General features: G+C 69.4%; 450 protein-coding genes, 5 tRNA genes, 1 other RNA gene and 3 pseudogenes (1 of these 459 cut by a window edge). 245 read left to right on the top strand and 214 right to left on the bottom strand.

The annotated features are described in order from the left end of the window. A protein-coding gene (locus tag D1409_RS10515) for a cation:proton antiporter domain-containing protein (RefSeq protein WP_123536809.1) crosses the window boundary here: on the bottom strand, positions 1-369 show its 5' end (the start). Its footprint begins 1488 nt before the window's first position; only the first 369 of its 1857 coding nucleotides appear in the window; the start codon lies at positions 367-369; the stop codon falls past the left edge of the window. Positions 370-420: 51 nt separating this feature from the next. Here D1409_RS10515 and D1409_RS24475 point away from each other — a divergent pair, with 51 nt between their 5' ends. Then, positions 421-594, top strand: a complete 174-nt coding sequence (locus tag D1409_RS24475; protein WP_164471634.1) for a hypothetical protein — start codon at positions 421-423, stop codon at positions 592-594. A gap of 25 nt (positions 595-619) precedes the next feature. Further along, the gene (locus D1409_RS10510; RefSeq protein WP_123536807.1) at positions 620-2428 is read left to right on the top strand and encodes a formate/nitrite transporter family protein; all 1809 of its coding nucleotides are present in this window, start codon (positions 620-622) and stop codon (positions 2426-2428) included. A gap of 60 nt (positions 2429-2488) precedes the next feature. Here the strand turns inward: D1409_RS10510 and D1409_RS10505 are convergent, their stop codons facing one another. From D1409_RS10505 to D1409_RS10500, 3 genes are all read right to left on the bottom strand, one after another. Beyond that, positions 2489-4663 (bottom strand): amino acid permease, encoded by a 2175-nt coding sequence (locus D1409_RS10505; RefSeq protein WP_123536805.1) that lies wholly within the window; start codon positions 4661-4663, stop codon positions 2489-2491. 315 nt (positions 4664-4978) lie between these two features. Next, a complete protein-coding gene (locus D1409_RS25575; RefSeq protein ID WP_268895820.1) occupies positions 4979-5110 on the bottom strand; it encodes a hypothetical protein in 132 nt (43 codons plus the stop codon). 109 nt (positions 5111-5219) lie between these two features. Continuing rightward, on the bottom strand, positions 5220-5555 hold the full coding sequence (locus D1409_RS10500; RefSeq protein ID WP_123536803.1) for a DUF7344 domain-containing protein: 336 nt from the start codon (positions 5553-5555) through the stop codon (positions 5220-5222). 234 nt (positions 5556-5789) lie between these two features. Here D1409_RS10500 and D1409_RS25215 point away from each other — a divergent pair, with 234 nt between their 5' ends. Then, positions 5790-10028 (top strand): PAS domain S-box protein, encoded by a 4239-nt coding sequence (locus D1409_RS25215; protein ID WP_206425024.1) that lies wholly within the window; start codon positions 5790-5792, stop codon positions 10026-10028. 17 nt (positions 10029-10045) lie between these two features. On the opposite strand, the gene D1409_RS10480 is transcribed toward D1409_RS25215, so the two are convergent. Both D1409_RS10480 and D1409_RS10475 read right to left on the bottom strand, forming a co-directional pair. Beyond that, entirely contained in the window at positions 10046-10957 is a 912-nt protein-coding gene (locus D1409_RS10480) for an MBL fold metallo-hydrolase (protein WP_123536801.1), read from the bottom strand. Between the two features lie 66 nt (positions 10958-11023). Then, complete coding sequence (locus D1409_RS10475) at positions 11024-11878, bottom strand: alpha/beta fold hydrolase (protein WP_123536799.1); 855 nt, start codon at positions 11876-11878, stop codon at positions 11024-11026. Between the two features lie 157 nt (positions 11879-12035). Between D1409_RS10475 and serS the strand changes: the two genes are divergently transcribed. Next, a complete protein-coding gene (gene serS, locus D1409_RS10470; RefSeq protein WP_123536797.1) occupies positions 12036-13418 on the top strand; it encodes a serine--tRNA ligase in 1383 nt (460 codons plus the stop codon). Positions 13419-13714: 296 nt separating this feature from the next. On the opposite strand, the gene D1409_RS10465 is transcribed toward serS, so the two are convergent. Then, a complete protein-coding gene (locus D1409_RS10465) occupies positions 13715-14080 on the bottom strand; it encodes a nuclear transport factor 2 family protein (RefSeq protein ID WP_123536795.1) in 366 nt (121 codons plus the stop codon). A gap of 63 nt (positions 14081-14143) precedes the next feature. After that, positions 14144-15697 carry a redoxin domain-containing protein gene (locus tag D1409_RS10460; protein ID WP_123536793.1) on the bottom strand — a complete coding sequence of 518 codons (1554 nt, stop codon included), beginning with the start codon at positions 15695-15697 and terminating at the stop codon, positions 14144-14146. Positions 15698-15832: 135 nt separating this feature from the next. On the opposite strand from D1409_RS10460, the gene D1409_RS10455 reads away from it, so the two are divergent. Then, a complete protein-coding gene (locus D1409_RS10455; protein WP_123536791.1) occupies positions 15833-16342 on the top strand; it encodes a DUF367 family protein in 510 nt (169 codons plus the stop codon). 48 nt (positions 16343-16390) lie between these two features. Here the strand turns inward: D1409_RS10455 and D1409_RS25210 are convergent, their stop codons facing one another. After that, positions 16391-17164 (bottom strand): DUF4870 domain-containing protein, encoded by a 774-nt coding sequence (locus tag D1409_RS25210; RefSeq protein WP_206425023.1) that lies wholly within the window; start codon positions 17162-17164, stop codon positions 16391-16393. A 171-nt stretch (positions 17165-17335) separates the two neighbouring features. Beyond that, positions 17336-19282, bottom strand: coding sequence for a glycoside hydrolase family 9 protein (locus tag D1409_RS10445; RefSeq protein WP_123536789.1), 1947 nt, complete (start codon positions 19280-19282; stop codon positions 17336-17338). A 155-nt stretch (positions 19283-19437) separates the two neighbouring features. On the opposite strand from D1409_RS10445, the gene D1409_RS10440 reads away from it, so the two are divergent. After that, a complete protein-coding gene (locus tag D1409_RS10440) occupies positions 19438-20505 on the top strand; it encodes a TrmB family transcriptional regulator (protein WP_123536788.1) in 1068 nt (355 codons plus the stop codon). Between the two features lie 45 nt (positions 20506-20550). On the opposite strand, the gene D1409_RS10435 is transcribed toward D1409_RS10440, so the two are convergent. Further along, the gene (locus D1409_RS10435) at positions 20551-21627 is read right to left on the bottom strand and encodes an enolase-like domain-containing protein (protein ID WP_123536786.1); all 1077 of its coding nucleotides are present in this window, start codon (positions 21625-21627) and stop codon (positions 20551-20553) included. 132 nt (positions 21628-21759) lie between these two features. Between D1409_RS10435 and D1409_RS10430 the strand changes: the two genes are divergently transcribed. Next, the gene (locus D1409_RS10430) at positions 21760-21909 is read left to right on the top strand and encodes a 50S ribosomal protein L40e (RefSeq protein ID WP_123536784.1); all 150 of its coding nucleotides are present in this window, start codon (positions 21760-21762) and stop codon (positions 21907-21909) included. 115 nt (positions 21910-22024) lie between these two features. Here D1409_RS10430 and D1409_RS10425 read toward each other — a convergent pair whose 3' ends face one another. Next, positions 22025-22636 carry an MBL fold metallo-hydrolase gene (locus D1409_RS10425; RefSeq protein WP_123536782.1) on the bottom strand — a complete coding sequence of 204 codons (612 nt, stop codon included), beginning with the start codon at positions 22634-22636 and terminating at the stop codon, positions 22025-22027. 110 nt (positions 22637-22746) lie between these two features. Here D1409_RS10425 and D1409_RS10420 point away from each other — a divergent pair, with 110 nt between their 5' ends. The 9 genes from D1409_RS10420 (at position 22747) to D1409_RS10380 (ending at position 31364) form a co-directional block, all read left to right on the top strand. Beyond that, positions 22747-23403: a helix-turn-helix domain-containing protein gene (locus D1409_RS10420; protein WP_123536780.1), complete on the top strand. Its 657-nt coding sequence runs from the start codon at positions 22747-22749 to the stop codon at positions 23401-23403. A gap of 66 nt (positions 23404-23469) precedes the next feature. Then, a complete protein-coding gene (locus D1409_RS10415; protein ID WP_123536778.1) occupies positions 23470-23829 on the top strand; it encodes a DUF7344 domain-containing protein in 360 nt (119 codons plus the stop codon). A gap of 132 nt (positions 23830-23961) precedes the next feature. Beyond that, entirely contained in the window at positions 23962-24732 is a 771-nt protein-coding gene (locus tag D1409_RS10410; RefSeq protein ID WP_123536776.1) for an RraA family protein, read from the top strand. A 99-nt stretch (positions 24733-24831) separates the two neighbouring features. Further along, on the top strand, positions 24832-25965 hold the full coding sequence (locus D1409_RS10405; RefSeq protein ID WP_123536774.1) for a BMP family lipoprotein: 1134 nt from the start codon (positions 24832-24834) through the stop codon (positions 25963-25965). A 75-nt stretch (positions 25966-26040) separates the two neighbouring features. Beyond that, positions 26041-27618, top strand: a complete 1578-nt coding sequence (locus D1409_RS10400) for an ABC transporter ATP-binding protein (RefSeq protein WP_123536772.1) — start codon at positions 26041-26043, stop codon at positions 27616-27618. A gap of 119 nt (positions 27619-27737) precedes the next feature. After that, the gene (locus tag D1409_RS10395; protein ID WP_123537091.1) at positions 27738-28919 is read left to right on the top strand and encodes an ABC transporter permease; all 1182 of its coding nucleotides are present in this window, start codon (positions 27738-27740) and stop codon (positions 28917-28919) included. Further along, positions 28912-30039 carry an ABC transporter permease gene (locus D1409_RS10390; RefSeq protein WP_123537090.1) on the top strand — a complete coding sequence of 376 codons (1128 nt, stop codon included), beginning with the start codon at positions 28912-28914 and terminating at the stop codon, positions 30037-30039. Before D1409_RS10395 ends, D1409_RS10390 begins: the two co-directional genes overlap by 8 nt. A 107-nt stretch (positions 30040-30146) precedes the next feature. Continuing rightward, on the top strand, positions 30147-30476 hold the full coding sequence (locus D1409_RS10385; RefSeq protein ID WP_123536770.1) for a hypothetical protein: 330 nt from the start codon (positions 30147-30149) through the stop codon (positions 30474-30476). A gap of 75 nt (positions 30477-30551) precedes the next feature. Further along, positions 30552-31364 (top strand): aldo/keto reductase, encoded by an 813-nt coding sequence (locus D1409_RS10380; protein WP_123536768.1) that lies wholly within the window; start codon positions 30552-30554, stop codon positions 31362-31364. A 36-nt stretch (positions 31365-31400) separates the two neighbouring features. On the opposite strand, the gene D1409_RS10375 is transcribed toward D1409_RS10380, so the two are convergent. Next, positions 31401-32234 (bottom strand): DUF5694 domain-containing protein, encoded by an 834-nt coding sequence (locus tag D1409_RS10375; protein WP_123536766.1) that lies wholly within the window; start codon positions 32232-32234, stop codon positions 31401-31403. A gap of 549 nt (positions 32235-32783) precedes the next feature. Between D1409_RS10375 and D1409_RS10370 the strand changes: the two genes are divergently transcribed. Next, positions 32784-33068 (top strand): HalOD1 output domain-containing protein, encoded by a 285-nt coding sequence (locus D1409_RS10370; RefSeq protein ID WP_123536764.1) that lies wholly within the window; start codon positions 32784-32786, stop codon positions 33066-33068. Positions 33069-33161: 93 nt separating this feature from the next. On the opposite strand, the gene D1409_RS10365 is transcribed toward D1409_RS10370, so the two are convergent. Both D1409_RS10365 and D1409_RS10360 read right to left on the bottom strand, forming a co-directional pair. Further along, positions 33162-35477 (bottom strand): hybrid sensor histidine kinase/response regulator, encoded by a 2316-nt coding sequence (locus D1409_RS10365; protein ID WP_123536762.1) that lies wholly within the window; start codon positions 35475-35477, stop codon positions 33162-33164. An 84-nt stretch (positions 35478-35561) separates the two neighbouring features. Continuing rightward, positions 35562-36071, bottom strand: coding sequence for a GIY-YIG nuclease family protein (locus D1409_RS10360; RefSeq protein ID WP_123537089.1), 510 nt, complete (start codon positions 36069-36071; stop codon positions 35562-35564). Positions 36072-36155: 84 nt separating this feature from the next. Between D1409_RS10360 and D1409_RS10355 the strand changes: the two genes are divergently transcribed. Further along, a complete protein-coding gene (locus tag D1409_RS10355; RefSeq protein WP_235853539.1) occupies positions 36156-36731 on the top strand; it encodes a rhomboid family intramembrane serine protease in 576 nt (191 codons plus the stop codon). A gap of 23 nt (positions 36732-36754) precedes the next feature. On the opposite strand, the gene D1409_RS24470 is transcribed toward D1409_RS10355, so the two are convergent. Together D1409_RS24470 and D1409_RS10350 are read right to left on the bottom strand one after the other, a co-directional pair. Continuing rightward, positions 36755-36910, bottom strand: coding sequence for a hypothetical protein (locus tag D1409_RS24470; protein WP_164471633.1), 156 nt, complete (start codon positions 36908-36910; stop codon positions 36755-36757). Positions 36911-37007: 97 nt separating this feature from the next. Next, positions 37008-37187 carry a hypothetical protein gene (locus tag D1409_RS10350; RefSeq protein WP_123536758.1) on the bottom strand — a complete coding sequence of 60 codons (180 nt, stop codon included), beginning with the start codon at positions 37185-37187 and terminating at the stop codon, positions 37008-37010. Between the two features lie 204 nt (positions 37188-37391). Here D1409_RS10350 and D1409_RS10345 point away from each other — a divergent pair, with 204 nt between their 5' ends. Further along, positions 37392-38132, top strand: a complete 741-nt coding sequence (locus tag D1409_RS10345; RefSeq protein ID WP_123536756.1) for a hypothetical protein — start codon at positions 37392-37394, stop codon at positions 38130-38132. 55 nt (positions 38133-38187) lie between these two features. On the opposite strand, the gene D1409_RS10340 is transcribed toward D1409_RS10345, so the two are convergent. The 5 genes from D1409_RS10340 to D1409_RS10320 are packed head-to-tail and all read right to left on the bottom strand — an operon-like array spanning position 38188 to position 43063. Further along, the gene (locus D1409_RS10340; protein WP_123536754.1) at positions 38188-38397 is read right to left on the bottom strand and encodes a hypothetical protein; all 210 of its coding nucleotides are present in this window, start codon (positions 38395-38397) and stop codon (positions 38188-38190) included. Continuing rightward, positions 38394-39599, bottom strand: a complete 1206-nt coding sequence (locus D1409_RS10335) for an ABC transporter ATP-binding protein (protein ID WP_123536752.1) — start codon at positions 39597-39599, stop codon at positions 38394-38396. The genes D1409_RS10340 and D1409_RS10335 overlap by 4 nt, the downstream gene beginning before the upstream one ends. 3 nt (positions 39600-39602) lie before the next feature. Further along, positions 39603-40541 carry a carbohydrate ABC transporter permease gene (locus D1409_RS10330; RefSeq protein ID WP_123536750.1) on the bottom strand — a complete coding sequence of 313 codons (939 nt, stop codon included), beginning with the start codon at positions 40539-40541 and terminating at the stop codon, positions 39603-39605. After that, entirely contained in the window at positions 40541-41518 is a 978-nt protein-coding gene (locus D1409_RS10325; RefSeq protein WP_123536748.1) for a carbohydrate ABC transporter permease, read from the bottom strand. The genes D1409_RS10330 and D1409_RS10325 overlap by 1 nt, the downstream gene beginning before the upstream one ends. A 6-nt stretch (positions 41519-41524) precedes the next feature. Continuing rightward, entirely contained in the window at positions 41525-43063 is a 1539-nt protein-coding gene (locus D1409_RS10320) for an extracellular solute-binding protein (RefSeq protein ID WP_164471632.1), read from the bottom strand. Between the two features lie 136 nt (positions 43064-43199). Here D1409_RS10320 and D1409_RS10315 point away from each other — a divergent pair, with 136 nt between their 5' ends. The 3 genes from D1409_RS10315 (at position 43200) to D1409_RS10305 (ending at position 45317) form a co-directional block, all read left to right on the top strand. Continuing rightward, the gene (locus tag D1409_RS10315) at positions 43200-43892 is read left to right on the top strand and encodes a glycerophosphodiester phosphodiesterase (protein ID WP_123536746.1); all 693 of its coding nucleotides are present in this window, start codon (positions 43200-43202) and stop codon (positions 43890-43892) included. A gap of 81 nt (positions 43893-43973) precedes the next feature. Next, positions 43974-44894: a hypothetical protein gene (locus D1409_RS10310; protein WP_123536744.1), complete on the top strand. Its 921-nt coding sequence runs from the start codon at positions 43974-43976 to the stop codon at positions 44892-44894. A gap of 21 nt (positions 44895-44915) precedes the next feature. Beyond that, positions 44916-45317, top strand: a complete 402-nt coding sequence (locus tag D1409_RS10305; protein ID WP_123536741.1) for a universal stress protein — start codon at positions 44916-44918, stop codon at positions 45315-45317. Between the two features lie 80 nt (positions 45318-45397). Here D1409_RS10305 and D1409_RS10300 read toward each other — a convergent pair. From D1409_RS10300 to D1409_RS10290, 3 genes and pseudogenes are all read right to left on the bottom strand, one after another. Next, positions 45398-45613 (bottom strand): annotated as a pseudogene (locus tag D1409_RS10300) (type II toxin-antitoxin system HicA family toxin); the annotation flags it as partial. A 6-nt stretch (positions 45614-45619) separates the two neighbouring features. After that, positions 45620-45898: a type II toxin-antitoxin system HicB family antitoxin gene (locus D1409_RS10295; RefSeq protein ID WP_123536739.1), complete on the bottom strand. Its 279-nt coding sequence runs from the start codon at positions 45896-45898 to the stop codon at positions 45620-45622. 62 nt (positions 45899-45960) lie between these two features. Further along, positions 45961-47088 (bottom strand): ORC1-type DNA replication protein, encoded by a 1128-nt coding sequence (locus D1409_RS10290; RefSeq protein WP_123536738.1) that lies wholly within the window; start codon positions 47086-47088, stop codon positions 45961-45963. Positions 47089-47383: 295 nt separating this feature from the next. On the opposite strand from D1409_RS10290, the gene D1409_RS10285 reads away from it, so the two are divergent. After that, positions 47384-47926: an 8-oxo-dGTP diphosphatase gene (locus tag D1409_RS10285; protein WP_123536735.1), complete on the top strand. Its 543-nt coding sequence runs from the start codon at positions 47384-47386 to the stop codon at positions 47924-47926. 46 nt (positions 47927-47972) lie between these two features. Here the strand turns inward: D1409_RS10285 and coxB (D1409_RS10280) are convergent, their stop codons facing one another. Beyond that, a complete protein-coding gene (coxB, locus tag D1409_RS10280) occupies positions 47973-48710 on the bottom strand; it encodes a cytochrome c oxidase subunit II (protein WP_123536733.1) in 738 nt (245 codons plus the stop codon). Between the two features lie 142 nt (positions 48711-48852). On the opposite strand from coxB (D1409_RS10280), the gene D1409_RS10275 reads away from it, so the two are divergent. Both D1409_RS10275 and D1409_RS10270 read left to right on the top strand, forming a co-directional pair. Further along, complete coding sequence (locus D1409_RS10275) at positions 48853-51120, top strand: DUF6789 family protein (RefSeq protein WP_123536731.1); 2268 nt, start codon at positions 48853-48855, stop codon at positions 51118-51120. Continuing rightward, positions 51117-51719 carry a hypothetical protein gene (locus D1409_RS10270; protein ID WP_206425022.1) on the top strand — a complete coding sequence of 201 codons (603 nt, stop codon included), beginning with the start codon at positions 51117-51119 and terminating at the stop codon, positions 51717-51719. The genes D1409_RS10275 and D1409_RS10270 overlap by 4 nt, the downstream gene beginning before the upstream one ends. A gap of 9 nt (positions 51720-51728) precedes the next feature. Here D1409_RS10270 and D1409_RS10265 read toward each other — a convergent pair whose 3' ends face one another. Together D1409_RS10265 and D1409_RS10260 are read right to left on the bottom strand one after the other, a co-directional pair. Then, a complete protein-coding gene (locus tag D1409_RS10265; RefSeq protein WP_123536729.1) occupies positions 51729-52568 on the bottom strand; it encodes a cytochrome c oxidase subunit 3 in 840 nt (279 codons plus the stop codon). 173 nt (positions 52569-52741) lie between these two features. Continuing rightward, complete coding sequence (locus tag D1409_RS10260; RefSeq protein WP_123536727.1) at positions 52742-54157, bottom strand: alpha-L-fucosidase; 1416 nt, start codon at positions 54155-54157, stop codon at positions 52742-52744. A gap of 176 nt (positions 54158-54333) precedes the next feature. Here D1409_RS10260 and ileS point away from each other — a divergent pair, with 176 nt between their 5' ends. The 3 genes from ileS to D1409_RS10240 all read left to right on the top strand — a co-directional run bounded on the left by ileS (position 54334) and on the right by D1409_RS10240 (position 59659). After that, positions 54334-57606 carry an isoleucine--tRNA ligase gene (gene ileS / locus D1409_RS10255; RefSeq protein ID WP_123536725.1) on the top strand — a complete coding sequence of 1091 codons (3273 nt, stop codon included), beginning with the start codon at positions 54334-54336 and terminating at the stop codon, positions 57604-57606. 117 nt (positions 57607-57723) lie between these two features. Beyond that, complete coding sequence (locus D1409_RS10250) at positions 57724-58971, top strand: MFS transporter (RefSeq protein ID WP_123536723.1); 1248 nt, start codon at positions 57724-57726, stop codon at positions 58969-58971. A gap of 406 nt (positions 58972-59377) precedes the next feature. Continuing rightward, on the top strand, positions 59378-59659 hold the full coding sequence (locus tag D1409_RS10240; protein WP_123536719.1) for a hypothetical protein: 282 nt from the start codon (positions 59378-59380) through the stop codon (positions 59657-59659). 7 nt (positions 59660-59666) lie between these two features. On the opposite strand, the gene rimI is transcribed toward D1409_RS10240, so the two are convergent. Beyond that, positions 59667-60185 carry a ribosomal protein S18-alanine N-acetyltransferase gene (gene rimI, locus D1409_RS10235; protein WP_123536717.1) on the bottom strand — a complete coding sequence of 173 codons (519 nt, stop codon included), beginning with the start codon at positions 60183-60185 and terminating at the stop codon, positions 59667-59669. A gap of 306 nt (positions 60186-60491) precedes the next feature. Between rimI and D1409_RS10230 the strand changes: the two genes are divergently transcribed. Next, positions 60492-61397, top strand: coding sequence for an alpha/beta hydrolase (locus tag D1409_RS10230; RefSeq protein ID WP_123536715.1), 906 nt, complete (start codon positions 60492-60494; stop codon positions 61395-61397). 57 nt (positions 61398-61454) lie between these two features. On the opposite strand, the gene D1409_RS10225 is transcribed toward D1409_RS10230, so the two are convergent. Further along, on the bottom strand, positions 61455-62729 hold the full coding sequence (locus tag D1409_RS10225; RefSeq protein WP_123536713.1) for an ABC transporter substrate-binding protein: 1275 nt from the start codon (positions 62727-62729) through the stop codon (positions 61455-61457). A gap of 119 nt (positions 62730-62848) precedes the next feature. Further along, positions 62849-64810, bottom strand: coding sequence for an aconitate hydratase (locus D1409_RS10220; protein WP_123536711.1), 1962 nt, complete (start codon positions 64808-64810; stop codon positions 62849-62851). Positions 64811-65069: 259 nt separating this feature from the next. Here D1409_RS10220 and D1409_RS10215 point away from each other — a divergent pair. From D1409_RS10215 to D1409_RS10205, 3 genes and pseudogenes are all read left to right on the top strand, one after another. Next, positions 65070-65552, top strand: a pseudogene (locus D1409_RS10215) (deoxyuridine 5'-triphosphate nucleotidohydrolase); the annotation flags it as partial. Between the two features lie 372 nt (positions 65553-65924). After that, positions 65925-66212 (top strand): HalOD1 output domain-containing protein, encoded by a 288-nt coding sequence (locus D1409_RS10210; protein ID WP_123536707.1) that lies wholly within the window; start codon positions 65925-65927, stop codon positions 66210-66212. Between the two features lie 82 nt (positions 66213-66294). Beyond that, positions 66295-66675 carry a methylglyoxal synthase gene (locus D1409_RS10205; protein WP_123536705.1) on the top strand — a complete coding sequence of 127 codons (381 nt, stop codon included), beginning with the start codon at positions 66295-66297 and terminating at the stop codon, positions 66673-66675. A 60-nt stretch (positions 66676-66735) separates the two neighbouring features. Here the strand turns inward: D1409_RS10205 and D1409_RS10200 are convergent, their stop codons facing one another. Continuing rightward, on the bottom strand, positions 66736-68199 hold the full coding sequence (locus tag D1409_RS10200) for a hypothetical protein (RefSeq protein WP_123536703.1): 1464 nt from the start codon (positions 68197-68199) through the stop codon (positions 66736-66738). A 281-nt stretch (positions 68200-68480) separates the two neighbouring features. Between D1409_RS10200 and D1409_RS10195 the strand changes: the two genes are divergently transcribed. Continuing rightward, positions 68481-69443 (top strand): aminopeptidase, encoded by a 963-nt coding sequence (locus D1409_RS10195; RefSeq protein ID WP_123536701.1) that lies wholly within the window; start codon positions 68481-68483, stop codon positions 69441-69443. Between the two features lies 1 nt (position 69444). Here the strand turns inward: D1409_RS10195 and D1409_RS10190 are convergent, their stop codons facing one another. Further along, positions 69445-70446, bottom strand: coding sequence for a CPBP family intramembrane glutamic endopeptidase (locus D1409_RS10190; RefSeq protein WP_123536699.1), 1002 nt, complete (start codon positions 70444-70446; stop codon positions 69445-69447). Positions 70447-70533: 87 nt separating this feature from the next. On the opposite strand from D1409_RS10190, the gene D1409_RS10185 reads away from it, so the two are divergent. The 3 genes from D1409_RS10185 to D1409_RS10175 are packed head-to-tail and all read left to right on the top strand — an operon-like array spanning position 70534 to position 72613. Continuing rightward, a complete protein-coding gene (locus D1409_RS10185) occupies positions 70534-71187 on the top strand; it encodes an HVO_0476 family zinc finger protein (protein WP_123536698.1) in 654 nt (217 codons plus the stop codon). 1 nt (position 71188) lies between these two features. Next, positions 71189-71815, top strand: a complete 627-nt coding sequence (locus D1409_RS10180) for a protein-L-isoaspartate(D-aspartate) O-methyltransferase (protein WP_123536696.1) — start codon at positions 71189-71191, stop codon at positions 71813-71815. 51 nt (positions 71816-71866) lie between these two features. Next, a complete protein-coding gene (locus tag D1409_RS10175) occupies positions 71867-72613 on the top strand; it encodes a protein-L-isoaspartate O-methyltransferase family protein (RefSeq protein WP_123536694.1) in 747 nt (248 codons plus the stop codon). 15 nt (positions 72614-72628) lie between these two features. Here the strand turns inward: D1409_RS10175 and D1409_RS10170 are convergent, their stop codons facing one another. Continuing rightward, the gene (locus D1409_RS10170; RefSeq protein ID WP_123536692.1) at positions 72629-73078 is read right to left on the bottom strand and encodes a DUF7382 domain-containing protein; all 450 of its coding nucleotides are present in this window, start codon (positions 73076-73078) and stop codon (positions 72629-72631) included. A 154-nt stretch (positions 73079-73232) separates the two neighbouring features. On the opposite strand from D1409_RS10170, the gene D1409_RS10165 reads away from it, so the two are divergent. Further along, the gene (locus tag D1409_RS10165) at positions 73233-73643 is read left to right on the top strand and encodes a fluoride efflux transporter FluC (RefSeq protein ID WP_394339032.1); all 411 of its coding nucleotides are present in this window, start codon (positions 73233-73235) and stop codon (positions 73641-73643) included. Continuing rightward, positions 73640-73987, top strand: coding sequence for a fluoride efflux transporter CrcB (crcB, locus tag D1409_RS10160; protein ID WP_394339031.1), 348 nt, complete (start codon positions 73640-73642; stop codon positions 73985-73987). The genes D1409_RS10165 and crcB overlap by 4 nt, the downstream gene beginning before the upstream one ends. 73 nt (positions 73988-74060) lie before the next feature. On the opposite strand, the gene D1409_RS10155 is transcribed toward crcB, so the two are convergent. Continuing rightward, a complete protein-coding gene (locus D1409_RS10155) occupies positions 74061-75383 on the bottom strand; it encodes an outer membrane protein assembly factor BamB family protein (RefSeq protein WP_123536685.1) in 1323 nt (440 codons plus the stop codon). A gap of 168 nt (positions 75384-75551) precedes the next feature. Between D1409_RS10155 and D1409_RS24465 the strand changes: the two genes are divergently transcribed. The 5 genes from D1409_RS24465 (at position 75552) to D1409_RS24460 (ending at position 79406) form a co-directional block, all read left to right on the top strand. Next, positions 75552-75728 (top strand): HVO_0416 family zinc finger protein, encoded by a 177-nt coding sequence (locus tag D1409_RS24465; protein WP_164471631.1) that lies wholly within the window; start codon positions 75552-75554, stop codon positions 75726-75728. Positions 75729-76318: 590 nt separating this feature from the next. Continuing rightward, positions 76319-76669, top strand: a complete 351-nt coding sequence (locus tag D1409_RS10150) for an ArsR/SmtB family transcription factor (protein ID WP_123536683.1) — start codon at positions 76319-76321, stop codon at positions 76667-76669. A gap of 110 nt (positions 76670-76779) precedes the next feature. Next, complete coding sequence (locus tag D1409_RS10145) at positions 76780-77079, top strand: DUF7521 family protein (protein ID WP_123536681.1); 300 nt, start codon at positions 76780-76782, stop codon at positions 77077-77079. 223 nt (positions 77080-77302) lie between these two features. Next, positions 77303-79159 carry a UvrD-helicase domain-containing protein gene (locus D1409_RS10140; RefSeq protein WP_123536679.1) on the top strand — a complete coding sequence of 619 codons (1857 nt, stop codon included), beginning with the start codon at positions 77303-77305 and terminating at the stop codon, positions 79157-79159. 91 nt (positions 79160-79250) lie between these two features. Further along, positions 79251-79406, top strand: a complete 156-nt coding sequence (locus D1409_RS24460) for a hypothetical protein (RefSeq protein ID WP_164471630.1) — start codon at positions 79251-79253, stop codon at positions 79404-79406. A gap of 33 nt (positions 79407-79439) precedes the next feature. Here D1409_RS24460 and D1409_RS10135 read toward each other — a convergent pair whose 3' ends face one another. Then, complete coding sequence (locus D1409_RS10135; protein WP_123536677.1) at positions 79440-80567, bottom strand: RNA ligase; 1128 nt, start codon at positions 80565-80567, stop codon at positions 79440-79442. 464 nt (positions 80568-81031) lie between these two features. On the opposite strand from D1409_RS10135, the gene D1409_RS10130 reads away from it, so the two are divergent. Further along, the gene (locus tag D1409_RS10130; protein WP_123536675.1) at positions 81032-81703 is read left to right on the top strand and encodes an RNA ligase partner protein; all 672 of its coding nucleotides are present in this window, start codon (positions 81032-81034) and stop codon (positions 81701-81703) included. Positions 81704-81763: 60 nt separating this feature from the next. On the opposite strand, the gene D1409_RS10125 is transcribed toward D1409_RS10130, so the two are convergent. From D1409_RS10125 to D1409_RS10115, 3 genes are all read right to left on the bottom strand, one after another. Further along, positions 81764-83113 carry an MFS transporter gene (locus tag D1409_RS10125; RefSeq protein ID WP_123536673.1) on the bottom strand — a complete coding sequence of 450 codons (1350 nt, stop codon included), beginning with the start codon at positions 83111-83113 and terminating at the stop codon, positions 81764-81766. Between the two features lie 78 nt (positions 83114-83191). Continuing rightward, positions 83192-84217 (bottom strand): lysylphosphatidylglycerol synthase transmembrane domain-containing protein, encoded by a 1026-nt coding sequence (locus tag D1409_RS10120; RefSeq protein ID WP_164471629.1) that lies wholly within the window; start codon positions 84215-84217, stop codon positions 83192-83194. A 2-nt stretch (positions 84218-84219) separates the two neighbouring features. Further along, the gene (locus tag D1409_RS10115; RefSeq protein WP_123536669.1) at positions 84220-85773 is read right to left on the bottom strand and encodes a sulfatase; all 1554 of its coding nucleotides are present in this window, start codon (positions 85771-85773) and stop codon (positions 84220-84222) included. Positions 85774-86233: 460 nt separating this feature from the next. On the opposite strand from D1409_RS10115, the gene D1409_RS10110 reads away from it, so the two are divergent. Then, the gene (locus D1409_RS10110) at positions 86234-87298 is read left to right on the top strand and encodes a presenilin family intramembrane aspartyl protease PSH (protein ID WP_164471628.1); all 1065 of its coding nucleotides are present in this window, start codon (positions 86234-86236) and stop codon (positions 87296-87298) included. Between the two features lie 104 nt (positions 87299-87402). Here D1409_RS10110 and D1409_RS10105 read toward each other — a convergent pair whose 3' ends face one another. Beyond that, complete coding sequence (locus D1409_RS10105) at positions 87403-87777, bottom strand: NifU family protein (RefSeq protein WP_123536665.1); 375 nt, start codon at positions 87775-87777, stop codon at positions 87403-87405. Positions 87778-87936: 159 nt separating this feature from the next. Between D1409_RS10105 and D1409_RS10100 the strand changes: the two genes are divergently transcribed. From D1409_RS10100 to D1409_RS10090, 3 genes are read left to right on the top strand one after another with little or no spacing between them, the layout of a single operon-like run. Continuing rightward, positions 87937-89154, top strand: a complete 1218-nt coding sequence (locus D1409_RS10100) for a metal ABC transporter substrate-binding protein (protein ID WP_123536663.1) — start codon at positions 87937-87939, stop codon at positions 89152-89154. Then, positions 89151-89888, top strand: coding sequence for a metal ABC transporter ATP-binding protein (locus D1409_RS10095; RefSeq protein WP_123536661.1), 738 nt, complete (start codon positions 89151-89153; stop codon positions 89886-89888). Before D1409_RS10100 ends, D1409_RS10095 begins: the two co-directional genes overlap by 4 nt. Beyond that, positions 89888-90877 carry a metal ABC transporter permease gene (locus D1409_RS10090; RefSeq protein WP_123536659.1) on the top strand — a complete coding sequence of 330 codons (990 nt, stop codon included), beginning with the start codon at positions 89888-89890 and terminating at the stop codon, positions 90875-90877. Before D1409_RS10095 ends, D1409_RS10090 begins: the two co-directional genes overlap by 1 nt. 5 nt (positions 90878-90882) lie before the next feature. Here D1409_RS10090 and D1409_RS10085 read toward each other — a convergent pair whose 3' ends face one another. Beyond that, a complete protein-coding gene (locus tag D1409_RS10085; protein ID WP_123536657.1) occupies positions 90883-91221 on the bottom strand; it encodes a cupin domain-containing protein in 339 nt (112 codons plus the stop codon). A 115-nt stretch (positions 91222-91336) separates the two neighbouring features. On the opposite strand from D1409_RS10085, the gene D1409_RS10080 reads away from it, so the two are divergent. The 15 genes from D1409_RS10080 to D1409_RS10010 all read left to right on the top strand — a co-directional run bounded on the left by D1409_RS10080 (position 91337) and on the right by D1409_RS10010 (position 106149). Continuing rightward, on the top strand, positions 91337-91552 hold the full coding sequence (locus D1409_RS10080; protein WP_123536655.1) for a hypothetical protein: 216 nt from the start codon (positions 91337-91339) through the stop codon (positions 91550-91552). Between the two features lie 342 nt (positions 91553-91894). Then, a complete protein-coding gene (locus D1409_RS10075) occupies positions 91895-92326 on the top strand; it encodes an HIT family protein (RefSeq protein ID WP_123536653.1) in 432 nt (143 codons plus the stop codon). A gap of 76 nt (positions 92327-92402) precedes the next feature. Further along, entirely contained in the window at positions 92403-93158 is a 756-nt protein-coding gene (locus tag D1409_RS10070) for a ParA family protein (RefSeq protein WP_123536651.1), read from the top strand. A gap of 253 nt (positions 93159-93411) precedes the next feature. Then, positions 93412-95616, top strand: coding sequence for an assimilatory nitrate reductase NasA (gene nasA / locus D1409_RS10065; RefSeq protein WP_123536649.1), 2205 nt, complete (start codon positions 93412-93414; stop codon positions 95614-95616). 437 nt (positions 95617-96053) lie between these two features. Then, a complete protein-coding gene (locus D1409_RS10060; protein ID WP_123536647.1) occupies positions 96054-97361 on the top strand; it encodes an MFS transporter in 1308 nt (435 codons plus the stop codon). Position 97362: 1 nt separating this feature from the next. After that, positions 97363-97917 (top strand): molybdenum cofactor guanylyltransferase, encoded by a 555-nt coding sequence (gene mobA, locus D1409_RS10055; protein ID WP_123536645.1) that lies wholly within the window; start codon positions 97363-97365, stop codon positions 97915-97917. A gap of 221 nt (positions 97918-98138) precedes the next feature. Next, positions 98139-99905, top strand: a complete 1767-nt coding sequence (locus D1409_RS10050; RefSeq protein WP_123536644.1) for a nitrite/sulfite reductase — start codon at positions 98139-98141, stop codon at positions 99903-99905. Positions 99906-100132: 227 nt separating this feature from the next. Next, positions 100133-100939: an alpha/beta fold hydrolase gene (locus D1409_RS10045; RefSeq protein ID WP_123536642.1), complete on the top strand. Its 807-nt coding sequence runs from the start codon at positions 100133-100135 to the stop codon at positions 100937-100939. 68 nt (positions 100940-101007) lie between these two features. Next, entirely contained in the window at positions 101008-101367 is a 360-nt protein-coding gene (locus D1409_RS10040; RefSeq protein ID WP_123536640.1) for a TM2 domain-containing protein, read from the top strand. Next, the gene (locus tag D1409_RS25720) at positions 101354-101884 is read left to right on the top strand and encodes a DUF2085 domain-containing protein (protein ID WP_123537087.1); all 531 of its coding nucleotides are present in this window, start codon (positions 101354-101356) and stop codon (positions 101882-101884) included. The genes D1409_RS10040 and D1409_RS25720 overlap by 14 nt, the downstream gene beginning before the upstream one ends. Before the next feature lie 50 nt (positions 101885-101934). Continuing rightward, entirely contained in the window at positions 101935-102675 is a 741-nt protein-coding gene (locus tag D1409_RS10030) for a type 1 glutamine amidotransferase (RefSeq protein WP_123536638.1), read from the top strand. Positions 102676-102773: 98 nt separating this feature from the next. Continuing rightward, complete coding sequence (locus D1409_RS10025) at positions 102774-103064, top strand: chorismate mutase (RefSeq protein ID WP_123536636.1); 291 nt, start codon at positions 102774-102776, stop codon at positions 103062-103064. 82 nt (positions 103065-103146) lie between these two features. After that, the gene (locus D1409_RS10020; RefSeq protein WP_123536634.1) at positions 103147-104310 is read left to right on the top strand and encodes an acyl-CoA dehydrogenase family protein; all 1164 of its coding nucleotides are present in this window, start codon (positions 103147-103149) and stop codon (positions 104308-104310) included. Between the two features lie 159 nt (positions 104311-104469). Beyond that, positions 104470-104994: a hypothetical protein gene (locus tag D1409_RS10015; protein ID WP_123536632.1), complete on the top strand. Its 525-nt coding sequence runs from the start codon at positions 104470-104472 to the stop codon at positions 104992-104994. 147 nt (positions 104995-105141) lie between these two features. After that, on the top strand, positions 105142-106149 hold the full coding sequence (locus tag D1409_RS10010) for a phosphotransferase enzyme family protein (protein ID WP_123536630.1): 1008 nt from the start codon (positions 105142-105144) through the stop codon (positions 106147-106149). Positions 106150-106210: 61 nt separating this feature from the next. On the opposite strand, the gene D1409_RS10005 is transcribed toward D1409_RS10010, so the two are convergent. The 7 genes from D1409_RS10005 to D1409_RS09980 form a co-directional block, all read right to left on the bottom strand. After that, positions 106211-106678 carry a cupin domain-containing protein gene (locus D1409_RS10005; protein ID WP_123536628.1) on the bottom strand — a complete coding sequence of 156 codons (468 nt, stop codon included), beginning with the start codon at positions 106676-106678 and terminating at the stop codon, positions 106211-106213. Positions 106679-106789: 111 nt separating this feature from the next. Then, the gene (locus tag D1409_RS24455) at positions 106790-106954 is read right to left on the bottom strand and encodes a DUF6757 family protein (RefSeq protein WP_006882760.1); all 165 of its coding nucleotides are present in this window, start codon (positions 106952-106954) and stop codon (positions 106790-106792) included. Between the two features lie 108 nt (positions 106955-107062). Continuing rightward, positions 107063-107875, bottom strand: coding sequence for a PHP domain-containing protein (locus D1409_RS10000; RefSeq protein ID WP_123536626.1), 813 nt, complete (start codon positions 107873-107875; stop codon positions 107063-107065). A 77-nt stretch (positions 107876-107952) separates the two neighbouring features. Continuing rightward, the gene (locus D1409_RS09995; RefSeq protein ID WP_123536624.1) at positions 107953-108360 is read right to left on the bottom strand and encodes a hypothetical protein; all 408 of its coding nucleotides are present in this window, start codon (positions 108358-108360) and stop codon (positions 107953-107955) included. 2 nt (positions 108361-108362) lie between these two features. Next, complete coding sequence (locus tag D1409_RS09990; protein ID WP_123536622.1) at positions 108363-109049, bottom strand: RAD55 family ATPase; 687 nt, start codon at positions 109047-109049, stop codon at positions 108363-108365. Positions 109050-109135: 86 nt separating this feature from the next. Further along, complete coding sequence (locus D1409_RS09985) at positions 109136-109426, bottom strand: DUF7577 domain-containing protein (protein WP_123536620.1); 291 nt, start codon at positions 109424-109426, stop codon at positions 109136-109138. 84 nt (positions 109427-109510) lie between these two features. Next, positions 109511-109804, bottom strand: a complete 294-nt coding sequence (locus D1409_RS09980) for a DUF7577 domain-containing protein (protein ID WP_123536618.1) — start codon at positions 109802-109804, stop codon at positions 109511-109513. A gap of 191 nt (positions 109805-109995) precedes the next feature. Between D1409_RS09980 and D1409_RS09975 the strand changes: the two genes are divergently transcribed. Continuing rightward, a complete protein-coding gene (locus tag D1409_RS09975) occupies positions 109996-110838 on the top strand; it encodes a DUF4097 family beta strand repeat-containing protein (RefSeq protein ID WP_123536616.1) in 843 nt (280 codons plus the stop codon). Positions 110839-110850: 12 nt separating this feature from the next. Here D1409_RS09975 and D1409_RS09970 read toward each other — a convergent pair whose 3' ends face one another. Further along, positions 110851-111762, bottom strand: a complete 912-nt coding sequence (locus tag D1409_RS09970; protein WP_123536614.1) for an acyltransferase — start codon at positions 111760-111762, stop codon at positions 110851-110853. Positions 111763-111892: 130 nt separating this feature from the next. Between D1409_RS09970 and D1409_RS09965 the strand changes: the two genes are divergently transcribed. The 4 genes from D1409_RS09965 (at position 111893) to D1409_RS09950 (ending at position 116987) form a co-directional block, all read left to right on the top strand. Continuing rightward, complete coding sequence (locus tag D1409_RS09965; RefSeq protein WP_123536612.1) at positions 111893-112978, top strand: CPBP family intramembrane glutamic endopeptidase; 1086 nt, start codon at positions 111893-111895, stop codon at positions 112976-112978. A 116-nt stretch (positions 112979-113094) separates the two neighbouring features. Then, entirely contained in the window at positions 113095-115446 is a 2352-nt protein-coding gene (locus D1409_RS09960) for a CocE/NonD family hydrolase (RefSeq protein ID WP_123536610.1), read from the top strand. Between the two features lie 140 nt (positions 115447-115586). Continuing rightward, positions 115587-115844, top strand: coding sequence for a hypothetical protein (locus tag D1409_RS09955; RefSeq protein WP_123536608.1), 258 nt, complete (start codon positions 115587-115589; stop codon positions 115842-115844). A gap of 78 nt (positions 115845-115922) precedes the next feature. Further along, positions 115923-116987: an aldo/keto reductase gene (locus D1409_RS09950; protein ID WP_123536606.1), complete on the top strand. Its 1065-nt coding sequence runs from the start codon at positions 115923-115925 to the stop codon at positions 116985-116987. Positions 116988-117273: 286 nt separating this feature from the next. Here D1409_RS09950 and D1409_RS09945 read toward each other — a convergent pair whose 3' ends face one another. Further along, positions 117274-118059, bottom strand: coding sequence for a DUF7089 family protein (locus D1409_RS09945; protein WP_123536604.1), 786 nt, complete (start codon positions 118057-118059; stop codon positions 117274-117276). Between the two features lie 195 nt (positions 118060-118254). Between D1409_RS09945 and D1409_RS09940 the strand changes: the two genes are divergently transcribed. Beyond that, positions 118255-119787 carry a PGF-CTERM sorting domain-containing protein gene (locus tag D1409_RS09940; RefSeq protein ID WP_123536602.1) on the top strand — a complete coding sequence of 511 codons (1533 nt, stop codon included), beginning with the start codon at positions 118255-118257 and terminating at the stop codon, positions 119785-119787. A 29-nt stretch (positions 119788-119816) separates the two neighbouring features. Here D1409_RS09940 and D1409_RS25825 read toward each other — a convergent pair whose 3' ends face one another. Beyond that, positions 119817-119903, bottom strand: coding sequence for a hypothetical protein (locus tag D1409_RS25825; RefSeq protein ID WP_449404902.1), 87 nt, complete (start codon positions 119901-119903; stop codon positions 119817-119819). 141 nt (positions 119904-120044) lie between these two features. On the opposite strand from D1409_RS25825, the gene D1409_RS09935 reads away from it, so the two are divergent. From D1409_RS09935 to D1409_RS09925, 3 genes are all read left to right on the top strand, one after another. Further along, positions 120045-121577 (top strand): hypothetical protein, encoded by a 1533-nt coding sequence (locus tag D1409_RS09935; protein ID WP_123536600.1) that lies wholly within the window; start codon positions 120045-120047, stop codon positions 121575-121577. A 93-nt stretch (positions 121578-121670) separates the two neighbouring features. Further along, a complete protein-coding gene (locus D1409_RS09930) occupies positions 121671-123221 on the top strand; it encodes a PGF-CTERM sorting domain-containing protein (protein ID WP_123536598.1) in 1551 nt (516 codons plus the stop codon). 83 nt (positions 123222-123304) lie between these two features. Then, a complete protein-coding gene (locus D1409_RS09925) occupies positions 123305-125644 on the top strand; it encodes a glycoside hydrolase family 15 protein (protein ID WP_123536596.1) in 2340 nt (779 codons plus the stop codon). A gap of 129 nt (positions 125645-125773) precedes the next feature. Here D1409_RS09925 and D1409_RS24450 read toward each other — a convergent pair whose 3' ends face one another. After that, entirely contained in the window at positions 125774-128608 is a 2835-nt protein-coding gene (locus D1409_RS24450) for a fibronectin type III domain-containing protein (RefSeq protein ID WP_164471627.1), read from the bottom strand. Positions 128609-128788: 180 nt separating this feature from the next. Next, the gene (locus tag D1409_RS09915; protein WP_123536594.1) at positions 128789-130342 is read right to left on the bottom strand and encodes an amidohydrolase; all 1554 of its coding nucleotides are present in this window, start codon (positions 130340-130342) and stop codon (positions 128789-128791) included. A 110-nt stretch (positions 130343-130452) separates the two neighbouring features. On the opposite strand from D1409_RS09915, the gene hmgA reads away from it, so the two are divergent. The 3 genes from hmgA to D1409_RS09905 all read left to right on the top strand — a co-directional run bounded on the left by hmgA (position 130453) and on the right by D1409_RS09905 (position 132495). Then, complete coding sequence (hmgA, locus tag D1409_RS09910; protein WP_123536592.1) at positions 130453-131712, top strand: hydroxymethylglutaryl-CoA reductase (NADPH); 1260 nt, start codon at positions 130453-130455, stop codon at positions 131710-131712. A gap of 151 nt (positions 131713-131863) precedes the next feature. Continuing rightward, positions 131864-132040: a hypothetical protein gene (locus D1409_RS24445; protein WP_164471626.1), complete on the top strand. Its 177-nt coding sequence runs from the start codon at positions 131864-131866 to the stop codon at positions 132038-132040. Between the two features lie 71 nt (positions 132041-132111). Continuing rightward, positions 132112-132495: a hypothetical protein gene (locus D1409_RS09905; protein WP_123536590.1), complete on the top strand. Its 384-nt coding sequence runs from the start codon at positions 132112-132114 to the stop codon at positions 132493-132495. A gap of 151 nt (positions 132496-132646) precedes the next feature. Here D1409_RS09905 and D1409_RS09900 read toward each other — a convergent pair whose 3' ends face one another. After that, positions 132647-133168, bottom strand: coding sequence for a DUF5817 domain-containing protein (locus D1409_RS09900; protein WP_123537086.1), 522 nt, complete (start codon positions 133166-133168; stop codon positions 132647-132649). A 134-nt stretch (positions 133169-133302) separates the two neighbouring features. Between D1409_RS09900 and D1409_RS09895 the strand changes: the two genes are divergently transcribed. Further along, a complete protein-coding gene (locus D1409_RS09895) occupies positions 133303-134880 on the top strand; it encodes a GAF domain-containing sensor histidine kinase (RefSeq protein ID WP_123536587.1) in 1578 nt (525 codons plus the stop codon). A gap of 51 nt (positions 134881-134931) precedes the next feature. On the opposite strand, the gene D1409_RS09890 is transcribed toward D1409_RS09895, so the two are convergent. Continuing rightward, the gene (locus tag D1409_RS09890; RefSeq protein ID WP_123536585.1) at positions 134932-135570 is read right to left on the bottom strand and encodes a uracil-DNA glycosylase; all 639 of its coding nucleotides are present in this window, start codon (positions 135568-135570) and stop codon (positions 134932-134934) included. A 14-nt stretch (positions 135571-135584) separates the two neighbouring features. Beyond that, positions 135585-136154 (bottom strand): metal-dependent hydrolase, encoded by a 570-nt coding sequence (locus D1409_RS09885; RefSeq protein ID WP_123536583.1) that lies wholly within the window; start codon positions 136152-136154, stop codon positions 135585-135587. 117 nt (positions 136155-136271) lie between these two features. Here D1409_RS09885 and D1409_RS09880 point away from each other — a divergent pair, with 117 nt between their 5' ends. The 6 genes from D1409_RS09880 to D1409_RS09855 all read left to right on the top strand — a co-directional run bounded on the left by D1409_RS09880 (position 136272) and on the right by D1409_RS09855 (position 139533). After that, complete coding sequence (locus D1409_RS09880) at positions 136272-136796, top strand: DUF5810 domain-containing protein (RefSeq protein ID WP_123536581.1); 525 nt, start codon at positions 136272-136274, stop codon at positions 136794-136796. 24 nt (positions 136797-136820) lie between these two features. After that, positions 136821-137309, top strand: a complete 489-nt coding sequence (locus D1409_RS09875; protein ID WP_123536579.1) for a DUF5809 family protein — start codon at positions 136821-136823, stop codon at positions 137307-137309. A 69-nt stretch (positions 137310-137378) separates the two neighbouring features. Next, the gene (locus D1409_RS09870) at positions 137379-137828 is read left to right on the top strand and encodes a hypothetical protein (protein WP_123536577.1); all 450 of its coding nucleotides are present in this window, start codon (positions 137379-137381) and stop codon (positions 137826-137828) included. Continuing rightward, a complete protein-coding gene (locus D1409_RS09865) occupies positions 137825-138457 on the top strand; it encodes an NUDIX hydrolase (protein WP_123536575.1) in 633 nt (210 codons plus the stop codon). The genes D1409_RS09870 and D1409_RS09865 overlap by 4 nt, the downstream gene beginning before the upstream one ends. Continuing rightward, positions 138454-139065, top strand: a complete 612-nt coding sequence (locus tag D1409_RS09860; protein WP_123536573.1) for an NUDIX hydrolase — start codon at positions 138454-138456, stop codon at positions 139063-139065. Before D1409_RS09865 ends, D1409_RS09860 begins: the two co-directional genes overlap by 4 nt. A 90-nt stretch (positions 139066-139155) precedes the next feature. After that, positions 139156-139533 carry a rhodanese-like domain-containing protein gene (locus tag D1409_RS09855; RefSeq protein WP_123536571.1) on the top strand — a complete coding sequence of 126 codons (378 nt, stop codon included), beginning with the start codon at positions 139156-139158 and terminating at the stop codon, positions 139531-139533. 35 nt (positions 139534-139568) lie between these two features. On the opposite strand, the gene D1409_RS09850 is transcribed toward D1409_RS09855, so the two are convergent. Further along, complete coding sequence (locus D1409_RS09850) at positions 139569-140525, bottom strand: phosphotransferase family protein (RefSeq protein WP_123536570.1); 957 nt, start codon at positions 140523-140525, stop codon at positions 139569-139571. A 331-nt stretch (positions 140526-140856) separates the two neighbouring features. Between D1409_RS09850 and D1409_RS09845 the strand changes: the two genes are divergently transcribed. Both D1409_RS09845 and D1409_RS09840 read left to right on the top strand, forming a co-directional pair. Beyond that, a complete protein-coding gene (locus D1409_RS09845; protein ID WP_123536568.1) occupies positions 140857-143994 on the top strand; it encodes a glycoside hydrolase family 2 TIM barrel-domain containing protein in 3138 nt (1045 codons plus the stop codon). A gap of 135 nt (positions 143995-144129) precedes the next feature. Continuing rightward, complete coding sequence (locus tag D1409_RS09840; RefSeq protein ID WP_123536566.1) at positions 144130-144876, top strand: MBL fold metallo-hydrolase; 747 nt, start codon at positions 144130-144132, stop codon at positions 144874-144876. Between the two features lie 39 nt (positions 144877-144915). Here the strand turns inward: D1409_RS09840 and D1409_RS09835 are convergent, their stop codons facing one another. The 3 genes from D1409_RS09835 to D1409_RS09825 all read right to left on the bottom strand — a co-directional run bounded on the left by D1409_RS09835 (position 144916) and on the right by D1409_RS09825 (position 147667). Then, on the bottom strand, positions 144916-145902 hold the full coding sequence (locus D1409_RS09835) for a DUF3179 domain-containing protein (RefSeq protein ID WP_123536564.1): 987 nt from the start codon (positions 145900-145902) through the stop codon (positions 144916-144918). 5 nt (positions 145903-145907) lie between these two features. Then, complete coding sequence (locus D1409_RS09830; RefSeq protein WP_123536562.1) at positions 145908-146219, bottom strand: hypothetical protein; 312 nt, start codon at positions 146217-146219, stop codon at positions 145908-145910. 74 nt (positions 146220-146293) lie between these two features. After that, entirely contained in the window at positions 146294-147667 is a 1374-nt protein-coding gene (locus D1409_RS09825; protein ID WP_123537085.1) for an NUDIX domain-containing protein, read from the bottom strand. Positions 147668-147790: 123 nt separating this feature from the next. On the opposite strand from D1409_RS09825, the gene D1409_RS09820 reads away from it, so the two are divergent. Beyond that, positions 147791-148279, top strand: a complete 489-nt coding sequence (locus D1409_RS09820; protein ID WP_123536560.1) for a metallophosphoesterase family protein — start codon at positions 147791-147793, stop codon at positions 148277-148279. A 418-nt stretch (positions 148280-148697) separates the two neighbouring features. On the opposite strand, the gene D1409_RS09815 is transcribed toward D1409_RS09820, so the two are convergent. Next, positions 148698-149582: an inositol monophosphatase family protein gene (locus D1409_RS09815; RefSeq protein WP_123536558.1), complete on the bottom strand. Its 885-nt coding sequence runs from the start codon at positions 149580-149582 to the stop codon at positions 148698-148700. A gap of 144 nt (positions 149583-149726) precedes the next feature. Here D1409_RS09815 and D1409_RS09810 point away from each other — a divergent pair, with 144 nt between their 5' ends. Together D1409_RS09810 and D1409_RS09805 are read left to right on the top strand one after the other, a co-directional pair. After that, a complete protein-coding gene (locus D1409_RS09810) occupies positions 149727-150575 on the top strand; it encodes a coenzyme F420-0:L-glutamate ligase (RefSeq protein ID WP_123536556.1) in 849 nt (282 codons plus the stop codon). After that, positions 150575-151543 carry a 5,10-methylenetetrahydromethanopterin reductase gene (locus tag D1409_RS09805; protein ID WP_123536554.1) on the top strand — a complete coding sequence of 323 codons (969 nt, stop codon included), beginning with the start codon at positions 150575-150577 and terminating at the stop codon, positions 151541-151543. The genes D1409_RS09810 and D1409_RS09805 overlap by 1 nt, the downstream gene beginning before the upstream one ends. A gap of 12 nt (positions 151544-151555) precedes the next feature. Here the strand turns inward: D1409_RS09805 and D1409_RS09800 are convergent, their stop codons facing one another. The 6 genes from D1409_RS09800 to D1409_RS09775 form a co-directional block, all read right to left on the bottom strand. Then, complete coding sequence (locus tag D1409_RS09800; RefSeq protein ID WP_235853538.1) at positions 151556-151777, bottom strand: hypothetical protein; 222 nt, start codon at positions 151775-151777, stop codon at positions 151556-151558. Positions 151778-151860: 83 nt separating this feature from the next. Then, positions 151861-152430 carry a magnesium transporter gene (locus tag D1409_RS09795; protein ID WP_123536550.1) on the bottom strand — a complete coding sequence of 190 codons (570 nt, stop codon included), beginning with the start codon at positions 152428-152430 and terminating at the stop codon, positions 151861-151863. Between the two features lie 43 nt (positions 152431-152473). After that, the gene (locus D1409_RS09790; RefSeq protein ID WP_123536548.1) at positions 152474-153034 is read right to left on the bottom strand and encodes a magnesium transporter; all 561 of its coding nucleotides are present in this window, start codon (positions 153032-153034) and stop codon (positions 152474-152476) included. Positions 153035-153036: 2 nt separating this feature from the next. Then, complete coding sequence (locus tag D1409_RS09785) at positions 153037-154254, bottom strand: potassium channel family protein (RefSeq protein WP_123537084.1); 1218 nt, start codon at positions 154252-154254, stop codon at positions 153037-153039. A gap of 113 nt (positions 154255-154367) precedes the next feature. Next, complete coding sequence (locus D1409_RS09780; RefSeq protein WP_123536546.1) at positions 154368-156095, bottom strand: ABC transporter permease subunit; 1728 nt, start codon at positions 156093-156095, stop codon at positions 154368-154370. Next, the gene (locus D1409_RS09775; RefSeq protein ID WP_123536544.1) at positions 156092-157033 is read right to left on the bottom strand and encodes an ABC transporter ATP-binding protein; all 942 of its coding nucleotides are present in this window, start codon (positions 157031-157033) and stop codon (positions 156092-156094) included. The genes D1409_RS09780 and D1409_RS09775 overlap by 4 nt, the downstream gene beginning before the upstream one ends. A gap of 151 nt (positions 157034-157184) precedes the next feature. Here D1409_RS09775 and D1409_RS09770 point away from each other — a divergent pair, with 151 nt between their 5' ends. The 10 genes from D1409_RS09770 to D1409_RS09725 all read left to right on the top strand — a co-directional run bounded on the left by D1409_RS09770 (position 157185) and on the right by D1409_RS09725 (position 169060). Further along, positions 157185-158594 (top strand): signal recognition particle protein Srp54, encoded by a 1410-nt coding sequence (locus D1409_RS09770; RefSeq protein WP_123536542.1) that lies wholly within the window; start codon positions 157185-157187, stop codon positions 158592-158594. Positions 158595-158700: 106 nt separating this feature from the next. Beyond that, positions 158701-160794: a CheF family chemotaxis protein gene (locus D1409_RS09765; protein WP_123536540.1), complete on the top strand. Its 2094-nt coding sequence runs from the start codon at positions 158701-158703 to the stop codon at positions 160792-160794. 115 nt (positions 160795-160909) lie between these two features. After that, the gene (locus D1409_RS09760) at positions 160910-161698 is read left to right on the top strand and encodes an MBL fold metallo-hydrolase (RefSeq protein WP_123536538.1); all 789 of its coding nucleotides are present in this window, start codon (positions 160910-160912) and stop codon (positions 161696-161698) included. Between the two features lie 119 nt (positions 161699-161817). Then, positions 161818-162852: a signal peptide peptidase SppA gene (gene sppA, locus D1409_RS09755; RefSeq protein ID WP_164471625.1), complete on the top strand. Its 1035-nt coding sequence runs from the start codon at positions 161818-161820 to the stop codon at positions 162850-162852. 164 nt (positions 162853-163016) lie between these two features. After that, positions 163017-164105 carry a mannonate dehydratase gene (locus D1409_RS09750; protein ID WP_123536536.1) on the top strand — a complete coding sequence of 363 codons (1089 nt, stop codon included), beginning with the start codon at positions 163017-163019 and terminating at the stop codon, positions 164103-164105. A gap of 93 nt (positions 164106-164198) precedes the next feature. Then, positions 164199-165347, top strand: a complete 1149-nt coding sequence (locus D1409_RS09745; protein WP_123536534.1) for a DUF373 family protein — start codon at positions 164199-164201, stop codon at positions 165345-165347. A gap of 497 nt (positions 165348-165844) precedes the next feature. Further along, positions 165845-166384, top strand: coding sequence for a hypothetical protein (locus tag D1409_RS09740; protein WP_123536532.1), 540 nt, complete (start codon positions 165845-165847; stop codon positions 166382-166384). Positions 166385-166878: 494 nt separating this feature from the next. Then, complete coding sequence (locus D1409_RS09735) at positions 166879-167610, top strand: diphthine--ammonia ligase (RefSeq protein WP_123536530.1); 732 nt, start codon at positions 166879-166881, stop codon at positions 167608-167610. Positions 167611-167784: 174 nt separating this feature from the next. After that, a complete protein-coding gene (locus D1409_RS09730) occupies positions 167785-168051 on the top strand; it encodes a hypothetical protein (protein ID WP_123536528.1) in 267 nt (88 codons plus the stop codon). 367 nt (positions 168052-168418) lie between these two features. Next, positions 168419-169060, top strand: coding sequence for a ThuA domain-containing protein (locus tag D1409_RS09725; protein ID WP_123536525.1), 642 nt, complete (start codon positions 168419-168421; stop codon positions 169058-169060). Positions 169061-169093: 33 nt separating this feature from the next. Here D1409_RS09725 and D1409_RS09720 read toward each other — a convergent pair whose 3' ends face one another. From D1409_RS09720 to D1409_RS09710, 3 genes are all read right to left on the bottom strand, one after another. Then, entirely contained in the window at positions 169094-170056 is a 963-nt protein-coding gene (locus tag D1409_RS09720) for a hypothetical protein (RefSeq protein WP_123536523.1), read from the bottom strand. Between the two features lie 49 nt (positions 170057-170105). Continuing rightward, a complete protein-coding gene (locus tag D1409_RS09715) occupies positions 170106-171548 on the bottom strand; it encodes an MATE family efflux transporter (protein WP_123537082.1) in 1443 nt (480 codons plus the stop codon). Positions 171549-171731: 183 nt separating this feature from the next. Beyond that, positions 171732-172964, bottom strand: a complete 1233-nt coding sequence (locus D1409_RS09710) for an MBL fold metallo-hydrolase (protein WP_123536521.1) — start codon at positions 172962-172964, stop codon at positions 171732-171734. Between the two features lie 225 nt (positions 172965-173189). Here D1409_RS09710 and D1409_RS09705 point away from each other — a divergent pair, with 225 nt between their 5' ends. Together D1409_RS09705 and D1409_RS25385 are read left to right on the top strand one after the other, a co-directional pair. Beyond that, the gene (locus D1409_RS09705) at positions 173190-175019 is read left to right on the top strand and encodes a sensor histidine kinase (RefSeq protein WP_123536519.1); all 1830 of its coding nucleotides are present in this window, start codon (positions 173190-173192) and stop codon (positions 175017-175019) included. 161 nt (positions 175020-175180) lie between these two features. Further along, on the top strand, positions 175181-175576 hold the full coding sequence (locus D1409_RS25385) for a hypothetical protein (RefSeq protein ID WP_123536517.1): 396 nt from the start codon (positions 175181-175183) through the stop codon (positions 175574-175576). Positions 175577-175607: 31 nt separating this feature from the next. Here the strand turns inward: D1409_RS25385 and D1409_RS09695 are convergent, their stop codons facing one another. Next, on the bottom strand, positions 175608-177560 hold the full coding sequence (locus tag D1409_RS09695) for an ABC transporter ATP-binding protein (RefSeq protein ID WP_123536515.1): 1953 nt from the start codon (positions 177558-177560) through the stop codon (positions 175608-175610). Positions 177561-177672: 112 nt separating this feature from the next. Between D1409_RS09695 and D1409_RS09690 the strand changes: the two genes are divergently transcribed. Further along, positions 177673-177927 carry a hypothetical protein gene (locus D1409_RS09690; RefSeq protein ID WP_123536513.1) on the top strand — a complete coding sequence of 85 codons (255 nt, stop codon included), beginning with the start codon at positions 177673-177675 and terminating at the stop codon, positions 177925-177927. Between the two features lie 14 nt (positions 177928-177941). On the opposite strand, the gene D1409_RS09685 is transcribed toward D1409_RS09690, so the two are convergent. Next, on the bottom strand, positions 177942-179888 hold the full coding sequence (locus D1409_RS09685) for an ABC transporter ATP-binding protein (protein WP_123536511.1): 1947 nt from the start codon (positions 179886-179888) through the stop codon (positions 177942-177944). A 106-nt stretch (positions 179889-179994) separates the two neighbouring features. Between D1409_RS09685 and D1409_RS09680 the strand changes: the two genes are divergently transcribed. The 5 genes from D1409_RS09680 to D1409_RS09660 all read left to right on the top strand — a co-directional run bounded on the left by D1409_RS09680 (position 179995) and on the right by D1409_RS09660 (position 184762). Beyond that, complete coding sequence (locus tag D1409_RS09680; protein ID WP_123536509.1) at positions 179995-180681, top strand: TetR/AcrR family transcriptional regulator; 687 nt, start codon at positions 179995-179997, stop codon at positions 180679-180681. Between the two features lie 28 nt (positions 180682-180709). After that, positions 180710-181015, top strand: coding sequence for a cupin domain-containing protein (locus D1409_RS09675; RefSeq protein ID WP_123537081.1), 306 nt, complete (start codon positions 180710-180712; stop codon positions 181013-181015). 525 nt (positions 181016-181540) lie between these two features. After that, on the top strand, positions 181541-182353 hold the full coding sequence (locus tag D1409_RS09670; protein WP_123536507.1) for an aldo/keto reductase: 813 nt from the start codon (positions 181541-181543) through the stop codon (positions 182351-182353). A gap of 7 nt (positions 182354-182360) precedes the next feature. Further along, positions 182361-183251: an SDR family oxidoreductase gene (locus tag D1409_RS09665; RefSeq protein WP_123536505.1), complete on the top strand. Its 891-nt coding sequence runs from the start codon at positions 182361-182363 to the stop codon at positions 183249-183251. A gap of 74 nt (positions 183252-183325) precedes the next feature. Beyond that, the gene (locus D1409_RS09660; protein ID WP_123536503.1) at positions 183326-184762 is read left to right on the top strand and encodes an FAD-dependent oxidoreductase; all 1437 of its coding nucleotides are present in this window, start codon (positions 183326-183328) and stop codon (positions 184760-184762) included. 33 nt (positions 184763-184795) lie between these two features. On the opposite strand, the gene D1409_RS09655 is transcribed toward D1409_RS09660, so the two are convergent. The 4 genes from D1409_RS09655 to D1409_RS09640 all read right to left on the bottom strand — a co-directional run bounded on the left by D1409_RS09655 (position 184796) and on the right by D1409_RS09640 (position 188576). Next, complete coding sequence (locus D1409_RS09655; protein ID WP_123536501.1) at positions 184796-185845, bottom strand: oxidoreductase; 1050 nt, start codon at positions 185843-185845, stop codon at positions 184796-184798. Positions 185846-185928: 83 nt separating this feature from the next. Continuing rightward, positions 185929-187281, bottom strand: a complete 1353-nt coding sequence (locus tag D1409_RS09650) for an MFS transporter (protein WP_123536499.1) — start codon at positions 187279-187281, stop codon at positions 185929-185931. Between the two features lie 86 nt (positions 187282-187367). Beyond that, positions 187368-188009, bottom strand: a complete 642-nt coding sequence (thiE, locus tag D1409_RS09645; RefSeq protein ID WP_123536497.1) for a thiamine phosphate synthase — start codon at positions 188007-188009, stop codon at positions 187368-187370. A gap of 240 nt (positions 188010-188249) precedes the next feature. Continuing rightward, a complete protein-coding gene (locus tag D1409_RS09640) occupies positions 188250-188576 on the bottom strand; it encodes a hypothetical protein (RefSeq protein ID WP_123536495.1) in 327 nt (108 codons plus the stop codon). Positions 188577-188894: 318 nt separating this feature from the next. On the opposite strand from D1409_RS09640, the gene D1409_RS09635 reads away from it, so the two are divergent. Next, entirely contained in the window at positions 188895-190112 is a 1218-nt protein-coding gene (locus tag D1409_RS09635; protein ID WP_123536493.1) for an MBL fold metallo-hydrolase, read from the top strand. Between the two features lie 2 nt (positions 190113-190114). After that, positions 190115-190612, top strand: a complete 498-nt coding sequence (locus tag D1409_RS09630) for a hypothetical protein (RefSeq protein WP_235853537.1) — start codon at positions 190115-190117, stop codon at positions 190610-190612. Between the two features lie 49 nt (positions 190613-190661). On the opposite strand, the gene D1409_RS09625 is transcribed toward D1409_RS09630, so the two are convergent. Next, positions 190662-190952: a DUF6432 family protein gene (locus D1409_RS09625; RefSeq protein WP_123536491.1), complete on the bottom strand. Its 291-nt coding sequence runs from the start codon at positions 190950-190952 to the stop codon at positions 190662-190664. 134 nt (positions 190953-191086) lie between these two features. Here D1409_RS09625 and D1409_RS09620 point away from each other — a divergent pair, with 134 nt between their 5' ends. Both D1409_RS09620 and D1409_RS09615 read left to right on the top strand, forming a co-directional pair. Then, a complete protein-coding gene (locus D1409_RS09620) occupies positions 191087-192151 on the top strand; it encodes a DUF7093 family protein (protein ID WP_123536489.1) in 1065 nt (354 codons plus the stop codon). 102 nt (positions 192152-192253) lie between these two features. Then, complete coding sequence (locus D1409_RS09615) at positions 192254-192646, top strand: DUF5611 family protein (protein WP_123536487.1); 393 nt, start codon at positions 192254-192256, stop codon at positions 192644-192646. A gap of 400 nt (positions 192647-193046) precedes the next feature. Here the strand turns inward: D1409_RS09615 and D1409_RS09610 are convergent, their stop codons facing one another. The 9 genes from D1409_RS09610 to D1409_RS09570 all read right to left on the bottom strand — a co-directional run bounded on the left by D1409_RS09610 (position 193047) and on the right by D1409_RS09570 (position 201274). Further along, positions 193047-193406, bottom strand: a complete 360-nt coding sequence (locus D1409_RS09610; protein WP_123536485.1) for a cell division protein SepF — start codon at positions 193404-193406, stop codon at positions 193047-193049. Positions 193407-193527: 121 nt separating this feature from the next. Continuing rightward, entirely contained in the window at positions 193528-193884 is a 357-nt protein-coding gene (locus tag D1409_RS09605) for a hypothetical protein (RefSeq protein ID WP_123536483.1), read from the bottom strand. 70 nt (positions 193885-193954) lie between these two features. Continuing rightward, on the bottom strand, positions 193955-194488 hold the full coding sequence (locus D1409_RS09600; protein ID WP_123536481.1) for a DUF7285 family protein: 534 nt from the start codon (positions 194486-194488) through the stop codon (positions 193955-193957). Beyond that, positions 194466-194993 carry a DUF7283 family protein gene (locus D1409_RS09595; RefSeq protein ID WP_123536479.1) on the bottom strand — a complete coding sequence of 176 codons (528 nt, stop codon included), beginning with the start codon at positions 194991-194993 and terminating at the stop codon, positions 194466-194468. The genes D1409_RS09600 and D1409_RS09595 overlap by 23 nt, the downstream gene beginning before the upstream one ends. A 162-nt stretch (positions 194994-195155) precedes the next feature. Further along, positions 195156-196892 (bottom strand): secretion system protein, encoded by a 1737-nt coding sequence (locus D1409_RS09590; protein WP_123536477.1) that lies wholly within the window; start codon positions 196890-196892, stop codon positions 195156-195158. A 2-nt stretch (positions 196893-196894) separates the two neighbouring features. Further along, positions 196895-198829, bottom strand: coding sequence for a type II/IV secretion system ATPase subunit (locus tag D1409_RS09585; protein ID WP_123536475.1), 1935 nt, complete (start codon positions 198827-198829; stop codon positions 196895-196897). Positions 198830-198900: 71 nt separating this feature from the next. Further along, complete coding sequence (locus tag D1409_RS09580) at positions 198901-199368, bottom strand: DUF7311 family protein (RefSeq protein WP_123536473.1); 468 nt, start codon at positions 199366-199368, stop codon at positions 198901-198903. Beyond that, positions 199365-200063, bottom strand: coding sequence for a DUF7310 family coiled-coil domain-containing protein (locus tag D1409_RS09575; protein ID WP_123536471.1), 699 nt, complete (start codon positions 200061-200063; stop codon positions 199365-199367). The genes D1409_RS09580 and D1409_RS09575 overlap by 4 nt, the downstream gene beginning before the upstream one ends. 122 nt (positions 200064-200185) lie before the next feature. Next, on the bottom strand, positions 200186-201274 hold the full coding sequence (locus tag D1409_RS09570; protein ID WP_123536469.1) for an ATP-binding protein: 1089 nt from the start codon (positions 201272-201274) through the stop codon (positions 200186-200188). 75 nt (positions 201275-201349) lie between these two features. On the opposite strand from D1409_RS09570, the gene D1409_RS09565 reads away from it, so the two are divergent. The 7 genes from D1409_RS09565 (at position 201350) to D1409_RS09535 (ending at position 209537) form a co-directional block, all read left to right on the top strand. Next, positions 201350-201880: a hypothetical protein gene (locus tag D1409_RS09565; RefSeq protein WP_123536467.1), complete on the top strand. Its 531-nt coding sequence runs from the start codon at positions 201350-201352 to the stop codon at positions 201878-201880. 197 nt (positions 201881-202077) lie between these two features. Next, complete coding sequence (locus tag D1409_RS09560; RefSeq protein ID WP_123536465.1) at positions 202078-204477, top strand: PGF-CTERM sorting domain-containing protein; 2400 nt, start codon at positions 202078-202080, stop codon at positions 204475-204477. 59 nt (positions 204478-204536) lie between these two features. Beyond that, on the top strand, positions 204537-205829 hold the full coding sequence (locus D1409_RS09555) for a M26 family metallopeptidase (RefSeq protein WP_123536464.1): 1293 nt from the start codon (positions 204537-204539) through the stop codon (positions 205827-205829). A gap of 46 nt (positions 205830-205875) precedes the next feature. Next, positions 205876-207123, top strand: a complete 1248-nt coding sequence (locus D1409_RS09550) for a potassium transporter TrkA (RefSeq protein WP_123536463.1) — start codon at positions 205876-205878, stop codon at positions 207121-207123. Then, a complete protein-coding gene (locus D1409_RS09545; RefSeq protein ID WP_123536462.1) occupies positions 207120-208376 on the top strand; it encodes a TrkA C-terminal domain-containing protein in 1257 nt (418 codons plus the stop codon). Before D1409_RS09550 ends, D1409_RS09545 begins: the two co-directional genes overlap by 4 nt. A gap of 91 nt (positions 208377-208467) precedes the next feature. Further along, positions 208468-208842, top strand: coding sequence for a DUF7857 domain-containing protein (locus D1409_RS09540; RefSeq protein WP_123536461.1), 375 nt, complete (start codon positions 208468-208470; stop codon positions 208840-208842). After that, positions 208839-209537 (top strand): MinD/ParA family ATP-binding protein, encoded by a 699-nt coding sequence (locus D1409_RS09535; RefSeq protein WP_123536460.1) that lies wholly within the window; start codon positions 208839-208841, stop codon positions 209535-209537. Before D1409_RS09540 ends, D1409_RS09535 begins: the two co-directional genes overlap by 4 nt. Before the next feature lie 102 nt (positions 209538-209639). Here the strand turns inward: D1409_RS09535 and D1409_RS09530 are convergent, their stop codons facing one another. Together D1409_RS09530 and D1409_RS09525 are read right to left on the bottom strand one after the other, a co-directional pair. Then, positions 209640-211313 carry a MinD/ParA family ATP-binding protein gene (locus D1409_RS09530; protein WP_123536459.1) on the bottom strand — a complete coding sequence of 558 codons (1674 nt, stop codon included), beginning with the start codon at positions 211311-211313 and terminating at the stop codon, positions 209640-209642. An 81-nt stretch (positions 211314-211394) separates the two neighbouring features. After that, a complete protein-coding gene (locus D1409_RS09525; RefSeq protein ID WP_123536458.1) occupies positions 211395-212312 on the bottom strand; it encodes a transcription initiation factor IIB in 918 nt (305 codons plus the stop codon). A 355-nt stretch (positions 212313-212667) separates the two neighbouring features. Here D1409_RS09525 and D1409_RS09520 point away from each other — a divergent pair, with 355 nt between their 5' ends. Then, a complete protein-coding gene (locus D1409_RS09520) occupies positions 212668-213402 on the top strand; it encodes a DUF1028 domain-containing protein (protein WP_123536456.1) in 735 nt (244 codons plus the stop codon). Between the two features lie 25 nt (positions 213403-213427). On the opposite strand, the gene D1409_RS09515 is transcribed toward D1409_RS09520, so the two are convergent. The 6 genes from D1409_RS09515 to D1409_RS09490 all read right to left on the bottom strand — a co-directional run bounded on the left by D1409_RS09515 (position 213428) and on the right by D1409_RS09490 (position 217464). After that, positions 213428-214690 (bottom strand): M20/M25/M40 family metallo-hydrolase, encoded by a 1263-nt coding sequence (locus D1409_RS09515; protein WP_123536454.1) that lies wholly within the window; start codon positions 214688-214690, stop codon positions 213428-213430. Positions 214691-214760: 70 nt separating this feature from the next. Continuing rightward, a complete protein-coding gene (locus tag D1409_RS09510) occupies positions 214761-215291 on the bottom strand; it encodes an RNA-binding protein (RefSeq protein ID WP_123536452.1) in 531 nt (176 codons plus the stop codon). Between the two features lie 88 nt (positions 215292-215379). Continuing rightward, positions 215380-215673 (bottom strand): hypothetical protein, encoded by a 294-nt coding sequence (locus D1409_RS09505; RefSeq protein WP_123536450.1) that lies wholly within the window; start codon positions 215671-215673, stop codon positions 215380-215382. A 109-nt stretch (positions 215674-215782) separates the two neighbouring features. Then, entirely contained in the window at positions 215783-216049 is a 267-nt protein-coding gene (locus tag D1409_RS09500; protein WP_123536448.1) for a DUF6684 family protein, read from the bottom strand. A 190-nt stretch (positions 216050-216239) separates the two neighbouring features. Next, the gene (locus D1409_RS09495) at positions 216240-216839 is read right to left on the bottom strand and encodes a response regulator (protein ID WP_164471624.1); all 600 of its coding nucleotides are present in this window, start codon (positions 216837-216839) and stop codon (positions 216240-216242) included. Positions 216840-216864: 25 nt separating this feature from the next. Beyond that, complete coding sequence (locus D1409_RS09490; RefSeq protein WP_123536444.1) at positions 216865-217464, bottom strand: DUF7504 family protein; 600 nt, start codon at positions 217462-217464, stop codon at positions 216865-216867. Between the two features lie 286 nt (positions 217465-217750). Between D1409_RS09490 and D1409_RS09485 the strand changes: the two genes are divergently transcribed. Beyond that, positions 217751-217823 (top strand) — tRNA-Asp (locus D1409_RS09485). Between the two features lie 691 nt (positions 217824-218514). On the opposite strand, the gene D1409_RS09480 is transcribed toward D1409_RS09485, so the two are convergent. Beyond that, a complete protein-coding gene (locus tag D1409_RS09480; RefSeq protein WP_123536442.1) occupies positions 218515-219516 on the bottom strand; it encodes a DUF5784 family protein in 1002 nt (333 codons plus the stop codon). A 171-nt stretch (positions 219517-219687) separates the two neighbouring features. Between D1409_RS09480 and D1409_RS24440 the strand changes: the two genes are divergently transcribed. Continuing rightward, positions 219688-219858 carry a DUF5786 family protein gene (locus tag D1409_RS24440; protein ID WP_164471623.1) on the top strand — a complete coding sequence of 57 codons (171 nt, stop codon included), beginning with the start codon at positions 219688-219690 and terminating at the stop codon, positions 219856-219858. On the opposite strand, the gene D1409_RS09475 is transcribed toward D1409_RS24440, so the two are convergent. The 3 genes from D1409_RS09475 to D1409_RS09465 form a co-directional block, all read right to left on the bottom strand. Then, positions 219839-220657: a DUF7530 family protein gene (locus tag D1409_RS09475; RefSeq protein WP_235853536.1), complete on the bottom strand. Its 819-nt coding sequence runs from the start codon at positions 220655-220657 to the stop codon at positions 219839-219841. The two genes, D1409_RS24440 and D1409_RS09475, sit on opposite strands and share 20 nt — an antisense overlap. A 16-nt stretch (positions 220658-220673) precedes the next feature. Further along, positions 220674-221624, bottom strand: a complete 951-nt coding sequence (locus D1409_RS09470; protein WP_123536440.1) for an NAD(P)H-binding protein — start codon at positions 221622-221624, stop codon at positions 220674-220676. A gap of 96 nt (positions 221625-221720) precedes the next feature. After that, on the bottom strand, positions 221721-222587 hold the full coding sequence (locus D1409_RS09465; protein ID WP_123536438.1) for a YkgJ family cysteine cluster protein: 867 nt from the start codon (positions 222585-222587) through the stop codon (positions 221721-221723). A gap of 96 nt (positions 222588-222683) precedes the next feature. On the opposite strand from D1409_RS09465, the gene D1409_RS09460 reads away from it, so the two are divergent. The 3 genes from D1409_RS09460 to D1409_RS09450 all read left to right on the top strand — a co-directional run bounded on the left by D1409_RS09460 (position 222684) and on the right by D1409_RS09450 (position 224766). Beyond that, on the top strand, positions 222684-223211 hold the full coding sequence (locus D1409_RS09460) for a hypothetical protein (protein WP_123536436.1): 528 nt from the start codon (positions 222684-222686) through the stop codon (positions 223209-223211). Continuing rightward, positions 223211-224029, top strand: a complete 819-nt coding sequence (locus D1409_RS09455) for an RNA methyltransferase (protein ID WP_123536434.1) — start codon at positions 223211-223213, stop codon at positions 224027-224029. The genes D1409_RS09460 and D1409_RS09455 overlap by 1 nt, the downstream gene beginning before the upstream one ends. A 65-nt stretch (positions 224030-224094) precedes the next feature. Next, complete coding sequence (locus D1409_RS09450; protein WP_123536432.1) at positions 224095-224766, top strand: YqjF family protein; 672 nt, start codon at positions 224095-224097, stop codon at positions 224764-224766. A gap of 32 nt (positions 224767-224798) precedes the next feature. On the opposite strand, the gene D1409_RS09445 is transcribed toward D1409_RS09450, so the two are convergent. Genes D1409_RS09445 through gatE form a run of 3 tightly spaced genes read right to left on the bottom strand, consistent with a single transcriptional unit; the run spans position 224799 to position 228128 of the window. Next, positions 224799-225254 (bottom strand): hypothetical protein, encoded by a 456-nt coding sequence (locus tag D1409_RS09445; protein ID WP_123536430.1) that lies wholly within the window; start codon positions 225252-225254, stop codon positions 224799-224801. Next, entirely contained in the window at positions 225251-226246 is a 996-nt protein-coding gene (locus D1409_RS09440; RefSeq protein ID WP_164471622.1) for a hypothetical protein, read from the bottom strand. Before D1409_RS09440 ends, D1409_RS09445 begins: the two co-directional genes overlap by 4 nt. A 4-nt stretch (positions 226247-226250) precedes the next feature. After that, entirely contained in the window at positions 226251-228128 is a 1878-nt protein-coding gene (gene gatE / locus D1409_RS09435; protein WP_123536425.1) for a Glu-tRNA(Gln) amidotransferase subunit GatE, read from the bottom strand. Between the two features lie 154 nt (positions 228129-228282). On the opposite strand from gatE, the gene D1409_RS24435 reads away from it, so the two are divergent. The 4 genes from D1409_RS24435 to D1409_RS09425 all read left to right on the top strand — a co-directional run bounded on the left by D1409_RS24435 (position 228283) and on the right by D1409_RS09425 (position 230620). Beyond that, on the top strand, positions 228283-228459 hold the full coding sequence (locus D1409_RS24435; RefSeq protein ID WP_164471621.1) for a hypothetical protein: 177 nt from the start codon (positions 228283-228285) through the stop codon (positions 228457-228459). A 99-nt stretch (positions 228460-228558) separates the two neighbouring features. Continuing rightward, positions 228559-229437 carry a DUF7537 family lipoprotein gene (locus D1409_RS09430; protein ID WP_123536423.1) on the top strand — a complete coding sequence of 293 codons (879 nt, stop codon included), beginning with the start codon at positions 228559-228561 and terminating at the stop codon, positions 229435-229437. 42 nt (positions 229438-229479) lie between these two features. After that, positions 229480-229641 (top strand): hypothetical protein, encoded by a 162-nt coding sequence (locus D1409_RS25200; protein WP_206425020.1) that lies wholly within the window; start codon positions 229480-229482, stop codon positions 229639-229641. 163 nt (positions 229642-229804) lie between these two features. Next, the gene (locus D1409_RS09425) at positions 229805-230620 is read left to right on the top strand and encodes a hypothetical protein (RefSeq protein ID WP_123536420.1); all 816 of its coding nucleotides are present in this window, start codon (positions 229805-229807) and stop codon (positions 230618-230620) included. A 74-nt stretch (positions 230621-230694) separates the two neighbouring features. On the opposite strand, the gene D1409_RS09420 is transcribed toward D1409_RS09425, so the two are convergent. Further along, positions 230695-232107: a class II fumarate hydratase gene (locus tag D1409_RS09420; RefSeq protein ID WP_123536418.1), complete on the bottom strand. Its 1413-nt coding sequence runs from the start codon at positions 232105-232107 to the stop codon at positions 230695-230697. A gap of 148 nt (positions 232108-232255) precedes the next feature. Between D1409_RS09420 and D1409_RS09415 the strand changes: the two genes are divergently transcribed. After that, a complete protein-coding gene (locus tag D1409_RS09415) occupies positions 232256-233002 on the top strand; it encodes a LolA-like protein (protein WP_123536416.1) in 747 nt (248 codons plus the stop codon). Positions 233003-233090: 88 nt separating this feature from the next. Here D1409_RS09415 and D1409_RS09410 read toward each other — a convergent pair whose 3' ends face one another. Together D1409_RS09410 and fen are read right to left on the bottom strand one after the other, a co-directional pair. After that, on the bottom strand, positions 233091-234341 hold the full coding sequence (locus tag D1409_RS09410; RefSeq protein ID WP_123536414.1) for a twin-arginine translocation signal domain-containing protein: 1251 nt from the start codon (positions 234339-234341) through the stop codon (positions 233091-233093). A gap of 187 nt (positions 234342-234528) precedes the next feature. After that, positions 234529-235509 carry a flap endonuclease-1 gene (gene fen / locus D1409_RS09405; protein WP_123536412.1) on the bottom strand — a complete coding sequence of 327 codons (981 nt, stop codon included), beginning with the start codon at positions 235507-235509 and terminating at the stop codon, positions 234529-234531. 94 nt (positions 235510-235603) lie between these two features. On the opposite strand from fen, the gene D1409_RS09400 reads away from it, so the two are divergent. After that, positions 235604-236515 (top strand): hypothetical protein, encoded by a 912-nt coding sequence (locus D1409_RS09400; RefSeq protein ID WP_123536410.1) that lies wholly within the window; start codon positions 235604-235606, stop codon positions 236513-236515. A gap of 48 nt (positions 236516-236563) precedes the next feature. Here D1409_RS09400 and D1409_RS09395 read toward each other — a convergent pair whose 3' ends face one another. After that, the gene (locus tag D1409_RS09395) at positions 236564-237187 is read right to left on the bottom strand and encodes a GNAT family N-acetyltransferase (RefSeq protein WP_123536408.1); all 624 of its coding nucleotides are present in this window, start codon (positions 237185-237187) and stop codon (positions 236564-236566) included. A gap of 146 nt (positions 237188-237333) precedes the next feature. Between D1409_RS09395 and D1409_RS09390 the strand changes: the two genes are divergently transcribed. Beyond that, on the top strand, positions 237334-237906 hold the full coding sequence (locus D1409_RS09390; protein ID WP_123536406.1) for a class I SAM-dependent methyltransferase: 573 nt from the start codon (positions 237334-237336) through the stop codon (positions 237904-237906). A 74-nt stretch (positions 237907-237980) separates the two neighbouring features. Continuing rightward, positions 237981-238412 (top strand): DUF3054 domain-containing protein, encoded by a 432-nt coding sequence (locus tag D1409_RS09385; RefSeq protein WP_123536404.1) that lies wholly within the window; start codon positions 237981-237983, stop codon positions 238410-238412. A 258-nt stretch (positions 238413-238670) separates the two neighbouring features. Here the strand turns inward: D1409_RS09385 and D1409_RS09380 are convergent, their stop codons facing one another. Then, positions 238671-238838 (bottom strand): DUF7331 family protein, encoded by a 168-nt coding sequence (locus D1409_RS09380; protein ID WP_164471620.1) that lies wholly within the window; start codon positions 238836-238838, stop codon positions 238671-238673. 461 nt (positions 238839-239299) lie between these two features. Here D1409_RS09380 and D1409_RS09375 point away from each other — a divergent pair, with 461 nt between their 5' ends. Together D1409_RS09375 and D1409_RS09370 are read left to right on the top strand one after the other, a co-directional pair. Further along, positions 239300-239518, top strand: coding sequence for a hypothetical protein (locus D1409_RS09375; protein WP_123536400.1), 219 nt, complete (start codon positions 239300-239302; stop codon positions 239516-239518). A 132-nt stretch (positions 239519-239650) separates the two neighbouring features. Continuing rightward, entirely contained in the window at positions 239651-240613 is a 963-nt protein-coding gene (locus D1409_RS09370; protein WP_235853535.1) for an ornithine cyclodeaminase family protein, read from the top strand. 17 nt (positions 240614-240630) lie between these two features. Here the strand turns inward: D1409_RS09370 and D1409_RS09365 are convergent, their stop codons facing one another. The 4 genes from D1409_RS09365 to D1409_RS09350 all read right to left on the bottom strand — a co-directional run bounded on the left by D1409_RS09365 (position 240631) and on the right by D1409_RS09350 (position 243687). Beyond that, a complete protein-coding gene (locus D1409_RS09365; RefSeq protein WP_123536396.1) occupies positions 240631-241773 on the bottom strand; it encodes a presenilin family intramembrane aspartyl protease PSH in 1143 nt (380 codons plus the stop codon). 75 nt (positions 241774-241848) lie between these two features. Beyond that, on the bottom strand, positions 241849-242076 hold the full coding sequence (locus tag D1409_RS09360; RefSeq protein ID WP_123536395.1) for an H/ACA ribonucleoprotein complex subunit GAR1: 228 nt from the start codon (positions 242074-242076) through the stop codon (positions 241849-241851). A 19-nt stretch (positions 242077-242095) separates the two neighbouring features. Further along, positions 242096-242374 carry a signal recognition particle subunit SRP19 gene (gene srp19, locus D1409_RS09355; RefSeq protein ID WP_123536393.1) on the bottom strand — a complete coding sequence of 93 codons (279 nt, stop codon included), beginning with the start codon at positions 242372-242374 and terminating at the stop codon, positions 242096-242098. An 80-nt stretch (positions 242375-242454) separates the two neighbouring features. Beyond that, a complete protein-coding gene (locus D1409_RS09350; RefSeq protein WP_123536391.1) occupies positions 242455-243687 on the bottom strand; it encodes a PGF-CTERM-anchored ABC transporter substrate-binding protein in 1233 nt (410 codons plus the stop codon). Between the two features lie 62 nt (positions 243688-243749). Here D1409_RS09350 and btuC point away from each other — a divergent pair, with 62 nt between their 5' ends. From btuC to D1409_RS09330, 3 genes are all read left to right on the top strand, one after another. After that, positions 243750-244850: a vitamin B12 ABC transporter permease BtuC gene (btuC, locus tag D1409_RS09345; protein ID WP_123536389.1), complete on the top strand. Its 1101-nt coding sequence runs from the start codon at positions 243750-243752 to the stop codon at positions 244848-244850. After that, the gene (locus D1409_RS09340) at positions 244847-246199 is read left to right on the top strand and encodes an ABC transporter ATP-binding protein (RefSeq protein WP_235853534.1); all 1353 of its coding nucleotides are present in this window, start codon (positions 244847-244849) and stop codon (positions 246197-246199) included. The genes btuC and D1409_RS09340 overlap by 4 nt, the downstream gene beginning before the upstream one ends. A gap of 80 nt (positions 246200-246279) precedes the next feature. After that, a complete protein-coding gene (locus tag D1409_RS09330; RefSeq protein ID WP_164471619.1) occupies positions 246280-247104 on the top strand; it encodes a CAP domain-containing protein in 825 nt (274 codons plus the stop codon). A 52-nt stretch (positions 247105-247156) separates the two neighbouring features. Here the strand turns inward: D1409_RS09330 and D1409_RS09325 are convergent, their stop codons facing one another. Then, positions 247157-247732, bottom strand: coding sequence for a response regulator (locus D1409_RS09325; protein ID WP_123536384.1), 576 nt, complete (start codon positions 247730-247732; stop codon positions 247157-247159). A 191-nt stretch (positions 247733-247923) separates the two neighbouring features. On the opposite strand from D1409_RS09325, the gene D1409_RS09320 reads away from it, so the two are divergent. Together D1409_RS09320 and D1409_RS09315 are read left to right on the top strand one after the other, a co-directional pair. Beyond that, complete coding sequence (locus tag D1409_RS09320; protein WP_123536382.1) at positions 247924-248871, top strand: rhomboid family intramembrane serine protease; 948 nt, start codon at positions 247924-247926, stop codon at positions 248869-248871. Then, positions 248871-249746 (top strand): endonuclease V, encoded by an 876-nt coding sequence (locus D1409_RS09315; protein WP_123536380.1) that lies wholly within the window; start codon positions 248871-248873, stop codon positions 249744-249746. The genes D1409_RS09320 and D1409_RS09315 overlap by 1 nt, the downstream gene beginning before the upstream one ends. A gap of 14 nt (positions 249747-249760) precedes the next feature. On the opposite strand, the gene D1409_RS09310 is transcribed toward D1409_RS09315, so the two are convergent. After that, positions 249761-250324 (bottom strand): class I SAM-dependent methyltransferase, encoded by a 564-nt coding sequence (locus D1409_RS09310; RefSeq protein WP_123536377.1) that lies wholly within the window; start codon positions 250322-250324, stop codon positions 249761-249763. Between the two features lie 138 nt (positions 250325-250462). On the opposite strand from D1409_RS09310, the gene D1409_RS09305 reads away from it, so the two are divergent. The 3 genes from D1409_RS09305 (at position 250463) to D1409_RS09295 (ending at position 253315) form a co-directional block, all read left to right on the top strand. Continuing rightward, positions 250463-251287, top strand: a complete 825-nt coding sequence (locus D1409_RS09305) for an SDR family oxidoreductase (protein WP_123536375.1) — start codon at positions 250463-250465, stop codon at positions 251285-251287. Position 251288: 1 nt separating this feature from the next. Beyond that, the gene (locus D1409_RS09300; RefSeq protein WP_394339029.1) at positions 251289-252620 is read left to right on the top strand and encodes a glycerate kinase type-2 family protein; all 1332 of its coding nucleotides are present in this window, start codon (positions 251289-251291) and stop codon (positions 252618-252620) included. Between the two features lie 65 nt (positions 252621-252685). Beyond that, positions 252686-253315, top strand: a complete 630-nt coding sequence (locus D1409_RS09295; protein ID WP_123536373.1) for a DJ-1/PfpI family protein — start codon at positions 252686-252688, stop codon at positions 253313-253315. A 1-nt stretch (position 253316) separates the two neighbouring features. On the opposite strand, the gene D1409_RS09290 is transcribed toward D1409_RS09295, so the two are convergent. The 3 genes from D1409_RS09290 to D1409_RS09285 form a co-directional block, all read right to left on the bottom strand. Continuing rightward, complete coding sequence (locus D1409_RS09290) at positions 253317-254381, bottom strand: ArsA family ATPase (protein ID WP_123536371.1); 1065 nt, start codon at positions 254379-254381, stop codon at positions 253317-253319. A 656-nt stretch (positions 254382-255037) separates the two neighbouring features. After that, a complete protein-coding gene (locus tag D1409_RS25820; RefSeq protein WP_425484368.1) occupies positions 255038-255193 on the bottom strand; it encodes a DUF7563 family protein in 156 nt (51 codons plus the stop codon). Positions 255194-255396: 203 nt separating this feature from the next. Continuing rightward, positions 255397-257958 (bottom strand): ATP-dependent DNA helicase, encoded by a 2562-nt coding sequence (locus D1409_RS09285; protein WP_235853533.1) that lies wholly within the window; start codon positions 257956-257958, stop codon positions 255397-255399. Positions 257959-258115: 157 nt separating this feature from the next. Between D1409_RS09285 and D1409_RS09280 the strand changes: the two genes are divergently transcribed. Together D1409_RS09280 and D1409_RS09275 are read left to right on the top strand one after the other, a co-directional pair. Continuing rightward, positions 258116-260413 carry a PAS domain-containing sensor histidine kinase gene (locus tag D1409_RS09280; RefSeq protein WP_123536369.1) on the top strand — a complete coding sequence of 766 codons (2298 nt, stop codon included), beginning with the start codon at positions 258116-258118 and terminating at the stop codon, positions 260411-260413. Between the two features lie 44 nt (positions 260414-260457). Beyond that, positions 260458-261513 carry a Gfo/Idh/MocA family protein gene (locus D1409_RS09275; protein ID WP_123536367.1) on the top strand — a complete coding sequence of 352 codons (1056 nt, stop codon included), beginning with the start codon at positions 260458-260460 and terminating at the stop codon, positions 261511-261513. Between the two features lie 26 nt (positions 261514-261539). On the opposite strand, the gene D1409_RS09270 is transcribed toward D1409_RS09275, so the two are convergent. Continuing rightward, on the bottom strand, positions 261540-262658 hold the full coding sequence (locus D1409_RS09270; protein WP_123536365.1) for a pyridoxal phosphate-dependent aminotransferase: 1119 nt from the start codon (positions 262656-262658) through the stop codon (positions 261540-261542). Between the two features lie 54 nt (positions 262659-262712). Then, complete coding sequence (locus D1409_RS09265; RefSeq protein ID WP_123536363.1) at positions 262713-263207, bottom strand: AAA family ATPase; 495 nt, start codon at positions 263205-263207, stop codon at positions 262713-262715. Positions 263208-263319: 112 nt separating this feature from the next. Here D1409_RS09265 and D1409_RS09260 point away from each other — a divergent pair, with 112 nt between their 5' ends. The 5 genes from D1409_RS09260 (at position 263320) to D1409_RS09240 (ending at position 266374) form a co-directional block, all read left to right on the top strand. Next, on the top strand, positions 263320-263691 hold the full coding sequence (locus D1409_RS09260; protein WP_123536361.1) for an Hsp20/alpha crystallin family protein: 372 nt from the start codon (positions 263320-263322) through the stop codon (positions 263689-263691). Positions 263692-263810: 119 nt separating this feature from the next. After that, positions 263811-264767 (top strand): winged helix-turn-helix domain-containing protein, encoded by a 957-nt coding sequence (locus D1409_RS09255; RefSeq protein ID WP_123536359.1) that lies wholly within the window; start codon positions 263811-263813, stop codon positions 264765-264767. Between the two features lie 72 nt (positions 264768-264839). Next, a complete protein-coding gene (locus tag D1409_RS09250) occupies positions 264840-265361 on the top strand; it encodes a CinA family protein (protein ID WP_123536357.1) in 522 nt (173 codons plus the stop codon). A 118-nt stretch (positions 265362-265479) separates the two neighbouring features. Continuing rightward, positions 265480-265962: a metal-dependent hydrolase gene (locus tag D1409_RS09245; RefSeq protein ID WP_123536355.1), complete on the top strand. Its 483-nt coding sequence runs from the start codon at positions 265480-265482 to the stop codon at positions 265960-265962. A gap of 106 nt (positions 265963-266068) precedes the next feature. Continuing rightward, positions 266069-266374 (top strand): DUF7565 family protein, encoded by a 306-nt coding sequence (locus D1409_RS09240; RefSeq protein ID WP_123536353.1) that lies wholly within the window; start codon positions 266069-266071, stop codon positions 266372-266374. A 205-nt stretch (positions 266375-266579) separates the two neighbouring features. Here the strand turns inward: D1409_RS09240 and D1409_RS09235 are convergent, their stop codons facing one another. From D1409_RS09235 to D1409_RS09210, 6 genes are all read right to left on the bottom strand, one after another. After that, entirely contained in the window at positions 266580-267152 is a 573-nt protein-coding gene (locus tag D1409_RS09235; protein ID WP_123536351.1) for a hypothetical protein, read from the bottom strand. 5 nt (positions 267153-267157) lie between these two features. Further along, positions 267158-268039 carry an ABC transporter permease subunit gene (locus tag D1409_RS09230; protein ID WP_123536349.1) on the bottom strand — a complete coding sequence of 294 codons (882 nt, stop codon included), beginning with the start codon at positions 268037-268039 and terminating at the stop codon, positions 267158-267160. Next, positions 268036-269007: an ABC transporter ATP-binding protein gene (locus D1409_RS09225; RefSeq protein WP_123536347.1), complete on the bottom strand. Its 972-nt coding sequence runs from the start codon at positions 269005-269007 to the stop codon at positions 268036-268038. The genes D1409_RS09230 and D1409_RS09225 overlap by 4 nt, the downstream gene beginning before the upstream one ends. Positions 269008-269136: 129 nt before the next feature. After that, positions 269137-270252: a site-2 protease family protein gene (locus D1409_RS09220; RefSeq protein WP_123536345.1), complete on the bottom strand. Its 1116-nt coding sequence runs from the start codon at positions 270250-270252 to the stop codon at positions 269137-269139. Positions 270253-270427: 175 nt separating this feature from the next. Continuing rightward, on the bottom strand, positions 270428-270868 hold the full coding sequence (locus D1409_RS09215; protein ID WP_123536343.1) for a transcription elongation factor Spt5: 441 nt from the start codon (positions 270866-270868) through the stop codon (positions 270428-270430). Then, on the bottom strand, positions 270868-271050 hold the full coding sequence (locus tag D1409_RS09210) for a protein translocase SEC61 complex subunit gamma (RefSeq protein WP_123536341.1): 183 nt from the start codon (positions 271048-271050) through the stop codon (positions 270868-270870). The genes D1409_RS09215 and D1409_RS09210 overlap by 1 nt, the downstream gene beginning before the upstream one ends. A gap of 135 nt (positions 271051-271185) precedes the next feature. Between D1409_RS09210 and D1409_RS09205 the strand changes: the two genes are divergently transcribed. Continuing rightward, a complete protein-coding gene (locus D1409_RS09205; protein ID WP_123536333.1) occupies positions 271186-272820 on the top strand; it encodes a potassium channel family protein in 1635 nt (544 codons plus the stop codon). Positions 272821-272903: 83 nt separating this feature from the next. On the opposite strand, the gene D1409_RS09200 is transcribed toward D1409_RS09205, so the two are convergent. The 6 genes and pseudogenes from D1409_RS09200 to D1409_RS09180 all read right to left on the bottom strand — a co-directional run bounded on the left by D1409_RS09200 (position 272904) and on the right by D1409_RS09180 (position 278525). Beyond that, complete coding sequence (locus tag D1409_RS09200; RefSeq protein ID WP_123536331.1) at positions 272904-273758, bottom strand: MBL fold metallo-hydrolase; 855 nt, start codon at positions 273756-273758, stop codon at positions 272904-272906. Positions 273759-273880: 122 nt separating this feature from the next. After that, a pseudogene (locus D1409_RS25715) lies at positions 273881-273958 on the bottom strand (PGF-CTERM sorting domain-containing protein); the annotation flags it as partial. A gap of 10 nt (positions 273959-273968) precedes the next feature. Next, positions 273969-274094, bottom strand: a complete 126-nt coding sequence (locus D1409_RS25570; RefSeq protein ID WP_268895818.1) for a hypothetical protein — start codon at positions 274092-274094, stop codon at positions 273969-273971. A 109-nt stretch (positions 274095-274203) separates the two neighbouring features. After that, positions 274204-275367 (bottom strand): cell division protein FtsZ, encoded by a 1164-nt coding sequence (ftsZ, locus tag D1409_RS09190; RefSeq protein ID WP_123536329.1) that lies wholly within the window; start codon positions 275365-275367, stop codon positions 274204-274206. Positions 275368-275719: 352 nt separating this feature from the next. Further along, on the bottom strand, positions 275720-277111 hold the full coding sequence (locus D1409_RS09185) for a D-aminoacyl-tRNA deacylase (RefSeq protein WP_123536327.1): 1392 nt from the start codon (positions 277109-277111) through the stop codon (positions 275720-275722). 1 nt (position 277112) lies between these two features. Beyond that, positions 277113-278525: a sodium:calcium antiporter gene (locus D1409_RS09180; protein ID WP_123536325.1), complete on the bottom strand. Its 1413-nt coding sequence runs from the start codon at positions 278523-278525 to the stop codon at positions 277113-277115. 105 nt (positions 278526-278630) lie between these two features. On the opposite strand from D1409_RS09180, the gene D1409_RS09175 reads away from it, so the two are divergent. The 5 genes from D1409_RS09175 to D1409_RS09155 all read left to right on the top strand — a co-directional run bounded on the left by D1409_RS09175 (position 278631) and on the right by D1409_RS09155 (position 283458). Next, positions 278631-279515, top strand: a complete 885-nt coding sequence (locus D1409_RS09175) for a shikimate dehydrogenase family protein (protein WP_123536323.1) — start codon at positions 278631-278633, stop codon at positions 279513-279515. 97 nt (positions 279516-279612) lie between these two features. Next, positions 279613-280176: a helix-hairpin-helix domain-containing protein gene (locus D1409_RS09170; protein ID WP_123536320.1), complete on the top strand. Its 564-nt coding sequence runs from the start codon at positions 279613-279615 to the stop codon at positions 280174-280176. 63 nt (positions 280177-280239) lie between these two features. Beyond that, positions 280240-281766, top strand: a complete 1527-nt coding sequence (gene pabB / locus D1409_RS09165) for an aminodeoxychorismate synthase, component I (RefSeq protein WP_123536318.1) — start codon at positions 280240-280242, stop codon at positions 281764-281766. Positions 281767-281893: 127 nt separating this feature from the next. Beyond that, positions 281894-282511, top strand: a complete 618-nt coding sequence (locus D1409_RS09160) for an anthranilate synthase component II (RefSeq protein WP_123537075.1) — start codon at positions 281894-281896, stop codon at positions 282509-282511. Continuing rightward, on the top strand, positions 282508-283458 hold the full coding sequence (locus D1409_RS09155) for an aminotransferase class IV (protein ID WP_123537074.1): 951 nt from the start codon (positions 282508-282510) through the stop codon (positions 283456-283458). The genes D1409_RS09160 and D1409_RS09155 overlap by 4 nt, the downstream gene beginning before the upstream one ends. 4 nt (positions 283459-283462) lie before the next feature. Here D1409_RS09155 and D1409_RS09150 read toward each other — a convergent pair whose 3' ends face one another. Then, positions 283463-284536: a saccharopine dehydrogenase family protein gene (locus tag D1409_RS09150; RefSeq protein WP_123536316.1), complete on the bottom strand. Its 1074-nt coding sequence runs from the start codon at positions 284534-284536 to the stop codon at positions 283463-283465. 150 nt (positions 284537-284686) lie between these two features. On the opposite strand from D1409_RS09150, the gene D1409_RS09145 reads away from it, so the two are divergent. Beyond that, the gene (locus D1409_RS09145; protein ID WP_123536314.1) at positions 284687-285235 is read left to right on the top strand and encodes a Rieske (2Fe-2S) protein; all 549 of its coding nucleotides are present in this window, start codon (positions 284687-284689) and stop codon (positions 285233-285235) included. A 9-nt stretch (positions 285236-285244) separates the two neighbouring features. Here the strand turns inward: D1409_RS09145 and D1409_RS09140 are convergent, their stop codons facing one another. Then, on the bottom strand, positions 285245-285535 hold the full coding sequence (locus D1409_RS09140) for a transcriptional regulator (protein ID WP_123536312.1): 291 nt from the start codon (positions 285533-285535) through the stop codon (positions 285245-285247). A gap of 156 nt (positions 285536-285691) precedes the next feature. On the opposite strand from D1409_RS09140, the gene D1409_RS09135 reads away from it, so the two are divergent. Continuing rightward, positions 285692-286669, top strand: coding sequence for a sugar phosphate nucleotidyltransferase (locus D1409_RS09135; protein WP_123536310.1), 978 nt, complete (start codon positions 285692-285694; stop codon positions 286667-286669). 54 nt (positions 286670-286723) lie between these two features. Here D1409_RS09135 and merB read toward each other — a convergent pair whose 3' ends face one another. Next, positions 286724-287380: an organomercurial lyase gene (merB, locus tag D1409_RS09130; RefSeq protein WP_123536308.1), complete on the bottom strand. Its 657-nt coding sequence runs from the start codon at positions 287378-287380 to the stop codon at positions 286724-286726. 58 nt (positions 287381-287438) lie between these two features. Between merB and D1409_RS09125 the strand changes: the two genes are divergently transcribed. Next, positions 287439-287801, top strand: a complete 363-nt coding sequence (locus D1409_RS09125; protein WP_206425019.1) for a winged helix-turn-helix transcriptional regulator — start codon at positions 287439-287441, stop codon at positions 287799-287801. Positions 287802-288335: 534 nt separating this feature from the next. On the opposite strand, the gene rnpB is transcribed toward D1409_RS09125, so the two are convergent. Beyond that, an RNA gene (rnpB, locus tag D1409_RS09120) (RNase P RNA component) lies at positions 288336-288686 on the bottom strand. Between the two features lie 107 nt (positions 288687-288793). On the opposite strand from rnpB, the gene D1409_RS09115 reads away from it, so the two are divergent. The 8 genes from D1409_RS09115 (at position 288794) to D1409_RS09080 (ending at position 297785) form a co-directional block, all read left to right on the top strand. Next, on the top strand, positions 288794-290617 hold the full coding sequence (locus tag D1409_RS09115) for an Hvo_1808 family surface protein (protein WP_123536306.1): 1824 nt from the start codon (positions 288794-288796) through the stop codon (positions 290615-290617). Positions 290618-290626: 9 nt separating this feature from the next. Then, complete coding sequence (locus D1409_RS09110; protein WP_206425018.1) at positions 290627-291982, top strand: Hvo_1808 family surface protein; 1356 nt, start codon at positions 290627-290629, stop codon at positions 291980-291982. 401 nt (positions 291983-292383) lie between these two features. After that, positions 292384-293559, top strand: coding sequence for a nicotinate phosphoribosyltransferase (locus D1409_RS09105; protein WP_123536304.1), 1176 nt, complete (start codon positions 292384-292386; stop codon positions 293557-293559). Positions 293560-293682: 123 nt separating this feature from the next. Then, positions 293683-294600: a bile acid:sodium symporter family protein gene (locus D1409_RS09100; protein WP_123536302.1), complete on the top strand. Its 918-nt coding sequence runs from the start codon at positions 293683-293685 to the stop codon at positions 294598-294600. 201 nt (positions 294601-294801) lie between these two features. Next, positions 294802-296082, top strand: a complete 1281-nt coding sequence (locus D1409_RS09095) for a rhamnogalacturonan lyase family protein (protein WP_123537071.1) — start codon at positions 294802-294804, stop codon at positions 296080-296082. A 76-nt stretch (positions 296083-296158) separates the two neighbouring features. Then, positions 296159-296731, top strand: a complete 573-nt coding sequence (locus tag D1409_RS09090; RefSeq protein WP_123536301.1) for a cysteine hydrolase family protein — start codon at positions 296159-296161, stop codon at positions 296729-296731. Further along, on the top strand, positions 296731-297252 hold the full coding sequence (locus D1409_RS09085; protein WP_123536299.1) for a GNAT family N-acetyltransferase: 522 nt from the start codon (positions 296731-296733) through the stop codon (positions 297250-297252). The genes D1409_RS09090 and D1409_RS09085 overlap by 1 nt, the downstream gene beginning before the upstream one ends. Further along, positions 297249-297785 (top strand): DUF4385 family protein, encoded by a 537-nt coding sequence (locus tag D1409_RS09080; protein WP_123536297.1) that lies wholly within the window; start codon positions 297249-297251, stop codon positions 297783-297785. The genes D1409_RS09085 and D1409_RS09080 overlap by 4 nt, the downstream gene beginning before the upstream one ends. Before the next feature lie 15 nt (positions 297786-297800). On the opposite strand, the gene D1409_RS09075 is transcribed toward D1409_RS09080, so the two are convergent. Genes D1409_RS09075 through D1409_RS09065 form a run of 3 tightly spaced genes read right to left on the bottom strand, consistent with a single transcriptional unit; the run spans position 297801 to position 299397 of the window. Next, on the bottom strand, positions 297801-298697 hold the full coding sequence (locus D1409_RS09075) for a hypothetical protein (protein WP_123536295.1): 897 nt from the start codon (positions 298695-298697) through the stop codon (positions 297801-297803). Between the two features lie 25 nt (positions 298698-298722). Next, the gene (locus D1409_RS09070; protein WP_123536293.1) at positions 298723-299130 is read right to left on the bottom strand and encodes a PIN domain-containing protein; all 408 of its coding nucleotides are present in this window, start codon (positions 299128-299130) and stop codon (positions 298723-298725) included. A gap of 3 nt (positions 299131-299133) precedes the next feature. Further along, on the bottom strand, positions 299134-299397 hold the full coding sequence (locus D1409_RS09065; protein WP_123536291.1) for an AbrB/MazE/SpoVT family DNA-binding domain-containing protein: 264 nt from the start codon (positions 299395-299397) through the stop codon (positions 299134-299136). Between the two features lie 129 nt (positions 299398-299526). On the opposite strand from D1409_RS09065, the gene D1409_RS09060 reads away from it, so the two are divergent. The 8 genes from D1409_RS09060 to D1409_RS09025 all read left to right on the top strand — a co-directional run bounded on the left by D1409_RS09060 (position 299527) and on the right by D1409_RS09025 (position 309933). After that, positions 299527-300228, top strand: coding sequence for a lipoate--protein ligase family protein (locus D1409_RS09060; RefSeq protein WP_123536289.1), 702 nt, complete (start codon positions 299527-299529; stop codon positions 300226-300228). Between the two features lie 181 nt (positions 300229-300409). Beyond that, positions 300410-301831, top strand: coding sequence for a dihydroorotase (locus D1409_RS09055; protein ID WP_123536287.1), 1422 nt, complete (start codon positions 300410-300412; stop codon positions 301829-301831). Positions 301832-301999: 168 nt separating this feature from the next. Then, positions 302000-304735 (top strand): dipeptide ABC transporter ATP-binding protein, encoded by a 2736-nt coding sequence (locus D1409_RS09050; protein ID WP_123536285.1) that lies wholly within the window; start codon positions 302000-302002, stop codon positions 304733-304735. A gap of 213 nt (positions 304736-304948) precedes the next feature. Beyond that, positions 304949-306769: an ABC transporter substrate-binding protein gene (locus D1409_RS09045; RefSeq protein WP_123536283.1), complete on the top strand. Its 1821-nt coding sequence runs from the start codon at positions 304949-304951 to the stop codon at positions 306767-306769. 21 nt (positions 306770-306790) lie between these two features. Continuing rightward, the gene (locus tag D1409_RS09040) at positions 306791-307834 is read left to right on the top strand and encodes an ABC transporter permease (RefSeq protein WP_123536281.1); all 1044 of its coding nucleotides are present in this window, start codon (positions 306791-306793) and stop codon (positions 307832-307834) included. A gap of 34 nt (positions 307835-307868) precedes the next feature. Continuing rightward, the gene (locus D1409_RS09035; protein WP_235853532.1) at positions 307869-308867 is read left to right on the top strand and encodes an ABC transporter permease; all 999 of its coding nucleotides are present in this window, start codon (positions 307869-307871) and stop codon (positions 308865-308867) included. Beyond that, entirely contained in the window at positions 308867-309265 is a 399-nt protein-coding gene (locus D1409_RS09030; RefSeq protein ID WP_206425017.1) for a DUF7268 family protein, read from the top strand. The genes D1409_RS09035 and D1409_RS09030 overlap by 1 nt, the downstream gene beginning before the upstream one ends. 128 nt (positions 309266-309393) lie before the next feature. Continuing rightward, complete coding sequence (locus D1409_RS09025) at positions 309394-309933, top strand: DUF7529 family protein (protein WP_123536279.1); 540 nt, start codon at positions 309394-309396, stop codon at positions 309931-309933. A 29-nt stretch (positions 309934-309962) separates the two neighbouring features. On the opposite strand, the gene D1409_RS09020 is transcribed toward D1409_RS09025, so the two are convergent. From D1409_RS09020 to D1409_RS09010, 3 genes are all read right to left on the bottom strand, one after another. Continuing rightward, positions 309963-310358, bottom strand: a complete 396-nt coding sequence (locus D1409_RS09020) for a hypothetical protein (protein WP_123536277.1) — start codon at positions 310356-310358, stop codon at positions 309963-309965. Positions 310359-310429: 71 nt separating this feature from the next. Beyond that, on the bottom strand, positions 310430-310843 hold the full coding sequence (locus tag D1409_RS09015; RefSeq protein WP_123536276.1) for a hypothetical protein: 414 nt from the start codon (positions 310841-310843) through the stop codon (positions 310430-310432). A 59-nt stretch (positions 310844-310902) separates the two neighbouring features. Next, positions 310903-311724 carry a DUF5806 family protein gene (locus D1409_RS09010; protein WP_123536274.1) on the bottom strand — a complete coding sequence of 274 codons (822 nt, stop codon included), beginning with the start codon at positions 311722-311724 and terminating at the stop codon, positions 310903-310905. 132 nt (positions 311725-311856) lie between these two features. Between D1409_RS09010 and D1409_RS09005 the strand changes: the two genes are divergently transcribed. Together D1409_RS09005 and D1409_RS09000 are read left to right on the top strand one after the other, a co-directional pair. Continuing rightward, the gene (locus D1409_RS09005) at positions 311857-312291 is read left to right on the top strand and encodes a hypothetical protein (protein ID WP_123536272.1); all 435 of its coding nucleotides are present in this window, start codon (positions 311857-311859) and stop codon (positions 312289-312291) included. 6 nt (positions 312292-312297) lie between these two features. Next, a complete protein-coding gene (locus D1409_RS09000; RefSeq protein WP_123536270.1) occupies positions 312298-313005 on the top strand; it encodes a DUF7546 family protein in 708 nt (235 codons plus the stop codon). Between the two features lie 373 nt (positions 313006-313378). Here D1409_RS09000 and D1409_RS08995 read toward each other — a convergent pair whose 3' ends face one another. From D1409_RS08995 to coxB (D1409_RS08980), 4 genes are all read right to left on the bottom strand, one after another. Further along, positions 313379-314545 carry an LEA type 2 family protein gene (locus tag D1409_RS08995; RefSeq protein WP_123536268.1) on the bottom strand — a complete coding sequence of 389 codons (1167 nt, stop codon included), beginning with the start codon at positions 314543-314545 and terminating at the stop codon, positions 313379-313381. A 99-nt stretch (positions 314546-314644) separates the two neighbouring features. Then, complete coding sequence (locus tag D1409_RS08990; protein WP_123536266.1) at positions 314645-314926, bottom strand: cytochrome C oxidase subunit IV family protein; 282 nt, start codon at positions 314924-314926, stop codon at positions 314645-314647. 10 nt (positions 314927-314936) lie between these two features. Beyond that, on the bottom strand, positions 314937-317549 hold the full coding sequence (locus D1409_RS08985) for a cbb3-type cytochrome c oxidase subunit I (RefSeq protein ID WP_123536264.1): 2613 nt from the start codon (positions 317547-317549) through the stop codon (positions 314937-314939). Continuing rightward, positions 317546-318367, bottom strand: a complete 822-nt coding sequence (gene coxB / locus D1409_RS08980) for a cytochrome c oxidase subunit II (RefSeq protein ID WP_123536263.1) — start codon at positions 318365-318367, stop codon at positions 317546-317548. The genes D1409_RS08985 and coxB (D1409_RS08980) overlap by 4 nt, the downstream gene beginning before the upstream one ends. 131 nt (positions 318368-318498) lie before the next feature. Between coxB (D1409_RS08980) and D1409_RS08975 the strand changes: the two genes are divergently transcribed. The 3 genes from D1409_RS08975 to D1409_RS08965 all read left to right on the top strand — a co-directional run bounded on the left by D1409_RS08975 (position 318499) and on the right by D1409_RS08965 (position 320229). After that, positions 318499-319032, top strand: a complete 534-nt coding sequence (locus D1409_RS08975; RefSeq protein WP_123536261.1) for a DUF6789 family protein — start codon at positions 318499-318501, stop codon at positions 319030-319032. 111 nt (positions 319033-319143) lie between these two features. Then, positions 319144-319359, top strand: coding sequence for a hypothetical protein (locus D1409_RS08970; RefSeq protein ID WP_123536259.1), 216 nt, complete (start codon positions 319144-319146; stop codon positions 319357-319359). Positions 319360-319449: 90 nt separating this feature from the next. Beyond that, positions 319450-320229, top strand: coding sequence for a creatininase family protein (locus D1409_RS08965; protein WP_123536257.1), 780 nt, complete (start codon positions 319450-319452; stop codon positions 320227-320229). 46 nt (positions 320230-320275) lie between these two features. Here D1409_RS08965 and D1409_RS08960 read toward each other — a convergent pair whose 3' ends face one another. The 3 genes from D1409_RS08960 to D1409_RS08950 all read right to left on the bottom strand — a co-directional run bounded on the left by D1409_RS08960 (position 320276) and on the right by D1409_RS08950 (position 322616). Then, the gene (locus tag D1409_RS08960) at positions 320276-320752 is read right to left on the bottom strand and encodes a DUF5790 family protein (protein ID WP_123536254.1); all 477 of its coding nucleotides are present in this window, start codon (positions 320750-320752) and stop codon (positions 320276-320278) included. 242 nt (positions 320753-320994) lie between these two features. Next, complete coding sequence (locus tag D1409_RS08955) at positions 320995-322179, bottom strand: DUF7544 domain-containing protein (protein ID WP_123536252.1); 1185 nt, start codon at positions 322177-322179, stop codon at positions 320995-320997. 83 nt (positions 322180-322262) lie between these two features. Then, positions 322263-322616 carry a dihydroneopterin aldolase family protein gene (locus D1409_RS08950; protein WP_123536250.1) on the bottom strand — a complete coding sequence of 118 codons (354 nt, stop codon included), beginning with the start codon at positions 322614-322616 and terminating at the stop codon, positions 322263-322265. Between the two features lie 139 nt (positions 322617-322755). Between D1409_RS08950 and azf the strand changes: the two genes are divergently transcribed. Further along, entirely contained in the window at positions 322756-323526 is a 771-nt protein-coding gene (gene azf / locus D1409_RS08945) for an NAD-dependent glucose-6-phosphate dehydrogenase Azf (RefSeq protein ID WP_123536248.1), read from the top strand. A gap of 349 nt (positions 323527-323875) precedes the next feature. On the opposite strand, the gene D1409_RS24430 is transcribed toward azf, so the two are convergent. Both D1409_RS24430 and D1409_RS08935 read right to left on the bottom strand, forming a co-directional pair. Continuing rightward, positions 323876-324022: a DUF7563 family protein gene (locus tag D1409_RS24430; protein WP_164471618.1), complete on the bottom strand. Its 147-nt coding sequence runs from the start codon at positions 324020-324022 to the stop codon at positions 323876-323878. Between the two features lie 73 nt (positions 324023-324095). Then, the gene (locus D1409_RS08935; protein ID WP_123536246.1) at positions 324096-324299 is read right to left on the bottom strand and encodes a YgaP family membrane protein; all 204 of its coding nucleotides are present in this window, start codon (positions 324297-324299) and stop codon (positions 324096-324098) included. Positions 324300-324427: 128 nt separating this feature from the next. Here D1409_RS08935 and D1409_RS08930 point away from each other — a divergent pair, with 128 nt between their 5' ends. From D1409_RS08930 to D1409_RS24425, 5 genes are all read left to right on the top strand, one after another. Continuing rightward, positions 324428-327499, top strand: a complete 3072-nt coding sequence (locus D1409_RS08930) for a PAS domain S-box protein (protein WP_123536244.1) — start codon at positions 324428-324430, stop codon at positions 327497-327499. Then, the gene (locus D1409_RS08925) at positions 327492-327944 is read left to right on the top strand and encodes a response regulator (RefSeq protein ID WP_123536242.1); all 453 of its coding nucleotides are present in this window, start codon (positions 327492-327494) and stop codon (positions 327942-327944) included. Before D1409_RS08930 ends, D1409_RS08925 begins: the two co-directional genes overlap by 8 nt. Beyond that, on the top strand, positions 327944-329731 hold the full coding sequence (locus tag D1409_RS08920) for a bacterio-opsin activator domain-containing protein (RefSeq protein WP_123536240.1): 1788 nt from the start codon (positions 327944-327946) through the stop codon (positions 329729-329731). The genes D1409_RS08925 and D1409_RS08920 overlap by 1 nt, the downstream gene beginning before the upstream one ends. A 95-nt stretch (positions 329732-329826) precedes the next feature. Next, positions 329827-330468, top strand: coding sequence for a DUF7344 domain-containing protein (locus D1409_RS08915; protein WP_123536239.1), 642 nt, complete (start codon positions 329827-329829; stop codon positions 330466-330468). A gap of 46 nt (positions 330469-330514) precedes the next feature. Beyond that, complete coding sequence (locus D1409_RS24425; protein ID WP_164471617.1) at positions 330515-330664, top strand: hypothetical protein; 150 nt, start codon at positions 330515-330517, stop codon at positions 330662-330664. 42 nt (positions 330665-330706) lie between these two features. Here D1409_RS24425 and D1409_RS08910 read toward each other — a convergent pair whose 3' ends face one another. The 4 genes from D1409_RS08910 to D1409_RS08895 form a co-directional block, all read right to left on the bottom strand. Then, complete coding sequence (locus D1409_RS08910; RefSeq protein ID WP_123536237.1) at positions 330707-331447, bottom strand: HVO_2922 family protein; 741 nt, start codon at positions 331445-331447, stop codon at positions 330707-330709. A 61-nt stretch (positions 331448-331508) separates the two neighbouring features. Continuing rightward, positions 331509-332129: a DUF309 domain-containing protein gene (locus D1409_RS08905; protein ID WP_123536235.1), complete on the bottom strand. Its 621-nt coding sequence runs from the start codon at positions 332127-332129 to the stop codon at positions 331509-331511. Positions 332130-332161: 32 nt separating this feature from the next. After that, entirely contained in the window at positions 332162-332617 is a 456-nt protein-coding gene (locus D1409_RS08900) for a DUF6653 family protein (RefSeq protein WP_123536233.1), read from the bottom strand. A gap of 44 nt (positions 332618-332661) precedes the next feature. After that, complete coding sequence (locus tag D1409_RS08895) at positions 332662-333036, bottom strand: VOC family protein (protein WP_123536231.1); 375 nt, start codon at positions 333034-333036, stop codon at positions 332662-332664. A 133-nt stretch (positions 333037-333169) separates the two neighbouring features. Here D1409_RS08895 and D1409_RS08890 point away from each other — a divergent pair, with 133 nt between their 5' ends. After that, positions 333170-334552 (top strand): adenylosuccinate synthase, encoded by a 1383-nt coding sequence (locus D1409_RS08890; RefSeq protein WP_123536229.1) that lies wholly within the window; start codon positions 333170-333172, stop codon positions 334550-334552. 73 nt (positions 334553-334625) lie between these two features. Continuing rightward, positions 334626-335531, top strand: a complete 906-nt coding sequence (locus D1409_RS08885) for a DUF7351 domain-containing protein (protein WP_123536227.1) — start codon at positions 334626-334628, stop codon at positions 335529-335531. Positions 335532-335558: 27 nt separating this feature from the next. Here the strand turns inward: D1409_RS08885 and D1409_RS08880 are convergent, their stop codons facing one another. Then, the gene (locus D1409_RS08880; RefSeq protein ID WP_123536225.1) at positions 335559-335906 is read right to left on the bottom strand and encodes a cupin domain-containing protein; all 348 of its coding nucleotides are present in this window, start codon (positions 335904-335906) and stop codon (positions 335559-335561) included. A 160-nt stretch (positions 335907-336066) separates the two neighbouring features. Here D1409_RS08880 and D1409_RS08875 point away from each other — a divergent pair, with 160 nt between their 5' ends. Next, positions 336067-336783, top strand: coding sequence for a hypothetical protein (locus D1409_RS08875; protein WP_123536222.1), 717 nt, complete (start codon positions 336067-336069; stop codon positions 336781-336783). 118 nt (positions 336784-336901) lie between these two features. Here the strand turns inward: D1409_RS08875 and D1409_RS08870 are convergent. Continuing rightward, positions 336902-336974: transfer RNA gene (locus D1409_RS08870), tRNA-Arg, on the bottom strand. 113 nt (positions 336975-337087) lie between these two features. Here D1409_RS08870 and D1409_RS08865 point away from each other — a divergent pair. From D1409_RS08865 to D1409_RS08845, 5 genes are all read left to right on the top strand, one after another. Beyond that, positions 337088-337711 (top strand): hypothetical protein, encoded by a 624-nt coding sequence (locus D1409_RS08865; RefSeq protein WP_123536220.1) that lies wholly within the window; start codon positions 337088-337090, stop codon positions 337709-337711. Positions 337712-337929: 218 nt separating this feature from the next. After that, positions 337930-339402 (top strand): single-stranded DNA binding protein, encoded by a 1473-nt coding sequence (locus D1409_RS08860; RefSeq protein ID WP_123536218.1) that lies wholly within the window; start codon positions 337930-337932, stop codon positions 339400-339402. A 140-nt stretch (positions 339403-339542) separates the two neighbouring features. Continuing rightward, a complete protein-coding gene (locus tag D1409_RS25665; RefSeq protein WP_123536215.1) occupies positions 339543-339980 on the top strand; it encodes a histone family protein in 438 nt (145 codons plus the stop codon). Between the two features lie 6 nt (positions 339981-339986). Further along, a complete protein-coding gene (locus tag D1409_RS08850; RefSeq protein WP_123536213.1) occupies positions 339987-341003 on the top strand; it encodes a histone deacetylase family protein in 1017 nt (338 codons plus the stop codon). A gap of 280 nt (positions 341004-341283) precedes the next feature. Further along, complete coding sequence (locus tag D1409_RS08845) at positions 341284-341463, top strand: MarR family transcriptional regulator (protein ID WP_394339027.1); 180 nt, start codon at positions 341284-341286, stop codon at positions 341461-341463. A 34-nt stretch (positions 341464-341497) separates the two neighbouring features. On the opposite strand, the gene cca is transcribed toward D1409_RS08845, so the two are convergent. Next, positions 341498-342916, bottom strand: a complete 1419-nt coding sequence (gene cca / locus D1409_RS08840) for a CCA tRNA nucleotidyltransferase (protein ID WP_123536209.1) — start codon at positions 342914-342916, stop codon at positions 341498-341500. Between the two features lie 145 nt (positions 342917-343061). On the opposite strand from cca, the gene D1409_RS08835 reads away from it, so the two are divergent. Next, positions 343062-343134: transfer RNA gene (locus D1409_RS08835), tRNA-Asn, on the top strand. A gap of 501 nt (positions 343135-343635) precedes the next feature. Here the strand turns inward: D1409_RS08835 and D1409_RS08830 are convergent. Both D1409_RS08830 and D1409_RS08825 read right to left on the bottom strand, forming a co-directional pair. After that, positions 343636-345198 carry a lipase maturation factor family protein gene (locus D1409_RS08830; RefSeq protein ID WP_123536207.1) on the bottom strand — a complete coding sequence of 521 codons (1563 nt, stop codon included), beginning with the start codon at positions 345196-345198 and terminating at the stop codon, positions 343636-343638. 42 nt (positions 345199-345240) lie between these two features. After that, positions 345241-346221, bottom strand: a complete 981-nt coding sequence (locus tag D1409_RS08825) for a hypothetical protein (RefSeq protein WP_123536205.1) — start codon at positions 346219-346221, stop codon at positions 345241-345243. A 122-nt stretch (positions 346222-346343) separates the two neighbouring features. Between D1409_RS08825 and D1409_RS08820 the strand changes: the two genes are divergently transcribed. The 4 genes from D1409_RS08820 to D1409_RS08805 all read left to right on the top strand — a co-directional run bounded on the left by D1409_RS08820 (position 346344) and on the right by D1409_RS08805 (position 352113). Beyond that, on the top strand, positions 346344-347243 hold the full coding sequence (locus D1409_RS08820; RefSeq protein WP_123536203.1) for a DUF7351 domain-containing protein: 900 nt from the start codon (positions 346344-346346) through the stop codon (positions 347241-347243). A 90-nt stretch (positions 347244-347333) separates the two neighbouring features. Further along, positions 347334-348659 (top strand): O-acetylhomoserine aminocarboxypropyltransferase/cysteine synthase family protein, encoded by a 1326-nt coding sequence (locus D1409_RS08815; RefSeq protein ID WP_123536201.1) that lies wholly within the window; start codon positions 347334-347336, stop codon positions 348657-348659. Then, entirely contained in the window at positions 348660-349871 is a 1212-nt protein-coding gene (gene metX, locus D1409_RS08810; RefSeq protein WP_123536199.1) for a homoserine O-acetyltransferase MetX, read from the top strand. It abuts the gene before it with no gap. Between the two features lie 124 nt (positions 349872-349995). Continuing rightward, entirely contained in the window at positions 349996-352113 is a 2118-nt protein-coding gene (locus D1409_RS08805) for a hypothetical protein (RefSeq protein ID WP_123536197.1), read from the top strand. 2 nt (positions 352114-352115) lie between these two features. Here D1409_RS08805 and D1409_RS24420 read toward each other — a convergent pair whose 3' ends face one another. Continuing rightward, the gene (locus D1409_RS24420) at positions 352116-352256 is read right to left on the bottom strand and encodes a DUF7503 family protein (protein ID WP_164471616.1); all 141 of its coding nucleotides are present in this window, start codon (positions 352254-352256) and stop codon (positions 352116-352118) included. Positions 352257-352510: 254 nt separating this feature from the next. Between D1409_RS24420 and D1409_RS08800 the strand changes: the two genes are divergently transcribed. Genes D1409_RS08800 through D1409_RS08785 form a run of 4 tightly spaced genes read left to right on the top strand, consistent with a single transcriptional unit; the run spans position 352511 to position 355069 of the window. After that, positions 352511-353116, top strand: a complete 606-nt coding sequence (locus D1409_RS08800) for a DUF7504 family protein (RefSeq protein ID WP_123536195.1) — start codon at positions 352511-352513, stop codon at positions 353114-353116. 59 nt (positions 353117-353175) lie between these two features. Then, complete coding sequence (locus D1409_RS08795) at positions 353176-353820, top strand: hypothetical protein (protein ID WP_123536193.1); 645 nt, start codon at positions 353176-353178, stop codon at positions 353818-353820. 55 nt (positions 353821-353875) lie between these two features. Next, the gene (locus tag D1409_RS08790) at positions 353876-354169 is read left to right on the top strand and encodes a DUF7130 family rubredoxin-like protein (protein WP_123536191.1); all 294 of its coding nucleotides are present in this window, start codon (positions 353876-353878) and stop codon (positions 354167-354169) included. Positions 354170-354178: 9 nt separating this feature from the next. Beyond that, positions 354179-355069, top strand: coding sequence for a ketopantoate reductase family protein (locus D1409_RS08785; protein WP_123536189.1), 891 nt, complete (start codon positions 354179-354181; stop codon positions 355067-355069). Positions 355070-355081: 12 nt separating this feature from the next. Here D1409_RS08785 and D1409_RS25195 read toward each other — a convergent pair whose 3' ends face one another. Together D1409_RS25195 and D1409_RS08775 are read right to left on the bottom strand one after the other, a co-directional pair. Beyond that, positions 355082-357121 carry a flippase activity-associated protein Agl23 gene (locus D1409_RS25195; RefSeq protein WP_123536187.1) on the bottom strand — a complete coding sequence of 680 codons (2040 nt, stop codon included), beginning with the start codon at positions 357119-357121 and terminating at the stop codon, positions 355082-355084. A gap of 81 nt (positions 357122-357202) precedes the next feature. After that, complete coding sequence (locus D1409_RS08775) at positions 357203-357451, bottom strand: DUF7533 family protein (protein ID WP_123536185.1); 249 nt, start codon at positions 357449-357451, stop codon at positions 357203-357205. Between the two features lie 131 nt (positions 357452-357582). Here D1409_RS08775 and D1409_RS08770 point away from each other — a divergent pair, with 131 nt between their 5' ends. Then, positions 357583-358236: a riboflavin synthase gene (locus D1409_RS08770; protein WP_123536183.1), complete on the top strand. Its 654-nt coding sequence runs from the start codon at positions 357583-357585 to the stop codon at positions 358234-358236. Between the two features lie 30 nt (positions 358237-358266). On the opposite strand, the gene D1409_RS08765 is transcribed toward D1409_RS08770, so the two are convergent. Further along, entirely contained in the window at positions 358267-359292 is a 1026-nt protein-coding gene (locus D1409_RS08765) for a PrsW family intramembrane metalloprotease (RefSeq protein WP_123536181.1), read from the bottom strand. 341 nt (positions 359293-359633) lie between these two features. Between D1409_RS08765 and pdxT the strand changes: the two genes are divergently transcribed. From pdxT to hisE, 3 genes are all read left to right on the top strand, one after another. Next, complete coding sequence (pdxT, locus tag D1409_RS08760; protein WP_123536179.1) at positions 359634-360245, top strand: pyridoxal 5'-phosphate synthase glutaminase subunit PdxT; 612 nt, start codon at positions 359634-359636, stop codon at positions 360243-360245. Positions 360246-360620: 375 nt separating this feature from the next. Continuing rightward, a complete protein-coding gene (locus D1409_RS08755; RefSeq protein WP_164471615.1) occupies positions 360621-360932 on the top strand; it encodes an SHOCT domain-containing protein in 312 nt (103 codons plus the stop codon). A 108-nt stretch (positions 360933-361040) separates the two neighbouring features. Then, entirely contained in the window at positions 361041-361328 is a 288-nt protein-coding gene (gene hisE / locus D1409_RS08750) for a phosphoribosyl-ATP diphosphatase (RefSeq protein WP_123536175.1), read from the top strand. 63 nt (positions 361329-361391) lie between these two features. On the opposite strand, the gene D1409_RS08745 is transcribed toward hisE, so the two are convergent. From D1409_RS08745 to D1409_RS08730, 4 genes are all read right to left on the bottom strand, one after another. Continuing rightward, positions 361392-362156: an SDR family NAD(P)-dependent oxidoreductase gene (locus tag D1409_RS08745; RefSeq protein WP_123536173.1), complete on the bottom strand. Its 765-nt coding sequence runs from the start codon at positions 362154-362156 to the stop codon at positions 361392-361394. Positions 362157-362264: 108 nt separating this feature from the next. After that, positions 362265-362579: an ASCH domain-containing protein gene (locus tag D1409_RS08740; protein ID WP_123536171.1), complete on the bottom strand. Its 315-nt coding sequence runs from the start codon at positions 362577-362579 to the stop codon at positions 362265-362267. A gap of 69 nt (positions 362580-362648) precedes the next feature. Then, positions 362649-363059 carry a hypothetical protein gene (locus D1409_RS08735; protein WP_164471614.1) on the bottom strand — a complete coding sequence of 137 codons (411 nt, stop codon included), beginning with the start codon at positions 363057-363059 and terminating at the stop codon, positions 362649-362651. 48 nt (positions 363060-363107) lie between these two features. Beyond that, positions 363108-363473 (bottom strand): DUF5518 domain-containing protein, encoded by a 366-nt coding sequence (locus tag D1409_RS08730; protein ID WP_123536168.1) that lies wholly within the window; start codon positions 363471-363473, stop codon positions 363108-363110. Positions 363474-363609: 136 nt separating this feature from the next. Between D1409_RS08730 and D1409_RS08725 the strand changes: the two genes are divergently transcribed. Beyond that, positions 363610-364617 (top strand): NOG1 family protein, encoded by a 1008-nt coding sequence (locus tag D1409_RS08725; RefSeq protein WP_123536166.1) that lies wholly within the window; start codon positions 363610-363612, stop codon positions 364615-364617. 275 nt (positions 364618-364892) lie between these two features. Here the strand turns inward: D1409_RS08725 and D1409_RS08720 are convergent, their stop codons facing one another. Together D1409_RS08720 and D1409_RS08715 are read right to left on the bottom strand one after the other, a co-directional pair. Beyond that, complete coding sequence (locus tag D1409_RS08720; protein ID WP_123536164.1) at positions 364893-365648, bottom strand: SIMPL domain-containing protein; 756 nt, start codon at positions 365646-365648, stop codon at positions 364893-364895. A 140-nt stretch (positions 365649-365788) separates the two neighbouring features. Further along, complete coding sequence (locus D1409_RS08715; protein ID WP_123536162.1) at positions 365789-367072, bottom strand: TIGR00341 family protein; 1284 nt, start codon at positions 367070-367072, stop codon at positions 365789-365791. Between the two features lie 135 nt (positions 367073-367207). On the opposite strand from D1409_RS08715, the gene D1409_RS08710 reads away from it, so the two are divergent. The 7 genes from D1409_RS08710 to ligA all read left to right on the top strand — a co-directional run bounded on the left by D1409_RS08710 (position 367208) and on the right by ligA (position 375048). Further along, entirely contained in the window at positions 367208-367603 is a 396-nt protein-coding gene (locus tag D1409_RS08710) for an Hsp20/alpha crystallin family protein (protein WP_123536160.1), read from the top strand. 129 nt (positions 367604-367732) lie between these two features. After that, positions 367733-368119 carry an ArsR/SmtB family transcription factor gene (locus D1409_RS08705; RefSeq protein WP_123536158.1) on the top strand — a complete coding sequence of 129 codons (387 nt, stop codon included), beginning with the start codon at positions 367733-367735 and terminating at the stop codon, positions 368117-368119. A 125-nt stretch (positions 368120-368244) separates the two neighbouring features. Continuing rightward, the gene (locus tag D1409_RS08700) at positions 368245-369357 is read left to right on the top strand and encodes a pyridoxal-phosphate-dependent aminotransferase family protein (RefSeq protein WP_123536156.1); all 1113 of its coding nucleotides are present in this window, start codon (positions 368245-368247) and stop codon (positions 369355-369357) included. 140 nt (positions 369358-369497) lie between these two features. Continuing rightward, a complete protein-coding gene (locus D1409_RS08695) occupies positions 369498-370124 on the top strand; it encodes a nitroreductase family protein (RefSeq protein WP_123536154.1) in 627 nt (208 codons plus the stop codon). Positions 370125-370275: 151 nt separating this feature from the next. Beyond that, positions 370276-372564, top strand: a complete 2289-nt coding sequence (locus D1409_RS08690; RefSeq protein ID WP_123537068.1) for a nitric-oxide reductase large subunit — start codon at positions 370276-370278, stop codon at positions 372562-372564. A gap of 80 nt (positions 372565-372644) precedes the next feature. Further along, a complete protein-coding gene (locus tag D1409_RS08685; RefSeq protein WP_123536152.1) occupies positions 372645-372899 on the top strand; it encodes a DUF7123 family protein in 255 nt (84 codons plus the stop codon). A 55-nt stretch (positions 372900-372954) separates the two neighbouring features. After that, positions 372955-375048 carry an NAD-dependent DNA ligase LigA gene (gene ligA, locus D1409_RS08680; RefSeq protein ID WP_123536150.1) on the top strand — a complete coding sequence of 698 codons (2094 nt, stop codon included), beginning with the start codon at positions 372955-372957 and terminating at the stop codon, positions 375046-375048. Positions 375049-375356: 308 nt separating this feature from the next. On the opposite strand, the gene D1409_RS08675 is transcribed toward ligA, so the two are convergent. From D1409_RS08675 to D1409_RS08660, 4 genes are all read right to left on the bottom strand, one after another. After that, positions 375357-376370, bottom strand: a complete 1014-nt coding sequence (locus D1409_RS08675) for an ABC transporter permease subunit (protein WP_123536148.1) — start codon at positions 376368-376370, stop codon at positions 375357-375359. Beyond that, positions 376367-377365 (bottom strand): ABC transporter ATP-binding protein, encoded by a 999-nt coding sequence (locus D1409_RS08670; RefSeq protein WP_123536145.1) that lies wholly within the window; start codon positions 377363-377365, stop codon positions 376367-376369. The genes D1409_RS08675 and D1409_RS08670 overlap by 4 nt, the downstream gene beginning before the upstream one ends. 80 nt (positions 377366-377445) lie before the next feature. Beyond that, the gene (locus tag D1409_RS08665) at positions 377446-377712 is read right to left on the bottom strand and encodes a hypothetical protein (RefSeq protein ID WP_123536143.1); all 267 of its coding nucleotides are present in this window, start codon (positions 377710-377712) and stop codon (positions 377446-377448) included. A 73-nt stretch (positions 377713-377785) separates the two neighbouring features. Then, positions 377786-378475, bottom strand: a complete 690-nt coding sequence (locus D1409_RS08660; protein WP_123536141.1) for a hypothetical protein — start codon at positions 378473-378475, stop codon at positions 377786-377788. Between the two features lie 118 nt (positions 378476-378593). On the opposite strand from D1409_RS08660, the gene D1409_RS08655 reads away from it, so the two are divergent. Both D1409_RS08655 and D1409_RS08650 read left to right on the top strand, forming a co-directional pair. Then, the gene (locus D1409_RS08655; RefSeq protein WP_123536139.1) at positions 378594-379604 is read left to right on the top strand and encodes a hypothetical protein; all 1011 of its coding nucleotides are present in this window, start codon (positions 378594-378596) and stop codon (positions 379602-379604) included. Between the two features lie 60 nt (positions 379605-379664). Next, positions 379665-381482, top strand: a complete 1818-nt coding sequence (locus D1409_RS08650; protein ID WP_123536137.1) for an excinuclease ABC subunit C — start codon at positions 379665-379667, stop codon at positions 381480-381482. Between the two features lie 101 nt (positions 381483-381583). On the opposite strand, the gene D1409_RS08645 is transcribed toward D1409_RS08650, so the two are convergent. Further along, positions 381584-381820, bottom strand: a complete 237-nt coding sequence (locus D1409_RS08645; protein WP_206425016.1) for a HalOD1 output domain-containing protein — start codon at positions 381818-381820, stop codon at positions 381584-381586. Positions 381821-382012: 192 nt separating this feature from the next. Beyond that, positions 382013-382201, bottom strand: coding sequence for a hypothetical protein (locus D1409_RS08640; RefSeq protein WP_123536133.1), 189 nt, complete (start codon positions 382199-382201; stop codon positions 382013-382015). A gap of 128 nt (positions 382202-382329) precedes the next feature. On the opposite strand from D1409_RS08640, the gene D1409_RS08635 reads away from it, so the two are divergent. The 3 genes from D1409_RS08635 (at position 382330) to D1409_RS08625 (ending at position 385655) form a co-directional block, all read left to right on the top strand. Further along, entirely contained in the window at positions 382330-382737 is a 408-nt protein-coding gene (locus tag D1409_RS08635) for a GNAT family N-acetyltransferase (protein WP_123536131.1), read from the top strand. A 786-nt stretch (positions 382738-383523) separates the two neighbouring features. Further along, a complete protein-coding gene (locus D1409_RS08630; protein WP_123537067.1) occupies positions 383524-384333 on the top strand; it encodes a cobalt-precorrin-7 (C(5))-methyltransferase in 810 nt (269 codons plus the stop codon). Continuing rightward, positions 384330-385655 (top strand): cobyrinic acid a,c-diamide synthase, encoded by a 1326-nt coding sequence (locus tag D1409_RS08625; protein ID WP_123536129.1) that lies wholly within the window; start codon positions 384330-384332, stop codon positions 385653-385655. Before D1409_RS08630 ends, D1409_RS08625 begins: the two co-directional genes overlap by 4 nt. Before the next feature lie 258 nt (positions 385656-385913). On the opposite strand, the gene D1409_RS08620 is transcribed toward D1409_RS08625, so the two are convergent. Beyond that, entirely contained in the window at positions 385914-386765 is an 852-nt protein-coding gene (locus D1409_RS08620; RefSeq protein WP_123536128.1) for an alpha/beta fold hydrolase, read from the bottom strand. A 25-nt stretch (positions 386766-386790) separates the two neighbouring features. After that, on the bottom strand, positions 386791-387705 hold the full coding sequence (locus tag D1409_RS08615; RefSeq protein WP_123536126.1) for an alpha/beta fold hydrolase: 915 nt from the start codon (positions 387703-387705) through the stop codon (positions 386791-386793). Positions 387706-387787: 82 nt separating this feature from the next. On the opposite strand from D1409_RS08615, the gene D1409_RS08610 reads away from it, so the two are divergent. Beyond that, positions 387788-388432, top strand: a complete 645-nt coding sequence (locus D1409_RS08610) for a helix-turn-helix domain-containing protein (RefSeq protein ID WP_123536124.1) — start codon at positions 387788-387790, stop codon at positions 388430-388432. Positions 388433-388529: 97 nt separating this feature from the next. Continuing rightward, positions 388530-389342, top strand: a complete 813-nt coding sequence (locus D1409_RS08605; protein WP_123536122.1) for an MOSC domain-containing protein — start codon at positions 388530-388532, stop codon at positions 389340-389342. A 143-nt stretch (positions 389343-389485) separates the two neighbouring features. Here D1409_RS08605 and D1409_RS08600 read toward each other — a convergent pair whose 3' ends face one another. The 4 genes from D1409_RS08600 to D1409_RS08585 form a co-directional block, all read right to left on the bottom strand. Continuing rightward, positions 389486-392155 carry an outer membrane protein assembly factor BamB family protein gene (locus D1409_RS08600; protein WP_123536120.1) on the bottom strand — a complete coding sequence of 890 codons (2670 nt, stop codon included), beginning with the start codon at positions 392153-392155 and terminating at the stop codon, positions 389486-389488. Positions 392156-392270: 115 nt separating this feature from the next. Further along, a complete protein-coding gene (uvrB, locus tag D1409_RS08595; protein ID WP_123536118.1) occupies positions 392271-394331 on the bottom strand; it encodes an excinuclease ABC subunit UvrB in 2061 nt (686 codons plus the stop codon). Positions 394332-394471: 140 nt separating this feature from the next. Further along, positions 394472-394891: a type II toxin-antitoxin system VapC family toxin gene (locus D1409_RS08590; RefSeq protein ID WP_123536116.1), complete on the bottom strand. Its 420-nt coding sequence runs from the start codon at positions 394889-394891 to the stop codon at positions 394472-394474. Next, positions 394891-395148 carry an AbrB/MazE/SpoVT family DNA-binding domain-containing protein gene (locus D1409_RS08585; protein ID WP_123536114.1) on the bottom strand — a complete coding sequence of 86 codons (258 nt, stop codon included), beginning with the start codon at positions 395146-395148 and terminating at the stop codon, positions 394891-394893. Before D1409_RS08585 ends, D1409_RS08590 begins: the two co-directional genes overlap by 1 nt. A gap of 88 nt (positions 395149-395236) precedes the next feature. Here D1409_RS08585 and D1409_RS08580 point away from each other — a divergent pair, with 88 nt between their 5' ends. Beyond that, positions 395237-395599: a hypothetical protein gene (locus D1409_RS08580; RefSeq protein WP_123536112.1), complete on the top strand. Its 363-nt coding sequence runs from the start codon at positions 395237-395239 to the stop codon at positions 395597-395599. A 9-nt stretch (positions 395600-395608) separates the two neighbouring features. On the opposite strand, the gene D1409_RS08575 is transcribed toward D1409_RS08580, so the two are convergent. Further along, positions 395609-396898 (bottom strand): hypothetical protein, encoded by a 1290-nt coding sequence (locus D1409_RS08575; RefSeq protein WP_123536110.1) that lies wholly within the window; start codon positions 396896-396898, stop codon positions 395609-395611. A gap of 76 nt (positions 396899-396974) precedes the next feature. Then, entirely contained in the window at positions 396975-397589 is a 615-nt protein-coding gene (locus D1409_RS08570) for a rubrerythrin family protein (protein ID WP_123536108.1), read from the bottom strand. Between the two features lie 125 nt (positions 397590-397714). Between D1409_RS08570 and D1409_RS08565 the strand changes: the two genes are divergently transcribed. Then, positions 397715-398689, top strand: a complete 975-nt coding sequence (locus D1409_RS08565; RefSeq protein ID WP_123536106.1) for an aldo/keto reductase — start codon at positions 397715-397717, stop codon at positions 398687-398689. Positions 398690-398734: 45 nt separating this feature from the next. On the opposite strand, the gene D1409_RS08560 is transcribed toward D1409_RS08565, so the two are convergent. Together D1409_RS08560 and D1409_RS08555 are read right to left on the bottom strand one after the other, a co-directional pair. After that, a complete protein-coding gene (locus D1409_RS08560) occupies positions 398735-399655 on the bottom strand; it encodes a DUF106 domain-containing protein (RefSeq protein ID WP_123536104.1) in 921 nt (306 codons plus the stop codon). A 45-nt stretch (positions 399656-399700) separates the two neighbouring features. After that, positions 399701-400198, bottom strand: a complete 498-nt coding sequence (locus D1409_RS08555) for an HPP family protein (protein WP_123536102.1) — start codon at positions 400196-400198, stop codon at positions 399701-399703. 123 nt (positions 400199-400321) lie between these two features. Here D1409_RS08555 and D1409_RS08550 point away from each other — a divergent pair, with 123 nt between their 5' ends. Next, complete coding sequence (locus D1409_RS08550; protein ID WP_123536100.1) at positions 400322-401113, top strand: hypothetical protein; 792 nt, start codon at positions 400322-400324, stop codon at positions 401111-401113. A 1-nt stretch (position 401114) separates the two neighbouring features. Here D1409_RS08550 and D1409_RS08545 read toward each other — a convergent pair whose 3' ends face one another. Both D1409_RS08545 and D1409_RS08540 read right to left on the bottom strand, forming a co-directional pair. Next, positions 401115-401342 (bottom strand): hypothetical protein, encoded by a 228-nt coding sequence (locus D1409_RS08545; RefSeq protein WP_123536098.1) that lies wholly within the window; start codon positions 401340-401342, stop codon positions 401115-401117. A 198-nt stretch (positions 401343-401540) separates the two neighbouring features. Next, positions 401541-402401 carry a sulfurtransferase gene (locus D1409_RS08540; protein ID WP_123536096.1) on the bottom strand — a complete coding sequence of 287 codons (861 nt, stop codon included), beginning with the start codon at positions 402399-402401 and terminating at the stop codon, positions 401541-401543. Positions 402402-402702: 301 nt separating this feature from the next. Between D1409_RS08540 and D1409_RS08535 the strand changes: the two genes are divergently transcribed. Next, positions 402703-403542, top strand: a complete 840-nt coding sequence (locus D1409_RS08535; RefSeq protein ID WP_123537066.1) for a sulfurtransferase — start codon at positions 402703-402705, stop codon at positions 403540-403542. A 20-nt stretch (positions 403543-403562) separates the two neighbouring features. Here the strand turns inward: D1409_RS08535 and D1409_RS08530 are convergent, their stop codons facing one another. Together D1409_RS08530 and D1409_RS08525 are read right to left on the bottom strand one after the other, a co-directional pair. Continuing rightward, positions 403563-404717 carry an AI-2E family transporter gene (locus D1409_RS08530; protein ID WP_123536094.1) on the bottom strand — a complete coding sequence of 385 codons (1155 nt, stop codon included), beginning with the start codon at positions 404715-404717 and terminating at the stop codon, positions 403563-403565. A gap of 91 nt (positions 404718-404808) precedes the next feature. Next, positions 404809-405489 carry a class I SAM-dependent methyltransferase gene (locus tag D1409_RS08525; protein WP_123536091.1) on the bottom strand — a complete coding sequence of 227 codons (681 nt, stop codon included), beginning with the start codon at positions 405487-405489 and terminating at the stop codon, positions 404809-404811. A 125-nt stretch (positions 405490-405614) separates the two neighbouring features. Here D1409_RS08525 and D1409_RS08520 point away from each other — a divergent pair, with 125 nt between their 5' ends. The 3 genes from D1409_RS08520 (at position 405615) to D1409_RS08510 (ending at position 407468) form a co-directional block, all read left to right on the top strand. Further along, positions 405615-406043, top strand: coding sequence for a hypothetical protein (locus tag D1409_RS08520; RefSeq protein WP_123536089.1), 429 nt, complete (start codon positions 405615-405617; stop codon positions 406041-406043). Positions 406044-406107: 64 nt separating this feature from the next. Then, on the top strand, positions 406108-406530 hold the full coding sequence (locus D1409_RS08515) for a DUF2391 domain-containing protein (RefSeq protein ID WP_123536087.1): 423 nt from the start codon (positions 406108-406110) through the stop codon (positions 406528-406530). 359 nt (positions 406531-406889) lie between these two features. Next, complete coding sequence (locus D1409_RS08510) at positions 406890-407468, top strand: DUF7090 family protein (RefSeq protein ID WP_123536085.1); 579 nt, start codon at positions 406890-406892, stop codon at positions 407466-407468. Positions 407469-407553: 85 nt separating this feature from the next. Here the strand turns inward: D1409_RS08510 and D1409_RS08505 are convergent, their stop codons facing one another. Then, complete coding sequence (locus tag D1409_RS08505; protein WP_123536083.1) at positions 407554-408855, bottom strand: PQQ-binding-like beta-propeller repeat protein; 1302 nt, start codon at positions 408853-408855, stop codon at positions 407554-407556. A gap of 49 nt (positions 408856-408904) precedes the next feature. Beyond that, on the bottom strand, positions 408905-410353 hold the full coding sequence (locus D1409_RS08500; RefSeq protein ID WP_123536081.1) for an aryl-sulfate sulfotransferase: 1449 nt from the start codon (positions 410351-410353) through the stop codon (positions 408905-408907). A 415-nt stretch (positions 410354-410768) separates the two neighbouring features. Here D1409_RS08500 and D1409_RS25815 point away from each other — a divergent pair, with 415 nt between their 5' ends. Next, positions 410769-410927, top strand: a complete 159-nt coding sequence (locus D1409_RS25815; protein ID WP_006883194.1) for a DUF7563 family protein — start codon at positions 410769-410771, stop codon at positions 410925-410927. Between the two features lie 126 nt (positions 410928-411053). Here the strand turns inward: D1409_RS25815 and glmM are convergent, their stop codons facing one another. The 3 genes from glmM to D1409_RS08490 all read right to left on the bottom strand — a co-directional run bounded on the left by glmM (position 411054) and on the right by D1409_RS08490 (position 413114). Continuing rightward, positions 411054-412364 carry a phosphoglucosamine mutase gene (glmM, locus tag D1409_RS08495; RefSeq protein ID WP_123536079.1) on the bottom strand — a complete coding sequence of 437 codons (1311 nt, stop codon included), beginning with the start codon at positions 412362-412364 and terminating at the stop codon, positions 411054-411056. Between the two features lie 156 nt (positions 412365-412520). After that, positions 412521-412649 carry a hypothetical protein gene (locus D1409_RS25555; RefSeq protein WP_268895816.1) on the bottom strand — a complete coding sequence of 43 codons (129 nt, stop codon included), beginning with the start codon at positions 412647-412649 and terminating at the stop codon, positions 412521-412523. A gap of 282 nt (positions 412650-412931) precedes the next feature. Further along, positions 412932-413114, bottom strand: coding sequence for an eL24 family ribosomal protein (locus D1409_RS08490; protein WP_123536077.1), 183 nt, complete (start codon positions 413112-413114; stop codon positions 412932-412934). A gap of 149 nt (positions 413115-413263) precedes the next feature. Between D1409_RS08490 and rpiA the strand changes: the two genes are divergently transcribed. After that, the gene (rpiA, locus tag D1409_RS08485; protein WP_123536075.1) at positions 413264-413944 is read left to right on the top strand and encodes a ribose-5-phosphate isomerase RpiA; all 681 of its coding nucleotides are present in this window, start codon (positions 413264-413266) and stop codon (positions 413942-413944) included. A 36-nt stretch (positions 413945-413980) separates the two neighbouring features. Here the strand turns inward: rpiA and D1409_RS08480 are convergent, their stop codons facing one another. Further along, entirely contained in the window at positions 413981-414148 is a 168-nt protein-coding gene (locus D1409_RS08480; protein WP_123536073.1) for a DUF1931 domain-containing protein, read from the bottom strand. 277 nt (positions 414149-414425) lie between these two features. On the opposite strand from D1409_RS08480, the gene larB reads away from it, so the two are divergent. The 4 genes from larB to D1409_RS08465 all read left to right on the top strand — a co-directional run bounded on the left by larB (position 414426) and on the right by D1409_RS08465 (position 417324). After that, entirely contained in the window at positions 414426-415196 is a 771-nt protein-coding gene (gene larB / locus D1409_RS08475; RefSeq protein WP_123536071.1) for a nickel pincer cofactor biosynthesis protein LarB, read from the top strand. Positions 415197-415320: 124 nt separating this feature from the next. Continuing rightward, entirely contained in the window at positions 415321-415470 is a 150-nt protein-coding gene (locus tag D1409_RS24410; RefSeq protein ID WP_164471613.1) for a DUF7563 family protein, read from the top strand. A 15-nt stretch (positions 415471-415485) separates the two neighbouring features. Beyond that, the gene (locus tag D1409_RS08470; RefSeq protein WP_206425015.1) at positions 415486-415809 is read left to right on the top strand and encodes a GIY-YIG nuclease family protein; all 324 of its coding nucleotides are present in this window, start codon (positions 415486-415488) and stop codon (positions 415807-415809) included. An 84-nt stretch (positions 415810-415893) separates the two neighbouring features. Then, entirely contained in the window at positions 415894-417324 is a 1431-nt protein-coding gene (locus D1409_RS08465) for a phosphoglucomutase/phosphomannomutase family protein (RefSeq protein WP_123536069.1), read from the top strand. Positions 417325-417352: 28 nt separating this feature from the next. Here D1409_RS08465 and D1409_RS08460 read toward each other — a convergent pair whose 3' ends face one another. The 4 genes from D1409_RS08460 to samp2 all read right to left on the bottom strand — a co-directional run bounded on the left by D1409_RS08460 (position 417353) and on the right by samp2 (position 419154). After that, positions 417353-417847: a peroxiredoxin family protein gene (locus tag D1409_RS08460; protein ID WP_123536066.1), complete on the bottom strand. Its 495-nt coding sequence runs from the start codon at positions 417845-417847 to the stop codon at positions 417353-417355. A 69-nt stretch (positions 417848-417916) separates the two neighbouring features. Then, positions 417917-418354, bottom strand: a complete 438-nt coding sequence (locus tag D1409_RS08455) for a GNAT family N-acetyltransferase (RefSeq protein WP_235853531.1) — start codon at positions 418352-418354, stop codon at positions 417917-417919. Positions 418355-418367: 13 nt separating this feature from the next. Beyond that, positions 418368-418862, bottom strand: coding sequence for a redoxin domain-containing protein (locus D1409_RS08450; protein ID WP_123536064.1), 495 nt, complete (start codon positions 418860-418862; stop codon positions 418368-418370). A 91-nt stretch (positions 418863-418953) separates the two neighbouring features. Continuing rightward, entirely contained in the window at positions 418954-419154 is a 201-nt protein-coding gene (gene samp2, locus D1409_RS08445) for a ubiquitin-like small modifier protein SAMP2 (protein WP_123536062.1), read from the bottom strand. A gap of 131 nt (positions 419155-419285) precedes the next feature. Between samp2 and D1409_RS08440 the strand changes: the two genes are divergently transcribed. Continuing rightward, the gene (locus D1409_RS08440) at positions 419286-420269 is read left to right on the top strand and encodes a replication factor C small subunit (RefSeq protein WP_123536060.1); all 984 of its coding nucleotides are present in this window, start codon (positions 419286-419288) and stop codon (positions 420267-420269) included. 39 nt (positions 420270-420308) lie between these two features. On the opposite strand, the gene D1409_RS08435 is transcribed toward D1409_RS08440, so the two are convergent. Further along, complete coding sequence (locus tag D1409_RS08435) at positions 420309-420506, bottom strand: heavy-metal-associated domain-containing protein (protein WP_123536059.1); 198 nt, start codon at positions 420504-420506, stop codon at positions 420309-420311. 132 nt (positions 420507-420638) lie between these two features. On the opposite strand from D1409_RS08435, the gene D1409_RS08430 reads away from it, so the two are divergent. From D1409_RS08430 to D1409_RS08420, 4 genes are all read left to right on the top strand, one after another. Then, a complete protein-coding gene (locus D1409_RS08430) occupies positions 420639-421682 on the top strand; it encodes a hypothetical protein (RefSeq protein ID WP_123536057.1) in 1044 nt (347 codons plus the stop codon). 82 nt (positions 421683-421764) lie between these two features. Beyond that, positions 421765-422433, top strand: a complete 669-nt coding sequence (locus D1409_RS08425; protein ID WP_123536055.1) for a potassium channel family protein — start codon at positions 421765-421767, stop codon at positions 422431-422433. Positions 422434-422697: 264 nt separating this feature from the next. Then, positions 422698-422865: a hypothetical protein gene (locus tag D1409_RS24405; protein ID WP_164471609.1), complete on the top strand. Its 168-nt coding sequence runs from the start codon at positions 422698-422700 to the stop codon at positions 422863-422865. Further along, complete coding sequence (locus D1409_RS08420; RefSeq protein ID WP_123536053.1) at positions 422862-423332, top strand: DUF7384 family protein; 471 nt, start codon at positions 422862-422864, stop codon at positions 423330-423332. The genes D1409_RS24405 and D1409_RS08420 overlap by 4 nt, the downstream gene beginning before the upstream one ends. A gap of 70 nt (positions 423333-423402) precedes the next feature. On the opposite strand, the gene D1409_RS08415 is transcribed toward D1409_RS08420, so the two are convergent. The 5 genes from D1409_RS08415 to D1409_RS08395 all read right to left on the bottom strand — a co-directional run bounded on the left by D1409_RS08415 (position 423403) and on the right by D1409_RS08395 (position 428424). Continuing rightward, the gene (locus tag D1409_RS08415) at positions 423403-424128 is read right to left on the bottom strand and encodes a non-canonical purine NTP pyrophosphatase (RefSeq protein WP_123536050.1); all 726 of its coding nucleotides are present in this window, start codon (positions 424126-424128) and stop codon (positions 423403-423405) included. 165 nt (positions 424129-424293) lie between these two features. After that, complete coding sequence (locus D1409_RS08410; protein ID WP_123536048.1) at positions 424294-424572, bottom strand: DUF5808 domain-containing protein; 279 nt, start codon at positions 424570-424572, stop codon at positions 424294-424296. Between the two features lie 91 nt (positions 424573-424663). Continuing rightward, entirely contained in the window at positions 424664-426133 is a 1470-nt protein-coding gene (locus tag D1409_RS08405; protein WP_123536046.1) for an outer membrane protein assembly factor BamB family protein, read from the bottom strand. Positions 426134-426172: 39 nt separating this feature from the next. Next, positions 426173-426628 carry a universal stress protein gene (locus D1409_RS08400; RefSeq protein WP_123536044.1) on the bottom strand — a complete coding sequence of 152 codons (456 nt, stop codon included), beginning with the start codon at positions 426626-426628 and terminating at the stop codon, positions 426173-426175. A 107-nt stretch (positions 426629-426735) separates the two neighbouring features. Further along, positions 426736-428424, bottom strand: a complete 1689-nt coding sequence (locus D1409_RS08395) for a bifunctional N(6)-L-threonylcarbamoyladenine synthase/serine/threonine protein kinase (protein ID WP_123536043.1) — start codon at positions 428422-428424, stop codon at positions 426736-426738. Positions 428425-428591: 167 nt separating this feature from the next. Between D1409_RS08395 and D1409_RS08390 the strand changes: the two genes are divergently transcribed. Next, the gene (locus D1409_RS08390; RefSeq protein ID WP_123536041.1) at positions 428592-429092 is read left to right on the top strand and encodes a cupin domain-containing protein; all 501 of its coding nucleotides are present in this window, start codon (positions 428592-428594) and stop codon (positions 429090-429092) included. 100 nt (positions 429093-429192) lie between these two features. Here the strand turns inward: D1409_RS08390 and D1409_RS08385 are convergent, their stop codons facing one another. From D1409_RS08385 to D1409_RS08355, 7 genes are all read right to left on the bottom strand, one after another. Then, positions 429193-429951, bottom strand: a complete 759-nt coding sequence (locus tag D1409_RS08385; RefSeq protein WP_123536039.1) for a glucose 1-dehydrogenase — start codon at positions 429949-429951, stop codon at positions 429193-429195. Positions 429952-430075: 124 nt separating this feature from the next. Then, positions 430076-430660 carry a twin-arginine translocase subunit TatC gene (locus D1409_RS08380; RefSeq protein ID WP_123536037.1) on the bottom strand — a complete coding sequence of 195 codons (585 nt, stop codon included), beginning with the start codon at positions 430658-430660 and terminating at the stop codon, positions 430076-430078. A 113-nt stretch (positions 430661-430773) separates the two neighbouring features. Next, positions 430774-430908: a 30S ribosomal protein S27ae gene (locus D1409_RS08375; RefSeq protein ID WP_123536035.1), complete on the bottom strand. Its 135-nt coding sequence runs from the start codon at positions 430906-430908 to the stop codon at positions 430774-430776. 1 nt (position 430909) lies between these two features. Continuing rightward, entirely contained in the window at positions 430910-431224 is a 315-nt protein-coding gene (locus tag D1409_RS08370; protein ID WP_123536033.1) for a 30S ribosomal protein S24e, read from the bottom strand. Positions 431225-431353: 129 nt separating this feature from the next. Then, positions 431354-432400, bottom strand: a complete 1047-nt coding sequence (locus D1409_RS08365; RefSeq protein WP_123536031.1) for an AAA family ATPase — start codon at positions 432398-432400, stop codon at positions 431354-431356. A gap of 92 nt (positions 432401-432492) precedes the next feature. After that, positions 432493-435822, bottom strand: coding sequence for a bacterio-opsin activator domain-containing protein (locus D1409_RS08360; protein ID WP_123536029.1), 3330 nt, complete (start codon positions 435820-435822; stop codon positions 432493-432495). Positions 435823-435923: 101 nt separating this feature from the next. After that, entirely contained in the window at positions 435924-436256 is a 333-nt protein-coding gene (locus D1409_RS08355) for a BsuPI-related putative proteinase inhibitor (RefSeq protein WP_164471612.1), read from the bottom strand. A gap of 399 nt (positions 436257-436655) precedes the next feature. On the opposite strand from D1409_RS08355, the gene D1409_RS08350 reads away from it, so the two are divergent. After that, the gene (locus D1409_RS08350) at positions 436656-438473 is read left to right on the top strand and encodes a S8 family peptidase (RefSeq protein WP_123536025.1); all 1818 of its coding nucleotides are present in this window, start codon (positions 436656-436658) and stop codon (positions 438471-438473) included. 230 nt (positions 438474-438703) lie between these two features. Here D1409_RS08350 and D1409_RS08345 read toward each other — a convergent pair. Further along, a tRNA-Gly gene (locus D1409_RS08345) sits at positions 438704-438774 on the bottom strand. A gap of 121 nt (positions 438775-438895) precedes the next feature. Here D1409_RS08345 and D1409_RS08340 point away from each other — a divergent pair. Beyond that, positions 438896-439729 carry an NAD+ synthase gene (locus D1409_RS08340; protein WP_123536023.1) on the top strand — a complete coding sequence of 278 codons (834 nt, stop codon included), beginning with the start codon at positions 438896-438898 and terminating at the stop codon, positions 439727-439729. A 53-nt stretch (positions 439730-439782) separates the two neighbouring features. On the opposite strand, the gene D1409_RS25190 is transcribed toward D1409_RS08340, so the two are convergent. Continuing rightward, positions 439783-440421, bottom strand: coding sequence for a DUF3105 domain-containing protein (locus D1409_RS25190; protein WP_206425014.1), 639 nt, complete (start codon positions 440419-440421; stop codon positions 439783-439785). Between the two features lie 88 nt (positions 440422-440509). Then, positions 440510-441190: an enoyl-CoA hydratase/isomerase family protein gene (locus D1409_RS08330; RefSeq protein ID WP_123536021.1), complete on the bottom strand. Its 681-nt coding sequence runs from the start codon at positions 441188-441190 to the stop codon at positions 440510-440512. Between the two features lie 129 nt (positions 441191-441319). Between D1409_RS08330 and D1409_RS08325 the strand changes: the two genes are divergently transcribed. The 3 genes from D1409_RS08325 to D1409_RS08315 all read left to right on the top strand — a co-directional run bounded on the left by D1409_RS08325 (position 441320) and on the right by D1409_RS08315 (position 443572). Continuing rightward, the gene (locus tag D1409_RS08325; protein ID WP_123536019.1) at positions 441320-442021 is read left to right on the top strand and encodes a DUF7114 family protein; all 702 of its coding nucleotides are present in this window, start codon (positions 441320-441322) and stop codon (positions 442019-442021) included. Between the two features lie 95 nt (positions 442022-442116). Further along, positions 442117-442188 (top strand) — tRNA-Thr (locus D1409_RS08320). A 268-nt stretch (positions 442189-442456) separates the two neighbouring features. Then, a complete protein-coding gene (locus tag D1409_RS08315) occupies positions 442457-443572 on the top strand; it encodes a tyrosine-type recombinase/integrase (RefSeq protein ID WP_206425013.1) in 1116 nt (371 codons plus the stop codon). Between the two features lie 439 nt (positions 443573-444011). On the opposite strand, the gene D1409_RS08310 is transcribed toward D1409_RS08315, so the two are convergent. Beyond that, positions 444012-444224: a hypothetical protein gene (locus D1409_RS08310; RefSeq protein WP_123536015.1), complete on the bottom strand. Its 213-nt coding sequence runs from the start codon at positions 444222-444224 to the stop codon at positions 444012-444014. A 6-nt stretch (positions 444225-444230) separates the two neighbouring features. Here D1409_RS08310 and D1409_RS08305 point away from each other — a divergent pair, with 6 nt between their 5' ends. Next, positions 444231-445004, top strand: a complete 774-nt coding sequence (locus D1409_RS08305) for a hypothetical protein (protein WP_123536012.1) — start codon at positions 444231-444233, stop codon at positions 445002-445004. A 604-nt stretch (positions 445005-445608) separates the two neighbouring features. Further along, a complete protein-coding gene (locus D1409_RS08300; protein WP_123536010.1) occupies positions 445609-447759 on the top strand; it encodes an HsdM family class I SAM-dependent methyltransferase in 2151 nt (716 codons plus the stop codon). Positions 447760-447874: the final 115 nt, after the last annotated feature.

Below are 447874 nucleotides of genomic sequence, written 5' to 3'. Positions count from 1 at the left end.
GATGACCAGCGAGAGGTTCCAGGAGACGCCGAAGGCGAACCGCACCGCGAGTGCGGTCCCGGCGAGTGCGATCAGCGCGCCGACGGTCACGAGCCTGAGCGCCGCCTGTGGGGCCGCCTTGATGCGTTCGATCTTCAGGTGGAAGGCCCCCTCGAAGACGATGATCGCGACCGCGAACCCGACGATCGTCGGCATCGCGGTCCCGAACGTCTCCGCGGTGACGATCTGGAGCCCCGGTTGCCCCACCACCAGCCCCGCCGCGATGTAGAAGACGATCGCCGGGATCTGAAGCCTGTCGGCCAGTATCTGCGAGAGAACGCCGATACCGATGATACCGGCGACCAACAGGAGCAGCGGACTCTCGGCCATGTATCTGCGCTACCGGAGGCGGGACGTAAAAACACACGGTCTGCCGTCCCAGTGGCCGGCGTCTCGGGCCGGACCGCGGTGGCGTTCCCGGGCGTCCCCGGCCGAACCGCGGTGGCGTTCCCGGGCGTCCCCGGGTGGACCGCGGTGGCGTTCCCGAGCGTCCCCGGGTTCGTCGAGACCGGCGCGGAGACGAGCGCGACGCCGGCGCGGAGACAAACCTCTTAGTTCCTCGGTGACGCGGGTGTGGACGATGGCCGATTCCGAACACGAGTCGCAGACGGGGCAGCAACCGGAGGGGTCGGAGGGCGGTGTCCCCGAAACGGGGGAAGTCGTTCCCGGCCGGTTCTCCTCTGACGAGGTGTTCCAGCGGGTCGTCGCCGACGCCGACCACGAGATCACGTCGGGCTCGCGCGAACTCTTCTTCAGCGGGCTCGCCGGCGGGTTCGCGATCACGATCACCTTCCTGCTGTACGCCTCGATGTCCGCGTCGACCGAGTCGAAGGTCGCCGCGGTGTTGCTCTACCCGCTGGGGTTCATCTACATCATCATCGGCGGGTACCAGCTCTACACCGAGAACACGCTCCCGCCCGTGGCGCTGACGCTCGAACGGCTGGCCAGCGTGCCGTCCCTGTTTCGCCACTGGCTGATCGTCCTCGCGGGCAACTTCGCCGGCGGTGCGATCGGTGCCGTGGTGCTCGCCTACGGCGGCGTCTTCGAGCCCGCGGCGGCCGACTACGCCCTCGGCCTCGCACAGAACGGAGTCGAGACGCCGGTCACCGCCCTCTTCTTCAAGGCCGCCTTCGCGGGGCTGATCGTCGCGGGCGTGGTGTGGATGGACTTCGCCGCCCGCGAGACGGTCTCCCGGCTCGCTATCGTCTATCTCGCGTTCCTGGCGATCCCGCTGGGGAACCTCTTCCACGTCGTCGTCTCCTTCACCGAGGTCGTCTACACGATGCTCGCCGGCGACCTCGCGCTGACGACCGGCCTCTTCGAGTTCGTGATCCCGGTGCTGGTGGGCAACACGCTCGGGGGAATCCTGCTGGTCACCGTCGTCAACTACTACCAGACCAGCGAGCGCCGGCTCGAGGTCGAGCAGTTCGAGAACGTCCGCCGGCTCTCCGGGCGGGAGATGCTCCTCGGCAACCTCGCCGGGCGCTCGTATGTGCCGCTGGTCGACACGCTCGAAGAGTTCGTCCGCGACCCCGACTCCTACCGGATCCTCGTCCCCATCTCGAACCCGCGGACCGAAGCGCCGCTGGTCGAGTTCGCCTGCGCGCTCGCGAGCACCCGGGAGAAGGGCACCGTCCACGCCGTCCACATCGTCCAGACGCCGAAGCAGATGTCGCTCGACGAGCGGGGGAACCGGAGCCGGATCACCGGCGAGTCCGAACGGCTCCTGGACGGGCTGGAACAGCGGGTCGCCCGGGACGACGTGGCCTTCGAGACGTCGACGATCGTCTCCTCGCGTTCCTTCGAGGAGGTGTTCGACCGGGCGCGGCGCACCCGTCCCGACCTCGTGGTGATGGGCTGGGGGAACGGACGCCTCTGGAACGACGCCCGCGCCGAGCGCCCCATCGACGAGCTGACGAACCGCCTCCCCTGTGACTTCCTCGTCGTCAAGGACCGCGGACTCGACTGCTCGCGGGTCCTGTTGCCGACCGCGGGCGGCCCGGACTCCGACCTCAGCGCGGAGATCGCGGACGCGCTCCGGACGACGGCCGGCGCGGAGGTGTCGCTGTTACACGTTGTCGACGGCCCGGCCGAGCGCGAAGCGGGGGAGCGGTTCCTCGACGAGTGGGCCGCCGACCACGGCCTCGACGGCGCGGCTCTCGTCACTGACGAGTCCGGCGACATCGAGGGAGCTATCGAACGTCACGCCGCCGACCACACGCTCGTCCTCCTGGGCGCGACCGAGAGGGGGATGCTCTCGCGGCTCGTCTCGGACTCGCTGCATCTGGACGTCGTCAACGACGTCGAAGCGTCCGTGTTGCTCGCCGAGCGGCCCAGCGACAGACCGTTCAGAGAGCGCCTGTTCGGGAGCGGCCGGCGGGAGAAGTGACCGCTCGGACCGGCGGTCTCCGGTAGCGGGCGACCCGCGAACCGGCGGGCCGCGTCCGCCTCAGAAGACGACCCGTTCGAGGAAGCGCCGCACGAGTCCGGGCTGGCCGGACTCGTGCGGGTGGACGGATATCTCCGTGCAGTCCACGGGCTGAGACGAGTCTCGGTCGAGCAGCGCACCGCGGAGCCGGTGGTCGGCGCCGCGCCGAATACGGAGGTCGGGCGACGACGACCCGCCGTCGGGGGCCGTCGATCCCGGTGTGCGGATCGGGACCGACAGCAGCTCTCCGAGTTGCTCGCGGTACTCTTCGATCGTCCGCTCGCGCTGTTCGGGGCTCCCGTCGGTCTCGGGGTATCCGATGCTCACTTCGGCGTCGTTCTGGCTCGCGATGGCCTCGGCCACGGCGACCTGGTCGGGGTTGAACGGCCCGCCGTCGCTCACGAGTTCGACGAGTCGGGGCCGGTCGTACCCCCTGTTGTCGACGAGCAACACGTCGCACGGCGCGTGTCGGACCACCCAGTCGATGGGGTCGCCGACGAGCCGCGAGCGGAGGCGGAGGCGCTCGTGTTCCGCGACGATCGCGTCGACCCGCCGGTGTTCGGCGAAGTTGACGACCGCGTGTTTGGTGTCGTGGCTGACGATCTCGCCCACGTCGACGTCCACGTCGAGGTCGACCGCGAGGTCGTCGGTCTGCTCCTCGAAGCGAACCTCGGCGGGCGACTGGACCTCCGCGGCCGTCTCGAGCGGCGCCTGGTCGGGCACCTCCTCGAACCAGACGACGACGACGCGGCCGTCGTGTGGCCGGACGAGGTCTGCGGCCATTCGGAGGAGCGCCTGCTCGCGTTCGCGGCTCGCCTCGGCGGTGAGCGCGACGAGGACCTCGTAGGTCTCCCTGTCGATGGCCGACTCGGTCTCGGTGAGGACGTTCCGGCCGACCCGGCGTCGGACGACGTCCGTCGCGGCGCCTTCGCGCTGGATGCGCGGCCGCGCGTAGGCGAAGTACCACACCGCGCTCCCGAGCGTGATGACGACTGCACCGAGAATCGCGATCCGTCCCATCTGCGTGATGAGCACGAGGCCCCCGAGGACGCCGAATATCTGCGTCCACGGGTAGAGCGGCGACTCGAAACTGGGCTCGTACTCCATCTCGCCCTTGCGGAAGGCGACGATCGTGAGGTTGATCAGGATGAACACGAGGATCTGGAACGCGCTGGCGAGTTTGGCGATGTCCAGGATCGGGACGAACGCGATCAGCGTCAGCAGCACCGCGCCGGTGAGGGTGATCGAGGTCGAGGGCGTCCCGAAGCGTTCGCTGACGGCGGCGAGCGTCTCGGGGACGAGGCCGTCGCGGGCCATCGCGAAGGGGTATCGCGACGAGGAGAGGATGCCGGCGTTGGCCGTCGAGACCAGCGCCAGAACGGCGGCGACGACGACCGCGCCGACGCCGAACGCGCCGAGCGTCGCGCGGGCGGCGTCGGCGACCGGCACTTTCGACCCGGCGACGACGCCGGCGTCCGTGACGCCGACCATGATGGCGACGATGAGGACGTACAGCAGCGTCGTGAAGCCGAGCGAGCCGAGGATCCCCAGCGGGATGTTCCGGTCGGGGTTCTCGATCTCCTCGGCGATGCTCGCGACCTTCGTCACGCCGGCGTAGGAGACGAACACGAGGCCGGTCGCGGCGAGCAGTCCGCCCGCCCCGTCCGTGAAGAACGGCTCGAAGTTGGTCTGCCGGACGCCCGGGGCGCTCCCGACGACGAACCAGGACAGCGCCGCGAGCATGGCGACGACGATGACGACCTGCAGTCGCCCGGTCTGTTTCGCCCCGACGAGGTTGATCAGTATCAGGACCGCCGCGAGCGCGAGCGCGACGGGCTTGACGGGCAGGTCGAACACGATGAGGAGGTAGGGGACCCCGCCGACGAGCGCGAGGCCGCCCTTGAAGGCGAGCGCGAACCACGTGCCGACGCCCGCGATGGTCCCGAGGAGCGGGCCCATCCCGCGCTCGATGTAGATGTACGTGCCGCCGGCCTCCGGCATCGCGGTCGCCATCTCCGATTTCGAGAGCGCGGCCGGCAGGACGAACACTCCCGCGAGGAGGTACGCGAGGACGACGGACGGCCCGGCGATGTCGAGCGCCAGCGCCGGCAGGATGAAGATGCCGCTCCCGATCATCGCGCCGATACTGATCGCCAGAACCGTCGGCAGTCCCAGGTCCCGCTCGAGTGACTTCATCGGTTCGTAGAGCCACCGGCGGAACGAAGGTGAATTGCGCTCGCGACCGGTGGACCGTTCGGTCCGGCGCCGGGTGCGAGGGGGCCGTACTGCGACCGGAAGACGTCGAAGTCGGAACTGGTAGCGACAGTCACAGTGGTACTTGTCTTACCGGATCGGGTGGGGCGGTATAAGTGTATGGATCCCCAACAGTACCGACGAACCGGGTGCGAGTGGTCGGATATTTGTCGATATATGTGTGAGTCAGTATGTCAATGACGAACCCGCAATCTCCGCGAGGCGCGGAACTGGATCTGTCGACCGGCGGCGGCGCGGCTACAGCGTCACGTTCCACTCGTGGTCGCAATCGGGACAGCAGAATCCGACCTCCAGGCCGGCCTCGGTGTCGTGGTTCCTGTCGGTCACGTCACCGTGGGCGTCACGGCAGTTGGGACAGAGCGCGTTCACTGGTGGTTCCCCTGTTCGGGGCCGCTCGTCGATTCGTGCCGCGGTGGTTCGTCTCGGAACCGCACACCGGCCGCTCGTCGACTCGAAGCGAGGGGGTCGTCGGGCACGCTCAGATCGATAGGGTCGAGGTCGCTCGTACGGCCTCGATACGGTTCGACACCGTGTCGTAGTCGACGACGTCGAGGTCGGCCATCCGTGGCAGGTGCACGTGATGGAGGGAGACCGCGACTCGATCGACCACTGCCGTCGGCGGGGAGTCCTCGTCGGACTCGCGGGCGGCGACCTCGGCCGCCACGTCCTCGAGGTCCGCCGGCGCACCGAGTTCCGAGAGGGCGGCCAGCGTCAGTCGCCGGCGGTCGGCCGCCAGGAGGTCGTACCGCTCGTCGGCGGTCAGGTCGGCTACTGTTCCGTCGCGGTCTGTCGACTCGTCTGTGGTCTGTGACATGGATAGGTTCCGTCTTCGTCGGACGTACTCTGAGAGAAGACACGACTCCGTGTAAGCGATCGCTATAAGTGATTAGGTGTGTGACTCCGTCAGTCGTGTCGGGCGGGCTGGGTGTCCGAGTCCCGATTTCGGATCGTTCAGTTCTCGATACGTGTCAGATACTGATCGGATGCCTATCGGTTTGCGACTCCGCCGGCGGAAGGTTGTAGTTACCCCCGGCCGTGGATGGGGGTGATGGGATCGCACGGGTTGACGGAGAGTCTCAGCGAGACGCTGGCGCTGTTCGACGGGGACGGGGAGCCACGGACGACGAGCGAGGTGGCGGACCGACTTGGTCTCGGCCGCCGGAGCACGTACGACCGACTGGAGCGACTGGTCGACCACGACCGACTGAAGACCAAGAAAGTGGGGGCGAGCGCGCGGGTGTGGTGGCGGCCGTCGGACGGCACGGCGAGCACGGGGAGCGAATCCGAGGACGTGCTCTCGCGGTTGATCGACAACGTCCCGGGCGTCGTGTATCGCTGTCAGAAAGTGCCCGGGTGGCCGATGTCGTTCGTCAGCCAGGCCGCACGCGACCTCACGGGGTACGAGCCGGCGGCGATCGAACGCGGCGAGGTCAGCTGGGGGGACGACGTGGTCCACCCCGACGACAGGGAGCGACTCCGCCGGGAGGTCGACGAGCAACTCGCCACGAGCGACGAGTTCTCGGTGGACTACCGGATCCGGACCGTCGACGGGGAGACTCGGTGGGTCCACGAACGCGGCTGTGCCGTCGACGTGGCAGCGACCGACGAGACGGTCCTCGAAGGGGTCGTGACCGAAGTGACGGAGCGAAAGCGCTCGGAGCGCGCGCTCGCGGAGCGCGAGCAGCAGTTCCGAACGCTCGTCGAGGAGACCGAGGAGTACGCCATCTTCCGGCTCGGTCCGGCGGGACACGTCCAGACGTGGAACGCGGGCGCCGAGCGGCTCAAGGGGTATCGGACCGAGGAGATAGTCGGCGAGCACTTCTCGACGTTCTACACGGAGGAAGACCGCGAGGCGGGCGTGCCTGCGGAGAACCTCGTGAAGGCCGACGAGGACGGGTCGGTCGAGGACGAGGGCTGGCGGGTGCGCGCCGACGGGACGCGCTTCTGGGCGAACGTCACGATCACCGCCATCCGCGACGACGACGGCGACCTGCAGGGGTACGCAAAGGTCACCCGCGACATGACCGACCGCCGGGCGTTCGAGCGGGAACTCGAACGCGAGCGGGACCTCCTGGAACGAGTGTTCGAGGCGGTGCCCGAGAGCATCGCAGTCCTCGACGAGACCGGGGACCCCGTCAGGATGAACGAACGGATGCGACGCTACCTCGGTGTGGAAGACACCGACGCGGAGCCGGACTCGCTGGCCGGGGACACCGTCTTCGACGAGGACGGCGACCCCGTTCCGCCGGGCGAACGACCGTACGACCGCGCGCTTCGGACGGGGGACCCGGTCAGGGAGTGGGTCGGGCGCTTCGACCTCCCGGGCGGGGGCGAGCGGTGGCTCTCGGTGAACGCCGTCCCGATCACGGGCGAGGACGGCGCGGTCGACCAGGTCGTCGTCTCCGCGGAGGACGTGACGCAGTTGAAAGAGCAGGCTCGGCGCCTCGAACGTCGGCGCGCGGACCTCGAGAACGAACTGGAGGAACTGCTCAGGCGGGTCGACGACGCGTTCTTCGCGCTCGACGACGAGTGGCGGTTCACGTACGTCAACGAGCGCGCGGCACAGCTCCTCGACCGCTCGCGGAGCGAACTCGTCGGTCGGACCCTCTGGGAGGAGTTCCCCGAGACCGTCGACACCCAGTTCCAGGCCGAGTACGAGCGGGCCCGCGAGACGAACGAGTCGGTCTCCTTCGAGTCGTACTACCCGCCGCTGGAGGCCTGGCTGGCGGTGTCGGCCTACCCCTCCGAGAGCGGGCTGTCGGTGTACTTCCAGGACGTGACCGAGCGCAAAGAGCGCGAGCGCGAACTCGAGCGCTACGAGACCATCGTCGAGACGGTCGACGACGGTATCTACGTCGTCGACGAGGAGGGGTACTTCACCGAGGTCAACGAGACGTACGCGTCGATGGTCGGACTCCCCCCGGAGGCGCTCCTCGGCGAACACATCTCGACCGTCGTGGACGACGAGAAGACGCTCAGTACGGCCAAGCGCATCGAGGACGCGCTGTTCGACGGCGAGCAGGCGACGGCCACGCTGGAGACGGCGCTCACGGACGCCGAGGGGGAGGAGTGGGTCGGCGAAGCGACCTTCTCGTTGATGGGGTCCGGGACCGGGGACGGGTACGAGCGCGTCGGCGTCGTCCGCGACGTGACCGACCGCCGGGCGCGCGAGCGCGAACTCGAACAGTACGAACGGATCGTCGAGACGGTCGACGACGGCATCTACGCGCTCGACGACGACGACCGGTACGTGCTCGTCAACGACGCTTTCTGCTCCATGCTCGGCTACGAGCGCGAGGAGATCCTCGGCGAGAAGGGCTCGCTGGTCTACGACGACGAGTACACGCCCGTCATCGAGGAGCGCGCCGGCTCGGTCATCGAGGGCGAGCGCGAGGCGGCGACCATCGAGTTCGAACTCCTCCGCAAGGACGGGTCGCGCATCCCCGTCGAGACCCGATACGAGCCGTTCCCCTACGGCGAGGGGTACGGCCGCTGTGGCGTCGTCCGCGACGTGAGCGAGCGCATCGAGCGCGAGCGCGAACTCCAGCGGCGGATCCGCCAGCAGGCGGTCGTCACCGACCTGGGCCAGCGCGCCCTCGAGAGCCGCGACATCGACGCGCTGATGGCGGATGCCGTCGAGCGCGTGGCGGCCACACTCGACACCGACTACTGCAAGGTGCTCGACCTGGACGACGAGGCCGGGGAACTCCTGGTTCGGCAGGGCGTCGGCTGGGACGAGGGGGTCGTCGGCGAGGCGACCGTCTCGGCGGTCGACGACGACTCGCAGGCCGCACACACGCTCGCGTCGGCGGAGCCGGTGGTCGTCGAAGACCTGCCGACCGAGACGCGCTTCAGCGGCCCCGCCTTGCTGACTGACCACGACGTCCGAAGCGGGATCAGCGTCGTCGTCGGTCCGCCGGACGGCCCGTGGGGGGTCCTCGGGGCGCACGACACCGACGCGCGGGAGTTCTCCGACCAGGACGTCAACTTCGTCCAGTCGGTCGCGACCATCCTCGCGACGGCGATCGGTCGCCACCGCGACGAGCAGGCGCTGGTCCGCCAGCGCGAACAGCTCGCGGCGCTGAACAGCCTCAACGAGGTCGTCCGCGAGATCACCGACGCGGTCCTCGACCAGTCGACGCGCGCCGAGATCGAGCGGACCGTCTGCGAGCACCTCGCGTCGGCCGACTCCTACCGCTTCGCCTGGATCGGCGAGGTCGACGCCACCTCGCAGACGGTCGAGCCGCGCGCCGAGGCGGGCGCCGAGGGGTACCTCGACGCCGTCACCGTCTCCGTCGACCCGGACGACGAGCGGAGCGAGGGGCCGACCGGCCGCGCGATCCGGACCGGGGCCGTCCACTCGATCCAGCACGTCAAGACCGACCCGCACTACGAGCCGTGGCGTGACGTAGCCGAGGAGCACGGCTTCGCGTCCTCGGCGGCTATCCCGGTGGTCTACGACGGGACGACGTACGGTGTGTTGAACGTGTACGCGGAGCGGTCGAACGCCTTCGAGGGACACGAGCGGACGGTGCTCCGCCAGCTCGGCGAGGTCGTCGGCCACGCCATCGCCGCGACCCAGCGCAAGCAGGCGCTCATGAGCGACGAAGTCGTCGAACTGGAGTTCCAGATCAGGGACCTGTTCGAGCGGCTGGACGTGGCGGACCAGCCCGAGGGTCGGTTCTCCTTCGACCACGTCGTCACCGTCGGCGACGGGGAGTTCCTCGTCTACGGCGAGGCCGCGGCCGAGGCCGTGCCGACGCTCGAGACGCTCGTCGACCGGCTCCCCCACTGGACCGACGTGTCGTTCACCGAGGACGAGGGCGACGGCGACACCCGGTTCGAACTGCGGATGGACGAACCGCCGGTGCTGTCGACGCTGGCCTCGCTCGGCGGCTCCGTCGAGCGGGCCCTCGTCGAGGACGGCGACTACCGGATGACGCTCCACCTCTCGCCGAGCGCCGACGTCCGACAGGTCATCGACGCCGTCCAGGACGCCTACCCGTCGGCGACGATGCTGCGCCGCCAGCAGGTGACCAAAGACGACGACCACTCGCGGCCCACGGCCGCGCTCCTGGAGGGGCTCACCGACCGCCAGCGGACGACGCTCGAAGCGGCCTACCACGCCGGGTTCTTCGAGTGGCCCCGCGACGCCTCCGGCGAGGACGTCGCCGAGTCGCTCCAGGTCTCCCCGCCCACGTTCCACCAGCACCTCCGCAAGGCCGAAGGCAAAGTGTTCGGCGGCCTGTTCGAAGTGGCCGACGACTCCTCGTCGACCGGCGACTGACCGCCCTCACCGACGAGTCACTCCGCCCGGTCCAGCGCGATCAGCACGCCCCGGACGTCCATCGCCACCTCGGGGTCGGCCTTCTCCGCCCCCCAGATCGCCCGCTCGGCGTCCGCCTCGGCGACGAAGTGCTCGATCACGGCCTCGTCGTCGTCCAGTTCCGCCCGCTTCTCGGCGACCCGCGCGACCCACGACGCCAGCACGTCCGCGTAGTCGTCGAGTTTGTCGCCCGTCTCGGCGGGCCCGTAGTGCCCGTAACAGAGCACCTCGGGGTCGATCTCGCGGAGCAGGTCCACGTCGTCCTGACACTGCTCCGGGTCGAAGTTCGACGGAGGGCTCGTCGGGAAGAGCCTGTCGGCGTCGGGCGAGTAGATGCCCGCCGCGTCGGCGGTGAAGACGGCGTCGTTCGCCGGGTCGTGGAAGACGACCTGGTGCGGGGCGTGCCCGGGCGCGTGGTACACGTCGAGGGCGTGGTCGCCCAGGTCGATGCTGTCGCCGTTCTCGACCTCGACGATCCGGGACTCGGGGACGGGTTTCGGTTCGGTGTAGTGGACGAACTGGTCGCCGACGGCGCGTTTCGTCCCCTCCCAGAGCCGTTCGGGGTCGACGAGGTGGGGCGCGCCGATACCGTGGACGTACACGTCGGCGTTCGGGCACGCCTCGGCGAGGAAGCCGGCCCCGCCCGCGTGGTCGAGGTGGACGTGCGTGGCCGCGAGCACCTCGATATCTTCGGGTTCGAGTCCCACCTCCGCCGCGGCGTCGAGGATCCGCTCGTAGTTCGTGCCGATGCCGGTGTCGACCAGTGCCGGTCGCTCGTCGTCCACGATGTACACCGAACCGTACTCGGCCACGTCGTACATCCCGGTGTCGACGTAGGAGAGATCCGTGCAGTCGCCGACCGTCACGTCGAACACGTCACCGATTGCCATACTCGATACCCGGGCGGCGCGGACTAAACGGTTCGTGTTACCGTCCCGCTCGGCAGTGCCCCGGCCTCACCGGGTGGCGGCCGCGTCGAGGACCGCGCCGCGGTTGTTGACGTAGGTCGAGTAGTGGGCGTCGTCGGTGAGGTACAGGTCGACGTCTGGGAGGAGGTCGCCGAACGCCCGCGCGAGGTCGACGCCGACGGTCCCGTCCGCGCGCCCGTGCCACATGTCGACCGGGAGCGGGCAGTCGCGGGCGTCGAACTCCCAGTCGCGGCCGACGAGCGGGAGGTCGTGGGCCGGTCCGCGCGACCCGCCGCGGAACGCCTCGGCGCCGTCGGCGAACAGCGTCTCGCCGGCCGGCCCGTCGAAGACCGCTCGGTCCTCCGGGGGCGACCCGGCCACCAGCGCGGTCCGGAACTGCGGCCAGGCGTTCTCGGCCAGCCACGCCGAAGAGGCGAATGCCGTCTGGGAGAACCCCGGCACGTGCTTGGTCGCCGACAGCACCGCCTCGTTGAACGGATCCGCGTTCGCCCGCGTCTCCGGCGGCGTGACGGTGCTCACGAGCGAGACGCCCCGAATTCGGTCGGGGACGGCGTGCGCACAGGCCATCGCGTGGGGGCCGCCGCCGGAGAACCCCGCGACGCCGAAGCGGTCGATGTCGAGGTGGTCCGCAAGCGCGCAGACGTCGTCGGGCCAGTCGAGTAGCGTCCGACCGCCCTCGAAGTCCGACGCGCCGAAGCCCGGTCGGTCCGGGGCGACGACGCGGATGCCCCGCTCCGTCGCCTCGTCGTCGCAGAGCGACCACATCAGCCGCGACCCGATGACGCCGTGGAAGGGGAAGACAGGTGTGCCGTCGGGGTCGCCGTACTCGGCGTACGAGAGCGTCCGGCCGTCCGGCAGTTCGATCGTAGAGGGCTCGTTCATGTGTAGCCATGTTGGGGGCCGTGGACTGAAACCCGTATCGCTCCGTGGAACTCGCTCTCACGGTCTCACTGGGCGACTCCCGGCACCGCGACGGCCGATCGACAATCTCCCACACGACACCGACAGCCATAATTCCGGGCGTCGAGAAGCCTCGCTCATGCTAAGCAGGCAGTTCGTCCGGGAGAACCCGGAGACGGTCCGCGACGCCATCGAGCGCAAGGGCGTCACGGGCGTCGACCTGGACGAGATCCTCGAGATCGACGAGGAGTGGCGCGAACTCAAGGCCCGCGGCGACGGGCTCCGACACGAGCGCAACGAGGTCTCCAGCGACATCGGCGACCTCAAACAGGAGGGCAAAGAGGAGGAGGCTCAGGCGGCCATCGAGCGCTCGCAGGAGCTCAAGGACGAACTCCAGGAGGTCGAGGACCGCGCGGACGAACTGGAGGACGAACTCGAGGAGCGACTGCTCGAACTCCCCAACGTCCCGCACGACTCCGTGCCGACGGGCGAGGACGAGAGCGACAATATCGAGCGCTACCGCGAGGGGTTCGACGACCTGCGGGTCGACCCCGACGACGTGGTGCCCCACTACGACCTGGGCGAGGAACTCGACCTGCTGGACTTCGAGCGCGGCGCGAAGGTCTCCGGGGGCGGCTTCCAGTTCGTCAAGGGCGACGGCGCGCGCCTGAAACGCGCGCTCGTCGACTTCTTCCTCGACGTACACCGCGAGCAGGAGTACGTCGAGGTGTCCCCGCCGATCCCGGTGAACTCCGCGTCGATGCGCGGGACGGGACAGCTCCCGAAGTTCGCCGAGGACGCCTACCGCATCGAGGCCCGGCAGGACGACGACTACGACGACGACGACCTGTGGCTCCTCCCCACCGCGGAGGTGCCCGTGACGAACATGTACCGTGACGAGATCCTGCTGGACGACGACCTCCCGCTGAAACACCAGGCGTTCTCGCCCAACTTCCGGCGCGAGGCCGGCGAGCACGGCACGGAGACGCGCGGCTACGTCCGCGTTCACCAGTTCGACAAGGTGGAACTCGTCAACTTCGTCCGCCCGGAGGAGAGCTACGACCGCCTCGAAGCGCTCCTGGGTGAGGCCGAGGAAGTGCTCCAGCGCCTCGGCCTGCCCTACCGCGTCCTCGACATGTGCACCGGCGACATGGGCTTCACGCAGGCCAAGAAGTACGACATCGAGGTGTGGGCGCCCGCCGACGACATGGAGGACGGCCCCGACGTGGGCGGTCGCTGGCTCGAAGTCTCCAGCGTCTCGAACTTCGAGGACTTCCAGGCGCGCCGCGCCGGACTCCGCTATCGACCCGAGCGCCACGAGAGCGCGGAGTACCTCCACACGCTCAACGGGAGCGGCGTCGCGGTCCCGCGCGTGATGGTCGCCATCATGGAGTACTACCAGAACGACGACGGGACGATCACCGTCCCCGAGGCCCTGCGCCCGTACATGAACGGCCAGGAGGTCGTCGAGGGCCACGACCCCGTCGGCGAGAGCGCGGTCGGCGCCGGCGAGAAGGAGTGACGCGCACGGGAGCGCGTCGTGCTCGCCGACGACACCCAGCGGTCGGCGCCGGCGAGAAGGACTGACGCGCACGAGAACGCGTCATGCTCGCCGACGACATCCAGCGCTCGGCGCCGGCGAGAAGGACTGACGCGCACGAGAACGCGTCATGCTCGCCGACGACATCCAGCGGTCGGCGCCGGCGAGAAGGACTGACGCGCACGAGAACGCGTCATGCTCGCCGACGACATCCAGCGCTCGGCGCCGGCGAGAAAGAGTAGCGGCGCTACGCCATCGAACACCCCTTTTGAACCGTTTTAGTGCGTGTAGGTGTCGATCCGTTCGAGACCGGGATCGCCGACGGTGAACACGTCGACGAACGCCGTGATCTGCTCGCCGTCGGCGTCGAGCAAGCGGCCGCGGACTGCGACGGCGCCGCCTGTCTCACGTTCGTACCCTCTCTCGTCTTCATGAACGCGATACACCGCTTCGACGCGGTGGGTCGTGTCTTTCTGTGGTCGTTCTTCGCGCATGAACGCGACGAAGCGCTCGCACCCGTCGAGGGTCAGATCGGGACGGTCGTGGACGAACCCGTCGGCGAGCAGGTCCGCGAGGGCGTCGTAGTCGTGGTCGTCGAGCGCGCGGTAGTAGGCGCGCGCCCGCTCGACGGCGCGGTCGCTCATAGGCGTGTTTGGCGGGGCCGCGACAAGAGGACGCCGGTCACTCCACGGCTCCGCCGCACGCCCTCACCGACCGGGGATGTCCCAGTCGGCGCGTTCGTCCGTCTCCTCCTCGTCCGCTCCCTCGGTCGGGTCGACGAGGTCGAGTTCCTCCACGTCCTCGTCGTCGTCCGCGTCGGCGTCCCCCGATCCGTCGGCTCCCGGTCCGTCATCGCCCGTCTCGCCGTCCTCGCCGACCGCATCGCCGCTTTCGGCTCCTGTCTCGTCGCCGGAAGCGGTCGTCTCCACCCCAGCGCCGTCGCCCTCTCCGGTCGGTCCGTCGGGGGCTCCGCCGGCCGTCGTGGGACCGCCGGAGGTCTCCGCGTCGCCGGCTGTCGTCTCCGCGTCACCGTCCGTCCCCTCGCCCTCGGACGCCTCGACGGCGTAGAGGTTCATCTCCAGGTCGCCTTCCACCGTGTCTCCCTCGACGCTCGACTCGCTGTCGGCGTCCGCCGCGTCGGCCGCGTCCAGCGCGTCGTCGTCGGTCGCGTCGACGGCGTCGAGGTTCATCTCCAGGTCGCCCTCCACCGTGTCGGACTCACCCGCCGTCTCGGCGTACTCGTCGGTCCCCTCGGCGACGGCCGCGTCGAGGTCAGCGTCGTCGACTGCGAGGTCGGCGTCGACGGGGTCGCCGTCGTCGGCCCGCCAGTCGTAGTCGCCGTCGTCCTCGGGTTCGACGACCACTGCGTCGCCGATGTCGATCCCGTCGCCCGTGAGCGCGAACGCGTCCGGTTCGGGGGGTTCGGAGAGGTCGCTCGCGGTGTCGAGGAGGCGCTGGGCGTCGTCGCGATACTGCGAGCCCTGTTTGCCGCGGCCGCTGGAGAGGGCGTCGGCGGAGTCGGCCAGCCAGCTGGCGGCGTGTGAGAGCGTGTCGGCCTTCTCCTGAGTGCGGTCGACCACGGTCTCGAAGTCGGCGGTCTCGGCGAACCTGACGGCCGTGTCGAAGTGGTCCGCGGCGGCCGTGAAGTGGGGCTCGGCCGCCTCGAACCCGCTGCGGGCGTCCATCCACTCGCGGTCCTCGTACTCGGCCATCGCGTCGGTGAACGCCTGGCGACCGGCGACGTACTTCTCGTGGCCGACCCGGTAGCGTTCGAGCGCGGTGTCGTCGCCGCCGATGTCGCCGACGGCTTCTTTCACCGGCCGCACGTCGATGGTCGCTTCGAGGTCGTCGGTCCCCCAGGCGTACTGGACCGTTCCGCGGTGGTCGACGACGAACACCGCCCGCTGGACGAGCGACTCGCCGGTCTCGGTCTCCATCGCCACGTCGTAGGCGTCGGCGGCCGTCCCCGCCCGGTCGCTCAACAGCGGGACGTTCAGCCCGTACCGCTCGGCGAACGCCTCGTGGCTGTAGGTGCTGTCGGGCGAGACCCCGAACACGGAGACGTCTTTCTGCATCGTGAAGAGATCCAGATCGCCCAGGTCGGAGGTCTGCATCGTGCAGGCGGGGTTGAAGTCCGCGGGGTAGAACGCGAGGACGACGATCCCGTCACCGAGGTACTCGTCGAGGTCGACCTGTCGCCGTTCGCCGTCGACGTAGGCGGGCAGGCTGACCGCGGGTGCGTCGGCGCCCTCCGAGAGCATTGTACCATAACACACGAGTTATCGTATATAGGTGTTCCCAGCGTTTTCACGGACAGAATCGGCGTTCGCCGGTCGACCGCTCGGGCGGTGTCGCCGGTCCGAGCGGCTTTTGCCACCGCGGCGAGTACCCCGCCCGTGGAGTTACACGTCCGGTACGAGGGGGACGACGACCCCGACAAGTGTTCGGCGCGGCGGCTCGCGAAGTTCGACCACGCCGAGTTACACCGCGCGACGCGGTCGACGCCGCCGGGGATCGTCCTCAACCCCTTCGCCGACCAGGCGCTCTCGCCCGCAGACCGCGAGGGGACGGGCGCTCGCCGCGACCGCCTCGTCGCCCTCGACTGCTCGTGGGAGACCGCCGAGCGCGAGGCCTTCGACCTGGAGGGGATCCACCGCTCGCTCCCCTTCCTCGTCGCCGGGAACCCCGTCAACTACGGGACCGCCTTCCAGTTGAACACCGTCGAGGCGTTCGCGGGCGCGCTCTGTATCCTCGGCGAGCGCGAACAGGCCGAGGAGATCCTCTCCGTGTTCTCGTGGGGACACACCTTCCTCGAACTCAACGAGGAACCGCTCGCGCGCTACGCCGACTGCGCGGACTCGACGGACGTGCTCGCCGTGCAGGACGACTATCTCGCCGACGAGTGAGCCGTCGCTGGCGGCGGGTGACCGGGCCCGGAAGAATTGCGGTCGGCGTCAGTTCGACGCGGCGATCGGCCCGATGATCGGGAGCGCGTAGCGCTCGCCCTGGTGAGCCTTCAGGATCAGCAGCGCCCAGCCGACGAACGCCGCGAGGCCGACGAACCCGTTCAGCGGGAGCACCAGTAACGCGAAGAAGTCGCCCACGAACGGTATCGCGGTGAGGACGCCGACGATCATTCCGATGACGATGTAGACGCCGATTACGGCGACCCCGAAGCCGATGCTCTGAATCGAGTGAAAGCGCACGAAGTCGTCCTCGTCGCCTTCGAGCAGCAGCATGAGGACGCCCGTCAGCGGCGCGACCACGTACGCGATGGCCGCCGCGACGTTCGGCTCGAGGTCGGTCCCCCCGGCCGCCGGGCCGGTCATCGAATCGCCCCGCTGAACCGTCTGCCCGCTCTGCCCGCCCGACTGCCCCGCGGTCTGTCCACTGGGCTGACCGGCGCTCTGGCCGCCCGTCTGGCCCGTGCTCTGCCCGCCCGTCTGGCCTGCACTCCGGTCCTCGGTCGACTGGCCACCCGTGGATTGACCACCCGTGGACTGACCGCCGGTCGACTGGCCGTCGGTAGATTGCTCGTCAGTCGAACCGTTCTCGGCGGGTTGCCCGTCGGCCGACTGACCGCCCGTGGATTGACCCTCCACCGACTGCCCGCCAGTCGACTGGCCTTCCACCGTCTGTCCGTCGACCGTCCGTTCCTCGACGGACTGGTCGTCCGTCGACTGTCCGTTCTCGCTCGGGTCGGAGCCGTCCGGCTGTTCGTCGCTCATGCGCCCACCTCCACGACGCGCGCGCCGCGTTCCTGCCCGATTCCCCTGGGTCGGTGTGTACCAACCATGTCAGCAAGAGCGAAAGCACCTCTTGTAATACTTTTCACTAGCCGATCACATATTTGCGGCGTCCGAACGCCGCGAACGGCGGGTCGAGCGGCTGATGTCGTGCTATTCGACGCCGATGGCCGACGCCGGGGTGAACGCCGCGAGCGCGAACACGAGCGGCGCCGCGTAGTCGATGGCGGGCTCGTTCGAGGCGTAGGAGCCGGTCACGTCGAGATAGCACTTCGCGGGCGGCGGGCTCTCGTCTTCGATCAGCTCCGCGAGCTCGGGGTCGTCCGCGCTGGCGTTCGGGCCGCCGACGAGGTTCCCCGGGACGTTGATTCCCGTGCTCTCGACGGTCCGGCTGTGGGGGTTCTGCGGGGCGGTCTCGCCCGACCCCGTGACGTAGGAGTAGGTCGTGGGCGTCCGCCCGAGCACGTAGTGAATCTGGTCGAGCGCCGCCTCGACGTACGCCTCGTTCGGCTCGATCTCGTTGGCGAGGAGGAGCTTGTTGCCCTTCGCGACGGCGACCTTCGCCGACGCCCAGTAGTACTGGTCGGTCGACAGCGAGACGCGGTACCCCTCCGAGCCGACGTGCTCGACCAGTTCGTCCGCGTCGGCGACCAGCTGCTCGGCGATGGTCGACTGCCGGTCCTCGTCCCCCGCCTCGGCCGTGTAGTACGCCCAGTGGCCCAGCAGGAGCGCGTTGCCCCAGGTCACCGCCGGCGGGGCGATTCCGAAGCGGTCGGCGAGTTCCGATTCGAGGTAGTCGGCGTAGCGACTCTCCCCGGTGGTCTTCAGCAGTTCGGCGGCGGCCCAGAACCGCTCCTCGCGGTCGCTGGTCTTCGCGTACCCGCCCGAGCCGTCGTCCTGCCCCTCGTCGCGGCGAAACTCCGAATCGGGGTTCGCTTCGAGGTACGACTGGGCATTCCGGGCGTTCTCCAGCATCCGATCGGCGAAGTCGGCGTCGAACTCGCGGTAGATCCGGGCGGCCATCGCCATCACGCCGGCGACCATCCCCGTCCCGTACGTCGAGAGCCCGAACACGTAGCGGGTCTGGTCGTCTTCGGTCGGACTCGTGTCCATCCCCGGCCAGTTCGTCCCCGAGACCTTGTGATAGACGGCGCCGTCGGGCCGCTGCATCTTCTCCAGCCACTCGAGTTTGAACTTCACCTCCGCCAGCAGGTCCGGCATGCCCGTCTCGCGTCCAGCCGTCGACACGCCGTCGGGCATGGCGAGTTGCCCCGTCTCGAAGGTGTCCGGGTGCTGCTCGTAGGCCAGCAGCAGCTGACCGGCGGTGATCGCGCCCGGCGTGACGTACTTGCCGTAGTCGCCGGCGTCGTACCAGCCGCCGCTCACGTCGACTGTGTCCCCCTCGTCGCGGAACTCGTCGCCGAAGTACATCCGGGCCTCGGCGTCCTGCGGGTGGCCCGGCCCGAACTCGAGACCCGTGACGGGGTCCTCGATGCGGGTGTTCGCCCGGCGGAGCGTGTATCGCCGGCACAGTTCGGCGAGCGTCCGGCCCCAGACGCCGTCCGCAACTTCGAATTCGTGGGAGGCGACGCTACCGTCGCCGAGTGCCAACTGGTAGGTCCCCGGTTGGCTCACGCCACTGAAGTCGGCGTGGCGCACCGTGTCGCCGGAGGCGGCGTCCTCGGAGGGGTCCGAGAGTTCGCCGCTCGTGACGGCGTCGCCGCTCTCGGCGTCGAAGACGGTGAACGCCGTCGCGTCCGCCCGCACGACCGCTCCCTTCGGGTCTGGCGGCCGGTACCCGACCTGGTCGACGAGGACCGACTCGCCGGACTCCGCCGGGTCGAGTTCCGTCGGCGGGTCGGCCGCCGTCTCCGGGGGCTCGTTCACCTCCGTCGACCCGGGGTCGCCGTCGGCGTCGGTGTCCGCGTCAGTCGAGGGCTCACCGTCCGCGTCCGACCCGTCGCCCGCCGCGTCGCCGTCGCGCTCGCCCTGTGTCGCAGTCGATCCACCCTGTCCGGGACACCCCGCGAACGCGGCCACCCCGGTCACGCCCGCGGCGAGCATCGCCCGTCGCGACACCCGCTCGCTGTCGTCCACCATATCCAACACGTATTCGGGACGGTATACTAATAATTTTCCCACAATAACTCTGAGAAATTTACAGCGCGTTGTTGTGTAGTGAGGTCCAGAGCGATCGGCGGTGGATCGCCTGGGGGCAGGGGAACGCTTTACTCCGGCGGGGAGCATCGTCGGGCATGGAGACGGATCGACTCCGCGAGGCGCTGGAGCGCGCGGGCCTGACGGAGTACCAGGCGGCCGTGTATCTGGGGCTGCTCGACAAGGGGACGGCGCCGGTCGTCGACGTGGCCGAGCAGGCCGGTGTGCCCACCTCGCAGGTGTACGACGTCGTGCGGACGCTGGAGGACCGCGGCTTCGTGGAGGCCGTCGAGCGCGACCGGTTGCACGCCCGGGCGGACGAACCGGGGACGGTACTCGACGAACTCCGGTCGACGGGGGAGTTACTGGCCGACGCGGCCGACGAGATCGAGGAGCGCTGGGAGCGGCCGGACCCGAGCGAGCACCGCGTCAGCGTCGTCAAACGCCAGCGGACGGTCGTCGAGAACGCTCGCGCCGCCATCGAAGCGGCGAACGTCTCCGTCGAGTTCGGCGGGACCGCAGAGCAGTTCACGGAACTCCGCCCCGCGCTGGAGTCCGCCGCCGGGCGCGGCGTCGTCGTCCACGCGTCGATCAACGGGCCGATCGCCGACTCCGAGATCGGTCCCGAGGACCTCGTCGGCAGCCCCATCACCGAGGTGCGCCACTCCCGGTCGCCCGGCTCGTTCCTCACCGTCGTCGACCGCCGGCAGGGCTTCCTCTCGCCGAACGTCCACGCCGACGAGGAGTACGGCGTCCAGGTCGGCGACGACCTCCTGACCTTCCTCTTTCACTGGTCGTTTCTCACCTGCGGGTGGGTCCCCGCAGAGCGGGTCCACGTCGCCGACGAGGACGACACCGTCTACGTCAGCATCGAGGAGTTCGTCCGCCACGCCGCGGTCGTCGCCGACGAGGGCGCGACCGTCACCGTCGCCGTCCACGGCCGCGACACCGACACCGGCGACCCCGTCGACGTCCGGGGGCGACTCGTCGACGTCCGACTCGGCGACGGCAACGGGTCCGTCACCGACCCCTCCTACGACGAACTCGGCGGAACCGTCAGCATCGTCGTCGCGACGGAAAGCGGCGAGGTCGAGGTCGGCGGCTGGGGCGCGGTCGGCGAGGACATCGAGGCGGAGATCGTCCGCGTCGAATCGATCACGGATTGAGCGACGGGCGGGGTCCGGGGCGGGAGCGCTCGATCCCCGACCGAGTCACTCCCGAGCCCAGCGCAGTCCCGTCGGCTCCGCGGGCGGGTCGAGCGGGCTCGCGGGCACGTCGGAGTGGGGTTCTGGCGCGTGGTAGGCGCTGGGCGCGATGTCGTTCGGCCCGTCGGGGTAGCACGCCGACGCGACGGCGTGGAGGTGTTCGCGCCCGACGCCGAGTTCGTACTGGCCGCCGCCGTACAGCGAGATCCTGCGTTCCAGACAGTACTCGACCGTGTCGAGCAGGTCCGCCACCGTGCCGAACCGCGAGGGCTTGATATTGAGCCACTGTGGTTCGATCGGCAGGGCCTCGACGCTGTCCACGTCGGTTACGGGGTAGTCCCACGAGAGGCGGTCCTCGGCGCCCGCCAGGACCGGTCGCGTCTCCGCGGTGAACTTCGCGTCCTCGACGACGGCGTCGGGGAACGCCGCGAGCACCTGCCGGTAGCGCTCGGGGTCGGCGTCGGTGTCCACGTCCGTCCCCTCGTAGTAGCTCTTCAGGTCGAGGATGCGCACGCTGTCGGTCGCCGCGAGCTCGTCCATCAGGTCGGGCGTCCACGCGGCCGTGGGGTCGAGTTTGAACTCCATCTCGGGGTCGACGTCGAGCCACCGGTGGATCCGGTCGGCGGAGGGGTCGCCCTCGGTGTCCAATCGCGTCGAGACGACGAACCGGACGGGGTCGTAGCGGCGGTCGAGCGCCGCGGCGAAAGTGGTGTCGGCCTGCCGGAGTGCGAGGTCCAGCGCCGCGCTCTCGACGGCCCAGCGGCGGTAGTGCCGTGAGACCTCCCGCTCCGGCGGTTCGGGGAACAGGTCGATGTCCGCCAGCATCGCCGAGAACTCGTCGAACGTGTACTCGCCGGACAGGTCCCAGTCGAGGTCGTCCGCGGCGTGGGCCGACTGCAACCGGTCGTGATCCTCGGTGTCGTAAGTGACGTCCTCGCCACGGCCGCGTTCGTCGCCGCCGTCGAGCTCTATCTCCGTCGTGACGCGCGTGAACCCCGCGGAGGTGTCCATCTCGTGGCGTGCGAGGTCGAACTCGTCGATTTCGAGGGGGAGGTCCGCGACGCGGTCGTAGAGGTCGCTCATGGACGGGTAGTCGGACGCGGCGCGGTTAACCGTGACTCAACCGGCGAACTGTCGCGGTCGGGCGCGCGGTGCAGTCGAGCACCGCCGGGGCGGAGAGACAACGTTTAAACGCGGTGACGAGGAAGGGCGGGTATGCCCAAGTTCGATCCGGCCGAACACCGAGAGCTCGAGAAGCAGATCTGCATGCGCTGTAACGCTCGCAACTCCGTCGACGCCGAGAGCTGCCGCAAGTGCGGCTACAAGAACCTCCGGCGCAAGAGCAAAGAGCGCCGCAACGCCTGATTCGGCCCGTCTTCTCTCTCACTTTCCGACTGTCGAGCGACGGCACCGTTTCGAGTGGAAACGACCGTTCGATCTCCTCGTCCGGTAGTTCTGGGTACTCGTCCGGTAGCTCTGTTTACTCGTCGGGGTACTTCGGCTCGCGTCGCTCCGCGCGTTCGAGCGCTCGTTCGACGACCTCGCGCACGTCGCCGTGGAACACGCTTCCGTGACCGCTGTACATGTGTTCGACAGTGCCGGGCATCTGTTCGAGGAGGTCCCGGATCGACTCGATCAGGCGCTCGCGCGACTGGCCGGCCATGTCGGTGCGGCCGAAACTGCCGTCGTCGAACGCGCCGTCGTCGTGGACGACCACGTCGCCGGAGAACAGCGACGAGTCGGAGACCAGCGAGACGTGGTCGTCGGCGTGACCCGGCGTGTACACCACGTCACAGGTCTCGTCGCCCACGGTGACGGTGTCGCCCTCGGCGAGTTCGTGGGTGCGTCGCGGGTGGTCGGCGTACGCGTAGAGGTCCGCGTCGAACTCGTCCAGGACGGCGTCGAGTTGCGAGACGTGGTCGCCGTGCTGGTGCGTGAGGACCACGCGGTCGATCTCGTCGGTGTGGTCGCGGAGCACGTCTGTGACGCCGGTCATCGCGCCCGCGTCGACGAGCGTCGGCGACTCGCCCAGCGCGAGGTAGGCGTTGCACGTGAACGTGTCCGCGTCTTCGGTGACGTTGACGACTTCCATGGTCGACGGATCGGTCGCCTGTCGCTTGAGTCTGCTGTACGAACGTGCCCGCGAGGGAACCCGGGATGCCGACAGTAGCCCTTTACAGGTCGCGCGCGAGACTTCAACCGATGGCTACCGAGGCGACGTTCACGGTCCCGTCGGACGAGTTTCCGCTGGGGACCGTCTTCGAACGGCGACCCCACGTGACGGTCGAACTGGAGCGGATCATCCCGGCACAGGACGTCGTGATCCCCTACTTCTGGGTCCGCGGGGCCGAATCCGACGACGTCGAGAGCGCGTTCCTCGACCACCCGGGCGTCGAGAACATCCGCCTCGTCGACTCCGTGGAAGACCAGTACCTGCTGCGCGTCGAGTGGCGACTGGAGCACGACGGCGTCCTGAGTACGCTGATGGAGACGGGCGTCCCGCTCATCGAAGCCGTCGGGACGAGCGAGCAGTGGACGTTCCACGTCCGCGGCGACGACCAGCAGGACATCGCGTCGTTCCAGCAGCGCTGTCGAGACCGCGACGTCCCGATCACGCTCACGAAACTCCACGCGCTCACGCCGATCGAGTCCGACACCGAGACGGCGCTCACCGACACGCAACGGGAGGCGCTGGTACTCGCGTACAGGCGCGGCTACTTCGAGACGCCCCGCGAGGTGACGATGGCCGACATCGGCGACGAACTCGGTATCACACAGCAGGCCGTCGCGTCCCGCCTCCGCCGCGGGATCGAGAAGATCCTCGGCACGACGCTCCCCGAGACGCGACCGCCGGGCTGACTCCTTATAAATGGGTTGTATACTAAAAAGAAGATCGGAACCGAACGGGTGCGCTACAGGAGTCTAATGGTTGGGACCGGACTCGACTTCGACGCGGTTCTGGAGCTCTGTGCGGACACGGAGCGGCGGATCGTCCTCGCGGTGCTCGCGGACGAACGGCGGCCGCTGACGCTGGACGATCTGACGAAGACGGTCGTCAAACACACCCACGACACGCCGCTGGCCGACGTGTCCGGCGAGGCGGTCACGGACGTCAAGATCCGCCTGCATCACGCTCACGTCCCGCGGCTGGAAGCGGCCGGGCTCGTCGAGTACGACCCGGAGCGGGGGCTGGTCGAGCCGACGGCGGCGTTCGACCGGATAGAGCCGCACCTGTCGGCTATCCTCGACGCCGACCCCGTTCTCGCGGGCGCGATAGCGCTCTGAGGCCGGTCGGCGGCTCGCAGACGGCAGTCCGAAGCGTCGGAGGATCACCCGTTCGTCCGGCCGTTCGGCCACTCCCCGGAGAGCACTTCGACCACCCACAGAGTGAAGAGTCAGCCGTCTGATTCGAGGGGCATGGGTCCCGAATACGACTTCGACCTGGACGAGGAGCCCCGAACGCTCGATATCTCGGACCTCGAGCGCATCGAGCGGTTCGAGGAGGCGGGGTACGGCGGGAGCGTCGCGGACGCGCTGTACAACGTCGGCGTCCGCCGGTTCGTCTTCGACCAGGACTTCTTCGCCGTCGAGCGCGGCGAGACGCTGGTCGGTCGCGCCCTCCCCGTCAAACTCCACACCTACCCGAAGACCGACGAGGTCGAGGCGTTCCTCGAACGAAAGTGGGAAGAGGAGAACGACGGCGTCCACCCGCAGAAACAGCTGATGCGGACCGTCGAGGAGGCGGAGGACGGCAGTGTCCTCTGTTTCGACACCGGTGGCGACGCGCAACCGGCCCACTTCGGTGAGATGAGCTGTACGCTGGCGAAGGCCCACGGCGCTCGCGGGATGCTCTGTGCGGGCAACGTCCGCGACACGCGCTACATCAGGGAACTCGACGACTTCCCCGTCTACACGCAGGGCACCGTCCCGAACTGGCACGGCGGCTGGGAGATCATCGAGATCGAACAGCCGATCCACATGCCGGGCCACCTCTCCCACTACGTGACCGTCCGACCGGGCGACTTCGTGTTCGCCGACTTCGACGGCGCACAGGTGATCCCCCGGGAGGTCGTCGACGAGGTGCTCCTGCGCGTCGAGGCGATCTACGAGGAGGAACAGGAGGAACGCCGGAAGATCGAGGAGGGGATGCCGATCGACGAGGTGTACGAGGAGTACGGCGTGCTGTGAGCGGCCGGCCCCGCGCTCGACGGTCGCCGAGTTCGGATCGATACGCCGACAGCTTCGGTAACCGCAATTTTTACCCCAATTCCGGACGCCTACAGGGATATGTCACTCGACAGGCGGCGATTCATCAGGGGCGTCGGGACCGCTGGAGCGCTCGCGCTCGCGGGCTGTACCGGAAACGGCGACGGTGACGGTGACGGTGGGGACGGCAGCGGTGGCGATGGCGGCGATGGCGGCGGCGACGGCACCAGCGGCGACGGTGGTGACGGCGGTGACGACACCACCAACGTCGGGATGGTGTACGCGGCCGGCGGGCTGGGCGACGGGTCGTTCAACGACCAGGCACAGGAGGGTATCGAGCAGGCCGCCGACGAGTTCGGTATCGAGTACAGGGAGTCACAGCCGGAGTCGCCGTCGGAGTTCGGGAACTTCCAGCGACAGTTCGCCCGGGAGACGGACCCGGACTACGACCTGGTCTGCTGTATCGGCTTCCTGCAGGCGGACCCGCTGAGCGACACGGCGAGCGAGTACCCCGACCAGCAGTTCATGATCGTCGACGAGACGGTCGACGCCGACAACGTCGCCTCGTACGTGTTCGCCGAGCACGAGGGGTCGTTCCTCGTCGGCCACCTCGCCGGCGCGCTGACGACGATGGACTTCGAGGCGGGCGCCGGCGCGACGACCGGCGACTCGACGAACGTCGGGTTCGTCGGCGGCGTCGAGTCGCCGCTGATCAAACGCTTCGAGGCCGGGTTCGTCGCCGGTGCCGCCCACGCGAACGAGGACGTGGACGTCCAGACCGCCTACGTCGGCGGCTTCGACGACCCCTCCGGCGGGAAGGAGGCCGCGCTGTCGATGTACGACTCGGGGTCGGACATCGTCTACCACGCCGCCGGGAACACCGGGACCGGCGTCTTCCAGGCCGCCCAGGAGGAAGGCAAGTTCGCGATCGGCGTCGACCGCGACCAGTCGGTGACTCGCGAGTCGTTCAGCGACGTCATCCTCGCCAGCATGGTCAAGCGCGTCGACACGGCCGTGTACAACTCGGTCGAGGCCACCGTCGACGGGTCGCTGGAGGGCGGGTCGACGACCGCGCTCGGTCTCGAGGACGACGGCGTCGCCGCTGTCTACGGCGACCAGCTCGGCTCGGAGATCCCACAGGACGTCAAAGACGCCATCGGCGAGGCCCGGCAGGGCATCATCGACGGCGAGATCGACGTGCCAGAAGAGCCCTGAAGGGATGAGTAGCCCGGCCGACGCGACAGACAGCCGCGGACGAACTGCGCCCGACAGCCCTCGCGGAGGCGTCCCGTGACCGACAGCGGCGAGACGGGCCGAACAGCGACTGACGCCGTCCACCTCGACGGCATCACCAAGCGATTCCCGGGCGTCGTCGCCAACGACGACGTGGATCTGCAGGTGGAGCGCGGGAGCGTCCACGCGTTGCTGGGCGAGAACGGCGCCGGCAAGACGACGCTGATGAACGTCCTCTACGGGCTCTACGAGCCCGACGAGGGGCGAGTCGTCGTCGACGGCACGCCGCGCGACTTCGACTCGCCGCGGGACGCCATCGACGCGGGCGTCGGCATGATCCACCAGCACTTCATGCTGGTCGACCCGATGACGGTCACCGAGAACATCACGCTCGGGAACGAGCCCGAGCGCTGGCTCGGGCTGTCGATCGACCGCGAGCGTGCTCGCGAGGAGGTCGTGGACCTCTCCGAGCGCTACGGCTTCGACGTGGACCCGGATGCCCGCATCGAGGACGTCGGCGTCGGCGTCCAGCAGCGCGTCGAGATCCTCAAGGCGCTGTATCGAGGCGCCGACGTGCTGATCCTCGACGAGCCGACGGCCGTGCTCACGCCGCAAGAGGTCCGGGAGCTGTTCGGAGTGTTCGAAGAGCTGACCGCACAGGGGAAGACGATCATCTTCATCACCCACAAGCTCCGGGAGGCGATGACGGCCGCCGACGATATCACCGTCCTCCGCGCCGGGAAGACCGTCGGCACCCTCGGGGCGGCCGACGCCTCTCGCGAGCGACTGGCCGAGCTGATGGTCGGCCGCGAGATCCTGCTGGACGTCGACCGGCCCGCCGCGGATCCGGGCGAGACCGTCCTCGACGTGCGCGACCTGACCGTCGAAGACACGCGCGGCGTCCGCGCGGTCGACGACGTCTCGCTGTCGGTCCGGGAAGGCGAGGTGTTCGGCATCGCCGGGGTCGACGGGAACGGGCAGGCCGAACTCGTCGAGGCGATCGCGGGGCTGCGCGAGGTCGACGGCGGCGCGATCTCACTCGGCGGGTGGGACGCCACGGACGCGAGTCGGCGCGACCGCATCGACGCCGGGATGGCGTACGTCCCGGAGGACCGCCAGGAGAGCGGGCTGGTGATGGACTTCGACCTGGTGAGCAACGGACTGCTCGGCAGCCAGCACGCCCGTCCCTTCGCTGAGAACGGGCGCATCGACTGGGACGCGGCCCGCGAGCACGCCGAGGAGATCGTCGCGGAGTACGACGTTCGGCCGGCGAACGTCGACGCCCGGGCGGCGTCGCTGTCGGGCGGCAACCAGCAGAAGTTCGTCGTCGGCCGCGAGTTCGCGCGTGACCCGCGGCTGGTCGTCGCCTCCCACCCCACGCGCGGCGTCGACGTGGGCTCGACCGAGTTCATCCACGACCGCATCAACGACCTCCGGAGCGACGGGCGCGCCGTCCTGCTCGTCTCGTCGAAGCTCGACGAGGTCCAGTCGCTCTCGGACCGGCTCGCCGTGATCTACGAGGGGTCGTTCGTCGACGTGGTCGACCCCGACGCCGTCACCGAGGAACAGCTCGGACTGCTCATGGCCGGCGAGCAGCCCGACGCCGACGTGAGCGTCGGGGAGGTGTCGCAGTGAGCGCCGACGGCGGCGGACGCGGTCGGGGCGACGACGCGGACGACACCGACGGACCCGGCGGCAGCGACGCCGACGACGGCTCGGTACTACCGGACCGCCTCCGCGAGTACGCGGTCTCGATGGCCGGCGCCTCGGGCGGCGAGCGACTGCTGATCGCGCTCGCGGCGATCGCGCTGTCGATACTGGTCGGGACGGTCATCGTCGTCGCCGGCGGGCTGATCGCGACCTGTCGGACGCCGGTGCTGACGGTCGGCGACCTGGCGCTGTGTTACGACCCCGTCGCCGTCTACGACCGACTGTTCTTCGGCGCGCTGGGCGACCCGCTCTCGGGCGGCTGGTCGCCGCTGAACGCCCAGTTCGCGGTGACGCTCCGCGAGACCACGGTCCTGATCTTCACCGGACTGTCGGTGGCGCTCGCGTTCCGCGCGGGCATCTTCAACATCGGGACGCAGGGCCAGCTCGTCGTCGGCGCGCTCGTCTCGGCGCTGACGGTGCTGTGGGCCGCACCGGCGCTCTCGGGGACCGCCGGAACGGTCGTGCTGATCCCGCTTGGACTGCTCGCCGGTGCGGTCGGGGGCGGGTTCTACGGAGCAATCCCCGGCGTGTTGAAGGCCTACGCGGAGGCCAACGAGGTCATCACGACGATCATGTTGAACTTCGTCGCCGTGCTGGTGGTACGGTATCTCGTGAGCGACCACTTCCAGGACCCGGGGAGTCAGGCCATCCAGACGGCGTCGCTGCCCGAGTACGCCCAGTTCCCGGCGCTGCTGTTCGACCCGCGACTGGACTTCTCGCTGGTGGCGCTGGGGTTCGCGCTGGCCGTCGTCGTCGGCATCTACTACTTGCTGTCGCACACGTCGTTCGGGTTCGACCTGCGGACGGCGGGGCTCCAGCCGGCCGCGGCCGAGTACGGCGGCGTCGACTCGGCGCGGACGGTCGTCGCGTCGCTGACGCTCTCGGGCGCGCTGGGCGGCCTCGGCGGCGCGGTGTACGTGCTGATGATCCTCGGGAAGTTCCAGACGGGCGTCCCGTCCTACGGGTTCGACGGCATCACCGTCTCGATCCTCGCCGGCAACAACCCGATCGGCGCTATCTTCGCGGCGTTCCTGTTCGGCGTCCTCCAGTCCGGGTCCTCGGTCGTCGACTTCGCGACCGACGTGCCGCCACAGCTCGTCGGCGTCCTCCGCGGGCTGATCATCCTCTTCGTCGCGATGCCGGAGTTCTTCCGACTGGTCGGCCGCCGGATCACGCCCGAGGACCGAGGGCCCGCCGCCGCCCCCGGAGGTGCCGCCGATGACTGACGACGCGGACAGCGGTGAGGCCGCCGCCGACGGCGGCGAGACCGCCGACCGCGAGCGGACCGGGGACGGACTCGGAGCCGGTCTCCGCCGGCTCTCGGGGCGGCTGCTGGTCGCGCTCGCCACGGCGGCGCTGCTGGCGTTGCTGGGCGTCGCCGCGGTCGTCGCGCCCGAGTCGTCGGTCGGACGGCTGTTCGGGATCGTCGTCTCGACGTCGACGCTCTCGGCGACGCTCCGGCTGTCGGTCCCGATCGTCTTCGCGGCCATCGGGGGGATCTTCGCGGAGAAGTCGGGCGTCATCAACATCGGCCTCGAGGGGCTGCTCATCATATCGGCGTTCAGCGCCGTCTACGGGGCGGACGTGACGGGGTCGATGCTCGCGGGGCTGCTGATCGGCGTGCTGGCGTCGACGGTGCTCGCCGCCGTGTTCGCGGTGGTCTGCATCGAGTACCGCGCCGACCAGATCATCGCCGGTCTCGCCGTCTGGCTCATCGCCCTCGGGCTCGCGCCCTTCGCTTCACAGGTCGTCTACGGCAGTCCAAACACCGACAGCGTCGGGACGCTCGGGACGTGGACGATCCCCGTCCTCGCGGACATCCCGCTGCTTGGCGCGCTGTTCGACGCCGCGCCGCCGGTGTACCTGATGTTCGTCACCGTCGCCGGTGCGTGGTACGTCCTGAACCGGACGGCCTTCGGTCGGTGGGTCCGTGCGGCCGGCGAGAACCCACGCGCGCTCGACACCGCCGGCGTCGACGTCTCGCGCGTGCGCTACGCCGCCGTCCTCATCTCGGGAGTGCTCTCCGGCATCGGCGGCGCGGCGCTCGCGTTCAACATCGGGCAGTTCACGGGCAACGGGCCGACGATGGTCAACGGGAAGGGGTTCATCGCCATCGTCGCCTACCTCTTCGGTAACTACAACCCCGTCGGCGCGCTGGGGTCGACGATGCTGTTCGCCGGCCTCGACGCGGTGCAACTCCGCCTCCAGACCCGGCAGATCCTCGGCGTCCCCGACTCGCTCGTCCAGACCATCCCCTTCGTCGCGGTCATCGTCGTCCTCGCGCTCGTCGGTCGAACCCGCATCCCCGAAGCCGCGGGCGAGCACTACGAGTCCGGCGAGGAGTGACGGCGACCGCGGCTCGGCCCCCTCGATCCGCCGCCGTCCCGCGACCCACGTGACGGAGTCGCGCAGAAGTCGGTTGATTTTTCATGGTGAGCGTTGACGACTGTGATATGTCCACACAGTGCTCTCGCGACGGGGCGGCGGGGCGCGGGGACGGCGGGCTCCCGGACGCGGTGCCCGTCTCGCTGGAGCGAACGACCCGGCTCAGCTGGGAGCTGGGCGAGCGCGTGACCCGTACAGGGGAGGCGGCCCTGCGCGGTCGATGGCAGTGTGTGACCGCGCCGTGGGAACTGGCCGTCTTCGACGTGGCCGACCACACCGCCGTCGTCCGCGTCCGAACCCCCGTCGGACGGGAACTGTTCTACGAGACCGAGGCCGGCGGGCTGGAGTCGGCCCTGCCGGCGCTGGCCGAGGCGCCCGACTGGGAACCGCGGGACTGATCGGCCGACGACGGCGGATCGACGGCCTGCGAGAACCTGCCGATCCCTTTTCGCCGGTGACACCGAACCGCGGCCATGGAGTACGTCACGGTCGACGGCGTCGACGTGCCGGCACTGGGATTCGGGACGGCCCGGATGGATACCGACGAGGAACGCCGCCGCGCCGTCGAGACGGCGCTCGCGGCGGGATATCGCCACGTCGACACCGCCCAGATCTACGGCAGCGAGGCCGCCGTGGGCGAGGCGCTCGCGGCGTCCGACGTCGACCGGGAGGACGTGTTCGTCACGACCAAACTCGCCGGCGACAACCGGGCGTACGACGACGTGATCGAGTCGACCGGTGGGAGCCTCGACCGCCTCGGCCTCGACACTGTCGACCTCCTCCTGATCCACTCGCCGAACGACGACGTGCCCCACGCGGAGACGCTCGACGCGATGAACGAACTCCGCGACGACGGGTTCGTCCGTCACGTCGGCGTCTCGAACTTCTCCGTCGACCAGTTGCGCGAGGCCGTGGAACTGTCCGACGCGCCGATCCTGACGAACCAGGTCAAGTACAACGTCCGCGAGCGGCAGGACGACCTGCTCTCCTTTTGCGTCGACAACGACGTGATGCTGACTGCGTACAGCCCGCTCGCGGTCGGCGACCTGGCCGACGACCCCCTGCTCGACCAGATCGGCGAGCGCGTGGGCAAGACGGCCTCACAGGTCGCGATCCGGTGGCTGATCCAGCAGCCGATGGTCTCGGCTATCCCGATGTCGACCACGCCGGAGCACATCAGGGCGAACCTGGACGTCTTCGACTTCCAGTTGACTGCCGACGAGATGCGAGAACTGGCCGAACAGGGCGGGACGGTCGACCTCATCAGGTCGAAGCTCGGCTGGTAGCGCACCGGCCGGCGACGGTTCGTCGTCGTCTCGCGGTCAGAGGTAGTCGAGCGGCGTCACGGGGCAGAACATCGGCGCCTCGGTGAGCAGGTGTCTGAGGGCGCGGACGTGCCCGGACCCGACGAGGAACAGGACCCGCTCGTCGTCCGGGTCCATCGTCCGCCAGAGGTGGTGGACCATTCGGATGTTGCGGTCGTACCAGTGGGCGAGCGCGACTGGGCTCCCGAAACTGTCGTCGGTCGCTCGAACCCCGCGGTCGAACATGAGGTCGTGGTTCGTCTCGAGGGCGTCGCCCCGGTTGAGCCAGGCGAGGAACTCCGGGACGGTCGACGACGCGAGCCGTTCGGTCTCCTCGCGCTCGACCGCCTGCGGGTCGGGCAGGTCGACGGGCGCCTTCCGCGCCGAGTCGACCTCGCGGTCGGCGAACGGGTCGGTCTCGGGCGGGTCCGGGTGTTCGTCCACGGCTGCGACCCGGTCGTGGTCCAGCCTGTCGGCCAGTCGGAACCCGACCTGGACGACCTCGCTCCGGCACTCGGTCGCCGGTTCCGGCCGATCGGGGTGGGGAGCGGGGAACCGCTCCTCGGCGTCGTACGCGCGCTCGCCGTCGTGGTACTCGGCGTATCGGTCGTTCAGTTCGTCGGCGCGGTCGTGAGGGCGCTCGACGGCGATCCGATCGGGCTCCCACTCGGCGAGCGAATCCACGAGCGCCCGCAGTTCGGCCTGCCGCGGCTCGGCGAGCACGTCGTCGGCTTCGAGGTTCACCTCGTCGAGCCCCGGGTTGTCCATGTGGTACGTCCCGAGGAGCATCACGCGCACCTGTCCGGGACGGCAGTCCGGCCACTCGCCCGTCGCGGCGTCGTCACTCGCCATCACGTCGAATCTCCGTCCGATACGGGAAAAAAGCGACCCTCGGGAGTCTGCCGAGTCCCGTCTCGTCCCGTCCGCCCCGAGTCACTCGACCGGGAGTCGCGGGAGCGTGTCGACGCCGTCGCAGGCCTCCCGGAGCGGTTCGGGAGTCGACATTGTCCCGACCCGCTTCACCGGCGGGAGTTCAGCGGCGAAAACGCCTGCGGGCCGATTTCAGCCGCCGAGGGCGCACTCTCACGTTCGGACTCCGCCGCTCCGAGTTCGGTTCCTGTCCCGTTCGCGTATACACTCTCTCGTTGACACGCGATTGCAGTCGTGGCCGGCGGAGTCGACCCCCTCCCTGCGGCACCGTCGAACGCGACTCGCACTTCGGTTTCTCTCCCCGACCGCTCGAACTCACGTCCTCGCGACACGTTTCCGACCAGGTAGTTACGATCACCAATCAGCGGCGGTAGGAATTTGCGATAATCCTAAATATGTCGGAATTATTTTCTGGATGTTGCACACGCACCGCCATCATTAAGCCGGTCCCTGTCGACCGCTCTCACGGTGATGGGTGAAATGCTGAGTTCGAAAGTGAGTACGGAGATCGCGACGCGGGAAGGCGTCGACCCGATGCAACTAGACGAGCCGCTCTACGACGTGATAGACGTGAGCGCGCTCGAGACACTGGTAGAGGGAGCCGACGATCGGGGCGGTGGGTCTCTCGAGGTCCAGTTCACGTACTACGGATACGACGTGGTCGTCGACGGGGCCGGCGAGGTGACGGTCACCCCGTCGGGCGCCGTCGGCGACTCCGCCGAAGACGCGGCCAACCAGACCAGAGCAGGTCGGTAGCCGCGCGTCGGTCGAGGTCACCACGCCGTTCAGCGACAGCGCTGGTCGACGACAGCGCTGGTCAACGATAGCGCCGGTCAACGATAGCGCCGGTCAGTCGTCGACGTCGACGCCGGTGACCTCGAAGCGCGCTCCCCCCTCGACGCTCTCTGTGACGTCGACCGACCAGCCGTGCGCGTCGGCGATCTGTTCGACGATGGAGAGCCCGAATCCGGTCCCGTCGGCGCTCGTCGAGTAGCCGCTGGAGAACACCCGCTCGCGCTCCTCGGGGTCGATCCCGGGACCGTCGTCCGCGACGAAGATGCCGGTTCCGCCCGCGAGCGTCCCGACGGTGACCGTCACGGCGGACTCGTCGGGCGGTTGCGAGGCAAGCCCGGTCGTCCCGTGTTCGACGCTGTTGCCGACGAGGTTCTCGAGCAGTTGCTGGAGGCGGCGGCGGTCGGCGCGGACGGTGGTGTCGGCGTCGGCGTCGACGACGAGTCGGGCGCCTGGCGTGGCGACGCTCTCCCAGCAGGACTCGGCGACGGACGCGAGGGGGACCGGTTCGATCTCGAGGACGGTCTTCCCCTCGCGGCCGAGCGTCAGGAGGTCTTCGATGAGCGCTTCCATCCGGTCGTGGGCGCGCTCGACGGCGTCGAGGTGGTCGCTGTCGCACTCCGCTCGTGCGAACCCCAGGCGGGCGGTCGCGACCTGGAGCGGGTTGCGCAGGTCGTGGCTGACGATGGCGGCGAACTCGTCTAACCGTTCGTTCTGGCGTTCGAGTTCCCGCCGGTGGCGCCGGGACGCCTGCTCGCGGTCGGCGCGGTCGAGCGCGGCTTCCACGGTGTTGGCGAGGATCCGTGCCAGCGAGACGTCGGCGTCGCCGAAGCTCGCCGGGTCGGTCGCACCGACGATCATGACGCCGTACTCGCCGAGCGGCAGGACGACCTCGCTCTCTATCGGGGTTTCGGGGTTGTACCGGTCGGCCTCGTTCTGCAGGCTCTCGGAGACGGTGAGGTCGCCGCTCTCGTAGGTCCGCCAGGCGAGACTCTCGCCGCCGGTGTACGTCGGGACCTCGTCGAACAGGGCGTCCGCGTCGTCGGTCCACGCGACCGGTCGGAGGGCGCTCCCGTCGGCGTCGATCAGCCAGACGCCGTTGATGTCGTGGCCGAGCACGGCCCGCGCCGTCTCGACCGCGTGCTCGGCGACCGTCTCCCGGTCGGGCGCAGTCATGAACCGGCGGGTCGCCTCCGTGAGCGCGCTCAGGGCGTCCTCGCGGCGCTTGCGCTCGGTGATGTCCCGGGCGACGGCGACGACGCCGTCGAACTCGCCGTCGATCTCCAGGCGCGCGAGCCGGTAGTCGACGGCCGCGTAGCCCCGGCTGGGGAACTGTCCGTCGACCTCGCCGCGCAACTCCTCGCGGTCGCCGTCGACCAGCGCCTGGAACGGGTCCTCGCCGGCGCCGGCCGCCGTCCGGATCTTCTCGACGAGCGTGCTCGGTTCGCCCACCAGCTCCTCGGCGGTCGTGTCGAGGAAGTCGACGAGGTAGTCGTTGACGACGGCGAACCGCCCCTCGGCGTCGTAGATACACGCCGAGTCGGGCATCGCGTCGACCATCGACCGGTAGCGCTCCAGCGTCTGCTCGCGCTCCTTGCGGTCGGTCACGTCGGCGATGAACCCCTCGATGCGGTCGGCCGTCTCGTCGCCGATCCCCTGCCCGCGTTCCCACATCCAGCGAATCCCGCCGTCGGCCGTTCGGATGCGGTAGCTCACCTCGAAGGACTCGCCCGCGTCGAGCGCCGACTGGACGCGCTCCCACATCTGTTCGCGGTCGTCGGGGTGGAGGACGTCCTCGCCCCAGTCGACGGCTCCGTCGGTCAGTTCGTCGGTCGTGTAGCCGGTGATACTGGCGCACTCGCCGGCGACGAACTCCAGCGGCCATCCCGGTTCGTTCCGACACCGGTAGACGATCCCCGGGAGGTTGCTGATCAGCGTCTCCAGCCGACGGTTGCGCTCTTCGAGCGCTCGCTGGGACCGCGCGGCCGCGACCGCGTTGCCGACGCGGTTGGCCAGCAGCGCGTACTGGTCGGTGCCCGTCCCCTTCTGGAGGTAGTCGGTGACGCCGGCGGAGACGGCCTCGCTCGCGACCTCCTCGCTCCCCTTCCCCGTGTAGAGGATGAAGGGGAGGTCGGGGTAGTCGGCGCGGACGGCCTCGAGGAAGCCGATCCCGTTGGTGCCCGGCATGTCGTAGTCCGAGACGACGCAGTCGATCCGGTCGTCGTCGAGCACGTCCAGTCCGTCGGCGGGGCTGGTCGCCGTGGTGACCTCGAACCGGCTATCCTCGCGTTCGAGCGCCGCCGCGACGAGGTCGCCCAGGTCCGGGTCGTCGTCGACGTGGAGCACTCGGATCGCTCTCTCTGTCCCGCTCATTCTCGTGGTCGGTCTACGACACGTTATCGGACGTGGACCATAAGGGTGTGAGTTTCTTGCGGCTTTCATTCCGATAGACAAACACTACGTGCCGTGCGCCCGCTCGACCGCCCGCCGGAGCGCCTCGCCGTCGGCGGCGTGGACGAGATGGGACTCGCAGTCGCAGTCCGACGCGCCGAAGGCCGGGATCCGTTCGACTTGGACCCCGTTCTCGCGTTCGTTCTCGCCGTTTTCTCCGCCCTCGCCGTCTTCTCCGCCCTCGCCGTCCTCGCCGTCCTCGCTTCCGTCGCCCGCGAGCGCGCGGCTGACCGCGCACTCCACGTCTTCGCCGGGCGTGCGGACGACCGTCTCGACGGTCGCCGCGGGGTGGCCGAGCAGGTAGTCGACGTGCCAGTGGCGGGCGTCGCGGTCGCCCGTCGAGAGTTCCCGGTGGCGCTCGACCCGCGCGAACCCGCCCGGGCCGAACGCGCTCCCGGTGTAGGCGTACCACCCCGCTTCGAACGCCCGAGCGCCGAGCGCGCCCACCTCGATCGTCGCCGGTTCGCTCAGTTCGACCACGAGCGTGTACGTCCCCTCGTCGGCCTCCTCCGTCATCGTCACCGGGGTTCGGCGGCGGTCGGCAAGTGCGTTCCGTCACGGGCCCGACCTTTCTTGTAGTCGGTGGCCGAACCCACTGACGTGTCACGCAGTCCGACGCTGACGCTCGTCGGCGTGTTCGTCGTCGTCTTCCTCCTCCAGCGAGCGGTGGCGCTCCTCCAGATCCCGCTCGCGTTCGCCCTCTCGGCGCCGGTCGGTCACCAGCCGTGGACGCTCGTCACCAGCGTCTACGCCCACGTCAGCGTCGGCCACCTCGTCGGCAACGCCGTCGTCCTCCTGCTCGTCGGCCTCTACCTCGAACGGCAGACCTCCCGCCTGCGCTTCCACGCGTTCTTCCTCGGGACCGGCGTGATCGCCGGTCTCACGCAGGTGTGGGTCACAGACCTCGTCGGCCCGTCCGTGGGGGTGCTCGGCGCCAGCGGCGGCATCGCCGGCCTCGTCGGCTACCTGTTCGCCGGCAACCGGATGAGCGATACGGTCCTCGACCGACTGCCGCTGAGCCCTAACGAACAACTGGCGATATTCGTCGTCGTCGCCGCCGCGGTGACCGTCGCGACGGGCGGCCCGGGCGTGGCGCTCACCGCCCACTTCACCGGCCTGCTGATCGGACTGCTCGCCGGCCGGGCGCACCTGCTGCGGCCCTCGGAGCGAGCGTAGCGGGCGCGGCCGGGCGCGCTCGCTCAGAACGGATAGTTGAAGTAGAGATACGCGAGGCCGGCCAGCACGACCGCAGTCAGCGACGCCGCGACGACCGAGTCGTTCACCACGCCGACCACGAGGGCCGGGACCATGAAGACGAGCAGCCAGAGCGGGTACGAATTCGTTCGGACGTTCACGAGGTGCCCGTTGGAAAACCGCGTAGAAAAGTCTTCGCCGTCTCGAATTGGGTGCTGTACGGAGACGGCCCGCACCGGTCGTGCCTCGACCTCCCGGTCACCGCTTGCGCAACAGTAGCTGGTAGTTGTGCCGCCACCCCTCGTCCCCGTAGCGTACCTCCTCGAAGTAGATATCGATCCCCGGTTCCTCGGTCTGTTCGCCGTTCCGGTAGCGGAGCGGCCCCCGCTGCTCGCCGAACTGGCGGTCGCGGAGCGCCTGTGCGAACGGGTCCGACATCGTTACAGGACGTGACTGCCGGGTGCGGGAAAGCCGCTGTGGCGGTGTGGGTCTGTTTGGCACGCGATCTCGTCGATCCCCTGGCGCACTCGCTAGCGGTTCGAGTGACTGGTTCGGACCGGACGTGAAGCGTCGGGCGATCGGCGATCCAGACCGGTCCCGTTCCGCCCACAATTATTTCTTCTCGGAGTGACACGTCGAACCGTGACGCCGACTCGCCGAACCGTCCTGGGGACGCTCGGGGCCTCCTCGCTCGCCGGGCTCGGTGGCTGTAGCGCGCTCGGCGGGCGCGAGTCCACGCCGTCGTGTGACGTCGCCTGCTTCGAGTTCTCCCACGAGCGGGCCGAGAGCGGCCCGGACACGCTCACCGTCCGGCACGCCGCCGGTCGGGACCTCCCGGCGGGCGAGGTCACCGTCTCGGGGATCGCGTTCGACTGGCCGCCGGTCCGAGAGCCGGGGTACGCCTACTCGTGGGCCGCCATGAGCGACCTCGACCCCTCGGACGGTATCGGCGGCCGGTCCCTCCGGGTCAACCCCGCGCTCGTCGACGCGGTTCGGCTCTCGTGGGACCGCGACGGCGACCCCGTCGAACTCGACGCGTTCCGGGTCTCGACCTGCGACCGCCACGTCGCCTGCTTCGAGTCCATCCACCAGGGCGCCGACGACAACCCGGACCACCTCGTCGTTCGCCACGTCGCCGGCCGCGACCTGCCGGCGCGCGAGGTGTACCTGACCGGCGTCGCCTCCGAGTATCCGCCCGACCCGGAGACGGGGCGGACAGCGGCCTGGCACGAACTCGGCGACATCGGCCCGGGCGCGGGCGTCGCCGGCGAGACGATCCGCGTCGAGATCGGGTTCGTCGACACCGTCTCCGTGCTCTGGCGGCGCGACGGCGACGAGTCCGTCGTCGAGGAGTTTCGGCTGTCCGGGGCGTCTTCGGAGTAAGCGTCGGGGGGTTCGGTGTCGAGGGGTCGGTCTCCCGTGACGAACGTCCCGTCCGTCAGTACAGCTGTTTCTCCTTCTCGTCGCGCTCCTGCTCGCGGTCTCGCTCGTCCGTCTGCTCGCGGCGGCGGGCGAGCAGTCGGCGGAGGCCCGGGATGTAGGTCCGCCGGCAGTCGCGGACGAACGCGTAGATGCCGTAGGCCCAGAAGAAAAAGAGCAGGGTGCCCATCCCGAAGTAGAGGAGGGTGCCGGTGGAGACCACGGTCACCCGCCCTCCCAGGCGCTGCGCTGTTCGCCGACGGACCCGGAGTGGACGATGTCGTGAGAGACGGCGTCGCCGCTGGCGGTGTCGAAGAGGTGGACCTTCTCGCGGTCGAGGACGACCTCCAGGTCCTCGTCGTCGGTCAGTGTGCTGTCGGGTTCGACGCTCATCAGGAGTTCGTCGACGCCGTGGGCGCTGGCGGCGCCGGCGGCGCCGGTGTCTGCGTCGGTGTCGCTGGCGTCCTCGCCCCGGAGGATGATGTAGACGAATATCTCGTCGCCCATCGGTTCGAGCACGTCCGTCCGGGCGCGGATGGGGCGGGTCGGGTTGGCGAGTTCGCCGGCATCCTCGGCGGGGTAGACGTCCTCCGGGCGGATGCCGACGGTCACCTCGTCGCCCTCGCCGAGTTCGTCGACGTACGAGGGGTCGAACTCGACGTCGAACCCCTCGGTCTCTATCTCGGTGGCGCGGACGGTGCCGTCGACGAAGTTCATGCTCGGCGAGCCGATGAACCCGGCGACGAACAGGTTGGCGGGCTGGTCGTAACAGACCAGCGGCGGGGCGATCTGCTGGAGGTGCCCCTCGTTCATGACGGCGATGCGGTCGGACATGGTCATCGCCTCGGCCTGGTCGTGTGTGACGTAGATGATCGTGGTCTCCAGCTCCTTGTGGAGGCGCTGGAGTTCGGTGCGCATGTGCACCCTGAGCTTCGCGTCGAGGTTGGCGAGCGGCTCGTCCATCAGGAACACGGCGGGCTCGCGGACGATGGCGCGGCCGATGGCGACGCGCTGGCGCTGGCCGCCGGAGAGCTCGTCTGGCATCCGGTCGAGCAGGTCCTCGATCTGGAGGATGTCGGCGGCGCTCGCCACGCGGCGGTCGATCTCGTCGCTGGCGTAGTCCCGCAGTCTGAGCCCGAAGCTCATGTTGTCGTGGACGTCCATGTGCGGGAACAGCGCGATGTTCTGGAACACCATCGCGATGTCGCGGTCTTTCGGCGGACGGGTGGTCACGTCGACGCCGGCGATGGTGATCGTCCCCTCGGAGGGGATGGTGAGGCCGGCGATCGTTTCGAGCGTGGTCGACTTGCCACACCCCGACGGGCCGACGAGCGTGACGAACTCGCCGTCGTGGATGTCGAGGTTCATGTCGTCCACTGCCGTGACGTCCGCGTAGCGTTTCGTGACGTTGTCGAGGATGACGTCTCCCATGAGTTACTCCTTGAGTGCGCCTGCGGTGAGGCCGCTGACGATGCGTTCCTGTGCGACGACGACGAGGATCACGACGGGGAGGACCCCGACGATGCTCGCCGCCGCCATCAGGTTGTAGAAGGCCTGGTACTGGCCCTGGTAGTTGACGACGCCCCAGACGATGGGCGCCCAGTTCTCCGCCTGTCCGTCGGTCATCAGGAACGAGATGAAGAACTCGTTGTACACGCCGATGAACGTGAGGACGCCGGCGGTCGCGACGCCGGGCGCCGACAGCGGGATGATGACCCGGAACAGCGCGCCGATCCGGGTCGTCCCTTCCACGCGGGCGGCGTCCTCCAGTCCGTCGGGGATCTGGCTGTAGAAGGTCGTGAGGATGAAGATAGACAGCGGCAGGAAGAGGGCGCTGAAGGGGGTCACCATCGCGCCGGGAGTGTTGAACCAGTTCGGGCTCTGGACGGCGCCGACGACCGGGAGGGTGACGAGCGTGACGTTCCCGGTGAACAGCTGGAACAGCGGGAGGATGAACGCCGCGGGCGGGAAGTAGGAGATGGCCAGCAGGAGCAGGAGCAGCGGGGTCTTCCCGCGGAACCGCAGGCGGCCGAACGCGTAGCCGGCGAAGCTCCCGACCAGCAGGACGATGACCGTCGTCGTCAGCGCGATGACGATGCTGTTGAACATGTAGACGTGGAAGGGAAGCCGCTCGAACATCTCCACGAAGGCGTAGGGGTTGAACCCGTTCGGCAGCAGTCCGATGTTGCGCATCTGGTCGCCGGGCGTCAGCGCGAGCACCAGCAGCCAGTAGAAGGGGAACAGCGTCGTCACGAGGAAGAAGAGCGTGACGACGTAGAACAGCCCCCGATAGGTCGAGCCGGGGTTCTGGATCGCGTCGCGGGTCCAGCGGCGGAGCGGGCCGCCCTCCTCCTCGTCGGTCGCGGAGGACATCAGGCGCCCACCTCCAGGTCGGCGAACTTGACGATGTAGATCATCGCCACCAGCGCGACGAGTCCGGCGGTGATGAACGCGACGGCGGCGGCGGTCCCGTACCGACCGGCGCGGAACGTGCTGACGACGAGGCAGGTCAGCGACGGCACCGTGTTACAGCCGGCGGTCGTCTCGATGATCCCGTAGACGCGCATCGACTGGATCGTCCGGAACAGCATCGCCACGAGCAGCGCGGGCAACACCAGCGGGAAGGTGACGTACTTGAACCGCTGCCAGGTGGACGCCCCGGCGACCCGCGCCACGTCGTAGAGACTGCGGTCGACGCTCTGGAGGCCCGCGAGGATCAACAGCGCCATGAACGCGCTGGTCTTCCAGACGTCGGCGACGATGATGATGACCATCGAGTCGACGGTGCGGGTGAGCGGGTTCTGTCCGAAGACGCCGAGGTCCTGCAACAGAGCGGTGGCGAATCCGATGTCGGGCTGGAAGAACAGCCAGAAGATCATCCCCTGGATCGCGATGGGGACCGCCCACGGGATGAGGATCGACACGCGGACCCAGCGCCGGCCGCGGAAGTCCTGGTCGAGGACGAGCGCCTGGCCGAAGCCGATGACCGTCTCCAGGACGACGGCGATGGCGACGTAGACGAGCGTCACCATGACGGCGCTGTCGAGCGGGTTCGAGAGGCTGACGAACGGGCTCCCGAGGACGGCGTCGCGCGTGCCGTCGAGGAGTTCGACGTAGTTCGACAGGCCGACGAACTCGCCGACGTAGTCGGCGGTGTACAGCGCGTCGGCCTGGAAGGACATCTGGAACGTCCGCAGGAGCGGCCAGACCGCCATCGTCGAGACGAGCAGGAACGTCGGTACGAGCAGGACGTAGGCGAACTGCTGTTCGCTGAGGCGTTCGGTCCAGTTGGCCGGCGCTATCGCCGCGGACCGCAGGCGACTTCGCGAACTCCCGTCTCTGGTCGCCATCGGAGATCAGGCGCTGTTCTCGACGTCTTCGAGGTCGCTCGCGAGCGACGCCATCCCCTCCTCGGGGGACTGTTGCTGGGTGATGACGTTGCTGACGGCGCCGGAGATGAGCGACGATTCGTCGGGCCAGACGACGCTGACCGGCCGCGGGATGGCGTTCTCGCCGGCCACCCGGAGCGTGTCGAGGTACGGGCCCCAGGGGTCGACGTCGCCGACGTTCTCCTCGTCGAACAGCCGGCGGTCGCCGGTCAGGTAGCCGAGTTCGCTGAACTGGAACGCCCGGAAGCTCTCCTGCATGGTCGCCTCGATCACCTGGACCGCGGCCTCGATGTTCGACGAGTTGGGGTTGACGGTCAGGTGCCAGCCGCCGAGCGCCGAGGCGGTGCCGCCCATCCCCTCGTACTCGGCCTCGTCCTCGGAGACGGCGTACGGGATGGGCATCGCGCCCAGGTCCTCCGTCGAGAGGTCGTCCGACTCCTCGAAGGCCGCGGCGGCCTCGAAGATGCCGCTCGGCCAGTAGCGCAGGGCCACGGCGTCGCCGTCGTAGAACGGCGTCGCCGAGGGGCCCTCCGTCCACTCGAGGACTGCGTTGGGCGAGACCTGCTGGTAGCCGTCGAGCGCGTACTCGTCGTCACTGCCGTGGATGATCGTGCGGATCATCCGCAGCGCCTGGAGGACCGGCTCCTCCTCGACGGTGATCGGGCGGTCGCCGACGGGGCCGAAGAGGTTCTCACGGCTGCCGAAGTACGCGCCGCCCCACGAGGTCATGAACTCGTTGAACGTACAGCAGGAGAGCCCCTCGTAGTCGCTGCCCTGCCAGTTGAAGCCGTACTCGACGTCGGCCTGACTGTGGGTCTCGGCGACCATCTCGGAGAACTCCTGCCAGGTCATCGGCTCGGTCGCCCAGTTCTCCCCCTCCGGGTCGAAGCCGGCGTCCTCGACGAGGTCCCTGCGGTACTGGATCGTCGGGAAACCGACCTGCCACGGGACGCCGTACAGTCCGTCGTCGGGGCCGGTCGCCGTGCTGAGCGGCGCCTCGAAGTAGTTCTCCTCCATCATCGAGGTGGCTTCATCGGAGAGGTAGTCGTTCAGGTTCACGAGCTGGTCGCGGACGATGAAGGGGATCGTCCACCCGCTGTCCATCCGGAACACGTCCGGCGTCTCCCGTCCGGCGTTGATCCAGCTCTGGTACTGGTTTCGGACGTCCCCGGAGATCTCCGAGGTGGAGAGGAACTCGATCTCGATGTCCTGTGAGAGTCCGGCGTCGTACAGCGCGTCACGGGTGTCGTCGGCGCGGTCAGTGACGTTCGATGGCATCGCCAGTTCGACCGTCGCTCCCTCGCCGTCCCCGCCTCCGCCGCCGCCTCCACCGCCGTCTCCGTCTCCGTCGCCACCGTTCCCGTCGCCGTCCGTTCCATCACCCGACTCGCCGGGACAACCGGCCAACCCGACCGCCCCGGCGACGCCCACGGCTTTCACGAACCGGCGGCGGGAACTCGACGACGCGGACTCGCGCGCGTTCGACGACGTTGAGTCGTTCGACATACCACATATGTTACCTTGTGACAGACTAAGGTATAGTCCGCCAAACGCTGACACGTCCGCAATAGTTCCGGGTTACCGGCGCCCCCGGTGTCGAAACGGTCGCCGTCGCTTTGATGACGAGTCCCCGACATACGGTATGGAACTCGTCGGCCATCGTGGTTGCGCGGACCACGGTCCCGAGAACACGGCCCGAGCGTGTGCGGCGGCGGCCCGTCGCCTGCCCGCGGTCGAAGTCGACCTCCGCCGGTGTGGATCGGGCGAACTCGTCGCCGCACACGACGCTCGCGTCGACGGATTCACGGACGGGAGCGGTCGCGTCGCGGACCTGGACCTCGCGAGCCTGCGGGAACTGCGCGTCGACGGCTCCGAGGAACCGGTCGCCACGTTCGGCGAGATCCTCGACGCCGTCCCCGCCGACGTGACGCTCCACGTCGAACTCAAAGAACCCGGACTGTGGGCAGACGTGCGGGCCGCACTGGCCGAGCGCGGCGAGCCGGCCGTCCGACTCACCAGTTTCTCGGCGCCGGCGCTGGCCGAGATCGCCCGGTCGGACTGGGAGCCCGAGGTCGGGTGGCTGTTCGGCGACTACCCGGGCGCGAACCTGGACCTGGCGGCGGTGTTGGGCTGTGCGAACGTCCATCCGCACGCCCGACAGTGCCTCGACACGGACGTGGTCGCGCGCGCTCACGACGCCGGGTTCGGTGTCTACGCCTGGGGACTGGCCGAAGCGGCCGGCGACCCGTCGAACAGGGCCGCGACCGTCCGCGCGCTCGCCGAGCGCGGCGTCGACGGCGTCACGACCGACACGTGGGACCTCCCTCACCCGTAATACGTGGCTACGGTCGATAACACGATCCTACGGGGCGAAACCGACGACACGCTCAACTGAGCGACCGCCGAACGGGCGGCTATGCGACGTTTCTCGTCGATCCTCGCGCGACCGGAACACACCGGTGCCGACCGTTGCTGGCCCTGTACGACGGTGAATCTCCTCGTGCTCGCCGGAGCCTGTCTCGCCCTCGCAGTCGCCGTTTCACCGGCCGCGAGCGGGCTCCTGGCCGTCGTCGGGGCGGTCGCCGTCTGGCGCCGCGGGTATCTCGTCCCGTACACGCCGCGGTTCGCGCCTCGACTGGTCGAAGCGCTGCCGTGGGACCCCCTCCCGGCCAGCGCCGGCCACCAGCCCGCGTCGCGAGCGGCACCCGCCGACGCGTCCGGGGGCGGACGGTCGAAGTCGACCGGCCGCGGCGACGGCGACCGTGACGGGGACGAGACCGCCGAGCGAACGCCGGCGACGCTCGCCGACGCGACGACCGCGGACGCCGAGGCGGTGCTGTCCGACCTGATCGAGGCGGGCGTCGTGGACGCGACCGGCGACGACGTGCGACCGACGGACGCCTTCGAGCGGCGCTGGTGGGCGGCGATCCGGACGCTCCGGGAGCTATCGCCGGCAGACCTCGCCGCCGCGACGCTCGACGAGGCGCCCGCCGCGTCGACCGCGGCGGCGACGACCGAGCGCGGGCAGACCTACGTCGTGCTCTCGGACGGCTCCGGCGAACCCGCGGGCGAGGTGTGGCTCCGGCGGCCCGTCGCAGTCGCCGAGACGGCCGCCGCGCGGGCGCTGGCCGAGACGACCGACCTCGACCCCGGCCGGCGCGCCGTCGGCGCGCACGGGCTCGCCGTCTTCCTCGACACCTGTCCGGTCTGCGAGAGCGCCCTCGTCGAACGGAAAGCGGGCGGCTGTTGCGGCCCACCGCGAACCGACGCGGAGGGGCACCCGCTGCAGGCGCTCGTCTGCACGGCGTGTCGCGCGCAGTTCGCCGCCTTCGAGTGAGTTCGGCGGGATCCTTCGGGTATGACCCGCTACCTGCTCGCGACGGCGTCGGTCCACACGACCGCCGCGGCCGCGGACTACCTCGGCGACCGGCTCACCGCCGACGACGAGGTGGTCGTGGTGACCGTCTCGGAACCGGACCTGGACGAACGGGACGCCGGCGACGCGGCCAACGTCGCCCGGACGCGCCTGCTCCCCGCGACCGTCGAGGTGGTCGAACGAGAGGGCGAGCCTGTCGAAGAAATCCGCTCCGTTCTCGCCGAGCGCGACACTGACGTGCTCGTGACGGGCCCCCGACGGGGCGACCCCGAGGAGAGCGGCTCGGACGGTTCCGCGGACGGCGCCGTTCCCGGGTCGACAGTCCGCGCGCTCCTCGGGGCTGTAGACGTGCCCGTCGTGGTCGTGCCCCTGCCTGAGTTGTAGCCTATGCGTGGCCGTCGATCCAGCGACACCACGTCGGCGGCTTCGCCGCCTCTGTTTCGTTGCGGCTTCGCCGCAACGCTCGCCTCGAAGTCCTCTGCGCCGCACTGGTCGGCGATAGAGTGGAGTGTTCCGATCCGGACCTCGGAGTGCATCGGAACGTCTACGTTTCTGACCTCCCCGGTGTCGGCATTTTCGTACCGGAGTCGAACGTGGCTCCCGGACCGGGAGACCGGTTCGTATCCGAAATCAGTCAGGACCGCGATGATCTCCCGGCCGGAGAACGTCGTCCGCACCATCCGAAGTCAGCGGAGAAACTCCGGGAGCGACTCGTCGCCGTCGCGCTCGTCGGGGTCGACGCCGAGTTCCTCTCGCAGGAACTCGTCAGGGTTCTCGATGGGCTCACCGCCGCCCTCGTGAAGTTCGAGCACCTCCGCCAGTTGTGCGAGCGCCTCTGCACGACTGGCACCACCCCGAGCGAGCCCCGTTTCGAGGTCCCGGGCGGTGATCGTTCCGTCGTCCTCGCAGACGAACTCCACGCCGTCGGGACCGTCGCCCTCCGGGTCGTCGGTCGCACTTGCCATACGTCGACGTTGCCCGGTCTCGGCGATAAACCTTCGCCCGCACGTCGCCACCAGCTACGCGTTCACAGCCGGTCGAGGACGGCGTCGGCGTCGTAGTTGAGCGTCAGCTCGCGGGAGCGCCCGCGCCCGTCGACGTCGGCGTAGCGGGCGTCGATGATCCCCAGCTGATCGAGCTTGTTCGTCACTTCGGAGTAGCGGGTGTAGCCCAGCCCGGTCTCGTCGTTGAACACGTCGTAGATGTCGCCGGCGCGCTTGCCGTCGTGTTCGGCGATCACTTCGAGGAGGGCGCTCTCGGACTCCGAGAGCTCCTGCAAGCGCCGGGAGAGGTGGACGTACTTCGACTTGTCGTAGGCCTCCTCGACGTCCTGCATCTCGATCTCCCGGCTGGCGCGCATCTCGGCGTTGAGCCCGGCGCGCCGGAGGAGGTCGATACCGACCCGGAGGTCCCCGCCCTGCTCCTCGGTGTACTCCGCGGCCAGGTCGAGGACGGGCGCGCTCATCACGCCCTCGTGGAACCCCCGGTCCACGCGCTCCTGCAGGATGTCGACGATCTCCGGCTGGTCGTAGTTCGGGAAGTAGACGTCCTCGGGCCGGAAGACGCTCTGGACGCGCGTGTCGAGTTCGTCGATCACGTCCAGGTCGAGGTCCGAGGAGATACAGAGGACGCCGATCTTCGCGCCGCCCTGCTCCTCGTGGGCGCGCAACAGCGAGTACAGCGTGTCGGAGGCCTCGTCCTCGTAGAAGAGGTAGTTCACGTCGTCGAGCGCCACGGCCAGGACGCGGTCGTCGGCGACCAGCTGGTCGGTGATCTGCGAGAACAGCTTCTTGAACGAGATGCCCGAGGAGGGCGGCTCGTAGTCGAACACGCCCTCGAACAGCCGCGAGAACACGGAGTAGCGCGTCGAGTTCACCTGGCAGTTCACCCGCACCGTCTTCACGTCGGTCTGGGCGCGCAACTCGCCGAACATCTTCTGGACGGCGGTGGTCTTGCCGGTGCCGGGCGGCCCGCGCGCGACGACGTTCAGCGGCCGAGAGCCCCGGACGGCGGGGCGCAGCGCGTACTTCAGCGTCTCCATCTGCGTGTCGCGGTGGAGAAACGTCTCCGGCAGGTAGTCGATCTCGAAGACGTGTTCGTCGCGGAACACCGATTCGTCCCACGACAGCATCCCCTCCTCGGGGTCCTCCGTCATTACTTTCACCACGCTCCGCGCACCACTTAACCGTTTGCCAGTCGGGGCGAAAGTGGAACGCGTTCCGTCGGAAGCGGTACGTTTCCGAAACTGCACCGTCGAAAACTGGCCGACGTCTCGTGAAATCGCTGCGACCGCCCCGGCGGCGACCACCCCGTCTTCACCCCGGAGCGAAAGTGGAGCGGCCGCGATTCGGCTCGGTGGAGGAGGGGTGAGCGCTCGGAGCGGGTCGGCCGGCGCCTGTCGCGCCCGATGGACTGAAGTCCGGGCCGAGCGACGCTCCGTCGAGACCGATATGGACGCGACCGAGGCGACGCTGTGTCATCCCATCGTCGACGGGGAACTGCTGTTGATCCGCAAGCAGCGCGGCCTGGGCGCCGGGAAACTCGTGGGACCGGGTGGGAAGGTCGAGGCCGACGAGACGGTCCGCGAGGCGGCGCGGCGGGAGGTCCGCGAGGAGTTGCGGGTGGAGCCCACGGGAGTTGTCAAGCGCGGCGAGTTCGACTTTCACTTTCGGGACCGCGAGGCCGAACGGAGTGAGGCCTCGGCCGGAGCGAGCGGGGACGAAGGACCCGCGAGCGGCGAGGTCGACAGCGATTCGATGCACGTCCACGTGTTCGCCGCCGACGGCATCGAGGGCGAGCCCGAGGCGACCGAGGAGGCGGTGCCGGAGTGGTGGGCCGTGGACGAGGTGCCCTACGACGAGATGTGGGTCGACGACAGGGTGTGGCTGCCGCATCTCGTCGACGGGGAGACGTTCGTAGGGGAGTTCGTACTGAGCGACGACGGCGAGTCGCTGGTTCGCTACGAGATGACTGTCGGCGTCGAGTTCGAGTGAGTGGCCGCGGCGAATCGTCCGAGACCAGCATGCCAGCCTGTCCCGTTCACGCGGGCGGTTCGGTGACGTTGGTCTGCCCGCGGTGGGCGTCGAGCCAGGTCCGGTACCGCTCGGGGCTGACGACGTGGACCGTCCCGTCCATCCGCGAGTGGCCCTCGCCGCAGAACTCCGTGCAGTACAGCCGGTGAGTCCCGGTCGCGGTCGGACGGGCCAGCGCGGTCGTCTCCTGGCCGGGGAAGGCGTCCTGCTTGAGGCCGAACGCCGGGACGAACAGGGAGTGGACCACGTCTTCGGACGATATGCGGAGATACACGTCGGTGCCGTTCGGCACGACCAGCAGCGCCCGCGTCGTGACGTCGGCCTCGGGGTAGTGCATCTGCCAGCTCCACTGATAGGCGACCACCTCGACGGTCGTCGCCTCGTCGGGAGTCCCCTCGACGGCGGGGCCGGCGTCCGCGGTGGCGGAGATGTACGGGCTCCCGAGGACGACGTACGCGGAGAAGCCGGCGAACACCAGGATGACTGCCGTCGCCGCCGTCCAGGTGATCTCCAGGGTCGGGTCCGACGCCGTCGGCTTCGGGTCGTCGTTGTCGCGGAAGCGGACGACGGCGGTGACGAGAATCACCTCGACCAGGAGGGCGAGCGGGAGCGCGACGTAGAGCAACTGCACGTTCAGATCGTCGAACAGTTGCCGGCCGACCGACTGGGCCGCCGCCGGCGTCGACAGCACCAGCACCGCCACCCATCCGAAACAGAGGACGCACGCCGCTCTGTGCCGGTCCATGTTTCGAGTCAACGCATAGCACGCCAATAGTGTTATCGGACAGACTGGTTTTATTATCGTTCCGGGCGTCACGTGCGGACATGGGACGTGGCGTGGTACCACTCCGCAACACCTCCTCGACGGAGGTGAGTCGCCGGTGGCGATGAACCGCGCACTCGTCGAGGTCGTCGCGCTCTGTGCGGTCCTGTCGGGGGTCGCGCTCGTCTACTGGCAGCCGTGGCGCCGGGCGGGCCGCGAACCCGACGGCGGGTATCCGCCGCGGCGTCGCGTCGTCGTCGACGCCGACGTGATCAAATCACAGGTACTCCGGTGGCTGACGACGACGAACCACCGCGACATCGGCCTGCTGTACATCGCGCTGGGGACCGTCGCCGCGCTGTGGGGCGGGATCGACGGCATGATGCTCCGGACGGAACTGCTCACCCCCGCGGCCGACATCTGGTCCGAGCGGACCTACAACGCCCTCTTCACCATGCACGGGCTGACGATGCTGTTTTTCTTCGTCACGCCCGTCTTCTTCGGCCTCGGGAACTACTTCCTGCCGCTGGTGCTCGGCGCCGACGACATGGCCTTCCCGCGACTGAACGCCATCGGGTTCTGGCTGCTCCCGCCGGCGCTGGTTCTCGCCCGCGCGGGCCTGTTCGCGCAGGTAACCGCGCAGGCGCTCGGGGCCGTCGGCGTCGGCGAACTCGCCAGCGCCGCCGCGACGCTTGAGGAGGTGTCCGTCGGGTGGACGCTGTACACGCCGCTGTCCGCGACGACGGCGAACCCACAGATCGACCTCCTGCTGCTCGGCCTCCACCTCAGCGGCATCGCGACGACCATCGGCGCGATCAACTTCATCGTCACCATCGTCTACGAGCGCGCGGAGGGCGTCACGTGGGCGAATCTCGACATCTTCTCGTGGAACATGCTGACCACCAGCGGGCTGATCGTCTTCGCGTTCCCGCTGCTGGGGAGCGCCGTCGTGATGCTCCTGCTCGACCGCAACCTCGGGACGACCTTCTTCGCCGTCGACGGCGGGTCACCGATGCTCTGGCAGCACCTGTTCTGGTTCTTCGGCCACCCCGAGGTGTACATCATCTTCCTCCCGGCGACGGGGCTGATGAGCACCATCCTCCCGAAGTTCGTCGGCCGCAAACTGTTCGGCTTCCGCTTCATCGTCTACTCGACGCTGGCCATCGGCGTCATGAGCTTCGGCGTCTGGGCGCATCACATGTTCACGACGACCATGGACCCGCGCCTCCAGTCGAGCTTCATGGCCGTCTCCATCGCCATCGCCGTTCCCTCGGCGATCAAGGTGTTCAACTGGCTGACGACGATGTGGGACGGCGACGTCAGGGTCACCGCACCGCTCGTCCTCTGTGTCTCCGCCATCGGCGTGTTCGTCGTCGGCGGCGTCACCGGCGTCTTCCTCGCAGCGGTCCCCGTCGACGTCGTCTACCACGGCACCTACTACGTCGTCGGCCACTTCCACCTCATCCTCATGGGGATCATCCCGTTCATGATGTTCGCGGCCAGTTACTACTGGTACCCCATCCTGACGGGACGGCTCTACGACCGGAAACTCGCGCTGTTCCAGTCGGGGCTGCTCGTGTTCGGCGTCGTCGTCACCTTCGGAACCCTGCTCGTGCTGGGGCTGCTCGAACTCCCGCGGCGGTACGCCAACTACCCGGCCGCGTACGCGCCGCTCCAGCAGGCGGCGACCATCGGCGCCTACGTTATCGGGCTGAGCGTCCTGCTGTGGCTCTACAACATGGTCTGGTCGGCTCGCTTCGGCGAACCGGTCGCCGACGCCGACCCCTGGGACCTCAAGGAGACCGACCAGTTCACCCGCGAGTGGCAGTGGTTCGAGCGCCGCCTCGAATCGCGGTACGCCATCGAGACGCCCGAACCCGAGGAGACGCGGCCGTCGGCGACGACGACGGCCGAGCGCGGGAGCCCGGCCGTCCTCGGGCAGTTCTCGGACACCGTCGGCCTCTTCCTTGAGGACGCGGGGTTCGCGGCGGCCGGCGGGGTCGTCGGCCTCGTGTTGATGGCACCGGTGCTGGTCGTCGCCGTCGTCATCGGCCTTCTCGACCCCGCGGCGTTCGCGGAACTGTCGGAACTGGTCGGCCTCGACGCCTCGCTCGCCGTGGGCGTCGGGCTGTTCGTCGTCGGCGGCGTCCTGACCTGGCCGCTGCTGTACGGTGCGATGTCGGGCTTCCTGCCCGGTCGCTACGAGTTCGTCACGGGCATCTGGTTCGCGTCCATCGCCGCACCGGGGTTCGCGGTCGCGTTCTACACCGGGCAGTCCGACCTGGCTCTCGTCGGCTACCTCGTCTTCACCGTCGTCGCCCACTGGGCCTACGGCTTCGGCCTCGGCTTCACCTTCGGATCCCTCACCGCGCGGTGGCACCAGGACCGATGACCGGACCGACCGACTCCACCGACCCGGACGCCCCCGGCGGGAGCGACCGGCGGAGCACGGCCGCCCCCGGCGACGCCGGCGACGCGGCCGAGGACGACTCCTTCGCCGAGTCGCGGTTCCTGACCTACGTCATCCCCTTCGCCGGGTCGCTGCTCATCGCGGTCGGCATCGGCGCGGGGGTGGTCGGCGGCTACGCACCGCTCCAGCAGGAACTGGGCCTGTGCGGCGCGCCGACGGTCACCGTCCACACCGCCGCAGAGACGGTCGAGCTGACCGACGACGAGACGCTCGAACTGCCGGAACTGGCGTTCGAGGAGCTCACGCCCGCGGAGCAGGCGGCCGTCGAGGAGGCCCGGTCGGACCCGCAACGGGAGGGGGCGGTCCGCGGCGAGTTCGCTCACCGCGAGGCCTTCGAGAGCGGCGTGTTGATACGCCAGGACGGGGAGACGCGGTACGCGACGCTCACCTCGAACAACCGGTGTGCCTCGGTCGACCCGCTATTGTTCCCGCTGGGCGTCGCCGCCATCCTGCTGGGCGTCGTCTGGATCCTCGCGCCCCCGATGTACCGCCGGCTCGCGGCCGTCGAGCAGGGGGCCTGAGACCACCACTCACACCGACGCGCCGACGTACAGGACGACGACGAGGAAGACCCAGACGGCGTCGACGAAGTGCCAGTACAGCGAGACGGTCACCACCGCGGTGTCGCGCTCGGGGCCGAAGTGCCCGCGGCGGGCGCGCACGGCCAGCAGCCCGAGCAACACGACGCCGAGGGAGACGTGCAGGCCGTGCAGGCCCGTCAGCCCGTAGAAGGCGCTCGCGAAGACGCCGTCGGTGAGCGTGAATCCCTCCTCGACGACGAAGGTGAAGTACTCGTAGGCCTGCCCCGCGACGAAGAGGACGCCCGCGAGCAGCGTCACGCCCAGTAGCGTCTCGAAGCGGCGGCGCTCGCCCTCGTGCAGGGCGTGGTGGGCGTAGTGGAGCGTGACGCTGCTGGCGAGCAGGACCAGCGTGTTGACCGCCACGAGCGAGGTCAACAGGTGCGGGAGTTCGGCGGGCGGCCACGTCCCCGCCCGGACGAAGAAGTAGTAGACGAACCCGGCGGCGAACGTCGCGAGATCCGTCGCCAGGAAGACGACCATCGTCGCCCGGTACTTGATCCGGTTCGCGTCGTCTGTCGGGTAGTCCGTGACGCCCCGCGCCAGGTAGCCGTCGAGGAACGCCTCGTCGGTCCACCCGAGTAACCCGACGACGAGTCCGACGGTGCCGGCGACGGCGACGGCGAGTCCGAGCGCCGTCGGCACCATCGGGACCGACTCCGAGACGAAGACCAGCGCGACCCCGACGTAGAGCGCGGCCGCTCCCGCGGCACCGATCACCGGCCAGCGGCTGCGCTCGTGGTGCTCGTCGCGGTCGTGTACGGCATCGGAGGCCTCCACCGAGTCCGCCATCCGTTGCCGGCATCGTAGGGCCGCCGACGTGAAATATCTGTGTCGCCGAGCCGGACAGTCGCGGCGTCGCCCGACCACTCGAGTGCGCGTCGCTCGTCGCCGTCAGCCGTGGACTCACAGGGGCGAGCGGCCCGGTCGCGTCGACAGCGGTCGACGGCGGGCGGTGGAGGGGGTCACTCCTGCCGGGGGTTGGTGACGCCCGAGAGCCGGACCGCGTAGGCGTGGTCGTGGTCGGGTCGTTCCGGGAGCGAGACGACGAGCGCGTCGTCGCGCAGCGTCGCGGACGCCTCGGCGTCGCCGTCGCCGGTCAGCAGCGCCGCGTCGGGCGCGTCGGCGAGCGAGACGTGGGCCGGGACCGAGAGTTCGAGGCGGTCGCCGGGCCACTCGAGGGCGATCGCGAACAGGTCACCGTCGCGCCACGTGTATCGGATCTGTGTCTCGCCGTCGTCGTCCGCCGAGACGACCCAGGGCCTGGTTCCGAAGATCGCGGTGCCGTTGACCGCGAGCCAGTCGCCCAGTGCCGCCAGCCGCTCGCGCTGGATCTCGGGGATCGTGCCGTCGGCTCTGGGACCGACGTTCAGGAGGAGGTTGCCGTTCTTCGAGACGACGTCGACGAACGAGCGGACGAGTTCGACGGGAGCGAGATGGTCCTCCTCGTCTTCCACCTGGTTGTACCCGAACGAGTGACCGATGCCGCGGGTCGCCTCCCAGGGGTCGTCGCGGATCTCGTCGTACGTGTAGTACTCCGGCGTCTCGAAGTCGCCGTGGGTCACGTCGTCGCTGTCGTCCTCGGCCAGGGGGCCCCCGATCGAGTCCGTCGACGCGCGGTCGTTGACCGCCACTTCCTTGCCCCACTGCTCGGCCGCGTTGTAGTAGTCGGCGACGAGTTCCTTCGCTTCGAGGTGGTCGCTGTGGGCTTTGGGTACGTCGAACCACAGCAGGTCCGGCCGGTACTTCCGGATCAGTTCCCGGTGTTTGGCGTTCATGAAGTCGACGTACTCCGGGCCGGGACCTGCGTCGTCGTCGAACGGGTGCCCCGCCGCGAAGTCGGGGTGGCCGAACTGGCCCTCGAACCCGGGCTGGTAGTAGTTGAAGTTGGCGTGGTAGGACGCCGCGAACCGGAGGTCGCGTTCCCGGACCGCCTCGCAGAGGTCGCCGACGAGGTCGCGTTCGGGCCCGCTGGTCGCGGCGGTGTGGCTGGCGTAGTGGGAGTCCCACAGCGGGTAGCCGTCGTGGTGTTCCGCGGTCAGGACGACGTATCCAGCGCCCACGTCGGCGAAGAAGTCCGCCCAGCGGCCGGGGTCCCAGTCCTCGGCGGTGAACTCCTCGGCGAAGTCGATGTACTCCACGTCTTCGCCGTACGTCTCGCGGTGGTACTCCCGGGTCGGCGACCCGTCCTCGTACATGTAGTAGGGGTACCACTCGGCGTACGGGGAGGCGTCCTCGCCGCCGATGTCCGCGTCGGGCGGCGCCCACGCGGGGACCGAGTAGAGCCCCCAGTGGACGAAGATGCCGAGTTTCGCGTCGCGGAACCACTCGGGGACCTCGTGGGCGTCCAGCGACTCCCACGTCGGTTCGTAGTTCGACATGCGCGTAGCCCCGTCACTCGATCGCAAATAGCTTGCGACACGTTCCCACGCCGTCCGCAGTCCGTGGACCCGGCCACCGCGTCGCCGACTGTGAGGCGGACGCTCTGCTCAGTGGGGCCGGTCGTCGCGACCACGTAATCGAAGTTTCCAAGAGCGTCGGGCGGGTTCGTCACTGTATGAGCACGGACGACGCCGACGGAGACGGGGACGCCGCGGCCCGCACGGAGCGGTTCGCGGACGTGCCCGACCAGTACGACCCGGACGCGGTCGAGGACCGCGTCTTCGACTACTGGGACGCCGTCGACGCCTACGAGCAGACGGTCGAGCACCGATCCGAGGGCGAGGACTACTTCTTCGTCGACGGCCCGCCGTACACCTCCGGGTCCGCCCACATGGGCACCACCTGGAACAAGACGCTGAAGGACTGCTACATCCGCTACCTCCGCATGCAGGGCTACGACGTGACCGACCGGCCGGGCTACGACATGCACGGCCTGCCCATCGAGACGCGCGTCGAGGAGCGCCTGGACTTCGAGAACAAGAAGGACATCGAGGAGTTCGGCGAGCAGAACTTCATCGACGAGTGCAAGGCCTACGCCGACGAGCAGCTCGAAGGGCTCCAGGCGGACTTCAAGTCCTTCGGCGTCTGGATGGACTGGGACGACCCGTACAAGACGGTCACGCCGGAGTACATGGAAGCGGCGTGGTGGGGCTTCGAGCAGGCCCACCAGCGCGGCCTCGTCGAGCAGGGCCAGCGCTCCATCTCCCAGTGCCCGCGCTGCGAGACCGCCATCGCCAACAACGAGGTCGAGTACGAGGACGTCGAGGACCCCTCGATCTACGTCAAGTTCGACCTCGAAGACCGGGACGGATACCTCGTCATCTGGACAACGACGCCGTGGACCATCCCCGCCAACACGTTCGTCGCCGTCGACGGCGAGGGGAGTTACGTCGGCGTCGACGCCACGAAGGACGGCGAGACCGAACGGCTGTACGTCGCCGAGGCGAAGGTCGACAGCGTGCTCTCGACCGGGCGCTACGACGACTACGAGGTCGTCGAGGAGCTGACCGGCGAGGACCTAGTGGGCTGGAGCTACGAGCACCCGCTCCGCGAGGAAGTGCCCGACGCGCCCAGCGGCGAGGGCGCGCTGGAGGTCTACACCGGCGACTACGTCGACACCGAGGGCGAGGGCACGGGGCTCGTCCACTCCGCGCCGGGTCACGGTGAGGAGGACTTCGAGCGCGGCACCGAACTCGGACTGGACATCTTCTGTCCCGTCGGCGCCGACGGCGTCTACGACGACAGCGCCGGCGCGTACGCCGGCGAGTTCGTCAAGGACGCGGATCGGGACATCATGGACGACCTCGAGGACAACGGCGCGCTCCTCGCCGAGCAGACCACGTCTCACAGTTACGGGCACTGCTGGCGCTGTGACACGGGGATCATCCAGATCGTCACCGACCAGTGGTTCATCACGGTCACCGACATCAAAGAGGAACTCCTCGCGAACATCGAGGACTCCGAGTGGTACCCGCAGTGGGCCCGCGACAACCGCTTCCGCGACTTCGTCGAGGACGCGCCCGACTGGAACGTCTCCCGACAGCGCTACTGGGGCATCCCGATCCCGATCTGGATCCCGAGCGACGACTGGGACGGGAGCATGGAGCAGGCCATCGTCGTCGGTGACCGCGAGGAGCTCGCAGAGCGGGTCGATCAGGAGATCGATCCCGACAGCGTCGACCTCCACAAGGACACCGTCGACGACCTGACGATCACCGAAGACGGGACGACCTACGAGCGCGTCCCGGACGTGTTCGACGTGTGGCTGGACTCCTCGGTCGCGACGTGGGGCACGCTGAACTACCCCGAAGACGAGAGCCGATTCGACGAGCTGTGGCCCGCCGACCTCATCATGGAGGCCCACGACCAGACCCGCGGGTGGTTCTGGTCGCAACTCGGGATGTCCACCGCCGCGACCGGCGAGATCCCGTACAAGCAGGTCCTGATGCACGGCTACGCCAACATGCCCGACGGTCGCGGCATGTCCAAGTCGAAGGGCATCCTCGTGGACCCCCACGAGGTCATCGACGAGTACGGCGTCGACCCGATGCGCCTGTTCCTGCTCTCGGTCACCGCGCAGGGCGAGGACATGAACTTCTCCTGGGACGAGACCCAGGAGATGCAGCGCCGCCTCAACATCCTCTGGAACGTCGCGCGCTTCCCGCTCCCGTACATGCGCGCCGACGACTTCGACCCCGACGCGGTCTCGCTGGCGGACGTCGAAGACGACCTCGAACTCGTCGACGAGTGGGTGCTCTCCCGGCTCCAGACGGTGGAGGCGGAGATGACCGACGCGATGGAGGAGTTCGAGAACGGCCGCGCGGTCAACACCCTCATCGACTTCGTCGTCGAGGACGTCTCCCGGTTCTACGTGCAGGTGGTCCGCGAGCGCATGTGGGACGAGTCGGACTCCCCGAGCAAGCGCGCGGCCTACACCACGCTCTACACCGTCCTCGAAGAAGTCGCGACGCTGTTCGCGCCGTTCACGCCCTTCGTCGCCGAGGAAGTGTACGGCTCCCTGACCGGTGACGCCGGGCACCCGACGGTCCACATGTGCGACTGGCCCGAGGCCGACGACCAGTGGCGCGACGTGGGCCTCGAGCAGGACGTCGAGATCGTCCGCGCCGTCGAGGAAGCGGGGTCGAACGCCCGCCAGCAGGCCGAACGCAAGCTCCGCTGGCCGGTCAAACGCGTCGTCGTCGACGTCGACGACGTGGGCGAGGCCGACGCCACCGACGTGGCCGGGACGGTCGACCTCCGCGCGGACATGCTAGCCGACCGGCTCAACGCTCGCGAGATCGAGGTCGTCGGCCCCGACGGCGAGTGGGGCGAACTCACCTACTCCGCCGAGGCGGACATGAGCCTCCTCGGACCGGCGTTCGGCGACGACGCCGGTCGCGTCATGGGCGCGCTCAACGACGCCCGCGTGGCCGAGCCGACCGTCGAAGCGCTCGAATCGGCGGTCGCCACCGCCCTCGACGAACCGGTCGACCTCGACGAGGAGATGGTCGAGTTCGTCCGTCACACGCCCGACGGTGTCGCCGGCGCGGAGTTCCAGGCGCTCGACGGCGAGGGCGTCGTCTACGTCGACACCACGCTCACCGAGGACATCGAGAGCGAGGGGTACGCCCGCGAGGTCATCCGCCGCGTCCAGGAGATGCGAAAGGAGCTCGAACTGGACATGGAGGAGCCGATCCGCCTGGAGTACGACGTGCAGGACGACCGCATCGCCGACCTCGTCTCGGAACACGAGGCCCTCATCGCCGACGAGGTCCGCGCCGAGGAGGTCGGTGCGGTCTCGGACGGCCACCGCAAGACCTGGGACGTCGAGGAGATCGAGGTGGAGATAGCGATCGAACCGCTGGCGGCCGCGGAAGCGTCGGACTGAGCGGTCCGAGAGCCGGCGGCCGAACCGGCGTCGCGGCCACCGCCGACCTGTCGCCGATGGGAGAGAGTTCTTCGAGTATCGGAAGCCCTTTTTACGCATACGGTAACCGGTCGACCAGTGACAGACACAGGTCGGCAGTTGCGTGCGCTCTACTTCACGCGATTCGCGAGTTCGTTCGGGCTGGTGACCCTGCTGACGCTCCTGCCGACGTTCATCAACGAACTCGGCGCGGAGGGGTTCGTCCTGGGGCTGTTCGCGACCGGGCTGACGTTCGCGCAGGCGGTCGGGATCATCCCCATCTCGTGGGCGGGCGACCGCTACGACAAGCGCACGGTGCTCCTGGGCGGGCTCGGCCTCTCCGTGTTCGTCTACTTCGGGTTCGCCCTCGTCGAGACGAGCTGGCAGTTCATCGCCGTCAGAGCCGTCCAGGGCATCGCCGCCACCGCGGCCGGGCTCATCGCGCTGGCGCTCGTGGGCGACCTGGCCCGCGAGTCCGAGCGGGCCAACACCATCGGGACGTCCAACGCCTGGCGGTTCGCGGCTGCCATCGGCGGGACGTTCTCCGCCGGGGCGCTGTACGACCTGTTCGGGTTCGAGGCGGTGTTCACGCTGCTGATGATCGTCGCCGCGGCGGCGTTCGTCGTCGTCTGGCTCTGGGTCGAGCCCGACGACACCCGGATCCACGGGTTCCCCTTCACCGATCTGGCGTTCAACAAGCGCATCCTCACGATGACGAGTTTCCGCGCACAGTACGCAGTCGCGGTGACGCTCGTGCGGACGTGGGTGCCAATCTACGCCGGCCTCGCGGCAGCGGACGGCGGCCTCGGCTACGTCAACAGCGCGACGGCGGTCGCGGTCGTCATCGCCGCCGAGAAGTTCACGAACATGCTCTGCCAGCCGTACACGGGCGGCCTCTCCGACCGGTTCGGCCGCGCTCGCTTCGTGTTCGTCGGCGGCCTGTTCTACGGCACCGTCGCCCTGGCCGTCCCGTTCACGCCGGTCATCGGCGGGACGCTCGCGCTCCCGACCACCTTCCCGTTCCTCGGCGAACTCTCCGCCGCCTTCCTGCCGCTCGTCGTGCTCAACGGCCTGCTCGGCGTCGCGGACTCGATCCGCGAGCCCGCGAGCATGGCGCTGTTCGCCGACGAGGGGAAGGGCAAGGGCGTCGCCTCCAGTTTCGGGGTGCGCGACCTCGTCTGGCGGCCGGGGTCTGTCCTCGCGCCGCTCGCCGGCGGGTGGCTGACGAGTAACGTCGGCATCGACTGGGTGTTCTACCTCGGCGGCGCCTTCGCCTTCACCGGCGTGTTCGCCTTCCTCGGCATCCTCTCCTATAACCACGGCCGCGACGCGCTCACGGCGTGGTGATCGGGAGTTGGTGGTTCCGGTGGCATCGATACCGATACCGCGACCGCCGGCTCGATCGGTGCCGAGAACAGCCTGAAAGCCCCCGCCGTCTCGACTTCCGGGCCTCGCTGCGCTCCTCGGCCTGGCGGCCTGCGGTGCTTGCCTCGTCCGGGTTCGTCGAGACGGCGGCCCCTTTCATTCCCACCCGTGTCGGCCGGCCGGTCAGTCTGTGCGGGTGGGAATGAAAGGGGCCGCTCGCTCCAGTGCTTACGTCGTCGTGCTTCCCGGAGCGAGCGGGGGCTTTCAGGCTGTTCGCGGCTACGACGGTGAGTGCGGTTGCGGGACTGCAGTCGCCCGGATCCGTTTCGAAGCCCCCTCCAACTCGTCGACCACAACGTACACCACGGACCCCGACCACTGGCACACCATGTCACCGACGGTCCACGCCCTACGCAACGAGATCCGCGTCTCGGTCGACCGATTCGAGCGAGAAGTCTCCAGCGCCTTCACCAAGGAGGCGCTCGCGGCCATCTGCGACGCCGTGGACGCCGATATCGACACGAGCGGACAGCCGTCGAAGCCGGCGATGCGGACCGCGATCCGCGCGGCCGTCGACGGGCTCGACGGCGATAGCGAAGACAGCGGCGACAGCTTCAGGAAAGCCGACCTGCAGGCGATCGCAGAGGCGCTCCGGGACGACGACCAGTAGCGCCGACTCAGAACTCGCGGACCATCACGAAGGCGTCCTCGCCGTTGGAGTAGTAGCGCGGGAGGGTTCCCTTCCGTTCGAAGCCGAAGCCCTCGTAGAGCCGCTTCGCGGTGTCGTTGGACTCTCTGACCTCGAGTTTCACCGACGCGACGTTCTGGGCGGCGAGCGCGGTCAGGCCCCGCTGGAGGAGGCGGCGGCCGATGCCCTCGCTCCGGCGCTCCTCGGCGACGGCGATGTCCTTGATGTGGCCGAGCGACTCGCCGTGGTTGGGGACCACGTCGGCGACGACGTAGCCGACGACGCGTCCGTCGTCGCCGACCGTCGCCGTCTCCCGGGAGTCCTCGTCGTCGCGGACCTGCGCGACGAGGAATCCCGACTCTCCGAGGAACCGCTCGAACGCCGAAAACGGCCACGGCTGTGGGAACGCCTCCTGTTCGATGTGGAAGACTGCGAGCAGGTCGGCGCGCTCGGCCTCGCGAATACGCACGTCCGGCCCCGACTCCTCGTCCCGTGCGACCGTCGTCACTACCGCCGGATAGGGTGTGGCCGTACAAATGTCTACTGCCGGCGTGGGCTGCCGGCAGCGACCGCCGTCTCGCGTCCGTCCGACGACCGCAAACCGCACGACCCCGCCGGGAGACACAAAATTCTTAACCGCTTCACACGCACGACCGAACGCACCCGATTGGGTGCCACCCCACCCTCCCCACCCCATCTACTCTCTCTTCGCTCTCACTCGTGAGCGGCGCCCCGAGTACCGGAGCGGTCCGCTCCCCGCTATCGAACGCAGTGCGCCACCGGGTATTTCCGCCCGCGGATCGTGTCTCCGAACGTGAACGTCGACTCGAGAACCGTCGAGGCCCGCGACGGGGCGACGCTGCACTGCCTGGAGCGCGTCCCCGACGACGCGACGGAGGCGGTGGTGCTCGTCCACGGGAGCATCACGAACGCCCGCGCGCTGTTCGCGACGCCCGTCCGCGACGACGACTCGTACTCCTGGCTCCACGCGGTCGCCGACCGCGGCCGCGCGGCGTTCGCCCTCGACGTTCGAGGGTACGGGGACAGCGACCTCCCGCCGGAGATGGACGAGCCACCCGAGGCTAGCGGCCCACCGGTCCGCGCCGACCGGGCGGCCGACGACGTCGCCGCCGCCGTCGACTCCGTCCGCGAGGAGTACGACGGCGTCCACCTCGTCGGCGTCTCGTGGGGCTGTCACACCTGCGGCCGCTTCGTCGAGCGCGACGACCCCGAACTGGCGTCGCTCACGCAGTGTGCGCCGGTGTACAAACCTCGTTACGACTTCGACGAGGGGATGGCCGCGCTCGGCCTCGACAGCGTCGACGTGGCGTGGTACACGCAGGACAGGGAGACCGTCCGCGAGCGCCAGGGCGGCGACGACGCCCTCTTCGAGGCGATCTGGCGCGCACAGGTGGAGTCCAACCAGGGGATCGACGACACCACCTACAGGGCCCAGACCGGCGCGCTGGCCGACTGGCGCGCCTCGTGCGAGGGGGACCCCGTCTGGGACCCCGCCGCCATCGACGTCCCGACGCTCGTCGTCCGCGGGACCGAGGACGCCATCGCCGACCGCCCCGGCTCGCTCGACCACTTCGACGAGTTGACCGTCGAGACGGCGGATTACGTGGAACTGGCCGGCGTCGACCACTACCCGATGCACAGCGACCGACGACAGGAGTTCTTCGCGGTCGTCGACGAGTTCCAGGACAGAGCGGGCTGAGCGCGGTCGGACGAGCGGTTCGTCGATTCCCCGACCGGAGGGGCGGTCGTCGACTCGTTACAGGTCTCCGTTGATCGCGTCCGCCACCCGCTGGCGGTCGAACAGCCGTTCCTCGGCCGGGATCTCGGGGTACGGACCGGACTCGTAGGTGGGCCACTCGCCGAACGCGTCGGGGTACAGCTGCTTCGCGGTCATCTCTAGCTGGAAGAGATTGAGGATCGGCCCCTGATACCTGGCGCCCTGTGGATACACGCGCCCCTGTTTCACTGCGGTGATCTCGGAGGCGACCGGGTCGGACTCGAGCGTTTCGCGACGCTTCGGCAGGTCGGTCCCGGGCTCGAAGCCGCCCAGATGGAGGATAACGTCCGGGTCCGCTTCGACAAGCGCCTCGAAATCGACGACGGAGTTCGTCTCGACCTCGCCCTCGAAGGCGTCTTTCGCGCCGAAGGGCCGCGTGTGCGAGGTCAGGAATCCCGGATTGTCCAGCGTATACGCGTAGATCTCCTCGACGTCGGCCGCGGCGATCATCACTGCCGACGGACGCTCCGACTCGGGCGGGAGGTTGTCGTCGATAGTCGCCAGCAGTTCGTCGTGAACCGCCGCGAGTTCGCGATAGCGGGCCCGCTCCCGGAACGCCTCCGCGACGAGTTCGAACTGCTCCCAGAGGGTGTAGTACTCGTAGCCGTCGGCGTAGGCCTCGGCTGGTTCGGCGTGTCGGTCGCTGAGCGAGTTGCCGAACCACGGTGCGACGCCGTCGGCGATCTCGTCGATGTCCGCTTCGTCCCACGCGTCCTGTTTCGTTATCCACGCCGGGTCCGCGAGGTGAATATCACTATCGAGTTCGTACAGTTTCTCCTTGGTCGGCTGCCACGAGGAGTACAGGCCCGTCCAGTCGAGCGAGACGCCCGGGAGCCGTTCGACGAACTGGTTCCACAGCCCGTCGTAGTAGTCGGGTGCGTGCATCGCGGTGATGGCGTCGCCGCGGCCGAGCGCGAACGCCATGTCGGCGTGATGGGTCAGTCGCGTGAAGACGGTCTCCGGCGGCGAATCGAACTCGACGGACCCCATCGGAGACATGCTCACCGAGTAGGGGCCCGCGTCGGTGGCCGTCCCCGTTTCCGTCTCCGTTTCCTCGGCGTCAGACTCCGTCGCAGTCGCGATCGGGGTCGGCGTGTCGGTCGCCGTCGACTCGTCCGCCGCCGTCGACCCGCCCGCCGGCTCTGCGCCATCGCCGCTACAGCCGGCCAGCAGGCCGCCGCCGACGAGCGCACCGGCGTACGTCAGATACTCTCGTCGCGTCCGTGACTCGCGCGTCGCGTCGTCGTCTACCATATGGATTAGGCTAACCTAAACCAATAAACCGCTTTCGAATCTTTGGCGGGCCTAAAAATCGCAGAGCGGCCGACGGCGCCGCCGCTCACGAGCCGTGAAAAAACGGAGAAGGTGTCGGATCAGTCGTCGGCGGGCGCGCCGGAGTCGCCGGACTCGTGCTGCTGTTTGACGTGGGTGAGCTTCCCGCCGTCGGCGAGGATCTCGCGCTCGCGTTCGGAGGCGTCGAGGTTGGCGGTCGCCTCCCAGTCGCCGTTCACGCGGATGGTGAACTCCTCCTGGCCGGTGCGGACCGCCTCGGCCACGTCGTCGACGATCTCGACGTCGTCGCCCTGGTCGATGTCCTCGTAGGTGTCCTCGTCGATCGTCAGCGGGACGATGCCGAAGTTGAAGAGGTTCGCCTTGTGGATGCGGGCGAAGCTCTGTGCGAGGACGGCGTCGATACCGAGGTACATCGGGCACAGCGCCGCGTGCTCGCGGGAGGAGCCCTGTCCGTAGTTCTCGCCGGCGAGCAGGATGCCGCCGTCGTTCTCGAGCGCGCGCTCGGGGAACGTCTCGTCGACGCGGGTGAGCGTGAACTCGGAGAGCTTCGGGATGTTCGACCGGTACATCAGCACGTCGGCGTTGGCCGGGCTGATGTGGTCGGTCGTGATGTTGTCCGGCATCTTCAGCAGGATCTCGCCCTGCAGGTCGGCCGGGAGCGGGTCCTTCAGCGGCACGTCGCCGATGTTCGGGCCCTTGATGAGCTCGTCGTCGACGGCCTCGTCGGGCGTGATGAGGTCGGAGTTGCTCACGCCGACGTAGTTGTCGGCGAGTTCGAAGCCGGGGTCCTCGACGTCGAGGTCGCGCGGGTCGACGATCTCGCCCGTGAGGGCGGCCGCCGCGGCGACCTCCGGCGAACAGAGGTAGACGGAGTCGTCCTCGATACCGGAGCGACCCTCGAAGTTGCGGTTGAAGGTGCGCAGCGAGACCGAGTCGGAGGCGGGCACGTGGCCGTTACCGATACACGCGCCGCAGGTCGCCTCGGAGAAGTTGACGCCGGCGGCCATCAGCTCGGCCGTCCAGCCCTCGCGGGCGAGCATCTCGGATGCCTGCTTGGAGCCGGGCGCGACGATCATCTCCGTCGTCTTGTTGATCTCGCGGCCTTCGAGCATCTTCGCGGCCGGGAGGATGTCCTCGTAGGCGCCGTTCGTACAGGAGCCGATCATGACCTGGTCGACGTCGACGCCCTCGACCTCGCGGACGGGGACGACGTTGTCGGGCATCGAGGGCTCGGCGATGAGCGGCTCGAGGTCCGAGAGGTCGACCGTGATCTGGTCGTGGTATTCGGCGTCCTCGTCGGGCGCGACCGCCTCGAAGTCCTCGGGGCGGCCGACGGCTTCGAGGTACTCCTCGGTCTTCTCGTCGGTCGGGAAGATCGAAGAGGTCGCGCCGAGCTCCGTCCCCATGTTGGTGATCGTCGTCCGCTCGGGCACCGAGAGGCTCTCGACGCCGGGGCCGGTGTACTCGAAGATCTTGCCGACGCCGCCCTTCACGGAGAGGCGTCGGAGGAGCTCGAGGATGACATCCTTCGCGGTGGCCCATTCCGGCAGTTCGCCTTCGAGGTGGACGTTGACGACCTCCGGCATGTCGATGTAGTAGGCGCCCCCGCCCATCGCGACGGCGACGTCGAGGCCGCCGGCACCGATGGCGAGTTCGCCTATCCCGCCGGGCGTCGGCGTGTGGGAGTCCGAACCGAGCATCGTCTTGCCCGGCGCGGCGAAGTTCTCCTTGTGGACGTTGTGACAGATACCGTTGCCCGGGCGCGAGAAGTGCGCGCCGAACTTGCCCGCCGCCGAGCGCAGGAAGCGGTGGTCGTCCGTGTTCTTGAAGTCGAACTGGTAGGTCTGGTGGTCACAGTACTGCGCGGCGACCTCGGTCTGGACGTTGTCCAGATCGAGCGCGTCGAACTGCAGCCAGACGAGCGTTCCCGTGGTGTCCTGGGTGAGGACCTGGTCGATCTCGATCCCGATCTCCTCGCCGGGCTCGAGTTCGCCCTCGACGAGGTGGTCGTCGAGAATTTTTTCCGTAAGTGTCTGTCCCATAACGTCCCACAATGGCACACGAGCAGATATAAAACCCGCGAGTCGCCGCGAATGTTGTCAGTTACCACCGCCGCGCCGTCTTGCGATCTCCGTCGTGACGGCTCGCAGTCACGTTTCGCAGCGCCGTCTCGCGTTCGGCTTCGACGAACGCCGTCAGACGGTTCGACGATCCGCTCGGCGCGGGAGACGGCCGGCGACGGCCACCGTGGGCGGGTAGTACGGGGAGCGAAACGACTATGCCGGCGAACGGACCACGACTGGTATGTTCAGGAGCGGGCGGTTCGTCGCGGACGTGCTCGGTGACGTTGACGGCGACCAGGTCCAGCCAAACGGCGTCGACCTGCGGCTCGGTTCGGTCTTCGAACAGGTCGAGCCCGGCCGGGTCGGCCGCGAGGGCAAGACGGTCGGCGACCGGCGCGAACTCGACCCCGGCGAGACCGACGACGGGAAGGACGTCTACCGCCTCGACGCCGGCGGATACGTCGTCCAGTACGCGGACACCGTCGCGATCCCGGAGGGACATATCGGCTTCCTCTACCCGCGCTCGTCGCTGTTGCGAAACTCCTGTATGCTCGACACGGCCGTCTGGGACGCCGGCTACGAGGGCCGCGGCGAGGGGCTCCTGGAGGTGTACCACCCGGTCGAACTCGAACGGGGTGCCCGGATCGCACAACTCGTCCTCGCCGAGGCGAACCACGCGGACACCTACGACGGCTCCTACCAGCGCGAGCGAATCGACTGACCGGACGCCGACTCTCCGTACCGAGCACTGCGACGCGGTGAGAACTGCCTATTAAACGTGCTTGTTCTACCATGCCGTAAGATTAATCGAACCTGTCGTGAAAGGTACGAACGGTGTTGGGGGGAGCCCGACCGGACAGTGCCTCTGACATCCAACTCCCGGACGAGGTCTCCAACACCGGTCTTCGGGGAGATCCCCGATTTCTGCTCGTACGCCCGCGAGTGGCGACGCTTTCGTGCACGAGACCGCCTGAAAAACGGCCGCGAGCCGACCGCCGTCACGGGCGCCAGTCGACAGACGGTGGCGTGCAGTTCTTTCAGAGCGTGAAACCGCAGTCGTAGTTCTATAAGGCGGTACGGTGACGTACGGGGTATGCCAGCCAGCGAGGATCTGTACGTACTCGCCCCCGGGGAGGGCGAGGACGAGAGCGAAGGGTGGGTCAGTCCACGACCGATCGACGAGGCAGTACAGACGGCGGTCGCCGACGCCACCGATCTGGACGCCGGGGACGTCGACGAGGCCGGTAGTTACGCCGACCTCGACGAGGTCGCGGCGCTGCTCGACGGCGACGGCGAAGCGGAGTCGATCACGTTCACGGTCGAGGGCCACGAGGTCACTATCGACGGCGGCGGACACGTAACGGTCGAACCGGCCGAGTGACCGGCGACAGGCGGTCCGCCCCGTGAACGGTCCCGGGGTCGCCCCGGGACAGACCTAACCCCCCGGGGTGAGAACCGTCTGTATGACGCGTCTGGCGCTCATCGCCCACGACGACGAGAAAGCGGAGATGATCGACCTCGCCGAGACATACGAGTCGCTCCTCTCGACGTTCGACCTCGTCGGGACCGGGACGACCGGCAAGCGGATCACCGAGGAGACCGGCCTCTCGGTGGAGCGCAAGGAGTCGGGACCGATCGGCGGCGACGCCCAGATCGCCGCCGAGGTGGCCGAGGACCGACTCGACGGCATCATCTTCCTCCGCGACCCGCTCTCCGCCCAGCCCCACGAGCCCGATATCACCGCCCTGCTGCGGATCTGCGACGTCCACGACACGCCGCTCGCGACGACCCGGACCAGCGCGGAGTACGTACTCGACGGCCTCGCCGCGGACCGCGAGGAGTGAGCGGGTTCGCGGCCGACCGCGAGGAGTGAGCGGATTCGCCGGGAACCGGCGCGCGACGGACTACACTTCGAAGACGAAGGCGCTCCCGGCCGTCTCGATATCGGAGTGGTCGTCGTAGAAGGCGCCCACGACGCCGAACTCGTCGGTCAGCGTCGCGGCGCTGCCGAACAGTTCGCCGGGCCCGCCGTCCGGTGGCAGTAGCTTCGCTTCCTGCGCCCACTCGGCGCCTGCCCGCGAGAACAGGAACGCCGACCCGGCGTCCTCGCCGTTCGGCTCCTCGTCGTGTTCCGCACCGACGAGCGCCGTATCGCCGCGGAGTGCGACGGACTCGCCGAAGGCGTCGCTCTCGTCGCCGTCGTCGGGCAGGAGTTTCGCCTCGTGGGTCCACTCGCCGTCGGACGCGACGAAGGTGTGCGCCGCGCCCCCGAAGTAGCCGTTGGGGTCGTCCTCCCCGGGCGCGGCGACGAGCACGCGGTCGCCCTCCAGCGAGAGGCTGGCCCCGACGTAGTCCTCACTGTCGCGCTCCGGCGGGACGAGTTTCGCCCGCTGCGTCCACGACCCGTCCGACCGCGCGAACGCGTACACCGCTCCCTGTCCCGTGCCGTCGGGTTCGCCGGGGGCGCCGACGAGCGCCCTGTCACCGTCGAGGACGACCGCTCGACCGAAGTCGTCGTGGTCGCCGCCGTCGTCGGGTGCGAGCGTCGCCGTCCGCTCCCACCCGCCGTCGACTCGCTCGAAGACGTGGGCCGCCCCGGACACGGCGTCGTCGCCGGTTCGGGCGTGCGGTGCGCCGGCGACGACGGTGTCGCCGCTCAGTGCGACGTCGTCGCCGAAGGCGTCCCGGTCGTCGTCGGGCGTCGAGAGCGTCCCGGCGCGAGTCCAGTCGTCTCCACTCCGATCGTAGACGTACGCCGCGCCCGAGGAGATGGTGTGCGTGCCGGAGAGCTCTGACGCGGCGATCAGCGCCCGGTCGCCGGAGAGCGCACCGGCGTGGCCGAACCGTCCCTCCGGGTCACCCGACTCCGGCGCGAGGCGGGCGGTCTGTGTCCACGTACCGTCGACTCGCTCGAACGCGTACGCCGCGCCGACGGCGTCCTCGGCCCCGGGAGCGTCCGCGCCTTCGGCCCCGACGAGCACCGCGTCTCCCACCGACGCGAGCGAGCCGCCGAACTCGGCGTACGATTCGGCGTCGCTGGCGGTGAGAGACGCGACAGCCGTCGGGGGCGGCGAGGTCGTCTCCGTCTCCGTCTCCGTCGGCGTCGGGGGAGGGGTCTGCGTGGCGGTCGGTGAGGGAGTCCGCCTGTCCGTCGGCGTCGGCGCCGGCGTCCCGGTTGGCGTCAGCGTCGCCGTAGGCGTCCGCGTCGCCGTCGCGTCGGATGTCGCGCTCGACTCCCCGGTCGGTGATCCAGTGCCGTCCGCGGGCGGTGTCTCGGAGGGCCGGTCGTTCGACCCGAAGCGACACCCGGTCAGCGCGCTCGCGGCGCCGGCCGAGAGGGCGGCCAGGACGGATCTGCGAGAGGGCATATCGGATACTGTTACAAACCGAACAAATGCTTTCTGGAACGACGGGAATCGAGGAGGCCGGCGGTCGAAACGGAGACGGGGACGGACGAAGGTGGAGGGCCGACAGCGGGGAGGGGGCGGGTTCGGAAGGCGTCAGGTGCTACACCCGGACTTCTTAAACCCCTTGTCGAGACTCAAAGAGCGATTGAACCCTTCGGCGAGCGGCCCGGAATCCGCCGGACTCGGGACCGGTCGCGCGCCGGGGACAAGACCTAACCGCCGTCAGCGCGTCGCTCCCGGACATGAGCGATTCGTCCCTGCGAGCGCCGGCAGAGACCGCCGTGAAACAGTGCATGAACCTCGGGAGCGACGAGTCCTGTGCGGTCGTCACCGACGACGAGCGCCAGGCCATCGGCGAGGCGCTGTACGCCGTCGCGAGCGAGATAACCGACGACGCCGCCATCGTCCGCTACCCGCCCGGCGACCAGCACGGCGAGGAGCCGCCCGAACCGGTCGCGGCCGCGATGGCCAGCGCCGACGTGGTGCTCGCACCGACCACGAAGAGCCTGACCCACACGGCGGCCCGCACGGACGCCAACGAGGCCGGCGCCCGGGTCGCGACGCTCCCCGGCATCACCGACGGCGTTTTCCTGATGGGGCTGGACGCCGACTACGAGTCCATCGCCGCCGAGTCCGAGCGCCTCCTCGAACAGGTCGCGGGCGCGGCGGAGGTCCGGGTGACGACGGAACTGGGTACCGACATCACGTTCGAGCCGGGCGACCGCGAGTGGCAACTCGACACCGGCATCGTCCACGAGGCCGGCGACATGTCCAACCTCCCCGCCGGCGAGATATTCCACAGTCCCGAGGACGCCAACGGTCGGTTCGTCGTCGACGGGACGATGATGCCCCACGGGAAACTCGACGAGGGCCAGACCCTCGCTTTCGAGGTCGAAGACGGGTACGTCACCGACATCTCGGACGACGCGGTCCGCGCCGACGTCGAGGAGGCGGCCGAGGAAGTGGGCGACGACGCCTACAACCTCGCGGAGCTCGGGATCGGCTCGAACCTCGCCGTCGAGGACCTCGTCGGCTCGGTCCTGCTGGACGAGAAGGCCGCGGGTACCGTGCACATCGCCATCGGCGACGACCACGGCATCGGCGGCGACACGCACGCGCCGATCCACCTCGACGGGATCATCACGGAGCCGACGGTGTACGCTGACGGGGAGGTCGTAGACCTGCCGAGCGCGAACGAGAACTGAGTCACGTCCGTTCGGCGGTCTGTTCCGCCGCACCGCGTTCGCTCGGGAAGAGCCACTCGGTGCGGGCGATCAGGACGGCCGCGACGACGAACCAGGGGACGACGCCGATCAGCCCCACCGGCGTCGGGCCGAACACCTGGTTCGGGATGTCGGTCGCGAACAGCGTCGCCAGCCCGGCGCTCCCGTTTATCATCGCGTGGCCGACGACGGCGGGGAAGACGCTCCCGCTCCGGAGGGTGAGCCACCCGAGGAACACGCCCAGGCCGACCGTCGCGACGACCATCGCCAGGAGCCCGAGCCACGGCGCGCCCGGGTAGCCGACGCCGTAGTTGTACCCCATCGCGATCACTGGCCAGTGCCAGACGCCCCACACGACGCCGTGGGCCGCGAGCGCCCGCTGCCACCCCATCGGTGCGAGCTTCGGCAGGAGGTACGCCCGCCAGCCGAACTCCTCGCCGAACGTCGCGAGGCTGTTCAACAGCGGCGCGGCGACGAGCGCCTGGACGAACTGGACGGCCAGAAACGCCGTCGGCGAGAGCGGTATCTCCTGTCCCGTCTGTTCCTCCAGCGTCGCCAGCAGGTCGGCGACCGCGGCCATCCCGCCGAACCGCCCGGGAAACAGCAGGAAGTAGAGTCCGGCACCGGCCACGATCAGGACCACGGGACCGAGCCACCCCAGCAGCCACGGGAGCGCGGGCGTCCGGACGCGGAGCAGCATCTCGCCGCGGTCGAACCCCTCGTCGGTGACCCACCGCGCGGCGACGTGGCCGACCGCGGGGCCCCACATGTACGGCCCGGCGAGCAGGACCAGCCACAGCGGGATCCCCAGCGCGAGCGTCGGTCCCGCTCCGATACCCCCGAGTGCGTAAATGACGCCCGCCGTCGCCCAGGAGACGGCGAACGCCACCCCGAGGAAGACGCCGAGCCGGCGCCGTTCCAGCCCCCCCTCGTCGGTTCCCGGTCCGAATCGTTCGTCACCCGCTCGTCCCGATCCGGTGACCATGCTCCGGTCTTCGCAACGGGACTACGTGAATATTCGCCCGCGGATCGACTCAGCGGACTTTTACGCGCTCGCGGGCTACGTAGGGGTATGACAGAGTCCACGGAGCGGGTCGCCGTCGCCTGCCCCTCGTGTTCGCCGGACCTCGAGACGGTTCACGAGGTGCTCACGACCGGCGGCGGGCACGCCACGATCCGCTGTACCGAGTGCAGTCACACCCACAAACACGCGCTCGACGCCACCACCGAGTACGAGCGCGACGTGGTCGTCTCCCAGGACGACGAGTCGTTCACCGCCACGGCCGACGTCCCCGAGGGCGAGGAACTGGCCGTCGGCGAGGAGTTCCTGCTCGACACCGACGAGGCGATCATGACCGTCCGGATCACCAGCCTCGAACTCGACGACGAGGGGCGCGTCGAGGAGACCACGGCCGAGGAGGTCCAGACCATCTGGACCCGCGCCGTCGGGAACGTCAGCGTCAACCTGACGCTCCACCCGAAAGACGGGCGCCACGACGAGACGCGCTCGCTGACGGTGCAGGTGCCCGGCGACTACGAGTTCACGGTCGGCGAGACGGACGAACTCGGCGGCGAGGAGTTCACCGTCGAGGGGATCCACGTCCGCGACGACGCCCACGGATACCACCACGACAAGCTGGACTTCGACGGCGACAGCGCGTTCGCGAAGGACATCAACCGGTTGTACGCCCGCGACGAGTCGTCGACGGCCTGGTCCGCGTGGTAGCATGGACTTCGCGGCCGCCCGCCAGCGGTTAGTCGACCACCTCCGCGAGCGCGGTCGAGTCGACGACGAGCGCGTCCTCGACGCGCTGGCCATCGTTCCCCGCCACGAGTTCGTCCCCGAGAGCCACCGCGAGGGCGCCTACCGCGACCGCCCGCTCCCCATCGGCCAGGGCCAGACCATCAGCGCTCCGCACATGGTCGCGATCATGGCCGACCTGCTCGACCTGCGCCCCGGCGACGCTGTGCTGGAGATCGGCACCGGTTGCGGGTACCACGCCGCCGTCACCGCCGAGACCGTCGGGAGCGAGGGCGTCTACTCCGTCGAGTACCACGACGACCTCGCCGAGGACGCCCGCGAGCAACTGGCTGAACTGGGCTACGACGAGGTGTCGGTCCGCGCCGGCGACGGCAAGGAGGGGTGGCCCGAGCACGCGCCCTACGACCGCGCGTACCTGACCTGCGCCGCCTCCGAGTTCCCCCAGTCCGTCGTCGAGCAGGTCCGCCCCGGCGGGTACGTGCTGGGACCGATCGGGAACCGCCGACAGACGCTCGTCCGTGCCCGGCGGCGGGCCGACGGCTCGCTCGACCGGGAGGACCACGGCGGGGTTCGGTTCGTGGAGTTGCAGTAACGCACCCCCGAAGCCGCGCCATTCATTACCGTCGAGGGCGGACCGAAAACCATGGACCCCGCGGTGGTGCGTGACGACATGGTCGACAGCCTGGAACACGAGAGCAAGGGCTGTCTCCGGAGCGAACGCCTCTCCGTCGCGATGCGGGAGGTCCCGCGAGAGGCGTTCGTCGCCGAGGACCGCGGGGCGTACGCCGACCGCCCGTTCGAACGACTCGGGACGCGCGTGCTCGCGCCGAGCACCGTCGCACGCCTCCTCGAAGCGCTCGACGTGCAGGAGGGGGATTCCGTGCTCGTCGTGGGCGCGGGCGTCGGGTACACCGCCGCGGTCGTCGCGGAACTCGCCGGCGAACAGCACGTCCACGCTATCGACATCGCCCGCCGGTTAGTGATCGACGCGCGCCAGAACCTCGCCGAGGCCGGCTACGACGGCGTCCTCGTCGACCGCCGCGACGGCGCGGAGGGGCTCCCCGAGTACGCGCCCTTCGACCGCGTGCTGCTCGAAGCGGCGGCGATCAGCCCGCCGGCGGCGCTGGTCGACCAGCTGGCCGAGGACGGCCGGCTGGTCATGCCCCTGGGCGCCGGGGACCAGAGCCTCGTCGTCGTAGAGGACGGGGACGTCACCGAGCGACTGGGCGGCGTGGCGTTCCAGCCGATGCTCGTCGAGGGCGAACAGGCCGACACGGTCGAGCGCAATCGCACCCGTCGCGAGGACCGCGAGTTCGCCCGACGGAACGCCCAGGGTCGCACCGGCTGGGAGCAGGAGTGGATCGACTGGGACGACGCCGTCGGCCGCTGAGTCACCGAACGGCCGTCACTTCCCGTCCACGACCAGCACCTCCGTGTTCCCGCGTTCGTCCGCGTACTGCCCGCCGGCGGGCGGCTTCACGTCGAACTGTATCGTCCCCTCACGTTGATTCGGCCCGAGCGACGGCGAGAGCGACAGCGTCGCCGTTCCGTTGGCGTTCGTCCGCGCGGTGGTCACCGAGTCGAGCGTGGCGGTGCCGCCCGAGGCGACGACGGTCGCGTTGGCGACGCGGTCGCCCTGTGGACCGACGACTTCGACCGAGAGGTCCGTCGGGTCCTCGCCGACGACTTCGGGCGTCGGGCGCACGTCGAGTTCGGTGACGCCGAGCGTCTGGATCCCGCCGAGCGTGTTCATCATGACGCTCAGGCTGGCGACGCCGACGACCAGTGCGATGACGAGTCTGATCGGCAGTCCTTCGATCGCGCGTTCGTCTCCGGTGAGCGCTCGTGGCTCCATGGGCGGCCCTGGTCCCGGTCTGGGTCATAAACGCTCGGACGAGGGTTTACATGGGAGTGAGGGGGCAGCTCCGACTTCGGCGACTGTTTCGAGGGGGCCGCGGGCGTGTCCACGGTCTCGCGAGCAAACGGAAAGGCAGGAGTACCCCCGCCCGATGGGTACTGTCGAACGGATGTCCGGGGACCGAACGCTGACTCGTCTGGGACCGCTCGCGCTCGTCGTCGCGGGCGGGTTCGCCGGTGCGGTGCTCCGGTACGCGCTCGCGTCGGCGCTCCCGGGGGCCTTCCCGTGGGGGACGCTCGCGGCCAACGGCCTGGGGAGTTTCGCACTCGGCGTCCTGCTGTACGAGCGTCACTTCGCGGACGCGCTGAGCGTGGAGACCAGACTGCTGGTCGGGACGGGCTTTCTCTCCTCGTTCACGACCTACAGCACGTTCGCGGCCGAGACGACGGCGCTCGCGGGCGGACAGGCGCCGGTGCTGGCGGCGGCGAACGTCGCGGCGAACTACGCGCTCGGGCTCGTCGGCGTCCTCTGTGGCCGCTGGGTCGCGAGGTGGCTCTCGTGAACTCGCTGGTCCTCGTCGGGCTGGGCGGCGCCGCGGGCGCGCTGGCGCGACACCTGCTCGGCGAGCGGATCGACGCGCGGACGGGGGACACGCTGGCGGTGAACGTCCTCGGAAGCCTCGCGCTGGGGGCCGTGCTGGCCGCGCCGGTCGGCGACCCGGTCGTGCTCGCGCTGGGCACTGGCTTCTGTGGCGCGTTCACGACGTTCTCGACGTTCGCGTTCGAGACGGTGCGGCTGTTCGAGACCGGTGAGCGTCGGCGCGCGCTGGCGAACGCGCTCGTCAACCTGGTCGGCGCGCTGCTCGCGGTGTGGATCGGATCGACGGTCGCGGGACTGGCGTGGTGAGGCGGACGGCGAGACGAGTCGGCGGAGAGACGAGTCGGCGGAGAGACGGGTCGGCGGTCGATATCGCGCTCCGCTACTCGCTGAGAGCGTAGAAGGTCCCGTCCTGACTCCCGATATAGACGCGGCCGCCGGCGACGACGGGGGCGGCCGTCTCGATGTTGTTGCCGGTCTCGAACGACCACTCGAGGTCACCGGTCTCAGCGTCGACGGCGTAGACGTTGTCGTCGCGACTGCCGACGTAGACGGTGCCGTCCGCGACGACCGGGGGCGCGGTGACGCCGTCGCTCGGGTGGGTGAACCGCCAGAGCTCGATCCCGTCGCTGGCGTCGACGGCGTACAGCGTGTTGTCCCGCGTCCCGACGAACACCCGGTCTTCGGTGACCGCGGGGGTAGCGGCGACGTTGCCGGCGAAGGAGGTCTCCCAGTCGACGCTCCCGCGGGTGTTGATCTGGGTGAGTCGGCCGTCCTCGCTGGTAACGTAGAGCCGTCGGTCGCGGTAGGAGACGCCGTTGGCGCTCGAGCCCAGCGATTTCTGCCACTCGAGGCTGCCGGACGCGGTCACCGCGTAGAGGTCGTGGTCGGCGCTGGTGGCGTAGACCATGTCGTCGGTGAACACCGGCGACGACGTGATCGCGCCGTAGGTGTTCTGGTTCCACTTCAGTTCGCCGTTGTACGCGTCGAACTTGTAGACGTCGCTGCCGGTGGTGCCGACGTAGACGTGACGGCCGGCGACGACGGGCGCGGTGACCGCCTCCGTCGACGTGAGGTCCCAGTCCCAGAGCTCCGACCCGTCGGCGGTCTGGAGCGCGTAGATGATGCCGCCGCTGGTGCCGATGTAGAGCAGTCCCTCGTCGACCGCCGCCGCGCTCGTGACCGGTGCCGCGGTGTCTTTCGACCACTTCGTCTCGCCGGTGACGGGGTCCAGCGCGTGGAAGGACCCGTTCGGGTCACCGGCACCGCCCGCGCCGATGTACAGCGTCCCGTCGGACAGCACCGGTGTCGCGTTGACCTGGTCCTGTTCGAACTCCCTCGACCAGTCGACCGAGACGTCCTCGTGGGGTGCCTCCGCGTCGGCGTGGTGGCCCCAGTGTTCGTTGTTGCGCATGAACGTGGGCCACGAGGCGAACGATTCGGCGCCCGGCGTCGCGGTCGGCGTGTCCGTCGGGTCCGGCGTGTCGGTCGCTTCCGGCGTGTCCGTCGGGTCCGGCGTGTCGGTCGCTTCCGGCGTGTCTGTCGGTGCGTCCGTCGGTGACTCGGTCGGCGTGCCCGCGCCCGTGCTACCGCCCCCCTCGCTCGCCGTCGGGTCGTCGTCGGACCCACATCCGCTCAACCCGACCGTCGACGCGGCCGCCACTGCCGCCAGGAACTGACGACGATCCGCCCGTTTCCGTGACATAGCCGTGGTATCGGTGAACTGACTCATATGCTCTTGGGTTCCTTCGGCGACGCTCCGCTCCGAAACGGACCGACCGTCGACGACGCCGTCCCGCCGAACCGATCGATACTGTGCAAGGGTTTCGCATACCAATAGACCTATATGCTGGTGTGGTATACCTTAGCACGTATGGCGTCCGCACCGAGCACCGACGACATGTTCGACGAGTTCTTGACCGACCGTGGACACGACGTCGAGGCGACGGGCTGGGAAGAGAACTACAACAAGAAGCAGTGCCCCGACTGCGGAGGACTGCACGAAACGGCCGCGACAGAGTGCTCGGTATGCGGCTGGTCTCCGGCCTGAGACACGACGACGAACCGTTCTACCGTTTTTTCGTGACACGACGCGCGTCGACGAGAGTTCGGTAGCGACGGCTCGGGCCCGGCGGTCGTCGGAGCGCGGTTACTGGTCGCGGGTCACGGGCGAGCCCGTCGCTGGGACGGGTCGAAATTGTTGGGGGGAATAAGGGGGAAGTCCACCGGAAGGCGGGCAACGGAGGCCCGGCAGGGGGATAGCCGGCGGGTCGTGAGACCCGTTCGGTTCCGATTTGCGTCGGGGGAGACGCATAGGGGGAATGGCACCGGAACCGACCTCCGGCAGCGCGCTCGTGCCGGCGAGGACCGCATGCGAGCCCGGGCGGCCCGTACCGGTCCGCGGGGGAGCGTCGAACGCCGTCAGGCGTGGTCTCGACCTCCCGCCCGCGGATCGGACGAACCCACACCCCACCACTGGCACACACGGATGCGCACGGTGCGATGGGCCGCTCGGGCTCACACTTGGTCCGCATCACTGGGTAGTGAGGGGATTCGTATAATGGGGCAGGGGCGTTTTCTGAGCCTGAAAGAGCTCACCCTCGAAAGGTCTATATAACACCTCGAGAGATCACACCGGTAGTGGACGAAGAACGGGCAATCGAGGAGATACTCGATACTATCGGCGACGAACACGCTCGGCGGGTGCTGGCCGCGCTCAGTCGCGAGCCCCGGTCGGCGAAGGAACTGAGCGAGGAGTGTGACCTGTCGCTACCGACCGTCTACCGGCGCATCGAGATGCTCAACCAGTACGATCTCGTGACGGACCAGACGCTCGTCGCGGACGACGGCAACCACTACAAGGTGTACGAGTCGAACTTCGAGTCGACGGTCATCTCTCTCGAGGACGACGAGTACAAGGTGCGCATCTACCGCGAGGAGAACCTCCCCGACCGATTCAGTCAGCTCTGGGACGACCTCAACCCCGAGTAAGTCGCCAGCGGGTCCGGTGACCGCCCGGGGCGAGCGACGGCACGACCGCGTCGTCCCCGGACTGGACCGGCGAAATTATAAACCAGACTATCCTGTCGACAGACGACACGATGGTGGACGTCGCAGCGATCATGCGCGGACTACTGGCGCTGATGCGGCTGGCAGTGTTCGGGCTGTCGCTCGGGATCACCCTGATCAGCTTCCAGGCGTATCGCCAGCGCCCCTCGGACCGCCTGCAGTACGCGTTCATGGGCTTCGCGTTCATCAGCATGGGCGTCGCGAGTACCGTGATCGCCCAGATCGGCGCTCGCGAGGCGACCGAAGTCGTCCGGTTGTTCTTCCAGATGACGGAGTCGATCCCGTTCATCATCGGCTTCACGATGCTGTACATCTCGCTGTACAGGGACTGAGCGAACGCGTAGCGTTCGCGAGGGTCGAGACTCGACCGAGACGAGACGTTCTGGACCGACACCTCGATCCGGGAGGCATGGGCAGGGCGCGCCGTGGCGACCGTCGGACGGCGAAGCGGAACGCGCGCCGTGGCGACCGTCAGACGGCGTGGGCGGGACGCGGGAGCGTCGAGTTGAACGCGAGTCGCTTCCCTTATGGGTGTGTAGCCTCACTAGTGGTCCAATGACTGAACCGTCCACCCAGGTGACGCGCCTGTTCGGTGGTCCCGGGAGCGGGAAGACGACGGCACTGCTCGACAGGGTCGAGACCCTGCTCGAAGAGAACGACGACGTGGAGTTCCGTGACGTGCTCGTGGTGTCCTACACGCGTGCGGCCGCCGCGGAGATCCGTGAACGCCTCGCGGAGCGACTGGGGGAGTCGCCGCGGGCGCTCAAGGGGAACGTCTGCACGATGCACGCGAAAGCCTACGAACTGCTCAACCTCTCGCGGGGGGACGTCGTGGGCGAGTCCGACAAGGAGGAGTTCTGCGACGAGTTCGGCATCGACTACGAGGACGAGTACGAGGGCTCGCGACGCCGCTCGGCCCGGTCGACGACCATCGGGAACAAGATCATCGCCACGAGCCAGTGGCTCCAGCGGACCCGCAGGGACGTGGCCGACTGGTACGACGTCCCGTTCAAGTGGGACGACGAAGTCATCCGGCTCCCGCCGGACATCGACGAGAACGCCCAGACGGGCAACAAGTACACGCCGACGTGGCCGAGCGACGACGACCGGATCAGCGTCCCCGAGACGATCCGCGCGTGGCGCCAGTACAAGGGCGAACACGACGTGGTCGGCTTCGCCGACATGCTCGAACGCGTCGCCCAGCGCTCGCTCATGCCCAGCGTCGACTACCTCGTCATCGACGAGTTCCAGGACATCACGACGCTGCAGTACGACGTATACCGCGAGTGGCGTCCGCACATGGAGACGGTGCTCATCGCCGGCGACGACGACCAGGTCGTGTACGCCTGGCAGGGCGCCGACCCCGACCTGCTCCTGGAGGAGGACGTCACCGACGACAACATCCTGCCCAACTCCTACCGGCTCCCCTCCCGGATCCTCAACGTCGTCAACAAGGAGGTCAGCCACATCGAGAAGCGCCAGGAGAAGGACCTCAACCCGCGCAAGGAGGGCGGTCGCGTCGAGGGCGTCCAGAACCCGACGATGATCGACCTCGTCCGGAACGTCCGCACGACGATCGAACAGGACGAGGAGGGCACCGCGATGATCCTCTTCCGCGCGCGCTACCAGATGTTCCAGTTCATCGACGAGTTCATCGACGAGGGGATCCCGTTCACCTGCCTGACCGACCAGCGGATGTGGACCGACCGGCTGACCCAGTACGTCCGCGCCATCGAGAAACTCGACGAAGAGGAAGCCGTCACCGGGCTGGAGGCCCGTCGACTCGCGGACATGCTCGCCGACTCGGCCTTCGGGACGAGCGAGCGCGACGACCTGTTCGACGAACTCGACGAGATGGAGGAGGCGTCGGACGTCGAGGACCTCGAAGAGCTCTCGGTCGACCCCGAGACGATCCGCGACTTCGCGCCGTTCGTCCCGGACCCGCGGGCGGCCGCGGACATGCTCCGGAAGGTGACGAACTTCCAGGAACGGAGCGTCGAGGCGTACTTCGGCGGCGAGTACGCGGGGATGCAGACCGACCGCGTCCGCGTGGGCACCATCCACAGCGCGAAGGGTCGTGAGGCCGACCACGTGTTCGTCGCGACGGACCTGACGGAGAAGGTCGTCGAGCAGATGGCCGCGACCGTCGACCAGTCCAACCGCGACGTGCCCGGCGACGAGGAGTTCACCAAACACACCTCGCCGGTTCCGACCCTCACGGACAACGAGCGCCGGGTGTTCTACGTCGGGATGTCCCGCGCTCGCGAGCGACTCGTCATCATGGAGAACCTCGTCGACGGGGCGCCGACCCTGCCCATCGACGTCCTCCTCAACAACGAGCCGACGGGCGATTCGGTCGAGGACGTCCTCGCCAACGCTCAGGAGCTCGACGACGCCGTCGCGGCCGACTGACCCCGACGACAGCGACTCCGATCTTCGAGGGTCGTCCGACCGACCCACACACCTTTGCTGATTGGGACCGTATCGCACGCAGGGGGAGACCGTGACCGAACAGTGCGGCATCTGTGGCGAGCGAGTCCCGTTCGATGCGACCGTCCACCTGCTAGTCAACCCGCAGGACGAGGAGGGGATCCGCGATAGATTCGTCTGCCAGTCCTGTCACGAGGCCGAGATCACACCGCTGTTCCAGCGTCGGTGAGCCGGCTGGCGGACCGGTCCGCCAGCCACGCCGTCACTCGTCGATCGTTCCGCCCTCGAGGTAGAACTCCGTCTTGTCGCGGGTGGCTCTGGCGAGTTTGACGAACTCGACGACGCGCTCGTCGCCGTCGCGGCGGTCCGCGCGCACGTCGAGTTCGAGACCCCGGTCGCGGAACTGGTCGAGCAAGCGGTCGAGGACCTCGGGGTCGCCGCGGACGACGTGCTCGTCACCGACGGGTTCGCCCCGGTCGACGGCCCGGACCGTCTCGACCGCGGGCAGGAGGATCGACTCGCCGAGATTCCGTGCGCGCTCGCGGACGACCTCGTCGCGCTCGTCGCGCTCGACCGCCTGAAACACCTCACGGATCACCCGCGAGAAGAGGAAGTCGCGACCGTAGTCGAACGGGAGCGCGAACGCGTGTTCGAGGTCCGAGCGGTGGATCGCGGAGGTGGTGTACTTGAGCCGTCGGCGCCCGTCGGCCGCGGTGAGGACGACACCCTCCCGCCCTTGCTCGTCGAGTTCGTCGATGGCGTCGCCCACCGCGTCGACGGCCGCATCGGGGTCGTGGACGCCGAACGACCGGACCTGTTCGAAGCCGTACGCCTCGCAGAGGTCGCGCCGTTCGGCCACCGGGAGCGGGTCGCCCGTCTCCCGGTCGCGCAGGTCGAAGACGCGGACGGCGACCGACTCGACCTCGTCGTAGTCGTGGGTCGTGTAGGGGTTCTCCGGGCCGACGACCTCGGCGCACACCTGCAGGTCCGGGTGGTCGGCGAAGAAGTCGTCCAGCGGACACTGATCGCGGACGGTCTCGGTCGTGTAGCGACAGACGTGGCCGCTCCGGGTGAACGCCAGCGGGCCGAACTCCTCCCAGTGGCCCGCGTTCACGTCGGCGACGCGCACGTTGTAGCCGTTCAGTTTCTCCTCGACCGCGACGGGCCCGTCGAAGTACTCGGGGATCCCCGGATCGAGGACGAGCGTGCGCGGGATGGAGGGGAACCCGCGGACGACGGCGTCGCCGAGGATGGCAGTCCCACGTTCGACGCCGTGGCGCGCGTCCGGCAGGTAGCGGTACTCGCGCCCGCGGTAGCGCTCGGACTGGAAGTGCTCGAACAGGTGGTCCGTGTCGGCGACGCCGAACACCGCCGCCCAGTCTCGGCCCATGACCTATCGTTCGAGCGCCACGTGCTTAGACTCCGCGGCGGGTGCTCGGGACAGCCCACAAAGTGACCAGTCGCGGTGGCGCGCGCTGTCGCGAGTTCTATCTCGCGACAGCACCGTGCGAGGGATGAGGAGCGCAACGAAGTGAGCACCGCAATCGGCTGGGGAGGTATGTGGCGCGGTACCGTGCGATGCAGTTCCTGGCGGACTGAAAGGGCGAGGCTCGGTCGCGGCGACCGGAGGGAGCGGAGTCGCTGAGCGGGCACTATCCGACCGGAGCGAGGATATCCCGCTCAGCGACCGCGAGCGGGGCGAGGGCTTTCAACTCTCTTCGTCTTCTGCAGTCACTCCAATCCGACTTCTATTCACGACTCACTACACAGAAACAACCACTCAACTCGCAGATCGGACCGAACACCAGATATCGGCCCCGAAATTATTGAGGACTCGACGCGTAGTACCCGACAATGGCGGACTCGCCGCTCAAACAGCGGTTCGTGCTCGACACGTCGGTGTTCATCACACCGGAGATCCGCGAGGAGGGCCAGGACCTGGAGGACGCCTGCCTCGAACTGCTGACCCTGATCGCGGACGCGAAGCTGACGCTGAACATCTCCTGTTACATCCCGCCCGCGATCGACGACGAACTCACCCAGATGCTCGCCGAGCGCGACGTGGACGAGGAGATCTTCGCGAAGCTCGACACGTGGGTCATCACGAAAGCGCCCGCGCGCTACGAGGTGACGATCCCCGCCCACGTCGTCTACGAGTTCGTCGACGAGATGTCCGACCGCGTGAACCGGGGGCTGCGCGTCGCCGAGAAGGCCGTCCGCGAGGCCGAGCAGTCCTCGAGCGACACCGTCGAGAACCACGACCACATGACCGAGGTCGACCGCGTCATCTCCGACCTGCGCGACCAGTACCGCCGGGCGCTCCGGCAGGGCGTGCTCGACTCCCGCGAGGACTTCGACCTGCTCATCCTCGCTCGCGAGCTCGACGCCGGCGTCGTCACCGAGGACCAGGGGATCGTCGGCTGGGCCGACGACTTCGGCCTCCGGTACCTGCAGGGGCGGAACTTCCCCGCGCTGCTCCGGGAGTATCTGGTCGCCAGCGGGCACGAGGACTACGTCGAGATGTAGGCCCGCCGGCGCAGCGTCTGTCGGTCCGCTCGGCCACCAGACCGCCGACCACCCGACCGCTCAGGCGTAGGCCTCGAACTCCTCGCCGAACACGAGGAAGTACCCGGTTCCGACGAGCCCGATAACGGCCGCGACGGTGAAGGCCAGTTCGGGGCTGACGAAGTCCCAGAGATACCCGCCCAGCGCGGCGCTCGGGATGACGATGGTGTTCCGGAGCAGGTAGTACGTCCCGGTGACGCGCCCGCCGGCGCCCTGTTCCGCCGGACCGACGATCAGGGCCTTGTGCGACGGCAGGCCCGCGAAGCGCAGGCCGGAGAAGGCGAACACGACGATCATGACCGCGGCGGGCGAGAGGTACGGTGCCGCGTACTCCGGGCCGAAGATCAGCACGAGCGGGAAGACCGCGTAGACGGCGAACCCGAGCGCGACGACGGGCTTCAGTCCCACTCGCTCCGCGACCTTCGCCGCCGGGGCCATCACGAGGAGCGCGACGAGCATCTCCACGCCGAGGAGGTACCCGAAGAAGGCCTCGGGCGAGAGGTCGACGGCGTAGGAGGCCCCGCCGAGCGCCACCGTGGTCTCCAGTCCGACCTGGAATATCTGGGTGATCACGAGGACGAAGAACACGTACACCATGCCGTTGGCGAAGCGGACGAGCGTGTCGCCGACCAGCAGCGGTCGGAGTTCCTCGGGCATCTCCCGGAGGTCGCTGGCGATCTGGTCGACGCCCTCGAAGCTGTCGCCGATGGTGTCCGAACTGGCGTCGTAGAGGAGGTGCTGGACGACGGTGCCGACGACCCCGAACACGACGGCGACCGCGAGGACGTACTGGAAACTCACGGTGAAGTCGGGATGGAGGCCGATCAGGACGGCGGCCATCACGGGGCCGACGAGGAAGGCAGTTCGCCGAAAGGTCTCCGTGCTGGCGAACCCCGCGGCGAGCTTCGAGGGGTCGGTCGCCTGCTTGACGACGGCGAAGGAGGCGCCGAGGCCGAACGACTTCCACGCTTGGGCGAGGAAGAGGCCGACGAAGATCCAGAGCCACGGCGCGAGCGTGACGCCGCCGACCGACACCGTTCCGATGCCCGGGGCGACGAGCCAGAAGCCGAAGCCGACCGTCGAGAGCAGGCCGAACACCGTCAGCGCGTACCGCGAGCCGATGCGGTCCGACACCGCGCCGCCGGGATAGGGGTAGACGGCGGAGATGATGTTCCCGACGGTCCCGAACAGCCCGACGACGAACCCGGAGGCGCCGAGCGCGACCATGTACTCCGGGAGGAACCGGCTGGTCATCTGGAAGCCGAGGCTGAACGCGAACATCGCCGCCGAGAGCACGAGCACGTCGCGTTCGAGCGAGAGCAATCGCCGAAACGGGTCGAGGACGCCGACCGACTCCCGGTCTGTCGCCATCTCTGGTTGCGTGGTTCGTGGACGTGGTAGATAGTGGTACCGTCGCGCCGGGCTGATCTCGCCGCGAGCGCGCCCCGATCAGGACCGGGAGAGGACGTACAGCGCCGCGACGCCGCCGACCAGCACGGCGAACACGTAGCTCGCCAGCCGGTAGACGATGGCGATGGAGAGCCCCGTCGCGAACGTGAACCCGCCGAGCGTCCCGAGCAGGCCGGCGAGCGCCGCCTCCACGCCTGCGAGACCGCCGGGCGATGGCGTCAGCCCGGCGAGCGTGCTCGCGGGGACGATGAAGAAGACGAGGAAGAGCGATATCTCCCGGCCGACTGCCAGTACGGCGAAGTAGAGGGGGAGCGCGAAGAACAGCCAGCCGACGAAGGAGTAGGCGAGCGCGTGGGCGAGCGCCCGCCGGTCGGCGGCGATACGCTCGAAGGCCGTGTTGAGTTCGCGCAGTCGCTCGCGGATACCGTCGAGAGTCACGAACCGCGTCCGGTTCGCGACCGGTGCGACGACACGGAGCGCGAGCGCGCCGAGGCGCCGTCGGGAGCGCCAGCCGAGCACCGCCACGACGGGCGCGCCGACGGCGAAGACGACGAGGATGCCGGCGACGCCGCGGATTCTGTTCGAGAGGGTCTGCTGTGCGACCAGGACGACCGTCCCGATGGCCGCGAACGTGAAGAAGGGCAGGAGATTGAGGAGGTCGGCCGTCACGACGGAGGCCAGTGAGTCCTCGTAACTGGCCTCCGTGTCACGGGAGAGCACGTAGGCGATGAACGGCTCGCCGCCGGCCTGTCCCAGCGGCGTGACGTAGTTGGCGAACGTCGCCGCGTAGTAGGTGACGACGAGCTTTCGGAAGGGGACGCGGTAGCCGACGACGCCGAGAACGACCTGCCACGCCTTGGCCCACGCGACGAGGCCGATCGCCGTCGAGAGACACCCCGCGGCCAGCCACCGGAGGTCGGCGTCGGCGAGCTCCCGCTGGATCTTGTCGAGTCCGATGCCGTAGGCGATCAGCGCGAGGACGACGAGCGCGATGGCGAATCCGCCGACGATCTTCAGGGCCGTCTGGCGGTCGAGGAGGTCGACGCGCCCGTCTGACTGGCTCACGATTACTCGATGTATCCCAGGTCCGACAGGCGGTCCTTCGCCTCGTCACCCATGTCGTCGAGCACGTCCTCGTCGGTCACGTCGTCCCACTCGCCGTCCATCTCGGACTCGAAGGTGACCAGCGCCTCCTCGGTCGCGGCGACCACCTCGTCGTCGGTGCCCGCCACATCGTCGAGTTCGTCCGGGTCGGTGTCGATCCGGTAGGCTTCGTCCGGGATGCGCTCGTTGCGGATGTACTTCCCGTCCGCCCGCCGCGCCGAGCGCATGCGCGAGTAGAACCGCGAGTCGGTGTCGAGTTCGATCCCGGCCGCCGCGGCCTTGCTCTCCAGCTGGTTGAGCTCGACGACCGGCCGGTGGTAGTCGACGAACGCGTAGTCGTCGAGGTCGCCCGCGTCGTGAGCGGCGAAGCGCGACTCGGCGCCCGTCGGCGCGTCGACGCCCGCGAACTCCCGGTAGTCGGCGCGCAGGAGCGACCGCGCCGCGTCGAACGGTTCCCCGCCCGCCGCGGCCGAGACGCCGGCGTGGTCGAGGACGGTGTGGTACAGGTCCTGCAGTTCGACCTGCGTCTCGTCGTCGCGCTCGGCGTCGAGGTCGGGGTGTTTGACCATGAGCGGGACGTTCACGAGCGGGTCGTAGATGCAGAACTCGTGGCCGTACAGGTCGTGTTCGCCGTGGAGTTCGCCGTGGTCGGCGCAGACGACGACGAGGGTGTCCTCCCAGCGGTCGGTCTCCTGCAGCCAGTCGAACAGGCGCCCGAGGTGGTGGTCGATGTGTGCGATCTCGGCGTCGTACAGGCCCTCGATTGCCTCCCACTCCTCGTCGTCGATGTCGCGGGCCCCGGAGTTGTACTCCTTGGAGTTCTGGCAGACCTCGGTGGAGTCGACGCCGGGGGCGAACTCCTCGGCGAACTCGTCGGGCGGGTGGTACGGCAGGTGGGCGTCCATCAGGTTGACGAACGTGAACCAGTCGTCGCCGTCGGCCTCGCTCGCCTCGACGAAGTCCCGGACGCGGTCGACGATCTCGGGCGTCTTGGAGTCGCCGCCGCCGCCCTGTGCGAAGTACTCGTGGGCGGTGTTGCCGAGTTCGACGAGACGGTCCGCGACGGAGCGGAGGGTCTCGTTGTCGTTCATCGTCTTCCAGAGCTTCGCCAGCGGGCCCGAGAGGAAGTCGCCGGGCATGACCTGGAAGAAGTTGTCCTGGTCGTCGAAGCCGTCCGTGAGGTTGGTGTAGGGAGTGATCCAGGCGTTCGACGAGTAGCAGGCGGTGGCGTAGTCGGCCGCCGAGAGCGACTCGGCGAGCGTCGTGGCGCCTTCCAGGTAGGGGTTCTCCTGCGTGGCGCCGTGCTGGGTGGGGTAGAGGCCCGTGAACAGCGAGGCGTGGACGGGCAGGGTCCAGGGCGCCGGCGCGACGGCCTGTTCGTAGACCCGCGCGTCGTCGGCGAACGCCTCCAGGTTCGGCGTCGTCGGCCGGTCGTAGCCATACACCGAGAGGTGGCTCTTCCGGACCGTGTCCGTGACGACGAAGAGGACGTTCCCCGGACCGTCTGTCTCGCTCATGGATGGGCAAGCGCCACGCACGGAATTAAAGTCCGTGATTCCGGGTTCGAGGCGTAGTTCGGGTCCGTGATTCCAGCGCTGGAGGGTCTCTACCGACGACCAGGGACGCAGACGACTGCCAGGACCCATCCGAGACAACATGAAAGCCCCCGCTGCTCTCGACTCGCGCGAGTCGCTGCGCTCCTCGCTTCGCTGCGGTGCTTGCGTCCTCGTGCTTCGTCGAGAGCAGCGGCCCCTTTCAGTCCCACCCGCACAGACTAACTGTCCAGCCGACACGGGTGGGACTTTCCTGCTGTGTTGGCGTTCCAGATCGGTGCTGTGCTGTCGCAGGCCGACGGTCTGCCTCCGACAACACCTCGCCGGAGTCCGAGAAGTATTTGCACGCGGTGACCGTCGGGCCCGAACATGCAACGGGTGCCGCCGCGCCGGGAGTCGACGACATCGGACGTGGGGTCGACCGATGAGTGAGCAGCCCGTCGAACCGGCCGACGACACGCAGGGGGCCGACGAGACCACCGGGATCCCGTCGGGGACGTTCGCGTACGTCGGGATCGTGACGCTCTACGCGGCCACCATCCTCGGCGGACTCGCGCTGACCGACGAGGTTGCCGAGATGGGGCTGGCCATGTTCCAGGACCCCGGGAACGTCGGGAACGTGGGTGTCTTCGCCGTAATGTTGCTGGTCGCGACCGGCGCGATGGTCGCCGCCTTCCGCTACGGCCTGGGCGAACTCCTCGTCAGAGTCTTCCTCCTCGGCTCGGCGAGCACGCTCACTTCCGTCGCGTTCGTCGCGCTGACCGGGATCGGGACGATCGCCGGGAACGGGAGCGCCCTGATGGGGCTCCCGTCGAGTCCCGTCTCTATCGGCGTCGCGCTCGTGACCTTCGCCGTCCTCTGGGTGTACCCGGAGTGGTACGTCAACGACCTCGCGGCGGTCGTCTTCGGCGCGGCGGCGATCCCGATGCTCGGCCTCGGCTTCGGTCCGCTCCCGGTGGTCGTCCTCCTGATCGCGTGGGCGGGGTACGACGCCTACGCCGTCTACGTCTCCGGGCACATGCAGGAACTCGCCGCGGGGCTGGGCGACCTCAAGGCGCCCATCGTCTTCGTCGTCCCGCACTCGCTCTCCTTCTCGATGCGCGACCCCGAGTTCGACCTGATGGGCAGCGCGGAGGGGGACGCGGACGAGGGAGAAACGGCGTCAGCCGACGACCCGGCGGCGGAGAGCCCCGCCCGCTCGGAGGTCGCCATCCTCGGACTGGGCGACGCGCTCATCCCGGGGATGCTCGCGGTCAGCGCCGGCCACTTCCTCGACGCCCCCACCGTCGTCCCGGCGCTCAACGCCAACGCCCCCGCCGTCGGCGCGCTCGTCGGCGGCCTCGTCGGGATGGGCGGACTCCTCTATCTGGTCCACCGGGTCGAGGGCGCTCACGCCGGGCTGCCGCCGCTGAACGCCGGCGTCCTCGCTGGCTACCTCCTCGGTGCAGTCGTCGCAGGGGTCCCGATCACCGCGGCGCTCGGACTCTGAAGAGGCACTCGGACTCTGAAGGGCTTCGCTTCTGTGGACGCTCCGACGGATAGCGTCGCGACTACCGAATTGAAAAAGACGAGAACGTGACCGAGGGGGCGGAGTTAGAACGGGGCTTCGGGGCCTTCGTCGTCGTCGCCGCCGATGTCGCCGCCGCGGGAGTCGCCGGGCATCGAGGGGCCGGTGTCGCCGCCCATCATGCCTTCGCCGCCGCCCATGCCGCCGCCGGTGCGGGCGTTGACGGTCTCGATCTCGGGGATCTCCTTGGTCATTCGCGTCTTGATGGCCTGGATGGTCATCGGGGAGATGCCACAGCCGGAACAGGCGCCGCCGAGCTGGATCGTGACGGAGCCCTCCTCGCGGTTGATCTCCTCGATGGCCGCGCTCCCGCCGTGCATCTGGATCTGCGGGAAGTTCCGGCGCAGGAAGTTCGAGATGCGCTCTTCGAGGTCGTCGCCGCCCTCGGTTTCGGTGCTCATAGTATCCGCACGTTAGCGACGACGGTGCTTAGACCTTTGGACTCACGCGTTCGACCGCTTCGAGCGCGACCACCGTACCCGAATTCGGCCCGGGCCCGATTAATAACTATACTCCTAATCTTCACAACTCTTATTAGATATTGTTTTAGATGTAATAACATGGATCGATACACGAGGCGGGCGTTTCTCGGAGCGGCGGCGGGAGTACCGACGGTAACCGCACTTGCGGGGTGCAGCGGTAGCGCGGGTCCGGCCGGGGGCGGGGCGACGGACGGCGGCGACGAGCGATCGGTCGCGCAGTCGTCCTTTTTCGTGTTCGGCGATTTCGCTCGGCACGTCGCCGGCGACGCCGCGCGTGCGGAGACGCTCGTCCCCATCGGCCAGCACGGCCACGGGTGGGAGCCCGGACCGCAGGTCCGCCAGTCGGTCGCGGAGGCCGACCTGTTCGTCTACGGGATGGAGGGGTTCCAGCCGTGGGCCGACGACATCGTCCGCGACGTGCGCGCCGACGAGGAAGCGGTCCGGCCCGTCGCGGTCGGCGCCGACGTGGACCTGATCGACGCTGACCACGGCGAGGGTGACGCCAGCCACGACGAACACACCGACGAGGGCCACGACGACGAACACACCGACGAGGGCCACGGCGACGAACACACCGACGACGGTCACGGCGACGAACACACCGACGACGGTCACGGCGACGAACACACCGACGACGGTCACGGCGACGAACACACCGACGACGGTCACGGCGACGAACACACGGAGACGGGCCACCACGAGGAAGAACACACTGACGAAGGCCACGGCGACCGTCACGAGGACGAACACGACCACGGCGTCGCGGACCCGCACTTCTGGCTCGACCCACGACGGGCGAGCGCGGCGGTCGAGCGGGTCCGCGAGGCGTTCGAGGCCGTCGACCCCGACAACGCTTCACGGTACGCCGAGAACGCGACGGCCTACCGGGAGCGACTGGACGCGCTCGACGAGTCCTTCGAGTCGCGACTCGCGGGCGCGACGAAGGACGTGGTGCTGGTCGCCGGGCACGACGCGTTCGGCTATCTCGGCGCTCGCTACGGCGTCGAGTTCGTGACGCTGACGGGGCTCTCGCCGGACCAGGGGCCGACAGCGCGCGATATCGAGCGCGCCCAGCACCGCATCGAGGAGCACGACCTGCGGTACGTCTGTGCCGACCCGCTCGAGTCCCAGCGCGCGGCGACCGAACTGGTCGCCGAGACCGACGCCGAGGCGGTGCTCCCGCTGACTTCGATCCCCGGCCGGAGCGAGGGCTGGGCGGAGGAGGGATGGGGCTACGTCGACGTGATGGAATCGGTGAACCTCCCGACCCTCGAGCGGGCGCTGGAGGTCGAATGAGCGTCCTCGAAGTCTCGGACCTCACCTTCGGATACGGCGACCGGCCGGTCCTCGAGGGGGTCTCGCTGACGGTCGAGCCCGGGGCCTTCCTCGGGCTCGTCGGCCCGAACGGGTCGGGGAAGACGACGCTGCTGGAGCTGTTGATCGGCCTGCGTCGCCCCGATTCGGGGAGCGTGCGACTGTTCGGTTCGCCGGCCCACGAGTTCGCCGACGGCGAGCGGGTCGGCTACGTCGCTCAGGACGACGCCGGCGCGGGCGACTCGATGTCGGTGACCGTCGCGGAGGCGGTGCGGATGGGGCGCTATCCCCGGCGGCTCCGTGGTCGGTTCACCGACGACGACCGGCGGGCGGTCGACGACGCGCTGGAGCGAGTCGGGATCGCCGACCTCGCCGAGCGGCGAGTCGGACGGCTCTCGGGCGGGCAGCGCCAGCGGGTGTTCATCGCTCGGGCGCTCGCGGCCGAAGCTGACCTGCTCGCGCTGGACGAGCCGACCGTCGGCGTCGACGCCGAGTCCCGGACGGCGTTCTACGACCTGCTCGACTCGCTGAACGACGAGGGGCTGACGGTCGTGCTCGTCGAACACGACATCGGCGTGGTGACCGCCCGCGCGACCGAGATCGCGTGTCTCAACCGGCGGCTCTACTTCCACGGCGACCCCGAGACGTTCGTCGAGACCGACGCGCTGGCCGAGGCGTACGGGACCGACCGTCGCGTCGTCTCGCACGGGCACTGATGGTCGCGACGACAGCTCTCGTGACGCTGGTGGAACTGCAACTCCTCGCCGACGGTCCGGCGAGCGCCCGCGACTGGTTCCTCGACGACGCCTACGGCGTGGCGATGGACGCCCTCGCCGATCTGCTCGGGTTCGACGTGCTCGGGTCGCCGTTCATGCAGCGGGCCTACCTCGCAGCGGTCTGTATCGGTGTGATCGGCCCGGTCGTCGGGAGCTTCCTCGTCCACCGGGAGATGGGGATGATCGGCGACACGCTGGCCCACGCCGCGTTCGCGGGCGTGGCGGTCGGCCTGTTCGTCAACGCCACGTTCGCGTTCTCGGTGTCGCCGTTCCTGACGGCGCTCGCGGTCGCGGTGGTCGCGGCGGTGGTCGTCCAGACGCTGGTCGAGCGCCTCGGGCTCTACACCGACACGTCGCTGGCCATCGTGCTGACCGGCGGATTCGCGGTCGGGAGCGTCCTCGTCACTGCCACCGACGGAGGGATCGCCGTCGGGATCAACGCCTACCTCTTCGGGTCGCTCGCGACGGTCTCCAGGGGGAACGTCGGCGTTCTGCTCGCGCTGACGGCGCTCGTGGTGGCGGTCGTCGCGCTCGCCTACCGTCCGCTCCTGTACGCGACCTTCGACGAGACCGCCGCCCGCGCGGCCGGGATCGACGTGACTCGCTACAACTACGTGCTCGTGGTGTTGACGGCGCTGGTCGTCGTCGGTGCCATGCAGATCATGGGCGTCGTCCTCGTGGCCGCCATGCTCGTCGTCCCGGTCGCGACCGCGAGTTCGGTTCGCGGGTTCAAGCGGTCGGTCGCCGCGGCCGTCCTCGCCGGACAGGTCGCGACCGTCGCCGGCGCGACCCTCTCCTACCAGTACGGCGTCGCCGCCGGCGGAACCATCGTCCTCGTCGCGATCGGCTGCTACGTCGCGACGAGCATTGGCATTCGCGTCCGGCGACGCGCGACCCGCGCCTGGCAACGTGCGGTTCGGGGCACCTGAATCGCTCAGTCCTGCCAGTCGGGGTTCGCGCGCGGCGGCGCGAACACGTCGATGCCTTCGAGCGGTTCCTCGCCGGTGTTCTCCAGACTGTGTGGCTCCTCCGAGGCGAGGTGGTAGGAGTCGCCGGAACTGACGGGGAACTCCTCGCCGTCGACCACGAACACGCCCGACCCGCTCGTGATGTAGCCGACCTGTTCGTGCTCGTGGCTGTGCTCGGGCACCTCCGAGCCCGGCTCCATGTGGACGTGCTGGACGCTCGCGCGCTCGCCGACCGCGAGCTGTGTGAGGTGGACGCCGTCGACGACTTCGACCGTCTCGTGTGCCGAGTGAGCTTCGACCTGCATAGGTGGGCGATGGGCGCGGGCGCACCTAATGATGGGTGGTACTCGCGTCGCCACCACTCCGGCGAGCGCTCTCGAAACGGATTTATCGGACGGTATTCACGTTCCAGACACAGTCGTGCTAAGACGTCTCTACGGCCACAGCGACGAGTGGGTGCGGAACATCTCTCGCGGCCCGTACGCGGTCTTGCTGGGGCTGTCGGGCGCTGTCGGCGTTCTCGCCGTCGGCCTCCTGCTGAGTCGGGAACTCCTCCTCGTGCAGGCGTTCGCGATGGCGTTCGTCCTGTTCGGTCTGGAGTACACATTCGGGGCCTTCAGGGCGACCGACGAGTGAGACGCCTCGCGGGACACTGTCTCCGCTCTCGGTTCCGCCGACCGTCTCTTCGTCGGTGACGGCTGAACCGCGTGTCGCAGGCACGCGAATGCTCGGCGGAACCGGTCGGTAGCGGCCGGCGTCCAGCGGGCGAAGCGCGCCGGTCCTACCGCGAGCGCCGGCGGCGCTCGCTGCCTTTTTCACCACCGGGAGAGCGCCGCTCTCCCGAGTGTCGTCTCGCATCGCTCGGCGACACCATGTCTTTCCCGGAGGGGTGCCCGCAGCGCCGACGACCGAGGACACCCCTCCGGGAAATCGGTCGTCGTGTAAACCTTGATTTGGGACCCCTTCGACACCACGCACATGAGCGAGGACTGCATCTTCTGTTCGATCGTGGCCGGAGAGATCCCGAGTCGCACCGTGTACGAGGACGACGACGTGCTCGCGTTCCTCGACGCCAACCCGCTGGCGCCGGGGCACACGCTCGTCATCCCGAAAGCGCATCACGAACACGTCCAGGACATGCCGAGCGACCTCGCCGGCGACGTGTTCGCGGTGTTGAACCGGCTCGTCGAGCCGGTCGAGTCGGCCGTCGACGCCGACGGGTCGACCGTCGCGTTCAACAACGGCGAGGTCGCCGGGCAGGAGGTGCCCCACACCCACGGCCACATCGTCCCGCGCTTCGAGGACGACGGGAGCCGTCCGATCCACTCCATCTTCGGCGACCGACCCAATCTCGCGGACGATGAACTCGACGACATCGCGGCGTCTATCGCGGACGGGACCGACGACTGAACGGACGGCGACGCGGCCCGGATTGTTCGCCCGTCGACACGTAGGTTTTTGAGTGGGTAGGTGACAAGACGATCACATGAGTGTGACTCAGGGGGCCGGTGACGTGTTCGCGGTGGTGAGCGGCGTCGGCGGCGCGGGGGCGACGCGACTGTCCGTCGAGTTCGCGGCGACGCTCGCGCGGGACGGGCGCGACGCGCTCGTCGTCGACGCGGCGTTCACGACGCAGGGACTGGCGGGGGTGGTCGACGGGCGGCTCGAGCCGGACGTGACGCGGGTCGTCACGGACGACCGACCGCTGGCCGAGGCGACGATGCGGCTGCCGGTCGACGTGCCGGGGTCGGTCGCCGTCGCGCCGGCGCGAGCGCCCTTCGAACGGCTGGCGCGTTCGAAGACCAGCGAGTGCGCTCGCCGTCTCGCCGAACGAATCTCGGCCGCGAGCGACCGCTACGACGCCGTCTTCGTCGACGTACCGCCCGTCGGAGCCAACCAGGCGGTCGCGGCGGTGACCGCGGCCGACGCCGTCGCGCTGGTGGTCCCCGATAGCGAGCGCGGGAGCGACGCCGTCCCGCGCACGTGCGACCGACTGGCCGACGTCGACGCGGCCGTGGACGCGGTCGTCGCGAACCGGGCCGACCCGGACGCGGTCGCCGTCCCCGCCGCCGACGTCGCGGTGCCGACGAGCGAGGTGCCCGACCTCTCGGCAGCGCCCGTCGCTGTGGACGCGTCGCCGTTCGCCGCCGCTGTCGAGGCGGCCGTCGAGACTGTCATCGGGAGCGATCTCGATCTGCCCACGCCCGAATCGTCCTCGCTGACGGACTACCTGCCCGGATAGGTCCCGCAGCCCGGTCGCAGAACTGCGTTCGGTGCAGTGCTCGTGGGTCGACCGACACCGCTCTCCCGTCGTGATCCGGTCCACCGCGGAAACTAACCGCCCGTTTCGACGCCCTCGTGTTGTGTTTTAATTGTTCAAGGGATACTGTTTAGTATGGGAAGTCTGGACTAGGAAACGACAGAATGGTTTGCGTTCGTATACAATACAGAGGAAGACCGGGACATTTCGACAGTCTTCCGGCGGTGGTCGACGGATGAGCGACTGGGTACCGACGACGTGTATGCGGTGTGCCGTCGGCTGTGGACACCTCCAGCGAGGCGCCGACATCGGGAGCGGGATCGACGTGGTGCGCGGGGACGCCGCGCATCCGGTCAGCCAGGGGCTCGCCTGCGCGCGCGGCGTCCGCGAGTCGGCAGACCCGGAGGGGGAGTGGCTGACGCGCCCGAAGGTCCGGCGGGACGGAGAACTCGTCTCGACGACGTGGGACGTGGCGCTCTCCGAGGTCATCCAGGCGTTCCAGCGGACCGAGGCGGCCGACGGCGAGGTGGCGGTGCTCGGGAGCGGACAGCAGACGAACGAGGCCGCCTACGCCCTGGGCAAACTCGCCCGCGGCGGGTTCGGGACCCGCTACTACGACGCGAACACGACGCTGTGCATGGCCAGCGCCGTCACGGCCTACTACCAGGCGTTCGGGAGCGACGCGCCGCCCTGTAGTTACGACGACATCCCCGAGGCCGAGGCCCACGTCGTCTGGGGCGCGAACCCGGCCGCGGCGCATCCGGTGCTGTTCCGGTGGATCCGACAGGCCGCCGCCGGAGCGAGCTCCGACGAGCCCTCGGTTGCTGACGCGCCCGAGGACGCGAACGAAGACGGCGTCGAGTTGATCGCCGTCGACCCCGTCGAGACGGAGACGGCCGAGGCTGCCGACGGACACGTCGCGCCCGACCCGGGTCAGGACCTCGCACTCGCGCGAGCAGTGCTCGCCCGAATCGTCGAGACCGACCGCGTCGACGAGGAGTTCGTCGCGGAAGCGACCGAGGGGTTCGACGACCTCAGATCGGTCCTGCCCGACAGCGACACCGCCGCCGAGCGGGCCGGCGTCTCGTCGGCCGACGTAAACCTGCTCGCCGACGCATTCGAGCGTGACGCGCTCTGTTACTGGGGGATGGGCGTCAACCAGCACGTCCAGGGGACCGATATCGCGCGGGCGCTGATCGACATCTGTCTCGCGACGGGCAACCTCCGGCCGGGGAGCGGCCCCTTCTCGCTGACCGGCCAGGCCAACTCGATGGGGACGCGCGTCTGCTCGTGCAAGGGCACGTGGCCGGGCCACCGACCGTTCCAGGACCCCGACGAACGCGAGGCGGTCGCCGACGAGTGGGGGATCCCCGTCGAGCGACTCCCACCCGACCCCGGGCCCGGCCCCGTCGGGACGGTCGAGGCCTTCGGCGAGGAGGTCGAGGTGGCCTACACCGTGGCGACCAACCCCGTCGCGGGGATGCCGGACGCGAGCGCCGCGAAGGAGCGCCTGGAGGACGTGTTCCTCGTCGCGCAGGACGCGTTCCGAACGGAGACGACGGACCTCGCCGACGTCGTGCTGCCGGCGGCGACGTGGGGCGAGTCCGAGGGAACCGCGATGAACATGGAGCGCACCGTCTCTCGGGTTCGGGCCGCGACGGAAGCGCCGAGCGGTGTCTGGAGCGATCTGCGGATAATCTCGACCGTCGGCGCGCGCCTCTTCCCGGACCTGTTCGCGGACGCCGACCCCGACCCCGAGACGCTGTTCGACGAGTTCGCGGGCCTGACCGCCGGCACCGTGGCGGACATGTCCGGGATCACCTACGACCGCCTCGCGGACCTCAAGGCGGTCCGCTGGCCGGCGCCCGACGCCGAAGCCGACGCCGGCTATCGCTACTACGACGGCGACGACGGCGACCGCGGCTACGTCCCGAGAGACGACGATGCGACCGACGAGACGACCGCGGACGGTGCGGAGTCGTGGTCGTTCCCCACTGCGAGTGGGCTGGCGGGCTTCTCGACGGCGCGCCAGGAGGGGCTCCCCGAACCGGTCGACGACGACTACCCGCTGACGCTGACGACGGCTCGCGATCCGGACGCGTACAACACGGGCGTTCGGTCGCGAGACGTGGACGACCTCGACCCGGTCGCGGCGCGGATCAACCCCGCAACGGTCGCGACCAGCGAGGCGGTCTCGGACGACGCGGTCGTCGTCGAGTCGCGCCGCGACGCGGTCCCCGCGTCGGTCGAACCGGATCCAGCGGTCCCCGAGGGGCTCGTCTGGCTCCCCATCCACCACCCCGCGACCAACCGCCTGACCGTCGACGCGCTCGACCCCCAGTCGAAGGAACCGAACTTCAAGCAGTGCGCCGTTCGACTCGTCGCGCCCGCCGACGAGGCGGCCGCGGGCGCGGACACCCCGCTACGCGCCGACGACTGACCCGAGACCCCTCGGCCCCCGAAACTGCCGTATTTTCCGCGGAGCGGCGATACGCTCGGACTGCTTCGACCAGCCGCGGCGCGCGTTCGGCGCGCGCTCGCACCTCAGCCGGTGACGCCGGCGGAACCGCGCCCGACCCGTCGAAGTAGACGCCCGTCCGGTTTTCCGTCCGCCGATTCGACGTATTACATCCTTATATCTGCAGTATCTGTCCTAATATCGTTCGTCCGTCCAGACTGCAGACTACACGGTTTAGTTTCTAAACGCCTAGGGTTATAATATTCGAGCTTGCAACCAATATCCGTACAAAGATGGACGTTCAAAATGAGATTCGATAAAATATTGGACAACCGAACGGAAATGATCGTCAATTATGGATCGGCGGCGTGCGGAGCGGCCGTCGTCGACAGGGGGGTGTCGGCATGGGGCTGATCAGGATGACCAAGTGGCGGACGCTCGTGCTCGCCACGGTCGGGTTCAACTTCTCGTTCCTGATCTGGTTCTCGTTCGCCCCGTTCACGGGGCCGATGGCCGAGGAGTTCGGCCTCTCGCTGGCCGAGATCGGGATCCTGGCGAGCGCGGCGATCTGGCTGGCGCCCTTCGGTCGTATCCTGACGGGCTGGCTCTCGGACAAGTTCGGCGCGCCGGCCGTCTTCGCCATCGTACTCACGTACGTCGGCGTGTTCTCGATCGCCAGCGCGTTCGCACAGAGCTACACCGTGTTCTTCGTCGAACGACTCATCGTCGCGACGGCGGGGATCACGTTCGTCATCGGCATCCAGCACGTCTCCGAGTGGTTCGAGGAGGGGCAGCTCGGGACGGCCGAAGGCATCTACGCGGGCATCGGGAACGCCGGCGCGGCCGGCGGCGCGCTGATCCTCCCGCGCGTGTTCGGGCCGAACTGGAGCGGGCCGCTGTTCGACACGAACTGGCGGGCGGCCTTCTTCTACACGGGCTGTGTCTCCATCCTGCTCGCGGTCGTCTACTACGCGCTCGGCGAGGCGGCCAGGAGCGAGGAGAAGCGACAGGCGACCGCCGACAACGCGAGCTTCCAGGGCTGGTTCTACACGGCGACGCGGTACGGGACGGTCGTGCTCGCGCTCGCCTACGTGATGACCTTCGGCCTCGAACTGTCGATGAACGGCTGGCTCGCGACCTACTACCGCGAGGGCTTCAGCACCGACAACCTCGTGCTCGCGTCGACGTTCGCCGCGACGTTCTCCGTCGCGGCCGGGCTCCTCCGACCCATCGGCGGGTACGTCAGCGACGTGCTCGCTCGCGAGGAAAAGAACATCCTCCCGATCTTCACGGGTCGCTACCGCGAGCAGTGGACGTTCGTGACGCTGTGTTTCGTGGTCCTCTCGATGTTCGGGATGACGCTGGCGGGGCTCTCGGGACAGGTCCTGATCGCCGTCGGCGCCGGCTTCGTGGTCGGGATGGCCTGCGCCTTCGCGGAGGGGTCGATCTTCGCGCAGGTACCGGCGATGTTCCCCAACAGCTCGGGCGCCGTGGCGGGCGTCGTCGGCGGCGTCGGCACGGTCGGCGGCATCGTCTACCCGCTCGTCTACTCCGCGCCGTTCCTGGCGAACCTGCACCTGGGCTACTCCGTCGTCGCCGTCTCGATGGTTCCCATCCTCGGGCTCGCGGCGTGGGTGTTCCAGCCCCACATCGCGGAGATCGCGACCGAGAGCGGCTTCGCCGGCGACGGGCGCGCGACCGAGTCTGCGGCCCCGGGGGACGACTGAGATGCGGTCCGCGCTCCTGCTGACCGGGTTCGGGCGCGCCTTCGACCCCTCGGAGTCGGGACCGCCGCTCCGGGCGGTCGCCGAGGCTGTGACTCCCGCGGTCGACGAACTCGTCGTGGCCTGTCCCGACGGTCGGCGGAGCGCGGTCGCGGCCGCGCTGCCCGACATCGAACACCGACTCGCCGTCGACCCGGTCGCGGACGAGGGGCCCGTCGGGGCCATGCGCACGGGTGTTCGCGTCGTGAACGGCGGCTCGGTCGCTATCGTGGCCGGCGACGTCCCGACCGTCGACACGCGACTGCTCGACGACCTCTTCGACGCGTGCGAGACGGCCGCGGTGCCCCGGAGCGACGGGCGACTCCATCCGCTCCACGCGGTCTACGACGCCGCGGCCGTCCGCGTCGCCTGCGACCACACGCTCGCCGCGGGTTCCGGCCGGCTCTACGACGTTCTCTCGCGACTCGATCCCGTCGTCGTCGACGCCGAGGCGCCCGACGTCGACGCCCACCCGCTGACCATCGGCTCGCACGCGGACGTCGCGCCCGCGACGGACTGACAGCGGCCCGCGCGGCTCTGCTCGAACCCTCCCGACACCCCACCCAAATGCGTTTAAGGTCTTTGTATTTCGAGCGTGCGTTCGAATCCGGGCCCTATATCTGGATTATGTAAACGATTACGCTTATATTGGTCGCAGTCGGCTAGCTAAAACGTAAATCAGAAGACGAACGTTCGGATATTTGCGGAAATTGCGGATAAACACAAACACGGAGAAAATCGATGCCACACAAGAAGGAAGCCTGGAAAGACGAGATGTACGGCGACGCCGTGCGCGAGAAAATCGAGGAGTTCGCGGAGCGGGGGTGGGACGCGATCCCGGCGGACGAGCGGGACGAGTGGTTCTCCCGGTTCAAGTTCTGGGGCGTGTTCCACCACCGCGGCGGGCAGGAGTCGTACTTCATGATGCGACTGACCAACTGCGGGGGCGTGCTTGAGCCGGGACAGCTGCGCGCCATCGGCGAGGTCGCCCGCGAGTACGCGAAAGGGCCCGCGGAGAATCCCGAGTTCGGCAACGGCTGGATCGACTTCACGACCCGCCAGTCGATCCAGCTTCACTGGCTGAAACTCGAGGACATCCCCGAGATATGGGAGCAACTCGAAGCGGTCGGCGTCTCCTCGCGCTCGGCGGGCGGGGACACGATGCGCAACATCTCCGGCTGTCCGGTCGCCGGCAAGGCCGAGGAGTACGTGGAGAGCCGCGAACTGCTGGACGAGATACAGGCGGAGATCCGCGGCGACGACGACCTCTGTAACATGCCCCGGAAGTTCAACATCTCGGTGACGGGGTGTCGACAGGGCTGTGCCCAGGACTCGATCAACGACGTCGGTCTCGAACCCGCGCGCAAACTGGTCGACGGCGAACGGAAGAAGGGCTTCAACGTCCGCGTCGGCGGCGGACTCGGCGGCCGCGAGCCGCGCGAGGCGCGCCCGCTCGACCTGTTCGTCACGCGCGAGCAGGCCACGGAGACGGTGCGGGCGTTCGTCGAGTACTACCACGAGGCGGGCAACCGCGAGAACCGCTCGAAGAACCGCGCGCGCTTCTTCGTCGACGAACACGGCACGGACGCCATCCGCGAGGAACTCGACGAACGCCTCGACTTCGAACTCGAGCGCGCGGGCACGGACTTCCGCGGCGACTACACGTACAACGCCGGGAAGTCCACCGACCGCGGTGCCCACGACCACGTCGGCGTCTACGACCAGGCGGACGGGAAGAACTACGTCGGCCTCTCGGTGCCGGTCGGCCGGATGCCCGCCGAGGACGCCATCGAACTCGCCGACCTCGCGTCGGCCTACGGCTCCGGCGAGATCCGACTGAGCCGCCGGCAGAACCCGCTGATCGTGGACGTACCGGACGGTCAGCTGGCGAACCTGCTCAACGAGGACCTGCTGGAGACCTACCGGCCCGAACCGAACCCCTTCGAGCAGGGGGCGATGGCCTGTACCGGGACCGAGTTCTGCTCGCTCGCGCTCACGGAGACGAAAGCCCGCATGGCCCGCCTGCTCCGCTGGCTCGGCGAGACCGTCGACCTGCCCGACGACGTGGACCGCATCAAGATGCACTACTCGGGCTGTACCGCCGACTGCGGACAGGCGATGACCGCCGACATCGGCCTGCAGGGCATGCGCGCCCGGAAGGACGGCGAGATGGTCGAGGCGATGGACGTGGGCGTCGGCGGCGGCATCGGCGAGGACCCGTCGTTCATCGAGTGGGTTCGCCAGCGCGTCCCCGCCGACGAGGTGCCGGGCATGATCCGGAACCTCGTCGAGGCCTACGCGGCCCTGCGCGAGGACGGGCAGACGTTCCGCGAGTGGGTCGACGCCACCGGTCACGAGACCATCGTCGAACTCGCCGAACCCGGCGAGGTCGAGGGGTACGAGGACCCCTGTCTCGCCGACGGGAAGCAGTCCTGGTACCCGTTCGCCGACGGCGAGAGCCCCGCGCCCACCGACGCCGAGGGCCACCCGCTCTCGGCGGACGACTGACGATGCGCGGCGACCGACCCACCGACCGGCGGCGCTCGACAGCCGCCTTCGACGTCGCGCCGGAACTGTTCGGGGCCGGCGCGGAAGACCCGACTCGCGCCCCCGACGACGCCGCGCGGTAGCGCTGGTGACTGTTCCGTTCCATTCTCTCCGTCGCGTTCGCCCTCGCCGTCGCCAGTCCGCACTGAACCGAGACGCCCTTACGACGACCGCGCCAACACCGACCGATGACAGTCGTCACGAACGGGGGCGTCGACCTCTACTACGAGGCGAAGGGGGACCCGCGACCGCCGGAAGACGTCGACCGCGCGGCGGACACGGTGGCGTTCGTCAATCCCGCGGGCTACGGTGCGTGGGTGTGGGGCTGGCAACACGCCGCGCTCGTCGAGGGGTTCGAGACCGTGACCTGGGACCTGCGGGGGACCGGTCGGTCCGACGCGCCCGACGGTCCCTACACCGTCCGGTCGCTCGCGGGCGACCTCGAAGCGGTCCTCTCGGACCACGGCGTCGGCGACGTCCACCTCGTCGGCGCGGGACTCGGCGGGATGGTCGCGCTGGAGCACGCCCACCGCTACGGCCGCGCGGCCTCGCTGTCGCTGTTCGGGACGGCCGCGAGTGGCGACCGCGTCGACGCCGACGCGCTCGATTCCCTGTTCGCGCCGCGCGACGACTCCGAGGCGCTCCGGGCATCGCTCCGGAACGCGTTCGCCGCCGACCTCGACGCCTACGAGGACGTCGTGAACGAGATCGTCGGCTGGCGGCGCGAGGAGGACGCCGACCGCGCTGGCTTCGAGGCGCAGGTCGCCGCGACGACGGGCTTCGACCGCACCGATTCGCTCTTCGAGATCACGACGCCGACGCGGGTGTACCACGGCGTCGACGACGTGGTTGTCCCGACCGACGCGGGCCGTGATCTCGCCGACGGCCTCCCTCGCGGCGAGTTCGTCGCCGTCGAGGGCGGACACCTCTGTTTCGTCGAGGAGAGCACGGCGGTCAACGACGCGCTCCTGGGCTGGCTGGAGGAGTCGGCCTGAGAGCCGGACGGGCGCTCCGAACACCGCCCGCCGGTAGTTTTACGCTCGTGACAGCCGTCGATCGTGATATGTCATCGGACGACTCCGTGACCGACGGCGACCAGCCGGGCGATCCCGCGCCCCCCGGCGAGAAGTACTGCGCCGAGTGTGGGTCGATCATCAACGAGAAGGCGGAGATCTGCCCGGAGTGTGGCGTCCGCCAGCCGGGCATGGGGTCCGGCGGCGACGAGCGACTCGTCACCGCGTTGCTCGCGATCCTCCTCGGGAGCTTCGGCGCGCACAAGTTCTACCTCGGGGAGAACAAGGTCGGCGTGATATACCTCTGTTTCTTCTGGACGGGGATCCCGGGCATCATCGGGATAATCGAAGGCGTGATCTACCTCTCGAAGAGCGACGAGGAGTTTCGCCGACAGTATCTGGAGGACTGACCGCGCGACCCCCGGCCGCACCGCCCGCGTTCGCGAGCTCCGCGCCGCCCTCGCGCCCACCCGCCGGTATCTCCTCTCCCATCACGAACCTCGCGAGTACTACCGGTGTCACACCGTCACCGTCAGCGACCGGACGGTTCGCCTCTGTGCCCGCTGTAGCGGCATCTATCCGGGTATCCTCGGGGGCCTCGCGTTCGTTCTCACGGACACCGCACCAGCGGCGTGGCCGTGGCTGGTCGTCTGCGGTCCCGCGCCGGCCCTCGTCGACTGGGCGGCGACGACGTTCACCGACCGGCGCGGATCGAACGCCGTTCGGACCGGCAGCGGCGTCCTGCTGGGACTGGGCTACGGCGTCGCAGTCCCGTGGTTCCTGACCGACCGGCCGCTGTGGCTGATCGGCGTCGCCGCGGGCTACGGCGGCGTCGCGGCCGCGGCGCTCCGTCGGTCCCGTCCGGCCGAGGCGGCCGCCGACAGCGACGGCGAACCCGTAAGTGAGGGCCGTTCGCACGGCTCGTAGTCCTGCCGTGGTAGACAGGCTTTTACTCGCCGAGTCGAACGATCACGACGATGACACGGCCACGCATCGCCCTGCTGAACGGCGCCCACGAGCCGGAGGGCAACCGGCGCAACTTCCGCCGGGAACTGGACGCGGACCTCACGGAGTTCCACCTCCCGGGCGGCGACTACCCGGAGACGTACGACTTCGACGGGTGCGTCGTCACCGGGTCTCGCGCCTCCGTCTACTGGGACGAGGAGTGGATCGCCCCGACCCAGGAGTGGGTCGGGACTGCTATCGACCGCGGGATCCCCTTCCTGGGCGTGTGTTACGGCCACCAGCTACTCGCCGACGTGCTCGGCGGCACCGTCGACGCGATGGGCGAGTACGAGATCGGCTACCGCACCGTCGAGCACTCCGGCGAGTCGCGCCTGTTCGACGGCGTCGACGACGAGTTCACCGTCTTCACCACCCACTCGGACGCCGTCGTCGAACTCCCGCCGGGCGCCGAGCGCATCGCCGCCAACGACTACGGCGTCCACGGCTTCCGCAAGGACCGCGTCTTCGGCGTCCAGTTCCACCCCGAGTACGACGTGCGGACCGCCGAGGAAGTGACGAAGGGCAAGGACCTGCCCGAGGAGCGCATCCAGTCGGTCCTCGACGGCATCACGCCGGAGAACTTCGACGCCGCCTGCGAGGCCAAACAGGTGTTCGACAACTTCCTCGCCTACGTGCGCGAGGTCGACGTGAACGGCGTCGAGGCCGCGGCCGCGAGCGAGGCCGACGGCGACGCCGTCACCTCCGACGACTGACGCTCCCCGCCTCGGACGCTCACGCGACTCGACGAATACGTCGCGTTCGAACAGGTTTTTCAGGGAGACAGCAGACACGTCGACCAGCGACAGATCCGATGACCGACACGACTGCCGAGCTAGAGGAGTTGCGGGGAGACGTCGACCGGATCGACGACAGCATCGCCGAACTGATCGCCGAGCGGATCGAGACGGCCGAAGCGATCGCGGCCGTCAAGTCCGCCGAGGGGACCGCCCTCGTCGACGAGGAGCGCGAGGAAACCGTGAAATCAGGCTTCGAGGACCGCTTCGAGCGAGCGGGGCTGAAGCCCGCGGACGGGCGATCGCTCGCGGCGTTCCTGATCGAGATCGCGCTCGACCGGGAACAGGCGCACGAAGCAGGCCCCTGAGCGGAGCGGACTCGGTATCGGGTCCGTTTTCGACCGCCCGAACCCAGCGAGCGTTTTTCACGACCGCCGCCCATGATCCCGTATGCTCGATTACGTGGATCTGGAGGCGGATCTGAGCGAGGAGGAGCGGCTCATCCGCGACACCGCTCGCGAGTTCGTCGACGAGGAGGTCCGACCGGACATCGGCGACCACTTCGAGGCCGGGACGTTCCCCGAGGACCTGATCGCGGAGATGGGCGAACTCGGCTTCTACGCGCCGAATCTCGACCACGAGGCGACGGCGAACGTCGGCGAGCGCGCCTACGGCCTGCTGATGCAGGAACTGGAGGCCGGCGACTCGGGGGTCCGGTCGATGGCCTCGGTGCAGGGGGCCCTGGTGATGTACCCGATCCACGCCTTCGGCTCCGCGGCCCAGCGCGAGCGCTGGCTCCCCGACCTGGCCGACGGCTCGGCGGTCGGCTGTTTCGGGCTCACCGAACCGGACCACGGGTCGAACCCGAGCGCGATGGAGACCAGCGCCGAGCGCGACGGGGACGGCTACCGACTCACGGGCTCCAAGACGTGGATCACGAACGCGCCCATCGCCGACGTGGCGCTCGTGTGGGCGAAGGACCGCTCGGTCGACGGGAACCCGGTCCGGGGGTTCCTGATCGAGACCGACCGCGACGGGGTCGAGACGAACCACATCGACGGGAAGCTCTCGATGCGCGCGTCGGTGACCGGCGAGATTTCGCTCTCGGACTGTTTCGTCCCAGAGGAGAGCGTCCTGCCGGACGTGTCGGGCATGAAAGGACCGCTCTCCTGTCTCACGCAGGCCCGGTACGGCATCGCATGGGGTGCTGTCGGTGCGGCGCGGGACTGCTTCGAGACGGCCCGCGAGTACGCGACCGACCGCGAGCAGTTCGGCGGCCCCATCGCTCGCTTCCAGCTCCAGCAGGGGAAGCTCGCGGAGATGGCGACGGAGATTACGACCGCCCAGCTCCTGGCGTACCGACTGGCCGACCTGAAGGAGCGCGGGGACCTGCGGCCCCAGCAGGTGTCGATGGCCAAGCGCAACAACGTCTCGATGTGCCGCGAGGTGGCGCCGATAGCCCGGGAGATGCTCGGCGGCAACGGCATCACGACCGACTACTCGCCGATGCGCCACCTCGCGAACATGGAGACAGTGTACACGTACGAGGGGACCCACGACATCCATTCGCTGATCCTGGGGGAGGACCTGACCGGCATCGCGGCCTTCGAGTGATCGACCGTGTTCGAGTCGGCGCGATGTCGGTCAGCGAGCGGCATCGCGGCCTTCGACTGAGTCACTGACCGGATTCGCCTCGCTTCCGGGGCCCTACCGCCGGGAATCGCGGGGTCCGTCTCCCGGGTACTTATGTGGGCACACCGCGACACCCCGGCGATGGCAAACGGGTTCGTCGGGGCGCTGGCGGTGTTCGTCTACTTCGGGCTGGTGTTCGCGTCGCCGCTCGTCGCGCTGCTGGCGTGGGCGCTCTCCCAGCGCCGCGACTCGTTCGGCACGGCGCTCGGGACGGTCGCCGCGGGGTCGGCCGGCCTCATCGCCTCCGTCGCGACAGCGTTCCTGCTGTTCGTCTCGCTCGGCTCCGCTCTCGTCTTCGCGGTGGTCGCCCTCGCGGCCACGCTCGTACTCGCGGTGTTCCCGGTCCTCATCGGCCAGCAGCTGCTCGACCGATGGACGCTGCTGAACGTCGACGAGACCCTGGAGTACGCGACGCTGGGCTGGCCGGTCGCGCTCGTGATCAGCCTCGTCCTCTTCGTCTCCCCCGGCGGGTTCGGCGGGTCGGACGTGACCGCACTCTCCGGGCTCGCCGCCAGCGTCGCCTGGATGACGCTCGTCCTCGTCGTGACGCTGGGCCCCGCGCTCGCCGGACTCGGCCTGTATCACCTCGTGGAACGCTACGCCTGAGCGACCCCGACGGTCCGTCGGTTCGCGACGGCCGCTCTCGCGGCACAACGCTTTTGCCCGGGCCGGTCCGATTCGTGACTGACTTCTCTCGAGGCCGGAGCGGCCGCGCCGCTCCGGCCGGCCGCCGCCCGTCACGCGGCCACACGCATGCCACAGGACGTACACAGCGCGCTCGAGGCTTTCGAGCGCCACGAGATCCGTGCACAGCTACACGACGTCCCGCCCCACGCCGTCTACGAGGTGCGCGTCGACGGCCGACGGGCCGTCTGCAAGGTCGCACGCGGGGAGACCGCCGACGTGGGGCGCGAGGCGGTCGCGATGGACCACGTCGACCGCCACACGGACCTACCGGTCCCCACGGTGCTCGCCGCCGACGAGGACGCGTTCGTCGCGACGTGGCTGGACGCGCTCGCGGGCGAGGAGACGACGGTCGACCGCGACGACCCCGAAGACGCCCGCGCGCTCGGGGCCGGACTGGCACGGCTCCACGACGCGACGGCGGGCCAGTTCCCCCGACCGGGCGTCCCCCGCCTCGGAACGCCGTGGGGGCCGGGCTCGGCGGGCGACCCGGACGACCGACTGGCGGTCGAGACTCACCGGGACTGGCACGCACTCGCCCGCGCGGTCGTCTCGGCGATCCGTGACTATCTGGTCGACATCGGGTGGGCGGGCCCCGCCGACGAGGTGCTGGCCCTGCTCGACGACCGACCCGACCTGTTCGACGGCGCGGGGACGCCCGTGCTCTGTCACGGGAACGTCCTCCCCGAGCACGTGGCGTTCGAGCGGTCGGGGTCGGGCGACACTGTCCGCAGCGACGCCCCGCTCGAACTCGCGGCGCTCGTCGACTTCGAGCACGCACTGGTCGCGCCCGCCGAGTACGACTACTGGCGGACGGCGATCCCCTGTTTCCACACCAGCGACCTCGACCCGCGGCCGACGCTCTCGGCGTTCCGGGCGGGGTACGAATCGGTGCGCTCGCTCCCGCTGGGCGTCGAACGACGGCGCGAGGGCTGGTGGGCAGTAATTCTCGTCACCTACCTGCTGGCGCTCGACGTGCAGAACGGGGGGATCGGACCCGACGAGCGCCCCCGAGCCCGCGGGATCGCGGCCGTCGCCGGCGAACTCGCCGACGCGGTCCGAAGCCGACGGCGGTAGTTTCCCGGATCGGGGACGCCGGCCACCCGTCGAAACAGACACCGTCCGACGCGCCCGCCGATCAGGTGAAGCGACCGGTCTCGGAACCGCAGTCGAGACACCGGGTGAGGAGCGCGTCGCGGTCGTCGGCCATCTCGACGGTGTTCTCCGTGCGGCCGCCGCAGTCGGGATACTCCCGGAGCATCTCGGTGCCCGGGGCGTCCCTGGGCGCGCCAATCGCGAGCGCGACGACCCGGTCCTCGCCGGCGTTGCGACCCAGTTGCCACTCGCCGGGCGCGAAGCGGACGGCCTCGCCGGCCGAGACCGCCACGTCGCCCTCCTCGGTCTCGAAGGTCGCCGTGCCCTCGATCACGTAGAACACCTCCTCCTGTTCGGGGTGGCGGTGGTAGCCGAAGCCGAAGCTATCGCCGGGTTCGAGTTCGTAGTAGTTGAGCGCCAGTTCCTCCGTGTCGAGGGCGGCGGCGAGCGCGCGCTTGTCCGCGGCCGGCCCCATCCGCCGCTCGGGGTCCTCGCGGTCGACGCGTTTCATACGGTCGGATACGCGGGCGAGTCAGTAAAGTCTCGCGGGGACCTGGAGGGCGAGCGCGAGCGCGAGACCGGGCGGGTGGGGGCGGGGCTCGGGGACGGACGGGTGGGCGAGTTACTCGGCGCGGTCGATATCGAGGTCCTCCTCGATACCGTCGAGCCAGTCGGAGTCCGCGATCTCCTCCATCTGCTCGCGGAAGTGGGTCTTGCACACCCCGACTTTGACGCCGTCTTTCTCGACCGCGATCTCCGCTTCGCGGTCGCAGTAATGACACTGCATACCCGTCCTTGCACCCGGGGGGCATTGAACCCTGCGACCGCGGCCGACGAGCGTCTGACGGACGAAGCAGATCGAATGCCTACGAGGGTACGAAATCGATACCGTCGCCTACCGACTGCCGTCGAGTTCGGCGACGACCCGCTCGTACTCGGCGGTCGTGAGCCCGGCTTCGCCGAGCGACCGGTCGTGGGCGTCGCTCCCGCCGGTGACGATCAGGTCGTGGCGTTCGGCCACGGTCCGAACCGCCTCGGGGCCGAGGCGGCCGTTCGAGCCGGTGTGGCCGCGGGCGCCGTACGGGTAGGCGACTTCGAGCGCGTCGAGTCGCGGCGCCAGTTCGAGCGCCGCGTCCGGGTCTGGGTAGCGGAGGGGATGGGCGAGGCCGACGACGGCGCACGCCTCGGCCAGCAGTTCGCGACCGCGGTCGAACGACGGGATGTCGCGGGCGACGTAGCAGGGGTCCCCGTCGCCGATGAGGTCGTCGAAGACGGTGCCGATCTCGTCGTAGTCGGCGTCGCTCGCGACGACCGCGCGGGCGATGTCGGGGCGACCCAGACCCGGTTCGGGGTCCACCGGGAGCGAGACGCCCAGTCGGGACTCGAGGCAGTCGACGATCGCCCGCCCGCGTTCGACGCGGTCGCGCTGGAGGCGGTCGATCTCCGCCTCGAGCGTCTCGGTCGGGCGGACGCCGTAGCCCAGGAGGTCGACTCGCTGATCGCCGGCGTCGACGCGGAGTTCGATCCCGTGGATCAGCGTGACGTCGTCACGGGTGACGACCGGCGCGTCGAGGTCGGGGTGGACACGGTCGTGGTCGGTGATCGCGACGGCGTCGAGCCCCGCGGCCCGCGCCGCCGGCGCGACTTCCGGGAGACGGAAGGTTCCGTCGGAGTTCGTCGTATGGACGTGGAGATCCGCGGCGACCATACGGAGGTGTGACGCCCCGCGGCCAAGCCGGTTGCGGTCCGGCGCATCGAACCGATCGGACCGGTCCACGGGCGCGGTTACCTGTCGAGAAAGTCCGGCCGGTCGGTCGCGTCTATCTCGTCGGGGTTGGGTTTCTCGATGCCCTCGAACTTGTCGACGGCCTCGGGGAGCCCGTCGCGGCCGCCCGTCGGGAGGTCGTCCTCGTCGACGACGACGGTCTCCCCCTCGACGAGCTCGCGCCAGACCTGGTCGTCGTCGGCGCCGTCGGGGACGGCGTCGCGGGCCTCGTTCTTCCCTTCGCGGAAGGCCAGCTCGACCATGCTCTTGGCGTAGGCCGTGTCCATCTCGTCGTGGACGGCCTCGAACTCCTCGCGGTTGTACTCGCCGAGTCGCTCGGCGACACCCAGCGCGTAGGCGCGTTCGGTCGCTTCGTCCCTGTCGAGGGCACCCCACGACGTGTCGTACTCCTGTTCGTACAGCCCCATGGTCACGCCTCGACTTTCTTGTCCGGCAGCACGCGCAACCCGTTGTTCGAGAACTCGATAGCCCGGATGTCACAGTCGATCGCGGTCCCGCGCATCTTGATAACCTGCACGCCGCGGGTCATCCCGCCCTTCTCGAGGTAGTTGTGGAAGAAGATCACGCCGTGAGCGAGGTAGTGCTCGTCGGCGTACGAGGAGGGGTCGGTCATCTCCGAGATGAGGACGACGGTCGTCCCCGTCTGTTTCAGCGCGGAGAGAAAGCCCGTTATCTCGTCGGAGACGTCGTTGAAGAAGTGCTGGAGGAGCATCGTCGAGTCGATGACCGCCCGGTCGATGTCCTGCTGTTCGAGGAAGGCGACGATCCGGTTCGTGAGCCCGCCCTCCGTCCCGAACTGGGTGATCGTCCGCTTGCCGCCGTCGGTCATCAGGTTGAGGAACTGCACCTTGCCCGAGGCCATCACCTGGTCGAAGCCGAACTCGTAGCCCGACATGTCCTGTGCCAGTTCCTCCTTGGTCTCGTGCATCGTCACGTAGAGGCAGTTCTCTCCCGCTTTCGCACCCTGTGTGATGAACTGCGACGAGAACGTCGTCTTCCCGCTGCCCGGCGGACCACTCACCACGTAGAGTCTGTCTTTCAGGAGGCCGCCCTGGACCAACTCGTCGAACCCAGGAACGCCGCTTGAGACGCGCATACAGAGCAATGCCCGTTCCGGGTATAGACCTTTACCCCCTATTTTTCACCGCTGATAACGATAAAACGGCGCCCCGCCCGTGGCGGTCAGCGCAGTCGGCCGAGACACGACCGGCAGAACACGACGGCGGCCGCCTCGGCGTTGGCCGTCCCGCAGTGTCGGCAAGCGACGACGGCGTCAGTTTCGGCTCCGGCGGCGCCGGTCCCATCGACCGACGGCGCCGTTCCGTTTGGTCGCGTCTCGGCGTGGTCGTCCGACTCGACCGCTCCGCGAGCCTCGAGCGTCGGCATCCGGTCGGGACCGACGTACCGGAACAGCAGGAACTCACCCAGCAGGACCACGACGAGTCCGGCGGCGGCGAACGCCCAGCCGTACATAGTCGGCTTCCGCGCCGCTCGCTCCTTGAACCTTCGGGCTCGAGTATCGGCTGTGATAGTCGCGTACGCGCCCGGGGAGCGGCGTCACCGGAGCTGCGCGAGGCACTTCCGGCAGTACGTGAAGTTCTGTTCGTCCGCGTTGGCGGCGCCACACTGGGGACAGCGGACGCCGTCGACCTCCTCGTCCGCGTCGTCGCTCGCGACCAGGTGACTCTCCCGCACGGACCGACCCGGGTCGCCGGACTGGGGCGGCGAGGCCTCGTTCGACTCCAGCGAGACGCCCCCCAGCGTCCGGTCGTCCGAGAAGTACCGGACCAGCAACAGCTGGAAGAGGGTGAACCCGACGAGGTAGACGATGATCCAGCCCCAGGGCTCCATGTTGTGGTATACGTTGTCACGGCACTTGGGTGTTTGGCTGCGCGGCCGAACGGGAGCGTGCGGGCGGGAAGCGCTCCGCTCGAATCCGGCTGCGGTCACCGACTTCCGGGCCGGTGGGACGGAGCGAGCGAAGCGGAGATACGCGCTGTCACCGCCACGTTTTTGCGGACCGATCGTGTCACTCCGACCTAATGCCCTCCCCGGACGCCACGCGTGCGACCCGACGACGCTACCTCCGAACGAGCGCCGCCCTCGTCGGCGGGGTCGGCCTCGCAGGCTGTATCATCTCGACGGAGCCGTACACGGAGACCGTCGAGCAGGAGTTCGACCCCGGCGACGCCGAGGACCTCGCCGTCGAGACCGAGGACGGCGACGTGACGCTCTCGCCCGGCGACGGCGACACCGTCTCGGCGACCGTCGAGAAGCGGTCCGTCTCGGGGGAGGACGCCCTCGACGACGTGACCGTCGAGGGCCGCGTCGAAGACGGCACCCTGATCATCGCGCCGGACCGTCCCGACCGGGGCGCGACGGTCTCGGTGAGCCTCGACCTCTCGGTCCCCGAGGGACTGGCCGTCACCCAGGTGACCTCCAGCAACGGCGAGGTGTCCGCCGACGACGTCTCCGGCGACGGCACCTACCGCACTTCGAACGGTGACGTCGACGTGGACGGCGTCGACGGCTTCGTCACCGTCGAATCGACCAACGGCGACGTGTCCGCGAGCGACGTCGGGGGACTCGACGGCGCCCGCACGACCAACGGCGACGTGACGGTCGACGCCCCCGCCGTTCGACAGGACGTGACCTGCGAATCCACCAACGGCGACGTGACGGTCGCCGCTCCCAGCGATCTGGACGCCAGCGTCAGTCTGCGGACGAGCAACGGTGACGCCGAGGTGTCCGGCGTCGCTATCGAGACCACGAGGTCGGGGAGTCGGCGGATCGAGGGACGGCTCGGCGGTGGCGAGGACGACGACCCGGAGTACGAACTCGAACTCCGGTCGACGAACGGCGACGTGACGCTGCTGGGCCTCTGAGGCCCGGCCCGGTCAGTGACCCGGCGGCTGCCGGTCGCGGCCGAACTCGTCGAAGACGTTCAGTGTCTCGGGGAGTTCGTAGTCCAGCTGTCGCGACTCGCGGCGGTCGACGTTGGCGTCTTCGAGCGGGTCGGCGACGGGCTCCCAGCCGTCCTTCACGGCGATCGATTTGGCGGGCGTGCCGGCGGCGATGTGGTGGGCGGGCACGTCCGCGCTGGCGATGGACTTGGCCGCGAGGACGCTGTTCTCGCCGAGCCGAACCCCGGCGCGGACCATCGAGTCGTAGGTGACGCGGACGTCGTCCTCGACGATGGTGTGGTAGTTGTCGACGGCGGTCTGGTCGTTGACGTCGTGGTCGTGGCTGTAGAGGTGGGCGTCGTCGGAGATAGAGACGCGGTCGCCGATGGTCAGCATGCCGCGGTCGTCGAGGTGGACGTCGTCGTGGATGACGACGTTGTCCCCGACGGAGATGTTGTGGCCGTAGGTGAAGGAGATGCCCTTGAAGAACCGGCAGTTCTCCCCGCACTCGGCGAAGAGGTGGTCGGCGAGCATGCGACGGAACCGGAGCGCGAACTCGACGTTGTCGGCCATCGGCGTCGCATCGAACTGCCGCCAGAGCCACTGGAGGTACTTCGTGTGCTCGAACTCCCCGTCGTCCATGGCCTCGACCTCGGCGTAGTACTCGCTCTCGAGGGTGACGTTGCAGGGGTCGTACCCCTGGAGGCGGACGCGCTCGGCGGGGGTCACGTCGCCGCCGGACTGCCAGCGCTCGTAGGCCTCGCGGTCGCCGAACAGGTCGACGAGCACGTCTTCGACCACGTCGCAGGTGTCTTCCTCGCCCGAGAGGCGCTCGTCGACTTCCTCGATGAACGCGTGGATGCCTTCCTCGCCCCCGGGCGGGAGCGAGACGTGGCGCTTTGTCATACCGCGTGGATCGGTCCCGCCGACAATAGGGGTTTCCTTACCGGCCCGTCACGGGGTGACATGGATGTAACCGCCCCGGTCGGCTCTCGGCGTCGGGTGATTTATCCCCGCCTGCGCCGACGTCCCGTCGATGGCGAGACCCGAGCGGACGCTCCGTGGCCTCCTCTGGAACGACGACGAGCGCCGGCCCCGTGCGCCCTGGCGCCTCGGACTCGCGCTGGTCGTACTGGTCGTCGGCGGCGTCGCCGGCGTGATGGGCGCGTCGGGACTGGTCGCGCTCTTCCCCGAGACGGCCGGGCCCGCGCTGGTCGCGGTCGCCACCGTCGTCGCGCGCCTCCTCCAGCTCGCCGGGTTCGTGGGCGGTCTCCTGGCCGCGGCGTGGCTGGTCGACCGCCGACGCCTCGTCGACCTCGGACTGGGCCGCTCGCGAGCCTGGTGGGCCGACCTGACTTTCGGGCTGGCGCTCGGCGTCGCGCTCCCCGCGCTCGTGTTCGCGGTCGAACTCGCCGCCGGCTTCCTGCGGGTGACCGGGACGCTCGTCGCCCGCTCGGAGGCCTCGCTCGGGATCGCTCCCGGCGTCCCGCTGGCGCTGGCGCTCGCGCTGACGCTCGCCTACTTCGTCGGCGTCGGCGTCTTCGAGGAACTCCTCTTTCGCGGCTACGTCCTGACGAACGTCGCCGAGGGGCTGTTCGGCTGGCGGGGGATCGGGCGAGGGGGCGCGTTCGCCGGCGCGACGGTCGTGTCCAGTCTGGCCTTCGGCGTCGGCCACGGCCTGAACCCGAACGTGACGGCGCTCGCGCTCGCCAACATCGCGCTGTTCGGCGTGCTGTTCGCGGCAACCTACCTCCTCACCGGGCGCATCGCGATCGCCATCGGCCTGCACGTCACCTGGAACTTCTCAATCGCTTCCGTCTTCGGGTTCCCCGTCAGCGGCTTCACGACGCCCGTGACCGTCGTCGCCGTCGAGCAGTCCGGGCCGCGCGCGCTGACCGGCGGCGCCTTCGGTCCCGAGGGCGGCCTCCTCGCGCTGGTGGCGCTCGTCGTCGGGTTCGGCGCACTCGTCGGCTGGGTCCGCTGGCGCGAGGGCGCGCTCCGGTGGCGGACGGCCGTCGCCCGGCCGACGCTCCGACAGTCGGCGACAGCGGACGAGCGCGACGCTCCCGATGGCGAGGCGCCGGCCGACGCGGACCGCGCCGACGAGCCGTCGATCGAGTGACGGCGGTCTCGGCGCTCGCTGACCCGCGATAGCCCGATCCCGGAGGGACGTTCGTTACGTACAGACTCGTTTGACATTCCGAAAGGGTGTTACTTTCCCGATCTGTACGCCGACGTATGTCGAATCAGCACGGCGGGGGAGCCGACGACGGTTCCGACGGACCGGCGCGGACAGGCCTCTCCAGACGGCGACTGCTCGCGTCGGCGACCGCGACGGCGCTCGCCGGGGGCGCGCTGACCGGTTGCACGGCCGCGGCGCCGCTGGAGGGCGGAGACACCAGCGACGCTCCGTCGGAGTACGACGGCGTCGAGGTGGTCCGCGACGAAGCGTGGGTCGAGACGGACGTCGACACGGACGACGACGGCGTCTCCGACCGGATCCTCGTCAGGGTGACCCGGCCGGACTCGACCGAGGACGACGAAGCGGTCCCCGTCATCGCGACCGCGAGCCCCTACTACGGCGAACAGACCCACAGCGACGCGACCGAGGAGATGTACTACGACCGGGCGATCGCACCCGCTGCGAGCGCGGGGGACGACTCCGACGACGCGGCCGCCGCCCTCGACGCCGAGGGCGGCCACGCCGCCACGGGTCCGGGTTCGCGTTCGGGTCCGGGCCCGACCCACTCGCCGCGAGAGTCGCTGTCCGCACCGGGCCATCTCGAACGACGGTACGTGCCCCGGGGGTACGCGGTCGCGCACGTCTCGTCGCTCGGGACTCACGAGTCGACGGGCTGTTACACCGCCGCGGGGCCCGAGACGATCGAGGCGCTCCGGGCAGTGATCGACTGGTTCAACGGTCGCGCGACGGCCTACGACGCCCGGGAGGGCGGCGAGACGGTCGATGCCGACTGGACCGACGGAACGACGGGGATGATCGGCACGTCCGCGCTGGGCGAACTCGCCAACGGCGTCGCGACCACGGGCGTCGACGGGCTCGAAGCGATCGTGCCACAGGCCGCCAACGTCGGCCAGTACTCGCTGTTCCGCGCGAACGGCACGCCGATCTCCGTCGTCGCGGACGAGACCGAGGGGATGACCGATCTGGGCACGTGGATACAGGCCAGCAACGCCAGACGAGACGACTGCGACCACTGGACGGAAATCGCCGAGGACGGCCAGGACCGCGAGACCGGCGACTACAACGACTTCTGGCACGAGCGCACCTTCCTCACCGACGCCGATTCCGTCGACTGCGCGGTGCTGATGACCCACGCCGTCGACGACCCCATCGTCAAGCCGAACAACGTCGCGGACTGGTACGAGACGCTCGGCGAGCACGACGTGGACCGCAAGCTCTGGCTCCACGAAGGGGGGCACACGTCGCCCGGCGGCGAGGCGTACGTGGACACGCTCGACCGCTGGTGGGCACACTGGCTCAAGGGAGAGGACACCGACGTCATGGACGAGGACCCGGTGACCGTCGTGCGCGGCGGCCGGTCGCCGGCCCGGGGGTCGCTGGAGACCTACGAGTCGTGGCCGGTGCCCGACACCGAGGAGACGACGCTCCGATTCACGTCCGGCGGCGCGAGCGCCGGCGGTGTGACGGTCGACGAGCCCGACGAGACCACGGAGTCGCTCGCCGACGACCCGTCGATCCCCGCCTCGGACCTCGTCGCGGCAGAGGAGTCCGACAACCGCCTCCGCTACGAGACGCCGACGCTCTCCGAGTCGGTCCACGTCAGCGGGCGGGTCGTTCCCTCGCTCACGCTGTCGTTCGCGGAGCCGACGGTCGTGAGCGCCGCGCTCGTGGAGTACACCGACGACGGGGCCGAGATCGTGACCCGCGGCTGGGCCGACCCGCTGAACCGACCGTCCTACGGCGAGCACGACACGCCGCTCGCGTACCGGGAGTCGCTCCGCGAGTCGAGTCCGCTGGACGAGGGCGAACGGGTCGAGGTCGAGTTCCCGCTCCAGGCGACCGACCACGTCTTCGAGTCCGGGTCCCGCATCGGCGTGGTGGTCTTCGCGAGCGACCGGGCGTTCACCCTCCACCCGCCGGGGAACAGGGAGATGACGGTCTCGCTGTCGGAGAGCTCCGTCGCGCTCCCGATCGCCGGCGGCGAGTCGGCACTCACCGACGCATTCCGGGACGATGGCGAGGGCGAGGAAGACGAGGACGGCAGCGGCGAGACGGAGACCGACGAACCGACGCCGACGGACTCCTCGAACGACGGGCAGGACGGAACCGACCGGGCGACGGATTCGCCGACTCCGACGGATTCGCCGACTCCGACGGACTCACCCACTCCGTGGGATTCGTCGACTGCAACGGGCCGACCCGCCGGGACCGCTGACCAACTCGCTCAGACGGCCGAGCAGACTCCCGACGGGGACGGGTCGACCGGCCAGCAGGACGCGGAGACGGGGACGAGCGGCGACGGACCCGGGTTCGGTGTCGGCGGCGCGCTGGCCGCGTTCGGCGGCGTCGGCTACGCACTGAAGCGGCGACTCACCGGCGAGGAATGACTGTCGAGCGGGACCGTCGTCCGGGGTAGCTCCCGCGGCGAGTGCTTCTCCGGCGAGCGCTCGCGTGCCCCGCTGTCCAACTCTTTACTCGGACCCGACTCAGCAGCCGTTTATATGTCTGTACGGCCACCTCTCCGGTAATGACCCACCTGTACGCGATCCAGCGCGAGATCCTCGACTTCCTGGGCGACCGGTCCAGCGCGGACACCACCGCGATCCGCCGTCAGCTCGCCTACACCGCCGACGTGACGATCACGTACGACGCGCTGGAGCCCCACCTGGAACGCCTCGAATCGGAGGGGCGCGTCGAAGCCGTGGACGTGGACAGCGCGGGCACGACGTACTACCGACTGGGCGACGCGCCGCGAACGGCGACGCCCCGGTCCGCGAGCGACTGATTCTGCGGCTCCCTCCGTCGGCACCCGGGGCGTTCGGCAACCGCGGCGGCTAAGTGCGCCGCCTCCTAATCGACGCGCATGAACCAGCGCGAACTCGGTTCCTCGGGCGTCGAGGTCAGCGAGATCGGCTTCGGCGCGTGGGTCGTCGGCACCGACTGGTGGGGCGACCGCTCACGCGAGCAGGCCATCGACATGCTTCACCACGCGGTCGACCGGGGTATCACCTACTTCGACACGGGCGACGTGTACGGGCACGGCGACAGCGAGGAACTCGTCGGCGACGCGCTCGGCGAGTACCGCGACGAGGTCACCGTCTCCACGAAGGTCGGCTACGACTTCTACAACAACCCGCAGGCCGGCCACGGCGAACTCCCCAAACGGCTCGACCCCGAGTGGGTCCAGACGGCGCTCGACCGGTCGCTCGACAGGCTCGACATGGAGTACGTCGACCACCTGATGCTCCACAACGCCAACGTCGACGAGGTGGACGAGGACGTGCTGGAAACGCTCGACCGGCTCCAGGAGTCCGGTCGCGTCGACTCCGTCGGCTGGGCGCTCGGCCCCTCCATCGGCTGGCTCGCCGAGGCGACGAAGGCGGTCGAGGAGGGCTTCGACGCCGTCCAGCTCGTGTTCAACGTCTTCGAGCAGACCCCCGGTCGCCACACCATCGACCAGATCCGAGAACTCGACGCGGAGACGAGCGTCATCCCGCGCGTGCCGCACTCCTCGGGGCTCCTGAACGAGCAGGTCACGCCCGACACGGAACTCGGCGAGGGCGACCACCGCTCGCACCGGCCCCAGGAGTGGTACGAGACGGGCTGGGAGAAGGTCGACGCGCTGCGGTTCCTCGAAGCCCCCGACCACGCCGAGGGGACGCGCACGATGGCTCAGGCGTCGCTCCAGTGGCTCCTCGCCCACGACGAGGTGGCGTCGGTCACCCCGACCTTCCGCACGACCGAGGACATCGACGACTGGGCCGCCGCGCCCGACACGCCCGCCCTCTCCGACGAGGAGTTCGAGCGCGTCGAGGAGCTCTACCGCGACAACTTCGGCGTCGACCGCGACGACGGCATGGACGCCCTGCGCTCGTCGGTCGGCGGCGAGGACCTCCGGGGCACCGGCAAGCAGTCCGCCGACGACTGACACTGAGGCTCGCCCCCGCGACCGCGCGAACCTCTCTTTCGACACCAGCTACCGAACCCCCTCGTTTCGACTCAAACCGCCGCTACTCCCCACTCTCGCGATTACCCCTCCGTTTCCACTCGAGCCGCACCCACGTACTGCGATTCTGTGACGAAAACTGTACTTTCACTGCGCCCCGTCAGACGCTCGTCACACGGCCGCAGTCGTGGGGTTTCTCCAGCGCGGGACCGTCCAGTCGACTCCACGGGAAATGGGGGTGTGTGACGGAGTGGCGAGGCGCGCCCGCTCAGTCCAGCCGGTCGAAGGTCTTCCGGGCCCACTCGACGGCGTAGTCGGCGCCGTACTCGCGGTAGGCTTCGGTGTCGAGCGCGCCGAAGGGGGTCGGCGGTTCGGTCCGGTGTTTGATCGCGGCGCAGGCCAGCTCCGCCGCGTTCCCGAAGCCGGTCTCGCCGCGGGCGAGTTCGGTCGAGAGATCGACCAGTCTGGGTTCGAGGCGGTCGCCGGCGTCGACCCAGGCGTCGAAGAGCGCGGGGTAGTCGTCGGCCCAGTCGGCGAAGACGTCGCGGGTGTGCAGGCCGAGATACGCGTCGTAGAGCGCGGCCGCGACCTGGTAGGTGTCGGTGGGGTCCAGGCGGTCCTCGGTCGCTGCGACGAGGTCGGGATAGCGCTCGCCGAAGAAACCGAGGAAGTGCTCCGGCAGGTCGAGTCCGGCCTGGACGAGCGCCTCGGCGACGAGGAAGTCGACGAAGGCGTCGGGCGACCCCGCCAGACGAGGTTTGACGAGGACGACCGGCGGGTCGGTCTGGTGCGTCCACGCGACGCCGCCGTCGCCCGGTGCGCCGACGGTCAACTCGTCGCTCGCGTACTGATACAGGATTTCGGGCGCGTCGGCGGGGAGCCACTCGGTCGGGTACGACCGCGGGTCGAGCGAGTCGGTGACCAGCGCCAGCTCCTCGGCCTGGGCGGCGGGCACCGTCTCGAAGTCGTGGGCGCAGTCGAGCACGAGCGCGCCGGGGGCGTGCTCGTCGCGGACGGCCGCGAGGTCGGCCGACAGCTCACGTTCGCTGAACATCAGTCGGATCCGCCGCGCGCGTGGGACACGGTCGCGGTCGGGTCCCGGTCGATGGAGTCGCCGTTCGACGGGGTGGTCATGTCCGACGGAAGGGGCCGTTCGGAGTAAACCCCACCGGTCCCGGACGGTCGCTACCGCCCGCTACCGACCCGTTCGCGCGAAGGTTTATAACAGAATACGAGGCCAAGCCCGGATATGGTCGACGACGTATCGCGGCGGGGCGTCCTGCTGTCGGCGGGCGCCGCGCTGTCGGGGGGTATCGCGACGAAATACGGGACGACCGCGGCGGCGGCGAAGCGCGACGGTGGACGGGACGACGTGCCGCCCGTCCGGTGGCACGAGGCGGTCGCGAACGACGGCGACGACCTCACCAGACCGACGGGGATACGAGCGAGCGGCGGACGACTCGCGGTCGGCGGGTTCAGCGGGGACGAGTACGACACGGCGGACCCCTGGTCGGTGTCGGTCGACGCGGTCGACGGATCGGCGCGGTCCGACCTGACGCTCGACGTCGACGGCCGGTTCCTGACACAGGGGTCCGCGCCGATCGGGGACGGCGACCGCGTGTTCCTCGGGAGATACACCGCGGAACCCGACGCCGAGGACGCGACCAGACTGCCGACGCTCGTCCGGGCGGGCGGCGACGGGGAGGCGGCGTGGCGGCGGACCTACGAACCGCCGTTCGACTACTTCCGCGTGACGGATCTCACACCGGACGCGAGCGGTGGCGCCGTCTTCGTCGGCCATTCGACCGACATCGACAACCCGAACACGTGGCTGGTGGCCGTCGGCGCCGACGGGTCGGTCCGGTGGGAGCGAACGCTGGACGAGTTCTTCGCGACGTACGGGATCGGCGTCGAGCAGACCGACGACGAGGGGTTCCTCGTCTACGGCGGTGCGCGGCGAGGAGAACAGTGGGATATCGACAGACAGGACGGGTGGGTCGCGAAGGTCGGTCCCGACGGCGACCGGCAGTGGTCGCGGCGATACGCACAGCGCTCGGCGGGCGAGGAGAGCGAGTATCACTACCTGGCCGACGCGGTCGAGACGGACGACGGGTACCTGTTCGCCGGGTACGTCTCGACCGACGCCGACGATTCGGGGCGGGCGTGGGCGATCTCGACCGACTCCGCCGGCGGTCGGCTGTACAGCACGCTCGCCCAGCCGGGGTCCAACGGGGACGGAGAGTTCGTCGCGGCCGTCCCGTCCGACGACGGCCACCTGCTCGTCGGGAGTGGACCGACGACCGCAGACGGCGACGTGGAAGTCTCCTGGATCCGGAGCGTCGACGCGTCGCTCTCGACGAACTGGGACGCGCTGGACCCGCTCGGGCGTCCGACCGTCGTCCACGACGCGGTGGCGACGAGCGACGGCGGCGTCGCGCTCACGGGCAACCACGACAGCGACGACGGGTGGGCCGACCCGTTCGTCGCGAAACTCGGCGGCGACCCCGTCGAGACGGCCACGCCGACGCCGACGGCGACGACCACACCGTCACGGACGCCGACCGCCACTCTCACGCCGACCGCTACGGCCACGCGAACCCCGACAGCCACGGACGCGAACACACGCGCTCCGGCGTCGAAGACGGGCGAAACCGACGAATCCGCGCCGGAGTCGAACCAGAACACGACCACGGGCGACGGCCCCGGGTTCGGGGTCGGTGCGGCGCTAGCGGCGCTGGGCGGTGGCGCGCTGCTGACCGGGAGGTCGAACGACGGGGAGTGACGTCGCCCCCGCCGTCTCCGGTCGTCGCGCTACGAGAGGAAGACGAGAACGAGCGCGATTGCCAGTGCAGCGGCGATGCCGATGGTCCCGAGCGTGAACTTCGTCGCGTAACTCATGCCCGGCGATTCAGCGGCCAGCGACCTAAAGCCCCCGTTCTCCGACGACGGCAGCGACGTCCACTCGTGGAGCGACAGCGGGCGCGCTGACGGTCGCCGAACAGCGCCGTTTATCTATCGGCCGCCGCAACTGACGGGCACATGACAGAGGACCTTTCGCGACGCAGTCTGCTGGCATCTGGTGGCGCCCTGTTCGCAGGCGGACTCTTCACGCAGGTGGCAGGGGCCTCCGGCGGAGCCGTCGACGGATCGGTCGCGGACCCGCCGCCGATCCGCTGGGCCGAGACGTACGACCGTGCGACGGCCGATTCCGTCCACGACGCGCTCCAGACGGACGAAGGGAACTACGTGGCCGCCGGTCAGTCCGGCGACTCGAACGCCGTCGCCCCGTGGGTGTTCTCGATCGACGAGCGGGGCGGTCGCCGGTGGCAACAGACGATCGATACCGACGAGTCGAGCGGGTTCAACACGGTCGTCGAGACCGGAGACGGCGGCTTCCTCCTCGGCGGGTACCGGGGGCAGGGGGCCCAGGACCAGGAGGCGATCCTCGTCAGGCTGGGCCCGGATCAGGCGGTGCAGTGGCGCGAGACCGTCGAGTCGCCGCGCGACGGTGGGAACCTCGTCTCGCTGGTTCCCGTCGGTGACGACCGGTATTTCGGCGCCGCGATCGCCCGCGGCGGAGAGACTCTCGACATCTCGGCGTGGCTGTTCGTGGTCGACGGCTCCGGCGAGGTCCAGTGGAACAAGACGTACGCCCCGCGCTACACCAACTACGTGGCGAGCGTCGCGGAGACCGGGGACGGTGGCTTCCTCCTCGGCGGCGCGGTTCGCGACGAACCGACCGAGGAGGACCAGCAGCCGCCGTTCGTCGGCTGGCTGTCGGCGGTCGACGGCGAGGGCGCCCAGCAGTGGTCGGAGACCTATCGCGAGACGACCGACGGGACCGACCACCAGGTGAACTTCTTCTACGACGTCCACGTCGCCGGCTCGGGGTATCTCGCGGCCGGGAACACCGGCCGGGACCTCCTCGGCGGCCAGCAGGGCTGGGTGGTGTCGACCGACGAGAGCGGTGGACGACAGGGACAGCTGCTGACCCGGCCGTCGGGGATGGACGTCGCCCAGATCCAGCGCCTCCTGCCGTTCGAGGACGGGTACGCCCTCGCGGGCATCGGTCAGGAAGGGACGACAGACCCCCCGAACGTCTGGCTCGCCGGTATCGACACGGACCTGACCGAACAGTGGTCGGCCACCGAGCGGTACGGCAACGGGAGTCAGGTCCTCACCGCGCTCGAAGCGTCGGACGGCGGGCTCGCCGCGTTCGGGACCGTCAACGTCGAGGGCGACCGGACGACGGCCGACGCGCTCGTCGTCAAGTTCGGCGGTGACCCGGTGCCGACGGGGACGCCGACGGCCACGCCGTCCGAGACGGCCACCGAGACGCCGACCCCCTCTCCGACTCCCTCGCCGACCCCGTCGGAGACGCCGTCACCGACACCGTCGCCGACGCCCGCCGGAACGGCGATGGGTACCGGAACGGCGACGCCGACGGACGAGGCGGAGACGACGGCCGGCGACGGCCCCGGGTTCGGCGCCGCCAGTGCGCTGGCGGCGCTCGGCGGCGGCGCGCTCCTGCGGCGCGGCCTCTCGGACGCGGCCGATACGGACGAGGAGTAACGCCGGACGCCACCGCGGTCACTCGATCCGGCGCCGTGTGCTGTCGACCGAGATAGCGTCACTTATCTGTTACCTGTTTGAATCGCGGTGTGTATGGAACGCGATATGACGCGACGCCGCCTCCTCGCGTCGGCCGGGCTCGCGGCCACGGTCGGCGCGGCGTCCGTCGCCGGAGCGGCCGGGACGGACGGAGTCGAACAGCCCTCCAGTCGCGCGCTCGACCCGCCCGCGGTCCGCTGGAATCGGGCGTACGGACCGCGCTCGTACAACAGCGCACGGTCGATCCTCGAGACCAACGACGGGAGCCTGGTCGTCCTCGGCGGCGCACAGGAGTCGCAGTACGGGTCCGGTGCCGACTGGCTGTTCTCGGTGGACGCCACCACCGGCGAGGGGCAGTGGAGCCACGTCTTCGAGGGCGGTGAAGAGCCGTTTTCGACACAGGCGGTCGCTCCGGCCGACGACGGGTTCGTCCTGCTGGAGACTCCGAGCCAGGGAGACCGGTCCCGCCTCCGGCAGGTCTCGACCGACGGCGAAGAGACCTGGAGCCAGGCGTACGAGCCATCGATCGAGGGCGAGTCCACGCAGCTTCTCGGCCTGGCCCTCCAGGCGGTCGACGACGGCTACCTCGTCGCCGGCTACGTCGCGCGGGACTCGGACACCACGAGCGCGGACGCGGCGACCGCGCTCGCCCTCAAGGTCGACACCGAGGGCACGGAACAGTGGCGCCACTACTTCCTCGAGGACCGCCTCGCGCTCGTTCAGACGCTCACGGCCGACGGCGACGGCTACGTCGCCAGCGGGGTCATGCGGCAGCCGCCCGAGAACGAGGACGAGCGACCGCCGGTGAAGAGCGTCCTCTTCCGATTCGACGAGGAGGGGTCGGTCACGTGGCAGACGGAACTCGTCGAGACGAACGACGGTCAGACGAACCAGGCGAACCGGGTCGTCGACCACGCGTCGACCGAGGACGGCTACCTCCTCGTCGGGGTGACGGGCGGGCTCGTCGACAGTTCGGCGTGGGTCGTCGCCGCGGACGCGGACGGGTCGGTTCGGACGACGCGGACTGTCGGCCCGGACGCTGAGGAAAAGCGGCTCAGGCTGTCGAGCGTCACGGCCGGCGACGGCACCGCCTACGCGACGGGGATGCTCACGGACCAGAGCGCCGACGGGACGCGCGCCTGGCTCGGTGCCATGGACGCGAACGCCGAACTCGGCTGGACGGAGACGGCAGCGCGCAAACAGACCAACCAGTTCCAGGACGTGGTCACGACGAGCGACGGCGGGATCGCGATCGCGGGGCAGGCACAGACCGACGACGACACCGCCGATACGCCCGGCGAGGCGTGGCTCGTCAAACTCGGCGGCGAGGCGGCGGCGACGCCGACGGCGACGCCGGAGCCGACGGACTCCCCCTCCCCCACGCCGTCGCCGACGCCGGAACCGACGGCGACGCCGGAGCCGACGGACTCCCCGACGCCCGAACCGACCGAGATGGCGACCGACGAGCCGACGGAGGCGGACGACGCGGCAGAGACCACCTCCGACGACGGTGCCGGGTTCGGGGTCGGCACGGCGCTGGCGGCACTCGGCGGCGGTGCACTCCTCCGCCGCGGGGACTCCACCGAGAGCGACGACGCGGAGTAGCCGCGCGGTCCCCCCGTTCTCGTCCCCGCTCCGCCACCCGGACAACATGTTCAAAGGTACCAAGCCACAAGCGAGCGTAGCGAATGCTTCCGCGCGACACGGCGGACGACACATCGCTGCCGGCGCGGCTGGCGACGGCGGTCGAGTTTCTCGGTCGGCTCGACTATCGCAATCTCCGGATGTTGCCGAACGCGCTCTCGATACTGACGCGCCCGTCGGCGGCGGACTGGTACTACAACCGCGACCTCGTGTCACGCGAACTGCCCCGAACGGTGCGGAACTTCGTGTTCGCGCCCGACGACATGAACGCCTTCCAGCGCCACTGTCCGGTCGCCGGATACGTCTCGACGCCGGTCGACGGCGTTCTCGCGGGGTTCACCGAACGCGGTCGGATGAGCACGCTGTTCTGTCCCCACACGGGGTACACCCAGCAGTTGCCCTACTACGAGACCGGCGGGACGGTCCTCGACGGCGCGCGGCCCCGCGAGGGCGCCTTCTTCGGCGTCCAGCGTTCGCCAGCAGGGGGTACGGGGAGCGACTGCGGACCCCGCGACGACGGGGTGACCTGGCTCTGGGAGTCGTCGTTCGACCACGAGATGGCGTCCGGGCCCGCCGCAGGGGAGCTCTCGCTGACTTACGAGCCTCGGCAGGCGGGGCCGGTCGCGGCCACCGAGCGGGTGTTCGTCCCGCCGGGCTCCGAGACGGTCGTCCGCGAACTCACGGTTCGCAACGTGAGCGACCGCCGCATCGCCCGGGTCCTGTACTACATGCAGGCGAACGCCAACGACAACCAGCAGTACGTGCCGGGCATCACCAGCCCGAACCGCGTGGTCGCCGGCGACCGCGGCGTCGAGTGGCGCGACCGGCGGAGCGACCGCCGGCTCGAACTCTCCGCCGCCGACTCCGTCGCCGGGACCGGCGTCGTCACCGGCCCGCTCGACGACGCGCTGGCCGACGCGCGGCGCGTGCGGACTGGGCGCCACGTCGGCGGCGTCCTCTCGTTCGACGCACCCCTCGAACCCGGCGCGGAGACGACCGTCACCGTCCGAACCGGGTGGGGCGGTGCAGCGAGCGGTGACGGAGCGAACGAGGACGAGACCGCCACGGACCGATCGGCCGGTACCCGGCGTTCGGTGGGGACCGACGTCGACGGACGCGAGCACGGACCGGAGACGCGGGTTCGCACCGACGGTGCGGCCGACGCGGGCACCGGTGCGGCCGACGCGAGTACCGGAGCGGCCGACGCGGGCACCGGAGCGGCCGAGACGACCGAACCGACCGATCCCGCCGATCCGGCTGGGACCGTCGGATCGGCCGGGAACGACGGGGTGCTGTCCGCGGGCGGACGCAGGGCAAGTGACGGGGAGGTCTCGGAGGGGTGGGCGACGTGGCTCGCGGACGTGCCCGTGGAGCAGGTGCCGGAGCGCTTCGCCGACCAGTACGAGCGCTCCGTCGCGGGCGTGACGAAGCTGTTCGACCCCGTTTCGGGGAGTCTCTCGGCGGCGCCGAACTTCCAGCCGACGTACTACCCGTCGTGGCCGCGCGACGGCGCGTTCGTCGCGGTCGCGCTCGCCGAGGCGGGCGTCCCCGGCCCGGCGGTGGCGTACCTCGGACGGTTCCTCCCGTCGGTCCAGGGCGCCGACGGCGGGTTCGAGCAGTGTTACACGAGCGACGGCGCGCCCGCGGGAGTCATCCCCCGGGAGAACGACCAGCAGCCGATCTACGTCCACGCGGTCCGTGCCGTCGACGACGTGACCGACGACGACGCGCTGGTGCGGGCGGCCTGGCCGGCGGTCGCCGACGCGCTCGACTACACGGTCGACGCCATCGCGGACAACGGCCTCCTCCGGGCGACGCCGGACTTCGCCGAGATGCCGACCCACGCGCGCCAGAGCCTCTGGACCAACGCGTTCGCCTATCGCGGACTGCTCGACGGCGCGGCGCTCGCCGACCGGGTCGGGGCCGACGGCGAGCGCTACCGCCGCGCGGCGGCCCGCGTCGGCGACGCCGTCGAGCGCACCTTCTTCGCGGACCGCGACCGGTTCGCCACGCAACTGACCATCAGGGGCGCGGAACGCGACGGAAACGTCGCGTTCTCGGCGGCGGTCCATCCGACGGGCTGGGCGGCCGACTACGGCTACACGGAGCCGCTGCTCGACGGCTTCGCGGAGATCCATCGCGACGGCGCGGCGTACTGGCTCCCGCGGGAGTTCACCTACGCCGCCGCGCTGTACGCCGCCGGTCGCGAGTCCGAGGGCGACCGCGTGCTCGCCGCGCTCCAGACCGAGCGCCTCCCCGGCGGCACCCTCGCCGAGGAGGTCGACCGCTCGGGCGACCACAACTTCGCCGCGCTCGCCTGGGCCAACGCCGCGTTCGCCCACGCGCTGCACGTCCGAGAGGGGATCGCCGCCGACGTGTCGTAGGGCCCGGGACGGCCGCCAGCTCGTCCGAACGGTCGCAGCACTCTCGGAAGGGTTCGCCGTGGCGCTCAAAAATGGGGTTCGTGTGCCGGATCGGGGGGTCGCCCGGTCCGACCCGTCGGTCGTCTCCGCCTACCCGGAGATCGTCCGGGTGTCGGTCGTCGTCTTCCCGCTCTCGTCGGTGACGGTCAGTCGGACGGTGTACTCCTCGCCGTCGGCGTGTTTCAGGCGGAAGTAGCTCGCGCCGCCGTCGTCGCCGCCGCCGAGGGTGGTCGTCCTGCTGTCGACGACCTCGCCGTCGCTGTTCAGGACTTCGACGGTCGCGGAGTCGAGGTCGCTGTCGTCGTCCGAGACCTCCCAGTAGGCCAGGAACGGGAGGTGCTTGTTCTGGGAATAGAACTCCCACAGCTCGAAGGAGTCGATGGTCGGCGCCGACCCGTCCCGCTCGGTCGTCACCGACTGCGTCTGTCCCTCCACGCTGTCGCCGTCGGTCGCGTCGGCGACTGCGCGGACCTCGTAGGTCGTTCCGGCGTCGAGACCGGTGAGGGTCCGGCTGAACTCGCCGGCGGCGCTCCGGTTCTCGGCCGCCGCGGTCCGCCACTCGTCGGCGCCCTCGGCGCGGTACTCGAAGGCGACGCTCGCGCTCTCTGCGCCGCCGAACCCGGTCAGATTTCCGGTCAGCGTCGCCGAGGACGCGGTCACGTCGGTCGCGCCGGTGGTCGCGACGGCCAGCGGCGCGTCCGTGCGAACCGACAGGACTCGCCCCGTGTCGCTGTCGCCGTCGGTCGCGGTCGCCCCGACCCGGACCTCGTACTCCGTCCCGGGGTCGAGGCCGGTGATCGTCACGTCGACTTCGCCGGCGGCGCCGAGTTTCGCTCGCTCAGCCGTCGTCCACTCGTCGGCGCCGGCGACCCGGTACTCGACGGTCGCGGTCGCTCCGCCGGCGCCGCCCAGGTCGGCGACGCTCCCGGTCACGTCGACAGTGGTGTCGTCGCCGGCGCGGGCCGAATCCGTCTTGACGGCGAACGCGGTGTCGGTCGTCAGCGTCCCGACGCCGCTGGTCGCGTCGTCGCCGTCGCTCGCGGTGAGCGTGGTGCGGTACTCGTAGGTGGTGTTGGCCTGGAAGTCGCGGAAGGTGCCGTTCACCGCCGCGGGTGCGGTGACCGTCCGCGTCTCGACGGTCCACCATCGCTCGGCGCCGACCGGACGCGCCTGGACTGTCACGTCGGCGCTGTCGGCGCCGCCGAGGTCGGTGACGCTCGCGGTCAGGCGCGCCGTGTGCTCGGTCACGTCGGAGGCGTCCGTCGTCACGACGGGTTCGGGGTCGGCCTCGGTCGTGGCCTCCACGACGCCCCCATAGTCCTCGTCCCCGTCACCGGCGACCGCGCGGATGCGGAACTCGTAGTCGGTCTCCGCGTCGAGACCGGTGACGGTCCCCTCGAAGGTTCCGGCCGGCGAGACGCTCGTCCGGGCTCCGCTCGTCCAGGACAGCGAGCCGGCCTCTCGGTACTGGACGACGGCGTCGGCCGTCTTCGCGTCGGCGAAGTTCGTCACGCTCCCGTCGACGGTCACGGCGGAGGCGTTCACCGCCGATGCGCCGTCCGTTCGGACTGCGAAGGCCTCGTCGGTGGTGAACCGGACCGGCTCGCCGGTGGCGTTGTCGCCGTCGCTCGCGGTGAGGACGGCGCGGTACTCGTAGGTGGTGTTGGCCTGGAAGTCCCGGAACGTGGCGGTCAGGTCCGCCGGTCCCGAGACGGTCCGCGTCTCGAAGGTGAACCAGTCATCGGCGAAGCCGCCACGGAGCTGGAACGCCACCTCCGCGCTGTCGGCGCCGCCGAGGTCGGCGACGCTAGCCGTCACGTTCGCCGTGTGCTGGGTCACGTCGGTCGCGCCCGTCGCCGTAACCGCCGGGTCGGTGTCGGGGTCGGCGGCGGCGTCGGTCGTGACGGTCAGCGTCTCGCCGATATCCCGGTCGTTGTCGATGGCCGCGCCGACGGCCCGCACCTCGTAGGTCGTGTTCGGCGAGAGACCGGTCAGCGTCGCGCTGACGGCCTCCGTTCCGGTGACTGTCGTCCAGCCCGCGGCCGTCCACTCGTTCGCGCCCGCTCGGCGGTACTCGAAGCCGACGTCGGCGCTCTCGGCACCGCCGAAGTCGGTGACCGCCCCCGAGGCTTTCAGCGCCGTCGCGTTGACGGCGGCAACCCCGTGCGTCTCGACCGCGAACGCGGCGGCGGTGGTGAACCGGACCGGCTCGCCGGTGGCGTCGTCGCCGTCGCTCGCCTCGACGTGGACGGTACTTTCGTAGGTCGTGTTCGGCTCGAGCTGGCCGGTGACGTGACTGACCGGGCCGTCACCGGTGACCGTCTGCCGCTCGGTCGGGAACGCCGTCTCCGAGTCGACCGGGCTGACGACGAAGTACACCTCGGCGCTGTCGGCCCCGCCGAGCCACCCGACGGAAGCGGTCAGGTTCGCGCTCCGCTCGCCCACGTCGCGCACCGCGCCGGCCTTCACCGTCGGCGGGTTGTCGGGGACCTCGAACGTCCCGGTCGACCCGCTGACGGTGTCGTTCCCGGCCTCGGCGCGGGCGCGGTACTCGTAGCTCGCTCCCGAGACGAGGCCGGTGAAGACCTCTCGGAAATCCCCGACGGAGTCGACGGTCTGTCGAGACGTCGACTGCCACGTCGAGGCCCCGTCCCGTCGGTATTCGAGCCAGACGGTCGCGCTCTCGTTCGCCGCGAGCGCGGTGACGTTGCCGGCCGCGACGACCGAGGACTCGTTTATCGGGTCCGCCCAGGTCGTCTCGACGGACACCGCGTCGGCGTGAACGACTGCCCCGTCGACCGCGCCGTCCCCCTGCGCGACCGACACGTGTGCTGCCCCGGCCTGGACCGTCAGACCGAGGAGAACCAGTACGACACCCACCGTACGGAGCGCTGAACGCGCCCCCGTGGTAGACTTCCCTGTCATGTTCCCAGCCGCGTTGCGTACGTCCGCTTTCACCCTTCTGGGAAAATACTTTCTCTTTGACTCGTCAGCCACCGGTGATCGGCGGACCGCTGGATGCGAGGAGTTCGACGCCACTGGTGTCCGGGAGCCGACACGGATCCGCCGGTGGTCTGCGGAGCGGTCGCGGCCCGGGGAACCGGCTCACGCGCCCCGGTCGAAGACGACCTCGCCGCCGACCACCGTCGCCCGCACGTCGAGGTCGGCGATCGCGGTCGGATCGACGGCCCACGGCGACCGGTCGAGGACGACGAGATCCGCGAGCTTCCCGGTCTCGACGGTACCGAGTCGGTGCTCGTCGAAGCCAGCGTAGGCGGCGCCGCTCGTGTACGCGCGCAGCGCCTCGGTGACCGACAGGCGCTGGCGGTCGTCGGGCGCGGTGACGGCCTGCTGGACGCCCAGAAGGGGGTCGAGCGGCATGCAGTCGCTCCCGAACGCGAGGCGGGCGCCCGAATCGAGGAGTTCGCGGAAGCGGTTCGACGCCAGCCGTCGTTCGTCTCCCAGTCGATCTGCGTACAGTCCTCCCTCGCGGGCCCACTTCAGGAAGTTCGGCTGCATCGAGGCGACCACGTCCCCCTCGGCGATGCGGGCGACGAGGTCGTCGGTCAGCACCTCCGCGTGTTCGATCCGGTGGCGTTCCCCGTCGGCGGATTCGAGGGCGTCGAGCGTCTCCCGGACCGCCTCGTCGCCGATGGCGTGGACGGCGACCTGCAGGTCCGCGTCGTCGGCGCGGGCGACGATATCCCGGAGTTCGTCGGGGTCGACGACCCACTGGCCCCGGTTCGAGTCGTCGTCGGCGTACGGTTCGGAGAGCTTCGCGGTGTGGCCGCCGAGCGAGCCGTCGGTGTAGGTCTTGATCGCGCCCGTGCGGACCCGGTCGCTCCCGTGGTTCGTGCGGAGGCCGAGTTCGCGGACGGCGTCGAGGTGGTCGGCCCAGTAGTTGATCCGGACCCGCAGGGAGAGTTCACCGACGCGGTCGAGTTGGCGGTAGACCGCGGGCGCCTCGGAGCGTCGGACCATGTCGTGGACACCGACGACGCCGAGTTCGTTCGCGCGCTCCTGTGCGGCGTGGACCGCACGGCGCGTCGCCGCGCGGTCCGGTTCGACGGCCGCCCACAGGGCATCGAGCGCGTCTTCCACGACGACCCCGGTCGGGTCGCCGCCGCTCGTGTGGACGTCCTCGTCGGGCATGTCGTCGCGAAGTCGGTCGAGTGCCACCGCGTTCAGCGACGCGAGGTGCATGTCCTCGCGGATAGCGGCGACCGGCCGCTCGTCGCTCACCACGTCGAGGTCGTCGGTCGTGAGGTATCGGTCGTCGTCCCACGCGCTCTCGTCGTAGCCGAAGCCGAGCACCCACTCGCGGTCCGGCCCGGAACTGTCGGGGTCCGTCTCCCCGGCGCGGTCCGCGAGCAGGTCGACGGCGTCCGCCGGCGAGTCCGCGCCCGAGAGGTCGGCCTCGACGAGGCGCCGCCCGACCATCGGCAGGTGGGTGTGCGCGTCGACGAACCCGGGGAGGACGACCCGTCCCTCGCAGTCCCTGACGGTCGTCTCGACGCCCGCGAGGTGGGTCACGTCCTGTGTCGACCCGACGGCGGCGATCCGACCGTCGCGGACGGCGACTGCCTCCGCCGTCTCGTCGGGGTCGGCGAGGGTGTGGACTTCGGCGTTCGTGAGGACGAGGTCCGCGGCCGCTGTCATGGTCGGATCGCGGGCGCGCGGCGTGGTAAGCGTTCGGGGGACCGCTCGAACGCGCCGCGGACCCGTCCGGGACAGCAACTGTTAGGGGCGTCGGCCGCGACGCTCCGGGCATGACCGACGACTCCGACGCCACGGACCCCGGCGCGGGCGGCCACTCCGAGGCCGACCCCGAAATCCTCGCCGCCCGCGTCGCCGACGGCGACCTGCGCCTCTACGAACTCGACGACCACGCCGACGCCGAGACGGCCGCGACGGCCCGTCGCATCGTCGTCGAGCGCGACACCGGCGTCGACCTCTCGGCCACCGGCGACTACACCTTCGCCGCCGAGTCCGCCGAGTCCAACATCGAGAACCTGATCGGCGGGGCGCAGCTCCCGGTCGGCGTCGCCGGCCCCGTCACCGTCCGCGGCGAGGCCGCCGACGGTGACTTCTACCTCCCCATCGCCACCACCGAGGGGGCCTTGGTCGCAAGCGTCAACCGCGGCTGTGCGGCCATCTCCGACGCCGGGGGCGCGACGGTCCGCGTGACCAAGCGCGGGATGACCCGCGCGCCGGTCTTCCGCGTCGCCGACGTGTCCGAGGGCGCCGAGGTGGCCGAGTGGGTGCAGGACAACGAGGACCGCCTCGCCGAGGCCGCCGAGGAGACGACCAGCCACGGGCGCCTCCAGTCGGTCACCCCCTACGTCGTCGGCGACGCCGTCTACCTGCGCTTCTCCTACGACACCGGCGACGCCAACGGGATGAACATGGCTACTATCGCCACCCGCGCCGCCGCAGAGGTCGTCGAGGAAGCGACGCCCGCCTCGCTCGTCGCCCTCTCCGGGAACCTCTGTGTCGACAAGAAACCCGCCGCCATCAACGCCGTCGAGGGCCGCGGGCACACCGTCACCGCCGACGTGACCATCCCGCGCGAGACCGTCGAGGACCGCTTCGGCACGACGCCCGAGGCCATCGAGGAGGCCAACACCCGCAAGAACCTGATCGGGAGCGCGAAGGCCGGGAGCCTCGGGTTCAACGCGCAGGCGGCCAACGTCGTCGCCGGCGTGTTCATCGCCACCGGGCAGGACGAGGCCCACGTCGTCGAGGGATCGAACTGTATCACGACCGCCGAGGCCCGCGACGAGGGGCTCTACGCGAGCGTCAACCTCGCCAGCCTGCAGGTCGGCACCGTCGGCGGCGGCACCGACCTGGCGACCCAGTCGGAGCTGCTCGACGTGATCGGGTTCGCCGGCGGCGGCGACCCCGTCGGGTCGAACGCGGACGCGCTCGCGGAGGTCATCGCCGCCGGCGCGCTCGCGGGCGAACTCTCCCTGGTCTCGGCGCTCGCCTCGCGACACCTCGCCAGCGCCCACGAGGAACACGGCCGGTAAGTCGGTCGTCGGACGGAACCGCCGGACAGTAACCCAGACCAACAGCACGTTTCACTTTCACTTCCGCTCCGGGGTTGGCTGGCGTTTACCTTCGGCCCCCGGGTAGATCGAGTGCGTCCGACCGGGAGCGCCGGCGGGCGCACCCACACCCATGCGTTCGAACACCACTACGGACTCGACCGTCCGCACGGCGAGCGATCGCGAGACGGAACGCGAGCGCGACGACGACACCGTCCGCCGGGCGACGCGAGTCGCGCGCCTGCTGAAGATCGTCGCGACGACGCTGGCCGCCCTCGTCGGCGTCGCCAAGGCGCTGGGACTCGTCTGAGCCCGCGAGGCGGGCCCGCGGAGGCGTCACCGGAGAAAACCCTTTATCGGTTCCTCGCCTCGTGTCCGACGATGGACGACAGGGCGCCGATCTACGCGGCGGGCGCGGGCATCCTCGCACCGGTCGTGACCGTCCGCCTCGTCGGGGTGGCGATCGACTCCGGGTTCCTCCACCCGATCGTCGGCCTCGTCTGCCTCTTTCTCGTGCCCGTTCTGGGGGTCGTCTGGATCGTCTCCGCGGGCTGGAAACTCGGCCTGACGGGCTGGGACCCCCTCGACCGCTTCCGCGACCGCGCGACCGTCCGCGAGGACATCCCCCCGCAGTTCCACGACGCCATCGACTACGAGACGCTCGACGAACCCCGCCACGAGGGGAAGATTCCGACGAACCTGTTCCTCTACGGCATCTGCTACTTCGTCGGCATCCCGATATTCGCGCTGCTGTTCCTCGTCTGAGTCGGGAGCGGAGAGACTCAGTTCGCGAGCGCCGACGAGCATCGCAGTCCCCCAGGCGTACCAGAACCGCCGTCCGAGCGCGCGAAGCGATTCGGGATCCATCGGTCGGCGGTTCGACCGCCCCCACGAAGTGAGTTGCCGTTCGGCTCGGTTACAGGATCCGATAGACGCCGCGGCTCTCCGTCGCCTCGCCCGCCCTGACGAGCTTTTCGAGGGCCTTGCGCGTGTACGCGGCGTCGACGCCCCGCTCGCTCGCGTAGTCGACGACCGCCGACTCCGTCGCCTCGTCTACTTCCCGGACGGCCTCGCGGACGGTCTCTTTGCGGCTCTTCGTCCGGCCGGAGTCCATCACTCGCTCGCCCGCCTCGGCGACGGCGTCGGCGTCGAGGCCCGAGCCTTCGAGGTACTCCTCGTCTGAGGGGCCCACGTCGTCGATCTGGCCCTCCATCTCGGTGAACGAGTCGAGTTCGGCGAAGGCGTCGCCGTGGCCCTGGCGGTTGGCGAGCATCGACGCGCGCACCTCGCGAGCGTGGTCCTCGTCGTCCGTGCTGACGAACTTCTTCCGCTTGGCGTGCTGGCGGCTCGCCCCGCAGCGGGGACACTGGCTGGTCTCCGGGCGCCCCTCGACGATCCAGAGCATCGAGCAGTCGCTACAGCCGACGACGGCGTACATCTGATCGACGGCTTCCACCCGCTCGACTATGAACATTCGGACGACGCGACGGCCCCGACGCGGGTCGTCCGAGACCTATCACCCTGTCGAACGGATGGCGAGCGTTTACGTAGATCTCGGCAGTATACAGAGTAATGGGCGGTGTCTCGAACCGTGTGAGCGGCGGGATACTCGCCGTCTCGGGTCTCGCGCTCACCGCGTACCACCTGTACGGCGTCGTCGAGCTCGGCGTCCTGGGTCCGCGGCTCCTCGCGGAACTCCTGCCGCTCCTCCTCTCGCTCGCGCTCGCGGCCGTCGGCGTCGAACTCGCGCGCGGGCGCCTCATCACCGACCGGTTCGCGAGCCGATTGCTCGCGTGGACCGGCGCCGGCGCGGCGGCCCTCGCGGCGCTGGGCGCGTGGGTGTTCGCGGACGCCGTCGCCAGGGGGTTCACGCTCGCCGACCCGGTCTCGGCGATGCTGGGCCTCGCGACGTTCGGCGCCCTCGCCGGGGCGCTCGTCGGCGTCTACGACGCCGGGCGGCTCGAACGCCAGCGCTCCGTCGAACAGCTGAACCGCATCACCGACACGCTCCGCATCGCGACCCAGGAACTGGTCGACGAGACCGAGCGAGACAGCCTCGAACAGGCCGTCTGCGACCGCCTGATCGACTCCGACCCCTACGACGCCGTCTGGATCGGTCGGTACGACGCCGACGACCGGCGGGTCCGACCGGCGGCGTGGTCCGGCTTCGACGACGAGTACGTCGAGTCCATCGTCGTCACCGTCGACGATAGCCCGACCGGCAGCGGCCCCGGCGGTCGCGCGATCGAGACCCGCGAGATCCAGTGCGTCCCCGACGTGTTCGAGGACTCGACCATGGAGCCGTGGTGGGACCTCCTGGAGACCCACGGCATCACGTCGCTGGCGGTCGTCCCGATCGGACACGGCGACACCGTGTACGGCTTCTTCAGCGTCTACGCGGACAGACAGGACGTGTTCTACGAGCGCGAGCGAGAGGTCCTCTCCGAGCTCGGGGAGACGATCGGTCACGCCATCGCGTCGATCGAGGCCCACGAGCGGCTGGCTGACCGCGAGCGCGAACTCGCCCGACAGAACGACCGGCTCGAGGAGTTCGCCGGCGTCGTGTCCCACGACCTCCGCAACCCGCTGAACGTGGCTGCGGGGCGCATCGAGTACCTGCGCGAGGCCGACGACGACGAGCACCTCGCCGCCGCCGCGGACGCCCTGACGCGGATGGAAGAACTCATCGAGGACCTGCTCGCGCTCGCCCGACAGGGCGCGACGGTCGAGTCGTTCGAGCAGGTCTCGCTCGGCACCGTCGCCGCCGAGGCGTGGAATTCGGTCGACTCGCCCGCGGCGACGCTCCGAACCGACGACCTCGGCGTGATCGCCGCCGACCGCCCCCGGCTGCGCCAACTCCTGGAGAATCTGTTCCGGAACAGCGTCGAGCACGGCGGCGAGGGCGTAACCGTGACCGTCGAGCGGATAGAGGGAGGGTTCGCCGTCTCCGACGACGGTCCGGGGATCCCCGCCGACGAACGCGACACCGTCCTCCGTCCGGGCTACTCGACCAACCCGGACGGGACGGGGTTCGGACTCAACATCGTCCAGCGCATCGCCGAGGCCCACGGCTGGGACGTGTCCGTCGGCGAGAGCCCGACCGGCGGCGCCCGGTTCGAGTTCCGCGACGGCGAACAGTCGGACCGATGACGCCCCCGGACCGATGACGCCCCCGGCCCGATGATGCCCCTGACCCGCCGTTCAGCCGCCGGCGATTTCCGCCAGCGTCTCCCGGATCGCCGCCACGTACTCCTCGCGGTCGTACCCCAGTCGCCCGATCCAGACCTCCTGGTACGAGGGGTGAACCAGCGGCACGAGCGTCGTCCCGAGCGAGTCACAGGCGACCGGCTCCAGCACGGCGTCGAGGAACCCGTCCAGGTCCCGGCCCTCGACCGCCAGCACGGACTTCGTGGCGTGTTTCCCGGTGGCGAGGACGGCGACGGGGTCGACCTGCCGGATCTCCTCGACGAGGTAGGGTCGGCAGTTCGCCCGCTCCTCGGCGGTCGGCTCGCGGTTGTCGCTCGGGTCGTCGGGGTCCGGTGGAAAACACTTCACCGCGTTCGTGTAGTAGGCGTCGCCGGCGAATCCGGCGTCGGCGACGATCTCCCTGATCTTCCGCCCGGAGCGCCGCGAGGTGTAGGCCATCCCGGTCAGGTTGCCGCCCCGCCAGCGGTCGGCGTCGGGATCACCCGCGGCCGGCGCCTCGCCGACGACCACGAGCGCGGCGTCGGTGGGCCCGTTCCCCCACGAGATGCACTGGCGGTGCTCCGTGAGCGCGGGACAGCGCCGACAGTCGTCGGCGAGCGCGTTCCGGTCGTCGGGATCGGGAAACGACGGCATGGTCGGTCGGTCGGTCACTCGGTCCCGGTGACGCCGCGCCAGGCGCGGGCGGGCCAGGAGACGACCGTCTCGAGGCCGGGGTAGCCGTCCGTGCGCCAGACGACCAGCGCCAGCGCGACGAGCAGGAGTTCGAAGTAGAACTCGGGCGAGAACTCGAGCAGGGCGAAGTGGGCGAGGAAGCTCTGTTCGACCTCGTACTCGATCGGCGGTACCGCCGGCCAGAGCAGGAAGCCGAGGTGGCGGAACTCCAGCGCCACCAGCGAGTAGAGCGCGTCGCCGAACAGGTGGGTGAGCGCGCCGACACCGAACGCGACTGCCAGCGGTTCCTCGTCCTCGTCGCGAACGAGCGCGACCGTGTACACGAGCGCGACGACGGGGACGACGACCAGGAGCGAGTGGGACAGCGACCGGCCGCTCGGCAGGACCGAGAGCGTCCACGCGAGCGGTTTGTCGACGAGGTCGGGCGCCTGCGAGCCGAGAGCGACGACGAGCGCCGTCGCCGCGATCGGGCGGTGACCGCGGCGGAGCCGAGAGTACAGCGAGTAGGCGAGGTAGGCCAGCGCGAGGTGTCCCCAGGGCCACATCACCCGACGGGACGGCCGTGCGGTCCTTACGTCTGTCGCCTCGCTGGCACGCGGTCCGGCGGTCGCCGTCGACTCGCTCCTGAAAGGCATATGCCCGTCGCGGCCGTCCGGCCGGGTATGGGCTACGCGTGTCCCGTCTGCGACGACCCTCAGGCCGACGCCGAGCACCTCGCCAACCACCTCGCGTTCACGGCGATGCTCCGCGGGGAGGGCCACGAGGCGTGGCTGGACGACCACGTCGACGGCTGGGCCGACCTCGCTCCCGAGGAACTCGCCGAGCGGGTCGCCGACCGCGCCGACGAGGAGGAGTTCCCGCAGGTCTTCGAGGACACGACCGGCGGCGCCGAGGCGGGTCACGAGCACGACCACGGGAGCCACGGCGGCCACGCACACGACCACGGACGGAGCGGGCGCTCTCCGGGAAGCACGCCGGACGCGATCGACAGCGCCGCCCCCGGCGGTGTGGCGGACCTCGACGACTTCGAGGGCGAGACCGACGACGTGCTCGCCGAGGCGCGCGAACTGACTCGAAAGCGCCGGGAGAACACGGGCGACGAGGTCGACGCGACCGACGGCGAAGCGGAGTCGAACGCGGACGCCGACGCTGGCGCCGATGCCGACGACGAAACCGAGAGTTCCTAAGTCCCGGCGTCCGGATCGTCGGACATGGACACCGAGGGGACGATAGAGCCGGCCACCGCCGCCGAGGCCCGGGAGCGCTACGAGGCGCTCGGGCCGACGGCGCAGGTGGTCGTCAAGGAGGTCGCCAAGGCGATGGAGATGGACAAGGCCGAGTACCGCGAGCGGGTCACGAGCGAGGTGGTCGAGACCGCTCGCGACGCGCTGTTCGCCTCGATGCTCGCGGTCCGCGTCGGGACGCGCGACGAGTTCGACGACTGGGTCGCCGAGCGCGACGGCTACGACGTCCACGAGGCCGGGAGCGAACACGTCGACAACGTCGTCTGGCACGTCGCGCCCGCCGCCGAGACCGTCGTCGCCGCGACCTTCCAGGACGAGCGCGAGGCCGCCGTCGGGACGCTCCGCCGGCAGGCGTTCGGGCGCGTCTACGAGGGACTCGTCGCCGGCGAGCCGGACGACGCGGACGAGCGGAGCGACGAGGCGGACGATTCAGACGGCCAGGCGGGCGGCGAGTGAGGAAGTGGCTGGCCCGGCCGCCCCGGCGCGTATCCGTGTCGTTTTCACGGCGACGACCGTAGCGCGGCTATGCGTCGGGTCACTCGCAATGCCGTCCTGCTGATTCTGGTCGTGCTGGTCGCGCTTCTCGCGCTGGGGGCCCTCCCGTCGTTGCTCGCGAGCGGTGACCCCTACTACGTGACTGCCGACCCCGTCGATTCCGGAGACGGCGGACCGAACGCGACGGCCGGCGGCAACGCTACCGTCGCCAGTAACGGGACCGTCGCCAACGCGAGCGCCGCGATCAACGGCACTGCGCTCTCGGAGCGCCAGTACCCCTACACCACGAAAGCCCTCCGCGACGGCGCCTCGGACCCCTATCAGAAGGGGCCCTGGGGGCTGAAGGAGGCGTTCACCCACTCGCCGTTCGACGAGCGCGACGCGCTGGCTGCGCGCAACGCGACGGCGGTCTCGGACGACGGCGTGCTGGTCTCGTACAACGGCACGCTTTACCGGGTCGCGGTCGGACAGCGCGTATGAGCGACCCCGACGATACCAGCGACGCCAGCGACGCCAGCGACGCCGGCGAGTCGGACGACAGCGCGCGAGCGACCGACGGCAACGGATCGATCCGCGAACCCGACCACGACTGGCCGGTCGTCGACCGCGAGACGGAGTACGAGACGGGCTGGTACGACGGCGGCTACGACCGCGTCGAGCAACCGGACGGCTCCGAGAAGGACTACTACTGGGCGGAACTGCCGGACGCCGTCGTTATCGTCGCACGGACCGGCGACGAACTCCTCCTCGTCGACCAGTACCGCCCGGTGATCCGCGAGCAGTGTCTCGAACTCCCCGCCGGCATCGTCGAGGACGGCGAGTCCTTCACGACCGCCGGCGCCCGCGAACTACGCGAGGAGACCGGCTTCGACCCCGCCGGCGTCTCCCTGCTGGAGGAGTTCTGGTGCTCGACGGGCGTCCTGCGCCACCGACGGGGTATCGTCTTCGCAGAGGGGCTGGAACCGGTCGAGCGGAAACTCGACGGCAACGAGTTCCTCTCGGTGACGACCGTCCCCGTCGACGACGCGCTCGACGTGGCGCGACGCCAGCCGGCCAACGACGCCACCATCGAGGGCGTCCTCCTCGCCCGCGAGGAGGGCCTGCTGTGACCGGGGACGCGGGAGGTGACAGCGCCGAACCGGCGTCGGCGAGCGCGGCCGAACTGGCCGACCCGCCGGCGGACGCCGGCACGGACTGGACGCACCTCGACACGGAAGTCGCCTGGGAGAACCCCTACTTCTCCGCGGGGTACGACGAGTACAGACAGCCGGACGGCGAACGGAGCCGGTACTACTGGATCGACCCCGGCGATTTCGTGGCGGTCGTCGCCGAGACCGACGCGGGCGAGGTGGTCCTGCTCGAACAGTACGACGCCCGGCTGGGCCGGTCGCTGTTGACCTGTCCCGGCGGCGCCGTCGAGGACGGGGAGTCGTTCGTCGACGCCGGCCTGCGAGAACTGCGCGAGGAGACGGGCTTTCGTGCGGGCGAGGCGGAACTCCTCGAGGCCTACCAGCCGACCGCCTGGACCCGGATGACACAGGCCGTCGTCTACGCGACCGACCTCGAAGCGGGGGCGGCCGACCGCGAGGGCGGCGAGGACATCGACGCGTTCACCGTCCCGGCCGAGGAGGCCGTCGCTGCGCTTCGCTCCCGGGACCTCCCGTTCGGCGGCGGCCTCGTCGCCGTGCTCGTCGCGAGCGACGAGGGGCTGCTGTAGTTCCGGGCGGTCGGCCCGGTCGACCGCGCTCCTCGAACGCCGCTGGACTCCGACGAACCTATGCCGTCCGACCACCGATCGCGACCAAGAATGGACGGCGAGATCTCAGTCGAGGAACTGCAGGCGCTACTGGACGACTCGGGAGCGAACGGGGACGAGGATGGGGATCTGCGGATCGTCGACATCAGGAACCCCGGCGCGTTCGAGCGGGGGCACATCCCCGGGAGCGAGAACATCCCGGCGAATCGACTCACCGACCGGGTCGAGGAACTCGACGGCGCCGAGCGCGTCGTGACGGTCTGCCCGCTCGGCAAGTCCAGCGTGCAGGCGGCTCGTCTCGTCGGGTCCTACGAGGGTGTCGACGGCCCCGTCGAGAGCCTGCACGGCGGGCTGGAGGCGTGGGACGGACCGCTGGAGGCTGCGGACGCGTCGGGCGACTCGGGCGACGAGTCCGCGGCGCCGTTCTGACTGCGTCGTCGCTCTGGTTCCATCGCGGTCTCGCTCTACACCGCCGCTAGCCGTCGGTCCATCTCCGCCTCGACCCAGTCGGCGATCTCGTCGGTCGGCTCGTCCGCCTCGGGCGCCCACGTGTCGAAAAAGCCGGAGGTGTCCAGGAAGGAGACGACCGCGTAGATCGGCGCCCGTTCGTCGAATCCGTCGGGGAGTCCGCCCGCTCGGTCCCGATATCCGTCGTGGAACGCGGTGACCGTCCTCTCGTCGGGCTCTCGGCCGACGGGGTCGAGGAGCTGCCGCTGTGTCCGGCGGATCTCCCGGACCGGATCGCCGGCGTAGGCGTCTTCCCAGTCGAGCAGAGCGACGCCGTCCGCCCGGCGGAAGCAGTTCCCCCGGGTCACGTCCCCGTGGACGAGCACGCTCGGGACGCCTGTCAGGCGATCGTGGTTCGCCTCGACCGCCTCGTGTGCCGCCTCGAAGTGGTGGTCGAAGCGGTCGGAGGGAGCCAGTTCGCGAATGTACTCGACGCTCCCCAGGAGCTGGTCGGGCCAGGCCTCCGCTCGGACGTCGAGCCCGTCGGCGCCACCGCCGGTTATCCGACCGGGGCGGTCGAACCCGACTCCGTGGAGAGCCGCCAGCGTCTCACCGGCCAGCCGGGCGGTCTCGGTCCGCTCGTCCGTCGTCCACTCCTCCCAGTGGTCCCCGACGGCCCGCCCGGAGAGGGGTGCGGTAGCGAGGTACGGCGTCGACCCGTCCACGTCGCTCCCCAGTACGTCCGGGACCGGCACTTCGCAGTGAGCCGCGACGTACTCGATAGCCGCGCGCTCGCGAGCGATCCGCGAGGGGTCGCCGTCGGTCGCGACTTTCAGGTAGACGACCCCGCCGTCGGCGAACTCGACCAGAACCGTTCGGTTGTTCTCGTTCCACGAGGGGCCTGCGGGTCCCGTTCGTTCGACCGTCCGCTCCGGGAACTCGGCGTCGAGCGCGAGAGCGACTGCGTCGTCCATGGCCCAATGGGAGACTGCCCCGGCATAGGTATTTCGGCTACTGCGGTCTGTCGACGGCCGTTCGCCTGTCGTCGCTGGTTTCGACGGAGCGACCGCTCCGCTCGCGGAGTGTCGATGGTGGCTCGGGAAAACTCCTCGTCACAAGGGGCTCAGTGGGGGTAACTGCTCGTCATCGCCACCGTGAGTGGGTAGTCTGTCGCCAGTGAAAAGGATATTCAACCGCGTCCGACGGACGGCGATAGCGGTCGGTCCGGGCCGCGCGTCGGCGTCGGCCGCCAAAAGTCGGGCACCCGGAAGAATAAACCCCACCCGCTCGCACAGAACGCACGACATGGAAGACTGGATCGACCCCGAAATCGTGGGTCGGAACCGGCTCGTACCGCACACGGACGTCCTCCCCTACGCGAACGCCGAGACCGCACGGGACGGCGCCCGTGCGGCCTCGCCGTGGATCGCGCTCCTGAACGGCGAGTGGCAGTTCGACCTGGCACCGACGCCGTCCGACGCTCCCGAGGGGGTCGCCGACCCCACGTTCGACGCCGACGACTGGGACGACGTCGAGGTCCCGCTGAACTGGCAGGCCGCGGGCTACGGGCGTCCCCACTACACGAACGTCGACTACCCGTTTCCGGTCGACCCGCCGCGGGTCCCCACCGACAACCCGACCGGGTCGTATCGCCGGACGTTCCACGTCGACGAGGAGTGGGACGGCCGCCGCGTTCGCCTCCACTTCGAGGGCGTCGACTCGGCGTTTCACCTCTGGGTGAACGGCGAGCGCGTCGGCTACAGCGAGGGCGCGCGCCTCCCCGCGGAGTTCGACGTGACCGAGCACGTCGAGCCCGGCGAGAACACGGTCGCGGTCCGCGTCTACAAGTGGTCCAACGGGAGCTACATCGAAGACCAGGACATGTGGTGGCTGAGCGGCATCTTCCGAGAGGTCTACGCTTACGCTCTCCCGGAGGCGCACGTCGCCGACGTCGACGTGCACACAGACTTGGACAGCGAGTACGAGGACGCGACCCTGCGTGCGGACGTCGAACTCGCGAACGCCGGATCGAGCGAAGCCACGCGAACGGTCGCGGCGACGCTCCGCGACGAGGACGGGGCGGCCGTCGCCGAACTCGGCGGGACCGCGGAGGTCCGCGCGGGCGACGCGGCGACGGTCACGCTGGAGACGACCGTCGACGACCCCGACAAGTGGACGGCGGAGACGCCGACCTGCTACACGCTCGAACTCGCACTGAGCGACGGCGACGGCCGGGACGCGAGCGCTGGCGACCCGGCCGAGGTCGTCACGGAGACGGTCGGCTTCCGCGAGGTCGAGATAGCGGACGGGCAGTTCCTCGTCAACGGCGAGGCGGTGACGATCCGCGGCGTCAATCGCCACGACTTCCACCCCGACCGCGGCCGCCACGTGCCGACGGACGCCATGCGCGAGGACGTCGAACTGATGAAGCGGCACAATATCAACGCCGTTCGGATGGCCCACTACCCGAACGACTCCCGGTTCTACGACCTCTGCGACGAGTACGGGCTGTACGTCCTCGACGAGACCGACATCGAGTGCCACGGGATGGAGAACGCGCCGGAGACGCCCCACGTCAGCGACGCGCCCGAGTGGCGCGACGCCTACGTCGACCGCATGGTTCGGCTGGTCGAGCGGGACAAGAACCACCCGAGCGTCGTCGTCTGGTCGCTCGGCAACGAGTCGGACTTCGGCGAGAACCACGTCGCGATGGCCGAAGCGACACGCGAGCGCGACCCGACGCGGCCGATCCACTACGAGCCCGACACCGAGCAGGAGGTCTCGGACATCGTCGGGCCGATGTACCCGCCGTGGGACCAGCTGGAAGCGTGGGCCGCCGAAGACGACTACGACCACCCCGTCATCATGTGCGAGTACGCCCACGCGATGGGCAACGGGCCCGGCAGCCTCGGCGAGTACTGGGACATGATCGACGAGCACGACCGCCTGCAGGGCGGGTTCGTCTGGGACTGGCTCGACCAGGGGCTGCGCCAGCGGACCGACGACGGCGAGGAGTGGTTCGCCTACGGCGGCGACTTCGGCGACGAGCCCAACGACGCGAACTTCAACATCAACGGGCTCGTGTTCCCCGACCGCGAGCCCTCGCCCGGCCTGGTCGAGTACAAGAAGGTCATCGAGCCGGTGACGCTCGCCGCCGGAGACCTCGACCGCGGCGAGGTCGTCGTCGAGAACCGCTACGACTTCCGCTCGCTGGACCACCTGGCCGCCTCCTGGCGCGTCGAGGCCGACGGCAAAATCGTCGAGAGCGGTGCCCTCGGCCTCCCCGACGTTGCTCCGGGAGAGCGCGAATCCGTCGCGGTCCCCATCAAGGACACCGAGCGCGGCGACGCCGAGCACCTGCTGACGATCGAGGTCTCACTTGCGGGCGCGACTGCGTGGGCGGGCGCGGGCCACACGGTCGCGACCGGGCAGTTCGAACTCCCCGACAGCGGCGAGCCGGCGACGCCGCGTGTCGACACCGGGCCGCTCACCTCCGAACGGACCGACGACGGCATCGTCGTCTCCGGCCCCGAGTTCGAACTGGTGTTCGACGACACCGACGGGGTCGTGGACTCGCTGACCTACCACGGGACCGAACTCGTCGCCGACGGGCCGCGGGTCGACCTCTGGCGGGCGCCGACCGACAACGACCGCGGACTGCCTCTCGACGGCCAGCTCCTCTCGCGACTGACCGAGCTGTCCGAGCGGGAAGCGACGCTGGAACCGGGGCAGTTCTGGACCATCGGGTTCGCGCAGATCTGGCGTGAGCACGGACTCGACAGCCTCCAGTTCCGGACCGACGAGGTCACCCACGAGCAGGGTGACGACGCGGTCGAAATCACGGTCACGGGCCGACTCGCGCCGCCGGTGTACGACCACGGCTTCGCGACGGAGCAGACGTACACCGTCTCCGGCGACGGGTCGGTCGCGATCGAGACGCGACTGGAACCGGAGGGGGACATGTCCGTGCTGCCCTCGCTGCCGCGCGTCGGCCTCGACTTGCAGCTGCCCGGCGACTTCGAGACGGTCACGTGGTACGGGCGCGGCCCCGGCGAGTCCTACGCCGACAGCAAGCGGTCGTCGCTGGTCGGCCGCTACGAGCGCGACGTGACCGACCTGCACACGCCCTACGTCAGGCCGCAGGCGAACGGCAACCGGACGGACCTGCGCTGGGCGACCTTCACCGACGGGAGCGGCGTCGGGCTGCGCGTGACCGGCGACTCGCTGCTCGACGTGACCGCCCACCGCTACACGACGGCGGACCTGGAAGCGGCCGACCACGTCCACGAACTGCCCGAGCGCGACGAGATCTCCGTCTCGCTCGACCACACGCACTGTGGCCTCGGAACCGGGAGCTGCGGCCCGGAGACGCTCGAACGGTACCGCGTCGAGCCCGACACCGTGGAGTTCTCGGTCGAACTCCGTCCGTTCGTCGCGGACTGAACGCCCCCACGTCGGTCGCCGGCCACGGAGGGGCCCGATACAGTCCCGGTGTGTATACAACAGATCTCATTGAATTCACAGCGGGCCCGCCGACAAGCACCCGACTTATGTGGGCTCGGGCGCGTATTCGAGGCAATGACCGTACGCCACGACGGGATCACCGTCGAGTGGCTGGGCTACGCCACGCTGCGCTTCGCCGGCGAGGAGACCGTCGTCTACACCGACCCGGGTCGGTACGGCGTCCTCACCGGCGAGTGGGAGCCCGACACCGACGGCGTCGGCCACCCGCCCGCCCGGGACTACCGCCCGGAGGACGCCGACGTGGTGTGTCTCACCCACGTCCACCACTACGACCCCGACGGCGTCGATCGGGTCGCCGGCCCCGACACGACCATCGTCGCATACGAGGCCATCGAGGAACACGTCGAGGACCGAGAGTTGCCGCCGCTGTCGTCGCTGCCCTACGACGTGGAGACGGTCGGCGACAGGGACAGCCTGACCGTCGGCGACGTACCGCTCTGGACGGTCCCGGCGTACAACGAACCCGACGGCCCACACACCCGCCCGGACGGCACTCCGTTCCACCCCGAGGGGTTCGGCTGCGGGTTCATCGCCGCCGTGGAGGGGAAGCGAGTGCTCTACCCCGGCGACACGGACGCGCTGGGCCCGCACCAGAACGTCGACGTGTCGGTGTTCTGCCCGCCGATCGGCCCGCGGTTCACGATGGACCGCCACGAGGCGGCCGCGCTCGCCGCCGCGATGGAGCCGGAACTCGTCGTCCCGGTCCACTACAACACCTTCTCGACCCTCGAGACGGATTCGCGGGCGTTCGCCGCCGACGTGGCCGGCGCCGGCGTTCCGGTCGCCCTCGACGAGACCTGAGCGCGTACCGTTCCGCCTCAGGGCCTCGACACCCGCTTCTCAGCGCCCGTAGAAGGCGTCCGACCCGTGGTCGTCCTGCCAGGCGAACGCGTAGAGCCGTCTGGCGGGGACGGGGTTGAGCGCTCGCCCGTCTGCGCTCTCGCCGGTGACGCCGTCCCAGTTCGTGCCGTCGGCACGGAACTGGTCTGATCCGTCGGTTCCGGTTCTCTCGCCCGCCCTGCCGTCGCTATCGTCGACCCGCTCGAAGTCGTATCCGGGGCCCTCGAAGGCGTGGAGTTCGTCGCCGGCGGCGAAGACGACGACGTCGAGACCGCCGACGGAGTCGGTCACGACACCGCCGGCGTCGCGGACCCGGGGAAGGGAGTATCCGACCGCTTCACCCTCGCGGGTGATCCCGAGGACGACCGTCTTCGGCCCGAAGTCCGCGCGGTTCCACTCTCGGCGCTCGCCCTCGCCCCGCATCGCGTAGAGGCCGAAGTCGGTGGCACGCTCGTACTCCTCGTAGGGCGCCATCTCGTAGTGTTTCCGCGCCGACGGGTCACCGGGGCCCCCTGTGCCCTTCACGGGTCGGAGGACGCGCCCCTCGGGATGGTCCACCGCGAACCGCTCGTAGGTGGTCACGGTCGCGGACAGGACGTCGAGCGTCCGTCCGTCGAGTGCGCCGGCGATGGCCTCGCCCGAGGGCTGGCGCCACTCGCTGTCGGTCTCGCGGTCGTACATCACCAGTCCGTCGTCGGCGAGTTTGCCAGATGTACCGAACGTCAGCACGCGACCGTCCGCCCGCCGGTCGAAGACGACGGCGCTCCCGCAGATGGGGCACCACGTGACCGCGACCGGTCGCCCGTCGATCTCGTCGTTGACGATCTCGTGATAGCTGAGGATCCGGACGGGATAGGCGCGGACGGTTCCGCTCGCACCCTCGACGACGATCACGACGTCGTCGCCGTCGCCGAAGTACTCGCCGTCGAACGTCGGATCGTCGATGCTCGGGATCGCGTCGCGGGGGAGCACGTCGCGGACCTGCATCCCGGTCACTCCGACGAGTCGGCTTCGTCGGTGGCGTCCCCGCCCTCGGCGGGGACGAAAGTGAACTCGGTGTCCGCACCGACGTGGTCACCGCCCTCGACGGCGTCGACGGTGAGCGTCACGTCCTTCGTGGTGCCACAGCCGCAGCTGACGAAGTGGTCCCAGGCGTCGCCGGCCGCGACCGGTCCGTCCTCCGCTCGCCGGAGGTAGGCGCTGTAGCGCGACGTCGCGAGTTCCTCGGTGACGCGGTCGGTCGCGGGCGCGTACCGCAGGACGACCCGTTCCGCGACACCGTCGGTGGTGGTGCTGGCTGTCACTACCCGGATCGAGGGCGTTCGCAGTGAAAACGGTTGTGCGGAGTGGTGCGGTGTGGGTCAGCGCGGGCGAGTCGCTACCGCCGCCACTCGCCCAGTTCGCGATGTTCCTCGGCGACTGCTCCGATACCATCGGTGTCGAGCACGCCGCGCTCGGTCACGACGGCGTCGACCGACTCGGCGGGCGTCACGTCGAACGTCGGGTTCGCGACGCGCAGGTCGGCGTCGCCGTCGTACACCTCCGCCGGGTCGCGCTCCTCGCGGTCGACCGCATCGTCCGCTCCCGCAGGTGCGATCTTCTCGCTCGCGGCGACGACGTAGCAGTCGACCCCCTCGTTCGCGGCGGCGAGCGCGGCGCCCCGCGTCCCGACCTTGTTCACGACCTGCCCGTCCGGGAGGACGGTGTCGGCGCCGACGACCAGCGCTTCGACGCCCGTCGCCGCCAGTCGGTCGGCCAGCGCCGCGTCGGTCGTCAGCGTCAGCGTCGCGTCCGTGGTCTCCGCGAACCGCTCCGCAGTCCCGACTCCTTCTCGGCCCGGCCGCGACTCGGCCACCAGAATCACCACCGGGTCAGCCCGCTCGACCGCCGCCGCGACCGTTCCCGACCGGGAGAGTGTCGCGACGCTGTCGGGGAATCGGTCCGCAGCGAGCGCCGCCGCGTCCGCGTCTGCAGCGGTTGCGCGATTGATGCCTTCGTGGGCAGTACGTTCGAGCGCCGCTGGGTCGGCCGATTCGCTGGCTGCGTGGACCGCTCTATCGACCCGATTCGTGACGACGGCCATCGACGGGCGGGCCTCGAGGAGTTCGCGGGCCACGGCTTCGAGGGCGGTCCACGTCGACGTGGCCTTGCCGTCGCTGTCGCTGTTGCCGTCGCCGTCGCCGTTGCCGTCGCCGTCGCCGCCTTCGACTGCCAGCGCGGCCTCGTCCCGGAGGACTTCCAGCGCGCGCAGTGAGATGTAGGCCGAGCCGTGGTCGCGGTCGGCGGCGACGGCCTCCGGCGTCGGCCGCACACGCTCGTAGGAGGTCCACAGCTCCGGGACGGTCTCGCGGCGGAGGATAGCGGTCGGCGGCGCCCACTCGTACTCGGTCGTCTCCTCGTTCGGTTCGATCGCTCGCGACTGGCAGTCGAAGAGTGAGGCGTGGACGACCCACCGCTTGCCGAGGTCGCGGTCGACCACCTCGAACGGGTCGCCCCATCGGACGAGCGTCGTCTCCGTCTCGGGGTCCAGACCGGTCTCCTCGCGGATCTCTTCGCGGGCCGCGGCCTGGGGGTCGCCGTCGGCGTGGCCGGCGACGGCGCCCCACCGACCGCTGTAGGACCCGACCGCGTCGCTCCGGCGGAGGAGGAGCACGTCGCCCCCGTTCCGCAGGAACACCGTCACGACGTGGGTCTCCGTGAGATCGGTGTCGGTCTCAGTCTCGGCCTCCGCGCCGTTCCTGTCTCCGGGCATCGCTCGGTCGTGTCCACGTTGGTCGCCGGCCGGCATGAGCGTCGGGGTGGCTCGCGGTGTGGCGTCCCCCGCGGCGATTCCGCGTTGCAAACCGACTTCACCGTCCGCTTCGAAGACGCTCGTATGAGGCTCGCTCTCGTCAGCGACACGCACATCCCGTCTCGCGCGCGGCGGATCCCCGACGCGTTCCGCGAGCGGATCCGCTCGGCCGACCACACGATCCACGCCGGCGACTTCGACTCCGAAGGGACGCTCGCCAACGTGCAGGACCTCGCCCGCGAACTGACCGCGGTCGCGGGCAACACCGACCCGCGCGTCGGCCTGCCCGAACGAGTGAGCGTCGAGTTCGGCGGCGTGACGTTCGTCGTGCTCCACGGCACCGGTTCGAAGCGCAGCTGGATCGACCGGGTTGCGCGGGCGGTTCGCGAAGAGGCCGACGAACCGCGGGTGGGCGTGGCCGGTCACACCCATCAGGTCACCGACCGCGAGCACGACGGTGTTCGCGTGTTGAACCCCGGGAGCGCGACCGGCGCGGCGCCCGCTGACCGACCGACGATGATGACCGCCGACGTGTCGGACGGTGAACTGGACGTTACGGTTCACGAAGTCTGAGTGTCTGTTTGGACTGTTTCGACCGTCTTCGACGACGAGCGGTGAACGCCCTCGACCCGCTCGCTAGCAGTGATCTTCGGCGCAGACGACAGCAAGCGACGAAAGCCCTCGCCCCGCTCGTCAGGAGTTGTTCTTACCGCGTTCGAGAGCAAGCGACGAAAGCCCTCGACCCGCTCGCGGTCGCTGAGCAGGATATCCTCCCTTCGGTCGGATAGTGCCCGCTCAGGCGACTGAACTGAACGCGACCGTGTCTCGCCCTTTCAGTCCGCCAGGGACCGCACAGCACCGTGCCACACGCCTCCCCAACCGACTGCGGTGCTCACTCCGTTGCGCTCCTCGTCCCTCGCACGACGCCGTCTCGGGATGAAACCCTCGACGGCGCGCGCCACAGCGACCCGCGGACCGCAGAACCCCCTTCCTACAGCGCGCCGCTCGCGGCCGTCCAGAGCGCGTCACAGATCTCTTCGTCGGCGCCGAAGACGGTGAGCGGGCCGTCCGAGCGCTCGACGGCCCCGGCCTCGCGGGCCAGTAGCTTCCCGGCCACCTGTTCGCGTTCGGCGGGGTAGTAGCAGACGAAGCCGTCGAGTTGTCCGCGGGCGAGCAGGCCCCAGTAGACGACGGGCGCCCACGTCTGGATGGCGCGCTTGGGGACCGTCTCGACGGCGTCGGTGATCGCGTCCCACTCCTCGCGCTCGACGCCCCCCGAGACGACCTCGGGGCCGATGATCATCCCGACGGTCGCCTTCTCCGGCGGGAGCGCCGTGCCGTCTGTCACTTCGACGGTGGTCCCGTTGTACCGGACACCGTTGCCGCGCTCGGCGACGTAGGTGTCGTCGAGGACCGGCACGTGGACGGCGGTGGCGACGGGGTCGTCCTCCGGCGCGCCGGGTTCGGGGCGTTCGCAGACGGTCGCCGCGACGCCGAACGTGGGGATCCCGGCGGTGAAGTTGTTCGTGCCGTCGAGGGCATCGACCACCCAGCGGTACGCGCCGTCGCCCGCGTGGTCGCCGGACTCCTCGGCGGAGATCCGGTGGTCGGGGTAGGCGTCGGTGATCGCGTCGAGGACGCGCCGTTCCGCCTCGCGGTCCGCTTCGGCTTTCACGTCCTTGGCGGTGTAGTCGGCGGGCGTGCCGCCGTTGCGGAAGCTCTCCGAGAGGTAGTCGCCGGCGGACTCGACCGCTCGCACGGCCACGTCGGCGAGGGCTGCGGCGTCGCTATCGGTGGAGATGGCGGCGGCGTCGCCATCGGTGGAGGTGGGAGCGGCTTCGCTATCGGTGGGGACGGGAGCGGGGTCGTCGCTCATGCTCACGTCTGAGCGGCGGGGGGCCTACTATCGTTTCGGATCGGTGGCCGGGGTGGCCCTGTCGCCGGCGACTGCTTCGTCACCGGTCCGGGCGAACCCTGCTCGTAGCGCGGTGTTTTTGCCCGGGGGACACACAGGGCGGGTATGGAACTGTTCGCGGTCGAGGGCCTCCCCGAAGTTCGCCCCGGCGACGACGTGGGCGAACTGATCGCCGAGCGGGTCGACCTGCACGAGGACGACGTCGTCTGCGTCTCGCACTCTATCGTCTCGAAGGCCGAGGGCCGACAGGCCGACCTCTCCGAGTTCGACCCCGGCCCGCAGGCCGAACGCATCGCCGACCGCATCGGCGCGCTCGCCGGCGAGGAAAAAGACCCGCGCTTCGCGCAGGCCGTGATCGACGAGAGTCAGGAACTGCTCACCGAGGAACCGCTCATGCTCGCGGTGACCCGGTTCGGCCACATCTCCGTCAACGCGGGTATCGACCGCTCGAACGTCCCCGACGCCGACTTGCTCTTGCTGCCCGAGGACCCCTCGGCCAGCGCCGAGCGGATCCACGAGGCGCTCGACGCGCCCGTGATCGTGACCGACACGTCCGGGCGCCCGTTCCGCCAGGGCCAGCGCGGCGTCGCGCTCGGCCTCGCGGGGATGCCCGCCGCGCGCGACTGGCGGGGGGAGTCCGACCGCGACGGCCGGGAACTCGGCGTCACCGTCGAAGCCGTCGCCGACGAACTCGCTGCCGCCGCGAATCTCCTCACCGGTGAGGGCGACGACGGCCTCCCCGTCGTCGTGGTGCGCGGCTTCGAGTTCGGCGACCACGAGCCACACGAGGGGCTCTTCCGCTCCGAGAACGCCGACTACGTCCGCGACGCGCTCCGGGAGTGGGACTACGACAAGGACCGGTTACGACAGGTCGACGGACACGCCGACGACGGCGACGACACCGCCGACACCGACACTCCGACGGACGCCGCCGACGCGGAGGCGACCGACTGATGCGCGCCGTCGAACTCACCCCGGAACACCCCGTCTCGACGCTCGCCGGGTTCGGCGAGACCGCCGAGGCCGCCGGGTTCGACGCCGCCTTCGTTAGCCACCACTACAACAACCGCGACCAGTTCGCCGCGCTGACGGCCATCGCGGCCGAGACCGACGACATCCTCGTCGGACCGGGCGTCGCCAACCCCTACGAGACCCACCCCGTCACCCTCGCCTCGCGGATGGCGACGCTCGACGAGTACAGCGGCGGTCGCGGCGTCTTCGGGGTCGGTCCCGGCGACGCCTCGACGCTCGCCAACCTCGGCGTCGACCCCGACACCCCGCTCCGGCGCGTGCTGGAGACGTTCAAGATCGCCCAGCGCCTCTGGGCCGGCGAGCGCGTCGACCACGACGGCACCTTCACCGCGGACGACGCCGGCCTCAACTACGACGTCGGTTCGATCCCGGTGTACGTCGGCGCGCAGGGCCCGCACATGACCCGGATGGCGTCCAAACACGCAGACGGCGTCCTCTACAACGGCGCGCACCCGCGCGACTACGAGTGGGCGAGCGAGCGCGTCGCGGAGGGACTCGACGAGCGCCCCGACGACCGCGGCGAGTTCGACTTCGCCGCCTACGCGTCGGTCAGCGTCGCCGAGGACGCGGCCGCGGCCCGCGAGACCGCACGCTTCCCGGTGGCGTTCGTCGCCGGCGGCGCGCCCCCGCCGGTGCTCTCGCGCCACGACATCGACGCCGAGGCGGCAGCGGCCGTGAGCGACGCCGTCTCCTCGGGCGAGTTCCGCGAAGCGGCCGAGCGAGTCACGGAGTCGATGCTCGACGCGTTCTGTATCGCGGGGACGCCCGAACAGGTCGAGGCGGAGATCGATGCGGTGCTGGAGTACGCGGACAGCTTCGTCGCGGCGTCGCCGCTCGGGCCGGACGTGGAGCGAGCTATCGAGCTACTCGGCGAGAATCACACTGCGTAGCGCGGCGACCGCTTACTGCGCTTCCGGCGGCGGCGAGCTATCGACGGTGAACAGCGAGAGGAACGCGCCCAGCGAGAGGTAGCCGAGCGCCGCGCTCGGGGCGAGGACGAACAGCGCGCCGAAGGCGATCAGGACGGCGCTGATCGGGTCGTGCGTCGCGACTTCCTGGAAGTGGCCGGGCATCTCGATGATGCTGTTTACCAGCTCCATCGCCGAACTTGCGAGGTCTGCCATACCAGAGCCTTTGGACCCCCCGTACTTCGAGGTTTCGTGTCGACGCAGGGGCGAGCGCCCGGCGATCTATCGCATCCGGGCGGTCAGGTCACGGCGAGCGCGAGGCGAGTCGCGACGAAGAGGGCGGCCATCCCGAAGATGTCGCCGGCCGTGGTCACCGTCGGGCCGACGAGGTTGTCGGGGTTCATCCCGCGGCGGTAGCCGCCGAAGACGACGACGACGATGACTGCGACCAGTATCACGCCGGCGAGCGCGCCGCCCACGAGCGCGATCAGGGCGAGCGTCCACAGCGGCGCCACCCGCCGGCCGAGCGCGGTGAGGATGGCGAAGGTGAACGTCGCGGCGACCAGACTGGCCCCGAGACCGTTGAGCAGGGCGGCGGCGATCGCGCTCACGAGTCGGTCGTCAGGGGTGAAATGCGGTTCGACGAGCCCCTGGTGGAGCGCGCTCGACAGCCGCGACCCGAGCGACCCGTAGACGCTCCCGCGGATCGCGAGGAACGCCGGCACGACGACCAGCAGGCCCGGGACCGCCTCGAGTTCGGCCTCCATCCCGCCGAGGATACCCCCGGCGAGCAGCCCGCCGAGCGCGCTCACCAGCAGCGTCGGCAGGGCGCCGCGGTACCCCTCGACGATCGTCTCTCTCACCGACACGGCGGGGACTCACCTCCAGGCGCGCGCTGTCGCCCCGTCCGGGTCACGTGACGATCACCCGGACGACGCCGAACAGGACGATCACGCCGAGCACGTCACAGACGTTGGTCACGACGGGGATGACCACGTCGTCGGGGTCGGCCTCGAACCGGTAGGCGGTGTAAGCCGCGGTGACCGTGACGGCCACGGCGAGGACGGCGAGGACGAGCCCGCTAATCGATGCCACCGCGACCACGGTCTCGACCGGGAGTCGCGCCCCGCCGGTCACCCGCGCGACGGCCCACGCGCCGGCGCCGACGACCGGGAAGACGGTCACCGCCAGCAGGACGGTCGTGATGGTGTTCCCGAGGAGCTCGTCGTCGGTCACGTCGAAGGAGAGGATCCCGAGGTGGAACGCGGTCGACAGTCGCGCCGAGAGGACGCTCCCGAGGTTCCCCGCGGTCCCGATGGTCACCGGCACGAGGACGAGCAGGGATGGGTAGCGCCGGAGCGTCGCCTCGAAGGATCCGAGGGTGAGCCCGCCGACCAGTTCGAGCAGCGTCAGCGCCACGAGGATCGGGAAGAGTCGCCGCGTGATCCCCGAGACCGACCAGTCGCTCGCCATCGTCACCCGGCCAGATTCCTGAGTCGCTCGGCGCCGGTTCGCGTCCCCTTCGCGATGAGGGTGTCACCGGCGCGGAGCGTCGTCCCCGGGTCCGGGGTGAGCAGCCAGTCGGTCTCGCCCGCGGACTCGCGGCGGATCGCGATGACGAGCATCCCCGTCGTGGTGCGCAGTTCCTGCTCGCGGATCGTCGTGTCCGCGAGGTCGCTCCCCGCCGCGACGGGGACGCTGACGAGCACCTCGTCGGAGGCCTCGACGGCGGCCTGCACGACGGGGTGGCTCCCCAGCCCGCGGAGGACGCCCTCGCTTATCTCCAGCGCGGCGTCGCTGATCACCTCCGTGCTCGCGGCGATGTGGAGCAGGCCGCGGATCGTCACCGGGTCCTCCACTTCGGCGGCCGCCCGGAGCGCCCACGCCTCGAAGCGGGACTTGAGCGCGTCGACCTCGACCTCGAGTTCGCTCACCTCCCGCGCGAGTTCCGGGTCGTCGAAGAGGACGCTCCCGTAGGCCAGGTCGACCGCCAGCTCGCTCACGTTCTTCATCAGGACCACCGTCTCGACCGCCCGGTCGAGGTCCGCGATGTCCGACTCGGACACCGCGGGGCGCTCGAAGGGCTCGCCGGTCGCGGTCTCGTAGACGCCGGCGATCCCGTCGTCGGGGCCGCGACAGAGCAACACGTCGTCCGCCCGGAGCACCGTCTCCCGGTCGGGGTTGAGCACCCACTCGTCGCTCCGGCGGATGGCGAGCACCCGGACGCCGGTCTCTGTCTCGAGGTTGATGTCCGCGAGCGTCCGGTCGGCGTAGGCGGAGTCGGCGGCGAGTTCAGCCCGCGCGAGCGCCTCGACGGGGTCGGGGAGCGACGACCGGAGCGCCGTCGGCAGGCCGATGTCCTCGAGGACGACCTTCGCGATGTCGCCCGCGGCGTCGCTGATCTTCTCGGCGGCGCCGACGATGCCGAAGATCGGCGCCAGCTGTTCTGCCTCCTCCGGAGAGCGGCCGGCCATCACGAGGCTCATCCGCGCTTTCAGCTGGAGCACGTCCATCTCCGACTCCAGTTCGAGCACCTCCTCGGCGAGCGCCCGACTGTCGAAGAGGACGGAGGAATAGGAGAGATCGATCAGGAGCTCGGCGATGTCCTTCATCTCGCCCAGCAGCTCCTTGACGCTGACCGGCTCGTACTCGACGCGGTCGTCGGCGTCGCCGCCGCGGCCGCCAGGCGTCATCGGTGCCACCGGCGCCGTGGACTCGCCCAGTTCATGTCGGATAGTCGTCGCGGCGACCCCTTAGTCCATCCGGGCGCCGCACGTCCGGTGACGACGCGCCACAGGGCGCCCCGTCAGGCGATGTCCCGAGACCGGAACCGCCAGTAACCGACGACGACGGGAACGACCGCCCAGAACGCCAGCACGCCGGCCAACTGGAAGCGGAGCGACCCAGTGACGTTCCCCAGCATGCGGTAGGCCTCGGTCGGGTCGACCCACAGTACGTAGTGGTACCACTGCGGCGTCGATCCGGCGGTGTAGGCGAGCTCGGTCGGCCCCGGGAACTCCCCCCGGACGAACAGGAACGGCAGGCCGACGACGAAGGTCCGCCACACCGCGGAGAACAGGACGACCGCGCCGAACGAGGCGCCCAGTGCGGTGATCCGCCGGCGGGCGAACGCGGAGGCGCCGACCGCGATACCGAAGAAGGCCAGCCCGAGCGCCGCGACGCTGCTGCCGCCCAGCGCGAGCGATACGGGGTCGACCGTCGTCGGGCGAACCCAGAGGACAACCGCGGCCGCGAGGAGCCCGGTCGCCAGAGAGCAGACGTAGAGGAGCGCCCGCCCGACGACCGTCCCGACGAGCACGTCACGGCGACGCACCGGATACCCGACGAGGACCCTGAGTCGCCCGGTTTCGACCCCGTCGACGACCGCCAGCGCCCCGAGCAGGACCGCCACGAACTGTATCAGCAACGGCGTCCCGAGTTCCGAGAACAGCGGCCCGAAGTTGGTGCCGACTCCCGGAGGGGGTGTGAGCCCGCCCGTGTCCGCGCCCGGGACGGGCACGCTCAGTGCCGCGGCGACGAACTGCCCGACCAGTATCGCGACCAGTCCGAGGATCAGACGGGACCGACGGAGCGTCGTCAGGTCCGCTCGCCCGTACGCGACCGCCGCGTGGTCGGGAAGCGAGAGGGGGAGGGCGGGCGTCGGGAGGGCTGACCAGGGTATCGAGACCGCTTCGAGCCGCCGCCGGAGCGGCGCTAACGGACGGCGCCGCTCGGGTTCGACGTCCTGACTTCGGAAGCGCACGTACCCCAGTACCACCGGGACGACGAACCACCCGAGCAACACCGTGACGCCGAACCAGTCGACGGCCGGGTCGAAGTAGTTCGCCCCCGTGTACGCGTTGTTCGGGTTGAGCAGTTGCAGGTAGTCTATCGTACCCACGTGATTCACGATGACGAACTGCAGTTCCCCGTCGGTCGGCGGCCGCCCCCGGAGGACCTCGAAGACGGGGCCGACGACGACCCGCTCCCAGTAACTGCTGAAGAAGATGTACGCGCCCAGTCCGAGGACCAGCGCGCGGAGACGGGTGTTCGCGACCACCGAGGCGCCGACCGCGATGCCGAAGTACGCGAGCGCGAACAGGAGCGTCAATCCGGCACCGTGCCCGAACGTACGAAGCGAGACGCCGTCGAGCCGGTAGACGACCGCAGCGACGATCAGCACCTGTCCGGCCAGTACGACGGCGATCAGGACGGATCCACGACCGAGGAGTTTCCCGACGAGGAGATCCCGACGTGACAAGGGAAACCCAGAGAGGACGCGGAGGCTGCCGGTCTCGCGTTCGCCGGCGATAGCCAGACCGCCGACGAGCACGGCCGCGAGGGCGACCGGTCGCTCGAAACTCGTCAGCAACACGAGCGCGATGCGGTCCGGCGTCGCGCTCGTGACGACGCTGTCCGGGAACCGCACGATCGTCGGAACAGCGACGAGCCCGATCAGGGCGACCAGCGCCCACACGAGCGCGGAACGCCTCGCGTCCGTCACCTCTTTGCGGGCGACCGTCAGCGCATTCACGGCCGCCCCTCCAGTATCGTCTCCCGTGACTCGACCGCCTCGCGGTCGGTGTAGGCGGCGAAGAGGTCTTCGAGCGACGCATCGCGGATCTTCACGTCCCGGGCGTCCATGCCGGCGTCCTCGATCCGCCGTATCACGTCGGCCTTCGCCGCCGGGTCGCGACAGGCGACCCGGACCGTCGCGTCGGCGACGCTGTGGCCGGTGACGCCGTCGATATCGTGGAAATCGACGGGCTGTGGGTCGTCGACGAGGACCTCGATGCGGGACTCGGCACCCATCGAAGTACGCAGTCCGTCGACGGTGTCTTCGGTGATGAGCCGCCCGTCCCGGAGGATTCCGACCCGGTCGCACACCCCTTCGACCTGGTCGAGGATGTGACTGGAGAAGAAGACCGTTGTGCCCCGCTGTAGTTCCTCGCGGACGATCCTCCGCAGACTGGCCATGCCGTTTGGATCCAGCCCCGAGGAGGGCTCGTCGAGGACGAGCAGATCGGGGTCTCCCACCAGCGCCATCCCGAGCGCAAGCCGCTGTCGCATCCCCGTCGAGAAGCCGCTGACGCGCCGACCCCGATCGTCAGGATCGAGCCCGACCCGCTCGAGGATCTCGTTCGGGTCGTCGTCGGTTCCCTGGAGATCGGCGGCGAGGTCGATGTGTTCGCGGGCGGTGAGCCGTCCGTAGAGGTCGTACCCCTCAGGGAGGACCCCGGTCCGTTCGCGGACCGCCGTCGACTCACGCCACGAGTCGCGGCCGAACACTTCGGCCCGTCCCTCGATCGCTCTCGTGAATCCCAGCAGGACGTTGATCGTCGTCGACTTCCCCGCGCCGTTGGGTCCGAGAAAGCCGTAGGCTTCGCCCGCCTCGACGGTCAGATCGATCTCGTCGACCGCCGTGGTCTCCCCGAACCGTTTCGTCACGCCACGCAGCACGATAGCGTCCATTACCAGACACCTCTGCACGTAATCAATTATCGCTGATGTATTAACGTGCTGGGGTGTCGACCGCCCTGTCGGGGCGCCATCCCGTCGTGAGTTCGGCCGCGTCCCCGAGAGTACAAAGTCTTTAACGGACCGGTCGCGTACCAGTCGGCAAATGGTACTCGACGATCTGGGAACGTCGCTCCGGAGCACGCTCAACGACCTCCGGGGACAGTCCCGCATCTCCGAGGAGGACGTCGAGGAGGTCGTCAAGGACATCCAGCGGTCGCTCCTGCAGGCCGACGTCGACGTCGACCTGGTGATGGAGCTGTCGGACAGCATCAAGACCCGCGCCCTGGAGGAGGAGCCCCCGGCGGGCACCTCCGCCCACGACTGGGTGCTGCGGGTCGTCTACGACGAACTCGTCGGCCTCGTCGGCGAGTCGACCGACCTCCCGCTCGAACCGCAGACGATCATGCTCGCCGGCCTCTACGGGTCGGGGAAGACCACCACCGCCGCCAAGATGGCGTGGTGGTTCTCGAAGAAGGGGCTCCGCCCGGCTATCATCCAGACGGACACGGACCGCCCGGGCGCCTACGACCAGTCCAAGGAGATGGCCGAGCGCGCCGAGGTGGACTTCTACGGCGACGCCGACGCCGACGACCCCGTCGAGATCGCTCGAGCGGGGCTCGACGCGACCGAGGACGCCGACATCCGGATCGTCGACACGGCCGGCCGCGACGGCCTCAACGAGGAGCTCATCGACCAGATCGAGGACATCGAGGACGAGGTCCAGCCCGACCGCGACCTGCTCGTCCTCGACGCGGCGATGGGCCAGAGCGCCAAGGACCAGGCCCAGGAGTTCGAGGACTCCATCGGCGTCGACGGCGTCGTCATCACCAAGCTCGACGGGACGGCGAAAGGTGGGGGCGCCCTCGCCGCGGTCAACGAGACCGGCTCCTCCATCGCCTTCCTCGGGACCGGGGAGACGGTGCAGGACATCGAGCGCTTCGAGCCCTCGGGCTTCATCTCCCGCCTGCTCGGGATGGGCGACCTCAAACAGCTGACCGAGCGCGTCGAGCGGGCGATGGAGGAGACGGGCGAGGAGGAGGACGACTGGGACCCCGAGGACATGATGGAGGGGAAGTTCACCCTCGTCGACATGCGAAAGCAGATGGAGACGATGAACAAGATGGGTCCGCTCGACCAGGTGATGGACATGATCCCCGGCATGGGCGGCGGGCTCATGGACCAGCTCCCCGACGACGCGATGGACGTGACCCAGGAGCGGCTCAAGGACTTCGAGATCGTCATGGACTCGATGACCCACGAGGAACTCGAGAACCCCCGTACCGTCGGCAAGAGCCGCATCGAGCGCATCGCCCGCGGGTCGGGTCAGCCCGAGGAGCGCATCCGCGAACTGCTCGAACAGTACAACGCGATGCGCCAGATGCTGGACCAGTTCCAGGGCATGGGCGACGCCGACATGGAGCGCATGATGAAGCAGATGCAGGGCGGTGGCGGCGGTGGCGGCATGGGCGGGATGGGTGGCATGGGCGGCGGTGGCGGCCCGTTCGGCGACTGAACGCGTCCGCGACGGCCGTCCACCGGTGTGTGCGTCGTTCGACCTGTTCTCAGTCCTGAGATTTCGCCAGTAACAGCTATGTGTCAGGACGGGGCAGGGGGAGCGTATGTCCGACTGGCCGCCGCTCGATCGGACGCTCGGTCCGGGCGCGTTCTACTCGCTGTACCGGGGTGCGCTCGCGGCCGACAGCGTCCAGCGGCGGCTGAGCCGGTGTTACGTCACCCTGCTGGCCGGACGCCTCGGCCTGCGGCCCGACGAGATCGTCCACTGCCACGAGGGGTGGATCGACTGGGGGCGCGGTGAGATCCGCGTCCCGGCGCTGGACCCGTGCGCCTGCCGCTCGTGCTGGGCGAACGCGCGAGCGCGCCAGGCGGCGGGCGACGAGCGTCCCCTCGGCGAGATCGTTCGCACCGAGCAGTGGTCCCCGGGCACGGACGCGGGCGCCCGGACGGTCGCCTTCGGCTGGTCCGAGCGGATCACCGCGGTGCTGGCCACGTTCTTCGACTACCTCGACCACTTCGACGGCGACGCCGCCACCGTCCGCGAGGTCGTGACCGAGACGGCGGCGGCCGCCGAAGGGATCGACCCGGACGGGCTGACGCCGCACGTCCTCCGCGCGACCGGCGGGCGCTTCCTCGCCGACGTCGGGTTCGACGCGACCTCGATCCGGCACGCGCTGGGGCTGCCCGACCGCGAGACCGCGGAGGCGTTCGTCCGCTACGCCGGCCAGCGGACGAGCGCGGCCACGTACGCCGCCTTCGACCGGGACGCGCTCGGCCCCGACGTGCCGCCGGCGAACCCGGACCGCCGGTTCCCGGTGGTGTGTGACCCGGCGCCGTTCTCCCGGGAGCCGTTCACGGCCGCCGACTACGGCCCCGACTCGCGCTTCGAGCGGGCGCAGAACGAGGCCGGGCGGCGCGTCCGAAACCCGCGGTCCGCCCGCGTCCCCGACGGGTTCGACTACGACCCCGACGAGCACACGATGGCCGAGCAGGCCGATTCGGCGGGCGGCCAGTTCTCGCGCTCCGCCGGCGCGGACGTGGACGACATGGCCGCGCTCCGGGACTGGGTCACCAGGAAGGACGCGTCGGTCCGCCCCGAGAGCGCCGGAGTCGACAGCGATTCGGCCGTCGCGCCGGGGATGGACCGCGAGTGGGGGGCGCCCGTCGACCCCGGTGAGGGGCCGCCCGCCGAACCCGACCCGAACGCGCACACCACCGCCGGGCCGGGCGACGGCCGGCTGGAGGCGGACGAGCCGCTGGCGACCCAGCCGCAGACGGTCGAGGAGGCGATCACCCAGCCGATGGTCGCCCGGGTCGGAACCCGCTTCGTCTCGCCGGCCGTCGCGGACGGGCAGGCCGTCGAGGGGCAGGTCGTCCTCGGGCAGAACGAGGTCCTCCTGGTCTCGCCGGCGACCGACGGGTCGCTCGACGACGAGACCGTCGAGTTCGACCTGCTGGCGCTCGACCGCGTGGTCGACGTGGTCCCCGACGCGGAGACGGCGACGGACGTCCCCTTCGACTCGGCGCTCGGGATCGTCGTCCGCCGGGCGGGGAGTCAGGAGGCGGCCATCGTCGCGCTCGACGAGGGGCGCAAGTGGGACTTCTGGATCGCGCTGTTCCGCAACGCCCTCCACGTCTCCCGGACGACGGTCACGGACCCCGCCCGGGTCGGCGGGCGCGTCACCGACGAATCGGCGACGCCGGCGATGTGCTACGTCGACCGCGGCCGGGTGCGGTTCACGCCGGTCGGCTCTGACACGACCCTGCTGTCGATCGACCTGGACGACGTGCTCCACGTCGAGCGGACTCGCCAGACCGTGGACGGCGACCGCCGGCCCGCGCTCGCGGTCCAGCGGTTCGACGACGGCGAGGCGGTCACGGCCGTCGTCGGCAGCGAGTCGACGCGGACGCTGGCGCTGTTCGAGCGGTTCGTCCGGCGCGACTACCGCGAGCGTCTCGAAGCGGCGCGGGCGCTCTCGATCCCCGACCGCGAGAAGGAGGTGCTCGTCGCCCTCTACACCATCGGCGAGGGCGTCGACCTCTCGGCCGCGTTCAAACGCGACGACGAGGAACTGCGGGAGAACCTCGCGTCGCTCGCCGAGAAGGGGATGGTTACCACCACCGACCTCGCCGGGACGGGCCTCACCGCCCGCGGGCGCCTCGTCGTCAGCGACCGCCTCGAAGCCGTCAACAGCTGAGACCTCCCCTGCCCTCCCGGACTCCGGCGCCGCGATCGACACACAGTGACGGGATCGGACAGGTACGGATCGTGATAGACGAAACGGGTTTCGGCGCCTCGGCCCTACCGCGTGTATGCGGGTCACCCTCATGGGGTCCGGTGACGCGGTCGGCGTGCCCGCGCCCCTCTGTGGCTGCGAGTACTGCGTCGAGAGCGAGCGGCGCCGCCGGCCGGCCGTCCTCGTCGAGGTCGACGACCGGACGGTCGTCCTCGACATCGGGCCGGACATCGCCCGGCAACTCGACGAGATGGACGTGTACGACGTGGACGGGTTCTTCGCGACACACGCGCACTTCGACAACTACTGGGGGATCAACGAACTCGGTCAGGCGGCGATGAAGCGGGCCGGTCACGGCCGGGAGGAGTTCGACAGCGCCGCTTCCGACCCGGAGTTCACCGTCTACGGGAGTCGTCCGGTCCGCACGTTCACCGAGGACACCTTCCCGTACGTCCTCGACTACCTCGACTACGAACCGGTCGACCCCGGCGAAGCCGTCCGGGCGGACGACGTGCGGATCCGCGCCTTCGCGGTCGACCACGGCACCACCGCCTTCCCGACACAGGGGTACGCCGTCTCGGCCGGGGAGCGGACCGTCGTCTACGCGCCCGACGTCGACGGTCCCGGGGAGATTCCCGACTACTGCGTCGACGCGGACCTGCTCTTCTTCGACGGGTCCGTCCTCGACGAGGAGCGCCGCGGCGACCGCGACGCCACCGAACTGCGGGAGTTCGCCCGGCGGTTCGAGGCCGACCGGATCGTCGCGACGAACGTCTCCGAACACGGGCTCGGACGCCACACCGACAGTATCGGGGAGGGAACCGCCTTCGAGATATGGAGTGACTTCGATTCGGTCTCGCTGTGAGCGGGCCGTGCGGACGGCCGACGCCGCGGACCGCCGACCGACACTGCCCGCGCGCTCTCCCGGAGACCGCCGACAGCTTTTCACCGTGACCGACCGAGTGAGTGACGGAGGGCACTCACGTGAGCAGAACATCACACGACAGCGAAGCGGTCGGGACGGTCGAGGGGACGGTCGTCCCGCTCCTCGTCACGGCACTGGTCGGGCTCGTCGGACTCGTCGGCGCCTGGTACGCGTTCGTCAGCTACCCCGAGTCGCTCTCGGAACTCCTCGGAGTGCTGATGGTGACGGTCGTCACGCTGGTGGCGCTGTGGCTCGGGAGCCGTCTCGGCGGCTCGTTCGTCACCCCCTACAACGTCGCCGAGGTGGCGGTCGAGGGACCGATCGCCCGCGAGAGCAAGAGCGGCGTCCCGGGGTCACCCATCGGCCTGAGCGCCGACGACGTGGTCGAACAGATCGAACAGGCCGACGCCGACCCGAACGTCGACGCGCTCCTGGTCAAACTCAACACCCCTGGCGGCGAGATCGTCCCGAGCGCGGACATCCGGCTGGCCGCCGAGTCGTTCGACGGACCGACGGTCGGGTACGCGACCGACGTGTGCGCGAGCGGCGGCTACGACATCGCCGTCGGCTGCGACGAGTTCTGGGCGCGCGAGGGCACACTCGTCGGATCGATCGGCGTTATCGGCTCGCGTGTCAACGCACACGACCTCGCCGAGCGCCTCGGGCTCTCCTACGAGGGGTTCACCGCCGGCGACTACAAGGATGCCGGCGCGCCGCTGAAGGAACTCGACCCCCGGGAGCGCGAGTACCTCCAGGGGCTCGTCGACGACTACTACGACCAGTTCGTCGACACCGTCGCCGAGGGCCGCGACCTCGACCGCGACGCCGTCGAGGACACCGAAGCCCGGGTCTTTCTCGGCACCGATGCGCTCGAGCGCGACCTGGTCGACGAACTCGGCACCCGGGAGGACGTGGAAGACGCACTCGCCGAACGCCTCGACGAGTCGGTCGTCGTCCGGGAGTTCGAGCCGGTCCGGTCCCTGCGCGACCGGGTCCAGATCGGCGCCGAACGGGCGACCTACGCGTTCGGTTCCGGCCTCGCCAGCGCGTTCGACGGCGACGCCGACGCGGCGGGACTGCGCTTCCGTCGATAGTCCGACGCTCCTGTGGGGGCTCCGCGACCGCCCCGCGACCGCTCCGTGACGGCTCCGCGACAGCTCCGTGACGGCTCCGCGACCGCCCCGCGACCGCTCTACCGATTCCAAGCGAGCGCCGCCGCGGTCGGTGGGTATTTTTCCGGTGGGACCGACCTCCGGCTATGAACGAGACGCGCGCGGCGACCGACCGACCCGACCCCGACCGCTCTCAGCCGACCGTGCGGGTCGGCGTCCGCAGTCGCAATCTCTCGGACGAACGACTCCGATACCTCCGCCAGCTCGGCGCGACAGACGTGTTCGTCGACCACGCCGACACCGACGAGGAGCCCGACGAGTTCAACGACCGCGAGGCCTCCCACACGGTGGCCGTCGGCCCCGACTCGATCCCGAGCGTCGACGAACTCGTCGCCGCCCGCGAGCAGGTCGAGTCCCACGGCCTCCGGCTGGCCGGCATCCAGTCGCTCCCCTACTCGCTGTACGGCGACATCATGTTCGACCGCGAGGGCAAGGACGAAGCGCTCGACCAGATCGAGCGACTGGTTCGGAACCTCGGCGAGGCGGGTATCCCCATCCTCGGCTACCAGTGGAACCCTCGCGGCGTGGTCCCGATGCGGACCGAGCCCGTCGAGATCCGCGGCGGCGCCGTCGGGACCGCGTTCGACCTCGACGAGATCGACGACCCCCACGAACTCGCGCCGGGCCTCGACCGCGAGTACACCGAGGCCGAGTTCTGGGACAACTACGAGGCCTTCCTCGAACGGATCCTCCCCGTCGCCGAGGAGGCGGGCGTCGACCTCGCGCTCCACCCGGTCGACCCGCCGAGTCTCGAATCGCTCGGTGGGATCCCGCGTCTCTTCCGTAACGTGGAGAACTTCGAGAAAGCGATGGATCTGGTGCCGAGCGACAACCACGGGCTCAAACTCTGTCTGGGCTGTTTCTCGCAGATGGGCGAGGACGTGACCGAGGTCCTGCGGACGTTCGGCGAGCGCGACCAGATCGTCTTCGTCCACTTCCGCGACGTGACGGGGACGGTCCCGAAATTCCACGAGACGTTCGTCGACGAGGGCAACTTCGACACGGTCGAAGCGGTGCGCACGCTCCACGAGGTCGGCTTCGACGGCGTGGTCGTCCCGGACCACGTCCCGGAGATGGAGGGCGACACCGACTGGCGCCACCGCGCGCGCGGGTTCACGGTCGGCTACCTCCGCGGCGTCGTCGACACGGTCGCGTCCGAACACGACGGGGCGTAGCGAGTCGCTCGCCCCGACTCGCCGGACTGCGGTCGGCGGATCGACCGCGAACGGTCGCGAGGATTTTTATCCCGTGGTCGCCTCCCTCGATACGTGACAACGCTGGTCGTCTGTATCGATCGCGCGGGCGACCTCGTGCAGGGAACGGCACCCCCGATCGTGGGACGGGACGCCGTCGAATCCCTCGTCGTCGACGTCGGCGTCGAGGACCCAGAGGACAGCCAGGTCAACTGTCTGCTGGAAGCCCTCCGAGTCTCGCGTGACCTCGACGCGAGCGGTGACGAGACCGTCGTCGCGGTGCTGGCCGGCACCGACGACACCATCAGTGCCGACAGGGCCATCGCTCGCCAGGTCGAGGGGCTCATCGAGGACTACGAGCCCGACTCGGCCGTCGTCGTCGTCGACAGCGCCGAGGACGAACGGCTCGTCCCCATCGTCGAGTCGCGCCTCACCGTCGACGCCGTCGACCGCGTCGTCGTCAGGCAGGCCCGCGACATCGAGTCCACCTACTACCTCCTCAAGCAGTTCCTCGCCGACGAGGAACTGCGCAAAACCGTCCTCGTCCCGCTGGGCGTCGCGCTCATCGCCTACCCGGTGCTGTGGTCGGTGACGAGTCCCGGCGTCGCAACGGGCGCCATCGTCGCCGTCGTCGGCCTCTTCCTCCTCTACAAGGGCCTCGGCGTCGACGCCTACCTCGCCGCCCTCCCCGGACAGATCCAGGAGGCGCTGTACTCCGGGCAGGTCGCGCTCGTCACCTACGTCGTCGCCGCCGGCCTCTCGCTCGTGGGTGTCTTCGCGGGCGCTATCGGCGTCTCGGCCACCGGGTCGGAGAGCGCGCTCATCCTCGCCAGCCGATTCGCCTTCGACGCCATCCCCTGGCTGACCGGTGCCGCGCTCGCGGCGAGCACCGGCCGCCTGCTCGACGAACTCATCCGCCACGAGGGCGTCCGCAGCGCCTACCTCAACCTCCCCTTCGGCGCCGTCGCCGTCGGCCTCGTGATCCGCGGGTTCTCCGCGTACTTCCTCGAACTCGCCGACGTGTTCGACCCCTTCCGGATCCGCTCCATCGAGCTCGGCCCCCTCTTCTTCGAGGGCGCGACGCTCGAACCGCCGGGCACCCGACTCGCGCTGTTCATCCTCGCGGGCATCCTCGTGAGCCTCGCCGGCGTCCGCTTCGCCGCCTACTTCAGCGGCACCGCCGTCGAGCACGAACTCGCCCGCCAGCGCGAAGGCGGCGACTAGGAACTGCTGTTAATTTCGTTCTCGTCTGGGTCTATTCGACCGGGACAGTGTGGGTCGGGCTTCGATGCGCTGTATCGCGTGCGAACTGAGTGGTTGTTTCTGTTCGAGTTGGTGTGGAAGGAAGTCGAGTTGGAGTGATCACAGGAGACGGTGAGAGTTGAAAGCCCTCGGTCCGTTCGCGGCCGCTGAGCGAGATATCCTCACTCCGTTCGGATAGCGCTCGCTCAGCGACCATGGGGCTTCGCCCCGCGAACGGACCTCGCCCTTTCAGTCCACCAAGGACCGCCCAGCAACCAGCCTCACGCCTCCCCAACCGATTCCTTCGCTCGCTCCGCTCGCTCAGTCATCCCTCGCGCGACGCCGTCTCGCGACGAGACGCTCGACGGCGCGCGCCACCGCAGTTGTTCACTCTGTGGGCTCTCATGTTCGGGGATAAAGCAGCACGTAAACGGTGTATGAGGGCCATTCTTATTGTATCTGTTGGTGACGTTGAATGTATGCGCCGACGGCAGTTCCTCGCGACAGTAACGGGCGTGGCTATGGCTGGTTGTAACGGGCTTCTGGGCGGAGGGCGCAGCGACGGTCGGGGCAGCGGCTCCACGTCCGTGGACACACGGGCCTCGTCACCAACGCCGGCCGCAACCCCGAGCCCGTCGAAGACCCCAACTGCAACGACGACACCGACGCCCCCGAGCACCCCTCACGAACTCGCGTACGACGACTTCTTCCACGACTTCGAAGCGTACGAGGGGAAACCGGTCCGGTTCGAATACGGATACGTCTACCGAGTCCAGCACCGTGACCAGTACGACCGCCTCCGAATGCACGTCTCGAACAGTCAGGTTGAGTGGGAAGGGCGCATTGCGGGCGAGTGGACTGGCAACACACGCGTAGCGGGGGACGAGCTGAATCCCGTCGTCGGGGTTGCCGAGCAGCTCGTCACGTATACGACAGATGGAGGGTACGAGCACACGATTCCCTACCTGTCGTTCACGACGCTCGATCTATGGGGAGAAGAGCCCGAAACCCAGCAGTAGCGCGGTCAGTAGCGGCGGTATATATCGCCAGTCCGATTCAGCGATACCACGCTCGTCTGTTCAGATGGCTGGTTCTGACGATCTGCCCGACTCCTGTTCTGGATAAGTTATTGGAGTAGGGATAATCAATTCACGCGCGAACCGACCTTCGTATGACTCGGGCTTCTTCGCTTGCGTCCGGAGAACTGCCTCGCTCGCCGGATGCCCACGTGATACGTCCACCTGTTCACTCTCTCATCTGTATTGAACAGCCGCGCCGAACGGAGTGAGGCGCGGTTCGCCGTCAGAGCAAGCGCTGACGAGCCCGCGGTCGTTCGCGGGGCTCACTTCCGCGGACATCGGACGCGAGCGAACGAAGTGAGCGAGCCGTCCGCCTCTTTCACCCCTGTTTTTCGAGGAGTGGTGCCCGCAGCGAGCGAAGCGAGCGAAGACACCCGACGATGAAAAAGATGGGATCGCAGGCCGTTTATGCGCGAGCGCGTCTATCCACGGGTATGACAGACGAGGCGGGGGACGGGAGCTGGGTCTCGCTCTTCTCGGGGGGCAAGGACTCCTCGTGGGCGCTGTACCGGGCGCTCGAACGCGGGTTGCCGGTCGAGCGCCTCGTCACGGTCCACCCGGAGGGGGACTCGTACATGTACCACGTCCCGGCGACGCGACTCGCGACGCTGGCCGCCGAGAGCATCGGGATCGAACTGGTTGGAGTCGAACCCGAGGACTTCGACGCGGGCGAGGCGGTCGACTCGAGCACGCAGGGCGACGCCGAACTCGAACCGCTGGAGGCGGCGCTCGATGAACTCGGCCGCGAACTCCCCGGCGGCCTCGCGGGCGTCACCGCCGGCGCCGTCGAGAGCGAGTACCAGACCTCGCGCATCGAGGCGATGGCCGAGCGACTCGACGCCGAGGTGTTCGCGCCGCTCTGGCAGCGCGAGCCCCGCCAGCTCGCCGACGCGATGCTCGACGCCGGCTTCGAGATCCGGATCATCCGCGTCGCGGCGGGCGGCCTCGACGAGTCGTGGCTGGGACGACGACTCGACGCCGACGCGCTCGACGAACTCGAAGCCCTCAACGAGGAGTACGGCGTCCACATCCTCGGCGAGGGCGGCGAGTTCGAGACGCTGGTGACGGACGGGCCGCACATGGAGCGGGCGATCCGACTGGATTTCGAGACGGAGTGGGACGGGACGCGAGGGTCGCTGCGGATCGAAGACGCCTGGCTGGAGTGAGCATCCGGCGCCTTCGGCGCCGGTTCCCCGAACTCGCGCTTTGCGCAAGTTCGGCCTTTTTCACCCATGTTTTTGTCGGAGGGGTGCCCGCAGCGAACGGAGTGAGCGAGGACACCCCTCCGAGAAAAAGATGGTGACCGGAGTTTCAAGAGGTGGGCGCTGTATCGGGCAGGTGTGAACCGGGAGCGACTGGAAGACGAACTCGAACGCTTCGAGAGCGACGCCGACGCGCGTCGGGTCGTCGCTCGGCAGGCGCGCGATCTGGCGGACTCGGGGTTCGTCGAGGACGATCTGGGGTTCGAACTCGACGTAGAGACGGTGGTGGAGAACCTCGCGGACGCGCCCGAGGACCACTCGCTCGTCGAGCGGTGGAACTGGTGGGTCGGTTCGCTAGAACTCTCTCACGGCGGCTACGAACAGTTTCAGGTCAGGGTGTACTGACGGCGCCGGTCCAGCCCGAGGCCGGCGCGACAGTTCAGAATACGCTCAGTCCGTGCGACTCTCGTGCGTGTTCGAGAAGCTCCTCTGTGGTTTCGAACTGTTTCCCACAGCTGCACGTGTGATATGTCGGAGTCGGCTCCGACGTGGACTGGCGTGTTGCCATACGAGTTGACAATGGTGGCCTACCTTAATAATTGTTTACCCGGTATGTGTTGGCAGGGCATACGCGGGGTGTGGACGGGTCTCACGCGGGAGTGAGCTGTGTCTCGCGTGGGCCGGAACGGCCCGTGTGGGGACCCAGTTCGGGGTAGCCGACGTACCTTCCGGGACCGGTGGAGCTATGCGTCGAGCGGCGAACGAATCGGACATGACACGCGTTCTGGTGGTCGGGGAGAACACCTTCCCGTTCCACGCTATCGAGGAGAAGCGCGCGCAGTTCGAGGCCGCGCTGGAGGGGTACGACCTGACGATCACGACGGACCGCGACGCGCTCACCGGCGAGTACGACGTGTTCGTCGACTACCTCACCGATTCGACGCTCACGGACGAGCAACTCGACGCTCTGCTCGCCCACGTCGAGTCGGGCGGCGGCTACGTCGGCGTCCACTGCGCGTCGGACCTGACGTCGACGGCCGCCGACGACCCGGACGAACTGCTCGACCACATGGACGAGCCGTTCCCGGAACTGCGCGAACTGATCGGCGGCCACTTCCTCACCCACCCCGAGGACTCGGAGTTCGGCGTCGACGTCGTCGCCGACCACGAGATCACCGAGGGCGTCGACGACTTCACCGTCTTCGACGAGCCCTACCAGGTCGACTGGGACGACGACGTGACCGTGCTCGCGGAGATGGACCACCCCGACCTGGAGCGCTACCCCGTGGTCTGGACCAACGAATCGGCGGGTCGGGCGGCCTACATCTCGCTCGGTCACACCGACGAGGCGCTCGAACACGAGTCGTTCGTCACCCTGCTGCGGAACGCCGTCGACTGGGCGGCCGAGGACTAACCGCGACTCGCGCTCGCGAGCGGCGGGACGATATCAGTCCGCTGGGTTCACGTACAGGCCGTAGCGGTAGTACTCGTCGTCGAGCGCGAGCCGGAGCCCGTTCTCGGCCCGGGGCGCGTCGTCGGGCGAACTGTCGAGCAGGTCGCGCAGACCGAGGTCGACGAGGAGCGACCGGTAGTCGTCCGACAGCGGTGCCGTCTCCTCGTACTGGTCACGCGAGATCGCGATCCGCTGGTTCTCGGTGAGTTCGTCCAACGAGAGGCGCGCGTCGACCGTGTCGCCGTCGAGCGCGCGCTCGAACGCGGCCTCCGAGTCGGCGACCGGGACCGCCACACCCGTGTACGCCGGCTCCGCGAGTTCGCGGGATTCGACCGAGACCTCGAGAACGGCGCCGTTGTACTCGACGTAGTCGTGGATCGGGTCCGGTGCGAGCCCGCTCTGTGGCCCCTCGTAGCCCCGCCGATAGACGTAGCCGCCGTCCTCGACGACGTCTCCGGGCGCGGTCCCGCCCATCTGTCGGTGTCGGGCGGCGACGTACGCGATCTTCACGGCGCGGCGGTCGATCCGCGTGAGCGCCGAGTGGCGCACCCGGCCCGGCGGGTCGTCGAGGTCGCGGAGCTTCCCGACCCACTCCAGGGTCAACACCGGCCGTTCGACGCGCTCCAGACCGGTGGTGACGACGATCAGTCGGTAGTAGGTCCCGTCGCGTTCGACGTACTCGCCCTCCGGGACCGGCGGGTAGCCGTGCGTCGTCGGGCGCTCGCCCGCGACGGCGGCGTCGATGGTCTCCGCGTAGTCGGCGGTCCAGGGCCGGGGCTCCTCGGGTGGGTCCCAGAGCGCGAGGGGCGCCAGCGAAGTCCCGAGACGGTCGACGTTCAGCGTGTAGGTGAGCTTCTGCTCGCCGGAGAGCGCGTCGACGCTGACACAGCCAGCGAGGGCGACAGCGCTGGCGGCACCGGCGGTCGCGAGGAACGAGCGGCGAGACCGGGAGGGCATGCCCGTGAGTGAGCGATTCGTCGGCAAGTGTCTTCGGGTCGGTAGGAGGTCAGTCGGTCGGGGAGGCGTCGGGTCGGTAGTCGCGGCTCACCACTTTCCACGTCCCGGAGCGGTACCGGTAGTAGGTGATGCAGGCCGGGATGGCCATCTCGGCGAAGACGGCGACGTACAGCGCCGTCTGACCGAACTCGGGGACGGCGACCCCGAGATAGGCGATGGGGAGGGCGAACATGTACAGTCCCGCGAGCTGCGCGTAGAGGGGCCATCGGGTGTCGCCGCTGGCCCGCAGGGGACCGGTCGACCCGCCGTAGACGCCGCTGAACATGACGCCGACGCAGGCCACGCGGATGAAGGTGACCACCGTCGGGAGAATCTCGGGCTGGTCGACGAACACCCGGCCGATCGGCCGCGCGAAGACGAACACGCCGACGGCGATGAGGGCGTAGACGGCGATAGAGAACCGGATGATGTCGTGGGCCCACACGCCGGCGTCGTCCTCGTCGTCCTGACCGAGCGCCTGCCCGACGAGGCTGGAGGAGGCCATGCTGAAGCCCCAGTTCGGGGTATCCATCAGCGCGCGAACGCGCATGGCGACGACGTAGGCGGCGACGACGTTCGGGCCGAACAGCCCGACGATGAACAGTTTAGGGAACTGGCCCCCACTCCGGGCGAGGTTGGTCCCGATGAGCGGCGTCGCCATCTCCACGAGGTCGCCGAGTAGCGACCGGTCGAAATGCGGGCCGGAGAGCGGTATTCGGACCGGGAACTCGCCGATGCAGGGCAGGCCGCCGCGGGCGAGGCCGACGCCGAACGCGGCCGTCACGAGGACGTTCGAGAGTGCGGTCCCGATGGCAGCGCCGGCGACGCCCCAGCCGAGGCCGAAGATGAGCACGGCGTTGAGGATGATGTTGATCACCGCGCCGCCGCCGCGGAGTATCATCGGCGTCCACGCGTCGTCGGCGCCGACGAGCGTCCGGCTCCCGATGAGGTTCAGCGCGGCGAACGGGACGCCGAATGCGACGACCCGGAGGTAGTCGGCGCCGAAGGCGACCGCCTGGTCGCCGGAGCCGATGAGTCCGATCAGCGGCGCCGAGAGGAACCAGTAGACGGCGACCAGCGGGAGGGTGATCGCGACGGTGAGCACGGCGCTGGCCTTCACGGAGAGGGCGAGTTCGTCGTAAGCGTCGGCGCCGAACCGCTGGGAGACGAGACCGATGGTCCCGCCGGCGACGCCGCCGCCGAGCGCGAACGCGAGGCCCCAGAAGGGGCTGGCGTAGCCGACCCCGGCGATGGCGGTCGGTCCGAGCGCGATACCGACCATCGCCACGTCGGCCGTCGAGCGGGACATCCGCGCGAGGCCGGTGATGATGCGCGGCCACGCGAGGTCGGTCGCCCGCTCGACCCGCTCGCGGTCGATGATGCCGAAGCGAGCGACGAGCGCACCGACCGCGAGGAGGAGCGCGCGGACGGGGTTGTACCGGGACCAGGACACCACGGACCGGGTTTCGTCTCGACCCTGAAAACGGTTTAGAATCCGGTCGAGCGCTCCGCTTGCGGTGTGTCGTCCCGTCTCACGACTCCCGTGACCGGCCGGAATTGCCGGACGTAGCGTGCCGGTGGTCGGCCGGGTTCGCCTGGACGCAGCGTGCCGGCTCTCGGCCGGAATCGCCCGGGCTCAGATCCCCGCTTCGTCGCCGACCGCGGGGGCCGTCGCCTCGAACCCGTCGGCCCGCAACTCCTCGGCGAACGCCTCGCAGCGGTCGCCGTGATTGACGAGCACGCGCGCGTCGCGGTAGGCGTCGAGGAACTCGAGGATGCCGTCCCGGTCGGCGTGGGCGGAGAAGTCGTAGGACTCGACCTGCGCGCTGACGGGCATCCGCCGGCCGTCGATCTCGGCGCTCCCGGTGTCGAGCAGGTCACGGCCGGGCGTCCCCTCGACCTGGTAGCCCGTCATCGCGATCTTGTTCGTCGGTCGCTGGCGGACGGCCGGGATGTACGTCATCGCCGGGCCGCCGGAGAGCATCCCGCTCGTGGTGACGATCACGGTGTTCTGGTCGGCGATGCGCCGACGCTGGCCGTCCGCGCCGTCGACGAAGCGAGCGTTGGACTTCGCCCGCTGGAGCGCGTCGGCGTCGCGGACGAACTCCGGGTTGCGACGCAGCATCCGCGTCACCTGCTTGCCCATCCCGTCGACGTAGCAATCGAGGTCGTTGGCCTCGCAGACCAGCAGCATCTCCTGCGTGCGGCCGATGGCGAAGGCCGGGACCACGACGGTGCCGCCCTGCCAGATTGTGGTGCGGACGCTCTCGGCGAAGCGGTCCTCGATGGCCGCGCGGGCCTCGTGCTCCACGTCGGAGTAGGTCGATTCGCAGAGCACCACGTCGGCGTCGGGACGAGCGGTGGTACCCGACACCAGCCGCTGGTCGTCCGTGTGAAAGTCCGACGTGTAGAGGAGTCGGGTGTCACCGTCGTCGACGAGGACGTGGGCGCTCCCGGGGATGTGGCCGGCGTTGTAGAAGGTGATCTCGTGGCCCGCCGCCTCGAAGGACTCGCGGTAGCCGTGGGTCTCGGAGACCTGGGTGACCCGTCGGATCTCGGTCTCGGTGAACGGGCAGTCGTAGGTGCCGCCGTGGAGTTTGAGCGTGTCGCGGGCGAGCGTCAGCGCGAGTTCGCGCGTCGGCGGCGTCCAGTGGATCGGGGGGCGTCGGTCGCCCGAGAGGAGCGACGGGACGGCGCCGACGTGGTCGAGGTGGCCGTGGGAGACGACGACGGCCTCGGGGTCGACGTCGTCGACCGGAAACCGGGGCGGGTTGCCCGTGAGCATGCCGTAGTCGAGGAGGAGCCGGTCGTTGACGAGGATCGCACTGCGGCCGACCTCGCGGGCACCACCCAGGAACCGGACGTTCATCGGCGGAGTATCGGCGCCCCGGGCGCTTGTGTCCGTCGGTCGGCGTCGATTCGGTCGGCCTCGGTCCAGACGAGTCGCGTCGGTCCGCCTCGTGCCGGTCCGAGCGAGTGGCACCGCCCGGGGCGCGCCCGTCACGGCCGCCCCGCGACAGCATCGCTGGGAGTTTCAGACCTGAATATCCGGCGGGAACGCTTTTATCCGTGACCGCGTATCTACTGGGGTATCGTGGTCTCTCAGAGCGTCTATCTCGCGCTGGTCGCGCTTTCGACAGTCGTCTCGGTGGCGGTCGCGGTCTGGCTGTGGGACGACGACACGAACCTGCAGAGTCGGCTGTTCGTCGCCATCGTGGCCCTCTACGCGGTGTCGGGGCCGCTCGTGATCGCGGAACTGCTGGCGCCGTCGCGGTCGCTGATGATATCGTCGTTCAGGTTCCAGGCCGCCCTCACGGGGTTCTTGCCGCTGCTGTGGTTCCTGTTGATCCTGGAGTACGTGGGTCATCTCCGGCGGGTCCCGCGGTCGGTCGTCTACGGGGCGGTCGGGTGGCACGTCCTCGTCGCGCTGCTCGAGGCGACGAATCCGTTGCACGAGCTGATCTGGACCGAGTTCACGCTCGTCTCCGAGCCGTTCACCTACACGGAGGCCGTCCCGACGGGGCTCTCCTTCGCACTCCTGCTCCCCGGGTCGCTGCTGTACTACGGCGGGCTCGGACTGCTCGGCGCGCACCTCCTGTTCGGGCCGGGCGTCAGGCGCAAGCAGACGGCGGCGCTCCTGGTGGGCTACCTGCCGACGTTCGCCATCTTCTCGCTGTGGTTCGCGGGCACCATCCCCGGCCCGCTGTCGGGTGCGCTCGTCATCGGGTCTCCGTGGCTGCTCGGCGTCGTGGCCTGGGCCGTCTTCCGCCACCAGCTGTTCGACCTCGCGCCGCTCGCCCGGGAGTCCGTCCTCGAAGTCCTCGACGACGCCGTCGTCGTCGTCGACAGCGACCGCCGCCTGCTCGACTACAACCGAGCGGCCGCCGAGACGTTCCCGGCAGTCTCGGACTACGAGGGCGAACCGGTCGAGCGCGCCGTCCCCGAACTCTACCCGACCAGCGAGGCCGACGGCACCGCTGCCGACGGACCGACCGAGGTGTCGTCGGACAGCGGGCCCGACGGCGGCGGTGTCGTCGCTCCCGTCGAGTCGAACGAGTCCGGCGAACCGACGGAGGTGCTCCCCTCTGACGGGGCGCCCGACTCGCCGTTCGTGTCCGCGTTCACGCGGTTCGAGGAGGGCGAGGTGCGGGAGTACGACGTCACCGTCTCCGACCTGCAGGTCCGCGGGTCGGTCGCCGGCTACACGCTCGTCCTCCGGGACGTGACCGAGCGCCGTCAGCACGTTCGCGACCTCGAACAGCAGACCACGCAGCTAGAGCGGTTCGCGAGCACGCTCTCGCACGACCTGCGGAACCCGCTGAACGTCGCCCACGGTCGAGTGGCGATCGCCCGCGAGGAGCGCGACGACGAGCACCTCTCGAAAGCCAGCGACGCGCTCGACCGGATGGACCAGATCGTCCAGGACACCCTCACGCTCGCTCGCGAGGGGGAGACCGTCGACGACCTGTCGCGGGTCTCGCTGGCCACGGTCGCCCGCGACTCCTGGGGGACGACCGACACCGGAGCGGCCACTCTCGATGTGGACGTGGACGACGCGACGCGAGTCTACGCCGACGCCACACGCCTGCAGTCGGTGTTCGAGAACCTGTATCGCAACGCGATCGACCACGGCGACGAGTCCGTGACCGTCACCGTCGGCCGCACCGACGACGGCTTCTTCGTCGCCGACGACGGCCCGGGCGTCCCCGCCGACGAGCGCGAACAGGTGTTCGAGTACGCCTACACGACGGCCGACGACGGCACCGGGCTCGGCCTCGCCATCGTCGACGCCGTCGCCCGCGCGCACGGCTGGGAGGTGTCGATGACGGAGAGCGACGGCGATTCGGGCGCGAGGGTCGTCTTCTCGGGCGTCAAACTGATCGAGGGGCGCACCGAGCCAGAGCACGAACTGACGAACACCTGAAGCCGGCGGGCTGAAACCGTCCGAGCACCGAAGACCCCGATCGTCGTCACCGAGCACCGAAGGCGCTGACCCGTCGTCGTCCGAGCACCGAAGGCGCTGACCCGTCGCCGTCCGAGCGATCCGGAGACAGACCTTTTGTCGTTCAGGACGCAGCTTCGAGCATGGCCCTCGCGAAAGTACTGAAGTTCGCCGCCCTGGCGATCGGCGCGTTCATACTGGTCAGCGTCGTCCTCTCGGTGGTCTCGGCGCTCGTCGGACTGGTGTGGGCGCTGGTGACCACGGTCGCCACGCTACTGACCGTCGCCGCCCTCCTCTACGGTGGATTCAAACTGTACTCGTGGCTCTCCGACGACGGGTCGTCCGAACGCGACTCGATCCGGGACCGCTCCCGGACGACGAGGACCGACGGGACGGGCGAAGACGGGGTCGCTCGGCTCCGGGAGCGGTACGCGAACGGCGAGCTATCCGAGGCGGAACTCGAACGACGCCTGGAACTGGAACTCGACGGCCCCGAGACCGACAGCATCGACCGGGAATTGAGCCGCGAGCGGAGCTGAGACGGCGGAGACGGCGCGATTCCCCGTCGGTTCAGTCGTCGTCGAGACTCGCCCGCTCGCGTTCGGCGGTGCGCTCGATGAACTCCTCGGGGAGCGCGTCGACCTCGCCGACCTGCACGCTCCAGAGGTTGGCGTAGAGGCCGTCCTCGGCGAGCAGGTCCTCGTGCGTGCCCTGCTCGACGACCTCGCCGTCGTCCATGACGAGGATGGTGTCGGCGTCGCGAACGGTCGAGAGGCGGTGGGCGATGGCGAAGGTGGTCCGGTCGGCAGTGAGCGCCTCCAGCGAGCGCTGGATCAGGACCTCGGTCTCGTTGTCGACGTGGCTGGTCGCCTCGTCGAGGACGAGGATCTCCGGGTCTTCGAGGATGGCCCGCGCGATGGCGATCCGCTGGCGCTGTCCGCCCGAGAGCTTCACGCCGCGCTCGCCGACGGTCGTCTCGATGCCCTCGGGGAGGTCCTCGACAAACTCCATCGCGCCGGCCATGCGCAGGGCCTCGAGGATGTCGTCGTCGGTCGCTTCGAGGCCGTAGGCGACGTTCTCCTCGACGGTGCCGTGGAACAGGTAGGGCTCCTGACTCACGTAGCCGACCGAGTCCCGGAGACTCGACAGCGACACGTCGCGCACGTCGTGGCCGTCGATGCCGATGGTCCCCTCGTGGGGGTCGTAGAGGCGCATCAGGAGTTTGAGGAGCGTGGTCTTGCCCGCGCCGGTCGGGCCGACGAGGCCGACGAAGTCGCCGGGCTCGGCGGTGAAGGTGACGTCCTCGATGGAGTTCTCCTCGGCCTCGGGGTAGCGAAAGCGCACGCCCTCGTACTCGACGAGGCCGTCGACGCCGTTGAGGTCGTGTGCGTCGTCCTGCTCGTGGATCGACTGCGGGTCGTTCATCAGGCCGACGACGCGCTCGGCGGCGGCGAAGGCGTAGCGGTAGTTGTTGACGACGTTGCCGAACTGGCGCATCGGCCAGAGGAACCGCCGGGAGTACAGCAACATCGGCGTCAGCACCCCGAGCGTCATCCCGCCGGTGAACCCGACGGTCGCCCCGGCCACGGTGGTCTGAGGCGGGCCGAACAGCAGCCAGTAGCCGCCGACGAGGAACGTGAACATGTAGCCGAAGCCGGTGATGATTCGCAGGGAGGGGAAGAACTTGATGCGCGTCGTGATGGCGTCCCAGTTGGCGTCGAGGTAGTCCTCGGACGCGGACTCGACGCGGTCGCGCTCGAAGGACTCGCGGCCGTAGGACTTGACGACCTCGATGCCGCCGATGTTGTTCTCGAGTCGTGAGTTCAGGGCGCCGACGGAGCCGCGGACGCGGCCGTACTTCGGACCGATCTTCTGGACGAACACGTAACTCGCCACGGCGAGGACGGGGATCGACGCCAACGCGACGGCGGCCAGTTGCGCGTTGAGCCAGACCATCACCGCGCCGGTCCCGACCACGAGGACGGCGATGCGGATGCCGGCGTTGAGGTCGTTCGTGAGGAAGCTCTCCAGCTGGTTCACGTCGTTGTTGAGCACGGACATGATCTCCCCGGTCTGTTTCGAGTCGAAGAAGCTCATGTCCAGCCGTTGCACCACGTCGTAGGTGTCGACCCGGACCTCGTGCTGGAGGTGCTGGGCGAAGCGGTTCCACGCCCACGAGTTCACCCAGTTGAGGCTGGCGGTGAGGAGGTACACCACGGCGACGACGCCGACGGCGAACCAGAACTGCGCCTCCTGCGTGGGAGGGATGACGCTCTGGGGGATCAACGGCAGGGTGAACTGCTGCTCACCGACGAACAGCGAGTCGATGGCCACGCCGAGGACGAGCGCCGGCACGAGTTCGAGAAAGCGGGCGATGACGCTCGCGACGCCGCCGAGCGCGAACTCGGCCTTGTAGCCGCGACCGTAGTCGCCGAGCAGCTGCCACATCGGCCGGTCCGCGCCGTCCCGGAGGTCCTCGAACGCGTCGGCGTCGTCGTTCCCACCGGAGAAGCCCCATGACATGGGACGCGATAGCGGGGCTCCGCGTAAATAACTAACTCTCGTGTTAGTCGGTCGTGCTCGGCGAACCCGGTCCGACCGTAACGAACAGGGCCGTCGCGCTCGAACGGTGCGTATGGCCAAATCCCCAGGGAAAGCGGGACCGACGTGGCTCGACGTCGCCGACGAACTCATCGACGAGAGCGTCGACAGGGAGGAATCGGTAACGCTGAACGCCGAGGACCTGACAGTCGACGTCCCGCTGTCGTTCGGCGAGGAGGCCCAGCGGGCCCAGTGGCAGTTCGACGGGAAGGTCACGGTCACCGTCGAGGGGATGCGGGGCTCGATCGCCGAGTGGATGCACCTGTTCAGGGAAGCACAGCGCGAGTAGGTGGCCGCTCCGCCTCAGTCCAGATCGCCGGGCTTCGCCTGCCCGCCCGCAGCGCGCTCGATGAACTCCTCGGGGAGCGCGTCGATCTCGCCGACCTGCACCTGCCAGAGCGTGGCGTAGAGGCCGTCTTCGGCGAGGAGTTCGTCGTGCGTCCCCTGCTCGACGAGTTCGCCGTCGTCCATGACGAGGATGGTGTCGGCGTGGCGCACCGTCGAGAGGCGGTGGGCGATGGCGAAGGCCGTTCGGTCCTCGATGAGGTCGTCGAGGCTGTTCTGGATGACGGCCTCCGTCTCGTTGTCGACGTGGCTGGTCGCCTCGTCGAGGACGAGGACGTCGGGGTCTTTGAGCACCGCGCGGGCGATAGAGACGCGCTGGCGCTGGCCGCCCGACAGCTTCACGCCGCGCTCGCCGACCTTCGTGTCGTAGCCGTCTTTCAGGTCAGCGACGAACTCGTGGGCGCCGGCCACCTTCGCCGCCGCCTCGATGTCTTCGTCGGCCGCGTCGGGGATGCCGTAGGCGATGTTCTCCCGGACTGTCCCGTAGAACAGGTACGGCTCCTGACTGACGTAGCCGATCGACTGCCGGAGGCTGTGGAGGGTCACGTCGCGCACGTCCGTTCCGTCGACTCGAACCGCGCCCTCGTCGACCTCGTAGAGGCGCAGGAGAAGCTTCATCAGCGTCGTCTTCCCGGCGCCGGTCGGGCCGACGAGGCCGACCATCTCGCCCGGTTCGACGTCGAAGGAGACGCCGTCGAGCACCTGCTCCTCGCCGTCCTCCGTGTCGTAGGCGAAGTGAACGTCGTCGTACTCGACGGCCCCGTCGAGTCCACCGAGTTCGACCGCGTCGGAGCGGTCGGTGATCCCCGAGGGGGTGTCGAGGAGGCCGACGACGCGCTCGCCGGCGGCCTCGGCGTACTGGTAGTCGTTGATGATCTGGCCGAACTGCCGCATCGGGTAGACGAACCGCCGCGAATAGGAGAGGAAGGTGACGAGGAGGCCGGCCGTCAGCGGGCCGTTGAAGAAGGGCAGCGGCTCGGCGACGAGGCCGTTGTTCGCCATCACCCAGTAGCCGCCGACGAGGAAGGTTGCGGTGTACCCGGCGGCTGTCACCAGCCGCAGCGTCGGCCAGAAGGCGATTCGCGTCGTGATGGCGTCCCACTGAGCGTCGAGGTACTCCTGTGAGGACTCCGCGACGCGGTCGGTCTCGAAGCGCTCGGTGGTGTAGGATTTCACGACTTCGATGCCGCCGAGGTTGTTCTCCAGCTGGGAGTTGAGCTGCCCGACCGACGAGCGGACCTCCTGGTACTTCGGGTGGATGCGCCTGACGAAGACGAGGCTGGCGTAGCCCAGCGCCGGGATGATGACCGTCGGGACGATGCCGAGCCGCCAGTTCAGAAGCAACATCGCGACGCCCATCCCGCCGACGCGGAAGACGATGCCGATGCCCTGGTTGAGGCTGTTCGTGAGGAACCCCTCCAGCTGGTTGACGTCGTTGTTGAGGATCGACATCACCTCGCCGGTCTGCTTGTCGTCGAAGAAGGAGAGCTCACGGCGTTGCATCGCGTCGTAGGCGTCGACGCGCATCTCGTGCTGGAAGTGCTGAGAGAAGCCGTTCCACGCCCAGGAGTTCACCCACCCCAGCGCTGCGCCGAGGACGTGCGACGCGCCGAGCAGCCCGATCAGCAAGAGGAACTGGTCGAGCGCGTCGGTCGGGATCCACGGGTCGGGGACGAACGGGAGCCGCATCGTACCGAGGTTCGACCCGAAAAACGAGTCGATGGCGACTCCGAGCAGGAACGCGGGGACGAGCTCCATCAGCGTCGAGAAGACGCTCGCCAGCCCGCCGACGGTGAAGCGCGCCCGCTGGCCGCGACCGTACTCGCCGAACAGCCGCACCATCGCGTTGTCCTCGTCGGCGCGCAACTCCTCGAACTCGTCGTCGTCGGGCCCTCCCGGTGGCATGCCCCACCGTATCACCCTCGAACCCATAAGACTGACTTTCGTGTTAGTCCTCGTCGACGACCCGGGCGCGCGGAAGATTTTTCCCGGCTCCCGATGACTCGTGGATATGGCAACTGAGGTGGACGTGCAGGGAGACACGCACGAGGAGATCATGGGTGCGACCTATCACGCGCTGTGCAAGCACGGGTACGCCCACCTCACGATGCAGGACATCGCCGACGAGTTCGACAAGAGCCGCTCGCTCCTCCACTATCACTACGACACGAAAGAGGAGCTGATGCTCGCGTTCGTCGACAACATCGTCGGCTGGGTCGGTGCCCGCCTCGCCGAGTCGGACACTGAGGAGCCCCTGGAGCGACTGGAGGAGTTCGTCGACGGCTTCGTCATCGATCACGGCGAGGAGGACCGGGAGACGTTCGCGCTGGCGCTGCTGGAACTGCGGGTCCAGGCGGTCCACAACGAGCAGTTCCGCGAGAAGCTGGCGACCCACTACCAGACCAACATCGACACCGTCGCCGAGATCATCGCCGACGGCGTCGAGGCGGGCGTCTTCCACGAAGTCGACCCCGACACGGTTGGCGAAGCGATCTACACCTCGCTCGTCGGCGCGCGTATGTATCAGGTGACACTGGGTGCCGAACACGCCAGTCGCCGGATGCGCGACCAGATCGCCGAGTTCGTCGTCGACGACCTGCTGGTCGAGGACGGCGAAGTGGCCGATTACGACGCCGAGCGGTCCGGTTTCAGCAAGAACGATGGCGACGAGCGCGACGGCGACGACACCGAACACTAACGGCGAGGAGCGCGTACGCCCGGCCGGCATGAAACGCACCACCCTCGACTTCTCCGGCTTCTTCGACGTTCGACTGACGACCGACGACGCGCAGGCCGCCCAGATGACGCTCTCGCCCGGCCAGTCCACCGGCGGCCCCGACAACTTCCACGCGGAGAGCGACCAGTGGCTCTACGTCGTGTCCGGGTCGGGTCGAGCGACCGTCGACGGCGACGACGTCCGACTGAGCGAGGGCGATCTCGTCGTCGTCGAATCGGGCGAGACCCACGAGATCGAGAACGACGGCGACGAACCACTGGAGACGCTGAACCTGTACGTCCCGCCGGACTACTAGCTGTTCGGAGGCACGTCCGTCTCGGTTCTCTCGCCGCGACCGCTACCACAGTAACGACCAGTGTGAGCGTAGCGACGGCGACGGCTCACGAGACCGCAAACAGCGTGAAAGCCCCGCCCGTCTCGACTCGGGTGGCTCGTTGCGCTCCTCGGGCTTCGCCCTGCGGTGCTTACTTCGCCAGCCTTCGTCGAGACGGGCGCCCCTTTCATTCCCACCCACGGCGGCTGATGCGACGGTCGAAGCGGGTGGGAATGAAAGGGGCCGGACGCTGCGGGAAGCACGGCGCAGTAAGCACTGCAGCGAACGCAGTGAGCGAAGGGCGTGGTCCGAGAGAGCGCCGCTCTCTCGTCATCTCGAAAATCTTCGATTTTCGGCGACAGCGAGCCGCGCGACCGCAGCGTCCGGGGGCTTTCACGCTGTTCGCGGTTGCGGTCCCGATGAGTCTCGCACCGACACCCACACCCGCAACCGCTCGTTCTTCCGGGATCAGCAGGGTGAAACGGCCTCCGACGCAGGATCGAACACATGCCAGTCGACACACTTCCGCGACTCGGGCTCGGCACGTACTCCGACGACAATCGCGAGCAGTGGCGCGAGAACGTCGCCACGGCGCTCGACGTCGGGTTCCGTCACGTGGACACCGCGCAGGTATACGAGAACGAGCGATTCGTCGGGCAGGGGCTCCGCGACAGCGGCGTCGACCGCGACGACGTGTGGCTGTCGACGAAGACCGTCCACCACGACGTGCCGGCAGAACCGGAGCAGGTGCCCGAGGCCATCGACGGCTGTCTGGACCGTCTCGGAGTCGACGCCGTCGACCTGCTGTACGTCCACTGGCCCTCCGGGATATACAGCCACGAGGAGGTCCTCCCGGCGTTCGACGCCGCCTACGAAGCGGGGAAGGCCCGCCACATCGGGCTCTCGAACTTCACGCCCGAGCTGCTGGACGAGGCCCGCGAAGTGCTCGACGCGCCGCTGTTCGCCCACCAGGTCGAGATGCACCCGCTCCTGCCCCAGACGGAACTGGTCGAGTACGCGCAGGAGCACGACCACTGGCTGGTGGCGTACTCGCCGCTGGGGAAGGGCGCGGTCTTCGACGTGCCCGAGATCCGGGAGGTCGCGGAGAAATACGACGCGACGCCGGCGCAGGTGAGTCTGGCGTGGGTGACGTCCCACGACAACGTCGCCGCCATCCCGAAGGCGAGCAGTCGCGAGCACATGGCACAGAACCTTGCGGCGCTCGAACTGGCCCTCGACGACGAGGATATCGAACTGATCGACTCCATCGACGAGCGCCACCGGGAGATCGACCCCGGCCACGGTCCCTGGAACTGGTGAGGACGCGATGACGGGGACCGGTTCGGCGGGCGCGGCACCCGGAACTGACGGGTCGGTGCTCGTGACGGGCGCGACCGGGACCGTCGGGTCCGTCGTCGCGGCGGAGCTGGTCCAGCGAGGCGAACCGGTCGTGGCGGCCTCGCGCGACCCGGTGGGTGCCGATCTCCCGGCGAACGCGGAGCCGACGACGTTTGACTTCGACCGGCCGGAGACGTGGGGACGGGCGCTGGAGGGGATCGATCGCCTCTTCCTCGTGCGGCCGCCGACGGCGACTCGCGTCGGCGAGTCCGTCCTCCCCTTCCTCGACGCGGCCGAGCGGACGGGCGTCGACCACGTCGTCGTGCTGTCGGTGCTGGGCGCCGGGAACAATCCCCTGTTGCCCCATCGACGGATCGAGGCGCACGTCGAGGCGTCGTCGATGGCGCACACGCACCTGCGGGCGTCGTTCTTCATGCAGAACTTCGCCGAGGTCCACCGCGACGACGTGCGCGAGGGCCGGATCGTCGTGCCGGCGGGCGACGGCGAGACGAGTTTCGTCGACGCGCGGGACGTGGGCGAGGTCGGCGCGCTGGCGCTCGTCGAACCCGGCCACCGCGGCCGCGCCTACGACCTCACCGGGCCCGCGGCGCTGAACTACCGCGAGGTCGCGCGGGTGTTCTCCGCCGTCCTCGACCGGCCGGTGACCTACGCCGACCCGTCGCTCCTCGCCTTCCTCCGGCGCGAACTCGGCCGCGGGCGGTCGCTGGGGTTCGCGGTCACGATGGCCGGTATCTACACGACCGCACGGCTCGGGCTCGCCGGACGCGTCACCGACGACGCCGAGCGCGTGCTGGGCCGGCCGCCGCGCGATCTGACGACGTTCGTCGCCGACCACGCCGACCTGTTCGAGCCCGCCTGATCCGGTCCGGCGGTCGTGTGGGGACGAGGTCGACGCCCCGAACGACTACGTGGGCACGAACCCACTTCCGAGCCATGACAGCCGAACCGTTCGTCGTGGTCGGTGGCGACGCCGCGGGACTCAGCGCCGCGAGCAAGTGCAAACGCGAGGACCCCGACCGCGAGGTGGTCGTCTTCGAGAAGGGGCGGTGGGTGTCCTACGCCCACTGTGGCACGCCATATTTCGTGAAGGGCGAGGTCGAGCGGCTGACCGACCTGCTGACACTGTCCCCGGACGATATCGAGGAGCGCGGTATCGACCTGCGCCGGGAACGCGAGGTCGTCGCCGTCGACACGGACGCGCGGTCCGTGACGGTTCGCACGCCTGCGGGCGAGCGACGCGAACAGTCCTACAGCGACCTGCTCGTCGCCACGGGCGCCCACGCGCTGACCGCGCCGGTCGACGGGACCGACCTGGACGGCGTCTTCTCGCTCCACGGACTCGACGACGCGGCGGCGATCCGGGCGGCGCTGGAACCCGAGGGGGAAGCGACGCCCGAGTCGCTCGGCGGCGACGGCTACGTCGACCGCGAGCGGGTCGAGCGCTACGCCGCGTGGGCGCCACCGGAGACCGTCGCCATCGTCGGCGGCGGCTACGTCGGTGTCGAGATGGCCGAGGCGTTCACCGCCCACGGCCTCGACGTGCACGTCTTCCAGCGCGGCGACCACGTCCTCGGGCCCTTCGGCGAGGCCGTCGCGGAGCGCGTCGAGACCGAACTGCGGGAGCAGGGGGTCACGCTCCACCTGGACACCGAGGTCGACCGACTCGCCGGCGAGGGGCGCGTCGAGCGACTGGAGTGTACCGGCGACACCGCTATCGACGTGGATATGGCGCTCGTCGGCGTGGGGATCCGGCCGAACGTCTCGCTCGTCGCGGACACGGCGGTCGACCTCGGCGAGTCGGGGGCCGTCGCCGTCGACGACTACGGGCGCACGTCGGCCGAGGACGTGTACGCCGCCGGCGACTGCGCGGAGGCGCGCCACACCGTCACCGGCGAGTTCGACTGGGTACCGCTCGGGCTGACGGCCAACCGGGCGGGCCGAGCCATCGGGCAGACCGTCGCCGGCGACCCGAAACCCACCGGCGACATCGCCGGGACGGCCGTCGTCAAGGCATTCGAGCAGGAGTGCGGCCGGGTCGGGATCGTCGACCACGAGCGGACGCGCGAGGCGGGGTTCGACCCGGTGAGCGAGACGATCACGACGGCCTCGCGGTCGGGCTACTATCCCGGCGCGGCCGAGACGGTCGTCTCGCTGACCGCCGACCGGGAGACGGGGCGGCTGCTCGGCGGCACCATCGTCGGCACCGACCGGGCGGCCGTCCGGATCGACACCGTCGCGACGGCGCTGGAGGGCGACATGACCGTCGGCGAGGTGGAGAACCTCGACCTCGGGTACGCGCCGCCGTTCTCCCCCGTCTGGGACCCGGTCCTGACCGCCGCGAAGGTGCTGAACGGTTCGCTCGACGAGTGAGTGAGTCGGCCCGGCGGCGAGTCCACAGCCCGGTCACTCTGCCGCGCTCGCGGCGTCGCTGCTCACGTCGCCCGCGGCGGTCTCGGCCACCGCGTCGAAGTCGTAGGTGACGTCGGTCTGTTCTTCGGAGACGCTCCAGAGGCGGTCGGCGGCGTCCGCGTCGTAGGAGGCGTCGCTGGACCGCTGTGGCTCGGGATACCCCCGCATGTCGAAGAGACCGCCGGGGCCGACGTACTCGCCGCCGGTCACGTCGGGCGCGGTCGCGGCGTACAGGAGCGGGAGCGCTCCCCGCTCGGCCGACTGGGCGAAGACGGCGTTGGCCGCCCGCATCGCGTAGAGTTTCAGCGCCGATCCCTCCTGCTGGGGACCGCGGGCCTGCAGTCCGGTGTCCGCGTAGCCGGGGTGACAGGCCGCCGAGACGGTGTCCTCGACGCCGGCCGCGTCCAGTCGGCGCTGGAGTTCGTAGGCGAAGAGGAGGTTGGCGAGCTTCGACTGGCCGTAGGCCTCCCACTTTCCGTAGGACTCCTCGTGGTGGAGGTCGTCGAAGTCGATCTCGCCGCCCTGGTGGGCGCCGCTGGAGTGGGTGACCACGCGCGTCTCGCCCGGCGTCTCGACGATCCGCTCCACGAGGTGAGCGGTCAGCGCGAAGTGGCCGAGGTGGTTGACGCCGAACTGCATCTCGAAGCCGTCGGCGGTCTCGGAGCGCGGGACCGCCATCACGCCGGCGTTGTTACAGAGGACGTGCAACTCGTCGTAGTCGGCGAGTACCTCGTCGGCGAACGACTCGACCGATTCGAGGTCGGCCAGGTCGCACTCGCGCACGTCGAGGGCGGCGTCTTCGGCCGCCGCTCGCGGGCTTCGCCCGCTCGATTTCGAGGGGGTCCGCGCCTCGCGCAACTCGAACTCCCGGATCTCGGCGGCCGCCCGTTCGCCGCGTTCGGCGCTTCGACAGGCCATCACGACCGTCGCGCCGTTACGAGCGAGGACGCTCGTCGCCTCGTAGCCGAGGCCGCTGTTCGCGCCCGTCACGACGACGGTCTTCCCGGTGAGATCCGGAACGTCCGCGGCGGTCCAGTTGCTCATACCTGTCGGTCGGCCGCGATCCACTCAAACGCGTCGCCCAACTAGTCGTGGACGTACGGGGACGGCCGCGCTCGAACGCCCCCTCACTCGGCCGTCTCGGTGGGGTCTGCGGTGGGCATCTCGGCGACCTGCGTCGCGGTCAGGAGGACAACGATCACGACCGTCAGGGCCGCGCCGAGGACGAACGGCGACCAGTAGACGACGAGCGCGTAGAGAGCGGTCATTATCGGCGGGCCGACGGTCCGACCGAGACTGCCCGCGCCCTGTGTGACGCCGAAGGCGCTCCCCTGCGTCTCGGCGCTGGCCGCCAGCGAGACGAGCGTCGTCAGCGCGACGGTCAGCAGGCTGTTGCCGAGCGAGAGGAGCGTCAGCGCGCCCAGGAGGGCGATAATCCGCGGTCCGAACCCGAGTATCGCGCTCTCTCCGAGGAGCGCACGTCCGATCTCCGGCGAGAAGGGGAACGTTCCCAGCGCGACGACGAGCAGCGCGGCCCCGGCGACCGCGAGCCGTCTCGCCGGGACCGTCCGCGCCAACCGACCGACGACGACTCCCTGGTTTATCACGGCGAGCGCGCCGACGTAGGTCAACAGGAGGCCGGCCTGCGAGGCGTCGAAGCCGTAGATGTCGGCGACGTACGGGATGAAGGCGATCTGGATGCCCGAGAACGCGACGGAGGCGATCAGGAAGGCCAGGACGAGCGGACGCAGGGTCGCGTCGCGGAACGCGTCGACGAACTGGCCGATGACTCGCGGGCGCCGGGCCGGCCCCGCGTGGCGCTCGGGTTCGGGCAGGAACGCCCACGTCGCGGCGAACGCGACGAGACTCAGCAGGGCGGCGCCGAAACTCGGGAGCGAGAAGCGCGTCGCCGGCACGAAGTCGGGGAAGAGCGCGGTCGCGCCGGCGACGACGCCGTCGCTCGCCAGCACCGACCCGAGCGCGGGGCCGAACACGAAGCCGAGGCCGAAGGCCGCGCCGACGAGCCCGAGCGCGCCGGCGCGGCGGTCGGACGGCGTCACGTCGGCGATGTAGGCCTGCGCGGTGGCGATGTTGCCGCCCATCGCGCCGGCGAGCATCCGCGCGGCGAACAGCGTCCCGAGCGCGGCGGTCGTCCCGGCGACGGTCCCGACCTCGCCGCCGAGGCCGAACACCGTCCATGCGACCGCGTTCCCGGCCAGCGAGAGCATGAGCACCGGTCGGCGGCCCCGCGAGTCCGAGAGCTGTCCGAGCAGCGGCGCGAAGACGAACTGCATGAACGAGTAGGAGGCCGCGAGGAGGCCGTACACCACGTCGCTCGCGCCGAAGCTCCGCACGTAGAACGGGAGGATCGGGATGACGATCCCGAACCCCAGCAGGTCGATGAACACGATCGCGAGGACGGCGAACAGCGCCCGCTGTCGACCGGTGACGGAACTGACGACCGCGCGTGGGTCCTGCACGCGCCACCGTTGGGCGCGTCAGGTGGAATAACTAGGGTTGCCCGTCACCGTCCGACCTCGATACCGGGCCGGACTGGAAACGACCCTTAGTCCTCGCGCGCTCGCGAGACGGCGCTCCCGAGGTCGCGAGCGGCGGTCTCGGGGTCGTCCGCGCGCGTGATCTCGGTGACGACGGCGACGCCGTCCGCGCCCGCCTCGACCACTGGGCCGGCGGTGTCGGCGGTGACCCCGCCGATACCGACGACCGGGACGTCGACGGCCTCGGCTATCTCGCCGACGCGTTCGGGACCGATCTCGTGTTCGTCGTCGTCGATGTCGTCCTTCGATCCGGTGGCGTAGACGGCGCCGACGCCGAGGTAGTCGGCGCCGGCCTTCTCGGCACGGCGGGCGTCGTCGACGAACGAGACCGAGCGGCCGATCAGGGCGTCCTCGCCGAGCTGGTCCCGGGCGACCGCGATCGGGAGGTCGTCGTCACCGAGGTGTACGCCGTCGGCGCCGACGGCCCGTGCGAGGTCGACGCGGTCGTTGACGACGAAGGTCGCCCCTGCCTCGCGGGTGCGTTTCCGGAGTTTCCGCCCGAGGTGATAGCGCTCGCGAGCGCTCCGGTCTTTCTCCCGCAACTGCACCACGTCGACGCCGCCGTCGAGCGCCGCCTCGGCGACCTCCAGCGTCGTTCGATCCGCAGAGAGGCTCTCCTGTGTGACGAGATAGACGTCCCAGTCGGACATTGACGAACACAGGGCGCCGACCGATGTGTTACTTTCGAACCATCTTTTCTCGCCCGGAGTTCCGCTGCGCGCCCGGCGCGCCTGCGGACCCACGGGCGGAAGCCGGGTGAAACACCGCTAAACCGTCGCTCCGGCCGCGGGTCGCGCTCGCCGCCTCCACGAAGTGAGCACTAGCGAACGAGGGGTCGGAAGCCGACGCGCTTCCGGCGTTCGGGCGAACGCCCGCTACCGGGGGGACTCTCACGGGTCGTGCTCGCCTTCGGAGGGCTCCGACTCCGACTCTCGGCTCTGCCGTAGCTGTCTGATCAGGTTCAGGTGCATGAGATGGAGGTGCATCCCGATACCGAACAACAACAGCCCCATCCCGACGAAGATCAGCGGCATGAGAACCGCGTCGACTGCGGCCGGGACGGAGTCGAGATTCTCGGGCAGCAGAGTGAGGGTTGCGAGGAGGAACGCACCGACGATCACCCCGAGACCGGCCTTGACGAACCGGGAGTACCGTCCTACCTGCTCGAGTCGGTCTTCGATCTTATCCGTGCTCGTGGAAGTGTCGTCTGGGCACATCTGTCCGAGGAGCTATCGCGACGGGGGTGCTGTTCGCCGACGAGAAACGGGCGTTCTCGTCGACCCGGCGCTCGTGCGCCGGCCATCTGTCGGCACTCGTCGGAGCACCGCTCACACCGCCGCCGGTTCGTGACCGGTCTCGAGGGGGACGCGGCGTTCGCCGCTCGGGCGACCGATACCGGATCCCGTCTCCGTCAGAGCCATTCTAGCCGCACTGTCTCCCGCAAGCGGGTAATCCGGTGTGCCTGCTGTCGCAGGGGCGAGTTCGCCGGCGCGAACGACCGCGCGCTTTTCTCGCCGGCGCCGCTACGGGAAGGTATGACCGACGACACGTCCACCGAGGGCGATACTGCCGGAGACCGAGAGACGCCCAGCGTCGATCCGGCGGCGCTCCAGCGGCGCATCGACGTCGGCGACCCGGTGCGAGTGCTCGACCTGCGGAACCGCGACGAGGTCGAGCAGTGGCGCCTCGCCGGCCCCGCCGTCTCGCTCACGCAGAAGCCGTACAACCGGTTCGTCCAGGCGACGGTGACCGACGACGTGGACGGGTTCGTCGCCGACCTCGAGGGGGACGGGCCGATCACGGTGGTCTGCGCGCGCGGGGAGGCCAGCGCCGAGGTGGCGTCGGGGCTGGCGGACGCCGGACACGACGCCCGCAACCTCGCCGGCGGGATGGAGGCGTGGGCGCGCATCCTGCTCGCCACCGAGATCGAGGGTGCTGTCCCCGGTGGCGGCGCAGTCCCCGACGGCGACGCGTCGCTCGTCCAGTACCGCCGCCCCTCCAGCGGGTGTCTCGGCTACCTGGTCGTCTCGGGCGACGACGCGGCGGTCGTCGACCCGCTCCGGGCGTTCGCCGACCGCTACGTCGCCGACGCTCACGAGCACGGTGCCGAGGTCGAGTACGTCGTCGACACGCACGTCCACGCCGACCACGTCAGTGGCCTGCGCGCGGTGGCCGAGGCCAGCGACGCGACGGCCGTGATGCCCGCGGCGGCGGTCGAGCGCGGCGTCGCGTACGACGTGGAGACGGTCGCCGACGGCGAGGAACTCCGGGTCGGCGACCTGTCGCTCGAAGCCGTCAGCGCGCCCGGCCACACGACCGGGATGACGGCGTTCGCGATCGGTGACGCGCTCCTGACCGGCGACAGCCTGTTCACCGACGGCGTGGCCCGGCCGGACCTCGAACGGACCGCGGACGCGCCGGAGTTCGCCCGCGAACTCTATCGCACGCTCACCGAGCGGTTCGCGCGATTCCCGGACGAGACGGTCGTCGCACCGGGCCACCACGCCGAGGGCGCGCGACCCGACGAGGAGGGGGCCGTCCGAGCGTCGCTCGGCGAGTGTCGGGACCTGCCCGTCTTCGGGATGGACGAGGCCGCGTTCGTCGACCACCTCACCGATCGGACGCCGCCGCGACCGGCCAACCACGAGCGGATCGTGGCGATCAACCTCGGCCGCGAGTCGGCGGCCGACGCGGACGCGTTCGAACTGGAACTGGGACCGAACAACTGCGCGGCCGCGCCGGCCGACGACTGACCGTGACCGACCGCGACCCTGCGGACGGGCGCACCGACGCTTCGCCGGCGGGTCGCCCCGCCAACTCGGTCGACGAGCGCGCCGTTCACGAGCGACTCCGCGACGAACACGCGGACGTGTTCGACGCCGTCGCGGCGGCGGCCGAGGCGGTCGCAGCCGACGAGGAGATTGCCACCGCCGACACCGGGGACGCACCGCTCACCGACGGCCGGGCGCTCGCGGCCGCGCTCGAACGCGAACTCGCCGACGCGGGCGTCCTCGACCGGCTGCCCGCGGTACTGGAGACGGCGGTCGACGCGGCGGGGCTCGAGCTGGCGGCCGATCCGGTGGCAGCGCCGCCGTACGTCGCGGTCACGAGTCGCGGGCCCGTCCTGCGCGGGTCGACGCCCGACGGCCGTCTGGTCGTCGTCCTCCGCGCGTTTCGTGTGGAGCGCGACCCGCTGCGGTACGTGCGGACGGAGGGAGTCGCGGACGCGGTGTCGGTCTCGTTCGAGACGTAGAACTGCGGTTCGGCGTGTCGGGGGGCGACGCTCGCCCGGCGGGGCACGCTCAGAAGGGGAGCCGTTCGCGGATCTGTCCGATGAACGAATCGTCGCCGGGGTCGACCGGGCCGATGACGCCCTCCTCGGGGACGATGACGGTCCGGCGGTCCTCCTCGGTGGCTTCGATGAGGCCGTCGGACTTCAGGTCGGCCAGCGCGTCCTCGAGCGCGTCGATGTCGACCTCGACGCGCGACCGGAGTTCGAAGACGGTCATCCCCTCCTCGCGCCGGTCGGCCAGCGCGTCGAGGACCGCGACCTCGACCTCGTCGCGGTCGCGGTACTCCGGTTTCGCCCTCATACCTCTTCCTTCGGTAGGCTGGGTCTTACGCTTATCCCTCGTGACGGTCTCGCGTGCCCGCCTCCGGACCGCCCGACTGCTCGGTGTTCGGACAAACAGCACGCTTATTGTTCGGAGGCGTCGAACATGTGGCAATGAGTATCAAGTGTTCGCTCCTGGGACACAGCTTCGGCGAGACGACCGTCGAACGGGAGCGCGAAGAGGAGGGGACCGAAGTCGTCATCACCATCACCGAGATGGAGACCTGTTCTCGCTGCGGCGAGACGCGCGTCGTCTCCGAGAACAAGGAAGTCACGACGCTCGAGACGCCCGACGACGACGGCGACGAGTTCGAGGCGACCGTCGAGGAGTCCGAGGCCGACGAGGGGGACGCCGACGACGACGCGGACGAACCCGTCGACCCGAGCGATGCGACCGACGCCGTCATCCTCGACGACACCGACACGGAGTCGACGGCACAGGCCGAAGCCCGGGGCGGCGAGACGACCATCCCCGACGCCGAATCCGACTCGCCGGTCGAGGCGGACGCCGACACGTCGTCGGAGGGGGACGACGCCGTCATCATCGGCGACGACGAGAGCGACGACGAACCGCCGGCCGACGACTCCGCGGAGTCCGACGAACCGACCGACGCTCCGGCCGAGGACCCCGACGAAGGAGCCGACGACGACCGCGAGCCCGGCGAGTGGCCGGACGAGCCCTCGGACCCCGCCGAACGGGCCGGCGAGACGGCCGAGGTCGAGATTCTGGGCGATAGCGACGACGACGCCGGCGCCGACGAGTCGGACGAGTCGGCCGTCGGCGCCGACCCCGATGCCCACACGGACCTCGGTGTCGACGCCGGTGCGGCGTCCGCGGACGACGCCGGAACGCCCGACTCGGAGGAGTCGGCGGATGCGAGCGGCGACGCGGCCGGCGCGTGGCCCGAAGAGGAGGAGCCCTCGGCCGGTGCGTCCCCGATGGGTGACTGGCCCGAGGAGACCAAACGCGACGAACCGGCGGACTCGCGAGCCAGCGGCCCCTCGCTCGACGGGAGCGAGTCCCACTCGATCACCGTCCCCGAGGGGATGTTCAAGTGCGCCGAGTGCGGGTTCACGACCGAGGCCGACTCCTCGTCGCTCCGGGCGGGCGACTTCTGCCCGGAGTGTCACCGCGGGACTCTCCTCCAGCCCGAAGACACCGCGACTGCCGAGGAGTGACGCCGAGCGCCGACGTCGAGCCGACTGCGAGCGGTGACCGGGCCGGGCCGCTGGCTCGGCGTCCTCGAAAAAGGTAAGAACGGGGCTTGCAAAGGGTCGCCCATGCGGGAGTACAAGATGCGCCGGGGCGAACACCTCGAAGATCGCATCGAAGATATGGAGGCGACCGTCGAGGACTACTTCGGAACCATCTCCGGCACCGAGGAGTTCAAGGGGAGCGACCTGTACGTGGTCGAGGACCCGGACAACCCGGTGTTCGAACGCATCATCGCCGGGACGGTCGAGTACAGCGGCAAGAAAGACAAACTCGCAGTCGACTTCGTGGAGCGACCCGCTGAGGAAGTCATCGCCGAGGGGGACGCCGACGCCGCCGCGGACGCGGTCGACGCGAAGAACGACTTCCTGCTCGAGGCGACCGGGCGCGACGCCAAGAGCCGTCGCGACTCGATGAAACGCTCCGTCGAGGACAGTCCCGACGAAGCCGACGAAGTCTGACGCTCTTCTCGACCCCGACAGTCGGTCGAACAGTGTTCGCGGCAGACATAAATACGTTTGACACGTAGTACCACACGTCGCCTTCCTGGAGGCGCACACGAAGTATCCCGGCCGAACCGCCGGAACTGTGGTCATGGGTAGGGCCGTCCACAGTTCCTGTCCGGTACCACCTCTCGCGGGAGGCGGTCACCATCGGTATCCGGCGGTTCCGGTAAATGTTTTCTGGGAAGCGAGGAGACGGAGTCGTCTTCGCGCGACCGCGGAGCGTCCCCCGAACACCCGTGCGGTCGCGGCGGTGGAGGGTGCGACGGCTCCCCTCTCGGTCGGCGGATGAAGGCGGTGGAGGGTGCGACGGCTCCCCTCTCGGTCGGCGGATGAAGGCGGTGGAGCGGCGGGTCGCTTACTGGCCCAGCGGGTCGCGGTTGATCGCGACGCCGTGGGGCGTGATGATGAGCTGGTCGTCGCCCTTCTGGGCGATGTCGCCGCCGACCTCGTTGGCGACCTGCTTGAGTTCGTCCGTGATGTGTTCCATCGTCCGGTCCTGGGTCGTGTGACGCGTGATGTCCGCGATCACCACGTCGCCGTCGTAGACGGCGTCCTTGATGTCGATGACGTCCTGCTTGTCGCCAATCTTCGCGATCCGAACCTGCTTCGACGCCCCGGCCGCGGCGGTGTCGACGCCGTCGCTCTCGATCTCGATGTAGTCTTCCTTCTGCCGACTTCCGCCTGATTCCCCGAGGATCTTGCTCATAAGTCCCATACAACCTCTCCCGGTCGCTGTCCGTTTGTATTTTACGTCAGACACTCCTCGCCGCGCGGACATTCGCGGGCGACGCTCGACGACCCGTCCGCCGCGCACACCGCTGGAGCGGCCTCCGGTGTCACGCGAGCAGGTCGTCCAGCGTCGTCTCCTCGACCACCCAGTCGTCGGGGACGGACTCGCGGATAGTCAGCGTCACCAGGTCGCCGCCCCCACCGCGGCCGTGCATCGCCGCGACCGACCCCATGCGAAGCGACTCGCCGTCGGGCACCTCGACGACCGAGACGCGATACGTCTCCGCCTCGGGCAGCGCGTACCGGTCGACGACGGCCTCGCGGTCGAGGGTCTCGTCGAACTCGTCCGCGCGGTGGAGCCACCGGTCCCCGTCGAGCCCGTCGGGCTCGAACCGGAGATAGCGCTCGGGTCGCCCCGTCTCCAGCCCCACTACGATCGAGTCCGCCGCGAACGGTCCGGTCATCGAGTGAGACTGTCGCGTCGCGAACGGGTACGGGTTTCGGTCGGGTTCGGTTCGGCCACGGCGTTTCCGGTCACTGTTCCCACGCTGCGACGTTGAGTCGGCCTGCGACCACGTCGCCGTGCCCGCGCTGGATCGGGATCGGACGGCTCGCCGTACTCGCGCCGTCGGGAACGCCCAGATCGGGGTCTTCGACCTCGCTGAGGACGTTGGGATGATTCGGATCTCCCTGCGGTCCGTAGACGACGTGACGCGGCACGTCCCCGCCGCTCGGGTCGTCGTATTCGAACAGCGCCTGTTTCTCGCTATCCCCGGCCTCGGTGCGTGTGATGTTGATGTAGACGTAGTATCCCTGCGGCAGTCCCGACGGGTCCGAGGAGTCGTACAGCCCGTCGAGTCCCGTGCTCGCATCGTACACGCCGGCGTCCTCGACTTTGTTCCACACGTCGTCGATGGCCGACTCGGCCACGTCACGCTGGCTCGTCCCCGGGAGCGTGTCGGTGACGTAGCCCGCGTAGATGCTCAGGCCGATGGCCATCGCGGCGACGGCGATCAGCGCCGCGAGCGGCTCCGTCTGGCCGCCGTCACGCGTCGACGAGCGTCGCACGGTACTCACCCCACTTGACGTGTCTCACGACCAGCCGTCCGTCCGCGACGCGCCACTTCGGCACGTCGGGGTCGTCGACGCTGTTCTCCGCGAAGTCGGACGCCGAAGTCATGTCGTTCCGGAACTCCTCTTTGGCTGTCCACCCGACCCCCCCGCTGTACTGGTGGGAGATCGGTTCCCCGTGGAGTATCTTCTCGAGGTCGTCGCCCGACCTGTCGGCCCAGACCGGCACCACCCGGGCGTAGGAGAGGGTCGCGCGGGTCGTGCCGCCGTCGTTTTTCATGACGATGGTCTTGTTGGCGACGTACCAGCGGTCGGCTGTGTGCTCGTACTCCGCGGTGGCGTTGTAGCCGCTCGCGGTCGTCCGGTCGATGGCGTTTGCCACCGCTGGCGTGTCCGGCGCCGGCTCCGACGGGAAGGAGGCGACGACCCCCACGAACGCCAGACTCACCAGCGCGACGCCGAACCACACGTACCACGCGTCTGCCGGCGACTCCAGTTCCATACTCCCCTTGGTCCCGTCATCGTATTTAAACGAACACGCGAGGACGGGTGGGGCGGCGGACACGGCCGGCGGGGCGGCGGGGTCGGTGGGACGGCGGACACGGCCGGCGGGGCGGCGGGGTCGGTGGGGCGGCGGACACGGCCGGCGGGACGCCGGGGGCGTTCAGGAGCCTATCGTCAGTTGCGTGACGACGACGGCGACGACGTAGATGGGGGTCGAGGAGACGAGCGACCGGCCGACGTGATAGCCGACGAGCGACCGGTCGAGCCCGTGTCGCAGTCCGATCGAGAGCGTGGTGAGGATGACAGACATCATGAGGACGTAGCCGCCGACGACGAGGCTCAACTGGTCGGCCGCCAGCGCCTGTCCGACCTGGTCGCTGGCCGCGGCGGTGCCCGAACTGTCCTCGATGGTCTTGGCCAGCGCGACGGTCGCGCCGGCGACCAGCGGCCCGAAGTACGCCGCCGTGCTGTCGAGCGTCCCCGTCACCGCCGAGAGCTCTCGCTTGGCCTCGGCCTCGACTTCCTGGAGTTCCTCCAGGTGGTTGGCCATCGACACGACCGCGCTCCCCGCCGGCCGCCCCTCGTGGGCGGCGATCGACAGGAGCGACGCCATCCCGTGTGCGCGCGGGCTGGGAACGTCGGTGAGCGAGCCGTACTCGCCGAAGAAGGCCTCGTCGACGGTAACGTGTAGGCGCTCCTGCAGGCCGGCGGCGTGTGCGAACACCTCGCCGGTCTCGGCGGGGACGCGCTCGCCGGCGTGGCCGATGGCCGACTCGACGGCCTGCCCCTCCGCGACCTGCCGACCGACGAGAAACAGCGCGTCGGTGAGGTGTTCCTCCACTGCCCTGACGTGCTCGCGGACCGCCTTTATCGGGGCGAAGTACGTGAGCAGGGCCGTCCCGAGGCCCAGTCCGACGCCCGCGATCGGAGCGAGGAACCCGTGGTCGATGAGCATCATCGTGGCCGCGGCGACGAGGCCGATGGCCAGTCCGCCGCCCATCGCCTCGATGCGGCGGTCCGGGACGTCGGGGTGGGAGAGACCGACCGCCGGCGGCGGGAACGCGACCGGTCGCCGCTGGAGCAGCCAGACGCTCGCCGCGACGAGTCCGGCCGGGAGCGCCACGTCGTAGACGAGCACGAAGAACTCGATCGGGAGGTAGAACCCGCCGTCCGACCCGCCGGCGAGGCCGATGGCCGGCACGAGCGCGACGAGCGCGAGCGGGAGCATGACGCCGAACGCGTAGAGGCCGGTGGTCGGCCCGCGGATCTCGCTGGTGAACTCGGCCATCTCCTCGCGCGTCCCGTTGAGGACCGCCGTCAGCGACCGTTCGAGCGTCCGCTCGCGCTCGTCGGGGGGCGCGTCCTCGGCCGTCGCCAGCAGGTGGGCCGCTCGCCGGAGCGCCGGGAAGTCCTCGGCCCAGTCCTCGGCGAACGAGACCAGCCCCGTCTGGGGCGAGCCGATCGACCGGTCGATGTGGCTCTGCAGACTCGCCGCGAGCGGTCCGTGGCCGGTCTCGGCCGCGAACTCGACGGCCGTCTCCGTCGCCGGCTGGATCTGCATCCGCAGGACGGCCCGACCGACCAGGTTCGGTGTGTCGCCCAGCGCCTCCGTCCGGCGGAAGCCGGCGAGGATCGTCGGCGACGTGTGAGCGCCGTGAACCACCCCGATACCGACGGGGACGGCCAGAAGAGCGAACAGCGGCTGACCGATAGCGAACGTCACGACGGTCGTCAGGACCGCCGCGACCACGCCCGCGCCGTATCCGGCCTGGACGACTGTCTCCGGCGTGAACGGCGACTCGACGAACGCCACGGCGTCGACGAGTTCGTCGCTCGTCTCGACCTCGTAGGGGTAGAGACGCGCGAGCGCGCGGACGAGCCCGGCCTTCCAGCCCATGGTCACTCGACGCCCCGTCCGGCGTATGCCGCGGCGACCTCCGTCGGCGACGTCTTCCCGTCGTCCGCGATCGTCGCGATCCGGTCGCCGCGCTCCTTGACCGCCGCTCGCACGTCCGCGTACGACTCCGCCGGCCCGGTGAGGCGGTCGAGAAAGCGGCTCTCCCCGCGGTCGATCCGGTCGGTCGAGCGGGCGACGTCGTCCCCGATCTCGTAGAGGGGGGCAAAGCGGATCCCGTCTTCCCCGACGATGACCTCCTCGATAGCGGAGAGGCGGCGCTTGCGGCCCGTCGGAGTGCGGTAGGCCTGGACCGTCACCACGAGGTCGGTCGCGCCGAACGAGGAGGCGGGGACCTCGAGGTCGGAAACGACCCGTTCGTACACCTCTTCGGCGCCGTCGCCGTGGATCGTTCCGAGCACCGCGTTGGCGTTCGCGCCGACCCGCATCGCCTCGTAGAGGACACGCGCCTCTTCGCCGCGGATCTCGCCGACGACGAGCGCCCCGTCGCCGAGTCGGAGCGCCGTCCGGAGCGCGTCGGCTGCGCTGATCTCCGGGCCGTCGCCGGTGCCCGTTCGAAGGGGTTGCACGTCGCGGTCGCACTGCTGGAGCTGGTCGACCGGCAGTTCGGGCGTGTCCTCGATGACGACCGTCCGCGTGTCGGGCGTGACCTCGTAGAGGAGCGTCCCCAGCAGGGTCGTCTTCCCGGCGCCGCGGGTGCCGGCGACGAGCGCGGCGGCGTTGCGCTCGATGGCGACCGAGAGGAAGCCCGCGGCCTCGGCGGGCATCGTCCCGTTCCTGACGAGTTCCGGCAGCGTGAACGTGTCCTCGGCCTGCTCGCGGAAGGCGAAGGCCACCCCCTCCGCGACGGGGTCGGTCACCCCGGCCACGCGGAGGCCGGTCCCGTTCTGCAGGTCGGCCGTCGCGTCGACGGTCGGCGTCGCCCGCGAGAACGCCCGTCCGCTCGTCCGGCGGATGCGTGAGGCCAGCGCCCCGCCGCCGTCCTCGGTGAGGTGGACGTTCGTCGTCATCGCCTGCCCGTCGACCTCGACCCGGATCGGGTTCGACCCGACCGGCGAGGTGGCGTACACGTCTGTCACCCGCGGGTCCGCGAACAGGTCCTCCAGCACGCCGTACCCCTGCGTGTGCTTCCCGAGGATCGACGTCAGGATCGGGTCGACCTCGCCGTCGCTGACGTACTCGACGGCCCGCGAGGCCCGACGGTCGCCCTCGACTAACCCCTTCGCGATGGCCTCGTACCCCTTCAGCAGGAGTTCGCGCTGGTCGACCGAGAGGCTCACGTCGACCACGTCCAGCGAGTACAGGGGGACGGAGTCCTCGCGGCCGTAGATACGTGCCGTGCTGCCGGTCGGCAGTTCCCTCACGTCCCGCAGCCGTGCGCCGTCGTCGACGGCCCGGTCGACGAAGTAGTGACCGACGGTCAGGCCGACGGTCGGGGCCAGCGCCGCGTCGTAGTCCTCGACGTCGGCCGCCGCGCCGACCAGCCCCGCCTGCGTCGCGATGTCGGCGACCGGGCCGACGCGCGTCTCAACCTCCTCGGCGACCGAGAGCGGGTCGGTCGCGGCGGCCCCGGCGAGGCGCTCGTCGCGCTCGCCCAGCAGGTCGACGAACCGGCCGGCGGTCCCGAGCAGGTCGAGCGCGCGGTCGCCGTAGCGGTACTCCAGCCCGCTCGACCGGACGACCAGCCCGCCGACGGTGTGGTCGGCGAGTTGGCGGACGACCGTCGCCCGACACGCCGGCGACGCCCGCAGGTCGCCGTCGCCGTCACACGCCGAGGCGTCGACCAGCAGCGTCCCCTCCTCGATGGTCAGATCGCAGGTACAGGGACCGTCGTCCGTCTGGTCCGGCCCCTCGCCGGCCAGACCGTCGAGCCCGACCGCGCCGAGGACCGACCCCAGAGAGAACGTACCCTTTGCCATGCCGGGAGTGGCCGCGTGTTCGGTCTTAAACTTCTACACGCGGGAGCGAGCGTCTCGCCGACGTGACCGGGTCACCCGCCGACCCGGTGGACCCGGATGATCGAGTCGCCCGTCCCGCGCTCCCGTTCGAGCCGGAGGATAAACTCCTGATGTCCGGTGATCCGCCCCAGCTTCAGCGTCCCGCCGTCGGCGTTGACGACCGGTGCGTCGACGTGGTGGGTCCGCTCGGGACGCCCTCCCACGCGGTAGGTGATGATACTGTGTCTCTCGTCTGGGAAGTACTCGATCTGGAACTTCAGGACCGAAGTCGCCGTGAGCGACGGGGTCGGGAACTCCACCTCCAGGACCCGTTGGGGACCCTGCACGCCTCTCGGGGGAAGGTCTTCCCGCTCGTCGAGTTCGACTGCGGTCTGTTCGAACTGACTGGCGATACTCCCGACACGCCCGTCGCTGTTGGCGCCGGCCGCGTGGTCGATCGCCGGCAACGCGATCCCGAGCAGCACGACGGTCAGGACGACTGCAAGGAGGACGCGGATCACGGCAGTTTCGAACGGATCGCGGTCAGGATACCGTCGCCGTCGTCGTCGTCGCGGTCGAACGTGTCGGACAGCATCTCCTGATCGGCGTCCCCGTCGGTGTCGGCGCGGCCGCTGCCGTTCGCAGTCCCGGCGCGGCCGCCGGCTCCGCCGGTTCCAGCGCGACGGCCGGCCCCGCCACGGCCACCCGCTCCCGTTCCGGCCCCGTTGCCGGCGCCCGCGCCCGCGCCGCGGCCCTGGCCGTTCGCTCCGCCGGCGTCCCGTCCCCGTCCCTGGTCGCCGCCGGTGACGACCCGGTCGACGGACCGCTCGGGGTTCTCCGGTCCGGCGCGCCCGTGACCGCCCCCGGCCGACCGGTGACGGTCGTCGCCCCGCCCGCCGCGGGCCGGGCCCTCGGTGAGCGCTTCGAGTTCGCCGACGCGGCGCTCCAGGCGGTCGACGGCCGCGATGGCCGCGTCCGCCCGTTTCTCCACGTCCTCGTTGACGGAGCGGACCTGCCCGACGAACCCCTCCACTGACTGCGAGCGCGCCTCGACGGTCGCGAGACGCTCCTCGACGTCGTCGAGGCGGGACTCGAGCCGGTCCAGGTCGTCGGCGACCGCCGCGAGGTCCGCGAGCTCGTCGAGCTCGTAGTCGCCGTCGACGACCGCCCGCTCGACCGCCGTCAGCCGCTCGTCCAGGCGCTCGATGTCGGTCATACCCCTCTTGCCCACCTCATCGTATTTAAACCACAACGCCGTGGCCGCCGTTCGCACCGTGAACGTGGGGTTCGGACCACCTGATCCCGCCTGCGGGGTGGCGGCCGCCCGCCGGCGCTCGCTCAGTCGTCCGGGGAGAGCGGCTGGTCTGGCTCCACGTCCACGTCGCTGGCGTTGGGGCTGTCCCCGCCGTGTGGCGTCTCCCGCTGGCGGACGTTCGCCGAGTGGACCGTCTCGGTCGCGTCGTCGATGACGATGACCTCGCCGGGGCTCGTGGGCAGGCGCTCGGCCAGCGAGGTCTGCATGTACGTCGGCTGTGCGGCCTCCAGCGCGTCGAGGTCCGCCTCCGAGGTCAGCCGGTGGGAGACGACGACGTCGGACTGGGAGACGGCCACCTCCGAGACGGCGCTGGGCCGCTGGGTCGCCAGCACGAGGCTCACCCCGGGGGCGCGCCCACGGGTGAGGATCGTCTCCAGCGCGGCCTCGCCGACGCCCTGGAAGAAGGTGTGGGCCTCGTCGATCATGTACCAGGGGAGCCGCTTGATCTCGCCGTCGACCCGAGCGCGATACAGCGCCTCGCCGATGCCCCGGACGACGGCGTTCATCGGCGCCGAATCCAGTCCCGACACGTCCACGACGGTCACCTCGCCGCCGCCGAGCTCCCGGGCGTCCAGCCCGTCGGAGTCGAAGATGCCCCACGAGTCGGCGAGATTCAGGTGGTTGATCGCCGCGCGCTTGTCGACGCCGGGCGCCTCGGTCGCCTCGATGTTCGCGCGCATGTCCGCGAGCGTGGCCTCGTCCTGTGCGGCCTGCCAGACGAGACCGCCCGCGCCGCTCTCCGGCGAGAGGTCCAGCAGCGCACACCACGACCGCGGGTCGAGCGTCGTCGCGGTGATCTCGGGGTCGTCGATCACCTCGGCGGGCACGGGGTCGCCCTCGGAGGCCTCGCCGAGCGTGGGAAACACGCCCATCGGGTCTGCGATGACCGGCGCGACGCCGTGGGCCCGCGAGAGCGCCTCGGCGACGACCCCCAGCGTGTAGGACTTCCCGTACCCCCGCTTCCCGACGATCAGCACGGCGTGCGGGCCGTCGAGGTCGAGGTGCAGCGGCGCGCCGCTGGAGCCGTCCCGCGCCCGATAGCTCCCCAGATGACCCGCCGGCGCGTCGTCGTCGGCCTCGACCACCTTCCCCCGTCCGATGACGAATGTCACGCGAGTCGATACTCGCTCCCCCGCACTTGTAACTTCGGTTCAAGGTTTAAATACGAGGACGGGACCAAGACCGGCATGCGGCGCACAACGACGCTGTCGCAGGACGAACGGGCCATCGAAGGACTCCCCATACGGCTCGTCATCGCCCTCGTGGTGGGTGTGGCGAGTCTCGCCATCATGATGCAGATGATCGGCGACCTGGGGTTCAACTCACAGCAGGAGGTCACCGTCGAGATCCGCTCCGGCGGTATCGCAGATTCCGGCGGCAGTGACATCGAGATCACCGTCGTCACGGAGGAAGGTGACCCGGTCCGAAACGCGCGAGTCCTGATGGAGTCCGGGACGCTCACACTCGAGAACGGGCCGCTCCAGATGCGTACCGGGGGGTCCGCCTCGCCGACCTCCGACGACGGGAAACTGAAGATCGGGTCCGCCTGTGACGTCGACGACCCCAGTACCAGTTGCGGGTCGTCGACCAGCGACAGACCGGCGGTCAACTTCCGATCCGACCAGGACAAGGGGACGCTCACGTTCGACATCGTGTTCAACGGGGACGGGAACTACAAGGACGAGAAACCGAACCCCGAGCTCGTCGTGACCCGGTGAGTGCGACATGCGGTCCACAGAGCCGGTGTATCGTCCGCACGGAGTTCGGCCAGCGTTCCGCGCGGTGTCGTCGAAGACGCAGGTGACGCCCGGCCCGTCGTGCCACGGCCCTCCGCGGTTGCGATCGCTACCACCCCGACGGCACGAGAGACTGGCAACGGCCGACGACCGATAGAATGCAGCACACTCTTTCACTCATGACACTCGAACCGACCGAGCGAACACCGTCGATACTGTTTGCCGTTCTGGCAACGGCGTCACTGTGTGTCGGCTTCGCGGCCCCCGCGGCGGCGCTCGACTCGCCCGACCGCGACGCGGCGGTCCTCGACGATCTGGCCGGTAGCGGCACGCAGGACGACCCCTACGAGATCACGAACGCGACGGAACTGCAGGCGATGGACGAGGACCGGACCGCTCACTACGTGCTCGTGAACGACGTCGACGCGAGTGAGACCGCCGACTGGAACCGCGGTAGCGGGTTCGACCCGGTCGGTGGGAGCACCGCCGATGCGGCGTTTACCGGGAGCTTCGACGGTCGGAATCACACGATCACCGGACTGACGATAGACCGTCCGACGACGAACGTCGTCGGGCTGTTCTCCATCACCGATCAGGCCACCGTCGAACACGTCGAACTCGGAGATATCGACGTCCGGGGCGGGCGTGCGACCGGCGGTGTAGCCGGTGTCACGCGGGACACGGAGATAACCGGCGTCACGGTCACCGGACGAGTTTCTGCCGAGGACAACAACGTCGGGGGGCTCGTGGGGCTCGTGCGAGGGCAGGATTCGAGTCTCAGCCGCAGTCACGCCGCCGTCGCGGTTAGCGGCGCGGACAAGGTCGGCGGCCTCGCTGGCTTCGTCACCGGGGGAGCCGTCGACGTGACGTCCGCGACGGGGGCCGTCTCGGGCGGTCAGAGCGTCGGCGGACTGGTCGGCGTCGCCTCTCGAGAGAGCGCGGTCGTGCGTTCGTACGCGACCGGGTCCGTCGACGGGTCGAACTCCGTGGGCGGGCTGGTCGGGACGATCGACGGCGGCGACGTGAGCGGGTCGTACGCGGCGGGCGACGTGAACGGCGGTTCGTCGGCGGGCGGTGTCGTCGGATCCAATCAGGGCCGGGCCGCCGACCTCTACTGGGACGAGGAGTCGAGCGGCCAGCGTGCGGGTACGGGAGCGGGGGATTCGGTCGGAACGGGACTGACGACGGCCGAGATGTCCGGTACGAACGCCGGGTCGAACATGGCCGCACTCGAGTTCGGTCTCGTGTGGACCGCCACCGACGAGTACCCCGTCCTCCGCTCCGAGGTCGACGGCGTCTCGCTGTCGGCCCCGGATCAGGTGATCACCGATCGACCCGCGACGGCGACGGTGTCGCTGACGCTCGCCGACGGTCGGACCGTCACGGCGACGCAGACGGCGGAGTACGGCACGAACCAGTCGTTCCTGTCGCTCGACGCGGGGCGGTTCGACACCACGGGCACGGGCACGGCCGAGGTGACGGCGACCGTCGCTGGTCGGTCCGCGAGCGGCGCCGTCTCGGTCGTGACGCCGCCGGACGTTTCGATCGACGACTCGGCGTTGCGTTACGACCGGGTCGGTTCTGAAACCGCCGCACCGGTCGACGTAGCGCTCACCAACGACGGCGGTGCCGACGGACAGTTCGACGTCGTGCTCTCGGTCGACGGCACGGTCGAAGCGACTCGGACCGTCACCGTCCCGGGGCACAGCACGCGAACGGTCCAGATCAACTACTCCGCGTCCGCGACGGGGACGTACCCCGTCGCGATCAACGGCACCGACCTCGGCGAACTGACCGTCGTGGAGGAACCCGAGACGAGCGTGGCCTCGGCGACGATGTCCGAGCGCCTGCTCGCGCTCGGCGACGCGACGACCGTCGAGGCGACGCTGGAGAACGCCGGCGACGCCGCCGCCGGGCACACGGTCGAACTGACCGCCGGCGGTGAGACCGTCGCGACGAGAGACGTCGTCGTGCCCGCGGACGGCACGACGGTGACCTTCGACTACACCGCCGAGAGCGTCGGCGAGTACGACCTCGCCGTCGACGGGACGAGCGCCGGGACGCTCACTGTCGCCGAGATGGGGAGCGTGTCCGTCGAGAGCGTGTCCGTGCCCGACTCGGTCGGCGCGGGTGAGAGTTACGAGGTCACGGCGACGCTGGCGAACTCCGGTGGGCTCCCGATTACCACGGACGTGACCTACAGCGTCGGCGGCAGTTCCGCCGGCTCACAGACCGTCGAGGTGCCGGCCGACGGCACGACGGTCTCGTTCGAAGCGACGGCCCCCGAAGACAGCGAGTCGATCGAGCACGCCGTGCGTGCCGGCGACGCCGAGTGGACCGGCGGCACGACCGTCGACGTGCCGACGCAGGAGTCGACGGCGACCGCCGAATCCGGCGGCGACGCGGGCGATGACCCGGAGAACGGCGACGCGGACGGCGACGGTGACGACGAATCGAGCGGCGACGACGGCGGTGCGGAGACGACCAGCGGCGACGGGCCCGGGTTCGGCGTCGTGGCCGCGCTGGTCGCGCTGGTCGCACTGCTCGCGCGGACGCGATCTCGGAGCGGACGGCAGTAAGCAAACGAGACGATGATCGAACTGACAAACCGAACTGGGTCGGGCTGGGTGTCTCGCAGATGAATCGAACGGAGCGGTTCGGGAGTGTCGTGTTCGCCGTGCTACTGGCGGTGTCGCTGGTCGGGCCGTCGGTCGGCCTCGCGGCCGCGGACGGCCAGGAGGAACAGACGGGGACCGCGTCGCCGCTCTCGGAGATGGCCGGGAGCGGAACCCCGCAGGACCCGTACGTGATCACGACGGTCGGGGAGTTACAGGCGATGAACGATGACCTCCGGGCGCACTACGTCCTCGGGAACGACGTCGACGCGAGCGTCACGGAGACGTGGAACGCCGGGAACGGATTCCAGCCGATCGGCAGTCAGGAGGGCGCGTTTCGCGGTTCGCTCGACGGGAACGGCCACACCATCACCGGACTGACGATCGTTCGCCCGCGACAGACGAACGTCGGCCTGTTCGGGCGGTCTGCGGGGACGGTGCAGAACGTCTCGCTCCGCGACGTGCTGGTGAACGGAAACAGGAACATCGGCGCCCTGGCCGGGTTCAGTAGCGGTTCGATCACCGGGTCGTCGGCGACGGGCGAACTGCTCGGCTCGTCAGTCAGAGTCGGCGGACTGGTCGGCGTCAACTCCGGCCAGATCGTCGCCGCGTACGCGGACGCGTCGGTCTCCGGGTCGGAGATCGTCGGCGGACTGGTCGGTGCCAACAACGGGCCGTTGCGGGGTTCGTACGCCGCAGGGACGGTCGACTCGGAGCGAGTCGCCGGCGGACTCGTCGGCGCGAATTCCAACGCGCTCACGGCCTCGTACGCGACGGCGACGGTCGACGTCGAAGAGGTCGGCGGCGGGCTCGCCGGGACCAACGCCGGGACGATCCGGACTTCCTACGCGGCGAGTCGGGTCTCCGGGGACCGCAACCTCGGCGGGCTGGTGGGGACGAACGGCGACAGCATCGTCAGCCAGACCTACTGGGACGAGGGCGCCGCGGGCGTCGAGAACGCCTCGGGCGACGAGGCGGGCATCGGCACGGCGCTGTCGACCGACGACCTGACCGGCGAGAGCGCGACCGAGAACGTCGACGGCTTCGACACGGCGAACGTCTGGATGGCGACCGACGACTACCCGGTCCACCAGTGGGAGCGGGCGGACGTCGACCCGCTGGACCAGTGGCAGGTGCCGACGCCGACGCCGGCCCCGTCCACGCCGACGGCGACGCCGACCGACGTGCCGACCCCCTCGCCGACGCCCACGTCGTCGGGCGGGACCTTCGGGGCCGGCCCCGGCTTCGGACCGGTCGCAGTTCTCGTGGCAGTGGCCGCTCTCGCCGCGCTGGCGGTGTCTCGGCGGCCCTACTAGTGGGTGTGAACGATGGATACTACGAAATACACGACACGGAGGACGGATGGCATCGCTACCCGTTGAGGTCCTGATCGGGATCTCGTTCGGGCTCCTGGTCGGGCTCGTCCCGGCGTTCGTGGTGGGGCTCGGGAGCTTCCTGCTGGAGTACTACGGGGGCTACACCGTCCCCGGAGCGGCGGCCGTCCTGGTCGCGCTCCCGTTGGCCGGCGCGAACGGGTACGTCGTCGGCCTCGTCGGGACGACCGTCGAACAGGTGCCGCGACTCATGATCGCCGCGCTCGTGGCGCTCATGCTCGCGCTGTACGCGAACAGTCAGGGGAGTCGACTCGCGACGGATCTGCCGGGCGACCTCTCGCAGGCGTCCCGGAGCCAGCGGACGCTCTCGGCCGAGGCGGTCGACAGCGTCGACGGCTCCGGGCAGGTAATGGTCCGCGCGACCGGCGAGATCCGCGACGTGGAGGGGTACCCCCCGCTCTCGCCGGAACTCCGCGCCACCCTGGAGTCGGGCGCGTGGCGCCTGCCGGCGGACCTGCCGCTGTCGGAACTGGAGACGCGCCTCGAGGACCAGCTGCGGAGCGACTACGATCTGGCCGACGCGGCGGTCGCGATCGACGCCCGCGGTCGGGCGTCGATCGCCGCCGCACCGCCGTCGCGTGACCTCGCGGAGCGAGTCCCCGACGGCTGGCGGGCGGTCTCCTTCTCGGCGCTGTTGCCGACGGGACTCGCCCCCGGCGACGAGGTGGTCGTCGACGCCGGCGACACGTCGGTGTCGGGCCGGGTGCTCGGCGTGCGTGCCGGGGCGGACGGCGACGCGACCGCCGAGACGGCGGCGTCGCCGACGCACTCGTCGCCGGGAGAGGTCGAGACGCGCAAGCGCGCCCGGGCGGAGACGCCGGGCGGCCGCGGGCGCGTGACCGTGGCCGTTCGGACGGCGGACGCGCGGACGGTTCTCGGCGAGGACGACGCGAGCCTTCGCGTCCGCTCGCAGGGGGCGAGTCACGTCTTCGAGGCGTTCTCGGAGCTCGAACGCGCGGGGCAGGCGGTCCGGCGGGTCCGTCTCGACGACGACGACCGCGCCGCCGTCGCCGCCGACGGCGCCGACCTGTCGGTCGTCGGCGTCCGCCAGACCGGCGAAGACGGGCGGGGCTGGGAGTTCGACCCCGACGAACTGAGCGTGGAGGGCGCCGACGAGGCGTTCGTCGTCGGCGACGACGCCAGCGCGACGGTGCGCCGGCTCTCCGGGGACGTGACGAGTCGGCGGTCCGGCGACGGAGCGGGGGTGGAGCCGTGACGATCGCGGTCCCGCTCCAGCTGGTCTCGGACTGGACGATGACGGCGCTGTTGCGGATCCTCGGGTTCGGACTGTACGCGAGCGTGGTCGCGATGGGCTTTGCCTTCCTCTATCGCGGCTACAGCACGCGACCGCTCCCCGTCGGCGTCGGCGTCGTCGTCGGACTCTCCTTCGTCACGATGTCGCTGAACATCGACGCGGTCGTCCAGTCGTCGGTCATCGGCGATACGCCGAAGATCCACTACGCCAGCGGGGCGTACCTGCTCGGCGTGTTCGGGGTCGGCGCCGTCGCCTCCGACGTCGGCCGGCGCATCGGCGACCACTTCGCCGCCGACGTGTTCGACGTGACCCGGATCGACGCCGGTGGGGAGGTCGCACGACTCGTCCAGTCGGCCGGGCTGGTCGTCGAACTCGCGCTCCCGGAGACGGTCGAGGACATCGACGGCTATCCGGCGGTCGACGAGGCGACGAAACGCGCCCTGGCCGGACGGACCATGCTGTTCCCCCGGCGCCTCTCTCGCGACGAGACCGAGTCGCGGCTCGCGGCGCGCCTCGCACGCGACTTCGACGTCGGGCACGTCCACGCGGCGATCGACGGCGACCTCACGGTGTCGTCGCTGGCGGTCGGCCGTCGCCCCTCCGGGGTCAGCCCGTCGCTCCCGCCGGGGACGGTCGCGGTCGCCGTCGAGGGCGACCCGTCGCCGAACGCGAGCACCGGCGACCCGGTGGAGGTCTGGGCCGACGGCTCGGCCGACGGGCACCTGGTCGCGACCGGCAAGTTCCGGGCGGCCGTCGGCGACGTGGTGACGATCACGGTCGGCACCGACGACGCCGACGCGTTCGACTCCGCCGAGTCCTACCGGCTGGTCACCCGGCCGGACACCGCCAACGACGTGAACGAACTCGTCGCGACGGTCTGGGAGGCCGAGGAGACGGTGACCGCCGTCACCGTCGAAGACGACGACCCGCTCCGCGGCGAGTTCGTCGACTGGCTCCCCGTCACGGTGCTCGTGCTCGTCCGCGGCGGCGACCCGATCCCCTTCCCCGCCGACAACGAGACGCTCGAAGTCGGCGACACCGTCTACGTCCTCGGGACGCCCGAAGGGCTCCACCGGCTCGCCGAGTACGAACCCGAGCGCGAACCCGGCGACCGACCGGTCCCGGACGGCGCGACCGGGGGCGACGCCGACGAGGCGGCTCCCGCGGACGACGGCGACGACGGGCGACTGGCGTCGATGTTCTCCGACGACTGAGTCGCGGGCACCGTCCGCTGGCGGTCTCCGCGCCGAATCGGGTCGCGTCTCCGTGTTGAACTTTATACAGGAACGGGGGACCATTACCGGTATGGACGAGGTATCGGAGTGCGAGACGGTGAGGCGGAACGGGGTGACGTTCGTGCGGGCGACGGTCACGAACGAGCGCGGGACGCCGCAGGTAGTGCGACTCGCCAACCGGCTGGACGGGCCGGTGTGGCCGCCGCGCTTCGGCGACGTGACCGCGCCGGAGTGGACCGACGGCACGTGGGAGGCGCGGGTCGAACCGGGACAGACGGTCGGCGTCGGCTACGCCACGCCGGCGCCGCCGTTCGACGACGAGGACCCGGTCGAAGTCGTCTCGCGGACGCGCGCGGGCGACGCGGACGAAGCGGCCCCCGAGGAAGTGCTCGCGTCGCTCGACGACTGGTCGCCACCGAGCGAGGCGCTCTCGTCGGACCGATGATCCTCGCGGTCTGCGGCGGGAAGGGCGGGGTCGGCAAGTCGACCGTCTCGCTGAACCTCTCGCGGGAACTCGACGCCGTCGCCGTCGACGCCGACCTGGCGACGCCGGACCTGCCCCGCGGTCGCGGCCCCGACCTCCACGACGTGCTCACCGGGCGCGCGGCGCCGATGGAGGCTGTCGAGACGGTCGACTCGATCGAACTGCTCCCCTGCGGCCGGACGCTCGCCGGCGCGCGAGCGGCGGACTTGACGAAGCTCCCGAAGACGCTGGCGATGGTCGACCGGCAGTACGGCCGGGTCGTCGTCGACTGTCCGGCCGGCCTCGCTCGGGACGTGGGCTACCAGATCCACGGCGCCGACGCGGTGGTCCTCGTGACGACGCACGACCGGCCGGCCCTGCTCAACGCGTTCCGTACGCGCCACCTCGCCGGCGAACTCGACACGCCCGTGGCCGGCGTCGTCCTCAACAAAGCGACCGACGAGGAGGACCGCGAGGTGGCCGACCGCGTGGAGAACGAGATGGGCGCGACGACGACGGTCGTCCCGCGCCACTCGACCCTGGCGACCTCCTTTCGGGCCGGGCGCCCGCTCCGCGACCACGACCCCGAGTGTCCCGCCCTGCCCGCCTTCGAGACGCTGACCGACCGTATCGAGGAGAGCGAACGACAGATCTCCGAAGACGCGGAACTCGCCTGACCGCCGGACGGGCGGGGCGCCGGCGTCCCCGCCCGGGCCGCCGGAACCGTTCCTCTCGCCGCGTTCGACCGACGCTGAACCGACCGTCGTCGAGCCGTCGGTTCAGTCGTCCCGGTCGACCGGTCGCTCGCCGTCGACCGTCGTCCGGCCGCGTCGGTCGGTCCCCTGGCGGACGGGTCGCGGGGTTCCGTCGCGGTTCGCGCCCGGCTCGGTCCGGTGCCCGCTATCGTCACCTGGTCGGCGCCGGTCGCCGTCACCGGAGAGGACCTGTTCGACGGAACCGGCGACGGCGCCCGCCGACCGGAACTTCCGCACCGAGACCCGGTCGGCTCCCGCTCCGCTCGGGTCGACGGCGAACACCGCGTCGGCGACGTGCTTCGTCGTCGCGCGGTTCTCGGGGACGGTCGGTCGCGACAGGCAGTGGAGGACGGCGACGCTGTTCGTCTCGAGCATCCGCGTCTTCAGCCGGTTCGCGAACTCGCGGTAGTCGTCGCGGTCGGCGCGTTCGAGCGACGCCATCGGGTCGACGACGACGTTCGACCCGTCCGGCACCTCGCCGACGAGCCGCTCGGTCTCGTCGAGTCTGTCCTCGGTCAGGTAGCGGACGGTCGGACTCCCGACGGGGACCGCGGCCGTCTCGAGCGCCGCCCTGACCGCCTGCTCGGTGCGCTCGGTCGAGACGTAGAGGGTCCCGCGTGCGGCCGTCAGCCCGTAGAGCAACTGCTCGGACTGGCTGGCCGGCGGCGCCTCGACGACGGCGACGCTCCCCGGCGGGAGCGCGCTCAGGTCGGCCTCCAGCGCGGTCAGACCACCGGAGGGATTCGATCCCGCTGTCGACCCGTCGGCGGTGCCCGTCCCGGCTCCGTCGCCGGTGGTCGCACCGCTCGCGCGTTCGATCTCGGCGGACCTCCCCGGCTCTGTCTCCGGGGTCGCCTCGCGACCGTCGTCGTCCGCCGGGTCGTGTCCGTTCCTGTCTGGACTCGCGGCTCTCTGCGGGCTGGGTGCGCGCCCTGGCTCCGCGTCTCGGTCCGTCCGTTCGTCGGGTGCGCCCGCGGTCGGTGACTCCTCGGCCGTGTCGGCGGGTGTGGGTTCGTCGGTCGCCGGGGCGCTCTGCCGGTCGGACGCGCCGTGGTCGTCGGGTGTGACGGCGGTCATCGCGGCGAGTTCGTCGGCGGCGCGGTCGTACTCCGCCCGGGCCTCGTCGTCCGCGAGCGGCGACTCCGACTCGGGGACGACCGCGAGCACCGGGATCTCGAACCGCGAGTGGAACGCCTCGGGGACGGCCGTACAGTGGGTGAAGACGGCGCCGGCGATCGGTACGTCGAGCCGGCGAGCGATGTCGATGGTCGTCCCGGCCGCGTCGAGGCTCTGTTCGCTGTCGGTCGTCACGACGACGACGCCGTCCGCGACGGCGATGGCCTCGACGACGTCCGGGCCGGCACCGGAGGGGCAGTCGAGCAACACCTCGGTGGCGCCGGCGTCGAGCCACTCCAGTGCGGCGTCGAGCTCGACGCTCTCCGTCGGTTTCTGTCCGGGGAGGACGTGGGCCCCGGTGGCTCCGGGGGTCTCCTGTGCGAGCGCGTGCCAGCCGGTCTCCCGGTCGAGCGCCGCGACGGTCGGTTCGCGCTCGACGCCGGCGACGACGTGCAGGTCCGGGAGCTGTCGGTCCGCGTCGACGGCCAGCGTCTGGACGCCCGAGCGCCCGAACGCCGCCGCGAGACCGAGCGTCGTCGTCGTCTTGCCACAGCCACCTTTCGCGCCTGCGATCGCTATCATGCCCCTAGTGGGCTCGTCTTCCGTTTTCAACCTACACACGAGACAGGGGTCTGCACGACCGCGTCGACACCGCGACCGCGCTCACTCCAGGTCGTCGAGGTCGCTGACGGTCGACCCGATGGTCATCCGCGACACGTCGGCCAGTTCGGCGGCTCTGGTCTGTTTGACGTCGATGCCGTGCTCCCTGGCGGCCTTGTAGAGGCACGCGGCGGCGACTCCGCTGGGGTTCTTGCCGCCCATCCGCCCGGACTCGACGAGCACGACGGCGTATTCGCGGGCGCGCCGTTCGACCTCGGTCTCGACGTCGAGGTCCGACGCGTACCGCGGGAGGTACTCCGTCGGACTGACCGGACCGACCGGGAGCCCCAGTTCGCGATTCAGCGCGTCGTAGGCGGTCTTCAGCTCGCTCCGCTCGGCGCGAGCCACGTCGACGACTTCGTCCATGGTCCGGGCGATAGACTGGGTCCGGCAGGTAGCGTAGACCACCGCGGCGGCGAACCCCTCCAGCGAGCGACCACACAGCAGGTCTTCGGACTGTGCCGAGGAGAACAGCGAACACGACTGGTCCCGGACGGACGTGGGCAGCGACATGACCGAGACCAGCCGCCGGATCTCCGTGTACGCGTAGAGCTTGTTTCGCTCGGCCTTGGAGTCGAGTCTGGCCCGGTTGTGCTGGCGTCGCATCCGTACGAGCTGACGCTGGCGGGGACCCGACACGTCCGATCCGGTCCCGTACCCGATCTCGGTGGACAGTCCCCTGTCGTGGCGCGAGGCCGTCAGCGGCGCTCCCGTCCGTCGTCTGTCGGTCTCCTCGTCGAGCGACCGCCACTCCGGGCCGCGCTCGATCGCGTCCTCCGCGAACACGAGCCCGCAGTCCTCACAGACCGTCTCGGTCTCCGCCTCGCGCAGACGCCCACCACACTCCGCACAGCACGCGACCGTCCGCGCGTCGTCTTCGGTTTCGGTACTACTCGGCCGGCGTTCCGATTGTTCCCTCAAGCGTACTCCCCCGTGCAACCACTCGTGTTGTCTTTTGGTACTGTATTAACGCTTTATACTTTTCAGTTCAATATGTTCACTGAGGTTTACGTATCAGTTACTTGCGAAAATGCGGTGGCGAAGTCGAAACTCGTCAGTAGCGGACGACGAACGCCCGAACAGTCCCCCTGTCTGGGCTCGTCGCCGGCGTCGGTGGACCCCTGCAGAGCGTCATGTTACGAGAGAACTATTAAAAACGTACCGGTCAATCTCTCCGGTTGCCACGTGTCTCGCCATCGAACATCCGCTCTGCGGTCGTTCGTCTGGGTCGGGTGACGGCCCAACACTGACGGTGTTCGCCGCCGACGTAGCCGCCATGACCTTCAGCATCTGCGTTCGCGAGTCGTACACCGACGAGGCGGGCGACGAGCAGACTCGCTTCGGTGTCGCGGTGACGACGCGGCTGGCCGGCGTCGGAACGCTCTGCCCGTTCGCCAGCGAACACGGGGCCGTCGCGACACAGAGCCTCGTCAACGTCGACCTCGGTCGGAAGGGGATCGAGTATCTCGGCGACGGCCTGGCGGTCGAGGACGCCCTCGAGGCGCTGTTGAACGCCGACGACGGCCGCCCGCAACGACAACTCCACGGCGTCGGGGCCGAGGGCGAGTTCGCCTTCTCCGGCGAGGAGTGTCGCCCCTGGTTCGGCCACGTCGTCGGCGACAACTACACCGTGGCCGGCAACCTGCTCACCGGTGAGGACGTCGTCGAGGCCGTCGCGACCGCCTACGAGGCGACGGCCGTCGACGCGCCGGACGACCCGGACGACGACCCGGAGACGCCGCTCGCGAAACGCCTCGTCGAGGCGCTCGCGGCGGGCCACGAACTCGGCGGCGACAAGCGCGAGGAGTTGCACGTCCAGAGCGCCGCACTGCTCGTCCGCACGACGGAGGACCGCGAGATGGCTCCCTACTACGACGACCTGCGCGTGGACGCCACGGAGACGCCCGTCGAGGACCTCCGCGAGACGTACGAACTCGCTGCGGAGGGCTACGAGATGGCGATGGAGCGCTACGCCGACGAGTACGCCGAGGACGAGGACGCCGGCGAGTGAGACGCCGTCGGATACTCGGAACCGGTCAGTCGGACAGGTACCGCCGTGCGGTCTCGGCGAGCACCTCGCCAGCGGTCAGCACGTCCGGCCAGTGGACCGATTCGTCGGGGAAGTGGGCGTCTTCGATGCGCCCGGGACCGAACACGACCGTCGGGACCCCCGCCTCGATGTAGTGGCGCGCGTCGCTCCCGTACGTCTCGCCGACCGGCGCGGTCCCCGACAGTCCGGCGGCCCCCATCGCGCGCTGGAGCGCGGTCACGACGCGCTCGTCTGAAGTGACCTCGGCCGAAGCGAACTGGACGCCGAACCGCTCGAAGGTCGGCGGCGCGACCGACCACTCGTCGTCGGCCGCGACGGCGTCGAGGGTCTCCCGACACGCTCGTTCGACGCGCTCCAGCGACTCGCCGGGTGCGACGCCGACCCGGGCCTCGGCGGTGAGCGTGCCGGGGACGTTCGACGCCCACGTCCCGGCCTCGACTCGGCCGATCACGACCGGCCAGGGCACGTCGAACCGGTCGTACAGCGGGTGCGTGACGGACCGGGCGCGCTCCGATTCGAGTCGCTCGAACGCCTCGCGGACGCGTTCGAACGCGGGGAGGACGGACTCTCCCTCCCAGCGGCGCGCAGCGTGAGCGGGCGTACCCCCGATCTCGATTCGCGCCATCAGACAGCCCTCGGTGGCCGTCACCACCTGCATGTCCGTCGGCTCGGCGACGAGCGCGGCGTCGCGCTCGAAGGGATAGGGGTTCGACAGCGCGGCGGCCGCCGCGCCGACGCCGCCGTCCTCTTCTCCGGCGCCGCTCTCGACGACGACTCGACCGTCGAGGTCGACCGCTCCCGACTCGACCCGGTCGGCGAGGTGGCGCGCGGCGAAGACACAGGCCGCCAGCTGGCTCTTCATGTCCACCGCGCCGCGGCCGACGAGTCGGTCGCCGTCCCACCGCGGTGCGAACGGGTCGCCGGTCCACCCCGTCTCGCCCGCCGGAACCACGTCGACGTGTCCGTTCAGCACGAGCGTCCGTCCGCTCTCGGGGTCCCCGAACTCGAGGACGCCGCCGACGCTCGGCCGGTCGGCGACGGCGAGGTCGTCGGCCGACGCGAACTCCGGGTGGTCGGCGAGCGCGTCCGCGTCGGCGGTCCAGCGATACGTCTCGAACCCCAGGTCGGTCAGCAGGTCCCCGAGATACTCCTGGGCCGGCGCCTCGTTCCCGGCGGTCGTCTCGAAGCCGACGAGTCGCTCCGTGACCGAGCGGAGGCGGTCCCCGTAGGCGCTCGCGAAGTCGTCCATCGGTCGCTCTTCGGGCGCCGGACACTCAGTGTTCGGGTGGACTCGAGACCGTGAGAGAACCCGGCGACCGCTACACCGTGAACTCGAACAGGTCGTCGCCGACGTGGTGGATGGACTCGACGACCTTGCCGGAGTCGCCGACCATGTCCGACCCGTCGGTCTTCGCGCGGCCGATGGCGAGGAACTTCCCGTGGCCTTCCTCGTTGATGGCGACCAGGTCGCCGGCCTCGATGGAGTCGTCGGCCTCGACGATGCCGGGGCGCATCACGTCGGCGCCGTCGGAGACGAATGAGATGGCGCCGGCGTCGACGGTGACGACGTTCCGCTCGGGCGGGTAGGCGTTGGCGCCCTGGACCGTCAGGAACGGCTCGCTCTCCCCTCCCGCGGCTCCGCCGCTCCCGTCCGAGGCGCTTCGCGTCTCGCTCTCCACGTACAGGACGAGCGGTTCGCCGTCGACGAGGACGACCTCCCAGTCGCTGTCCTCGAACTCGACGCTCTCGTAGCTGTCCGCCTCGATGTCGACGCCGAGTTGCGTCGCGACGGCGTCCTCGATGTCGTCGATCGCGTCGGCCCGGAGATGGTGGCGCGACTTGACGTTCATACCTCGACGTGGGCCGGGACGGGAGATAAATCGACCGCTCCGCGACGGTCACAGCGCGCTCGACCGGTCGGCGGTCGCCGAGCGCGAGTCAGTCCGCGGTGTCGGGGCGGTCGTGGCGCTCGGACGCCTCGGAGCGGTCGAGGGCGTCGGTGTCGCCCGGTGCGTCGGTTCGATGTCGACGACCGACGAGCAGGGAGACACCGTGGAGCGACCAGAGAGCGAGGAGCAGCGGTGTCGTCTCCGGGGAGAAGCCGCCGAGCACCAGCAGCGGCAGGTGGACGCACGGGAGGGCGACGGCCGCCCAGAAGGCCAGCCGCTCGACGACGTCGACGGCCTCGGCGAGCGCGCGACCGAACCGCCGATGGGGCGTGGAACCACTCATCCGTACAGGAGGGTTGCGCGGAACCCCCCAAAAGTCGGCGAACGCTCAATTCGGTCTTTGAGTCTCCGTGCGTCGGATCCGTTCGCGGTCGTGTGCGTGCGATCTCGGGTCATGCTTCGGCGGTTTCCTCCGCTTCGGTGACTGATTCCGTGTGGCGCTCCGCCCCCTGTATCGCGCGACCGGAGACGTAGGTGAGTATCGACAGGAGGACGAACGGGACGAGTGTCAACACGTGCGCCCAGAAGACGAACCAGGGGTCGAACCCCCACGGGTTGAAGATCCAGAACAGGATGTCGAAGAACGCCAGGATCCCGAGCGGGACGAGGTTCACAGTCAGATCGAGCCAGGTGTCCCCGGTGAGTCGAAGGATACTCATTGGTGAGGTCCCGGCGCAGTACCAGCGCCGTGTACCTAGTAACGCCGCTGCGGAGATAGCACCGCGGCTTGCGATGCAAAGTACTGGGATCTCGAGAGCGAGTGGCGCCTCGAAAGAGCGTGACCGCGCGGCGGTCGATCCGGGAACTGGCGTGTGGACGGCGACCTGATCCGAGGTCGAGTCGGGGTGTCTAGCAGGAGTCGACGTCGAGTTCGCGCAGCGCAGCGTCGTAGGCTTCGGAGCCCTCGAACGAGACGAACACGTCGTCGAGTTGCTCGTCGAGTTCGGCGAGGCGGTCGTCGAGTCGCTCCTTCCGGTCGCCCGCTGCGGTCGCTCGCTCGCTCGCAGTCTGGTAGTACTCCTCCAGGGTCGTGCGATAGGTCGCCCGTCGACTGAGTCGGTCCACAGTCTCGACGAGGTGGTCCGGTGCGACCGGCTTGACCAGGTATTCGTCGAACGCGGAGGCGTCGAGGTCGAGCGCTTCGTCGGTCAGTGCCGCGACCTGACAGTCGACGGACCCGGTCCTGACGCGCTCGAGGACTCGCCGCGGCGAGAGGCCGGCCATCTCGGTGTCGAGCAGTGCGACGCTCACGTCGGGGTCGAGGCTCGCGAGCGCGTCCGCGCTGTCGTAGGCCGACCGGACGGTGTAGCTGTCACGGAGGACGGCCGCGATGTCGTCGGTGACGGTCGGGTCGCGGTCGGCGACGAGGACGACCCGCGTCGCGGCCGTGTCGTCGCGCGATCGGTTCGGAGCGGTGGCCTTCCCTCCCGTCGTGTTGTCTGTGTTCATCTGAGCTGTGGTCGTTCGCGGGCATTCACTCGTCGGCGACATTGGCGGTTCTGAGGTCGACGACGCTGTCGAACAGTACTTCGAACGTCCGAACCGTCTCCGGGTCGTGGACGTCCGGGTTCACGTGGTAGTGCGCCACTGCGTCCGCTCGCTCGACCGTGCTCGTCAGCACTTCGAGGAACTTGAACACGGCCGGTTCGTCGGCGCGCTGGAGCAGGGCGGTCACCGAGTGGAAACAGACGGCGGTCTCACCCTCGGCCGAGAGCCGGGTGAGGTGCCGGTCGATCACGTCGCCGAGTCCGACCAGGTCGGTCTCCGCGGGGGCGTGTTCGACGACCGCGTCCGTCGGTCCGGCGCTGTCGGCCGACGCCGCAACAGCGGACCGGGCGGCCGTCTCCACGTCGACGACCGTCACTTCACCGGCGTGTTCGTGGTCGGCACACGCGGCCAGTCGCTGCCGTGGCGATTCCATACAGGTGACGATCAGTCTGTGGTGTCGCTGGCCGGTCCCGTGTAGCAACTCGCGACAGACCTCGTCTCCCTGTTCGCCGATCGACGGCGCCAGTAACAGGACGTTCGACGGCATCTCTGTACTCCCACGGTCCTCGTCCGGTGTCGTACTCATGGCGATGTCTCCGGAGTTGTATCCGACGTAACTCCGCTTATCTCTACAAAGAGCGATCGGTACCCAAGTAAGTTCCGCTGATGTTATCAGTTCTGAGATGTCGGAAGCGTGTCCGGTTAGAATCGGTGAATTAGCAGTCAGGTGGGTGCATCTATATTGTCAGTTGAGTATTAGCTATCGGTCGATCTGTCGCTGTTCGGGCGCGGCGGCTGGGGTGGGTTCGCGTGTCACGGAGGCCATCGTTTGGAAAGTCTTAAATCCAACTCCGGCAAAGCGATGAATGCGTGCCCGGGTGGTGTAGTGGCCCATCATACGACCCTGTCACGGTCGTGACGCGGGTTCAAATCCCGCCTCGGGCGTCTCTCCGAACTCAACTGGCAAGCGGCGCGTTTTATCGCGCCGCGTTCTGAGTTCGGTGTACGCCGACCGGGATTTGAACCCTGAGAGTCGCAGCCCGGGAAGCGAACGGAGTGAGCGACCCGGAACGTCTCTCTTCGGTTCAAATCCCGAGAGACGCCGCGGGCGTCTCTCGACCCTCGCGAACGCTTCGCGTTTGCTCGATCCCGCCTCGGGCGCTTCTTCGAACTCAACTGGCAAGCGGCGCGTTTCATCGCGCCGCGTGCTGAGTTCGATGGACGCCGTCGTGGGTTTGAACCCTATCAGTCGCGCACAGCGAACGAAGTGAGCGAGCACGTCTGATTCCGGTTCAAATCCCGCCGGTAGTGAAGTTCGTTCCAGAGCGACTGCGCTCGGCAGTAGGGATCGAAAGCCTTCGGCGCGCTCGCTCACGGCTCACTCCGTTCGCCGTTCGCATGTCGAGGCGCTCCCGGTGGTCGCGCCTCGCTCTCGCGGTCGCTCAGACGACTGCACAAGCGCGAGCGCGCCTCGCCCTTTCAGTCCGCCAGGGTCCGCACTCGCACAGCACCGCGCCTCACACCTCCCCAACCGATTCACTCCCTGCGGTCGCTCATCCCTCGCACGGCTACGCCTCGCGGCCTCACTGTCGTTCGGCACGCTCGGCAGCGTGCGCCACTGCAGAAATTCCTCTGGTCAGACCCACTCGATGCCGGCGTCGAGGTCGAGGGGGACGTCGCCGTGGCGATAGCCTTCGCAGTGGCCGTCGGGGCGGTAGCGGAAGACGACGGTCGGTTCGTAGCCCAGGGAGGGTTTCTCGGCGCGGATGGGGTTCCACTCGTCGTCGCGGAAGGAGGTGCAGTCGACGAGGAGGACGGCCTCGTCGTGGATGGCGAGCTGGTCGCGGGTCTTGGAGTCGACGGTGCGCCGGAGGGCGGCGATGGCGGTGCCGGCGGGGCGGTTGCGCGGGGCCATGGGGCGGGTGACTTCGACGAGGCGCTCGCCCTGCGGGGTGTCGACGACGAAGTCGAGAGCGTGGCCGGAGTCGCGTTCGGACTCGGGGACGAAGGAGATGCCGGCGTCGGCGAGGAGTTTGGCGGCGTTGAACTCTCCCATCGTGGCGCGCATGCGACCGAACTCGTTGCGCTCGCTGGTGCCGAGTTTGGCGGCCATCGTGTAGCGGTGGTCGTCGAGGACGCCGGTCTTGAGGAACCGCTCGTAGAACTCGAGCCCTTCCTCGCGGGTGGCGTCGGGGAAGCCCGCCGCGTCGCGGTCGAAGAAGGCGCGGGTGGTCTCGCGGCCGTCCTTCGAGAAGAGGACGGGGAGGAAGAACCAGGAGACGTACTCGAAGGAGGCCAGCCAGGGAGCCTGGCGCTGGAGGTCGTAGGTGAGTTCGCGCTGGGCCCAGCGGCCGACGGCGAAGGGAGCCTCCTCGAAGGTCTCTTTCTCTGTTCGCCAGAGCGTCTCGGGGGTGACGGTGTTGCCCAGCCAGTAGGCGCCGTCGTCGTTCCAGACGAACAGGGCGAGGTCGCCGTTGTCCATCTCCAGACGTCGGGCGGTGTACCCCTTGGGGGCGTCGGTCTTCGGCGTCGTCAGTCGGGCGCCGAAGCGGTCCTCGAGCGGGGCCAGGAGGTCGCGTCTGACGCGCTCCTCGTCCCAGCGCTCGGTCGACCGCCGAAAGCGAACCGGTCCGGCCATACCTGACCTGGGGGCGGCCAGGGGTAAACACTGTTCGGACTCGCTGGCGGACCGCCGTCCGGTCCGACGGATCGAAACCGACCGATCCGCCCGGCTGGACACTCGACGACGGATTTCGTGATGACCGTTACATTGATAGGTACCTACCCCAAAGTGTGGGTGTGGTACACAATGTCTATGGGTGCATACGACGAAGTGGAGCATGAACGGCGGGAGCGGAAGAACAGCGAAGTGGACATGAGCGAGGACGACGACAGGACGGAGTACCGCGGGAGCGTGAAGTACGAGAGCGACGAGTCGACGGAAGAACTGCTCGACCAGTTCAGAGAGATAAATTCGTAATCGAGCCGATCCCTTCTGTGCGTCTGTAGAGGACGAGTAGCGACAGCGAGTTCACCGCCGCCACGGCGACGACGTGGCCGACGACCGCGACGAGGAGGACGGTGTGGTCGAGCAGGAACGGGACGAGGAGCAACTGCAGGACGCCGAAGCCCATGGTCTCCAGGTCGGCGCGGGCGAGCACGCGGGTCTGTTCGGGGGTGAAGCGAAAGCGGACCGACCGCCAGAGCGCGGCGACGCTGGCCCACCAGCCGGTGCCGATCCGGTAACACACGTCCCAGAGGACGAGCAGCGTCAGATACGTCGCGAGCAGCGGCGGCTCCGGCCCGAGCAGTTCGGTCACGAGCGGCCGCGCCGAGCGCGGGTCGAGGACGAACAGGTAGGTGAGCAGCGCGACGAACGCGAGCACGCCGAGAACGACCTCGATGCTGGACCCGAAGACGAACCGCTCGTACTCCTCCGGGGTGTCGGCCCGGCGGACGAGCTTGCTGATCCGCAGCATCTCCACGCTCCCGACGGTCGCGACGAACACGGCGACCGTCCCGGCGAGCGCGGCGTCCCAGAGCCCGTACACCGCCGCGAGGACGAGCACGCCGGCCTCGAACAGCGAGAACTGGATGGCGAGGGCGAGTCGCTCGGAGATGTCGACCCCCGGGAGCGCGCCGATGATGCTCTCGTACACCCAGGTCTCGCCGTACTCCGGGCCGGGGACGACGCCCGAACCGTCGCCCGAGGGATCCGTGCCCGTCGATTCCGGCGCTTCGGGTCCGGCGGCCTCCCCGCCCGGGTCGTGGTCGATCATCGTCGTCGGTCCTCCATCAGCTTCCGCCCCCGTGTTCCTCCGTGGCGGGAGTGCCGGGGGGAGTCGGCCGGCGGGCCCCCGTTTCGGGTGCGAGGGCCTTCTCGACGGCCACGTCGAAGGGGGTCAGGTCCACGTCGACGTGGTCGCGGATGCTGTCGTCGGTGACGACGACCGGGTTTTTCAGCCCGAGGATGAGCGGGCGCGCGACGCCGCTGGGCACGTCGGTCACGAACCCGACCCAGTACGAGGAGAGGTTCGGGGTGAGCACCGGCACCGAGACGACGAACGGTCGCTGTCGCCCCATCGCCTCGGCGGTTCGGCCGAGCATCTCCCGGTAGGTCAGCACGTCCGGGCCGCCGATGCCGAAGGTGCCGCCGGCCGTCCCGGGCGCGTCGAGGACGCCGACGAGGTAAGCGACGACGTCGTCGATGGCGATGGGCTGGCACTCGTTGGCGACCCAGCGCGGGGTCACCATCACCGGCAGCCGGGAGACGAGCTGACGGACCATCCGGAAGCTCGCGCTGTCGTCGCCGACGATGACCGCCGCGCGGAGCGTCGTCAGGTCGTAGTCTCCCTCGGAGAGGATCGCTTCGACCTCGCGGCGCGAACGCAGGTGCGGCGAGAGGTCGTCGCCGTCCTCCCCGAGACCGCCGAGGTACACTACTCGGTCGGTGCCCGCGCCGCTCGCGGCCGCCGCGAAGTTGCGCGCCGCGTTGCGGTCGCGCTCCTCGAAGTCGTCGCCGGCCCGCATCGAGTGGACGAGGTAGTAGGCGGCGTCGATACCCTCGAAGGCAGGATCCAGCGTCCCCGGTTCGAGCAGGTCGCCCTGGACGACCTCGACGTCGGCCGGCGGGTCGTAGGCCGAGGGGTCGCGGACGAGCGCGCGCACCTCGTGGCCGGCCGCCCGGAGCGCGGGGACGAGCCGGCCCCCGACGAACCCCGTCGCTCCGGTGACGAGCACGTGCATACCGGGTCCACGGACTGAATCTCCTTGAACACCCGAGGCGCCGGCGCACCGTCGCGCGGCTCAGCGGCCGAACCGCTCTCTCGTCCGGGCCGCCGCTCACCCCTCCCAGCCCGGCGTCTCGGGCGCACCGCGGTCCGCCTCCACGTTCTCGGCCGTGGTCGGGTCGGCCGGTTCGCCGCTCGCCACTCGGTCGACCCACTCGGCCGTCGCGCCGTCGATCCACGACTCGGCTTCGAGCGCCCGATCGCGGGCCCGTTCGTACCGACCGTCGTCGACAGAGAGTCGTCCCGGCGTAGACGCGGCGGCGACGCCGACGAACTCCGCGTGGTCGGCGCGCGTGGCGTCGCCGGCCGCGAGCCGCTCGACCGCTTCCGCGATCCGGTCGGCGTCGGGATGGGCGAACACGCGCGCGCCGATGGCGCCCGGCCCGATCACCGGCTCGGCGTCCGCGGGCGGGTCGCCGTCGACGAGTCGCTCGCCGCCGTGGACGCGTTCGACCCGTTCACACTCGGTCTCGGCGTCGAGTGCGAGGTTGTCGCCGGGGTAGGTCGCACAGGTCTCGGGGTAGATCCCGTCCCCGTGGATCCGACACTGGAGGGTCTCGGGGTCGAGGAAGACGCAACTGGGGAGCCACGCCGGGTCGGCGTCGAACGGCGCGACGGGCTTCGGAATCTTCCGCAGGCCGACGAGGAACGCGGGGCGGCCCCGGACCGCGGCGACCTCGACGCCGCCGACCGAGACGCTCGGTCCGTCGTCGATCCGGAACAGTCGCGCCACCATCGCGGCGGCGTAGCCGGCGTCGAGAAACGCGCGGACCTCGTCGCTGGACAGGGGCGCGAGGTTGTCGACGTCGTCGAGCGGGCGGTATCGACCGCGGCGTTCGTGGCCGTGAGCGCCGTCGTCCGGCGCGAGCGAGCGCCAGTCGAGACAACAGCCCGCACACCCCTCGCAGTTCACCTCCATGGTCGCCGTACGGCCCCGAACGGCAAAAGTCGCCGCCCGGATCGGGGTCGAGGCGGACTCGGGCGCTTTTTGTCGGCCGGTCGTCTACCCGGGGACATGGGCAAGGTATCGATCGGACTCCGCGGCTGGCGGTTCGACGAGGACGCGGTGTTCGACGCGGACGGGCGGATCCGACCGCTGGGGAACATGGACGCCGACACGCGCGAGCGGATCGTCCGGCTCTCGGCGATGATGGGCGACCCCTGCGACGCCTGCTATCTCCGCTACGGCGACGAGGACATCGAACGGTGCAACCCCGCACAGGCTATCTACGGGGAACCACTCGGCGAGGTACTGCTGTGTGACGACCACGAAGCGGACTTCGTCTACTGGTTCCAGGAGGTCGGCGGCCACGAATTCGCCGGCGAGCGCGAGATCCAGACCCGCTTCCACGAGTGGTTCGCCAACGGCGGTCGCTCGCCCGAGGGGTTCGAACTGGAACACGTCGAGGAGGACCCCGACGGCGTCCCCGAGGCGCCCGACCCCGACGACGAACTCCCGGGGCTCGAAGAAGAGATCGAGGAGATGGACGACGACGAACTCGACGCGCTCGACGTCGACCTCAGCGACCTGGACCTCGACTGATGGTCCCCGAAAGCGACGAGGGAGTCGACGGCGTCGACCCCGAAGCCGTCTCCGACACCGGCCCCGACGCCGACACCGACTCGCCCGGTCCGTCGATCACCGTCGCGGTCGTCGACGCGGAGACGCCCGGCAACGTCGGCACCATCGCCCGCTCGATGAAGAACTTCGGGCTCTCGGACCTGCTGCTCGTCGACCCGCCGGAACTCGACCCGGAGGGCGAGGCCTACGGCTTCGCCGGGCAGGCCCGCGAGGACATCCTGCCGAACGCCCGCGAGGTCACGTTCGACTATCTGGTCGAGAACTTCCACACCGTCGGATCGACCGCGGTCACCAACGAGGACGAGCGCAGCCACACCCGCTACCCGTTCAAGACGCCCGCGGAACTGGCCGACGGCCTCCGCGACGTCGACGCCGACACCTGCATCGTCTTCGGCCGCGAGCGGGTCGGGCTCACGAACGACGAACTCGCCCGACTCGACGAGGTGTGTTCGATCCCCGCCGCCGCCGACTACCCGGTTCTGAACCTCGGCCAGGCGGCCACCATCGTCCTGTACGAACTCCGCGACCTGACCGTCGCCGACACCCAGCACCCCGACACCAACCACCAGCGCGCCGAGGAACACGAGGTCGAGGGGCTGCACGACCAGTTCGGCGACTTCCTCGAAGCGATCGACCACCCCGAGGAGAAGCGACCGAAGGCCCGCCGGCTCTGGCGGCGCCTCGTCGGTCGCGCGCACCCGACCGGCCGGGAGGCGACGACGCTCCGCGGGATCTTCCGCAGGGCGGCGCAGGCGGTCGAGCGGCGCGACGAGGAGTGAACGGCGGGCGACGGAACCACTCCGTCGGGTCGACTTATATCCGACCGGCGGGTCAAGCGCGGACGATGCCGCTGGCACGCGCCGACGTCCGGGACGTCTGTTTCGCACACTGGCCGGTCGACCCCGACGGTCTCGCTCCGGTGGTGCCGGCCGCACTGGCGCCGGCGACCCGCGACGGGTCGGCGTGGATGTCGGTCCTCGCCCAGCGGACGCGCGCCGGCCTCGGCGGCCTCCCGGGCCGCTACGAGTTCCCGCAGGTCGCCTGCCGGACCTACGTCGTCCCGGCGGACAGCGACGACCGCTCCGAGGAGGACGCGGTCGGCGTCTTCTTCCTCCGCGTCGCCGCCCCGAGCAGGTTCGCGACACTCGGCGGGCGGATCGTCTTCGGCATCCCGTACATTCGCGCGCCAGTCGACTTCGAGCGGACGGGCGAGTCGATACGCGTCCGGGCCGAGTCCGGCGGTGGCACTGCCCGGTACGACGCCTCGTTCGCTCCGGAGCGTGACCCGACGCCGGCCGACCCGGACTCGCTCGACGCCTGGCTGACAGAACGCTACCGCTACTACCTCCCCGACGGTCGGTACGGCGAGATCGGGCACGAGCCCTGGCGGCTGGCGACGGCCACCGGCGCGATCGAAGACACGGAACTCCTGGACACGGTCGGCGTCGAGCCCAGCGACGACCCGCTCCTGCGGTACTCGCCGGGGACGGACGTCCGGTTGACCAGGCGGGCCTGAGCGGACGCCATTCGACCGACCCGTCCCCCGGCTCAGTCGGTCGAATCCGACGGCTCGCCCGCCGGGCGGTGGCCTTCGCGGTCGACGACGACCCCGTTGCGCGCCGTCGAGACGAGGTCGGCGAGGACGTGCGCGTACAGCGAGGCGGCGACCAGCCCGGCGAGGTACGGTCGCCACAGCCACAGTGCGGGCACGGCGAGTCCGCCGACGACCACGTGACTCAGGAGGCGGTTCAGCGCGCCGACGGTCCCGTCGTCGAAGATCGCGTCCTGGTCGAAGACGACGATCCTCGGGTCGCGGAGACAGCGGCGGACCGGACGCAGGTCGCCGGTGTTGTACCACGCGAGGAGGAAGTGGTCGAAGTCGATGCCGACGCCGACGACGAGCGCGACGGCGACGACGGCCCACGCCGGGATCGGCGGCGTCGTGACCGCGAGCGCGCCGACGGCGACCGCCAGCGAGATCGCTGCGTGTGCGCTGGACTTCATCGTGCCGTCCGCGAGTCGTCGACCGTGGCGTTCGGGCCGCCGGAATCGGGTTCGGGGACCGTCCGCTGGACGACCCAGAGGCCGACCGCGCCCGCGAGGAAGGTCCCCGTCGCGAGCAGGCGAGTCCACGAGTCGGGGTCCGGCCACAGCCCCATCCCGGCGCTCTCGACGGCGCCCATCGGCGTGGCCGTCGCGCCCACGAGCAGGACGCCGAGCCCGGCACTCAGGACGGCGACCCCGATCCCGAGCAGGACGAGCACGAGCCAGACGACGGCCGTCCCGCCGACGACCGACCGGACGGTCGCTCCGTCGACCGCGAGCGCGAGGAACGCGACCGCGAGGACGGCGTAGTCGACGGCCCCGCCCAGCGCGGCGACGGCCGTGTCGCCGACTGCCAGCCAGAAGTACGGCGCGCCCATCGTCAGCCGCGTAACGAGCTCGATCCCGAACCAGAGGGCGGCGACGACGCCGAGCACGCGCGCGACGCGACCGATCGTTCCCGGCCCGACTCGCGGGAGCAGTCGGTCGGTCGGTGCGAGCGGGAGCCCGCCCGCGCCGTCGTCACCCAGTTCACGGCGGAGCCGCGCCCCGCCCGCCGCGGTGGCGACGAGGAGCCCGGCCGCGAACACGCCCTCCTGGAGCGCGCGCGCCACTCCCTCGACGAGAACGTTCGCGTCGACCGCCGACGGCTCGGCGACGAGTCTGACGAGCGGCGACACCTCGATGGCGAACGCGCCGACGAACACCGCGAGCGCCAGCCGTCGGACGGTGCTTCGAGTGACGGCCCCGTCCTCGGTCGCCACCCGGTCGGCGAGGCTCAGGAGCGCGACGACGGCCAGCCAGTCGGTCGCGACCCGGAGGCCGAGCCCGTGGACGAGCGTCACGACGCTCCGCAGCGGGCGCGGCGGCACCGACGCCAGCGTCACGGTCGCGAGGCCCAGCAACAGCGTCGCGACGAGCACGCTCGCACCGCGTCGCCGGGTCGCCCGCATCAACTCACCCCGCTCGCTCCTGGATCTCCTCGCGGAGGACGCTACTCACCGTGTCGCCGTCGGCCTTCCCGCGGAGTTCGCCCATGCACTCGCCCATCAGCCCGGAGAAGGCGCCCATCCCCTCGCTCTCGACCTGCTCGGCGTTGCGCTCGACGACCGTCACGACCGCCTCGCGGACTTCGTCCTCGCCGACGCCGCCGAGGTCCTCCTGCTCGACGGCCTGCTCGGCAGAGAGGCTCGGGTCCGCAGCCAGCGCCCGCAGGAGGTCGTCGAGCCCCTCCTGTGGCACCTCGCCCCCGTCGACCAGCGCGAGCGCGCCCGCGAGGTGGTCGTCCGTCAGTCGCTCGACGGCCACGTCGTCGCGGCGCAGTTCGGTGAGCGTCGACTCGAGGGTCCCGGCCGCCAGCGTCGGGTCGATGCCGTCGGCGACGACTCGCTCGAACAGCGGCATGTACTCGCCGTAGGCGACCTGTTCGGCGAGGCCGGCGCCGAGGTCGTACTCGGACTGGTAGCGCTCGACCTTCTCCGTCAGGAGCTCCGGTCGGTCGACCTCGCTGGGGTCGGGCTCCACGGGCGGCACGTCCGTCTCGGGGTACATCCGCGCCGCGCCCGGGAGCGGGCGCAGGTAACGCGTCGTGCCGTCCTCGTTCGCGTCGCGGGTCTCCTCGGGCACCAGTTCGAGCGCGTCCTCGGCCCGCTCGACCACGGCGTCGATGGCCAGACTCGTCGTCTCCGGGTCGTCGGCCACGAGCGCGACCGCGTCCTCGGGCCCGGCGTCGACCGCGTCACGGAGGGCTGCGACCTCGTCCTCGGTCACGCCGTAGGCCGGGAGCTCGTCCGTGTGGAAGATGCCGCCGGCGCCGTGGCGCTTCGCGTGGTCGGAGAGCTCGGTCCCGAGGCGGCGGTCGGGCTGGATCTCCCGTCCGACCAGCCCGTCGAATCCCGCCAGGCGAACGGCCATCACGTTCCCGCCGCTGGAGAGGGCGCCGCCGATGACACCCGAGTCGGTGTCCTCGAACACCTCGGTCACGTCCTGCGGGTCGCCGACGCTGGCGTTGCGCGCCTGCAGTTCCTCGGCGATGTCCAGTAACTCGACCTGTCGGCGGACCTCGTTGCGGACGATGTCGTTGATGTCGTCGAGGCTCTGGACGCCCTTGATCTCGACGCGGGCGCCCTCTGCGATGGAGACGTTCACGTCCTGGCGAATAGTACCTAAGCCGCGCTTGACCTGCCCCGTCGACCGCAGGAGCATGCCGATGCGCTCGGCGGCGTCGCGGGCCTGCTCGGGCGAGCGGATGTCCGGCTTCGTCCCGATCTCGACCAGCGGGATGCCCAGTCGGTCGAGCGAGAACTGGACCCCGGAGTCCGTCTCCTCGACGCGCTGGGCGGACTCCTCTTCGAGCATGAGGTCCTCGATCCGCACGGTGCCCTCGTCGGTCTCGATGGCGCCCTCGCCGGCGACGCGCATCGTCCGCTGGAACCCCGTCGTGTTCGACCCGTCGACGACGATCTTCCGCATGACGTGGACCTGGTCGGCGACGCTCGCGTCGAGCAGTTGCGCGATCTCCATCGTCACGTCCATCGCCTCGCGGTCCACGCGGTGGGGCGGTTCGTCGTCCTCCTCGACGAGACAGGTGGTGTCGTAGGAGAGGTACTCGAACTCCCGGTCGACCATGCTCTCTTCGAGGGCGGCCTCGTCTATCTCCCCGAGTTCGCTCTTGGTCGGATGGAGGTACCGCGAGAACGTCCGCTCGGCGGCCTCCGGCTCACGGAGGTCGGTGGGACACGGGCAGAATAACTTGTGGGCCGTGTCCAGTTGCTGGTGGATCTCCAGCCCCGCCACCAGCCCCAGATCCTCGTAGTCGTAGTCGGCGTCGCTCATTGAGCGTGTGTGCGAACGGGTGGACAAAAAGAACTCCGTCTCAGGCGCCCCGTCGCGGTCGTCGACCCCGACGTGTCCGGAACACCCGTCACCACGTCGCTCGCTCGGTTCGGAGCGGAAGACACACTACCCGCCGCTCGGATCGTGAGACACTGTGGGCGAGCAGTACGACAACACTGCGGGCGCGATCGGCGGTGCGAGCGGTGCAGTAGTCGGGGCGGTCCTCGTCAGTATCACTCCGTTCACGCCGAGGAACCTGTTCGCGGCCGCTGTCGTCGCGGGCGCGACTGCGTATCTCGGCTATCGTCTCGTCTCTCGGCTCGATCGCTGAACACGCCCCCGCGACTACCGGTCCGCCGACCGGACTGCGGCGACCGCGGCGACCCGACTCCGCCGAGGGATTTTGTCGGTCCGGTCCGTACCGCTCCCCATGAACGGGCGGACGCTGGCCGTCGTCGCGCTGGTCCTCCTCGCCGGCTGTTCGCTGGTCGCCGACGGTGGCGACCCCGACGATCCGGCGGACACCCTGACGCCGGCGCCTGTCCCGACTGACTCCCCCACGGCGACCCCGTCACCGCTCCCCTCGGGCCTCTCGGCCGACGGGAGCGTCAGCCCGAGCGCGCTCGCGACCGCCCACATCGAGGCGGTGGTCGGCACGAGCTACGTCTGGACCGAGCACAGTCGCGTGCTGACGGGCGACGGCGACGGCAACTGGTCCCTCGCCCGGAACCGAACCCGGACGATCCGCCTCGAGGACGGCCGCAACTACCGCTCGACCCGCTCCCAGCGAGTCCTCTGGACCGGTCTCGGTCTGGAGTACCTGCCCACGGTCGAGCGGTACGCCGACGGTCAGACGCGGTACGTTCGCGAGGGCGAGGGCGACGACGTGACGTACCACGCCAGCGACGCGAACGACGCCAGCGACGCTCTCGCCGCCCTCGCCGCCGGCCGCGTCCAGGCGTATCTCACCGTCTCCAACGCCACCGTGGCGGCCGGCCGCGTCGACGGCGGCCACCGGATCCTCGTCCGTAGCGAGGGCAGCGGCGTCATCGACGGCGAGTACGCCGCCAACTACACCGTCGAGGCGCTGGTCACCGGCGAGGGGTTCGTCCGCCGACTCGGCGTCTCCTACCGCACCGAGCGACGCGGTGTCCCCGTCCGCATCGAGTACGACTTCACCTACCGTGAAGTCGGCGGCGTGACAGTCTCCCCGCCCGCGTGGATCGAGGAGGCGCGCGAGGCGCTCGACCTCCAGGGCGGGACGCCCGAAAGCGAAGGCACTCCCGCGGGACCGTCTCGGAGCAACTAGCGGTTCGGGCCAGCGTCCGCGACGAAACGCGACCGGCGGGTCGTGACCGACGGACCGACGAATCGAGACTGGCGGAGCGGACTGCCGAGACAGGCTCGGCGGGACACGGTGACCGTCACGGTCGCCGGCGTCTCCCTCACGCCCGGACTCGGCCTCGGCCTCGTCGCCGTCTACGCAGCCATCGTCGTCGACTTCTACGTTTAGGCCGGCGTCAACGCGGCGCGGTTCTGGAGCGGCCGGCGGCAGGTCGTCGCCCGCCGGGCGGCGGAGGGGTGCGCGGCGGCAGACGACTAGAGCGGGTCCCCTTCTCGGTCGCTCCGCCCGACCGATGCGACGGTTTTTGCCGCCCGGACCCGTAGCGCGGCCGATGCGGTGGCGCCTCCTCGTCGCGCTCGCGGTCGTACTCACCGCCGGCTGCGGGTCGCTGTTCGGCGCCGGGCAGCAGTCGTTCGACGCGACGGACACGCTCACGCCCGCGCCGGTCCCGGAGGTCACCCCGACGCCCGAGCGGTGGGGGATCGCCCCCGGACTGACCGGCGACGCGGTCGCCGACATCGACGCGCTCGTCGCGGCCCACCGTGCGGCGACGACCGACCGCTCGTACGTCTGGCGCGAGCGCCACGGGTCGACCACCCGTCCGAACGGGTCCGTGCCGCTGTTCGACCGCACGGTCGCGCGGGTCGAGTTGCAGTCGGTCTACCGCGTCTGGAGCGGTGACGAGCGCGTCCGCCTCCGCTCCGGGCTGACGAACGTCGCCAACTACTCCGAGTACGCCGACGGCACCGAGCGAATCGTCCGCTACCGGTACGTCGGCCGGACCGACTACGAACACTACCGGGTCCACCCGATCGACGCGGTCGCCCACCGGCACATCGGCCTCGGTGCTACCGACGCTATCGAGCGGTACCTCGCCGTCGGGAACGCGACCGTCGCCGCGGTCAGCGTCGACGACCGCCGCCACTACGAGGTCGTCGGCCGCGACTGGGACCGGCCCGCCAGCGACCGAGTGAGCGACTACACCGTCGTCGCCGTCGTCTCGCCCGAGGGGTTCGTCCGGTCGCTCGACGTCTCCTACACCGTCCGCTCGGTCGGTCCGCCCCGCCGCGTCCGCTACTCCTTCGCCTACGAACGCGTCGGCGAGACGACCGTCGACCCACCCGCGTGGTTCGACGGAGCAAACTGACCGGCCGTCCGCGACGAGGTCCTCACTCCGTTCGCCGCTCGCTATAACGTGGTTCTCGCTCCGCTCGAACCACGCTACTCCTCGTCCCCGAGAATCACACGCTCCGTCATCTTCCGCGGGTCGAGCACCTCGTCGGCCTCGTCCTCGCTCAGGTACCCTTCGGCGACGACGACCTCCCTGATCGTCTTGCCCTCGGCCATCGCCTGCTTCGCGACCTTGCTGGCCTTGTCGTAGCCGATGGCGGGGTTCAGCGCCGTCGCCAGCGCCATCGACTGCTGGACGCGCTCCTCGCAGTGCTCGCGGTCGGCCTCCAGTTTCGCGACGAACTTCTCGGCGAACACCTCGCTCCCGTTGGCGATCAGGCGCGCCGACTGCAGGAAGTTGTTCGCCAGCACCGGCTTGTACAAATTGAGGTCGATCTGGCCCTCCGCCGCACCGGCGGAGACAGCCGCGTCGTTCCCGACGACCTGCTTGTGGACCTGGTTGACCGCCTCGGCCACGACGGGATTGATCTTCCCGGGCATGATCGACGAGCCGGGCTGGTTCTCGGGCTGGTCGATCTCGCCGAGCCCGTTCCGCGGACCGGACGCCAGCAGACGCAGGTCGTTCGCGATCTTGTTCAGCGACCCCGCGACCGTCCGCAGGGCGCCGTGGGCCTCCGACATCGCGTCGTGGGCGGCCTGGGCCTCGAAGTGGTTGTCGGCCTCGCGGAACTCGATGCCGGTCTCCTCGCTCATGTACTCCGCGGCTTTGGGCGGGAAGTCGGGGTGGGTGTTCAGCCCGGTGCCGACGGCGGTCCCGCCGAGGGCGAGCTCCGAGAGGTGGTCGCGCGTGTCTTCGACGCGCTCGATCCCCTTCTCGACCTGCGTGCGGTAGCCCGAGAACTCCTGACCCAGCGTGATCGGCGTCGCGTCCTGGAGGTGCGTGCGGCCGGTCTTGACCACGTCGTCGAACTCGTCTTCCTTCTCGCCGAGCGCCTCGGCGAGCGTCTCCAGCGCGGGGAGCACGTCGTTCTCGACGGCTTCGAGGCTGGCGACGTGCATCGCCGTCGGGATCACGTCGTTGCTCGACTGGCCGTAGTTGACGTGGTCGTTGGGGTGGATCTCGCGGGAGCCGATCTCGCCGCCGTAGACCTCGGTCGCGCGGTTCGAGATGACCTCGTTGGCGTTCATGTTCGAGGAGGTGCCCGACCCGGTCTGGAACACGTCGACGGGGAACTGGTCGTCGTGCTCGCCGGCGATGACCTCGTCGGCGGCCTCGACGATGGCCTCGACCTTGTCGTCCGCGACGAGCCCGAGGTCGCTGTTGGCCAGCGCCGCCGACTTCTTCACGACCCCGAGTGCGCGGACGAACCGCCGCCCGAACGTCTCCTCGCTGATCGGGAAGTTCTGGATGGCGCGCTGGGTCTGGGCGCCCCAGTAGGCGTCCGCGGGAACCTGCATCTCGCCGAGGCTGTCCTCTTCCGTGCGGAACTCGTCGTCGGTCATAACGGTGTGAACGTCTCGCGGAGGCGCGTAAAAGGCACTGTTTTCTCGCCGGCAGCGAGAGCCGTCACCGCCCCGACGGAACGCTGTCGGCGGGAGCGACCGCCAGACGGGCCCAAGACATTTGCCGACCGCCACCGATCGGCCGGTCGTGCGCCGCCCCGCCCTCCACCTCGCGATAGCCGTCTGCGTCCTGCTGGCCGGGTGTTCGCTGCTCGGCCCGGACCACACGCGCGACGAGCGCGCCGAGTCCGCGCTCGCGGACGCAAGAGACGCGGTCGACGACACCGAGCGCTACCGGTTCGAGGCCGACATTGGCGTCGTCGCGACCGTCGACGACCGTACCGAGCGCGTCGACGTACGCCTGAACGGGACCGTCGACGCCGCCGACCAGCGGATACACGGGTTCGCCGAGCGCGACGGCGAGGCCTTCGAGTCGTACCTGGACAACCGGACGCGGTACCAGGAGTGCGGCGGGATGTTCGACCGCTGGGCCGTCGAGGAACACGAGGTCGACGACTGGTCGACGTTGACGCCCGCCGTCCGACAGCTCTCGCTGCTGGAATCCGGGTCGCTCTCTCACAACGGGACCGAGACGGTCGACGGCGAGGAGACGACGCTGCTGGTCGGCGAACCGACGACCGACGCGCTCACGCAGTATCAGGAGCGTCGGTCGCGGCCGGTCCTCGGCGGGCCGAGCATCGACGACGCCGAAGTCCGAGTCTGGCTCGACGGCGAGACGGACCGGCCGCGGAAGACGCGCGTCGAATTCGAGGTGTCCCAGGACGGGAACACGGCGACCGCGGCGACGACGATGCGGTTCGACTACGGGACGGACGCCTCCGTCGAGGTGCCCGTGATCCCCGAGGAAGACCGCTGGCCGGGCAAGTGTCCGTAGCGGGCCGTCTCTCGACGACCGGAGCGGGACAACCCGAACGGCCGGCCGAAGGCGACCGGCCGCTCCACCGGTTCCGCCGCGTAGTTAGTTAGGACGCCTCCGTCTCGGTGTCCGTCTCAGCGTCAGTCGCGGTGTCGGTGTCCGTCCCAGCGTCCGTCGTCGTCGCGGTGTCGGTCTCGGTTTCGGTGTCGGTCTCCTCGTCGTCATCGTCGTCGGTCTCGGTTTCGTCATCTTCCTCCGTCTCGGTCTCGGCCCCTTCGTCGTCCTCGGGGTTCACGAGGCCGATGTCGACGACCGGGTTCCCGGCTTTCGTGTAGGGGCCGTCCTCCGCGCCCTCACTGGTGACGAAGTCGTACTCCTCGTTGCCGTTCGTGTCCATGTGGGGCATCGGGACGAGCGGCGGGGCCGGCAGCGCGACCTCGGTGATCTCGTCGGGGTCGTCGATCGTGACCTCGATCTCCCGGTGGCGCCCGGCCTCGAGGTACTCGGAGACGCCCACGACGCTCCCGAGGGCGTCGCCGCCCAGGAGTCGCGCGTCGTGGAGGACGACGAACCCGCCGTCGGAGAGGACGGCCTCGCCGACGGTGACGGCGCCGTCCTCGATCGTCTGGTTCGAGAAGTCGACCGCCGCGAAGGGTCCCCCGTCCTCCGTCTCGGCGGACTCGGAGGGGGTTCCGGTCCCCTCGTCGGTCCCGTCCGGCGTCGCCGTCGCGGTGGGCGTCGCGGTCGGACTCCCGCTGTCGGTCGGCGTCCCGTCTTCCGCGTCGGTGGGGACGACGTACGCCAGGTCGACGACCGGGAGTCCGTCCTCCGCGAACGGGCCGTCCTCCGCGCCCTCCGTGTCGACGAAGTCGTACTCCTCGTTGTCGCCGGTCTCGAGGTGCGGCATGGCGACGACCGGCGTCGTCTCCGTGAGTTCCGACTGCTCGAACTCGGCGCCGACCACGTCGAACAGCGACGCTGACGTCCGGTAGGCGATGCCCGGTTCCTGGTAGTCGGTCACGCCGACGACGCTCTCGACGACCGCGCCGTCGAGCAGCGAGGGGCCGTGAAACGCCACGTATCCCGACTCCGAGAGAGTGTGGGAGTCGACGACCACCTCGGTCCCGTCGGACTCCTGGTTGGAGAACTCGACCGCGGCGAACGGCGTCTCCGCCTCCTCCTGCGCGTCGTCGCCCCCCTCCTCGTCGTCGTCATCGTCCTCGTCCTGTGCGTCGGTCCCCGAGACGACCGCACCCGTCCCGAGGGCGAGCGCACCGGTCGCGAGCGCGCCGCTCTTGAGGAACGTCCGTCTGTTCGGTTCACCAGTCGCTGGTCGGTCTGCAGGCTCGTCTGTCATCAGTTTGACTCCAGCGGACGTTAGGAATTCCGACGCATAAATCCGTGAAACCGTTTTTTCGGTAGCGACGGCGTATCTGCGCGCGGTTTAGCGGCGCTCTGGGTAACCGCTTTCAGGACAGAGTAAGGGCGGCGTTCGACGGCCGCGGTCGCGGCCCGGTCTCGTTTGGCCGAGCATACCGTCACACTCAGGTCCAGCGGTCGAGACCCGTCTGGACGACCGACTGCTCGATCCGTTCGAACCCGCGCTCGACCTCGTCGGGGTCGACTTCCCACTCGTCGCAGACGTACGCGCGGGCGGCCTCCAGGTCCGGTTCGATATCCGGGTCGTAGTCGTAGTCGTCGGTGACGGCGGGGTTCAGGAAGAGGTCGCGGATGCGGTCGGCGTTGTCGACGTACACGTCGCGGGCCTCGAAGACGCCCCAGAGGTCGCCGTGCTCGCGGACGGCCGTCACGGCGGTCTTCGGTCCGATCCCCGAGATGCCCTCGTTGAAGTCAGTGCCCATGAGGATGGCGGCGTCGACCAGCTGTTCCCACGTCAGGTCGTGGGTCTCCAGCGTCGCCGCGAAGTCCATCAGTTCGGGGTCGCCCTTGCTGGTGAGCTGGCGCAGGGTCAGCGGCGCGCCCAGCAGGAGCGCGTCGTAGTCCTCCGTGCCGACGTAGTCGACGTCGCCCTCGCGGGCCATGTGCGCGGCCTGGGCCTCGCCCTCGGCGGGCGCCTCGATCACCGGCACGTCGAGCAACTCGAGGGCTTTCCGCGTGGTCGTCAGGATCGTATCCGTCAGCCGCTGGGTCTGGGAGTCCAGGCGGGCGACCGCGAGCGAGTCGCCTTCCTCGCGGGCCTGTTCGAGTTCCTCCTCGCGTTTCTCGCGCGCCTCGCGGCGCTCCTCGACCTCGTCGTCCTTGAGGTCGACGACCGACCCGTCGAAGACGAAGACGGGCGTGATGTCGTGTTCGAAGAACTTCGGGAGCCCCTGGACGACGCCGACGAGGTTCGCGACTTCCGCCCCGTCCGCGGTCGTGTAGATGTCGTCGCTCGTCCACCGGACCGTCGTCGTGAGGTACCGATACAGCCAGTTGTGGGCGTCGACGGCGACGACCGACCCCGACAGGTCGTCGAACGGCACGTCCTCGATGACCGCCAGATCCCGGAGGTCTGCGTTTCCCATCGCCCCTCGCTACGGCGGAGGCCGATTTGAATCCCCCGACCGCGCGTTTCAGTCACCCGTCACATTCAATTCGGGGGGGTGCGAACGGGCTGGTATGTTCGGGTCGCTCGTGGCGCGACTGCGCCAACCGCAGTATACGGGGGAGAACCGCTGTCTGCCGTGCACGATACTCAACGTCGCCATCGCGTCGGTCGGCGCGACGCTGCTGGTCGCGTGGCTCACGGCCGCCGGGTACGCGACGGTCGGCCTCTGGGCGGGAACGGGCGTGCTCGTCCTCTCGCTCGCAGCGATCTGGCTGCGCGGGTATCTCGTCCCCGGCACGCCGACGCTGACGAAACGCTACCTGCCCGCGTCGGTCCTCGCCGCGTTCGGCAAGACGCCCGACAGCTCCCCGGAGGGACTCGACCCGGGGGCCGGCGAGGGGGACGCCGGGGCGTCGGCGACTGCGGGTGACGCCGCGGGCGACGAACCGGCCGCGGAGTCCGGGGAGCCGCTCGACGTCGAAGCCTTCCTTCAGCGCGCAGGGACGATCGAGCCCTGCCGCGGGGACGACCGCTGTCTCACCGAGGCGTTCGGCGAGGCCTGGCGCGAGGAGAGCGAGGCCGTCGGGGCGGCCGAGGACCTCTCGCCGTGGTTCGAGGCGCTCGCGATCGAGGGCGGCGAGGTCACGACGACGGATCTGGGGGGATCGTTCGTCGTGAGCGTCGACGGGTCCCGGGTCGGTTCCTGGGAGTCGGAACCGGCCTTCGAGGCCGACCTCGCGGCGGCGTCCCTGCTCGCCGACCGCGTGAGCGGGTGGGGGTCCCTCTCCTCGCGCGACCGCGGACAGGTGTGTAACGGGCTGCGGATCTTCCTCGAAACGTGTCCGAGTTGCGGCGGCGTGGTCTCGTTCGACACGGAGACCGTCGAGTCCTGCTGTACCAGCCGCACCGTCGCGGCGGTCACCTGCGACGACTGCGGCGCCCGCGTCTTCGAGTCGCCCGTCGACGACGAGGTCGCGGCCTGAACTGCGCCGACCGTCACAGTCGCGCCCGTCACCGGCGGGCCATCGCGCTCACGCCGGGGAGTCGACCGGGTCCGGTGGGTCCGATCCTGCTTTCTCCGCCAGAAACTCCCGTTCCTCCGCCGAGAGGTCGTGTCCGTCCGGCGAGCGGTCGCGCTCGCGGTAGCGGTCGAGGCCGGACTGGTAGGTCTCCCGGGACCGGTCCGCCGTCACCTCGTCCGAGTCGCCGAGCGGTCGGTCGAGGACGAGTTCGGCGACGCCGGTCTCGTCGCCGGTGAAGCGGAAGCCGGCGCGGTACAGCGCCTGGTAGGCGAAAGGGTTGTTGACGGCGATGCGGGCGCGGTCGTAGCCGCGGGTCGCCGCGCGGTCGGCGACGAACGCGGCGAGACGGGGGCCGATCCCCTCGCCGCGACGGTCGTCGCGAACCGTGATGTACCGGATCCAGCAGACGCCGGCGTCCGTGCGGTCCTCGTTGAACGCGGCGGCGGCGACCACGTCGGCGGCGGCGTCGCCGTCGTCGGTCACGGGCGGGCCCGCGGGGTCGCTTCCCTCGCCGTCCCGCACCACCGCTTTCCCGGTGTTCGACATCACGAACTTGCCGGCGTAGCTGAACTCGCGGTAGTCCAGGGTCATCGTCGGTCCCTCCTCGGGCCACCCCAGCAGGACGTACTCCATCACCGATCGCTACCGGTGGCGGCCTCTTGTAGGACGCGGTGGCGGCCTCCTGTTGGACGCAGTGACCGCCCTCTACCGGGGCCGGGCGACGACTCCGGCGGACCGCGGTGCCCACCGTTTTGCCGTGGGGCACCGTACACACGACCATGTCACTCGGAGACGTGGGGGTATTCCATCGGTTCGCACGAGCGTACGACCGATTGATGTACGCGGCCGACCCCGAGACGCTTCGGGTGGGACTGACCCTCGCCGAGGGGCCGGTGGAGACGCTGCTCGACGTCGGCGGCGGGACCGGACGCGCGTCGCGAGCGCTCGACGTTCCCCGTCCGGTAGTCGTCGACGCCGCTCGCGGGATGCTTCGGGAGGCCCGCGGTCACGGCCTCGCGACCGTTCAGGGCGACGCCGCGCGGCTGCCGGTCGCCGACGAGTCGGTCGACGCCGTGCTCGTGGTCGACGCGCTCCACCACATGGGCGACGTGGACGGCGTAATAGCGGCGGCCGAGCGGGCGGTCCGACCGGGCGGCGTGCTCGTGATCCGGGAGTTCGACCCGACCACGCTCCGCGGGCGGGGGCTGGTGGCGGCCGAGCATCTCGTCGGGTTCGACTCGCAGTTCTACGCCGCCGAGGCGCTCCGGGATCGCGTCGCGGCGGGCGGGTTCGACGCGTCGGTGCCCGACCGCGGGTTCGGGTACACGGTAGCGGGAGTCAAACCCTCTTGAGGGGGTTCGCGCCGCGGCGGGGTGCCGGGATGCCACCGAACCAGTGAAGGGCCGGCGAGCCCTGGTGTCGACCGATGACATCCGTGGCTACGGCGGTCAGACACCGCGTGGACCCGGCGCCGTTCACGGCGCTCGTGGCACTCGGTGATCTCGCCTGTATCGGTGCGTTCGTCCTGCTCGGCGTGACGGCCGGCCACGAGGGGATCGACCCGCTGGCCCGACCGGGTCGCGTGCTCGCCACGTTCCTCACGTTCGTCGTCGGGTGGGCGATCACGTCGTTCCTGGGCGGCCTCTACACCGTCGACGCGCGTCGCTCGGTGAAACGCGCGATCGCGTGGACGGTCCCCGCGTGGGTCGGCGCCGCGGTCGTCGCACAGGGACTGCGTGCCACTCCCGTCTTCCCCGGGAACGCCGCACTGACGTTCTTCCTCGTCTCCGTCGGCGTCGTGCTTGCACTCCTGGTGCCCTGGCGGGTCGCAGTGACTGTCGTCGGATCTGACGCCTGAGAGCGGCGATCGGGACGCGCCGCTGGGGGACGATAGGAACGACGCGGCGGCGGGACCGCCGCGCGCAGAGAGACCGACTGCAGAGAGGGAAATGGGGTGTGGGGGGTGGGGTGGGGTGAAGTTGAGGTGGGGGGTGGAAGTGAGGTGGAGTAGGGGTGGGGGTGGGGGGTGAATGCCAGATGGGGTGTGGTCAGCGATGCGATGCCTCGAGATAGCGGAGGGGGTCGCTCGCGCCGCGGACTCGCCGACGCCTCGTCGTCACGACGACTCCTCCACAGGGACGGCTACTGTCGACTGGATCCACGCCTGGTGGTTCTCGCGGTCGTAGATGACGAACTCCTCGTCGCCGATGTTGAGCTCGGCGTAGCGTCGTCGCTCGTCGTCCGTTTCCTGCCGTCCGTCTGGGTTGTCCGTGGCGTGCGTCATAGTATCGTGAGTCGGCCCGTGCCGTCTCGTCTCTCCCTCCATCCCGTGGTTGCCAGTCACATCCCATAAGTCCCGCCCTCACAGTATCACCTCGGATAATGGGGTTTATGAGCGTCCTAACGGCTAATCTCGACGAACTGGTTCGAGCTCCCGACCGCGGAACGGCTCCGTCGTTCACCCCCGGTTTTCGCTCTTGATACCGGTTGTCCGTCGGCTCCCACGGGTCTCGGAGCGAGGTCGGCACGACCGGACACACGTACTACATCCGTCCTGATCTGTCGAACCCTCCGAGATCGAACGGTAGCGGCGGACGCACGGCGATATCGGTTCGGTATAATCTCTATAAGTTATGGAGATTATACTTAAAAGTGACCCAGCATTCACACAGGGGTAACAAGGAATGATATGCACTACTTTCGAGAAACACTTATGTAACACTCTATCGTAGTTTCTAGTATATTATGACCCGATACTACGACCTCGTGCTCGGCCTCATCCCGCTCGCACTCGGTGGCATCGCGGCCCTCCTCGCGGCGTTCGGATTCGCGCTCACGACCGCCGTCCCGGTCGCCTCCGTCGTCGCGGTCGGACTCATCGGCCACGCCATGTTCGTCAACGGACCGGTCGACGACGCCGCGCGCACGACGGCGGACGAGACGGCCTACCAGCCCGCCGACTGAACTCCGTTCGTCGGTTTTCTGTCTTTCTCTCCCTCTCTCTGCCGACCACGCCGTCTCGTTCCCACATCCCTAAACCAGCGCTCGACCTAGTGGCGGGTATGTCAGACGGCACGGTTTCTGTCGAGCGACGAGGTGACCGGACTCGCGACGCCCGCGGAGTACGTCGACGTGGTCCGGGACGGGTATCGCCAGCGCGGCGAGGGCGCACCGGCCCGGCCGCGCACGCGACTGCTGGGCGGCGACCCGCCGGGGATGCTCACCGGCTACACCGCCATCCTCCCCGAGACGGGCGCGATGGGCGGGTACATGTACACGGGCGGGTTCGGCTCCGGCGACGCTCACTTCGTCCTCCCGCTGTTCGACGCCGACACGGGCGCCCCGCTCGCCGTGTTCGACGGCGCGAGCCTGAACCCGCACAAGACGGGCGCGACCGGCGCGGTCGGCGTCGACGCGCTCGCTCGCGAGGAGGTGACCGACCTCGCGCTCGTCGGGACCGGCTCGCAGGCCCGTGGCCAGCTCCGCGCGACGGTCACCGTCCGTGACTTCGAGACGGTCCGGGTGTACTCCCCAACGCGCGAGCACCGCGAGTCGTTCGCCGAGGAGATGGACGCCGCCCTCGACCCTGCGGTCCGCGCCGTCGACTCCAGCGAAGCCGCCGTCTCGGGCGCCGACGTGGTGATAACCGCCACGAACGCCTCGGAACCGGTGTTCGACGGCGCCCACCTCGAGGACGGCGCCCACGTCACCTGCATGGGCCAGTACGACCCGGAGAAACGCGAAGTCGACGCGGAGACGGTCGCTCGCTCGACCTACGTCCCCGACCTGCGCGAGCGGGTCACCCGCGACGCGGGGGCCTTCCTGCTGGCTCGCGAGGAGGGAGCGATCGACGACGACCACGTCCACGCCGAACTCGGCGAGGTCGTCGCCGGCGTCGAACCCGGACGCACGAGCGACGACGAGGTGACGCTGTTCGACAGCGGCGGCACGGCCATCGAGACGGTCGCCGCCGCGCACATGCTGTACGAGCGAGCCGTCGAGGCGGATCTGGGCCGCGAGATCGAGTTCCTGCCGGCGAGTCAGGCCTTCGAGGAGTAGCCGATCGGACGGCTCCGCTACAGGTACGGCGCGATCCCGGTCGCCTGTGCGAGCGTGAGCCCGCTGGCGAGCGCGCCGACGAGGTAGCCCGCGATCGTCCCGCCGTTCAGGAGTGGGAGGCCCGCGTGCGGGCGGCCTTTGAGGACCATCCACAGCAGGACGACGAGCCCGGCGGTCGTCCCGACCATCGCGGTCACCGCCGGAAGCGTCGCCGGGATCCCGAGCAGGTCCACCGTCGGCACGGAGTCCGGGGCGAAAAACGCCGCGCTCGCGACCAGCACCGTCGGGATGACGGCGTCGCCGAGACCGATGAACAGCGCGTCGCGGTCCAGCGAGCGCTCCCCGTCGGCCTCCGCGCCGGCGCCCGCCCGTCCGTCGCCTCGGTCGTCCGTCGGTCCGTCGTCTCGTTCGTCCGCCGGCCCACCGTTCGCCGCGGGCGTCGTCCCGGACCCGTCGCTCGCTTCGGCGGCGTCGCTCTCCACGACTTCGGGGATGTCCTCGTCTTCGTCCTCGTTTTCGTCGCTGACTGCGGCCGGCGTCTCGCTGTCGAGATACGAGTACGACAGCGAGAGCGGCACGACGAGGACGATCGGGACCTTGAGTTCCATCACGCCGGAAGCCAGCGTGAGCATGTGTTCGGTGCCGTAGACGCTGATCGCGTCGTATACCGCGAGGACGACGAGCAGGACGAGCGCGGGGAGGACGCCGAAGCTGATGCCGAACAGCGCCGCCGCGCCGGCGCCCATCAGGATTCCCGCGGCGTCGATGACGTACCACTCGGGGTGGAACCACAGCGCGAGCCCGATTGCCGCGCCGCCGGCCCACGCGAGGCCGTTGAGCGCCACGCCGCCGACCGGGACGGTGACGACCGGCGGGACGAGCACGCGCAGGACGAACAGGCCGATGTAGGCGCCCGTCCCCACGAGAAGGAGTCGGAGGAGCCAGTCGACGCCGAAGCGGATGATCGCCAGCATGACGCCGGTCATCACGAGGATGAAGCCCACGTAGACGACGCTGTTCGTCGGGTTCTGCGGGTCCTCGACGGCCTGGTACCCCGCGCTCTGGAAGGGGTCGACGAGCGCGAGCGCGCCCAGCTGGACGAGCAGGAAGATCACGACGATGGCCCCCGAGGCGACGTACGCGCGCGTCCGCTGGTCCATGGTCTCACCTCGCCCACGACGCGTTTGAGGGTTACGGCCCGCGAGGTCGGTCCCGCCCGGCAGAGAATCGCTCCCTCACCGCGCGTACAGCGGCGTGCCGACGAGAGCGGGGAGATGCACGTCGTCATCGGTGGTGACGGCCAGGTACGGGCGGTCGACCGGGCCGAACACGTCCACGACGCGGCCCAGGTCGTCGAGGTTCTCGTCGACCACGGGCGTCCCGATGTCGACGTGGTCGTCGTCCGGCGCGCGGACGATGGCGAGGTTCTGTGCGATCCGAACGACTTCGCCGACGCGTTTCACGACTGTCCTCCGGAGCGAGTCATTCGCGGATGACGCCCAGATAGGCGGCGACGGCGCCCAGGAGGTCGCTCTTGCTGGCGTCGTCGGCGTCCTTGACGAGGACGCGCCCGCGAGGTTCGTACTCGCGCGGGTAGGTCATGTCGCGCTCGATGACGGCGTCGTAGCCGACCTGCTGGACGGCCTGGGCTATCTCGTCGACCGTCGGCTCCGGGACCGCAAGATCCGTCGACACGCGACGCCCCTCGCTGCGCGTGCGGGTGGCGTCGAGCGCCGCCGGCCAGATGACGTTCTCGACCATACGCGGCCCTGAGAACCCGCCTACGTAAGGGTCTTTCCGGTCGGCGTCACGCGCGGCGAAAAAAGCGGGTCGCGTCCGTCCTATCGGCGTCGGCGCACGAACAGCGCACCCGCCAGCAGCGCGACCAGCGCGGTCGCGGCCGTGAAGCCGGGGCCGTCGCCGCTGGTGGTCCCCCCTTCAGCGGGCGACTCGGCGCCGTTCTCGGACTCCGCCGTCGGCGTCGCGGTTGCCGTCGAGTCACCGGTTTCGTCGGTCGCCGTCGGCGTCACGTCCTCGGTCCCGCCGGGCACGGGCGTCTCGGTCGGCGTCGGCGTCGTACAGGAGACCGGTTCGGGCGTCTCCACGGCCGAGAAGTCGACGCTCTCGTACGCCTCGGGGTGGAACGCTTCGGCCATCTGCTTGAGCGGCTGGACGTTTCGCGGCCCGTTCTGGCTCATGAAGTTCCGGTCGACCCGGACGAAGTTGCCCTCCTGGACGGCGGTCGACTCGTTGAACGCAGCGGTCTGGGGCACCGTCCCGAACTCGCCGTTCAGGACGAGCCACTCTGGGTCCTCCCGGGCGACGACCTCGTCGCTGAGCTGGCCGTACCCGTTGCTCGTGTTGATCTCGCCCGCGGCGATGTTGTCGCCGCCGGCAGCCTCGATGATCTGTCCGATGAAGGTGTTCTCGCTGGCGGTCCAGCCGCCACCGAGGTGGAAGAACACGTCGGGGTTCTCCTCGTCACCCACGGCGTCGCGGACGGCCTCGACGTGGCCCTGCATCCGGGCGCTCGTCTGTCCCGCCTGGTCGTAGTTGCCGGTGAGCCGTCCGTACAGTTCGATCTTCGAGCTCACGTCCTCGAGGTCGGCGGCGGCCTCGAAGCGATAGACCGTCAGCCCGCTCTCGCGGAGGCTCTGGACGGTCTCGTTCGAGACGACGTTCGGTGCGAGCACGAGGTCGGGTTCGCTCCCGACGACCGCCTCGCCGATGACCGTCCCGTCGTCCTGCACCACGTCGGTCTTCCCGTCGGTGTCGTTCAGGTAGTCCGTGTTGTAGTCCTGCGGCATCCCGACGACCTCGTCCTCGGCACCGATGCTCCAGAGGATCTGGGCCGCGCTCGGCGCGAGCGCGACGAGTCTATCGGGGTCCTCTTCGATCGTCACTTCTGTTCCGGTCGCGTCAGTGCTGGTGACCGGGAAGGTGCAGTGCGAGTCCGCGACGCTCGCGTCCGCACCGATGCCCGATCCACCGCTCGCCGCCGCCGGGGCCGCGACCGCCCCGAACGTGGCGACGAGCACCAGCGCGACTCCGACGACTGCTGTCGCTGTTTTCATGGCGTCTGTGGCTGTGCTTCTTTGCAATAAATATTTACCTACTCCAACCAGACTTGATGAGCATGAACGTCCGGACCAGGGCGGCCGGGTGGTCGGCGGGCCTGACCGGCGTGCTCGTGGCCGTCGTGCTCGTGAGCGCGACCATCGGGCCCGTCACGGTCGCGCTCCCGGTCGTCGCGAAAGCGACGCTCAACGCCGTCGGCGTCCCCACCGGCGTCCGCCTCGCCAGCGGCACCGTCGCCCTGTTCGGCGCGACGCTGTCGGTGCCGGTCCCGGATCTCTCCTACACCTACCTCTTCGCCTTCCCCGTCGAGAGCACGGACGAGACCATCGTGCGGCGGATCCGCCTGCCGCGTATCGTCCTCGGCGCGGCGGTCGGGTTCGCGCTGGCCGCGGCCGGCACCGTGATGCAGGGCTTCTTCCGCAACCCGATGGCCGACCCCTCGATCATCGGCGTCTCCTCGGGCGCAGCGGTCGGCGCCGTCGCCACGATCGCCCTCTCGTTCTCCGGTCCCTTCAGCATCCAGGCCGCCGCGTTCGTCGGCGCCATCGTCGCCGCCTTCGCCGTCTACGTCATCGCCACCGAGGGCGGGCGCACGCCCGTCGCGACGCTCCTGCTCTCGGGCGTGGCGATCCAGACGTTCCTCGGCGCGGTCGTATCCTACCTCCTCCTCCAGGCCGGCGAGAGCCTCGAACAGGCGCTGTACTGGCTGATGGGCCGACTGCACAACGCCGCGTGGTCGGACGTGGCCGTCACCGCCCCGGTCGCGCTGGCCTGTTTCGCGGTCCTCCTGTCCTACACGCGGGACCTGAACGTCCTCCTGCTCGGCGAGGAGGACGCCCATACGCTCGGTATCGAGGTCGAGCGCACCAAGCGGATCCTGCTCGCGGTGTCGAGCGTCGTCACCGCCGCGGCCGTCGCGGTCGCCGGCGCCATCGGGTTCGTCGGTCTCGTCGTCCCGCACATGATGCGCCTCGTCGTCGGCCCCGACCACCGAATCTTGCTCCCGTCGAGCGCCATCGCCGGCGCCGCGTTCCTCGTCGCGACCGACACCGTCGCCCGCGCTGGCCCCGTCGAGGTGCCCGTGGGTATCGTCACGGCCGCGCTCGGCGCGCCCTTCTTCCTCTATCTGCTACGGACCCGGGAGGTGCACTCGCTGTGAGCCTCGACCTTCCCGACCTCCCCGACCCCATCGACGCGCTCGTCGGCGACGGGGCGGACCGCGACACGCCGTCGTCACACGACCGGCCGGCGATGCCTGCGACTGACGGCTCCCTCATCGAGGTCGACGACGTCTCGATGGGATACGACGACGTGACGGTGCTCGACGACGTGTCGCTGTCGGTCGCGGCCGGCGAATTCGTCGGTCTCGTCGGCCCCAACGGCGCGGGGAAGACGACACTGCTGAAGGCGATCAACGGCGTGCTCGCGCCAGCCCGGGGGTCGGTCCGCGTCGCCGACCAACGCGTCGCGGACCTGTCGTCCCGCGCGGCGAGTCGCCGCGTCGCCACGGTGCCACAGGACACGACGGTCGCCTTCGAGTTCACCGTCGAGGATATCGTCGAGATGGGGCGGACGCCGTACCACGGCCGGTTCAGCGGCGACCCGGACGCGGGCGAGGCCGTCGAGCGCGCGCTCGAACGGACGGAGACCGACCAGTTCCGCGACCGCTCGGTCGCCTCGCTCAGCGGCGGCGAGCGCCAGCGGGTGGTCCTCGCCCGCGCGCTCGCCCAGGAGACGCCCGCGCTCGTGCTCGACGAACCGACGGCGAGCCTCGACGTGAACCACCAGGTGCGGACGCTCGAACTCGTCCGCGACCTGGTGGACTCCGAGGGGAAGGCGGCGCTGGCGGCCATCCACGACCTCGACCTGGCGGCGCGCTTCTGTGACCGCCTCGCCGTCCTCGCCGACGGCGACCTGCTCGCGGTCGGCCCGCCCGAGGAAGTCTTGACCGCCGAGCACGTCGGGACCGCCTTCGATACCGACGCCGCGGTCCTGCCCAACCCGGTGACGGGGACGCCGGCGGTGACGCCCCTGTCGGAACCAGGTGAGTTCGACGCGACCGTCCACGTCGTCGGGACGGGTGAGCGGACCGCCCGGACCGTCGCGGCGCTGTCGTCGGCCGGTGCGCGAGTCACGGTCGGCGCCGTCCCCGCTGGGGACGTGGCTGCCGCGACCGCCCGGGAGGTCGCCGCCGAGACGGTGACGGCCCCGGCCTTCACGACGCTCGACGCCGAGCGAGAGGCCGAGGCCCGGGATCTGCTCGTCGCGGCCGACGCGGCGGTCGTCGTCGAGCCAGTCCCCGCCGCGCTCCGTGCGCTCGTCCGTGACCACGACGCGCTCGTCCGGATCGAGGACCCGGACGACGGCCCGCGGGGGAACGAGAAGCGGTCTGGCGCCGACCGGAGCCGCGGGGACGGGGCGGTCGACGCCGCCGAGGCCGCCACCCCGGAGACAGTCGTCGCGGGCGTTCGGCGCGCGCTCGACAACCCCGTCGCGGCCGACGACTGAGGCCGTCAGGTCGGCGCCGCCGTGCGTCGCGGTACCGACTGGGTCACAACAGTTATTGGCGGGCGAACTGACAGCCGAGTATGGTCGACGTGAACAGGCCGACGCTGCTGGTCGCGGGGGGCGGCGTCGTCGCGCTGGTCGTCGTCGCGGTGCTGGTGGGGGCCGCACTGAGCCAGCCGAACGCGCCGGTGACCGGGGACGACCCCGACGTGACGGACGTCAGGGCGACGGACTTGCCGACGCTCGAACCGACGCCGGAGGGCTCGGCGACGACGACGCCGGAGGGGGGCGCTATCGACGGGACACCGACGGCGACGCCGACGCCGTATCCGACGTTGACACCGACGGCGACGCCGACACCGACGCCGACGGCGACGCCGGCGCTGACCGACGTCCCGGTCGACACGTTCGACGAACACGAGATCGAACGCCACGTCGGCGAGTACCTCAACGAGCGCCGACGGGCCGTGGGGCTCTCGACGCTCTCGATCGACGGCGGGGGCGTCGAACCGATCGTCGAGATGGCGCGGACCCACAGCGTCGACATGGCCGACGCGGGGAAGGCGATCCATCGGATCGACGGGCGGGACAGCGCCGACCGCTACCGCGACAACGACCTGTACGAGCGCTGCCGGTGGCCCGCCGCCGAGAGCGACACGCTCGTGACCGCCGACGACAACGCGCTCGAGGCCGTCGGACGGACGGTCGCCGGCGAACCTTACTACGAGGAGGGCGACCGGAAGTTCAACGGGAACGAGCGAGCAGTCGCGGAGTCGCTCGTCGACACGTGGTGGAACTCCTCGACCTACAACCCGCGACTGACGCGTCAGAACGCCAGCCGAGTCGGCGTCGGAGTCGACATCACCCGCCGCGGCGACGTGTTCGCCACTGCGGACTTCTGCTGACCGGGCACGTCGGGGTACCTCGCCGTAGAATCGTTCGGTGCGCGCTCGGAACTCACTCGGCGTGGCGGCTGATCTCGTTGAACGCCGCCTCGAAGTCGTCGAACTCCGAGAGCGCGTCGTCCATCTCCACGCGCAACTGCTCGGCGCGCTGGCGCAGGCCCGTGACCTCGTCACTGGCGTCGAGTTCCGTCTCGGTCTTCTCGGCCTCGAGGAGGGCGATCTTCGAGGTGACCTCGAGGTACTCGGTGAGCCTGTCGTCGTAGCGACTCGCGGCGAGTTGCTGTTCGATGGCGGCGACCAGATCTTCCTTCTGGACGGGTTTGCAGAGGTAGTCGTCGAACGGCATGTCGACGATGTCGAAGTCCGGGTCGACGGCGGTGATCATGATGACCCGGGTGTCCAGGCCACGGTCGCGGATCGTCGAGAGCACCTCGTCGCCCGACACCTGCGGCATCCGCCTGTCGAGCAACACCACGTCGACGGTCTCGTCGACGGCGTCGAGCGCCTCCTCACCGCCGTAGGCCGTCACCGCGTCGTAATCGTCGCGGAGTCGGAGCGCGTACACGTCGGCGACCTCCGCCTCGTCGTCGACGATCAGGACCCGCGGCTCGGTACTCGTCTCGTTCACAGCGCGATACCACGCGACGATGCTATGTAAGTTCGTGGGTGCCGGCCAGCCTCCGGCGGATACGTGCCGTATTCGGGCGTTCCGCGCGCCGAACGGGTTCGGTAGGCCCGAACGCGATCCCGGCGTGTTCGAACCCGATCTCGGTGGGCCCAAACACAATCCCTTTGCCGGTACCCTCCCAAACTCGGGCAATGTCGAGGTGCGACGAGTGCGGCAAACAGGAGAACATGCCGTACCAGTGTCGTCACTGCGGCGGCACGTTCTGTGCGGAACATCGCCTCCCCGAGAACCACGGGTGCCCGGGGCTGGACAACTGGGAAGACCCCGGCGGCGTCTTCGATAGCGGCTTCGACGACAGCGTCGCCGAGGACGACCGGGGCGGGATCGCGTCGAGACTCGGCGTCGACACCGGCCCCGGCAGCCTGTTCGGGTACTTCCGGGGGAACATGACCTACGTCTTCCTCGCGGCGATGTGGGTCACGTTCCTCCTCCAGCACGTCGCCCTCCTCGCCGTGTCGGAGGGGTTCCACAACACGCTGTTCGTCCTCCGGCCGAGCCACCCGCAGTACGTCTGGACGTGGTTCACCTCCGTCTTCTCCCACGCGCCGTTTTCGCTGTTCCACATCGGGATCAACAGCATCGTGATCTACTTCTTCGGCCGCATCGTCGAGGACTACGTCGGGTCGCGGGAGTTCACGCTCCTCTTCCTCGGGAGCGGCGCGCTCGCCGGACTCGGGCAGGTCGGCTTCCAGATCCTCCAGAACGGCGGGATCCCGCAGGTCGCCCCCGGCGTGCTCGGCGCCAGCGGCGCCGGCCTCGCGATCATGGGCGTGCTCACCGTCCTGAACCCGAACCTCCGGGTGTACCTCTACTTCATCCTCCCGGTGCCGCTGTGGCTGCTGACGGCCGGGTACACGGGCTGGACGGTCTTCCAGATCCTCACGACCGGCATCGGTGCCGGCGGTACCGCGCAGCTGGCTCACCTCCTCGGCCTGGGGATCGGCCTGCTGTACGGCAAGCACGTCGAGGGCCGGCAGCGCGTCCCCGACCACCTCCAGTTCGGTGCCGGCGGCCGCGGCCCCGGCGGTCCGGGCGGTCCGGGCGGTCCGGGCGGCCCCGGCGGCCGCGGCCCGTTCTGATGGACGTCGTCCGCCCCGAGTTCGTCCCCGACGCCTCCCTCTCCCGCGAGGACATGGAGGCGCTCCAGCGCGAGATCGCCGAGACCGCCGTCTTCGCGAACGACCTCCCGTTCGACCCCGCGACGGTCTGCCGTGACGGTGACGCCGAGACAGTGACCGACGCCGGCCAGACCAGCCTGGACGCGCTCGGGGACGCGGTCGGCGGCGACGAGGGCGACGGCACCGAGTCTATGGACGCCGAGAGCACAGATCCGCCGCTGGTCGCGGGCGTCGATCAGGCGTTCGTCGACGACCACGCCGTCAGCGCTATCGTCCTCCTGCGCGGCGGCGAGGTCGTCGAACGCGCCTACGCCGTCGAACCCGTCGAGATCCCCTACATCCCCGGCCTCCTGAGCTTCCGGGAGGGGACGGCTATTCTCTCAGCGTTCGAGTTGCTCTCCCGCGATCCCGACCTCGCACTCCTGGACGGGAGCGGGCGCATCCACTTCCGTGAGGCCGGCATCGCGACCCACGTCGGCGTCACGCTCGACCTGCCGACGGTCGGCGTCGCCAAGAGCCTGCTCTGTGGCACTCCGCGAGAGTCGCTCGACCGGAAACTCCTGGCGGGCGCCCGCGTCGCCGTCGAGGCCGACGCGGACGTGGAGACCGCAGCGCCCGGGACGCACATCGGCGACGCCGTCCAGACCCGGCAGTTCGAGAACTCTGAGCGGTACATCAACCCGCTGATCGTCAGCCCCGGCCACCGGGTGAGCGCCGACACGGCCAGCGACGTCGCGCTCGCCTGTGCGGCCGGGTACAAACTCCCGGAACCGACGCGGCTGGCCGACCAGTACGCCGACGACGTGAAAGCCGAGGTCCGCGAGGAACTGTCGTAAGCCGTCTCTCTGAGCTACTCGCCGTCTAGCGTCGCGACCAGCAGGAACGTGTCCGAACGGGTCGCGCGGAACGCGACGGAGAAGCCGGCCTCGCGGAGGGCCGCGGCGGCGTGGTCGGCGTCGTATCGTTCCTCCACCGGCGGGCCGCTCTCGCCGGGACCGTCGGCGGTCCAGTCGACGATTACGAACCGGCCGCCCGCACGGAGGACGCGGGCGACTTCTTCGACCGCCGCGCCGGGGAGTTCGTGGTAGGTCATCGTCGCGAACGCGGCGTCCATCGATCTGTCGTCGAAGGGCAACTCGTCCGCACCGCTGGTGACGAGTTCGACGTTGTCCGGGACGCCCTTCTCGCGGTAGCGGTCGTGCATCGCCGCCTGCACGTCGACGGCGTACACCTCGTCGACGTGGGGCGCGACGTCGTCGGTGAAGAATCCGGTTCCGCTGCCGAGGTCGACGACGCTGTCCGTCGGGTCGGGGTCTATCGCCCAGTGCAGTTCCTCGGCCGAGCAGTGGCGATAGCGCATCGTCGCGTCCTCCAGTTTGTCCGCGTCCGCCGCGGGGAACGTGTGGTGACCCATCGTCATCCAATAGCGGTCGCGACGGGAAATAGGTCGCGTGTGCCTCGCCGGTGGTTCGGTCGCGCGTGCCTCGACCGGTCGCGGGGTCGAGCGCGTGAACGGCGGAGACTTAACTGGTGGGCGTTCGTCGTCGGGGACATGACGAAGACGGCGCTGATAACGGGGTCCTCGTCCGGCATCGGGCGTGCGACCGCCGTCGACTTCCTGCGGCGGGAGTGGACGGTGTACGCGACGGCCAGGGACACCGACGACGTGGCGGACCTCGACGAAGCGGGGTGTGAGACGGCCGAACTCGACGTGACGAGCGACGCCGACGTCGAGCGGGTCGTCGAGCGGGTCGTCTCGGAGACCGGTCGCATCGACTGTCTGGTCAACAACGCGGGCTACGCCCAGTACGGCCCGACCGAGGACGTCCCGGTCGACGCCCTCCACGACCAGTTCGACGTGAACGTCTACGGGCCACATCGGCTCACGCGGGCGGTCCTCCCGCACATGCGTGAGCGCGAGCAGGGGACGGTCGTCAACGTCTCCAGCGTCCAGGGCCGGGTCGCCAGCGGCGGCACCGGCGCGTACAGCGGGTCGAAACACGCCCTCGAAGCGATGAGCGACGCGCTCCGGCAGGAGGTCGAGGACCACGGGGTCGACGTGGTGGTCGTCGAACCGGGACCCGTCGCGACGCGGTTCGGCGCGCGCGCCGAGTCGGAGTTCGACCGGCTGGAGCGCTCGGGTGCGTACGAGGGCCTCTACGCGGTCCAGGAGGACACGAACGTGCTGGGGAGCGGCGGCGACTTCGGCGTCCACCCCTCCGAAGTCGCGGCGGTGATCGCCGACGCGGCCTGCGCGTCGGATCCGAATCCCCGCTACCCGGTCGGGACGCTCGCGAGCGTCATGATCGCGACGCGGCACCTTCCCGACCGCTGGCGCGACGCCGCCTACCGACTCGTGCGGTGGGTCGTGACCTGACGTGCCCGCAGTGGGCAACCGCGCCGAACTGGCTCGAACCGGCGCGCACGAGGTCGTCCTCGACTGCCTCGAAGCCGGGATCGCCGTCGCCCGGCCCGAGCGCGTCCTGACCGACGCGCTCGCGCTGTCGGGCGACCAGTTGCGGATCGCCGGCGACGTGTACGACCTCGAGGCGTTCGACCAGATCGTCGTCCTCGGCGGCGGGAAGGCGGCCGGACAGGTCGCCGCTGCCCTCGAATCCCTGCTCGGGGACGCCGTCGACGGCGGGTGCGTCGTCACCGACGACCCGGTCGAGACCGAGCGCGTCGACGTGGTCGAGGGGGCACACCCGGTGCCTGACGAGGCCGGAGCGAAGGGCGCCCGCGAAGTTCGAGCACGGGCCGAGTCGGCCGACGACCGGACGCTCGTCTTCGCCGTCGTCACCGGCGGCGGGAGCGCGCTCCTCCCGGCACCGGCCGACGACCTCTCGCTGCGAGATCTATGCGAGACGACCGACGCGCTCCTCGAAGCGGGCGCGGATATCGGCGAGATCAACGCCGTCCGCAAGCACTGCTCAGCCATCAAGGGCGGGCGGCTCGCCGCGGCGGCCGCGCCGGCGACGGTCGTGACGCTCGCCTTCAGCGACGTGGTCGGCGACGACCTCGGCGTGATCGCCAGCGGTCCCACCGCACCCGATCCGACCACTTACGCCGACGCGCTGGCCGTCCTCGACCGCTACGACCTCGACGTGCCCGCGGCGGTCCGCTCGTCCCTCGAATCGGGCGCGGCCGGCGACCGCGAGGAGACACCTGATTCCGAGGCGGACTTCGAACACGTGCGCTATCACGTCCTCGCGGACGCGTGGACGGCACTCGACGCCGCTCGCGCGGTGGCCGAGGAGGCCGGCTACCAGACGGTCGTCCTCTCCTCGCGGGTCCGCGGCGAAGCGCGCGAGCAGGGACTCGCGCACGCCGCCGTCGCGGAGGAGATCGCGGCGACCGGAAACCCCACCGAACCGCCCGCAGTCGTCCTCTCCGGCGGCGAGACGACGGTGACCGTCCGCGGCGACGGCTCGGGCGGCCCGAACCAGGAGTTCGCGCTCCGCGCGGCGCTGGAACTCCCCGCAGGCGCGGTGCTCGGTGCGGTCGACACGGACGGTCGCGACGGCGGGACCGACGCGGCGGGGGCGCTCGTCGACGGCGAGACGATCGGCGATTCGGCCGACGCGTCGGCCGCACGCGACGCGCTCGCCGACAACGACGCCGAACCGTTCCTCGCCGGCCGGGACGCGCTCGTTCGGACCGGTCGGACCGGGACGAACGTGAACGACCTGCGCGCGTTGCTCGTGCAGTGACGGACGCCCGGGGACTCTCCCACTGGCCGATAGCTTTTCGCCCGTCTCGCGGGTAGAACCGAGCGATGAGTGACTCAGCTTCGCTCGGCATCCTCGCCTTCGAGGGGTTCGAGGAGCTCGACGCCGTCGGTCCCTACGAGGTGTTCCAGAACGCCCGCGCCGCGGGTGCGAACTGGACGGTCGAGATGCTCGCGACGGACGAGACCGACCGGGTCACCGCCGCCTACGACCTCCGCGTCGAACCGGACGGCGTCCTCGCCCCCGACGCCGGCCTCGACTACCTCGTCGTTCCGGGCGGGGGCTGGAACGACGGCGGCGAGGGGGGCGCGGAGGCGGCGGGCGCCCGCGCGCTGGCAGGCGACGAGGCCGTTCTCGACACCATCCGAGCGCTTCACGAGGACGGGACGACGCTCCTCTCGGTCTGTACCGGCGCGATGGTCCTCTCGGCGGCGGGCCTGCTCGACGGTCGGCCCGCCGTCACGCACCGGAGCGCGCTCGACGACCTGCGCGGGACCGACGCCGAGGTGGTCGACGCCAGGGTCGTGGACGACGGCGACGTGGTGACTGCCGGCGGGATAACGGCGGGCATCGACGCGGCGCTGTGGCTGGTCGAGCGCGAGTGGGGCCACGAAGTCGCTTCCGACGTCGAAGACACGATGGAGTACGAGCGCAGTACCGACGTGTACCGCGGCTGACCTACTCCTCCAGACACGCCGCGACCAGGCGGAGCGCGCGTTCTCCGTGCAGTTCGTCGGCGAACAGCGGCACGCGGCGCACGTCGTGCCCGCGGAAGACGTCCTGCGACCGCGAGAGCGCCTCGCGCTGGACGGACCACCGCCGCTGACAGAACTCGCAGTCGTCCAGGTCCGGCGAGACGAACCAGTCGGCGTCCACGTCGGCCACGTCGGTGAGGTCCTGCATCACCCGGTTCACGACGACGGTCCCGACGGGCACGTCGAACTCGTCGAGTCGCGCGAGCAGGCGCTCCGACTCCAGCACGGAGAGTTCTTCGGGCACCATCACGACGCGGAAGTCGGTCTGGGTCGGGTCCTGCAGGACCGACCGCAACTGCTCGATCCGGTCGCTCAGCACGCGCAGGTCGTCGAGCCCCTCCTCCGGGTCGACCTCCTCGTCGCCGCCCATCATGTTCGTGATGTTGTCCATCATCCCGCCCATCCGCTCGCGCAGGGAGAGGATCTTGCCGACCATCGAGTCCATCACGTCGGGGAGTTCGAGCAGGCGGAGGGTGTGGCCCGTCGGCGCGGTGTCGACGACGACGCGGTCGAACCGCGGGTCGTCCATGTAGCGGATGAGCAGGCGGATGGCGGCGGCCTCGTCCGCGCCGGGCATCGACCCGCCCAGCGGGTCGACCATCTCGTCGTCGTCGCCGCCGAGCATCCCGCCCAGACCGCCCAGCGCACCGCCCGCACCACCGACGCCGCCGCCCTCGGCGAACGGGCCGTCCTCCAGCGCCGCCTCGGGGTCGATCTCGGCGGCGTAGAGGGGGATGTCCTCGCGGATACGCGCGGGTTCGGCCGGGATATCGGACTCCAGCGTGTCCGAGAGGGAGTGAGCGGGGTCGGTGGAGACGACGAGCGTCGCGGTGTCGTCGCGGGCGCTCGCGAGCGCCGTCGCGGCGGCCATCGTCGTCTTGCCGACGCCGCCTTTCCCCCCGTAGAGGACGTACTCCGGGGCGTCGACGCCCATCGGCACCGCGTCGTCGTCGATCTCCTCGACCGCCTCGACGTCGATCTCGCTCATACTCTCAGTTCCCGTCGCGCGACGGAAAACGTCACCTTTTCGCGGACCGGTCTGCCCGACTCGTGGGCGACTGCTCGGAGGACCGACCGAATAGCCCGCGGTAGCGCGCGCTGTCGCGGCGTTCATGCCGCGACGTAGCCGCGCGAGGTCTTCGCGAGTGAAACGAGCGAAGGCTCGGAAGACGACCGGAGGGAGTCATCAGGTGGATGAGAGAGGGAGCGTAGCGACCGAGCGAATCGGCTGGGGAGGCGTGAGGCGCGGTGCTGTGCGTTGCTTTCCCGGTCCCTGGCGGACTGAAAGGGCGAGGCGCGCTCGCGGGGCGCAGCCCCGTGGTCGCTGAGCGGGCACTATCCGACCGAAGGGAGGATATCCCGGTTCAGCGACCGCGAGAGCGAGGCGCGACCACCGGGAGCGCCTCGACACGCGAACAGCGACCGAAGGGTGCCGTGAGCGAGTGGGGCGAGGGCTTTCGGCACCCGCTGTCTCTTTCGGTCGATCCAGTTCCTAGCGAGCGGGTCGAGGCCTTTCAGTCCCAGCAGATCCGGATCGTTCCAGCAGGATTTCATATTACTCACGCAGTCGCCACTACCCGAGGTCGAACAGCAAAGGATCGACCGTCCCCCCGGACGGCCGGCACGAGCGGCTAGGCGTGATGCCTATGACCGCGACGACCGAGCCTCGCGCACCTCGGCTCCGTCGCGGAGTTTGTCTTCGCAGAACGGACAGACTCGGGGGCCGGTGTGACCGTCGGGCGTGAATACGCGTACGTACGCCTCTGTCACGAACGACCCACAGTTCTGACACTCTGGCATCCCTTGACTAACAGTGATCCTCCGGCATATGCTTTCCGGCCGTGGATGGCGGTATACACCGATTAACTCCCCTCCAACCGTTCGAAACAGTCGGCTGCACCGGGGTATATCGGTGCTACCCGTCGGCGGACTGAGACGACCCGGCCCAGCGGCGCGAATCGACGCGACCGCGCCGCCGTACCGTGGTATCGACTAGCACGATTTTACTGCGCCCGGTCGCTCCAGAACCGCTCCAGTTTCCCGTCGAGGAACTCCGCGGTCATCCGCACGAACTCCTCGCGTTCCGCGGGCGAGAGGTACTCGTGGACGGAGTGGCGGGTCCCCTCCGTGTATCGCCGGTCGGCGAAGACGCGGACGCCCACCTCGTCGGTGCCGCGGATGACGCGTCCGATGGCCTGCCGGGCGCGCCGGACCGCGGGGACAGTCAGGGCGTACTCGAAGGCGTTGTCCTCGCCGAACTCGTCGGCGTAGGCGCGACGGACCGCCTGTACACGTGGTGATCCGACGTTGACGAGCGGGACGCCGATCACGAGCGCCGCCGCCAGCTTCTCGCCGTCGTAGTCGACGCCCTCCGTGAGCGTCCCGCGCGTGCTCGTCACGAGAACCTTCCCGTCGCCGGCGAAGAACTCGGCCTTGAGCTCCTCGGTGGCCTCGTTGCTCGAACTCTCGTCGACGAGGACGGGCTTGTCGACGGCGCCGTCGAGGTAGGCACCGGCCCACTCCGCTTCCCGGTAGTTGGGCATCGCCACGAGGACGTTCCCCGGCGAGCGCGCGACCGACCGCAGGACGTGAGCGTACTCGTCGCGCGTCTCGTTCCAGCCGTCGCCCAGCGGGTCCATGTCGCCCGGGTTCCCGCGGTTGCGCGCGGTGAACGGCCGGGCGTCGATCGTCCAGCTAGCGCGGTTCTCCGCCGGGAATCGCAGGGGGTAGCTGTCGGCCTTCACCGGGCGGCCGTGGTCACCCTCGTCGGGGGTCGGTCCCGGGTCCGGGTCGCCGTCGCGGAGCGATTCGAGCCCGGAGACCTCGGTGAACACGTCGAGCGGCGAGAGCGTCGCGCTCATGAGGACGCCCCCGCCCAGCGAGTCGAATATCTCCTTCAGGGACTCGCTGGGCATGCAGTCGAAGAGGACGAGCCCGGGGGTGTAGACGCGCTGGTAGCCCTCGTCGACGGCGTCGGCCGCCTGTCCCGTCTTGGGGGAGTGTTCGAGTTCGATCTCCCGCAGGTAGCGGTCGTGGTCGCGCTCCCACCAGCGGGTCATGACCACGCCGACCGCGGCACACACCGGCGAGCGCGTCAGCCCGAGGCCGTCGATGGCGTCCTCGACGGCCGCGCCGACGGTGGCGAGGGTCCGCCACGTGTCTCCGTCGTACCCCTGCCGTTCGGCCCAGCGCGTGAGTTCGTCGGGTTTCGGTTCGTCCGGATCCCGGAGGGGTATCTCCACGTCGCGGGCGGGGACGCTCTCTGCCGGGTCGCCGACGCGCCAGTCGCGCTCGAACTCCTCGTCGAGGTAGCGCTCGACGCGCTCGTCCAGCCAGTCGATCAGGTCGTCGTAGAACGCCCGCGCCTGGTCGAGCGCGGAGAGGGGCACGTCGTGACTGGCGAGGCGGTCCTCGACCTGCCGCTTGCGGTCCCGGCTCTCCCGGGCACGCGTGAGTAGCTGGTTGCAGTCGTTGCGCGCTCGCTTGATCGTCGACCGACCCACCCGGTCGGAGAGGAGGTCGCGCACGCGCTCCTCCAGCCTGTGGGCCTCGTCGACGACGAGGAAGGTCGAGGAGTCGAGCGCGGCGGCGACGAGCGGGCGCGACCCGGGGTCGAACACGTGGTTGTAGTTGCCGACGATCACGTCGGCGTGTTCGAGCATGACGCCCATCACCCGGTGTGGACAGGTGCCGCGCTCGACGCTGGCCGGTAAGTAGTCGTCGGCCGTCACGACCCGGTTCTCGCCGGCCGAGAAGTCGACGGGCGAGCCCTTGTTGCGGGCGAACCAGTCGGCCTCGAACGGGCAGTACAGAGGGTCGTCGTCGCCCGAGGTCATCCCCTCGGGCGCGCTGGGCTGGCTCCGCGGGTAGGGCGACTCGGCGCCCCCGGTTTCGAGTGCGCTGTCGAAGGTGCGGTAGGTGTCGGCGTCCATGCGCGCTTCGCGGACCAGGTCGCTCGCGACCTCGGGGTCCCACCAGACGTCTTCGGGGTCGGATTCGAGCGACGCGTCGGCCGCGGGCGCGTCCTCCGAGCGGCGGTCGGCCTCGACGAGGTTCGCCGTCGACTCGCGCAGGTCCTCACAGCGGTCGTGGGTCGAGGCGTCGTCCGGGAACGCGCCCTCGCGCCCGTACGGACAGAGGTCGCGCTTGCCGACGAGCGCGACGCCGTCGAGCGGGTCCGGTGCGTCGGGGTCCGCGGCGAGTCGGCCGTTCATCGCCCGGAGGTCCTCGACGAACTGGATGCGCTGCTGTTTGACCGGCGTGACGACCATCACGCGGTCGTACTTCCGCGTCGTCCGCACGAGCGTCGCGCCGGCGGTCAGCGCGGCCATCGTCTTGCCGGTCCCGCAGGGCCCCTCCATGGCGAAGTAGCCGCCCTGCTGGCCGACGTCGATCGCCGTTTCGATCGCGTCGGTCTGGCTCTCGTAGGGCTCGTCGAAGCCGAACACGTCTCGCCAGGCGGTCTCGGGGTCGCCGCTCGGGAACGCCGCCTCGGCGTCGCCCGGTTCGGCGCCGCTCGTCGACCCGCTCCCGGCCTCGCCGCTCTCGGTCCGGTCTTCGGCCATCGTGGATCTCTGTGTCGTCCTCGCGTATGAACGCACGGATGCCGTCCGGCCGCCTCCACGGGACACTTATGGTCCTGGAGACAGAGAATCCGCCATCGACGGCCGACGGAACGTGTGTTGGGGTACGTGACGCGGGCCGACGCGCTGGGGACCACAGATGACTGGATCGGACGACGAGGCGGACGACGACTCGGACGAGAGCGACGGATCCGGCGTACGGATCTGCCACTTCGACCCGGACGAGACGGTTCTCTCGCGACTGAGCGAGTTCGTCGACCGGACGGACGACGACGTGACTTACGAGGGGACCAGTGACGTCGACCGGACCGACGAGTGGCTGGACGCCGGCGACTTCGACGTCTTCGTGATCGAGCCCAACGCCGAGGCCGACGTGGCCGCGCTCCTGGACGGCGCCGACGCGCCCGTCGCCCTCTACACGAGCGTCGACCCGACGGACCTCGACCCGGCGGTGTCCGGGGCGGCCGACACGCTGATAGAGAAGTGGACCGCCGAGGAGGGGCTGGAGTTCGTCCTCGAGAAACTGCTCGGGACGACCAGAGCGGCCGGCACCTCCGGGTCGCGGTTCACCCGCGCGTTCGAGCGCGTCGACCCGGAGACCCAGTCGTCCAGTTGCTACCTCGTCTACGCCGACGGGACGGTCATGTGGGAGACGACGCCGCTCCGGGACCTCTTCGAGGACCGGGGCGTGACGGTCTCGATCCCGGAGACGCCGAACTTCTACAAGCAGCTCTCGGCGGCGCTGTCACACGACCCCGGGGCGATCCGGACGATCCGCGGCCCCGAGGTCCCCGCGGAGCCGACCCGCTTTACCCTCCCGACGGCCGACGGCGAGGCCTCCTTCCGGTACAGCGAACACGAGTTCCCCGAGACGGTCGGCCCGCTCAGGCTGGTCGTCGTCGAGGACGTGACCTGGTCGGCGCGGTCGGACGCGCGGTTCGAACTCCTCGACCTCCTCGACCGGCACGTCCAGGACGGTATCTCCGTGGTCGACGCCAACGGTCGCGTCGAGTACCACAACGAGTCGTTCGCGGACCTACTCGGTCACGAGGACATGGTCGACGAGCACACGGCGACGTTCATGACCGAGGGACAGCTCCAGGCCGGGCAGCGGACGCTGCAGAAGCTGCGCAACACCGACCGGGACAGCGCGGTCATCGACATGACCTTCGAGACGGCCGACGGCGAGGAGCGGACCCTGGCCGTCCACTTCTCGGTTCGCGGCGACGAGGAGTACGAGGGGCTGGTCAACGTCGCCCGCGACGTGACCGACCGCCGCGACCGGGAGCGCACGCTCGAACAGTACCGCCGACTCGTCGAGAGCGCCGGCGACCCGATGTACGTCGTCGACGGCGAGTGCCGTATCGAGATCTGCAACGACGCGATGGCCGGACTGTTCGACCGCTCCGTCGACTCGCTGCACGGTACCTCCCTGCCAGACCTCCTCCCCGACGAGGCGATCGACCGCATCGACGAGGCGCTCGACGACGCGACCGACCCCGGCGAGAGCGAAATCTGCGAGTTCGACCTCCCCACCGACGACGGCGTCAGACAGTTCGAAGCGACCGTCGCGGGCCTGGGCGCGGCCGACGACGCGGACGGCTCCGTCGGGATCCTCCACGAAGTCACCGAGCGCGAGCGGCGCGAGAGCGAACTCGACCTGCTCAAGCAGGTGCTCACGCGCGTCCTCAGACACGACGTGCGGACCGGCCTGACCGTCGTCCGCGGGCAGGCCGAGGTCCTCGCCGAACGCACGACCGGCGAGGAGCGTCGGATGGCCGAGACCATCGTCGACCGGAGCGAGGAGCTCGTCGGTACCGCGGAGAAGGCCAGGGCGATCGAACGCGTCATCGAGAGCGACGAGGGACGAGTCACGCTCGACCTGCGCTCGGTCGTCAACCGGTGTGTCGCCAACGTGTCCGCGGCCCACTCCGAGGCCGCCTACGACGTGCAGATCACCGAACAGGTGCCCGTTCGCGTCCACCGCGCGTTCCCCTACGCCGTCGAGAACCTGATCGAGAACGCGGTGGAGCACGGATGCGTCGCCGACGCTCCGGAGGACACCGCCGGAGCACACCCCGGCGACTCGTCGGTCGCCGACGCTCCCGACGACACCGCGGAGCAGCGCTCTGCTCCGACGGCTCGTCGGGAGTCCGACGAGGCGACGGGCGCGTCCTCGGTGGCGGTCTCGGCGACGCGGGACGACGACACCGTCCTCCTGCGCATCACAGACGACGGGCCCGGTATCTCGCAGGCCGAACTCGACGTGCTCGCCGACCGCGAGGAGACGCCGCTCAAGCACGGCACGGGCGTCGGTCTCTGGCTCGTCTCCTGGGTCGTCGAGCGCTCGGGCGGCGAACTGGACTTCGACACCGGCGCCGACGGGACGACCGTCACCGTCCGCCTCGACGCCGGCGACCCCGAGGACGCGACCTGACCGCGGTCCCCGGTCTTTTTCGTCGGGCGACGCCTGTCGACCGTATGCCCACCCACCGGATCGCCTTCGCGGGCGTCGGCAGCGCCGCCGGAACGCACACCCGAGTCTACGACCAGCTCGACGACGTCGAGATCGTCGCCTGTGCGGGCCGTGACGAGGACCACGTCGCGGCGTTCGCCGACGAACACGACTGCGACCCCTTTCTCGACGTCGAGGCGATGCTCGACGACGCCGACCCGGACGTGCTCGACGTCTGTACGCCGAGCGGCGCCCACCTCGACCCGGCGCTCGCGGCCGCCGAGCGCGGCGTCGACGTGTTCTGCGAGAAGCCCCTCGAGATCACGACCGAGCGCATCGACCGGATGATCGACGCGGCCGACGACCACGGCATCCGGCTCGGCTGCGTCTTCCAGCGCCGGTACAAACCGATCGTCCGAACGGTCAGGGAGGCGGTCGCCGAGGGGCGCTTCGGGTCGCTGGCGGTCGCGACCACCGCGCTCCCGTGGTGGCGTGCGGACGACTACTACGACGGCACGTGGCAGGCCGAGCGCGACGTCGCGGGCGGCGGCGCCGCGATGAACCAGGCGATCCACAACATCGACGCCCTCCAGTGGATCGTCGGCGCCGGACTGGACCTCGACCCCGGCGAGAACCCCGTCGCGGAGGTGTTCGCCTTCGCCGACGTGCGTGGGCACGACGCCGACCTGGACGTCGAGGACACCGCGGTCGCGACGCTTCGCTTCCGCGACGGGACGCTCGGACAGGTGCTCGCGACGACCGCCACCTATCCCGGCGGCGACATCCGCTACGAACTCGGGGGGCGCGACGGCTCCGCGGAGATCCGCGGCGAGGAACTCGACACCTGGGCGTTCCGCGAGGAACGCGACGACGACGCGGCGATCCGGGAGCGGTTCACCGAACCGGACGCCGGCGCAAACGAACCCGACCCGCTCGAACTGCCGAACGTCCGCGAGTTCCTCGACGCCCGCGAGACCGGCGAACCGTTCATGCTCGACGGGCCGGCGGCGCGCCCGGCCGTCGAGATCGTCGAGGCCATCTACGAGTCGGCCGAGCGCGGCGAGTCCGTGCGTATCGACTGACCGGTCCGCCTCGCGGGTGAGTCGCCCTACCCCAGATAGTCGGCCAGTCGCTCGGCCGCCTCGTCGACCCGCGGCGTGACGAGCGCGAAGCGCAGCCAGTCGGCCCGCGCCTCGCCGAACGCCTCACCGGGCATCCCCGCGACCCCCGCCTCGTCGATCAGGCGCTCGACGTTCTCCATCGTCCCCGGGAACCCCTCGAACCGGGCCATTACGTAGAACGACCCGCCCGGCGTCGTGTACTCGGCGCCGGCCGCGTCGAGCGCGTCGGTGAACCGGTCGATCCGCTCGCGCAGGCGCTGTCGGTTCCGCTCGTAGTACTCCGGCGGCGTGTCCCGGAGCGCCCGCAGGACCGCCGCCTGGGCCGGTCGACTCCCGGTCACGTTCGTCAGCATGTGGCGCGTCCGCGCCCGCTCGACCAGTTCGCCCAGCGGCCCGTCCTCCGGCGGGAAGACGGCGTACCCCACCCGAAAGCCAGTGATCGCCAGCGACTTCGAGAACGAGTTGGTGGCGACGACGTGGTCGGAGTCGGCGGCGAGCGCGCTCTCGAACGTCCCGGTGTAGTCGAAGTGGTCGTACACCTCGTCGGCGACGAGGACGGCGTCGTACGCCTCGGCGATCGTGACGAGTTCCTCGACCGTCTCGGGCGGGTACACCGCGCCGGTCGGGTTGTTCGGCGAGTTGACGACGATGGCGGCGGTGTCGTCGCTCGCGGCCGCGCGCACGTCTGCCGGGTCGAGCTGGCCCGTCTCGTCCACGGGGACGTAGGTCGCCGGCGCGTCCAGCAGGTTCGATCGCCCGGCGTAGTAGGGGTACACCGGGTCGGTCATGATCACTTCCGAGCCCGTCCCCCGGTCGAGCGCGCTCGTCGTGGCGAGGTGGTTGGCCTCGCCGGCGCCGTTCGTCACGAGCACGCGCGAGCGGTCGACGCCGCGGCGCTCGGCGATCTCGTCGCGGAGCGGCGTCAGTCCGACGCTCGGCGGGTACTGGAACTCGCTCACGTCGCCGTCGGCGTAGTCGCGGAGGCCCTCGCGGAGCGACTCGGGCGGCTCCCAGTCGGGGTTGCCGCTGACCATGTCCACGACGTCGCCGTCGGCGCGAGCGGCGTACTGCATCACTCTGAAGAACTGCGGCGTCTCGTAGTCCATCGATTACTCGCCGGTTGGCTCCCCGCGACGTAAATCCTGGCGCTGGCGCCTCGCTCAGAACCGGTCGTCGATCTGCCGGCGCGTGCGCTCCAGGTCGCCGGAGTTGTCTATCGTGACGTGCTCGCGCTCCAGCGGTTCGAAGCGCTCGCGTGCGTTCTCGTAGACGGCCACGTCGGCGTCGCTGGGGTCGTCCTCGCGCCCGCGGATCCGCTCGCGGGCGACAGACGCCTCGCAGACGACCCGGACCAGTCGCAGGTCCGCCCCGACCGCCTCGGCGAGCGTCGCGGCGCGGTCGCGGTGCTCGCGGCGCTCGAACGTCGCGTCGAGGACGACGGACCGCCCGTCCGCGAGCGCGTCCCGCGCCCGCTCCAGCATCGCCTCGTACACCGCGTCACGCTCCGCGCGGTCGTAGGTCGGGTCGTCGAACAGTTCCTTCCTGACGCTGTCGCTCCGCACCCGTTCGGCGTCGAGCCGGTCGGCGACCGCCGCCGCGACCGTCGACTTCCCGACCCCCGGCAGCCCGCACTGGACGACGAGCGTCGGTTCCATCGCTGGCACACGCCCGGCTACCGCGGGCACCTACGTCAGTGGATCGCTCGCCATCGACACAAAATTTTTATAGAACCGCGAACAACGATCTACTGGAACGAGGTGACAAGCCATGGCGCTGCCGGATCGACCAGTCAACTCGTGGTTCCAGGGAATGGACCTGCCGAGCAGACTGTTCGAAACGGGCCGTAGCGACTACGAACTGTACGAGGAGGACGGCGAGTTCGTCCTCAGCGTCGAACTGCCGGGCTTCGACCCCGCCGACATCGACGTGACGTGGCACGAGGGCGTCCTCAACGTCGCCGCGGAACACGAAGACGAGAGCCGCGGTCAGCGCAAGACCTACCACCGCCGCTTCCGCTTCCCGAAGGACGTCGACGACGGAGAGATCGCCGCGGAGTACACCAACGGCATCCTCGAAGTCCGGCTCCCGATCTTCGAGGGCGCGACGGCCCGCGGCACGACCATCGACGTAGAGAGCTGACGACCGCTGTCGGGCGTCCGTTTTCGCGGTTTTATGATCGTCTCCCGAGCCCCCGATCCAGTGGACGCGCCGACTCCCTCGGGAGCGGTTTTTAGGGACGGGACGGCGATACCGTAGCCATGACCGACGACTCGCCAGCGCGGACGCTGTCGCCCGACGAGGCGTTCGAACTGCTCGGCAACGAGACGCGCGTCGCTATCCTCCGGACGCTCGGCGGGACCGAGGACCCCGTCTCCTTCTCCGACCTCCGGGAACGCGTCGGGACCGCCGACTCCGGGCGGTTCAACTACCACCTCGACCGTCTGACCGGGCACTTCGTCCGCAAGCGCGCGGAGGGGTACGAACTCCGGCGAGCGGGCGAACGCGTCGTCGAGGCGGTCCTCTCCGGGGCGGTCACCGACGCGCCGGTGCTCGAACGGACCCAGATCGACCAGCCGTGTCACTTCTGCGGCGCGCCGGTCGCCGTGCGCTTTCGCGAGGAGCGCGTCGAACTCTACTGCACCGAGTGTCCGGGCAGCTACTCGCGGACGAGTTCGCCGACGGAGTCCGGGACGGACGCTCCGGGCGGCTACCTCGGGTACCACCCGCTCCCGCCCGCCGGCGTCGCCGACCGCGACCCCGAGGCCGTGTTCCGCGCCGCCTGGTTCTGGGGCCACCTCGAACTGACCGCGGCGGCCGCCGGCGTCTGCCCCCGCTGCTCGGCGACGCTCGACCGCTCGACTCGCGTCTGCGAGGCCCACGACGCCGGGGCCGGGCTCTGTGAGACCTGCGGCCGCCGATACGCCGTCGCCTTCGACCTGTCGTGTACGAACTGCATCTACGACGAGAGCGGCGCGGCCCCCGTCGGCCTCGCGGACTCCGGCGCGCTCGTCGGCTTCCTGCTCGACCACGGACTGAACCCGTTCGCACCGACGGCGGAGTCGCTCCCCCGACTCAATCGCGCGTTCCACGACGTCACCGAGCGGGTCGTCTCGACCGACCCGTTCGAGGCGCGGTTCACGTTCGCCGTCGGCGACGACCGACTCACGCTGACGGTCGGCGAGGACCTGCAGGTGGTCGACGCCGAGCGAGCGTGACGACGCCCCGGAGCACGCCCCCGCGAGACGGTCGCCCAGTGCGTTTTTCCGCCGTCCGTGCGTCGCACGGGTATGCACGAGTTCGCCGAGGACCCGCCCGTCGAACGGCGGGTCGGAGACGCGCTCCGGGAGCACGACGGGACGGTCGCCGTCGCCGAGACCTGTACCGGTGGGCTGGTCGGCGCGCTGCTGACGAGCGTCCCCGGCGCGAGCGACTATCTCGACCGCGTCGTCGCGCCGTACGACTACGACGCCCTCCGAACGACGCTGGCAGTCAGTCGCGAGACGCTCGACGAACACGGCGCGGTCAGCGAACCGGTCGCCCGGGAACTGGCCCGGGCGGCCCGCGACACCGCCGATACGACATGGGGGGTCGCCACCGCGGGCGTCGCCGGCCCCGGGGGCGGCACCGAGGAGAAACCCGTCGGAACCGGCTTCGTCGGCGTCGCCTACGCCGCGCCGTGGGAGTCCGGCGACTCGTCGGCGACCGTCTCTCGCTATCGGTTCGACGGCGACCGCGACGCCGTCCGCGAGCGACTCGCCCGGCAGGCGCTCCGGGACCTGGAGACCGCCGTCCGCGACCGGACGGAGTGACTGCCGGGGGCCGCGGCCGAACGGTCGCCCGTCGCGGTCGCCGTCTCCGCGGGAATCGCAGTCCCGCGGCCGGACCGAAGGGGAACACTTGTCACCCCTGCGGCCAACGATACCGTCGATGAACAAGCGCGGGCACGTGTTGAACGCGGTCTTTCTGGCGGTCGGGCTCGGCTTCGTTCTGGAGCCCGCGGGCGACCTGGCGACGTTCCGGACCATAGCCGCCGTGTTCGTCCCGCTGGTGCTCGGAGCGCTGTTCCCCGACGTCGACACGCACTTCGGCAAGCACCGCAAGACGCTCCACAACCTGTTCGTGCTCGGCATCGTCGCCGGCTACCCGATATTCTTCGACAACCTCCAGTGGGTGTGGCTCGGCGTGGTGACCCACTACATCCTCGACGTCCTCGGGACGACCCGCGGCATCGCCCTCTTCTACCCCATCTGGGACGAGGAGTTCGGCGCACCGGTCGGCGTCCCCGTCAGCAGCGACTTCTCCGACGCGATGATGCTCGCCATCACCGCCTTCGAACTCACGGTCGCCGCCGGACTCGTGTACGTCCTCCCCGAATACCTGCCCGACGCGGGCGCCTCCCTCCCGTTCTGACCGACACGGCGCCCTCGGCCGTCGTCACTGCGCCGACTCGCTTCGACCGGCGACACCCCGTCGAGGGGGAATGTTTTTATAAAACGGCGGGTATGTCTCGGACAAGATGGCCGCCTGGGAGTGTGCGATCGACGGCGACACCGAGCAGTTCGAGCGCGTCGAGGACCTGATTGTCCACCAGTCGACGTCGCACGAACGCATCGAGTGCGAGGTCTGTGGAACCGTCCTGCCGGACGGCTACTTCGCGATCCGCCACGCCTTCGACGAGCACAGCCGCGCCGAGTACGTCCGCGCGTACGACGCCACCGCCAAGGAGGTCCGCCGCCGCGAGAACGTCAAAGAGACCATCGAGGAGCAGGCCGACATCCGCGAGGTCATCGACCGCCTCGAAGGCGGCAGCGGCAGCCTCTGAGGCCCGCCGAATCGACGCTCGCAGACCGCTCTCTTCTCGCATTCTCCGCCGAGTATACGCGTCGCGTCCGCGTTCCGTCGCGGTGGACGTCGCGTCCGCGTTCTCTCGCGGTAGGCGTCGCGGTCGCCGCGCGGCGGATGCGACCTCGTCTCCGCGACTCGGCGGCCGACTGACGACACAGAAAATCGGGACGGCCGCGAGAAGCCTACTTCGAGGAGAGCAGGTAGCCGCCGATACCGAGCGACAGGACCGCGAACAGGACGGACGCGAGCCGGATCAGCTGGGGGGTCGCCCCCAGCGGCGGCTCCCCGATGGACGTCTCCATCATGTCGTATCGCATGGCCGTCTCGGCCCGCTGTCGTTCTTCCTCGCTCACGTTCTCGTCCTCGGGGATGTGGTAGCTGTGCTCGTCCGCCGGCGGGAGCCCCTCGTCGTCCTCGGGCCGTTCGATCACGATCCCGGGCGCGCCTTCGCCGCGGAACGCCGCTCGCCGCTCGGTCTGGTTGAGGTATTCGAAGTCCGAGGCCCCTTCACCGACCGCGACGCGGTGCTCCCCGCGGGTCTCCAGCGCCGTCACGTACAGCTCCTGCCCGCGTTCGGAGAGGTTCTCGTAGGCGATAATCTCGTACCCGTCATCCTCCAGTTCCGCCGGCGACTGTGTCGTCGACATCCCCGTGTCGTGGACCAGCAGCGGCTGGACCGGGAAGAACGCGGGGACGGTGAACAACACGACCGCCAGCACCGCGAGCGTCGTACCGAGTTTGTTGCGTCTATCCATCGTGATCACTCCAGGTCCGCCCGTTCGAACAGCCAGTACCCCACGAGCAGCGGCACGCCGAGCCAGAAGGCCAGCACGACCACCGAGAACTCGTCTTGCAGGTAGATCGGGAGCGCCTCGTTGGCCTCGACCGACCCGTAACTCACCTCGTCGGGGACGCTCGACATGAATACTATCTCGCGCATCTCCGTCGGCACCACGAGGTTCACCGCCTTGCGGTAGGCGAGGTAGGGACTCGTGTACTGGACGGCGTTGTACAGGTCGGGGTTGCGCTCGGCCCCGAGGATCGTCGTGTGGAGCCACCGGGCGATGTCCGCGAACGATACTATCGGGAACACGTACAGGATGACCAGCACGAAGTACGTCCCGAAGGCGCCCGCGATGGCGCGACTCCGGGAGGCCGCCGCCGAGGACATCGCCAGCGCGATGCTGACGAAGGTCCCGCCGTACACCAGCGTCACCAGCAGCGTGCCGAACACCATAGCCGCCGGGAACGCGCCGTGTCGGGTCAGCGCCGTGCTGATCGCCGCGACGTACATGAACGCGACGCCGCCGGCGACGATGCCGTTCCTGCTCAGTAGCTTCCCGATGAACACCTCGCGCCGGGTGTTCGGCAGCGACAGCAGGAACTTGATCCCGCCGCCCTCGCGCTCGCCGGCGATGGCGAGGTAGCTCGCCACCAGCGCGACGATGGGTAACAGGATGCCGAGGATGAGCGTCAGCACGCGGAAGAGCTCGCGAACCTGCTGGGTGTCGCCGCCCGGGGCGTTCCCGGAGACGTACCCGACGAACGCGGCGATCAGGCCGAGGACGATGGCCGCGGCCCACAGGAGCTTCGACCGACGCGCCGCCTTGAAGTCCTTCTTCGCGACGGTGACCGTGCTCATGCCGAGGCCTCCTGCGACTCGACGCGCTCGACGGCGTCGCCGGTCGGAACGTCGCCGTCGCCGTCCCGGCCCCCGCCGGTGTACTGGTTGAACAGTTCCTCGAGCGAGGTGTTGTCCGCGAGGATGTCCACGATTTCGGCGCGTCGGTCGACCCGTTTGACCACGTCGACCTTCGCGCTCGGGTCCGTACACGTCGCGGTCAGTTTCGTTCCCGCCACGTCGACGCTGCCGACGCCGTCGATGTCCGCGACGCCGTCGACTTCGGGGACGCTCGCACACTCCAGTTCGATGGTGGCCTGCCCGCTCGCGCTCTCGCGCAGGCCCTCGATGCTGTCCATCGCCACCAGTCGACCCTCGTTCATCACGCCGACGCGGTCACACACCGCCTCGACCTCCGAGAGGATGTGACTGGAGAAGAAGACGGTCGTCCCGCCCTCGGCCCGGTCGCGGATGACCGACCGCATGTGCTGGATGCCGTTCGGGTCCAGCCCCGTCGAGGGCTCGTCGAGGATCAACAGGTCGGGGTCGTCGGCCAGCGCCATCCCGAAGGCGAGGCGCTGTTGCATCCCCTTCGAGTAGCCGGCGGCGACTCGGCCGGCGTCCTCGCGGATCCCGACGAGGTCGAGCAGTTGTTCGGGGTCGTCGTCGGCGTCTTTCGTCTCGACGGCCCACTCCATGTACTCGCGGCCGGTGAGATAGTCGTCGAAGCCGTACCCCTCGGGGAGGACGCCGATGCGCTCGCGGATGGCCGCCGCCTCGCGCTGGGCGTCCATGCCGAACACCTGCGCCGACCCCTCGGTCGGCCGGATGAAGTCGAGCAGCATGTTGATCGTCGTCGACTTCCCCGCCCCGTTCGGACCGAGAAACCCGAAGATCTCTCCGTCCTCGATCGTCAGGTCGAGGCTGTCGACGGCGACCACGTCCTCGCCGAATCGTTTCGTCAGACCGTTCGTCTCGATGGAGGGCATTCAGCGATGGGTCACAGCCGATCGGTAAGAACTTTCCCGTTCCTTTACACCCGACAAGACACTCCGTTCACACTTCGGGCGTGCCCGAGACTAGCGTCAGCGGTGCCGTGGTCAGGTATCTGCGCCGTCTCAGACGCTCACGACGATCGGGACCGGCGTGAAACACAGCGCACCGAGAACGAGCATGAGCGCGCCGACGGCTTTCCGTCGTCGGTCGACCGGCGAGTCGTCCAGCGGCGTCGCGGTGCCGGCACTCCCCAGAACCAGCGTCAGCAGTCCCCAGAGTACCCAGATCCCGACCGCTCGGCCGTCGGCGAACACCAGCAACGCCGCCGCGAGCCCGAACAGCGCTATCGGTAGGACGTACCGCAGGAACTCGACCTGTTCGCCGACGAGCGCCCGCGAGACGTGCGCCCCGTCCAGTTGACCCACCGGCAGGAGGTTGAGGAACGTGACGAACGCCCCCACCCAGCCGCCGATCAGGACCGGATTGACGGCCAGTCCGGGGTCGGCGTACTGCAACGGCTGGCCCAGTACCGCCGCGATCAGCTGTATCAGCGGCGGGTACCCGAGTTCGTACTGGGTCGCGTAGGCGAGCCTGCCCGCGTTGCTCACGTCGATGGGCGGCAGCGAGACGCCGATCGCGGTGACGACGACGGTCGCCACCAGCCCCGCCAGCGGCCCGGCGACGCCGATGTCGAACAGCGCCTCGCGGTCGGGGATGTGGCCTTTCATCCGAATGACGGCCCCCAGCGTCCCGAGCGCCGTCGGCACGGGGATGAAGTACGGCAGCGTCGCCTCCACGTCGTGGTACCGTGAGGCGACGTAGTGGCCGAACTCGTGGACCGCCAGCACCGAGAGGACCGCCGCCGCGAACGGCCACGCCGACAGCCACTCGACCGGCGAGGAGTCGAATCCGAGCCCGTACCACTGCGTCCCCGCCAGCATCGTCGTCCCCACCGTCGCCAGGAACAGGGCCACGTTGAGCCAGGGGACCCCCTCCACCCCCGTCGACCGCTCCGTCGCGACGAGGACGTCTTCGCCCGTCTCCCGGGCCAGTCGCACCCGGTAACCACGGTCCCGAAATCGCGTAGCCAGCCGCTTCTCGACGGCCTCGCGCGTCTCCTCGAGTTCGCCGTAGTAGCGCGCGCCGTCCTCGGTGACCTCCACCTCGTACACGTCGAACGATTCGCCCAGCGAACCCGGTTCCGGGAGGTCCGGCGGCGGCGACGTGGGCGTAGCCATCACCCGCCCTAGGGGGAGGATCCGCATATAACCTCGACTGGCACCCCACGTTTTTGCCGGAGGGATTTCCTCGCGCTCTGCGGGCGTTGCGGGACCCCCTCCGGCAAAAACGTGGGCGAAAAAGCTGCGACTCGCTTCGCTCGTCGCAGTGAACCGGCGGCGGAGCCGCCGGACGTTACGCTCGCTCTTCGGAGTCGAGGACGCGGATCTGGTCGCCGCGGACGGTGACCGGAATCGGGACCGTCGCCTCGTACAGTTCGACGGTGACCTGGTCTTTGCCCTCGTCGATGCGCTGGACCTGCGCCTTCTCGCCCTTGAACGGGCCGGCGATGAGTTCGACGATGTCCCCTTCGGCGATGCCCTCCACGTCCGGCTTCGGCGAGAGGAAGTGCTCGACCTCGGAGATCCCCGATTCACCGGGGACGACGCCGCGCATGTGGGGAATCTCGTCGGAGATGCGCTCGAACACGGCGGACTCGTCGGCCTCGACCATCACGTAGGAGGTCAGCGAGTCCGGGGCGAGGGCGGCGTGGATGGTCTCCTCCTCGCGGTTCATGATCATGTCGGCGACGGTCCGCTCCTGGCTGGCCGTGGTCTTGACGGCGAAGATACCCATCAGAAACCACCCGGGCCGCCCGGGACGAAGTTCATGATGACGAAGATCAGGAATCCGAGGATACCGACGAGGATGATACCGGCGCCGGCGATCTTCGCGACTTGCGAGAACTCCTCCCACGAGGGCGTGCTCGCCAGTTTCAGCACGCGGACGTAGGAACTGAGGTCGTAGGGAACGTTCATACCGAGCGGTTGCTCCCGCGGGCTTTTCTATCTATTGGTGCTGGACGGCCCGGCGCGGACGACTGCGACCGTGCCCCCGACACCCGTCGCGTCGCCCAGAACCGTTATACGGCCGAACGGCAACCAAGTGGATGTATGAACACGTGGCAACGCCGGTCGGTCTGGTACACCGGCGTTCTCGTCCTCTCCATGTTCGTCTTCACCGTCCTCTACCAGTACGGGATGGCCGCCTTCGAGAGCGACCCGGTCACGTCACTCGAAGCGTTCCAGTTCGTCGTCGAGACGTTCACGACGACGGGCTACGGCGCACAAGCCGGCTGGTCCTCGCCGCTCATGCTCGTGCTCGTCATCGTCATGGACATCGCCGGAACGGTCATGATCTTCCTCGCGCTCCCGGTGGTGGCCTTCCCCGCGTTCGAGGACGCCCTCTCGACGGCGGTGCCCACCGCCGTCGAGAACGGCCACGAGGACCACGTCATCGTCGCCACCTACACGCCCAGGGTCGAGACGCTCATCAGTGAACTCGACTCCCGCGGGGTCGAGTGGGTCATCGTCGAACCCGACCGCGACCGCGCCACGGACCTCTACGAGGAGGGCTACGACGTGATCCACACCGACCCGGACTCCGCCGACGGCCTCGCCGCCGCCAACTTCACCGCGGCGCGGGCGCTGGTCGCCGACGTCTCCGACCAGGTCGACGCCAGCATCGTCCTCACCGCCAAGGAACTCGACGAGTCCGTCCGCGTCGTCAGCGTCGTCGAGGAACCGGACCGGGCGCGCTACCACGACCTCGCCGGCGCCGACGCGGTGCTCTCACCCCGCCCGCTCCTCGGCGAGAGCCTCGCGCGAAAAGTGACCGCGAGCGTCTCCACCGACCTGGGCAGCAAGGTCGAACTCGGCGAGGACTTCGACATCGTCGAGTTGCCGGTCCACCGCGGCGCGGACCTGGCCGGTCGCACGCTCGCCGAGAGCGGCCTCCGCGAGCGGGCCGGCGTCAACGTCATCGGCGCGTGGTTCGACGGCGAGTTCGAGAGCCCGCTCGCCCCCGACTCCGTCGTCGAACCCGGCACCGTCCTGCTGATGACCGGCCGGGAGTCGCAACTCGAAACCCTCGCGAACCGCACGCGCTCGGAGGTGCGACGCCACGTCTCCGGCGAGACCATCGTCGTCGGCCACGGCGAGGTCGGTCGGACGATCACCGCGATCCTCGACGACGCGAACCTGCCCTACACCGTCGTCGACGAGCGCGACCTCCCCGGCGTCGACATCGTCGGCGACGCGACCGACCCGGCCGTCCTCGACGAGGCGGGCATCGACGACGCCCGCTCGGTCATCCTCGCCATCCCCGACGACACCGCCACGGAGTTCACGACCCTCGTCGTCCGCGACGAGAGCGAGCGCGTCGAGATCGTCGCCCGCGCCGAGGAGGCCGAGGCGGTCAAGAAGATGTACCGCGCGGGCGCAGACTACGTGCTCGCGCTCGGGACCGTCACCGGTCGCATGGTCGCCTCGGCCGTCCTCGAAGACGAAGACGTGATCTCGCTGGACACGCAGGTCGAAGTCGTCCGCACGCGCGCGCCCGGTCTCGTCGGGCACTCGCTGGGCGACGCGAACGTCCGCGCGAGAACCGGCGTCACCGTCGTCGCCGTCGAACGCAACGGCGAGGTGCTGACCGACCTCGGCCCGGAGTTCCGACCGCGGACCGACGACGAGGTCGTCGTCGCCGGCCCCGACGAGGCGACGAACCGCTTCACCGAAGTGTTCGGCTGAAAACACGGGTCCGCTACTGCGCCGCTGCGCTCGATTCGCCGCTCGACCCGCCGGGTCCATCCGACCCGACTGGTTCGCCGCCCTCAGTCGTCGCCGAGACGAGTTGGCGTCACGATACCGGGCTGGCCGAGCCGGAGGCGGTCGCCGACCTCGATCTCCTCGATAATGTGAGGGTACTCGAAGGTCGTCGCTGCCTTCGAGAGCGCGCCGGGGTCGGCCTGGATCGCCCGCCAGCGCCGCCAGTGCGTCGGGACCAGCCGTTCGATCCCGACCATATTCGCGGCGTCGATCACGTCCTGGGCGTCGTTGTACAGTTTCCGTCGGACGACCTCGCCGTCCTGGTAAAGTCGCGCGCTCGTCCCGTAGGAGAGCATCCCCATGTCGACGTCGAACTCCTCGCCGACCGCCTCGAACGCGTCGCACGGGCGGTTGTCGCCGCCGTGGAAGATCGTCCCCTCCTCGTGTTCGAGGACGTAGGTGACGCTCCCGTCGGCGTCGGGGTCGCGGCCGCCGCGGACGTGGACCGTCAGGTCGCCGACCTCGTAGCTGTCGCCGGGCTCGACAGTCTCCTGCTGTTCATTCGCAATCTCGCTCACGTCGAAGTTCTCGTAGCACTCGGCAGGCGCGTGGATCGAGGCGCCGTCGATATCGAGGAGCGGGCCGAACGACGGCGGCCAGAAGTGGTCGCGGTGGTCGTGCGTGCAGAACACGGCGTCGCAGGCGTCCGCCCACTGCGGTTCCATCGGCACGGGCGGCATCCGCGCGATGTACTCGCGGTCGCGCTCGGTGCTGAAGTACGGGTCGATGAACATCGTGGTCTCGGGCGTCCGGATCGCCCAGCCGGTCACGCCGAGGAACCACAGCGACACGCCCTCCACGTCGGGACCGTTGAACTCCTCGCGAGCCCACCACTCGCCCCAGTCGCTGTTGATCGTCATCGGGTCACCTGCCGATTTGCCGTGTCGGTCTCGCTGTGAGCGTGCATGCGCGACCGGTCCCGTGGACGGCGGGTAAACCTTCCGACGGGGTTCGGGCGCGGGTGGGCGTCGCCGGCGAACCGCTACCCGCGAGAGTCGTGGCGGCGGGACGCTAATATCGCGGCGCCGGTGATACCGGCCAGCGCCGCGACCGGGCCGAACCCGGGACCGTCACCCGCCGTCGAGGCCGCCCGAGTCGAGGGCTACGACAGAACTGGTCGCGAGCGCGATCGCGACCGCTATCAGCGCGACGGCGGCGCCGTGCGCGACCGCTCGGCGGGAGGGCGAGGCTGTCATACGGCCGCGTTCACTACCCTCCCAAAAGTGTTTTGTGTTCATCAAATATCGGGCGAACGCTCGCGCTCCTGAGAGAAAGAAAACGGAAAAGTTCGGTTACCTGGTCCGACTACTCGACGTAGTCGATGTCGTCGCCGAGTTCCTTGGCCGCGCGCTCCTGCTCGGCCTCGCTCTTGCCGTAGATCTGCGGGCTCTCGACGCCCGTGACGACGATCATCGTCTCCATCTTGCCCTCGAACTGCTGGTTGACGGAGGCACCCCAGATGATACGTGCGTCGGGGTCGATGCGGTCGTAGATCTCCTCGACGACGCCCTCCGCCTCCTCGATGCTCATGTCGGGGCCGCCGACGACGTTGACGAGCGCGCTGTTGGCGCCGTCGAACTCCACGTCGAGCAGCGGCGACCGGAGTGCGGATCGAATAGAGTCCTGCGCCTTGTTTTCGCTGTCGGACTCGCCGAGGCCGATCATGGCGACGCCGCCGTTCTCCATGATCGTGCGAACGTCGGCGAAGTCGACGTTGACGAGGCCGGGCTTGGTGATCAGTTCGGTCATGCCCTTCACCGAGCGCATGAGGACGCGGTCGCAGATCTTGAACGCGTCCTGCAGGGGCATGCTCGGCGCGTAGTCGAGCAGGCGGTCGTTCGGCACGACGATGACGGTGTCGGAGACCGCGCGGAGTCGCTCCAGCCCGGCGTCGGCGTTGGCGCGGCGGCGTTCACCCTCCGCGGTGAAGGGGATGGTGACGATAGAGATAGTGAGCGCGCCGTTGTCCTGTGCGGCCTGTGCGACGACCGGGGCCGACCCGGTCCCGGTCCCGCCGCCGAGCCCCGCCGTCACGAACACCATGTCCGAGCCGTCGATGGACTGCTGGATGTCCTCGATGTTCTCCTGCGCGGCTTCCTCGCCGATCTTGGGCACCGAACCGGCGCCGCGACCGCCGGTGCGTTTGCGCCCGATGAGGATCTTCGTGTCGGCTTTGACCTCGTCGGCGAGGTGCTGGGCGTCCGTGTTGGCCGCGACGAGCTTCGCCCCGTGGATCCCCTCTTCCATCATCCGCGTGACGGTGTTGCCGCCGGCGCCCCCACAGCCGACGACGGTGATCTTCGTCTCCAGATCTTTGACGACGTCCGCCAGCTCCTCGTCGGACATCTGCCCCGACGTGGACATCTCCTCTGTCCCCGTCGCTCCCGGGCTCTCGTCGGTCTGTTCCCCGGCCGGCGCCTCCCGCTCCTCCTCGGCCTCGTCGATCGCGTCGTCTATTATAGAGTCCATAATTTAAGTTCCCGTTGATGGCCAACATTTATTAAGCTTCTCCCCAGCGTCAGACGCCTGACTGACACTCGGTAGCACGACCGTACCGGTCGGCTCACCCTCGTAAGCCGGCCTTACTGTCGCCGTACGGCGTTTCGACCGATCTCCACGTGAAACGCCGACCCTGCTGACGTGTGCCCGCGTGCTAACCGGATAGTTTTCGGAAACGAACGAACGGTAGGAAACTACGTACCAGATGGGTTCGGCGCGCACCGAGACGTCGACGGTACGCACCGCTCGAAAGCGTGGCTACAGCACCGAGGCGGAGTGACGGTAGACCGGAGATAAGGTCGGCGGGCGAGCAGTTCGCCGTTCAGTCGAGCAGGTCGCGGACCGGGAAGCGGTGCTCGCGGTCGACGTGGACGACCGACGGGTCGATGCGGTCACCACCGACAGTGACCGCCTTGCCGTCGGCGAGCTTTCCGAACTTCGGGCCCTCGGTGATCCCCAGCGTCCGGGCGCGCTCGGGGTCGAACGCGGTCTCGTGCGCGACGACTTCCCCCTCCTCGCGCTCGACCGTGTCGTACTCCCGGTCGAGGATCTCGGCGAGGTCGTCGACGAACGCCACGCGGTCGTGGTCGGGAGCGAGGACCGCTCGCCCGGCCGCGCGATTCCCGCTCTCGGCCGTCTCGAACGCGACCGTCGCTCGCTCGACCGCCTCGCGCGCCGCGTTCAGATCGATCCCCTGCGCGGCCGCGAGCAGGTCCGCGGGGAGGTCGACCACGGAGAGGTCGGTGCCGTGGACTCCCCCGACCGCTCGCTCCCCGAACCGGACGCCCTCGTCGATGCCGGCCAGCAGGTCCTCGACGGTCTCGACGAGCGAGAGCGGGACGCCGGTCGTCTCGCGGACCCACGTCTCGCCGACGGCGCGGTAGCCCTGGTCGGCGATCGCGGCCCGCAGGTCCGGCCGGTCACCTTCGACGACGGCGTAGTCGGCGGCGCTCGCCTCGAAGGCGCGGCGGATCACGTCCGCGTTCTCCCCGGGGTCGCCCATCGCGTCGAGACACCAGTCGGCGGCGACGTGCCCGACCGCCCAGTCGGTCTCGCGGAGGATCCGTTCGAACCGGGGCGCGTAGTGCCCGCCGCCGAAGCCGACGAGGTGGCGCCGGGTGCCGTTCTCGCCGGGAGCGTCGGGGTCGACGTCGCGGAGTGCGAGGATGGCACGCGCGACCGCCCCCGCGGCGTCGGGGTCCTCCCACTGCGGTTCGGCGCTCCCGACCTCGACGAACATCGAGGGGACGCCCACCTCGGTCGGGCCGTGGTGGGTACACTCCATCCCGACCTCGTAGTCAGGGGGCGCGTGCTCGTCCAGCGCCTCGAGTAGGTGGCGGTGGGCGTTCGGACACGCCCGCGCGAAGTGGCCCGTCTCGCCGCCGTACTCCGCCGGACCGAAGTTGCCGGTGTGGTGGGCGGTCAGCAGTTCGTCCGTCTCCCCGGCGTGACGGGAAGCGAACGCGAGCAGGTCGGGTTCGGTCCGCTCGTCCACACCGTCGACGCGGCCGAAGGCGTCGGCCACGTCCGCCAGTTCGAGATGGAGGGCGTCGAACTCGCGCAGTTCGACCGAATCGGTACGGTAGACGGTGTCACCGCCCTCGTCGTCGGTCCGAGTGCTGTCCGTGTGCTCGGTCCAGTCGTCGACGGCGAGCAGGCGCTCGCCGACGTGGACGGAGGCCGAATCGTCCCGGGAGACGACGACGGCGAGCATCTCAGTCGGCGAACTCCGTGTGGACGGGGTCGCGCCCGATGGCGGTCCGGCCGGCGTCGGCCGCGAGGCCGAGCATCTCCTTCAGCGCCTCCCGCCGGACGACGAACAGCCCGGTCCCGATGACCACGTAGGCGGCGGCGTAGACGAGCAGGAGTTCGTAGCTCGTCAGCGGGACCGCGAACAGGTCCCTGATGATGACGAACTCGAGCAACACCTGCGAGATGAACAGGCCGAATATCACGAGCGCCTCGCGGACGCTGATCTCGAAGTTGACGAGGATTGCCAGCGCGAAGTACGACTGCGCGGCGGTGATCCAGATCTCGGCGGCCTGCTTCTGGTCGAAGGGGAGCACGCCGTACTGGCCGTAGGCCAGCGAGAACACGACCGAGAGCGTACCGATGAGCAGGGTCCACTGGTTGAGCTTCGAGGAGATGAGCGCGTTGAATCCCGCGGTCGATCGGGCCTTGTTGACGAGGACGACGACCACGATCAACTCCGGGGACTCGCTGGCCAGCGGCGCGATCCACTGGATCATGAAGAACTCGGGGATGCCGTTGTTCACGCCGATCGTCTCCAGGCCGTGCGCGAACGGCTCGACGGCGGTGAAGATCAGCGCGCCCGAGTAACCGAAGAGGGCGAGGACGACGAGCGGCCGCCAGGGCAGCGACCACTGCTGGAAGTAGTGGGGGACGCCGACGTGTTCCTCGCCGGCCTCCACGTCCCCGCGGATGATGATCCCGATGTAGGTGACGTAGAGCCCGACGAGGAGGATGGTGTCGAGCGCGTCGATGCCGCCGCCGAGCGGGACGAGGAAGGCCCACATGGTCGCGAGAAAGAGGAAGGCGACCTCCGTGGCGATGGCGCGGTCGAGCGTCACGGCGTCGGCGAGCCAGCCGTCGCGCGAGCGGACGGCGGTGTCGCGCGTCTTGGCGGCGCGGTAGACGGTGAACACGGCGATGCCGGCCCAGCCGATGCCGATGAGGATGCGGTTGGCGCCGGTCATGTTGGCGACCGCCAGGTTGGCGTCGTGACAGGCCCGTGCGAGCCCGGTCTGGCCGGACTCGACGGCGGCCGTCGAGAGGTCGGCACAGGCGGCGGTCGTCGCGCCGCCGGCACCCGCGTTCCAGGCGTACAGCGCGTCGACGGCGTATTCGGGGGCGACCGCCAGCACCGCGAGGACGGCGATGGCGAACGCCCGTGGGACGTCTTTCTCCGCGGTCTCGGCGCCCCACGCGAGCAGGAACGACGCGCCGAGGACCGCGACGCCGCTGACGGCGACCGTCAGCACGACGCCCAGTTCCTCGTGGGTCGGAACGCCCGGGAGTGCGGCGCCGCCGAAGAAGACGGCGACCCAGCCCGCGGTGAGTGCCACGGCGGCAGAGACCTGGACCAGGGGATGACTGAGTCGACTCACTATCGCCCTGCACGCTACGTCCGTATGAAATAGTTGCGAATCGGCCCGTTCCCGGGTACCGGCCGAGAGCGCATCCGTTATGTCCGCCCCCGAACAGTGGCCGATATGGACGTCTACGGACTCGTCGGCAACCCGGTGGGCCACTCGCTGTCGCCCCCGATGCACGAGGCGGGCTACGAGGCGCTCGGCCTCGACGCCCGCTACGTCACGTTCGAACCGCCGAAAGACGGCGCCGCGGCCGCCATCGAAGGCGCGGCCGCCCTCGGCGTCGCCGGCCTCAACGTCACCATCCCGTTCAAGCAGGACGTGCTCGCCGCCGTCGACCCCGACCCGCTCGCCGCCCGGATCGGCGCGGTCAACACCGTCGACTTCTCCGGCGACGAACCGACCGGCCACAACACCGACGCCGTCGGCGCGACGCGGGCGCTCCGCGCCCACGACGTGGCCCTCTCGGGAACGGCCGTCGTCGTCGGCGCCGGCGGCGCCGGACGAGCGGTCTCGTTCGGCCTCGCCGACGAGGGGATGGCCGTCCGGATCGCCAACCGCACCGAGTCCAAAGCCCGCGACCTCGCAGCGGACGTACGCGGTGACGACACGGAATCGGCGGACGACGCGGAACCTGCAGACGGCACGGAACCGGCGGACGGCGCCGGATCTAGCGGCGACGCGCCGGACGTCACCGGTCACGGTCTCGACGCCCTCCCGGACCTGCTCGCCGAGGCCGACGTGCTGGTCAACGCGACCAGCGTCGGGATGGAAGAAGACGCGACGCCGGTGCCCGCCGACGCGCTGCACGGTGATCTGGGCGTGCTCGACGCGGTGTACCAGCCGCTGGAGACGCGACTCCTCCGGGACGCCGACCGGGCGGGCGCGACGACGGTCGACGGCGCGTGGATGCTCCTCTACCAGGGCGTCGCGGCGTTCGAGCGGTGGACGGGCCGCGAGGCGCCGGTCGACGAGATGAACGACGCGCTCCGGGCGCGCCTCTGAACGGGTCACCGCGACCGCGTGACATGACCGTCGCCGGGACGTGGGTCCGTCGGAATCGCAGAAAGAGGTTAAGTGATGGGGTCCGCTAGGGACCTGCATGGGGCTCATCGAGCGTATCAAATCTGCACTCGGGCTGGGCGCGTCCACGTCGACCTCTCGGTCCGCGCCGTCCGGCGCCGACGGTCCGTCGCCGGGCGACGACGCGTCTCCGGGCGGATCGACAGGTACAGGCGACGCGGCCGACCGCGCGTCCGACGACGGCGTCGACGTGACCGTCGAACACGAACCCGCGACCGCGACCGAAGACGCGGTCAAGGGGACCGACACCGCTGCGGACAGCGAACCGACGGCCGAAGTCGACTCGTCGACCGACACCGAGTCGACGAGTGAGACGGTCGAGACCGACGACACGGAACCGGACGTAACGGAAGACGAGGGCGAGGCCGAGGACGAGGCGACGGGCGCGCCGACCGAACCGGCGCCCGACGCCGAACTCGAGGACATCAAGGGGATCGGGCCGACGTACGCGGAGCGACTGCGCGAGGCCGGCGTCGGGGGCGTCGGCGAACTGGCCGAGGCCGACGCCGAGGCGCTCGCCGAGGAGACCGACATCGCGACCTCACGCGTCGAGGACTGGGTCGAACAGGCGAAACTGTACTGACGTCCTCGACCTGGCTTGCGGGGACCGAAAACCGGTTACCCTCCGCGTGCTTCTGTGTGCGTAATGACGACACCGCGGGTCGTGACCGACAGGACCGCCTTCGAGCGCGTCGCGGCCGACGCGTCGGCCGGCGCACGCGTTCCCGTCGAGGCACGCGTGTCGGTCGACGACCCGTTCGACGCCTACCGCCGCGCCCGCGACGGGCCCGGCGGCTTCCACCTCGAGACCACCGGCGGCCAGTCCGGCTGGGGCTACTTCGGCGTCGACCCCGTCGACAGACTGATCGTCTCGCCCGAGGACGCCGCGGCCGCGTCCGGCGATAGCTCGCCCAGCATCGACGCGCTCGTCGACCGTCTCGCCGAGGAGTCGCTGGCCCGCGGCGACTGCGAGGTGCCCTACCCCTGCGGAGCGGTCGGCTGGCTCTCCTACGACGTGGCGCGCGAACTCGAGGACCTGCCGGCGAGCGCCGAACCCGACCGCGAGCTGCCCCGCCTCCAGATCGGCGTGTACGACCGCCTCGCGGCGTGGGCGGAACCGCGCGAGAGCGAGCAGAGCGAGGGCGGCGACGACACCACGCTCCGCGTGACGGCCTGTCCCCGTGTCGGGGGATCGGCGGGTCGGTCGCCCGCGGACGCCTACGAACACGGGCGCGAACGGGCGCTGACCCTGGCTCGCGCCGCGGTCGAGGGCGACCCCGCAGTCAGCGACCCACCGGCGGCGACCGACGCGGCCCGCTTCGAGAGCGACTGCGGCCGCGACGCGTTCGCCGAGCGCGTCCGCAGGGTCAAGGCGTACGTCCGCGAGGGCGACACCTTCCAGGCGAACGTCTCCCAGCGCCTCACCGCGCCGGCGGCCGTCCACCCGGTCGCGGTGTTCGACGCGCTCCGCGCGGTGAACCCGGCGCCGTACTCGGCCCTGCTGGAGTTCCCCGGCGTCGACCTGGTGAGCGCGAGCCCCGAGTTGCTCCTCGACAGGGACGGCGACCGCCTCGTCACCGAACCCATCGCGGGGACCCGACCGCGCGGCGACACCCACGAGGAAGACGAGTTCCTCGAGTCCGACCTCGTGGCCGACGAGAAGGAGCGCGCCGAGCACGCGATGCTGGTCGACCTCGAACGCAACGACCTCGGGAAGGTGAGCGAGTACGGCACCGTCGAGGTCAGCGAGTACCGCCGCGTCGACCGCTACTCCGAGGTGATGCACCTCGTCTCGCTCGTCGAGGGGCGCCTCCGCGCCGACCGGGACCTCGGCGACGCCGTCGCGGCCGTCTTCCCGGGCGGCACGATAACCGGCGCGCCCAAACCCCGGACCATGGAGATCATCGACGAGGTGGAGTCGACCCGGCGAGGCCCCTACACCGGGAGCATCGGCATCTTCGGCTTCGAGGGACGCGCGACGCTCAACATCGTGATCCGGACGCTCGTGCGCTACGGCGAGGAGTACCATCTCCGCGTGGGGGCCGGGATCGTCCACGACTCCGTCCCCGACCGCGAGTACGAGGAGACGCTCGACAAGGGTCGGGCGCTCATCACCGCCGTCGACGAGGCGCTGGGCGACCGCGCCGCGTTCACCGTGGAGGACGATGCCTGACCCCTCCGCGCCCGACGCCGGCGTCGCTCCGGTCGCCCCCGCGAGCGGACCGCTCCCGACGGACGACGCCGCCGCCCTCGAAGACCCCACCGCCGCGGACGCGACGGCCGTCGACCGCGTCGAGGAGATGACCGTCCTCGTCGTCGACAACTACGACTCCTTCGCCTACAACCTCGTCCAGTACGTCGGTGAAGTCGTCACGACCGCCGACCTGCTCCCCGAGGTCGCAGACGGCGAGGTCGTCGTCCACCGCAACGACGCCGTGGACGTGGCCGGGATCCGCGAACTCGACCCCGACGCGATCGTCGTCTCGCCCGGCCCCGGAACCCCGCAGGACGCGGGCGTCTCGATGCCGATATTTCGCGACCTCGACTACCCGACGCTTGGCGTCTGTCTCGGCCATCAGGCGCTGTGTGCGGCCAACGGCGCGCGCGTCGGCCACGCCGAGGCGGTCGTCCACGGGAAGCCGTCGCCGGTCGACCACGACGGTCGGGGGATCTTCGCGGGCCTCCCCGACGGCTTCCGGGTCGGCCGCTACCACTCCCTGGCCGTCGAGCGCGCGGACCTCCCCGACGTCCTCGAAGAGACCGCCCACACCGACGACGAGGCGGGCGTCGTGATGGGCGTCCGCCACCGCGAGCGCCCCCACGTCGGCGTCCAGTTCCACCCCGAGAGCATCCTCACCGACCACGGGAAACAGCTGATAGAGACCTTCTGCCGGATGGCGCTGGAGTGGTCGCGATGAGCGACGACCAGCTATCCTACCACGTGGACGGCGACCTCGTCCCGGCCGACGAGGCGACCGTCTCCGTCCGCGACAGGGGGTTCATGTACGGCGACGGCGCGTTCGAGACCCTGCGAGTGTACGGCGGCGAGTCGTTCGAGTGGACCGCCCACCGCGAGCGCCTCCAGCGGACGGCCGAGACGCTCGGATTTCCCGACGCCGTCCCCGACGACCTCCGCGAGCGCGTCGACGACACCCTCGCCGCGAACGACCTGACCGACGCGTACCTCAAGATATCGGTGACGCGCGGCGTCCAGCCCGGAAAACTGACGCCCGACCCCGACGTGGACCCGACGGTCGTCGTCTACGTCTCTCCGCTCCCCCGCGGCGGCGTCGACGGCGAGTCGGCGTGGGACGGCCCGGCGACGGTCCAGACGGTTCGGACCCGCCGACCACCTGATGCGGCGCTCCCGGCCGACGCCAAGACCCACAACTACCTCCCCGGGATCCTCGCCCGCCTCGAACTCCGACGGGCCGCGACCGACGAGTTCGCCGCCGACGAGGCCGTGATGCGGACCACCGACGACTACCTCGCCGAGGGCGCGACGAGCAACCTCTTCTTCGTCGACGAGGGCACGCTGAAGACGCCGAGTACCGACCTCCCGATCCTCCCGGGCGTCACCCGCTCGGTCGTGATGGGGCTCGCCGACACGGAGGGGTTCCCGGTACGGACGAGCAGGTACGCGCTCGACGACCTGCGGGACGCGGACGAGGTGTTCCTCACCAACTCGACGTGGGAGATACGCCCCGTGACCAGCGTCGACGGCATCGACGTGGCGGTCGGTCCGATGACGAAACTGCTCTCGCGACTGTTCGACGAGCGGGTCGAGCGCGAGCACTACGACGACGGAACTGACGGCGACGGAGCTGAGGGAAGCGGAGCGGACGGCGACGCGGACGACGCCTGACCGGCTACGACGCGTCGCGGGCGTCGATCGGGTCGTCGGAGCGCTCGACGCCTTCGACGTCGAGGATCAGGTCCGGTCCGAAGGCGCCGGCGGGCGTCTGGAACCCCTCGGGCGCGTCCCCGTCGACGACGCGCTCGGCGATCTCGACCGCGGACAGTTTCGTCAGCCGGTACGCCTCCGGCGTGACGAGTCGCGACACGGCGCGCTCCCCGTCCTCGCTCTCGACCTCGCCCCAGACGTAGTTCCGGGCCTCTCGCCGCTCGCGTTCGCTCGGGCCGTCGATCCGGGAGTCGATCACCGATTCGAGGAGCGATCGGACGGCCCCGGACCCGGCGAGCGGCCCGAGGTAGCGTCCGAGTCGAGCGGCCCGGATCGCCCATCCCGGCGCCGCGGTGTACACCTCGATGGACCCGATCCCGGTGGTGTGGTACGCGGTCGCTACGTCGCCCCACGGGATCGTCATCGCCGACCGCTCGCCGTCGCCGAAGTCGATCCGGCGGGTGCGCCACGCGGTCGGCACCGACTCGATGCGCCCCTCTCGGCGGACCGCACCGCCGTCGCCGAGACCTCTGAGGGCGGTCCGCGCGGTCCCCGGCGACATCCCGCCCGACGCCTGGAAGCCCAGCGAGAGCCGTTCGGCGTCGGGCAGTCGGTCGGCGAGGTGCGCCGCGAGACAGTCGGTGGGGACCACGTCGAAGCCGACGCCCGGGAGGACGGTGATCCCCGCTTCCTCGGCGTCTTCGTCGCGGATCGCGAGCCGTTCGAACACCGGGATCTCGCCGGTGATGTCGAGGTAGTGGGTACCGGTGCGGAGACACCCGTCGACCACCGGTTCGGCGGTGTCCTCGAAGGGCCCGGCGCAGTTGAGGACCGCGTCGACCTCCTCCAGGGCCAGGTCGAGCAGGCGCGGTTCGTCCAGATCGAAGACGCGCTCCTCGCACTTCTGCCGGATGGCCTGGTTCTCGACGGCGTTGCGGTCCCGACCGGCGACGACCACGTCGAGGTCGCGACCGGTCGCTTCCTCGACGACGAGACGCCCCGTGTAGCCGTACGATCCGTAGACGAGGAGGTCTGCCATGCCCCGGCGTTCGCCGGGTGCGTGGAAAAGGGTTGGCGTGGCGGCCGTGGGCGCGACTCCCGACGCGGCTCCGCCGGGGACCGGACCGACTGGAACGGACCCGATTGCACGAACCGTTGCGTTCAAGCGACGACGGGCCCACGCGGCCGTATGGACGCGACGCGGATCGCCGACCCGGCCGACGTCTCGACTGACGACACCTTCCTCTTTCGCGTGCGCTCGGTCGACGGGAGCGACGTCGCCAGTGGGGACGCCGCCCTCAGGTCCGACGAGAGTGCGGCCGAGAATGCGGCCGACGACGGCGCCGACGGCATCGCGATGCCCGACGACATGCAACAGGGCGACGACGACGTCCGCGAGGCGATCCTCCTCAGACTGGCGACCGAGAACGGCGACGAGGGCGAGGTGGTCTGCTGGCTCAACTACTGCCAGCACATGACCCACATCAAACTCGACAAGGGGTCGGGCGCGCCCGTCCGGGACGGCGAAGTGATCTGCGCGAACCACGGCGCGCTGTTCGCCGCCGACTCCGGGAAGTGCACGTACGGCCCCTGTGAGGGGGCGTTCCTGAACGAGATAGACGTGCGCGTGACCGACGGCGGCGTCTACCTCGACGACGACGAGTACGAGTACGTCGGCGAGGGACCGGTCGAGTCCGACGACGACGACCTCTCCTCCAGTTCGAACGTGATCCTGTAGTCTCGGGCCTCACTCGATCACGAACGCCGGTTCGGAGACGGACTCGCACTTGCACTCCGGGCAGCGCGCCGGGCGGTTGACGAGGTCGTCGAACTCCTCGAAGCCGCAGTCGTCGCAGGTCGGCGGCGCGACGAGCAGCGTCTCGTCGGTGGGTTCGAGCGACTGGGAGATGTGTTCCACGTGGTCGAGGGCGGCGTCGGTTCGGACTTCGAACTCGCGGGCGAGCGCCCCGGCGGCCATCGGTTCCTCGCGGAGTCTGTCGGCGATACGCTGGCGCGTCGTCCGACTGGCCTCGCGCATACCGGGGGTTGGTGAAGCGGTTACAAATCCTTTCTGCCGGTGACCGCCCGACCGCCCGGCCGCCTGACCGCCCGACCGCCCGACTGCCCGGCCGTCGGCGGGCGTGGCATCTGTCCAATGAAAAAGACCTTGGCGGGGCGATGCGGAGAGTAGGATATGGACGCTGTCGTACTCGCGGGCGGCTACGCCACGCGGCTCTGGCCGATCACGCGCCATCGGCCGAAGATGATGTTGCCAGTGGGTGAGACGACCGTCATCGACCGGGTGCTCACGGAACTCGAGTCCGACGACCGGATCGAGGACGTGTACATCAGCACGAACGAGCGGTTCGCGCCGGAGTTCAGGGCCCACCTCGCCGAGCACGACTACGAGAAGGCCCAGCTCTCCGTCGAGGACACCACGGACGAGGACGAGAAGTTCGGCGTCATCGGCGCGCTCGCACAGCTCGTCGACCGCGAGGGGATCGACGACGACGACTTGTTCGTGATCGCCGGCGACAACCTCATCAGCTTCGACGTGAGCGACTTCCTCGACAGCTACGAGGAACACGGCAGTACGACGCTCGCGGCCTACGACGTGGGGTCGCTGGAGAAAGCCCGGTCGTACGGGCTCGTCACGCTGGATGGCGACGAGGTCGTCGACTTCCAGGAGAAGCCCGACGACCCCAACAGCACGCTCGTCTCGATCGCCTGCTACGTCTTCCCCGCCGACCAGGTGCGGTTCGAGGAGTACCTCGCGGACGGCAACAACCCCGACGAGCCCGGCTGGTTCGTCCAGTGGCTCGTCGAGCACGACTCCGTCTACGCCTACGTGTTCGACGAGGCGTGGTTCGACATCGGGACGCCCGAGAGCTACCTCGACGCGGTCGCGTGGTACCTCGACGGCGCGAACCAGGTCGCCGAGAGCGCGACCCTCGACGGGACGGACCTCGGCGAGAACGTCCACGTCCTCGCGGACGCCGAGGTCGTCGACTCCCACCTCGACGGCTCGGTCGTCTTCCCCGAGGCGACGGTCCGGGACTGCGACATCCGTGACTCGATCATCGACCGCGAGACGCACCTCGAGAACCTCGACCTCGCGGGCGCGCTCATCGGCGCCCACACCACGATCACGAACGGCGACGGCCAGCACTGAGCGCCTGCTACCGATACGTTCCCGTCGCCGTCGAACTGCCGACGGCCGCTTCCCTCAGCAGCAGCCGCCGTCGGGACTGCACCCGCCGCCGGGGCGCTGTGCGCCCTCTTCGAACAGCGCGTCGGCCAGTTCGCGTGCTATCGCGACGCCCTCGCGGGCCGGGACGGCCGTCGTCGCTCCGTCGGCCTCGGCGGCCCACTCCTCGTACTCCGCATCGTCTTCGAAGGTCTGGACGAACCCGCAGACCTCCTGGTACACCCGCTCTATCGACACCTCGTCGCCGTCGACCCCCTCTGAGATGCCGATGGACACGACCGCGTCGTCGTGCGAGACGCCCACGCCGTCGGCGCGGACCTCGAACTCGACCTCGGTCCCGCGGACGGGCGTCGTCGAGCGGACCGTCCCCGTCTCGCCGGTCAGGAACGGGTAGGCGAGCGGGTCGAGCACGCAGATGTACGTCTGCGCGCCGTCCGCGCCGACGAACGCGTGGTCGCCGTCCTCGACCGTACAGAGGTCGTCGACGGTGGGCGTTCGGTCGTACTCCCGCTCGATCGCCCCGCGCATGTCCGCGACCCACTCGGCGGCGGTCTCCGGCCGCTCGGCGCTCCCGTACAGGCCGGCGAACCCGTCGCCGACCGCCGGCGGGAGGACCACGTCGGCGAGCGATAGCTTCGGCCCGATACTGTCTGATCCGTCTACTTCAGTCCACATGCGTCTATAGTTCGGAGAGCAAAGCTATTAAGCTGTCAAGTCCAAAGTATCGAATCCAATGGGAGACACCGAAGCGATGGCGGAGACCGGCTGTGAGTGCGCGGATCCGGCGTGTCACTGTCTGCTCTCGGAGCCGATGGCCCTGCTCGGGAAGAAGTACGTGATGGACGTCGTCTGCGTCGTCGCCAACCACGGGACGGTGCGGTTCGGCGAGATCGAGGCGCATCTCCCGGGGGCGAGCACGTCGACGCTGTCGACGCGACTGGACGAACTCGTGGAGGCGGGGCTGGTAGAGCGCGAGCGCTACGCGGAGATCCCGCCGCGCGTCGAGTACGAACTCAGCGACGAGGGCGAGGAACTCGGTGAGCGACTCCGGCCACTCGTCGAGTGGGCGATGGAGCGCGACGAGGAGTGCTGCTAGCGGTTGCAGGGGACGCGGTTTCTTTCGTCGATGTCTGTTCGTGGGGAGAACCAGTCGGTCCGCTAAGTGTGTGTGCGGACTGAGTGATTGTGTCCAGTTGGTGGGTTGTGGAAGGGAGTCGAGTTGGAGCGACCGCAGGGAACGGGGAGAGTCGAAAGCCCTCGGCGCGCTCCGGTCGAGGGGCTCGCTGCGCTCCTCGCTCCGCTGCGGTGCTTGCGTCGCCCGTCTTCCCGGAGTGCGCCTCGCCCTTTCAGTCCGCCGGAAGACTCGCTCCGTTCGTCTTCCGAGCCTGCGCTCGCTCCGCTCGCGCAGACGCCAGGGACCGCACAGCACCGCGCCTCACACCTCCCCAGCCGATTCCTTCGGTCACTCCGTTCCCTCAGTCATCCCTCGCACGGCTACGTCGCGCGGTTCTCGCAGTGCTCGAACACGCGCGACAGCGCGCGCCACCGCACTCGTTCATTCTGCGGGCTGTACTGAGCATCCACGCCAGCGAAATGAACGCGGTGTACCGGTCGCTCGGCGGTGTGTGACGGCTGAGGGGAGTAAGCCCCCTTCTGTTCGGCCCGGCATTCGGCTGAGCGTCCGCGCTTGCGTCCGGGCTACCTTACCGCGCGGACTTGCACCGGTGAGGATTCGCCGTTCCATCCGTTCTCCGCGGTCTGCCCTCGGTGGGTTAGCTCCCCGTCGCTTCCCGGCGAGGCCGGTCGCTTCGGGTTCGCGCACGTCATCGGTCGCGCGGAGTGGTCTCGTTTCTGTTCCAGCGCCAGCGGTCTCCCGCTCCGGGTTTGCACCCGGTCACCTGCCCGGACGGTGGGGGGACTTTCCTCATGCCTCTCGCCCGCGAATCGGGCTCGGAGGCACGGAGGCCGGGCTCCCTCTGCCAGCGACACGTAGACGACTCCGACGATTAAGCCGTTCGGTCCGCTCCCCGACCCGTCGGCCGACAGTGGGGCGATTTTTATGCTACCCACCCCATGGTCCCGGTAGACATGCGTACCGCCCTCTCGGTCGTCGTCGCCTGTGTGATGGTGCTGTCCGTGGTGGCCGCGGTCCCCGCCGCGGGCGCCGCGACACCGGCCGACGACGCCGTGCCGGTAGACGACGCGACGACGGACAGGTCCCCGAACGACGCCGACGCCGACGCGACCGAGCGGTCGACCGTCCAGACCGGTGACGCGTGCGCGCCCGTCGCCAACGGGACGGCGCCCGACGACCCCGACAGCGACCGACTCGGCTGGGAGAACGGCTGCTGGTACAACGAGTCGATCGACGTCGACCGGTCGGACGGCCTCAACGACACGGAACTCGACGCCGTCGTCGGCCGCGCCATGGCCCGCGTCGAACAGATCCGCGAACTGGAGTTCAACGAGACGGTCCCGGTCGAGGTCATCTCCCGCGAGGAGTTCCGCAGCACGAGGCAGTACAACACGACGACCAACGACACCCTCCACCAGAACGTCAAGTGGGAGGCCATGCTGATGGTCGGCGAGGACACCGACGCCATCTCGGTCCAGGAGCAGAACGTCGGTTCGACCGTCGGCGGCTACTACAGTCCCCGCGAGGAACGGATCGTGATCGTCTCGGAGAACACCACCTCGCCGAAGATGAACGAGGTGACCCTCTCGCAGGAGCTGTTCCACGCGCTGCAGGACCAGCGGTTCAACATCTCCGCGTTCGAGCAACACACGGAGGAACTCCACAACGCGCGCGACGGCATCATCGAGGGAGACGGCAACTTCGTCGACCGTCTGTACAGTGAGCGCTGCATGGCCGAGTGGAACTGTCTGCTCCCCGAGTCCTCGGCTGGCGGCGGTGGCGGCGGGACCACCTCGATCCACTACGGCATGTACCTGCTGACCTACCAGCCCTACAGCGACGGGCCGAACTTCGTGCGGAGCATCTACCGGAGCGAGGGCTGGGAGGGCGTCAACGCCGTCTACGAGAACCCGCCGGCCAGCACGGAACAGACGATCTACCCCGAGAAGTACGGCGAGGACGAACCGACGAACGTGAGCGTCACCGACCGGTCCAGCGAGGAGTGGTCCGTGCCCCAGATCGAGAACGGGACCGTCGACTACGCGCAGTTCGGCGAGGCCGGCCTCGCGACCATGCTGTTCTACCCGTTCTACGACTCCGGCCGGACGGAGACGCCAGTGGTCGGACAGCGCTCGTTCTTCAACATCACCGCCGGTGGTCAGCTCAGCGCCACCGACCCGATCAACTACTCGACGCAGTACACCGACGGCTGGGACGGTGACACGCTCTACCCCTACGTCACCGACGACTCCGCCGAGACCAACGAGACCGGCTACGTCTGGAAGACCGTCTGGGACTCCGAGGACGACGCGGCGGACTTCGTCGAGGGGTACTCGATGCTGCTCGACTACTACGGCGCCGAACCCGTCGACGAGCGCGCGAACACCTACCGGATCGCCGACGGGCAGTACGAGGACGCCTTCTACGTCAACCACACCGGGACGACCGTGACGCTCGTCAACGCGCCCTCGGTCGACCAACTGAGCGATGTCCGCGCCGGCGCCGCGCCGGAAGCGGAGTCGACGCCGACCGACACCGCGACCGAGGAACCGTCGACCGACACTGCGACTGCGACCGACGAACCGTCGACCGACACCGCGACGGCCACCGACGAACCGATGGCCGACGACGGCGGGATGGGTGACGGCGATAGCGACGGTGAGTCGACCGACGCCGAGACGGAGACCACCGCCTCTGGCTCCGGTGCCGGCTTCGGCCTCGCGGTCGCGCTCGTCGCCGTCGCGCTCGCCGGTGTGGCACTGCGTCGGTGGGAGTGAGTTCCCCCGATGGTACGCGAGGGATCGGACGCGAACCGCGCGCGACTCGTGCTGGCCGGAGTCGTCGCGCTCGCGCTCCTGGCCGGCTGTGCAGGGCTGGAGTCGCTCGGCGGCCACCCGCCGGGCGACCCCGCCGGCGACCGCATCGGCTGGGAGAACGGCTACTGGTACGACGACCCGGTGTCGGTCACGCCCGAAGACGGGTACAACGCCAGCGAGCGCGAGGCCGTCGTCGCCCGGACGATGGCTCGCGTCGAGCGGATCCGCGACCTCGAGTTCAACGAGACGGTCCCCGTCGACGTGATCTCGCGCGAGCAGTACCTCGAGAACCGGACCGGCGGTGGCAACGGCTCGGCGACCTACGAGCGCTGGAACGACCAGGTCTGGGAGTCGCTCTTTATCGTCGGCGAGCGTTCCTCGTACTCGAACAGTAGCGACGAGACGCTCGGCCAGAGCGTGCAGGGGTACTACTCGCCCGGGAAGGACTCCATCGTCCTCGTCAGCGACTCGGAGACGCCCACCATCGACAGGGCGACGCTGGCTCACGAACTCGTCCACGCGCTCCAGGACCAGCACTTCGGCTTCGGGTCCGACGGCGAGACGCAGGACCGGCAGCTCGCGAACCGCGGCGTCACCGAGGGCGACGCCCGCTACGTCGACGTGCTCTACACGAACCGCTGTGGCTCGCAGTGGTCGTGCATCCCCGAACCGCCCAGCGACGGCGGTGGCGGGTCGGGCGGCGGCGAGTACAACCGCGGGCTGTTCCTGACCATCTACACCCCCTACGCCGCCGGGTCGCGGTTCGTCGACGGCGTCCGCTCCGACGGAGGGTGGGACAGCGTCGACGACCTCTACGACGCGCGCCCGGCGAGCACCGAACAGATCATCCATCGGAACAGGTACCCCGACGAGCGGCCGGTGAACGTGACGGTCGCCGACCGCTCGAACGGCGAGTGGGACCGCTTCGACCACGACCCCGTCGCGGACACGGTGGGCGAGGCGTCCATCTACGCGATGTTCGTCCACAACGACGCCGTAGACCCCGAAGACCGCTACAGCTACCAGTCGAAACCGTCCGCCGGCTGGGGCGGGGATAGCGTCGTCCCCTACACGAACGGCGAGACCGGCGCGTACGTCTGGAAGACCGTCTGGGACTCCGAGCAGGACGCGAAGCAGTTCCACGAGGCCTATCTGGACGTCCTCGACGAACACGACGCCAGCAACCCCCGCGAGAACGTGTACGTCGTCCCCGACTACGACGACTTCGACGACGCCTTCCGCGTCGTCCGGAACGGCGACACCGTCCGGGTCGTCAACGCCCCGACCGTCGACGACCTCGACGACGTTCACTCTCGAGCGGGATAGCGCTGCGGTGTCGATCCGTGTCCAGACAGCACTGCCGCCGCTGCCGATAGCGTACGGCAAACTAGTGTGAAAGCCCCCTTTCATTTCCGTCCGTTTCGGATGATTCGACAGTCTGTATGGGTGGGAATGAAAGGGGCGGGGCGTCTGGCGAAGGCGGACGAAGTAAGCACCGCAGGCCGAAGGCCGAGGAGCGCAACGAGGCCCCCGAGCCAGACGGCCCGGGGCTTTCACGCTGTTCGCGGTTTCGTCTCCGTTCGCGGTTTCGTCTCCGTTCGCGGTTTCGTCTCCGTTCGCGGTTTCGTCTCCGTCTGCGGTCGCAGTTCTTTCCGTCTCGGCCACTCCGGGGGATCGGACGCATCGAACGCGGACCGTTTTTGTCGGATGCCGCGGTACACCACGACATGACCGACGAGTCGGGCTTCGACATCGTCCCGCCAGAAGCGATCAGGGAGGGGCGAGCCACCGACGCCTACTTCGACCGGACGGTCGAGACGCTGGAACACGCCGACCGGAACCCCCGCGTCGTCGCCGAAGTGACGGCCGACCAGTTCCCCACCGGCGAGTGGGAACTCCTCGCGGGCGTCACGGACGCCGCGCGCCTCCTCGAGGGGCGAGCCGTCGACGTCGACGCGATGCGAGAGGGGCGACTGTTCGACGGCGGGCCGGTCATGCGAATCGAGGGGCCGTACCTCGAATTTTGCCGGCTGGAGACCGCACTGCTGGGCTTCCTCTCGCACGCGACCGGCGTCGCGACCGCCGCGCTCGAGGCCCGCCGTGCGGCGCCCGACTCGACCGTCCTGAGCTTCGGGTCGCGACACGTCCACCCGTCGATCGGTGCGATGGTCGAACGCTCGGCGCTGATCGGTGGACTCGACGGCATCTCGAACGTCGCGGCGGGCGAGGTGGTCGGTCGCGAGGCCGGCGGGACGATGCCACACGCGCTCGTGATCTGCTTCGGTCGCGGCCAGCAGGAGGCCGCGTGGCGGGCGTTCGACGAGGCCGTCGGCGAGGACGTGCCGCGGATCGCACTCACGGACACGTACTCCGACGAGGTCGACGAGTCGCTCCGCGCCGCGGAGGCCGTCGACGCGCTCGACTCCGTCCGGATCGACACGACCGCCTCGCGCAGAGGGGACTTCGAACACATCGTTCGCGAGGTGCGCTGGACGCTCGACGCCGAAGGGTTCGACGACGTGGGAATCTTCGTCAGCGGCGGGCTCGGCCCGACGGAACTCCGCGACCTCCGCGAGTACGTCGAGGGGTTCGGCGTCGGGGGCCACGTCAGCAACGCCGACCCGGTCGACTTCGCGCTCGACATCGTCGAGGTCGACGGCGAACTGGCCGCCAAGCGCGGGAAGCTCACGGGGAAGAAGGCGGTGTACCGGACCGACGACGGCGGCCACCACGTCGCGCTGGCCGACCGCGAGGGCCCCGAGGGCGGCGAACGACTCCTCCAGCCGCTGATCCGCGACGGGGAGAGAGTGCGCGACTTCGACCTGGACGCGGCCGTCGACCGCGCCGCCGAGGACGCGGACGCGGTCGGGTTCGAAGCGCCGGTGGGCGACTCCGAGGACTGACGGCGCTTCGGTCCGCGCCGGCACCTCGGTCCGCAACGGAATCTCGGTCCGCGGCGGCGCCTCGTCCGCTCGACACCGACACCGTCAGTTCTTTCCACGCTCGCCCGGCAGAGCGTCCAAGACGTGTCTCGCTTACTGCGCGGAGCGGCCGACGCCGTCGACGACTACCTGCTCCTGTGGGTCCTGCTGTCCGTCGCCGCCGGCGTCCTCGTCCCGGACCTCGCGGCGCTGACGCCGCTGGCGACGCCGATACTGGCGGTGATGATCGGCAGCATCTCGCTGACGCTCTCGCCGGCGGCGTTCAGGGCCGTTCGGCCGCGGGCGCTCGGGACCATCCTCGTCGTCCAGACGGGGATGCCGGTCGCGGGCTACCTCGTCGCTCGCGCGCTCGGACTGGACCCCGTCCTCACCGTCGGGTTCGTCGTCCTCGGGGCGGTCACGCCGGAGCTCGTCGCGCCGGTGATGACGGAACTCGGCGACGGCGACACCGCGCTGACGACGACGGTGCTCGTCGCCGTCGGCCTCGGGACGCTCGCGCTCGTCCCGCTCTCCGTTCGCCTGCTCGTCGGCGAGTCGGTCCCGTTCCAGACGGCGAGCGTCGTCGAGCAACTCCTGCTGGCGGTCGTGGGCCCGATGGTCGTCGCCGTCGCCGCTCGCGCCCGCTTTCCCGCACGGATCGGCCGCTACGACGACTACTACCCCTCGGTCTCGGCGCTGATGGTGATACTCGTCATCGGCATCGTGACCGCTGCCAACGCCGGGGCGCTGCGGGCTGGCGGGTCGACCCTGGCGCTGGTGGCCGTCGGCGCGGTCGCACTGAATGCCGTCGGCTACGCCGGCGGCTGGCTCGCCTCGCGGTCGTTCTCCCGCGAGGAGCGCGTCGCGGCGCTGTTCTCCGTCGGGATGCGCGACTTCGCGGTCGCCGCCGCGCTCGTCGTCGGCGCCGGCTTCCCCACGCTGGCCGCGCTCCCCGCCGTCGTCTTCGGGGTCGTCGAGATGAGTTCGAGCGCCGGGCTGGTGAAGCTGCTCTCCCGAAGCTGACCCCGCACGCCGGTGACGAGCGCCGGAACGGAACCCCCGTCGGCAGCGACCCCCGGCGACCGGCCGACGTATCAACTCGGTCACGATCGGATTGATGTGGAGTTGCCGACTGTATCGTACCGTGAACGACCGTTCTGGAACTCCGAACCGACCGCGCTTGGGCAGTCGAACAGCCGTCGAACGGACGAGACGGACGGACTCATGACCGGCGAGACGGACGCTCGCGAGCCGACGCGACTGGCGACGCTGGACGTCGATGCCGCGGGCGGGCGGCCGAAGGTGCTGCTCGGCGACCTGACCGGCGACGGACGCATGGAACTGCTGTTCGTCCAGGGCGACGACATCGACGCGACGTACGATCCCCATCAGGTGACCTCGCTGACCGCGATCGACCTCGACGGCGAGGTTCGCTGGCAGGTCGGCGACCCCGACCCCGAGGGCGGGGGCCACGGCGCCGACTTCCCCGCGCAGATCTGGGACTTCGACGGCGACGGCGCGAACGAGGTCGTCTGCGTGATGGACGACGAGTTCCGCGTGATCGACGGCCGGACGGGCGAGATCCAGCGCGAAGCCGACCTGCCCGCGCCGCAGGCCCACGACTGCATCGTCCCCGCGAACCTCACCGGCGGTGACGGACGCCACGACCTGATCGTGAAAGACCGCTACCAGCGGGTCTGGGCGCTCGACTCGGCGTTCGAGCTCCTGTGGACCCACGAGGGGAACACCGGTCACTACCCCTGGCCGCACGACGTCGACGGCGACGGCCGCGACGAGGTGATGGTCGGCTACTCGTTCCTCGATTCGGACGGCGAGACCCTGTGGACGGCCGACATCCCCGACGAACACGCCGACTGCATCTGGGTGGCCGACCTCGACGAGGACGGCGACCCCGAGATCGTCGTCGGCGAGGGCGGCGTGTACGCCTACGCGCCCGACGGGACCGAACGCTGGCGCAACCGCGAGCCCAGAGAGGTCCAGCACATCGCGCCCGGGAACTTCCGCGCCGACGTCGACGGCCTGCAGGTCGCGGGCCTGGACCGCATCGTCCGCGGCGGTCCCGGTCAGCCCGGGCGGGACGGCATCTTCGTCGTCGACAGCGACGGCGAGACGGTCTGCACCGAGGACCGCGACCCCGGCGGCTGGCTGACCATCGTCGAGCCGATGACCGCGTGGGACGACGCCGACCTCGACTACGTGCTGGCCTGGCGCCGCGGCGGCGGGACGAACCCGACGCTGTACGACGGCCACCTCGATCCGGTCGTCACCTTCCCCGAGGACGGCTACCTGATCCACGGCGACCTGCTCGGCCGCGGCACCGAACAGGTGATCGTCCTCGACGACGGCACCGCCCACGTCTTCGGCGACGAGGACGTGAGTCTCGACGCGCCCGGCGACGGTCCCCTCCCGCAGCCGAAACGGCTGGCCAACTCGACCCTCTATCCCGGCGGCGAGCGGCCGGACGGACCGCTCCACGACGTGTAGCCGGTCGGATCCGGCCGTGGGAGTGGGGTTCTCCGGCGACGGCAAACCTATTGGCGGACCGACCGTAGTTTCGCGTATGCGACTCGACGCCGATTCCGCGGCGGTCGTCGTGGTGGACATGCAGAACGGCTTCTGTCACCCCGACGGCAGCCTCTACGCACCGGGCAGCGAGGCGGCGATCGAACCGGTCCGCGAGACGGTCGACCGGGCGCGCGAGGCGGGCGCCGAGGTCGTCTGGACGCGCGACGTCCACCCGCCAGAGCAGTTCGAGGACGCGCACTACTACGACGAGTTCGACCGCTGGGGCGAGCACGTCCTCGAAGGCTCCTGGGAGGCAGACATCGTCGAGGAACTGGAGCCCCGCGACGAGGACCTGATCGTCGTGAAACACACCTACGACGCGTTCCACGAGACGCAACTGGAGGGGTGGCTCGACGCCCACGGCATCGACGACCTCGTCATCTGCGGGACGCTCGCCAACGTCTGCGTGCTCCACACCGCCGGCAGCGCCGGCCTGCGCGACTTCCGTCCGGTCCTCGTCGAGGACGCGGTGGGCTGTATCGAGCCGGACCACCGCGAGTACGCGCTGGAGCACGCCGACTTCCTGTTCGGCGAAGTCACCCCGCTCGAAGCGATCGAGTTCGCCTGATGGGCGAGCGCACAGCGGAACTCCGTCGGTTCGAACCCGGAGACGGGCCCGCCGTCCGCCGGCTCCACCGGCGGGCGCTGTCGGACGCGGGCACCGACCCCGACGACGTCCCGCACACGGAGGACCTGGACGACGTCGAGTCGTCGTACCTCGACGGCGGCGGCGAGTTTCTCGTCTGCGAAGTCGACGAGCAGGTCGTCGCGATGGGCGGCCTCGCCGTCGAGGGTGAGGGGATTCCGCACGGCGCGGGCGAACTCCTGCGGATCGCGGTCCACACGGACCACCAGCGTGCGGGATACGGGAGCGCCATCGTCGACGGACTGGAGGCGGCGGCCCGCGAGCGCGGCCTCGACCGGGTGTTCCTCTGGACCGCTCAGCGCCAGCGAGCGGCGGTCGAGTTCTACACCGCCCGGGGCTACGAGGGGACCGACCACCGGACCGAGGGCGAGTACGAACTGCTCCGATTCGAGAAATCGCTCGACGACGGCGGGTCAGCAACGCCGGGACGGGCCGACGGATGAGCGACCCCGTCCGTGGCGAGGTCACGGAAGTCGAGGACGGGCCGGAGTACGACCTCGACTTCCGCGAGCACCCCGAGCGGTACCGGCACACGCCCGACGAGCGCGGCGCGTTCAAGATCGAACCGTACAAGAGCGAACTCCTGCCGGAGTGGGGGATCGCGACGCTGGCAGACGCCGAAGACGGTGCGGAAGCGATCTACGAACGCTATTGCCAGTACCGCGCGGCCGACGACTTCGTCGGGATGGATATGGCCCGGAAGTACCTCCAGATGGGCTGGACGCGGGCGATGCGCTACGCGAAGTACCCCGGTGGCAACAAGTACCGGACTGATGACGACAGCGAGGCGCGAAGCGCCTCGAAAGCGAGCGGTGAAACCGCGGGCGGCAACCGCGTCGAACGCGAGCCCCAGCAGTGGTACGACCCGGAGAAACGGGAGATTGCGCTCGTCTACAGGGAATATCTCGACCGGGTGCGCGGCGACGAAGCGTACGAGCGGGCGAAACGCGAGCATTACGAACGGTACGGCGAGTAGCGCTCGGTGGCTGGACTACGGGTTTCGGGTCTCGACGGTGACCGTCACGTCCGTTCCGACCGGCAGGTCCACTCTCTCGCCGACGAGTTTCACGCCCGCCCGGTCCCGACCGAACGCCAGTGCGAGCCCCGTGATCGGGTCGCCGTTCGCGAGGACGGTTACGTCGTCCCACGTCACGTCCCGGCCGTCCGCGCGACCGACGCGCTCGCCGAGGAGACACACCTCGTCATGCCCTGTGACCGGCCCGAACACGCCGCCGCAGTCGTAGTGCGGGAGGCCCCCGTCGAGGACGCCCAGTCGCTCGCCGTCTCGGTCCGTCGCCGCGAGGCCGGCGAACCGGTCGCCCGGGGCCGGATGGGCCGGCGAGTCGAGGACGGCGTAGGTCTCGCCCGCGGCGACGACGGTGCCCGTTCCGTCCCAGTCGAGCGCCTCGACGGAGAGATCGGGGGCCAGTTCCAGCGGGATCGACCCGGCGGCGCGGTGGTGGTCGGCGCCGTGCGCTCGAAATCCCAGGTGGAGGTGGTTGGCGACCCACGGCGCGAAGAAACCCGCGCGGACGAGACGGCCCAGCGAGTCGCCGACCGCGACGCGGTCGCCCGCCGCGACTGCGGGGTCGACGTGCAGGATCCGGGCGACGTGCTCGCCGGTGTCGATCAGGATCAGGTGGTCCTCGTCGGCGGCGTAGGGCTGTGAGGGCGCCGTCACCGTCCGCGTCTCGACAACCTCACCGGCGACGGGCGAGGGGGCGTCGACAGACTCGCCGCCCTCGGGGTTCGGGCGAAGGGTGTCCCCGTCGCTGTCGCCCGGGTAGAGGTCCACGGCCGCGCCCCGGTCGTGAGCGGCGAACGGGGAGTTGTAGAGGGTGAATCGCGGGTATCGCGACAGTACGTCGGCGGACAGCGTGACGGCCATCGGCGGGAGTTAGTAACGGAGCGCATTAGTCCTCGCTCTTCTGTTCGTCGCCGAGCGGGACTCGCTCGAGACCGACCGTCTCGTAGTCGAGTTCGCTCGACATGACTCGCTCGTCGGCCGTCGTCACCAGGCCCGCGTGAAGGGCGTCGAACGGCGTCAACTCGTGTTCGTCGATGAACGCCGCCGCGGCGAGGATCGCGTCCTCGTGTTCTCTCGGAACGACGGGGACGAGTTCGATCAGGTCCGTCGTCGCCCGTGGGACGTCGATCTCGTACGCCTCGGCGGCGCGGTCGTAGAACAGGACGAGCAGTTCCGCGTACGAGAGGATCGACGTGTGGACGTCGTCTCGTTCTTCCAGCGCGGTCAGCACTGGTTCACGCAACCAGTCGTCCTCTTTGACCAGCGCGACGAGGAAATCGGTCTCGACGTACACGGGTCACTCCTCGCTGGGTCCGCGCTCGTCCGCCTCTTCCTCGGCGGTCCTGGCGATGCTGGCGCGGGCTTCGGACTTCAGCGACCCGATGTCGTCTCCCTCGAAGGCGTCGCCGACCGCCTCTCGCAGCCCCGAGAGCGGGTCGTCGTCGACGGGGAACAGCGCGACGTGCGTCGGTAATTCGACGATCCGGTACCGGTCGCCGAACCGATCCCGGACGTCCTTGGGCAGGTAGAGACGCCCCCGCTCGTCTGTGCTCTTGGACATGGTCGTGATCTGGTCGGGAAGATTGAAAAATATTCCCACGGAATCCACTTCCTTCCCGTCGGATTCGCCGCCTCCGTCGTCGTCTACGCGAGCGGTGCCGTTTTCTCCGTACCGCCCTCTCGAACACGTATGCGCGTCTACCGCGGCCGTGCCGACTCCATCGACGCCGACCGCGCGGTCTCCGACCGTGTGGTCGACCGGGTCGCCGACGACCGCGAGCCCGCGGTCCGGGTCTGGCGACCCCACCGACAGGTCGCCTTCGGTCGCCGCGACTCCGGCGCCGACGGGTACGACCGCGCCCGCGAACTCGCCGAAGACCACGGGTTTCCGCCCGTCGAGCGCGAGGTGGGCGGGCGCGCCGTCGCCTACACCGGATCGACGGTCGCCTTCGCCCGCGTGACGCCCGTCGACGACATGCGGTCGGGACTCCAGGACCGCTACGACGCGGCGACCGCAGACCTGCTCGACGCGCTCGACGAACTCGGTGTCGACGCCCGTGAGGGCGAACCACCCGACTCGTTCTGTCCCGGGACCCACTCGGTGCAGGCCGACTGCGGCGGACGGGCGCGGAAACTCGCCGGCCTCGCCCAGCGTGTGCACGCGGACGCGGCCGTCGTCGCGGGCGTCCTGCTGGTCCGCGACCACGAACCGATCGCCGGGGTTCTCGACCCGGTGTACGACGCGCTCGAAGTGCCCTTCGACCCGGAGACGGTCGGGAGCGTCGCGCGAGCGGGGGGAGCGGCCGACTCCGACGCGGTCGTCCGAGCGGTCGAGACCGCGCTGGTCGGCGGGGACCCGACGCAGGTACGGCAGGTCGACTCGACGGAGTGACCGACCCGTCCGCCGTTCGGTGGTCGACGCGTCGGCACTGCGACGGAGCGGCCTCCGTCGGCACCCGTCGAGGCCGCCGCGGGGACCCACCTGGGGTGCCCACGGACCGGTCGATCGACCGCTTCCCGTCGACGCTGCGACAGTCCGGGAGATTTAGGGCCACTCGCGTCAGAGGTGGGGTATGCTATTCCGGAACGCGACACTCGCGGACGGACGGCGTCGGGACGTCCGCGTGTCGGGTGAGACGATCGCGGCCGTCGGGGAGGGGTTGGACGCGAGCGAGGACGAGCGGGTTCTCGACGCGACCGGCAAGCGCCTCCTGCCGGGGATGATCGACGCCCACGTCCACTTCCGCGAACCCGGTGACTCGCACAAGGAGACGTGGGAGACGGGCTCACACAGCGCCGCCGCGGGCGGCGTGACGACCGTCGTCGACCAGCCCAACACCTCGCCGCCGACCGTCGACGGCGCCGCCTTCGACGAGAAGGCGGACCTCGCGGCGGCCTCGCTCGTCGACTACGGCCTCAACGGCGGCGTGAACGCCGACTGGCTCCCCGACTCCCTGTTCGACCGCGACCTCTTCGCGCTCGGCGAGGTGTTCCTCGCCGACTCGACGGGCAACATGGGCATCGAGGAACCGCTGTTCGTCGACGCACTCGCCGAGGCCGACGCGCACGACGTGACGGTTACCGTCCACGCCGAGGACGCGAGCCTCTTCAACATCAGCGCGCAGGAGCGCGACGACGCCGACGCCTGGAGCGCCTACCGCACCGCTCGCGCCGAGGCCGCCGCCGTCCGCCGGGCCTGCGAGGTTGCCGCCGAGCGCGACACGCGGATCCACGTCGCCCACACCTCGACGCCCGAGGGCATCGACGCAGCCAGCGAGGCGGGGATGACCTGCGAGGTCACGCCCCACCACATGTACCTCTCCCGGAGCGACCTGCGCGAACTGGGCACGCACGGTCGCATGAACCCGCCGCTCCGCCGCGAGAAGCGCCGTCAGCGCGTTTACGACCGCGTCGTCGAGGGACAGGTCGACATGATCGCGACGGACCACGCGCCCCACACCGCCGAAGAGAAAGACGCCGACATCTGGGACGCGCCCTCGGGCGTCCCGGGCGTCGAGACGGCGCTCCCGCTCCTGCTCGCAGACGCCCGCACCGGCGCCCTCACCTACCAGCGGATCCGCGACCTCACCGCCGCGAACCCGGCGGAGGTGTTCGACCTGCCGTCGAAGGGCCGCGTCGCCGAGGGGATGGACGCCGACCTCGTGCTCGTCGACCCCGGCAAGACCCACCCGATCCGCGCCGACCGGCTGCACACGAAGTGCGACTGGACGCCGTTCGAGGGTCGCGAGGCCGTCTTCCCCCAGCTCACGCTCGTCCGCGGCACCGTCGTCTACGAGCGCGACGCCGACGACCGCCCCGGCGGAGAGAGCGAATCCTTCGGTTCCGCCGTCGGCGAGAACGTCAGAGCCGGCGACAACACCGCAGTCGACGAGCGAGACGACGACCGAGTCACCCGCGGGGGCCAGGAGACCGAATCGATCGCCGACCTGGCCGCGGAAGTCGTCGAGGAGTCGCCGGACGACGACCGCTCCTGACCGAGCCGACCGCCGCTCGCCGCTTCTCCGCTCGCCGCTTCTCCGCTCGGACCGACCATCCGCGACCACCCGCGACCACCCGTGACCGCCCGCCCCCGCACTCTCCCCGGCGTCGTCGCCCGGTAACCCGCCTATAACTTTCCGACTGATCGACCAAGCCCGTTCGAGATGAGCGACCTGCTCTCGATAGCGGGGTTGCGGACGCACTTCGATACCGACAGGGGGGTCGTCCACGCGGTCGACGGCATCGACCTGACGGTCGAGAGCGGCGAGACGGTGGGGCTGGTCGGCGAGTCCGGGTCCGGCAAGTCCGTGACCGCGCTCTCGACGATGGGCCTGATCGAGGACCCCGGTCGCATCGCCGGCGGGACGGTCCGGTTCGGCGCGCTCGAAACCGTCGGCCGACTCGCTCGTCGCTACCCCGACGCCGTCGCGACCGATCCCCCGGAGGGCGTGACGTCTGGTCGCCGACCGGCCGATGGCTCGTTCCTCCACGTGACCGACGCGACCGTCGACCGCGCCGCGGTCCCGCGAAGCGTCGACGTCGACCGGTCGCTGGACGACACGGCGCTCGCCCGACGCCTCGTCCGCGACGCGCCGGAACGCGCGCTCCCGGAGAGCGGGTCGGGGTGGGTCACGCTCCTCGACGGACACGTCGACCTGACGGCGGCACCGGAGACGGCGATGCGCGAGGTCCGCGGCGGCGACATGGGCATGATCTTCCAGGACCCGATGACGTCGCTCAACCCGGCGATCACGGTCGGCGAACAGATCGCGGAGAGCCTCCGACTGCACCGATACGACCGCAAGCGAGCGGACTCGTGGGTCAACGGCGTCCGCGAGATCCTGCCCCGGATCGGCGACGACATGGACGAACGGGTCCTCGCCGACACCGTCGACATGCTCGACCAGGTCGGCATCCCGGAACCGACCTCGCGGGTCGACGACTACCCCCACGAGTTCTCCGGCGGGATGCGCCAGCGCGTGCTCGTCGCCATCGCGCTGGCCTGCCGACCGAAACTGCTCGTCGCCGACGAACCGACGACGGCGCTCGACGTGACTATCCAGGCCCAGATCCTCGACCTGATCGACGACCTCCAGAGCGACCTCGGGATGGCCGTCCTCTTCATCACCCACGACCTCGGCGTCGTCGCGGAGGTCTGTGACCGCGTGGCCGTCATGTACGCCGGCGAGATCGTCGAGGAGGGCCCGGTCGACGAGATATTCCACAACCCGTCGCATCCCTACACGTACACGCTCCTCGAATCGATCCCCCGGGAGGACGCGGATCGACTCACTCCCATCGAGGGGTCGGTGCCGAGCCTCGTCGACATGCCCGAGGGGTGTCACTTCGCGCCGCGGTGTCCCTGGGTGCAACCGGAGTGTCGTCACGGGGAGATCCCCTACCTCCAGCACGGGCCCGACCAGGTCGACCACCGCTCGAAGTGCATCCTCGAGTCGTTCGACACGAGCGAGTACGGGGCGGAGACCGCCGGCGTCTCTGCGGCCGCGTCGACCCGGACCGACCGGCGACTGCTGTCGGTCGAGGGGCTCACGAAGCACTTCTCGCAGGCCGAGGACCTGCTCGACGAGTACCTGGGGCGCGAGCAGTCGCCGATCCGCGCCGTCGACGGCGTCTCCTTCGACGTGTACGAGGGCGAGACGCTCGGACTGGTCGGCGAGTCCGGGTGTGGGAAGTCCACCACCGGCCGGACACTCCTGCGACTGCTCGAACCGACCGACGGCCGGGTCGTCTTCGCCGGTGACGACCTCGCCGACCTCGACAAGGACGGCTTGCGCCGCAAGCGCCGGGACATGCAGATGATCTTCCAGGACCCGCTGTCGAGTCTCGACCCGCGGATGACCGCCGGCAAGACTATCGCCGAACCGCTCACGATCCACGGCCTCCCGGAGTCAGAGCCCGAGGGCTCTCGCCGCGAACAGCGGCGGGACCGCGTGCTGGAACTCATGGACGCCGTCGGCCTCGACCCGGACCAGTTCGACCGCTACCCGCACGAGCTGTCGGGCGGCCAGCGCCAGCGCGTGGGAATCGCGCGCGCCCTCGCGGTCGACCCCGACTTCATCGTCTGCGACGAACCGGTGAGCGCGCTCGACGTATCGGTTCAGGCACAGATTATCAACCTGCTGGAGGACCTCCAGGGGGAGTTCGGGCTCACCTACCTCTTCATCGCGCACGACCTGAGCGTCGTCCGGCACATCTGCGACCGCGTCGCCGTGATGTACCTCGGCGAGATCGTCGAGATCGCCGAGACCGCGGACCTGTTCTCGGACCCGAAACACCCCTACACGCGCTCGCTCCTGTCGGCGATACCCGAACCCGACCCGTCGGTCACGGCCGACCGCATCCTGCTCGAAGGCGACGTCCCCGACCCTGCCGACCCTCCGTCGGGGTGTCGATTCCGAACGCGGTGTCCGGCGGTGATCCCGCCGGCGGACGTCGCGATCGAGCAGGAGACCTACCGCGAGGTGATGGACTACCGACAGCGAGTCGCCGACCGCTCGATCGACGTCGACGCGATGTGGGCGACCGCCGCCGACGACGCCCAGGCCGCGACCGACGGCGGAACCGCGGGGTCCGACGGTGGGCCGACCGGGTCGCGTACGGGCGACGGGTCGGGAGCGAGCGACCGGTCCGCCTCGCTCTCGGCGTTCGTCGAGACCGCGTTCGCGGAGCTGTTCGACACCCGGCTCGACGGCCGGAATCGCACAGTCGTCCGCAAGTCGCTCGAACACCTGGCCGTCGAGGAGTGGGACGCCGCCGAGCTGGTCCTCCGCGACCGCTTCGAGAGCGTCTGCGAGCGGCGCCATCCCGTGCTTCAGGACGACCCTCATCCCGCCGCCTGCCACCTGTACGAACAGCCGGATTCCGACGGAGTCTGGTGATCGAGGCGACGGGGTCCGGCGATGGCCTCGGCGCTCAGGTCCGGTGACGACCTCGACGACCGCGTTCGATGACGACCTCGACGACCGCGTCCAGCGGCGGCCTCGACGAGCCGGGCGCCCCGGCCGGTAATCTCGGGGTACCGCTACGTAGCGATAGTGTAACGTGTGTGAAGTATCGAGGGTAATATATCCGTTCTGGGACCAGTCGAGATCATGTCTTCGGAGCAGTCCATCGATAGACGGCGGTTCCTGACGCTTGCCGGGACGACGGCCGCGACGGTGACGGTCGCGGGGTGTGGCGGCGGCGGGGGTGGCGCAGAGACGACAGAACCAGCCGACGGCGAGGACGGCGACGGTGGCGGCGACGGTGGTGGCGGCGACGGCGACGATGGTGGCGGCGACGGTGGCGGCGGCGACGGAAACGGTGGCGACGGCGACGGTGACGGGGACGGCGGCACGGCCCCGAGCGGGACGCTGGTGTACGCTCGCGGTGACCACCCGGAGAACTACGACCCGCAGCAGACGACCAGTGGCGAGGTCGCGAAGGTCACGAACCAGATATTCGACACGCTGATCCAGTTCGCGGCGGGGAGCGGCGGCCAGCTCGAGGACGCGCTGGCGACCGACTACTCGCTGGAGGGGACGACCGCGACGCTCGAACTCCGCGAGGGCGTCACCTTCCACGACGGCGAGGAGTTCACCGCCAGCGACTTCGAGGCGACCTGGCGGCGGTTCACGCAGTCGGACTACGACTACTACCTCGGCGACGAGAACCGGTCGGGGTACGGCCCGTTCACGCTCGGCAACTGGATCGAGAGCGTCGACGCCAGCGAGGACTACTCGCTGACGATCGAACTCACCCAGCAGTACGCGCCCTTCCTGCGCAACCTCGCGATGTTCGCGGCGGCCGTCCTCTCGGAGTCCCAGATCGAGGAGATGGGCGCCAGCGGCGACGACCAGGTCGGGCTCGGTACCGAGCCGATAGGGACCGGTCCGTTCGCGTTCGACCAGCTCGACAACCCCAACAGCCGCATCCGGCTGACGGCCAACGAGGAGTTCTGGGGCGAGGGACCCAACGTCGCCAACGTCGTCTTCAAGACGATCCAGGAGAACAGCACCCGCGTCCAGGACGTGATCAACGGCGACTCGCACATCACCGACAACCTGGACTCCGACGGGTTCCAGCAGGCCGACGACAGCGGCACGGCGACGCTGCTCAGGAAGAACGGCATCAACGTCGGCTACATGGCGTTCAACATGGCCCGCCGGGAGGAGTTCCGCGACCGACGCGTTCGCCGGGCCGTCTCCCTCGCGATCAACACGGAGGCCATCGTCGACCAGATCTACCAGGGCTTCGCGACCCAGGCCGACCAGCCGCTCCCGCCGGACGTGCTCGGCCACAACGAGGACCTCGACCCGTATCCGCAGGACACGGAGCAGGCCCAGTCGCTCCTCGAAGAGGCGGGCTACGGCGACGGCTTCGAGTTCGAACTCGCGACGTTCTCGAACCCGCGCGGCTACAACCCGAGCCCGATCCAGACGGCCAACCAGGTCAAGTCCGACCTCGAGGCCCTCGGACTGACGGTGAACATCAACCAGTTCTCGACGTTCAGCCCCTACCTCGACTACACCGACCAGGGCAAACACGACGCCTGTTTCCTCGGCTGGTACACCGACAACGCCGACCCGGACAACTTCCTGTACGTCCTGCTGGACCCGAAGGTGTCGATGGACGCCGTCCCGGAGGACCAGGACTGGGTGAGCTTCGACACCGAGGGGTACAGCACGCTCAACGTCTCGGCGTGGGCCAACACCGAGTTCATGGAGATCGTCCGCGAGGCCCAGCAGACCTACGACGAGGGCGAGCGCGAGTCGATGTACGTCGAGGCCAACCAGATCGCCCACGACGAGGCGCCGTGGGTGTTCCTCGACTACGCCGAGACGCTGCGGGCCATCAACGAGGCCGTCGTCGAGGACTCCTACACGATCAGTTCCGTCGGCGGCCCGTACCTCAACACGGTCCAGATACAGTAGGGCCGCCACCCCGCTCCAGTCATGGCTTCGCTCAGGTTCGTCCTCAAGCGACTCCTCCTGCTCGTCCCGGTGCTGTTCGGAGTGGCTACGCTCGTGTTCGCCATCCTCCACCTCGCGCCGGGCGACCCGGCGCGCATCATCGCCGGCCAGCGCGCCTCGACGGAGCAGGTGAACCAGGTCCGCCGAGAACTCGGGCTGACGCGGCCGCTCTACGTCCAGTACGTGGACTTCCTCTGGGACGCGGCCCGCTTCGACTTCGGGCAGTCCTACAGCATCAGTCAGGGCGCGCCGGTCCGGTCGGTCATCGCCGACCGGCTGCCGGTCACGATCGAACTCGCGGTGTACGGGCAACTGGCGGGTATCTTCATCGGTATCCCGCTCGGCGTCCTCTCTGCGGTCAAGCAGGACTCCGCGACCGACCACCTCACGCGCGTCGGCGCGCTGTCGGGCATCTCGATCCCCATCTTCTGGTCGGGGCCGCTGCTCATCCTCCTGTTCGCGACGTACCTCGGCGTCCTGCCGACCAGCGGTCGGATAGACTCGACGCTGTTCCTCCCGACCCAGTGGGAGTTCATGGGCCGACAGCTCCCGCTGACCGGGATGATCACGGTCGATACCCTGTTGCTCGGGCGGTTCGACGCGTTCGTCTCGGCGGCCCGGCACCTGCTGATGCCGTCGCTCGTCATCGGCATCTACTCGACGGCGCTCATCTCGCGGATGATGCGCTCGTCGATGCTCGAGGTCGTCAGGCAGGACTACATGCGGACCGCCCGCGCGAAGGGCCAGGGCGCCAAGATCACCGTGATGAAACACGGATTCCGCAACGCGCTCATCCCCGTCGTCACCATCATCGGTATCCAGTTCGGGACGCTGCTGGGCGGGGCCGTCCTCACCGAGACCGTCTTCGGCATCAACGGGATGGGACTGACCATCGTCCGCGCCATCGGGTCGTCGGACTACCCCGTGGTCCAGGGCACGGTCCTCACCTTCGCGCTGCTGTTCACGCTCGTCACGCTCGTCGTCGACATCACCTACGGCTACCTCGACCCACGGATCCAGCAATGACCACCGAGAATCCACCACGGGACGGTGCGCGCCGATGAACGCCGACACCCCGACCGACACCGAGACCGACGCGCCGCCCGGAACGGGCACGGAGGCCGAAAGCGGAGTCGACCGCCGGGAGACGCGCGGGTTCTTCGGTCGGTTGCGGGCCTCGCCGTTCCTCTCGGACCTGCTCTCCAATCGGCTCGCGGTCGTCGGCCTGTCGATCATCGTCGGGATGGCCGTCGTCGCGGTGTACGCCCGGTTCGTCTACGACCTGAACGCGCTCACCCAGTCCAGGCTCGGGACCGAAGTCGCCGACCGGACGCCGCCGGGCTGGATCGGGCCGGCCGCCTGGAACCAGCACCTGTTCGGGACCGACGCCGCCGCCCGGGACATCTACAAGCGATGCCTCTACGGCGCCTGGCTGGCGCTGAAGTTCGGGACCATCACCGTCACCGTCTCGACGGTCCTCGGCGTCTCGCTCGGGATCATCGCCGCCTACTACGGCGACGTGACCGACAACGTGGTGATGCGGACGATGGACGTGCTACTGGCGTTCCCGTCACTGCTGCTCGCGCTGGCGCTGGTCGCCATCTTCCCGCGCGAACTCGGCCTGTGGCGCGCCGTCGCCGCGCTGACGCTCGTGTACACGCCGCGGTTCGCCCGGGTCGTCCGCGGGGCCGCGCTGACCGTCCTCGAAGACGAGTACGTCGACGCCACCGTGGCGCTCGGTGCGACGGACCCGCGTGTCCTCGCACGGCACGTCCTGCCGAACACCCTCGCGCCCGTCACCGTCCAGTCGACGCTGAACTTCGGGCTGGCTATCATCGACCTGGCCGCGCTCTCCTTCCTCGGGTTCGGCGCGCAGGCCGGCACGCCGTCGTGGGGACTGATGCTCTCCCGGGGCGTCGACAACGGCCTGCTCACGGGGAAGTGGTGGCTCTCCTTCTTCCCCGGACTCCTGCTGGCGGTCACCGTCCTCGGGTTCAACCTGCTCGGTGACGGGATGCGGGACGCGCTCGACCCGCGCATGCGGGAGGCCATCGACTGATGAGCCCCCGCGAGACGCCCCGCAGAACCGCCGACGAACCGAGCGACCGGGCCGTTCGCCTGCGCGACTGGGTCCGCCCCCGGGCGCGAATCGTCGGCGGCGCGGCGGCGCTCGGCGTCGTCGCTGGCGCCGCGGCGATGGCCGCGCTCACGCTCTCCTCCGGCGACCCCGGCGGTAGCGAAGCGACGGCGTTCGCGCTCGGTGCGCTCGCACTCGGGTTCGGCGTCCTCGGGTGGTCGGGCTCGGTCATCGCGGGACGGTCCGTCGAGGCGATGCACCGCCGCCTCGACACCGGGAGCGACTGGACCGAGCGCGACTCCCGGCGGGCCATGGCTCGCATCGCCGGCTTCGGCACCGGCGTCGTGGTCGGCGTCTCCGTGCTCGCGGCGACGCTCTGAGCGGGGTGCAGACCGGACGCGCGAGACAGAGCGGACCGGACGCACGAGACAGAGCAGACCGGTAAACGCGGCATACTCCGGCGAACGGTCGTACGCCATTTTGTGCGGCGGCGCAGACCGACCGACACATGCGAGAGCAGGGCCCGACCGACCCGACGGACAACCCCTTCCACCGGGTGACCGACGGCTGGGAGACGGTCGTCGAGGACATGCACGCGACGGCGGCGGAGTACCGGGAGGCGGGCTGGCACGTGGTCGCCGTCCACCCGGGCGACGTGGCCGTCCTGACCGGTGAGCCACGGACCGCCGCCGAACAGACCGGCGAGTACGAACCCGACGCCCCACGGCTGGGGTTCGACGTCGTCGTCCCGGGCGACGAGTTCGCGGCGTTCCGAGACGCGATGGCCGACCGAACTGTCGCCGAGTGCGACGTCTACGCCGCAACCGGGTCGGGCGTCGTCTATCTGGTCGTCGTCCTGGAGGCGGCCGACGGGGAGACCGCGGGGCTGGTCCCGCTGTACTACGTCCAGTCCGACCGCGAGGCGCTCGCCGAGGTCGCCCGGGAGTACGGACTCTACACGCACGTGCGCCCGCTCCAGGACGACGCTGTCGTCACTGTCGAGCACGACGACCCGGAGCCGTTCTTCCCGGAGCGCGCAGTCGAGTGACGTCTAGCGCGCTCCGGTAGCTCCGATTCTCACACGGACTGTCCGCTCTCGGCGGCGAGGCGGGCTTCGGGAACCGGTCGAACGACGCCGTAGACGATCCGATAGCCGAGCAGTCCTGCGCCCATCCCGGTTATGCCGACGCCGATGGTCTCGACGACGGCGAGGCTCGTCAGGATCGCGAGTAGCCACACGACCGCGACGCCGACGACCACGGCGGCGATCGCGACTGCGCCGCGCCGGTAGGGGTCCCAGTCCATCATGCGGTGGTCCTCGGCGTACGTGAGCGCGACGACCGTCACCGCCGACGGCACCGCGAGCCACCACGCGCCGACGACCGTCGCGACCGAGGTGGTCACGAGTCCGTACACGGCCCAGAGGGCGCCCATCCCGCCTTCGAGGAGGAGCACGCGTCGAGCGGCGTCCATGCGATCCGGTAGACACGTCGACAGATAAAGTGGCCGGCCGGGTGCCGCGGGCCCGTCTCGCGTCTGGCCGGTCAGTTCGTCTCGGACGCTCCGTCGCGTTCGCGCGCCAGTCTCACCGTCGAGACCGGCCGGACGACGCCGAACGCGACGCGATTCAGCGCCATCCCGACGCTCATCCCGACCATCAGGAACGGGAGCGCGTCCACCGGAATCCCCTCGCCGGCCCCGCTCCAGACGACGCCGACCCCGCTCCAGAGGAGGGCGAGCATAGCTACCCCTCCGACGGCGGCGATGGCCCACGTGCCGGCCCGGCTCCGATCCGAGGCGCCCATCAGCACCGCCGTCACCGCGGCGGCGACGACGCCGACCCACCACTGGTCGACGGGGAACCCGCTTCCGGCGCCCGAGAGGCTTCCCGCGACGAACACCAGCGCGGCGACGAGCAGGTCCCGGCGGACGACCGACGACGTAGCTTCGGCTGTCATTCGATAGACCTGTTCGTCCTCTCACGTGATACGTCTTCTGTCGCGAGTCCGCTCTCGGTTTACTGGTCGGCTTCCATCTCGTGGCCGCACTCGGGGCAGGTCATCTCGTCGTGACGGAGCGCGGAGGAGTGTTCCCGGACCTCCCGCATCACGTCGGAGATCTCGTCTTCCGCTTCGAGTTCCTCCTCGACGGTGAGTTCGACGCCCTCGACTTCGAGGAGGAACTTCGCGACCTCCGTGGCCTCGTACATCACGTCGTCGAGTTCCTCGGCGGTGAAGAAGTCGCACATCGCCCCGTAGAGGAAGGTCGCGCCGGCCTTCCGGATCTTCTCCTCGAAGGACGCCCGGGCCTGGTTGACGGCCTGTGGCGTGTACGTGTCCGTCATGAACGGGACGAGTTCGGGGAGGTTCTCGCCGATCTTCGTCATCTCGACGCCCGTCTCCGTGCGGAAGTCGGCACAGAGGCGCGCGATGGCCCACTCGCGGGCCGTGATGTACGTGCGGTCGCGCAGGAAGTCGTTGGCGCGGTCGTAGGTCCCGCCGTCGATCTTCTTGAAGCGGTCGTACTTCTGGACGTCCGGCGGCACGTCCGCCCCCGGGGCGTCGGCCGCCTGATCCACTTCGGTCTCCGGGCCGTCGTCGGCGTCGGTCTCCGGGCCGTCGTCGGCGTCGGTCTCCGGGCCGTCGTCGGCGTCGGTCTCCGATTCTTCCCCCGCTTCGATCGCATCGTCGGACTCGGTCACGGCGGTCCCCTCGCCGCCGACCTCGGCCGCTGTCGCGTCGACCGCCGCGTCGGCGTCGCCCGACTCCGGGACGGTCGACTCGACGTCGCCCTCGTCGCTCTCACCGTCGCCCTCGCCCGTGTCCGGTCCGTCTGTCATACTCCGTACTGTGTCGGGGGCGTGAAAAAGGGTGTCGCCGTCGGCACACCCGCCCGGGGTCGCGATTCTCCTCGATTTTCGTACAAGAATAATTATAAACGTCCGCTGGGAAGTGGTGTGTAGACACGTACCATGGTCAACACGGCGTACCTCGCGAGCACGGTGGTAATGGGGCTGCTCGGGGTCGGAGTGTTCGTACTGGCCCAGCGACTGCGGGGCTGGGAGCACTACACGCCGCGGGTCGCCTACGGCGATATCGACGCCGGTCACGGGCGTCCGGCGACGGGACTGGCGGGCGTGGCCGGGCGCACGAGCACCTGGACGGCCGCCTACATCGTCCTCGTGCTCGGGTTCCTGCTCGGGGCGACGGTGTACGCGAGCGGCGCGATCACCGGGCCGTCCATGATCGCCGCCCTCGGCGCGCTCGTCGCGGTGTATCTCGTCGGCGGCATCTACTTCGCGATGCGCGAACACGGCCGCCCGAGCGCGCAGGCGGCGGCCGGGAGCGCCGTCGCCACGGGCATGCTGTTCGTCGTCGCGATCACCGTGCTCCTCGTCGTGAGCTAATTCCTGATGGCCCAGTCGACCCGCACGACCGAGTGGCCCTGGCCGACCGGCGCGGGCCCGCTGGCCGCCGCTATCGCTCTCGAAGGCGCCCTCGTCGTCGGCTACTTCCTCGCGACGCCCGGCGACGTGACCGTCCCGCGCTACGTCCTCTACCCGTTCGTCTGGATCAACGCCGTCCTCGTCGCCGCTTGGCGGACGCCGATCCCGTCGGCCTCGCGCCGGCGTCACCTCGTCGCCGGCGCGCTCGCGGCCGTCTACTTCCTCCTGCTCGCCAACTGGGCGGGGCTGATCGGCCTCACCGTCGGCGGACACCACCCCATCCCCGAGAGCGTGCTGGGGGTGACCGTCGGCTCCGGGTCGCCCGGCTGGGGCCGCGTCAGGGTCATCACGCGCGTCTTCTACGTCTCGTTCGTCCCGTACCGGGTGATCGGCTACCTCGGCCTCACCTACCTCGTCTACGCCGCCGTCCTCGACGCCAGCGGCGCCGTCGCGTCGGGCGCGCTCGGCCTCGTCTCCTGTCTCAGCTGTTCGTTCCCCATCGTCGCCTCGTTCGCGACCGGCCTGCTCGGCGGGATGGTGACGCTCATGTCGACCGTGGTCGCCTACTCCATCGACATCTCGACGGTCGCCTTCCTCGCGTCGGTCGCGCTGCTGTACTGGCGCCCCGGGTTCCCGTTGTTTGCGGTCGATAGAGCCGATGAATCAGGGGATTGAGCGTCTCGGTTGGTTTGCTCGGCGCGGTCGCTAGGCGTGGCAATGGCCGTTGCGGACAGCAACCGATGAAAGCCCTCGACCCGCTCGCGGTCGCTGACCGGCATATCCGCGCTCGGACAACTGCACCGCGCCGCACTCGCGCGGATAGGGGCCGCTCAGACGACTGAAGTGAACGCGAGCGCGTCTCGCCCTTTCTGTCCGCCAGGACCGCGACCGCACTGTCCAGCACCGCAGCCGGCCACACACCTCCCCAGCCGATTGCGCTTCTCGGCCTGCGGCCTGCGATGCTCATCCCTCGCGCGGCGCCGTCGCGCGCATGAAAGCGCGCGCCACCGCAGTTCAGTCAGTAAATTGTCTCTGCTGGACGGTGCCCTCAGTTCCCCGAGGGGACCGTCGGCGCCTCGCACGTCGACGTGCTGTTCTGGCCGTCGACGAGGATCGCCGTCTGGAACGCGCAGTCGTAGGTGACCGGCGAGTCCCGCGGGAAGCGGAACTCCCCGCCGGCGGGGTTGTCGAAGACGACCTGGAACTGCGCGCTGACGGCCGTCGCCTCGGCGCCGGGGCCGGCGTCGTCGCGGACGTGGCTGGTGAACCAGTCGTCGACCCGGTCGTTGTCCATCGTCACGGTGTAGGTGACCTCCTCGGTCTCGCCGGGCGCGATGACCTCGTCGCCGCCGGCGCTCTCCGCGGAGAGTTCGCCGCTCTCGGCCTCGAAGGTCCGCACGTCGTTCATGTCGACGCTGACGCCGATGCCGTCGGGCGCGGCCGGGACCGGCACGTCACCGGGGTTGTGGACGAGCATGTGGAACTGCACGGTCGTCTCCTCCTCCGTCACTTCGTCCCAGGTCGCCCAGCCCCGTTCGACCTCGTAGCCGACGGTGACGGTGTCGCTGTCGCCGAGCGCGTCGCCCAGCAGCGAGTCGTCGAGTTCGCTCGCGCTCGCAGACTCCGTGTACGTCCCGCTGGTCTCGTTGACCGAGGCCGACAGCGCGTCGATCACCGGCGTCGACTCGTTCAGCATCGTCCGGTTGCGGCGCACGTCGTAGTCCGCGCTGACGAGCGTGTCCACTCGCATCGTCGCGTTCACGTCGAGTTCGACCGTCTCGTCGGCGCGAACGAACGCGACCCACCAGCTGGACAGCCGCTCGTTGATCACGTCCGTCCGTAGCTCCGTCGTGCTGTTGCCCGCCGGGACCTCGATGTCCGACTTGGTCCCCTCGGCGACCAGTACGTCGTTGAGGACGATGTCGTACTCGGCGGTGACACTGTTCCCGAGCGAGACCCCGACCGGGTTGGGGTTGTCGACCCAGACGGTCGTGACGATCTCCGTCCGTTCCTCGGTGACCTCGCCCCAGTCGCCGCGGTCGACGAGGCCCGCCGAGGGGGCGCCGATGATCCCGACCAGATACAGGAGGACGAGGACGCCCACGAGTCCGCCCAGCGCGACCCCGATCTTCCGGGGCCACGTGCCGACGAGCGCCCCCAACCGCGACCCGCCGCTGCCCCCGCTCGCGCCGTCTGCCGAACCTGCCTCTGACATAGCTGTCCAGACGAACAGCGTCGCCGGGATAAACACTGGCGATCGGTCCCGAACGAGTTCGGCTTGGGAGGCGGGCCACGGGGATCGCAGACCGCCGGCCTACAGGATCGAGTAGGCCGCGGCGGTCGTGAGCGCGAGCGCGACGAACAGCCCGCCCAGGAACAGGTAGGTCACCGAACGGGGTTCCCACCGGAGGTGCATGTAGTAGGTCGCGACGAACGTCGCCTTCACGAACGACAGCGTGAGGATGATCCCGAAGGCCATCCAGTAGGCGTCCGGGTCGCCGAAGTCGACCATGCCCGTCCGTTCGACGAGTGCCTGCGTGGTCGACAGCGCCATCAGTACCACGAATATCGCCGAGTACAGTTTGAGTCGTGTCATTGGTGGTCACCTAGAGGATGTAGAAGAGGGGGAAGAGGAACAGCCAGACGATGTCCACGAAGTGCCAGTACAGGCCGAAGTACTCGATGGACGTCTCGTCGTCCCCGAGGTACGCGCCGTTCATCGCCCGCGGGATCATGTACATGAGCATGACCAGGCCGACGACGACGTGGGCGCCGTGGAGCCCGGTCGTCAGGTAGAACGTCGACGAGGCGACGTTCGTCCCCACGTTCCAGCCGTTCGGGAACGCCTCCGTCGAGATGTGGAACAGGTGCTGCCACTCCAGTCCCTTGTTGATCAGGAAGCCGACGCCCAGCAGCCACGTCACCGAGAGGGCGGCGACGACGCCCCGCCTGCTGTTCCTGTGCGCCGCGACCAGTCCGAGCACGACCGCGAAACTGCTCGCCAGCAGCAGGTACGTGTTGACCAGCCCGGGGAACGTGACGTGCGCCTCGGGGACGAACGCGTGGTGCCAGTGGGTCCAGCCGTTGGCGACCCGCAGGAACAGGTACGAGCCGATGAACCCGCCGAACAGCACGACGTCTGAGGCCAGGAACGTCCACATCCCCAGTTTCATGTTCTCGACGCCTTCGAACGGCCACTGCTCCGCCACCGTCGGTTCCGGCACGTGGAACGGCTCGCGTGCGAGGCCGACGAACCCGACCGCGCTCAGTACGCCGCCGCTCCCGGTCAGCCAGTAGTAGGCGCCGCCGTTCTGGACGCCGGAGACGCCGAGGAACGTGAGGAATCCGGCCAGGCCGATGACGAACGGCCAGATGCTCGCGTGGTCGGCGTGTGGCTCCTCGGTCTCGTGTGCGGCCGCCGCGCCCGTCGCGCTGGGAGCGACCGCCTCGGGGCCGGTAACCAGCGCTTCGCCGCCGGCCGTCGCACTTTCCGCTCGGACGCCGCCGTCAGATCGTCGGTCTGACGAGCTCTCACTCGCGCTACTCGCGAGTCCGCCGTCAGGGGAGGGGTTCCCGCCCGGCCCGCCGTCGCCGCTGCCGTCGGCGGTCAGTTCGGGTTCGTCGCGGAAGGAGAGCTTCCCGCTCGCGTAGCTCGGTTTGCCCTCGAAGTTCTCCAGCGGCGGGGGCGAGGAGACCGCCCACTCCGCCGTGGTCCCGTACTCCCAGGGGTTGTCGCCGACCTCCTCGCCGACGGCGACGCTCTTGAACAGGTTGTAGAACATGACGAGGAAGGAGGCCCCGAGCAGGAACCCGCCGATGGTGGCGACCTTGTGCCACGTGCCCAGCGGGAGCGCGTAGTCGAAGACGCGCCGCGGCGTCTCCCACGCGCCGAACATCGGGAAGTACAGCAGGTTGAACCCGACGAAGTACAGCCCGAAGTGGAGTTTCCCGAGGAACTCGTCGTACATCCGCCCGGTCATCTTCGGGAACCAGTAGTACACGCCCGCGAACAGGCCGGTCGCGCCGCCCACCATCACGTAGTGGAAGTGGGCGACGACCCAGTAGGTGCCCCGGAACTCGTAGTCGAGGACGACCGCGCCGAGAAACACCCCGGTGATGCCGCCGATGATGAACAGGATGAGCGCGCCCAGCGAGAACAGGAACGGCGTCGTGAACCTGATGCGTCCCTTGATCATCGTGTAGATCAGCGAGAAGACCATCAGGTCGAACGGCAGCGAGATGCCGATGGTCGTGACCATGAACAGGGTCTTGATCTCGAGGTTGATCCCCGTGAGGAACATGTGGTGCATCCAGACGACGAAGCTCTGGAGCGCCACGAGCACCATCGCGAGGACGAACCACTTGCGCCCGACGATGCGGTGGCCGGTGAACGTCTGGAAGCACTCGGCCATGATCCCCAGCGCGGGGAAGAAGACGATGTACACCTCGGGGTGGCCGAAGAACCAGAACAGGTGGGTCCACAGCAGCGTCCCCCCGTCGGTGTTGAAGTAGTTGACCCCGATCAGGTGCTGGGCGCCGAGGATCAGCAGCGCCGCCAGCAGCGCGGCGAAGGCGAAGAGCATCATCCACACCGTCAGCAGGATCGACATCGAGAACATCGGGAGGTCGCGCATCCGCAGCCCCTCCGCGCGCATCCGGTACATCGTCGTCAGGAAGTTCACCGACCCCATCGTCACCGCCGCGACGAACATGATCAGCGCGAGCACGACGGTCGTGCCGCCGACGTTCGGCATATACGTCGGGACGTTCAGCGGCGCGTACATCGTCCAGCCGCCGTCGAAGGTGCCGCCCTGGAAGAACGAGGCGATGAACAGCAGGCCCGAGAACAGGTACGCCCAGTAGCTCATCGCGTTCAGTCGCGGGAACGCGAGGTCGTCCGCCCCGATCTGGAGGGGGACGACGTAGTTCGCGAAGCCGAAGGCGAACGGCGAGATGAACCAGAACACCATCAGCAGACCGTGCGCGGAGACGGCCTGGTTGTACGCGCCGGCGCTGAGGATGCTCTCCCCGGGGCCCCACAGCTGGACGCGCATCAGGAGGGCGAGCACGCCGCCGAGGACAAGGAAGAACAGCGCCGTGATCGTGTAGAGGATGCCGATGTCCTTGTGGTTGGTCGTCACGAACCACCGCTTGACCGAACTCATCGGCGGGAAGTCGTGCCCGCCGGCGTCGTGGCCGTCGGCCTCACCGTGACTCATGGCACACCTCCCGCGCGGGCGGGGACGAGCGCGCCGGGTGCATCGCGCTCGTCAGGTCCGGTCAGCGCGTGGTCCTCGCCGCCGGCGGTCTCGTTCCCCGCGCTCTCCGTGCCCTCCGTGCCCTCGTACCACTCCTGGTACGCCTCGGGCTCCATCACGTGGACTTTCGTGGTCATGCCGGAGTGGCCCTCGCCGCAGATCTCGTAGCAGTTCGCCTGGTAGGTGCCCGTCTCCTCGGCGACGAACCAGGTGTTCGTGGTCTGCCCGGGGATCGCGTCGGACTTTATCCTGAGCTCGGGTATCCCGAAGTTGTGGAACACGTCCTGTGACGTCACCGATAAGTTCACCATCCTGTCGGCCGGCACCCGGAGTTCGGCCGTCTGCGCGCCGTTCGGGTAGGTGAACTGCCACCCGAACCGGAAGCCGTCCACCTCGACGTCGAGGACCTCGACGCCGTTCTGCTGGGCCTCCGCGGGTTTCCCCTCGACGTACAGCAACGAGGCGTACGTCCAGATGACCAGCGAGAGGACGATGAGCGCGCTGATACCGAACGAGAGGAAGAGCTTCTTGCCCTTGCCCCCGCTCTCGGGCAGTTCCCCCAGCTCCGGTCGCTCCATCTCCGGCGCGGGGTCCTCGTCCTCGCGGTAGCGGTACTTGTAGGCGTTGTACAGCGTGTAGGAGATGACGACGACCCCGACCAGTGTCCCGAGACCGAGGAACACGACGAAGATGCTGTTGAACACCTCCGCCGGCGCCCGGATCCCGCTGGTGCCGGCCAGGACCGCGTCGCCGACCGCAGGTCCACCAGCTTCTTCCATGTTCGATCACCAACGACCCACCCGGTCTTATCGTTTGGGGGACGTTCACACGTGTTTATCAGGGAGACGAACCGATTCGGTTTCGGAACCATCCCCGAGGGTTTTTGCTTGCCGGGGTGGTACGTGGTGACATGGCAGACACAGGCGAACTCGACGACCGAACAGTCGAGGACGAGGAGTTCGACGATCCGTCGGTCGTCGACGACGAGTTCGACCGGTTGTTCGGCATCTTCGCGGACGGCGTCGTCGGCGCGGCCGGGGGGCTCGTCGGGACGGCGCTGATGACGGTCGTCCTGCTCATCGGGGAGTCGTTCGGCGTGTTCTCGCGGTCGTCGTTCGCGACGGTCACGAGCATGGTCGGCCTCGACGGCGTGCTCCCCGAGGTGACCGCCGGGTACGTCCTGTTCGTCCTCGCCGGGATGTTCCCGTGGCCGCTGCTGTTCGCGTCGCTCAAGGACTACCTGCCGGGCGCACGCGACCCCGTTCACGGGATCTACTTCGGTACCGCCCTGTGGACCGGGTTCGTCTTCGCCTTCTACGACGGGTTCACCGGACTGGCCCTCGTCGGCTATCTCGCCGTCACGCTCGTCGCCCACTGGGTCTACGGGATCGGCCTCGGCGCCGTCTTCGAGTACCTCGCGACACGCCCGGACACGCTGGTGTAGCACCCGGCCCCGTCCTTCGAGCGAGCGACACCACCGACCGCTTCGGTCCCGGGCGTGTCGGCCGCGTTCGCCGATACCACCGTTTTTGTGTCACAGCACCGTAGCGCCGGCATGGTAGACAAACGGCAGCTCCTCGAACTCGTCGGTCACTACGCCGCGATCCTGCTCGTCGTGACGGTCGTCCTCGCGGTCGTCCGATCCGCGTTCGGTGAGATCGGGTTCTGGGTGGAACTCGCGATCGTGATCGCCGTCGTCGCCGTGTATCGCCCGATCGTCAAGTCGCTGGGCGTCGAGCCGAGCGCCTGGAACCGCGACGAGTCGGCCTGACCCGGCCGTCGACGGCGTTCACCTCGCACCACCGACCGCACGAACCCGTCGCTCCGCACCGCTTAACCGTCGGCCGCGCCACCGGCCGGTATGCATCTCTCGGAGTCCACGTGGACGGACGCCGACGCCGTCGAGACGGATCTCGCGATCCTGCCCGTCGGCAGCACCGAACAGCACGGCCCCCACGCACCGCTCGGAACCGACGCGCTGGCGGCCGAGGCGATCGCCGACGCAGGCGCCGAGGCGTACGACAGCGAGGTCGTCGTCGCCCCCGCGGTCCCGGTCGGCGTCGCCGAGGAACACCGCCACTTCGCGGGCACGCTCTGGGTGAGCGAGGACACGTTCCGCGACTACGTGCGCGAGACGGTCGCCAGCCTCGCACACCACGGCTGGGACCGCGTCGTCGTCGTCAACGGCCACGGCGGCAACGTCGCGCCCCTCCGCGAGGTCTGCGGGCGGATCACCCGCCACGACGACGCCTACGCGGTCCCGTTCACCTGGTTCGACGCCGTCTCGCTCGACGCGGACTGGACGGGCGACCCCGACGCGCCCCCGGTCGACCTCGACGAGGTTCGGATGGGTCACGGCGGCCCGGTCGAGACGGCACTCGTGCGCGCGGTGGCGCCCGACCTGATCCGCGAGGACCGCCTGGACGACGCGGCGGCGGGCGCCGCCGACGCCTGGGGCGAGTGGGTCAGCGGCACGAACCTCGCCTACGACTCGGCGGAGTTCTCCGAGAACGGCGCGGTCGGCGACCCCCGCGCCGGGAACGCCGAACTCGGCGCGTGGCTCCGGGAGCGAGCGGCGGCAAAACTGGCGACGCTGCTGGACCGCGTCGCGACCGGACGGGTCTCGCGACCGGACCGCTGACGGCGAGCGAGTCCGCCCACTCGCAGTCGTCGGACTGGTGGCCGGCTCAGGCCTCGGCTTCGGCTTCGTCCGCGTCTGCGTCCGTCTCCGCTTCGTCGGCGTCCTCTTCGGCTTCGTCCGCTTCGTCCGCTTCCTCGGCGAACTCCTCCAGCGCGCTCCGGAGCTGGGGCACCGTGCTCGCGAGGTCGCTGACCTGCTCGTGGGCCTCGGTCACGTCGTCGAGCACGTCCTCGATGTCCTCGATCTCCTCGGCGAGGTCGTCGGCGTCCTCGAAGGCGTCCGCGCGTTCGCCCATGGTGTACCACTTCTTGGCGTCGCGGAGCCTGTCCTCGGCGTCCTCGACGTCGAGTGCCGACCGGAGCGCGTTGAGCACGCCCAGCGTGTTGTCGGCGTCGACGTCCCAGATGGCGTCGGCCTCGGGCAGCGCCGCGCGTGCCTCGGCCAGGCTCGCCTCGACGTCCTCGCGCATCTCGCTCGCCGCGTCCTCGAAGAGCTCGTCGTCGTCGAGCGTCGATTGACTCATGTCTCTTCCTTCGGCCCCCGCTGGTTTAAAAACGAGCCTCGAAGCGAAAGTGGAGATCGACGGGAGACGTGTGGAGAGCGGCGATACCGTGGACCCGGCCGATCAGTTACGATCCGCCGCTATCGATCGCGGCGAAGCGGACGAACTCCGCGACCGCCGTGACTGCCGCGACCTCCCCGTGGCGCCGCGACCGCCCCGTGCCGCCGCGACCGCCCCGTGCCGCCGCGGGACCGTCGGCTTCGTCACGAGCGGCCGTCCCTGTCGCCCCACTCGTCCTCGTCGTCGAGATTCCAGCCCGCGTCGTCGTCGGACGGTCCGTCTCCGTCGCTGGCGCCCGCGCGGCCCGACCCATCGTCGGCGTCGTCCGGCCCGTCGTCGGTGTCGTCGACCGCGCCGGTGTCGTCAGTGCCGTCTTCGCCGCCGTCCGCGCGGACTGCGGCGCGGGCGTCGGGCACCACGTCGAACTCCTCGTTCACGTCGCCGAGGACGAGCAGCGCGTAGTACCGCAGGAACGTCTGGAAGGGGACCTGGAAGAGGAGCGCCCCGACGAACAGCAGGAGGAGGTAGGCGAGGAAGAGCACGATGGCGACGATTCCGCCCGCGCCGGAGAAGCCGAGAACCAGCACGAGCGGCACCCCGACGACGAGGAACGGGACCGCGATCGCGACCGCCAGCAACACGAGCAGGAAACTCACCGCGATCCCGACGGCGATCGAGAGGAGGAAGCTGACGAACAGGTAGGCGAGGAACTCCAGCCAGTTCCCGGTCAGCGTCGGCCAGAACCGCCGCCACGCACCGATGACACCACGGTCCTCGCGGAGCATCACCGGCACCACGAACATCGTCGTGAACCCGAGGAACGTGCCGACGACGAGCGCGACGAGCAGGAACACGCCGACCCCGAGGAAGATCATCAGGAGAATCGTTCCGTCGCTCCACTCCGTCGGCGGCCACCCGCCCATCGCGGTTCCGAGACCGATCAGGCTCCCACCCGCGACCGCGGTCGTCAGGATCCAGGTGGCGAAGCGGAAGACGAACAGTCGGGCGCCCTTGCGCCAGTACCGCTTGACGCTGCGCCGGAGGCGGACCTCCTCGTCGCGCAGCGACCCGACGAAGACGAACTCCATCGTCGCGGCGACGACGGAGTACAGCAGGTAGGCGGCGATACCGAGGGCGACGACCCCGAGGATCAAGGCGATCAGCTCACCGGTCAACTCCGGCGTGATGTCGGGGCCGCCGGTCGTCGGCTCCCCGGTGCCGGGGTCGCCGCCGAAACTCGTCGGCGTCCCGGGGAAGGAGAGGCCGGCACCGCCGACGAAGAACATCACGACCGCGAGCCGGAACCACCGGACGCGGTCGAACGGCGTGAGGAACCGTTTGGTCGCCTCGATGGCGTCGTCGATGTCGTTCAGGGCAGCGAGGGACATGCGAGCCGGGTTCTCGGTCCAGTCACATATCTTTCGTGGTCCGTTCGGCGCTCCGACGTGTTCGCACCCCGGTAGTTCGGCCGTCAGTCCCTGGACCGGACGTCTTCGACGCGCATGAGCGGGTAGCCGTCCTGTACGTCCATGCGCGTGTGGACCTCGTGGCCCTCGTAGTCGATCACCATCTCGACTTCGAGGAACCGACCGGTCAGCTCCGTGTAGTCGGCCGTCGAGTCGGCGAGTTCGTTCTCGAGTTCGCCGGTCAGTACGTCGACGGTGACCGACTCGCAGTGGGGCTGGTTCTCGATGGCCTCCTCCATGGCGCGGGCGATGCTGTCCGCGCTCGACGGGCTGACGGGCGTTCCGGCGAACTGGTGGTACAGCGAGCCGAACTTGATGCCCGCCTCGAAGCAGGCCGTCTCGGCGTCCGTGGCGTCCATACCGGCCGCTGGGTCGCCCGGGAGTAATCAGTGTCGGCCGCGGGCGACGAGGTGCCTCCCCGGCGCGTCTGTCGCTGTCGTGACACGCACTGGGTGGAATCGTATCTTACTTACTGACCGGTCGCAAGGGTTCACCTGAATGGACGAGCCGGTCTTACTCACTGGTGCGGGTGGGCGCGTCGGGCGGGCCGTACTCCAGGGGCTCGAAGACGAGTACGAGTGGAAACTCCTCCTGCACAGTCCGCCGGACGAGGAGCCCGACCACGAGTACCTGATCGGGGACGTGACCGACGAGGAGACAGTCGCCGAGGCGATGGACGGCGTGGGGGCCGTCATCCACCTCGCCGGCGACCCGCGCCCGAGCGCGCCGTGGGACTCCGTCCTCGCGAACAACATCGACGGCACGGAGAAGATGTACGAGGCTGCCGTCGAGGCGGACGTCGAGAAGTTCGTCTTCGCCTCCTCGAACCACGCCGTCGGCGCCTACGAAACCGACGACCGCACGCCGGACATGTACCGCAAAGACGACGAGTTCCGCCTCGACGGGACCGAGTTCCCGCGCCCGGGCAACCACTACGGCGTCTCGAAGGCCGCCGGCGAGGTCCTCGGTCGCTACTACCACGACGAGTACGACATCGCCGTCTGCAACATCCGCATCGGCAACCTCACGAAGGGCCACCCGCCGATCGACTACGAGCGCGGCCAGGCCATGTGGCTCTCCTACCCCGACTGCGCCCGCATCCACCGCTGCGCGCTCGAAGCGGACTACGGCTTCGAGATCGTCTACGGCATCTCCGACAACGACCGGAAGTACTACTCCATCGAGCGCGCCCGCGAGGTCCTCGGTTACGACCCGCAGGACAACTCCGCCGAGTGGGACGCCGACGAGAAGGTCGTCGACGCGGAGTAACGGCGACTGATTTCCCTGCATTCGGCTTCGAGATCGTCTACGGCATCCTCGGGAGCGTAGCGAGCGAGGGCTCGACGGGCGAGCGCTGCGCGGCCGATCAGCGGGAGACCGCGACGTGAGCGAACGGCGCCAGCCGTGAGCGAAGCGAGTCTGTCGGCGCCTCCGACAACGACCGCAAGTACTACTCGCTGGAGCCTGCCGGGGAGGGCCTCGGCTACGAGCCACAGGGAAACTCCGTCAAGCGGGACGGCGACGAGTGCGCCGCTGGCGAGTCACGCTAAGAGAGTCCGCAAAAACCGAGATACGTCCCCCGTTGTCCGCGCTGGGTTCGTCTGCGCCTGGTTCCCGATCAGTTCCGCTTGTTGCGAACGCCGCCCTTCTCCCGGGTCTTGTCCTCGCAGTTCGGGCAGACTCGCGGCCGATTCATCCCGTTCGGTGCGAAGACCCGGACGTACGATTCGGTGACGACGGAGTCGCAGTTCTGGCAGGTGGGCACGACTATACCATAGTCAGGACACGGATAACACTTTTCTCTGGGGGCGAGTGCCGGCCGGCGCCGGCCGGGACCGTCACTCCGCCGTATCGATCCCGAGCGCCCGGTTCAGCCCGCAGAAGCAGGTCACGGCGTTGACTCCGAGTCCGAGCGCGGCGACGCCCGCGAGCGCCCCTCGCGAGCGGTTGCCGCCGGCCAGTGCCTTCACCGCGACGACGGAGAGGACGACTGCGAGTACTGCGCGAGCGATGCGGTCGCGACCGCCGACGTTCGACTCCATGTCGGCGCTACGGGCGCCACCGGTTCAAGTCCGTCGACGGGTCCGGGCGCATCGATCCCGGAGCGGAGGCGACCGACACGACCGTGCCGGCGGAATCCTTACGAGCGAGGGACGTCTGGAGTTCCGTCATGAGTTCTTCTCCGCGACGCGACGCCGAACTCCAGCGGCTGACCCGACAGCAGGAGGCCGTTGCCGAGCTCGGGCAGCGGGCGCTGGAGACGGACGGACTCGACGAGGTGTTGCACGACGCGGCGACCGTCGTCGTCGAGGCGCTCGACGCCGACTACTGCGAAGTCCTCGAACTCGACCCGGTCGACGGCCGATTCGACGTCGCGGCCGACGCCGGGGAACCCGGGGAGCGGGTCGAGTCGGCGACGCGCTCGGCCGAGTCCGACTCACCGGCGGGTCTGGCGCTGGATTCGGAGACCCCTGTCCTCGTCGACGACCTGTCCGCCGACGACCGGTTCGACGGAGCCGACCGCCTCGTCGAGGGCGGCGTCGAGAACGGGATCGCTGTCAGCGTCGGACCGCTCGCCCCGCCGTGGGGGGTTATCGGCGTCTATGCGACCGAGCCGGACGCGTTCGCGGACGGTGACGCGACCTTCCTGCGGACCGTCGCTACCGTCGTCGCGTCGGCCGTCGAGAGCGAGGAGACGAAGAGCCGGCTCGACGAGGTGTACGGTCGCATCTCGGACGGGTTCTTCGCGCTGGACGAGGAGTGGCGGTTCACGTACCTCAACGACCACGCGGAGGACCTGATCGGCTCGGAGGGGCGGTCGCTCGTCGGCGAGACCGTCTGGGACGCGTTCCCGGAGGCCGTCGGGCGAGCGTTCGAGACGGCGTACGAGCGAGCGATGTACGACCAGGAGACCGTCTCCTTCGAGGAGTACTACCCGGACCCCATCGACGCCTGGTTCGAGGTGTCGGCGTACCCCTCCGAGAGCGGGCTCTCGGTGTACTTCCGGGAGGTCACCGAGCGCAAGGAGCGCGAACAGCGGCTCGCGGAGCAGGAGCGCCAGCTCTCGACGCTGATGGCGAACGTCCCGGGGATGGTGTACCGCTGTCGGAACGAACGCGGGTGGCCGATGGAGTTCGTCAGCGAGGGGTGTCACGACCTCACCGGACACGACCCGGCGGCGTTCGAACGCGGCGACCTCTCGTTCGGGGCCGACGTGGTCGTGGACGCGGACCGCGAGCGGCTCTGGACGGAGGTCCAGCGGGGGCTCGACGCCGACGGGACCTTCCTCGTGACCTACCGCATCGAGACGGCCGACGGCGAGCGCCGCTGGGTCCAGGAACGCGGCCGCGGGCGCTACGAAGACGGCGACCTCGTCGGGCTCGAAGGGGTCGTCATCGACGTCACGGAGCGCAAACGCGCCGAGCGACGGCTCGCGGAGGAGCGCGACATGTTCACGGAGGGACCGGCGGTCGTCTTCCGGTGGGAGAACGAACCGGGCTGGCCGGTCGAGTACGTCTCCGAGAACGTCGCTGACGTGTTCGGCTACGACCCCGAGGCGCTCCAGTCGGGAGACGTGCCGTACACGGACCTCCTCCTCGACGAGGAGATCGACCGCATTGCCGCGGAAGTCGAGGAGCACAGCGACGAGACGACCCAGCGGTTCAGCCACGAGCCCTACCGGGTGAAGACGAGCGACGGCGACGTGCGCTGGGTGGAGGACACGACCAAGGTCGTCCGCGACGAGTCCGGCGAGATCACTCACTTCCTCGGCTATCTGGTCGACGTCACGGAGCGCAAGGAGCGCGAGCGGGAACTGCGGCGCTACGAGACCATCGTCGAGACGATCGACGACGGCATCTACGTGAAAGACGACGACGGCCGGTTCACGATGGTCAACGAGGCGTACGCCGAGATGCTCGGCTACGAACCGGAGGAACTGGTCGGCGAGCACGCCTCGCTCGTCGTCGACGAAGCGGTCGTCGAGAAGGCGCGCCGGGCGGAGTCGGCGGCGCGGGACGGGCCCGGGGACAGCCCGGCGCTCGAAGCGCAACTGGAGACGGCCGACGGCGACCGACTCCCGGCCGAGGCGACGTTCGCGACGCTGGAGACCGAGGAGGGGGTCGAACAGCGCGTCGGCGTCGTCCGCGACATCTCTGAGCGCAGGGAGCGCGAGCGGAAACTCGAGGAGTCCGAGCGGCGCTACCGGACGCTCGCCGAGCACTTCCCCAACGGCGCGGTCGGCGTCTACGACCGCGACCTCCGCTACACGCTCGCCGCGGGCGCCAAGACCGACGACGTCCTCCCCGCCGCGGACCGGATGGAGGGCGAGTCGATGCCCGACCTCTTCCCCGACGACACCGTCGCGGACCTCGAACCCCTGTTCCGGGCGGCCGTCGCGGACGGCGAGACCGACAGCACCACCACCGAGTTCGGCGGCCGGCACTGGCGGGTGTGGGCGACGCCGCTTCGCGACGCCGAGGGCGAGATATTCGCCGGGCTGAGTTTCGCGCAGGACATCACCGAGCGCCGCGAGTACGAGCGGATGCTGGAGGAGTCCAACGAGCGCCTCGAACAGTTCGCCTACGCCGCCTCCCACGACCTGCAGGAGCCCCTGCGGATGGTCTCCAGCTACCTCCAGCTGATCGAGAGCCGGTACGGTGACGAACTCGACGACGATGGCCGAGAGTTCCTCGAGTTCGCCGTCGACGGCGCCGACCGCATGCGCGACATGATAGACGGACTGCTCGAGTATTCGCGCGTCGAGACGCGGGGCGACCCCTTCGAACCGGTCGCCCTCGACGACGTGCTGGTGGAGGTCCGTGACGACCTCTCGGTCAAGATCGACGAGAGCGACGCGGCGCTGTCGACCGAGCCGCTGCCGCGTGTCGAAGGCGACAGGGGGCAGTTGCGTCAGGTGTTCCAGAATCTGATCGACAACGCGATCGAGTACAGCGGCGACGAGCGCCCGCGTATCCGTCTCTCGACCGAGCGCCGGGACGACGAACACGTCGTCTCCGTCCACGACGAGGGGATCGGGCTCGACCCGGACGAGGCCGACCGCGCCTTCCAGGTGTTCCAGCGCCTGCACGACGGGGAGGAACACGCCGGGTCGGGGATCGGGCTGGCGCTCTGTGAGCGCATCGTCGAGCGGCACGGCGGCGACATCTGGGTGGAGTCGGAACCGGGCGAAGGCGCAACCTTTTCGTTCACGCTTCCAGCACCGGTGGACGACGATGAGTGAGCGAACTATCGCTCCGGCCGACATCCTGCTCGTCGAGGACAACCCCGGCGACGTCAGGCTCACCCGGGAAGCGTTCGAGGGGGACAACATCTCGAACACGCTTCACGTCGTGGGCGACGGCGTCGAGGCCCTCGACTTCCTCCACCAGCGCAGTGACTACGCCGAAGCGCCGCGCCCGGACGTCGTACTCCTCGATCTCAACCTCCCGCGGAAGAGCGGCGAAGAGGTCCTCACGGAGGTCAGAGACGACGAGGAGCTCTCCTGTCTCCCCGTCATCGTCCTGACCAGTTCGGAGGCCGAGGAGGACGTGGTCAGGTCGTACGAACTCAACGCGAACGCCTACCTCACCAAACCGGTCGACCCGACGGAGTTCATCGAGACGATCCGGCGCTTCCAGACGTTCTGGCTCGAGGTCGTCACCCTCCCGCCGGAGGAGGTGGACTGATGTCCACGGACGAACTCGAGGTCCTCCTGATCGAGGACAACCCGGGCGACGCCCGCCTCATCGAGGAGATGTTCGGCGAGGCCGGCAGCCTGCACCAGCGAGTCGGGAGCGCGTCCGCCGCGGACGGGTCGCGGATCCGCCACGAGACGACTCTCTCCGACGGCCTCGACCGCCTCTCCGACGGCGACGGCGACGTCGACGTGTTGCTCCTCGACCTCGGACTCCCGGACAGCACCGGACTGGAGACGCTCGAACGGGTGCTCGACGCGACGGAGTTCGTCCCGACCGTCGTCCTCACGGGGCTGCGCGACGAGGAGGCGGGTATCGAAGCGGTCGAGCGCGGTGCGCAGGACTACCTCGTGAAAGACGAGGTGACGAGCGACCTGCTGGTGCGCTCGGTCCACCACGCGATCGAACGCAACCGGCAGGAGCGCGAGCGGGCCCGACAGCTCGAACAGCTGGAGGCGCTCAACCGCCTCAACCGGATCAGCCAGGACGTCACCCACGCCGTCATCACGACGGACACGCGCGAGGACCTCGAACAGGCGGTCTGCGACCGCTTCGTCGAGTCCGACGGGTATCGGTTCGCCTGGATCGGCGGCCTGAACCGGTCGACCGAAACGGTCACGCCCAGAGTCTCGGCCGGCGTCGAAGCGGGGTATCTCGACGAGGTCACGATCTCCCTCGACGACGGCGCGGACACGGAGGGGCCGGGCGCGAGAGCCGTTCGGACGCGGTCGGTCCAGGTCGTCCAGGACGTGCAGACGGACCCGGACTTCGAGCGCTGGCGCGACCGGGCAGCGGCGCGCGGGTTCCAGTCCGTGGCGGCGGTTCCCATCGCCCACGGGGACCTCTTCTACGGCCTCCTGGGCGTCTACGCCGATTCGCCGAACGCGTTCACCGAGCCGGAGGCGGAGGTGCTGGCCCGCCTCGGCGAGGTGATCGGGCACGCGATCACCGCCGTCGACCGCAGGGACGCACTGGCCAGCGAGGCCGTCCTCGAACTCGAGTTCGGGGTCACGGGGGTCGCGACGGAACTGGCCGCGCTCACGGCCGACGGCGAGTCCGCGGTCGAGGTGGAGTCCGTCGTCCGTAGCGACGAGGGCGTCGTCGCTTACGGGCGGGTCGACGGCGTCGCCCGGGAGGCGTTCGGCGACGCGGCCCGGCAAGTGGACGTGGTCGACGACTTCAGACTCCTCTCGATGGGCGACGACGAGTACGAGTTCGAACTCACCACCGACGCCGCCAACTCGCTGGTGTCGGCCATCGCGACGCACGGGGGACGGCTCTCGCGGGCCACTCTCGAGGACGGCGAGTTCCGCTTCGTCACCGAGTTCCCGCGCGGACGCGAGCGGCGCCAGCTGATCGAGCTCGTCGAGGAACACTGTCCCACGGCCGAGCCGCGCGCGCAGCGAACGGTCCAGCGGGACGACTCCGGCGTCGACAGCGCCGCGGCCGTCGTCGAGAACCGCCTCACTGAGAAACAGCACGCTGCGGTCGAGACGGCGGTGTTCGCCGGCTTCTTCGACTGGCCGCGGACGAGCACCGGCGAGGAGGTCGCCGACCGTCTCGGCGTCTCCGCCGCGACGTTCACCCAGCACCTCCGTGCGGCCGAGCGGAAACTGTTCGAGGCCCTGTTTCGCGAGGAGGCCGACGACGACGCCTCGGCCGGCTGGACGTCGCTCGAGCCGGACCCCGGCACTGATTCTGACTCCGACTCCGACGCTGACTCCGAGTCGGAGCCTGACCCCGATCCCGACGCCGATTCCGAGTCGGAGTCCGACTGACCCCGCGGACGCCTACCGGGAGACCGGCGGACCGGCCCGGTCCAAAATGCTTAGGGGGACTCTACTTCCCCCGTGGTAGTGAAGACAGGGATACGATGAACAGCATGGGCGAAACCCCGACGGCGCGGCTCAGTTCCCAGTCGATCGACGTGCTCACCGACGCGCGGCGGCGGGACGTTCTGGCTTCGCTGGCCAACGTGTCCGGGTCGGTGACGGAGCGGGAACTCGCGACGGAACTCGCGGCGGCCGAACGGAACACGACGGCCGCGTCCGTCTCGTCGGAGGAGGTCCGAGCGATCCGATCGGAGCTGTACCACGCGCACCTGCCCGCGCTCGAGGACGCGGGGCTCGTCTCGTGGGAGCAGACCGACGAGACGGTGGCTCCCACCGACCACCCGCTCTTCGACGACGCCCGGTTCGACTCGCTCGTCCGCGCGGACGGCGACTGGGACGGCGTCTCCTCGTGCCTGACGGGCGACCGCCGGGCCGTCCTCGCCGTCCTCGAATCCAGTTCCGGGCGCGTCGAGCGCGACGCCCTCGCGCGCGAACTGGTCGCCCGGGAGGCGTCCGGCGCGCCGTCGACCGAGGCCGTCGATACGACCGAGGTCCGGTTGCACCACGTCCACCTCCCGAAACTCGACGAGGCGGGACTCGTCGACTACGACGTCGACGACGGCACCGTCGCGTATCGAGGTGAGGCCGCGCTCCGGGGCGAGCGACTCCAGGTGGGACGGTAGATGGCCCGGACAACCCGCACCCCGGTCGGTGTCGGAGGGTCGTAAGATGGAGATGGTGATGTGCTGTTCCTGCGGGAACTTCGTGCGGGCGGTCCCCGACGCCAGTTCGGTCGCGCCGGTCAGGGACGAGTGCCCGGACTGCGGTGACACGGAGTTCAAACACAACTGCAGCGGGCGACGGATCGTCGTCGACTAGAACTCGTTTCGTCCAGCCGACGCCCGCCGCCCCGCCCCACGTTCACTCCTCGACGACGTCCGCGTCCCCCGCGTTCCGCATCACGCTTCGCATCCCTTTCTCGGCGTTGTGCTTGCGAGTGTAGCCCTCGCCGCTGGACGCGATGACGTTCCCGTTCCGGTGGACGAGCCGCCAGCGCCACTCGGCCGCGCGGTCGCGGAACACCTCGAACCGCGCCTGACTCGCCAGCGGCGCCGCCGCCTCCACGGTCGGTGTCGGTCCAGCGTCGGGTTCTGGTTCGTCCGCGTCGTCGCCCGCAGTCGGGCCGTCCCCGCTGGCCGACTGGACCGTCGCCGTCTCGACGGCCGGTCGGTCGTCTCCACCGGCCGACTCGCTGTCGCCGTCCTCGTCGTCGGTGTCGCCCTCGTCGCTATCGAACTCACCCTCGCCCTCGCTCGAGTCCCCCTCGCCGGAGTCGCCCTCCTCGATCGGTTCGCCGGACGTCGCGGCCCGTTCCTCGGCGGGTTCGTCCTCGGTCGCCCACTCCAGTTCGACCTCGATCTCGGCGGCCCCGTCCTCGCGCTCGTACTCGACTTCGAAGTCGAACTCGTCCGGGAGCGCCGCGGTGAGCGCGTCTTCGCCGGTCCCGATGCTGACGGCGCCCGCGTCGACGCCGTCGGCGAGCCCGCGGAGGACGGCGGCGGCCTCGGACCGCGTCGCCGTTCGTTCGGACTCGAACGTCTCGTCGGTCGACGCCGCGTCGCCCCGTGACTCCTCGTTCGAATCGTCACCGTGTTCTGGCATGCGTTCGCCTAGGAGTCCACCACTCAAAACCGTTCGTCGCGAGCGACCGCGGGCTAACGGGCTAGCGCTCCTCGAACAGGCCGTCGACGTCCGCCTCGCGGTGTCTCCGGCGGTCGACGTGTTCGGAGAGGCGCTGGACGACGATGCCGCGGTGTTCGGGGTCGCGGACGAAGTCCAGCAGGAAGGTGACGAACTCGCTCCCGTCGTCTCCGTCGGCCAGGTCCGCGCGAGCGTACCGGGTCGCCCGCTCGATCGTCTCCTCGTCGTACCCTCGCTCCTCGGCCAGCAGTTCGGCGGCGACCGCCGACGCCTCGAAGTCGAGGTCTTCGAGCGCGAGCGGGTCGCCCTCGAACGTGAGTCGGGGCGGCCGCCGCCGTTCGATGCGCTCGGGGTCGCGGGCGAGGCCGGCGAGGTAGTCGCGGACGGTCCCGACGTTCACGCCGCGGTAGTCGGCGGGGAGGTCGGCGAGGTAGTCGCCGGCGCTGTCGGCGAGGCCGGTCGCGCCCGACCAGTTGCGCTCGCGGGCGTGGTAGACGGCGGCGGTGAACTGGATGAGCCCGTGGAGGAACCGCTCGTCGTCGCCGTCGGGCAGGTCGAGCCACACTTCCTCCCACGCGTCGTGAGCGCCGTGGTAGTGGCCCGCGTTGTAGACGGCGATCCCTGCCCGGAGCTCTGCGTCCATGCTCGCTCGTCGGGTCGCAGGGACGAAAACCCCTACGACGCGGACCTGTCGTACGCGTCCAGCGACAGGTCGCCCTCGTAGCGCCGGACGAGCGCCGCGACGAACGCGAACTTCAGCGTCATCGCCAGCGCCGTCGCGACGGTCGCGCCCCCGACGTCCCGTCGGTAGGCCGCGTAGAGCGCGTACAGCGTCGCCAGCGCGTTGCCGACGTTGAGGACGTGGAGCGCGCCGAGGTCGTCGTCGGTCTCGCGCCAGCGGCGCTCGGCCAGCACGACCTTCGTCATCCACGCGTCGGCGTCCTCGGGTTTCGGGAACAGCAGCGGATTCAACAGCGTGAAGAGGACCGTCGCGACGAGCAGTCGCCAGCGTCGGGCGAACACGGCGTGGACGAGCGCGGGGAGCGTCACCGTCCGGGTCCACCCGCTCCAGGGGTTGGCGTGGCGCTCCCAGAACAGTCGCTTCGCGCGCGTTCGAACGGAGTCGTCCATGCGAGCGCTTCGACGGCGGAGGCCAAAAGCGTGGCCGGCCGGCCCTACAGGTCCTCGACGAGTTCGACGCCCCAGCCCTCCGGTCCGGTGACGAACGCGACGCGGGAGTCGAACTCCTCCATCGTGATCGGTCCGTCGTCGATGCGGTCGTCGTCGAGGCCCGCGAGGGCGGCGTCCACGTCGTCGACGGTGAGCGCGACGTGCTCGAAGTCGCCCGTCTCCACGGGACCGTCGGCCTCGACGAACTGGATCGCGGCGGGGTCGTCGGTGTCCTCGTCGGCCGGGTCGCCCACGAAGACGTTCCGGGTGCCGTCGTCCGTCTCGAACTCGCGGAGCACCTCGTAGCCCAGCAGGTCCTCGTAGAAGGCGACGCTCGTCTCGACGTCCTCGACGCGGAGCGCGGTGTGTCGGAGTGTCATCGATGGCAGGTCGGGGAGTCACGGCTTAAACGCACCGCGTCGGGTCGAGCGCCGAGCGACGACGACGCCGCCCCAGCGCGTGTGAAACGCGCTTCACAGAACGGCTACTAAACCCTCGGGTGTAGGCGGTTCCGTGAACGCAACTGTCATCGGTTCGCAGCTGGGCGACGAGGGGAAAGGAGCGGTCGTCGACGTACTCGGCTCCGAGGCCGACGTCGTGGTCCGGTATCAGGGCGGCGACAACGCCGGCCACACCGTCACGCATCGCGGCGAGGAGTACAGGCTCCGCCTGCTCCCGAGCGGCGTCGTCCGCGGGAAACTCGGCGTGCTGGGCAACGGCTGTGCGGTGAACTTCGGGACGCTGTTCGACGAGGTCGACCGGTTGCGCGAGCGCGGACTGGACCCGGACGTGCGGGTCTCCGGGCGCGCCCACGTCGTGCTCCCGTCCCACCGCGTCCTCGACGGCGCGTCGGAGTCCGCCCGGAGCGACGACGACCTCGCCGTCGGGACGACCGGCAACGGCATGGGTCCGGCCTACGAGGACAAGGCCGGCCGACGCGGCGTCCGCATCGCCGAGGTACTCCGGCCCGACGCCCTCCGCGAGCGACTCGAATACACGATCCCGAGACACCGTGAGCTCGCCGACGCGGTCTACGGGATCGATCCCGACGGCGCCCTCCCCGACGGGCCCGCCGCCGATTCCGACGACGCCGCTGACGCCTTCGACGTCGACGCGGTGTTCGAACGGCTCCGGTCGTTCGGCGACCGACTGGCGGCCGACGACGTGGTGGTCGACGCCGGTCCGTTCCTCGCCGAGCGCCAGCGCGAGGGCGCGACGATACTGTTCGAGAGCGCGCAAGGCACCCAGATAGACCTCGACCACGGCAACTACCCGTACGTCACCTCGTCGAACCCGACGGCCGGCGGCGCCGTCGTCGGCACGGGCGTCGGCCCCGAGACGGTCGCCGACGGGGCCGTCGTCGGCGTCGTGAAGGCGTACCTTTCCAGGGTCGGGTGCGGTCCGATGCCGACGGAACTGGACGCCGAGGCCGCCACGGTGTTCCGCGAGCGCGTCGATGGATTCGGGACGGTGACCGAGCGCCCGCGGCGCATCGGCTGGCTCGACCTCCCCGTCCTCCGGACCGCGACGCGCGTCAACGGCTTCTCCGGGTTGGCGTTCACGCACGTCGACTCGCTGGGCGGTCTGGACGAATTGCGCGTCTGCACGGGCTACGAACTCGACGGCGAGCGAGTACGGCAGGTGCCGATGACGTCCGCGGCGTGGCGCCAGTGCACGCCGGAGTACGAGCAACTGGAACCCTGGCCGGACTGCGACTGGGAGGCGGTCGCGGCCGACGGCTACGACGCGCTCCCGGAGAACGCACGGACGTTCGTCGAGTTCGTGAGCGACGACCTCGGTGTCCCGGTCGTCGCCGTCGGCGTGGGGCCGGACCGGGAGGCCACCGTCGTCCGCCGGAATCCGCTCGCCGACGAACCGCTGTCCGGGGCGAACTGACCCCGAACCGCCGGAACGCTGATACCGTGACCACCACAACCGACCGTCGGCAACCGACCCGTGGACCCGACGCATGACCGACGACGAACTCGACCGCGAGACCGCGTTCGCCCTGCTCGCCGACGAGATCCGCGTCCGGATCGTCGACGAACTCGGCGCGGCGACGGCCTCGCCCGAGACGGGCATCCCCCGACTCTCGTACGCGGACCTCAAATCGCGCGTCGACGTCCGCGACTCCGGCCGGTTCAACTACCACCTGACGAAACTCGTCGGGAACTACGTCGCGAAAGAGGAGGCGGGCTATCGCCTGCGCTGGCCGGGGATGGTCCTCTACCGCACGCTCGTCGCCGGCCTGTTGACGAACGACGGCGCCTCCGACCTCGGCCGCTTCCCCGTCGGCACGGCCTGTCACCGCTGCGGCGACCCAATCGAGGCTCACCTCTACGAGACGCTCTTTCGCGTCCGGTGCTGGGGGTGCGACGCCAACTACACCGACATCTACTTTCCGTCACACGGGCTGACCGGTCGGAGCCCGGACGAACTCCTCCGGGCGGTCCACAGGCGGAACAGAACCGTCCTCGCGTCGATGACCGCCGGCCAGTGTCCGTGGTGTGCCGCGGCGGTCTCCGCCGAGATACACGACGGCGACGACGACCTCCCGTCGCTCCACGACACCCGCGACCTCGACGCCTACGTCGTCTATCACTGCACCGACTGCACCGGCTTCCAGTACGTTCCCGTCTCGCGAGCGCTCTGCTATCACCCCGCCGCGATCGCCTTCTATCACGACCACGACCGCGATCTCACCGAGATCCCCGCGTGGGAACTGCCGTGGGCCGTGACCGACCGGACGACGACCGTCCGGGGGGCCGACCCGTGGCGCTTCTCCGTCCGCGTGCCGCTGGACGACGAGGCGCTGGTCGCCGAACTGGACGAGCGACTGGCCGTGGTCGACACGCGGCGCGAACCGAACGCGTAGCCGCAGCGAGCGAAATCCGCCCGCTCCTCACTCCTCGCGGTCGGTCCAGAAGTCGAACGAGCGACCGGGCACGAAGATGTCCAGGCTGACGGCCGTCTCCTCGCCCTCGTTCTCCACGCGGTGGGACTCCCACGGGTCGAGCCACACCGAGTCGTGCCGTTCGAGGCGCTCGCTGTCGTCCTCGGTGTGGATAGTGAGTTCGCCGTCGAGGACGAGACACACCTGTCCGTTCTCGTGGTCGTGCATCGGCGAACTGTGACCGGGCGGCTTCTCGAACCACTCCAGGCTCACGTCGTCGTCACCCGCGAGCGCCACGCGGCGCCACCCTTCGTCCGGTTCGTACGTCTCGGCGTCGTCGAAACTGACTCGCTCCATACCGGGGGATGCGGCGCTCGCGACAAATCTCTGGGGGGCGCCCGCCCCGCGACCGCCGAACTGGCGGCCAATCTCGTGGAACAACTTAAGCGATTCGCCGGCCTTCCGACCGTGAAACGCGGCTCGCGGGTATATTCGGTAGGGGCGTCTATCGGGAGACATGACGGACGTAGATACCGTGCACGACGCAGGACAGTCCGCGACCGACGGACCGACCGAAGGACGCGACCCCGTGCCGGCGGCGGCCGACTGGCTACTGGGAATCGTGGCCGGGACGATCGGACTCGTCCTGGCCGCGGTCGGCGTCGGGATCTTCACCCGGGTCGATCGGGCGCTGATCGCCGATTTCGTCGCCAGCGAGGAGGTGGAGGTGAACGGGCTCACGCCCTCGGAGGCCATCACCGCCGGGGTACCGTTCGTCGACTGGCTCGCGGCCGGCATCGTCGTGACCGGTGTCGTGCTGGTCGTCGGCGCAGCGGCGTACGTCGCCGCCCGTCGGCGCACCCGCCGCCGGGTCGCACGCGAGGGTGGAACGACCGCGACGTTCTGGGCCTGTGCCGTCTACGGCGCCGCCGTGACGGCCCTGGTCTCGTTCGTCCCCGGGTCGGCTATCGCGGGCGGCGGCGCCGCGGCGTACCTCCACGAGGACGGCTCCGGCGTACGTATCGGCGCCGCGGCCGGACTGGTCGGGTGGGCGCTGACGGTCCCGCTGCTCGTGTCGGTCGCCGGCGGACTGCTCGCCGGTGCCGACGCCATCGGGCAACTCGCGGGCGGCGCCATCCTCGTCGGCCTCGTCGTCGCCGGCGAACTCCTGGGACTGGCGATCAACGCCGCGCTGGGCGGCCTCGGCGGACTGCTGGTCACCAGATTCCTCTGACGTTCCGGGTCGCTCACTGCGTTCGCTCCCCGGGCTGCGACTTCTCTGCTCGAATCTCCTCGGGGAGTTTCGTCGACACCAGCCGCTCGCTTCGCTCGCGGTGTGGTGTCGACAGAAACGTCCGGACGGAGATTCGAACTCCGGTCCCTGGCTCCGCAAGCCAAGAGGATAGTCCACTACCCTATCCGGACTCATCTCTACGTACCGCGGTTGATTGTAAAGGGGTTACGATCCGACCGGCGAGTGTCAAACGTTCGCTTGAACGTAGAGAAGGGCCTTTATCGGAGGGCTCGTCCGCAGCAATATGAAGCGACGCACGCTCCTCCGTGGCCTCTCCGCCGCGGGCGCTTTCGCCGTGACGGGCTGTCTCTCCGACGGATCCGGCGGAGAGCCGACCGAGACCGACACTCCCGAACCGACCAGCGAACCAACAGACTCCGCCGAACCGGCGGACACACAGCACGACGCGCCCGACGACACGGTCACCGAACCCGGGGACGGGAGCGACACGCCGAGCGACGCACCCACGGACACACCGAGCGGGACGCCCGCCAGCGATCCGTCGACGACGCCGAGCGGCGTGGCCGACGAATCGCTGACCGTACTCGACAGCGGCTGTGGGTCACAGACCGACGCGGCCGAGGTCGTCTTCGACGGAGACGCCGGGACGGTCACGGTCACCGGGACGATCTGGGGAAACGACGCCTGTTACACGGCGGTACTCTCCGACGTGCGCGTCGACGGCGACTCGCTCACGGTCGTCGTCGCCGCGGAGTCCGACGCGGGCACTGACGAGGCGTGCGCCGAGTGCATCACGGAGATCGGCTACGAGGCGACGATCACCGTCGACGACGCGCTCCCCGGTGAGGTGACGGTCGTTCACCGGCACGGCGGGGAAGACACGCGAGTCACGTCGACCGAGCGATAGCCCGGCCGGACGAGCGATCGGGACCACACACCCGCGACTTTATCACGGAGGGAGCGCCCACTCCGGGCCATGCACGAGACACGGGCGACGGCCGACCCGACGAGCGGACGGGCCGTCGCGTCCGTCGGCGGACGGGCGGCGAAATCGCGGGACGAGAGCGGGGTACCGGCCCAACGGCAACGCTTAAGCGGCGAGATACCGTGCCAACGGCTAGACTAATGGGAGAGATCGAGGAGATCTACGCGGATCTGGAGACGGACGTCTCCGAGGAGGAGTTCCGCGAGGCCGTCGAGCAGAAGGTCGAGCAGATGGGCGGGCTCGCGGACGAGGAGACGGCGGCGATGCTCATCGCGCACGAACTCAACGAAGGGGAGGTCGACACGGTCGCGGACATCGAACCCGGCATGGAGGAGGTGAAGTTCCTCGCGAAGGTGGTCTCTATCGGCGAGTTGCGGACCTTCGAGCGCGACGGCGAGGACGAGGACGGCCGCGTCGTCAACGTCGAGGCCGCCGACGAGACCGGCACCGTCCGCCTCGCGTTCTGGGACCAGCAGGCCGAGGCGATCACCGACGGGATGCTGGAGGAGGGACAGGTCCTCCGCATCGCCGGCCGGCCCAAGGACGGGTACAACGGCCTCGAAGTCTCCGTCGACAAGGCCGAACCCGACGACGACGCGGAGATCGACGTGCAACTCGGCGAGGGGTCGACCGTCGACGCGCTGACGATGGGCCAGTCCGACGTGAACGTGACCGGCCTCGTCCTCGAGACCGAGCCGGTTCGGACGTTCGACCGCGACGACGGCACGGAGGGGAAGGTCTCGAACTTCCTGCTGGGCGACGAGACGGGGCGCGTGCGCGTGACGATGTGGGACGACCGCGCGGACCGCGCCACGGAACTCGAACCGGGCACGGCGGTCGAGGTCGTCGACGGGTACGTCCGCGAGCGGGAGGGCGACCTCGAACTCCACGTCGGCGACCAGGGCGCCATCGACGAGATCGACGAGTCCGTCGAGTTCGTCCCCGAGGCCGACGCCATCGACGCCGTCGAGATGGACCAGGTCGTCGATCTGGCGGGCGTCGTGCGCTCGGCCGACCCGAAGCGGACGTTCGACCGCGACGACGGCTCGGAGGGACAGGTCCGAAACATCCGCGTGCAGGACGACACCGGCGACATCCGCGTCGCGCTGTGGGGCGAGAAGGCCGACAAGGAGATCGCGCCCGGCGACGAGGTGTTCGTCGCCGACGCAGAGATCCAGGACGGCTGGCAGGACGACCTCGAAGCGTCGGCTGGCTGGCAGTCGACGGTCGTCGTCCTCGACGAGAACACGGGCGCCGGCACGGCCGCGCCCGCGCCCGGCGGGAGCGGCGGGTCCGGCGACAGCGACTCCAGCGGCGGGTCGGACACCGGGCTCGGCGCGTTCACCGGTGACGGGGACGGGGCCGACGCGAGCGACTCGGACGGCGGGGCGGCAGATGCCGGCGGCGCGAGCGGGTCGGGCGGTGCGGCGGCCGCGGCGACGGAGGAGGTCGAGTTCACGGGCACGGTCGTCCAGACGGGCGACCCGGTCATCCTGGACGACGGACAGGAGACGATGCAGGTGGACACGGACGCGGCGCTGACGCTTGGGCAGGAAGTGACCGCGCGCGGACCGGTTCGCGACGACCGACTCGACGCGGACGACGTGTTCTGACGGCGCTTGCCGCTTGAACGGCCGCTTTTCGACGTGCGACCGATCACGGGACTGACCGGCGAGCGAGCGTGTCAGTCACTCTGCGTGTCCGATAGCGGTTTTCGGAAACGCTTAAGGCCGGAACAGACCGCTTGTGGTGTATGAGCGTCGAGCTACCGTTCGCGCCGGTCGACACGATAATCCGGCGCAACGCCGGGAGTCTGCGGGTCAGCGCCGAGGCCGCCGAGGAACTCGCCCGTCGCATCCAGGAGCGCGGGGCCGAGCTGGCGGTCGAGGCCGCCGACGTGGCGACCGCGGACGGCCGGAAGACGCTGATGGCCGCCGACTTCGGCGTCGACGCCTCCGGGGACAAGGACGACCTCGAACTGCCGATCGCGCCCGTGGACCGCATCGCTCGCCTCGACATCGACGACTACCGCGTCTCCATGGAGGCCCGCATCGCGCTGGCGTCGCTGCTGGAGACGTACGCCGACCGCGTGGCCGCGGCCGCCGCCGACCTCGCGCGCCACGCCGACCGGCGGACGGTGAAAGCGGAGGACGTCGAGGCCTACTTTCGACTCAAACAGTACTTCGAGTAACCCCGCATGAACTTCGGCTACCGGGAAGTCTGTCTCGACCACGACACCGGCAAGCGCCACCCCGAGAGCCCCGACCGCCTGCGCGCCATCCGGCAGGGGCTCTCGGACTGTCACGGCGTCAGGTACGTCTCGCCCGACGACGCCACGGAGGAACAGGTCAGCGCCGTCCACGACGCCGACTACGTCCAGTCGGTCAAGGAGTTCTGTGCCGACGGCGGCGGCGACTGGGACGCCGACACCGTCGCCGTCGAAGCCACCTGGGACGCCGCGCTCGCCAGTTCGGGCATGGCGAACTGGGCCGCCGACGAAGCGCTGAGCGGCGCGGACGGCCGGGACACGCCGTTCGCGCTGTGTCGCCCCCCGGGCCACCACGCGGTGTACGACGACGCCATGGGCTTCTGTTTCTTCGACCACGTCGCCGTCGCGGCCCAGCACGCGCTCGACGACCTCGGGGCCGAGCGAGTCGCGATCGTCGACTGGGACGTCCACCACGGCAACGGCACGCAGGACATCTTCGAGGACCGCGACGACGTGTTCTTCGTCTCCATCCACGAGGACGGCATCTACCCCGGGACAGGCGACGCGACCGAGACCGGGTCTGGCGCGGGCGAGGGAACGACGATGAACGTCCCCTTCCCGCCGGGCACGCGGACGAGCGGCTACCTCGCCGCGGTCGACGACCTGATCGTCCCCGCGTTCGAGGCGTTCGATCCCGACCTCGTCCTGGTCTCCGCGGGCTTCGACGCGCACGAACACGACCCCATCTCGCGGATGCGCGTCTCGACGGAGGGGTACGGCTGTCTCGCCGACCGCTTCGACGCGTTCGCCGACCGCATCGACGCCGGACTCGGGTTCGTCCTCGAGGGCGGCTACGGACTGGACACGCTGACACAGAGCATCCGAACCGTCCACGAGGTGTTCGACGGCTATCACCCCCAGGAACCCGACGAGGACGTCCAGGACGCCGCTCGGCAGGTCATCGACGACGTCCGGTCGCAGGGCTTCGACCTCGCCGAGAACTGAGTCGACACACCGGCACCCGGTCTCGCTGCCGAACCCTCGCCGTCACGGCGCTCAGCGCGGTCGTCGCTGGATACGTCCCGAATACGTACCAGTATCTCCGGAAGCTAATCATACGATATGTGATGGGTATCGGCCTACACATCAACGCATCGCGGAAATCTATACATAGGTGTGTGGGGAACGGTGCTGTTGGTGACTTCATCCCGTGTGTTGCTGTACGGAACAATCGTATCGTGACTGGGAATCGCAACTCGACGATCTGACACCGAGCGCGAAGTTCGTGTACACGGTCCTCGAGTACGAAGGCCCATTGACCCAGAAGACGCTCGCCGAGGAGACCCGCCTCTCTCAGCGCAGCGTCCGCAGCGCGCTGAGCGACCTGACGGACACCGGTCTCGTCGAAGAGCGGATCTACCCGGCGGACGCCCGCCAGCGACTCTACGCCGTCGACACCGAGTGACCCGACGCGGGTCGCCCGAACCGCCGCTTTTGCGTCACGGCCGCGGCGCCAGATACCGCGCGAGCTCGACACCGAACTCCTCGGCCAGCTCGCTCACCGCCTCGCCGGCGAGCACCTCGTAGTCCCCCTCCAGCGCCGCTTCGATCTGCGCCCCCAGCGCCACGTCGAAGAGCGCGTCGCTCTCCAGCAGCCCCACCGCCGTCTCGAACGCTCGCGGGCGCTCGACGACGTAGCGGTCGCCGTCGAGGAACGGTCCGTACGTCCCGTCGCTCTCCGGGTCGTCGTCCGCGTACGCCTCGTAGAACCCTTCGGAGTGGCCCCTGACGTGGACCGGTGGCCCCTCGTGCCGCTCGACGGTCGGTCGCTCCGCGACTTCGAGTTCGGCCAGCAGCGCGACCGTCTCGTCGGCCCACGCCGCCGCCCGGAGCACGTCGAACCCTCGCCTGTCGAGTTCGCCGACGATCCCCGCAAGCGACCGGTCGAGTTGCGGGTAGAGCTGGTCCTCGACGATGTCGGGCGCGGCGAACCGGAGCGCCACCGGCGTGGTCCCCCGTCGCTCGAAGGTCTCCCGGACGGTCTCGGCGTCGACGGCCTCCGGCAGCGCCGCGAAGAAGAGACTCTCGCGCGGGTCGGCCAGCAGGTCGCGCGCGTAGTGCTGGAGGCGCGCGACGCTCTCGGCGGTACAGACCGCGGCGACGTTGCGTTCGGGGTCCGTCGGGTCGACGACCACGAGCGGGTCGTCGAAAGCGAGGTCGGCTCCGCCGACCTCGTCGTTCCGAGACGGCGAAGCCGTCTCGCGCTCTTCCGCGTGGTCTTCGGGGTCGAATGTCACCGGCGGGTGCCAGTCGGCGGCGCCCTCGACGAACGCCCGGAAGTCGCCGTACTCGTGGACGAGCAGTTCGGTGAGATAGCCCGAGAACCCGCGAGTGCGCAGGTCGCTGCCGTAGACGCCGATACCGGTGAGGAACTGCTTGGCGACCCGGACCTCCCCGGCGAGGTCGGCGTCGATGCGCTCGGTGAGGTACTCGGTGTGGAAGGGCGTGCGGTCGACGGCCGACTGGATCTCCGTGGCGTCCTCGACCGCGTAGCAGGGGACCAGATCCACGTCGAAGTCGTCGTAGACTCCTTTCACGTACGGATGCTCGGCGTACTCCTCGTGGCCCTCCGGCAGGACCGCGTGACCGACGTCGAGGCCGTAGGATTCGAGGCGTTCGCGGTCGAGATCCGGCGGGAAGGCGACGAAGAGGTCGACGTCGCGGTCGCCCGCCAGCCACGTGTCGCGCGCTGTCGAGCCCACCTGGATCACGTCGGCGTCGACCGGGAGGTCGGCGATGGCAGCGCGTGCGCGCTCGCGGAGGTCGTCGGCGACCGCGTCGAGTCGCTCGCGCTCGGCCGCGTCGGGTTCGACCCGCTCGCGGACCCGCTCGACGACCGCGTCGAACTCGTCGCTCATGGCTCGGGGTTGGACGGGCCCCGTGAAAACCTGTCTGATGTACTGTGGGTGTGGAACTGTCGTTCTGTCGACGTACGTGACTCCGTGACGCGACGGGTCCAAAGCGAAATCCCTATACAACAACTCCGGCTATGACTGCATGCGTGCCGCCGTAGCTCAGTTGGTAGAGCACCTCGCTGTTAACGAGGTTGTCCCAGGTTCGAGTCCTGGCGGTGGCGTCTTCTGTCGTGAGTAACTCGGTGAGCACCGCGTAGCGTGTGCTCACCATCGCGAACGACGAACGCGCGACAGCCGGGACTCGCGCCCGCAAGTCGCATGCTCGCGCAGTGAGCGAAGCGAACGAGCAGGACCGTCTTGCACCTGTTCGAGTCCTGGCGGTGGCGTTCTCGGATCCGTCGTTTCTGGTGCTGAGTCGCTTCTGTTCGACTCTGTAGAGCGCTTCTCTGCCGAGAGTTGAAAGCCCCGACCGGCTTCGGTCGCACGGCTCGCTGCGCGCTTCCTTCGCTCACTCCGTTCGCTCAGTCCAGTGCTTTCGTCGCCGGGCTTCCCGAAGCCGGTCGCCCCTTTCATTCCACCCACCGTACAACACCGCAGACAGCCTCACACCTCCCCAACCGACTGCGTTGCTCGGTCGCTTCGCTCCCTGCGCTACTCATCCCTCGCACGATTTCGTCGCGGCACGGAGGCCGCGACAGCGCGCGCCACAGCATCCGCCGAGCTCATTCAGTCTCGGCGGTCCGGGCGACGGCGTCCCGCTCCTCGCCTTCTGCTCGTTTCGGCTCTGGAACCTCCCACCCGCGCCGCTGGAGCGCGAGGCGGAATCGCGAGTCGTCCAGCGAGACGGGGCCGTAGTAGGTGCCGACGCGTTCGCGAGTCCACCACCGACCGGTCTCGCGGAGTTCGTCGAAGGTGGTGAACTCGTAGCGGTAGCGGAGAGCGCGGACGTGGCGGGGCGGGTCGTCGGGGAACGGGTCCGCCCTGAGGAGCGAGCGCGCGCTGTCGTCGCCGGCGAGCAGTTTGGCGACGAGGTGGACGAACCACGGGTGGCGCGCGGGCGAGGGGGCCATCGCGGCGAACCAGAGTTGCCAGTCGAGTCGGAGGTGGTACGGCGCCCACTGCGGGGGCAAACGCTCGGGATCGGTGGGCTTGCCGGGGAACTCGTAGGTCTCCCACTCGGTGTCGCCGGTGACGACCGCGTCGTCGGTGCCCTGGACGACCACCTCGTAACGCGTTCGGGTGATCGAACCGAACGCGCCGTAGGTGTTGACCAGATTGAGGGGGTCGAACGCGCGTTTCATCGCCTGCGTCGACGATATCATGTTCTTGACGGGGTAGTAGCTCAGCGCGGCGACGAGCACGACGAGGCCCGCGATGGCGACCTGATACCAGAGCGGGAGCGGCGCGAGGGCGTCCGGTGCGGGAACGGAGACCGAGACAGGGAGGGCGCCCGCGACGACGGCGTCGGCGAAGAGGCTTCCAGCGAGGACGACGCTGAGGAAGCTCAGGAAGGCGAAGTTCCCGGTGAGCATGAGCCAGCCGTGGAAGGCGACGGTGAGGGCGCCCGCGGCGGCCGCGACGCGCGGCGGCCCGAAGTAGAGGAACGGGACGGCGAGTTCGACGACGTGGTTACAGAGGACTTCGAGGCGGTGGAATCGGTCGGGGAGGCGGTGGGCGACCCACGAGAGCGGGTTCGGCATGGGCTGGGTCTCGTAGTGGTAGTCCATGCAGGTCAACTCGCGCCAGCAGTCGTCGCCGCGGATCTTGATGAGGCCGGCGCCGAGCATGTTGCGGAACTCCACCCAGCGGAAGAGGTAGACCACGACGGCGGGTGCGATCAGGTCGGGAGCGCCGAGGAAGATAGCGAGGAAGCCCGCCTCGCACAGCATCGACTCCCAGCCGAAGCCGTAGAACGTCTGCCCGGCGTTGACGAACGACAGGTACAGCGCCCACATCGCGGTCCAGACGAGGACGTAGGCGGGCGTGCCGAAGCGACCGGGGATCCCGAGGAGGGCGAGGGCGGCGAGGGCGACGCCGAGCCATGCGCCCGCCGCGAGCGCGCGGTCGCTGTCGAGGACGTAGAAGATGGAGGGCTTCTGCCGGAACTCGTAGCGCTCGACGTACTGGCGGAGGGGAAGGAGCCCGTCCTCGCCGGCGAGCGGTCGGAACTGCCGGGCGGCGACGAGGAAGGCGACGAGGTACGTGAGCGCGAGGCCGCGCTGGAGGAGCAAGCGGGCGACGTAGAACTCGCCGCCCCACGGCGTCCAGGCGTACCACGGTGACACGGGTCGACTCCACCGCGCCGACGGTGAAAAATCGCCCGGCGGTCAGCAGTCGTACACGACCTCGTCGGCGACGATATTTCCGGTCAGCTGGACGTCGCAGCCGATGGTGACCGTGCTGCCCTCCGCGACGATGTCGCCGTGGACGGTGCTCCCGTCGCCGACGGTCACCGACCCATCGCTGGTGATGCCGTTGTTGAACGTGGCCTCGGCGCCCGTACTCACCGACCCGCCGCTGTCGACGTGCCCGTGGAACGTGACCTCGTCGCCGGCGGTTATCGAGCCGCCGGTCGTGACTGCGCTGCTGAACGTGACCTCGTCGCCGACGGTGAGGGACCCGCCGCTGTCGACCTGCCCGTGGAACGTCGCCTCGTCACCGGCGTCTACCGACCCGTCGCTGGTCACGCCGCTGTTGAAGGTGGCCTCGTCGCCCGCGGTCACCGACCCGCCGCTGTCGACCTGCCCGTGTACCGTGCCCTCGTTGCCGACGTCTACGTCCCCCTCGGTATCGATCGAGTTCGCCGTCTCGCCGTCCCCGACCGTGACGCCCTCCTCCTCACACGAGATGGGGACGTACGAACCGGTCGTTCGAGTGCCGTCGACGGTCAGGTCGCCCGTCGCGAGGAATCGGAGCGTCACCCGGTAGTCGCCGTCGAGCGGCGGCGACCCGTCACAGGAGACCACTGCCTCGTACGGCCCGGTTCCCTGGAGGGCGACGGCGAGCGGCGGGTCGCTGTCCGCGGTGCCGTCCTGTCGCTCGACGCCGACCACGTCGACTGCGAGGGTCGACGCGGTGACGCCGACGCCGTTGTCCGCCACGTCGAAGAGGGTCGCGGTGTCGTCGGGCCCGTCGACGGCGGCGTTCCCCGACCGGTCCGTGAGCCCGAGATACGCGTTCGAGTCCGCGGCGGCGCCGACGCTCACCGCTCTGTCGACCTCGGCGAGCGTGACCCCGGCGGTCGGGGCCACCAGCGCGACCGCTCCGGTCAGGAGGAACCCGAGCGCGAGCAGTCGGAGGGGACGCATAGGTGCGTAGTAGTTCTCCGACGTTCAGTCGTATCAACCGATCGGGGAGTTTCAGGGACTGATAACACCGATCGGCGGGTCGAACGCAACTGTCAATTGAGTCGCGCGAGAGAGGGTATGCCATGAGCAACCCGTTCGAGGTCTCCGAGCGAAAGTCGGTGCCGCCCGCCGAGGCGTTCGCGCTGCTGGGGAACGAACTGCGCGTGTCGATCCTCCTCGAACTCGGCGACGCGAAAGAGGGGAACCAGCCCCGTCCGCTCCCCTTCGAGGAGCTACGCCGTCGGTGTGACGTGTCCGATAGCGGCCGGTTCAACTACCACCTCCAGGAGCTACTGGGCGTCTTCGTCACCGAGAAGTCGGAGGGCTACGGCCTGCTCTACCCCGGCGTCATCCTCTATCAGGCGATCAAGGCCGACAGCTTCACCGACCGGACGACGGTCGAACCGTTCCCGGTCGACTCGGCGTGTAGCGCCTGTGGCGCGGACCTCGAAGCGACCTACCGAAACAGCATGCTCGTCGTCCGCTGTGGGGACTGTGAGGCCCTCGCATTCAAGTACCACCTCCCGCCCGGCGCGATCCGGTCGAACGACCCCGACGCGGTGTTGCGTGCGGCCAGCGTCTACGCGCGACGCGACCTCGTGACCGTCGCCAGCGACGTCTGCCCGACGTGCGCGAGCGAGATGTACCACGACGTGGTCCCGGAAGACGAGAAGTCGACCGACCTCGAACACGCGATGCCCGGCCCGGCCGTCGTCCACCACTGCTCGTACTGCAAGAACTTCTTCTCCACCGACCTCCCCGAAGTCCTCGTCTATCATCCCGACGTGCTCCCGTTCGTCGCCGCCAACGCGCCGCACCTGCTGACAGACCTGCTGTGGACCGCGGACGCCTGCGACCCCGACGCCATCTCCGTCACCCGGCGAGACCCGCTGCGGGTATCTGTCCCCCTCGACGCGGACGGCGAACGCCTGACCGTGACCGTCGACCGCTCGCTCGACGTCGTCGAGACCGAACGTCACTGAGGACTCGCCGACCTCCGTGACACACTCTCTCACTGAGAATATTGCCGTAACTCGTGGTTATAGATGTTTGGAGATATATGCACGACACACATGACCGATCCGTACGCCTTCGGGACGCGGTGCGTCCACGCCGGACAGGACGTCGATCCGGCGACAGGGGCTCGCGCCCCGCCGATCTACCAGACGACGTCGTACGTCTTCGAGGACGCGGACACCGCGGCCGACCGGTACGCGCTCGACGACGGCGGGAACGTCTACTCGCGGTTCGACAACCCGACCGTCTCGACGCTCGAACGACGTCTCGCCTCGCTCGAGAACGGAACCGCGGCAGTCGCCACCGGCTCGGGAATGGCGGCCCTCGACGCGGCCACCTCGATCCTCGCCAGCGTCGGCGACAACGTCGTCACCGCCTCCTCTATCTACGGCGGCACCCACTCCTATCTCTCGAACATGGGCGGTCGCCGCGGCATCGAGACGCGCTTCGTCGACACGCTCGACCCCGACGCCTACGCCGAGGCCATCGACGAACACACCGCCTACGTCCACTACGAGACTATCGGGAACCCCTCGCTCGTCACGCCCCCGATGGAGGAGATCGCCGAGATCGCCCACGAGCGGGGCGTCCCGGTCTTCGTCGACAACACCTTCGGCACCCCCGCGCTCTGCAACCCGCTCGACCACGGCGCGGACATCGTCTGGGAGTCGACGACGAAGTGGATCCACGGCTCGGGCACCACCGTCGGCGGCGTCCTCGTCGACGGCGGGTCGTTCCCCTGGACGGAGTACCCCGAGAAGTTCCCCGAACTGGGCGCGCCCAACGACGCCTTCGACGGCGTCACCTTCGCCGAGCAGTTCGGCGACCGGGCCTTCGCGATGGCCGCCCGCCAGCGCGGCGTCCGCTCGCTCGGCGACGGACAGAAACCGTTCGACGCCTGGGCGACCCTGCAGGGCACGGAGACGCTCTCCCTTCGCATGGAGCGCCACTGCGAGAACGCACAGACCGTCGCCGAGTTCCTCGCCGACCACCCCGGCGTCGAGTGGGTCACCTACCCGGGTCTCGACTCGCACGAGACCCACGACCACGCCGCCGAGTACCTCGACGGCGGCTTCGGCGGGATGATCGCCTTCGGGCTCGTCGAGGGGTTCGAGGCGGGCAAGCGCTTCTGCGAGGAGACCGACCTCGCGCAGTTCCTCGCCAACATCGGCGACGCGAAGACGCTCGTCATCCACCCCGCGAGCACGACCCACGCGCAGCTCTCCGAGGAAGAACAGCACGCCAGCGGCGTCACGCCCGACCTCGTGCGCCTCTCGGTCGGCATCGAGGACGCCGCGGACATCCTCGCGGACGTCGACGGGGCGATCGAGCGCGCGAACGCGGCCGCGGAGAGCGGGACCGACAGCGCGGGTGACTCGTAGATGGAGATCGAACGCGGCTCGGTCTCGCTCGGCGAGTTCGAGTTCGAGTGCGGTCGCTCGATCCCCGAACTCGAGGTCTCCTACGAGGCCTACGGGGAGTTCACCGGCGACAACGCCGTCCTCGTCTGCCACGCGCTCACCGGGAGCGCTCACGTCGCCGGCCGCCACCCCGATCAGGAGACCGACGGCCAGGCCCGCGCCTGGTGGGACGACATCGTCGGTCCCGGGAAGGCCATCGACACCCGCGAGTACTACGTCCTCTGTGCCAACGTCCCCGGCTCCTGTTACGGCACGACCGGCCCCGCCAGCGAGAACCCCGAGACGGGCGACCCCTACGGCACGGACTTCCCCGCGGTCACCGTCACCGACTGGACGAACGCACAGCGCCAACTGCTGGACGAACTCGGCATCCCGCACCTCCACGCCGTCGTCGGCGGGAGCGTCGGCGGCATGAACGTCCTCGAGTGGGCCAAACAGCACCCCGATCACGTCGAGCGGATCGTCCCCATCGCCGCCGCCGCGCGCCTCGACGTGCAGTGTCTCGCCCTCGACGCCATCGCGCGCCGCGCTATCACCACCGACACCGACTGGCAAGGCGGTGACTACTACGGCGACGGCCCCGGCCCCGACGACGGCCTCGCCCTCGCGCGACAGATCGGTCACGTCATGTACCTCTCGAAGGCCTCCATGGAACAGAAGTTCGGCCGCCGCGCCGCCGGTCGCGACGCCGCACGCTCGTTCCCGACCGACCCCGCGGCGGGCTTCTTCCCGTACCGGGACGTCGAGTCGTACCTCGATTACAACGCCGAGTCGTTCGTCGAGCGCTTCGACGCCAACTCGTATCTCTACCTGACGCGCGCGATGGACAACTACGACCTCTCGGCGGGCTTCGAGTCCGACGAGAACGCGCTCGCGGCGTTCGACGGCGAGGCGCTCGTCATGTCGTTCACCGGTGACTGGCACTTCACCCCCGCGCAGGCCGAGGAACTGGCCGACTCCCTGCGCGGCGCGGACGTCCGCTCGGCCCACCACCTCGTCGAGTCCGACCACGGCCACGACGCGTTCCTCGTCGAACCGGAGAACGTCGGCCCGCCGCTCGCGGACTTCCTGACCGACGGCGTCGAGGGAACGGCGGTCACCGACACGGACGAACCGCCCGAGGACGACGACCCCTCGTTCGCCCCCGTCCACACCAGCCTGTTCTCCGACTGACAGTGTCGCCGGGCCAACAAGCTTTTTTCTCCGCACTGCGTTCCCACCTGTACTCACTCGCACAGGAACGGGCACGGGACCCATCGCAGCCCTGGACGAGGCCGGACGGAGGCCCTCTCACAGCATGAATATAGATCCGGACGCGACCAGACCGCAGATCCGCCGCCACCCGACGCGCGACGGCGTGCAGGTCGTCGACCCGATCCAGGAGACGCAGTTCGCCCTCCTGACACCCGAGCGTCCGACGGTCTCCGACTGCGACACCGAGCGGTTCTACTTCCCGGCCGACACCGGCGCGACCGTGTGGACGGACACGGTCGAGACGCCCTACTTCGTCCCGCTGTGGATCCGCGACGAGGAGGGGAACACCGTCGCCGAAGTCACGGACCAGGAGTCCGTGAGCGTCCCGCCGGGGAGATACAACGTCGAACTGGCGACGACGCAGGTGAAGCTACAGTTCGCTATCGACGGCGGAATCGACGTCTCCTCGATGGAAGACAGCGTCCGACTCTCGTTCTCGGAGACGGACCACCTGCACGTCGGCGCGCGTTCCGTCCACGAACAGCCGGCGGCCACCGTGACGACGACCGAGAGCGCCGACGACCTGATGGCCGCCCTCTCGACGCTCGGGTCCGCGCTGAAGACGACGAGTTGCGAGCGGTCCTTCCCGTCGCTGCGCGGACATCCACCGCTCGTCGAGCTGGGCGACGAACTCTCCGTACCGGAGGCCATCGAACCGCCGGACACGGGAGTCACCATCGAAGTTCCGCCGTTCGAGGAGTACATCTATCCGGTCGTCCCGCTGGTGTACTATCTCGGCGCCACGCTCGAATCCGGTCCGGCCCCCCGGATCGCAACCGACGAGTGGTCGTACCCGCTGGACGGCGACGACGGGTTCGAACCGGAAGTCGCCCGCGTGTTGAAACAGACTCTCCTCCTCGACTGCGTGACCCGAACGGAGGGGTACTACGGAGTTGACCTCTACGAACGGACAGAGCTCGAAACACGCCTCGACCTCGACTTCGCGGCCGTCTACGAACAGTCGTTGCCCGAGCAACTGCGGACGTATCTCGAACTCCCCTACGACTCGGTCTCGGAGGTCGTCCCCAAGTGGAAACTGACGGCCGACGTGCGGCCCGAGGCGACGAACGTCAGTGCGCTCCCCTTCCTCGCGAACGAACTCGCGATAGTGCGCTGTCCCGGGGTGCGCTCCATGGACGAGGAGGCGCTGGCCGACCTCTCCGAAGAGGTCGAGTCGTTCTTCCGAAACAACCCGCAGGCGCTCCGCCGGAGCACCCGCGCCGGGCCGACGCGCGCTTCCACCTCGACGACGGACACCGACATCTTCCGCCCGGAACCGGCCGACAGTATCGAGCAGGCGTACGTCGGCGAGGGATTACCCGTCGGCGCGAGCAAGATGACCGTCGACGCCTACTACCGCCGACTCGACTTCGAACCGTCGACCGATCCTCAGATCCGAGTGGCCGTCGTCTGTAACGACGAGGAGATGACCGACGAGAACGTCGTTTCGGAGATATACGGTACCCGCGACTGGATCGAGTTCGACATCTCCTTCCAGGACCAGTTGGGGACGATGGAGATGCGCGAGGTGCTCCAGTCCGAGGTCGATTTCCTGCACTACATCGGCCACGTCGACGAAGAGGGGATCCGCTGTACGGACGGCTACCTCGACACGCGCCACCTCTCGGACGTGAACGTTAGCGCGTTTCTGCTCAACGCCTGTGACTCCTACGAGCAAGGCCGCGGACTCGTCGACGCCGGCGCGATGGCCGGCATCGCGACGGTGACCGACATCGTCAACGAAGCGGCGACATCCGTCGGCCGGACGGCCGCGAAACTCCTCAATCAGGGGTTCTCGCTCGCCGCGACGGTGTCGATCATCAAGGAGTACGAACAGATCGGCCACCACTACCTCGTCGTCGGCGACGCGAGTGCGTCGATCGTGGAGAACCAGTCGGGAACGCCGCATCGGGTCATCGTAGACGAGCGCGATGACGACGAGTTCGAGGTGAACATATTCGGGTATCCGACACTCTCGTCCCCGATGGGTGCAATACTCTCTCCCCAGATTCAGGGGATAGATCGATTCTACCTCAATTCGGGGACCATGGAGGATTATGTTCTATCGAAGCAGAAACTCCTCGAATTCATCCACAAACAAGACCTTCCCGTCGACTTCGACGGTTCGTTACGGTGGAGCAGTAACGTTTCTGAAATCTAATTCTACGGACCGGTGAGCGTGTTCGCACTCCCGGCCGCCACCGTCCCTGCCTGCGAGAGCAGGAGCATCGCGGTGAACAGGGCGCCGATCCATTTGGGGTTCTCTTCGAGGAATTCGCGGACTTGAGCTGATTCTTGGCTCATTGCAACTGTTTATTCAGGCGGTTCGTGATTGAATTTATCTAAAAGTTAGAGATAAATTAACCGTTGTATTATCAGTATCTACGGGGGATAGAATAGAATGGGTATCTCAGGCCGTCACCGTCGCCATCTCGAACCTGGGTGGACGGAATCGCCCGACAGCGACGGATGTCAGAGAACGATAACACTAATTGTCGTGTGGGTCCGTAGTCGAGGTACCGATAGATGTCGAGAGATGCACACCGGGGGTGTCGGTAGTGGGCACGGGGACCGACAGAGCGTCGGAGATCGACGGTGCGACGACGGTGTTACTGCTGGCTCCGAACGTGCAGGACCGCTCGATGGACGCCTGTGCCCGGGCGCTCCGCGGGAGAAGCGGTCGTCTCGACCGAGTCGTCGCGGTGACCGTCACCGGGTCGGCGGCCGACTGGCTCTCGATGTGGGACCGGACCTCGACAGGGGAACCGAAACCGGTCACGTGCGTCGACGTCGACGGTGACACGCGTTCGGCGGCGAGTGTGTCGAGCGCCCCGTCGGGCGCCGTCGAGCGCGTCTCCGATCCGACCGACCTGGAGTCGCTGGGCCGACGGATCAGCGACGTGGTCCAGCGCGCCGACGAGACCGACGACCGCGTCGGTATCGCGATCCACTCGCTGACGGGGATGCTTCAACACGTCGACGACCAGACCGCGTTCAAGTTCGTCTACACGCTCGGGGAGGTCATCCGCCGGGTCGAGGGCACCGCGTTCTTCCACCTCGACCCCGCCGCTCACGACCAGGAGACGATAGAGACCTTCCGGATCGTCTGTGACGCGGTCGTCCACGCCGACCGCGGCCGGTCCGGGTTCCACCGCGGTCAGTGAGGAAAATCGATGGACGGGAAAGGGATGGCTCTTTATACTAACCTGCCGATCCGCCGATCATGACCTCGGCTCGGTATCTGGTGGTCGTCGCCGGTGCCGAGCCCGCCACCACCGACGCCCTGGCGACCGCGCTCCGCGACGACGGCACCGTTCGAACCGCCTACAGCACCGACGCCCTGCTCGAGAGCCTCGACGCCGAAGTCGACGTCGTCGTGGTCGATTCCGACCTCCCCGACGGCCCGCTGGGTCCGCTGCTCGCGGCCGTCCGGGAGCACGACCACGACTGTCAGGTGGGGGTTCTCGCCGAGCACGCGGCGGTACCGGAGGCGAGATCGGACGACGTCGACGCGGTCGTCCGTCGCGACGAGTCGGCGGTCCGCGAGTCCGTCGAGTGGCTGGCGACCCGGGCTCGATACCGACAGCGCCTCGACGAGTACTACGAACTCGCGGAGGAGCGGGCCACGCTCTCCGACGAGAGCGACGGTGAGGAACGCAAACGGCTCGACAGGGTGGAGCGACAGCTCGACGCGCTGCGCCGAGACCTCGCGGCCGGTTTCCGTCGACTCGACGACGAGTCAGTCTTCGACGCGGCGCTGTCGCCGCGCGACCGGTCACTGGAGAGCGACGACGCGGACGACGCAGACAGCGACGATGCAGACGACGCGGGCAGCGAGGACGCGGGCAGCGAGGACGACGACCGGTGACGTTCTCGCGCGGTCGCCACACACATTTATGCGTCAGTCGGGCGGATCGTCGGGTATGAGCGACACCGACGAGCGGGTCGACCTCGGCTTCGGGCAGGCGGTCTACGACGACGAGGGGATTCGACTGGGGACCGTCCGCGGCTTCGACGAACACGGGTTCTACGTGACGACCGACGAGGGGATCGGGGCGATGTCCGGCGAACACCTCGCGACGGGCGGCGCGGGCGAGGCCGAGCTGATGTGGCGCTGCTGGGACTGCGGCGAGATGGGTGACATCGAGGAACTCCCCGACTCGTGCCCGGCATGTGGCGCCGCGCGCGAGTCGATCTACTACTGGATCGAGGACTGACCGGCGCCAGTGCGTGTCCTCGTCTTCGGCGCCGGGAGCCTCGGGAGCCTCGTCGGCGGCCTGCTCGCGCGCGCCCACGACGTGACGCTCGTCGGTCGCGACCCACACGCCGAACGGGTTCGCGAGCGCGGGCTCCGCGTCGAGGGGGCCCACTCGTTTCGGGTCGAACCGGCCGCCACCACGACTGTCCCGGACGAACGCTTCGACCTCGCGCTCGTGACGGTGAAGGCGTTCGACACCGACGCGGCCGCGGAGGCGCTGAGCACCGCCGGCCTCGACGCGGTACTCTCCTTGCAGAACGGACTGGGGAACGAGAAACGACTGCGTGACGGGCTCGACTGTCCGGTGCTCGCGGGCACGTGTACCTACGGCGCCCGCCTGACGGGCCCCGGACGGGTCGAGTGCACCGGCCGCGGCGAGGTGGCGCTCGGCCCGCCCGAGGGCGGCCGGAGTTCGGCCGCCGACTCCGTGGGAACGGCGTTCCGGGCGGCGGGGGTCGAGACGACCGTCGCTGCGGACATGCCGCGACGGCTCTGGGAGAAACTGGCGGTCAACGTCGGGATCAACGGAGCGACTGCGCTCGCTCGTGTCGAGAACGGCGCGCTCGTCGACGGGCCGGCCAGCGAGACGGCACGGCGAGCGGCCGTCGAGACGGCGCGAGTCGCTCGCGAACGCGGTGTCGACCTGTCCGACGAGGCGGCGGCCGACGCGGTCGAACGGGTCGCCGAGGCGACGGCGGCCAATCGCTCGTCGATGCTGCAGGACGTGGAGTCGGGCGACCGAACCGAGGTCGACGCCATCCACGGCGCGGTCGTCGACCGGGCGGAGGGGGCGGTGCCGGTCACCGAGACGCTCGCGGCGTTGCTCCGAGCCTGGGAGCGCGATCGAGGACTGCGCTGAGGGGTCTGCCGGTCACCCGGTAGTGGCGTTTCCGGCGGGTGCGTCACTCCCCGGCGACCGGTCGGTGAAGAAGACGGCTTCGCTCCCGTACGTCCGCAGGCGGTGTTCTTCGGCGTCGTACCCCTCCAGCGCCGGCGCGAGGTTCGTCTCGAGCGAGTGGGGCGCGATGACCACGAGCGGGCCGACCTCCCCGTTCTGGAGGCGCTGGGCGGCCGTGTCGGCTTCCTGAACACAGTCGCCGGTCGCGCCGTACGCTTTGACGTACCACTGGACGGGCAGGACGTCGCTGATCGAGGTACACCGCGGTTCGATACCGGCGCTGCGGGGGCTGTCACGGACGTAGTTGTCCCCGACGAAGAGCACGTCCGTCCCGTCGTGGTCGGCGGCGTGTTCCTCCAGCACCCGCATGGACGGGCGGAAGTCGTCGGCCGGTTGCGCGTACTGGACGAGTTCGTTGTCCTCGCTGGCGGGGTCGAGGTACACGCCGCCGGCCATGGCGACGACCATGTAGCCGCCCACCAGCAGGAGGACGAACGCGGTGATGCCGAACCGGACCGACCCGGTGTGCAACGAGTCGCGTGCCTGGTCGACGACGTACGCGATGCCGACGCCCGCGGGGATTGTGAGCGGGACGAGCGCGTTGACGGCGATCCACGCGTTGGCGATGTCGGTCCCGAGCGGGTAGCCGAGGATCGACACGAAGCCCCAGTAGGCACAGAAGAGGACGACGGCGCGGGATCGCACCCGCCCGTAGCGCTCGGCGAGGAACCCGACGACGGACATCGCCACGAGCGCGAACGCGGCCTGTCCGATCGCCTGGAGCTCCTGTCCCAGGAAACAGAGGTAGGCGTCGATGATGTTGTCCTTCCGACAGCCGGCGTCGGTCGTCCCGCCGAACCAGTAGCTGTACCCCTCGACCACGTCGTCGAGCGTCCGGTCGAACAGTTCCGGGAACAGCGTGGGGTTGCCGACGGTCTGCCAGAAGCCGACGGCCGCCGTGTTGGGATCCCGGGGCGCGTAGAAGTACAGCGTCACCCCGAGGAAGAGGAAGAGTGCGACGGTGAAGTGCCAGATGAAGTCGGCGACGTAGTCGAACGTGGGGCGGCGGTCGACGTTCGAGACCCGGTCGGTGAGCCAGTCGAACCCGGAGCGGTCGCCGCCGGTCCGGAACAGCAACTGGTCGACGATCAGCGCCGTCGCGCCGACCCACACGAGCAGGTACACCGCGGCGTTCTCCTTCGCCGTGAACGCGAGCGCGACGAAGACGACAGCGCCGTGGACGTACCGGACGGACCGCTCGTCGTAGGCCCGGACGAGCAGGCCGAAGGCGACGAACGCGAACGCGGCGGCGAGGAGCGTACTCCGGAAGAACCGCGAGTAGTAGACCAGCAACGGGTTGAGCGAGAGGAAGAAGGCCGCACCGACGACCTCGTCGCGGTCCAGGTGCTCGCGGAAGAGGAGCGCCGACAGCGGCAGGAGCGCGCCGACGACGGCGACGAACAGGCGCATCGTGAAGTCGTTGGCGCCCAGCGCCCCGAAGAGGAACTTGTTGACGTGCTGGACGAGCGGCCCGTGGATGATGTAGCGATACTCGAACTGGCCGCTCTCGAGGAAGTACATCGCCCACCAGGCCACTCGGCCCTCGTCGTAGTGGGCGACGCGCGCACCCAGCAGGGCGAGCCGGACGAGGAACCCGGCCGCGACGAGGCCGAGGACCCATCGCGTCGTCTGGTCGAACCGGTCGAAGCGCGCGAAACGGCCGGACGGGCTCTCGGGAGACGCGTCGGGGTCGGACTTCGGACCGGACCCCTCGGTACCGCTGTCGAGGTCGGGTTCGGGGTCCGGGTCAGGGTCGGAATCAGGGCCGGGGCCAGGATCAGGGTCGGAATCAGGGCTGGGGTCAGGATCAGGGTCGGGGTCGGGCCCCGACGCGCCCTCGGTCTCGGGAGCCCGTTCGGCGTCGGCTCCGCGCTCGGACTCTGCGTCGGGACCCCTCTCGGCCCCGTCGCCGGACGCGGCGGGGGAGTCGGACTCGGGATCGGAGGGGCACATATCCGCCGTGTCACTTCCCCGTGATTTCAACGCTTGGATCTGTCCCGAGCGCGCGCGGACGCCTGTGCCCGGCCGCGCCGCTCACTCCTCGTCGTCGTCGGGCGACTTCACGACGGCGCCGACGGTCTTCTCGACGGCCGTCCCCGCCAGGTCGTCCGGCGTCGTGACGTACTCCTCGATGGCGATCATCAGGCCCGCCGCTACGAGCAGCGCGATCCCCCACGTCGTCCGCCCGCGAACCAGGATGAAATCGAGCCCTAGCAGCGCGACCGGGATCGCGAACACCAGCGTCGTCCCCAGCCCGAACAGCCCGAGGATACTCCGCGCCATACCCCGGATACCGCGCCGACCGGCAAAAGCCCCCCGTCTCGGCCGGCGGGCCGTCGCACTTCGGTCGGCCGTCGACCATACCGCATCTGGGAACGGTAACTCTTTTGTGACACATCTCCCAAGCGACGCGTATGTTCACCGGGATCGTCGAGGAGACGGGCGAGGTCGTCGAGGTAGAGGACACGGACGCCGGTCGTCGGCTCCGGATCGGGACCACCTTCGCGGACCTGACGGGCGGGCAGAGCGTCAGCGTGGACGGCGCCTGTCTCACCGTCGAGGAGTACGAACCGGGGGAGTGGTTCTCGGTGTTCCTCGCGGCGGAGACGCTGGACCGGACGACGTTCGACTCGGTCACGGCGGGGCAGGAGGTCAATCTCGAACGAGCGCTGGCGGCCGACGAGCGCTTCGACGGACACGTCGTCCAGGGGCACGTCGACGGGACCACCGAAGTCCTCGACGTCGAGCGGGTCGGCGAAGACTGGGCGTACACCTTCGCGTTACCGCCGGGACTCGAGCAGTACGTGGTCGAGAAGGGGTCGATCGCGCTCGACGGGATCAGTCTGACCGTCGCGAGACTCGACGAGGCGGCGGGGACGTTCTCGGTGGCGATCATCCCGACCACCTACCACGAGACGACGCTCTCGGACACGGAACCGGGCGAGGCGGTCCACGTGGAGGTGGACGTGTTCGCCAAGTACGTCGAGCGGATGCTCGGGATGGCGGAGCGAGACGGCGCCGACGCGGACGTGGACGCGGTGCGCGAAGCCCTCGGCGAGTACCGGTGACGGGCGCGGAGGCGGACCGGGAGGAACCGCTCAGGCGTCGAACTCGGTGAGTTCGGATTTCTTCGGCCCCGACTCCTCGTCGTGGGCCTCGTTGTACGCCCGCCGGTAGCGGGAGATCTTTCGAATGAGCAGGAGCCCGAAGATCCCGTCGTAGACGATGATGAAGCCGAAGAAGGCGACGAACCACGGGATCCCCGTCAGCGCCACGACGACCGAGGGGACGATACCCGAAAGGGTGTTGTAGAACGCGTGGACCAGCGCGGCGATCAGCAGGCCCTTGACCACGATCGGTCCGGCGCGGTCGGGGTTGAACTTCGCGAGTCCGAGGTAGTAGCCCGCGAACGCCGAGTAGATGACGTGGCCCGGACCGGCGAGGGCACGGACGGCCGTGATGCCGCTCCCCGCCGCCACGAGGTTGAGCGGGTCGCTGATGTCCGCCGTCTGGCCGGAGATGTAGATGGCGTTCTCGATCGTCGCGAAGCCCAGTCCGGCCACCGCGCCGTAGACGGCCCCGTCGACGACGGCGTCGAACTGCGGTTTGCGATAGGCGTACAGCCGGACAGCGAGCAGTTTGACCGTCTCCTCGCCGGGCCCGACGACGACGAAGAAGAAGGCGATCTGGGAGAGGAAACCGACGAAGCCGGTCGTCAGCCCCAGCCACTCGAGTCCCATGTTGGCGATTTCGTTGATGATGCCCGCGAAGCCCGCGAACAGCACCCCGAGGACGAACGTGCCGACGAGCAGTTCCAGCGGTTCCGACGTCGTCACGTCGGCGTACCAGACGTACGCCGCGAGCCCCAGCGCCGGGACAGCCGACAGCAGCGTGAACACGCCGATGATCGGGTCGGCCACCGCGCCGAGCCCGCCCAGCGCGAACTGCACGAAGAGGATGAACACGCCGAGCAGCACGACGAACACCCTCGCCGCGGAGACGCCGGTCGAGTAGAGACCGGCCGCCAGCCTGTCGAACACCGTCCGTACCTCCCAGGTCGACACCTCGTAGAGGTCCCGCCCGTCGTCGGCGTGCGCCTCCACCGGATCGCGGCTGTCTGGCATGGTCTCACCGTATGAGTCCCCCGTCCCTAACAGTTTGGCCGTGCTCCCGCCCGACGCGCCGCCGCACCGCGCCAGCCCGCCCCTTATATGACCTATGTTTGTCTTAATATCTCGTAGGTAACTGAGGGGTACGGTTATGCGTGTGAATCCGGGACACGGGGTAATGACACGAATCAGCGCGAGTCGCGGGATGCTGTACTCGGCGCCGCCGGGCGAAGACGCCGACGAGGACGAGACGGCCGAGGAATCGGCCGACGACTGAACGGTCCCGTGGACGGGGACTGGGCCGCGACACCTGCGGAGAGCGAGAGGTTTTTCGCCACGCGTCCGAAAGCGAGAGTATGACCATCAGGGCGGGCGTCGTCGCCGTGCAGGGCGACGTGAGCGAACACGCAGACGCCATCCGACGAGCCGCTGCCAGTCACGACGAGACCGCCGACGTCGTCGAGATCCGTCACTCCGGGGCCGTCCCCGACTGCGACATCCTCCTCCTGCCCGGCGGCGAGTCGACGACCATCTCGCGACTCCTCCGCGACGAGGGGATCGCCCCCGAGATAACCGAGCACGTCGCCGCCGGCAAACCCGTGTTGGCGACGTGTGCCGGTCTCATCGTCGCCTCGACGGACCCGAACGACGACCGCGTCGACTCGCTCGGACTGATCGACGTGACCGTCGAGCGCAACGCCTTCGGCCGACAGAAGGACAGTTTCGAGGCACCGCTCGACGTGACCGGCCTCGACGAGCCCTTCCCGGCCGTCTTCATCCGCGCACCGCTCATCGACTCCGTGGGCGACGCAGAGGTGCTGGCCGAGTGGGACGGGCGGCCCGTCGCTGTTCGGGACGGCCCAGTCGTCGGGACCTCGTTCCACCCGGAGTTGACCGACGACGCGCGGATTCACGACCTGGCGTTTTTTGAAAGCGAGGTCGCGAACGTAGTGAGCGACCTCGGATAGCGAGCGGGGAACGGAGTGACCCGCGAGCATGAGCGTGGCGCGAGCGTAGCGAGCGCCACGGTATCTCGAACGGCGAACGTAGTGAGCCGTGAGACGCGAGGTCGCGAATAGTGAGGGACCGTCGGTCCCTCAGACCATGCGAACGAGCGGCTTCGCCGCTCGTTCGCAGACGTAGTGAGCGACCTCGGATAGCGAGCGGGGAGTGCGCGGCGCGAGTGAAACGAGCGCCGCGAGGCGAGCGGGGAACGGAGTGACCCGCGAGCGAAGCGACCCGCGAGCATGAGCGTGGCGCTCGCGGGCCGTTCCCGGGGAGTGACAATCGCCGTCTGCCCTTTTGTTCGTGGTCGACCTCTGTTCACACGTACGGTGACACCCATGATCGAAACTATCACGCTCCTGTTCCAGCACGGTCAACATCACGGACCTCACCAGGGACCGATGGGACCGGTCGGTGGGGCCGGCGGCGCGGGCTTTGGCTTCGTCTGGGGGGTGCTTGGGGTTCTCCTCTCGGTCGTCCTCCTCGCCGCTGCCGTGTACCTGCTGGCAAGGCATCTGGGCGAGTCGCCCACGCCCCCTCGTACGGCCGACCCGACGACCGTTCTGGAACGGCGCTACGCACGCGGCGAGATCGACGACGCCGAGTTCGCCGAACGGCGGGCGAAGCTCACGGACCGCACGCAGTCCTGACAGGGTAAACGCCGCCTCACGGGCGGACTGCCCCGCTGGCTTCGCTCCCAGCCGTTCATCGAGCGCGAACCCGAGGGGACTTACCCGAGGCCGCCGACAGAGCGCGTAATGACCGACGACGTGCTAGAGGAGCTGTTCGCCGTCATCGAGGACCGCAAGGAGGAACTGCCCGAGGACTCCTACACAGCGTCGCTGTTCACGCACGAGAAAGGCGAGAACGCCGTCCTGGAGAAACTGGGCGAGGAGTCGACGGAGCTGCTGCTCGCCGCGAAGGACGACGACCGCGAGGAGATCGCCCACGAATCGGCCGACATCGTCTACCATCTGCTCGTCCTCCTCGCGATGAAGGACATGGACCTGGACGACCTGCGCGACGAACTAGCCGAGCGACGGTAGGGACCGGCGTTATCGGTCGCTGGACCGCTCGGACGTAGCGACTGGCGCGCGAGGCGAAAGCGACTACTCGTCGGGAGAGACGAACCGTTCGGTGCCCCGTCTGACGAGTGAGGGGAACCGCTGTGAGAGGTACAGCCCCACCCTGGTCTGCAAGTCCGCGGCGATGACCTCGTCGGTCGATTCGATCTTCCCGGCCAGTTTCCGGCCGACGGCAGCGGGGTCGCTCAGGAACGACTCCGGGTAGCCGAGTTCGGCCGTCGAACGGGTGTTCGTCAGGGGCGGGTGCATCAGTGTACAGGCGACGTTCTCGTGTCGCAGTTCCAGCCGCAGGGACCGGACGAGCGCCTCGATCGCGCCTTTCGTCGAAGCGTAGCCGGTGAGCCCGGGATGGCCGACGAGCCCCGCCCCCGAACTCACGTTGTGGACGATCCCCTCGCCGCGCGCTCTCATGTGCGGGAGGACGGCGTGGATCAGCCGGAGGTACCCGAAGTAGTTCACCTCGAACTCGCGTCTCGTGTCGGCGAGCGTCTGGTCTTCGAACGGCGCGAAGTTGAAGATCCCCGCGTTGTTGACGAGGATGTCGATCCGGTCCCACTCGGCCACGATCTCCTCGATCGCGGCCTCGACGTCGTCGTCCGCGGTCACGTCGCACTCGACAAAGCGGACGCTGTCGGGGCGGTCTCGCCGGAGCGACCTGACGTGCGCTCCGTCGACGTCGAGGCCGGCGACCCGGTACCCGCGCTCGACGAGCGGGGTGAGCATGTGATAGCCGATGCCCTCGTTCGCGCCGGTTATCACGACGACTCGGCCTCGCTCGCGCGATGACATAGCGTCGCAGCTACGGCCGAGACGGCAATGAACGCTGGGGTAGTGACGCCGTGACGGCCGATCGAACCAGTCTGAGCGTGCCCTCTCTCCGCTCGGGCCTACCGGGCCCTACGCCCGGGGTTCGAACCTGTGACGGACGACCTCGCTGTCGTCGTCCCACTCGAACTCGTCGTGGACGCGGTTCAGTCGCTCCTGGTACGCGTCCAGATCTGTAGACCCCTCGCGGCGTGCGTCCTCGTCGGTGAGGTCGCCCAGCGTTCGACGGGTAACGTCCGTCACTTCGAACGTCTGGCCGTCGATCTCGAAGGTGTCGCCCTCGTCGGCGTACCTGTGGCCGCGGTGCATCTGTGTGACCTCTCCGTCGGCGGCCATCTGCTGGACGTGGCCGTTCGGTAGAATCTCGCCCGCGTCGATCCGAGCCATACCGACGGTCGGGACGGGACCGGCAAAAGGGTGACTCCGTCGCTCGCTCCCGTCGTCCGTCCGCCGCGCTCAGTCCACGACGGCCGCGCCGACGACGCCGCCGAGGATACCGATCGGGACGAACACGAGCAACGAGACGGCGTAGACGAGCAGCGCGGTGAGCCCGAGGATCGGGCCGAGCGCCGCCACGCCGAAGGCCGCGGCGCCGACTCCCCGGACGGCGGCCGAACTCCCGAGGAGGGACGCGACGACCAGCACGAGAACGGTCAGCAGGGCCGCCAGTGCGGCGCCGACCGGCGGGGCGAGGACTGCCGCGAGACCGCCGGTGACCGCGCCGTCGCGGCGCTCGCCGACGACGACTCCGGCGACGAGCCCGCCCGCGAACGGCCCCAGCAGGACCACGTCGGTCGCGACCAGCAGGACGCCGAGAGTCACGACGTTCGCGGCGGTCGCCGCGACCAACGCTCTCGGACGAATCACACAGATGACGGGCCGCGGTCGCACTTAAATTGCGGGTGCGAGGGTCGTTCAGTCGGCGAGCACGGCGCCGACCGCGCCGCCGACCGCGCTGTCGAGGGCGAACACGAAGGCGATGACGAGGCCGACCACGACGACGCTCAGGCCGCCGAAGAGCCCGCCGAGGGGGCCACCGAGTGCGCCACCGAGCAGGCCGGCGATAGGTACTGTGAGAACGACGAGGACGATGCCGCCGAGCGCGCCGGCGAGGAGGCCGTGCCAGGCGCCGCTCCCGAGGCTGCCGCCGGAGAGGAAGCCGGCGACGAACCCGGCGATCAGACCGGCGCCGACGTGGCCGACGACTGGGACGAGGAAGGCGGCGAGTCCCGCGAGTATTCCGGCGACGAATCCCCAGACGACAGCACTCCAGTCGGTCATGCCGTGTGATAGGTCGGCGGGACTGATAGGCGTCTCCCCGGAAGCTGCCGGGTGTCGGTCGTTCGGCGCGTGCGGTTCTGTCACGGGCGAGTGCGAGTAAACGGCCTTTTACGCGGGGACCGTCTATCGGGGGGCAATGAGCCAACCGTTCGAGGACCTGCCGACGACGCCGACGTCCGAGGAGCTGGTGGACAAGGCGTTCTCGCGGGCCGCACGCGCGGGGCGGGCCAAGAGCGGCCACGACGCCCCGCTATCGATGCTACAGACCGCGTCGAACATCGCCTCCGACAACCTGGAGAACGTCGTCACCGACTGGCCGGACTTCGACGATCTGGACCCGTTCTACGAGGAACTCGCCGACGCCGTCATCGCGTCGAACACCACGGGCGACGAGACGCCCGACATCGGCGGCATCGACGCCGTTCGCCAGCACCTCTCGGAGATCAACTGGGCGAGCCGCAAGACGTCGGAGATCCGCGACGAGTACCAGGGGCGCATCGCCACCGGCGACATCGACACCGCCCGGAAGCTCCGCAAACAGGCCTTCGCCCGCATCGCCGACGTGGTCGAGGAGGTCGAGGACGACCTCGCGGCGGTCGGCGCGGCGCGCGACGACCTGAAGACCCTGCCCGACATCCGCCCCGACGAGCCGACCATCGTCGTCGCCGGCTACCCCAACGTCGGCAAGTCCACGTTCGTCAACTCGGTCACGAACGCCAGCAACGAGATCGCGTCCTACCCGTTCACGACCACCGAGATCCGCGTGGGCCACTTCGACGACGGCCACATCCGCTACCAGATCGTGGACACGCCGGGACTGCTCGACCGCGCGCCCGAGGAGCGCAACGACGTGGAGTCCCAGGCCGCGAGCGCCGTCAAGCACCTCGCCGACGCCGTCCTCGTCCTCGTCGACGCCAGCGGGGAGTGTGGCTATCCGCTCGACCTGCAACTCGCGCTCCGGGACGACATCGAAGCCCGCTTCGACGTGCCGGTCCTGACGGTCTGTAACAAGTCCGACCGCTCGCGCGACGTGGAAGCCGACCTCTACATGAGCGTCACCGAGGACGAGAACGTCCAGGACGTCCTCGACGCCGCCGTCGACGCCGTCGACTACGAACCGGAACTGCCCTACGAAGGCCAGTAACGGTAGAGCCCGTCGCATTTTCTCCGGCAGCTTCGACCGCGAGCGGCGGCGCTGTCCGAACGAGACGAACGCCACCGGCGAGCGGTGGTGGGAGGGCGGAGCGTCAGGGGGGACGATGGGCGCGTCAGGGGGAGGGACGAAGGTGCGTCAGGGGGAGGGACGAAGGTGCGTCAGGGGGAGGGACGAAGGTGCGTCAGGGGGAGGGACGAAGGTGCGTCAGGGGGACGAAGGGCCTGTCAGAGGCTGATTTTCGGTCGGTAACGCGGCCGATCCCGTCAGGATCCGACCTCGTAGACGACGGTGACGTCGGCGCTGACGGTGACCGGGCCGCTGTTGATGGAGGTCGACCCACCGGCGGCGTCGGCGACGGCGGCGCTCTCCAGGGAGTAGGGGCGGGAGTTGTACTCCGTGGTGGAGGCGCGCTGGAGGCCGGTGACGGTCAGGTCTTCGGCCTCGGCGATGGTGCCGGCCTCACTGCGGGCCGAATCCATGGCTTCGCTCAGTGCTTGCTGGCGGAGCTCTTCGCGCTTGTCGGCCGAGAGGGTGAACTGGATGCCGTCGACCTCGTTCGCGCCGTTGGTCACGGCCGTGTCGACGACTTCACCGACGCGGTCGGGGTCCTCGACGGTGATCGAGAAGGAGTGGATCGCGCGGTACTGGGGCTCGTCGCTGTCTCGCGCGCCGTAGCGGCGGTTCGTCGAGATGTCGTAGTACCCCGTCCGGATCTGACTCCCGTCGATACCGATCTCGTCGAGCGCGTCGCGCATCTGACTCGCGTTGGTCGAGAGGTGCTCGCGCACCGTCTCGATGTCGTCGCCCGTCGCGACGACGCCGACGCGGACGACCGCGCGGTCGGCCTCGGTCTGGACCTGACCGGAGGCACCGACCGTGATCGTGTCACTCATCTCCTGCTGTGCGGGCTGCTGGGCCTGTACCGGCGCGCCGCCGGACGCGAACGCGGTGGCGGCGCCTGCCGTCGCCATCAGCGCCGCGACGACGGCCACGCCGGCGAGTGCTACTCGTGAGTTCATGCGTCCCTCCCAACGACCCGGTATCAAATAGCGGTCACGTTAACTCAAACGCGTCTTTGATGGTCCGAAATCGGGCGTCCGACGCCCGCCCGACCGGGGCACTCCCGTGGTATCAGTCGGTCACGAATGACGAACGGCTGTCATGCGGAGTCGACGATGAGATACCGGACCTGCGTGCGGACCTCGCGATCGATGGCGCGTTCGACGCGTCTGTCGATCACGTTGGCCATCCGCGGGTGGTCCTGACTCTCGACGCCGAGCGTCACGGTGACCGCGACGGGGTGGCGGAGGATGAACTCGCCGGTCCGGTTGACCTCGATCGAGATCACCTCCGCCTCCACGCCGGATTCGTTGACGCCGGCGTTGACCGACTCCTGAATGCGCTCTTCGGTGGTCGCGCCGCGGAAGGAGTCGTAGGTGACGCCGCCGAGGAAGGCCGACAGCACGACGATGGCGGCGACGAGGATCCCGACGCGGCGGATGGTCGCGCCGCGGGCGTCGTCGAGCTGGAACCAGTTGGTCGGGCGGTAGCCGGTGTATCGGAGCACGACCAGCGCGGCGAGGTTGATAGACAACAGGTTCACGAGCACGAGGATCCCGGAGCCGAGCGACACCACGGGCTGGCCCCAGGCGATGCCGATACCGACCGTCGCGGCTGGCGGGATGAGCGCGACGGCGATCATCACGCCGACGATGGCGGAGGAGACCCCCGCTGTCAGCGAGAGCGCACCGGCGACGCCGGCTCCGAGCGCGACGACGAGCGAGAGGAAGTCGGGCGAGAGGCGGCTGTTGACCTCCGGGATCGCCGTCACGTCGGTGAACGGTGGTATCAGGTGGACCGTCTTGACGATCCACGCGAATGCAGCGGCGGCGGCGACCGAGACGAGTACGCCGATGGCCTGGAGTTTGACCCCCTCGGCGAACAGTTCGTCGTCGACGACGACCGTCCCGACGCTGGCGGCCATCGCCGGCCCGATGAGCGGCGCGATCACCATCGATCCGACGATGACGGCCGGCGAGTCGAGCAGGAGGCCCGCCGTCGCGATGACGGCGCTCACGACGGTCATCACGAGGTAGTTCGGCATCGACAGGAGGAGGTCTTCCGCGGCCGCCACGAGTTCCTCCCGGGCGATCCGTTCGGTGCTCTTCTCCTCGGCGTACCGCTCTTCGAGCTCGTCGAAGTCCTCCGACACGACCGTCTCCGCGTCCAGCACGACCGTGTAGGTGCTCTCGTCGATGCCGGCCGACCGGAGCGTGTCGAGCACCGGTTCGACGGCGTTGGTGGGGAGCGGGACGTACGCCACGGCGGCGTACTCCCGTGCGCTGGTCTCGTCAGTGATGATGTAGTCGATCTCCTCGTCGTCGAGCGCGCGCGTGACCGTCTCGCGCTTGCCCGTCGGGATCGTGATCTGAACGAGACGCACGTGCCACCGAACGACCAGGACGAACAAATACGCTGGGATCTCGGCGGTCCAGCGTCGATAGCGGGGGAACCCGTCGGACTCGCCGACGGATCCGCGAGCCGAAAGCTTTTGACGACGATTCACATAGCATCGGTCATGCGACGCGACGACCGCGACGACCCGTTCGACGAGTTCTTCCGGGAGATAGAGCGGATGATGAACGACGTGATGGACGACGCGCGCGCCCAGACGGGGCCCGGGGCCGGCGCGTCGGACCCCGCGAGCAGCGACGTCCACCTCGACGTCTACGAGGAGGACGACCGACTGCGGGTCGTCGCGGACATCCCCGGCGTGGACAAGCGCGACATCGACCTCCGGTGTGACGGCGAAGTCCTCACCCTCGACGCCGCCGGCGACGCCCGCGAGTACAACGAGCGCGTCCGCCTCCCGGCCCGCGTCGACGAGCACTCCGCCTCGGCGTCGTACAACAACGGCATCCTCGAGGTCACGTTCGACCGCGCCGGCGACTCGGCCAACATCGACCTGTCCTGACGCTCGCGCCGCGTCGTCCCCGCTCCGCGCGGGTCTCCCGACCACAGTCGCCCGTCTGTCGCCGTCACTCGCTTTTCTCGCCCGGGTCCGGCCACAAAGTACAGGAAACTCCCCCTCGGAGCAACCGGCATGACCCGTTCGGTCGACGACCCGGCCGACGCGTTCGCCGTGCTGGGCGACGAGACGCGCCTCGCCATCCTCCGGGCGCTGGCCGACGCCGACGAACCGCTCCCGTTCTCCCGACTCCGCGAGCGGGCCGGCGTGCGCGACTCCGGCCGCTTCAGCTACCACCTGCGCCGGCTCTGCGAGTACTTCGTCCGAGAGACCGACGAGGGGTACGAACTCGGACACACCGGCAGCCGCGTGGTGGCCGCGACGGCGGCCGCCGGTGGCGAGTCGAGCGCCGCGTCGGCGGCGACCGGCCCCGTCGAGTCCGACGAGTGCCCCGTCTGCGGCGCCGAGGACTGTGAGAAACTGTTCCACGTCCACCTCTCGCCGCCGTGGCGAGAGGGGTGATCGGTCCACGACGGTTCCTCCCCAGACGACCGGCGACTGTGTCGACTGGGTCGACGCTGTCGACCAGCCATCAAAACTACCATACCGTCTCGCGCCGAGCGTTCCGGTAGCAATCGGTGGTTTCCGTGCCCAAGAAACAGGAATACACAGGCGACTACGACGACAAGACGCTGTACATCCCCGGTCCGACCGAAGTCCGAGAGGACGTCATCGACGAGATGGCCCAGCCGATGTTCGGCCACCGGATGGATCGGATGACCGACCTCTACACGACCATCGTCGAGGACACGAAGGAGTTCCTCGGCACCGACAACGAGGTTATCATCCTCACCGCGTCCGGGACGGAGTTCTGGGAGGCGTCGACGCTCAACCTCGTCGACGAGAACATCCTCGTCCCGACCTGTGGGAGCTTCAGCGAGCGCCACGCCAACGTCGCCGAGCGACTCGGGAAGGACGTCGACCGCCTCGAGTACGACTGGGGCGAGGCGATCAAACCCGAGGACATCCGCGCCGAACTTGAGGAGAGCGACAAGCACTACGACGTGGTCGCGACGGTCATGAACGAGTCCTCGACCGGCGTCCGCAACCCCATCGAGGAGATCGGCGACGTCGTCGCGGAGTACCCGGACACGTACTTCGTCGTCGACGCTGTCTCCGCGCTGGGCGGCGACTACGTCGACATCGACGAGCACGACATCGACGTCATCTTCGCCTCCACCCAGAAGGCCTTCGCGATGCCGCCCGGCCTCGCCGTCTGCGTCGTCAGCGACGACGCCTACGAACGTGAACTCGAGAAGGACTCGGCGTCGTGGTACGGCGGCTTCCAGCGCACGCTCGACTACTACGACCGCAAGGGCCAGACCCACTCCACCCCTGCGATCCCGGTCATGCTCGCCTACCGCAAGCAGATGAAGTACATGCTCGAAGAGGGCCACCGCGCCCGCGACCAGCGCCACCAGGAGATGACCGAGTACGTCCACGACTGGGCCCGCGAGCACTTTGACCTGTTCGCAGAGGAGGGGTACCGTTCCCAGACGGTGTCCTGCATCGAGAACACGCAGGACATCGACGTGGCCGCGACCATCGAGGCCGTCTCCGAGGAGTACGACTTCGTCTTCTCCAACGGCTACGGCTCCCAACTCGGCGAGCAGACGTTCCGCATCGGCCACATGGGCGAACACGATCTGGAGAGCATCAGGGAACTCACCGACGCCATCGAAGACGTCGCCGACCTCTGAGTCGCCGACAGTCTCGACGCGACCCCTCCTTCTGACGTCGACCCCGGTCCGTGTGAACGGCCGCCCCGATGACACCGCCGTCACCCGGTAACACTCGTGTCAGATTCAGTATATATGTGTGGCGTTCGTAGTCGGTAGCGATGAGTCAGCAGACACCGACCCAGACAGACGACGGCCTGCGAGCGGACGTCGCAGAGCATCGTTCACCGGACCACGACGTCGATCCGATCTTCGTCAACCGGTGGTCGCCGCGCGCGATGACCGGTGAGTCGCTGCCCGAGTCCGAGTACCTGCCGCTGTTCGAGGCCGCCCGCTGGGCGCCGTCGGCGTTCAACAACCAGCACTGGCGGTTCGTCTACGCGACCCGCGAGGACGACGAGTTCGAGACGTTCGTCGACCTCCTGAACGAGGCGAACCAGGCGTGGGCCACGGACGCCGCTGTTCTCGTCGCCCTGTTCTCGAAGACCACCCTCGAACACAACGGCGAACCGGCCGCGACGCGCTCGTTCGACACCGGCGCGGCGTGGCAGAACCTCGCGCTGGAGGGGTCGCGCCGCGGCCTCGCCGTTCACCCGATGGCCGGGTTCGACTGGGGTCGCGCTCACGACGCTCTCGGCGTTCCCGAAGACGAGTTCGACGTCGAGGCGATGGTCGCCATCGGGGAACGCGCCGCCCCCGAGACCCTCCCCGAGGAGCTTCGGGAGCGCGAACAGCCGAGCGGTCGGAAGTCCGTCGAGGAGATCACGCACCGCGGCTCGTTCGAGTAGCGACCGACGGCTGATCCGGCGTCGATCCCGGGCGTGACGGATCGTTACAAAACCGGTGTACCGCGACGGGATGGACGAACACGTTCGGCCGCCCTGCCGACGGTCGAGAACGGGTGGGACACTCCTATACCTGGGGATCGAACCGCCGGACATGAAGGTGAAGCGCGCGACTATCGCGAAGGTGCTGGTGGCCGTGTTCGTGTTCAACCTCGTCGTCATGGCCGGCGGCGCGTGGCTGGCCTACCAGGAGGCGCCGCCGATCCCCGAGCAGGTCGTCGGCCCGGACGGCGAGACGGTCCTGACCGGCGAGGACATCCGCGAAGGGAAGAAGGCGTTCCAGCGTGACGGCCTGATGAACCACGGGTCGATCCTCGGCAACGGCGCGTACTACGGCGTCGACTACACCGCCGACACGCTCGACCTGAAAGTCGAGCACATGCGCGACTACTACGCCCGCGAGCGCGTCGGCGAGGAGTACGCCGCGCTCGAATCCGCCGAACAGGCCGCCGTCGACGACGTGGTCCAGACCGACCTCGACGAGGGCTACGACGGCGGGAGCGTCGAGTACTCCGCGGCAGAGCTGTACGCCCACGAGCAGGTTCGTGAGGAGTACGTCGAGCGCTACCACGAGGGCGACCACGAGCGGGGCGTCCCGGTCGACATGATCGACGACGAGGAGGAGGCCCGGCAGTTCGCCGACTTCGCGCTCTGGACGGCGTGGTTCTCCCACACCGACCGGCCCGACGGCGACCACTCCTACACGAACGACTGGCCCTACCAGCCCGCCGCCGGCAACGACGCCACCGCCGCCGCGATGACCTGGAGCGTCATCGCGATGGTGCTCCTCGTGGCGGGCGCCGGCGGGGCCATCTGGCTGTACAAGGCCGTCGACCTCCCCGAACCCTCCGCGGAGGGCATCTCCGTCCCCGAACCCGGCGAGGTGAGCGTCTTCCCGAGCCAGCGCGCCGCGTTGCGGTTCGTCCCGGTCGCCGCGGGACTGTTTCTCGCGCAAGTATTACTGGGGGGACTGCTCGCGCACTTCTACATCGAGCGGGCCGGCTTCTTCGGGATGGAGGAGATCTTCGGCGTCCACATCCTCCAGTTGCTCCCGTTCGCGATGGCCAAGACGTGGCACATCGACCTCGGGATCCTCTGGATCGCGGCGACGTGGCTGGGCGCCGGGCTGTTCCTCCCGCCGCTACTGACCGGGCACGAACCCAGCCGGCAGTCGACGTACGTGAACGGGCTGCTGGGCGCGATCGTGGTGGTGACGGTCGGCGGCCTCGGCGGCATCTGGCTGGGCGCGCACGGCTACTTCGACGGCGCACTCTGGTGGCTCGTCGGCAACGAGGGCCTGGAGTACCTCGAAGTCGGGAAGGTGTGGCAGGTCGGCCTGCTCGCCGGCTTCGGGTTCTGGGCGCTGCTCTCTATCCGCGGCCTCAAGCCCATGCTCGACCGCGAACCCGTCTACGGGCTCGCTCACATGATCCTCTACGCCGGCGGCTCCATCGCCCTGCTGTTCACTGCCGGGTTCCTCTTCACCCCCGAGACCAACATCGCCGTCACCGAGTTCTGGCGCTGGTGGGTCGTCCACATGTGGGTGGAGGGCGCCTTCGAGTTCTTCATCGTCGCCATCATCGGGCTGACGCTGGTGTCGATGAACCTCCTCTCCCGTCAGAGCGCCGAGAAGGCGGTCATGCTCCAGGCCTTGCTCGTGATGTCTACGGGCGTCATCGGCGTCTCCCACCACTACTGGTGGATCGGGATGCCCGACCTCTGGGTGCCCATCGGGAGCGTCTTCTCCACCCTGGAGCTCGTTCCACTGGTGTTCATCCTCTACGAGGCCATCGGCCAGTACCGCGCGATGGCCGGGGGCGGCGAGAGCTTCCCCTACAAGCTCCCGTTCATGTTCATCATCGCCAGCGGGTTCTGGAACTTCGTCGGCGCGGGAGTGCTCGGCTTCTTCATCAACCTCCCGCTGATCAACTACTACGAACACGGGACCTACCTCACGGTCGGCCACGCCCACGCGGCGATGTTCGGCGCGTTCGGCTTCCTCGCGCTGGGGATGGTCACCTACATGCTCCGCATCGCCATCCGGCCCGACCGCTGGGACGGCTCCTGGCTCCGCGGGGCGTTCTGGCTGTGGAACGTCGGCCTCGCGCTGATGGTGTTCGTCTCCGTCCTCCCCGTCGGCTTCCTGCAACTGGAGGCCATCTTCACCGAGAGCTACGCGGCCGGCCGAAGCCTGGCGTTCTACAACCAGCCCGTCGTCCAGAACCTCTTCTGGGCGCGCCTCCCCGGCGACACCATGATCATCGCCGGGACCGCGCTGTACGCCGCGGATCTGGTCCGCAAGCGGTTCGTCCTCCGGGCGACGGAAGACGACCCCGGCGTCGACGACATGGCCGTCGCCGAAGGCGTGTTGGGCGACGACTGACCGGACACGGGACGATTTTTTCGCTGTCGGGAGCCGGAATACGGTGCATAACGATGGGGTTCGCCCCTCGATTCTCGACTATGCCGACACAATCCGGTCGGGAGGGCGCGTTCTCCGGTCCGACGCTGAGCGACACGCAGGCGGAGATCCTCTCGCACCTCCGCGAGCGAGTCGACGGCACCGCCTACCTCAAGTCGAAGTACGTCGCCGAGGAACTGGGGCTGTCCTCGAAGGAAGTGGGGATCAACATGGGGATCCTGCGCGAGCGCGCGACCGATATCGAGATCGAACAGTGGGGACGCTCGTCGAGCACGACGTGGAAGGTGACCGCCTGAGCGGGCCCGTCCGGCACCGAACGTACAAAGAGGGTGCCGCCGTGAGAGTGGGGTAATGACCGAGGAGGCGGCGGACACGGCCCCGGACAACCCGTACATCGACGACCCGACGACGGCGTTCGACCCGGTCGCGGAGCTCACGGACACCGAGGCCCGCGAGCAGGCCGAGGCCCTCCGCGAGGCCATCCGGTACCACGACCACCGCTACTACGTCGAGAACGACCCGGCGATCGACGACCGGGTGTACGACGCGCTGTTCTCCCGACTCCGGGACCTCGAGGAGGCGTTCGACAGCCAGACCGAAGACAGCCCGACCCAGCGGGTGGGCGGCGCACCGCGCGACGAACTCCCGGACGTGGAACACGTCGCCCCGATGCGCTCGATCGACCAGGGCGGCGAGGCCGACGAGGTCCGCGAGTTCGACCGCCGCGTCCGCGACGGGCTCGACGCGGCCGACTACGAGGGCGAGGTCGACTACTACTGCGAGCCGAAGTTCGACGGGCTCTCGGTGGAAGTCGTCTACGAGGGCGGCGTCTTCCAGCGGGCGGCGACCCGTGGAGACGGCGAAATCGGTGACGACGTGACCGCGAACGTCCGCACCATCCCGACGGTGCCCCAGCGCCTGCGCGGCGACTACCCGGAGTTCCTCGCGGTCCGCGGCGAGGTGTACATGCCCAAGCCCGCCTTCCAGGCGTACAACCGCGAACTCGTCGAGCGCGGCGACGAGCCGTTCGCCAACCCGCGCAACGCCGCCGCGGGGACGCTCCGCCAGCTCGATCCGTCGGTCACCGCCGAGCGCCCGCTCTCGATGTTCTTCTTCGACGTGCTCGACGGGGCGGACTTCGACACCCGCTGGGAGATGCACGAGACCTTCCCCGAGTGGGGCCTGCGCGTCTGCGAGCGGACGGAACTCGTCGACGATATCGAGGCGGCCATCGGCTACCGCGACGCCCGCCTCGACGAGCGCGACGACCTCGACTACGAGATCGACGGCGTCGTGATCTCCGTGAACGACACCGAGGCCTGCGCGGAACTGGGGACCACTTCGCGAGCGCCGCGCTGGGCGTTCGCCTACAAGTTCCCGGCCCGGAGCGAGCACACCACGCTCCGGGACGTGGTCGTCCAGGTCGGCCGGACGGGACGACTCACCCCCGTCGCGCTCATGGACCCCGTCCAGGTCGGCGGCGTCACCGTCTCGCGTGCTTCGCTCCACAACCCCGCGGAGATCGAACGGCTGGGCGTCGGCATCGGCGACGGCGTGCGCGTCCGCCGCGCAGGCGACGTGATCCCCGAGGTCGCGGAGGTCACCGACCCCGAGAGCGACGACCACTTCGAGTTCCCCGACGAGTGTCCGGTCTGCGGGAGCCCCGTCGAGCGAGACGGCCCGATGGCCTTCTGCACCGGTGGGCTGGGCTGTCGCGCCCAGCGCGAGCGGTCGGTCCAGCACTACGCCTCCCGCAAAGGCCTCGACGTCGAGGGGCTCGGCGAGGAGCGCGTCCAGCAACTCTTAGACGCCGACCTCGTCTCCGACGTGGCCGACCTCTACGAACTGTCCGTCGAGGAGCTCACCGAACTGGAGGGGTGGGGCGAGACGAGCGCCGAGAACCTCGTCGCGGAACTCGACGCCGCCCGCGAACCCCCGCTCGCGGACTTCCTCACCGCCATCGGTATCCCCGAGGTGGGACAGACGGTCGCCGCCTCCCTCGCGCGTCACTTCGGTACCTTCGACGCCGTCCGCTCGGCCGACGAGGACGAACTCCAGGCCGTCGACGACGTGGGGCCGACCGTCGCCCGCGAGATCCGCGAGTTCTTCGACAGCGAGGCCAACCGCGACGTGCTCGACCGCCTGCTGGCCCACGTCGACCCCCAGGAGGCCGAGACGACGACCGGCGACGCCCTCGACGGGCTGACCTTCGTCTTCACGGGGTCGCTGAACGGCTACACGCGGAGCGACGCGCAGGACCTCGTTGAGCGCGCGGGCGGGTCGGCGACCAGCAGCGTGTCGAGCAACACCGATTATCTGGTCCTCGGCGAGAACCCCGGCCAGACCAAGCAGGACGACGCCGCGGAGCACGAGGTTCCGGCGCTCGACGGCGTCGAGGCGTTCGAGGCGAAACTGCGGGAGTACGGCGTCGATATCGAGGGGTGAACGTTCGCGGTGGCGCGCGCTGTCGCGCGCTTTCATGCGCGCGACGAAGCCGCGCGAGGGATGAGCGACCGAAGGGAGCGAATCGGTTGGGGAGGTGTGAGGCCGTCTGCGGTGCTGTGCTGGGTGGTCGCGGTCCCTGGCGTCCTGACGAGCGGAGCGAGTCAGGGCTCGGAAGACGAACGGAGTGAGTCTTCCGGTGGACTGAAAGGGCGAGCGGGCCGAGGGCTTTCAGCGCTGGCTGTCGGGTACGCTCTCACCAGAACCAACCGATCAGAGAGTACAAAAACGAAAACCGACCGGAACGACAGCTACAGGTCGACGCGGTCGAACGTGTAGTAGCTGATCGCGGCGGCGAGGCCGATCCAGAGGAAGAAGCTCACGAACACGGCGGGGTCGGAGAACTGGAGCGGGAGCGAGGACCCGGCGCTCTCACAGACCGTCCGGTTCCCGAACATGCTCTGGACGGTCTGGGGGTTCCCGTTGAGCACGTCGCCGCAGATGGTCCCCATCGACTCCTGGTCCTGCTGGAACATGCTGTAGCGGGCGGTCATCGCGGCGCCGTCGCCCTCGCCGAGCATGGAGTTGGTGAGCGTCTTGTACGCCTGGGTCGGGCTGAGCAGTTTGACGAACAGGACGGCCTGCCAGCGGAGCGCGCCGGTGACACCGAGGTAGTCGGCGAGGCCGTCGCCGACCGCGTTGGCCAGCGAGTTCCAGCCGAAGGAGATGTAGAAGTAGACGATGCCGGCGCCGGCCAGCGACCGGAGGTTCGTCGACATCGCACCGGAGATGCTGACGACGAACGCGACCATCACCAGCGTGAAGGCGAACGTGAACAGCGTGAACCACGCGAACACGTCGAACTTGAACGTGAACTGCGAGACGGCGAAGAACGCTCCCGTCAGTCCGAGCGCCACCAGGAGCGGGACGCCGACGACGGCGCTCCGGCCGATGACCTTCCCGATTATCACGTCACGGCGCGAGAACGGCAGCGACAGGAGCACCTTCAGCGACCCGCTGGTCCGCTCCTCCGAGATAGCGGCGTACCCCGCGAAGATCACGACGATCGGGACCAGCAGCGTCACGATGTTCAGGTACGACGACGAGATGAAGTACTGCATCCCGATGTCCTGGGCCTGTCGACCGAGGTTCTCCTCGAGGAAGAGCACCTGTGCGCCCGGGATCAGGAACAGCGCGGTGAAGAGGAAGGAGAGCACCCAGAGCCCCTTCGAGCGGATGGCGTCGCGGAACTCCTTCTTCGCGACGGGGTACCAGTCGAAGGCGTCGCGCAGGGCGCCGTCCAGTCCCTCGTTCTGGGCGCTCATCGGGCGTCACCTCCCTCGGCGGCCTCGGCGTCGTCCGCCGATTCGGCGCCGCCCGGTGTTCCCGCCGGCGCGGACGGGCGCTCGCCGTCCGCCTCCGTGTAGGCGGCGAACAGGTCCTCGAGCGACGCCTCCCGCGTCTCGAAGTCGTGCACGTCGACGCCGGCGTCCTCGATGGCGGTGAGCACGTCCATCTTCGAATCGCTGTCGCAGGTGACGACGAGGTCGTCGCCCTCGACGGTCGCGTTCTCGACGGTGTCGACCTCGCGAGCGGCCGCGGCGGCGGTCTCGGCGTCGGCCGGGTCGACGCTCACGACGAGTCGCGTCCCGGTGTCGGTGGCGGCGCGCAGGCCCTCGACGCTGTCTTCGGCGATGATCTCGCCGTTCTGCAGGATGGCGACCTCGTCGCACACCGACTCGACCTGTCCGAGGATGTGCGAGGAGAAGAAGACGGTCGCGCCGCGTTCGTTCTCCTCGCGGACGATCTGTCGCATCAGTCGCGCGCCGTTGGGGTCGAGGCCGGTGGACGGCTCGTCGAGGATCAGCAGGTCGGGTTCGCCGACGAGGGCCATCCCGAGCGCGAGGCGCTGTTGCATCCCTTTCGAATAGCCGCCCGTCTTGCGTTCGGCGTCCTCGAGGTCGAGGCCGACGCGGTCGAGGATCGCCGCGACGTCGAGGTCGGCCCGCTTGGCCTCCGCGACGAACTCCAGGTGCTGACGACCGGTCAACCGGTCGTAGAGGTCGTACCCGTCGGGGAGCACGCCCAGGCGCTCGCGGATCGCCTCGGAGTCCTCGCGCGCGTCCATCCCGAGCACGGTCGCCGACCCTGCGGTCGGGCGGACGAAGTCGAGCAGGATGTCGATGGTCGTCGTCTTCCCGGCGCCGTTCGGCCCCAGAAATCCGAAGACTTCCCCGTCCTCGACGGTCATGTCTACCCCCCGTAGCGCGGTGACGTCGCCGAACCGTTTCGTCACGCCGTCGAGTTCGATGGCTGGCATGGGCGGGGCTTTCTCGCCCTCATGTATAGGTTTTCATAAGTTCCGAGCGACCGGCACGGGTCCCCGGCGGCGGCGCCCGGCTACACCTCGTCGTCGGGGTCGTGTTTCTCGGCCATCGACTGGGCCTGCGTCGCGTAGCGCTCGCGCTCGTCGGGGTCGGCCGTCGGCTCCAGCCGGTCGGGTTCGACGTCGATGGCGGCGGTGGTCGGCTTCCGCGAGAGCAACTGGAAGGAGAGCTGTTTCGTGACCTGGCGCTCGCCGTCGGGCGTCGCGTACACCAGCGTGACGAGGTTCTCGTCGCGGGACTGGCGGTCGACCAGCCAGCACCTGACGCTGTCGTCGCTCATACCACCCCGTGGGTCCCCCGCGTGCTTGTAGCCAGCGGTCGAGACCGGGGGCGTGGACCGGTCCCGACACCGCTCAGCGCGCTCGCGTCCCGGACCGGTACCCGCGTCGCGCCGGCGTCCTCGCTTCGTCGCGTTCGCGACGGGCGACCACGACGCCCATCGCGTGTTCGACCAGCAGCCCCGTCGCGAGCACGACCCCGCCGACCGTGGCAGGCGCGAGCCCGACGCTCGAGACGAGGTCGACGGCGGGTTCGGCTCCCTCGACGCGCGTGTTCAGCGCGAACCAGACACCCGCCGCGGTCGCCGTGAGGAGGCTGTAGCCGACGGTCTGGGGGTCGAACAGGCGCTCGGTGAGCGGGGCGCCGCGGAGGGCGTTGGTCTCGACGGTGTGCTGGACAGCGAGCGCGACGGCGAAGGCGACGCCGCCGACGAACGCGCCGCGGAGCCCGCCGAGGGCGGTGACGACCGCGAACCACCCGACCCAGAGGACGGTCTCGCTGACGCTGACCGCTAGCGTCCCGCCGAGCGGAAACCCGACGGCGGTCCCGTTGACGGCAAGGTCGGTGAGAAACTGCGACACCTGCAGGCCGACGAGCAGGACGACGACCCCGACGCCCACGGAGCGCGAGAGGGGGTCCGCGCCGTCGAACAGCGCGAGCCAGACCCCCAGCACGGCCACTTCGACCCCCGTGACCACCAGGACGAGCACCCATCGGTACAGCACCGCGAACCGCTCCGTCCGGAACCGGTCGAGGGCGCGCACGTCTCGGGTTCGCCCGGTCGGGGAGTTTGTTATGTGGGGCTTACTCTCGGTCCCGGCTCCGCGGGCCGCCGTGCCCACCGGCGCACGATTTAAGACGGTGTGACTGCCTCCTACGAGTATGTCCTGGCTCGCCCGGTGGTTCGACCGCGTTCGGGGGCGCGGGGGACGGGCGTGGGCCGGATCTGCCGAAGACCTGCTGTTCGACGGTGAATCGGTCGAACAGCGGGTCGACCTGGAGGACGGGAATCGGGTCGTCGTCACCTCTCACCGCCTGCTGGCGTTCACGCCGGAGAGCGGCGGGGAGAACTATCGCGACGTCGACCTGCCGAACGTCGCCGACGTGCGCGCCGGCCACGAGGGCGAGCGCAACCTCCTCTGGCAGGGCGGACGCACGTTCCTCTACGGTGCCATCCTCCTCGCAGTCGGCGTCTTCCTCGACTTCGAGTCGTTCGTCCCGACGGACGTCTTCTCGAGTAGCGAAGCGACCGGGCGACTCGGGATCGGCGGCGTGCTCGGCCTGCTCCAGCGCTTCCTCGGCCTCGTCGCACGCCTCGACGAGTTCGCCCGGCTGATCGGCGCGCTGCTCGTCCTCTTCGCCGTCTTCGTCTTCGGCGTGTACCTGCTGACCCGCGACAGCGTGCTGGTCGTGGACGTCGCCGGCGACGACGAGGCGATCCGCGTCCCGGCGTCGGACGCGACCCTCGACGGCGCCGTCGCGGACCTGCAGGCCGCACTGTTCGGCACCGGCGCCACCGTCGAGTCGGAATCCGGCGACCTCGCCGATGCGGGCGTCAGCGAAACACCGGGCGAAGCGGGCGACCCGGTAGCGTCGCCTTCCGACGCGGAGACAGGTGATTCGGACCCGCTGGCCGCCGATTCCGGCGCGGTCAGGAGCGGCGGCATCGTCGACGGGCGGGAGCCGACGGCGAGCGAACGCGACGGTGTGGGTCCGGCGAACGAGGAAGTGAACGAAGAGGAGGTCCTCGAAGACGTGGAGCGGGCCGTCCGCGAGACCAGCCGGACCGACTTCTCGGAGACGGTCGACGAGGTCGTCGAGGGGCCCGACGAGAGTGGCGCGGAGGAGGGGGACCCTGACCGGGGAACGGGCGGGTTCGAGTTCGGGCGGTGACGCGGTGCGGTCGACCCGCGGACGCAGGGTTCAAATTCGCCGAGTCGCTACCACTGAGCGATGGATCCCGACGCGGTCCGGGAGCGCGTGGCCGACCTGCCCGCCGAGCCCGGCGTCTACCAGTTCCTCGCCCGGCGGTCGCGGGGACGGGACGACACCGACGGGGAGCGGCACGCCGCAGACTCGTACGAGCGCGTCCTCTACGTGGGGAAGGCGGTTGACCTGCGGAGTCGGGTGCGCTCCTACGCCGACCCGCGGAGCGAGCGCATCAGGCGGATGGTCCGCGAGGCCGAGTCCGTCGACGTGGCCGTCACGGACACGGAGACGCAAGCCCTGCTCCTCGAGGCGAACCTCATCAAACGCCACCGGCCGCGGTACAACGTCCGCCTGAAAGACGACAAGTCCTACCCGCTCGTCCAGTTGACCGACCACGAGTTCCCCCGGATCGAGATCACGCGCGACCCCGACCCCGGCGCCACCGTCTTCGGTCCCTTCACCGACAAGGGCCGCCTGGAGACGGTGCTCAAGGCCGCCCGCGAGACCTACGGTCTCAGGGGCTGTTCGGACCACAAGTTCGCCAACCGGGACCGGCCGTGTCTCGACCACGACATCGGCCTCTGCTCGGGCCCGTGCGTCGCCGAGACGGACGTCGACACCGAGGCGTATCTCGGGGACGTCGAGGCCGTCGAGCGCTTCTTCGAGGGCGAAACCGGGGCGCTCGCCGACCCGATCCGTCGGGAGATGGAGGCGGCGGCGGGCGACCAGCAGTTCGAGCGGGCGGCGAACCTCCGCGACCGGCTAGACGCCGTCGAAGCGATCCACGGTGAGGCCGGCGACGCCGTCGCCAGCGAAGGGCGCCACGAGGACTCCGACCGCGAGCGCGAGCGGGTGATCGACGTGCTCGGCGTCGCCGTCGAGGGCGAGACGGCCACCGTGGCCCGCCTCCACAGCGAGGACGGCAAACTCGTCGACCGCGACCGCCACACGCTGGACGCGCCCGAGGGCGAGCGCTCCGGCGCGGTGCTCGCGGCCTTCATCGCCCAGTACTACGCCGAACGCGACCTCCCCGACGCGATCCTGTGTTCGGACCACCCCGACGACCCCGACCTGGCCGACTGGCTGGAGCGCGAGGGCGTCGGCCTGCGCGTCCCCGGCACGGGCCGCGAGTCGACGCTCGTGGACCTCGCACTGAAGAACGCCCGCAGCCGGGACCGCCGGGACGACGAGGGCCGCGCGCTCGCCGAGGCGCTCGGCCTGGACTCGCGAGTGAGTCGCATCGAGGGGTTCGACGTGAGCCACGCCCAGGGGAAATCCGCCGTGGGGAGCGACGTGACGTTCGTGGACGGGAGCCCCGAGAAGTCGGACTACCGGCGGAAGAAACTCGACGACACCAACGACGACTACGCGAACATGCGGTCGCTGGTCCGCTGGCGCGCCGACCGCGCCGTCGAGGGCCGTGACGAGCGTCCCGACCCAGACCTCCTCCTGATCGACGGCGGCGAGGGACAGCTCGGCGCGGCCAGGGACGCGCTCGCCGAAGCGGGGTGGGACGTGCCGGTCGTCGCGCTGGCGAAGGACGAGGAACTGGTCGTCACGCCCGCGCGCGTCCACGACTGGGACGACGACGCCTCGCACCTGCACCTCCTCCAGCGCGTCCGCGACGAGGCCCACCGCTTCGCCGTGCAGTACCACCAGACCCTGCGCGACGAGGTGTCCACGGTCCTGGACGACCTCGACGGAGTCGGTCCCCAGACCCGCAAGCGACTCCTCCGCCGGTTCGGGAGCGTCGAGAACGTCCGCTCGGCCTCACGGGACGAACTGGAACGGGTCGACGGCGTCGGCGCGAAGACCGCACAGACGCTCGCGGACCGACTCTGAACGCGCTACTGGCGTGATTCCCCCTGTCGACGCGTGGCTCGGTGGAGCACTCGGCGGTCAGGGGTCGGTCGACGCAGGGACCTGTTCGTCCGCGGCCCGACTCACGCGCTGTGAGTTCGAACGCGGTCGAATTCACACACCTCGACGGTCCGCGCTCCCGACACGTCGACGGTGTACCCGCAGTAGTCGAACTCGACCGAGACCGCCTCGGTCAGCGGTGACTCGACGAACATCTCGAGCGTGTCGGGGTCGACGGCAGTGTACAGCGGCGGGAGATCGGTGGGACTGACCGACTCGCGTTCGGCGACCGCCGAGACGATTGAGAAAGCGATCTCCACTACTACATCCACTGGACGGAGGTAGAAAAAGCGTCGACTTTGTGAGCATCCGAGTGACTCAAAAACTGCTGTATATGCGATTGTGGGCCGAAACTGCTGGACGTTCGATCTAGTTTGCGTTCGAGTGGACGATTCTGTTTGTCGCCGGTCCTTGGATCGACTGTCGCGACAGATCGCGAGTTCCACGGGCGGTCAGTCCCGCTCGGACTCGAGTTCGTCTACTCGCCGTCGTAGCTCCGCGATCTCCTCGCCGCGGTCGTCCGACGTGGCCCTGTTGAGTAAGACTACGACGCCGAGGAACAACGGAACCGACACGACGATCCAGAAGAATAACACCGTCAGCAGCTCCGGACCGCCGCCCTGAAGCGGGATCATGCTCACGTTCTCTGTCAGGACCGGCTTTGCTCTTTCGGGAACAGCGTGTCGGAGAATCGGGACCGGCCCGACCCATCGGCGCGTCCGACCACGAGACCGCCGGCGTTTATCCCTCTCCCGCCTTCCCTCTCCGTATGGAGTACGAACTCCGCGAGTCCGTTCCCGACCCGGAGACGTTCGTCGCCCTCCGTGACGCCGCCGACATGAGCCCCCGGTCGCTCGAAGCGGCCCGCCGCGGCCTGCCGAACACGATGTACGGCGTCTCGATGGTCGAGACGGGGGCGGGTGAGACCGTCGGGATGGCCCGAATCGTCGGCGACGGCGGCTCGGTCTACCACATCTGCGACATGGTCGTCCACCCCGACCATCAGGGCCGGGGTCTGGGATCCCGGATGATGGACGCGCTGATGAGCTACATCGAAGACGAGGCTCCGGAGACCGCGTACGTGAACCTGATGGCGGACGTCGACGGCTTCTACGAGCAGTGGGGGTTCGAGCGGACCGCTCCCGTCTCGAAGGCGATGTTTCTGCCCGGGGAGTAGTTTTTAGTGCAGGTGTGGGTGTGTGCCGGACGGCTTCGGCACGCTCGCCAGGCGTCGTTTCGGGCTGCTCCGACAGCCTGCGCTGAAAGCCCTCGGCCGGCTCGCTAGCAGTCGTCGCTACCGCAGGAGACAGCCAGCGCTGAAAGCCCTCGACCCGCTCGCGGTCGCTGGGCTGGATATCCTCGTTCGCGTCGTGGTGCTCCCTGCGGTCGCACCACTCGGCGCTCACTCGGATAGGGCCAGCCCAGCGACTCCCCGTTCGGCGCGAGCGCGTCTCGCCCTTTCAGTCCACCGGAAGACTCACTCCGTTCGTCTTCCGAGCCCTGACTCGCTCCGCTCGTCAGGACGCCAGGAACCGCGACCGCCCCGCACGGCGCCGCAGACGGCCACACGCCTCCCCAACCGATTGCGGTGTCTGCGGGCGACCCGCGAGTCGCCCGCATGGCCCGAGGGACCGTCGGTCCCTCGCTGCTCGCTCCGCTGTCACCGAAAATCGAAGATTTTCGAGATCACGAGAGAGCTTCGCTCTCTCGAACGACGCTCCTCATCCACCGTCAGAGCAAGCTCTGACGAGCCTTCGCTCGCAGGCTCGCGAAGACCTCGCGCGGCTTCCGTCGCGCGCATGAAAGCGCGCTCGAGCGCGCGCCACAGCATTCCTCCAACGGGCTGTAACCCGGCTTACTCGGCGCCGATTCGAGCACTCGCGGACGGGCCAACTGTGGTGCCCCCTCGAAGGCGCGCTCGTCCGGAACAGTGAACCCGCCCCTGGCCGTGAGCGGAGACAACGTGACAGACGCATCCGACTTCGACGACCGACCGCCGGAGGCCGTCGCGGCCGCGGCGCCCGAACAGTCGGCCGACGGCCCGCTCTACGCCGTCGGCATCGGCCCCGGAAACCTCGAGTACCTCACACCGCGGGGCGAGCGCACCGTCCGAGAGGCCGACGCGGTCGTCGGGTTCGAGACCGTCGTCGACTACGTCGCGGAACGGGTCGACGGCGAGACGTTTGCCTGCGGCTACGACGACGAGCGCGAGACGCTAAGGGCCTTCGCGGACCGGGTCGCGGACGGCGCCGCGGGCACTGCGGTCCTGATGGGCGACCCGAACTTCTCGGGCTACCAGTTCCTCGGCCGCGTCGAGCGAGCGGTCGACCGACCGGTCCGTGTGATCCCGGGCATCTCCTCGCTCCAGATCGCGGCCAGTCGCGCTCGGACTCCTATGGAGGACTCGACGTTCGTCACGCTCCACAAGCGCGGCGACCTCGCCGCCGACCGCGAACGCCTCCGCGCGGACGCCGGCGAGCGTCACCTGCTCGTCCTCCCGCGACCCTACGACGTGATGCCCGGTGACGTCGCCGCCGACCTGCTCGATGCCGGCGCGAGCGACTCGCTGACCGCGCTGGTGTACGAGCGACTGACGCACGACGACGAGGCCGTCACGCGGACGTCTCTCGGAGAACTGGCGACTCACGCGGGCGGCTCCGGCCCGGACGAGACGCCGTTCTCCGACCTCTCGGTGCTCGTCGTCCGGGCGGAGACGGCAGACTCGGGAGGAGGCGGCTCGGGAGGGGCGGACTCGCGAGGAGAGGGCTCGTGAATGGGTTCGTCCTCGGCGGGACGAGTTCGGGCGTCGGGAAGACCGTGGCGACGCTCGCGACCGTCCGGGCGCTCGACCGGGAGGGGATCGCCGTCCAGCCGGCGAAGGCCGGCCCTGACTTCATCGACCCGAGCCACCACGAACGCGTCGCGGGGCGCCCCTCCCGAACGCTCGACCGCTGGTTGCAGGGCCCCGACGGTCTGCGTCGCAACTACCACCGCGGTGACGGCGACATCTGCGTCGTCGAGGGCGTCATGGGTCTCTACGACGGCGACGGCTCCAGCACCGCGATGGTCGCCGAGACGCTCGACCTCCCCGTCGTGCTCGTCGTCGACGCCAGCGCCGGGATGGAGAGCGTCGCCGCGACGGCGCTAGGTTTCCGGGAGTACGCTCGAACCGCTGGCCGGGACGTCGACGTGGCGGGCGTCGTCGCCCAGCGCGCCCACGGCGGCCGCCACGCCGAGGGGATCCGCGGCGCGCTCCCGGAGGGGATGACCTACTTCGGCCGGATCCCGCCCAGCGACGACCTGGCGATCCCCGACCGTCACCTCGGTCTCCACATGGGCGAGGAGGCGCCGATCGACGCCGAGGCGCTGGACGCCGCAGCCGAACACCTCCGGACGGATCGTCTGCGTGAGGTGGCTCGGACGCCGCCAGAGCCGGAACCGGACTCCGCGGAGCAGGCGCCCGGACGAACTACGACCGAGGACTCCGCTCGCCCCCGGATCGCCGTCGCGCGCGACGAGGCGTTCTGTTTCGTCTACCCGGCGACGCTCGAACGGGTCCGCGACCGGGGTGAACTCGTCACCTTCGAACCCGCGAACGGCGAGGACCTGCCCGACTGCGACGGCGTCTACCTCCCCGGCGGGTATCCAGAGCGCCACGCCGCCGCGCTCGCGGAGAGCCCGGCGCTCGACACTCTCGCCGACCGCGCCGCCGACGGCCTCCCCGTCCTCGGGGAGTGCGGCGGGCTGATGGCGCTCTCGGAGTCGCTCACGACTGTCGACGGCGACACGCACGAGATGGCCGGTGTCCTCCCCGCGGACGTGCAGATGCACGACCGGTACCAGGCGCTCGACCACGTCGAACTCGTCGCGACGGCGGACACGCTCACCGCGGACACCGGCGAAACGCGGCGGGGCCACGAGTTCCACTACTCCATAGCCGACCCCGCTTCCGACGCCCGCTTCGCCTTCGACGTGGAACGCGGCGACGGCATCGCCGACAGTCGGGACGGCCTCACCGAGTACCGGACGCTGGGCACCTACTGCCACTGCCACCCCGAGAGCGGCGCCGTCGACGCCTTCCTCGACGCGCTGTAGCCGCTCCCGTCACGAACGGCCTCGCCGTTCGATCGGTCGGAATCTGCCGGTTCGAGGGCGCGCTCGCCGATTCTTCCTGGGGAATCCAGACGTTTCGACCGCCCGTAGCGCAGGCTCCGGTTCCCGCCGCGGTGCTGATTTCATATCGCGACATTCGATTTATGCCAGTCGGCTGGGGCTGAACGAGGGCGACTTCGGAGAACGGAGAAACGCGGTCGTCCGGTCGTGAATGCGGAGAAATCGGCGGCTCCCGGTCGGTCACTGCGGGAGGAATTCGGAGATCAGTTCGACCACGACGTCGGGTCGCTCCCGCGGCGCCCAGTGGGCGCAGTCCGCCAGGAGGCGGAACTCGCTGTCCGGGATCCGGGCGGCCGCGCGCTCGCTCCAGCGGTGTGGGAACACCTCGTCGTGTTCGCCGTGGAGCAAGCACGTCGGAACGTCGAGGTCGTCCAGCCGGTCGGTGAAGTCCGTCCGGTACCCGTCGCTCGTGACTTCGGCGGCTCTGAAGCTCCGGTACGCCCTGCCCACGCCGGGCCGTTTGGTCTCCTCCCAGACCGCGTCGACCGCGTCGGCCGACAGGCGGTCGGTGTCGTGGACGATGTTACCCAGACTCGCCTTCGTGAATCCGCGACTCCGGCGCATGATCGCGATAGCGAGCCTGTTCGGCAGTTCGGTCCCGGAGAGCAGGGCCGTGAGCCGACCGTTCGCGAGTTCGCGGCCGAGACCGTAGCTGTCGATAGCCACCAGCCGATCGACGAGGTCGGGCGAGCGGAGGGCGAGTCCGAACGCGATCCCGCCGCCCATGGAGATGCCGGCGACGGCGGGGGAGTCGAGACCCACCGTGTCCACGAACGACTCGACCACGTCGACGTGCGTGGCGAGCGAGTAGGTCACGTCGGGTTTGGCACTCCGGCCGTATCCCAGGAGATCGGGCGCGAGGACGCGGTACTCGCGGCCCAGCGGTTCGATCACGGCGCCCCAGCTCACGTAGGCGGCGTCGATGATCCCGCCGTGCAGGAGGAGCAGTGTCGGCGCGTCGGCCGCTCCGGCGGCGACGTAGTGGAGGCGGTGGCCGTCGACGACAGCGGTCTCGTGCGTTCGGTCGACCATACCGACGGGTCGCCCGCCGCATCAATCAATCTCGGGGGCCGACGGGACCGAGAACGAGATCCGGACTCGACAGGAGCGCAGTCAGGTGGTCGGCGTCCAGCGTCGTCAGCCGCCCGTCCGGGAGCCGGTCGCTCAGTCGCTCCGCGTCGCCGACGGGGACGTTTTCGTCGCGCTCGCCGTGCCAGAGACGAACTGGACAGTCGACGTCACCTACCGAAACCCCCCAGTCGTCGACCACCCAGGCGAGTTCCGTCACCACCCCGTTCCGTGACTCTCGGCAGCTTTCGACGAAGTCCCGGGCCACCAGCTCGGCGTCGGTTTCGGGTATCTCGGCGGGATCCTCGGTGTACTGTCCGATCACCGTCGACGGTGACCCGCGCGCGGCCAGCCACGCCTGTCCGCGGAAGCCGGCGGCGAGGAGAGCGGGCGTCCGCGCGGCGACTCGACCGAGGCCCCGCTGAAGACGGGGCGTCTCGGCGGCGACCGACGGCGGCGGTGCCCCCGAGACGAGGTCGACCCGTTCGACGAGGCTGCCGCGAGTGGCGGCCAGCGCCAGTGCATCCGCCGATCCGCCCGAAAACGCGACGACGCGGGCGGTCGAGACGTCGGCCTCCGCCAGTAGCGGCTCGGCCCACCCGTCGACATCGGTCGCGCGACGGCCCGGCCACGGGCTCGACCGCCCGAACCCCGGCCTGTCGGGTGCGATAACCCGGACGCCCTGTGTCGTGGCCGCCTCGTCGTACAGCGCTCCCAGCACGCGCGATCCGGGCGTCCCGTGGAGGAAGATCAGTGGTTCGCCGTTCGGGTCGCCGTACTCCGCGTAGCACAGTCGTCGTCCCTCGCCCCCGTATTCGACGGTCTCGGCGCTCTCGGTCTCGGACGATCCGTCGGAACGTCCGTCGACTCCGCCGCCGCTGTCGACCGGTTCGACGGTGGGCATCACTTGACCGTACTCGCGTCGGCCGGCAGAAGTTTCCCCCGGATCAGTACGGTCTTTTATAATGGCTCCGAGGGTCCGCACGATGCGACAGGTCACGTTCGAGACGACGTACCCGCCCGAGGCCGCGCATCCGTTCCACCGGCGGATGATGAGCGGTGGTCCGGTGACTCGTGCGGATCTGCTGATATGGGGGCCGACGGCCGAGGTGACGACGCTGACGTGGTTCGACGCGGAGCGGGCGGCGGTGGCGGACGTGCTCGGCGGGGTCGAGTCGACCACACGGACGCATCTCGTCGCGGGAGACGGCGGGACGTACGCGTTCGTCCGCCAGAGCGACTACGAACTCCCCGGGCCGGTCGTCGACCTGGTCGCCGAGTCGAACGTCGTCTTCGTGCCGCCGGTCCGGTTCGAGGCCAGCGGTGCCGTCCGGTTCGAGGCCGTCGGCGAGACCGACGCGCTCGGCGCCTTCTACGCCGAGCTATCGGACCAGTTCCCGACGGAGATCGTGCGCGCCCGTCAGTTCCAGCAGTGGTCCGCCCCGGCCACACTGACCGAGCGCCAGCGGACGGCGATCGAGGCCGCCGTCGCCGTCGGGTACTACGACGTGCCCCGGTCCGGGTCGGTCGCGGACGTCGCAGCCGCGATCGACTGCGCCCACAGCACCGCCGGCGAACTGCTCCGACGCGCCGAATCAGCCGTTCTCACGGCCATCGTCGGCGAATCCTGACCGCCGGCCCTCGTCTCGAGCGCCCCTCACACGTTCGTCCACCGGCATGACTCGCGGAAACCGCAATCGAGAGGGACGCGGCCGGCGAAGTCGCCGTATGCCCACGCTCTCCGAGATCCGCGTCTATCCCGTGAAGTCGCTCGATCCCGAACTGGTCGACGAAGCGCGACTCGCCGATTCGGGTGCGCTCGCGCCGGATCGTCGGTACGCGATGGTCGACGCCGACGGCGACTACGTCAACGGCAAGAACGAGCGACGGGTCCACCGACTCCGCTCGTCGTACGACCTCGAGACCGACCGACTCCGCCTCCGGGAACAGGGGACCGACGACTGGATCCGCTTCGACCTCGACGCAGACCGCGGGGCGCTGGAGTCCTGGTTGACCGACTTCTTCGGGTACGAGGTGACCGTCCGTCGAGACGACGAACAGGGATTCCCCGACGACACGGATGCCGGCGGACCGACACTCGTCTCGACCGGGACCCTCGACGCCGTCGCGTCCTGGTTCGACGGGGCCGCGGGGCGACCCGCAGTCGACGCCGCCGAACTGCGTCGACGGTTCCGGCCGAACCTGATCGTCGACGCCCCCGAGTTCTGGGAGGACCGCCTCTACGCCGACCGCGAGTCGACGGTTCCGTTCTCCGTCGGCGGCGTCGACTTCGACGGAGTCAACCCCTGCCAGCGATGCGTCGTCCCGACCCGCGACCCCGACACCGGCGAGGGAGATACGGGGTTCCGCGAGCGGTTCCTCGAACGACGCGAGGCGACGCTGCCCCCGTGGGTCGACCGCGACTGGTACGACCACTTCTACCGCCTGATGGTCAACACCCGCGTCCCCGGCGCGCCCGCGACGCTCTCCGTCGGCGATAGCGTCACGTGCGACCGCGAAATGGGTCCCGACGCCGTCTGAGGCTCGTTTCGATGGTCTCTCTCCGTCCGGGTACAAGTCGACGTGCACTGGCCATAAACTACTGAGCGCGATACGGAACGTTCGGTGCGACGGGACACCGGTCGCTCCTCGAGTGGGTGTACGCGCGAAAATCGGTCCTCGGGTTACTTGTCGTCGTCGTCGAGGCCGCCGCCCCAGTCGAGGGCGTCTGCTCCCTGGCCGCCGGTCGTCCCACCGCTGCCGCCGCCGAAGCGCTTGACGGCCGCGCCAAGCCCGACCAGCGCGGCGAGCGCGCCGGCACCGGCGTAGGGAACCCAGTCCTGTGAGAGTCCGAGATCGTCGAGCGGACCGTCTCCGCCGCCACCACCGCCGGTCCCGCCGCCGGTGGTCGTCGCCGTCGGCGTCGCGGGTGGTGTCGCCGTCGCGGTCGCGGCGGTCGTCTCTTCGGCGGCTGGCGAGGCCGTCGTGCTGACCGGTTCGCCCGGCACGGTGGTCGGCGTCGGCGTTCCGCCGGGCGTGTCGGTCGGCGTCGCCGTCGGCGTCCGGGTGGGCGTCGGTGAGCGGCCGTCGGTGGCCGTCGGCGTTTCGCCGGGCGTGTCGGTCGGCGTCGCCGTCGCCGTCGGGGTCGGCGTCTGCGTGTCACTCGGTGTCGCCGTCGGCGTCGGCGTCTGGACGGTCCCCGGCGGGTCGAGCGCGGCGACCTCTGCGCTCGCGACGTAGACGGAGTCGTTGCCGAAGACCGCCGTCGACCGGAGCGGTGCGCCGGTGTCGTACGACCAGCGCTGGCTCCCGTCCCCGGCGTCGAACGCGTAGAGGCGTTCGTCCTCGCTCCCGACGGTGACCAGGTCGCCGGCCACTCCCGGTTTCGCGCGGACGGACTCGCCGGCGTCGGCCCGCCAGCGGCGATTCCCGTCGAGGTCGTACGCGTGGAGCGTCCCGTCGACCGTCCCGACGTAGACCGTGTCGCTCGTGACGGTCGGCGCCGCCCTGACGGCCGAGCCGAGTTCAATCGACCACTGTGTTTCGCCCTTGCGGGCGTCGAGCGCGTAGAACCGGCCGTTCCTGTCGCCGACGTACGCGGTCCCGTCGGCGGCGGCGGGTTCGGCGATCGTCGCGCTCGCGCGGAAGCCCCACTGTTCCTGCCCCGAACCGGCGTCGAACGCCGAGACGACACCGCTGGGGGAACTGGCGTACACCCGGTCGCCGCCGATGGCGGGCCGCGTCCCGCCCTTGTCGACACGGCCCGTCCAGCGCTGGCTCCCGTCGCCGGCGTCGAGGGCGTAGAGTCGGCCTCCGTTGTCGAGGGCGATCACCAGGTCTCGCCAGCGAACGGGCGCCGCCGGTACCGGGTCGTCCGTCTCGAACGACCAGCGCTCGGTCCCGTCTTCGGCGTCGAGCGCCAGGACCGTACTGTCGTCGGTGCCGACGTACATGCCGTCGGCGTCGGCGGCCGGTCCCGTCACCTGGTGTTCGGCCTCGAAGCGCCACTGTTCGGTCCCCTCGGTCGGATCGATCGCGTAGCAGGCGTCCGCGTCGTCGCTCGCGTACAGCGCCGTCTCGGTCAGCGCGGGCGTCCCCGTCGCGAGACCGTCGGTCTCGTACCGCCACCGGTTCGTGACCGTGTCGAACGACCCGCGAGTGATCTCGGTCTGGGACCCGTTCTCGATTGCCACGTAGAGTCCGCCGACGACGGCGACCACGCCGTCGACCACGGAGAGGTGCGGGTCGTCGACCGGGAGCTCCGCTCGCCAGTTCTCCTCGCCCTGGTTTCGAGGGTACGAGGAGACGGTGTCCTCGGCGGTGGCGACGTAGACGGCGTCGTCGGTGACGACCGGCTTCCGGGCCGGCGCGGCGCCGAGGTCGACGCTCCAGCGCTTGCTCCCCTGGCTCGTGTTCAGCACGTGGAGCGTCCCGTCCGCCGTCGGCACGAACACCGTGTTCTGCGTGACGGCCGCCCCGTCGACGACCCCGCTACCGAGGTCGGACCGCCAGCGCACGCGGCCGTCAGTACTGTCGAGCGCGTAGATGGCGCCGTCCGCATCGCCGACGAACACCTGATCGCCTCTCGCGACAGGCGTGATCGCTTCGGTCGGGGCGTCGGTCTCGAACTCCCAGCGGGAGTTCCCGCTCGTGCCGTCGAGGGCAGTGACGGTGCCGTCGGCCGCGGCGACGATCACTCTGCTGCCGTTGTAGGCTGCTGCGGCCGCGATCCCGTCGCTCGTCTCGAACGTCCAGCGCTCGCTGCCCGCGTCCCTGCTGAGCGAGTAGAGCGTGCCGGCGTCGGTGCCGACGAGGACGCGGTCGCTGGTCACGGTCACGGGCGCCGAGACGCTGTCGTCGAGTTCGGTGCGCCAGAACTGCTCCTGGGAGTTCGTCCTGATCGCAGTGACCGCGGCGCCGTCGTCGAAGAAGGCCGTCCCGCCGGCGACGGCCGCCGTCGTCGGGGAGTCGTTCGCGGCGTCGGTCCGGTAGCGCCAGCTCGTCTCGCCGGTCGAACGGTCGAGCGCGTACAGGCTCCCGTCGGAGCTCCGTACGTACGCGTTCGTCCTGTCGAACGTCGGTTCGCCGGTCGCGTCGATCGCTCGATTCCAGCGGACCGCGATACCGGACCTCGGAGCGTTCGCGCTGCTGTGACCCGTGTTCGCGGCGTCGTAGGCGAACATGGGCCACCGGCTGGCCGCGGCGCTCGCCCCTCGATCCGACGGTGTCTGTTCGCCAGCGGCGGAGGCGGCCAGCGCCGACCCGGCCACGCCGGTCGCGGTCAGGCCGGCGAGGAATCGCCGCCGCGTCGATGCGGGGCGTGTGTCGTCTGAGTGCGGGGTAGTGTCGTCCATCCAGCGGACCTCTGTCGGTTGGTCTCGCTCGCCCGACAAATATCTTGTCGCACGCGTCCCAGTTGGTGGCCACGTCCGTCCGATCGGTCACCCGAGCGGGGTCACCGCCGACCGCTCAGAACTCGTCGACGGGTTCGGGGACGACGCCCTCCTCGCCGTCGCCGGCGAGGTCGTACTCCTGGCGCAGTTCGTGGATGCGGTCGCGGATGTCGGCGGCGAGTTCGAACTCGAGGTTGTCGGCGGCCTCCTCCATGCGGTCCTGGAGGCGCTCGATGGCCCGGGCGGCTTCCTCGTCGTCCTCGGGGTCGAGCGACGCGGCGCTCCCGGTGTCGGTCTTCGACCCCGGCAGCGAGGACTCGCCGACCTCCTTCTCGATCGTCGTCGGTTCGAAGCCGTGTTCCTCGTTGTACGCCTCCTGGATCTCCCGACGTCGGTTGGTCTCCTCGATGGCCGAGTGCATCGCGTCGCTCGGGTCGTCGGCGTAGAGGACGACCTCGCCGTTGACGTTCCGGGCCGCCCGCCCCATCGTCTGGACGAGCGTCGTCTCCGAGCGGAGGAACCCCTCCTGGTCGGCGTCGAGGATGGCGACGAGCGAGACCTCGGGGATGTCCAGCCCCTCCCGGAGGAGGTTGATCCCGACGAGCACGTCGATCTCGCCCAGTCGGAGCGAGCGGATGAGCTCGTGACGTTCGAGCGTGTCGGTCTCGTCGTGCATGTACTCGACGGCGACGCCGGCCTCCTCGAGGTATTCGGTGAGGTCCTCGGCCATCCGCTTGGTGAGCGTCGTGACGAGCACGCGCTCCTCGCGCTCGACGCGGTCGTCGATCCGGTCCAGCAGGTCGTCGATCTGGCCCTCGGCCGGGGAGACCTCGACGGCCGGGTCCACGAGGTGGGTGGGCCGGACGATCTGTTCGACGACCTGGTCGCTCTCCTCGCGTTCGTAGTCGCTCGGCGTCGCGCTGACGTACAGCGTCTTGTCGGTCTTCTCCCCGAACTCCTCGAAGGTGAGCGGGCGGTTGTCGTACGCCGTGGGGAGGCGGAACCCGTTGTCGATCAGCGACTCCTTGCGCGAGCGGTCGCCCGCGAACTGCCCCTTGATCTGGGGGATCGTCTGGTGGGACTCGTCGATGACTGTGAGGAAGTCGTCGGGGAAGTAGTCGACGAGCGTGTAGGGCGCGTCGCCCGAGTCACGCTCGGAGAGGTGGACGGAGTAGTTCTCGATGCCCGAGCAGTAGCCGGTCTCGCGCATCATCTCCAGGTCGAAGGTGGTGCGCTCCTCGATGCGCTGGGCGGCGACGTGGTCGCCGTTGCGCTCGAAGTAGCGCACTCGTTCCTCCTTGAGCTCCTCGATCTCCTCGATGGCGCGCTGGAGGCGCTGCTCGGGGATCGAGTAGTGTTCGGCCGGGTGGATCAACACCGCGGGCTCGGTCGACTTCACCTCGCCCTCCAGCGGGTCGACCTTGAGCATCCGGTCGATCTCCTCCCCCCAGAACTCGACCCGAACCGCGTACCGGCCGTACATCGGATATATCTCGAGGGTGTCGCCCCGGACGCGGAAGGTGCCCTGCGTGAAGTCCACGTCGTTGCGCTCGTAGTTCAGGTCGACCAGCCGCGAGAGCACCTCGTCGCGGTCGATCCCCTGGCCGACCTCGAGTTCGAGGCTCATGTCGACGTAGTTCTGCGGGTCGCCCAGGCCGTAGATCGCGGACACCGAGGCGACGACGATCACGTCGTCACGCGTGAGTAGCGAGCGGGTTGCGGAGTGGCGCAGGCGGTCGATCTCGTCGTTGATGGAGGCGTCCTTGTCGATGTAGGTGTCGGTCTGCTCGACGTAGGCCTCCGGCTGGTAGTAGTCGTAGTAGGAGACGAAGTACTCGACGGCGTTGTCGGGGAACAGCTCCCGGAACTCCTCGTACAGCTGCGCGGCAAGCGTCTTGTTGTGGGCGATGACGAGCGTCGGGCTCTGTATCTCCTCGATCAGCCACGAGACGGTGTTGGTCTTCCCCGACCCGGTGACGCCGAGCAGGGTCTGCTTGTCCATCCCCTGGCGGAAGCCCTCGGCGAGTTGCCGGATGGCCTCGGGCTGGTCGCCCGCCGGTTCGAAGGGGGCCTCGACGCGGAAGTCGCTCTCGGCGTCCGGTCTGTCCGGTGACAGGGGGCCCTCGGTGTCGCTCATTGTACGGGGCTAGGTCCGAAGGGACTTGAGGGGTGTGTTTGGGGTGCGTGGTCCGAACGGAGTGAGGACCACGGATAGCGAGCAGGGAGCGGAGCGACCCGCGAGCGCGGTGATCGTGGCGGACGGCTAGCGTCGACTCGCTACGACTCGACGGGGTCGGTCACGTCGAGCCACGGGACGCGGTCGCCCAGTCGCACCAGTCCCTCGTCGTGGGTCCACAACTGACTCACGTCGTACCGGTCCATCGCGGCTACGACTGTCGCGTCACGCCCGCCGATGCCCACTTCACCGTGTGTCGCCAGTAAATCCGTCGCCGCCGCCACGTCGTCACTGGTCAGATCTGCGGTCGTAACGTCTTCCAGGGAGAGAAACCGCTCGGTTTTGCTGTCGCTCTCTGCGATCTGGTTCGTCAGGTAGTGGACGACTTCCATCTGGAGGACGGCCGTCGTGAACACGGGCTCGTCGGTCAGTACGCGACGCACGTCGTCGACGACGGCGTCGTGTTCCTCTAGCGTCCCGTCGAGGAAGTAGATCCAGACGTTCGCGTCGAGACAGACCATTACAGATCGCTCGTCCAGTCCTCTTTCAGGTCTCGCGGGTCGATCGCTTCTGCGTCGTCGGCGCGCGTCTCCTCCGTGATGACGCCGGTCATGGTCTCGACGAACTCTTCGCGCGTGACTCTCGGTCTGATGACGACGCTCCCGTCGTCGACCGACACTGTCACCTCTTCGCCCGGTTCGATCCCGAGCGACTCTCGCACCGACTGTGGGATCGTCACTCGCCCCTTCTCGTCGACCCGTCGTTCCTCTGCCGCCATGTGTCCCACTCGAGTGGGAACAAAAGTAAACCTTCCGGCGACCCGGGTCGACAGCAGGTTCAACCGCCCGGCGACCCAAACGAGAGCGATGCAAGTATACTGTACCGACGGCACGGTCTTCGAGTGCGCGCGATACGAGGTGAACGAGTACGGACTCGTCCTCTACGGGACCGAGAAACAGCGGGAACGCGAGCGCTACGACACCAAGGAGGCCCAGCAGGTCGGGTTCGTCCCGCACAATCGGCTCTGGTACGTCCTGCCGGAGGGTGTGACGCCGCAGATGGGACCGGGCCAGCCTCAGCCCCAGCCACAGCAACAGCAACAGCCTCAGTCACAGTCTCAGTCCCAGCAACAGTCACAACCCCAGCCACAGCAACAGCGAAACCGGTCCGCGCCGCAGGGGCAAGCACAGCAGGCACAGCCCCAGGAACGAGGGCCGAACGCCCGGTGAAGGCCCTGTTCAGGGCTGGAAGCCTTCGCGTTCGATCTCGCCGGCGAGGGGGCCGGGGAGGTACTCGTTCTCCCCGGGCGTGATACGCGGGGTGAGCCAGCCGCCGTCGCAGTAGTGGTGGGGGTCGTCGTCGCACGCGCCCGGGGCCTCGATGCGGCCGACGACGTTGTGGAGGAGTTCGTGGACGACGACGTGGCGTCTGGTCTCGGTGGCCGCGTCGGCGTCGACCACGGAGAAGCGGCCGCCGACGTCGCCGTAGCCGACCTCGTCGGTGGCGAACTCCGTCACGACGACGTGGTGGTAGACGCCCGCGCGGGCGCCGAGCCGGTCGCCGTAGTACTCGTCTTTCAGCGACCGGAAGTTCTCACCGGTGTAGGCGGCGGTGTCGTTGATGTAGCCGCCCTCGCGGACGTGGACGTCGATCCCGGTCTCGTTCGGGCGGCGGATGGGCATCTCCTCGAACTCCGACTCGATGCGGTCGTAGAACGCCTCGGACTCTGTGTCGACGCCGCGGACGTAGTCGACCTGGACGTAGAGATCCATCGCCAGCGGGTCGCTGTCGGGGAGCGCCGCCCCCGCGGCCGTCTCCTCGGCGTACTCCCAGCCGTCGAGCAGGCGGTCACCGTCCGTGTCGGGGTCGAGCGGGTCCGTCCCGACGTTCACCTCCTGCCAGTCGCCGAGGCCGTCGTCGTCGGTGTCGGGGTCGAAGGGGTCCGTCCCGAGGTCGAGTTCGCGCTCGTCGGTGAGGCCGTCTGCGTCGGCGTCGATGGACTTCGGGCTGGTCCCCCGTTCGAGTTCGCGGGCGTCGGAGACGCCGTCGCCGTCGGTGTCGGGGTCGAGCGGGTCCGTCCCGATGTCCAGTTCGTGCCCGTCGGCCAGCCCGTCGCCGTCGGTGTCGGGGTCGAACGGCTCGGTACCGACGTCGCGCTCTCTCACGTCGGAGAGTCCGTCGCCGTCGGAGTCGAGACTGTCCGCGCTCGCGTTCGAACCGCCCGACTCCGGCGACACCGGTTCGCTGCCGTTCGCGCCGATGGGCGCTCGTTCGGCCGTGGGACCGGTTTCGTCCGCCGCCCCTCCGTCCGTGCCGCTCCCGGCGGGTCCCGCTCCGAATCCCCACTGGTCAATCTTCTCGAGAAGCGCGTCGCTCCCGTTCGTACCCCCAAGCGGGGACGAACTGTCGGCTGACCCGTTCGGCGTCGCGTGCGTATCGTCGACGTCGTCGACCGCGCTCGCCCCCAGCGCCCCCACGCCCGCGACGACGACCATGCCCAGCAACGCCATCGCCAGGACCCGTCGCACGGCCGCTAGCTGAACCCCCTGCGTAAAAATAATTACTCATACGATAGAAAACGGAACTCGCGATCGAAGAAACAGTTCAGCAGACGGGCTTCGGATTGACGCCGAGCGATTCGAGCGTCTCGAAGTAGTCGTCGTAGTCGGCTTCGACCGCTTCGCCGGCGGCTTCGAGCGCGGCGTCCCAGTCGCCCTCGGCCGACGCGAGCAGGTCGCTCGCCCGTTCGACGTAGCCGTCGTAGTCGTCGCCGAACGCGCGGAACGTGCTCGCCGTCCGCGGACTGGCCTGGCCGACGAAGAAGCCCACGACCTGGTCGGCGTTGTTGCTCGCCGCGAGCGCCCAGCCGACGAACGCGCCGAGGCGCTCGGCCGTCCCGTCGACGGTGCGGAGGTGCTCCTGTACGGCCGGGGCCTCGCCCGGTTCGTACTCGTCGCCCTCGTCGGCGGCCGCGTCGGCGTGGTCGCGCTCGGTCGCCGCCGCGTCGGCGAACAGGTCGGCGACGTCGCCCTCCGCCTCGTCGGCCCACTCGTCGAACGTCTCGGCCGCGTAGTGTGCGCGGTCGGCCGTCGACTGCAGGACGCTCTCCTCGTCCATCTCGCCCTCGGTGTCGGCGTACAGCGCCTTCGAGGAGCCCAGCCGCGAGAGCGGCGTCGCGTTCTCGTCGCGGACGGTCTCGACGAACTCCTGTGGTTCCATGTCCGAGGAATCGAACGGCCGCGGCTTGTAACCATCGTCTCGGCCGGGTCGACTCCGGCGCGCGGGTCCCGGAACGCCGTACCGCGACGAGCAGGCTTTTGCGTGTTTCCCACCAGCGATCGCACATGGAGTACACCACACTCGGTTCGACCGGGATGGAGGTCTCGCAGGTCTGTCTGGGCTGTATGAGCTTCGGTAGCGAGGAACCGTGGATGCTCGACGAGGCGGAGGGCCGCGAGATCATCGAGCGCGCACTCGAGTTGGGCGTCAACTTCTTCGACACCGCCAACGCCTACTCCGACGGCGAGAGCGAGGAGATACTGGGCGACGTGCTCGCTGACTACGACCGCGACGAGCAGGTGATCGCGACGAAGGTCCGCTTCCCCGTGGGCGAGGACACGCCGAACGCGTCGGGGCTCTCCCGGAAGACCATCGAGCAGGAACTCGACGCCAGCCGCGAGCGGCTCGGCGTCGACACGATCGACCTCTACCAGACCCACCGGGTCGACCCGGAGACGCCGCCCGAGACGACGCTGCGGGCGCTCGACGACGCGCAGCGCCGGGGGAAGATCCGCCACGCCGGCACCTCGTCGATGTGGGCCTACCAGCTGGCCGAACAGCTCGCCGCCAGCGAGCGCGAGGACCTGATCAGCTACGAGACGATGCAGAACCACTACCACGTCGCCTACCGGGAGGAGGAGCGCGACATGCTCCCGCTGTGTGACGCCAACGACATCGGTGTCGTGCCGTGGGGACCGCTCGGGCAGGGGTTCCTCGCCCGACCGTTCGACGACCTCGAGCGGACGAACCGCGGCGACCCGGAGAACTTCCACAACCCGACGCCGGAGTACGAGCGCGGCGGCGGGAGGGAGATCAACGAGCGCGTGCAGGAACTGGCCGCGGACCACGGCGTGACGATGGCCCAGGTCGCGCTGGCCTGGCAGTACCAGAACGACTACGTCGACGCGCCCATCGTCGGAACGACGAGCGTCGAACACCTCGAACAGGCCGTCGAGGCGCTCGAACTCTCGCTGTCGGCCTCGGACGTGGCCTACCTCGAAGAACCGTACGAGCCCCAGCCCGTCATCGGGCACGAGTAGCCACCGCGCTCGGAGACGGACCCGGCGAGCGACGACCGCGGCCGATCAGAACGCCGACCGGTAGTCGGCGACGACCGGCCGAACTCTCTTCGCGACGCGCTTGCCGGCAAGCGCCGAGAGGATCGACCACGCGATGTACCAGACCGTCCAGACGTGGAGCGGTCCGACGAGGCGAGCGGTCCAGACGACGCGACCGGCGAGCGGGAGCACCTGGGCCGCCGGGGTGATCGCCGCGGCGGGGTTGACGGTGAGCCACGTGATCCAGAGGAACACGGGGATCGTCACGAGCATCCCCCAGACCATCGGGCGGACCATCTGCTTCATCGCGCCGACCTGCTCGACCAGCAGTTCCTGCTGGCGGGACTGCAGCCGTTCGACCGCCTCGTCGTCGCCGCGCTCGCGGGCGGCCTCCAGGCGCTCCTTGACGGTGTCCATCCGCGCCTTGAGCCGTTCCTGCGGGTTCTCGTCCGTCAGTCGACGGCGGAGCGTCGTCGAGACGACCGTCGTGGCGACCGCCAGCAGTGCGACGGTCGCGCCGAACGGCAGGACTGCCTCGACCGGTCCGAACAGCAGGTGCGCCGTGCTCCCGACCGCGTCGCGGGCCATCGGCACCTGGTAGCTCGCCATCAGCGCGAGCGCCGCGACGCCGGCCAGTTTGTCGGCCGTCGACCAGCCGCCGGCCGATTCGTCGGTTCCGTCACCGCCGTCTTCGGCAGCGCCCGTCGCCGGGTCGCGGTCACCCACGGCCGTCCGCAGGGCGTCGGGGTCGTCGAGGACGAATCCGCCCTCGGTCGCCACCAGCACGCCGGATTCCAGCAGCCGACCCCACTGTTCGGCCGGCACCGCGTCGCTCACGTCGGCCCACGCCACGGTCCCGTCGCCCGACTCCGCGCGGTCGAGGACGACGGCGGCCGCGTCCCCGAGCGCGTCGTCGGACTCCAGCGACTCGCGAAGGGTCTCTTCCATACGTTGGCGAAGACGGTCCGCTCGTATGAAGGTTCTCCTCGGCAGTCACGTCGCCGTATCGGGCGTGGCGTGAGTCGTCACGACGTGGGCGCCCACGAGCACGCAGACGGCGACGACGATGAGCAGTCCCTCGCGGACGGTCCCCAGGAGCCCGAGCGAGACGATGAGCGTCGTCGCGCAGGCGGGCGGGTGGACGGTGTCGAGAACCAGCATCGCGGCGCTGGTCAGCGCCAGCGCGAGGACGCCGCTGGCGACGACGGCCGCGAGGGCGGGCGACCGAGGCGCCAGGTCCGCCGTGACGACGATCCCGTGGGCGAGCAGCCGGTACGACGCCAGTCCGGCGGCGACGCCGACGGTGTGACCGGCGATCACCCGCGCCAGCCGGTCGCGGGCGAGCGTCCGCTGGGTCGCCAGCAGGTACGCCGTCGGCCCGAGACTCGGGAAGACGAAGGGCGTCCCCGTCAGCCAGGCGACGACGCCGGTCACCGCGAGGAGGGTCCCGGCGTGTACTGCCGTCTGCACGGCGTGGCGGGTCACGCTCATCCCTCCCCCGTCGCGACAGATGAGCGTGACGCTCCGTGACCGTACGATCGGGTCCGGCGTCGAGCGGTCCGCCGTCCGGGAGTCACCACTGGCAGTTATGGACCAGCACGTCCATGGAGGTGCATGGACCGACTCGCGACGCTCCGGGGGTCGACCGACGACCTCCGTCGACTCGTCCGCGAAACGTCGCTGACCGCCGACGTGCGGGACCCGTTCTATCGCGTCGTTCGGCTCTCGGTGTCGGCCGGGGGCCTCGAAGCGACGACGCCGACCGGCGGCCACGGGCCGACGTTCCACGCCCGGTACGACGCCGCCGCCTTCGACTCGCTCTCGGCCCCGGACGAGCCGTTTCTGGCCGCGCTGGGCACCGAAGCCACGCTCCGCTGGCTCGACTGGTTCGAGGACGGCACGGTCACCGCCACCTTCCGCGGCGACGCCGAGCAGCGCGTCGCCCGCGCCATCGAACTCGAGAACGGCGACGACTGCGTCGAGGTCGGCCCGCTCCCCAGCGACACCGTCGACCCGGACCTCTCGACCGGCCGCCCCGAGTGTTTCGAGGACCGCGCGTTCGTCCACGACGGAGCGCCCGCGCCGACGCGCGTCGAGACGACCGGCGAGACCCTCGAACGGCTCGTCGAGGCGACGGACATCGTCGGGTCGGAGAGCGTCCCGGTGGTCGTCGCCGACGAGCAGTTCCGTCTCGCGGTCGTCGGCGACACGATGCGCGGACGGGGCGCGCTCCCCGCCACCGTCTCGGGGCCCGACTGCGAGAACCGCTACGGCGAGGGCCTCGCGGCGATCGCCCGCGTCTGTTCGGGGCCGGTGACGCTCCAGGTCGTCCCGGGCGGGCCGCTGGCCGTCGTCCAGGACGAAGCCGACGCCCGGAAGCGCTATGTTCTCACGCAGTCGATGTAGCTCACTCCGACTCCGTTCTCGCGGCTCTGGCCGCGACCAGCGCGAGCGCACCGACGACGAACGCGAGCGTCCCCATCGCCATCACCGAGATTCCCGTCAGTACGACCGACTCGCCGTCGGCCAGCGTTATCGCGCCCGGTCCCAGGATGACGCCGACGACGGCCGCGACGGCGAGCAGTCCCGCGGTCTCCGTCCGGGTGAGCGGCTCTCGGAGGGCAGACAGTTCCATGGCGGGCCGTTCGACCGGCCGGCCGAAAACCGTTGTGTCAGCTGACCGGACCGGTCACTGGTCGGCGTGGTGTCGAAAAAATCGAGGTGTGAGCGCTTTCCCGTGAGTGCAGCCGTCGACCGCTGGACTACGCCTACTCGCCCTTCTCCGCGGCTCGCAGGCGCTCGCCGCTCCGATTCGAGGCCTCGTGCACTTCGCTTACTCGGCCTCGCCCTTCTCGATCGGGGCGCCCACGAGGTTGCCCCACTCGGTCCACGAGCCGTCGTAGTTGATGGCGTCGTCGTAGCCGACGAGTTCGTGGAGCGCGAACCAGGCGACCGACGAGCGCTCGCCGATGCGGCAGTAGGCGACGGTCGTCTCGTCGCCGTCGATGCCTTCCGCGGCGTAGAGCTCCTCGATCTCCTCGCGGCTCTTGAAGGTGCCGTCGTCGTTGGTGACGGCGGCCCACGAGATGTTGCTGGCGCCCGGGACGTGACCGCCGCGCTGGGCGGTCTCCTGCAGGCCCGGCGGCGCGAGGACCTCGCCCGAGAACTCCTCGGGCGAGCGGACGTCCACGAGCGGCAGGCCCTTCTCGATGGCGTTCTCGACGTCGTCGCGGTACGCGCGGATGGACTCGCGCGGACCGGAGGCCTCGTAGTCGACCGCGGAGAACTCCGGCTGCTCGTCGGTGAGCGGGTAGTCGTTCTCGACCCAGTAGTCGCGGCCGCCGTCGAGGAGTTTCACGTCGTCGTGGCCGTAGTACTTGAACTGCCAGTAGGTGTAGGCGGCGAACCAGTTGGCGTTGTCACCGTAGAGGACGACCGTGGTGTCCTCGGTGATGCCGTGGCTCCCGAGCAGGTCCTCGAAGTCCTCCTTCGAGAGGATGTCGCGTTCGACCTGGTCCTGGAGGTCTGTCTCCCAGTTCCAGCCGATCGCACCCGGCGCGTGGCTCTCCTCGTACAGCTCCGTGTCCACGTCGACCTCGACGAGTCGATACTCCGGATCGTCGCTCTCGAAGTCGTCGAGGTGGTCTTCGACCCAGTCCGCGGAGACGAGTACGTCTTTGGCGTAGTCGCTCATGATTCATCGAACCATTGGTCTACCGACTATATACGTCTAGGACCTTCGGCATGTACCGCCCCTTGCTGACTATAGCGGAGATTGTTGCCTCGTCTCGCCGCGTCTATGGTTCTCACGGTCTCTCTATCGTACTCGCGATCGCGCGATCGCGCCGACCGACGACCGGAACCGGGGGTCGACCGACGCGGACGACACCGGGTTTATGCCGGGACTGTCGGTCGGCCGTCCCGGACAAATTTGCCACTACCTCCGAGCGGTCGAGAGGGACATGTTCAAGCGCCCCCTCGCCCGACACCGGGACATGAACGACATCGTCGTCCCGGCCGAGTGGGTCGGGGACCGACTCGACGAACTCAGGGTGGTCGACGTGCGGGACGCCTGGGAGTTCGACGGCATCGGGCACGTCCCCGGTGCGGTCAACGTCCCGTTCGACACCTTCCGCGCGGACACGCACGCCGCCGAAGACGGGGAGAGCGACAGCGCGGACGCCGGCGACAGCGCGGACGCCGGCGCCCAGGGAATGCTCCCCGGCGCCGACGTCTTCGCCGACCTCATGGCGGAGGCGGGGATCACGCCCGAGGACCGGATCGTCGCGTACGACGACACCCACGGCGTGTTCGCCGCCCGGTTCCTCGTGACCGCCGAACTGTACGGTCACCCGACCGACCGACTGCACCTGCTCGACGGCGACTTCTCCTCGTGGCGCCTCGACAACGAGACCACGAGCGAGGGCACCGAGTTCGAGCGCTCCGAGTACGTCGTCGACCCGCCCGCACAGACGCCGCTCGTGGGGATCGACGAGGTTGCGGCCGCCACGGACGACCCGGAGACGGTCGTCGTCGACACCCGCGAGGCGTGGGAGTTCGAGGAGGGCCACATCCCCGGCGCTGTCCGACTGGACTGGCGCGAACTCGTCGACGACGAGACGCGCGGACTCCGCCCTCGCGAGGAGATCGAGGCGCTGCTGGACGAGCGGGGGATCGACCGGGACCGGCGTATCCTGCTCTACTGCAACACCGCGCGGCGGATCAGCCACACCTACACCGTCCTCCGTCACCTCGGCTACCCGGATCTGGCCTTCTACGAGGGGAGCCTCACCGAGTGGGAGGCGGCGGGGCGCGAGCTAGAGACCGGCCAGTAGGGCAGTCCGGCCGGACTGCGTCAGCCGTCGGCGGCGGCGTCACCCTTCGGATCGGTGGCCGGATCGGGCCCCGAGTCGGCCCCGGAGTCGGATCCCGGCCCCGCGTCCAGGTCGGTGGGCGGGTCGGCGCCGGAGTCGGGTCCCAGTCCCGCGTCCGGGTCGGTCGCGGTCCCGTCGAACGTCTGCTGGACGCTCGTCCGTTCGTCCGTGATGATCTCGACGACCTCGACGAGGAGCGCCACGATCAGCGGGCCGGCGATGACGCCGACGATGCCCAGACTCAGCGTCCCGCCCGTGAACCCGACGAAGTAGAGGCTGGCGGACATCCCCGTCGTGACCGAGGCCAGTCGCGGCCGGATGAGTGCGTCGGGGAGGAAGCCGATCAGGACGAGGCCGGCGATGGCGACGACGAGCGCGGCGGTCACTTCGCCGGCGATCGCCTGTCCGGCCGCGATGGCGACGATCAGCAGACTCGGCCCGATGACGGGGATGAACTGGAGGAGCCCCGAGAAGAAGGCGAAGGTGAAGGCGGCGTCGTACCCGAGCAGCCAGAACACGGCGTAGGCCACGATGAACGTCCCGAGGGCCGTCGCCGCCTGGAGGACGTACAGCGCGTAGAGGGTGTCACGCACACAGCGGTGCAGTGAGAGGACGACGTCGTGATACTCGCCGGGGACCAGTCGCAGCATCGCCCGGCGGACGTTGCCCGGGCGCAGGAGCAGGCCGTACACCAGGAAGACGAAGAGGAAGCCCTTCAGGGCGAGGACCGGCGCCGCGCTCGCCGTGTCGACGGCGACCTGGAGGACAGTGTCGCGCGCCTGTGTAATCAGCGCGCTCACGTCGATCACGTAGGTCATCCCGAAGGCCGTGACCGGCTGTTCGCTCGGGATCGTCCGGAAGAACGCGAGCAGGACCGACTGTCGGATGTACACCGCGTAGACGATCGGTGTGAACACCGCACCCACGAACAGGAACCCGACGGCGGTCGCCCCGGCCGCGGCGAAGCGCCGGTGGAGACCCCGAGCGACGAGCGCCCGCCGTACCGGATACAGCACGTACGCGACCGTGATCGCGAAGAAGACCGTCCCGAGCACCCGCCACAGGATCCCGAGCGTCAGCGCTCCGACGCCGAGGAAGAGCACCCCCAACACTTGCTGGCGTCGCGTCAATGCCATACCACCTCGTGGACGCGAGGGCTACAAAACGTTTGGCCCCAGCTACCCGGGATCGGGGCGCTCGCCGGCGGATATCACGGTGGTGTGGTGGCTACGGGACCACTCCGACCGTCAGCAGAGTGCCGTGCTCGCGGTAGCGCTCGACCATCGCCTCGCGGGTCTCGAACTCCTCGGTCGGGAACGCGTCGGCCGGCGGGATCTCCGTCTCCGTGTCGGGGATCCGGTCCTGCCCGGCGACGTGGAACCCCGCTGCTCGGAACCGTTCGCGGTACTCCCGTTCGGTCCAGCGGACCATCGGCACGTCGACCAGTTCCTCCCACCTGTGCGTGTGGACGCTCTCCTCCCAGTAGTTCACCGCACAGTAGAACGTCCCGCCCGGGCGGAGCACCCGGGTCAGTTCGTCGAGCACGGCGTCGGGGTCGCGTGCGTAGAAGAACGCCTCCATCGACCAGCAGTGGTCGACGCTGTCGTCGGCGAACGGCAGGTGTTCGAAGTCGCCGTTCAGGAACCCCGATCGCGGGTCGTCGGTGTAGTCGCGGGCGTTGCGGGCCATCTGCGGCGAGGCGTCGAGGCCGTAGGACCGAGCGGCGTCGTTCGTCTCCCTGAGAGCGCGCCCGGCGTAGCCGCTCCCAGAGCCCAGGTCGAGCACCGTCTCACCCTCCTCGACGGGCATCCGCGACAGGGCGTGCTTGGCGGTGCGCCAGTGGCGCTCCTCCATGCCCTCGTCGCGTCCGTCCCGCGCCCACTCGTCGAACTCCTCGCTGACGCTCATGATCGACGGGTGGACCGGCGCGATGAAAACGGTTCTGTGTCGACAGTCGCCCCCACCACGTCGCCCCCTCCACCCGCGTCTACCGTGTGACAAGAAATATATTCGATGACGGGGTAGGACGCGTCGTGCAACTCTCCTCGTTGCTCGTCGACCGGCCGCTGGCAGCGGTCGCCGTCGGGCTGACCGCGCTCGTCGTCCTCGCCCAGCCGTTCGTGCTCGCCTACTGGGCGCACTGCGAGGCGCGGGCGAAAGGGTCGTCGACGTTCGACGTGTTCCTCTACATGTTCGTGGTCCTCGGTGTCGTCCACTACTGGTACGTGCGGTTCGTCCGCGGCGACTCCGGGCCGAGAGAGTACCCACCCACGCGCCGCGAGCGACTGGCCGGGGCGTACTCGATGGCGGTCGTGGTCGCCTTCCTCGTCGGGGCGACGGTCTCACCGCCGGACCCGCTCACGCAGGTGCTGTACTTCGTCCCGCTGTTCGCCGGTTCGTTCGTGGTCGCGTCGCTGGTGGCCTCGACTACCAGCGGACCGCGCTCGGTCGCGACGAACTGACCGGTCCGTCGCCGCCGTCCCCGGAAACGCCAGCGTTTTGTCGATACCCGAAAATTCTTCGGTCATGGCACGGGCGCCGCGCTACAGGCTCGCCGACTCGGCCCAGCAGGTCGTCGGCGGGTTCCTGCTCGCCGGGCCGTTCGTCGTCACCGAGGAGGTGTGGGGCCTGGCCACGAACATGGGCTGGGGTCACGCCGCGGTGACTGTGGCCATCGTCTTCGGCATCGGCTACGGCGCCCTCTACGAGGCCGACGACGACCGCGACCCGGACAGCGAGGCCGAGGTGGTCGGCATCCCCATCCGCTTCGTCTCGCTCATGCTGGTCTCCTACGGTTCGGTCGCCATCCTCGCGCTCACGCTGACCGCGCCCAGTTCCTTCCTCGGCGACCTCCCGATGGCCGAGCGGGCCGCGGTGACCGCCCGCGCCGTCGGCGTCGGCGCCATCTTCAGCGTCGTCGGCGCCGCGACCGCGGACTCTGTCTTCTAGACCATCTTTTTCCCGCTCGGGTGTCCTCGCTCACTTCGTTCGCTGCGGGCACCCTCACGGCAAAAACATGGGTGAAAAAATCCGAACCCTCGCTCCGCTCGGGTTCGGTGAATCGCGCTCACCGCGTTCGCGCGAATGCCGACTGCGGTTGTGGTGTGAGGGCAGTGTCGCTGGCATACGCCGAGCGAAGCGAGGTGTTTCACCGCCGGAGGGGGCGAAGCCCCCGGAGGCGGCCTTTTTCACCCATGTTTTTGGCCGGGGGGTTCCCGCAGGGAGCGGAGCGACCGAGGAAATCTCCCGGCGAAAAAGATGGGATCCGGTCCCGCAGGCTTAAGGCGACTCCAGCCGCCTCATGGGATATGGATTACCGCCTCGCCATCGACAACACGCCGGACACGGTGCCGGGTGGCACCGGGATCCTCCTCGTGCATCCGAGCACGGGCGAGACAGACCGCATCGACACGGACTTTCTGAGCACGGACACCGACCACATGCTGGTCATCTCGACGCGGACGACCGCCCGGGAGGTACGCCAGAAGCTCGAACACTACGAGGTGGACGAGGACCGGGCGACCATCCTCGACGCGCTGTCGGTCGAACGGGGCTACACGCGCCGCCAGTCCGAGAACGTCAAGTACGTCTCCGCGCCGGACGACCTGGACGGGATCGTCGAGGAGACGCGAGCGTTCCTCGAATCCACCGACGGGAAACGGCGGGTCAGCCTCGACTCGGTGACGGAGATGATCTACTACTCCAACGCCGAACGGGCGGGCGAAGCGGTCGACGCCATCCTCGAACTGCTCGACGAACACGACGCCGTCGGGCTGTTCCACCTCGCGAAGGGCGTCCACGACGACGCGGAACTGGCGGACCTCCGGGCGCGGTTCGACGGCGTCGTCGACCTCTCCGAGGACGGGTCGGTCGAGGCCGAGTTCTGAGGGCGGGGTCGTCGATTGCTTCGAGCAGTCTGCCTACCCTGAGCGGCCCGCTCGGGCTGGGACAGCCGTGGACCGGCGACTGGAGTCACCGACTTTCCGGGACACTTCCGGATTCGTCACCGGCGCCGAAGCGGTGGACCGTCCCGAATTCGGTCACGAGAAAGACCGCCCCGTCGGCGACAGTCCCGCCGGTCGGCCGCGCGGCGAGGTCCTGCCACAGGCGCTCACGTCCGTCGTCGACCGCGAACGCCACGAGCGCCCACGAGTCGCTGTCCCTCACTGGGCCGGCGGCGAAGACCGTCTCGCCGGCGCACGCGAGCACGTCCGACCCACCGACGGGAGCGGTCCACGTAGTCTCGCCTGACGACGCGTCAAGCCCGAGCGTCCGCTCGCTCTCTCCGACGAGGACGGCGTCCTCGGTGACCGCGAGGCGGCCGTCGCGGCCGAGGTCGACGTCGTCCCGGGCGGTCCACTCGACCTCGCCGTCGTCCGCGTCGAGCGCGCTGACCTCGTTACCGTCGGTCAGGTAGACGGTGCCGTCCCGGACCGCGAGGTCCGCCACCGGTGCGCCCGCCGGATAGACCCACTCCACCGCGCCCGCGGTCGGGTCGAGGGCGAAGAGCCATCCGAGGTTATCGTAGTCGGTGTTCGACCCCGCCGCGCCGACGTACGCGCGACCGTTGGCCACCGCAACGCAACGGATCCCCGTACTGGGCTCCGAGAGCGCGAGTCGTACGCCGAGGTCCCCCGACTCGGCGTCGACCGCGAGGACGGTCGCGTCGAGTCCGTGGCCGGTGAAAACGGTGTCCTCCGCGACTACCGGCGGGACCGGCATCGACGAAGGCAGTGCTCGGCGCCACCGGCGCTCGCCGTCCGAGAGGGCGACCGCGTCGAGGTACTCGCCGGACTCCTCCTCGTTTCGAGAGACGAACGCGGTATCCCCGGCGATGGCGGGCGCCACCCCGCCGACCCGACCGCTCGTCGTCGACCACCGTTCGGTCCCGTCTGCGGGGTCGTACGCGAACAGCGCCGAGTCCTCGTGCGTGGTCGAGACGAGGAGCGTCCCTCCGGCGACAGCGGGCGTCGTGGGCAGGTTATCTCCGGTCGACTCCGACCACGTCCGCTCGAGTGGGAACTCGTCGGGCGCGTTCTCGGCCGGCGCGGCCGCGGTCCCGGCGGGGTCGTAGCCGGCCATCGGCCACGAATCGGGCGTGGGGGCGCCGTCGGGGTCGGCCGTCACCGCCGCCGGTCCGTCCTCGACGGTCCACTCGAGCGACTTCACCGTCTGCCGGCGAGGCCCACTGGAGGACCCGAATCCTGACACACAGCCGCCGGCGAGTGCGCTCCCGAGGACACCGAGCGCGCGGCGTCGACCGATCTCCTTCACGACAGATACTTTCGACGCGTCGACAAATGCTTTCGGGAGTCGGGGGCGGTCAGTCGTCGGAGTCGGCGGGCGGTTGCTCGCCAGTGGACCGCAGGCGGTCGTAGCCGGCGCGGAGGCGCTCGCGGATCCAGCGGCGGTGGTAGACGGCTTCGCCGCCGACCCAGCCGATGGTCAGGAGGCCGGCGCCGATGGCGGAGACGAACGCCCAGGGGTTCATCCACACCGGGCGGATCCACGGGGCGATGTGCGCCCAGCGCTCTGCGAACCAGTCGGCCTGGCCGGAGAGGGGCGTCCCGGCGAACGTGCCGGAGACCCAGTCGGCGAAGGTCGCGCGGTCGGTCGCGCCGGGCGTGAGCGCGGCGCTCCCGTTCAGGCCGTACCCGCCGGTCGCGTTCTGGTCGGCGACCGTCGGGCCGCCGGGTTCGTCGCCCAGGTTCATCCGTTCGGCCTCGTAGGTGCCCCACGGAGCGTAGTACTCCCAGACGACCTCGCCCTCGGGAGTGACCTCCATCACGCGGTGGTTGAGCGAGTCGGTGACGAGGGTGTTGCCGTCGGGGAGGCGGTCGGCGTCGCGCGGCCAGTTGAGGTTGCCGTCGACGCCGAGGTTCCAGGTTCGGTTCCAGGTGGCGTCGCGGCCAGTCCCGTTCGCCAGTTCGTACTCGACGACGCGGTCGTTCTCGCTGTCGGCGACGAGGACCGTCGGCGTGCCGTCCTCGCTCTCGAGGTAGTCGGGGTTGTGCTGTTCGTAGATGACGCTGTGGTCGCCGGGCGTGCCCAGCGAGAGTTCGACGTCCTTGCTCTCGCGGTCGATCACGACCACCTCGTCCATGTTGCGCGGCGAGGCCATGTAGCGACCGTCCCCGAGTTTGTCGACGTCGTTGACGTGGGTCCAGTCGCCGGTGTAGCCGCCGCCGTCGTCGCGGTCGTAGATGCGCTCGAACTCGTACTCCCACACCGTCTCGTCGGTCGTGCGGTTGTAGACGAAGATCCGGTCCTCGTTGCGCTCGCTCGTCTCGTTGTAGTTGCGCATGTCCGCGACGAGCAACTCGTCGCCGTTGATCAGGTCGACGTCGTGGGTGTCGTGGGTGTCGAGGCGCTCGGTCCACACCCGCTCGCCGGTCGCGGGGTCGTACTTGAAGACGGTCGTGCCGTCGCGGCGGGCGCCGACGACGAGCAGGGTCCCGTCGTCCAGCGGGTCGACGTCGTAGAACCACGTTACGTCGCTCTGGGGCTCGTAGTTCCACTCGAGGTCGCCCTCGGGTCCGACCGCGACGAGTCGCGCGGGCTTCTTCGAACTGTTCTGACCCCGTCCTTTGAACCCCTGGACGGCGATCACGGTGGTGCCGTTCGCGGGCTCGTCTATCGTCCCCCGCTGGAGCTCGATCGGTTCGTGCGTGAACGCCGAGACCGCGGAGGGCACGAGCAGTGCCGCGACGAGGGCGACCACGCAGAGACGGACGACCAGCGGGCGCGTGAGTGTGGGGAGATCTCTGTCCATGCGAACGAGCCGGGAGACGGGTTCCGGTTGTCGTGTGTCACCCGTCTCTCGGTTATAATCGTACCGCTCTCCGTCGGAACGTCCCGGCCGCGCGGCCGCCCGGCCGACCGGAGACCGCGAAGCGGTGCGGACGAGGTCTCGAGAACGACCGGCCGACTCCCGATGGGCCCGACGTGGCCACCGATGTTCGCCAGTGCTCGGACAGCGGAGACACCGACTGTCAGAACGACGTTCCCTATAGCCGACCAGATGTTCTCTGTTGACGGACATCTGTTCTGCTAGTACCCCTCGGCGAAACCGGAGATGCCGGGCGGCGAATCCGACGCTGACGCCGTCAGACCGGGCGTCGATGGCGTGTGCACGCTACTACCAAATCACCAACCATTAAGGTCCAGTACTCGAACAGCACTAACGTATGCCGGAATGCCAGAACTGCGGGTCCTTCGTTACGGCAGACTACGCACGGGTGTTCACGCCCAACGGAGTCGAGTCGCCGCGCGTCTGTCCTCAGTGTGAGGACAAGATCCGCGACGGGGCCGACGTCCGAGAGGCGCGCTCGACCCGTCGCGGCTAGGGTCCTGTATCGTCGCGAAATTTTCGGGGGGAGACGGCCTGGCGGGATCCGGGGGGGATGCCCGAGACGCCGCCGGGACGGTTCTCCTGTTCGGTCACCTGGTAGCGCCGGCGACGTGCCGTCCCGTTATCCGTCGACTTCAGCGACCAGCAGGTCCCGCGCCTCGTCGAACACGCTCTCGGCGCGCTCGGCGTCGCGGGCTTCGGCGGTGATGCGGACGATCGGTTGCGTGCCGCTTGCCCGCAGGAGGAACCAGGCGTCGCCCAGGTCGACGCGGACGCCGTCCAGCGTCGTCACGTCGTCGTACTCCGCGCGGACGCGTTCGCTCACCCGCTCCATCACGGCCGCCTTCTCGTCGGTCTCGACGGAGTCCCGGCGGATCGGGTAGGTGTCGACGTCGGCGAGTCGCGCGGCGAGCGGGCGCTCGGCCGCCAGCGCGGCGATCTTGCAGGCGGCGAGCGGCCCGTCGGGACAGAGCGTCTCCGCGGGCCAGATCCACGCGCCGCTCGGCTCGCCGCCGAAGGCGACGCCGGGCTCGCTCGCGCGCTCGGCGACGTACACGTCACCGACGGGGGTGCGCTCGACGGTCACGCCGGCGTCGGCGAGGTGGTCGTCGACGGCGAGGCTGGTGTCGACCGGCGCGGCGACGCGGTCGCCGTCGGTCGCGGTCTCGCGGGCGAGCAGGGCGAGGGTCACGTCGCCGGAGAGGTACGTGCCGTCGGCGGCGACGCACCGCATCCGGTCGGCGTCCCCGTCGTGAGCGATCCCGAGGTCGGCGTCGGTCTCCCCCACGAGCGTCGCGAGCGACTCGCAGTTCTCGGGCGTGGGCTCGCTCGGCCGACCGGGGAACGAACCATCGGGCTGGGCGTTGAGCGTCTCGACCTCGCAGCCGAGGCGCTGGAGGGCCTCGACCGTGACGCCGCCGGCGCCGTTGCCGAGGTCGACGACCACCGAGAGCGAGTCGTCGAGGTCGACCGCGTCGACGAGCGCGTCGACGTGGCGCTCGGTGCCGTCACGAGGCTCCCGGTCGCCCAGCCCGTCCCACGGCTGGAGGTCCGCCTCGTCGTCGCGGACCCGGGCGCTGATACGCTCGCGTAGCTCGGCGTCGTAGGCCTGTCCAGAGGGCTGCCAGAGCTTGATGCCGTTGTCGGGGGCGGGGTTGTGCGAGGCGGTGATCGCGACGCCGGCGTCGGCGTCCTCCCACCCGACGCTCCGCGCGACGGTCGGCGTGGCCGCCAGCCCGAGGTCGACGACGTCGACGCCGGACTCCCGGAGGCCGGCGGTCAGCGCGTCGGCGAGGAGGTGCCCGCTCTCGCGGGCGTCGCGGCCGACGACGACGCGGTCGGCGTCGACGCCGACGGCGCGGCCGACCGACAGCGCGAGCTCGGCAGTCACGTCTTCGCCGACCGGTCCCCGGACGCCGCTGGTTCCGAACATACCTTTGAGTCGGGGGAGGGGACCAAAAAACTCGGCCGTCGACGGTGACGCTCGAACCCCCAGTGGGGTCGACCGCCGGGGAAAAGCGAGTGCCTGACAGCGGTCGTCGATTCGCCGCGTACCGCGGGTGTCGATTCGATCGGGCCGGGCGGCCGGTCAGTCGGCGCCGTGTCGCGGGGCGTACCCGCAGTCCTCGCACTCCCACGCCTGGTGCTCGAACGCGATCTCGCCGTCGCAGTCGGGACACCGATACGCCCCGACGCCGGTGTACTGCTGTGTTGCCATTATCGGACTACACATTTTCGCCCGGTTTAAGCGTTCCTATTATTCTGACTTGATAATATAAGGACGTACGTCCGTCCGCGTGAGTCCGTTATTCACACGGTTGGTAGGAATTCACGCGGATGTGAAACTCGGTAGAGAGTAAACAGTCGTGTGAATCCAGATGTAATAGGACGTATAATCGGCGGGGAACGCGCACCCACATCGGGCGTGATCGAACGTTCGTCGCAACCACCGTAATCGAACGTTCGTCGCAACAACTCGTCGGGTCGGACTCGTCGGTGGTCAACAGCCCTCCGCGTCGGGCGACCACTCGCAGGCGTCGCCGACGACGAGGCCTTCCCGCTCTACGTGTTCCGTCAGGCACGCGTAGTTGCAGAACTGCCCGACCGGGCCGTCGCGGTCTTCGAGGTACAGCGGGTCGTGGGCCGTCACGTCCGCCCCGCAGTACGTGCAGTCGTCTCCCATGTTCGTCGTTCCCCGCCGGAGCTACTTCAGGGTACGTCGCGGGTGCGTCGCGAGGGGACGACCGTACCGGCTCGGGGGTGGAGTGGCGGGGCCGGGGTCCGACGGCGGGTCCCAGTAGCGTTTTGCCGGGGGGCGGTCATGGCTGGGGTATGAACCAGAGCGAGCGCGAGGCGGCCAAGCGCCGCGCGGGCGAGAGTGCGGCGGACGTCGTCGAGGACGGGACGGTCGTCGGACTGGGGAGCGGGAGCACCGCGGCTCACGCCATCCGTGCGCTGGGCCGCGAGGTCGACGCCGGACTCGACGTCGAGGGCGTCCCGACCTCCTTCCAGGCACGCGAGATCGCGATCGACGAGGGGATCCCGCTGACGACGCTCGACGAGGCCGACGTGGACGTGGCGATCGACGGCGCCGACCAGTTCGCCGACGCGGACCTCGTGAAAGGCGGCGGTGGCGCACACGCGCGCGAGAAGATCGTCGACGCCGCCGCCGACCGACTGCTCGTCGTCGCGGACCCGACCAAAGAGGTGGACGTACTCGACCACCCGGTCCCGCTCGAGGTGCTCCCGGACGCCAGGGCGACCGTCGCCGACGCCGTCCGCCGCCTCGGCGGCCAGCCGGAACTCCGCCGGGCGGACCGCAAGAGCGGCCCCGTCGTCTCGGACAACGGGAACCTCGTGCTCGACTGCGATTTCGGTGCGATGCCGGACCCGTCCGGGCTGGCGGCGGACCTGTCGGCACTCCCGGGCGTCGTGGAGCACGGGCTGTTCGTCGGCTTCGCCGACGAGGTTCACGTCGGAACGGAGACTGACGTCACTGTGTTCGAGCCGTGACGCCATTCCCCCGAAAAAGTCTGAAGGTCGTCGACCTTACAGGTCGCGCGGCTGGACCGTCTTCCGGTCGTTCGCTTCGGCTCGGCGCTGTGCGCGGTCGAGCAGTTCTTCGACTTCCCCGTCGAGGGCGTCGTAAAAGTCGCGAGAGACGTTCATGTCTTCGAGCGCTTCCTTGACCGAGTTCTTGACAATGAGGTCTGCCATACAAGACGGTTGAACAAATGGATGGTTTATAAACTTTCCCAATTATACGCAGTCTCGCCGGCTTTGATGGGGGTCTAAGCGCCGCTCCGGCCAACACGGCGCTTGCGAACGACGTGGGTTTAAGTATTTTTTGGCAGGATTCGTGCTAGAACGGCTCGAAAACGGGGCCAGCGGGCGGCAGGGACCGCTCGCGCGCGCTGCGGGAGGTCCGAACGCGCCCCGGCCCGGAGCCGGTCGGGAGGGGGACGGTCAAGTGGGTCGAACACGGAGCGGGGGTATGCGCGAACTACTCGAAGCGGTCGCGGCGGGGGAACTCTCCCCCGCGGCGGCGGAAGCTGAACTCGCGGGCTACGCGACCGGGGAGGCCGGTCGGTTCGACGCCGCGCGGACCACCCGGAGCGGCGTCCCCGAGGCGGTGCTGGCGACCGGCAAGACCCCGGCGGAGGTCGCCGCGCTGGCGTCGACGTCGGTCGAGACCACTGGTCGAGCGATCGTGACGCGTGCCGACGAGGCGGTCGCCGAGGCCGTCCGCGACGTGCTCTCGACGGAGCACCCCGAGACGACCGTCGACGCCGACGACCGGTCGGGCGTCGTCGTGGCGACGACGCCCGAGTTCGAACGGCCCTCCCTCGATGCCAGCGTCGGCGTCGTGACGGCGGGTACCTCCGACGCGATTCCGGCGGGGGAGGCGGCGGCCATCGCCCGGGAGATGGGCGCGACCGTCGAGCGCGTCGACGACGTGGGCGTGGCCTCGCTCGCGCGCGTGGTGGATTCGCTCGAGACCCTCCGCGAGCAGGACGTGCTCGTCGTCGCCGCCGGTCGAGAGGGAGCGCTCCCGACCGTCCTCGCCGGGCTCGTCGACGTGCCGATCGTCGGTCTCCCGGTGTCGACGGGCTACGGCCACGCGGGCGAGGGCGAGGCGGCCCTCTCGGGGATGCTCCAGTCCTGTACCGCGCTGTCGGTCGTCAACGTCGACGCCGGCTTCACCGCCGGTGCACAGGCCGGGCTGATCGCCCGTCGGATCGACGACGCGAGGGCCGAACGGTGACCGCTAGACGCCCGCGCTGGCGCTCCTGTCCCGGTTACACGGGTGACACCAAACAGCGTTGGTACACTCGTTATATCCGGGGCATTCGAAGGGGCTGGTACCGGTTGACAGCCGGACCAAACGAATGCCAACCTGTGACCACTGCAGCGCGCACGTCTCCGACCAGTTCGCTCGCGTCTTCGCCGACGAGACCGGGCAGGTTCACGCCTGTCCCAGCTGCTCGGCGAACGCGGGCATCGCCGAAGTCGCGAGAGAGCGCGCTCCCGAAGCGTAGTCCCCGTACAGCCCGATGACCGACCTGCGGACCCAGGACCCCGACTACTTCGTGTACGTCCTGCGGTGTGGCGACGGCACGTTCTACACCGGCTACACCACGGACGTCGAGCGCCGCGTCCGCGAACACGACGCCGGCGACGGCGCCAAGTACACCCGCGGGCGCACGCCCGTGGAACTCGTCCACGTCGAGGGGTTCGACTCGCAGTCGGCAGCGATGTCCCGCGAGTACGCGATCAAACAGCGCTCGCGGCCGGAGAAAGAACGGCTCCTCGCCGACGGCGGCGTGCCCGCGTCGCTCGAACTCCCCGCGTCGCTCCTGGCCGACGACGTGCGGTGAGCGACGGGCCGCCTCGCCCCGCGAAAAACCGTGGTAGCACACCACGCACACACCTTTTTCCGCTCGGCGGCGGTGCCTTCGGACATGACAGCAGACGCCGACGCCATCGAGTTCGGCACCGACGGCTGGCGGGCCACGCTGGACACCTTCACGACCCCGCGCGTGCGCATGGTCGGCCAGGCCGTCGCGACCTACCTGCGCGAGGAGCGAGCGGACGAGTCCACCGGCGGCGAGACGCCGACGGTCGCGGTCGGCTACGACGCTCGCGACACCTCCCCGGAGTTCGCCGAGGAACTCGCCCGCGTGTTCGCCGCCAACGGCTTCAACGTGCTCGTCCCCGAACGCGACCTGCCGACGCCGGTCGTCGCCTGGACGGTCCGCGAGCGCGGCCTCGCCGGCGGGCTGATGATCACCGCCTCGCACAACCCCCCCGAGTACAACGGCGTGAAGTTCATCCCCGCCGGCGGCGCCCCCGCCCTCCCCGAGGTGACCGACGCGCTGGCCGACCGTCTCGCCGAACCCGACCCGCTCCCCGAGGACGAGTGGGGGACCGTCGAGGAGACGGACCTCGTGAGTCCCTACACCGACCACGTCGTCGACGCCGTCGACGCCGACCTCTCCGGGGTCTCTGTCGTCTACGACGCGATGCACGGGAGCGGCCGCGGCGTGACCGACGCCATCCTCGAAGGCGCCGGCGCCGACGTGGAGCGGCGCCGCTGTGACCGCGACCCCGAGTTCGGCGGCGAGTCACCCGAACCCTCCGGCGAACGCCTCGGACCGCTCGCAGACCGCGTCGCCGAGACCGACGCCGACCTCGGTGTCGCGAACGACGGCGACGCCGACCGGGTGGCCGTCGTCACGTCCGGGCGGGGCGTCCTCGACCCGAACCTCTTCTTCGCCGCGACCTACGACGCGCTGCTCGACGGCGAGTTCTGGTCGGCCGACGAAGTGACCAGCGACGACGTGGTTCGGACGGTCTCGACGAGCAGTATCGTCGACCGCGTCGCCGAGGCCCACGGGGCGGCCGTCCACGAGACGGCGGTCGGGTTCAAGTGGGTCGCCGAGGCGATGGGCGAGCACGACGCGCTGGTGGGCGGCGAGGAGAGCGGCGGGTTCGGCCTGACCGCGCACGTCAGGAACAAGGACGGCGTCGCCGTCGCGCTCCTCGCAGCGGCCATCGCGGCCGACACCGGCTACGACGAGCGCGTCGCCGCCCTGCTCGACCGCCACGGCGACATCGTACAGGACCGCGTCAGCGTCGACTGCCCGGACGACCGCAAGGACGCCGTCCTCGCGGATCTGGAGGACGCGCTACCCGACGAACTCGCCGGGTCGGCCGTCGAGTCCGTCTCCACCGTCGACGGGTTCAAAGTGTTCCTCGCCGACGGCACCTGGCTCCTGATGCGGCCCAGCGGCACGGAGCCGAAACTCCGCGTCTACGCCGAAGCGGGCTCGCAGGAGCGGGCGGACGAACTGCTCGACGCCGGGCGCGGGCTGGTCGAGCCGCTCGTCTAGGCCGAGTCGGCAGTTCTCGCGGTCCCGGTCAGCCGCGGAGCGCGTCGAGTTTCGCGCACACCTCGTCCGCGTCGGGTCGGTCCCGCGGCGAGTCGCCCCTGTGCGCCCAGGCGAACCGCGGCTCGTCGCCGCGCACGTCGAGGACGAACATCGCGGGGAGGCGGCCGAGGAAGTCGTTCGCGGTCCCGAGCCCGGCGAGCTGTCTCGGCTGGTCGTAGGCGTCACAGACCGTCCCGTCCGGGTCGGTGAGCAGCGGGAACGGCGGGTCGTACCTGTCGACCCACTGGCGGGCGCGCTCGGCGGGTTCGGGGAGGACCGCCGCGACGGCCGCGTTCCGCGCCCGGAAATCCTCGTCCCGGTCGGTCAGCGTCCGCACCTGCTTGCGACACCAGTCGCAGTGGAAGTCCCGGAGGAAGACGAGGACGACGAAGTCGGCGTCCCCGAGCGCCGCGAGCGAACACGGGTCCGGCCCCGATCCGGCGTTCGCGAGCAGGAACTCCGGGGCAGCGAGCGGATGACTCATCGACCGCTGGTTTCGTCTCGAAGGTCATGAACGCTCGCTCTCGGTCCAGCGAACTGGCGGCGCCCGCTGTCACCGCTCCTCGCAGTCTATGGAGCCGCGGAACCGCTCCTCGCCGTCGACGGCCCGCACGGTGAACCCCAGGTTCTCGTAGAACGGTCGCACGCCCGCGTCGAACTCGGCGACGAGTCGGTCGTATCGCTCGCCGGCCGCCCGGACGAGCGCTCGCCCGATCCCCTGTCCGCGCCGCCCTCGTCGGACGGCGACGGCGTCGATCTCGGCGGTGCCGTCGGAGCGCTCCGCTCCGGCGGCATCCACGAGGACCAGTGCGCCGAGGATCGTGGCTGGCTCGCCGTCGGCATCGCTCCGAACCGCGACGAACGCGTCGCCGCGGTCGATGCTCGCGCGGACGCGGTCGGCGTCCGTCGCGAGCGCGCCGGCGTCGAGCACGCCGAGAATCCCCGTCAGGTCCTCGCCCGTCGCCGGGCGAACGGTCACGTCGTGGGGCATCGCTCTCGCCCAGTCACTCCGCGACCCCGTCGAGCGCGTCGAGGACGGTCGTCATCGAGGGGTGGTCCCACGTCGACTTGCCGCGGTAGGTCCAGGCGACTTCCGGGTCGGGCCCGCGCGCGTCGACGATGGCAACCGCGGGGAGGCGGCCGAATATCGGGAGTTCTTCGAGGAACGTGAGTCGCGCGGGCTGGCCGTAGTCGCCGCCGGCGGTCGCGTCGGGGTCGACGAGGAGTGGGTGGGGCAACTCGAAGCGCTCCTGCCACTCCTCGACGCGCTCGCGGGCCGCCGGGAGGACGGAGACGGCGACGGCGTCGCGGGCTCGGAGAGCCGAGAACCGCTCGCCCGCGCGTTTGGCCTGCGAGCGACACTCCGGGCAGTCGTCGTCGTGGTGGAAGAAGAGGACGACGAACGACTCCCTGTCGGCGAGCGTCGCCAGCGAACACGGGTCCGGCCCCGGCCCGACGTTGGGTAACTCGAACTCCGGCGCGGGCTGTGAGCCACTCATCGCCTCTGGATTGCGGGCCACACGTCAAAAACGTGGTCGTACCGGGCGACTCGCTGGCGCGGACTCACGGGACCGCGCGGGACGGACCGACTCATCCGCCCTTCACCAGCCGCAGCACTTCCACTTCTTCGGTCTCGACGGGGGCGTCCTCGGGGACGGGGCGGCCGTCGACGAGCACCGACACCTCGTGGGTGCTGTACGGAAGCGGGTCGAGCAGGTCGGCGTAGGTGGCCCCCTCCTCGACCTCGACTTCGCGTGTGTCCTCACCGGCGACGGCGACCGTGACGCGCATACCCGGAGATCGGGACGGGCGGGCTTGAGCGTGTCGTCACGGGACGTTCGGCGGTGGCCCCACGCCGCGTCCGGGGCGCGAGTCGGTCGCCACTCGGTAGGTTTACGGACGGCCGTCGCCTCCGTCCGGGCATGAGCGAGGCCGACACGGAGTCCGGGTCGCGGGCGGGTCGGGAGGAAGTCTGGATCGAGAAGTACCGTCCCCAGCGACTCGACGAGATCGTCGGACAGGAGGACATCGTCGAGCGCCTCCAGAGCTACGTCGACCGCGACGACCTGTCGCACATGCTGTTCAGCGGCCCGGCCGGTATCGGGAAGACCACTTCGGCCACGGCCATCGCGCGAGAGCTCTACGGCGACGACTGGGGGGAGAACTTCCTCGAACTCAACGCCTCCGACGAGCGCGGGATCGACGTGGTGCGCGACCGCATCAAGAGCTTCGCGCGCACCTCCTTCGGCGGGTACAACTACCGCATCATCTTCCTCGACGAGGCCGACGCGCTGACGAGCGACGCGCAGTCGGCGCTCCGCCGGACGATGGAGCAGTTCTCGAACAACGTCCGCTTCATCCTCTCGTGTAACTACTCCAGCCAGATCATCGACCCGATCCAGTCGCGGTGTGCCGTCTTCCGCTTCTCGCCGCTCTCGGACGAGGCGGTCGCCGAGGAGATGCGCCACATCGCGAGCGAGGAGGGGATCGAACTCACCGAGGAGGGCATCGACGCGCTCGTCTACGCCGCCGACGGCGACATGCGCAAGGCGATCAACGCCCTGCAGGCCGCCTCGGTGACCGGCGACGTGGTCGACGAGGAGGCCGTCTACGCGCTCACCTCGACCGCCCGTCCCGAGGAGATACGGGAGATGGTGGTCGAGGCGCTGGACGGCGACTTCACCGCCGCGCGCTCGACGCTCGACCGGTTGCTGACCGAGGAGGGCATCGCCGGCGGCGACGTGATCGACCAGCTCCACCGCTCGGTGTGGGAGTTCGACCTGGAGGAAGAGGCCGCGGTCCGCCTGCTCGACCGCATCGGCGAGACCGAGTACCGGATCACCGCCGGCGCGAACGAGCGGATCCAGCTAGAGGCGCTGCTCGCCTCCATCGCGCTGAACGACTGACCAGTACGGTTCCGTTTTCCCGCAGTCGTCCCGCGGGCGTCAGGCCGACGCCTCGTAGCCGGCGTCCTCGACCGCCTGCACCAGCGCCGCCTCGTCGGCGTCGCCCTCGACGGTCGCCGTCTCGGACTCGCGGTCGGCCGTCGCGTCCTCGACACCCGAGACGCCTTCGAGCGCGTCCTCGACGGACTGTTCACAGCCCTCGCAACTCATCCCGGTGACGGTGATCTGTCGGCTCACACGTGACCGATAGGCCCCGTCGTTCTTGTGTGCAACGGACGCGGCGACCTGCCCGAACCGCTCCCGAGAAGGGGCTCACGGGAACCTGTGAACGAACCGTCGTTTTATCACTCGGTCGGTCTAACGGTAGCTATGCGCCGCCCGGTCCGCACGGTCCTCCTCCCGGCCGTCCTGACAGTCCTCGCCGTCGCGTCGCTGTTCTTCCCGTCGATCGCGTTGACAGACGGGTCGATCCCCGCGTGGCTCCCGAGCCTCGGGCCGCCAGCCGTCACGACCACGGCCTACCGTGAGACGGCGCTCGCGCTCGGACGCGTCGCCGTCCTCGCTGGTGCCTTCGCACTGGGATATCGGGAGGCGAGCCACCACGACGTCGGTCGGACGTACCTGCGGTACGTCGGCGTCGTCTACGCCGCCGGTGCGACGGCGTTGCTCCTGACGGTCGTGGGGGTCGTCGTCGCGAGCGGGTCGGCCGGTTCGAGTCCGTTCCTGTCCGTGCTCGTAGTGGCGGCGCTGCTGGTCGCGGTCCCCGGCGTCCTCACCGTCAGTGCACTCGCCGGCGTCGCGCTCGCGTCGGCCCGCGGGGGCGACCAGCGAACCCCTTCGACGCGGGAACTGCTCCCGTTCGCACTCGCCGCCAGCGTCGTCACCGGGGTCGGGTACGCGCTGGACTCAGCGGGTGACCTCGCCATGGCCGCTGGCGACAGCGTCGGCGTTCCGACGTGGCTTCCGCAGTTCGGGACCATCGGTTCGACCGTGACGACGTACTTCCAGGCCGGCCAACTCGCGGGCGACCTGGCGCTCGTCGGCGGCGGGCTCGCGCTGGGGGCGCTGGCGGTCCGCTGGACCGGGGTGGCGGCGGCGTCTCGCCGGTTCGTCGCCGCGATAGCGACCGGCGCTCTGGGCGGACTGCTAGTCGCCTGGGTAGCGGTGACGTGGTATCTCGCGAGCGCCAACGCCGGCCCGGACGCGCCGACGTTTGCGTCTATCGCGGCCGCGCTTCCGAACACGGTGGTCTCGACCGTCGTCGTCGTGACGCTCGCGACCATCGCTGGCGTGGGCGTCGCTCGGTTCGAGGCCGACGGGCCCGACGCCGGGGGGAGCGCCGATAGCGACGACCGCGACGTCGAGGCCGTCACGGAGACGCCGGTCAGCGAGGGGTCGATCCGGGACCACTGAGCGCGGGTGCGAGCGCGTGCGGCGGACGGCGGGAGACGCCAGCCGGGAGTACAGTTTTGAGGACGGACGCTCTACGGACTGTATGAAGTTCGTCATCGTCGGATTCGGACGTGTCGGGATGCGCACGGCCCGGATCCTCCAGAGCGAGGGTCACGACCTCGTGATCGTCGACAACGACCCGAAGAAGGTCGAGCGCGCCGAGTCCGAGGGGTTCACCGTCGTCGAGGGGGACGGCAGCGAGGAGTCGGTCCTGGAGAAAGCGGGCATCAGGGACGCGGACGCGGTCGGCGCACTGACCGGCGACCTGAACACCAACTTCTCGGCGTGCATGCTCGGGAAGCACTACGGACTCCGGACGGCGCTCCGCATCGACGAGGACTACCGCCAGGAGATCTACGAGAAGTACGCCGAGGACGTCGACGATATCATCTACCCGGAGCGACTGGGCGCCGCCGGCGCCAAGACCGCGCTCCTGGGCGGTGACTTCAACGTGCTCGCCGACCTCACCGAGGAGCTGTCGGTCGCGACGGTCACCATCCCGGGGGGGTCGCCGCTCGTCGGCCGCCGGGTCGTCGAGGTCGACCTGCAGGGCGAGGCGCACATCTACGCGCACGGGCGGATCGACGAACCGATGGAGATCCCGCTCCCGCAGACGCAGATCGAGGCCGGGGACAACGTGGCGCTGATGGCCGCGCCCGCAGACCTCCCCGAGATCCGCGCGTTCCTCCGCGGCGAGGAAGCCGCCGCCTGACCGGGCGTTCAAACCGTCTCGAAAACGCGGTCGCACCGGTGAGCGCGACCGCGGGGCGTCTTGGAATCGGGGCGCGCGGTGGGGAGGATGGGAAACGAGGCCGTCGCTGCGCGCCCACGCGACGGTGGGCGACCTGTTTATTTAAAAACCCGTCAGACGAGCGGCACACGCCGCCGCGGTCCTGCGGTTTTCGCGAATCGCCACCGATGGACAGCGTCGCGTCGACCCGCATCTTTTACCCACGTTAGCGCCGTCAGTTCGGACATGTCCTGGGGCGACCTGTTCGACCGGGCGGCCGAGTACGACGTGACGCTCGACGACGTTCAGACGGCCGTGTCGCGGCGGCGCTCGGGCGACGGCGGCGACGGAGACGGAGCGACGAGCGGCGACGCTGGTGACGACGAGGCCGACGACGGAGGCGCGGAGTCGTGACGGACGCGAGTCCAGCGCGGGTGGTCGCCGACGCGGACGTGCTCGCCGCGGACCTGCTCGTCGGCGGGGCCGCTCGCGACGCGCTCGACCACGTCCGCGCTCATTCGTGGGTGACGCTCGTCGCCAGCGAGCCCCTCCTCGACGACGCCGAGGCGGTGGTCGCCGAACTCGCGGACGACGACCTCGCCGCGGACTGGCGCGAGCGCGTCGAGGCGCTTCGAGACCCCGTCGACCACCCCGACGGCGACCACCCCGCGCTCGCCTCGGCGCTCCACGGCGGCGCGATGCACGTCCTGACCTTCGAGGAGGGACTCCAGTCCGCGGCGGCGGGCGCCGCGATCCGCGGGCGCGTCGAGACCAGCGTCAAACAGCCGCGGGCGTTCGCGACGCTGTTCGACCCGGAATCGCTGTACGGGGCCGTCGAGGACGGCGAGTACCCGGGCCCCGACCGCGACCCGCGGGCGTAGCGGGCGAGCGGGTTCGGGGCGGGAGGCAGGCGACGGCCGGCGCGGGAGCGAGGCGACGGCCGGTGCGGCGCTACTCGACGGTGTCGCGCTCGGCGAGCCAGTCGGCGAACTTCGCGAGCGCGCGACCGCGGTGGGAGACGGCGTTTTTCTCCTCGGAGTCCATCTCCGCGAAGGTCCGGTCGTCGTACTCGAAGATCGGGTCGTAGCCGAAGCCGCCGTCGCCTCGCGGCTCGACGATCTCCCCGGGAACGACGCCGTAGAAGAGTTTGACCGGCAGCGTCTCCTCCTCCTCACCGGAACGGACCTGTTCGTCGGTCGTCGCGGCCGCGCGGTCGTCGGCCGAGAGGTCCTGTCCGCGCCGCTCTCGGGTCGCTTCGCTCCCCGCTCGCTCGTTCGGAGACCGCTCCTCGTCGCGGTCGTCGCGGTCGACTGGTTCGGGTGTGGCCTCGAACTCCTCGCCGTCGCAGTAGGCGACGACACCGCGGAAACTTGCGGCGCGGTCCTCCTCGTCGCTCGTGAGTCGCCAGACCCGCTCGACGCCGACGGTGTCGTGGACGTACGAGGAGTAGGGGCCGGGGAACCCGTCGAAGGCGTCGATGAACAGCCCCGCGTCGTCGACGAACACCGGTCCGTCGGCGTACTCGTACGCCGCTCGCGCCTTGTGAGCGGCGATGGCGCCGAGGTCGGCGCTCTGGATCTCCGGCGTGTCGAAATCGAGCTGTTCGACCGGCTCCGCGAGGTACTCCCGGGCCTCGCGCACCTTCCCGGGGTTGGTCGTGACGAACCGGATGGTCATGTGCGAGGACTGCGCTCGATTCGTCATAGGTGCGTTGGTTTCGGGGACCGGCGTTCGAAGGGTCGGGTCGGACGCGATCCGTGGACGGCGGATCCTGTGCCGTTCGATCGCCCGAGAGCGGCCGCTACTCACGGAGCGGACCGAGAGAATCCGGGTGTCACGCCGTCAGTCTTCGACGACGACTTCGACGGGCTCCTCGTCCTCGGCGTCGAAGTCGGCTTTCCCGGCGCTCTGGCTCTGTTGCCACCAGAGGGCGCCGGCGACGGCGAGGACGACCCACGAGCGCCAGCTGGCGAGGTTGAGCGTGTAGCCGACGCCGAAGGGCTTCTCGACGAGCATCCCCTCGCCGGGCTGCCAGTACGTCGAGAGCATGCGCTTGAGGCTCGGCTGTTCGAAGTTGTACGGAATGCCGAAAAGCGAACCCGAAGTGGGCTTGTCGACCATGTGCCACGATACGGTCGGCCCCGTTAAGTCGTTTTCCACCGGAGCCCGTCGGCCCGGCACCGGGCTCGACCTGGCCGCGGACGCGGACCTGTCACTCGCCGGTCGCGTCGTCGCCGGCGTCCGCGGCGCTGCCGTCGCCGCCGGCGCGGTAGCGGTGCCACGCCCCGAGTCCGAGGCCGCCGAGCGCGCCGAGCACGCCGAAGCCGGGGCCGTCGTCGCTGGTCGTGCCGTCAGTGCCGCCGGACGGCGCTTCGGAGCTGGGAGCGTCCGTGCTCCCCGGCGGGGTCGCGCTCACGGACTCGCCGCCGGTGGGCTCGCCGACGGCGTAGAACCGGCTGTCGCTGCTACCGAAGAAGACTGCGCCGGCCGTGACCGCCGGCGAGGAGAGGATGGCTTCGCCCGTCTCGACGCTGAACAGTTCCTCGCCGGTCGCCCGGTCGATCGCGTAGAGGTGGCTGTCGCCGTTGCCGATGTAGAGGGCGTCGCGCGTGACCGCCGGTGAGGAGAAGAACTGGCCGTCGGCCACGAACCGCCACTCGACGTCGCCGTTCTCGACGTTCATCGCTAGGAGGACGCTGTCGAACCCCCCGACGTAGACGGTCCCGTCGGCGACGACCGGGGAGGCGAGGATCGGAGCGTCGAACTCGCGGCCCCACTCGAGTTCGGCGGTGCCGACGTCGACCGCGTAGAACACCCGCGCGTAGTCGCCGAAGTAGAGGACGTCGTCCGAAACCGTCGGGCTGCAGGCGATCTCGCCGCGCGCGGGATAGCTCTGGACCTGTTCGCCCGTCGCGGTGTCGAGGGCGACGACGCTCCCGGTGTGGTCGTCGTTCCACAGGCCGACGTAGAGGGTGTCGTCGACCACGGCCGCGCTGGAGTCGACGCGGTCGGCGACCGACTGCTGCCACACCGCTTCGCCCGCGGTGTCGACGGCGTACATCGTCCCGTTCTGGCTGCCGACGTAGAGCGTCCCGTCGTGGTACTTCGGGGAGGCGAAGATCTTCCCGTCGGCCTCGAACGCCCACTCGCGCTCGCCGGTGTCGGCGTCGACGGCGTGGAGTCGCTCGTCGTGGCTCCCGACGTAGACGGTGCCGTCGACGACCGCCGGCGAGGACATCACCTCTTCCCGTTCCACCGTTTCGTAGGTCCACTCCGTCTCGCCGCTGACGGTGTCGAAGGCGTAGAGCGTCCCCGCGTTGCTCCCGACGTACGCGGTGCCGTCGACGACGGCCGGCGAGGAGACGACGTTGTCCGACGCGTCGTCGGGTAGCTGGTCGGACGGCGTCTCGCCCTCGGCCGGGGTGACGGTCGGCTGTCCGGGCTCGCCGGTGTCGAACTGCCAGGCCACCGAGCCCTCGCTGGGACCCGTCGTCTCGGTGTAGCCCCCGTTGACGGCGTCGGCCTGGAACTGGGGCCAGCTGGTCGCGGAGACGGTCCCCTGCTGGCGGCCGGTCGCGGCGGTTCCCGTGCCGGTCGTCGCGCCGAGCGTCGCGAGGGCGAGCGCGCCCGCGCCGGTGCGACGGAGGACTGCTCGCCGGCGCCAGGTCTGCTGGTCGTCCATGTGTCCGGGACAGGAAGGTCGGGCGGAGTAAGTCTTCCGTTAGCCGAGGAGGCTCGTGACCGGCCCGTCGAAGTTGAGGATGATCGCCTGCACCCGGTCGCCGAAGACGGCCTTCCCCGTCGGCGAGCGCTTCTCGCCCGTGATGAACACGTGGTCCACGTCGCGGTTGTTCGTGACCTCGAGGATGCGGTCGGACTCGCTCTCGCCCTCGCCGATGCGCGCGCCGACGACGTTCCAGTCGACGTCGACGTCCTCGAAGACGTCCTTGGCCGCCTCGCGCGCCTGTTTCTTGGCCGCGTCGATGACGACGCTGTCGTCGTAGCTCGTGTGCTCCTCCTGGGCGACGACGTCCAGGGCCTCTCGGGCCTCTCTGAACTCGTCGGCCGTCATCAGCGAGAGGACCGTCAGCGTCGCGTCGACGCCGCCCGCGAGCTCCCCCGCCTCTTTCAGTAGCTCCGTGTTCTCGTCGTCGTAGACGACCAGTGGTCGATCCATACCCCTATGTTCGCCGACTCGCATTTAAAACTGACTGGTAGCGGATACCACGACCGGTGGCGAACGCGCCGAGACCGGGAGTCCGGGGTGAGACGGCATCGAACGGCCTACTGGTACCGGCCCCGCCCCTCTATCGCCCGGAGTCGGTCGAGGACGGTATCCGCTCGCTCGCTCGTCCGCCGGTAGGCCGCCTCGGCGGCGGCCTGCAGACGGTCGGCGTCGTCGGCCGTGCCCGCGAGGCTCTGGGCGAAGACGTGGAGGTCCATCGCGTGGTCCTCCTCGTGGCCCGTGTGGTACCCCAGGCCGAAGTCGATGAGGAAGACGCGGTCACCGCCGGCGGCCCCGTCGCCCGGCGCGACACGCACGTTCCTGGTCGTCGGGTCGCCGTGGACGAACCCGGCGTCGTGGATCCGCGCGAGGTGGCGTCCGACGGCGCGCACCCGTTCGGTGGTCAGACCGTCGTCGAGGTCGCACTCACCCACTCGCTGGAACGTGATCGCCGACGACTCGGTGTCGACGTCCCACACGAGCGGCGTCGGGACGCCCTGCCGGCGCGCCTCGCTCGTGAGTCTGGCCTCGATACGAGTCCGCTCGGTCCGCAGTCGCTCGTCGAGCGCCGGGTGGCGGTAGGACCGCGGGTTCCGTCGCTTGACGACGCGGTCGTCCTCGAACGTGACCGTCGCCTCGGCACCCTGCTGTTCGGCGGTCTCGCCGGCGGGTCCGCTGGCCGTCGTCCGAACGACCTCCGGTTCGCCGGACCGCCAGGTCACGGCCACCTCGTCCGGTCGGAAGTCGGCGTCGATGGCCGAGTCTTCGATAGCAAGCGTGTCGCCCGCGGCGGCCATCTTCGCCCCGAGGACGGCGATCATCCCGGCGTTGTCGCGCAGGAAGCGGTCCTCGGGGACGTGCAGGCTGGCGCCGCGCTGCTCGCACATCTCCCGGAGCATCCCCTGGAGACGCTCGTTCTGCCCGACGCCGCCGCCGAGGACGAGTTCGTCCCGCCCCGTCAGCGACAGCGCCCGTTCGCTCACCTCGGTCAGCATCGCGAAGACGGTCTCTTCGAGGCCGCGACAGACGTCCTCGGCGGGCGTTCCGTCGTCATATTCCTGCTTCGCGGCGCTCATGATCCCCGAGAAGGAGAAGTCCATCCCCTTGACGACGTAGGGGAGGTCGACGTACTCTCCTTCCTTCGCGTGGGCCTCGACCTTCGGGCCGCCGGGGTGGGACCAGCCGACGTGACGGGTGAACTTGTCGAGCGCGTTGCCGACGCCGGTGTCCATGGTCTCGCCGAGCACGCGATAGCGGCCGTTGCGGTACGCGAGGACGTGCGCGTTCGCGCCGCTGGCGTTCAGACAGACGGGGGCGTCGAAGCCGGACTGGTGACGACCGATCTCGAGGTGGGCGACCATGTGGTTGACGCCCACGAGCGGCACGTCGAAGCGCTGTGCGACCGCTCGCGCGGCGGTCCCGACGATTCGCAGGCAGGGCCCGAGTCCTGGCCCGCGGGAGAAGGCGACGGCGTCGATGGGGGCGGCGTCCGGGTCGTCGCCCGCGGCGGCCGCGCGCTCGCCGGCCTCGTCCAGCATCGTCTCGACGACCGACGGGACGGCCTCGCTCATGTGTTCGGCCGCCTCGCGGGGGTGGATCCCGCCGCTCTCGGGCTGGTAGGGGTCGCTCTCGATGGCGACCTCGTCGGTGTCGACCTCGTAGACGGCGGCGCTGGCCGCCCAGGCGGTCCCCTCGATACCGAGGACTCGCCGCACGTCTGTTTCGTCGCCGCTCTGAGTTCCCGCCATCCGTTCGTCTGTGTCCCCGTCGGCGACCCGCAGAAAAGACGACTTCGATCCCGGAACGCCGCCGGTCCACGTGCGATCTCGGGCCGACGTGAGGCGGTGGCGGACGCGTGCTACCTCGTCCCACGCCACCCCCGCGCCTTTGTTTCTCGAGTAACACGTCGCTGGTGATGAGCGAGACAGACGACGCGGACCGCTACGCGGTCGAAGCGGGACTGGACGGGAACCTCGGTGCTGCGCTACGCGTCGCGCCGGCGGACAGCGAGAGCGGCGTCGCGGTGGTCGAGCACACGCTCCCGCCCGAGACGCTGGCCGCACCGCTGCACCGCCACGAGAACGAGGACGAGATCTCCTACATCCTCGAGGGCCGGATGGGTATTCAGGCGGACGACTCGGTGCGGACGGTCACGGCGGGCGAGTTCGCCGTGAAAGAGCGGGAGCGCTGGCACACGTTCTGGAACCCCGACACCGAGCCGTTGCGGTTTCTCGAGATCGTCGCCCCCGGCGAGTTCGCGAGTTACTTCGAGGAGATGGCGGCGCTCGTGCCCGAGGACGGCGACCTCGACGCCGAGGTCCGGCGCGAAATCGCCGAACTGAACGAGACGTACGACCTCGCGGTGAAACCCGACAGCGTCCCCGACCTCCGGGAGCGCCACGGACTCGACGGGTAGCGGGACAGTCGGTCGGAACGCGTCGTAGGCGGACCCCTCCGACAGCCGAACGGGTATCGACCCCAGCGGGGTCGGCCGGCGGAGCGCCGCTGCGCGCGGACTACTGACTCGTGTACCCTCCGTCGATCGTCATCGCCTCGCCGGTGACGAACGAGGCTTCCTCCGAGCAGAGCCAGACGGCGGCGTCGCCGATCTCCTCGGGCTCGCCGATCCGACCGATCGGCGTCGCGGCGGCGGTCTGCTCCATCATCTCGGGGTCCTCCTCCTGGGAGCGCTGGACCATCGGCGTGTCGATGACGCCGGGACACACCGCGTTGACGCGGACGCCCTCGCCGCTGTACTCCAGCGCCGCGGTCTTCGTCAGACCGATCACGCCGAACTTGCTCGCGACGTACGGGCTGATATCCGGGAAGCCGAGTCGCCCGGCGATCGACGAGGTGTTGACGACCGCGCCGCCGCCGTCTTCGAGCATGACTGGGATCTCCGCGCGCATCCCGAGGAACACGCCCTTCAGGTTGATGTCGATCACCCGCTCGAAGTTGTCGACCGGCTGGTCGCTCGTCGCCTCGCGCTCCCCCTCGATACCGGCGTTGTTGAACGCGAAGTCGAGTCCGCCGTAGGTGTCGACCGCCACGTCGACCATCGCGCCCGCGTCGGCGGGGTCGCTCACGTCCGTCTCGACGAACGTCGCCTCCCCGCCCGCGTCCTCGATGTCGGCCACGGTCGCTTCGCCCTCGTCGACTTTCACGTCCGCGACGACGACCGACGCGCCTTCCTCGGCGAACCGTTTCGCCGCCGCCTCGCCGATACCGCCGCTCGCACCCGTCACTATCGCAGTCTTGCCGTCGAAGTCTGTCATGTTGGTCTCCCCTTCGACCTTCGAGCGCCGGCGACATGAATGTGTCAGCCGTTTCCAAGAATCTGCGAACGCGCGCACGTCACCGGCCCTCCGGTCACCCGCCGAGTCGAGTATCGGACGGGCGTCACTGCCGCCAGTTCGACAGGCTGAGAACGGTGCCGACGAACGCGAGCTGGACTGCGATACCCGAGACGACCGCGGTCAGCAGGGAAACGCGGCCCCACCGGACGATCGTCCACCGGGATCCGGGGCTCGCCAGGATATCGAGGACGACCGGGAAGACGTGGTCGTATCCGAGGGCGGCGCCGATCGGGAACAGTGCGAGGCCGACGACGACGAGGACCGCTCGCGCTCCTGCGGGGAGCGGACCGCGCGGCCACCACTCCCCGCCGAGGAGCGCACTGCGAGTCAGATAACAGACCGTCTCCAGCGCCAGCAACACGCCGACGGTGGCGGCGATCTGTGCCTGCAGGAAGATCACGTCGAACGGCGTCACGGCGATAATCTCGATCGCGGAATTCGTGTTCAGATCGGCCTTCAACACGTCCCAGACGGCGCTCCTGACGACCAGGAACGTCGCCAGCGTGCCGAACAGGAACGCCAGAACGCCGGCGAGGACCGTCCAGATATCGTCGCGCGCGTCGGCGAGGGCAGCCCGTGGCGCGGGCCCGTCGCCCGTCGTTCGCGGGTTCGCGGAGGGACCGGTCATTCGAGCACACCGACCGGCGGTTCGGGTATCAATCTTCTGTCGAGGGGCGCGTCGACAGTCCGGTCGCTGGAGCGGGGGCTACGTGGAGAGAAAACGGCGGAGAAGTCGGAGGCCTACTCCCACTCGGTATAGCTGCACTTGCCACAATGCTTCCGGTCGCCGTGGTCGGCGAGGAAGCTGTCGCCACAGCGGGGGCACTGTTCGCGCTCGGTGGTGCCGTCGTCGTTGTAGAGTTCGTGGCGGGGCATCTCAGGCTTCCTCGGCCTCTTCGGCCTCGCCGTCCTCGGCGATGATCTTGTTGCGCTCGAGCATGTGGTCCTGCTCGACGTCGCGGGCGTACTCGGCGTCGTCGTAGACCTTCGCGTAGCCGACGGTCTTGCGCATGCCGAACTTCGTGTTCAGTTCGTGGACGACGACCTCGCCGGCGTCCTTGTTGAGCTTCGCCGCGAGGGAGTCGCGCACGGAGAGCCGCGACGGCGTCGCCTCGTCGTGAGTCATCTCGAAGCGCACGTCCGTCCGATGCAACATCGGATTCTCGTCTTCCGCGATGATGTCGATGTCCATAGTTCGTTGCCCAATACTCCCCCCGAAGCGCGTAAAAGGATTTCGAAGCGGGTGACGGACGGCATCGCGGGACAACTCGTCGTCGGGGTCCGGTCCAGGGCGGGTCGAGACGGGCACGACCGAGTCGGCTCACTCCCCGACGCGCAACTCGCCCAGTTCGGCCAGCAGGTGCGAGACGTGGATCCGGTCGCTGGTCCCCTCGTGCAGGTCCACGTCGATCTCGCCGGCCAGCCTGTGGACGCGAGCGAGGTCGGGCCCGGAGTACCGGGAGCGAGCGACCGTGAGTACGTCCTCCAGCACTTCCTCGCCGCTGTGACCCTCGTCGACGAGCAGGTCGTCCAGCGTCGAGCGAGCGTCGGTGAACTCGCCGGCCTCGGCGGCGGTGACCATCTCCTGGACGCGCTCGTCTGCGCCCAGCGACCCCAGCACCTCGTAGGCGTTGTTCATCGTGATCGACCCCTCCTGTTCGTAGGTGGTCTGGGCCGCGAGGATCGCCTCGCGGAGGTCGCCGTCGGCGTAGCCGGCGACGTACTCGATGCCCTCGTCGTCGTGGTCGGCACCCTCGGCCTCGACGATGTCCTCCAGCACCGCGACTGTCTCGTCGTGGGTGGGCTTGCGAACCGCGACGGGGAAACAGCGCGAGCGGATCGGCGGGATGAGCGCGGAGGGCTGGCGCGTCGCGATGACGAACTGGGTGGCCTCGTAGTACTGCTCCATCACGCGGCGCAGGGCCTGCTGGAAGTCCTCGCGGACGCCCTCGGCGTTGTCCAGCAGAACGGTCTTGTAGTCGCCGGAGACGGGCGCGTAGCTCGCGGACTCCTTGAGGACGTGGTTGATGAGGTCGGCCTTCGAGGACTCCCGGCGGCGCTTCGAGTCGATGAACTGCGCGAAGCGCTCGTCCTGGCTCACCTCCTTTTTCGTCATGTCGAAGAAGTCGGCGACGTTGATCTCCACGAGGTCGGCCTCGTTGTCGTGGAGCTCGTCGGAGAGCGCCCGGACGGCGGCGGTCTTGCCGGCGCCGGGCGGCCCGTGGACGAGCAGGTTCATCGGCTCTTCGACGACGCTGCCGAGGTGGTCGCGGACCTCCGGCTGGGGGAGGTCTTCGAGCGCCGGCGCGTGGGTCTCGGTCCACAGCGGGCCGTCGACCGCCGCGGTGTCCTCGGACTCGTCGGCCATTGAACCCCGATAGGACACCGCCGCGTATCAATCCATCTCTCTCGGACCGAGCCCCGGTCGGTCGGCCGGTCCGTCTTCGGACCCGTTCAGACTCAGTCCCGCCCGGAGTGGGGGTCGAACAGTTCGTCGAACACCTTCCGCTGAGCCGAGCGGAGATGCTGGTGGTAGGTCGGTCGGGTGATGTCCATCGACTCCGCGAGGTCGTCGCCGTCGACGTCGCGGGGCCACTCGAAGAAGCCGCCGAGGTAGGCCGTTCGGATCGCGGTCTCCTGCCGGTCGGTGAAGCGGTCGGTGACGGCCTCGCGGAACTCCTGGCGCGTCCGAACGGGACGCTCGTGCTCGTGATACCCGACGAGGTCGGTCCCCTGGTAGCGGTCGGAGACGAGTTCGAACAGTTCGCGGGCCTCGCCCTCGTAGGGCAGTTCGATCGTGTAGCGGACGAGGCCGTCCTCGGCGGTGACCGAGCGGGTGACGGCGCCGTGGTCGGCCAGGAGTTCGACGAGCGAGTCGTCGACGACGGCCTCGAACAGCACGTCGCCGCCGTGGTCGGCGATGATACTCACTTCGGACACGGTGTCGTCGTCACCGAGTACCGACTCGACGTCCGCGGGGTCCGCGCCGCTCGCCGTCACGTACAGCCGCACGCTCCCGTCCGATTCGTGGACCGAGCCGGTCAGTTCGAGGGCGGCGTCGGTCTGTGCCGAGAGGCGGCCGAACAGCAGGTCCGCGTCCTGGACGGTGAACTCCAGTTCGACGACGCGATCGGTCGAGAGGATGCGGCCGCTCTCGATGGCGTTGACGGCGTTCGCGACCGCTCGGCCGAGGGCGCCGAGGACGACCTGCTCGCGGTCGGCGAAGGCGTCCGTGGTCGGCGCGTACACGCAGAGGACGCCGTAGCTGGCGTCCTTGTAGGTGAGCGGGACGGCGATCATCGAGCCGAGGCCGGCGTCGTGGGCGGCGGCGTGGACGCTCCCCTCGGGGGCGTCGGCGAGGTCGCCGACGATCTGGATGCTCTCGTCGTCGAGGGCGAGCGCGGCGGGGTCGGCGGCCTCGCGGGCGGCCGAGCGGTCGAGCGAGAGCCCCTCGACGGCATCGGCGAGTGCGGGCACGTCACCGTTCCACGCTGCGGCTTCGAGGCGCTCGGCGGCGAGGTCGGGCTGGCCGATCCACGCGAACGCGTAGGGGTCGGTCGCGACGAGCTGTTCGACGACGCCGCGTTCGAGCTCCTCGCGGGTGCCCGACTGGACGAGCACCTCGACGGTGTTCTCGATGAGGCCGTTGATCCGGTCGACGAGCGTGTCGACGCGCTCGCGGGCGTCGCGGACCTCCCCCTCGCGCTTGGCGCGGTTGGCGGCGGCCGCGGCGCTCGTGGCGAGCAGCTGGGCGGCCCGCCGGTCCACGTCCGAGAACGTGCTCGGTTCTTCGGCGCCGATGCTGATGGTCCCGTGGACGCCCATCGGGATGTGCAGGGCCGAGCGGACGATGTCGTGGTCGCGGCCGTCGTCGGCGGTCGCCGTGTCCTCGACGACGACCATCTCGCCGTCGACGAACGCGCGGCCGGGGCCGCCCTCGTCGACCGCGTAGGTCGGCGTCTCGATGCCCCAGTCGGTCACGGCGTCCGTCGTCCCCGCTGGCTCCAGTCGGTCGGTCTCGCGGTCGAACAGCCGGACCACGTTCAGGTCGAAGCCGAGGACGTTCTTGACGGCCTGCGCGGCCATCTCGGCGACTTCCTCGCGGTCGCGCGCCTGCATGAGCGACCGCGACGACGTGACGAGTTCCGAGAGCATCTCGCGCTGGGCCTTCTGCTCGGTGATGTCGCGGACGACGCCGACGACGCCCCGGACCGTGCCGTCCTCGTCCGTGAGCACCGTCACGTTGTCCTCGCAGGGGAGCGGCGGCCCGCGTTTGCGCTGGACGACGGACTCGACGCTGTCTTCGGTCGCCTCGCCGGCCAGCAGTGCGGCGACTGCGGACTCGGTCGCGTCGTCGTCCTTGACGAACGAGACGTGTTCGCCGACGAGTTCTTCGGCCTCGTACCCCGTGATCTCGCACATCGCGGGGTTGACGAACGTGAACCGCCCCTCGTCGTCGAGCGCGTAGACGCCGTCGTCGACGGAGCTGACGATCGTCTCGTACCGGCCGAGCTCCTGTTCGTGCTCGCGGCGCTCGAGTTCGTAGCTGATCCACTCGATGAGCAGTTCGATGAACGTCTCCTCGGCGTCGCTGAACGGCACGTCACGGGGCTCCTCGGAGCCGAAACAGAGCGTCCCGAAGAGCTCGCCGTCGACCAGCAGTTTCCCGCCGAGGTAACACTCCATCCCGTAGCGCTCGTAGGCGGGGTCGTCGCCCCACCCCTCTCTCGCGGCGTGTTCGAGCGTCACGAGTCGGTCGGACTCGATCGTCCGCCGGCAGTAGGCCTCGCTCAGCGGCGCCGATGTCCCCGCCTCGGTGTCCAGGTCGCCGTGAGAGGCGACGATGGTCTGGGTCTCCCCGTCGATCCGGGTGAGATACCCGTGCGGGAGGTCCAGTCGCTCGCAACCGACCGCGAGCGCGCGGTCGAGCTTCTCCTCGAACGAGCACTCGCGCGACGAGGCCAGCCGCTGGAGATCGCGCAGTGCCTCCTCGTTTCGCTCCAGTTCGGCCTTCGTACGCATCTTCTCGGACACGTCGCGCACGTACACCGACAGGCCGTCGGCGGCGGGGAACACCGTCACTTCCAGCCAGACGCCGCCGGCCTCGTTGTACGTCTCGAAAGTCCGAACCTCCTGACTCGCCAGCGCTTCGCGGTACTCGCGTTCGACGACCGTCCCCTCGACTTCGGGGAACGCCTCCCATACGACCTCGCCGAGGAGTTCCGCCGCCGACTGACCGACGTTCTCCTCGGCCTGGCCGTTGAGATAGGTGATCCGCCAGTCGTCGTCCAGTCCGATGACGCCCGCGTCGACGCGCTCGAGGACGCGCTCCGCGCTCGCCGGCCCCGATTCGGACGCGGTCTGGAGCGCGTCCGCGCGCTCGCCGCTCCCGTCCGCGGCCGTCCGGGTTTCGTCGGCAGGGTTTCGCGAGTCCGCCAGTGCTCCGTCGATCCGCCGGGCGAGCACCGCCGCCTGACCGTCGCCCGCACGGACGTAGTCGGCGACGCCCGCTTCGAAGGCGACCGCGGGCGAGACGCTCCCGTCGGCCACGAACACGACCGGCGCGCCGGCGCGGTCGGCCGTCTCGACGAGTTCGCCGAGGGCTTCGGCCGTCGCGTCGCCCACCCAAACGACACAGTCCGCGTCCTCCGCGTTCTCGACGGCCGCGGGGTCCGCTGCCGTCGCCGTGGTCACGGACGATCCGTCGACGGCCGTCGTCAGGTCGTCGGCGAGCGCCGCGACAGCGTCCGACTGTCGCCCGACCACGAGAATCCGTCCGATCCCAACCATTGGACAGTGCTTTCGGTCGGAACAGCATAAACCCAAGTATCGCCGTCGATCACGGGACGGAGGCGCTATCGCCGGGCGAATCGCGCGCCCCGGTCAGCCGTTCAGACCGCGAACGCGACGCTCGCCGTCGGCCGACGGTCGGTCGCGGTCAGCGTCGCTTCGACGGTGTAGGTTCCGCTCGGGGGGTCCGTCCACGCTCCCTCACCGACGACCGACTCACCGGGGGCCAGCGTCTCCCGGCGAACCCGCTGGGTGAACAGTCGGTCGTCGCTCCAGCGCCAGACCGTCTCGCTGTCGTCGCTGACGACGAACTCGGCGGTCTGGCCGGACCCGAACGTGAGTTCGACGGGGTCGTCGCTCTCGTTGCGCACGACCAGTCGGAACTCGACCTCGTCGGGCCCCGCGTCGGCGGTCACCGTCGCCGTAAGTTCCATACCGTTCGTTCGCCGGCCCACTGGAAAAACCGGTCGGTGGCCGGGGTTCATGATCGCGTCGGCCCCGGGGCCCCACCTTGCTGGCCCCGGGATTCCAACCTGCCGACCACGGAATCCGAGCCTGTCGACCACGGAACCTCCATCCCGCCGACCACGGAACCTCCATCCCGACGACCACCGCAGCCGAGCGGGATCTCACGCTAGAATCCAGTATCGAGAGTGCTACTGTCCCCTCTCACGGATGGAATATACGCTTCGAGATGTGACACGAAAACCACCGCTTACTTGCGAATTATCGGACCGGTATTCGTCACGTTACTTCGTCGTACTTTTCGAATCAGTATCAATTATGGGAAATTATAAACCATTAACGTTTCTGTATCGGAGTGGAGTACACGGATGCCACAGGAAACGCCGACACGGCGAGAAGTGCTACAGGCCGCCGGTGCGGGTCTGGCGACCGTCGCGGCGACGGGCCAGGCGGCCGGCGACGCGCCCGACGACGACTACATCGTCGGGACGAGCAACGAACGAGGGAGCGACGCGGCGCGGCGACGGGCGCAGTCGGTCAAACGCGAGTTCGACTTCGGGGACCTGGGGAAGGCCGTCGCCGGGAAGTTCCCGGAGGAGGCGCGCGAGGCGCTCCAGAACAACCCGAACGTCCGCTACGTCGAACCGGACGGCACGTACGAGAAGATCGCACAGACGCTGCCGTGGGGGATCGACCGCGTCGACGCGGATCTCGTCCACGCGGAGGGGGAAACCGGCGGGGACGGCACGGACGGCGACGGGGGCGCGGACCTCGCGATTCTCGACACGGGGATCGATTCCGACCACCCGGACCTGCAGGCCAACCTCGGGTCCGGCAAGGCGTTCGTCGACTGCGGCAGCGTCAGTAACTGTCGCTACGGGGGCAGCACGAACGACAACGCCTGTAACGAGCCGTGGGACGACGACGACAACCACGGCACCCACTGCGCCGGCATCGCCGACGCTGACGACAACAGCGAGGGGGTCGTCGGCGTCTCGACCGACGCCACGCTCCACGCCGTCAAGGTGCTCGACGGCTGTGGCAGCGGGTCGCTGTCGGACGTCGCGGCCGGCGTCGAGTACGTCGCCGACCAGGGCTGGGACGTGGCCAGCCTGAGCCTCGGCGCCAGTTCGGGCGACCAGACGCTGCAGGACGCCTGCCAGTACGCGGAGAACAACGGTGTCCTCCTTGTGGCCGCGTCGGGCAACGACGGCCCCTGCACCGACTGTGTCGGCTATCCGGCCGCCTACGACAGCGTGGTCGCCGTCGGCTCGACCGACAGCGACGACAGCCTGTCGAGTTTCTCCTCGACGGGGCCGGAGCTCGAACTCGCGGCGCCCGGCGGGGACATCTACTCGACGGTCGCCGGCGGCTACGACACCTACTCCGGGACGAGCATGGCCTGTCCGCACGTCTCGGGCGCCGGCGCACAGCTGATGGACAACGGCTACACCAACAGCGAAGCCCGCCAGCGACTCCGCGATTCAGCAGAGGACGTCGGGCTCGCCGCGAACGAGTCCGGGTCGGGCTTGCTCGACGTGGAGGCCGCCCTCGGCGACTCCAGCGGTGGCGACACGAGCGTCGCCGTCTCGACCGGATCGGCGTCCAACGTCGGCGACACGACCGCGACGCTCTCGGGGTCGCTCGACGACCTCGGTGGCGCGTCGTCGTCGGACTGTTACTTCGAGTACCGCGAGAGCGGCGCGAGTAGCTGGACGGCGACCAGCGCCCAGACGCTCTCGGCCACGGGGAGCTACAGCGAGGACGTGTCCGGGCTCTCCGGCGGCACCGACTACGAGTTCCGCGCCGTCGCGGACGCCAGTGACGGCGACACCGACACCGGGACCACCACGTCGTTCACGACCAGCGGCGGGACCAGCAGTAGCGCCCCGGTTATCGACTCCTACTCGGTCACCGAAGCCGGCTCGCCGAATCCGCACGCGGAGATAACGGCCGACTGGGCCGTCTCCGACGCGGACGGCGACCTCGACAGCGTCGTCGTCGAGGTGGTCGACTCAGGCGGGAGCGTCGTCGACTCCTCGACGACGAACGTCTCGGGCTCCTCGGCCAGTGGATCGGATACCTTCAAGATCAAGCAGGGCGGCGGCGCCACCTACGACGTGGTGCTGACCGTCACCGACGCGGCCGGCAACTCGACCAGCGAGACGCAGTCGGTGTCGGCCTGAGCGGTCGCGGTTCGGAGGCGGCTCGTCGTCTCATCTTTTGGCGGTGCTGTGCGGTAGCGGCGGCGGTGCTGTGCGGTAGCGGCGGCGGTAAGAGTGGATCTATTGTACCGGACGCGAGGGAGCGAAGCGACCGAGTCGTCCGGCCTTTTTCACCCATGTTTTTGCGTGCGGGGTTCCCGCAGGTCGCCGGAGGCGACCGAGGAAACCCCGCGCGGAAAAAGATGGTAGCATGCGCCGTCCGGGAATTGAACCCGGGCTATTAGCTTGGGAAGCTAATGTCCTACCACTGGACCAACGGCGCTCCCGTCGAGTGAAACTGGCAGTCCCGGTCACTTGAACGTAGCGCTTCGTGCGAGTGGACGGACGGTCACCGATCGCGGCCGACGCGAGGGTATTAGTCGCGACCGACCCTACCGTCGGTCATGTCTACGACCGAGGAACTCGTCCGGGCGACCGACCCGCTCGATATGTCCCTCTCCACCGAGGAACTCGACGCGCACCGCGAGCACATCACGGACTTCATCGGGGAACAGTACGAGGCGGCCGGCGCGGACACGGTCGTCATGGGCCTCTCCGGCGGGATCGACAGCACGCTCACGTCGCACCTGGCCGTCGAGGCGGTCGGTGCGGAGAACGTCCACGCGCTGGTGCTGCCCAGCGAGGTCAACCGCGAGTCGAACATGAGCGACGCGGAGCGCGTCGCGAGCGAACTGCTTGACGTCGAGTACGACGTGGTCGAGATCGACCCCATCGCCGACGCGTTCCTCGACGCCTATCCCGACGCGGACGAGGACCGGATGGCGACCGGGAACCTCTACGTGCGAATCCGCGCGGTGCTGAACTACCTCGTCGCGAACACCGAGAGTGGGATCGTTCTCGGGACGGGCAACAGGACCGAGGCGCTCGTGGGCTACTTCACGAAGTACGGCGACGGCGCCGTGGACTGTCACCCGATCGCGAACCTCTACAAACAGCAGGTCCGCCAGCTCGCCCGGCACGTCGGCGTGCCCGAGGATCTGGCGGCGAAGGAGGCCAGCGCGGAGATGTGGGTCGGGCAGACCGACGAGGACGAACTCGGGATGGACTACGACACGCTCGATTCGGTGCTCGCGCTCCACGTCGACGGACCGCTGTCGGCGTCTGCGACGGCGAGCGAGATCGGTGTCGACGCGGAGACGGTCGAGCGAGTGCGAGAACTCTACGAGGCGAGCGCGCACAAGCGCCGTGCGCCACCGGGGCCGGACGCGCTGTACTGAGCGGGTCTGTGGGTCAGTCGGTCGGTGGGTCGGCAGGTCGGCTGATAGGTCGCTTACCCGGACTCGGCGACGACGCGGACCTCGTCGCCCTCGCTCAGCGTGTAGGATCCGGGGTCGACTTCCTCGCCGTTCACCTCGTAGACGACGGTGTCGCCGTCGTTCGCGTCGTAGGTCGTGCCGTCGAAGGAGAGCGTCGACTCGGTCACGCCGATGTCGAGCGTCTCGAGCGCGTACTCGAGGGTGACGCCCTCGGCGTGGACGTGGTAGGTCGACCCGTCGCCGTTCTCGAAGTGGAACGCGTCGTCCTGTAGCTGGTACTCCTGACGGCTGAAGTCGAGTTCCTGGCCGTCGATGGTCACGGTGATCCCGCCGTGGGTGTGGGCGCCGCCGACGTTCGACGGCTGCGAGACGGAGTTCTCGAAGGCGGGGCCTGACCCGGCACCCGGGCTCTGGCCCTCGGCGCCACCGGATCCCATGAAGAAGGTGACCCAGACGACGAGCACGCCCGAGAACACCAGCAGACCGACGAGCACCGCGGGGCCCAGCGGGAAGCCGTCGTCCGATCCGGGGGTCCGGTCCTCGACGCGACGTCTGTCGATCGACCCCAGTTCCCCCTCGTGCTCCGCGGCCAGGTGGTCGAGATAGGCGTCCTCCCCGTCGACCGTCTCCCCGCAGTAGTCGCAGTCCGGCATTATACCCCTCACTGAGTGGTCCGCGTTTTCAACGGTTTCGGTTCGTGCGGTGACACCACGCTTTGCGAATCCCCGAGCGACGTCGTTCCTATCGCTCGAAGTCGGCGTGCAGGTCGGCGAACGCCTCGGCCTCACGCCGCTCCCGGACCTCGCGGTCGGCGTCGTCGCGCAGTCGGGACGTGACGACACGGAGCGCGGCCGGGTCGTTGGCGGCGATCTCGTCGGCCACGGCCCGCGGGTCCGCGACCACGCGCGAGACGAGTCCCATCCGAAGCGCCGCGTCGGCGTCGACGACTCGACCGGAGAGCGCGAGGTCCATCGCCTCGCCGAGACCGACGACCTCGGGGAGTCTGGCGGTGCCACCCCACGCGCCGAAGAGGCCGATTTTCGCGCCGGTCTCGGCGAACGTCGCCCGCTCGGTGGCGACGCGCACGTCGCAGGCCAGCGCGAGCTCGACGCCGCCGCCCCGGGCCGCGCCGTCGATCCCGGCGACGACGACCGCCTCGCTCTCGGCGAGGGCCCTCGCGACCGCCTGCCCGCGTCGAGCGAACGCCTCGGCGGCGTCCCGGTCTTCGAGCGCGGCCACCGCGTCGAGGTCCGCGCCGGCGCAGAACGCGGAGCCCGCACCGCGGAGGAAGACGACGGGTGCGTCGGTCGATTCGACGGCGGATTCCAGTTGGTCCAGTGCCTCGAGCGTGAGCGCGTTCCGGCTGTCGGGGCGGTCGAGCGTCACGACACACACGTCGCCGTCGGTGGCGGTGGTGATCACGGCGAGGCCTCCGGGCGGGGTCGCCGTGGGGCGGGGAACGGACAGACCGCGGTCGCTGGTGGTGTCATACGGGTCGTTCCGTGTGACGTTTCCAAAGGCCTTTGCCCTTGCCTCCGCTAGCCGACGCCAATGGAGGAAGCCGCGGCGGTCCGTGGGGCCGCGCTGAACGCGGTCGGTGACGTCGAGCCCGACCGACTCCGCGAACGCATCCGAGAACGCCTCGAGGACGGCTCGATGGCACCGGGCGCGTTGACGGTGTTGAGCGCCCGTGCGGTCGGCGTCCGGGACGCCGACGCGGAGCCAGTGTCGACCGACGCCGTCGCCGAGCGGGGCGCCGGCGTCCAGCTCATCTACGAGGGACTCCGCCTCACCCGGACGCTCTCGCAGGACCCGCCGTGGGAGCGCGAGGGCGAACTGACCGACGGCGGTGACGTGCGGGTCCCTGACACGGACGGGATGCCCGCCGACGCGACGGCGACCACCGGGGCGGACGCCGCGGATATGGACATCCTCGTGGCGGACGTGATGGTCGCTCGCGGGTTCTACCTGCTCGCCCGCACGGAGGCCGCAGCGGAGGCCGTCGCGGTCGTCCGCGCGTTCGGCGGCGACCAGACGCGGCGCCGGACGACCGGCGACGAGCGCTTCGACGGGAACCTGGAGGCCGACGTGTTCGAACTCGCCGCCGTGGCGGGGGCGGCCGCCGCGGGCGGCGAGGCGACCGCGGCGTTGCGGGCGCACGTCGCCGAGCTTGCCCGAACCGACGGTCCGCTGCCGGTTGCAGACGGGCTGTTCTCGTCGGCCACGCCCGAGGCGCTGGCCGACGAGTTCTGAGCCGGCGCGGGCCGACGCCGTCCCCGTGTGGGAGGGCAACAGGGCGGGCCCCGGATCGAAACGCCTAAAGACGAATCGCGGCAACTGAGAAACGCGCCTGGGTAGCTTAGAGGTAAAGCGCGTCCTTGGTAAGGACGAGAGCCCGGGTTCAAATCCCGGCCTAGGCTTCCGGCGTTTCACGGTTTCTCGCGCCATTTTACGATTCTCTATGGAGAGAATAAAATATGCGCAAGAAAGCCCGAAAACGCTACACGGCAACCCCGACGCCGTCTTGCGATTTCGTTAGTTGTCAGGACACTATAACGAACACCTCCGCGCAGTCACCCGATTCGGGGGTGAACGCGCGTGACTAACCGCCCCGACCCGCTCGACAGTATTCCCAACGACCTCCCCGACGACGGCGACGACTTCGGGATTCCACCCACGCCCGAACCCGTGGAGTTCGACTTCCCGCTCGTAAGCGAACGCTCCGAAGCAGACCTCGAAGGCTTCGGGCTGAATATGGTGGACGACTACCGCGACTTCAAAGAGGAGGTACTGACGTGGCTGGCTACCTACGGGAAGCATCCTGAGAAAGGTGAAGGGCTGTCGAAGACGACCCTCAAGAGTACGCACTACAAGCTCGAAACGGTGTTCCGCTGGCTCTGGAAGTACGAGGACAAGTACACCACGGAGTTCACGCCCGAACACGCAGACCGCTTCATCGACCTCCTGAACCAAACGGACTCGATGATAGATTCCACCGTTCTCCACCACGCGAAGGACATCAAGCGGTTCTTCAAGTTCACCAACCACGTCTACGGGACAGATTACGAGTGGGAACCGAAGCCGCAACTGAGTCAGTCGAACGGTGACGAACGCGCGTACCTTCGCCGGGCCGCGTTCCAACCCCTGTACGAAGCCGCGCTCGATTACGGTTCGATGAAAAGCTATCACACCGATATGTCCTCGGAGGAACGCGAGCGGTTGAAGCTGTACCTGTCGCAACGGTTCGGCGTTCCGAAGGAGAAAGTCGGGCCGGAAGACTTCAAAAAGGCGAACTCGTGGAAGGTTCCCTCGATGATTGCGGTGACGTTGGACACCGGACTTCGACCCATCGAGGTGGGGCGAGCAAAGGTGTCGTGGGTGAATCTCGAAGACAACGAACTCAACGTCCCGAAGGAAGACTCCACGAAGAACGAGGGGCATTGGAACTGTTCGTTGAAGAAGCGAACCGCGACGGTGCTGGAACGCTGGTTAGACGAACGCGCGTCCTACGACAAGTACGCCGACCGCGACGAACTCTGGTTGACGAAGCGCGGGACGAAGTACGGGAAGGACTCGTGTAACTACCTGCTGGACACACTCATCGAGCGGGGGAACGTCCCGATACCTGCCCACCAGAATATCTCGTGGTACGCAATTCGCCACGGGGTAGCGACCTATTGGGCGAATCACGTCGGGCCGCATCACGCGAAGGAACAGCTCCGGCACAAGAGCATCAACACGACGATGAAGTACCTCCACTCGGACGCGGAGACGCGGAACGACGCCGTCGAACAAATCTGGTAGCGGTCGGTCGTCGCCGTCGCGGATAACTCCGTGACGCCGTCGAAGCCGACCTACGCGGTTCACCGCATCGAGGGGTGCTGTTCCAGTACGGTTTCCACGTCGTTTCCCCCGGAGTTCCGTGGTTGAAACAGCGTTCCAGATTTTGATTTCGCCCCCCGCTCGATGTGGGGGAAACGAGAATGAAAACAACCGGGAATCTGCGCCCATTCCAGCGCCATCGAAAAAAAAAAGCCGAGTTCCGCTGGTGGTTCTCCACTCGAACTCCCGGGGTTCGAGACGTGAGAACAAGCCCGTATTTTTTGAAGAAACCCGACGCCATCTTGCGAAAACCGGCAGTATTAAGCCACCAGACACCGTCTAATAGAGTGAAGGCGTTTCTGCGGGAGTTCTCGATTACCGAGCGACTGCTGTACTGATTTTTCGCCTTCGTGATACGATGCTACGAAACCAGAATCACGAATACTGTGAGCGATGCGGCAACCGATTCGACACCTACGACGCCCACGTTGAGATTGAGCATACGAACCAGTCTGCCCATCACCCTCCGGGCGGCCATACGTTCAACTACCATCTCTGCGTCCTCTGTGCGGAGGATTACGAAGCGTGGCTTGACCGAGGGAACCCCAACCTGACCGACGAGGTCGTGTTCCATTGAGAGATGTCAATAGCGTATGACTACCCTGACGCGGAATCGGGGTGCGATGAACACGGCTATACTGACCCCGAGATGGAAGGGGGAGTATCGTCCGAAGACCCGTACTCCACAACGCTCGAAGTAAGTCCTGAATCCCCGGAACAACACTTCGAGCGGGCGCTATCCGGCAAAGCCGAGGAGGATGCGAAAGCGGAAATCCGCATCGACGGGGAGGCCTACAACGACCTCACCAAGCCCGACCCGAATTTTGCGACGACCTTCTACCACGCCGATGTTCGAGAACAACGTTGGCCGGCGGACTACTTGAAGCTCGATAAGGAGGCGTACTTCAGGATGCTCGGGGAGATTCACCGGGGCGAGAAGAACGGGCCGAAATGGGAACACAGCGAGTACCACACGCATACGCTTCGGGAAGACCTCGTGGAGATTATCGGCGGGAAGCTGAATCTCAACGACCTCCAGATGAAAGAAGCGAAAGCACGAGCGACGAACGTTGACGGCGAGAAATTCGGGATGAAACTCGAACTCCTCGTGTACTGCGTGTGTGCCTACGTCGTCCACAATGACGACTGGACACCGTATGCGGACGAACGGAAGGTACACCCCAACTGTAAATCGAAGGATGTGATTTTCGAGGAGGTCGCCTTCGAGCTTGGCCTCCATCCCGACCGCATCGACCGAGTCTATCGTCGCTTCGAGCAGGAGTTCACGGACATCATCCCACCGAGAGGATTCCACCCGGAGAAGCCCGGATGGAAACCACGTCGCTCCGGATGACCTCTCCGAGAGGGGTGGTATATAAACCCCTTAGCATTACATTAGGGTGGATACCCTGAAAAACACGGGCAGAACTACCCGAGGTGGCGACACACCGAGGGTGGCTCACCGAGAGACGTTCCCCGAAGTGGCCCTCCGAGAGTTAGGCTCGGAGAGTGAAAGACACTCGATGCGGTAAAACGTAGCAGAGTAACCCGGAACGGTGTACCTCCGAAAGAGACTCGGCTTCAGTACACCCCCTCGATGCGGTAAAACAGTTCGAGTTAGACACGGAGAGTACGGCCACAGAAGGAATCACCGTGCGTTCGTTGCCCTCGACTCACCGCAAGATGGGGGAGCCTGCTACTCCATCTTTTCCCGACTGACGACGACACCGGACGTGTCTCCCCCTCGATGCGTCGATTCCCGTAAGCCCCACCTCGTGACACCAGCGGGGCTTTTTTTGCGTTCTGGAGGGGCGTCTTCAGCATCCAACTCCGGGGGGTAACTCCCTACAAATCGGTCTAAACGACTGCTCCCACCGAACCGACCGATAGGGGGATGCGAAAACACTACCTTACCGGGTTGTTTCTGAATCGAACAGTTGCGATTCAGGGATTTGTCTATGACTGGAACACACGGGGACGACTTCATCGACGAAATCATCGAGGAGTACGCTTCCCTCTACGAGGAGATTGAGGACGGGGAGCGGCGCGAGCTTGACCTACGTTCTCGACTCATCCGGCGACTGTTCTGTAACGTTCTCGGATGGGAGCATAGCGAGTACGCTCAAGAGGACGACTGGAACGACGTTCGATTCTACGACGAGGATAGAACGCCGGTAATCATCATCGAGGGGAAGAAGCGGGACGTTGACATTAGCGAAGGTGTCCCCCAAGTCTTCCGTTACGCCTCAGAGACACCCTATGCCGACCTCCTCATCTCCACCAACATCGACTCATTCAGTCTCTACCGACGATGCGAACCAACCCATCCCGACGCAATCACCCATCACGGCGTAAGCGCCCGCCTTGTTACCGAGATTGACTTTAAATCCATTAGCGGGGCCAACAGTCGTGTGGCAAGTCACGAAGACCTCTCCCACGGACAGCAACAGTCGTTACAGAAGCTGGCCGCTCTCCGCCGCGAAGAAGTCCTAAACGCCGACCGCTACGAGGACTTCTCCTTCGAGAACCCAGCCGACATTAGCGAAGACGAAGGCTTCCGCGAACTCATCCGCGTACTCGGCATCTCCCTCGATGAGTATTTCGTCCCCTACGCATCCGAAACGTTCGACCAGTATTGGAGCCGCTACGAGGAGTACGAGAGTCAACGCGACGAACTCGAAAACCAAATCGAGCGACTGGAGGAAAGCGGCCACGACGAAGCGGAGGTCGCGGAACTCCGAACGCAGTTGAGCAAACTGAACGACGAGTACGAGGAGTACGCTCAGTTCCACAACGACTTCGAGACGTGGGTTCGCCTCAGCGGTCGGCAAGACGAGGACTTGGAGGACAACAAGCTCGTGTTCTGCCGAGAGAGTGTGTACGTTCAGCTAAACAAACTCCTCCTCATCCGGATTGCCGAGGACAAAGGACTCACCAACCGGATGGTCAGCAACGGCGGTGTTGAAGATTACTTCGAGTTTTGGGACGACTACACGAAGTACGTCGAACGGAACTACGTTGACCTGTTCGAGCTGGCCTCCGAGGAACTGAGCGAAATCTACGAGCATCTATTCGCTCGCCGTATCTTCGATTGGGAGATTCGAGACGACTCCGACCTCGATGAAGTGATACAGCGAACGCTGTGGCACTTGAACCACTTCGACTTCAGCGAGGTCAACCGGGACATACTCGGCCACCTCTACGAAGAACACCTCTCCCCGGAAGAACGGAAGAAGCTCGGAGAGTTCTACACGCCGACCGCGATAATCGACCTGATTCTGGACAGCGTCGATTACACCCCGGACGAACCCCTCGAACGGGAGGACTACGACCTGTTAGACCCCGCGTGTGGGAGTGGCGGATTCCTTGTCCGGGCCGCCCGGCGTCTCCTCGAACGGCTTGACCGGAAAGACGTGCCGGCGGGCGAGACAATCGAGATTGTACGCCAGCGACTCCACGGATTCGACATTAACCCGTTCGCGTGCCACATCGCGGAAATCAACCTCCTGTTCCAAGTCATCGACAAGTACCAGACGGCGAAAGAGGAGAACCCTGACTACACCCTTGACGGATTCAACATCTACCAGACGGACTCCCTCCGTTCGGACAATCAGGCGTCTCTGACGGCGCTTCACAGTAGCGAGGTACAGCGACGATACCGCGAGGAACGTCGGGAAGCAAACCGCCTCAAGACGCGGAGCGATTACCGTTTCGTCATTGGGAACCCGCCCTACGTCCGAAAACAGAACGTTCCGACTGGCCCTGCCCGCGCAGAGTACGACGATTACGACGTAGCGAAGTGGAACTACGACCTCAGCATCCTGTTCTTCCGGAAAGCTGGAGACTGGCTTCGTGAAGAAGGTCAGGTGGGGTTCATCACCTCGAACAAGTTCATCCCGAACCGTTACGGGACGGAGATTCGGCCATACCTTGCCCAAAACTTCCAGTTCCGTTACCTGATTGACTTCGGTGATTACGACGTTTTCGAGACACCACAGGCGTACCCCATCATCTTCACCGGGGAGCGAATCAACAAGAGCGAGCGCGCACGCTCACCCGAGGAGTTCCAACCCGAGGACTACGTCTTTACCTTTGCCGTATGTGTTTAGCCCGGGCTGATTTCGTCACTGTCTCGTAGGAGGCGTTCAATGGGGGCCGTATGCACTGGCAGCAGAGTTCCGGTGCGGCTCTGAGGGATGGGCTCCATGGCGGAGCCCATCCCGG

The sequence above is a fragment of the Halosimplex salinum genome (assembly GCF_003730195.1).
Lineage (GTDB): Archaea > Halobacteriota > Halobacteria > Halobacteriales > Haloarculaceae > Halosimplex > Halosimplex salinum.
The sequence above is the reverse complement of the archived record's forward strand: the minus strand, read 5'-3'. Positions and strand labels throughout refer to the sequence as shown.

Bases quoted from the DNA above. Each gene is read 5' to 3' on its own strand.
- D1409_RS10510 (WP_123536807.1), top strand. From the start codon at position 620: ATGGCCGATTCCGAACACGAGTCGCAGACGGGGCAGCAACCGGAGGGG.
- D1409_RS10505 (WP_123536805.1), bottom strand. From the start codon at position 4,663: ATGAAGTCACTCGAGCGGGACCTGGGACTGCCGACGGTTCTGGCGATC.
- D1409_RS10500 (WP_123536803.1), bottom strand. From the start codon at position 5,555: ATGTCACAGACCACAGACGAGTCGACAGACCGCGACGGAACAGTAGCC.
- D1409_RS25215 (WP_206425024.1), top strand. From the start codon at position 5,790: ATGGGATCGCACGGGTTGACGGAGAGTCTCAGCGAGACGCTGGCGCTG.
- D1409_RS10480 (WP_123536801.1), bottom strand. From the start codon at position 10,957: ATGGCAATCGGTGACGTGTTCGACGTGACGGTCGGCGACTGCACGGAT.
- D1409_RS10475 (WP_123536799.1), bottom strand. From the start codon at position 11,878: ATGAACGAGCCCTCTACGATCGAACTGCCGGACGGCCGGACGCTCTCG.
- serS (WP_123536797.1), top strand. From the start codon at position 12,036: ATGCTAAGCAGGCAGTTCGTCCGGGAGAACCCGGAGACGGTCCGCGAC.
- D1409_RS10465 (WP_123536795.1), bottom strand. From the start codon at position 14,080: ATGAGCGACCGCGCCGTCGAGCGGGCGCGCGCCTACTACCGCGCGCTC.
- D1409_RS10460 (WP_123536793.1), bottom strand. From the start codon at position 15,697: ATGCTCTCGGAGGGCGCCGACGCACCCGCGGTCAGCCTGCCCGCCTAC.
- D1409_RS25210 (WP_206425023.1), bottom strand. From the start codon at position 17,164: ATGAGCGACGAACAGCCGGACGGCTCCGACCCGAGCGAGAACGGACAG.
- D1409_RS10445 (WP_123536789.1), bottom strand. From the start codon at position 19,282: ATGGTGGACGACAGCGAGCGGGTGTCGCGACGGGCGATGCTCGCCGCG.
- D1409_RS10440 (WP_123536788.1), top strand. From the start codon at position 19,438: ATGGAGACGGATCGACTCCGCGAGGCGCTGGAGCGCGCGGGCCTGACG.
- D1409_RS10435 (WP_123536786.1), bottom strand. From the start codon at position 21,627: ATGAGCGACCTCTACGACCGCGTCGCGGACCTCCCCCTCGAAATCGAC.
- D1409_RS10430 (WP_123536784.1), top strand. From the start codon at position 21,760: ATGCCCAAGTTCGATCCGGCCGAACACCGAGAGCTCGAGAAGCAGATC.
- D1409_RS10425 (WP_123536782.1), bottom strand. From the start codon at position 22,636: ATGGAAGTCGTCAACGTCACCGAAGACGCGGACACGTTCACGTGCAAC.
- D1409_RS10420 (WP_123536780.1), top strand. From the start codon at position 22,747: ATGGCTACCGAGGCGACGTTCACGGTCCCGTCGGACGAGTTTCCGCTG.
- D1409_RS10415 (WP_123536778.1), top strand. From the start codon at position 23,470: ATGGTTGGGACCGGACTCGACTTCGACGCGGTTCTGGAGCTCTGTGCG.
- D1409_RS10410 (WP_123536776.1), top strand. From the start codon at position 23,962: ATGGGTCCCGAATACGACTTCGACCTGGACGAGGAGCCCCGAACGCTC.
- D1409_RS10405 (WP_123536774.1), top strand. From the start codon at position 24,832: ATGTCACTCGACAGGCGGCGATTCATCAGGGGCGTCGGGACCGCTGGA.
- D1409_RS10395 (WP_123537091.1), top strand. From the start codon at position 27,738: ATGGCCGGCGCCTCGGGCGGCGAGCGACTGCTGATCGCGCTCGCGGCG.
- D1409_RS10390 (WP_123537090.1), top strand. From the start codon at position 28,912: ATGACTGACGACGCGGACAGCGGTGAGGCCGCCGCCGACGGCGGCGAG.
- D1409_RS10385 (WP_123536770.1), top strand. From the start codon at position 30,147: ATGTCCACACAGTGCTCTCGCGACGGGGCGGCGGGGCGCGGGGACGGC.
- D1409_RS10380 (WP_123536768.1), top strand. From the start codon at position 30,552: ATGGAGTACGTCACGGTCGACGGCGTCGACGTGCCGGCACTGGGATTC.
- D1409_RS10375 (WP_123536766.1), bottom strand. From the start codon at position 32,234: ATGGCGAGTGACGACGCCGCGACGGGCGAGTGGCCGGACTGCCGTCCC.
- D1409_RS10370 (WP_123536764.1), top strand. From the start codon at position 32,784: ATGGGTGAAATGCTGAGTTCGAAAGTGAGTACGGAGATCGCGACGCGG.
- D1409_RS10365 (WP_123536762.1), bottom strand. From the start codon at position 35,477: ATGAGCGGGACAGAGAGAGCGATCCGAGTGCTCCACGTCGACGACGAC.
- D1409_RS10360 (WP_123537089.1), bottom strand. From the start codon at position 36,071: ATGACGGAGGAGGCCGACGAGGGGACGTACACGCTCGTGGTCGAACTG.
- D1409_RS10350 (WP_123536758.1), bottom strand. From the start codon at position 37,187: ATGTCGGACCCGTTCGCACAGGCGCTCCGCGACCGCCAGTTCGGCGAG.
- D1409_RS10335 (WP_123536752.1), bottom strand. From the start codon at position 39,599: ATGGGAGACGTCATCCTCGACAACGTCACGAAACGCTACGCGGACGTC.
- D1409_RS10330 (WP_123536750.1), bottom strand. From the start codon at position 40,541: ATGTCCTCCGCGACCGACGAGGAGGAGGGCGGCCCGCTCCGCCGCTGG.
- D1409_RS10325 (WP_123536748.1), bottom strand. From the start codon at position 41,518: ATGGCGACCAGAGACGGGAGTTCGCGAAGTCGCCTGCGGTCCGCGGCG.
- D1409_RS10320 (WP_164471632.1), bottom strand. From the start codon at position 43,063: ATGTCGAACGACTCAACGTCGTCGAACGCGCGCGAGTCCGCGTCGTCG.
- D1409_RS10315 (WP_123536746.1), top strand. From the start codon at position 43,200: ATGGAACTCGTCGGCCATCGTGGTTGCGCGGACCACGGTCCCGAGAAC.
- D1409_RS10310 (WP_123536744.1), top strand. From the start codon at position 43,974: ATGCGACGTTTCTCGTCGATCCTCGCGCGACCGGAACACACCGGTGCC.
- D1409_RS10305 (WP_123536741.1), top strand. From the start codon at position 44,916: ATGACCCGCTACCTGCTCGCGACGGCGTCGGTCCACACGACCGCCGCG.
- D1409_RS10295 (WP_123536739.1), bottom strand. From the start codon at position 45,898: ATGGCAAGTGCGACCGACGACCCGGAGGGCGACGGTCCCGACGGCGTG.
- D1409_RS10290 (WP_123536738.1), bottom strand. From the start codon at position 47,088: ATGACGGAGGACCCCGAGGAGGGGATGCTGTCGTGGGACGAATCGGTG.
- D1409_RS10285 (WP_123536735.1), top strand. From the start codon at position 47,384: ATGGACGCGACCGAGGCGACGCTGTGTCATCCCATCGTCGACGGGGAA.
- coxB (WP_123536733.1), bottom strand. From the start codon at position 48,710: ATGGACCGGCACAGAGCGGCGTGCGTCCTCTGTTTCGGATGGGTGGCG.
- D1409_RS10275 (WP_123536731.1), top strand. From the start codon at position 48,853: ATGAACCGCGCACTCGTCGAGGTCGTCGCGCTCTGTGCGGTCCTGTCG.
- D1409_RS10270 (WP_206425022.1), top strand. From the start codon at position 51,117: ATGACCGGACCGACCGACTCCACCGACCCGGACGCCCCCGGCGGGAGC.
- D1409_RS10265 (WP_123536729.1), bottom strand. From the start codon at position 52,568: ATGGCGGACTCGGTGGAGGCCTCCGATGCCGTACACGACCGCGACGAG.
- D1409_RS10260 (WP_123536727.1), bottom strand. From the start codon at position 54,157: ATGTCGAACTACGAACCGACGTGGGAGTCGCTGGACGCCCACGAGGTC.
- ileS (WP_123536725.1), top strand. From the start codon at position 54,334: ATGAGCACGGACGACGCCGACGGAGACGGGGACGCCGCGGCCCGCACG.
- D1409_RS10240 (WP_123536719.1), top strand. From the start codon at position 59,378: ATGTCACCGACGGTCCACGCCCTACGCAACGAGATCCGCGTCTCGGTC.
- D1409_RS10225 (WP_123536713.1), bottom strand. From the start codon at position 62,729: ATGGTAGACGACGACGCGACGCGCGAGTCACGGACGCGACGAGAGTAT.
- D1409_RS10220 (WP_123536711.1), bottom strand. From the start codon at position 64,810: ATGGGACAGACACTTACGGAAAAAATTCTCGACGACCACCTCGTCGAG.
- D1409_RS10210 (WP_123536707.1), top strand. From the start codon at position 65,925: ATGCCAGCCAGCGAGGATCTGTACGTACTCGCCCCCGGGGAGGGCGAG.
- D1409_RS10205 (WP_123536705.1), top strand. From the start codon at position 66,295: ATGACGCGTCTGGCGCTCATCGCCCACGACGACGAGAAAGCGGAGATG.
- D1409_RS10200 (WP_123536703.1), bottom strand. From the start codon at position 68,199: ATGCCCTCTCGCAGATCCGTCCTGGCCGCCCTCTCGGCCGGCGCCGCG.
- D1409_RS10195 (WP_123536701.1), top strand. From the start codon at position 68,481: ATGAGCGATTCGTCCCTGCGAGCGCCGGCAGAGACCGCCGTGAAACAG.
- D1409_RS10190 (WP_123536699.1), bottom strand. From the start codon at position 70,446: ATGGTCACCGGATCGGGACGAGCGGGTGACGAACGATTCGGACCGGGA.
- D1409_RS10185 (WP_123536698.1), top strand. From the start codon at position 70,534: ATGACAGAGTCCACGGAGCGGGTCGCCGTCGCCTGCCCCTCGTGTTCG.
- D1409_RS10180 (WP_123536696.1), top strand. From the start codon at position 71,189: ATGGACTTCGCGGCCGCCCGCCAGCGGTTAGTCGACCACCTCCGCGAG.
- D1409_RS10175 (WP_123536694.1), top strand. From the start codon at position 71,867: ATGGACCCCGCGGTGGTGCGTGACGACATGGTCGACAGCCTGGAACAC.
- D1409_RS10170 (WP_123536692.1), bottom strand. From the start codon at position 73,078: ATGGAGCCACGAGCGCTCACCGGAGACGAACGCGCGATCGAAGGACTG.
- D1409_RS10165 (WP_394339032.1), top strand. From the start codon at position 73,233: ATGGGTACTGTCGAACGGATGTCCGGGGACCGAACGCTGACTCGTCTG.
- D1409_RS10155 (WP_123536685.1), bottom strand. From the start codon at position 75,383: ATGTCACGGAAACGGGCGGATCGTCGTCAGTTCCTGGCGGCAGTGGCG.
- D1409_RS24465 (WP_164471631.1), top strand. From the start codon at position 75,552: ATGGCGTCCGCACCGAGCACCGACGACATGTTCGACGAGTTCTTGACC.
- D1409_RS10145 (WP_123536681.1), top strand. From the start codon at position 76,780: ATGGTGGACGTCGCAGCGATCATGCGCGGACTACTGGCGCTGATGCGG.
- D1409_RS10140 (WP_123536679.1), top strand. From the start codon at position 77,303: ATGACTGAACCGTCCACCCAGGTGACGCGCCTGTTCGGTGGTCCCGGG.
- D1409_RS10135 (WP_123536677.1), bottom strand. From the start codon at position 80,567: ATGGGCCGAGACTGGGCGGCGGTGTTCGGCGTCGCCGACACGGACCAC.
- D1409_RS10130 (WP_123536675.1), top strand. From the start codon at position 81,032: ATGGCGGACTCGCCGCTCAAACAGCGGTTCGTGCTCGACACGTCGGTG.
- D1409_RS10125 (WP_123536673.1), bottom strand. From the start codon at position 83,113: ATGGCGACAGACCGGGAGTCGGTCGGCGTCCTCGACCCGTTTCGGCGA.
- D1409_RS10115 (WP_123536669.1), bottom strand. From the start codon at position 85,773: ATGAGCGAGACAGACGGTCCGGGGAACGTCCTCTTCGTCGTCACGGAC.
- D1409_RS10110 (WP_164471628.1), top strand. From the start codon at position 86,234: ATGAGTGAGCAGCCCGTCGAACCGGCCGACGACACGCAGGGGGCCGAC.
- D1409_RS10105 (WP_123536665.1), bottom strand. From the start codon at position 87,777: ATGAGCACCGAAACCGAGGGCGGCGACGACCTCGAAGAGCGCATCTCG.
- D1409_RS10100 (WP_123536663.1), top strand. From the start codon at position 87,937: ATGGATCGATACACGAGGCGGGCGTTTCTCGGAGCGGCGGCGGGAGTA.
- D1409_RS10095 (WP_123536661.1), top strand. From the start codon at position 89,151: ATGAGCGTCCTCGAAGTCTCGGACCTCACCTTCGGATACGGCGACCGG.
- D1409_RS10090 (WP_123536659.1), top strand. From the start codon at position 89,888: ATGGTCGCGACGACAGCTCTCGTGACGCTGGTGGAACTGCAACTCCTC.
- D1409_RS10085 (WP_123536657.1), bottom strand. From the start codon at position 91,221: ATGCAGGTCGAAGCTCACTCGGCACACGAGACGGTCGAAGTCGTCGAC.
- D1409_RS10075 (WP_123536653.1), top strand. From the start codon at position 91,895: ATGAGCGAGGACTGCATCTTCTGTTCGATCGTGGCCGGAGAGATCCCG.
- D1409_RS10070 (WP_123536651.1), top strand. From the start codon at position 92,403: ATGAGTGTGACTCAGGGGGCCGGTGACGTGTTCGCGGTGGTGAGCGGC.
- nasA (WP_123536649.1), top strand. From the start codon at position 93,412: ATGAGCGACTGGGTACCGACGACGTGTATGCGGTGTGCCGTCGGCTGT.
- D1409_RS10060 (WP_123536647.1), top strand. From the start codon at position 96,054: ATGACCAAGTGGCGGACGCTCGTGCTCGCCACGGTCGGGTTCAACTTC.
- mobA (WP_123536645.1), top strand. From the start codon at position 97,363: ATGCGGTCCGCGCTCCTGCTGACCGGGTTCGGGCGCGCCTTCGACCCC.
- D1409_RS10050 (WP_123536644.1), top strand. From the start codon at position 98,139: ATGCCACACAAGAAGGAAGCCTGGAAAGACGAGATGTACGGCGACGCC.
- D1409_RS10045 (WP_123536642.1), top strand. From the start codon at position 100,133: ATGACAGTCGTCACGAACGGGGGCGTCGACCTCTACTACGAGGCGAAG.
- D1409_RS10040 (WP_123536640.1), top strand. From the start codon at position 101,008: ATGTCATCGGACGACTCCGTGACCGACGGCGACCAGCCGGGCGATCCC.
- D1409_RS10030 (WP_123536638.1), top strand. From the start codon at position 101,935: ATGACACGGCCACGCATCGCCCTGCTGAACGGCGCCCACGAGCCGGAG.
- D1409_RS10025 (WP_123536636.1), top strand. From the start codon at position 102,774: ATGACCGACACGACTGCCGAGCTAGAGGAGTTGCGGGGAGACGTCGAC.
- D1409_RS10020 (WP_123536634.1), top strand. From the start codon at position 103,147: ATGCTCGATTACGTGGATCTGGAGGCGGATCTGAGCGAGGAGGAGCGG.
- D1409_RS10015 (WP_123536632.1), top strand. From the start codon at position 104,470: ATGGCAAACGGGTTCGTCGGGGCGCTGGCGGTGTTCGTCTACTTCGGG.
- D1409_RS10010 (WP_123536630.1), top strand. From the start codon at position 105,142: ATGCCACAGGACGTACACAGCGCGCTCGAGGCTTTCGAGCGCCACGAG.
- D1409_RS10005 (WP_123536628.1), bottom strand. From the start codon at position 106,678: ATGAAACGCGTCGACCGCGAGGACCCCGAGCGGCGGATGGGGCCGGCC.
- D1409_RS24455 (WP_006882760.1), bottom strand. From the start codon at position 106,954: ATGCAGTGTCATTACTGCGACCGCGAAGCGGAGATCGCGGTCGAGAAA.
- D1409_RS10000 (WP_123536626.1), bottom strand. From the start codon at position 107,875: ATGGTCGCCGCGGATCTCCACGTCCATACGACGAACTCCGACGGAACC.
- D1409_RS09995 (WP_123536624.1), bottom strand. From the start codon at position 108,360: ATGGGGCTGTACGAACAGGAGTACGACACGTCGTGGGGTGCCCTCGAC.
- D1409_RS09990 (WP_123536622.1), bottom strand. From the start codon at position 109,049: ATGCGCGTCTCAAGCGGCGTTCCTGGGTTCGACGAGTTGGTCCAGGGC.
- D1409_RS09985 (WP_123536620.1), bottom strand. From the start codon at position 109,426: ATGTACGGCTGGGCGTTCGCCGCCGCCGGACTCGTCGTGGTCCTGCTG.
- D1409_RS09980 (WP_123536618.1), bottom strand. From the start codon at position 109,804: ATGGAGCCCTGGGGCTGGATCATCGTCTACCTCGTCGGGTTCACCCTC.
- D1409_RS09975 (WP_123536616.1), top strand. From the start codon at position 109,996: ATGCCCTCCCCGGACGCCACGCGTGCGACCCGACGACGCTACCTCCGA.
- D1409_RS09970 (WP_123536614.1), bottom strand. From the start codon at position 111,762: ATGACAAAGCGCCACGTCTCGCTCCCGCCCGGGGGCGAGGAAGGCATC.
- D1409_RS09965 (WP_123536612.1), top strand. From the start codon at position 111,893: ATGGCGAGACCCGAGCGGACGCTCCGTGGCCTCCTCTGGAACGACGAC.
- D1409_RS09960 (WP_123536610.1), top strand. From the start codon at position 113,095: ATGTCGAATCAGCACGGCGGGGGAGCCGACGACGGTTCCGACGGACCG.
- D1409_RS09955 (WP_123536608.1), top strand. From the start codon at position 115,587: ATGACCCACCTGTACGCGATCCAGCGCGAGATCCTCGACTTCCTGGGC.
- D1409_RS09950 (WP_123536606.1), top strand. From the start codon at position 115,923: ATGAACCAGCGCGAACTCGGTTCCTCGGGCGTCGAGGTCAGCGAGATC.
- D1409_RS09945 (WP_123536604.1), bottom strand. From the start codon at position 118,059: ATGTTCAGCGAACGTGAGCTGTCGGCCGACCTCGCGGCCGTCCGCGAC.
- D1409_RS09940 (WP_123536602.1), top strand. From the start codon at position 118,255: ATGGTCGACGACGTATCGCGGCGGGGCGTCCTGCTGTCGGCGGGCGCC.
- D1409_RS25825 (WP_449404902.1), bottom strand. From the start codon at position 119,903: ATGAGTTACGCGACGAAGTTCACGCTCGGGACCATCGGCATCGCCGCT.
- D1409_RS09935 (WP_123536600.1), top strand. From the start codon at position 120,045: ATGACAGAGGACCTTTCGCGACGCAGTCTGCTGGCATCTGGTGGCGCC.
- D1409_RS09930 (WP_123536598.1), top strand. From the start codon at position 121,671: ATGGAACGCGATATGACGCGACGCCGCCTCCTCGCGTCGGCCGGGCTC.
- D1409_RS09925 (WP_123536596.1), top strand. From the start codon at position 123,305: ATGCTTCCGCGCGACACGGCGGACGACACATCGCTGCCGGCGCGGCTG.
- D1409_RS24450 (WP_164471627.1), bottom strand. From the start codon at position 128,608: ATGACAGGGAAGTCTACCACGGGGGCGCGTTCAGCGCTCCGTACGGTG.
- D1409_RS09915 (WP_123536594.1), bottom strand. From the start codon at position 130,342: ATGACAGCGGCCGCGGACCTCGTCCTCACGAACGCCGAAGTCCACACC.
- hmgA (WP_123536592.1), top strand. From the start codon at position 130,453: ATGACCGACGACTCCGACGCCACGGACCCCGGCGCGGGCGGCCACTCC.
- D1409_RS24445 (WP_164471626.1), top strand. From the start codon at position 131,864: ATGCGTTCGAACACCACTACGGACTCGACCGTCCGCACGGCGAGCGAT.
- D1409_RS09905 (WP_123536590.1), top strand. From the start codon at position 132,112: ATGGACGACAGGGCGCCGATCTACGCGGCGGGCGCGGGCATCCTCGCA.
- D1409_RS09900 (WP_123537086.1), bottom strand. From the start codon at position 133,168: ATGTACGCCGTCGTCGGCTGTAGCGACTGCTCGATGCTCTGGATCGTC.
- D1409_RS09895 (WP_123536587.1), top strand. From the start codon at position 133,303: ATGGGCGGTGTCTCGAACCGTGTGAGCGGCGGGATACTCGCCGTCTCG.
- D1409_RS09890 (WP_123536585.1), bottom strand. From the start codon at position 135,570: ATGCCGTCGTTTCCCGATCCCGACGACCGGAACGCGCTCGCCGACGAC.
- D1409_RS09885 (WP_123536583.1), bottom strand. From the start codon at position 136,154: ATGTGGCCCTGGGGACACCTCGCGCTGGCCTACCTCGCCTACTCGCTG.
- D1409_RS09880 (WP_123536581.1), top strand. From the start codon at position 136,272: ATGGGCTACGCGTGTCCCGTCTGCGACGACCCTCAGGCCGACGCCGAG.
- D1409_RS09875 (WP_123536579.1), top strand. From the start codon at position 136,821: ATGGACACCGAGGGGACGATAGAGCCGGCCACCGCCGCCGAGGCCCGG.
- D1409_RS09870 (WP_123536577.1), top strand. From the start codon at position 137,379: ATGCGTCGGGTCACTCGCAATGCCGTCCTGCTGATTCTGGTCGTGCTG.
- D1409_RS09865 (WP_123536575.1), top strand. From the start codon at position 137,825: ATGAGCGACCCCGACGATACCAGCGACGCCAGCGACGCCAGCGACGCC.
- D1409_RS09855 (WP_123536571.1), top strand. From the start codon at position 139,156: ATGGACGGCGAGATCTCAGTCGAGGAACTGCAGGCGCTACTGGACGAC.
- D1409_RS09850 (WP_123536570.1), bottom strand. From the start codon at position 140,525: ATGGACGACGCAGTCGCTCTCGCGCTCGACGCCGAGTTCCCGGAGCGG.
- D1409_RS09845 (WP_123536568.1), top strand. From the start codon at position 140,857: ATGGAAGACTGGATCGACCCCGAAATCGTGGGTCGGAACCGGCTCGTA.
- D1409_RS09840 (WP_123536566.1), top strand. From the start codon at position 144,130: ATGACCGTACGCCACGACGGGATCACCGTCGAGTGGCTGGGCTACGCC.
- D1409_RS09835 (WP_123536564.1), bottom strand. From the start codon at position 145,902: ATGCAGGTCCGCGACGTGCTCCCCCGCGACGCGATCCCGAGCATCGAC.
- D1409_RS09825 (WP_123537085.1), bottom strand. From the start codon at position 147,667: ATGCCCGGAGACAGGAACGGCGCGGAGGCCGAGACTGAGACCGACACC.
- D1409_RS09820 (WP_123536560.1), top strand. From the start codon at position 147,791: ATGAGGCTCGCTCTCGTCAGCGACACGCACATCCCGTCTCGCGCGCGG.
- D1409_RS09815 (WP_123536558.1), bottom strand. From the start codon at position 149,582: ATGAGCGACGACCCCGCTCCCGTCCCCACCGATAGCGAAGCCGCTCCC.
- D1409_RS09810 (WP_123536556.1), top strand. From the start codon at position 149,727: ATGGAACTGTTCGCGGTCGAGGGCCTCCCCGAAGTTCGCCCCGGCGAC.
- D1409_RS09805 (WP_123536554.1), top strand. From the start codon at position 150,575: ATGCGCGCCGTCGAACTCACCCCGGAACACCCCGTCTCGACGCTCGCC.
- D1409_RS09800 (WP_235853538.1), bottom strand. From the start codon at position 151,777: ATGGCAGACCTCGCAAGTTCGGCGATGGAGCTGGTAAACAGCATCATC.
- D1409_RS09790 (WP_123536548.1), bottom strand. From the start codon at position 153,034: ATGGCGAGCGACTGGTCGGTCTCGGGGATCACGCGGCGACTCTTCCCG.
- D1409_RS09785 (WP_123537084.1), bottom strand. From the start codon at position 154,254: ATGACGCCTGGCGGCCGCGGCGGCGACGCCGACGACCGCGTCGAGTAC.
- D1409_RS09775 (WP_123536544.1), bottom strand. From the start codon at position 157,033: ATGGACGCTATCGTGCTGCGTGGCGTGACGAAACGGTTCGGGGAGACC.
- D1409_RS09770 (WP_123536542.1), top strand. From the start codon at position 157,185: ATGGTACTCGACGATCTGGGAACGTCGCTCCGGAGCACGCTCAACGAC.
- D1409_RS09765 (WP_123536540.1), top strand. From the start codon at position 158,701: ATGTCCGACTGGCCGCCGCTCGATCGGACGCTCGGTCCGGGCGCGTTC.
- D1409_RS09760 (WP_123536538.1), top strand. From the start codon at position 160,910: ATGCGGGTCACCCTCATGGGGTCCGGTGACGCGGTCGGCGTGCCCGCG.
- D1409_RS09750 (WP_123536536.1), top strand. From the start codon at position 163,017: ATGAACGAGACGCGCGCGGCGACCGACCGACCCGACCCCGACCGCTCT.
- D1409_RS09740 (WP_123536532.1), top strand. From the start codon at position 165,845: ATGCGCCGACGGCAGTTCCTCGCGACAGTAACGGGCGTGGCTATGGCT.
- D1409_RS09735 (WP_123536530.1), top strand. From the start codon at position 166,879: ATGACAGACGAGGCGGGGGACGGGAGCTGGGTCTCGCTCTTCTCGGGG.
- D1409_RS09725 (WP_123536525.1), top strand. From the start codon at position 168,419: ATGACACGCGTTCTGGTGGTCGGGGAGAACACCTTCCCGTTCCACGCT.
- D1409_RS09720 (WP_123536523.1), bottom strand. From the start codon at position 170,056: ATGCCCTCCCGGTCTCGCCGCTCGTTCCTCGCGACCGCCGGTGCCGCC.
- D1409_RS09710 (WP_123536521.1), bottom strand. From the start codon at position 172,964: ATGAACGTCCGGTTCCTGGGTGGTGCCCGCGAGGTCGGCCGCAGTGCG.
- D1409_RS25385 (WP_123536517.1), top strand. From the start codon at position 175,181: ATGGCCCTCGCGAAAGTACTGAAGTTCGCCGCCCTGGCGATCGGCGCG.
- D1409_RS09695 (WP_123536515.1), bottom strand. From the start codon at position 177,560: ATGTCATGGGGCTTCTCCGGTGGGAACGACGACGCCGACGCGTTCGAG.
- D1409_RS09690 (WP_123536513.1), top strand. From the start codon at position 177,673: ATGGCCAAATCCCCAGGGAAAGCGGGACCGACGTGGCTCGACGTCGCC.
- D1409_RS09685 (WP_123536511.1), bottom strand. From the start codon at position 179,888: ATGCCACCGGGAGGGCCCGACGACGACGAGTTCGAGGAGTTGCGCGCC.
- D1409_RS09680 (WP_123536509.1), top strand. From the start codon at position 179,995: ATGGCAACTGAGGTGGACGTGCAGGGAGACACGCACGAGGAGATCATG.
- D1409_RS09675 (WP_123537081.1), top strand. From the start codon at position 180,710: ATGAAACGCACCACCCTCGACTTCTCCGGCTTCTTCGACGTTCGACTG.
- D1409_RS09670 (WP_123536507.1), top strand. From the start codon at position 181,541: ATGCCAGTCGACACACTTCCGCGACTCGGGCTCGGCACGTACTCCGAC.
- D1409_RS09665 (WP_123536505.1), top strand. From the start codon at position 182,361: ATGACGGGGACCGGTTCGGCGGGCGCGGCACCCGGAACTGACGGGTCG.
- D1409_RS09660 (WP_123536503.1), top strand. From the start codon at position 183,326: ATGACAGCCGAACCGTTCGTCGTGGTCGGTGGCGACGCCGCGGGACTC.
- D1409_RS09655 (WP_123536501.1), bottom strand. From the start codon at position 185,845: ATGAGCAACTGGACCGCCGCGGACGTTCCGGATCTCACCGGGAAGACC.
- thiE (WP_123536497.1), bottom strand. From the start codon at position 188,009: ATGTCCGACTGGGACGTCTATCTCGTCACACAGGAGAGCCTCTCTGCG.
- D1409_RS09640 (WP_123536495.1), bottom strand. From the start codon at position 188,576: ATGTGCCCAGACGACACTTCCACGAGCACGGATAAGATCGAAGACCGA.
- D1409_RS09635 (WP_123536493.1), top strand. From the start codon at position 188,895: ATGACCGACGACACGTCCACCGAGGGCGATACTGCCGGAGACCGAGAG.
- D1409_RS09625 (WP_123536491.1), bottom strand. From the start codon at position 190,952: ATGAGGGCGAAACCGGAGTACCGCGACCGCGACGAGGTCGAGGTCGCG.
- D1409_RS09620 (WP_123536489.1), top strand. From the start codon at position 191,087: ATGAGTATCAAGTGTTCGCTCCTGGGACACAGCTTCGGCGAGACGACC.
- D1409_RS09615 (WP_123536487.1), top strand. From the start codon at position 192,254: ATGCGGGAGTACAAGATGCGCCGGGGCGAACACCTCGAAGATCGCATC.
- D1409_RS09610 (WP_123536485.1), bottom strand. From the start codon at position 193,406: ATGGGACTTATGAGCAAGATCCTCGGGGAATCAGGCGGAAGTCGGCAG.
- D1409_RS09605 (WP_123536483.1), bottom strand. From the start codon at position 193,884: ATGACCGGACCGTTCGCGGCGGACTCGATCGTAGTGGGGCTGGAGACG.
- D1409_RS09595 (WP_123536479.1), bottom strand. From the start codon at position 194,993: ATGGAACTGGAGTCGCCGGCAGACGCGTGGTACGTGTGGTTCGGCGTC.
- D1409_RS09590 (WP_123536477.1), bottom strand. From the start codon at position 196,892: ATGGGCTGGAAGGCCGGGCTCGTCCGCGCGCTCGCGCGTCTCTACCCC.
- D1409_RS09585 (WP_123536475.1), bottom strand. From the start codon at position 198,829: ATGGCAAAGGGTACGTTCTCTCTGGGGTCGGTCCTCGGCGCGGTCGGG.
- D1409_RS09575 (WP_123536471.1), bottom strand. From the start codon at position 200,063: ATGACCGACATCGAGCGCCTGGACGAGCGGCTGACGGCGGTCGAGCGG.
- D1409_RS09565 (WP_123536467.1), top strand. From the start codon at position 201,350: ATGCGGCGCACAACGACGCTGTCGCAGGACGAACGGGCCATCGAAGGA.
- D1409_RS09560 (WP_123536465.1), top strand. From the start codon at position 202,078: ATGACACTCGAACCGACCGAGCGAACACCGTCGATACTGTTTGCCGTT.
- D1409_RS09555 (WP_123536464.1), top strand. From the start codon at position 204,537: ATGAATCGAACGGAGCGGTTCGGGAGTGTCGTGTTCGCCGTGCTACTG.
- D1409_RS09550 (WP_123536463.1), top strand. From the start codon at position 205,876: ATGGCATCGCTACCCGTTGAGGTCCTGATCGGGATCTCGTTCGGGCTC.
- D1409_RS09540 (WP_123536461.1), top strand. From the start codon at position 208,468: ATGGACGAGGTATCGGAGTGCGAGACGGTGAGGCGGAACGGGGTGACG.
- D1409_RS09535 (WP_123536460.1), top strand. From the start codon at position 208,839: ATGATCCTCGCGGTCTGCGGCGGGAAGGGCGGGGTCGGCAAGTCGACC.
- D1409_RS09530 (WP_123536459.1), bottom strand. From the start codon at position 211,313: ATGATAGCGATCGCAGGCGCGAAAGGTGGCTGTGGCAAGACGACGACG.
- D1409_RS09520 (WP_123536456.1), top strand. From the start codon at position 212,668: ATGACCTTCAGCATCTGCGTTCGCGAGTCGTACACCGACGAGGCGGGC.
- D1409_RS09515 (WP_123536454.1), bottom strand. From the start codon at position 214,690: ATGGACGACTTCGCGAGCGCCTACGGGGACCGCCTCCGCTCGGTCACG.
- D1409_RS09510 (WP_123536452.1), bottom strand. From the start codon at position 215,291: ATGAACGTCAAGTCGCGCCACCATCTCCGGGCCGACGCGATCGACGAC.
- D1409_RS09505 (WP_123536450.1), bottom strand. From the start codon at position 215,673: ATGAGTGGTTCCACGCCCCATCGGCGGTTCGGTCGCGCGCTCGCCGAG.
- D1409_RS09500 (WP_123536448.1), bottom strand. From the start codon at position 216,049: ATGAGTATCCTTCGACTCACCGGGGACACCTGGCTCGATCTGACTGTG.
- D1409_RS09495 (WP_164471624.1), bottom strand. From the start codon at position 216,839: ATGAACACAGACAACACGACGGGAGGGAAGGCCACCGCTCCGAACCGA.
- D1409_RS09490 (WP_123536444.1), bottom strand. From the start codon at position 217,464: ATGAGTACGACACCGGACGAGGACCGTGGGAGTACAGAGATGCCGTCG.
- D1409_RS09480 (WP_123536442.1), bottom strand. From the start codon at position 219,516: ATGGCCGGACCGGTTCGCTTTCGGCGGTCGACCGAGCGCTGGGACGAG.
- D1409_RS24440 (WP_164471623.1), top strand. From the start codon at position 219,688: ATGTCTATGGGTGCATACGACGAAGTGGAGCATGAACGGCGGGAGCGG.
- D1409_RS09475 (WP_235853536.1), bottom strand. From the start codon at position 220,657: ATGATCGACCACGACCCGGGCGGGGAGGCCGCCGGACCCGAAGCGCCG.
- D1409_RS09470 (WP_123536440.1), bottom strand. From the start codon at position 221,624: ATGCACGTGCTCGTCACCGGAGCGACGGGGTTCGTCGGGGGCCGGCTC.
- D1409_RS09465 (WP_123536438.1), bottom strand. From the start codon at position 222,587: ATGGAGGTGAACTGCGAGGGGTGTGCGGGCTGTTGTCTCGACTGGCGC.
- D1409_RS09460 (WP_123536436.1), top strand. From the start codon at position 222,684: ATGGGCAAGGTATCGATCGGACTCCGCGGCTGGCGGTTCGACGAGGAC.
- D1409_RS09455 (WP_123536434.1), top strand. From the start codon at position 223,211: ATGGTCCCCGAAAGCGACGAGGGAGTCGACGGCGTCGACCCCGAAGCC.
- D1409_RS09450 (WP_123536432.1), top strand. From the start codon at position 224,095: ATGCCGCTGGCACGCGCCGACGTCCGGGACGTCTGTTTCGCACACTGG.
- D1409_RS09445 (WP_123536430.1), bottom strand. From the start codon at position 225,254: ATGAAGTCCAGCGCACACGCAGCGATCTCGCTGGCGGTCGCCGTCGGC.
- D1409_RS09440 (WP_164471622.1), bottom strand. From the start codon at position 226,246: ATGCGGGCGACCCGGCGACGCGGTGCGAGCGTGCTCGTCGCGACGCTG.
- gatE (WP_123536425.1), bottom strand. From the start codon at position 228,128: ATGAGCGACGCCGACTACGACTACGAGGATCTGGGGCTGGTGGCGGGG.
- D1409_RS09430 (WP_123536423.1), top strand. From the start codon at position 228,559: ATGAACGGGCGGACGCTGGCCGTCGTCGCGCTGGTCCTCCTCGCCGGC.
- D1409_RS09425 (WP_123536420.1), top strand. From the start codon at position 229,805: ATGCGGTGGCGCCTCCTCGTCGCGCTCGCGGTCGTACTCACCGCCGGC.
- D1409_RS09420 (WP_123536418.1), bottom strand. From the start codon at position 232,107: ATGACCGACGACGAGTTCCGCACGGAAGAGGACAGCCTCGGCGAGATG.
- D1409_RS09410 (WP_123536414.1), bottom strand. From the start codon at position 234,341: ATGACAGACGAGCCTGCAGACCGACCAGCGACTGGTGAACCGAACAGA.
- fen (WP_123536412.1), bottom strand. From the start codon at position 235,509: ATGGGAAACGCAGACCTCCGGGATCTGGCGGTCATCGAGGACGTGCCG.
- D1409_RS09400 (WP_123536410.1), top strand. From the start codon at position 235,604: ATGTTCGGGTCGCTCGTGGCGCGACTGCGCCAACCGCAGTATACGGGG.
- D1409_RS09395 (WP_123536408.1), bottom strand. From the start codon at position 237,187: ATGGAGTACGTCCTGCTGGGGTGGCCCGAGGAGGGACCGACGATGACC.
- D1409_RS09390 (WP_123536406.1), top strand. From the start codon at position 237,334: ATGTCACTCGGAGACGTGGGGGTATTCCATCGGTTCGCACGAGCGTAC.
- D1409_RS09385 (WP_123536404.1), top strand. From the start codon at position 237,981: ATGACATCCGTGGCTACGGCGGTCAGACACCGCGTGGACCCGGCGCCG.
- D1409_RS09380 (WP_164471620.1), bottom strand. From the start codon at position 238,838: ATGACGCACGCCACGGACAACCCAGACGGACGGCAGGAAACGGACGAC.
- D1409_RS09375 (WP_123536400.1), top strand. From the start codon at position 239,300: ATGACCCGATACTACGACCTCGTGCTCGGCCTCATCCCGCTCGCACTC.
- D1409_RS09365 (WP_123536396.1), bottom strand. From the start codon at position 241,773: ATGGACCAGCGGACGCGCGCGTACGTCGCCTCGGGGGCCATCGTCGTG.
- srp19 (WP_123536393.1), bottom strand. From the start codon at position 242,374: ATGGTCGAGAACGTCATCTGGCCGGCGGCGCTCGACGCCACCCGCACG.
- D1409_RS09350 (WP_123536391.1), bottom strand. From the start codon at position 243,687: ATGAAAACAGCGACAGCAGTCGTCGGAGTCGCGCTGGTGCTCGTCGCC.
- btuC (WP_123536389.1), top strand. From the start codon at position 243,750: ATGAACGTCCGGACCAGGGCGGCCGGGTGGTCGGCGGGCCTGACCGGC.
- D1409_RS09330 (WP_164471619.1), top strand. From the start codon at position 246,280: ATGGTCGACGTGAACAGGCCGACGCTGCTGGTCGCGGGGGGCGGCGTC.
- D1409_RS09320 (WP_123536382.1), top strand. From the start codon at position 247,924: ATGTCGAGGTGCGACGAGTGCGGCAAACAGGAGAACATGCCGTACCAG.
- D1409_RS09315 (WP_123536380.1), top strand. From the start codon at position 248,871: ATGGACGTCGTCCGCCCCGAGTTCGTCCCCGACGCCTCCCTCTCCCGC.
- D1409_RS09310 (WP_123536377.1), bottom strand. From the start codon at position 250,324: ATGGGTCACCACACGTTCCCCGCGGCGGACGCGGACAAACTGGAGGAC.
- D1409_RS09305 (WP_123536375.1), top strand. From the start codon at position 250,463: ATGACGAAGACGGCGCTGATAACGGGGTCCTCGTCCGGCATCGGGCGT.
- D1409_RS09295 (WP_123536373.1), top strand. From the start codon at position 252,686: ATGAGTGACTCAGCTTCGCTCGGCATCCTCGCCTTCGAGGGGTTCGAG.
- D1409_RS09290 (WP_123536371.1), bottom strand. From the start codon at position 254,381: ATGAGCGAGATCGACGTCGAGGCGGTCGAGGAGATCGACGACGACGCG.
- D1409_RS25820 (WP_425484368.1), bottom strand. From the start codon at position 255,193: ATGCCAGAGTGTCAGAACTGTGGGTCGTTCGTGACAGAGGCGTACGTA.
- D1409_RS09285 (WP_235853533.1), bottom strand. From the start codon at position 257,958: ATGGCCGAAGACCGGACCGAGAGCGGCGAGGCCGGGAGCGGGTCGACG.
- D1409_RS09280 (WP_123536369.1), top strand. From the start codon at position 258,116: ATGACTGGATCGGACGACGAGGCGGACGACGACTCGGACGAGAGCGAC.
- D1409_RS09275 (WP_123536367.1), top strand. From the start codon at position 260,458: ATGCCCACCCACCGGATCGCCTTCGCGGGCGTCGGCAGCGCCGCCGGA.
- D1409_RS09270 (WP_123536365.1), bottom strand. From the start codon at position 262,658: ATGGACTACGAGACGCCGCAGTTCTTCAGAGTGATGCAGTACGCCGCT.
- D1409_RS09265 (WP_123536363.1), bottom strand. From the start codon at position 263,207: ATGGAACCGACGCTCGTCGTCCAGTGCGGGCTGCCGGGGGTCGGGAAG.
- D1409_RS09260 (WP_123536361.1), top strand. From the start codon at position 263,320: ATGGCGCTGCCGGATCGACCAGTCAACTCGTGGTTCCAGGGAATGGAC.
- D1409_RS09255 (WP_123536359.1), top strand. From the start codon at position 263,811: ATGACCGACGACTCGCCAGCGCGGACGCTGTCGCCCGACGAGGCGTTC.
- D1409_RS09250 (WP_123536357.1), top strand. From the start codon at position 264,840: ATGCACGAGTTCGCCGAGGACCCGCCCGTCGAACGGCGGGTCGGAGAC.
- D1409_RS09245 (WP_123536355.1), top strand. From the start codon at position 265,480: ATGAACAAGCGCGGGCACGTGTTGAACGCGGTCTTTCTGGCGGTCGGG.
- D1409_RS09240 (WP_123536353.1), top strand. From the start codon at position 266,069: ATGGCCGCCTGGGAGTGTGCGATCGACGGCGACACCGAGCAGTTCGAG.
- D1409_RS09235 (WP_123536351.1), bottom strand. From the start codon at position 267,152: ATGGATAGACGCAACAAACTCGGTACGACGCTCGCGGTGCTGGCGGTC.
- D1409_RS09230 (WP_123536349.1), bottom strand. From the start codon at position 268,039: ATGAGCACGGTCACCGTCGCGAAGAAGGACTTCAAGGCGGCGCGTCGG.
- D1409_RS09225 (WP_123536347.1), bottom strand. From the start codon at position 269,007: ATGCCCTCCATCGAGACGAACGGTCTGACGAAACGATTCGGCGAGGAC.
- D1409_RS09220 (WP_123536345.1), bottom strand. From the start codon at position 270,252: ATGGCTACGCCCACGTCGCCGCCGCCGGACCTCCCGGAACCGGGTTCG.
- D1409_RS09215 (WP_123536343.1), bottom strand. From the start codon at position 270,868: ATGGGTATCTTCGCCGTCAAGACCACGGCCAGCCAGGAGCGGACCGTC.
- D1409_RS09210 (WP_123536341.1), bottom strand. From the start codon at position 271,050: ATGAACGTTCCCTACGACCTCAGTTCCTACGTCCGCGTGCTGAAACTG.
- D1409_RS09205 (WP_123536333.1), top strand. From the start codon at position 271,186: ATGAACACGTGGCAACGCCGGTCGGTCTGGTACACCGGCGTTCTCGTC.
- D1409_RS09200 (WP_123536331.1), bottom strand. From the start codon at position 273,758: ATGACGATCAACAGCGACTGGGGCGAGTGGTGGGCTCGCGAGGAGTTC.
- D1409_RS25570 (WP_268895818.1), bottom strand. From the start codon at position 274,094: ATGACAGCCTCGCCCTCCCGCCGAGCGGTCGCGCACGGCGCCGCCGTC.
- ftsZ (WP_123536329.1), bottom strand. From the start codon at position 275,367: ATGGACTCTATAATAGACGACGCGATCGACGAGGCCGAGGAGGAGCGG.
- D1409_RS09185 (WP_123536327.1), bottom strand. From the start codon at position 277,111: ATGCTCGCCGTCGTCGTCTCCCGGGACGATTCGGCCTCCGTCCACGTC.
- D1409_RS09175 (WP_123536323.1), top strand. From the start codon at position 278,631: ATGGACGTCTACGGACTCGTCGGCAACCCGGTGGGCCACTCGCTGTCG.
- D1409_RS09170 (WP_123536320.1), top strand. From the start codon at position 279,613: ATGGGGCTCATCGAGCGTATCAAATCTGCACTCGGGCTGGGCGCGTCC.
- pabB (WP_123536318.1), top strand. From the start codon at position 280,240: ATGACGACACCGCGGGTCGTGACCGACAGGACCGCCTTCGAGCGCGTC.
- D1409_RS09160 (WP_123537075.1), top strand. From the start codon at position 281,894: ATGACCGTCCTCGTCGTCGACAACTACGACTCCTTCGCCTACAACCTC.
- D1409_RS09155 (WP_123537074.1), top strand. From the start codon at position 282,508: ATGAGCGACGACCAGCTATCCTACCACGTGGACGGCGACCTCGTCCCG.
- D1409_RS09150 (WP_123536316.1), bottom strand. From the start codon at position 284,536: ATGGCAGACCTCCTCGTCTACGGATCGTACGGCTACACGGGGCGTCTC.
- D1409_RS09145 (WP_123536314.1), top strand. From the start codon at position 284,687: ATGGACGCGACGCGGATCGCCGACCCGGCCGACGTCTCGACTGACGAC.
- D1409_RS09140 (WP_123536312.1), bottom strand. From the start codon at position 285,535: ATGCGCGAGGCCAGTCGGACGACGCGCCAGCGTATCGCCGACAGACTC.
- D1409_RS09135 (WP_123536310.1), top strand. From the start codon at position 285,692: ATGGACGCTGTCGTACTCGCGGGCGGCTACGCCACGCGGCTCTGGCCG.
- merB (WP_123536308.1), bottom strand. From the start codon at position 287,380: ATGTGGACTGAAGTAGACGGATCAGACAGTATCGGGCCGAAGCTATCG.
- D1409_RS09125 (WP_206425019.1), top strand. From the start codon at position 287,439: ATGGGAGACACCGAAGCGATGGCGGAGACCGGCTGTGAGTGCGCGGAT.
- D1409_RS09115 (WP_123536306.1), top strand. From the start codon at position 288,794: ATGCGTACCGCCCTCTCGGTCGTCGTCGCCTGTGTGATGGTGCTGTCC.
- D1409_RS09110 (WP_206425018.1), top strand. From the start codon at position 290,627: ATGGTACGCGAGGGATCGGACGCGAACCGCGCGCGACTCGTGCTGGCC.
- D1409_RS09105 (WP_123536304.1), top strand. From the start codon at position 292,384: ATGACCGACGAGTCGGGCTTCGACATCGTCCCGCCAGAAGCGATCAGG.
- D1409_RS09095 (WP_123537071.1), top strand. From the start codon at position 294,802: ATGACCGGCGAGACGGACGCTCGCGAGCCGACGCGACTGGCGACGCTG.
- D1409_RS09090 (WP_123536301.1), top strand. From the start codon at position 296,159: ATGCGACTCGACGCCGATTCCGCGGCGGTCGTCGTGGTGGACATGCAG.
- D1409_RS09085 (WP_123536299.1), top strand. From the start codon at position 296,731: ATGGGCGAGCGCACAGCGGAACTCCGTCGGTTCGAACCCGGAGACGGG.
- D1409_RS09080 (WP_123536297.1), top strand. From the start codon at position 297,249: ATGAGCGACCCCGTCCGTGGCGAGGTCACGGAAGTCGAGGACGGGCCG.
- D1409_RS09075 (WP_123536295.1), bottom strand. From the start codon at position 298,697: ATGGCCGTCACGCTGTCCGCCGACGTACTGTCGCGATACCCGCGATTC.
- D1409_RS09065 (WP_123536291.1), bottom strand. From the start codon at position 299,397: ATGTCCAAGAGCACAGACGAGCGGGGGCGTCTCTACCTGCCCAAGGAC.
- D1409_RS09060 (WP_123536289.1), top strand. From the start codon at position 299,527: ATGCGCGTCTACCGCGGCCGTGCCGACTCCATCGACGCCGACCGCGCG.
- D1409_RS09055 (WP_123536287.1), top strand. From the start codon at position 300,410: ATGCTATTCCGGAACGCGACACTCGCGGACGGACGGCGTCGGGACGTC.
- D1409_RS09050 (WP_123536285.1), top strand. From the start codon at position 302,000: ATGAGCGACCTGCTCTCGATAGCGGGGTTGCGGACGCACTTCGATACC.
- D1409_RS09045 (WP_123536283.1), top strand. From the start codon at position 304,949: ATGTCTTCGGAGCAGTCCATCGATAGACGGCGGTTCCTGACGCTTGCC.
- D1409_RS09040 (WP_123536281.1), top strand. From the start codon at position 306,791: ATGGCTTCGCTCAGGTTCGTCCTCAAGCGACTCCTCCTGCTCGTCCCG.
- D1409_RS09035 (WP_235853532.1), top strand. From the start codon at position 307,869: ATGAACGCCGACACCCCGACCGACACCGAGACCGACGCGCCGCCCGGA.
- D1409_RS09030 (WP_206425017.1), top strand. From the start codon at position 308,867: ATGAGCCCCCGCGAGACGCCCCGCAGAACCGCCGACGAACCGAGCGAC.
- D1409_RS09025 (WP_123536279.1), top strand. From the start codon at position 309,394: ATGCGAGAGCAGGGCCCGACCGACCCGACGGACAACCCCTTCCACCGG.
- D1409_RS09020 (WP_123536277.1), bottom strand. From the start codon at position 310,358: ATGGACGCCGCTCGACGCGTGCTCCTCCTCGAAGGCGGGATGGGCGCC.
- D1409_RS09015 (WP_123536276.1), bottom strand. From the start codon at position 310,843: ATGACAGCCGAAGCTACGTCGTCGGTCGTCCGCCGGGACCTGCTCGTC.
- D1409_RS09010 (WP_123536274.1), bottom strand. From the start codon at position 311,724: ATGACAGACGGACCGGACACGGGCGAGGGCGACGGTGAGAGCGACGAG.
- D1409_RS09005 (WP_123536272.1), top strand. From the start codon at position 311,857: ATGGTCAACACGGCGTACCTCGCGAGCACGGTGGTAATGGGGCTGCTC.
- D1409_RS09000 (WP_123536270.1), top strand. From the start codon at position 312,298: ATGGCCCAGTCGACCCGCACGACCGAGTGGCCCTGGCCGACCGGCGCG.
- D1409_RS08995 (WP_123536268.1), bottom strand. From the start codon at position 314,545: ATGTCAGAGGCAGGTTCGGCAGACGGCGCGAGCGGGGGCAGCGGCGGG.
- D1409_RS08990 (WP_123536266.1), bottom strand. From the start codon at position 314,926: ATGACACGACTCAAACTGTACTCGGCGATATTCGTGGTACTGATGGCG.
- D1409_RS08985 (WP_123536264.1), bottom strand. From the start codon at position 317,549: ATGAGTCACGGTGAGGCCGACGGCCACGACGCCGGCGGGCACGACTTC.
- coxB (WP_123536263.1), bottom strand. From the start codon at position 318,367: ATGGAAGAAGCTGGTGGACCTGCGGTCGGCGACGCGGTCCTGGCCGGC.
- D1409_RS08975 (WP_123536261.1), top strand. From the start codon at position 318,499: ATGGCAGACACAGGCGAACTCGACGACCGAACAGTCGAGGACGAGGAG.
- D1409_RS08970 (WP_123536259.1), top strand. From the start codon at position 319,144: ATGGTAGACAAACGGCAGCTCCTCGAACTCGTCGGTCACTACGCCGCG.
- D1409_RS08965 (WP_123536257.1), top strand. From the start codon at position 319,450: ATGCATCTCTCGGAGTCCACGTGGACGGACGCCGACGCCGTCGAGACG.
- D1409_RS08960 (WP_123536254.1), bottom strand. From the start codon at position 320,752: ATGAGTCAATCGACGCTCGACGACGACGAGCTCTTCGAGGACGCGGCG.
- D1409_RS08955 (WP_123536252.1), bottom strand. From the start codon at position 322,179: ATGTCCCTCGCTGCCCTGAACGACATCGACGACGCCATCGAGGCGACC.
- D1409_RS08950 (WP_123536250.1), bottom strand. From the start codon at position 322,616: ATGGACGCCACGGACGCCGAGACGGCCTGCTTCGAGGCGGGCATCAAG.
- azf (WP_123536248.1), top strand. From the start codon at position 322,756: ATGGACGAGCCGGTCTTACTCACTGGTGCGGGTGGGCGCGTCGGGCGG.
- D1409_RS08935 (WP_123536246.1), bottom strand. From the start codon at position 324,299: ATGGAGTCGAACGTCGGCGGTCGCGACCGCATCGCTCGCGCAGTACTC.
- D1409_RS08930 (WP_123536244.1), top strand. From the start codon at position 324,428: ATGAGTTCTTCTCCGCGACGCGACGCCGAACTCCAGCGGCTGACCCGA.
- D1409_RS08925 (WP_123536242.1), top strand. From the start codon at position 327,492: ATGAGTGAGCGAACTATCGCTCCGGCCGACATCCTGCTCGTCGAGGAC.
- D1409_RS08920 (WP_123536240.1), top strand. From the start codon at position 327,944: ATGTCCACGGACGAACTCGAGGTCCTCCTGATCGAGGACAACCCGGGC.
- D1409_RS08915 (WP_123536239.1), top strand. From the start codon at position 329,827: ATGAACAGCATGGGCGAAACCCCGACGGCGCGGCTCAGTTCCCAGTCG.
- D1409_RS24425 (WP_164471617.1), top strand. From the start codon at position 330,515: ATGGAGATGGTGATGTGCTGTTCCTGCGGGAACTTCGTGCGGGCGGTC.
- D1409_RS08910 (WP_123536237.1), bottom strand. From the start codon at position 331,447: ATGCCAGAACACGGTGACGATTCGAACGAGGAGTCACGGGGCGACGCG.
- D1409_RS08905 (WP_123536235.1), bottom strand. From the start codon at position 332,129: ATGGACGCAGAGCTCCGGGCAGGGATCGCCGTCTACAACGCGGGCCAC.
- D1409_RS08900 (WP_123536233.1), bottom strand. From the start codon at position 332,617: ATGGACGACTCCGTTCGAACGCGCGCGAAGCGACTGTTCTGGGAGCGC.
- D1409_RS08895 (WP_123536231.1), bottom strand. From the start codon at position 333,036: ATGACACTCCGACACACCGCGCTCCGCGTCGAGGACGTCGAGACGAGC.
- D1409_RS08885 (WP_123536227.1), top strand. From the start codon at position 334,626: ATGACCGACGACGAACTCGACCGCGAGACCGCGTTCGCCCTGCTCGCC.
- D1409_RS08880 (WP_123536225.1), bottom strand. From the start codon at position 335,906: ATGGAGCGAGTCAGTTTCGACGACGCCGAGACGTACGAACCGGACGAA.
- D1409_RS08875 (WP_123536222.1), top strand. From the start codon at position 336,067: ATGACGGACGTAGATACCGTGCACGACGCAGGACAGTCCGCGACCGAC.
- D1409_RS08865 (WP_123536220.1), top strand. From the start codon at position 337,088: ATGAAGCGACGCACGCTCCTCCGTGGCCTCTCCGCCGCGGGCGCTTTC.
- D1409_RS08860 (WP_123536218.1), top strand. From the start codon at position 337,930: ATGGGAGAGATCGAGGAGATCTACGCGGATCTGGAGACGGACGTCTCC.
- D1409_RS25665 (WP_123536215.1), top strand. From the start codon at position 339,543: ATGAGCGTCGAGCTACCGTTCGCGCCGGTCGACACGATAATCCGGCGC.
- D1409_RS08850 (WP_123536213.1), top strand. From the start codon at position 339,987: ATGAACTTCGGCTACCGGGAAGTCTGTCTCGACCACGACACCGGCAAG.
- cca (WP_123536209.1), bottom strand. From the start codon at position 342,916: ATGAGCGACGAGTTCGACGCGGTCGTCGAGCGGGTCCGCGAGCGGGTC.
- D1409_RS08825 (WP_123536205.1), bottom strand. From the start codon at position 346,221: ATGCGTCCCCTCCGACTGCTCGCGCTCGGGTTCCTCCTGACCGGAGCG.
- D1409_RS08820 (WP_123536203.1), top strand. From the start codon at position 346,344: ATGAGCAACCCGTTCGAGGTCTCCGAGCGAAAGTCGGTGCCGCCCGCC.
- D1409_RS08815 (WP_123536201.1), top strand. From the start codon at position 347,334: ATGACCGATCCGTACGCCTTCGGGACGCGGTGCGTCCACGCCGGACAG.
- metX (WP_123536199.1), top strand. From the start codon at position 348,660: ATGGAGATCGAACGCGGCTCGGTCTCGCTCGGCGAGTTCGAGTTCGAG.
- D1409_RS08805 (WP_123536197.1), top strand. From the start codon at position 349,996: ATGAATATAGATCCGGACGCGACCAGACCGCAGATCCGCCGCCACCCG.
- D1409_RS24420 (WP_164471616.1), bottom strand. From the start codon at position 352,256: ATGAGCCAAGAATCAGCTCAAGTCCGCGAATTCCTCGAAGAGAACCCC.
- D1409_RS08795 (WP_123536193.1), top strand. From the start codon at position 353,176: ATGACCTCGGCTCGGTATCTGGTGGTCGTCGCCGGTGCCGAGCCCGCC.
- D1409_RS08790 (WP_123536191.1), top strand. From the start codon at position 353,876: ATGAGCGACACCGACGAGCGGGTCGACCTCGGCTTCGGGCAGGCGGTC.
- D1409_RS25195 (WP_123536187.1), bottom strand. From the start codon at position 357,121: ATGTGCCCCTCCGATCCCGAGTCCGACTCCCCCGCCGCGTCCGGCGAC.
- D1409_RS08775 (WP_123536185.1), bottom strand. From the start codon at position 357,451: ATGGCGCGGAGTATCCTCGGGCTGTTCGGGCTGGGGACGACGCTGGTG.
- D1409_RS08770 (WP_123536183.1), top strand. From the start codon at position 357,583: ATGTTCACCGGGATCGTCGAGGAGACGGGCGAGGTCGTCGAGGTAGAG.
- D1409_RS08765 (WP_123536181.1), bottom strand. From the start codon at position 359,292: ATGCCAGACAGCCGCGATCCGGTGGAGGCGCACGCCGACGACGGGCGG.
- pdxT (WP_123536179.1), top strand. From the start codon at position 359,634: ATGACCATCAGGGCGGGCGTCGTCGCCGTGCAGGGCGACGTGAGCGAA.
- D1409_RS08755 (WP_164471615.1), top strand. From the start codon at position 360,621: ATGATCGAAACTATCACGCTCCTGTTCCAGCACGGTCAACATCACGGA.
- hisE (WP_123536175.1), top strand. From the start codon at position 361,041: ATGACCGACGACGTGCTAGAGGAGCTGTTCGCCGTCATCGAGGACCGC.
- D1409_RS08745 (WP_123536173.1), bottom strand. From the start codon at position 362,156: ATGTCATCGCGCGAGCGAGGCCGAGTCGTCGTGATAACCGGCGCGAAC.
- D1409_RS08740 (WP_123536171.1), bottom strand. From the start codon at position 362,579: ATGGCTCGGATCGACGCGGGCGAGATTCTACCGAACGGCCACGTCCAG.
- D1409_RS08730 (WP_123536168.1), bottom strand. From the start codon at position 363,473: ATGACCGACTGGAGTGCTGTCGTCTGGGGATTCGTCGCCGGAATACTC.
- D1409_RS08725 (WP_123536166.1), top strand. From the start codon at position 363,610: ATGAGCCAACCGTTCGAGGACCTGCCGACGACGCCGACGTCCGAGGAG.
- D1409_RS08720 (WP_123536164.1), bottom strand. From the start codon at position 365,648: ATGAACTCACGAGTAGCACTCGCCGGCGTGGCCGTCGTCGCGGCGCTG.
- D1409_RS08710 (WP_123536160.1), top strand. From the start codon at position 367,208: ATGCGACGCGACGACCGCGACGACCCGTTCGACGAGTTCTTCCGGGAG.
- D1409_RS08705 (WP_123536158.1), top strand. From the start codon at position 367,733: ATGACCCGTTCGGTCGACGACCCGGCCGACGCGTTCGCCGTGCTGGGC.
- D1409_RS08695 (WP_123536154.1), top strand. From the start codon at position 369,498: ATGAGTCAGCAGACACCGACCCAGACAGACGACGGCCTGCGAGCGGAC.
- D1409_RS08690 (WP_123537068.1), top strand. From the start codon at position 370,276: ATGAAGGTGAAGCGCGCGACTATCGCGAAGGTGCTGGTGGCCGTGTTC.
- D1409_RS08685 (WP_123536152.1), top strand. From the start codon at position 372,645: ATGCCGACACAATCCGGTCGGGAGGGCGCGTTCTCCGGTCCGACGCTG.
- ligA (WP_123536150.1), top strand. From the start codon at position 372,955: ATGACCGAGGAGGCGGCGGACACGGCCCCGGACAACCCGTACATCGAC.
- D1409_RS08675 (WP_123536148.1), bottom strand. From the start codon at position 376,370: ATGAGCGCCCAGAACGAGGGACTGGACGGCGCCCTGCGCGACGCCTTC.
- D1409_RS08670 (WP_123536145.1), bottom strand. From the start codon at position 377,365: ATGCCAGCCATCGAACTCGACGGCGTGACGAAACGGTTCGGCGACGTC.
- D1409_RS08665 (WP_123536143.1), bottom strand. From the start codon at position 377,712: ATGAGCGACGACAGCGTCAGGTGCTGGCTGGTCGACCGCCAGTCCCGC.
- D1409_RS08655 (WP_123536139.1), top strand. From the start codon at position 378,594: ATGTCCTGGCTCGCCCGGTGGTTCGACCGCGTTCGGGGGCGCGGGGGA.
- D1409_RS08650 (WP_123536137.1), top strand. From the start codon at position 379,665: ATGGATCCCGACGCGGTCCGGGAGCGCGTGGCCGACCTGCCCGCCGAG.
- D1409_RS08635 (WP_123536131.1), top strand. From the start codon at position 382,330: ATGGAGTACGAACTCCGCGAGTCCGTTCCCGACCCGGAGACGTTCGTC.
- D1409_RS08620 (WP_123536128.1), bottom strand. From the start codon at position 386,765: ATGGTCGACCGAACGCACGAGACCGCTGTCGTCGACGGCCACCGCCTC.
- D1409_RS08615 (WP_123536126.1), bottom strand. From the start codon at position 387,705: ATGCCCACCGTCGAACCGGTCGACAGCGGCGGCGGAGTCGACGGACGT.
- D1409_RS08610 (WP_123536124.1), top strand. From the start codon at position 387,788: ATGCGACAGGTCACGTTCGAGACGACGTACCCGCCCGAGGCCGCGCAT.
- D1409_RS08605 (WP_123536122.1), top strand. From the start codon at position 388,530: ATGCCCACGCTCTCCGAGATCCGCGTCTATCCCGTGAAGTCGCTCGAT.
- D1409_RS08600 (WP_123536120.1), bottom strand. From the start codon at position 392,155: ATGGACGACACTACCCCGCACTCAGACGACACACGCCCCGCATCGACG.
- uvrB (WP_123536118.1), bottom strand. From the start codon at position 394,331: ATGAGCGACACCGAGGGCCCCCTGTCACCGGACAGACCGGACGCCGAG.
- D1409_RS08590 (WP_123536116.1), bottom strand. From the start codon at position 394,891: ATGGTCTGTCTCGACGCGAACGTCTGGATCTACTTCCTCGACGGGACG.
- D1409_RS08585 (WP_123536114.1), bottom strand. From the start codon at position 395,148: ATGGCGGCAGAGGAACGACGGGTCGACGAGAAGGGGCGAGTGACGATC.
- D1409_RS08580 (WP_123536112.1), top strand. From the start codon at position 395,237: ATGCAAGTATACTGTACCGACGGCACGGTCTTCGAGTGCGCGCGATAC.
- D1409_RS08570 (WP_123536108.1), bottom strand. From the start codon at position 397,589: ATGGAACCACAGGAGTTCGTCGAGACCGTCCGCGACGAGAACGCGACG.
- D1409_RS08565 (WP_123536106.1), top strand. From the start codon at position 397,715: ATGGAGTACACCACACTCGGTTCGACCGGGATGGAGGTCTCGCAGGTC.
- D1409_RS08560 (WP_123536104.1), bottom strand. From the start codon at position 399,655: ATGGAAGAGACCCTTCGCGAGTCGCTGGAGTCCGACGACGCGCTCGGG.
- D1409_RS08555 (WP_123536102.1), bottom strand. From the start codon at position 400,198: ATGAGCGTGACCCGCCACGCCGTGCAGACGGCAGTACACGCCGGGACC.
- D1409_RS08550 (WP_123536100.1), top strand. From the start codon at position 400,322: ATGGACCGACTCGCGACGCTCCGGGGGTCGACCGACGACCTCCGTCGA.
- D1409_RS08545 (WP_123536098.1), bottom strand. From the start codon at position 401,342: ATGGAACTGTCTGCCCTCCGAGAGCCGCTCACCCGGACGGAGACCGCG.
- D1409_RS08540 (WP_123536096.1), bottom strand. From the start codon at position 402,401: ATGAGCGACTACGCCAAAGACGTACTCGTCTCCGCGGACTGGGTCGAA.
- D1409_RS08535 (WP_123537066.1), top strand. From the start codon at position 402,703: ATGAACGACATCGTCGTCCCGGCCGAGTGGGTCGGGGACCGACTCGAC.
- D1409_RS08530 (WP_123536094.1), bottom strand. From the start codon at position 404,717: ATGGCATTGACGCGACGCCAGCAAGTGTTGGGGGTGCTCTTCCTCGGC.
- D1409_RS08525 (WP_123536091.1), bottom strand. From the start codon at position 405,489: ATGAGCGTCAGCGAGGAGTTCGACGAGTGGGCGCGGGACGGACGCGAC.
- D1409_RS08515 (WP_123536087.1), top strand. From the start codon at position 406,108: ATGGCACGGGCGCCGCGCTACAGGCTCGCCGACTCGGCCCAGCAGGTC.
- D1409_RS08510 (WP_123536085.1), top strand. From the start codon at position 406,890: ATGGATTACCGCCTCGCCATCGACAACACGCCGGACACGGTGCCGGGT.
- D1409_RS08500 (WP_123536081.1), bottom strand. From the start codon at position 410,353: ATGGACAGAGATCTCCCCACACTCACGCGCCCGCTGGTCGTCCGTCTC.
- D1409_RS25815 (WP_006883194.1), top strand. From the start codon at position 410,769: ATGCCGGAATGCCAGAACTGCGGGTCCTTCGTTACGGCAGACTACGCA.
- glmM (WP_123536079.1), bottom strand. From the start codon at position 412,364: ATGTTCGGAACCAGCGGCGTCCGGGGACCGGTCGGCGAAGACGTGACT.
- D1409_RS25555 (WP_268895816.1), bottom strand. From the start codon at position 412,649: ATGGCAACACAGCAGTACACCGGCGTCGGGGCGTATCGGTGTCCCGAC.
- D1409_RS08490 (WP_123536077.1), bottom strand. From the start codon at position 413,114: ATGGGAGACGACTGCACGTACTGCGGGGCGGACGTGACGGCCCACGAC.
- rpiA (WP_123536075.1), top strand. From the start codon at position 413,264: ATGAACCAGAGCGAGCGCGAGGCGGCCAAGCGCCGCGCGGGCGAGAGT.
- D1409_RS08480 (WP_123536073.1), bottom strand. From the start codon at position 414,148: ATGGCAGACCTCATTGTCAAGAACTCGGTCAAGGAAGCGCTCGAAGAC.
- larB (WP_123536071.1), top strand. From the start codon at position 414,426: ATGCGCGAACTACTCGAAGCGGTCGCGGCGGGGGAACTCTCCCCCGCG.
- D1409_RS24410 (WP_164471613.1), top strand. From the start codon at position 415,321: ATGCCAACCTGTGACCACTGCAGCGCGCACGTCTCCGACCAGTTCGCT.
- D1409_RS08470 (WP_206425015.1), top strand. From the start codon at position 415,486: ATGACCGACCTGCGGACCCAGGACCCCGACTACTTCGTGTACGTCCTG.
- D1409_RS08465 (WP_123536069.1), top strand. From the start codon at position 415,894: ATGACAGCAGACGCCGACGCCATCGAGTTCGGCACCGACGGCTGGCGG.
- D1409_RS08460 (WP_123536066.1), bottom strand. From the start codon at position 417,847: ATGAGTCATCCGCTCGCTGCCCCGGAGTTCCTGCTCGCGAACGCCGGA.
- D1409_RS08455 (WP_235853531.1), bottom strand. From the start codon at position 418,354: ATGCCCCACGACGTGACCGTTCGCCCGGCGACGGGCGAGGACCTGACG.
- D1409_RS08450 (WP_123536064.1), bottom strand. From the start codon at position 418,862: ATGAGTGGCTCACAGCCCGCGCCGGAGTTCGAGTTACCCAACGTCGGG.
- samp2 (WP_123536062.1), bottom strand. From the start codon at position 419,154: ATGCGCGTCACGGTCGCCGTCGCCGGTGAGGACACACGCGAAGTCGAG.
- D1409_RS08440 (WP_123536060.1), top strand. From the start codon at position 419,286: ATGAGCGAGGCCGACACGGAGTCCGGGTCGCGGGCGGGTCGGGAGGAA.
- D1409_RS08430 (WP_123536057.1), top strand. From the start codon at position 420,639: ATGCGCCGCCCGGTCCGCACGGTCCTCCTCCCGGCCGTCCTGACAGTC.
- D1409_RS08425 (WP_123536055.1), top strand. From the start codon at position 421,765: ATGAAGTTCGTCATCGTCGGATTCGGACGTGTCGGGATGCGCACGGCC.
- D1409_RS24405 (WP_164471609.1), top strand. From the start codon at position 422,698: ATGTCCTGGGGCGACCTGTTCGACCGGGCGGCCGAGTACGACGTGACG.
- D1409_RS08415 (WP_123536050.1), bottom strand. From the start codon at position 424,128: ATGACCATCCGGTTCGTCACGACCAACCCCGGGAAGGTGCGCGAGGCC.
- D1409_RS08410 (WP_123536048.1), bottom strand. From the start codon at position 424,572: ATGGTCGACAAGCCCACTTCGGGTTCGCTTTTCGGCATTCCGTACAAC.
- D1409_RS08405 (WP_123536046.1), bottom strand. From the start codon at position 426,133: ATGGACGACCAGCAGACCTGGCGCCGGCGAGCAGTCCTCCGTCGCACC.
- D1409_RS08400 (WP_123536044.1), bottom strand. From the start codon at position 426,628: ATGGATCGACCACTGGTCGTCTACGACGACGAGAACACGGAGCTACTG.
- D1409_RS08395 (WP_123536043.1), bottom strand. From the start codon at position 428,424: ATGGCGGGAACTCAGAGCGGCGACGAAACAGACGTGCGGCGAGTCCTC.
- D1409_RS08390 (WP_123536041.1), top strand. From the start codon at position 428,592: ATGAGCGAGACAGACGACGCGGACCGCTACGCGGTCGAAGCGGGACTG.
- D1409_RS08385 (WP_123536039.1), bottom strand. From the start codon at position 429,951: ATGACAGACTTCGACGGCAAGACTGCGATAGTGACGGGTGCGAGCGGC.
- D1409_RS08380 (WP_123536037.1), bottom strand. From the start codon at position 430,660: ATGACCGGTCCCTCCGCGAACCCGCGAACGACGGGCGACGGGCCCGCG.
- D1409_RS08375 (WP_123536035.1), bottom strand. From the start codon at position 430,908: ATGCCCCGCCACGAACTCTACAACGACGACGGCACCACCGAGCGCGAA.
- D1409_RS08370 (WP_123536033.1), bottom strand. From the start codon at position 431,224: ATGGACATCGACATCATCGCGGAAGACGAGAATCCGATGTTGCATCGG.
- D1409_RS08365 (WP_123536031.1), bottom strand. From the start codon at position 432,400: ATGGCCGACGAGTCCGAGGACACCGCGGCGGTCGACGGCCCGCTGTGG.
- D1409_RS08360 (WP_123536029.1), bottom strand. From the start codon at position 435,822: ATGGTTGGGATCGGACGGATTCTCGTGGTCGGGCGACAGTCGGACGCT.
- D1409_RS08355 (WP_164471612.1), bottom strand. From the start codon at position 436,256: ATGGAACTTACGGCGACGGTGACCGCCGACGCGGGGCCCGACGAGGTC.
- D1409_RS08350 (WP_123536025.1), top strand. From the start codon at position 436,656: ATGCCACAGGAAACGCCGACACGGCGAGAAGTGCTACAGGCCGCCGGT.
- D1409_RS08340 (WP_123536023.1), top strand. From the start codon at position 438,896: ATGTCTACGACCGAGGAACTCGTCCGGGCGACCGACCCGCTCGATATG.
- D1409_RS25190 (WP_206425014.1), bottom strand. From the start codon at position 440,421: ATGCCGGACTGCGACTACTGCGGGGAGACGGTCGACGGGGAGGACGCC.
- D1409_RS08325 (WP_123536019.1), top strand. From the start codon at position 441,320: ATGGAGGAAGCCGCGGCGGTCCGTGGGGCCGCGCTGAACGCGGTCGGT.
- D1409_RS08310 (WP_123536015.1), bottom strand. From the start codon at position 444,224: ATGGAACACGACCTCGTCGGTCAGGTTGGGGTTCCCTCGGTCAAGCCA.
- D1409_RS08305 (WP_123536012.1), top strand. From the start codon at position 444,231: ATGTCAATAGCGTATGACTACCCTGACGCGGAATCGGGGTGCGATGAA.
- D1409_RS08300 (WP_123536010.1), top strand. From the start codon at position 445,609: ATGACTGGAACACACGGGGACGACTTCATCGACGAAATCATCGAGGAG.